Annotated in this window: 364 protein-coding genes, 4 tRNA genes, 3 pseudogenes and 2 riboswitches (2 of these 373 only partly in view); of the genes and pseudogenes, 206 read left to right on the top strand and 165 right to left on the bottom strand. The window is 59.4% G+C overall.

Annotation, left to right across the window (positions count from 1 at the left end; translation table 11 throughout):
- The 11 genes from LOY43_RS15090 to LOY43_RS15140 all read left to right on the top strand — a co-directional run.
- A protein-coding gene (locus LOY43_RS15090) for a phospholipase (RefSeq protein ID WP_095050858.1) crosses the window boundary here: on the top strand, nt 1–196 show its end. Its footprint begins 689 nt before the window's first position; the window shows 196 of its 885 coding nt (coding positions 690–885); the start codon falls outside the window, past its left edge; the stop codon is at nt 194–196.
- 68 nt (nt 197–264) lie between these two features.
- On the top strand, nt 265–1,170 hold the full coding sequence (locus LOY43_RS15095; protein WP_095050859.1) for an AraC family transcriptional regulator: 906 nt from the start codon (nt 265–267) through the stop codon (nt 1,168–1,170).
- 344 nt (nt 1,171–1,514) lie between these two features.
- Nucleotides 1,515–2,825: a sugar ABC transporter substrate-binding protein gene (locus LOY43_RS15100; RefSeq protein WP_095126073.1), complete on the top strand. Its 1,311-nt coding sequence runs from the start codon at nt 1,515–1,517 to the stop codon at nt 2,823–2,825.
- A 154-nt stretch (nt 2,826–2,979) separates the two neighbouring features.
- The gene (locus LOY43_RS15105; RefSeq protein ID WP_258708287.1) at nt 2,980–3,906 is read left to right on the top strand and encodes a carbohydrate ABC transporter permease; all 927 of its coding nucleotides are present in this window, start codon (nt 2,980–2,982) and stop codon (nt 3,904–3,906) included.
- An 8-nt stretch (nt 3,907–3,914) separates the two neighbouring features.
- A complete protein-coding gene (locus LOY43_RS15110; RefSeq protein WP_034154211.1) occupies nt 3,915–4,745 on the top strand; it encodes a carbohydrate ABC transporter permease in 831 nt (276 codons plus the stop codon).
- A gap of 126 nt (nt 4,746–4,871) precedes the next feature.
- A complete protein-coding gene (locus LOY43_RS15115) occupies nt 4,872–5,975 on the top strand; it encodes an ABC transporter ATP-binding protein (protein WP_258708288.1) in 1,104 nt (367 codons plus the stop codon).
- 15 nt (nt 5,976–5,990) lie between these two features.
- The gene (locus tag LOY43_RS15120) at nt 5,991–7,466 is read left to right on the top strand and encodes a mannitol dehydrogenase family protein (protein WP_258708289.1); all 1,476 of its coding nucleotides are present in this window, start codon (nt 5,991–5,993) and stop codon (nt 7,464–7,466) included.
- Between the two features lie 124 nt (nt 7,467–7,590).
- Complete coding sequence (gene xylB / locus LOY43_RS15125) at nt 7,591–9,087, top strand: xylulokinase (RefSeq protein WP_258708290.1); 1,497 nt, start codon at nt 7,591–7,593, stop codon at nt 9,085–9,087.
- Nucleotides 9,088–9,100: 13 nt separating this feature from the next.
- Nucleotides 9,101–10,039 (top strand): carbohydrate kinase, encoded by a 939-nt coding sequence (locus LOY43_RS15130; RefSeq protein WP_258708291.1) that lies wholly within the window; start codon nt 9,101–9,103, stop codon nt 10,037–10,039.
- 45 nt (nt 10,040–10,084) lie between these two features.
- Nucleotides 10,085–10,705 carry a hypothetical protein gene (locus LOY43_RS15135; RefSeq protein WP_007912129.1) on the top strand — a complete coding sequence of 207 codons (621 nt, stop codon included), beginning with the start codon at nt 10,085–10,087 and terminating at the stop codon, nt 10,703–10,705.
- 188 nt (nt 10,706–10,893) lie between these two features.
- Nucleotides 10,894–12,159, top strand: coding sequence for a hypothetical protein (locus tag LOY43_RS15140; protein ID WP_258708292.1), 1,266 nt, complete (start codon nt 10,894–10,896; stop codon nt 12,157–12,159).
- 38 nt (nt 12,160–12,197) lie between these two features.
- Here LOY43_RS15140 and LOY43_RS15145 read toward each other — a convergent pair whose 3' ends face one another.
- Entirely contained in the window at nt 12,198–13,499 is a 1,302-nt protein-coding gene (locus LOY43_RS15145) for an OprD family porin (protein ID WP_258708293.1), read from the bottom strand.
- Between the two features lie 374 nt (nt 13,500–13,873).
- Between LOY43_RS15145 and tssI the strand changes: the two genes are divergently transcribed.
- The 8 genes and pseudogenes from tssI to LOY43_RS15185 all read left to right on the top strand — a co-directional run bounded on the left by tssI (nt 13,874) and on the right by LOY43_RS15185 (nt 23,192).
- A complete protein-coding gene (gene tssI, locus LOY43_RS15150; protein WP_258708294.1) occupies nt 13,874–16,165 on the top strand; it encodes a type VI secretion system tip protein VgrG in 2,292 nt (763 codons plus the stop codon).
- On the top strand, nt 16,162–17,721 hold the full coding sequence (locus LOY43_RS15155) for a hypothetical protein (protein ID WP_258708295.1): 1,560 nt from the start codon (nt 16,162–16,164) through the stop codon (nt 17,719–17,721). The genes tssI and LOY43_RS15155 overlap by 4 nt, the downstream gene beginning before the upstream one ends.
- A gap of 3 nt (nt 17,722–17,724) precedes the next feature.
- Entirely contained in the window at nt 17,725–18,666 is a 942-nt protein-coding gene (locus LOY43_RS15160; protein ID WP_258708296.1) for a PoNi-like cognate immunity protein, read from the top strand.
- Nucleotides 18,667–18,829: 163 nt separating this feature from the next.
- Entirely contained in the window at nt 18,830–19,771 is a 942-nt protein-coding gene (locus tag LOY43_RS15165) for a PoNi-like cognate immunity protein (protein ID WP_258708297.1), read from the top strand.
- A gap of 5 nt (nt 19,772–19,776) precedes the next feature.
- Nucleotides 19,777–20,718 (top strand): PoNi-like cognate immunity protein, encoded by a 942-nt coding sequence (locus LOY43_RS15170; protein ID WP_258708298.1) that lies wholly within the window; start codon nt 19,777–19,779, stop codon nt 20,716–20,718.
- A gap of 31 nt (nt 20,719–20,749) precedes the next feature.
- A pseudogene (locus LOY43_RS15175) lies at nt 20,750–21,505 on the top strand (PoNe immunity protein domain-containing protein); the annotation flags it as partial.
- 52 nt (nt 21,506–21,557) lie between these two features.
- On the top strand, nt 21,558–22,346 hold the full coding sequence (locus tag LOY43_RS15180; RefSeq protein ID WP_258708300.1) for a PoNi-like cognate immunity protein: 789 nt from the start codon (nt 21,558–21,560) through the stop codon (nt 22,344–22,346).
- Nucleotides 22,347–22,391: 45 nt separating this feature from the next.
- A complete protein-coding gene (locus LOY43_RS15185; RefSeq protein WP_258708301.1) occupies nt 22,392–23,192 on the top strand; it encodes a PoNi-like cognate immunity protein in 801 nt (266 codons plus the stop codon).
- 70 nt (nt 23,193–23,262) lie between these two features.
- Here the strand turns inward: LOY43_RS15185 and LOY43_RS15190 are convergent, their stop codons facing one another.
- Entirely contained in the window at nt 23,263–23,559 is a 297-nt protein-coding gene (locus tag LOY43_RS15190) for a hypothetical protein (protein ID WP_038368500.1), read from the bottom strand.
- Nucleotides 23,560–24,050: 491 nt separating this feature from the next.
- Between LOY43_RS15190 and LOY43_RS15195 the strand changes: the two genes are divergently transcribed.
- Together LOY43_RS15195 and LOY43_RS15200 are read left to right on the top strand one after the other, a co-directional pair.
- The gene (locus LOY43_RS15195; protein ID WP_099759259.1) at nt 24,051–24,320 is read left to right on the top strand and encodes a DUF2790 domain-containing protein; all 270 of its coding nucleotides are present in this window, start codon (nt 24,051–24,053) and stop codon (nt 24,318–24,320) included.
- 89 nt (nt 24,321–24,409) lie between these two features.
- The gene (locus LOY43_RS15200; protein WP_258708302.1) at nt 24,410–24,808 is read left to right on the top strand and encodes a hypothetical protein; all 399 of its coding nucleotides are present in this window, start codon (nt 24,410–24,412) and stop codon (nt 24,806–24,808) included.
- Here the strand turns inward: LOY43_RS15200 and LOY43_RS15205 are convergent.
- Nucleotides 24,805–25,074: a DUF1652 domain-containing protein gene (locus LOY43_RS15205; RefSeq protein ID WP_007912157.1), complete on the bottom strand. Its 270-nt coding sequence runs from the start codon at nt 25,072–25,074 to the stop codon at nt 24,805–24,807. The genes LOY43_RS15200 and LOY43_RS15205 overlap by 4 nt on opposite strands.
- A gap of 367 nt (nt 25,075–25,441) precedes the next feature.
- Between LOY43_RS15205 and eco the strand changes: the two genes are divergently transcribed.
- Both eco and LOY43_RS15215 read left to right on the top strand, forming a co-directional pair.
- Nucleotides 25,442–25,927, top strand: a complete 486-nt coding sequence (gene eco / locus LOY43_RS15210; RefSeq protein WP_258708303.1) for a serine protease inhibitor ecotin — start codon at nt 25,442–25,444, stop codon at nt 25,925–25,927.
- A 21-nt stretch (nt 25,928–25,948) separates the two neighbouring features.
- On the top strand, nt 25,949–26,254 hold the full coding sequence (locus LOY43_RS15215) for an NIPSNAP family protein (RefSeq protein WP_064362707.1): 306 nt from the start codon (nt 25,949–25,951) through the stop codon (nt 26,252–26,254).
- 30 nt (nt 26,255–26,284) lie between these two features.
- Here LOY43_RS15215 and ilvA read toward each other — a convergent pair.
- A pseudogene (gene ilvA / locus LOY43_RS15220) lies at nt 26,285–27,280 on the bottom strand (threonine ammonia-lyase, biosynthetic); the annotation flags it as partial.
- A gap of 389 nt (nt 27,281–27,669) precedes the next feature.
- On the opposite strand from ilvA, the gene LOY43_RS15225 reads away from it, so the two are divergent.
- Nucleotides 27,670–28,008 carry a DUF2834 domain-containing protein gene (locus tag LOY43_RS15225; protein ID WP_095050878.1) on the top strand — a complete coding sequence of 113 codons (339 nt, stop codon included), beginning with the start codon at nt 27,670–27,672 and terminating at the stop codon, nt 28,006–28,008.
- A gap of 120 nt (nt 28,009–28,128) precedes the next feature.
- On the opposite strand, the gene LOY43_RS15230 is transcribed toward LOY43_RS15225, so the two are convergent.
- Nucleotides 28,129–28,902, bottom strand: coding sequence for a class I SAM-dependent methyltransferase (locus LOY43_RS15230; protein WP_258708304.1), 774 nt, complete (start codon nt 28,900–28,902; stop codon nt 28,129–28,131).
- Nucleotides 28,903–29,061: 159 nt separating this feature from the next.
- Here LOY43_RS15230 and LOY43_RS15235 point away from each other — a divergent pair, with 159 nt between their 5' ends.
- From LOY43_RS15235 to pncA, 4 genes are all read left to right on the top strand, one after another.
- Nucleotides 29,062–29,595, top strand: coding sequence for a tetratricopeptide repeat protein (locus LOY43_RS15235; RefSeq protein WP_258708305.1), 534 nt, complete (start codon nt 29,062–29,064; stop codon nt 29,593–29,595).
- Between the two features lie 93 nt (nt 29,596–29,688).
- Nucleotides 29,689–30,144: an RNA polymerase sigma factor gene (locus LOY43_RS15240; RefSeq protein WP_245398057.1), complete on the top strand. Its 456-nt coding sequence runs from the start codon at nt 29,689–29,691 to the stop codon at nt 30,142–30,144.
- Nucleotides 30,141–30,902 (top strand): transcriptional regulator, encoded by a 762-nt coding sequence (locus LOY43_RS15245; protein ID WP_095126331.1) that lies wholly within the window; start codon nt 30,141–30,143, stop codon nt 30,900–30,902. The genes LOY43_RS15240 and LOY43_RS15245 overlap by 4 nt, the downstream gene beginning before the upstream one ends.
- Nucleotides 30,903–30,949: 47 nt before the next feature.
- Nucleotides 30,950–31,576: a bifunctional nicotinamidase/pyrazinamidase gene (pncA, locus tag LOY43_RS15250; protein ID WP_258708306.1), complete on the top strand. Its 627-nt coding sequence runs from the start codon at nt 30,950–30,952 to the stop codon at nt 31,574–31,576.
- A 127-nt stretch (nt 31,577–31,703) separates the two neighbouring features.
- Here pncA and LOY43_RS15255 read toward each other — a convergent pair whose 3' ends face one another.
- Entirely contained in the window at nt 31,704–33,005 is a 1,302-nt protein-coding gene (locus LOY43_RS15255; RefSeq protein ID WP_095126333.1) for an ATP-binding protein, read from the bottom strand.
- Nucleotides 33,006–33,009: 4 nt separating this feature from the next.
- Nucleotides 33,010–33,711 carry a response regulator transcription factor gene (locus LOY43_RS15260; RefSeq protein WP_007912171.1) on the bottom strand — a complete coding sequence of 234 codons (702 nt, stop codon included), beginning with the start codon at nt 33,709–33,711 and terminating at the stop codon, nt 33,010–33,012.
- 266 nt (nt 33,712–33,977) lie between these two features.
- On the opposite strand from LOY43_RS15260, the gene LOY43_RS15265 reads away from it, so the two are divergent.
- The 4 genes from LOY43_RS15265 (at nt 33,978) to LOY43_RS15280 (ending at nt 39,838) form a co-directional block, all read left to right on the top strand.
- Nucleotides 33,978–35,135 carry an efflux RND transporter periplasmic adaptor subunit gene (locus tag LOY43_RS15265; protein WP_258708307.1) on the top strand — a complete coding sequence of 386 codons (1,158 nt, stop codon included), beginning with the start codon at nt 33,978–33,980 and terminating at the stop codon, nt 35,133–35,135.
- A gap of 15 nt (nt 35,136–35,150) precedes the next feature.
- Complete coding sequence (locus tag LOY43_RS15270) at nt 35,151–38,249, top strand: efflux RND transporter permease subunit (RefSeq protein ID WP_258708308.1); 3,099 nt, start codon at nt 35,151–35,153, stop codon at nt 38,247–38,249.
- A gap of 181 nt (nt 38,250–38,430) precedes the next feature.
- A complete protein-coding gene (locus LOY43_RS15275; protein ID WP_220556288.1) occupies nt 38,431–39,072 on the top strand; it encodes a DUF1345 domain-containing protein in 642 nt (213 codons plus the stop codon).
- A gap of 298 nt (nt 39,073–39,370) precedes the next feature.
- Nucleotides 39,371–39,838, top strand: a complete 468-nt coding sequence (locus LOY43_RS15280) for a hypothetical protein (protein ID WP_095126335.1) — start codon at nt 39,371–39,373, stop codon at nt 39,836–39,838.
- Nucleotides 39,839–39,901: 63 nt separating this feature from the next.
- On the opposite strand, the gene LOY43_RS15285 is transcribed toward LOY43_RS15280, so the two are convergent.
- The 3 genes from LOY43_RS15285 to LOY43_RS15295 form a co-directional block, all read right to left on the bottom strand.
- The gene (locus tag LOY43_RS15285; RefSeq protein ID WP_258708309.1) at nt 39,902–42,361 is read right to left on the bottom strand and encodes an autotransporter outer membrane beta-barrel domain-containing protein; all 2,460 of its coding nucleotides are present in this window, start codon (nt 42,359–42,361) and stop codon (nt 39,902–39,904) included.
- Between the two features lie 173 nt (nt 42,362–42,534).
- The gene (locus LOY43_RS15290) at nt 42,535–44,682 is read right to left on the bottom strand and encodes a hypothetical protein (protein WP_258708310.1); all 2,148 of its coding nucleotides are present in this window, start codon (nt 44,680–44,682) and stop codon (nt 42,535–42,537) included.
- 79 nt (nt 44,683–44,761) lie between these two features.
- The gene (locus LOY43_RS15295) at nt 44,762–45,691 is read right to left on the bottom strand and encodes a hypothetical protein (RefSeq protein ID WP_258708311.1); all 930 of its coding nucleotides are present in this window, start codon (nt 45,689–45,691) and stop codon (nt 44,762–44,764) included.
- A 108-nt stretch (nt 45,692–45,799) separates the two neighbouring features.
- Here LOY43_RS15295 and LOY43_RS15300 point away from each other — a divergent pair, with 108 nt between their 5' ends.
- From LOY43_RS15300 to LOY43_RS15320, 5 genes are all read left to right on the top strand, one after another.
- Nucleotides 45,800–46,828 carry a LacI family DNA-binding transcriptional regulator gene (locus tag LOY43_RS15300; RefSeq protein WP_258708312.1) on the top strand — a complete coding sequence of 343 codons (1,029 nt, stop codon included), beginning with the start codon at nt 45,800–45,802 and terminating at the stop codon, nt 46,826–46,828.
- Between the two features lie 175 nt (nt 46,829–47,003).
- A complete protein-coding gene (locus LOY43_RS15305) occupies nt 47,004–47,786 on the top strand; it encodes a sugar phosphate isomerase/epimerase (protein WP_258708313.1) in 783 nt (260 codons plus the stop codon).
- Entirely contained in the window at nt 47,779–48,807 is a 1,029-nt protein-coding gene (locus tag LOY43_RS15310; RefSeq protein ID WP_258708314.1) for a sugar kinase, read from the top strand. Before LOY43_RS15305 ends, LOY43_RS15310 begins: the two co-directional genes overlap by 8 nt.
- A gap of 48 nt (nt 48,808–48,855) precedes the next feature.
- Nucleotides 48,856–50,154 (top strand): MFS transporter, encoded by a 1,299-nt coding sequence (locus LOY43_RS15315; protein ID WP_095050893.1) that lies wholly within the window; start codon nt 48,856–48,858, stop codon nt 50,152–50,154.
- 13 nt (nt 50,155–50,167) lie between these two features.
- Nucleotides 50,168–51,145 (top strand): D-glycerate dehydrogenase, encoded by a 978-nt coding sequence (locus tag LOY43_RS15320; protein WP_095126339.1) that lies wholly within the window; start codon nt 50,168–50,170, stop codon nt 51,143–51,145.
- Between the two features lie 142 nt (nt 51,146–51,287).
- On the opposite strand, the gene LOY43_RS15325 is transcribed toward LOY43_RS15320, so the two are convergent.
- The 4 genes from LOY43_RS15325 to LOY43_RS15340 all read right to left on the bottom strand — a co-directional run bounded on the left by LOY43_RS15325 (nt 51,288) and on the right by LOY43_RS15340 (nt 56,969).
- On the bottom strand, nt 51,288–52,475 hold the full coding sequence (locus LOY43_RS15325; RefSeq protein WP_258708315.1) for a pyridoxal phosphate-dependent aminotransferase: 1,188 nt from the start codon (nt 52,473–52,475) through the stop codon (nt 51,288–51,290).
- 41 nt (nt 52,476–52,516) lie between these two features.
- Nucleotides 52,517–54,142: a methyl-accepting chemotaxis protein gene (locus tag LOY43_RS15330; RefSeq protein ID WP_095050896.1), complete on the bottom strand. Its 1,626-nt coding sequence runs from the start codon at nt 54,140–54,142 to the stop codon at nt 52,517–52,519.
- Between the two features lie 319 nt (nt 54,143–54,461).
- A complete protein-coding gene (locus tag LOY43_RS15335) occupies nt 54,462–55,601 on the bottom strand; it encodes a glycerate kinase (protein ID WP_095050897.1) in 1,140 nt (379 codons plus the stop codon).
- A gap of 246 nt (nt 55,602–55,847) precedes the next feature.
- Nucleotides 55,848–56,969 carry a sugar diacid recognition domain-containing protein gene (locus tag LOY43_RS15340; RefSeq protein ID WP_095050898.1) on the bottom strand — a complete coding sequence of 374 codons (1,122 nt, stop codon included), beginning with the start codon at nt 56,967–56,969 and terminating at the stop codon, nt 55,848–55,850.
- Between the two features lie 171 nt (nt 56,970–57,140).
- On the opposite strand from LOY43_RS15340, the gene LOY43_RS15345 reads away from it, so the two are divergent.
- The 4 genes from LOY43_RS15345 to rarD all read left to right on the top strand — a co-directional run bounded on the left by LOY43_RS15345 (nt 57,141) and on the right by rarD (nt 63,112).
- Nucleotides 57,141–58,451, top strand: a complete 1,311-nt coding sequence (locus LOY43_RS15345; RefSeq protein ID WP_220556298.1) for an MFS transporter — start codon at nt 57,141–57,143, stop codon at nt 58,449–58,451.
- A 335-nt stretch (nt 58,452–58,786) separates the two neighbouring features.
- A complete protein-coding gene (locus LOY43_RS15350; RefSeq protein WP_095047776.1) occupies nt 58,787–59,800 on the top strand; it encodes an aldo/keto reductase in 1,014 nt (337 codons plus the stop codon).
- 113 nt (nt 59,801–59,913) lie between these two features.
- On the top strand, nt 59,914–62,028 hold the full coding sequence (locus LOY43_RS15355) for an acyltransferase family protein (protein WP_095126342.1): 2,115 nt from the start codon (nt 59,914–59,916) through the stop codon (nt 62,026–62,028).
- 202 nt (nt 62,029–62,230) lie between these two features.
- On the top strand, nt 62,231–63,112 hold the full coding sequence (rarD, locus tag LOY43_RS15360; RefSeq protein WP_258708316.1) for an EamA family transporter RarD: 882 nt from the start codon (nt 62,231–62,233) through the stop codon (nt 63,110–63,112).
- Between the two features lie 86 nt (nt 63,113–63,198).
- Here the strand turns inward: rarD and hppD are convergent, their stop codons facing one another.
- The gene (gene hppD / locus LOY43_RS15365) at nt 63,199–64,275 is read right to left on the bottom strand and encodes a 4-hydroxyphenylpyruvate dioxygenase (protein WP_093431113.1); all 1,077 of its coding nucleotides are present in this window, start codon (nt 64,273–64,275) and stop codon (nt 63,199–63,201) included.
- A 364-nt stretch (nt 64,276–64,639) separates the two neighbouring features.
- Here hppD and LOY43_RS15370 point away from each other — a divergent pair, with 364 nt between their 5' ends.
- Together LOY43_RS15370 and LOY43_RS15375 are read left to right on the top strand one after the other, a co-directional pair.
- Complete coding sequence (locus LOY43_RS15370) at nt 64,640–66,175, top strand: EAL domain-containing protein (RefSeq protein WP_095047778.1); 1,536 nt, start codon at nt 64,640–64,642, stop codon at nt 66,173–66,175.
- 235 nt (nt 66,176–66,410) lie between these two features.
- Nucleotides 66,411–66,776, top strand: coding sequence for a histone-like nucleoid-structuring protein, MvaT/MvaU family (locus LOY43_RS15375; RefSeq protein ID WP_093431101.1), 366 nt, complete (start codon nt 66,411–66,413; stop codon nt 66,774–66,776).
- A 219-nt stretch (nt 66,777–66,995) separates the two neighbouring features.
- Here LOY43_RS15375 and LOY43_RS15380 read toward each other — a convergent pair whose 3' ends face one another.
- Nucleotides 66,996–67,514 (bottom strand): DUF4946 domain-containing protein, encoded by a 519-nt coding sequence (locus LOY43_RS15380; RefSeq protein WP_095047779.1) that lies wholly within the window; start codon nt 67,512–67,514, stop codon nt 66,996–66,998.
- Between the two features lie 139 nt (nt 67,515–67,653).
- On the opposite strand from LOY43_RS15380, the gene gloA reads away from it, so the two are divergent.
- Nucleotides 67,654–68,175: a lactoylglutathione lyase gene (gene gloA / locus LOY43_RS15385; RefSeq protein ID WP_103307162.1), complete on the top strand. Its 522-nt coding sequence runs from the start codon at nt 67,654–67,656 to the stop codon at nt 68,173–68,175.
- Nucleotides 68,176–68,428: 253 nt separating this feature from the next.
- Here gloA and ahpF read toward each other — a convergent pair whose 3' ends face one another.
- The 3 genes from ahpF to LOY43_RS15400 form a co-directional block, all read right to left on the bottom strand.
- Entirely contained in the window at nt 68,429–69,991 is a 1,563-nt protein-coding gene (gene ahpF / locus LOY43_RS15390) for an alkyl hydroperoxide reductase subunit F (RefSeq protein ID WP_095047780.1), read from the bottom strand.
- 124 nt (nt 69,992–70,115) lie between these two features.
- Nucleotides 70,116–70,679, bottom strand: a complete 564-nt coding sequence (gene ahpC, locus LOY43_RS15395) for an alkyl hydroperoxide reductase subunit C (protein WP_047602282.1) — start codon at nt 70,677–70,679, stop codon at nt 70,116–70,118.
- A 136-nt stretch (nt 70,680–70,815) separates the two neighbouring features.
- Nucleotides 70,816–71,754: a site-specific integrase gene (locus tag LOY43_RS15400; RefSeq protein WP_258708317.1), complete on the bottom strand. Its 939-nt coding sequence runs from the start codon at nt 71,752–71,754 to the stop codon at nt 70,816–70,818.
- A gap of 177 nt (nt 71,755–71,931) precedes the next feature.
- Here LOY43_RS15400 and LOY43_RS15405 point away from each other — a divergent pair, with 177 nt between their 5' ends.
- Entirely contained in the window at nt 71,932–72,948 is a 1,017-nt protein-coding gene (locus LOY43_RS15405) for a DNA-binding protein (protein ID WP_095047782.1), read from the top strand.
- Here the strand turns inward: LOY43_RS15405 and gorA are convergent.
- Entirely contained in the window at nt 72,945–74,303 is a 1,359-nt protein-coding gene (gorA, locus tag LOY43_RS15410) for a glutathione-disulfide reductase (protein ID WP_095047783.1), read from the bottom strand. The genes LOY43_RS15405 and gorA overlap by 4 nt on opposite strands.
- Before the next feature lie 128 nt (nt 74,304–74,431).
- A complete protein-coding gene (gene galU, locus LOY43_RS15415; RefSeq protein ID WP_093431079.1) occupies nt 74,432–75,271 on the bottom strand; it encodes a UTP--glucose-1-phosphate uridylyltransferase GalU in 840 nt (279 codons plus the stop codon).
- A 258-nt stretch (nt 75,272–75,529) separates the two neighbouring features.
- Here galU and LOY43_RS15420 point away from each other — a divergent pair, with 258 nt between their 5' ends.
- Together LOY43_RS15420 and LOY43_RS15425 are read left to right on the top strand one after the other, a co-directional pair.
- On the top strand, nt 75,530–75,715 hold the full coding sequence (locus tag LOY43_RS15420; RefSeq protein WP_090283267.1) for a hypothetical protein: 186 nt from the start codon (nt 75,530–75,532) through the stop codon (nt 75,713–75,715).
- Nucleotides 75,716–75,853: 138 nt separating this feature from the next.
- A complete protein-coding gene (locus LOY43_RS15425) occupies nt 75,854–76,141 on the top strand; it encodes a hypothetical protein (protein WP_093431076.1) in 288 nt (95 codons plus the stop codon).
- A 3-nt stretch (nt 76,142–76,144) separates the two neighbouring features.
- Here the strand turns inward: LOY43_RS15425 and LOY43_RS15430 are convergent, their stop codons facing one another.
- Entirely contained in the window at nt 76,145–76,375 is a 231-nt protein-coding gene (locus LOY43_RS15430; RefSeq protein ID WP_008082673.1) for a hypothetical protein, read from the bottom strand.
- A 71-nt stretch (nt 76,376–76,446) separates the two neighbouring features.
- Nucleotides 76,447–76,803 carry a hypothetical protein gene (locus tag LOY43_RS15435; protein WP_095047784.1) on the bottom strand — a complete coding sequence of 119 codons (357 nt, stop codon included), beginning with the start codon at nt 76,801–76,803 and terminating at the stop codon, nt 76,447–76,449.
- A 210-nt stretch (nt 76,804–77,013) separates the two neighbouring features.
- Between LOY43_RS15435 and LOY43_RS15440 the strand changes: the two genes are divergently transcribed.
- The 5 genes from LOY43_RS15440 (at nt 77,014) to ada (ending at nt 80,148) form a co-directional block, all read left to right on the top strand.
- Nucleotides 77,014–77,316: a DUF1883 domain-containing protein gene (locus tag LOY43_RS15440; protein ID WP_007912251.1), complete on the top strand. Its 303-nt coding sequence runs from the start codon at nt 77,014–77,016 to the stop codon at nt 77,314–77,316.
- Between the two features lie 34 nt (nt 77,317–77,350).
- Nucleotides 77,351–77,518, top strand: a complete 168-nt coding sequence (locus tag LOY43_RS15445; protein WP_176471335.1) for a hypothetical protein — start codon at nt 77,351–77,353, stop codon at nt 77,516–77,518.
- Nucleotides 77,519–77,611: 93 nt separating this feature from the next.
- Nucleotides 77,612–78,322: a 2OG-Fe(II) oxygenase gene (locus tag LOY43_RS15450; protein ID WP_095126347.1), complete on the top strand. Its 711-nt coding sequence runs from the start codon at nt 77,612–77,614 to the stop codon at nt 78,320–78,322.
- Nucleotides 78,323–78,327: 5 nt separating this feature from the next.
- Nucleotides 78,328–78,993: a DNA oxidative demethylase AlkB gene (gene alkB, locus LOY43_RS15455; RefSeq protein WP_258708318.1), complete on the top strand. Its 666-nt coding sequence runs from the start codon at nt 78,328–78,330 to the stop codon at nt 78,991–78,993.
- A gap of 87 nt (nt 78,994–79,080) precedes the next feature.
- Nucleotides 79,081–80,148, top strand: coding sequence for a bifunctional DNA-binding transcriptional regulator/O6-methylguanine-DNA methyltransferase Ada (gene ada / locus LOY43_RS15460; protein ID WP_258708319.1), 1,068 nt, complete (start codon nt 79,081–79,083; stop codon nt 80,146–80,148).
- Nucleotides 80,149–80,180: 32 nt separating this feature from the next.
- Here ada and LOY43_RS15465 read toward each other — a convergent pair whose 3' ends face one another.
- Entirely contained in the window at nt 80,181–81,164 is a 984-nt protein-coding gene (locus LOY43_RS15465; RefSeq protein ID WP_220556305.1) for an MDR family oxidoreductase, read from the bottom strand.
- 354 nt (nt 81,165–81,518) lie between these two features.
- Between LOY43_RS15465 and LOY43_RS15470 the strand changes: the two genes are divergently transcribed.
- From LOY43_RS15470 to LOY43_RS15520, 11 genes are all read left to right on the top strand, one after another.
- Entirely contained in the window at nt 81,519–82,583 is a 1,065-nt protein-coding gene (locus LOY43_RS15470) for a nitronate monooxygenase family protein (protein WP_095126350.1), read from the top strand.
- A gap of 170 nt (nt 82,584–82,753) precedes the next feature.
- Nucleotides 82,754–83,521 carry a molybdate ABC transporter substrate-binding protein gene (gene modA, locus LOY43_RS15475; RefSeq protein ID WP_095047790.1) on the top strand — a complete coding sequence of 256 codons (768 nt, stop codon included), beginning with the start codon at nt 82,754–82,756 and terminating at the stop codon, nt 83,519–83,521.
- A 1-nt stretch (nt 83,522) separates the two neighbouring features.
- On the top strand, nt 83,523–84,203 hold the full coding sequence (modB, locus tag LOY43_RS15480) for a molybdate ABC transporter permease subunit (protein WP_258708320.1): 681 nt from the start codon (nt 83,523–83,525) through the stop codon (nt 84,201–84,203).
- Nucleotides 84,204–84,206: 3 nt separating this feature from the next.
- Nucleotides 84,207–85,286: a molybdenum ABC transporter ATP-binding protein gene (modC, locus tag LOY43_RS15485; protein WP_258708321.1), complete on the top strand. Its 1,080-nt coding sequence runs from the start codon at nt 84,207–84,209 to the stop codon at nt 85,284–85,286.
- 72 nt (nt 85,287–85,358) lie between these two features.
- Nucleotides 85,359–86,396 carry a DNA topoisomerase IB gene (locus LOY43_RS15490; protein WP_258708322.1) on the top strand — a complete coding sequence of 346 codons (1,038 nt, stop codon included), beginning with the start codon at nt 85,359–85,361 and terminating at the stop codon, nt 86,394–86,396.
- Nucleotides 86,397–86,540: 144 nt separating this feature from the next.
- Complete coding sequence (locus LOY43_RS15495) at nt 86,541–88,190, top strand: ATP-binding cassette domain-containing protein (RefSeq protein WP_258708323.1); 1,650 nt, start codon at nt 86,541–86,543, stop codon at nt 88,188–88,190.
- 71 nt (nt 88,191–88,261) lie between these two features.
- The gene (locus tag LOY43_RS15500; protein ID WP_095047795.1) at nt 88,262–88,492 is read left to right on the top strand and encodes a hypothetical protein; all 231 of its coding nucleotides are present in this window, start codon (nt 88,262–88,264) and stop codon (nt 88,490–88,492) included.
- Nucleotides 88,493–88,610: 118 nt separating this feature from the next.
- Complete coding sequence (locus tag LOY43_RS15505) at nt 88,611–88,841, top strand: hypothetical protein (RefSeq protein WP_008082703.1); 231 nt, start codon at nt 88,611–88,613, stop codon at nt 88,839–88,841.
- A gap of 257 nt (nt 88,842–89,098) precedes the next feature.
- The gene (locus tag LOY43_RS15510; protein WP_093431037.1) at nt 89,099–89,383 is read left to right on the top strand and encodes a hypothetical protein; all 285 of its coding nucleotides are present in this window, start codon (nt 89,099–89,101) and stop codon (nt 89,381–89,383) included.
- A gap of 235 nt (nt 89,384–89,618) precedes the next feature.
- Nucleotides 89,619–90,179 carry a fasciclin domain-containing protein gene (locus LOY43_RS15515; RefSeq protein ID WP_258708324.1) on the top strand — a complete coding sequence of 187 codons (561 nt, stop codon included), beginning with the start codon at nt 89,619–89,621 and terminating at the stop codon, nt 90,177–90,179.
- 325 nt (nt 90,180–90,504) lie between these two features.
- On the top strand, nt 90,505–90,666 hold the full coding sequence (locus LOY43_RS15520) for a hypothetical protein (RefSeq protein ID WP_176471336.1): 162 nt from the start codon (nt 90,505–90,507) through the stop codon (nt 90,664–90,666).
- A 206-nt stretch (nt 90,667–90,872) separates the two neighbouring features.
- On the opposite strand, the gene LOY43_RS15525 is transcribed toward LOY43_RS15520, so the two are convergent.
- The 9 genes from LOY43_RS15525 to LOY43_RS15565 form a co-directional block, all read right to left on the bottom strand.
- Nucleotides 90,873–91,058 carry a hypothetical protein gene (locus LOY43_RS15525; protein ID WP_156685506.1) on the bottom strand — a complete coding sequence of 62 codons (186 nt, stop codon included), beginning with the start codon at nt 91,056–91,058 and terminating at the stop codon, nt 90,873–90,875.
- Nucleotides 91,059–91,089: 31 nt separating this feature from the next.
- Nucleotides 91,090–91,176: transfer RNA gene (locus tag LOY43_RS15530), tRNA-Leu, on the bottom strand.
- Between the two features lie 196 nt (nt 91,177–91,372).
- Nucleotides 91,373–91,446, bottom strand: a tRNA-Cys gene (locus tag LOY43_RS15535).
- Between the two features lie 47 nt (nt 91,447–91,493).
- Nucleotides 91,494–91,569 (bottom strand) — tRNA-Gly (locus LOY43_RS15540).
- 60 nt (nt 91,570–91,629) lie between these two features.
- Complete coding sequence (pgsA, locus tag LOY43_RS15545; RefSeq protein ID WP_007950102.1) at nt 91,630–92,190, bottom strand: CDP-diacylglycerol--glycerol-3-phosphate 3-phosphatidyltransferase; 561 nt, start codon at nt 92,188–92,190, stop codon at nt 91,630–91,632.
- A 32-nt stretch (nt 92,191–92,222) separates the two neighbouring features.
- The gene (gene uvrC, locus LOY43_RS15550) at nt 92,223–94,046 is read right to left on the bottom strand and encodes an excinuclease ABC subunit UvrC (RefSeq protein ID WP_093430986.1); all 1,824 of its coding nucleotides are present in this window, start codon (nt 94,044–94,046) and stop codon (nt 92,223–92,225) included.
- A 2-nt stretch (nt 94,047–94,048) separates the two neighbouring features.
- Nucleotides 94,049–94,690: a UvrY/SirA/GacA family response regulator transcription factor gene (gene uvrY, locus LOY43_RS15555; RefSeq protein ID WP_016984198.1), complete on the bottom strand. Its 642-nt coding sequence runs from the start codon at nt 94,688–94,690 to the stop codon at nt 94,049–94,051.
- Between the two features lie 127 nt (nt 94,691–94,817).
- Complete coding sequence (locus tag LOY43_RS15560; RefSeq protein WP_258708325.1) at nt 94,818–95,261, bottom strand: N-acetyltransferase; 444 nt, start codon at nt 95,259–95,261, stop codon at nt 94,818–94,820.
- On the bottom strand, nt 95,261–95,428 hold the full coding sequence (locus tag LOY43_RS15565) for a hypothetical protein (RefSeq protein WP_245397985.1): 168 nt from the start codon (nt 95,426–95,428) through the stop codon (nt 95,261–95,263). Before LOY43_RS15565 ends, LOY43_RS15560 begins: the two co-directional genes overlap by 1 nt.
- 614 nt (nt 95,429–96,042) lie before the next feature.
- Here LOY43_RS15565 and LOY43_RS15570 point away from each other — a divergent pair.
- On the top strand, nt 96,043–97,119 hold the full coding sequence (locus LOY43_RS15570) for a 3-deoxy-7-phosphoheptulonate synthase (protein WP_095047799.1): 1,077 nt from the start codon (nt 96,043–96,045) through the stop codon (nt 97,117–97,119).
- A gap of 54 nt (nt 97,120–97,173) precedes the next feature.
- Here the strand turns inward: LOY43_RS15570 and LOY43_RS15575 are convergent, their stop codons facing one another.
- Entirely contained in the window at nt 97,174–98,253 is a 1,080-nt protein-coding gene (locus LOY43_RS15575; RefSeq protein WP_258708326.1) for a hypothetical protein, read from the bottom strand.
- A 335-nt stretch (nt 98,254–98,588) separates the two neighbouring features.
- Between LOY43_RS15575 and LOY43_RS15580 the strand changes: the two genes are divergently transcribed.
- From LOY43_RS15580 to LOY43_RS15625, 10 genes are all read left to right on the top strand, one after another.
- Complete coding sequence (locus LOY43_RS15580) at nt 98,589–99,458, top strand: triacylglycerol lipase (RefSeq protein ID WP_095048096.1); 870 nt, start codon at nt 98,589–98,591, stop codon at nt 99,456–99,458.
- A 98-nt stretch (nt 99,459–99,556) separates the two neighbouring features.
- Complete coding sequence (locus tag LOY43_RS15585; RefSeq protein ID WP_007912303.1) at nt 99,557–99,838, top strand: peptidylprolyl isomerase; 282 nt, start codon at nt 99,557–99,559, stop codon at nt 99,836–99,838.
- A gap of 133 nt (nt 99,839–99,971) precedes the next feature.
- Entirely contained in the window at nt 99,972–101,840 is a 1,869-nt protein-coding gene (locus LOY43_RS15590; protein WP_258708327.1) for an extracellular solute-binding protein, read from the top strand.
- Nucleotides 101,840–102,901: a microcin C ABC transporter permease YejB gene (locus LOY43_RS15595; RefSeq protein WP_034154280.1), complete on the top strand. Its 1,062-nt coding sequence runs from the start codon at nt 101,840–101,842 to the stop codon at nt 102,899–102,901. Before LOY43_RS15590 ends, LOY43_RS15595 begins: the two co-directional genes overlap by 1 nt.
- Nucleotides 102,901–103,923 carry an ABC transporter permease gene (locus LOY43_RS15600; RefSeq protein WP_095047801.1) on the top strand — a complete coding sequence of 341 codons (1,023 nt, stop codon included), beginning with the start codon at nt 102,901–102,903 and terminating at the stop codon, nt 103,921–103,923. The genes LOY43_RS15595 and LOY43_RS15600 overlap by 1 nt, the downstream gene beginning before the upstream one ends.
- A 9-nt stretch (nt 103,924–103,932) precedes the next feature.
- Nucleotides 103,933–105,507: an ABC transporter ATP-binding protein gene (locus LOY43_RS15605; protein WP_095126358.1), complete on the top strand. Its 1,575-nt coding sequence runs from the start codon at nt 103,933–103,935 to the stop codon at nt 105,505–105,507.
- 166 nt (nt 105,508–105,673) lie between these two features.
- Nucleotides 105,674–107,080, top strand: coding sequence for a sigma-54-dependent Fis family transcriptional regulator (locus LOY43_RS15610; protein WP_258708328.1), 1,407 nt, complete (start codon nt 105,674–105,676; stop codon nt 107,078–107,080).
- Nucleotides 107,081–107,376: 296 nt separating this feature from the next.
- Nucleotides 107,377–108,768: a GntP family permease gene (locus tag LOY43_RS15615; protein ID WP_007912313.1), complete on the top strand. Its 1,392-nt coding sequence runs from the start codon at nt 107,377–107,379 to the stop codon at nt 108,766–108,768.
- Between the two features lie 7 nt (nt 108,769–108,775).
- Nucleotides 108,776–109,549, top strand: coding sequence for a 3-hydroxybutyrate dehydrogenase (gene hbdH / locus LOY43_RS15620; RefSeq protein WP_220556342.1), 774 nt, complete (start codon nt 108,776–108,778; stop codon nt 109,547–109,549).
- Between the two features lie 151 nt (nt 109,550–109,700).
- Nucleotides 109,701–111,656, top strand: coding sequence for an acetoacetate--CoA ligase (locus LOY43_RS15625; protein WP_095047805.1), 1,956 nt, complete (start codon nt 109,701–109,703; stop codon nt 111,654–111,656).
- A gap of 48 nt (nt 111,657–111,704) precedes the next feature.
- Here the strand turns inward: LOY43_RS15625 and LOY43_RS15630 are convergent, their stop codons facing one another.
- The gene (locus tag LOY43_RS15630; protein ID WP_258708329.1) at nt 111,705–115,472 is read right to left on the bottom strand and encodes a hypothetical protein; all 3,768 of its coding nucleotides are present in this window, start codon (nt 115,470–115,472) and stop codon (nt 111,705–111,707) included.
- Nucleotides 115,473–115,600: 128 nt separating this feature from the next.
- Nucleotides 115,601–116,710, bottom strand: a complete 1,110-nt coding sequence (locus LOY43_RS15635) for a PilT/PilU family type 4a pilus ATPase (RefSeq protein ID WP_095047807.1) — start codon at nt 116,708–116,710, stop codon at nt 115,601–115,603.
- Between the two features lie 113 nt (nt 116,711–116,823).
- Here LOY43_RS15635 and LOY43_RS15640 point away from each other — a divergent pair, with 113 nt between their 5' ends.
- Nucleotides 116,824–119,361, top strand: coding sequence for a PAS domain S-box protein (locus LOY43_RS15640; RefSeq protein WP_220556345.1), 2,538 nt, complete (start codon nt 116,824–116,826; stop codon nt 119,359–119,361).
- A 51-nt stretch (nt 119,362–119,412) separates the two neighbouring features.
- Nucleotides 119,413–119,688 (top strand): peptidylprolyl isomerase, encoded by a 276-nt coding sequence (locus tag LOY43_RS15645; RefSeq protein ID WP_007912322.1) that lies wholly within the window; start codon nt 119,413–119,415, stop codon nt 119,686–119,688.
- A gap of 130 nt (nt 119,689–119,818) precedes the next feature.
- On the opposite strand, the gene LOY43_RS15650 is transcribed toward LOY43_RS15645, so the two are convergent.
- The 8 genes from LOY43_RS15650 to LOY43_RS15685 all read right to left on the bottom strand — a co-directional run bounded on the left by LOY43_RS15650 (nt 119,819) and on the right by LOY43_RS15685 (nt 126,502).
- The gene (locus LOY43_RS15650) at nt 119,819–120,754 is read right to left on the bottom strand and encodes a sugar kinase (RefSeq protein WP_258708330.1); all 936 of its coding nucleotides are present in this window, start codon (nt 120,752–120,754) and stop codon (nt 119,819–119,821) included.
- Between the two features lie 157 nt (nt 120,755–120,911).
- Nucleotides 120,912–122,126: an amino acid deaminase gene (locus LOY43_RS15655; protein ID WP_258708331.1), complete on the bottom strand. Its 1,215-nt coding sequence runs from the start codon at nt 122,124–122,126 to the stop codon at nt 120,912–120,914.
- A gap of 39 nt (nt 122,127–122,165) precedes the next feature.
- On the bottom strand, nt 122,166–122,930 hold the full coding sequence (locus LOY43_RS15660; RefSeq protein WP_095047811.1) for an IclR family transcriptional regulator: 765 nt from the start codon (nt 122,928–122,930) through the stop codon (nt 122,166–122,168).
- A 129-nt stretch (nt 122,931–123,059) separates the two neighbouring features.
- On the bottom strand, nt 123,060–123,449 hold the full coding sequence (locus LOY43_RS15665) for a RidA family protein (protein ID WP_007912330.1): 390 nt from the start codon (nt 123,447–123,449) through the stop codon (nt 123,060–123,062).
- A gap of 30 nt (nt 123,450–123,479) precedes the next feature.
- Entirely contained in the window at nt 123,480–124,271 is a 792-nt protein-coding gene (locus LOY43_RS15670) for an amino acid ABC transporter ATP-binding protein (protein WP_258708332.1), read from the bottom strand.
- Entirely contained in the window at nt 124,268–124,930 is a 663-nt protein-coding gene (locus tag LOY43_RS15675; RefSeq protein WP_095047813.1) for an amino acid ABC transporter permease, read from the bottom strand. Before LOY43_RS15675 ends, LOY43_RS15670 begins: the two co-directional genes overlap by 4 nt.
- 9 nt (nt 124,931–124,939) lie before the next feature.
- Nucleotides 124,940–125,602, bottom strand: coding sequence for an amino acid ABC transporter permease (locus LOY43_RS15680; protein ID WP_003225455.1), 663 nt, complete (start codon nt 125,600–125,602; stop codon nt 124,940–124,942).
- Nucleotides 125,603–125,653: 51 nt separating this feature from the next.
- Nucleotides 125,654–126,502: a transporter substrate-binding domain-containing protein gene (locus tag LOY43_RS15685; RefSeq protein WP_258708333.1), complete on the bottom strand. Its 849-nt coding sequence runs from the start codon at nt 126,500–126,502 to the stop codon at nt 125,654–125,656.
- Between the two features lie 424 nt (nt 126,503–126,926).
- On the opposite strand from LOY43_RS15685, the gene LOY43_RS15690 reads away from it, so the two are divergent.
- Together LOY43_RS15690 and LOY43_RS15695 are read left to right on the top strand one after the other, a co-directional pair.
- On the top strand, nt 126,927–127,334 hold the full coding sequence (locus LOY43_RS15690) for a hypothetical protein (protein ID WP_258708334.1): 408 nt from the start codon (nt 126,927–126,929) through the stop codon (nt 127,332–127,334).
- A gap of 92 nt (nt 127,335–127,426) precedes the next feature.
- Complete coding sequence (locus LOY43_RS15695) at nt 127,427–127,858, top strand: co-chaperone YbbN (RefSeq protein ID WP_258708335.1); 432 nt, start codon at nt 127,427–127,429, stop codon at nt 127,856–127,858.
- Nucleotides 127,859–127,886: 28 nt separating this feature from the next.
- On the opposite strand, the gene LOY43_RS15700 is transcribed toward LOY43_RS15695, so the two are convergent.
- The 8 genes from LOY43_RS15700 to cobW all read right to left on the bottom strand — a co-directional run bounded on the left by LOY43_RS15700 (nt 127,887) and on the right by cobW (nt 139,403).
- A complete protein-coding gene (locus LOY43_RS15700; RefSeq protein WP_150692275.1) occupies nt 127,887–128,168 on the bottom strand; it encodes a type II toxin-antitoxin system RelE/ParE family toxin in 282 nt (93 codons plus the stop codon).
- Nucleotides 128,158–128,406, bottom strand: coding sequence for a type II toxin-antitoxin system Phd/YefM family antitoxin (locus LOY43_RS15705; protein WP_038368375.1), 249 nt, complete (start codon nt 128,404–128,406; stop codon nt 128,158–128,160). The genes LOY43_RS15700 and LOY43_RS15705 overlap by 11 nt, the downstream gene beginning before the upstream one ends.
- Before the next feature lie 294 nt (nt 128,407–128,700).
- Nucleotides 128,701–130,260, bottom strand: coding sequence for a TerC family protein (locus tag LOY43_RS15710; protein WP_258708336.1), 1,560 nt, complete (start codon nt 130,258–130,260; stop codon nt 128,701–128,703).
- Between the two features lie 391 nt (nt 130,261–130,651).
- Nucleotides 130,652–132,298 (bottom strand): phospholipase D-like domain-containing protein, encoded by a 1,647-nt coding sequence (locus LOY43_RS15715; protein WP_258708337.1) that lies wholly within the window; start codon nt 132,296–132,298, stop codon nt 130,652–130,654.
- Between the two features lie 175 nt (nt 132,299–132,473).
- Nucleotides 132,474–133,085: a vWA domain-containing protein gene (locus tag LOY43_RS15720; protein WP_408980844.1), complete on the bottom strand. Its 612-nt coding sequence runs from the start codon at nt 133,083–133,085 to the stop codon at nt 132,474–132,476.
- 53 nt (nt 133,086–133,138) lie between these two features.
- Nucleotides 133,139–134,140, bottom strand: coding sequence for an ATP-binding protein (locus LOY43_RS15725; protein WP_258708338.1), 1,002 nt, complete (start codon nt 134,138–134,140; stop codon nt 133,139–133,141).
- Between the two features lie 337 nt (nt 134,141–134,477).
- Nucleotides 134,478–138,326 (bottom strand): cobaltochelatase subunit CobN, encoded by a 3,849-nt coding sequence (gene cobN / locus LOY43_RS15730; RefSeq protein ID WP_258708339.1) that lies wholly within the window; start codon nt 138,324–138,326, stop codon nt 134,478–134,480.
- Nucleotides 138,327–138,329: 3 nt separating this feature from the next.
- Nucleotides 138,330–139,403: a cobalamin biosynthesis protein CobW gene (cobW, locus tag LOY43_RS15735; protein WP_095126368.1), complete on the bottom strand. Its 1,074-nt coding sequence runs from the start codon at nt 139,401–139,403 to the stop codon at nt 138,330–138,332.
- 98 nt (nt 139,404–139,501) lie between these two features.
- Nucleotides 139,502–139,714: riboswitch (cobalamin riboswitch) on the bottom strand.
- Between the two features lie 350 nt (nt 139,715–140,064).
- Here cobW and LOY43_RS15740 point away from each other — a divergent pair.
- The 11 genes from LOY43_RS15740 (at nt 140,065) to cobM (ending at nt 148,953) form a co-directional block, all read left to right on the top strand.
- The gene (locus LOY43_RS15740; protein ID WP_176471339.1) at nt 140,065–140,817 is read left to right on the top strand and encodes a 2OG-Fe dioxygenase family protein; all 753 of its coding nucleotides are present in this window, start codon (nt 140,065–140,067) and stop codon (nt 140,815–140,817) included.
- Nucleotides 140,817–142,094 (top strand): hypothetical protein, encoded by a 1,278-nt coding sequence (locus tag LOY43_RS15745; protein ID WP_095047823.1) that lies wholly within the window; start codon nt 140,817–140,819, stop codon nt 142,092–142,094. Before LOY43_RS15740 ends, LOY43_RS15745 begins: the two co-directional genes overlap by 1 nt.
- Nucleotides 142,094–144,361: an ATP-grasp domain-containing protein gene (locus LOY43_RS15750; RefSeq protein WP_258708340.1), complete on the top strand. Its 2,268-nt coding sequence runs from the start codon at nt 142,094–142,096 to the stop codon at nt 144,359–144,361. The genes LOY43_RS15745 and LOY43_RS15750 overlap by 1 nt, the downstream gene beginning before the upstream one ends.
- Nucleotides 144,358–144,513 carry a hypothetical protein gene (locus LOY43_RS15755; RefSeq protein ID WP_258708341.1) on the top strand — a complete coding sequence of 52 codons (156 nt, stop codon included), beginning with the start codon at nt 144,358–144,360 and terminating at the stop codon, nt 144,511–144,513. The genes LOY43_RS15750 and LOY43_RS15755 overlap by 4 nt, the downstream gene beginning before the upstream one ends.
- On the top strand, nt 144,510–145,427 hold the full coding sequence (locus tag LOY43_RS15760) for a sugar phosphate isomerase/epimerase family protein (protein WP_095047825.1): 918 nt from the start codon (nt 144,510–144,512) through the stop codon (nt 145,425–145,427). The genes LOY43_RS15755 and LOY43_RS15760 overlap by 4 nt, the downstream gene beginning before the upstream one ends.
- Nucleotides 145,417–146,109: an AzlC family ABC transporter permease gene (locus LOY43_RS15765; protein ID WP_093430896.1), complete on the top strand. Its 693-nt coding sequence runs from the start codon at nt 145,417–145,419 to the stop codon at nt 146,107–146,109. The genes LOY43_RS15760 and LOY43_RS15765 overlap by 11 nt, the downstream gene beginning before the upstream one ends.
- Nucleotides 146,102–146,428, top strand: coding sequence for a hypothetical protein (locus LOY43_RS15770; protein ID WP_093430893.1), 327 nt, complete (start codon nt 146,102–146,104; stop codon nt 146,426–146,428). Before LOY43_RS15765 ends, LOY43_RS15770 begins: the two co-directional genes overlap by 8 nt.
- Before the next feature lie 34 nt (nt 146,429–146,462).
- Nucleotides 146,463–146,685, top strand: a riboswitch (cobalamin riboswitch).
- Nucleotides 146,686–146,807: 122 nt separating this feature from the next.
- On the top strand, nt 146,808–147,005 hold the full coding sequence (locus tag LOY43_RS15775) for a CbtB domain-containing protein (protein ID WP_093430890.1): 198 nt from the start codon (nt 146,808–146,810) through the stop codon (nt 147,003–147,005).
- 11 nt (nt 147,006–147,016) lie between these two features.
- The gene (locus tag LOY43_RS15780; protein WP_095047826.1) at nt 147,017–147,715 is read left to right on the top strand and encodes a CbtA family protein; all 699 of its coding nucleotides are present in this window, start codon (nt 147,017–147,019) and stop codon (nt 147,713–147,715) included.
- A complete protein-coding gene (locus LOY43_RS15785) occupies nt 147,712–148,125 on the top strand; it encodes a cobalamin biosynthesis protein (RefSeq protein ID WP_003225490.1) in 414 nt (137 codons plus the stop codon). The genes LOY43_RS15780 and LOY43_RS15785 overlap by 4 nt, the downstream gene beginning before the upstream one ends.
- Nucleotides 148,126–148,206: 81 nt before the next feature.
- A complete protein-coding gene (cobM, locus tag LOY43_RS15790; RefSeq protein WP_095047827.1) occupies nt 148,207–148,953 on the top strand; it encodes a precorrin-4 C(11)-methyltransferase in 747 nt (248 codons plus the stop codon).
- Between the two features lie 200 nt (nt 148,954–149,153).
- On the opposite strand, the gene nfuA is transcribed toward cobM, so the two are convergent.
- The 3 genes from nfuA to LOY43_RS15805 all read right to left on the bottom strand — a co-directional run bounded on the left by nfuA (nt 149,154) and on the right by LOY43_RS15805 (nt 153,270).
- Nucleotides 149,154–149,738 carry a Fe-S biogenesis protein NfuA gene (gene nfuA / locus LOY43_RS15795; protein ID WP_007912592.1) on the bottom strand — a complete coding sequence of 195 codons (585 nt, stop codon included), beginning with the start codon at nt 149,736–149,738 and terminating at the stop codon, nt 149,154–149,156.
- Nucleotides 149,739–149,795: 57 nt separating this feature from the next.
- Complete coding sequence (locus tag LOY43_RS15800; RefSeq protein ID WP_095047828.1) at nt 149,796–150,818, bottom strand: acyltransferase; 1,023 nt, start codon at nt 150,816–150,818, stop codon at nt 149,796–149,798.
- A 169-nt stretch (nt 150,819–150,987) separates the two neighbouring features.
- Nucleotides 150,988–153,270 carry a fatty acid cis/trans isomerase gene (locus LOY43_RS15805; RefSeq protein WP_258708342.1) on the bottom strand — a complete coding sequence of 761 codons (2,283 nt, stop codon included), beginning with the start codon at nt 153,268–153,270 and terminating at the stop codon, nt 150,988–150,990.
- Between the two features lie 155 nt (nt 153,271–153,425).
- Between LOY43_RS15805 and metH the strand changes: the two genes are divergently transcribed.
- Nucleotides 153,426–157,136 (top strand): methionine synthase, encoded by a 3,711-nt coding sequence (metH, locus tag LOY43_RS15810; RefSeq protein ID WP_095047830.1) that lies wholly within the window; start codon nt 153,426–153,428, stop codon nt 157,134–157,136.
- 45 nt (nt 157,137–157,181) lie between these two features.
- Here the strand turns inward: metH and LOY43_RS15815 are convergent, their stop codons facing one another.
- Entirely contained in the window at nt 157,182–164,528 is a 7,347-nt protein-coding gene (locus tag LOY43_RS15815) for an NEL-type E3 ubiquitin ligase domain-containing protein (RefSeq protein ID WP_258708343.1), read from the bottom strand.
- A gap of 138 nt (nt 164,529–164,666) precedes the next feature.
- Entirely contained in the window at nt 164,667–171,869 is a 7,203-nt protein-coding gene (locus LOY43_RS15820; RefSeq protein WP_258708344.1) for an NEL-type E3 ubiquitin ligase domain-containing protein, read from the bottom strand.
- A 148-nt stretch (nt 171,870–172,017) separates the two neighbouring features.
- Here LOY43_RS15820 and LOY43_RS15825 point away from each other — a divergent pair, with 148 nt between their 5' ends.
- Nucleotides 172,018–172,236 (top strand): DUF2970 domain-containing protein, encoded by a 219-nt coding sequence (locus LOY43_RS15825; RefSeq protein WP_016983294.1) that lies wholly within the window; start codon nt 172,018–172,020, stop codon nt 172,234–172,236.
- A gap of 5 nt (nt 172,237–172,241) precedes the next feature.
- Here LOY43_RS15825 and LOY43_RS15830 read toward each other — a convergent pair whose 3' ends face one another.
- Nucleotides 172,242–173,315 (bottom strand): ABC transporter substrate-binding protein, encoded by a 1,074-nt coding sequence (locus LOY43_RS15830; RefSeq protein ID WP_220556355.1) that lies wholly within the window; start codon nt 173,313–173,315, stop codon nt 172,242–172,244.
- Nucleotides 173,316–173,840: 525 nt separating this feature from the next.
- Between LOY43_RS15830 and LOY43_RS15835 the strand changes: the two genes are divergently transcribed.
- Together LOY43_RS15835 and LOY43_RS15840 are read left to right on the top strand one after the other, a co-directional pair.
- Complete coding sequence (locus LOY43_RS15835; protein ID WP_095126375.1) at nt 173,841–175,499, top strand: nitrite/sulfite reductase; 1,659 nt, start codon at nt 173,841–173,843, stop codon at nt 175,497–175,499.
- The gene (locus LOY43_RS15840; RefSeq protein WP_194933087.1) at nt 175,483–175,977 is read left to right on the top strand and encodes a DUF934 domain-containing protein; all 495 of its coding nucleotides are present in this window, start codon (nt 175,483–175,485) and stop codon (nt 175,975–175,977) included. The genes LOY43_RS15835 and LOY43_RS15840 overlap by 17 nt, the downstream gene beginning before the upstream one ends.
- Nucleotides 175,978–176,039: 62 nt before the next feature.
- Here LOY43_RS15840 and sohB read toward each other — a convergent pair whose 3' ends face one another.
- Entirely contained in the window at nt 176,040–177,071 is a 1,032-nt protein-coding gene (gene sohB, locus LOY43_RS15845; RefSeq protein ID WP_095047835.1) for a protease SohB, read from the bottom strand.
- A gap of 204 nt (nt 177,072–177,275) precedes the next feature.
- Here sohB and LOY43_RS15850 point away from each other — a divergent pair, with 204 nt between their 5' ends.
- Both LOY43_RS15850 and LOY43_RS15855 read left to right on the top strand, forming a co-directional pair.
- A complete protein-coding gene (locus LOY43_RS15850) occupies nt 177,276–177,986 on the top strand; it encodes a histidine phosphatase family protein (RefSeq protein ID WP_095047836.1) in 711 nt (236 codons plus the stop codon).
- 49 nt (nt 177,987–178,035) lie between these two features.
- Nucleotides 178,036–178,353, top strand: a complete 318-nt coding sequence (locus tag LOY43_RS15855) for an SCP2 sterol-binding domain-containing protein (RefSeq protein WP_095126376.1) — start codon at nt 178,036–178,038, stop codon at nt 178,351–178,353.
- 157 nt (nt 178,354–178,510) lie between these two features.
- On the opposite strand, the gene LOY43_RS15860 is transcribed toward LOY43_RS15855, so the two are convergent.
- The 5 genes from LOY43_RS15860 to LOY43_RS15880 form a co-directional block, all read right to left on the bottom strand.
- Nucleotides 178,511–180,085: an ABC transporter ATP-binding protein gene (locus tag LOY43_RS15860; RefSeq protein ID WP_258708345.1), complete on the bottom strand. Its 1,575-nt coding sequence runs from the start codon at nt 180,083–180,085 to the stop codon at nt 178,511–178,513.
- A gap of 1 nt (nt 180,086) precedes the next feature.
- The gene (locus LOY43_RS15865; RefSeq protein WP_095047838.1) at nt 180,087–181,109 is read right to left on the bottom strand and encodes an ABC transporter permease; all 1,023 of its coding nucleotides are present in this window, start codon (nt 181,107–181,109) and stop codon (nt 180,087–180,089) included.
- A complete protein-coding gene (locus LOY43_RS15870) occupies nt 181,109–182,173 on the bottom strand; it encodes a microcin C ABC transporter permease YejB (RefSeq protein WP_258708346.1) in 1,065 nt (354 codons plus the stop codon). Before LOY43_RS15870 ends, LOY43_RS15865 begins: the two co-directional genes overlap by 1 nt.
- On the bottom strand, nt 182,160–184,001 hold the full coding sequence (locus tag LOY43_RS15875; protein ID WP_099756459.1) for an extracellular solute-binding protein: 1,842 nt from the start codon (nt 183,999–184,001) through the stop codon (nt 182,160–182,162). The genes LOY43_RS15870 and LOY43_RS15875 overlap by 14 nt, the downstream gene beginning before the upstream one ends.
- Nucleotides 184,002–184,315: 314 nt before the next feature.
- Nucleotides 184,316–186,970 (bottom strand): TonB-dependent receptor, encoded by a 2,655-nt coding sequence (locus tag LOY43_RS15880; RefSeq protein ID WP_095047841.1) that lies wholly within the window; start codon nt 186,968–186,970, stop codon nt 184,316–184,318.
- Between the two features lie 201 nt (nt 186,971–187,171).
- Between LOY43_RS15880 and LOY43_RS15885 the strand changes: the two genes are divergently transcribed.
- Nucleotides 187,172–188,377 carry an ISL3 family transposase gene (locus LOY43_RS15885; protein ID WP_095125809.1) on the top strand — a complete coding sequence of 402 codons (1,206 nt, stop codon included), beginning with the start codon at nt 187,172–187,174 and terminating at the stop codon, nt 188,375–188,377.
- Nucleotides 188,378–188,405: 28 nt separating this feature from the next.
- Here LOY43_RS15885 and LOY43_RS15890 read toward each other — a convergent pair whose 3' ends face one another.
- The 5 genes from LOY43_RS15890 to LOY43_RS15910 all read right to left on the bottom strand — a co-directional run bounded on the left by LOY43_RS15890 (nt 188,406) and on the right by LOY43_RS15910 (nt 194,105).
- Nucleotides 188,406–188,909 (bottom strand): RES family NAD+ phosphorylase, encoded by a 504-nt coding sequence (locus tag LOY43_RS15890; RefSeq protein WP_095047842.1) that lies wholly within the window; start codon nt 188,907–188,909, stop codon nt 188,406–188,408.
- Complete coding sequence (locus tag LOY43_RS15895; protein WP_175555704.1) at nt 188,906–189,382, bottom strand: antitoxin Xre/MbcA/ParS toxin-binding domain-containing protein; 477 nt, start codon at nt 189,380–189,382, stop codon at nt 188,906–188,908. Before LOY43_RS15895 ends, LOY43_RS15890 begins: the two co-directional genes overlap by 4 nt.
- A gap of 271 nt (nt 189,383–189,653) precedes the next feature.
- Nucleotides 189,654–192,563 (bottom strand): TonB-dependent receptor, encoded by a 2,910-nt coding sequence (locus tag LOY43_RS15900; protein WP_258708347.1) that lies wholly within the window; start codon nt 192,561–192,563, stop codon nt 189,654–189,656.
- 91 nt (nt 192,564–192,654) lie between these two features.
- On the bottom strand, nt 192,655–193,602 hold the full coding sequence (locus LOY43_RS15905) for a FecR domain-containing protein (protein WP_258708348.1): 948 nt from the start codon (nt 193,600–193,602) through the stop codon (nt 192,655–192,657).
- On the bottom strand, nt 193,599–194,105 hold the full coding sequence (locus tag LOY43_RS15910) for a sigma-70 family RNA polymerase sigma factor (RefSeq protein WP_064120628.1): 507 nt from the start codon (nt 194,103–194,105) through the stop codon (nt 193,599–193,601). Before LOY43_RS15910 ends, LOY43_RS15905 begins: the two co-directional genes overlap by 4 nt.
- Nucleotides 194,106–194,402: 297 nt before the next feature.
- Here LOY43_RS15910 and LOY43_RS15915 point away from each other — a divergent pair, with 297 nt between their 5' ends.
- The 4 genes from LOY43_RS15915 to LOY43_RS15930 all read left to right on the top strand — a co-directional run bounded on the left by LOY43_RS15915 (nt 194,403) and on the right by LOY43_RS15930 (nt 199,698).
- Entirely contained in the window at nt 194,403–196,121 is a 1,719-nt protein-coding gene (locus tag LOY43_RS15915) for a hydrogenase maturation protein (protein ID WP_258708349.1), read from the top strand.
- Nucleotides 196,122–196,505: 384 nt separating this feature from the next.
- Nucleotides 196,506–197,369, top strand: a complete 864-nt coding sequence (locus tag LOY43_RS15920; protein WP_007912548.1) for a LysR family transcriptional regulator — start codon at nt 196,506–196,508, stop codon at nt 197,367–197,369.
- 110 nt (nt 197,370–197,479) lie between these two features.
- Nucleotides 197,480–198,625: an SRPBCC family protein gene (locus tag LOY43_RS15925; RefSeq protein ID WP_095047847.1), complete on the top strand. Its 1,146-nt coding sequence runs from the start codon at nt 197,480–197,482 to the stop codon at nt 198,623–198,625.
- Nucleotides 198,622–199,698 (top strand): SMP-30/gluconolactonase/LRE family protein, encoded by a 1,077-nt coding sequence (locus tag LOY43_RS15930; protein ID WP_095047848.1) that lies wholly within the window; start codon nt 198,622–198,624, stop codon nt 199,696–199,698. The genes LOY43_RS15925 and LOY43_RS15930 overlap by 4 nt, the downstream gene beginning before the upstream one ends.
- Before the next feature lie 161 nt (nt 199,699–199,859).
- Here LOY43_RS15930 and LOY43_RS15935 read toward each other — a convergent pair whose 3' ends face one another.
- Nucleotides 199,860–200,024 (bottom strand): hypothetical protein, encoded by a 165-nt coding sequence (locus LOY43_RS15935; protein WP_007912545.1) that lies wholly within the window; start codon nt 200,022–200,024, stop codon nt 199,860–199,862.
- A gap of 107 nt (nt 200,025–200,131) precedes the next feature.
- Nucleotides 200,132–200,374: a YdcH family protein gene (locus LOY43_RS15940; protein WP_095047849.1), complete on the bottom strand. Its 243-nt coding sequence runs from the start codon at nt 200,372–200,374 to the stop codon at nt 200,132–200,134.
- Between LOY43_RS15940 and LOY43_RS15945 the strand changes: the two genes are divergently transcribed.
- Together LOY43_RS15945 and LOY43_RS15950 are read left to right on the top strand one after the other, a co-directional pair.
- Nucleotides 200,373–200,549, top strand: a complete 177-nt coding sequence (locus LOY43_RS15945; RefSeq protein ID WP_258708350.1) for a hypothetical protein — start codon at nt 200,373–200,375, stop codon at nt 200,547–200,549. The two genes, LOY43_RS15940 and LOY43_RS15945, sit on opposite strands and share 2 nt — an antisense overlap.
- 30 nt (nt 200,550–200,579) lie before the next feature.
- Complete coding sequence (locus LOY43_RS15950) at nt 200,580–201,101, top strand: DUF4142 domain-containing protein (protein WP_095047850.1); 522 nt, start codon at nt 200,580–200,582, stop codon at nt 201,099–201,101.
- Between the two features lie 383 nt (nt 201,102–201,484).
- On the opposite strand, the gene LOY43_RS15955 is transcribed toward LOY43_RS15950, so the two are convergent.
- From LOY43_RS15955 to LOY43_RS16010, 12 genes are all read right to left on the bottom strand, one after another.
- A complete protein-coding gene (locus LOY43_RS15955; protein ID WP_099756466.1) occupies nt 201,485–201,748 on the bottom strand; it encodes a hypothetical protein in 264 nt (87 codons plus the stop codon).
- Between the two features lie 124 nt (nt 201,749–201,872).
- Nucleotides 201,873–204,506 (bottom strand): excinuclease ABC subunit UvrA, encoded by a 2,634-nt coding sequence (locus LOY43_RS15960; protein ID WP_258708351.1) that lies wholly within the window; start codon nt 204,504–204,506, stop codon nt 201,873–201,875.
- A gap of 31 nt (nt 204,507–204,537) precedes the next feature.
- Nucleotides 204,538–206,649, bottom strand: a complete 2,112-nt coding sequence (locus LOY43_RS15965; protein WP_258708352.1) for a hybrid sensor histidine kinase/response regulator — start codon at nt 206,647–206,649, stop codon at nt 204,538–204,540.
- A gap of 134 nt (nt 206,650–206,783) precedes the next feature.
- On the bottom strand, nt 206,784–207,473 hold the full coding sequence (locus LOY43_RS15970; protein ID WP_095047854.1) for a GntR family transcriptional regulator: 690 nt from the start codon (nt 207,471–207,473) through the stop codon (nt 206,784–206,786).
- Between the two features lie 229 nt (nt 207,474–207,702).
- Nucleotides 207,703–208,362 carry a DUF799 domain-containing protein gene (locus LOY43_RS15975; RefSeq protein WP_095047855.1) on the bottom strand — a complete coding sequence of 220 codons (660 nt, stop codon included), beginning with the start codon at nt 208,360–208,362 and terminating at the stop codon, nt 207,703–207,705.
- A complete protein-coding gene (locus LOY43_RS15980) occupies nt 208,359–208,730 on the bottom strand; it encodes a DUF4810 domain-containing protein (RefSeq protein WP_093430820.1) in 372 nt (123 codons plus the stop codon). The genes LOY43_RS15975 and LOY43_RS15980 overlap by 4 nt, the downstream gene beginning before the upstream one ends.
- Nucleotides 208,731–208,758: 28 nt before the next feature.
- Nucleotides 208,759–209,445 (bottom strand): CsgG/HfaB family protein, encoded by a 687-nt coding sequence (locus tag LOY43_RS15985; RefSeq protein ID WP_162483052.1) that lies wholly within the window; start codon nt 209,443–209,445, stop codon nt 208,759–208,761.
- A 259-nt stretch (nt 209,446–209,704) separates the two neighbouring features.
- Nucleotides 209,705–212,803: an error-prone DNA polymerase gene (locus LOY43_RS15990; RefSeq protein ID WP_218233228.1), complete on the bottom strand. Its 3,099-nt coding sequence runs from the start codon at nt 212,801–212,803 to the stop codon at nt 209,705–209,707.
- Entirely contained in the window at nt 212,779–214,194 is a 1,416-nt protein-coding gene (locus tag LOY43_RS15995; protein ID WP_220556363.1) for a DNA polymerase Y family protein, read from the bottom strand. The genes LOY43_RS15990 and LOY43_RS15995 overlap by 25 nt, the downstream gene beginning before the upstream one ends.
- A gap of 7 nt (nt 214,195–214,201) precedes the next feature.
- Nucleotides 214,202–214,819 carry a translesion DNA synthesis-associated protein ImuA gene (imuA, locus tag LOY43_RS16000; RefSeq protein WP_093430813.1) on the bottom strand — a complete coding sequence of 206 codons (618 nt, stop codon included), beginning with the start codon at nt 214,817–214,819 and terminating at the stop codon, nt 214,202–214,204.
- Nucleotides 214,819–215,436, bottom strand: a complete 618-nt coding sequence (gene lexA, locus LOY43_RS16005; RefSeq protein ID WP_093430810.1) for a transcriptional repressor LexA — start codon at nt 215,434–215,436, stop codon at nt 214,819–214,821. The genes imuA and lexA overlap by 1 nt, the downstream gene beginning before the upstream one ends.
- Nucleotides 215,437–215,544: 108 nt before the next feature.
- The gene (locus LOY43_RS16010; RefSeq protein WP_093430807.1) at nt 215,545–216,315 is read right to left on the bottom strand and encodes an AraC family transcriptional regulator; all 771 of its coding nucleotides are present in this window, start codon (nt 216,313–216,315) and stop codon (nt 215,545–215,547) included.
- A 231-nt stretch (nt 216,316–216,546) separates the two neighbouring features.
- Here LOY43_RS16010 and LOY43_RS16015 point away from each other — a divergent pair, with 231 nt between their 5' ends.
- From LOY43_RS16015 to LOY43_RS16035, 5 genes are all read left to right on the top strand, one after another.
- Nucleotides 216,547–218,172 (top strand): APC family permease, encoded by a 1,626-nt coding sequence (locus tag LOY43_RS16015; protein ID WP_258708353.1) that lies wholly within the window; start codon nt 216,547–216,549, stop codon nt 218,170–218,172.
- Nucleotides 218,173–218,194: 22 nt separating this feature from the next.
- The gene (locus tag LOY43_RS16020; protein WP_258708354.1) at nt 218,195–219,121 is read left to right on the top strand and encodes a 4-hydroxyproline epimerase; all 927 of its coding nucleotides are present in this window, start codon (nt 218,195–218,197) and stop codon (nt 219,119–219,121) included.
- Nucleotides 219,122–219,176: 55 nt separating this feature from the next.
- The gene (locus LOY43_RS16025) at nt 219,177–220,124 is read left to right on the top strand and encodes a dihydrodipicolinate synthase family protein (protein ID WP_258708355.1); all 948 of its coding nucleotides are present in this window, start codon (nt 219,177–219,179) and stop codon (nt 220,122–220,124) included.
- A gap of 72 nt (nt 220,125–220,196) precedes the next feature.
- Nucleotides 220,197–221,789, top strand: a complete 1,593-nt coding sequence (locus tag LOY43_RS16030; RefSeq protein ID WP_258708356.1) for an aldehyde dehydrogenase (NADP(+)) — start codon at nt 220,197–220,199, stop codon at nt 221,787–221,789.
- On the top strand, nt 221,779–223,044 hold the full coding sequence (locus LOY43_RS16035) for an FAD-binding oxidoreductase (RefSeq protein WP_258708357.1): 1,266 nt from the start codon (nt 221,779–221,781) through the stop codon (nt 223,042–223,044). Before LOY43_RS16030 ends, LOY43_RS16035 begins: the two co-directional genes overlap by 11 nt.
- A gap of 72 nt (nt 223,045–223,116) precedes the next feature.
- On the opposite strand, the gene LOY43_RS16040 is transcribed toward LOY43_RS16035, so the two are convergent.
- Nucleotides 223,117–225,402, bottom strand: a complete 2,286-nt coding sequence (locus LOY43_RS16040) for a hypothetical protein (protein ID WP_258708358.1) — start codon at nt 225,400–225,402, stop codon at nt 223,117–223,119.
- Nucleotides 225,403–225,427: 25 nt separating this feature from the next.
- Nucleotides 225,428–225,502, bottom strand: a tRNA-Lys gene (locus tag LOY43_RS16045).
- A 295-nt stretch (nt 225,503–225,797) separates the two neighbouring features.
- Between LOY43_RS16045 and LOY43_RS16050 the strand changes: the two genes are divergently transcribed.
- Entirely contained in the window at nt 225,798–226,631 is an 834-nt protein-coding gene (locus tag LOY43_RS16050) for an oxidoreductase (protein WP_095126639.1), read from the top strand.
- An 11-nt stretch (nt 226,632–226,642) separates the two neighbouring features.
- Nucleotides 226,643–227,581: an AraC family transcriptional regulator gene (locus LOY43_RS16055; protein WP_258708359.1), complete on the top strand. Its 939-nt coding sequence runs from the start codon at nt 226,643–226,645 to the stop codon at nt 227,579–227,581.
- 79 nt (nt 227,582–227,660) lie between these two features.
- On the opposite strand, the gene LOY43_RS16060 is transcribed toward LOY43_RS16055, so the two are convergent.
- Nucleotides 227,661–228,587 (bottom strand): Gfo/Idh/MocA family protein, encoded by a 927-nt coding sequence (locus LOY43_RS16060; RefSeq protein ID WP_258708360.1) that lies wholly within the window; start codon nt 228,585–228,587, stop codon nt 227,661–227,663.
- A 188-nt stretch (nt 228,588–228,775) separates the two neighbouring features.
- Here LOY43_RS16060 and LOY43_RS16065 point away from each other — a divergent pair, with 188 nt between their 5' ends.
- Nucleotides 228,776–229,825: an NAD(P)-dependent alcohol dehydrogenase gene (locus LOY43_RS16065; protein WP_093431666.1), complete on the top strand. Its 1,050-nt coding sequence runs from the start codon at nt 228,776–228,778 to the stop codon at nt 229,823–229,825.
- Nucleotides 229,826–229,948: 123 nt separating this feature from the next.
- The gene (locus LOY43_RS16070; protein WP_281062960.1) at nt 229,949–230,644 is read left to right on the top strand and encodes a class I SAM-dependent methyltransferase; all 696 of its coding nucleotides are present in this window, start codon (nt 229,949–229,951) and stop codon (nt 230,642–230,644) included.
- Between the two features lie 351 nt (nt 230,645–230,995).
- Here LOY43_RS16070 and LOY43_RS16075 read toward each other — a convergent pair whose 3' ends face one another.
- The 5 genes from LOY43_RS16075 to LOY43_RS16095 all read right to left on the bottom strand — a co-directional run bounded on the left by LOY43_RS16075 (nt 230,996) and on the right by LOY43_RS16095 (nt 239,930).
- Nucleotides 230,996–231,259 (bottom strand): PAAR domain-containing protein, encoded by a 264-nt coding sequence (locus tag LOY43_RS16075; protein ID WP_011333757.1) that lies wholly within the window; start codon nt 231,257–231,259, stop codon nt 230,996–230,998.
- A gap of 92 nt (nt 231,260–231,351) precedes the next feature.
- The gene (locus LOY43_RS16080; RefSeq protein WP_095047867.1) at nt 231,352–231,693 is read right to left on the bottom strand and encodes a hypothetical protein; all 342 of its coding nucleotides are present in this window, start codon (nt 231,691–231,693) and stop codon (nt 231,352–231,354) included.
- Nucleotides 231,694–231,696: 3 nt separating this feature from the next.
- Nucleotides 231,697–236,385: an RHS repeat-associated core domain-containing protein gene (locus LOY43_RS16085; RefSeq protein ID WP_258708361.1), complete on the bottom strand. Its 4,689-nt coding sequence runs from the start codon at nt 236,383–236,385 to the stop codon at nt 231,697–231,699.
- A complete protein-coding gene (locus LOY43_RS16090; protein WP_258708362.1) occupies nt 236,382–239,288 on the bottom strand; it encodes a type VI secretion system tip protein VgrG in 2,907 nt (968 codons plus the stop codon). Before LOY43_RS16090 ends, LOY43_RS16085 begins: the two co-directional genes overlap by 4 nt.
- A 126-nt stretch (nt 239,289–239,414) precedes the next feature.
- The gene (locus LOY43_RS16095; RefSeq protein ID WP_008084998.1) at nt 239,415–239,930 is read right to left on the bottom strand and encodes an Hcp family type VI secretion system effector; all 516 of its coding nucleotides are present in this window, start codon (nt 239,928–239,930) and stop codon (nt 239,415–239,417) included.
- Nucleotides 239,931–240,364: 434 nt separating this feature from the next.
- Here LOY43_RS16095 and LOY43_RS16100 point away from each other — a divergent pair, with 434 nt between their 5' ends.
- From LOY43_RS16100 to LOY43_RS16125, 6 genes are all read left to right on the top strand, one after another.
- The gene (locus LOY43_RS16100) at nt 240,365–240,580 is read left to right on the top strand and encodes a 4-oxalocrotonate tautomerase family protein (RefSeq protein ID WP_007916028.1); all 216 of its coding nucleotides are present in this window, start codon (nt 240,365–240,367) and stop codon (nt 240,578–240,580) included.
- Nucleotides 240,577–241,233 (top strand): DsbA family oxidoreductase, encoded by a 657-nt coding sequence (locus LOY43_RS16105; RefSeq protein WP_258708363.1) that lies wholly within the window; start codon nt 240,577–240,579, stop codon nt 241,231–241,233. Before LOY43_RS16100 ends, LOY43_RS16105 begins: the two co-directional genes overlap by 4 nt.
- Nucleotides 241,234–241,282: 49 nt before the next feature.
- A complete protein-coding gene (locus tag LOY43_RS16110) occupies nt 241,283–241,993 on the top strand; it encodes an SDR family NAD(P)-dependent oxidoreductase (RefSeq protein WP_095047870.1) in 711 nt (236 codons plus the stop codon).
- A 93-nt stretch (nt 241,994–242,086) separates the two neighbouring features.
- On the top strand, nt 242,087–243,010 hold the full coding sequence (locus tag LOY43_RS16115) for a LysR family transcriptional regulator (protein WP_258708364.1): 924 nt from the start codon (nt 242,087–242,089) through the stop codon (nt 243,008–243,010).
- A gap of 141 nt (nt 243,011–243,151) precedes the next feature.
- The gene (locus LOY43_RS16120) at nt 243,152–243,415 is read left to right on the top strand and encodes a hypothetical protein (RefSeq protein ID WP_095126629.1); all 264 of its coding nucleotides are present in this window, start codon (nt 243,152–243,154) and stop codon (nt 243,413–243,415) included.
- Nucleotides 243,412–244,149, top strand: a complete 738-nt coding sequence (locus tag LOY43_RS16125; protein ID WP_258708365.1) for a Fic family protein — start codon at nt 243,412–243,414, stop codon at nt 244,147–244,149. The genes LOY43_RS16120 and LOY43_RS16125 overlap by 4 nt, the downstream gene beginning before the upstream one ends.
- A gap of 99 nt (nt 244,150–244,248) precedes the next feature.
- On the opposite strand, the gene ycaC (LOY43_RS16130) is transcribed toward LOY43_RS16125, so the two are convergent.
- From ycaC (LOY43_RS16130) to LOY43_RS16140, 3 genes are all read right to left on the bottom strand, one after another.
- Nucleotides 244,249–244,881 (bottom strand): isochorismate family cysteine hydrolase YcaC, encoded by a 633-nt coding sequence (gene ycaC / locus LOY43_RS16130; protein WP_258708366.1) that lies wholly within the window; start codon nt 244,879–244,881, stop codon nt 244,249–244,251.
- A 633-nt stretch (nt 244,882–245,514) separates the two neighbouring features.
- On the bottom strand, nt 245,515–247,641 hold the full coding sequence (locus LOY43_RS16135; protein ID WP_258708367.1) for a TonB-dependent siderophore receptor: 2,127 nt from the start codon (nt 247,639–247,641) through the stop codon (nt 245,515–245,517).
- A 164-nt stretch (nt 247,642–247,805) separates the two neighbouring features.
- Nucleotides 247,806–248,390 (bottom strand): TetR/AcrR family transcriptional regulator, encoded by a 585-nt coding sequence (locus LOY43_RS16140; protein ID WP_095126626.1) that lies wholly within the window; start codon nt 248,388–248,390, stop codon nt 247,806–247,808.
- Between the two features lie 212 nt (nt 248,391–248,602).
- Between LOY43_RS16140 and LOY43_RS16145 the strand changes: the two genes are divergently transcribed.
- From LOY43_RS16145 to LOY43_RS16160, 4 genes are all read left to right on the top strand, one after another.
- Nucleotides 248,603–249,280 (top strand): type 1 glutamine amidotransferase domain-containing protein, encoded by a 678-nt coding sequence (locus tag LOY43_RS16145; protein WP_258708368.1) that lies wholly within the window; start codon nt 248,603–248,605, stop codon nt 249,278–249,280.
- 103 nt (nt 249,281–249,383) lie between these two features.
- Nucleotides 249,384–250,508, top strand: coding sequence for an alkene reductase (locus LOY43_RS16150; RefSeq protein ID WP_258708369.1), 1,125 nt, complete (start codon nt 249,384–249,386; stop codon nt 250,506–250,508).
- A gap of 325 nt (nt 250,509–250,833) precedes the next feature.
- Entirely contained in the window at nt 250,834–252,372 is a 1,539-nt protein-coding gene (locus LOY43_RS16155; protein ID WP_258708370.1) for a cryptochrome/photolyase family protein, read from the top strand.
- A gap of 136 nt (nt 252,373–252,508) precedes the next feature.
- Nucleotides 252,509–254,971: a hybrid sensor histidine kinase/response regulator gene (locus LOY43_RS16160; RefSeq protein ID WP_258708371.1), complete on the top strand. Its 2,463-nt coding sequence runs from the start codon at nt 252,509–252,511 to the stop codon at nt 254,969–254,971.
- Here LOY43_RS16160 and LOY43_RS16165 read toward each other — a convergent pair.
- Complete coding sequence (locus LOY43_RS16165) at nt 254,933–256,480, bottom strand: sensor domain-containing diguanylate cyclase (protein ID WP_258708372.1); 1,548 nt, start codon at nt 256,478–256,480, stop codon at nt 254,933–254,935. The genes LOY43_RS16160 and LOY43_RS16165 overlap by 39 nt on opposite strands.
- Nucleotides 256,481–256,745: 265 nt before the next feature.
- Here LOY43_RS16165 and LOY43_RS16170 point away from each other — a divergent pair, with 265 nt between their 5' ends.
- The gene (locus LOY43_RS16170) at nt 256,746–258,002 is read left to right on the top strand and encodes an MFS transporter (protein ID WP_258708373.1); all 1,257 of its coding nucleotides are present in this window, start codon (nt 256,746–256,748) and stop codon (nt 258,000–258,002) included.
- Between the two features lie 181 nt (nt 258,003–258,183).
- Nucleotides 258,184–259,206 carry an alpha/beta hydrolase gene (locus tag LOY43_RS16175; RefSeq protein WP_095126621.1) on the top strand — a complete coding sequence of 341 codons (1,023 nt, stop codon included), beginning with the start codon at nt 258,184–258,186 and terminating at the stop codon, nt 259,204–259,206.
- An 87-nt stretch (nt 259,207–259,293) separates the two neighbouring features.
- Here LOY43_RS16175 and ycaC (LOY43_RS16180) read toward each other — a convergent pair whose 3' ends face one another.
- Nucleotides 259,294–259,926, bottom strand: coding sequence for an isochorismate family cysteine hydrolase YcaC (gene ycaC, locus LOY43_RS16180; protein WP_007915995.1), 633 nt, complete (start codon nt 259,924–259,926; stop codon nt 259,294–259,296).
- Between the two features lie 320 nt (nt 259,927–260,246).
- Between ycaC (LOY43_RS16180) and LOY43_RS16185 the strand changes: the two genes are divergently transcribed.
- Complete coding sequence (locus LOY43_RS16185; RefSeq protein ID WP_258708374.1) at nt 260,247–260,993, top strand: response regulator transcription factor; 747 nt, start codon at nt 260,247–260,249, stop codon at nt 260,991–260,993.
- A 202-nt stretch (nt 260,994–261,195) separates the two neighbouring features.
- On the opposite strand, the gene LOY43_RS16190 is transcribed toward LOY43_RS16185, so the two are convergent.
- The 7 genes from LOY43_RS16190 to LOY43_RS16220 all read right to left on the bottom strand — a co-directional run bounded on the left by LOY43_RS16190 (nt 261,196) and on the right by LOY43_RS16220 (nt 304,206).
- A complete protein-coding gene (locus tag LOY43_RS16190) occupies nt 261,196–261,567 on the bottom strand; it encodes a DUF6124 family protein (RefSeq protein WP_258709938.1) in 372 nt (123 codons plus the stop codon).
- Between the two features lie 479 nt (nt 261,568–262,046).
- Nucleotides 262,047–263,188 (bottom strand): IS3 family transposase gene (locus tag LOY43_RS16195; RefSeq protein WP_408980807.1). Its coding sequence is split into 2 segments (ribosomal slippage): nt 262,047–262,927 and nt 262,927–263,188, totalling 1,143 coding nucleotides; the frame shifts between segments, so codons are not numbered across the junction.
- 317 nt (nt 263,189–263,505) lie between these two features.
- Nucleotides 263,506–265,464 carry a MacB family efflux pump subunit gene (locus LOY43_RS16200; RefSeq protein WP_258708376.1) on the bottom strand — a complete coding sequence of 653 codons (1,959 nt, stop codon included), beginning with the start codon at nt 265,462–265,464 and terminating at the stop codon, nt 263,506–263,508.
- A 2-nt stretch (nt 265,465–265,466) separates the two neighbouring features.
- Complete coding sequence (gene macA / locus LOY43_RS16205) at nt 265,467–266,615, bottom strand: macrolide transporter subunit MacA (RefSeq protein WP_258708377.1); 1,149 nt, start codon at nt 266,613–266,615, stop codon at nt 265,467–265,469.
- Between the two features lie 66 nt (nt 266,616–266,681).
- Nucleotides 266,682–284,525 carry a non-ribosomal peptide synthase/polyketide synthase gene (locus tag LOY43_RS16210; protein WP_258708378.1) on the bottom strand — a complete coding sequence of 5,948 codons (17,844 nt, stop codon included), beginning with the start codon at nt 284,523–284,525 and terminating at the stop codon, nt 266,682–266,684.
- Nucleotides 284,522–297,538, bottom strand: coding sequence for a non-ribosomal peptide synthetase (locus LOY43_RS16215; protein WP_258708379.1), 13,017 nt, complete (start codon nt 297,536–297,538; stop codon nt 284,522–284,524). Before LOY43_RS16215 ends, LOY43_RS16210 begins: the two co-directional genes overlap by 4 nt.
- 257 nt (nt 297,539–297,795) lie before the next feature.
- Nucleotides 297,796–304,206, bottom strand: a complete 6,411-nt coding sequence (locus tag LOY43_RS16220; RefSeq protein WP_258708380.1) for a non-ribosomal peptide synthetase — start codon at nt 304,204–304,206, stop codon at nt 297,796–297,798.
- A 486-nt stretch (nt 304,207–304,692) separates the two neighbouring features.
- Here LOY43_RS16220 and LOY43_RS16225 point away from each other — a divergent pair, with 486 nt between their 5' ends.
- The 4 genes from LOY43_RS16225 to LOY43_RS16240 all read left to right on the top strand — a co-directional run bounded on the left by LOY43_RS16225 (nt 304,693) and on the right by LOY43_RS16240 (nt 308,156).
- Complete coding sequence (locus tag LOY43_RS16225) at nt 304,693–305,487, top strand: helix-turn-helix transcriptional regulator (protein ID WP_258708381.1); 795 nt, start codon at nt 304,693–304,695, stop codon at nt 305,485–305,487.
- A gap of 33 nt (nt 305,488–305,520) precedes the next feature.
- A complete protein-coding gene (locus LOY43_RS16230) occupies nt 305,521–306,915 on the top strand; it encodes an efflux transporter outer membrane subunit (RefSeq protein WP_220556379.1) in 1,395 nt (464 codons plus the stop codon).
- 156 nt (nt 306,916–307,071) lie between these two features.
- Nucleotides 307,072–307,677: an SCO family protein gene (locus LOY43_RS16235; RefSeq protein WP_007915980.1), complete on the top strand. Its 606-nt coding sequence runs from the start codon at nt 307,072–307,074 to the stop codon at nt 307,675–307,677.
- On the top strand, nt 307,677–308,156 hold the full coding sequence (locus tag LOY43_RS16240) for a copper chaperone PCu(A)C (protein ID WP_258708382.1): 480 nt from the start codon (nt 307,677–307,679) through the stop codon (nt 308,154–308,156). Before LOY43_RS16235 ends, LOY43_RS16240 begins: the two co-directional genes overlap by 1 nt.
- Nucleotides 308,157–308,234: 78 nt before the next feature.
- On the opposite strand, the gene LOY43_RS16245 is transcribed toward LOY43_RS16240, so the two are convergent.
- A complete protein-coding gene (locus LOY43_RS16245; protein WP_258708383.1) occupies nt 308,235–308,696 on the bottom strand; it encodes a hypothetical protein in 462 nt (153 codons plus the stop codon).
- 267 nt (nt 308,697–308,963) lie between these two features.
- Between LOY43_RS16245 and LOY43_RS16250 the strand changes: the two genes are divergently transcribed.
- From LOY43_RS16250 to LOY43_RS16260, 3 genes are all read left to right on the top strand, one after another.
- Nucleotides 308,964–309,338, top strand: coding sequence for a hypothetical protein (locus LOY43_RS16250; RefSeq protein WP_095047892.1), 375 nt, complete (start codon nt 308,964–308,966; stop codon nt 309,336–309,338).
- Entirely contained in the window at nt 309,335–309,532 is a 198-nt protein-coding gene (locus tag LOY43_RS16255) for a helix-turn-helix transcriptional regulator (RefSeq protein WP_093430734.1), read from the top strand. The genes LOY43_RS16250 and LOY43_RS16255 overlap by 4 nt, the downstream gene beginning before the upstream one ends.
- A gap of 61 nt (nt 309,533–309,593) precedes the next feature.
- A complete protein-coding gene (locus LOY43_RS16260) occupies nt 309,594–311,177 on the top strand; it encodes an alkaline phosphatase D family protein (protein WP_258708384.1) in 1,584 nt (527 codons plus the stop codon).
- 33 nt (nt 311,178–311,210) lie between these two features.
- Here LOY43_RS16260 and LOY43_RS16265 read toward each other — a convergent pair whose 3' ends face one another.
- Nucleotides 311,211–312,227, bottom strand: coding sequence for an ABC transporter substrate-binding protein (locus LOY43_RS16265; RefSeq protein ID WP_258708385.1), 1,017 nt, complete (start codon nt 312,225–312,227; stop codon nt 311,211–311,213).
- A gap of 419 nt (nt 312,228–312,646) precedes the next feature.
- On the opposite strand from LOY43_RS16265, the gene LOY43_RS16270 reads away from it, so the two are divergent.
- Nucleotides 312,647–314,857: an LTA synthase family protein gene (locus tag LOY43_RS16270; RefSeq protein ID WP_095047895.1), complete on the top strand. Its 2,211-nt coding sequence runs from the start codon at nt 312,647–312,649 to the stop codon at nt 314,855–314,857.
- A 108-nt stretch (nt 314,858–314,965) separates the two neighbouring features.
- On the opposite strand, the gene LOY43_RS16275 is transcribed toward LOY43_RS16270, so the two are convergent.
- A complete protein-coding gene (locus LOY43_RS16275) occupies nt 314,966–317,002 on the bottom strand; it encodes a TonB-dependent receptor (RefSeq protein ID WP_258708386.1) in 2,037 nt (678 codons plus the stop codon).
- Nucleotides 317,003–317,336: 334 nt separating this feature from the next.
- Here LOY43_RS16275 and katG point away from each other — a divergent pair, with 334 nt between their 5' ends.
- Nucleotides 317,337–319,607, top strand: a complete 2,271-nt coding sequence (gene katG, locus LOY43_RS16280) for a catalase/peroxidase HPI (RefSeq protein WP_258708387.1) — start codon at nt 317,337–317,339, stop codon at nt 319,605–319,607.
- A gap of 394 nt (nt 319,608–320,001) precedes the next feature.
- Here the strand turns inward: katG and pepN are convergent, their stop codons facing one another.
- Genes pepN through LOY43_RS16310 form a run of 6 tightly spaced genes read right to left on the bottom strand, consistent with a single transcriptional unit; the run spans nt 320,002 to nt 326,517 of the window.
- Nucleotides 320,002–322,659: an aminopeptidase N gene (pepN, locus tag LOY43_RS16285; RefSeq protein ID WP_258708388.1), complete on the bottom strand. Its 2,658-nt coding sequence runs from the start codon at nt 322,657–322,659 to the stop codon at nt 320,002–320,004.
- 10 nt (nt 322,660–322,669) lie between these two features.
- On the bottom strand, nt 322,670–323,500 hold the full coding sequence (locus LOY43_RS16290; protein WP_093430729.1) for a DUF2797 domain-containing protein: 831 nt from the start codon (nt 323,498–323,500) through the stop codon (nt 322,670–322,672).
- The gene (locus LOY43_RS16295) at nt 323,497–323,757 is read right to left on the bottom strand and encodes a YeaC family protein (RefSeq protein ID WP_007919229.1); all 261 of its coding nucleotides are present in this window, start codon (nt 323,755–323,757) and stop codon (nt 323,497–323,499) included. Before LOY43_RS16295 ends, LOY43_RS16290 begins: the two co-directional genes overlap by 4 nt.
- Nucleotides 323,758–323,789: 32 nt before the next feature.
- Complete coding sequence (locus LOY43_RS16300; RefSeq protein ID WP_095047900.1) at nt 323,790–324,659, bottom strand: rhomboid family intramembrane serine protease; 870 nt, start codon at nt 324,657–324,659, stop codon at nt 323,790–323,792.
- Entirely contained in the window at nt 324,656–325,627 is a 972-nt protein-coding gene (locus LOY43_RS16305) for a metallophosphoesterase (protein ID WP_093430727.1), read from the bottom strand. Before LOY43_RS16305 ends, LOY43_RS16300 begins: the two co-directional genes overlap by 4 nt.
- A complete protein-coding gene (locus LOY43_RS16310) occupies nt 325,627–326,517 on the bottom strand; it encodes an NAD(+) kinase (RefSeq protein WP_003224174.1) in 891 nt (296 codons plus the stop codon). The genes LOY43_RS16305 and LOY43_RS16310 overlap by 1 nt, the downstream gene beginning before the upstream one ends.
- Before the next feature lie 115 nt (nt 326,518–326,632).
- Between LOY43_RS16310 and LOY43_RS16315 the strand changes: the two genes are divergently transcribed.
- Nucleotides 326,633–327,583: a DUF1853 family protein gene (locus LOY43_RS16315; RefSeq protein ID WP_258708389.1), complete on the top strand. Its 951-nt coding sequence runs from the start codon at nt 326,633–326,635 to the stop codon at nt 327,581–327,583.
- A 185-nt stretch (nt 327,584–327,768) separates the two neighbouring features.
- Here LOY43_RS16315 and LOY43_RS16320 read toward each other — a convergent pair whose 3' ends face one another.
- Both LOY43_RS16320 and LOY43_RS16325 read right to left on the bottom strand, forming a co-directional pair.
- On the bottom strand, nt 327,769–329,052 hold the full coding sequence (locus LOY43_RS16320; protein ID WP_258708390.1) for an arsenic transporter: 1,284 nt from the start codon (nt 329,050–329,052) through the stop codon (nt 327,769–327,771).
- Nucleotides 329,053–329,205: 153 nt separating this feature from the next.
- A complete protein-coding gene (locus LOY43_RS16325; RefSeq protein ID WP_038366013.1) occupies nt 329,206–329,763 on the bottom strand; it encodes an NADPH-dependent FMN reductase in 558 nt (185 codons plus the stop codon).
- A gap of 185 nt (nt 329,764–329,948) precedes the next feature.
- Here LOY43_RS16325 and LOY43_RS16330 point away from each other — a divergent pair, with 185 nt between their 5' ends.
- Both LOY43_RS16330 and LOY43_RS16335 read left to right on the top strand, forming a co-directional pair.
- On the top strand, nt 329,949–330,179 hold the full coding sequence (locus LOY43_RS16330) for a hypothetical protein (protein WP_093430724.1): 231 nt from the start codon (nt 329,949–329,951) through the stop codon (nt 330,177–330,179).
- A gap of 85 nt (nt 330,180–330,264) precedes the next feature.
- Nucleotides 330,265–331,158, top strand: a complete 894-nt coding sequence (locus tag LOY43_RS16335) for a LysR family transcriptional regulator (protein ID WP_258708391.1) — start codon at nt 330,265–330,267, stop codon at nt 331,156–331,158.
- Here LOY43_RS16335 and LOY43_RS16340 read toward each other — a convergent pair.
- The 5 genes from LOY43_RS16340 to LOY43_RS16360 form a co-directional block, all read right to left on the bottom strand.
- Nucleotides 331,124–331,738 carry a GNAT family N-acetyltransferase gene (locus tag LOY43_RS16340; RefSeq protein ID WP_099756507.1) on the bottom strand — a complete coding sequence of 205 codons (615 nt, stop codon included), beginning with the start codon at nt 331,736–331,738 and terminating at the stop codon, nt 331,124–331,126. The two genes, LOY43_RS16335 and LOY43_RS16340, sit on opposite strands and share 35 nt — an antisense overlap.
- Nucleotides 331,739–331,752: 14 nt before the next feature.
- Nucleotides 331,753–334,008, bottom strand: coding sequence for an Orn/Lys/Arg decarboxylase N-terminal domain-containing protein (locus LOY43_RS16345; RefSeq protein WP_116254897.1), 2,256 nt, complete (start codon nt 334,006–334,008; stop codon nt 331,753–331,755).
- A gap of 132 nt (nt 334,009–334,140) precedes the next feature.
- A complete protein-coding gene (dnaQ, locus tag LOY43_RS16350) occupies nt 334,141–334,899 on the bottom strand; it encodes a DNA polymerase III subunit epsilon (RefSeq protein ID WP_093430720.1) in 759 nt (252 codons plus the stop codon).
- Between the two features lie 189 nt (nt 334,900–335,088).
- The gene (gene rnhA, locus LOY43_RS16355) at nt 335,089–335,559 is read right to left on the bottom strand and encodes a ribonuclease HI (RefSeq protein ID WP_093430719.1); all 471 of its coding nucleotides are present in this window, start codon (nt 335,557–335,559) and stop codon (nt 335,089–335,091) included.
- Between the two features lie 90 nt (nt 335,560–335,649).
- Nucleotides 335,650–336,408: a class I SAM-dependent methyltransferase gene (locus LOY43_RS16360; protein ID WP_093430718.1), complete on the bottom strand. Its 759-nt coding sequence runs from the start codon at nt 336,406–336,408 to the stop codon at nt 335,650–335,652.
- Nucleotides 336,409–336,474: 66 nt separating this feature from the next.
- Here LOY43_RS16360 and gloB point away from each other — a divergent pair, with 66 nt between their 5' ends.
- The 8 genes from gloB to fabI all read left to right on the top strand — a co-directional run bounded on the left by gloB (nt 336,475) and on the right by fabI (nt 347,415).
- Nucleotides 336,475–337,242, top strand: coding sequence for a hydroxyacylglutathione hydrolase (gene gloB, locus LOY43_RS16365; RefSeq protein WP_258708392.1), 768 nt, complete (start codon nt 336,475–336,477; stop codon nt 337,240–337,242).
- A 99-nt stretch (nt 337,243–337,341) separates the two neighbouring features.
- Nucleotides 337,342–338,805, top strand: coding sequence for a transglycosylase SLT domain-containing protein (locus tag LOY43_RS16370; RefSeq protein ID WP_093430717.1), 1,464 nt, complete (start codon nt 337,342–337,344; stop codon nt 338,803–338,805).
- A 414-nt stretch (nt 338,806–339,219) separates the two neighbouring features.
- On the top strand, nt 339,220–341,052 hold the full coding sequence (locus LOY43_RS16375) for an extracellular solute-binding protein (protein WP_095047907.1): 1,833 nt from the start codon (nt 339,220–339,222) through the stop codon (nt 341,050–341,052).
- Nucleotides 341,049–342,890: an extracellular solute-binding protein gene (locus LOY43_RS16380; protein ID WP_095047908.1), complete on the top strand. Its 1,842-nt coding sequence runs from the start codon at nt 341,049–341,051 to the stop codon at nt 342,888–342,890. Before LOY43_RS16375 ends, LOY43_RS16380 begins: the two co-directional genes overlap by 4 nt.
- A gap of 4 nt (nt 342,891–342,894) precedes the next feature.
- Nucleotides 342,895–343,968 carry a microcin C ABC transporter permease YejB gene (locus LOY43_RS16385; RefSeq protein WP_007910584.1) on the top strand — a complete coding sequence of 358 codons (1,074 nt, stop codon included), beginning with the start codon at nt 342,895–342,897 and terminating at the stop codon, nt 343,966–343,968.
- A 1-nt stretch (nt 343,969) separates the two neighbouring features.
- Nucleotides 343,970–344,989: an ABC transporter permease gene (locus LOY43_RS16390; RefSeq protein ID WP_095047909.1), complete on the top strand. Its 1,020-nt coding sequence runs from the start codon at nt 343,970–343,972 to the stop codon at nt 344,987–344,989.
- Nucleotide 344,990: 1 nt separating this feature from the next.
- On the top strand, nt 344,991–346,601 hold the full coding sequence (locus tag LOY43_RS16395) for an ABC transporter ATP-binding protein (RefSeq protein WP_095047910.1): 1,611 nt from the start codon (nt 344,991–344,993) through the stop codon (nt 346,599–346,601).
- 19 nt (nt 346,602–346,620) lie between these two features.
- Nucleotides 346,621–347,415 carry an enoyl-ACP reductase FabI gene (gene fabI / locus LOY43_RS16400; RefSeq protein WP_007910591.1) on the top strand — a complete coding sequence of 265 codons (795 nt, stop codon included), beginning with the start codon at nt 346,621–346,623 and terminating at the stop codon, nt 347,413–347,415.
- A gap of 158 nt (nt 347,416–347,573) precedes the next feature.
- On the opposite strand, the gene LOY43_RS16405 is transcribed toward fabI, so the two are convergent.
- Genes LOY43_RS16405 through LOY43_RS16420 form a run of 4 tightly spaced genes read right to left on the bottom strand, consistent with a single transcriptional unit; the run spans nt 347,574 to nt 351,815 of the window.
- Nucleotides 347,574–348,539: a diguanylate cyclase gene (locus tag LOY43_RS16405; protein ID WP_095124607.1), complete on the bottom strand. Its 966-nt coding sequence runs from the start codon at nt 348,537–348,539 to the stop codon at nt 347,574–347,576.
- 55 nt (nt 348,540–348,594) lie between these two features.
- The gene (locus tag LOY43_RS16410) at nt 348,595–349,173 is read right to left on the bottom strand and encodes a hypothetical protein (RefSeq protein WP_095047912.1); all 579 of its coding nucleotides are present in this window, start codon (nt 349,171–349,173) and stop codon (nt 348,595–348,597) included.
- A 1-nt stretch (nt 349,174) separates the two neighbouring features.
- Nucleotides 349,175–351,337, bottom strand: a complete 2,163-nt coding sequence (locus LOY43_RS16415) for a xanthine dehydrogenase family protein molybdopterin-binding subunit (protein WP_095047913.1) — start codon at nt 351,335–351,337, stop codon at nt 349,175–349,177.
- A gap of 22 nt (nt 351,338–351,359) precedes the next feature.
- On the bottom strand, nt 351,360–351,815 hold the full coding sequence (locus LOY43_RS16420) for a (2Fe-2S)-binding protein (RefSeq protein WP_003224136.1): 456 nt from the start codon (nt 351,813–351,815) through the stop codon (nt 351,360–351,362).
- Between the two features lie 266 nt (nt 351,816–352,081).
- Between LOY43_RS16420 and LOY43_RS16425 the strand changes: the two genes are divergently transcribed.
- Nucleotides 352,082–352,912, top strand: a complete 831-nt coding sequence (locus LOY43_RS16425) for an alpha/beta fold hydrolase (protein ID WP_095118413.1) — start codon at nt 352,082–352,084, stop codon at nt 352,910–352,912.
- A 143-nt stretch (nt 352,913–353,055) separates the two neighbouring features.
- Here LOY43_RS16425 and LOY43_RS16430 read toward each other — a convergent pair whose 3' ends face one another.
- Nucleotides 353,056–353,448, bottom strand: coding sequence for a GFA family protein (locus tag LOY43_RS16430; RefSeq protein ID WP_095124604.1), 393 nt, complete (start codon nt 353,446–353,448; stop codon nt 353,056–353,058).
- Nucleotides 353,449–354,289: 841 nt separating this feature from the next.
- Here LOY43_RS16430 and LOY43_RS16435 point away from each other — a divergent pair.
- The 3 genes from LOY43_RS16435 (at nt 354,290) to LOY43_RS16445 (ending at nt 356,509) form a co-directional block, all read left to right on the top strand.
- On the top strand, nt 354,290–354,655 hold the full coding sequence (locus LOY43_RS16435; protein ID WP_095047916.1) for a DUF6124 family protein: 366 nt from the start codon (nt 354,290–354,292) through the stop codon (nt 354,653–354,655).
- A gap of 282 nt (nt 354,656–354,937) precedes the next feature.
- The gene (locus tag LOY43_RS16440) at nt 354,938–355,711 is read left to right on the top strand and encodes a carboxymuconolactone decarboxylase family protein (protein WP_408980845.1); all 774 of its coding nucleotides are present in this window, start codon (nt 354,938–354,940) and stop codon (nt 355,709–355,711) included.
- Nucleotides 355,712–355,840: 129 nt separating this feature from the next.
- Nucleotides 355,841–356,509 carry a bifunctional 2-polyprenyl-6-hydroxyphenol methylase/3-demethylubiquinol 3-O-methyltransferase UbiG gene (locus LOY43_RS16445; protein WP_095124603.1) on the top strand — a complete coding sequence of 223 codons (669 nt, stop codon included), beginning with the start codon at nt 355,841–355,843 and terminating at the stop codon, nt 356,507–356,509.
- A gap of 212 nt (nt 356,510–356,721) precedes the next feature.
- On the opposite strand, the gene LOY43_RS16450 is transcribed toward LOY43_RS16445, so the two are convergent.
- On the bottom strand, nt 356,722–356,991 hold the full coding sequence (locus LOY43_RS16450; RefSeq protein WP_220556395.1) for a transmembrane sensor/regulator PpyR: 270 nt from the start codon (nt 356,989–356,991) through the stop codon (nt 356,722–356,724).
- Between the two features lie 312 nt (nt 356,992–357,303).
- Between LOY43_RS16450 and LOY43_RS16455 the strand changes: the two genes are divergently transcribed.
- The 5 genes and pseudogenes from LOY43_RS16455 to LOY43_RS16475 all read left to right on the top strand — a co-directional run bounded on the left by LOY43_RS16455 (nt 357,304) and on the right by LOY43_RS16475 (nt 360,571).
- Nucleotides 357,304–357,807 (top strand): VOC family protein, encoded by a 504-nt coding sequence (locus LOY43_RS16455; protein ID WP_095124601.1) that lies wholly within the window; start codon nt 357,304–357,306, stop codon nt 357,805–357,807.
- 35 nt (nt 357,808–357,842) lie between these two features.
- Nucleotides 357,843–358,675: pseudogene (locus LOY43_RS16460) on the top strand (helix-turn-helix domain-containing protein).
- A gap of 218 nt (nt 358,676–358,893) precedes the next feature.
- Nucleotides 358,894–359,196, top strand: a complete 303-nt coding sequence (locus LOY43_RS16465) for a helix-turn-helix transcriptional regulator (protein WP_077572353.1) — start codon at nt 358,894–358,896, stop codon at nt 359,194–359,196.
- A 61-nt stretch (nt 359,197–359,257) separates the two neighbouring features.
- Entirely contained in the window at nt 359,258–360,241 is a 984-nt protein-coding gene (locus LOY43_RS16470; protein WP_258708394.1) for a zinc-dependent alcohol dehydrogenase family protein, read from the top strand.
- Between the two features lie 21 nt (nt 360,242–360,262).
- Nucleotides 360,263–360,571, top strand: a complete 309-nt coding sequence (locus tag LOY43_RS16475; protein ID WP_258708395.1) for an antibiotic biosynthesis monooxygenase — start codon at nt 360,263–360,265, stop codon at nt 360,569–360,571.
- Between the two features lie 121 nt (nt 360,572–360,692).
- Here the strand turns inward: LOY43_RS16475 and LOY43_RS16480 are convergent, their stop codons facing one another.
- The 3 genes from LOY43_RS16480 to LOY43_RS16490 form a co-directional block, all read right to left on the bottom strand.
- On the bottom strand, nt 360,693–361,280 hold the full coding sequence (locus tag LOY43_RS16480) for a LysE family translocator (protein ID WP_095047924.1): 588 nt from the start codon (nt 361,278–361,280) through the stop codon (nt 360,693–360,695).
- 331 nt (nt 361,281–361,611) lie between these two features.
- The gene (locus LOY43_RS16485; protein ID WP_258708396.1) at nt 361,612–363,849 is read right to left on the bottom strand and encodes an ATP-binding protein; all 2,238 of its coding nucleotides are present in this window, start codon (nt 363,847–363,849) and stop codon (nt 361,612–361,614) included.
- A complete protein-coding gene (locus LOY43_RS16490) occupies nt 363,846–364,460 on the bottom strand; it encodes a biliverdin-producing heme oxygenase (RefSeq protein ID WP_095124597.1) in 615 nt (204 codons plus the stop codon). Before LOY43_RS16490 ends, LOY43_RS16485 begins: the two co-directional genes overlap by 4 nt.
- Nucleotides 364,461–364,735: 275 nt before the next feature.
- On the opposite strand from LOY43_RS16490, the gene LOY43_RS16495 reads away from it, so the two are divergent.
- On the top strand, nt 364,736–365,356 hold the full coding sequence (locus LOY43_RS16495) for a LysE family translocator (protein WP_095124596.1): 621 nt from the start codon (nt 364,736–364,738) through the stop codon (nt 365,354–365,356).
- Here the strand turns inward: LOY43_RS16495 and LOY43_RS16500 are convergent.
- On the bottom strand, nt 365,353–365,766 hold the full coding sequence (locus LOY43_RS16500; RefSeq protein WP_095047928.1) for a VOC family protein: 414 nt from the start codon (nt 365,764–365,766) through the stop codon (nt 365,353–365,355). The two genes, LOY43_RS16495 and LOY43_RS16500, sit on opposite strands and share 4 nt — an antisense overlap.
- Before the next feature lie 210 nt (nt 365,767–365,976).
- Here LOY43_RS16500 and LOY43_RS16505 point away from each other — a divergent pair, with 210 nt between their 5' ends.
- The 4 genes from LOY43_RS16505 (at nt 365,977) to LOY43_RS16520 (ending at nt 369,484) form a co-directional block, all read left to right on the top strand.
- Nucleotides 365,977–367,059, top strand: coding sequence for a bifunctional transcriptional activator/DNA repair enzyme AdaA (locus LOY43_RS16505; protein ID WP_258708397.1), 1,083 nt, complete (start codon nt 365,977–365,979; stop codon nt 367,057–367,059).
- 32 nt (nt 367,060–367,091) lie between these two features.
- Nucleotides 367,092–367,889, top strand: coding sequence for an isocitrate lyase/phosphoenolpyruvate mutase family protein (locus LOY43_RS16510; RefSeq protein ID WP_220556401.1), 798 nt, complete (start codon nt 367,092–367,094; stop codon nt 367,887–367,889).
- On the top strand, nt 367,890–368,519 hold the full coding sequence (locus LOY43_RS16515; protein WP_258708398.1) for a DNA-3-methyladenine glycosylase: 630 nt from the start codon (nt 367,890–367,892) through the stop codon (nt 368,517–368,519).
- Nucleotides 368,520–368,968: 449 nt separating this feature from the next.
- A complete protein-coding gene (locus LOY43_RS16520; protein WP_257355407.1) occupies nt 368,969–369,484 on the top strand; it encodes a DoxX family protein in 516 nt (171 codons plus the stop codon).
- A 3-nt stretch (nt 369,485–369,487) separates the two neighbouring features.
- On the opposite strand, the gene LOY43_RS16525 is transcribed toward LOY43_RS16520, so the two are convergent.
- A complete protein-coding gene (locus tag LOY43_RS16525) occupies nt 369,488–371,104 on the bottom strand; it encodes a murein L,D-transpeptidase (protein ID WP_258708399.1) in 1,617 nt (538 codons plus the stop codon).
- Nucleotides 371,105–371,255: 151 nt separating this feature from the next.
- On the opposite strand from LOY43_RS16525, the gene LOY43_RS16530 reads away from it, so the two are divergent.
- The 4 genes from LOY43_RS16530 to LOY43_RS16545 all read left to right on the top strand — a co-directional run bounded on the left by LOY43_RS16530 (nt 371,256) and on the right by LOY43_RS16545 (nt 374,571).
- The gene (locus tag LOY43_RS16530) at nt 371,256–371,966 is read left to right on the top strand and encodes a murein L,D-transpeptidase catalytic domain family protein (RefSeq protein ID WP_095047934.1); all 711 of its coding nucleotides are present in this window, start codon (nt 371,256–371,258) and stop codon (nt 371,964–371,966) included.
- 254 nt (nt 371,967–372,220) lie between these two features.
- Nucleotides 372,221–372,478, top strand: coding sequence for a DUF2790 domain-containing protein (locus LOY43_RS16535; protein ID WP_064389346.1), 258 nt, complete (start codon nt 372,221–372,223; stop codon nt 372,476–372,478).
- A gap of 9 nt (nt 372,479–372,487) precedes the next feature.
- Nucleotides 372,488–373,159 (top strand): heavy metal response regulator transcription factor, encoded by a 672-nt coding sequence (locus tag LOY43_RS16540; RefSeq protein WP_007918415.1) that lies wholly within the window; start codon nt 372,488–372,490, stop codon nt 373,157–373,159.
- Nucleotides 373,156–374,571, top strand: coding sequence for a heavy metal sensor histidine kinase (locus tag LOY43_RS16545; protein WP_095047935.1), 1,416 nt, complete (start codon nt 373,156–373,158; stop codon nt 374,569–374,571). The genes LOY43_RS16540 and LOY43_RS16545 overlap by 4 nt, the downstream gene beginning before the upstream one ends.
- Nucleotides 374,572–374,599: 28 nt before the next feature.
- On the opposite strand, the gene LOY43_RS16550 is transcribed toward LOY43_RS16545, so the two are convergent.
- Nucleotides 374,600–376,012: an MFS transporter gene (locus tag LOY43_RS16550; protein ID WP_258708400.1), complete on the bottom strand. Its 1,413-nt coding sequence runs from the start codon at nt 376,010–376,012 to the stop codon at nt 374,600–374,602.
- 103 nt (nt 376,013–376,115) lie between these two features.
- On the opposite strand from LOY43_RS16550, the gene LOY43_RS16555 reads away from it, so the two are divergent.
- Nucleotides 376,116–377,003 carry a LysR family transcriptional regulator gene (locus LOY43_RS16555; protein WP_095124588.1) on the top strand — a complete coding sequence of 296 codons (888 nt, stop codon included), beginning with the start codon at nt 376,116–376,118 and terminating at the stop codon, nt 377,001–377,003.
- On the opposite strand, the gene LOY43_RS16560 is transcribed toward LOY43_RS16555, so the two are convergent.
- Nucleotides 377,000–377,620 carry a cell wall hydrolase gene (locus tag LOY43_RS16560; RefSeq protein ID WP_034155563.1) on the bottom strand — a complete coding sequence of 207 codons (621 nt, stop codon included), beginning with the start codon at nt 377,618–377,620 and terminating at the stop codon, nt 377,000–377,002. The two genes, LOY43_RS16555 and LOY43_RS16560, sit on opposite strands and share 4 nt — an antisense overlap.
- 198 nt (nt 377,621–377,818) lie before the next feature.
- Between LOY43_RS16560 and LOY43_RS16565 the strand changes: the two genes are divergently transcribed.
- The 3 genes from LOY43_RS16565 (at nt 377,819) to LOY43_RS16575 (ending at nt 380,925) form a co-directional block, all read left to right on the top strand.
- Entirely contained in the window at nt 377,819–378,670 is an 852-nt protein-coding gene (locus LOY43_RS16565; protein WP_258708401.1) for a CAP domain-containing protein, read from the top strand.
- 323 nt (nt 378,671–378,993) lie between these two features.
- Nucleotides 378,994–379,992 (top strand): GTP 3',8-cyclase MoaA, encoded by a 999-nt coding sequence (moaA, locus tag LOY43_RS16570; protein WP_258708402.1) that lies wholly within the window; start codon nt 378,994–378,996, stop codon nt 379,990–379,992.
- A gap of 36 nt (nt 379,993–380,028) precedes the next feature.
- Nucleotides 380,029–380,925, top strand: coding sequence for a bestrophin family protein (locus LOY43_RS16575; RefSeq protein WP_258708403.1), 897 nt, complete (start codon nt 380,029–380,031; stop codon nt 380,923–380,925).
- 935 nt (nt 380,926–381,860) lie between these two features.
- Here LOY43_RS16575 and glp read toward each other — a convergent pair.
- Both glp and moaB read right to left on the bottom strand, forming a co-directional pair.
- A complete protein-coding gene (gene glp / locus LOY43_RS16580; RefSeq protein WP_095047942.1) occupies nt 381,861–383,066 on the bottom strand; it encodes a gephyrin-like molybdotransferase Glp in 1,206 nt (401 codons plus the stop codon).
- On the bottom strand, nt 383,063–383,602 hold the full coding sequence (moaB, locus tag LOY43_RS16585; RefSeq protein ID WP_095047943.1) for a molybdenum cofactor biosynthesis protein B: 540 nt from the start codon (nt 383,600–383,602) through the stop codon (nt 383,063–383,065). Before moaB ends, glp begins: the two co-directional genes overlap by 4 nt.
- 289 nt (nt 383,603–383,891) lie before the next feature.
- Between moaB and LOY43_RS16590 the strand changes: the two genes are divergently transcribed.
- The 4 genes from LOY43_RS16590 to LOY43_RS16605 all read left to right on the top strand — a co-directional run bounded on the left by LOY43_RS16590 (nt 383,892) and on the right by LOY43_RS16605 (nt 389,667).
- Nucleotides 383,892–384,827 carry a LysR family transcriptional regulator gene (locus LOY43_RS16590; RefSeq protein WP_095047944.1) on the top strand — a complete coding sequence of 312 codons (936 nt, stop codon included), beginning with the start codon at nt 383,892–383,894 and terminating at the stop codon, nt 384,825–384,827.
- 292 nt (nt 384,828–385,119) lie between these two features.
- Nucleotides 385,120–386,463, top strand: a complete 1,344-nt coding sequence (gene chrA / locus LOY43_RS16595; RefSeq protein ID WP_258708404.1) for a chromate efflux transporter — start codon at nt 385,120–385,122, stop codon at nt 386,461–386,463.
- A 408-nt stretch (nt 386,464–386,871) separates the two neighbouring features.
- Nucleotides 386,872–388,236, top strand: coding sequence for a glutamine synthetase family protein (locus LOY43_RS16600; RefSeq protein WP_095047946.1), 1,365 nt, complete (start codon nt 386,872–386,874; stop codon nt 388,234–388,236).
- A gap of 147 nt (nt 388,237–388,383) precedes the next feature.
- Nucleotides 388,384–389,667 (top strand): FAD-binding oxidoreductase, encoded by a 1,284-nt coding sequence (locus LOY43_RS16605; protein WP_258708405.1) that lies wholly within the window; start codon nt 388,384–388,386, stop codon nt 389,665–389,667.
- 140 nt (nt 389,668–389,807) lie between these two features.
- Here the strand turns inward: LOY43_RS16605 and LOY43_RS16610 are convergent, their stop codons facing one another.
- Nucleotides 389,808–390,593, bottom strand: coding sequence for a DeoR/GlpR family DNA-binding transcription regulator (locus LOY43_RS16610; RefSeq protein WP_258708406.1), 786 nt, complete (start codon nt 390,591–390,593; stop codon nt 389,808–389,810).
- A gap of 255 nt (nt 390,594–390,848) precedes the next feature.
- Nucleotides 390,849–391,742: a LysR family transcriptional regulator gene (locus tag LOY43_RS16615; RefSeq protein WP_258708407.1), complete on the bottom strand. Its 894-nt coding sequence runs from the start codon at nt 391,740–391,742 to the stop codon at nt 390,849–390,851.
- Nucleotides 391,743–391,827: 85 nt separating this feature from the next.
- On the opposite strand from LOY43_RS16615, the gene LOY43_RS16620 reads away from it, so the two are divergent.
- Entirely contained in the window at nt 391,828–392,604 is a 777-nt protein-coding gene (locus tag LOY43_RS16620; RefSeq protein WP_258708408.1) for an NAD(P)H-dependent oxidoreductase, read from the top strand.
- A gap of 199 nt (nt 392,605–392,803) precedes the next feature.
- On the opposite strand, the gene LOY43_RS16625 is transcribed toward LOY43_RS16620, so the two are convergent.
- The 4 genes from LOY43_RS16625 to LOY43_RS16640 all read right to left on the bottom strand — a co-directional run bounded on the left by LOY43_RS16625 (nt 392,804) and on the right by LOY43_RS16640 (nt 396,047).
- Nucleotides 392,804–393,826, bottom strand: coding sequence for an AbrB family transcriptional regulator (locus LOY43_RS16625; protein ID WP_095047951.1), 1,023 nt, complete (start codon nt 393,824–393,826; stop codon nt 392,804–392,806).
- Between the two features lie 91 nt (nt 393,827–393,917).
- Nucleotides 393,918–395,186 carry a hypothetical protein gene (locus LOY43_RS16630; RefSeq protein WP_258708409.1) on the bottom strand — a complete coding sequence of 423 codons (1,269 nt, stop codon included), beginning with the start codon at nt 395,184–395,186 and terminating at the stop codon, nt 393,918–393,920.
- Between the two features lie 36 nt (nt 395,187–395,222).
- Nucleotides 395,223–395,642, bottom strand: a complete 420-nt coding sequence (locus tag LOY43_RS16635; protein WP_258708410.1) for an HD domain-containing protein — start codon at nt 395,640–395,642, stop codon at nt 395,223–395,225.
- A 15-nt stretch (nt 395,643–395,657) separates the two neighbouring features.
- On the bottom strand, nt 395,658–396,047 hold the full coding sequence (locus tag LOY43_RS16640) for a hypothetical protein (protein WP_095047953.1): 390 nt from the start codon (nt 396,045–396,047) through the stop codon (nt 395,658–395,660).
- 164 nt (nt 396,048–396,211) lie between these two features.
- On the opposite strand from LOY43_RS16640, the gene LOY43_RS16645 reads away from it, so the two are divergent.
- Nucleotides 396,212–396,643 (top strand): hypothetical protein, encoded by a 432-nt coding sequence (locus LOY43_RS16645; RefSeq protein ID WP_258708411.1) that lies wholly within the window; start codon nt 396,212–396,214, stop codon nt 396,641–396,643.
- A gap of 77 nt (nt 396,644–396,720) precedes the next feature.
- Here the strand turns inward: LOY43_RS16645 and LOY43_RS16650 are convergent, their stop codons facing one another.
- Nucleotides 396,721–397,005, bottom strand: coding sequence for a hypothetical protein (locus tag LOY43_RS16650; protein WP_095047955.1), 285 nt, complete (start codon nt 397,003–397,005; stop codon nt 396,721–396,723).
- A 565-nt stretch (nt 397,006–397,570) separates the two neighbouring features.
- On the opposite strand from LOY43_RS16650, the gene LOY43_RS16655 reads away from it, so the two are divergent.
- The 3 genes from LOY43_RS16655 to LOY43_RS16665 all read left to right on the top strand — a co-directional run bounded on the left by LOY43_RS16655 (nt 397,571) and on the right by LOY43_RS16665 (nt 400,378).
- Complete coding sequence (locus LOY43_RS16655) at nt 397,571–397,861, top strand: fructose-bisphosphate aldolase (protein WP_095113591.1); 291 nt, start codon at nt 397,571–397,573, stop codon at nt 397,859–397,861.
- A 244-nt stretch (nt 397,862–398,105) separates the two neighbouring features.
- On the top strand, nt 398,106–399,359 hold the full coding sequence (locus tag LOY43_RS16660; protein WP_095113592.1) for a hypothetical protein: 1,254 nt from the start codon (nt 398,106–398,108) through the stop codon (nt 399,357–399,359).
- Nucleotides 399,356–400,378, top strand: coding sequence for a hypothetical protein (locus tag LOY43_RS16665; RefSeq protein WP_258708412.1), 1,023 nt, complete (start codon nt 399,356–399,358; stop codon nt 400,376–400,378). Before LOY43_RS16660 ends, LOY43_RS16665 begins: the two co-directional genes overlap by 4 nt.
- Before the next feature lie 131 nt (nt 400,379–400,509).
- On the opposite strand, the gene LOY43_RS16670 is transcribed toward LOY43_RS16665, so the two are convergent.
- The 4 genes from LOY43_RS16670 to LOY43_RS16685 form a co-directional block, all read right to left on the bottom strand.
- Complete coding sequence (locus tag LOY43_RS16670; RefSeq protein ID WP_007950154.1) at nt 400,510–401,058, bottom strand: cupin domain-containing protein; 549 nt, start codon at nt 401,056–401,058, stop codon at nt 400,510–400,512.
- 502 nt (nt 401,059–401,560) lie between these two features.
- The gene (locus LOY43_RS16675) at nt 401,561–402,844 is read right to left on the bottom strand and encodes an FAD-binding oxidoreductase (protein ID WP_016987688.1); all 1,284 of its coding nucleotides are present in this window, start codon (nt 402,842–402,844) and stop codon (nt 401,561–401,563) included.
- A gap of 49 nt (nt 402,845–402,893) precedes the next feature.
- A complete protein-coding gene (locus LOY43_RS16680) occupies nt 402,894–404,384 on the bottom strand; it encodes an aldehyde dehydrogenase (protein WP_258708413.1) in 1,491 nt (496 codons plus the stop codon).
- A gap of 284 nt (nt 404,385–404,668) precedes the next feature.
- Nucleotides 404,669–406,045 carry a glutamine synthetase family protein gene (locus LOY43_RS16685; RefSeq protein ID WP_007918694.1) on the bottom strand — a complete coding sequence of 459 codons (1,377 nt, stop codon included), beginning with the start codon at nt 406,043–406,045 and terminating at the stop codon, nt 404,669–404,671.
- A 282-nt stretch (nt 406,046–406,327) separates the two neighbouring features.
- Between LOY43_RS16685 and LOY43_RS16690 the strand changes: the two genes are divergently transcribed.
- The 5 genes from LOY43_RS16690 (at nt 406,328) to LOY43_RS16710 (ending at nt 411,674) form a co-directional block, all read left to right on the top strand.
- Nucleotides 406,328–407,089, top strand: a complete 762-nt coding sequence (locus LOY43_RS16690) for a gamma-glutamyl-gamma-aminobutyrate hydrolase family protein (protein ID WP_095047961.1) — start codon at nt 406,328–406,330, stop codon at nt 407,087–407,089.
- A 371-nt stretch (nt 407,090–407,460) separates the two neighbouring features.
- Nucleotides 407,461–408,603, top strand: a complete 1,143-nt coding sequence (locus LOY43_RS16695; RefSeq protein ID WP_007919249.1) for an ABC transporter ATP-binding protein — start codon at nt 407,461–407,463, stop codon at nt 408,601–408,603.
- 29 nt (nt 408,604–408,632) lie between these two features.
- Complete coding sequence (locus LOY43_RS16700) at nt 408,633–409,514, top strand: ABC transporter permease subunit (RefSeq protein ID WP_177409232.1); 882 nt, start codon at nt 408,633–408,635, stop codon at nt 409,512–409,514.
- Nucleotides 409,511–410,386 (top strand): ABC transporter permease subunit, encoded by an 876-nt coding sequence (locus LOY43_RS16705; protein WP_258708414.1) that lies wholly within the window; start codon nt 409,511–409,513, stop codon nt 410,384–410,386. The genes LOY43_RS16700 and LOY43_RS16705 overlap by 4 nt, the downstream gene beginning before the upstream one ends.
- Before the next feature lie 190 nt (nt 410,387–410,576).
- Nucleotides 410,577–411,674, top strand: coding sequence for a polyamine ABC transporter substrate-binding protein (locus LOY43_RS16710; protein WP_095124560.1), 1,098 nt, complete (start codon nt 410,577–410,579; stop codon nt 411,672–411,674).
- 235 nt (nt 411,675–411,909) lie between these two features.
- On the opposite strand, the gene thpR is transcribed toward LOY43_RS16710, so the two are convergent.
- Nucleotides 411,910–412,431, bottom strand: coding sequence for an RNA 2',3'-cyclic phosphodiesterase (thpR, locus tag LOY43_RS16715; RefSeq protein WP_095047964.1), 522 nt, complete (start codon nt 412,429–412,431; stop codon nt 411,910–411,912).
- Between the two features lie 107 nt (nt 412,432–412,538).
- On the opposite strand from thpR, the gene LOY43_RS16720 reads away from it, so the two are divergent.
- Nucleotides 412,539–412,730 (top strand): hypothetical protein, encoded by a 192-nt coding sequence (locus LOY43_RS16720; RefSeq protein ID WP_095047965.1) that lies wholly within the window; start codon nt 412,539–412,541, stop codon nt 412,728–412,730.
- 116 nt (nt 412,731–412,846) lie between these two features.
- Here the strand turns inward: LOY43_RS16720 and LOY43_RS16725 are convergent, their stop codons facing one another.
- Nucleotides 412,847–413,200 (bottom strand): DUF1428 domain-containing protein, encoded by a 354-nt coding sequence (locus LOY43_RS16725; RefSeq protein ID WP_093440829.1) that lies wholly within the window; start codon nt 413,198–413,200, stop codon nt 412,847–412,849.
- A gap of 2 nt (nt 413,201–413,202) precedes the next feature.
- Nucleotides 413,203–414,285, bottom strand: a complete 1,083-nt coding sequence (locus LOY43_RS16730) for a hypothetical protein (RefSeq protein WP_095047966.1) — start codon at nt 414,283–414,285, stop codon at nt 413,203–413,205.
- 306 nt (nt 414,286–414,591) lie between these two features.
- On the opposite strand from LOY43_RS16730, the gene LOY43_RS16735 reads away from it, so the two are divergent.
- A complete protein-coding gene (locus LOY43_RS16735; protein ID WP_095047967.1) occupies nt 414,592–414,867 on the top strand; it encodes a hypothetical protein in 276 nt (91 codons plus the stop codon).
- Nucleotides 414,868–414,938: 71 nt separating this feature from the next.
- Here the strand turns inward: LOY43_RS16735 and LOY43_RS16740 are convergent, their stop codons facing one another.
- Entirely contained in the window at nt 414,939–416,003 is a 1,065-nt protein-coding gene (locus LOY43_RS16740; RefSeq protein WP_095047968.1) for a hypothetical protein, read from the bottom strand.
- Between the two features lie 115 nt (nt 416,004–416,118).
- On the bottom strand, nt 416,119–416,322 hold the full coding sequence (locus tag LOY43_RS16745) for a hypothetical protein (protein WP_095124556.1): 204 nt from the start codon (nt 416,320–416,322) through the stop codon (nt 416,119–416,121).
- Nucleotides 416,323–416,565: 243 nt separating this feature from the next.
- On the opposite strand from LOY43_RS16745, the gene LOY43_RS16750 reads away from it, so the two are divergent.
- The 4 genes from LOY43_RS16750 to paoC all read left to right on the top strand — a co-directional run bounded on the left by LOY43_RS16750 (nt 416,566) and on the right by paoC (nt 422,382).
- Nucleotides 416,566–418,320 carry an L-lactate permease gene (locus LOY43_RS16750; protein WP_095047969.1) on the top strand — a complete coding sequence of 585 codons (1,755 nt, stop codon included), beginning with the start codon at nt 416,566–416,568 and terminating at the stop codon, nt 418,318–418,320.
- Nucleotides 418,321–418,610: 290 nt separating this feature from the next.
- Nucleotides 418,611–419,234, top strand: a complete 624-nt coding sequence (paoA, locus tag LOY43_RS16755; RefSeq protein ID WP_093440843.1) for an aldehyde dehydrogenase iron-sulfur subunit PaoA — start codon at nt 418,611–418,613, stop codon at nt 419,232–419,234.
- Complete coding sequence (locus LOY43_RS16760; RefSeq protein WP_258708415.1) at nt 419,231–420,187, top strand: xanthine dehydrogenase family protein subunit M; 957 nt, start codon at nt 419,231–419,233, stop codon at nt 420,185–420,187. Before paoA ends, LOY43_RS16760 begins: the two co-directional genes overlap by 4 nt.
- A complete protein-coding gene (gene paoC, locus LOY43_RS16765; protein WP_258708416.1) occupies nt 420,184–422,382 on the top strand; it encodes an aldehyde oxidoreductase molybdenum-binding subunit PaoC in 2,199 nt (732 codons plus the stop codon). Before LOY43_RS16760 ends, paoC begins: the two co-directional genes overlap by 4 nt.
- A 445-nt stretch (nt 422,383–422,827) precedes the next feature.
- Here paoC and LOY43_RS16770 read toward each other — a convergent pair whose 3' ends face one another.
- Nucleotides 422,828–423,304, bottom strand: a complete 477-nt coding sequence (locus tag LOY43_RS16770; protein WP_258708417.1) for a cupin domain-containing protein — start codon at nt 423,302–423,304, stop codon at nt 422,828–422,830.
- 97 nt (nt 423,305–423,401) lie between these two features.
- Between LOY43_RS16770 and LOY43_RS16775 the strand changes: the two genes are divergently transcribed.
- Nucleotides 423,402–424,295 (top strand): LysR family transcriptional regulator, encoded by an 894-nt coding sequence (locus LOY43_RS16775; protein WP_258708418.1) that lies wholly within the window; start codon nt 423,402–423,404, stop codon nt 424,293–424,295.
- A 19-nt stretch (nt 424,296–424,314) separates the two neighbouring features.
- On the opposite strand, the gene LOY43_RS16780 is transcribed toward LOY43_RS16775, so the two are convergent.
- Entirely contained in the window at nt 424,315–425,262 is a 948-nt protein-coding gene (locus LOY43_RS16780) for an aldo/keto reductase (protein ID WP_258708419.1), read from the bottom strand.
- A 112-nt stretch (nt 425,263–425,374) separates the two neighbouring features.
- On the opposite strand from LOY43_RS16780, the gene LOY43_RS16785 reads away from it, so the two are divergent.
- Together LOY43_RS16785 and LOY43_RS16790 are read left to right on the top strand one after the other, a co-directional pair.
- The gene (locus tag LOY43_RS16785; protein ID WP_220556429.1) at nt 425,375–426,145 is read left to right on the top strand and encodes an alpha/beta hydrolase; all 771 of its coding nucleotides are present in this window, start codon (nt 425,375–425,377) and stop codon (nt 426,143–426,145) included.
- Between the two features lie 302 nt (nt 426,146–426,447).
- Entirely contained in the window at nt 426,448–427,314 is an 867-nt protein-coding gene (locus LOY43_RS16790) for a CAP domain-containing protein (RefSeq protein ID WP_258708420.1), read from the top strand.
- Here LOY43_RS16790 and LOY43_RS16795 read toward each other — a convergent pair.
- The 3 genes from LOY43_RS16795 to LOY43_RS16805 all read right to left on the bottom strand — a co-directional run bounded on the left by LOY43_RS16795 (nt 427,284) and on the right by LOY43_RS16805 (nt 431,279).
- A complete protein-coding gene (locus LOY43_RS16795) occupies nt 427,284–428,225 on the bottom strand; it encodes a bifunctional oligoribonuclease/PAP phosphatase NrnA (RefSeq protein WP_095124551.1) in 942 nt (313 codons plus the stop codon). The genes LOY43_RS16790 and LOY43_RS16795 overlap by 31 nt on opposite strands.
- 127 nt (nt 428,226–428,352) lie before the next feature.
- Entirely contained in the window at nt 428,353–429,636 is a 1,284-nt protein-coding gene (locus tag LOY43_RS16800) for a Zn-dependent hydrolase (RefSeq protein WP_258708421.1), read from the bottom strand.
- Nucleotides 429,637–429,794: 158 nt separating this feature from the next.
- Nucleotides 429,795–431,279, bottom strand: a complete 1,485-nt coding sequence (locus tag LOY43_RS16805; protein ID WP_095047979.1) for an NCS1 family nucleobase:cation symporter-1 — start codon at nt 431,277–431,279, stop codon at nt 429,795–429,797.
- Between the two features lie 625 nt (nt 431,280–431,904).
- On the opposite strand from LOY43_RS16805, the gene hydA reads away from it, so the two are divergent.
- From hydA to preA, 3 genes are all read left to right on the top strand, one after another.
- Nucleotides 431,905–433,344, top strand: a complete 1,440-nt coding sequence (gene hydA, locus LOY43_RS16810; protein WP_095047980.1) for a dihydropyrimidinase — start codon at nt 431,905–431,907, stop codon at nt 433,342–433,344.
- 165 nt (nt 433,345–433,509) lie between these two features.
- Nucleotides 433,510–434,877 (top strand): NAD(P)-dependent oxidoreductase, encoded by a 1,368-nt coding sequence (locus tag LOY43_RS16815; protein WP_095124548.1) that lies wholly within the window; start codon nt 433,510–433,512, stop codon nt 434,875–434,877.
- Complete coding sequence (gene preA, locus LOY43_RS16820) at nt 434,878–436,152, top strand: NAD-dependent dihydropyrimidine dehydrogenase subunit PreA (RefSeq protein WP_093440896.1); 1,275 nt, start codon at nt 434,878–434,880, stop codon at nt 436,150–436,152.
- A 375-nt stretch (nt 436,153–436,527) separates the two neighbouring features.
- On the opposite strand, the gene LOY43_RS16825 is transcribed toward preA, so the two are convergent.
- Nucleotides 436,528–437,148, bottom strand: a complete 621-nt coding sequence (locus tag LOY43_RS16825; protein ID WP_007919317.1) for a TetR/AcrR family transcriptional regulator — start codon at nt 437,146–437,148, stop codon at nt 436,528–436,530.
- 139 nt (nt 437,149–437,287) lie between these two features.
- Here LOY43_RS16825 and copC point away from each other — a divergent pair, with 139 nt between their 5' ends.
- On the top strand, nt 437,288–437,650 hold the full coding sequence (gene copC / locus LOY43_RS16830) for a copper homeostasis periplasmic binding protein CopC (RefSeq protein WP_258708422.1): 363 nt from the start codon (nt 437,288–437,290) through the stop codon (nt 437,648–437,650).
- Between the two features lie 3 nt (nt 437,651–437,653).
- Entirely contained in the window at nt 437,654–438,511 is an 858-nt protein-coding gene (gene copD / locus LOY43_RS16835; RefSeq protein ID WP_258708423.1) for a copper homeostasis membrane protein CopD, read from the top strand.
- A 116-nt stretch (nt 438,512–438,627) separates the two neighbouring features.
- On the opposite strand, the gene LOY43_RS16840 is transcribed toward copD, so the two are convergent.
- Together LOY43_RS16840 and LOY43_RS16845 are read right to left on the bottom strand one after the other, a co-directional pair.
- Nucleotides 438,628–439,770 carry an HlyD family secretion protein gene (locus tag LOY43_RS16840; protein WP_095124546.1) on the bottom strand — a complete coding sequence of 381 codons (1,143 nt, stop codon included), beginning with the start codon at nt 439,768–439,770 and terminating at the stop codon, nt 438,628–438,630.
- The gene (locus LOY43_RS16845; RefSeq protein ID WP_095047985.1) at nt 439,767–441,422 is read right to left on the bottom strand and encodes an MFS transporter; all 1,656 of its coding nucleotides are present in this window, start codon (nt 441,420–441,422) and stop codon (nt 439,767–439,769) included. Before LOY43_RS16845 ends, LOY43_RS16840 begins: the two co-directional genes overlap by 4 nt.
- Nucleotides 441,423–441,736: 314 nt before the next feature.
- On the opposite strand from LOY43_RS16845, the gene LOY43_RS16850 reads away from it, so the two are divergent.
- The 6 genes from LOY43_RS16850 (at nt 441,737) to LOY43_RS16875 (ending at nt 448,110) form a co-directional block, all read left to right on the top strand.
- Nucleotides 441,737–443,032, top strand: coding sequence for an OprD family porin (locus LOY43_RS16850; protein ID WP_258708424.1), 1,296 nt, complete (start codon nt 441,737–441,739; stop codon nt 443,030–443,032).
- Between the two features lie 413 nt (nt 443,033–443,445).
- The gene (locus LOY43_RS16855) at nt 443,446–444,270 is read left to right on the top strand and encodes an NAD(P)-dependent oxidoreductase (RefSeq protein ID WP_258708425.1); all 825 of its coding nucleotides are present in this window, start codon (nt 443,446–443,448) and stop codon (nt 444,268–444,270) included.
- A 30-nt stretch (nt 444,271–444,300) separates the two neighbouring features.
- Nucleotides 444,301–445,194, top strand: a complete 894-nt coding sequence (locus LOY43_RS16860; protein WP_258708426.1) for an SMP-30/gluconolactonase/LRE family protein — start codon at nt 444,301–444,303, stop codon at nt 445,192–445,194.
- Between the two features lie 60 nt (nt 445,195–445,254).
- Nucleotides 445,255–446,226: a TRAP transporter substrate-binding protein gene (locus LOY43_RS16865; protein WP_258708427.1), complete on the top strand. Its 972-nt coding sequence runs from the start codon at nt 445,255–445,257 to the stop codon at nt 446,224–446,226.
- A 76-nt stretch (nt 446,227–446,302) separates the two neighbouring features.
- Nucleotides 446,303–446,830 carry a TRAP transporter small permease gene (locus LOY43_RS16870; protein ID WP_038365548.1) on the top strand — a complete coding sequence of 176 codons (528 nt, stop codon included), beginning with the start codon at nt 446,303–446,305 and terminating at the stop codon, nt 446,828–446,830.
- A complete protein-coding gene (locus LOY43_RS16875) occupies nt 446,830–448,110 on the top strand; it encodes a TRAP transporter large permease (protein WP_099756578.1) in 1,281 nt (426 codons plus the stop codon). Before LOY43_RS16870 ends, LOY43_RS16875 begins: the two co-directional genes overlap by 1 nt.
- 42 nt (nt 448,111–448,152) lie before the next feature.
- On the opposite strand, the gene LOY43_RS16880 is transcribed toward LOY43_RS16875, so the two are convergent.
- The 3 genes from LOY43_RS16880 to LOY43_RS16890 form a co-directional block, all read right to left on the bottom strand.
- Nucleotides 448,153–448,953 (bottom strand): sulfite exporter TauE/SafE family protein, encoded by an 801-nt coding sequence (locus LOY43_RS16880; protein ID WP_095047991.1) that lies wholly within the window; start codon nt 448,951–448,953, stop codon nt 448,153–448,155.
- A 9-nt stretch (nt 448,954–448,962) separates the two neighbouring features.
- Nucleotides 448,963–450,207 (bottom strand): FAD/NAD(P)-binding oxidoreductase, encoded by a 1,245-nt coding sequence (locus LOY43_RS16885; protein ID WP_095047992.1) that lies wholly within the window; start codon nt 450,205–450,207, stop codon nt 448,963–448,965.
- Nucleotides 450,208–450,371: 164 nt separating this feature from the next.
- Nucleotides 450,372–450,713, bottom strand: a complete 342-nt coding sequence (locus LOY43_RS16890) for a helix-turn-helix transcriptional regulator (RefSeq protein ID WP_007915092.1) — start codon at nt 450,711–450,713, stop codon at nt 450,372–450,374.
- A gap of 91 nt (nt 450,714–450,804) precedes the next feature.
- Here LOY43_RS16890 and LOY43_RS16895 point away from each other — a divergent pair, with 91 nt between their 5' ends.
- Nucleotides 450,805–451,668: an MBL fold metallo-hydrolase gene (locus LOY43_RS16895; RefSeq protein WP_258708428.1), complete on the top strand. Its 864-nt coding sequence runs from the start codon at nt 450,805–450,807 to the stop codon at nt 451,666–451,668.
- An 87-nt stretch (nt 451,669–451,755) separates the two neighbouring features.
- Here LOY43_RS16895 and bkdR read toward each other — a convergent pair whose 3' ends face one another.
- On the bottom strand, nt 451,756–452,244 hold the full coding sequence (gene bkdR, locus LOY43_RS16900) for a Bkd operon transcriptional regulator BkdR (RefSeq protein WP_008059350.1): 489 nt from the start codon (nt 452,242–452,244) through the stop codon (nt 451,756–451,758).
- Nucleotides 452,245–452,429: 185 nt separating this feature from the next.
- On the opposite strand from bkdR, the gene LOY43_RS16905 reads away from it, so the two are divergent.
- The 5 genes from LOY43_RS16905 to LOY43_RS16925 all read left to right on the top strand — a co-directional run bounded on the left by LOY43_RS16905 (nt 452,430) and on the right by LOY43_RS16925 (nt 458,640).
- Nucleotides 452,430–453,665 (top strand): 3-methyl-2-oxobutanoate dehydrogenase (2-methylpropanoyl-transferring) subunit alpha, encoded by a 1,236-nt coding sequence (locus tag LOY43_RS16905; protein ID WP_016985244.1) that lies wholly within the window; start codon nt 452,430–452,432, stop codon nt 453,663–453,665.
- A gap of 1 nt (nt 453,666) precedes the next feature.
- Nucleotides 453,667–454,725 carry an alpha-ketoacid dehydrogenase subunit beta gene (locus LOY43_RS16910; RefSeq protein ID WP_003224000.1) on the top strand — a complete coding sequence of 353 codons (1,059 nt, stop codon included), beginning with the start codon at nt 453,667–453,669 and terminating at the stop codon, nt 454,723–454,725.
- Nucleotides 454,726–455,994, top strand: coding sequence for a dihydrolipoamide acetyltransferase family protein (locus LOY43_RS16915; RefSeq protein ID WP_258708429.1), 1,269 nt, complete (start codon nt 454,726–454,728; stop codon nt 455,992–455,994). It abuts the gene before it with no gap.
- 7 nt (nt 455,995–456,001) lie between these two features.
- Complete coding sequence (lpdA, locus tag LOY43_RS16920; RefSeq protein WP_258708430.1) at nt 456,002–457,375, top strand: dihydrolipoyl dehydrogenase; 1,374 nt, start codon at nt 456,002–456,004, stop codon at nt 457,373–457,375.
- A gap of 245 nt (nt 457,376–457,620) precedes the next feature.
- Nucleotides 457,621–458,640 (top strand): branched-chain amino acid aminotransferase, encoded by a 1,020-nt coding sequence (locus tag LOY43_RS16925; protein WP_007915073.1) that lies wholly within the window; start codon nt 457,621–457,623, stop codon nt 458,638–458,640.
- Between the two features lie 284 nt (nt 458,641–458,924).
- On the opposite strand, the gene LOY43_RS16930 is transcribed toward LOY43_RS16925, so the two are convergent.
- The 3 genes from LOY43_RS16930 to LOY43_RS16940 form a co-directional block, all read right to left on the bottom strand.
- Nucleotides 458,925–459,749 (bottom strand): TIGR03915 family putative DNA repair protein, encoded by an 825-nt coding sequence (locus LOY43_RS16930; RefSeq protein WP_258708431.1) that lies wholly within the window; start codon nt 459,747–459,749, stop codon nt 458,925–458,927.
- Nucleotides 459,746–460,966 carry a putative DNA modification/repair radical SAM protein gene (locus LOY43_RS16935; RefSeq protein ID WP_093440974.1) on the bottom strand — a complete coding sequence of 407 codons (1,221 nt, stop codon included), beginning with the start codon at nt 460,964–460,966 and terminating at the stop codon, nt 459,746–459,748. Before LOY43_RS16935 ends, LOY43_RS16930 begins: the two co-directional genes overlap by 4 nt.
- Nucleotides 460,967–461,087: 121 nt before the next feature.
- Nucleotides 461,088–461,373, bottom strand: partial view of a helix-turn-helix transcriptional regulator gene (locus LOY43_RS16940; protein WP_258708432.1) — the end only. 488 nt of this gene lie beyond the right edge of the window; only the last 286 of its 774 coding nucleotides appear in the window; its start codon lies beyond the right edge, outside the window — the gene reads right to left on this strand; its stop codon occupies nt 461,088–461,090.

Here is a 461,373-nt window from a genome sequence, read left to right on the forward strand (position 1 = left end):
CGCCAGCGGCCCTTTGCGTATTCTCAATAATCTGGACAACTGGTTTGATCCCGTAAAATCAGACTGGGCAAAAAAGTGCAATATCATTAACTTCGACTTCATTAAAAATTCGAAAGTGGTGTTTTTTTGCCAACAGGCCAATGTGGAGAAAGCCATCGAGAAGTCCAGAATGCCCCTCCACCAACAGCCGGCTTGAACGAGGCTGGCGCACCACACGGCAAACGAGGCATGATCACCTGGCGATCATGAAAAAGTACTCAGGCCATGACCCGAACCGCCCGCGTGACCGACCCCTCGTACGAGTTGATGGATGACCATAACGGGTTGTCCATCATCTACCGCCAGCACGGTTTTCCGTGCCCACTGGTGCGCTGGCATTTCCACAAGGAATACGAACTGCACTTGATCGTGGCCAGCTCAGGCAAGGTGTTCATCGGCGACTACATCGGCAACTTTTACCCCGAAACCCTGTTTCTCACCGGCCCCAACCTGCCGCATAACTGGATCAGTCAGGTGGCCGAAGACGAGGTCGTGGAGAAGCGTGACATGCTGGTGAACTTCACTGACGAGTTGTTCGAGAGTGGCCACCAAGTGTTCGCCGAACTGAAAACCCTGGCGCCCTTGCTGGAGCGCGCGCAGTACGGCATCGAATTTCGCTGCAAGCGCACGATCCGCCAGGCCATGACGCTGATGCAGCGCATTGCCGACAGTAAGGGCATCACCCGCCTCGGGCACTTTTTTATCCTGATGGAGCTGCTGGCCGCCAGTGATGATTTCCAGCTGTTGTCCGGCGCCACCACCCCGCAACTGGCCGACGAACACAATATCGATCGCACCAACCGGGCCGTCGATTACATCTTCAGTCATTACGCCCGCGACATTTCGCTGGAAGAAGTCGCCGAGCACCTGGGCATGACGCCGACCTATTTCAGTCGCGTATTCAAACAGGCCACCGGGCGCAATTTCATCGAGTTCGTCAATCGGCTGCGTATCAGCAAGTCTTGCGAATTGCTGGCTGATGGCGACAAACCGGTGACCGACGTGTGTTTCGAGTCCGGATTCAACAATATTTCCAACTTCAATCGGCGCTTTCAGCAGCTCAAGGGTATGACGCCCTCGCATTACCGACGGCTCGCCGTGCAGCGCCTGACTGAACAAAACCATCACTGACAAAACAACTTTCCCCTGTAGGAGTGAGCCTGCTCGCGATAGCGGTGTATCAGCTAACAAAATTGCAAGCTGACACGACGCCATCGCGAGCAGGCTCACTCCTACAGATGCTATGTGGCGTCCTGAAACCTGTACGCATTCGATAGCGCCCCCTCGCTGAAAAGCCCTGCCCTGCGTTCGCCCCACAAATGCCCAGTGCAAAAAAGTATCGATAAAAGTGCTAGGGATGATTTGTCAGTCCTGCGATTGAAGGCTGTAATCAGCGCACATTCTTCCTGCACAGGAAGACACAAAAACAATAACTGTCCTTCTGTAACCCTCCGGGTGCAGAAAAGGAGTGCACGATGCAACCGACTGCAAAAGCTCTGCTTGCCCTCACCTGCATGACCCTCAGCAGCGTCAGCCTTGGCGCCCAGACCCTGACCATCGCCACCGTCAACAACAGCGACATGATCCGCATGCAAAAGCTCTCGAAAACCTTCGAGACCGAGCATCCGGACATCAAGCTCAACTGGGTGGTGCTCGAAGAAAACGTCCTGCGCCAACGCCTGACCACCGACATCGCCACTCAGGGCGGTCAGTTCGACGTGTTGACCATCGGCATGTACGAAGCGGCACTGTGGGGCGCCAAAGGCTGGCTCGAACCGATGAAGGATCTGCCGGCCAGTTACGCCCTCGACGATGTGTTCCCGTCGGTGCGTGAAGGCCTGTCGGTCAAGGGTTCGCTGTACGCCCTGCCGTTCTACGCGGAAAGTTCGATCACCTATTACCGCACCGACCTGTTCAAGGATGCCGGCCTGACCATGCCCGAGCGTCCGACCTGGGAAGAGATTGCCGGTTTCGCCGAAAAGCTCACGAAAAAGGACAAGGAACAGTACGGCATCTGCCTGCGCGGCAAGGCCGGCTGGGGCGAGAACATGGCGCTGATCACCACCGTCGCCAACGCCTATGGCGCGCGCTGGTTCGATGAGCAGTGGAAACCGGAATTCAGCGGCCCTGAGTGGAAAAACGCGCTGAACTTCTATGTCGACACCATGAAGAAATCCGGCCCGCCGGGCGCTTCCAGCAACGGTTTCAACGAAAACCTCGCACTGTTCAACAGCGGCAAATGCGCGATGTGGGTCGATGCCAGCGTCGCCGGCTCGTTCGTCACCGACAAGACCCAGAGCAAGGTTGCCGATCACGTCGGCTTCACCTTCGCCCCGCATCAAGTGACTGACAAAGGCTCGGCCTGGCTGTACTCGTGGGCGCTGGCGATTCCGACCAGTTCCAAAGCCAAAGACGCCGCGAAGCAATTCAGCGCCTGGGCAACCTCCAAAGAATATGGCGAACTGGTGGCCAAAACTGACGGCATCGCCAACGTACCGCCAGGCACCCGCGCCTCGACCTACAGCGATGCCTACATGAGCGCCGCGCCGTTTGCCAAGGTCACGCTCGAATCGCTGAAAGCGGCTGACCCGAGCAAGCCAACGCTAAAACCGGTGCCGTACATCGGCATTCAACTGGTGACCATTCCTGAGTTCCAGGCAGTGGGGACGCAGGTCGGCAAGCTGTTCTCGGCGGCGCTGATCGGCCAGACCACGGTGGATCAAGCCTTGGCTGCTGCACAGCAAACCACTGAACGCGAGATGAAGCGCGCCGGTTATCCCAAGTAACCCGCAAAGCTCGCTCCTGCCTTTTGTAGGAGTGAGCCTGCTCGCGATGGCGGTTTTCAATCTGAAACAGACGGTGACTGACACACCGCCATCGCGAGCAGGCTCACTCCTACATTAGATCTCCATAGGTCTGTATGACTCGGTTGTGATCGCCATGAATACTTCAACTGCCAAAGCCCACATCGACCTGTCGCAGCCTGCGCGCAAAGTCCGCGTACGCAATCCCGGCTGGTTTCTGGTCAGCCCTTCGGTGGCCCTGTTGCTGCTGTGGATGATCGTGCCGCTGGGCATGACCATTTACTTCTCGATGATCCGCTACAACCTGCTCTACCCCGGTGAAAACCAGTTCGTGGGGTTGGAGAACTTCACATACTTCCTGACAGATTCGGGTTTCATGCCCGGTGCGACCAACACCTTGCTGCTGGTCGGCAGCGTGTTGTTGATCAGCGTGGTGCTCGGCGTACTCATCAGTGCGTTGCTTGAAGCGAGCGAATTCCTCGGTCGCGGCATCGTCCGGGTCATGCTGATTTCGCCGTTCTTCATCATGCCCACGGTCGGTGCGTTGATCTGGAAGAACCTGATTTTCCATCCGGTCTCGGGGATCCTCGCTTACGTCTGGAAGCTGTTCGGCGCGCAACCGGTGGATTGGCTCGCTCACTACCCGCTGCTGTCGATCATCATCATTGTTTCGTGGCAATGGCTGCCCTTCGCGATCCTGATTCTGATGACGGCCATGCAGTCCCTCGACCAGGAACAGAAGGAAGCCGCACGCCTTGACGGCGCCGGGCCGGTCGCAATCTTCTGGCACCTGACCCTGCCGCATCTGGCGCGACCAATTGCCGTGGTGGTGATGATCGAAACGATCTTCCTGCTGTCGGTGTTCGCCGAGATTTTCACCACCACCAACGGCGGCCCCGGCTACGCCTCGACCAACCTCGCCTACCTGATCTACAACCAGGCGCTGGTGCAGTTCGACGTCGGCATGGCCTCGGCGGGCGGCTTGATTGCCGTGGTCATCGCCAACATCGCCGCGATCATTCTGGTGCGGATGATCGGCAAAAACCTGACTGACAAAGCCTGAGGCCTGCCATGACTCTTCAACAATCCCGCCGGCTGCAAAGCCTGCTGCTCGGCACCCTGGCCTGGGCCATCGCGATCGTGATTTTCTTCCCGATCTTCTGGATGGTGATGACCAGTTTCAAAACCGAAATCGACGCGTTCGCCACGCCGCCGCAATTCATCTTCACGCCGACGCTGGAGAACTACCTGCACATCAATGAGCGCAGCGATTACTTCAGTTTCGCCTGGAACTCGGTGGTGATTTCTTTCAGTGCTACGGCCCTTTGTCTGCTGATCGCGGTGCCGGCGGCGTACTCGATGGCGTTCTACGAAACCCAGCGCACCAAAGGCACGCTGCTGTGGATGCTCTCGACCAAGATGCTGCCGCCGGTGGGCGTGCTGATGCCAATCTACTTGCTGGCGAAAAGCTTCGGCCTGCTCGACACGCGCATCGCACTGATCGTGATCTACACGCTGATCAACCTGCCGATCGTGGTGTGGATGGTTTACACCTACTTCAAGGACATCCCCAAAGACATCCTCGAAGCCGCCCGCCTCGACGGCGCCACGCTGTGGCAGGAAATGGTTCGCGTGCTGCTGCCGATCGCCAAGGGTGGCCTCGCCTCGACCGTGCTGCTGTCGCTGATTCTGTGCTGGAACGAGGCCTTCTGGTCACTGAACCTGACCTCGTCGAAGGCCGCGCCGTTGACTGCGCTGATCGCCTCGTATTCAAGCCCGGAAGGTTTGTTCTGGGCCAAGTTGTCGGCGGTCTCGACCCTGGCATGTGCGCCGATCCTGATCTTCGGCTGGATCAGCCAGAAGCAACTGGTGCGCGGCCTCTCGTTCGGCGCCGTGAAATGAACATTGAAAAGCAAAAGATCGCAGCCTTCGGCAGCTCCTACATAAAGCATGCCGTCCTCCTGTAGGAGCTGCCGCAGGCTGCGATCTTTTGATCTTAAAAAAACAACAATGCGGAGGCCCATCATCATGGCCAACCTGAAAATCAAGAATCTGCAAAAAGGCTTCGAAGGTTTCTCCATCATCAAAGGCATCGACCTTGAAGTGAACGACAAGGAATTCGTGGTCTTCGTCGGCCCGTCGGGTTGCGGCAAATCCACCCTGCTGCGCCTGATCGCCGGTCTGGAAGAAGTCAGCGACGGCACCATCGAACTGGATGGCCGTGACATCACCGAAGTCAGCCCGGCCAAGCGCGATCTGGCGATGGTGTTCCAGACCTACGCGCTGTACCCGCACATGACCGTGAAAAAGAACATGTCGTTCGCCCTCGATCTGGCCGGCGTGCCGAAAGCCGAAGTCGAGAAGAAAGTCGGCGAAGCGGCGCGGATTCTCGAACTCGGGCCGATGCTTGAACGCAAGCCAAAACAGCTCTCCGGTGGCCAGCGCCAGCGCGTTGCGATCGGTCGCGCCATCGTGCGTAATCCAAAAATCTTCCTCTTCGACGAACCGCTGTCCAACCTCGACGCCGCGCTGCGCGTGCAGATGCGCCTGGAACTGCTGCGCCTGCACAAAGACCTGCAAGCGACGATGATCTACGTGACCCACGATCAGGTCGAAGCGATGACCATGGCCGACAAAGTCGTGGTACTCAATGGCGGCAAGATCGAACAGGTCGGCTCGCCACTGGACCTGTATCACAACCCGGCGAACCTGTTCGTCGCGGGGTTCCTCGGCACGCCGAAAATGGGTTTCCTCAAAGGTAAAATCGCCCGCGTCGATGGCCAGAGCTGCGAAGTCTCGCTGGACGCCGGTACGCGCATCACCCTGCCGTTCAATGCCGCCAACCTCAGTGTCGGCAGTGCCGTGACCCTCGGTATTCGCCCGGAACATCTGGAACTGGCGCAACCGGGCGACTGCTCCCTGCAAGTCACCGCCGACGTCAGTGAACGACTGGGCAGCGACACCTTCTGCCACGTCACCACAAACGCCGGCGAAGCCCTGACCATGCGCGTGCGCGGTGATCTGGCCAGCCGTTACGGTGAACAACTGAGCCTGCACCTCGACGCGGCTCAGTGCCATTTATTCGATGCCCAAGGTGTCGCATTGACCCGTCCGCTGCGCGCTGCGGCCTGACTTCGAGAATTCCCGATGAAACTCAACCAACAGAATCTCCATCGTCTGGCCGCCGAAGTACAACTACCGGCCTACAGCCTCAGCGAGACCCGCCAGGGCATCGCCCACATCGGCGTCGGCGGCTTCCATCGCGCACATCAGGCGTATTACACCGATGCCCTGATGAACACCGGCGAAGCGCTCGACTGGGCGATTTGCGGCGTCGGCCTGCGCGCCGAAGACCGCCGCGCCCGCGACGATCTCAAGGAGCAGGATTACCTGTTCACGCTGTTCGAACTCGGCGACAGCGACGACACCGAAGTCCGCGTGATCGGCGCGATTCGCGACATGCTGCTGGCCGAGGACGGCGCTCAGGCATTGATCGACAAACTCGCCGATCCGCAAATCCGCATCGTCTCGCTGACCATCACCGAGGGCGGTTATTGCATCGACGACAGCAACGGCGAGTTCATGGCGCACTTGCCGCAAATTCAGCATGACCTTACCCATCCGAACGCACCGAAAACCGTATTCGGTTTCCTGTGTGCGGCCCTGGAAAAGCGCCGGGCGGCGGGCATTCCGGCATTTACCGTGATGTCCTGCGATAACCTGCCGCACAACGGCGCCGTGACCCGCAAGGCGCTGCTGGCCTTTGCCACGCTGCGTAACAGCAATCTGTGCAGCTGGATCGACGCCAACGTCAGTTTCCCCAACGCCATGGTCGACCGCATCACGCCGATGACCAGCACCGCGCATCGCCTGCAACTGGCCGATAAACACGGCGTCGACGATGCTTGGCCGGTGGTCTGCGAGCCGTTTGTGCAATGGGTGCTGGAGGATAAATTCGTCAATGGCCGCCCGGCGTGGGAAAAGGTCGGTGTGCAGTTCACCGACGATGTTTCGCCCTACGAAGAGATGAAAATCAAACTGCTCAACGGCAGCCACCTGGCGCTGACCTATCTGGGCTTTTTGAAGGGTTACCGGTTTGTTCACGAGACCATGAACGACCCGCTGTTCGTGCGCTACATGCGCGTTTATATGGATCTGGACGTGACCCCGCAACTGGCGCCGGTGCCCGGCATTGATCTGACGGATTACAAAAACACGCTGGTGGCGCGGTTTTCCAATCAGGCGATTGCCGATCAGTTGGAGCGAGTGTGTTCGGACGGCTCGTCGAAGTTTCCCAAGTTCACTATTCCTACCATCAACCGCTTGATTGCTGATGGGCAGGAGACTAAACGTGCGGCGTTGGTGGTGGCGGCGTGGGCGTTGTATTTGAAGGGGGTGGATGAGAATGGTGACACCTATTCGATTCCTGATCCGCGCGCGGCGTTTTGTCAGGCGTTGGTGGCGGACGATGCTTTAATCACTCAGCGGTTGTTGGCGGTCGAAGAGATTTTCGGCACGGCGATACCGCGTTCGGCGGAGTTTGTCGCGGCGTTTGAGTGGTGCTGCAACAGTTTGCGCGAAGAAGGTGTGACGCGGACGCTGGAAAAGATTCTCGCAGCCTGATCGTTCCCACGCTCTGCGTGGGAATGCAGCCCGGGACGCTCCGCGTCCCATCCAACAGCAGACGCAGAGCGTCCAATGAGGCATTCCCACGCAGAGCGTGGGAACGAGCGGTCCTGGAGTGCTAATGACAAAACAACAACTCTTCCTAGGCATCGACTGCGGCACCCAAGGCACCAAAGCCATCATCCTCGACGCCGTCAGCGGTCAAGTCCTCGGCCAGGGCGCCGCCGCCCACACGATGATCAGCGGCGCCAACGGTCGCCGCGAACAAGACACCCAGCAATGGCTGGACGCCTTCGCCATCGCTACCCGCCAGGCATTGCTGGCGGCGAATGTCGACGGTCAGGCGATCCTCGGCATCGGCGTCTCCGGCCAGCAGCACGGTCTGGTCCTGCTCGATGATCAAGGTGAAGTGCTGCGCCCGGCCAAGCTCTGGTGCGACACCGAAACCAGCGCCGAAAACGACCGTCTGCTCACTCATCTGGGCGGTGAAAAAGGTTCACTGGAACGCCTCGGCGTGGTTATCGCGCCGGGCTACACGGTGTCGAAACTGCTCTGGACCAAAGAACAGCACCCCGTGGTGTTCTCACGCATCGCACGCATTTTGCTGCCGCACGACTACCTGAACTTCTGGCTCACCGGCCGCGCCTGCAGCGAATACGGCGACGCCTCCGGCACCGGCTATTTCAACGTGCGCACCCGCCAGTGGGACTTGCAGCTGCTGCGCGACATCGACGCCAGCGGACGCCTGCAAGCCGCACTGCCTGAGTTGATCGATGCGCATCAATCTGTCGGCACCATCCTCCCGGCCATCGCCGAACACCTCGGCCTCAACCCCAATGCGCTGGTCTCCAGCGGCGGCGGCGACAACATGATGGGCGCCATCGGCACCGGCAACATTCAGCCCGGCGCGATCACCATGAGCCTCGGCTCTTCCGGCACGGTCTACGCCTATTCCGAGGTACCAAAAGTCAGCCCGGACGCCTCGGTCGCGACGTTCTGCTCGTCCAGCGGCGGATGGTTGCCGCTGATCTGCACGATGAACCTGACCAACGCCACCGGCGCGATCCGCGAGCTGTTCGACCTCGACCTGCAACAGTTCAACGACCTCGTCGCCCAGGCTCCCATCGGCGCTGACGGCGTGAGCATGCTGCCATTCCTCAACGGTGAACGGGTGCCCGCCTTGCCCCACGCCACCGGCAGCCTGCACGGCTTGACGCTGGACAACCTGACCCAGGCCAATCTGTGCCGCGCCGCCGTCGAAGGCACCACCTTCGGTTTGCGCTACGGGCTGGATTTGCTCCGCCAGAATGGTTTACAAAGCCGCAGCATTTGCCTGATCGGCGGCGGTTCGAAAAGTGCGGTGTGGCGGCAGATCGTCGCCGACATCATGAACACCCCGGTGATCTGTACCGAACAAAGTGAAGCCGCAGCCTTGGGCGCAGCGATTCAAGCGGCGTGGTGCAAATCCTGGTCGAACGGCCACGAAGATACCCTCGCCGATCTGTGCCAGCGCTGCGTGAAACTCGACTCAAGCAGTGAAACCCTGCCGATTGCCGCCAACGTCGCGGCGTTCCAGCAGGCCTATGAACGCTATCAACAGCATGTCGCAACCCTATAAAGAGCAAACAATTATGTATTTGGTGTGTGGCGAAGCCCTGTTTGATTTTTTCAGTGAAGACGACACCAGCGGTCTGGCCTCGAAGGTAAATTTCAAGGCGATTGCTGGCGGCTCGCCGTTCAACGTCGCCGTCGGTTTGCGCCGCTTGGGCGTGGACTCGGCCTTGTTCGGCGGGCTGTCCACCGACTACCTCGGCCGCCGCTTGCAGCGAGTGCTGCAGGATGAAGGTGTGCGCCCGGACTATCTGGTGGATTTCGCCGCGCCGACCACACTGGCCATGGTCGCCGTCGGTGCCAATGGCTCGCCGCACTACAGCTTTCGCGGTGAAGGCTGCGCCGACCGGCAGCTGAGTCTGGCGCATCTGCCAGCGCTGGGTCCTGAGGTGCGCGGCTTGCACATTGGCTCGTTCTCGCTAGTGGTGCAGCCGATCGGCAACACCTTGCTGACCTTGGTACAGCGTGAAAGCGGCAAACGCCTGATCACCCTCGACCCGAACGTACGCCTCAATCCCGAGCCGAATATCGACCTGTGGCGTGAGCGCATCGCGACGCTGGTACCACTGGCCGATCTGATCAAGGTCAGCGACGAAGACCTGAGCCTGCTCTACCCCGAACAAGACCCGCAACGGGTGATCGAAGGCTGGCTCGAACACCGCTGCCAGGTCGTCTTCCTCACCCGTGGCGGCGACGGCGCTACTGTGTTCAGCCGCCAACACGGCACATGGTCAGTCCCGGCAGCCTCGATAAAGATTGCCGACACCGTTGGCGCGGGCGACACCTTTCAGGCTGCGTTGATCACCTGGCTGACCGAGCACGGTCTGGATTCGGTCGAAGGCGTGCGGCAACTCGCGCGCGAGCAGATCGACGCCATGCTCAAGTTCGCCGTGCAAGCCGCCGCGCTGACCTGCAGCAAGACTGGCCCGGATCTGCCCTATCGTCATCAATTGAGCTGAGCGCGTAGACTGTCGGCCTTTTTGCGCACGACGGGATAACGGCTTTTGAATTACAGGCAGACGCTTGGACTACTGACACTGGCAACGCTACTGAGCGGGTGCGGCACCTCGCCGCCCCGTTCGCCGGAAGACATCTGCGAAATCTTCCGGGAAAAAAGCGACTGGTACGACGCTGCGCAAGTCACGCAAAAACGCTGGGGCGTGCCGATTCAGGTGCCCTTCGCGATCATGTATCAGGAATCCGGTTACCGCTATGACGCCAAGACTCCGCGCAAATACTTGCTCTGGGTAATCCCGTGGGGCCGCGTCTCAACCGCCTCGGGTTACGCGCAAGCCAAAGATGAAGTGTGGGCCGACTACCAGAAAAGCACCGGCCGCAGCGGCGCCGACCGCGAAGACTTCGACGACGCCATCGACTTTGTCGGCTGGTACATGGACAAGACCTATTCGATCAACGGCGTGTACAAGTACGACGCCTACAACCAATACCTCAACTACCACGAAGGCTGGGGCGGGTTCCGCAACAAGACTTACGCGAGCAAAGCCTGGCTGATGCCGACGGCGCGCAAAGTGCAGAATCGTTCGGATGTGTATGCGCGGCAATATGCCGGGTGCAAAGAGGATTTGAATCGGGGGTTCTGGAGCCGGTTCTGGCATTGGTTGTAAATCCTGAACGGTAACCGAGATTCCCTCTAGGAGCTGCCGAAGGCTGCGATCTTCTGATTCTGATCTTGAAGCAAGATAAAAGGATCGCAGCCTTCGGTACCTCCTGCATCGACGACATCGGTGGCTCTCTATACGGAAAAAACTCCCCTGCCTAGCTGTCAACTCTGACAGCTAGGCAGGGGAGTTTTTTGTTTGTCTACTGGATGCAGGAGAGCGCTGGCGATCCGTTATCACTCATGGAAGAAAAGCTTATGAAAGCGTTCGTGAAACCACTCATCATTGTCGCCTCATTGTTCCCCATGTTCGCACTGGTAAACAGCGTGCAAGCCAGCCAACCGGTACCTGTTGGTCCTGATACAGGAGAATGCCGGGCATCTGGCGTGGTGGAAACAACCCGAGCTTTGGGCTATTGCGTCGAGAACGGAGTGAAAAAGGCCTGGTTCAGAAATGCAAATCCGACCAAGCTGATTTACCTCAAACCTTTGCAGGCCAATCGGTCCTGCGACAGTAGCTTTCTGACACTGAACATCATGACAGGTACCTGTGATCAGCTTCTGGGACCTGTCTTGGGCAGGGTGCCAGTGTTCTGGCGCGTTGCCGTCCCCAACGAGGAGCCCAAACGCCTGCAACCCTTGGCGCTTGATACCGGAGCAGAACTACGCGCCGCGACGCTCTTTGGCAATGTGGCGGGCCAAAGTATTACCCTTTTGGGTAACACCGCCGTGGTGTGGCCTTTTGAAAAAAGAGGTGAACCGGTCCAGGTCTCGGTCCGAAATGACAATTGTCGGGTCGCCGCTATTGTTGATTCCAATGCCGATAGCTCGACCCTCGTGGCACTCAATTGTCCGCACCTGTTGGGAAACCCGAAAGCCACAATCGCCACGTTCAATGGCACAAAGTACGTCATGAAAGCGCTGAAACTCCCCCCAGCGGCGACGTATTGCGAGGTGGTCGGCATCAATAGCCAGAGTCAAGCGGCTGGCACTTGCCATTACGCCAACAACTTTACCGCTGCGACCTACTGGTCAGGACCTGATGCCGAGGCGAAAACATTGGTGTCAACCGAAAACTATTCGGTCGAAGTCGCATTTTTGAATAACAATGGGTCCGCCATCGTTAAAGTCCTGGTGGCACAAAATCATGAAATTCCGGCTTTCTGGCGCACTTCAACAGACGATGCAGACCCGCTGCCAACGCCGCAAAACTTCAATAACTGCCGTGTTGACGCCTTGGCCGTGAGTATTGATACAGCCCTCATGACTTGCGCCTCCGAGGACCTCTCCATACCCAATACTGTCTTTACCTGGAGCCCGAATGGTGGCTTGAACAGTATTCAACCTGCTGCGGGAACTGACGAATACGTAGGAGAAGCGATATCAAGCTCGGCATTGGAAGCGGTCGGCTCGTTTCAGGCAGGCTCGAAAATCAGAGCCTTCATAAGCACACTGCCCTGACCTGTTATTGGGCCAGGGGAGCATCGCCTCTGGCCCTTTTACAACACCGAAAAGCTATAACTCACAATCAACCGGGTCTCATCCACATCCCGGGCAAACTTCTCATAATTAGTGCGATACGTAGCATTCCTCAAACGCAAACTCACATCCTTGAACGTGCCCGTCTGAATCACATACTTCAACTCGCTGTCGCGTTCCCACTCCTTGCCTTCCTGATCACTGCCCAACACCTTGATGTGATCACCGTTCACATAGCGGGTCAGGAAGCTCAAACCATTAATGCCGATGGCTTTAAAGTCATAGTCATAACGCAACTGCCACGAGCGTTCCTGCGCGGCGGCGAAGTCGTTGACCTGCACGTAGTTGACCAGATACGGATTGCTACCATCGAGGTACGGCATCGAGTTGTCGCCGTTCATGCGCTGCCAACCAGCGCTGAACGTGTGGCCGCTATGCGCATACGACAGCATGCCGCTCAACGCGCGGTTATCGATGGAACCGGCCTTGGCATCACCGCTGTCGGCACTTTTCAGCACGCGCAGATCTGCTTTAAGTACACCGCCAGCTAACGGTTGATTACCCAACAGCCCGACAAAGTGCTGACGATAAATGTCTTCCAGTTCAGCGTAGTGATACTGCGCGGTCAGGCGATCGTTGATCTTGTAGTCGAAGCCGTACATGTCGAAATGGTCGGCGGTGGTGTTGCACGCGTAGCGCTTGTTCTTGCAGTGCACGCGGATGTCTTGCGAATCGGTGGAGTCCCGCGCGGTGTACTTGTCCAGACGCGCGGCCATGAAGGTCAGGTCTTTCACCTCTTTAGAGGTGAGCATGGCGCCGTTGAACATCGTTGGTAGCAAACGACCGTCGTTGTATTTCAGCAACGGCAGATCCGGCAGCAGCGCGCCGTACTTCAGCACCGTGTCCGAGACCTTGACCTTAGCGGTCAGGCCCATTTTCGCGTACTGGCCTTTCGAGCCGCGCGGGTCGTTGCCGCTGGAGGGCAGCAAGCCGCTGTTGCTGCGGTCCGGACTGGAATCGAGTTGAAAGCCGAGCATGCCCAGCGCATCGATACCAAAACCCACCGTGCCCTCGGTGTAGCCCGATTGCAGGTTGAGAATAAAGCCCTGTGCCGACTCTTCACGCTTGGAGGCGCCCTGATCGTTCGTGGTGTGCCCATCACGGAAATCGCGGTTGAAGTACACCGTGCGCGATTCGATCTTCGCCCTGGTGTCTTCAAAAAATCCGCTGGCCTGAACCTGTGCGGTAAAACCTGCGCACAGCACAAAGGCTCCGAAGCCAAACGACTGGCGCGGGGTGATGAGGGGAAATGGGGGACGCATGAAAAACTCCAACAATGCAGCGTTTGCGCAAGCGCGCAACAAGCCAGAAAAATAGCTCCCGTCCCGGGTCAGATTGAACCAGGAGAAAGTGAACACGCAGGGGTGAGCGGCAATGATGGCAGATGGCTTTGACGGGCTACAGGCGACTTTAGTCTGAATCTGACTGAGGATTCTTCAACGCCGGGTCGTGGGAAAAGTTGCCGGCAATGAACGCCAATTCGCAGCAAACACCCGGTTTCATTGGGCCAAACACCTCATCTAAGGGTTTTCCCTATACCGCAAACCTGCCAGACCTACGGCTTTTGTGCCTTGAACGAGGCGGCTGAATCCTCCATCATCCGTCACCTGCTTATTCAATGGACGGAATTCAAGGCATGCTGGACGCCAACGCAACCCACATTACCCTCACGCTTGAAGGCGCCAACGCCGACCTGCAAGTCCTCAGCTTCACCGGTCGCGAAGCCCTCAACGAACCGTTCCGTTTCGACCTCGAACTCGTCAGCGCCCGCCCCGACCTCAAACTCGAAGAGCTGTTGCACAAGCCCGGCGTCCTGACCTTCGGCCCGACCGGCGAAGGCAAGATCCACGGTCTGGTCTATCGCATCGAGCAAGGCGACTCCGGCAAGACCCTGACCCGTTACAGCCTCAGCCTGGTGCCACAACTGGCCTACCTGCGGCACAACCACGATCAGCAGATTTTCCAGCAATTGACCGTGCCGAAGATCATCGCTCAGGTCCTGGAAGATCGCGGCATTCTTGCCGACGCCTACAGCTTCCAGCTCAACGCCGAATACCCGGAACGCGAGTACTGCGTGCAGTACGACGAATCCGACCTGCATTTCATCCAGCGCCTGTGCGAGGAAGAAGGCATTCACTTCCACTTCCAGCACAGCAGCAGCGGCCACAAACTGGTGTTCGGCGACGACCAGACCGTGTTCCGTAAGCTGAAACCGGTGAGCTACCAGCAAGACTCCGGCATGGCCGCCGACAAACCGGTGATCAAGCGCTTCAACCTGCGTCTGGAAACCCGCACCACCCGCGTCAGCCGCCGCGACTACGACTTCGAAAAACCGCAGATCCTCCCCGAAGGCACCGCGAAAAGCACCTTTGCCCCGGACCTCGAAGACTACGACTACCCCGGCCGTTTCACCACCCGCGAGCGCGGCAAGTTCCTTTCCACCCGCGCGCTGGAACGCCATCGCAGCGACTACAAACTCGCCGAAGGCAAAGGTGACGAACCAACCCTCACCAGCGGCCATTTCCTCACGCTCGCCGAACACCCGCGCGCCGAATGGAACGACCTGTGGCTGCTGCTGGAAGTCTTCCACGAAGGCAAACAACCGCAAGTCCTCGGCGAAAACGTCACCAGCGACGTCACCGACAACAAAAGCGATTTCCACCAGGGCTACCGCAACAGCTTCCTCGCCACCCCGTGGGACGCTCACTACCGCCCTGCCCTTGAACACCCGAAACCAAAAGTCCTCGGCAGCCAGACCGCCGTCGTCACCGGCCCCGCAGGCGAAGAAATCCACTGCGACCAATACGGCCGCATCAAAGTGCAATTCCACTGGGACCGCGACGGCCAGTCCAACGACAAAACCACCTGCTGGATGCGCGTCGCCAGCGGCTGGGCCGGCGCAGCCTACGGCGGCATCGCCATCCCACGCATCGGCATGGAAGTCCTCGTTACCTTCCTTGAAGGCGATCCCGACCAGCCGCTGGTCACGGGTTGCCTGTACCACAAGGAAAACGTCGTCCCCTACGACCTGCCGGCCAACAAGACCCGCAGCACCTTCAAAACCCTGAGTTCACCGGGCGGCAAGGGCTACAACGAATTCCGTATCGAAGACAAAAAAGGCGTCGAGCAGATCTACATCCACGCCCAACGCGATTGGGACGAAAACATCGAGCACGACCAGAAAATCCGCGTCGGCAACGAACGGCACGACACCGTCGAAGCCAACACGCTGAGCGAATTCAAGGTTGAAGAACACCGCATCACCCATCTGGACCGCATCAGCGAGATGCGCGCCGACGAGCACCTGACCGTCGGCGTGACCCAGCACGTAAAAATCGGCACCGCTCAATTCGTCGAAGCCGGCAGCGAAATCCACTACCAGGCCGGCGACAAGGTCGTGGTAGACGCCGGCATGGAACTCACCGCCAAGGCTGGCGGCAGTTTCGTCAAGGTCGACGCCGGCGGCGTGACCATCAGCGGCGCTGAAGTGAAGGTCAATACCGGCGGCGCGCCTGGCGTGGGCACAGGGATCGGGATTTTGGTGCCGTTGATTCCGGGGTTGGCAGCGGCAGACGTTGCCGGAAGGCTGATGGAAAAAGCCAAGGCCAACCCGACTTGGCTTGAGTTGAATTTGCACTACGACAATCTGGAACCGGTGCCCGGCGCGTCTTATCGCGTTGATTTTGCCGACGGTTCGACCCGTGAAGGCGTGCTGGACGATGACGGCTTCGCCCGGTTGGAAGACGTGCCGAAAGGACCGGCCAAAGTCTATTACGGCGAAGATCCACGGCCGTTCAGCCGCGAAAGTGTCGCGGTGGTGCAGAACTCGGACGAAAAAGTTAACGAAGATTTACGCAAGCTCGGCCTGGACCCGAACCAGGTTGATTTACAAGCATTAGTGGAGAAAGCCGCAGGGAGGCTGACATGAGCGAGGCAGTAGCTGAGAGCGCAAACGACGGCGGCGAAGACCGTAGCGCCGCCTATCAAGAAGCCGCCGTTGAGCTGGCAAAAGGCATCGCGCTAGGCGCAGTGCCGTTCCTGGGGCAAGCCATCGATGCCTACGACACCATTGAATCCGCGATCGTCCTCTACAACGCAGAGTCGACCGATGGCAAGGAAGACGCACAGTTTGACCTGCTGATGGCCGTCATCGGCTGGATTCCAGGTCCCGGCGACGGCCTGAAAAAAAGCCTGCGCATCGTCAATAAAGACCCGCAGCGCTATGCCCCGGTACTGTTCGACCTGCTGCGCTTCGTCCTGCAAGAGTGCGGAATCAAAACCAGCCCCGAAGAACTGCTCAAGCAGATATTCAACGCTGGCAAGCTACGCGGCGAACTCGATGAAATCATCACCGGCGTCAAAGGCTCCTCGACGTTCCAGAGCCTGCCCAACTGGGCAAAAACCTCCGTCGTCACCGTCCTCGCCTCCTCCCGCGACAACATGCCGGCCATGGTCGGGATCGTTGAAAAGCGACTGGTGAAATGGAAAGGCATGCAGCGCAATAGCTCGGCAGCCGGCTCCGGCTCCAGCCACCCGAAAAGAGCAGAAAAACCCGCCAACAAAGACTCCTCGGTTGCAGCGAAAGGCACCGATGGCGCCAGTGGCACCCACTCCAACCAGGTCGAAGCCTCGAAAATGGGCCTTCAGGCCCCTTCGAGCATTTTGAACGAGGGTTTGGGAGTGAGCGGCGAACACATTGCGGACTACATCTGTGCAGTGGAGTTTGGCTGGGGCAAGGATTGGGATGGGCATGACAAGGGTGCTGATGGGAAGTGGCTTGAGGGCCTGCCGAGTGCCAGCAAGATGGGCAAGCTTTCGGCGGGCGGGAGTCCTAAGGCGAAGCATGTCCTTTATAAGTTGACGGACGGAGCGAATGGTACGGGCATAGATGCAATCTGGCGCGCAAACCCTTCAAACAATGAAGGTAAGAATTTTGCCATCATTGAGGCCAAAGCAAGCCGAGATGAGGATGCGCCTAAATTTATGCGTAAACCAAATAACACTAGAAAACCAGGGGTTGGTTCAAAGCTAGGTGTTTCAGGCCTTACTGACCCTAGCGACTTGCTCGAACCGGTAGAAAATGCCTCTGATAGCGCCCAAAGCAAGACACCTTTAAGGTCAGGAAAAAACAAACCGACCACCGCTAAAAACAAGCAAAGTTCAACATCAAAGACAAGGGAAATACTTGTTCAGATGAGCGAAGAGTGGATCGATAGAAATGTAAAAAAATCCTTTCGGGCTGCATTAGCTGTGCAAATAAAAAGCTCATATAGTCGCCATCTTTTTTATTCACCACTATACCACCCAAGCATGAGCCCCAAAGATCACGCTGGCGCACGCCTTAACAACTCTAGCGACGAAACTCACCAAAGCCACAAGGCCTTTCATTATAAGGACGCCGAAATCAAAGCTTTCGTGAATAAGCGAAAAAAATCTTTGATTAGAAAATATGGCAAATTAGAGACGCTCACGCTCGAGGTTTAGAACATGAAAAAAAGACAGAAATTCTACACTGAAAATCAATATAGAATCTTCCTACAAGAGTACGAAGAAGTTCTTGAATTCTGTAAAACAAATACCTTCCAATCTAGCTCTCCAGAGCAAGAAGCCTCACTTCGAGCCAGACACCTCCAAGATCTCTTACTTGATAAGATTTTAGCCACCTACACAGCTGGAGAAGAGATAAACACACTTATTCCATTGCTTGAGGAGCTAATAGAAAAATATGAAATTAGGCAAAAGAAATTAGCCATCTACGAACAGGCACCCAAAATCTCTCCTTTGGCAATAGATGATTGGTTGGACCAGTATGAAGAATGCGTCCAGGTCATCAGCTTGTGCATACTTTTGCAGCGACCTGATTTACTAAAGCGCTTTGTAATTCTTATGGACGAAGCTGGATATGCTGGCGACGACACCTTGTACGAAGACTTACTAAGAAAAACATTGCCAAATAGGCATGACGTCGACCAATGGTACCACGACGTATACACACTTTTGATTCAAGCTATATATGCAGACTCTAAAGAAAAATCATCAACTCTTTTGAATGAATACTGCAAACAGTGGTACCCCGCTTTTAAACAAGCTCCGTGGCATGATACTCACCTACAAGGCGAGGACGGAAGTTATGTAGGCTATTGGGCTTTCGAAGCTGGCGCGATTGCCTTCTTGTATGGCATAGACGACAGTAAAATAGACCACATGGTTTACCCAAAGGATTTGGTCGAATACGCCCGAAACTATCAGCCAACTAATGCATCTCAAGTTGCTCGCGTTGATTCTGGTCAACCATGCAGCATGACTGGCTATTGGTTTACACCGGCACAAGAAAATTCAAGACGTCATTTCCTTAAAGGTGAAACGATGCCGAGCTTCAGTGATTCCAAATGGGGTGAAACTATTTGGTATTGGTCAGGCGAAGAATAGAATTGCCTCCTACTCGCTCAGAACTTGGCCTACAGTTCTGAGCGAAATGCTCGTAGCATACTATTGCAACCCTATGAAATCTCAATAGCAAAACATCTCCGCATAAGTCATCGTGCACTATAAACACTTTGCATCAGACTCGCTCAAGATGAGACTAGCCAACATGAAAATAAGACAAGCTTATCTTAGCGAAAACCATTATGAAAATTTCTTAAAAGAACACGACAAAGTAATCAAGTTCTTCAAAAGCAATAAATTCAAATCCGACACTGCCGAGGAAGAAGCATCACTTCGCTCAGCTTTTTTTCAGACCTTAGCTCTTGACAAGCTTCTTGCCAGCTATACCGCAGGAGAAAACATAGAGAACCTCGTCCCTCTGTTGGAGGATCTAATTGAAAAATACGAGATCCGTCAAAAAACTCTAGCTGAATATGAAAAATCGCCCAAAATATCGCCATTGGCACTAGATGACTGGCCGGATCAATACGAGGAAGCCGTTCAAGTTATCAGTCTCTGTATCTTGTTGCATCAAACTGACCTATTACCTCGCTTCGTAAAACTCATTGACCAAGCAGGGTATTCTGGTGATGACACTCTTTACGAAGACTTATTGAAGAAAGTTCTGCCAAACCGCCACGACGTCGATCGCTGGTATCACGACGTATATACACCACTTGTACAAGCCCTATACATTAACAATAAAGAAGAATCTTCAAAGCTTCTAAAAAAATATTGCCAACAATGGTACCCAGCCTTTAAACAGGCTCCTTGGCACGATACTCATTTACAAGGAGAGGATGGTAATTATGTCGGGTACTGGGCCATCGAAGCAGCAGCTATTGCATTTTTATATGGCATAGACGACAGCAAAATAGACCATATGGTCTATCCCAAAGACTTGGTCGAGTACGCTAGAAATTATCGACCGACAAATGCGTCACAGGTTGCTCGTGTTGACGCTGGTCAGCCATGTAGCAAAACTGGCTATTGGTTTACCCCTACCAAAGCTGAGTCTCGTTCTCACTTCACTCAAGGTGAGGTTATGCCTGACATCAAAGACTCTCATAAGGGGGACACTATTTGGTATTGGTCAGGCGAAGAATAAAAGATATGCGAAAAAGACAAAAACTCTTCAGTGACGCCCATTACGAAAATTTCTTGAGAGAGCACGGCGAAGCTGTTGAAATTTTAGAAACCACCAAATTCAAGTCCGACACCCCCGAACGTGAAGCGACACTGCGCTCAAGATTTGCTCAGCGCTTAGCACTTCGAAAGCTAATGGCGATGTATACAGCAGGCGAAGAAATATCCTTGCTGATTCCTGAACTAGAATATCTTGTTGAAAAATATGAAATCCGGCAGACAGCACTAGCCGCATCTGAACAATCTCCAGAAATTTCACCACTCGCAATAGACGATTGGCCACACGAGTATGAGGAATGCGTGCAAGTTATAGGCCTTTGCATTCTATTACATCGCACAGACCTGCTTAAGCGCTTTGTTAAGTTGATAGATAATGCTGGATATGCGGGCGACGACACACTGTACGAAGATCTACTCTGCAAAATATTACCCGACAGAGTTGATGTAGACCAATGGTATCACGATGTTTATTCTCCGCTAGTGCAAGCCATATATGCAAAAACCAAAGAAGAGGCCACAAAATTTCTAAAAGAATATTGCACCCAATGGTACCCGGCCTTTAAACAGGCTCCTTGGTATGATACTCATCTGCAGGGTGAAGAAGGAAACTATGTCGGATACTGGGCAATCGAGGCCGGGGCTATCGCCTTTTTGTATGGCATCGATGATAGCAAATTCGATCATATGGTTTATCCAAAAGATTTAGTCGAATACGCCAGAAACCATCAACCGCTTGATGAATATCAAATTGCTTGTATAGATGCAGGTCAACCATGCAGTATGACTGGTTATTGGTATACACCCGCACAAGCGAACTCGAGACGTTACTTCCTTCTCGGTGAAACAATGCCTAGTTTTAGTGATTACAAATGGTGCGAAACCATTTGGTATTGGGCGACTGAAGAATAAAGGCACCGGGGCTTTGAGGAAGAGAATCGATATGAGTATACGGCAGAAGTTCCTGAGCGAAACACGCTATTCTAATTTTTTCAGAAACAAGGAAAAGACAAATTTTTTCTTCGAAAAAAATACTTTTCAGTCAGACTCAGAGAACCAAAAAAAGTCTCTGAGAGCTCGTCACTTCCAAAAATTGATACTCAAAGAAATACTTATCCGCTACACAGCCGGAAGTGAAATAAAAACTCTAATCCCATTGGTGGAAAGTCTTGTCGACGGCTACGAAATACTTCAAGAAAAACTGGCTATCCATGAAGGCATTCCGAACATAACACCGTTAACCATTGATGATTGGTTAGATCAGTACGAGGAGTGCGTTCAAGTATTCAGTTTATGCATACTTCTCCATCGCACCGATTTACTGAAACGCTTTGTTGCACTTATTGATCCTGCAGGGTACGCCGGCGACGACACGCTGTATGAGGACCTTCTCTGCAAGCTTTTACCGGATCGATATGATGTTGACCGTTGGTACCACGACGTCTACACCCCTCTCGTCCTAGCCATCTACGAAGAAGATAGAGACGAAGCTTCAAATCTATTAAAAAGATACTGCGAAAGTTGGTATCCGGCATTCAAGCAAGCTCCATGGCATGATTCGCACAAACAAGGTGACGAAGGCAGTTACTGTGGTTATTGGGCTCTGGAAGCTGGGGCTGTAGCGTTTCTGTATGACATGGACGACAGCAAAATCGATCACATGGTCTACCCCAAAGATCTGGTCGAGTACGCGAGATCGCAAGCCAAAAAGCCTTAAATTTAAACTACGATATTCGTCACGGACATGACACTTGAAAATACGGCAGAAATATCTTACTGAATTACGTTACGAAAACTTCCTGACAAACTACGACGAAGAATTTGAATTCTGGAAGGACAAACTATTCACCGCAGACTCTCCTGAACAAGAGAAGTCTCTACGAGCCAGGAACTTTAAAAACCTCCATTTGGAGCATGTCTTTATGCTTTACACTGCTGGAGAGGATATACAAAGGCTAGTTCAGCCTCTGGAAGCGCTGATTTCCAGCCATGAAGAACTCCAGAAATATCAGGCCACTTATGAGCAGATACCTAACATCACTCCTCTGATTATTGATGACTGGCCAGATGAATATGAAGAGTGCCTGCAAGTCATAAGCCTCTGCATCTTGTTTCATCGCACTGACTTGCTAAAACGCTTTGTCTTTTTAATCGATAGTGCGGGATATGCCCATACGGACACTCTTTACGAAGACTTGCTGATCAAGGTTTTACCTGAGCGAGCGGATATCGATCAGTGGTATCACGATGTCTCCACGCCGCTGATACAGGCCATTTACGCTGAAGATAGGAATGAGGCATCCAGATTTCTAAGCAATTACTGCGAGAACTGGTATTCCGCCTTTGAGCAGGCGCCATGGCATGACACGCACCACGACGGCGAGGAAGGCAGTTACGTCGGATATTGGGCTTTCGAAGCGGGTGCCATTGCTTACCTGTACGGCATAGATGACAGTGAGCTCGATCACATGGTCTACCCGAAGGATCTGGTCGAATATGCAAGAAGCCAACGACCCACCAACAACGTTCAACCTTCGTAGCGGATCTCATAAAGACTTTTCAGTTCTCGATCTTGAGCAGGTGTTATGGAAAAGGAAGATCCCCTAGTGCGTAAACGCCAAGCGTTTCTCACTGACTCGTACTATCGAAAATCCATCCGACTCTATGATGAAACCGAGTCCCGCTGGGTGGGCGAGACCATGCAGGCGGATAGCGCTGCTGAAGAGCAGGCGTTACGCACTACTTATTTCAAAGATGCCGCGTTCAACGCTTTGTTGGTCAGTTACACGGCAGGCGAACCGATAGCCTCTTTGGTTCCGCGACTGGAGAAGCTCGTAGATCACTATGAAATCAATCAGCAAGCGCTTGCTCTGAACGATGAACCCAACGTTTCGCCTTTGGCAATCGATGATTGGCCGGAGCAGTACGAAGAATGCGTCCAGGTCATGAGTTTGTGCATCCTGCTGCATCGCATCGACTTACTGGCCAGGTTCTCCGCCCTGATTGACCGAGCCGGCTACGCAGGCGAGGACACGTTATATGAGGATCTGCTGCGCAAGTGCTTGCCCGGGCGAGCTGACCTTGATGAGTGGTATCACGATTTGTACACGCCGCTGGTTCGGGCGATTTACGCGGAGAGCGCTGAAGAGTCCAGCGAGCTACTTGAGCAATACTGTGACGGTTGGTACCAAGGCTTCGAAGATTTACAAACTAACTGGCATGACAGTCATCTCGACATTGAAGACGATGACGGCAACTACGTTGGTTATTGGGCTTTCGAGGCTGCTGCCATCGCGTTTTTATACGGTATAGACGACAGCAAAATCGATCACATGGTCTACCCCAAAGATCTGGTCGAATACGCTCGCAGCCAGCAACCACAATGAGCTTTTCGAATCCAGCCACCCACCACTCAGCCTGCCCTCTTTCGACGGCAGGCTTTTTTGAGCGGTGAACTCAAGCAGGCGCTTTCCAGTTCAACATCTGCTGCTGCGCCACCTGCAGCAAGTCATTGCCATCCTGCGTCAGCAGGTAAAGCGCATGGGTAATGTGTGGAATGTCTTGCACGTCGGCGTGCTTGAAGCACAGGCAATGCAGGGTTTCGAGCAGGTCGGCGGCGGCCCGGATGCGCTGGACGGCAGCTTCGAGGATGTCTTTCGGGTTGGCTTGGGTGTCGATGAGCAGTGTCGGGGTTTCGGTGACGTTGCTGCTGAGGGGGAGATAGCGGTTTTGTAGCAGTTTGATTATTGGCATATTGATTACTCGATTGTTTCAAAAGTAACCGCCGACACCGTGACCAAACGGTGGGAGGCGGACCGTGTACAGGCTTGGTCAACCGAGAACAATCAACTCAGCTCGCCCGAAGGCGTCCCGCACACGGCCGCCACAGCTATGCACTTCACGGTCAAAGAACTCCGCGGTGCAAATGATGGCACATATGCAATCGATTATTCCCGGGTGACCAAACCCGAACCACTGATTTTGCAGCGGCAACCGACAATAACTGCCCCGCTCCAGCCGCCGAAAGCAGACAAGGCACCAGCCTTTGTAGGAATTCGCCAAACCTTCCTGAGAAAATCGCCGCGCTCCCTGACAGCCGGCGTTCAGCTCGGTTAACCATCCCTTAACGCCGTGGTCAAAAACTCTACTGAACCGCACGCCCTCAGCCATTCTGGCTGTTGCCCAGTGCGGCAGGTTCGGGTGAATCACGCCGAACGCTAGAACCGTCACTCGGGAGTCCTTTCATGAACATTCGTCCTTTATTGCTCACTGCCGCCCTCGCCTGCACCGCGTTTACCGGGCTGGCCCAGGCCAACGACACTTCCGCCACGTCCAAAGCCGTGCCGTATGAGTACGGCATGCCGCTGCAGGTGGCCAAAGTAGTGTCGTTGACCGAGCCACCAACGCAACTGTGCAAAGTGGTTACGGCCGATATGAAGTACATCGACAACGCCGGTAAGCCTGAGGAAATCAGCTATCGGAAATTGTCTGACGCGTGCAACTTCCAGAACTGACAGAAACGTCTGATTTGCGGGTTTGCGGTAGGCGTGGGGAGTTTCGGCGGTTATGCTCGGAGCCCTCCTCACTGCCGCAAGGATTCGCCATGCAGTTGTCGTTTCGCACGTTGTCGGGCTTCACGTGTTCGTTGTGTTTTTTGCTGGCGCTGGCCTGGGGCGTTTTCCCGCAGAGCCTGCTGGCGATCTGGAGCATCGAGTATTCCGACGCTGCAGGGTTTGTCGCGCGGCGCAGTGCGGTGCTGTTTGCGGCGTTGGGGGTGATGTTTTATCTGGTGCGCAACGCACCGCCGTCGCTGGGGCGCAATGCGCTGAGCAACGGGTTTATCGTCGGTTGTTTTGGTTTGGCGGCGCTGGGTTTTGCGGAATGGCTGAACGGCCATGCCGGCCCCGGGATTTTGCTCGCGGTGCTGGTCGAGTTCGCGCTGGGCCTTGGTTTTGTGCAGGCCCGGCGCGTGACGGTCGAACTGGGTGAAACGGTGCGTTAAACGACTCTGGAGCGTGGGCTGTAGTGATGTTGCACAGTTTGCTGGTTCAGATCCGAGCGCAGCCCGGCGATCAGTTCGTTGATTTCACGACAGCCATTGAGGTGGCTGGCGTCGATGCCACTGACCAACAGATCGACTTGATCGGTCTGGTGATCGCCGAAAACCTTGACGGTCATCGACAAGTCCGGCGACAGCGTGCACTGGCAGCGTTTCGGCAGAAAACTGCTTTCAATGATATTGCGTAGTTCCAAGGCAGACAGAAACATGGCGAAACCCTCTCCTTACTGTGAGATGCCAATCAAGTATTCACGCTGACCGTTGCTGCCCCTGCACGGGTGTGTCCCCGCTGTTTCCCTGGTGCGACAAGCGGTGGTACTGCGAAATGCCCATTGGAGTGTAGGCGCCCAAGGCCGGTGCGCCGCACTGAAAAGACGCATAAAGCGTGCCTTTCATCGGTTCATTTTCACCCTCATGAAATCAAGCACTTGGCGGCGGTGCCAGTATTTGGCTACTTGCAATTTGCAAGAATGGCCTCGGCGGGTACTGCAATTTGCAACTCGACGCTGGTTTGCAATCACGGCCCATGACGGTAAGAATGCCCGTTATCCACCCTACACCCGCACGGAGGCTTCCATGGGTTCTTTACGCGTTTACGCGACCACCGGGCTGTTCATCGCCAGCCTGTCCACCCTCGCCCACGCCGCCAAGCTTGAAGACGTCGCGCCGTACCCGAAGGCTGATGCCGGGTTCACCCGCCAGGTTATTCATTTGCCCAAGCAAGAGCAGGAAGAAAACTTCCAGGTGGAAATCCTCGCCGGCAAAACCCTTGAAGTGGACTGCAATCGCCAGCGTTTGGGCGGTGTTCTCGATGAGAAGAATCTTGAAGGCTGGGGTTATCCGTTCTATCGACTGGAAAAGGTCATCGGCCCGATGAGCACGATGATGGCCTGCCCGCCCGGCAGCCAGAAGAAACGCGCCTTCGTGCCGGTCGTTGGTGACGGTTTCATGCTGCGGTACAACAGCAAGTTGCCGGTCGTGCTGTATGCGCCATCGGACGTCGAAGTGCGTTATCGCATCTGGTCGGCCTCGGAAAAAGTCGGTACAGCCCTGCAGGAATAATCAGAACAAGGAGTGCGTTGCTTGATTACCTGCCACGTCCGATACGTCATTGATCCGTACCAACTGCCTGAGTTCGAGGCCTACGCCAAGGCCTGGCTCGGCATCGTCGAGCGCTTGGGCGGCACGCATCACGGCTACTTTCTGCCGTCCGAAGGCGCGAGCAACATCGCTTATTGCCTGTTCAGTTTTCCGTCACTGGCGGATTACGAAAGCTATCGGCACATCGCGATGACTGACCCGGAAAGCACCGCACTGGTCGCCAGTCTGGTCGAGAAAAAGTTCATCGTCAGCTACGAGCGCAGCTTCCTGCGCCCGTTGCTGCCGTAAGCCGCTTCACGCCGAGACGCTGCAGACTGCGGCGCGCTCGGCGACATGGCGCAGGCTGTCGAAGTTGATATTCGCGCCCGAGTCGATCGCCACGAATGTCTGCTCGCGCACCCCGGTCCGCGCGACGTATTGCTTGATCCCCGCCACGGCCAGCGCGCCGGAAGGTTCGGTGATCGAGCGGGTATCGTCGTAGATATTCTTGATCGCTGCGCAGAGGTCGTCGTTGCTGACGGTGATCAGCTCGTCGACGCAAAAGCGGCAGACCTCAAACCCGAACGCGCCGATCTGCGCTACCGCCACGCCATCGGCGAACGTCCCCACAGTGGGCAGCACGACGCGTTGATCAGCTTCGAGCGCAGCCTTCAGGCACGCTGAATGTTCCGATTCAACGCCGATGATCCGCACTTCCGGGCGCAGGTATTTGACGTAGGCCGCGATGCCGGCGATCAGACCGCCACCACCTACCGGGATAAAAATCGCATCCAGCGAACCTTGATGCTGGCGGAGGATTTCCATCGCCACGGTGCCCTGCCCGGCGATCACCTCCGGGTCATCGAACGGTGACACGAAGGTGCGTCCGCTCTGTTCTGCCAGTTGCAGCGCATGCGCCAGGGCGAACGGGAAACTCTCGCCATGCAGCAGCGCTTCAGCGCCACGACTGCGCACACCCAGCACTTTCAGTTCCGGCGTTGTCGCTGGCATGACGATGGTCGCCGCAATCCCCAGCTCGCGCGCGGCCAATGCTACGCCTTGCGCGTGATTGCCGGCCGAGGCGGTGATTACCCCGCGCGCCTTTTGCTCGTCACTAAGTTGCACCAGTTTGTTGTAGGCGCCACGGATCTTGAAAGAGAACGTCGGTTGCAGGTCTTCGCGCTTGAGCAGAATCCGGTTGCCCAGCGCCTCCGACAGCGCCGGTGCCGCTTGCAAAGGCGTGCGCACCGCGAGGTCGTACACTGGCGCGGCGAGGATCTTTTTCACGTAGTGCTCAAGCAGGGTTTGCTGATCGTATGTGTAACTCATGAACATCTCCTTGGCAGAATTTCACACGGTCCCTGTAGGAGCTGCCGAAGGCTCGGGCCGCGATCGGACGATCTTTTGACTTTGGTTTTTCTAAATCAAAAACAAGATCAAAAGATCGTCCGATCGCGGCCCGAGCCTTCGGCAGCTCCTACATGAGCCACACTTCAAAAACCCCGGAGACAGAAAGTAAAAACCCGCCTCTAGGGCGGGTTGGGTGCTGCAGTCGTGAGCTAGCCCGCCAAATGAGGAATGGCGGTAATAATCATTGGCTGGCAGCGCGATACAGTCGAAGTCATGGGCTGGAAATTAGCCTGTGCGCTATTGCCGAGTCAATGGCCATTTTTGCGCGGCAGCGTTAGTCTGGCGACTCTCTCATCACACCACGGAAGGAATGCATGATGTCGATCGCCCTGCCCCTCGCGGCTTTGCTCGCGTTTAGCGGTTACACCGTTTCGGTGATGCTCCAGGCTGAACAGTCGTTGATCGACTTTGGCATCAGCCTGATGTCGCGGCCAGATACCGCGCAGGTGGTGATTGATCTGTATCTGCTGGCCACGCTGGCGGGCGTGTGGATGGTCAAGGATGCCCGGTCGCGTGGGCAGTCGATTTGGTCGGTGCTGCCTTATTTGTTGTTGACGGCGGTTTTCGTATCGATCGGGCCGTTGTTGTATCTGGTGGTGCGTGGGGTTCGCGAACGGCGCAAGGCGGTGGCAAAGTGCAGCCAGATACTATGAACACCTGAAAACCCTGTAGGAGTGAGCCTGCTCGCGATAGCGGAGTGTCAGCCAAAAATGAGGTAACTGACACTCCGCTATCGCGAGCAGGCTCACTCCTACACTGGAATGTCGTGGCATTCAGCCCTTTTTTACGGCGACGAACGCCGCCGTTTCATACGGCACCGTCACCACATCCCTGCCACGCAGTTCCGGCTCTGTGGCGATTAACGCACGAATCTGCTGATCGACCTTCGCCCGCTGCGCCTCCGGCAGCGCGGCGATGAAACTGGTCGAGCGCACTCGATTGAAGATCACGTCTTCCGGCGAGCCCGTATGACCATGGTGAAACCGCTCGACCTGCAGAGGCGCGAACGCCGGGTGCGGAAACGCTGTGCGCCAGACGCCGGTGTAATAGCGTGGCGTGTCACCCTCCAGCGCGTTGACGATGGCGTCCAGTTTCGGCACCCAACTGACCTGGGTGTCGCGCAAATTCCAGATCAACCCCAACTTGCCACCGGGCTTGAGCACCCGGGCGATATCCGTCAGCGCCTCGGCACTGGCGAACCAGTGAAACGCTTGCGCGCAAATCACCACATCCACGGAAGCGTCGGGCAACGGCAAGTCAGTCGCCGTGCCGCTCACGGCTAGCACGTCAGGCCAGGCGTCCGAGAGCTTTTCCAGCATTTGCGCCACCGGTTCAACGGCGATCACTTGCGCGCCCGTCGCCACCAGACGTCCGGTGAACTTGCCGGTGCCGGCGCCCAGATCGATCACGGTTTTATGCCCATCCAGACCCAGTGTCGTGGTCAACCATTGACTGACTTGCGGCGGATAGTCCGGCCGTCCTTTGACGTAGGTGTCGGCGGCGGTTTTGTAGCCGGCAGCGGCTGAATGATGGACGTGATCGGTCATGGCAACTCTCCTTACGGCAAAACATTGGATCGACGGCAGACGCTCCCGAGCATAGCGCTTGAATTTACGCTTACCTTGAACAGTCACTGATAAAGCAATGAATAAAAATTCACCCTGTGGTGTTCAAAGTGAAACATAACCCCCTGTGGAGCCTTGCCCATGACTATCCGTTCCGTTATGTTCGCCGCCCCGTTGCTGCTGGTCGCCGCGATGTCCAGCCAGTTGGCCTTGGCCAATGGTGATGAAGAAGCGCCGGTGCAGAAACCGGAATGCCCGAAAGGCCAGGTCTGGGACAGCAAAACGCAGAAGTGTGTGATGCAAGTCAGCAAAGCACTTTCGGATGCCGACCGTACTGATTACGCCTATCGCCTTGCCAAGGCCGGTCGCTACGAAGAGGCCCTGGCGTTGCTCGACACGCTGAAGCAACCGAACACAGCCAAGGCCCTCAACTATCGCGGATACGCCACGCGCAAGCTGGGGCGCACTGACGAGGGCATCGGTTATTACCTGCAATCGGTGAAACTCGATCCGCAGTACGCGCAAGTGCGCGAATACCTCGGCGAGGCCTATGTGATCAAAGGCCGCGTTGACCTGGCGCAAGAGCAGTTGCAGCAGATCCAATCGATTTGCGGCACGTCGTGCGAGGAATACCAGGACCTGGCCGAAGCCATCAACGACTCATCGAAAACCTGAGCACTTATAAGGGCCGCCATCATCTTCAACGATCAGGCATTCAGAGCAGAACTCGGGCAGCACCTGGCGCGACTGTGGCGCTACGGTCTACTACTGTCGCGCAATCGACACGTGGCCGAGGATCTGGTGCAAGCCACCTGCGTGCGAGCGCTGGAGCGCGCCAATCAGTACATCGCCGGTACGCGCATGGATCGCTGGTTGCTGAGCATTCTGCATTCGATCTGGCTCAATGAAGTACGCGCTCGTCGCGTGCGTCAGGGGACGGGGCAGGTCGATGCCGATGGTCAACTGGCGTTCGATGGTGAGTACGCCGCGCAGACGCATGTGATGGCCGCGCAAGTGATCCGCCGCGTCGACGCGCTGCCGGAAACCCAGCGCGAAACGGTGTATTTGGCCTATGTCGAAGGCTTGTCCTACCGCGAAGTCGCTGAAATCCTGCAAGTGCCGATCGGCACGGTCATGAGCCGTCTGGCCACCGCCCGCCTCAAACTCGCTGAATACCCACCGCTGCAGACCGTGCCGAAATCCACCGAAGGAGACCGATCATGAACCCACCTTCGGATGAGCAACTGGTCGCCTACCTCGACGGCGAACTCGACGGCGACTATCGCCATCAACTCGACAACGCCATTGCCGAAGACTCACTGCTGAGTCTGCGCGTGCAATGGCTCAGCCGCAGCAATCTGCCCTACAAGAAAGCCTATGACGAGCTGGCGCAACAGGCCCCGCTGGAGCGTCTGCAAGCGCGGCTGGACGCCATTCCAGCGCCGCAGCCTCCGGGCTTCAATCGCCGCTGGTTTATCGGTGGCGCCGCCGCTGCGCTGTTGGCCGGCGGCGTGTTGGCCGACCGGTTATTCCTCGGCTGGCACGCCGCGCAATCGAACAACTGGCGGGCATTGGTGGGCGATTACATGGCGCTGTATGTGCCGCAAACGCTCGATCACCTGCCCACCGACGAAGCCTCCCAACGCGTGCAACTGCGCACCGTCGATGCGCGCCTGGGCCTGAACCTTGCGCCAGCCACTTTGAAGCTGCCTGATGCCGAATTCAAACGGGCGCAGATGCTGGAGTACGACGGCGTACCGATTGCGCAGATCGTTTATCTGGATGCGAAACATGGGCCATTGGCGCTGTGTGTGACCCGCTCGAACAGCGGCAGTCAGCCGTTGGCCCATGAGCGTCGGCGTGAGATGAACGTGGTGTATTGGACTGAACGTGAACACGCCTGGATGCTGATCGGACACGACGCCCCGATAGCGCTGGAAGACAAGGCAAAACTGTTAAAAAGCCGCTTAATCACCAGCTAGTTCCTGCACTATGCTCAGCGCGTATTTTTTCCGAGGATGCCTCCACGATGCCAGATTCATCTCGTTCTGCCTTACTGGTGATCGACGTTCAAAACGACTTCACCCCCGGCGGTCGATTAGCGGTCCCCGAAGGAGACCTGATTGTGCCGCTGATCAACCGGCTCGCCCGCCAGTTCACCCAGGTGGTCATGGCACAGGATTGGCACCCGGCGGGGCACGCGTCATTCGCGTCCAGTCATCCCGGGCACCAGCCCTACGATGTCATCCAGTTGCCTTATGGCGAGCAGACGCTCTGGCCCGACCATTGTGTGCAATCGACACCGGGGGCCGAGTTTCACCGGGAACTTGACCTGCCTCACGCCCAACTGATCATTCGCAAGGGCTGCAATCCGGATATCGACAGCTATTCGGCCTTTCTGGAGGCCGATCGTCATACCACCACGGGGCTGTCCGGCTACCTGAAAGAGCGCGGGATCGATACGGTCTACATGGTGGGGCTGGCACTGGATTTCTGCGTGATGTTTTCGGCGCTGGATGCGCGGGCGGCGGGGTTCAATACTTATGTGGTGATGGATGCGTGCCGGGCGATCGATCTGAATGGATCACTGGCGGCAGCGATTGAGCGGATGCAAAGTGCCGGGGTCGGGTTGATTCAATCCACAGAGCTGGTCTGAACAACGCAATTCCCTGTAGGAGCGAGCCTGCTCGCGAAGGCGGTATGTCAGCCAAGTATGCGTTGACTGACCCGACGCCTTCGCGAGCAGGCTCGCTTCCACAGGTACATTTTCAGCGTCACGCAGCTCAGGCGTTATTGGGCAACCACAGCCGGAAACGTGCCCCGCCCAACGGTGAAGACTCAACGGTCAGTGTGCCGCCCTGTGCTTCCAGCGCGCGACGGCTGATCGCCAGACCAAGACCAAACCCACCCGTAGCCCGATCCCGACTGCGATCAAGTCGATAGAACGGCTCGAAAATCCGCTCTCGCTCATCATCGGGAATACCGATGCCGTCATCATCGACCCAGATCTCACAGCCCTCGGCATTGACCTGCACGCCAATCTGAATGCGTTTTTCGCAATAGCGCATGGCATTGCGCAGCAGGTTCTGGATCGCCCGCGCGGTCAGGCGTGGATCGAGCGAGAAGCGTTCGAGCTGACCGTGCAGCAACACATCGATGACGATCTCCGGCGACTCCAGCTCTTCATCGACACTGCCCAGAATGCTGTCGATGAACTCATCCAGCGACACCTCGACCTGCTCCGGCAGTTGCGCCGGGTTCTGCAAACGGCTGTAAGAGAGCAATTCCAGTACCAACTCATCCAGCTCACGAATGTGCGCGACCAGGCCCAACAAGCGCTCGCGGCTGGCGCTCGGCAAGTCATCGGACAGGGCGAGAGCCAGGCCGAAATCCAGACGAGTCAGTGGCGTACGCAGTTCATGGGATACGGCGTTGAGCAGGTCACGCTGCTGATTGAGCAGGTTTTCGATATCGCCCGCCATGGTGTCGAAAACATTGGCGAGGCTGCCGATGTTGGAGCTCGGAGCGATTTTTGTGCGCTCGCTCAAGTGACCTTTACCGAAGCGTTCGGCAGTGCCTTTGAGGCGTTCCAGATCACGCCAATGCGGGCGCAGCCACATCAACAGGCAGGCGAGCAGACTCGCGCCGATCAGGACGTTGATGCTCCAGTACAACAGATTGACGTCCAGCGGATCCGGCGGCACGACCATTTGCACGGCGGTGGTGTCGTCCAGCGGCGTCACCGCCAACGTGCGCCAGCCCCAGTCGCCAATGCGTACGACGTTTTCACCACGGCGCAGGCGTTGCTGCTCGAGAGCGGTGAACCCGGCATCGTCGATCCGCGCGAGGGCGATGTGCAGCGGCTGGAAATCCTTGTCCATCGACGCCGCCAGCGCCGGCCACTGCTCGTGCGGCACGGCGTGAAACTGACGGGTAATCAGCGATTGCAGACCGCGCGAATAATCGAGGTTGTAAGTGACGAAGCGATCCCGGAACGCCATGACCACCAGATCCGGCACCAGATAGATCGCCGCGCTGTAGGAGACGATCGTCACCAGATACAGGCGAAACAGGATGCGAAACATCAGCTCAGCATTCCCACTCTGAGCGGCTGAACAGATAGCCCTTGCCCCACACGGTCTTGATCTTGCGCGCCTCGCCCGCATGGTCGTCGAACTTGCGGCGCAGCTTGGAAATCGCCACGTCCACCGAGCGGTCGGTGCCGTTGAATTCGATACCGCGCAGGCGTTGCAGGATCTGATCGCGGCTCAACACTTCGCCGGCATGGCGAGCCAGCACCACGAGCAAGTTGTATTCGCCGCTGGACAGCTCGACCGGCTGATCGCGCCACGTCACGGTGCGCTCGGACAGGTCGATGCACAGATTGCCCATGAGAATGCGGTCATTGGCGGTCAGCGGTTCGCCGAGGCTGCTGCGGCGCAACAAGGTGCGCACCCGTGCCAGCAACACGCGCGGTTCGCAAGGTTTTGTGACGTAATCGTCGGCGCCCATTTCCAGGCCCAGCACTTGATCGTGACTGTCATCGCGAGCCGTCAGCATCAGGATCGGCAGCGTCGCCGAATCGGCGCGCAATAAACGGCAGACTTGCAGGCCATCAAGGCCGGGCAGCATCAGGTCGAGGATCACTAGATCCGGCGGATTGACTCGCGCCCGCTCGCGCACATGGTCACCACGGCCGATCACGCTGACGGAATATCCGTTGCGCTCCAGGTAGCTGGAAATCAGTTCGGCGAGGGCGGTGTCGTCTTCGACCAGGAGGATGTTGGGCATGGGGTGATCCAGAAAGTGCTGTGGCGACTGATAAGGCCCATTCGCGAGCAGGCTCGCTCCCACACTTGGAATGCGATCCCCTGTGGGAGCGAGCCTGCTCGCGAAAGCTATCTATCTGTCGCAATAAATTTCAAGACCTGAAGGATATACGCCCTCGCCCATCCCTGAGCAAAACCCTTACACAATTTCACACAGCGCCTACAAAGCTTCACCGCTAATCTCGGCGTCTGCCCGTAGGATGCGGACATCAATATTGGGGGTTGTACATGTCGAAGAAACTGCTGGCCGGACTCGGCCTGATCGCGATGGCGCTGACACTGAGCGCCTGTGATTCATCCTCGAAAGCCGAGGATCAGGCATCACCGGCCACGGTGCGCATCGAGACGCTCGAAGCGCATCCCCTGACGATCAGCAGCGAACTCAGCGGCCGCATCGCCGCGCCACGCATCGCCGAAGTGCGCGCACGGGTGGCCGGTGTGGTCTTGCAACGCACCTTCCGCGAAGGCAGCGACGTGAAAAAAGGCGATGTGCTGTTCCGCATTGACCCGGCGCCGTTCAAGGCTGACCTCGACAGCGCCGAAGCTGCGCTGCGCAAGGCAGAAGCCAATGCCTTTCAAGCGAAACTGCAAGAGCAACGCTACGCCCAGTTGATCGATGACAAAGCCATCAGCGCTCAGGACTACGACAACGCCCGCGCCAATGCCCGGCAAACCGCCGCTGACGTTGCGGCCAACAAGGCTGCCGTCGAACGGGCGAAACTGAATCTGGGTTATGCCACCGTCACCGCGCCGATTTCCGGTCGCGTCGGCCGTGCGCTGGTCACCGAAGGCGCACTGGTCGGGCAGAACGAAACCACACCGTTGGCACTGATTCAGCAGCTCAACCCGATTCACGCCGACCTCACCCAGTCGACCCGTGAACTCAACGAGTTGCGCCGCGCGTTCCGTTCCGGGCTACTGCAGGAAGTCGGCCAGGATCAGGTCAAAGCCACGCTGATTCAGGATGACGGCAGCCTTTATCCGCTGCCAGGCAAATTGCTCTTCAGCGACATCACCGTCGACCCGGGCACGGGTCAGATCATCCTGCGCAGCGAATTCCCAAATCCGGATCTCGACTTGCTGCCGGGCAGTTTCATCCGCGTGCGTCTGGAACAGGCAACCATCCAGAACGGCATTACCGTGCCGCAGCGTGCCGTGCAGCGTGACAGCGCCGGCATTGCTCAGGTGCTGACCGTCGATGAGCAGATGCGCGTCGCTGAGCAACCGGTGCAACTGGGCGCGGTGCAGAACAATCGCTGGATCGTCACCGGCGGCCTCAAGCCCGGCGACCGCATCGTCATCGAAGGCCTGCAACACGCCCGCCCCGGCGAAACCGTGCAGATCGACAACACCCCTCTTCCACTTGCCCAGACCTCTGGTCAGTAAGCAGGACGCTTTTCTATGCCGCAGTTCTTTATCGACCGCCCGGTGTTTGCCTGGGTCGTCGCGCTGTTCATCCTGTTGGCCGGTGCGCTGGCCATCCCACAGTTGCCGGTGGCGCAATACCCCGACGTCGCCCCGCCGCAGATCGAAATCTACGCCGTGTATCCCGGCGCCTCGGCGCAGACCGTCGATGAAAGCGTGGTCAGCCTTATCGAGGAAGAGCTCAACGGCGCCGATCACTTGCTGTATTTCGAATCGCAAAGCAGCCTCGGCAGCGCGACGATCAAAGCCACGTTCCAGCCGGGCACCAACCCGGAGCTGGCGCAAGTCGACGTGCAAAACCGCCTCAAGGTAGTCGAGTCGCGCCTGCCGCAAGCGGTGACTCAGCAGGGTTTGCAGGTTGAAAAAGTCTCGTCCGGTTTTCTCTTGCTGATCACCCTGACCTCCAGCGATGGCAAGCTCGATGACGTGGCGCTCAGCGATTATCTGGCGCGTAACGTGATGAACGAGATCAAGCGTCTGGAGGGCGTCGGCAAGGCGCAGTTGTATGGCGCCGAACGGGCCATGCGCATCTGGATCGATCCGCAGAAGCTGATCGCGTTCAACCTGACGCCTGCCGATGTCAACGCCGCCATCGTCGCGCAGAACGCCCAGGTGTCCGCTGGCAGCATCGGCGATCTGCCGAATCCGTCCAGCCAGGAAATCACTGCGACCATTCTGGTGAAAGGTCAGTTGTCGACACCGCAAGAGTTCGCCGACATCGTGCTCAAGGCCAATCGCGACGGCTCGACCGTGCGCATCGGTGATGTGGCGCGGGTCGAGATCGGCAGTCAGGAATATCAGTTCGGCACCCGCCTCAACGGTAAGCCGTCCACTGCTGTCGGCGTGCAGCTGTCGCCGGGCGCCAACGCGCTGAACACCGCGACCCTGGTGCGGGCGAAGATGGATGAGCTGTCGCGCTACTTCCCGGCGGGCGTGGAATACAAGATTCCGTACGACACTTCGCCGTTCGTCAAAGTCTCGATCACCAAAGTGATTTACACCTTGGGCGAAGCGATGCTGCTGGTGTTTGCGGTGATGTTCCTGTTCCTGCAGAACGTGCGCTACACGTTGATCCCGACGCTAGTGGTGCCGGTGGCGCTGATGGGCACGTTCGCGACCATGCTCGCGCTGGGCTTCTCGATCAACGTGCTGACCATGTTCGGCATGGTCTTGGCCATCGGTATTCTGGTGGACGACGCCATCGTCGTGGTGGAGAACGTCGAGCGGATCATGGCCACCGAGGGCCTGTCGCCCAAGGAAGCCACACGCAAGGCGATGACACAGATTACCGGCGCGATCATCGGTATCACGCTGGTGCTGGTCGCGGTGTTCATTCCGATGGCGTTCATGCAAGGCTCGGTCGGGGTGATTTACCAGCAGTTCTCGCTGTCGATGGCGACATCGATTCTGTTCTCGGCGTTCCTCGCCCTGACCCTCACGCCGGCACTGTGCGCGACGCTGCTCAAGCCGATTGCCAAGGGCGAACACCACGAAAAATCCGGCTTCTTCGGCTGGTTCAACCGCCGCTTCGAGCACCTGACTGATCGCTATCAGGGCTGGGTCGGCTATGCGCTGAAACGCAGCGGCCGTTACCTGCTGATCTACGCTGTGCTGCTGGTTGGACTGGGCCTGTGCTTCGCGCGTCTGCCCTCCTCGTTCCTGCCGGTGGAAGATCAGGGCTACACCATCACGGATATTCAACTGCCGCCCGGCGCTACCAAGAACCGCACGGTGGCCGTGGCTGAACAGCTTGAGGCACATAACGCCAGCGAGCCGGGGATCAGTGACACCGTGGTGATTCTCGGTTTCAGTTTCTCCGGGAGCGGCCAGAACGCAGCCTTGGCGTTCTCGACGCTGAAGGACTGGTCGCAGCGCAGCAGTGATGATGCCGCCAGCTCGATTGCCGATCGCGCCAATATCGCACTGACTGAAATCAAGGACGCCATGGCGTTCTCGGTGCTGCCACCGCCCGTGGATGGCCTCGGCACATCGAGCGGTTTCGAGTTCCGCTTGCAGGATCGCGGCGGCCTCGGCCATGCGACCTTGATGCAAGCGCGCACCGAACTGCTCGCAGCCGCCGAGAAAAGCCCGGTACTGATGAACGTGCGTGAAAGCGCGCTGGCCGAAGCGCCGCAGGTGCAGTTGGTGGTCGACCGCAAGCAGGCCAATGCCCTGGGCGTATCGTTCGCCGATATCGGCAATGTGCTGTCCACTGCCGTCGGCTCCAGCTACATCAACGATTTCCCCAATCAGGGGCGCATGCAGCGTGTTGTCGTGCAAGCCGAAGGCGATCAACGCAGCCAGGTGGCCGATCTGCTGAAAATGCATGTACGTAACAACACCGGGCACATGGTGCCGCTGTCTGCGTTCGTGCAGGCCAACTGGATTCAAGGCCCGGCGCAGTTGACCCGTTACAACGGCTATCCGGCGATTGCGATTTCCGGCGAACCGTCGCCGGGGCACAGCACGGGTGAGGCCATGGCGGAGATTGAACGTCTGGTGGCGCAGGGGCCGAAAGGTCTGGGCCAGGAATGGACAGGGCTGTCGTTGCAGGAACGCTTGTCCGGCAACCAGGCGCCGATCCTGCTTGGGCTGTCGTTGCTGGTGGTGTTCCTGTGTCTGGCGGCGCTGTACGAGAGCTGGTCGATTCCGACCTCGGTGTTGCTGGTAGTGCCGCTGGGCGTGCTCGGCGCGGTGCTGGCGGTGACATTGCGCGGCATGCCCAATGATTTGTTCTTCAAGGTTGGCCTGATCACCATCATCGGTCTGTCGGCGAAGAACGCGATCCTGATCATCGAGTTTGCCAAGAGCCTGTATGACGAAGGTCACGACCTGATCGATGCGACGTTGCAGGCCGCGCGTTTGCGTCTGCGACCGATCGTGATGACTTCGCTGGCATTCATTCTTGGCGTGGTGCCACTGGCCATTGCCACCGGCGCCAGCTCGGCGAGTCAGCAGGCGATCGGCACCGGCGTGATTGGCGGGATGATCACCGCGACGCTGGCGGTCATCTTCGTCCCGGTGTTCTTCGTCGTGGTCATGAAGCTCGTACAACGATTCACCAAACCCCACTGATACCAATTGTGGGAGCGAGCCTGCTCGCGAAAGCGTCCGGTCTGCCAACATCTATGTTGAATCTACCGACGCCTTCGCGAGCAGGCTCGCTCCCACAGGGTTCTTCGTAAACTCGAGTCAGTGGTCATATCCTGCATCGCTGGGCTAAGGTGTCTGAACTACCCTGGCCCATCGAGTCCCCATGCGCTTGCTCGCCCGCACCCACCCTCGCCTGTCTGCCGCCGCCCTCTTCGGCCTCGCCACTGGTCTGTTGGCCCCCGCCGATTCCATCGTCAGCAAAATCCTCATCGGCTGGAACGCCGGTGTCTGGACTTACCTGATCCTGATGTTCTGGCTGACCGTGCGCGCCAAGGCGCCGGACGTCAAACGTATCGCTGAAGTCGAAGACGAAAATGCCGGGCTGGTGCTGTTTGTGGTGTGCATCGCTGCCCTCGCTAGTCTGGCGACCATCACCTTCGAACTCGCGGGCAGCAAAGATCTGGAAACCACGCGCAAGCTCCTGCACTACGGCTTTACCGCCCTCACGGTGATCGGTTCGTGGCTGCTGATCGGAGTGATTTTCTGCGTGCACTACGCGAGGTTGTATTACACCTGCGATAGCAAGGAGCCGGCCCTGCGTTTTGCCGAAGGTCTGACCACGCCCAACTATTGGGACTTCTTGTACTTCTCGTTCACCATCGGTGTGGCAGTGCAGACAGCGGATGTAGGCGTGGCGACACGGGATATACGGAAAATCGTGCTGGCGCAGTCGTTGATCGGATTTGTTTTCAACACAGCAATCCTGGGGTTTTCGATCAATATTGCAGCGGGGTTGTTCGGCTGACGGCGGTGCGAAGCCTTTCAGGATTACCGCCTGCAATTTGATTACCATACGAGCCAGCGAACGATGGTTTGATACGCTTTCCAACATGGGAAATCAGGGCATCACGCTTTAAAGTATAAAAACCGTACTGCATATAAAGAAACACCCTTGCAATCTGCAGAAGCATAAAACTACTCGCCTGTACACCTGTCAACTCTGACAGTATACAAAGTTGCGCACACACGTTTATATGTGACATCCATGCATTAAGCTGGATCTGGCTTATGGATAGGTACCCAACTAAATTCGGAGAACGTTCATGAATGCGCCGCTCAATGTAACCATCCAAACCATAAATTCATTCACTGCCCAAATCTTGCGCAATAACGACGTAGTAAACTTTAACGCCAATTACTTCAATCTGAAACTGGAAGACTACCCGGAATTAGGTGGCAAACAATGGGTATTCACAGCCGAGCACATTGTTAGAGTAGATGAAACCCGAATCGACACGAAAACGATTACCCTGCTTTTCCCTGAAGGCACTGAAGGCGGAACTTTCTTCATTCCCGCTACAACCAAGGGACTCAAAATTGACTACATCGACACAGCTGATGCCGAGCCTCATATTTATTCTGCCATCCAAGGCACAGTATTTCTGAACCTAATACGCAAAGGTGATGAAGTCAGCAAAATCGATGGGAATTTTGATATAACCGTTAGCGACACCGAAGGCAGCTCATTCAAAATCTCCGGCCAATTAAGTTACGACACCGCAATCATTTGAAAAATAGCGAACAATAAAAAGGAAGCCTGGCTTCCTTTTTATTTTATGATTCTTATACAAACATTAGAAGTTATAACTCACTCCGACGCTAGCGCTCCAATCCTGGCTGACGGTTTTACTCGTACTGGTATTGACCTCACTGTAAACCTGCCAGGCTTTTTTCGTCGGCGTCCAGTTTATTCCTGCGCCCAACTCCACAGCAGTAGCCGACAGATCATCATTAAATTGAGTGTCATTCACAGTGACCTTGTTATTTTTTATAAATTCTTGTGAAAGTGCGACTTTTAATCGGGGTTGCAATTTTCCACCATTGGCCAAGGCTATTTCGCTGCCGACCGTGGTACCGACCTTGCCGACCAGTGAGCGGGTGTGATCATTACTGACGCGCAAGCCATTATCAAGCGTGTAGTCCTTGCCCTGAGCGATGGCAGCCGCGACTTGGGTAAAGGGTTCCAGGAACACGCCATTTTCAAAAGCGATATGTTTGCCAACCTCGACCGAACCACTGAGTGCCAGATTCTTATAATCACCTTTGGTTCGTGTTCCATCGCTCATAGTGACTTTGGCACTGTTATCGAACTGGTTGATTTTGGTGACCGTATCAACGTAAAAGCCCGTCGCTGCGTCGTACCAGGTTAGATAGCCGCCAAGATATCCGCTGTTGACAGTCGCGTTGCTCCCTCGTTTCAGATCCATCTCGGTTTTGCTATAACCGACAAAGCCTCCCGCCAGCCATTGGCCATCTCCTATCGGTAAAGGTGCGTCTGCCCCCACCGATACACCTTTCTGGCTTTGTGAATAACCGTCACCATAGGCATTGTCAACATTGTATTGATTGCTATAGTTTCGGATCCAGACCCCGGCTTGAGATTGTCCTGTCGATCGGGCGCTGACACTCGGCTCAGCGCCATTCAAACGTCGATCACCGAGCCGATTATTCAACGTAGTCATTTCTGCATAGAGAATAGTCGGTGCAGTTGCAGCAATTGCCAGGGCCGTATTGGTACCTGTGCTGACCGTCTCTTTGTCCGGAGCAAGGTACAACCCCTCCCCTTCCTTTAACAGTTTATAAGTGAATGCTCCCGCATCCACAGAACCATTCAGTAAAGAGAAAGCGGCATCGCCAGTCGCAATGTTACCGATTTTCAAAGGATTACCCGAAGCTGGATCGTTGGCACTGGCAGCTATCAATAACTGGTGGCTCCCTGTAGCCGTACCGGAAACATTCAAAAAATCACTTTCATCAGCGGCAAGATCTGCTCTCATCGCAAAAATACCAGTGCCCGACAGATTGACGATATCAACACGATTAAACGCATCACCGCCAGTCAAATCAACAGTGCCGCCATTAAGATGCAGTTTACTGACCAGGTTGTTTCCGGTCATTTTCCACTGAGCGCCATTATTCACATCGACGCTCGTGGAGTTATAAATATTCCCCTGGACGACAGACGCAGAGTCAATTACTACAGAAGCACCGCCAGGCACATCGTTAACAATATCCCCTTTGAGAAAGCTTCGGTTATTCACATTAACTGCTGCCGCATTGTGAAGATTACCGGACAACGAGCTATCATTTTGCAATGTGATATTGGCAGACGCGCCATTTGCAATTTCGACGTTTCCAGTGAGTGCGCTGTTATCAACAGTCAGGTTAACTAATCCACCGTTGCCAACCTCTAACAAATTGCCATTTCCGCTAACCAGATCGGCACCATTGCGTACGTGTACGTTAGTAACAATCGAACGCCCGGCGCTATCGACCGCTATAGCGGCACCGCTGCCTCCCGACACGCGCGTGCCATCCAGCACCAGGGTATTGGCGCGATCGATAAAATTATCCCCGCTCAGCAAGATGCCATTCATTCCTCCGACGATACTGCCGCCTTGTGCGAAAACATCGCCGCTGGCCAAGCGTAAACCGTAACCATTGGCGCTATTGGAAATCAGATCAGAACGGGTCAGGTTGAGTGTAGTTTGCGCGCTGACGACCGCTGCTTCTATACCGCCGGTAACCGTAGTTCCAATCAGGGACACCACTGTCTCACGAGGCGCGCTAGGTATACGCCCAACCTGCAACCCTGTGGTATCACTGGTAATCGTGCTGTTTGTGATGACAGCGGTTGAGTTGGTAATGGTGACAGCCGGCTGATTTGCACGCGCCGTGACCGTGGCACGATCGAGCGTCACTGTCGAACCGTTAGTTGCTCGAATATCTTGCAAGGTTCCGGCATTAACAACCAGCTTTGAAGCATTCGAAGAAATATTTAATGTCTCAGCATTATTCACGGTCAACGTAGCACCCCGCCCAATAATAAAGTCCTCCACTGGCGCACTATTATTGATCGTTTCATCGGTGATGATGGCGCGAGCATGAGCCATCGATGTGGACAATACGGAAAAAGCGAGAAACCAGAATTTTCCTGCACGACCCGCCATCAGTTTTTTGTCAAAACAATGCAAAGGCATAAGAATTACCACCCAAAAATAAATCAACAAGGATAACTTGGAGGGGCTTCCCATTAAAGTTTCCTCCCCCAGAATGGCCAGAAGGCTACAGACCAAGTTCTCGCTTTTCTGTAGGACTAATCCTTAACTACTGAAAGAAAAATCTGCGCCGTTGAAAAAACCAAACGGGAAGGCATTTCTCATGCCTCCCGTTTAATCGGACCCGGTTTTATTGACTCTCCCTCTAATCACCTCACTTCATGACAGAACTCACGGTTCCCATTGACCAGAGAAATAATCTTCACTGTGGCATTCGATGTTGCTCGAGTACCATCGGTCCACACCACCGTGTACTTGAGTGATGCATAAGTAATCGCCGGCGCAGGTACAGGGAAAGGATCCGGGCGCGTCTGGATCGGTACAATCTTGGTCAGATATTCCGCGATCTGACCCGTGATGCCCGTCGTGGCTTCGGTTCCGGTTACAGTAATAGGCACATCTTGATCGGTATCAGTGATTGGCGATTGTCCGGCAGCATCAGTAGTCCCAACCCAATGGGCGGTAATGCTTTGCAAGCCAGCCAGAACAGGATTCGCCGCGACCCTGAAAGTCAAAAACGGCAGAGGTGGTTTGACGCCTCGGATGAATCCAACGGTTGGGCAGTTGATAATCGTGCCGTTGTCGAACAACCTGTCAATGACCGGGTCAGGCACTTCCTTCGCGACAGTTGTCACCGTGACCGTTTCATCCAGAGACCGTTGCGGGTTGATACCGCCGATATACGAGAAGCTCCAGTAGGTCAATTTGTCCCCGGCTTGACCATCAACCACTCTCTGGGCGGGCAAAGTACCTTTGTATTCTGTCAAACCTTCCGGTGAAAACTCATTGACGACAAGTCCGTTGTAGAACCACTTACAAACAACGTCGTTACCCAATGGCTCGGTGGTCGGCAATGGAATAATGACCTCCGGATCTGTCAGCAGATCCGGAGGATTCAGTGTATTCAGAATCTTGTCGACCCCACGAAGTTGCACTTTCGCCAGCAATTTATTGATTTCATCAGGCTCATCCGGGTTTTCCTCACCTGGGTAGGAGAAATCCAGATCGGGAGTTGCCGCCGGGGAGTCTTTCGGAGTGAGACCACGCATCCAGGTCCACACGACACGCGTGCCAACTTCACGAACGTCAGGGTCTCCTCCAGCAAGAGAGGCGTAAATCGTTTTCAAGTCAATCCATTTAATCCTGAAGGTCAACTCGGTATTGGTTCCAAACTCTTGCACCGGAGGATCAAGGTCAATTGTTTCAAAATTCTCGAAAAACACAGTAGCCTTGTCGGTGTCTTGCGTATTTAGAGGGCGTAAAACTCTAATCGGTACCCCTGAAGTTCCGTAGAACCTCACATCGGCGAGGTCAATGACGTTATCGCCGGCGGTGTTGGCAGCGTCAATGATCGGAGGAGCGGGGACAGGAAGTGGGACAAATTCGACGATTCGACTGTAGGCGAGCATATCTGCGCTGCGGTTACCCGCCGCATCTTCATAGGCCATGATCAGCCACACGGTACCGTTTGCCAGTTTACTGATGTCCAGCATCGGGATAGACACCTCCCCATTCGCTGGTACAGGATCAACAGTCAAAGTCGGGGTGAGCTGACGTGTAGGCCTTAGCGTTGGGCTCAAGTAAATAAAGCATTTATCTGTAGCTTTAATTTCCCACTTGCCATCGGTGACCGGCAACGTGAACTCCATCCCGGTAGTTCGAATGGTTTCAAGATAGGCCGTATCAATTTTAGCGTTCGCAGGCAGTGGAAAGTCCACTCGGGTGGGTGCCAGAACACGGACATCGCCCTTGTTGTGGAAAGGCGCGAAAGTATCCACGAAACAAGTGGTGATTTCAGAGTATTGAGGGTTGCCGTCCAGTTGTCCCGAACTTTGGATTTTCCACTGGGTAGGTGAGGCAGAACCCGTCGTGAGAATATCCGTGAGCCTGCCCGCAGGCAACGTGACATTCCATTGAGTAGGCCGACCGGAAACAGCGGGGGCCGGTTGACGCAGCCACTCCACCCATGCCCAGCTATCAGGAGCATCCGGGTCGTCGATACCCTCCTGAAAGGCATAGCCCTCGATAACTACTTCGTCTCTGTCACTCGGAAACTCCCATGCGAAAACAGTAACCGTAATGGGAAGATCGGGCTGGCGTGCAACTGTTGTAGTCGCCGCCTGTGCCGCGGCGCTTTTCAATATCGTAACGGGCACTACTCCACCATCTGCCACACCCACAATCACAGGTTTTGGCGAATCTGCCGAAACGCCTATATTTAATCGATTTTTTCTGAGTTCTTTTCGAGAGTTCTCCGCGGCCTGTTGTACAGCGCTTAGCTTCATATCGATTGTCATGTTAACAGCTCCCTTCCGTTTATTAACGACGCCAGCAAAAAAACAACGCAATCCAGCAAGTTTCAAAAAACAACAACAATCAAGGTTCACAGCTGCGATTTGTTCCAGGAATTATCCTGTCTACCTTAATAAGCCCAGGAGATGACTTCGCAAAAGGCACACCGTTTCGGTATATCGAATAGACCGCCAACGCCGAGGAATTTTTTTCCAACGGTTTTACATATTGCTCATAATCGGTTATCAAAAAATCATATCCCTCTACCACTTCCTGAGCGGTCAATACCTTCTTCAGTTCGTGGGTAAACAGCACTGGACCGGAAGCATTCAAACTTGCATACCCGGTCCACTCCAAACGCAACTCGTCGTTCTCGAACCAATCCACCAGCGTTGGCACTGGAATGCGCACGATCACCTTCTCCCATAACCTGGGAGTCGAACCGCAATTCAAATATCCGTGCAGACTTCTACTCGGAAATTCAGGTTCAACCAATAAAACAGGTGGCGTGCGTCTAACGACAAGAATTGTGTCGCCCGAGTAAGCGGGATTTCCTTCCGTGATGGTCTCGTAATGCAAACGGTACGTTCCATCGGCGGCGAAGAACCTAGGCGCAATGACTGGCCGATAATCTGGCTCGGTTAGTGGACTCGGATAGTTTTGATTAAAAACCTCGTCCCCCTCCAAATAAATATAAAGAAAATTCGATGACCCAACCGGCGCCGGAAAAGGCCATCTCGGTACTATTACAGTCAAGCCATTTTGATGGGCAATAGGAAGAATGACTCCATTCGCATCGACCTCAATAACTACCGGGGGGTCGTAATCAAATACACCGATTGGATCAGTGCCAGGCCGCCCCGCTAGGTTTGTTGTTTTTGGATCGTTCATTTGACGTACCTGCTTGAATCGGCTTGCAACGCTATGACTTTTATTAGGCGCTTCAAAATGAGTTCCGCCTACTGTCAGATCTGACAGGGTACGTGACCGCTTGTCGGGATTTTCAGGTTGCATACGTCTTCAGGTAGTAGGCGTGTCTTGACGAAGGCGGAGTATTTGGTGTTATCTGAAACCGGTTTCAACGATTAACAAAACTCATCCAACAAAAATAAAGTTGCCACCATGAACGTCTTCTCCACCGCCCGACGCAGCCGTGTAACCATGCTCGACGTCGCCGAGCGCGCCGGCGTGTCCAAGGCCAGTGTCTCGCGCTTCATCGGCGATGACCGCGCCCTGCTCTCCGATGCCATCGCTCTGCGCATCGAGCACGCCATCGCCGAGCTCGGGTACCGACCTAACCAGATGGCTCGCGGGCTGAAGCGCGGGCGCACACGCCTGATCGGTATGCTCGTCGCCGATATCCGTAACCCTTATTCGATTGCCGTAATGCACGGGGTGGAAACCGCTTGCCGTGCGCATGGCTACAGCCTGGTGGTGTGCAACACCGACCGCGATGACGAGCAGGAACGCCAGCACCTGGCGCTGTTGCGTTCGTACAACATCGAAGGGCTGATCGTGAACACCCTTGGCCATCACCGTGACGAACTGCATGAACTGCGCCGCGAGATGCCGCTGGTGCTGGTGGATCGCAAGGTCGACGGGCTCGACAGCGACATGGTCGGGCTGAACAACCCGCAAGCCGTTGAGATGGCGATCACGCATCTGGAGCAGCATGGATATCGGGATCTGGTGCTGGTGACTGAACCGTATGACGGCACCAGCTCGCGGATCGAGCGGGTCAGCAGTTTTCAGGCGCAGATCGCGCTGCACTCGAACCTGGCCGGGGCGGTGCTAGAAACCGGCGATGACCTGAGCACGCAACTTCAAACCTTTTTAAACACTCCCGGCGACGGCCCGAAAGCATTGTTTTGCGCCAATGGTGTGGCGGCGCTTGCTGCCACAACGGCATTGCGGGAGATGGGTGTGCGGTTGTTCGAGGATGTCGGGCTGATTGCCCTGGACGATCTGGATTGGTATCCGTTGGTGGGCAGCGGGATTACCGCGCTGGCTCAGCCGACGCAGGAGATTGGCGCGCGGGCGTTTGAGTGTTTGCTCAAGCGGTTGCGTGGGGATGATGAGGTGGCGCGGGTGGTGGATTTTGCGCCGGTGCTGATGGAGCGTGGATCGACCCGTGAGGTTGGCGGTGTTTGAGCTGACGCTATCGCTGGCAAGCCAGCTCCCACAGGTTCAGAGGTGTACCAAGTCTTTGTGTACGACCCGAACACTGTGGGAGCTGGCTTGCCAGCGATGAGGCCCAAAAGGACAACACAGAAACACCTGAAATTTTTTTGAACAAAAATGAAACCGGTTTCAGAGGTCAATAACAATGAATAAACCCGCCGTTTCCATCAGCCTGTCCAGCTACGGCGCCGAGCTTGTACGCCAGCGCGGGCAGGATGCTTTCATCGAGATGCTGGCTGCCGCCGGGGCCAATCGCATTGAGTGGCGCGAGGAACTGCTGACGCGTGAAGACCCTGCGCAGCTGGCGCAGGCCACGCAGGCGCAGGGCTTGCTAAGCATCTATTCCTCACCGACCGAACTGTGGCTGGCCGGTCAGGCGCAGCCCAATCCCGAGTTGATCACCGCACTGCAACAAGCCGAAGCGTTCGGCTCGAAATGGCTGAAAGTCTCCCTCGGCTACTTCACCGACACCGACGATCTGCAAGCCTTGGCCGAACGCCTGAAGCGCACTTCAGTGCAACTGCTGGTGGAAAACGACCAGACTCTGCACGGCGGACGCATCGAACCGTTTCAGCGCTTCTTCGCCGCCGTCGAGCAGCACAATCTGCCGATCAAAATGACTTTCGACATTGGCAACTGGCAGTGGCAGGACCAGTCCGCCACCAGCGCCGCCCGCCTGCTCGGCCGCCATGTCGGCTATGTGCACTGCAAAGCCGTGGCCCGTCGCGCCGACGGCAAACTGGTGGCGGTGCCGCCGGCCGTCAGTGACCTGCATCTGTGGGAACAACTGTTGCGGCACATGGCCCAAGGCGTTATGCGCGCCGCCGAATATCCGTTGCAGGGCGATGATCTGGTGCAACTGACCACCGAGCACGTCGCCGCCCTCGCCCGCCTCGGCCAATCGCGTCTGGAGCCTGCTCATGTCTGAGATCGATATTCTCTCGTTCGGCGAAACCATGGCGATGCTGGTCGCCGAGCAGACCGGTGATCTGGCGGCAGTCGAAGACTTTCACAAGCGCATCGCCGGGGCCGACAGCAATGTCGCGATCGGGCTGTCGCGCCTGGGTTTCAACGTCGCGTGGCTGAGCCGGGTCGGCGACGATTCGCTCGGGCGCTTTGTGGTCGAAGCCTTGATCAAGGAAGGTCTGGATTGCAGCCACGTCGACGTCGACAAACAGCACCCGACCGGTTTCCAGTTCAAATCGCGCAATGACGATGGCAGCGACCCGCAGGTCGAGTATTTCCGACGCGGTTCGGCGGCCAGTCATTTGTCGCCGCAGTCGATTACGACCAATCTGCTGAGCGCTCGCCATCTTCATGCGACTGGCATTCCTCCAGCGCTCTCGGCCTCGGCGCGGGAGATGTCCTTTGAATTGATGACACGCATGCGCAACGCCGGACGCAGCGTGTCGTTCGATCCCAATCTGCGCCCGAGCCTGTGGGCCAGCGAGCGCGAGATGATCGGCGAGATCAACCGCCTCGCCGCTCTCGCCCATTGGGTGCTGCCGGGGTTGAGCGAAGGCCGTTTGCTCACCGGTTTCGAAGACCCGGCGGACATTGCTGCGTTTTATCTTGATCAAGGTGCCGAAGCGGTGGCGATCAAGCTTGGCCCGGAAGGCGCTTATTACCGAACGCATCTGGCATCGGGATTTGTCGCCGGTGTGCCGGTAGCGCATGTCGTCGACACGGTCGGTGCCGGTGATGGTTTTGCGGTGGGTATGATCAGTGCCCTGCTTGAGCACCAGAGTTTTGCCGAGGCGGTGCAGCGTGCGAACTGGATTGGCAGTCGGGCGGTGCAGAGTCGCGGGGATATGGAGGGCCTTCCAACTCGGGCTGAACTCCTCACTGAATTCGAAGGCGCCGATCGCGAGCAGGCTCACTCCTACAAGGGAACGCATTTCAAATGTAGGAGTGAGCCTGCTCGCGATGGGGCCGTCACAGACAACTGATCAATTGAACCTGCTGCGACAAAAACAACAAGCTCAGGAGCAAGACCCATGAAAACCGCAACCCTCGCCACCCGCCGCTGGTGGTACATCATGCCTATCGTGTTCATCACCTACAGCCTGGCGTATCTGGATCGCGCCAACTACGGCTTCGCCGCCGCATCGGGCATGGCCGAAGACCTGATGATCACCCCGGGCCTGTCATCGCTGCTCGGTGCGCTGTTCTTCCTCGGTTACTTTTTCTTCCAGGTGCCGGGTGCGATCTACGCGCAAAAACACAGCGTGAAGAAACTGATTTTCGTCAGCCTGATTCTCTGGGGCGGTCTCGCCACGTTGACCGGCGTGGTCTCCAACGCCTATTGGCTGATCGTCATCCGCTTCATGCTCGGCGTGGTCGAAGCCGCTGTAATGCCGGCGATGCTGGTGTATCTGTGCCATTGGTTTACCCGTGCCGAACGCTCACGGGCCAATACCTTTCTGATCCTTGGCAACCCGGTGACGATGCTGTGGATGTCGGTGGTTTCGGGTTATCTGGTGCAGCATTTCAGCTGGCGCTGGATGTTCATCATTGAGGGCCTGCCGGCGGTACTCTGGGCGTTTATCTGGTGGCGTCTGGCCGATGATCGTCCAGCGCAGGCCAAGTGGCTCAACGAGCAGGAAAAGCAGGATCTGGAAAGCGCACTGGCTGCTGAACAGGTCGGTATCAAAGCAGTGAAGAACTACGCCGAGGCGTTCCGTTCGCCGAAGGTGATCATTCTCGCGCTGCAGTTTTTCTGCTGGAGCATCGGCGTTTACGGCTTTGTGCTGTGGCTGCCGTCGATCCTCAAGGCCGGCGCGCAAATGGACATGATCGAAGCCGGCTGGCTGTCGGCGCTGCCGTATCTGGCGGCGGTGATCGGCATGCTTGTGGTGTCGTGGGGTTCGGACAAGTTGCAAAAGCGCAAACGCTTCGTCTGGCCGCCACTGCTGATCGCATCGATCGCGTTTTACGGCTCCTACGCGCTGGGCGCAGAACACTTCTGGTGGTCGTACACGCTACTGGTAATTGCCGGCGCGTGCATGTACGCGCCTTACGGGCCGTTCTTTGCCATCGTCCCGGAGATTCTCCCGGCCAACGTTGCCGGTGGCGCCATGGCGCTGATTAACAGCATGGGCGCGCTCGGTTCGTTCGGCGGCTCGTATCTGGTCGGTTACCTGAACAGCTCCACCGGTTCGCCCGGCGCTTCGTACCTATTGATGAGCGGCGCGTTGCTGCTGTCGGTGGTGTTAACGATTTTTCTCAAGCCCGGCGCCAGTGATCGCGTCGTCGCCAAAGCCGTCGCCACGCGTGCCGTGCCGGCGCACTCCTGAAGAGATTTTTGCCATGAAAAAACAGGTCGTGTTGTACAAGAAACTTTCACCCGCGCTGATGGCTCGTCTGCAAGAGCAGTGTGAGGTGACGCTGATCAACAGCCTCGACGCCGACGGCCTCATGCAACTGCGTGATGCCCTGCCCCGCGCCCAAGGTTTACTCGGCGCCAGCCTGAAACTCGACGCAGCCTTGCTCGATCTCGCGCCGCAACTCGAAGCCATCGCCAGCGTCTCGGTCGGCGTCGATAACTACGACATCGATTACCTGACCCGGCGCAAGATTCTCCTGAGCAACACCCCGGACGTGCTCACCGAAACCACCGCCGACACCGGTTTCGCCCTGATCCTCGCCGCTGCCCGGCGTGTGGTGGAACTGGCGAACATGGTGCGCAGCGGCCAATGGAGCCGCAATATCGGCCCGGCGCATTTCGGCACCGATGTACATGGCAAGACGCTGGGGATTATCGGCATGGGCCGTATCGGCGAAGCGCTGGCGCAGCGTGGGCATTTCGGATTCGGTATGCCGGTGATCTATCACAGCCAGTCGCGCAAACCGGCGGTCGAGGCGCGATTCGATGCGCAATACCGCAGCCTCGAAGATCTGCTCAAGCAGGCCGACTTCATTTGCCTGACCTTGCCGCTGACGGCGCAGACCGAAGGTTTGATCGGCGCCGAGCAGTTCGCGCTGATGCGCCCGGAAAGCATCTTCATCAATATCTCGCGGGGCAAGGTGGTCGATGAGGCGGCGATGATCGAGTCGCTGCGTCATCAACGGATTCGGGCGGCGGGGCTGGATGTGTTCGAGCGTGAGCCGCTGAATCACGATTCGCCGTTGTTGCAACTCAATAATGTGGTGGCGACGCCGCACATGGGCTCGGCGACGTATGAGACGCGGGAGGCGATGGCGCGGTGTGCGGTGGAGAATTTGTTGGCTGCGTTGAAGGGAGAGAGGCCGGCGAATCTGGTGAATCCATCGGCCTGGCAGGGTTGAGATCTTCAGTGCCTGTTCTTGCCTAATCGCTGGCAAGCCAGCTCCCACAGGGTTTTCGGGCGGACACAACTATCATGTCCACCTCAAATCACTGTGGGAGCTGGCTTGCCAGCGATGGGCCAGTGCAGGCAACCCAACACCATCAAGCACTACGCGCCTGTAAAAGCTGCGCCGCACACAACGCAATCCGCGCACAGGCATCCGCGAGTTTCACCCGATCGACCACCAAACCAATGCGGATATGCCCCGCCGCGCTCGGCCCGAATGCCTCCCCGGCCAGCACCGACACGCCATAGCCCTGCAGCAACCGTTCGGCAAACGCCTGTGCGCCGAGACCGGTCTGGCGCACATCAACCATCACAAACATGCCGCCATCCGGGCGAATCGGGTACAACCCCGGACATCCGTGCAAACGCTCGCACACCAGGTCCCGGCGCAGGCGATATTCCTCGCGCATTTGCGTCACTTCCGGCAGGTCTGACTGCAACGCAATCTCTGCGGCTTTCTGCACAAAATCCGGCAGGCCAAACAACATGCTCAGCGACAAATTGACCAAATGCTCGGCCAACGACTTCGGCCCGATCATCCAGCCGATGCGCCAGCCGGTCATGGCGTGGGATTTCGACAGGCTGTTGATCGTCGCCGTGCGCTCGGCCATGCCCGGCAGGCTCGCCGGGCTGACGTGCTGACCTTCGTAAAGCAAATCGCTGTAGACCTCGTCGCTGATCAGCCACAAGTCATGGCGGATGCACAGCGCCGCCAGTTCTTGCCAGATCAGCAGTGACAGGCTTGCGCCGCTGGGGTTGTTCGGACTGTTGAGCAGCATGGCGCGGGTTTTCGGGGTGATACGCGCGGCAACATCCACCGGGTCGACGCGAAAGCCGTTTTCCGGACGCACCGGCACCGGCACCACCGTTGCGCCACACGCGCCAAACACGCCTTCGTAGGTGACGTACATGGGTTCGGCGACGATCACTTCATCGCCGGGATCGAGCAGACATTGCGCCACCGAATACACCGCGCATTGCGCGCCGGGCATGATGATTACGTGGTCGGCATCCACCGCTTGCCCGCTACGCCGACGATGGCGGTCGGCAATCAGCTTGCGCAGCGCCAGACGACCACGCACTTCGGAGTAATGGGTATCGCCCGCCAGCAAACTGTCGATCGCGCCGTGGACAATCGGCAGCGGTGTATCGAAATCCGGGTCGCCCACGCTCAGCAGCAAGATATCGACACCCTCGGCGCGCAGCTCCAGCGCTCGGTCGTGAATCTGCCAGGCAGCGGCTCCCTCCCCGGCGATTCGTTGGGTCAAGGCTGAATAGCGCATGTACGTCTCCTGATTGCGCGGTCTCCAGCCTTCACCGTATCTCAAATCACGAAACGCGCCACCATGGCGTTCAAATCCACCGCCAGTCGCGACAGTTCGTGGGTCGCGGCGCTGGTCTGGTTGGCCCCGGCGGCCGATTGCGTAGCCAGATCGCGGATGTTGACCAGGTTGCGGTCGACCTCGCGCGAGACTTGCGCCTGCTCTTCCGAGGCGCTGGCGATCACCAGATTGCGTTCGTTGATCTGATGGATCGACTGGGTGATCTGCTCCAGCGCAACCCCAGCGGCGCGGGCCATTTCCAGGGTGGTCTGGGTGCGCTGGTTGCTTTGCTGCATCGACGACACCGCTTCGCCGGTGCCGTTCTGGATGCCGGCGACCATTTTTTCGATTTCCTGGGTCGACTGCGCGGTGCGATGAGCCAATGCCCGAACCTCGTCCGCGACCACGGCAAAACCGCGCCCGGCCTCACCGGCGCGTGCGGCTTCGATCGCTGCGTTGAGGGCCAGCAGGTTGGTCTGTTCGGCGATGGCGCGGATCACATCGAGCACTTTGCCGATATCACGGCCCTGCGCGGCCAGGCCTTCAATCATCTGCGCGGTGTTCTGCACGTCGTGGGTCATGGTCTGGATCGCGTCGACGGTTTTCACCACTTGATCGCGACCTTCGCGGGCGGCGTGGGTCGACTGGTTCGAGGCTTCGGAGGTCGACACGGCGTTGCGCGCCACTTCTTCGACAGCGGCGGTCATCTCGTTTACGGCGGTGGCGGCTTGTTCGATTTCGTTGTTCTGCTGCTGCAGGCCACGGGAGGCTTCTTCGGTCACCGCGCTGAGCTCTTCGGCAGCGGCGCCCAGTTGTGTGGCGGAACCGGCGATCTGTTCGATGGTTTTGCGCAGGTTGCTCTGCATGGTGGCGAGCGCCTGCAGCAACTGCGTCGCTTCGTCCTTGCCGTCGACTTCGATGGTTTTGCTCAGGTTGCCGTCGGCAATGGTTTGTGCGGCCAGTACGGCACGGTTCAGCGGGGTGACGATGCTGCGGGTCAGCAGCCAGGCCAGTAGCACGGTGGCCAGCGCTGCGATCACGGCAACGATGATGATCCCGGTCACGGCGCTGTCGTAGTGTTCACCAGCCTTGGTGGCCGCCGTTTTCGCATCGGTCGTGTTGATTGCAATCAGCTTGTTGAGCTGCTCGCCCATCTGGTCAGTACCCTCCTTGATCCGCGTGTTGATCAGGGTGCGCATCTCGTCGAGTTTGTCCTGACGCGACAGCTCAATCATCTGACTCTGCGCTTGCAGGTAGTTGTCCAGGGTGGTTGAGAAGGTCTGGTAGATTTCACGTTCTTCAGGGCCTGCCGGCAGCGCGGCATAGCTGGCCTGAGCCTTGCGCGCCTTGTCGACCAGCACGGCAATGCGCGTTTGCGCCTCTTGCAGGCTGGCCGGCTCGCGATTGACCAGTACACGGAACGACAGGATGCGCATGCGCAGGACGTTTTCCGTTACCGCACTGAGGTGGGTGACACTGGGCAATTGCGTCGAGTCCATATCGATCGAAGCCTGACGGATGATCGACATGCGATTGACGGCGAACACACCGAGTACGATCACCAGCAAGGCGATAAAGGCAAAACCGAGAAAGGCACGGGGCGCGATATTCAGATTACGCAGGGACATAGTTGAGCTCTCGAAAGATAGAAACTACGAGCGTCCATGCGTCATCACTGGCCCGAGGGGGCGGGTTCAGTCCGGCGTCACTGTTTTAGGAAGTTATGTGCGCGCCTGTTAGCTGTATCGGCCAGGCTTTAGGAAGATTGCGGGTCAATAGCAACTATTTTTCCGGGTGTTACAACAATGAAACACTGTTGATCGCTTGGTGTAGGAGCTGCCGAAGGCTCGGGCCGCGATCGGACGATCTTTTGATTTGAGCTTTTAAAAGCAAAATCAAAAGATCGCAGCCTGCGGCAGCTCCTTCAGGGGTAGATCCCGATCTGGCTCAGCGTTTGGCGGCAAGCTGCCAGACGCGGGCGATGTCGGTGGCGCGTTCACGCAACAGACGCGGTGCTTCGGCACAGGCGTGTTCCAGTGTCATCGGGCCGCTGGTCACGGCAAATGCCGCATCGATACCGTGTTCGTAAAGTTCTTGATAACCCTCGCCCAACGTCCCGGCGATGACAATGACCGGGACGTCGTGCTGCCTGGCAATCCGCGCAACACCGAACGGGGTCTTGCCGCGCAAGGTCTGCGCATCGAATCGCCCTTCTCCGGTGATCACCAGATCAGCGCCTTTGACCGCTTCGGCAAGGCCAACCAGTTCGGCGACCACTTCCACCCCGGCTTGAAACTGCGCGCCGAGAAAAGCCTTCGCCGCAAACCCCAAACCGCCCGCCGCACCGCTCCCCGGTTCATCGCGGACGTCTTTGCCCAACGCTTGTGCACACAGTTCGGCGAAGTGCGCCAACGCCTGATCGAGTTGCTGCACTTGCGCCGGCGATGCACCTTTCTGCGGACCGAAAATCGCCGAGGCACCGTGTGGGCCACACAGCGGATTGTTCACATCAGCGGCGATATCGAAACGCACCTGCGCCAGCCGCGGGTCGAGTTCGCTCAAGTCCAAGCGTGCCAGTTGCGCCAGGGCCAAGCCACCGGCCACCAACGCTTGATTCTGTGCATCGAGCAACTTCACGCCCAGCGCCTGCATCGCCCCGGCGCCACCATCGTTGGTGGCACTGCCGCCAATCGCCAGAATCACCCGTTGCGCGCCGGCATCCAGCGCTGCGCGAATCAGTTCGCCGGTACCGAAGGTGCTGCTGATGCAGGCATCGCGTTGCCCCAGCGGTACCAATTGCAAGCCACTGGCCTCGGCCATTTCGATAATTGCCGTGTGGTTGTGCGGCAACCAGCCCCACGCGGCGTCGACGGCTGTGCCCAGCGGGCCACGCACGCGGGTACGGCGCAGTTCGCCTTCGCAGGCAGCCAGAATCGATTCGACCGTGCCTTCGCCGCCATCAGCCATCGGGCATTTGATCATCGTTGCCTGCGGCCAGATCTGGGCCAGGCCGAGGGCAATGGCTTCGGCGACGCCTTGGGCACTGAGGCTGTCCTTGAACGAGTCGGGGGCGATGACGATCTTCATGGGAATTCTCCGGTTGCAATGCCCCTCATGCTGCCAGTCGGCCTGCGCCTTGACGCCTGTCCGCTGCACAAGTGGCGGGGGCGTTTATTGTTCATTTTCACAAAGACAGGGAAAGTGGCGGTGAATGTTCGGCCGCCATCGCTGGCAAGCCAGCTCCCACAGGGATTGTCGGTGAACACAAATGTAGTGAACACCATCAACCCTTGTGGGAGCTGGCTTGCCAGCGATGGCGGCCTCAAAATCACCTCACGCCGACAGATCTGTCTGGGGTAACAGCTGCACCCCAAGATACAGCGCCAGCATCCCATCGAGCCGCAGCGGATCAACCCCACTCAACTCGGCAATCCGCTCCATCCGATAACGCAAACTGTTGCGATGAATGCCCAAGGCATCGGCGCAGGCCTGACTCTGGCCATCGTGCTCACACCAACTGCGCAACGTCGCCAGCAACTGGCCGTTGCCGTCCTTAGCGATCACCTTGCGCAACGGTTTGAGCAATTCGTCCAGTGCATCATCGTTACGATGCCGCCACAACATCACTGGCAATCGATAGCGGTTCAGCGTCAGCAATCGCGAATGCGGCAACACTTCGCGACCATAGGCGAGCAAGTCGCCCACGCGGCGATAACAACGGCGCAGCCCGGCGAGTCCATCGGCCTGCCCGCCCACGGCAATGCGCAGAATCTTCCAGCCGAGGCCGTCGAGTTTTTCCAGCAAGCGATCATGCTCGACGTTTTGACTCGCCGGCCGACACCACAGCAGTGACGACTTCGCCGAACTCACGCACCAGCTATCGGGATAACGCGATGTCAGCCAGGCACTCAACGCCTCAACGGTTTGCCCCGGCCCATGCTCAAGACCCAGCTCGAACAGATACGGCACCCGCGTCAATTGCGGTTTGAGGCCAAGTTGCTGCGCCTCATCGACCAGACGCGGCGAATCCCCCGCCTCGCTCAGCAGCAGCGCCAGCAAATCATCACAACGCTGGCGCCGCCATTGCTGCTCGGCCTGCTGATTGCGCTGGCCAACGAGCATTTCGGCGGTCATGCGCACCAGTTCGGCGTAAGTGCGCAACTGCTCCGGTTCGCCAGTGATGCCAAGTACTCCGATCAAGCGCTGATCGAGCAACAGCGGCAGGTTGATCCCCGGTTGCACGCCCTTCAAATGCACGGCGGTCTGCGCGTCGATCTCGACCACGCGACCGTTGGCCAACACCAGTTGCGCGCCTTCGTGACGGGTGTTGATGCGCTCCGGTTCACCGCTGCCGAGGATCAGCCCCTGGCTGTCCATGACGTTGACGTTGTAGGGCAAAATGGCCATGGCCCGGTCGACGATATCCTGGGCGAGGTCGTGATCGAGTTCAAACATAGCGGCGGCAATCCTTGATTTATGGCACTGGCGGTTGTTCACCCGCACAGGGTCTGACGGCAAACCCTGTGCGCAGGCACAAAGACAATCCAGCCAAAGGTGGCCGAGACTCTCGGGGCGATCAACGTTAACCTTTGCATCGCAAAAAATCATAATAAAGAGAGAGCCGCTATGTCGCAGAGCGCCGCAGCTACCCAGACCATCGATGACGGTAAAAACGCCGTTTATAAACGCATCACCCTGCGTTTGATCCCCTTCATTTTCATCTGCTACTTGTTCAACTACCTCGACCGGGTCAACGTTGGATTTGCCAAATTGCAGATGCTTGATGCCCTGAAATTCAGCGAAACCGTGTACGGCCTCGGTGCCGGTATCTTCTTCATCGGCTACGTGCTGTGCGGCGTACCGAGCAATCTGGCGTTGACCAAATTCGGCCCACGGCGCTGGATCGCGGTGATGATGATCACTTGGGGCACGCTGTCGACCTGCCTGTTGTTCGTCACCACCCCGACCGAGTTCTACACCCTGCGGCTGTTCACCGGTGCGGCTGAAGCCGGGTTCTTCCCGGGCGTTGTTTTGTACCTCTCGCAGTGGTTCCCGACCTTCCGCCGTGGGCGGATCATGGCGCTGTTCATGTCGGCGATCCCGGTGTCCGGTTTGCTCGGTAGCCCTTTCTCGGGCTGGATCCTCAATCACTTTGCTGCGGGCCAGGGCGGTCTGGCCGGCTGGCAGTGGATGTTTCTGCTGCAAGGCATTCCTACCGTCATCCTCGGCGCCCTCGCCTATTTCCTGCTGAGCGACAGCTTCGCCAACGCCAAGTGGCTGAGCCCGCATGAGCGTGCAGTGCTGGAAGCGGATCAGGCCGAAGATTTGGCGAACAAACCGAAAACCACCTCCGACTCGCTGCTGGCGGTGTTCAAGAACCCGGCGATCTGGGCGTTTGGCCTGATCTACTTCTGCATCCAGAGCGGCGTGTACGCGATCAACTTCTGGCTGCCGTCGATCATCAAGAACCTTGGCTTCAGCGATAACCTGGTGATTGGCTGGCTGAGTGCGATTCCGTATCTGCTGGCGGCGGTGTTCATGCTGGTGGTCGGGCGCTCGGCGGACCTGCGCAAAGAACGCCGCTGGCATTTGGTGGTGCCGATGCTGATGGGCGCGATCGGTCTGGTGATTGCGGTGAATTTCGCGGCCAACCCGGCCATTGCGATTCTGGGTTTGACCATCGCCACCATGGGCGCGCTGACCGGCCTGCCGATGTTCTGGCCAGTGCCGACAGCCATGTTGAGCGCCGGGGCTGCGGCCGGTGGTCTGGCGTTGATCAACTCGATGGGGCAGATGGCCGGGTTCCTCAGTCCGTACCTGGTGGGTTGGGTAAAGGACAGCACCGGTTCGACCGACGCGGCGTTGTATCTGTTGGCGGGTGTGATTGTGGGCGGGAGTCTGCTGGCGTTGCGCATGACGCGGACGTTGCGGGCTTGAGTTTTTGATGCACGGAAGAACGGCCCTTTTCAGGGTCGTTTTTTATTGGGGGTTCGGCTTGGAGTTTGTGGTGTTCTGTAGATCCTTTTCCCCCTCACCCCAGCCCTCTCCCCCAGGGGGGCGAGGGGGAAAGGGAGCCGATTGCCGGGCTATTCAGGATCTGAATTCGACTCGGTATTGCACGTCGGCGTACCTCTTTGAAACACCTCGGTCGGTCCCCTCTCCCTCCGGGAGAGGGTTAAGGTGAGGGTTGTATTGAGCTAATAATTCACTTTGCCGCGTCACGCGCTTCTGGTATTTGATTAGGGCTTTCCCACCGACAAAAGGATTTCGGCATGAGCTTTCGCACTCTCGGGCACTCAGGGTTACAGGTGTCCACCCTCACCCTCGGCACGATGATGTTTGGCGAGCAGACCAGCGCAGAGGATTCGCTGCGCATCATCGACAAAGCCTGGGATCAGGGGATCAATTTCATCGACACCGCCGATGTCTACACCAACGGCCGCTCCGAAGAGATCGTCGGTGAAGCAATTGCCCGGCATCGGCATGAATGGGTGCTGGCGACCAAGGTCGGTTTCGGCCCGGTGGACGGCGTGCCAAACCGCAGCGGCTTGAGCCGCAAACATATCTTCAATGGCATCGATGCCAGCCTGACCCGGCTCGGCACCGACTATCTCGACATTTATTACCTGCACCGTGAAGACCACAACACACCGCTTGAAGTCAGCGTGTCGGCGATTGGCGATCTGATCCGTCAGGGCAAGATTCGCTACTGGGGGTTGTCCAACTATCGCGGCTGGCGGATCGCCGAGGTGATTCGTATCGCCGATAAACTCGGTGTTGACCGCCCGGTGATCAGCCAGCCGCTGTACAACATCGTTAACCGTCAGGCCGAGACCGAGCAGATCACAGCAGCGCAAAGCTATGGCCTTGGTGTGGTGCCTTACAGCCCGCTGGCCCGGGGCGTGCTGAGCGGCAAATACGCACCGGACGCCAAACCGGACGCCAACAGCCGCGCCGGACGTCAGGACAAGCGCATTCTGGAAACCGAATGGCGCGTCGAGTCGCTGCGTATTGCCCAACAGATTCAGCAGTACACCGAGCAGCGCGGCGTCGCAATTGTGGAGTTTGCAATCGCTTGGGTGTTGAACAACAGTGCCGTGACGTCGGCGATCGTCGGCCCGCGGACGGAGCAGCAATGGGATGCGTACACCAAGGCGCAGACCGTGAAGATCAGCGCTGAAGATGAGGCATTTATCGATTCGCTGGTCACGCCAGGGCACTCATCGACACCTGGATTCAACGATGTGAGTCATTTTGTGTCGGGGCGTAAACCGCACCAGGCTTGAGTTTGCCCGCCTCCCTTCGACAGCCGACACCCTCGGCTGTTTTTTCAGCGGATCAAAGCGCGATCAAACGGAATGAGTTGATTGATCGTTCAGAAATAACCAAGGACTGATAAATGCCCAATCGCCCCGTTGCGGTTTCCAGCAAGCTTTTGCGCAGTCTGCTGTTCAAACTGCCAGGCGATAAGCTGCGCGATCCCTCTTCCTCGCAAGCAAACGCGACTACCGGCAAGCGCAAACCATCGATTGAATACCGTGCGGATATTGACGGACTGCGCGCAATCGCGGTGTTGTTGGTATTGATTTTTCACGGCGGTCTGGCGCTTTTTCCGTCCGGTTTTATTGGCGTCGATATCTTCTTCGTGATCTCGGGTTATCTGACGACCGCGATCATCATGAAATCGCTGAACAACGGCACGTTCACTTTCTCGGGGTTCTACACGCGTCGAATCTGGCGCTTGCAACCGGCCGTGATTGCGTTGCTGGTCGTTACGCTGATAGTCAGCACGCTGCTGTATTTGCCCGATGACTATGTCGATTTTCTCAAAAGCGAAAAGTACACGTCGTTAATCATCTCCAACCAATACTTTTCCAAAGTGACAACGGGTTACGCCACGCCGGATACGGCGAGCCTGCCACTGCTGCACACCTGGTCACTGGCCATCGAATGGCAGTGGTATCTGGCCCTGCCACTGGGCCTCTGGTTGCTTAACCGCTATCTGGCAAAAAGCGTTTTCAAAGCGGCGGTGCTCGGTTTGACCCTGGCGGCAATGGCGCTCGCGCTGTACCTGTCTTACACCAATCCAGAAAAAAATTACTACTTCTTCACCGCGCGAATTTTCGAATTGATGATTGGCTCCTGCGCAGTCATCTTCGGCACAGGCAAGTTCAGGCTCAATCGCCTGAGCGCCTCTCTGGTCTGTGCACTTGCGCTTGTCACGATTATCTATTGCGCCACCCTCGACGATATCCTGCCGGGCTTCCCGCAGTACCACGCCATTGCCGTGTGCCTGGCCACTGCAGCGTTGCTGTTCCAGGGTATTGGTGATGCAAGCATCACCTCGAAACTGCTGGCCTTCAAACCGCTGGTGTTTATCGGCACGCTCTCGTACTCCTTGTATTTGTGGCACTGGCCGATCCTGGCAGTGATGAGTTACATGGGCATCGCCCTCACCCCGCCGATGATCATCTTTTACTTTGTTTCGACGTTCGTCCTGGCCTGGCTCTGCTATGTGCTGGTCGAAAACCGGTTTCGAAAGGCCAGGCTCGGCTTTGCCAAAACGCTGGTCGTGCTGATGATCGTACCGGCTATCGGTCTGTCGCTGCTCCACGCTGCCAGCGTCAGGCATGAAGGCTGGCCCGACCGTTTCAACCAAGGCTATAACGAGGTGTTCAATGGCTTGAAAGCCTCTGTTCCAGCCAATCGGGAAGGATGCCTGGGCGTCAGCGATGGCGCCGATCCTGGCTGCATATCAGGCGCCGTGCAGGCCGCGCCGCAAATATTGCTGATGGGCGATTCGTTTTCGAATCATTACTGGGGTTTCGTTGAAACACTGGCCAGGGATGCCAACCTTGCCGTCCTCACACAGGGTTACCCGGCGTGCCTGGCCTTGCCCGGGATCTACCTCTATGACGAGAGTAAATACACGAACGGGCTGTATCAAAAATGCCATAACGCCACTCAACGCTATTACGAGATGATTGCGAAGCAGCATTTCAAGTATGTGATCGTGGGTCAGTTCTGGGAGGCCTATCTCGACGACGACATCGTCACCAGACGGGACGACCCGCGCAGCCCGGAACTGTCGCAACAACGCCTCGGCACCGCGATCCGCAAGGCGCTGGACAAGATTGTCGAGTCAGGCGCTACGCCGGTCCTTCTGGAAAACACGCTGCCCATGCCTGCCGGGATCAACACCTGCCTGCTGCAACAGGTCAAGTTGCGCGGCTTGATGGGCAGTGCCGAGCAAAGCAGTCTCTGCGCCACAGCGCCATGGTCAGGTGCCAAAGAGCCGGTGCTGGAAAAACTCTTCAATGACCTGAAGGCTGAATATCCCGGCTTGATCGTCATTGACCCGAAAATCGTGCAATGCAAAGACGACGCGTGTATGACCACCGTCGATGGCTTGCCGGTCTATCGTGATATTGGTCACGTCACCGATTACGCCTCTTACAAGTTCGGCGAGATGTACCTCAAGCGCTTCGGTAATCCGTTGAAGGTTGCTCAGTGATGTTTTCCTGGCACTGACTACGCTTGTGGAGGAATGGCCGCAGGCTGCGATCTTCGACTTTTAAAGGCAAGACCAAAAGATCGCAGCCTGCGGCAACGCCTAGACGGTATATGTGTGAAGAATATTGAGCATCTGCCCAATATTCAGCACAAAAACCACGTATCCTTCGCGCCCCGTTTGACCATCAACCCGCGAGGACAGTTTGTCTAAAGGTATCGCTCTATCGGTTTCGGCCTCGGTGCTGTTTGCCGTCATGTATTACTACACCTCGTTGCTCACACCGTTGAACGGCGTGGAGATCTTTGGCTGGCGGATGCTCCTGACGGTGCCGTGCATGACCGTGTTCATGCTGGTGTCCGGGGAATGGCGGCGGGTGCTGGAGCTGGTGCGGTTGATAGCGGCAAAGCCGAAATTGATCGCCGGCCTGCTCGTCTCCTCTGCCCTGCTCGGCGTGCAACTGTGGCTGTTCATGTGGGCGCCGCTCAATGGCTACAGCCTCGACGTGTCGCTGGGCTACTTTCTGTTGCCACTGGCGATGGTGCTGACCGGACGGATTGCCTACGGCGAGAGCCTGTCTTATTTGCAGAAAATTGCAGTGTTCTTCGCCAGTTTGGGCGTGCTCAATGAGCTGTATCAGGTCGGTGGGTTTTCTTGGGCGACGCTGGTGGTCGTGGTCGGCTATCCGCTGTACTTCGTGCTGCGCAAATATCTGAAGACCGATAACCTCGGCGGCTTGTGGGTCGACATGACCCTGATGCTGCCGGTGGCGTACTGGTTTGTGCAGGGTGGCGAGCAAGGCTTCGGCGTGTTCGATCAGTACCCGGGGCTGATGTGGCTGATTCCGTTGCTGGGATTGATCAGTGCGTCGGCACTGGTGGTGTACATCATTGCCAGCCGTTTGCTGCCGTTCAGTCTGTTTGGCTTGTTGAGTTATGTTGAACCGGTGCTGTTGCTCGGTGTGGCGTTGTTACTCGGTGAGAGCATCAAGTCCGGGGAGTGGCTGACGTATATTCCGATCTGGCTGGCGGTAGTGGTGCTGGTCTTCGAAGGCTTCAAACACCTGATGCGCCAACGCCGTCCTTAAAAGCGAAGGCTGCGATCTTTTGATCTACAAAAAAAATCCCGACTCTGCATTTCAGCAGGCCGGGATTTTTTCATTTCAATGGCGGATTACTCAGTGGCAAGCACACCACGACGCACCTGATCGCGCTCGATCGACTCGAACAGGGCCTTGAAGTTGCCTTCGCCGAAACCATCATCGCCTTTGCGCTGGATGAATTCGAAGAACACCGGGCCCATCAGGGTTTCCGAAAAGATCTGCAGGAGCAGACGCTTATCGCCCTGCTCCGAGGCGCCGTCGAGCAGGATGCCGCGCGATTGCAGCTGATCAACCGGCTCGCCGTGGTTCGGCAGGCGACCTTCGAGCATTTCGTAGTAAGTATCTGGCGGCGCGGTCATGAAACGCATGCCGATCTTCTTTAACTGATCCCAGGTCTTGATCAGGTCATCGGTGAGGAACGCAACGTGCTGGATGCCCTCACCGTTGAACTGCATCAGGAACTCTTCGATCTGGCCAGCGCCTTTGGACGACTCTTCGTTCAACGGGATGCGGATCATGCCGTCCGGTGCGGTCATCGCTTTCGAGGTCAGGCCGGTGTACTCGCCCTTGATGTCGAAGTAACGGATCTCGCGGAAGTTGAACAGCTTCTCGTAGAAGTTCGCCCAGTAGGCCATGCGACCGCGATAGACGTTGTGGGTCAGGTGGTCGATGATCTTCAGGCCGGCACCGACCGGGTTGCGATCAACGCCTTCGAGGAACACGAAGTCGATGTCATAGATCGAGCTGCCTTCGCCGAAACGGTCGATCAGGTACAGCGGCGCGCCGCCAATGCCTTTGATCGCCGGCAGGTTCAGCTCCATCGGGCCGGTTTCGATGTGGATCGGCTGAGCGCCGAGTTCCAGTGCACGGTTGTAGGCTTTTTGCGAATCCTTGACGCGGAATGCCATGCCACAAACCGACGGGCCGTGCTCGGCCGCGAAGTACGACGCCACGCTGTTCGGTTCGTTGTTGAGGATCAGGTTGATTGCGCCTTGACGGTACAGGTGCACGTTCTTGGAGCGGTGGGTCGCGACTTTGGTGAAGCCCATGATCTCGAAGATCGGCTCCAGGGTGCCCGGCACCGGCGATGCGAGCTCAATGAATTCAAAGCCCATCAGGCCCATTGGGTTTTCGTATAAATCTGCCATGGTGGCGCCTCATCATTTCTTATCAATTAACCAGGGTTATTTGTCAGTCATGCGAGGTCGGTGGGTGGCGCACAGGAGATGCCACGCACACTGCGGGCGAGGAAGTCACCGTAGATCAGTTGAAACCCGAATATCTTCATTGTCGACCCAAGGCTCTTGCGGGCGAGGCTTCTGCTGCCAGAAGACGATTATTATTGTATGCGTAACCAGATTCTACACAGCGTAAATAGGCTTGTCTGCCCTCCCTATAAAATCCGCTTTTTGGCGCCCGGCGCAAGGGCTTTGTTGCACTATGCTTTTCAGCGGCGCGCCGTTATCCGGCCTGCGTTCGAGAGTCCCACTCCCCCCGCAACAGGATGCGCCCATGCCGTTGACCGTCAGACCCCGCCGCAAACGCAGCACCCGCATCGCCGTCACGCTGTTCAGCGGTTTGCTTCCGGTGCTGCTGGGCAGCGCCATTCTTTACATGCAGGCCGGACGCACGCTGGAGCAAGGCTCACAACAGACCGCCGAAGAGGCGCTGCACCAGTTCGAGTTGATGCTCGACAACACCGCGCAAGCGGCGCGCGAATTGCTGCCATTGGCCGGTCAGAATTGCGAAAACGTCAAACTCGCCTTGCGCGAGCAAGTAACCCGCCGCCCGTTCGTGCGCTCGACCAATCTGGTGTGGGACGACAACCTTTATTGCAGCTCTTTGTTTGGCGACTTCAAGGAAGCCGTCAACGCGGGCGACTACAACCAGGGCAAGTTGTGGCTGATGAACGGCAATCCGGTCACCCCCAACACCGCGCTGTTGGTTTATCGGCTCAGCGAAGGTCGCGGCGGCGCATTGACGACACTGGACGGTTACCATCTAAGCAACATGTTGCGTTTGATCGGCCGGCACATGTTGCTGGTGCTGCAAGTGGGCGATAACTGGCTGTCGGGCGACGGCAAAGTCCACACCGGTACCCTCCCCACGCTGCCGATAGCGCAAAACACCCTGGCCTCCTCCCGTTATGCGTTCAGTGTTTCTGCCGGGTTTCCCGAGGGCGAAACCTGGCGCTACATGGTCGATGAATATCCGCCGCTGTTCAGTCTGCTGATTTTTTTTGGCGTGGTGTCGGGGGCCATCGGCCATGTCCTGCAGAAGCGCTCCACTTCACCGAGCCACGAAATGCTCCGCGCGCTCGAGGCTGGCGAGTTCATTCCCTACTTCCAGCCCGTGGTGCATGGCGACAGCAAGGCATGGTCGGGAGCTGAAGTGTTGATGCGCTGGACTCACCCGAAAGAAGGCCTGGTACGTCCGGATCTGTTTATTCCATTCGCCGAGCATTCGGGGTTGATCGTGCCGATGACCCGCGCCCTGATGCAACAAACTGCCGCGCTGCTGGGGCCGCTATCAGCAACGTTCACCGCGCCATTTCATATCGGCATCAATATCACCGCGAGCCATTGCAAAGACCTGGAACTGGTGGAGGATTGTCGAACGTTTCTCGCCGCGTTCGCCGCCGACAGCATCAATCTGGTGCTGGAGTTGACCGAGCGCGAATTGATCGAGCCGACCGACATCACTCGCCAGCTGTTCGAGCAACTGCACGCGCTGGGCGTGAAGATCGCGATTGACGACTTCGGCACCGGCCACTCAAGCCTGGGCTACTTGCGCAAATTCAATGTGGATTTCCTCAAGATCGATCAGAGTTTCGTCGCCATGATCGGTGTCGATGCGTTGTCCCGACACATTCTCGATACCATTATCGACCTGTCGGCCAAGCTTGATCTGGGTATTGTTGCCGAAGGTGTCGAAACTCAGGCGCAAGCCGATTATCTGACCGCACATCACGTCAACTTCCTGCAAGGGTATCTGTTCGGCAAACCGATGCCGGCTACGGAATTCATCAGCGCATTAACTCACCATTAACTAAGCCGGATTAAGACGAGCGTACCGGCCAGGCGCACCAAATTGATACAAAAGACCGCTGTTGTTACATGAGGACAACATCAGGATTTACTCTTGGCGCATTAACTACTACAATTTTTTCAACCTGAGCAAGATTGGCAGGGGAGCCATTTATCACCGAGTCGCTTCAAGGCTCTTGGCTTATTAGCTTTGTTTGCGGTTGGTATCAGCCAAACACACTATTGGAGTAAAGATATTGTCCAGACTCGCTGAATTTCGTGCAGCTGAAAAGGCCCTTCAGGAACAGCTCAAACAGCTGGAATCGCTGAAGAACGATGCCGGGCTCAAGAAAGAAATCGAATTCGAAGAAAAGCTCCAGGGGCTGATGAAAACCTACGGCAAAGGCCTGAAGGACATCGTCGCCATCCTCGATCCGAACCCGGCAAAATCCGCTTTGCAGACCTCTGCAGCCCCTAAAACCCGCCGCGCTCGCGTGGTCAAGGTTTATCAGAATCCGCATACCGGTGAACTGATCGAAACCAAGGGCGGCAATCACCGTGGCCTGAAAGCCTGGAAGGAACAATACGGTGCAGCCACCGTTGATTCCTGGTTGCGCGGTTAATCCAACGCCAACAAAAAAGCCCTGCATGACGCAGGGCTTTTTTGTTGACAATATCTAACAAATGAAATGAATTTCATCGAACAAGTTGCGGGTTTTCTGTAACGTTGCTGAGTCATAAAGCTAAACATTTTGCGGCGCGATGTTGCGATCAAGGCCGCCATTAAACTTTGTGCTTAATCCGTTCGGGTATCTAACCTTCTCCGTGAAGAGTACAGCACCTTAAAGTTTCAAGCTGTTTCTCAGCGCCACTATCTCGTCTGCGCTGGCCTTATAAATCTCAGCTTGCCCGGCGTAGGAAAGAACATAAGCCTTGTCCGCCTCGACTGCCGCCACTAGGGTTTGCGACAACACATGCCGACCGTTTTCGGTGATGGTGCAAGTGGTTTCCAGTGCCGGCAAAGTACCCAGCGTCGCCGGATGCACTTTGTTGCAGACACTTTGGTAACCGCTCTGGAAAAAGTCCTTCTGTATCGACTTGCGCATCTCCAGCAGCACGCCCTGCAAATTGACCTGATGCCCTGCTTCGACATGAGTCATGGTCAATTCCATGACCATCACCTGATTGCCATCGGCGTCATTCTTGACCGCGCGCTGACGGGAAACCTGTGCAGCTGCCTCGGGCAGCGCCTCGACTTGCCAACCGGCTGGCCAGGTAATGCTTGGTTCGTCCGCTGACGCGCAGACCGCCACAAGCGACAACACAAAAAAAACAAACACGGATTTGAACAGTCGGATCATTGCCGGACGCACTCGCAGATTGAGCCGTAAAGTCTGAGGCTCGCCCGCACGCAGGGCAAGCCTGCCCTTTCATTTGGCGATGCCGACAGGCATGCGTATCATTGCGTCCATTCACTCGCCCATAGTTATTGGAGGGCCCATGAGCCTGCACGAACTCAATACGTTCCCCGGCGTCACCGCCACCCCAGACAGCGCAACCCGCAACTTCGTTTTCAACCACACCATGTTGCGCGTCAAAGACATCACCAAATCCCTGGACTTCTACACCCGCGTCCTGGGCTTCTCGCTGGTGGAGAAACGCGATTTCCCGGAAGCCGAGTTCAGCCTGTACTTCCTCGCACTGGTCGACAAAGCGCAGATCCCGGCCGACGCGGCTGCCCGCACTGAGTGGATGAAATCGATCCCGGGCATTCTCGAATTGACCCATAACCACGGCACCGAAAACGATGCGGATTTTGCCTATCACAACGGCAATACCGACCCGCGTGGTTTTGGTCATATCTGCATTTCGGTGCCGGATATCGTCGCGGCCTGTGCGCGCTTTGAAGAGTTGGGCTGCGACTTCCAGAAGCGCCTGACCGATGGCCGCATGAAGAGCCTGGCTTTCATCAAGGATCCGGATGGTTACTGGGTCGAGATCATTCAGCCTACGCCGCTGTAAAGACTGAAAAGCCCCTCACCCTAACCCTCTCCCATAGGGAGAGGGAACTGATTGGGGGATATTGGAGAATTACGCCGACTTGAACGATTGGCGTTGAATCCATAATCGACTGGATCTTTCAGGTCGACGGACAGCGCCAGACACCTCGGTCGGCTCCCTCTCCTTCGGGAGAGGGCTGGGGTGAGGGGCAGCTTTTCAGATGCAATAAAAAACCCGTGATCGCTCACGGGTTTTTTCATTTCTGGCTGGACGCTTACGCCGGAGCCGAAGTGCGGATCAGGTGATCGAAAGCACTCAACGAAGCCTTGGCGCCCTCGCCCACCGCGATCACGATCTGCTTGTACGGCACGGTGGTCACGTCGCCGGCAGCGAAGATACCCGGAATCGACGTTTCACCCCGGTTGTCGACGATGATCTCGCCACGCGGCGACAACTCGATGGTGCCCTTCAGCCAGTCAGTATTCGGCAGCAAACCGATCTGCACGAAGATCCCTTCCAGCTCGACGGTACGCAACTCATCGGTGTTGCGATCCTTGTAGCGCAGGCCGTTGACCTTCTCGCCATTGCCGGTGACTTCAGTGGTTTGCGCACTGGTGATCACCGTGACGTTCGGCAGGCTGTGCAGTTTGCGCTGCAATACGGCGTCGGCGCGCAGCTGTACGTCGAACTCCAGCAGCGTGACGTGCGAGACAATGCCGGCCAGATCGATGGCCGCTTCAACGCCGGAGTTACCGCCGCCGATCACCGCCACGCGCTTGCCTTTGAACAGCGGACCGTCACAGTGCGGGCAGTATGCCACGCCTTTGTTGCGGTATTCCTGCTCGCCCGGCACGTTCATTTCACGCCAGCGCGCACCGGTCGCGAGAATCACGCTCTTGGCTTTGAGGGTCGCGCCGCTGGCGAAACGGACTTCGTGCAGCTCGCCGTTTTTGCCCGGGATCAACTTGTCGGCGCGTTGCAGGTTCATGATGTCGACGTCGTACTGTTTGACGTGTTCTTCCAGCGCCGTGGCCAGTTTCGGCCCTTCGGTTTCCTGTACGGAAATGAAGTTCTCGATGGCCATGGTGTCGAGCACCTGCCCGCCGAAACGCTCAGCGGCGACGCCAGTGCGGATACCTTTACGTGCAGCGTAAATCGCTGCCGACGCACCGGCCGGGCCACCACCGACGACCAACACATCAAAGGCCTCTTTGGCGCTGATTTTCTCAGCCTGGCGCTCGATGGCACCGGTGTCGAGTTTGGCGAGGATTTCTTCTAGACCCATGCGGCCTTGACCAAAGTTCTCACCGTTGAGGTAGATGCTCGGCACGGCCATGATCTTGCGATCGTTGACTTCGTCCTGGAACAACGCGCCGTCGATGGCGACGTGGCGGATGTTCGGGTTGAGCACGGCCATCAGGTTCAGCGCCTGGACCACGTCCGGGCAGTTCTGGCAGGACAGCGAGAAGTACGTCTCGAAGCTGAACTGGCCTTTGAGCGAGCGGATCTGCTCGATCACTTCAACGCTGGCTTTCGATGGGTGGCCGCCGACTTGCAGCAGGGCCAGCACCAGCGAGGTGAACTCGTGGCCCATCGGGATGCCGGCGAAACGCAGACTGATGTCGGCGCCCGGGCGGTTGATCGAGAACGATGGCTTGCGTGTATCGTCACCGCTGTCGATCAAGGTAATTTGGCTCGAAAGACTGGCAACGTCTTTCAGCAGTTCCAGCATTTCACGGGATTTCGCACCGTCGTCGAGGGAGGCAACGATCTCGATCGGCTGGGTGACCCGTTCCAGGTACGATTTCAACTGGGCTTTAAGATTGGCGTCCAACATACGGGCGATTTCCTTTATTTGAGGCGAAAAAAAGCCCGAGCGAATCTCGCCCGGGCATTTTTATTGGGCGGTGCAGCGTACTTAAGAAGGTGCGGCGTACCGCCCTGAGTTGCGTGTCACAGACTTAGATCTTGCCGACCAGGTCCAGGGACGGCGCCAGAGTGGCCTCGCCTTCTTTCCACTTGGCTGGGCAAACTTCGCCTGGGTGAGCAGCAACGTACTGAGCAGCCTTGATCTTGCGCAGCAGCTCGGAAGCGTCACGGCCAACGCCGCCATCGTTCAGTTCAACGATTTTGATCTGGCCTTCAGGGTTGATCACGAAGGTGCCACGGTCAGCCAGACCAGCATCTTCGATCAGCACGTCGAAGTTGCGGGAGATGACGTGGGTCGGGTCGCCGATCATGGTGTATTCGATTTTGCCAATGGCTGGCGAAGTGTTGTGCCAGGCAGCGTGGGCAAAGTGGGTGTCGGTGGAAACGCTGTAGATCTCTACGCCCAGTTTCTGGAAAGCAGCGTAGTTGTCAGCCAGGTCTTCCAGCTCGGTTGGGCAAACGAAGGTGAAGTCGGCTGGGTAGAAGAATACAACCGACCACTTGCCTTTCAGGTCAGCGTCCGAGACTTGAACGAAGTCGCCGTTTTTGAACGCGGTAGCTTTGAACGGTTTTACTTGGCTGTTGATGATAGGCATTGATGACTCTCCGTCAGGGTTGTGAATTCGATGGGTGAATCCTACCCACTCACTCGACGGATGGCTCATTGGCAAACCTGATGCTGCTGATTTGTTTTCGCTATTAGCTGACTGTATTAATAGAAGAAAACGATCTCTACGACGTAGCCGGTTTATCCGTAATCCGAGCCATCCCCTGGAATGGGCTGGCTTCAACATAGCGCATCGCGGACTTCATATCCTTCCAGCCGACGTAACTCATCAACGATTTCAGATCCCAGCCACTTTGGTGTGCCCACGTGGCAAAGCCGCGACGCAGGGAGTGGCTGGTGTAGTTTTCGGCGGCAATGCCGGCACGCTGCAACGCCTGGCGCAGCAAAGGAATGATGCTGTTGGCGTGCAGGCCCTCCTCATTCAGATTGCCCCAGCGGTCGATGCTGCGGAAAACCGGGCCGCGTACCAGCGCCGCGTCGGTGATCCAGTCGATATAGGCCTGCACCGGGCACAGCTTGAGCAGCGCCGGCGCTTGATAGGTCTGCCCGAGATTTTCCCGATCACCCTTGCTGCGTGGTAAATACAAGGTGATGCCTTTGCCGGCATGCGCTTGCACGTGTTCGATTTGCAAGCGACACAACTCATCGCTGCGGAAGCCGCGCCAGAACCCCAGCAGGATCAAGGCGCGATCACGATAAGCCTTAAGCAGTGACGGACGATCCTGCTGCTCTTTTGCGGTTTGCGCCTCATGCTCCAGCCAGTCGATGACGCGCTGCAAATCCTGCAACTGCAACGGCTCAGCCTGTTTCTCCTGCGCTGGATGCAAAGCCCGAATCCCTTTGAAAACCTTGCGCACCACCGGCGCCTTGGTCGGGTCTGCAAACCCTTGGCTGTTGTGCCACTGCGCCAGCGCCGACAGACGCAGTTTCAACGTATTGATCGACAACTCCTCGGCGTGCGCCACCAGATACCGCGCGACGCTGTCGGCCGTCGCCGGCAAGAACCCGCCCCACTTCACTTCAAAATGCTCGATGGCCGCGCGATAGCTACGGCGCGTGTTGTCACGGGTGGCGGCTTGCAGATAGCGATCCAGATCGCTCATGGGCTGTTTTCTCGCTGGCGTACTGAGACAGGGATGCAGAAACGCATTTTGCCGTCTGACACTGGGTAATACCAGTATATCCCGTGCCTTGGTTATCAAAGGTTTATCTTTATTTTTGAGATGGTACACTGCGTACTTTAGTGGCATGTACCACAGTACGTAACCGTAGGAGTTCACATGGCCCGTGGCGGCATTACCAAAGCACTGGTGCAGATCGCGCGCACAGCGATCCTCGCCCGTGGCGAACACCCGAGCATCGATGCAGTACGCATTGAAATGGGCAACACCGGCTCGAAAACCACGATCCATCGCTATTTGAAAGAACTGGATGACGGCGCTCAGCCCGTTGAAGCCTCGGCTGAGCCTATCGATGACGAATTGACCGCCCTCGTCTCCAGGCTCGCCCAACGCCTCAAAGAACAAGCGCAAGAGCCCATCGAGCAAGCCCGCGAGCAGTTCGAGGAGCAGCGCGAAGCACTGGAGTCGGAGCTGCAACAGACGCGTCAGGCACTGGAAAAGCTCGAACACGAGCACGACATTCAAGGCGCTGCACTGGCACGTGAATCCGAAGCGCTGAACAACACACGCTCGATGCTGCAAACCGAGCAGACCCGCAATGCCGGGCTGAATCAGGCATTGGCCGACTTTGAGTTGCGCTTGCAGGACAAGGACGAGCAGATCCGCTCGCTGGAAGAAAAACACCTGCATGCCCGTGACGCGCTGGAGCACTACCGCAACGCCAGCAAAGAGCAGCGCGAGCAGGAACAGAGCCGCCACGAAGCGCAGGTGCAACAGATTCAGGCCGAACTGCGTCAGGCGCAGCAAAGCGCACTGGTTCGTCAGGACGAGATCACGCAACTGCACCGCGACAACGAACGCCTGCTCACGGAAAACCGTGGCACGCAGCGCGAACTGAGTCTGCTGCAGGATCAGCTCAAGCAGAGTAATCAGCGTCAGGACCAATTGCTGGAGCAAGCGACTCGCGTCGACAGCGAACGCACCCTCCTCCAGGAACGCCTGCGCGTGGCCACGCTGGAAAGCCAGACACTCAAACAGAGCATCGAGGAGCAGACGCTGCTCAACCAGTCACTGGAAAAGGAATTGAATAAGGCTCAGGCAAGCCTGGAAGAAAGCCAGCGTCTGGCGGCTGCCGTTGCGGCAGCGCCAGACTCAGCCAAGCCGAAAGACGCTTAAGCGCCGACCGGCGTACGCATGGTGACGAACTCCTCGGCGGCCGTCGGGTGCACCCCGATCGTGTCGTCGAAGTCGCGCTTGGTTGCGCCAGCTTTCAAGGCAATCGCCAGGCCCTGGACGATCTCACCAGCGTCCGGGCCGACCATGTGGCAGCCGAGGACTTTGTCGGTCTTGCCGTCGACCACCAGTTTCATCAGGGTTTTTTCCTGGCATTCGGTCAGGGTAAGCTTCATAGGCCGGAACCGGCTTTCGAAAATCACCACGTCGTGGCCAGCCTCGCGCGCTTCTTCTTCGGTCAAACCGACCGTGCCGATGTTCGGCAGGCTGAACACCGCCGTCGGGATCATCTTGTAATCCACCGGACGGTATTGCTCTGGCTTGAACAGACGTCGTGCCACAGCCATACCTTCAGCCAGCGCCACCGGCGTCAGTTGCACACGACCAATGACATCGCCCAGCGCCAGAATCGATGGCTCGCTGGTCTGATACTGCTCGTCGACTTTGATGAAGCCTTTGTCGTTGAGCTGCACATCGGTGTTTTCCAGCCCCAGATTGTCGAGCATCGGACGCCGACCCGTGGCGTAGAACACGCAATCCGCCTCCAGCACACGACCATCTTTAAGGGTGGCTTTCAAACTGCCATCGACCTGCTTGTCGATACGCGCGATGTCGGCATTGAACTGCAGGTCCAGACCACGCTTGGTGAGCTCTTCCTGCAAATGCTTGCGCACCGAACCATCGAAGCCGCGCAGGAACAGATCGCCGCGATACAGCAGCGTGGTGTTCGCGCCAAGGCCGTGGAAGATCCCGGCAAATTCGACGGCGATGTAACCGCCGCCAACCACCAGTACACGCTTTGGCAGCTCCTTGAGGAAGAACGCCTCATTGGAACCGATCGCGTGCTCGCGCCCCGGAATCTCCGGAATCTGCGGCCAGCCACCGGTAGCGATCAGAATGTTTTTCGCTGTAAAACGCTCACCATTCACTTCAACTTCATGCGGGCCAACGATCTTCGCGTGCGCTTCATGCAAGGTCACGCCGCTGTTGACCAGCAGATTGCGATAGATGCCGTTGAGGCGATTGATCTCACGATCCTTGTTGGCGATCAGCGTCGCCCAGTCGAAATTCGCTTCGCCCAGGCTCCAGCCAAAACCGGACGCCTGCTCAAAGTCTTCGGCGAAATGCGCGCCGTACACCAGCAGCTTTTTCGGCACACAGCCGACATTGACGCAGGTCCCGCCCAGATAACGGCTCTCCGCCACCGCCACTTTCGCACCGAAACCGGCCGCAAAACGCGCAGCGCGCACACCGCCGGAACCGGCACCAATCACATAAAGGTCAAAATCGTAGGCCATTTCTATCTCCTCGGCAGGGGATCAGCATACCTGCAGCCACCCATTGGGCAAGCGCTGCCAGTCATATGGGGGCGCAAAATGAAAAAACCCGCCGAAGCGGGTTTTTCTTACAGACCAATCAAGCGCTCTTAGTAAGCCTTGCCAGTCTTATAGAAGTTCTCGAAGCAGAAGTTGGTCGCTTCGATGTAGCCTTCAGCGCCACCGCAGTCGAAACGCTTGCCTTTGAACTTGTAGGCCATCACGCAGCCGTTCTGAGCTTGTTTCATCAGGGCGTCGGTGATCTGGATTTCGCCGCCCTTGCCTGGCTCGGTTTGTTCGATCAGGTCGAAGATGTCCGGAGTCAGGATGTAACGACCGATGATAGCCAGGTTCGACGGCGCGTCTTCCGGCTTTGGCTTCTCGACCATGCTGTGAACGCGGTAGATGTCGTCGCGGATCATCTCGCCGGCGATAACGCCGTACTTGCTGGTTTCCTGCGGATCGACTTCCTGGATGGCGATGATCGAGCAACGGAACTGCTTGTACAGCTTGACCATCTGGGTCAGTACGCCGTCGCCTTCGAGGTTGACGCACAGGTCGTCCGCCAGGACCACGGCGAACGGTTCGTCACCGATCAGCGGGCGACCAGTGAGGATCGCGTGGCCCAGACCTTTCATTTCGGTTTGACGGGTGTAGGAGAACGAGCACGAGTCGAGCAGTTTGCGGATACCGACCAGGTATTTCTCTTTGTCGGTGCCTTTGATCTGGTTTTCCAGCTCGTAGCTGATGTCGAAGTGGTCTTCCAGAGCACGCTTGCCACGACCGGTCACGATGGAGATTTCCGTCAGGCCAGCGTCCAGAGCTTCTTCAACGCCGTACTGGATCAGTGGCTTGTTTACCACCGGCAGCATTTCTTTAGGCATGGCTTTAGTCGCTGGCAGGAAGCGAGTACCGTAACCGGCTGCTGGGAACAAGCATTTCTTGATCATATAAGTCCTTGAAAGGGCTGTGTGTACGAGTTTCGGCGCAGTCTAATCAGGCGGCGTGCACCTTACAATGCCCCGCACTGGCTAACCGATGCCAACATAGAGAAATATTCTCGCCGATAGTTCCATCGACATCCTGGCGCAGCCAGATCAGCGTAGCTCAAAGCAGTCGACAAACTGAATCACCATACGCTCATCGCCCCCCAATGCGAGCATTTGCCGGTATCATGGCGCCTTTGAACCAGCGAACGAGACAGATAGATGGCCGCGGTAAAAATCGTCAACGGGTATGTGATCGACAAGAAAGACGGCAAGTGGACGCTGACCACGACCAATGGCGAGCACATCGCCGGGCCTTTCGACAGCGAGCAAATGGCGACCGATGTAGCGGCAGTGTTCACCGACACTCCGGCATCGGCCAAGCGCCGTGGCAAAGATCAGGACTGATCGACTGCGACACCCCAAGCCCTGCCCTTGCGCAGGGCTTTTTTGTGCCCACCTACAAACAAGTGGCCAAACGCTATAACCTTTTCACACCGGCGCTGTCAGAGCGTCTAGTCCCCCCCCTCGCTGAAGACCACAAACATGAATCTGAAAAAATGGCTGCCCCTGATCGCGGTATTGGCACTGGCCGGTTGCGCCACCTCCCAACCCACATACCTGAACAATGGTGAACAGGGGCTGTCGATCGATTGCTCCGGTGAAGCGAATTCCTGGGCGACCTGCTATGAAAAAGCCGATGCCTCCTGCGCGGGCACTGGCTACCGAATCGTTGGCACCGACGGCACACCCCAGCCCAAGGAAAGTGACAAAACCCTGGGCGTTGATGTCGGCAACTACAAGAACCGCAGCGTTGTCGTGGTCTGCAAATAGACCTTACATATGAATTTCGGCGAACTTGATCCCGAGTCCACGAACGACTTCGATCAGATCGTCGAGACGGTTGAAGGATTCGACTTCGTCGTTATCGTCGACCAGAAAGTAGCTGCGCCCGGCGCTCTTCTTGAAAAACACGATCCACTCACCCGGATTCGCCGGGTTCTGGATGACATGGGTGGCAGAGATCAGGCCCTCTACGTGGCGCTCCCGTACTTGCTCTCGCTTCATCGCGACTCCAGAAATGAAAATGCCGTCACAGCATGACTGCGACGGCATCGGTGCTGATGACGGTCAGTCTATCAGCCGGAAATACACGCATTGGCGGCCTTTTGCACGTCACGCGGGCGAACCGGCACGTTCGACATGCGCTCATGCAACTTGATGCTGCTGCCACCGGAGCGATCTTCGATATCAAACACCGCGGCTGCGCCGGTAGAAAGTTTCCCCGGTACGATGACCTGAACCCCGTCCTTGTGCGGCTGTACTTGCAGCGCGCCGCGGCTGTCTGCCAGTTTATCGGCCAGACACTGGGCATATTCATGGGGTTTCTTGCCGGAGATCACGCTCATGGTCGGCAGCGTTTCATTGATTTCGGAAACACTCGCACAACCACCCACAGCCAGAATCAACGGCAGACACACCACACCCCACTTCATACAAAACCTCCGTTAAAGACCGTCCGACAGCACAAATGCCGTTTTTCTCCGGGGCCTTCTGCATTTAACCCGCATCCGATTGCGAATATCTGTTCAAAATTGTCAAACCAACGCCCGACGGCCAGATAATAACCCGTGCGGGCTGATAAACTGCGCGCAATTACAAGCTATCGTTTTGATTTTGTAGAAAAAGCCCTTCTGGAGGCGCCCATGAAATTCATTCACCAGCGCGAACACCTCAACGAAGACGACATCGTCGTCATTCAATGCTCGCAAATGTGCAACATCCGTCTGATGAACGACGCTAACTTCCGCAGCTTCAAAAATGGCGGCCGTCACACCTATCACGGCGGCGCCTTCGACACCTTCCCGGCCCGTATCACCGCGCCGAGCACCGGTTTCTGGAACATCACCATAGACACGGTCAACCGCCGTGCGATCAGCGTAACCCGCAAGCCGACGCTGACCCACTCGATCAAGATCATCCGTCGCTCCAGCACCAAACTCAGCTGAGACACGCCGTCCGACCAGAAAGGAAAGCATGACCGTGGCCCAAACAACCAAATATGTCATCAAGTACAAACTCAACGGTGAACGCCGCTTCGAGTTCGCGCAGCTGGAAAACGGCACTGAAGAAGAAGCCAAGGCTGCGCTTGACGCGATCCACGGCAAAGATGATGTGATCAGCGAGATCGCCGTCAGCAAAGCGCTGTAAGCATCGACAGGAATTCGACCGCAAGCGGCGGAGTGTTCTGCCGCTACGTCCTGCCTAGACTGACTTTCTTCGACCAAGCGTCAAGGAGTCAGCATGTCGATGTCACCCTCGCGTCTGGATTCGCTCGACTGGGCAAGCCTTGCGCAGCAACTGGATCAGGACGGCTACGCGATCATCCGTTCGCTGCTGCTGGCCGAAACCTGCGATCACCTGAGTGCGCTGTATCCACAGACCGAACCGTTTCGATCGCAGGTCATCATGGCCCGCCACGGTTTCGGTCGCGGCGAGTACAAATACTTTCGATATCCGCTGCCGACACCGGTAGAACGCCTTCGCTGCGCGTTGTATCCGCGCTTGGTCCCCTTGGCCAATCGCTGGTACGAACGCATGCACCTGCCCGAACGTTTTCCGGCGAACCACGCCGAGTTTCTTCAGCGCTGCCATGCCGCCGGTCAACGACGCCCTACCCCTCTTCTGTTGCAGTACGGCCCGCAGGACTACAACTGCCTGCATCAGGACCTGTACGGCGAATCGGTTTTTCCGCTGCAAGTGGCGATTCTTCTGTCAGAACCCGGGCAAGACTTCAACGGCGGAGAGTTCGTTCTCACCGAGCAGCGCCCACGCATGCAATCTCGCCCGCACGTACTCGATCTGACGAAAGGTGATGCGCTGATCTTTGCCGTGAATCAGCGCCCCGTCAAAGGCGTGCGCGGTGATTATCGGGTGACCATGCGCCACGGTGTCAGTCGCCTGCACAGTGGAAAAAGGCATACCCTAGGCATCATCTTTCACGACGCAACCTGATGGCCATGTCCTCAACAACTCTCGACCTGTTCGCTGACCACGAACCAGTACAACAAGCCCGAGCCGAACAGATTGGCGAACAATCCTGGCTATTGCGCGGCTTCGCCCTGCCGATTGTCGATCAATTGCTGCCGGCACTGGACGCCGTTCTCGCAGTGGCCCCCTTGCGCCACATGGTCACACCGGGCGGTTTCAGCATGTCTGTCGGCACCAGCAGTTGCGGTGAGCGGGGCTGGATCACTGATCGCAGCGGCTATCGTTATTCGGGTGTCGACCCGCTCAACGGGCTGCCTTGGCCGCAGATGCCGAAATCCTTCGCTGCTCTGGCGCATTCGGCAGCCGAGCGAGCTGGTTTCTCTGGCTTCAATGCAGATTCCTGCCTGATCAATCGCTATGTCCCCGGCGCAAAAATGTCATTGCATCAGGATAAAGACGAAAAGGACTACGCCGCGCCGATCGTTTCCCTGTCACTCGGATTACCAGCCATATTTCTGTTCGGCGGTTTTGCGCGCAGCGACAAGACCCGGCGAATTTCGCTGCTGCACGGTGACATGGTGGTCTGGGGCGGCGTCGACCGATTGCGCTACCACGGCGTATTGCCAATCAAGCAAGGTCAGCATCCGCGCTTGGGTCAACAGCGGATCAATCTGACATTTCGGCTGGCTCGCTAAACCCGAAAAATTTGACCGCAAGGCCCGGAGTGTTGTGCCTGGCGAGGCTGGTTAACCTGAATCAAACAGGTCAACGGATTACTCATCATGAAAACGCTTTCGACCCCGTTTGATACCGAACATGATCCACGCTGGGCCGCCGTGCTCGCACGGGATCCGCAGGCGGACGGACAGTTTGTCTATGCGGTAAAAACCACGGGCATCTACTGCCGCCCGAGCAGCCTGGCACGCTTGCCGAAACCGCAAAATGTCGAGTTTTTCGACACCGCCCAACAGGCCGAAGCCGCGGGGTATCGGCCGAGCAAACGTGCGAGCAAGGATCAAAGTGATGTCGCCGCGCAGCATGCCGCGACCGTTGCCGCGGCATGCCGGCAAATCGAGATGGCCGAAAATCCGCCCGCCCTGAACGAGCTCGCAGAGGCGGCCGGTTTGAGCCCGTTTCACTTTCATCGCGTGTTCAAAGCCGCCACTGGCCTCACGCCAAGAGCCTACGCCGCCGCCCATCGTTCGCGCAGAGTGCGTGAACGTCTCGCGGACGGCAATTCGGTGACGGACGCTCTATACGACGCAGGCTTCAACTCCAACAGCCGCTTCTACGAATCAGCCAACCAACTGCTGGGTATGAAACCTGGCGACTACCGCGCTGCCGGTCAAAACAACGACATCCATTTTGCCGTAGGCCAATGCTCGCTGGGCGCGATTCTGGTGGCGCAAAGCGAGCGTGGGGTGTGCGCGATTTTGCTGGGTGACGACCCGCACCAACTGGTGTGCGACCTGCAGGATCAGTTTCGCAACGCCAACCTGATTGGCGCAGACAGCGGGTTTGAACAGTTGATCGCCAAAGTCGTGGGTTTTATCGAAGCACCGGCCATTGGCCTGGATCTGCCACTGGACGTGCGGGGGACGGCGTTTCAGGAACGTGTCTGGCAAGCCTTGCGGGAGATTCCGCTCGGCAGCACCGCCAGCTATGCCGAGATTGCCCAGCGCATCGGCGCGCCGACGTCCATGCGCGCAGTGGCTCAGGCATGCGGGGCCAACCGCCTGGCGGTGGCGATCCCTTGCCACCGCGTGGTGCGCAGCGATGGCAACCTTTCCGGTTATCGCTGGGGGGTCGAGCGCAAGCGTCAGTTGCTTGAGCGCGAGACGTCGGCGTGAACGGTCAATGGAAGCTACGCAACCTGAAAACCTCAGCGATTGACGTCCACCACAACCCGTCCGCGAAGTTGCCCGGCGAGCAGTTTTGGCGCCGCCTCGATGGCTTCACTCAGGCCGATTTCATGGCTGATCAATGCCAGCAGCGAGAAATCCAGATCCTTGGCCAGACGCTCCCACGCTTGCAGCCGGCGGGCCTTGGGCTGGGTCACGCTGTTGATGCCGGCGAGGGTCACACCGCGCAAAATGAACGGCGCCACTGACGCCGGGAAATCCATACCTTGGGCCAGACCACAGGCGGCGACGGTGCCTTCGGAGCGGGTGCTCGCGCAGGCATTGGCCAGGGTGTGACTGCCAACCGAATCGATCACCGCCGCCCAACGCTCTTTGGCCAGTGGCTTGCCGGGCGCTGACAACGTCGCACGGTCAATGATTTCGCCGGCGCCCAACTGCTGCAGATATTCATGCTCGGAGACCCGGCCGGTGGACGCGACGACGCGGTAGCCGAGTTTGCTCAGCAGGGCGATGGCAAAACTGCCGACACCGCCGTTGGCCCCCGTGACCAACACCTCACCCTGCTCCGGCGTCACGCCATTGCGCTCGAGCGCCAGAATGCACAGCATCGCCGTATAACCGGCCGTACCGACAGCCATCGCTTGCGCCGCCGTAAAGGCCTTGGGCAATGGAATTAGCCAATCGCCATCGAGTCGCGCCTTCTGCGCCAGACCGCCCCAGTGATTCTCGCCAACACCCCAGCCGTTGAGCAGCACCTGATCACCCACCTTATAGTCGGGGTGTGAACTGGCTTCCACGGTGCCCGCAAGATCGATCCCCGGCACCATCGGAAACTTGCGCACCACCGGACTGCTGCCGGTTATCGCCAAGCCATCCTTGAAGTTCAGCGTGCTGTACGCAACAGCCACGGTGACATCGCCTTCAGGCAATTGCTCCTCGTTGACCTGTTGCAGGTTGGCGCGGTAACCGCTGTCGTCTTTGTCGATCACAATGGCGTTAAACATGACTGCCTCGCTGGACTGTTTTCAGAATGTCGTGCCTTGAAATAGCACATCGCAACACCCTGCCACATTCGACTTTGCGCCAATCGGCAAATCGGCCGGGTATTTCGATGGCCCGCGTCTATGCTTTTTCGACGGTCGTGGTTTCGCCGAGTTTTTTAAAGAGTTCGCCACTGCCGCGACCACCGGCGTACCAGCAATTTTCATCACGCTTCTGGAGGCCGAAGAGCGGCGGATGTCATCGACGCTGAAAAACTGCACGGGTTGTTCTGAATTTCGAACTGGCCCCGAATCCGGTTTTGCTGCTAAAAACCGGTTTTGCCCCCTGCCCGCTGCACCGTTCGGAGAACCGCCCTCATGAGCCAATGGCCAGACACCCGTCTTCTTGATCTGCTCGGCATTGAATTGCCGATCATCCAGGGCCCGATGGCCGGTGCGACGAATTCGTCCATGGTCATCGCCGTGTGCAACGCCGGTGGCCTGGGTTCGATGCCGGCGGCGATGTTGAGCATCGAGCAATTGCGCGAAGAGCTGAAAACCATCCGCCAGCACACCGACAAGCCCTTCAACGTGAACTTCTTCTGCCATCAGCCACCGGCAGCCGATGAGCAACGTGCACGTGACTGGAAGCATTTGCTGGAGCCTTACTATCGTGAACTGGGCGCCGATTTCGCTGCACCGACTCCGGTATCCAACCGCGCGCCATTCGATGCCGCAGCCTGTGAAGTGCTGGAAGAATTTCGACCTGAAGTTGTGAGTTTCCATTTCGGTCTGCCAGAGAAATCCTTGCTCGAGCGGGTCAAGGCAACCGGGGCGAAAATTCTCTCATCGGCCACGACGGTCGACGAAGCGATCTGGCTGGAACAGAACGGCTGCGACGCGATTATCGCCATGGGTTACGAGGCCGGCGGCCATCGCGGCATGTTTCTCAGTGATGATCTGAGCAGTCAGGTCGGCACGTTTGCCCTGGTGCCTCAGGTGGTCGATGCGGTGAGCGTACCGGTGATTGCCGCCGGGGCAATTGCCGATGCGCGCGGCATGGCGGCGGCGTTTATGTTGGGGGCCTCAGCGGTACAGGTCGGCACCGCCTATCTGTTCACGCCGGAAGCAAAAGTCAGCGCCGCTCACCACAAGGCGCTGCGCACCGCCAAGGAAAGCGAAACAGCGATCACCAATATTTTTACCGGGCGCCCGGCACGGGGCATTCTCAACCGCGTCATGCGTGAGCTGGGCCCGATTTCGCCCCAGGCACCAGCATTTCCCTTGGCCGGGGGTGCGCTCATGCCGCTGCGAGCGATCAACGAAGCAGAGTTTGCCAACCTCTGGGCCGGTCAGGCATTCACCTTGGGCAAAGACCTCGGTAGCGCTGAACTGACTCGACAATTGGCCGAAGGCGCACTGGCAAAACTCGCAAGCCGCTGAAGCTGCACAGCGCGAAGATTCAAACATCCTCGCGCTGATTTTAACCAACACTTCCTGTTTGGCGGCATTTCGCTATATATTTCGCTATATAGCGAATTCACCTCTCGCATCGGCGCAGCCCACTTCAAACAATAGCTGCCCGCTGCACTCGCCAATAACGGAGCTGTTACATGACCATTCGTGCCTCACGTCTTGCCCCTGGTTGCTTGGCCTCTTTGCTCGCCGTCTTCGCCGTCGGCGCAGTTCAGGCTGATGAAGTGCAGGTGGCTGTGGCAGCCAACTTCACCGCGCCAATCCAGGCCATCGCCGCCGATTTCGAAAAAGACACCGGGCACAAACTGGTCGCAGCCTATGGCGCCACTGGCCAGTTCTACACTCAGATCAAGAACGGCGCGCCGTTCGAAGTGTTCCTCTCCGCTGACGACACCACCCCGGAAAAACTCGAAAAAGAAGGCGAGACCGTCAAAGGTTCGCGCTTCACCTACGCCATCGGCACGCTGGCGTTGTGGTCGGCTAAAGAAGGTTATGTCGATGCGAAAGGCGAAGTGCTGAAAAAGAACGAATACCAGCACCTGTCCATCGCCAACCCGAAAGCCGCGCCCTATGGTCTGGCAGCCACGCAAGTGCTGGAAAAACTCAAACTGACCGACGCCACCAAAGCCAAGATCGTTGAAGGCCAGAACATCACTCAGGCCTACCAATTCGTCTCGACCGGCAACGCTGAGTTGGGCTTTGTTGCCCTGTCGCAAATCTACAAGGACGGCAAAGTCAGCAGCGGTTCGGCATGGATCGTCCCAGCGAGCATGCACGACCCGATCAAACAGGACGCGGTCATTCTGAACAAAGGCAAAGACAACGCCGCCGCCAAAGCCTTGGTCGAATACCTCAAAGGCCCGAAAGCCGCTGCGGTGATCAAGTCCTACGGTTACCAGCTCTAAAATGTCACTGACGAGCGCCGATTTCGCGGCGATCTGGCTGACCCTGAAACTGGCGTCCCTGACCACCACGATCTTGCTGGTGGTCGGCACGCCGATCGCCCTGTGGCTGTCGCGCACCGATTCATGGCTACGCGGCCCGATCGGAGCGATCGTCGCCCTGCCCCTCGTACTACCTCCGACCGTAATCGGTTTCTATCTGTTGCTGATGATGGGGCCGCACGGTTTTCTCGGCCAATTCACCCAATGGCTGGGCCTGGGCACTTTGACGTTCAGCTTCACCGGGCTGGTGATCGGTTCGGTGATCTATTCCATGCCGTTCGTGGTGCAACCGTTGCAGAACGCGTTCTCGGCGATCGGCACCCGCCCCCTGGAAGTGGCCGCGACCTTGCGCGCCAATCCGTGGGACACGTTTTTCAGCGTGATTGTGCCGTTGGCGCGCCCCGGTTTTATCACCGCAGCGATACTCGGTTTCGCGCATACCGTCGGTGAGTTCGGCGTGGTGCTGATGATCGGCGGCAACATTCCCGACAAGACCCGCGTGGTTTCCGTACAAATTTATGACCACGTCGAAGCGATGGAATACGCGCAGGCTCACTGGCTGGCCGGGGCGATGCTGGTGTTTTCGTTTCTGGTGTTGCTGGCGCTGTATTCCAGCCGCAAGACCCGTGCAGGCTGGAGCTGATCGATGATCGATGTGCGTTTGAAACGGGTCTATACGGACTTCAGCCTCGATGTCGACCTGCACTTGCCAGGCCGTGGCGTGACTGCGCTTTATGGCCACTCCGGCTCGGGTAAAACCACCTGTCTGCGTTGCATTGCCGGGCTTGAGCGCGCTGAACATGGCTTCATCCAGATCAACGATGAAGTCTGGCAGGACAGCGATAACGGCATTTTCGTCCCGCCACACAAACGCGCGCTCGGCTATGTATTTCAGGAAGCCAGCCTGTTTCCGCATCTGTCGGTGCTGGCCAATCTGCAGTTCGGCCTCAAGCGCATCGCCAAGTCCCAGCGTCGGGTCGACATGGCGCAGGCCACCGAACTCTTGGGCATCGAGCATTTGCTCGAACGTCATCCGCAGCATTTGTCGGGAGGCGAACGCCAGCGTGTCGGCATCGCCCGTGCCCTGCTGACCAGCCCGAAACTTCTGCTGATGGACGAGCCACTGGCCGCTCTCGATAGCCAGCGCAAAAGTGAAATCCTGCCGTACCTGCAACGTCTGCACGACGAACTGGACATTCCGCTGTTGTACGTCAGTCATGCCCAGGATGAAGTGGCGCGACTGGCTGACCATCTGGTGCTACTCAGCGAAGGCAAAGCGCTGGCCAGCGGCCCGATTGGCGAAACCCTCGCACGTCTTGACCTGCCGATGGCGATGGGCGATGACGCCGGGGTGATCATTGAAGGGCAGGTCAGCGCCTACGATGCGCAATATCAACTGCTGAGCCTGCAATTGCCGGCCACCGAGATGAGCATCCGTGTGACGCACGCGCCGATGGAACCGGGTCAGACCCTGCGCTGCAAAGTACACGCGCGGGATATCAGCCTGAGCCTGCAGAACAGCGAATTCAGCAGCATCCTCAATCGACTGCCGGTGACGGTGGTCAGCGAACAATCGGCGGACAACGCCGCCCACGTTTTGATTCGCCTGGATGTTGGCGGCACCCCGCTGCTCGCGCGTATTACACGCTACTCCCGGGACCAGTTGGGCGTGCATCCGGGCCAGCATTTATGGGCGCAGATCAAAGCGGTAGCAGTCCTCGCTTAAATCATTCGGCACCACGGCAACGGCGTGCGGTCAATCGTTTTACAGACCGCCGCGCCATCAAAGGAAACTGCCATGCCCGACACCGTGCTGACTGCCGACCTGCCATCCGACCTGCATTACGTCGACGACACCCAGCCCGGTATCACCCGCAAAAAGCTGCGTGGCAAGTTCAGCTATTTCGAGCCGTCAGGCCAGCGCATCAGTGATCCGGATGAAATCAAACGCATCAATGCCCTTGCCGTACCACCCGCCTATACCGATGTGTGGATCTGCCCGGATCCGCGCGGTCATCTGCAAGCCACCGGCCGTGATGCCCGTGGCCGCAAGCAATATCGCTATCACGCGCGCTGGCGCGAAGTGCGCGATGCCGACAAGTATTCGCGCCTGCGTGAGTTCGGTCTCGCGTTGCCGAAACTGCGCAAACAACTGGAGGCGCTATTGGCCGCGCCCGGCTTCAGTCGTGACAAGGTCATGGCCACGGTGATCACCCTGCTCGACGCCACATTGATCCGGGTCGGCAATACCCAATACGCCCGCGACAACCGTTCCTACGGCCTGACCACCCTGCGCAGCCGACATGTCGAAGTCAACGGCAGCGCGATCCTGTTCCAGTTTCGCGGCAAAAGCGGCATCGAACACCAGATCACCGTCAAGGATCGGCGTCTGGCACGCATCATCAAGCGGTGCCTGGAAATTCCCGGGCAGAATCTGTTTCAGTATCTCGATGAAAACGGTGAGCGACACACCGTCAGTTCTTCCGACGTCAACGCCTACCTGCAAACCCTGACCGGTGCCGATTTCACCGCCAAGGATTACCGCACCTGGGCCGGCAGTGCCTTGGCGCTGGCGGTATTGCGCGATTTGCAATGGGAGTCCGAGACCGAGGCCAAGCGGCATGTGGTGGAGATGGTCAAAGGCGTCGCCAAGCAGTTGGGCAACACCCCGGCAGTGTGCCGAAAATGCTACATCCACCCCGCCGTGGTGGAGAAATTCATGCTCGGCGCCCTCGCTGAACTGCCTCGCCCGCGCGTGCGCAAAGGCCTGCGTGCGGAGGAAGTGGCGCTGGCGATGTTTCTCGAGCGAATGAGCGAGATGACCGACGCACCTTGATCCGCCGCACATCGTCAACTAGGCTAGCCACCTTCCCCTCCTTCGGACGACCGCAGCAGTGAACAATCCAGCCTTCTAAAAATGTAATCGCGACACGCCGTTCTCGGCGCTTGTCAGTTTTCACGACATTTTTTGGAGGTGCCGATGACTCACGTCTCGCGTACACCCGCACTCGTTTCCCTGAATCAACTGGGCTTTCAGTTCGCCAATGGCGCAACACTGTTTGAAGACCTGAACCTGACTTTCGATCATCAACCGACTGCGATCGTCGGGCGCAATGGTGTTGGCAAAAGCGTGCTTGCACGTTTGATTGCCGGGCAATTACAACCCGGCACCGGCACCGGCACCGGCAGCGTGGCACGCTCGGTTTGCGTGCATTACGTCGCACAAACGTTCATCGCCACACCCGGGCAAACCGTCGCCGATGCAACGGGGACGGCCCCGGCGCTCAGCGCACTGGAGCGACTAAGATGCGGTGCTGCCACTGCGCACGACTTCGACCTCATCGATGAACGCTGGGATCTGGCCGAGCGCTTGCGCCAGATGCTCGATGGGGCCGGGCTGACCGACCTCACCGGGTCGGATCTGACGGAGCACCTCAGCGGTGGCCAACAAGCCAGAATCGCTTTGATCGGCGCACTGCTGAGTCAGGCGCCATTGCTGGTGCTCGACGAGCCCACCAATCACCTCGACAGCGGCGGTCGGCAATGGCTGATGAGCCTGCTTGAGCGCTGGCGTGGCGGCCTGATTATCGTCAGTCACGACCGCCAGCTTCTGGAGCAGATGCAGCGATTTGTCGAACTCACGACGTTGGGAGTAACAGTTTTCAGCGGAAGGTTTTCGGATTTCACCGAGCAACGCAGGATCCATCAACAGGCGGCGCAGGCACAGCTCGATCAGGCCCGTATCGAACGTCAGCGCGAACGTACGCGGCTGCAACGCGAGCACGACACGATCCAGCGCCATGCCGCCGGCAGCCGTCGCCACGCACAAAGTGCCAACGTTTCGGGCTTCGAGCGGGCAGCGTTGAAAGCCGCTGCGCGGGACATCATGGGGCAGGTAAAAGTCGGCCACCAGGCACGCAAGGCCGATCTGGATCAGCGTGTTCGCGAGGCGTACGAAAACGTCCTGCCCGCCGACGGCGTGCTGATCAATCTGCCGGGCAGCGTGGTGCCGAGCAATCGGCGGGTGTGCACGCTGATCGACGCGTGCTTGCCAGGGTTACCGGCAGATGCGCCCACCACCCGCCTTGACCTCGCCATTCAAGGGCCGATGCGCATCGCTGTCAGCGGTCACAACGGTTGTGGCAAATCGACGCTGTTGAAATTGCTGGCGGGTGAATGGGCGCCGGTAAGTGGGGAGTGCATCACGCACGTGCCTTTTGCTTTTTTCGACCAACAACTGAAGCTGCTGGATGAGCACACATCGATTGTCGATCAGTTGCAGGCACAGCAAACACTTTTGAGCGAAGGTGAGTTGCGCAGCTTTCTCGCTCATCTGCAACTCGACGCACAACGCGTTAACCGCCCGTGCGCCTCACTCAGTGGCGGCGAACGCTTGAAAGCAGCCCTTGCGCTGGCGTTGTGGCGCCAGACGCCCGCGCAATTACTGCTGTTGGATGAGCCCACCAATCATCTGGACCTGGCGTCGGTGCACGCTTTCGAACACGCCTTGCAGGCATTTCCCGGAGCGATTGTCGCGGTTTCCCACGATCAAGCGTTTCTACAGGCGTTAAACCCAAGCCATTGTTTGACCTGGCACCCCGAAGGCTGGCGCTGGCAACCGACGAGCTGACCTGCCTATTTTTTGCACGATTGCCGAGGGCTTCTATAGTTGATCTGACACGAATCAGCTGCGGTGACGCCATGGAAGACATTTTCGTCGTGAAGCGTTGCAACAAGATCATTATTTACGGTCGACGTGCCGAAGACAGCCAGCATGATCCCGCGAAAGCCACTAGCTGGTTTCGCATCTGCGACACACGTACTGGCGGTTTCATCGGCGATGGCTATGACGCGGAAGAGGACGCACGACGTGAATGCAGACGCCTCAACGCAGCGAGTTCCCCATCAGCGGCCCGCCAGTCTTCAGGCTGATGCCGATCAGAAGCGGGTCTATACTGAAACCAGCTGAAGGAGCAGCGCCCCACGGCAGAAGGCTCGCAACACGCGGGCTTTTTGCTGCAGCCCAGGTTTCATAGAACGGAGGTGTTCCATGTCCGAAAAAGAGTCCATCACCACCCTCCTCACCCTGCTCGACGCTCGACAAGCGCGCCTCGCCGCCGCTTGCAAAGAGATCGCCGACTGGGTCGATCACCAAGGTGGACACCCCACCGCCCTGCGCATCCGAGACCGGCTGAACGACATCGAGAAGGATGCTCCGCTGATTCGCAATACGCTGTCGGCGCTAAAGCCTGTTGATCGGCCACTGCCTCGGTTCAGATGAACTCGACCCGGCCAGGGTTTCAGGAGTTTGCTCATTAGCGGTGACACATGAGTCACCGCGCTTGTGTCTGGCCGTTATGTTTATTTTTCCAGTTTTTCACGTGACGACTACATCTGCGCGTCTACAGTGAAGCCACTCCTTTGCAAACTAACGCCCTCACCCGCCCGCATGCGGGTGTTTTTTTGCCTGCGTCCAAACGGCGAACGGTTGCCGTGCATGAGTTGTCATAACTTATACATGTCGAAAAGGAGACAGTTATGGTTATCCATTTCAACGTCGACGGGCATCTGGCCTGCGGCCATAAAGGCAAACAACTGTCGGCAAGCCGCGAACTCAATCGCGTGAAGTGCCGCAGTTGCCGCAATACCGATGCCTACAAACAGGCGCGAAAGGATCAGCGCAACGCCACCCGCCGCATGGCCCGTCAGGCCAAGACCTCCCACGGCGCGACCAACTGGCGCGCAGAATGGATCGAGCGCCTCACTGCAATGGCCGGTCTTCAGCGCTTGCCTCGCGGCTTTAGCGGGCAAGCATTCGTCTAGCAGCGCGTATAAGCAAGGCACAAAAAAGGCCTGCATGAGGAAACTCATGCAGGCCTTTGCTATTCAGGGTGGCCGAAGCGGTACGCCTTTATGAGCGGCCACTAGCACTAGTGGCAAAAGCCTGACACGGGCAGCACTCACAAAAACATTTCAACAACCGATGCATCCATTTTGATCGCTGGCTCGTAGATTCAATACCCTCACTCGGAGGGCACAAGAGCCAAGGAGATACATCATGCATGCCTTTTACAAAAAAATTGCTGCAGCAGCCTGCTTCGCCATTCTCTGCGTAACTGCAACGTTCAGCTTTGCCGCCAACTCGGTGATGGTCGGAGGCGCAGCGATGTACCCCACTAAAACCATCGTTGAGAACGCAGTCAACTCGAAGGACCACACGACACTTGTAGCGGCGGTCAAGGCTGCCGGGCTGGTTGATACGCTCAACAGCAAAGGTCCATTCACCGTCTTCGCCCCGACAAACGAAGCGTTTGCGAAGCTTCCGGCAGGCACCGTCGACACACTGGTAAAGCCTGAACACAAAGCCGATCTGACCAAAATCCTGACCTACCATGTTGTGCCCGGCACTCACACATCTGCACAAATAATGGCCGAGGCCAAAAAGAACGGCGGCACCGTTATGCTGGAAACCGTTCAAGGTGAGTCGCTGAGTATCAAGCTGTACGAAGGCAAGTTATGGGTGGTGGACGCCAAAGGCGGTAAGGCAAGTATCAGCATCGCAGACGTGATGCAGTCAAACGGTGTGATCCACGTTGTCGACTCTGTCTTGATGCCTTAAACGCGCCTGGTTCCCGGCTGACGCACAGTTTGCCGGGTGCTATTACCCGAATAGGCACTTCACGAGCGGGTTTAGCATTGAGCAAATGGTTTTGTCTGGCGGTTGCGCGGCGATACAGCGAATGTTTTACAAACCAAATTTCAAATAACCCAGCCAACTCGGGAGGGTCTTTTTGGTTGCTCGCTGATTTCCAGATACCGCCTGACTCGTGAGCCTCGCTGTAGCACAACCGAAGCGCTGAAGGATGAATATACGTTCATCGAAAACATGGTTTGATGCGTCTAGGCTGCGGGTTCCGACATAGTGACTACAGGAGTAACCCACCATGTTCTCGCACGAAAGCATCCCGCTTGTGGCCATCTTCATCATCATGCTCATCGGCGTGCTTGTGGCCTTCCTGCATCCGGTGCACGCGTTCTTTAGCTGGCTTCGGAGACGAAGTAAAAAAACTTCGTCTCGTTCTCCGAAAGAAGCGGATTCGCGCTGAACTCTTCCCTAAAAGCCCGGCTACGTCCGGGCATCTTTTCGTAACGCCATGCAGCTTGCAGATATTAGCCGCTGGGCAATCGAGGGATTTGGATGAAACTGCGAGCTATGACAAACGCCTCGTATCAAACCGCTGGCACACCACCTGAATGCACTCCCCTCCGCGCCCAACGGCAACCAGCGGAACGGATGGCTTAAGGCTGAGTTTCAGAGGCGAGATTTGCGCGCCAAGGCGAGTACAGACAAGGCAGAGTCCAGCGTGAGATTTTGCAGGCGGGGAATCAACTTGAGTGTACGACCGTGATAATGACCGAGCAATACATCAGGAATCGCAAGGGCAAACAGCAATGCCAACCAAATGATTGCTGACCAGAAACAAACAAGGGCTTGCATCAGCTTTCGCCCGCAAACCCTTGATTTAAGATGGTGCCCGAAGCCGGAATCGAACCGGCACGCCCTTACGAGCGGGGGATTTTAAGTCCCATGCGTCTACCAGTTTCGCCATTCGGGCGGTAGCGCGGTGCTGCTTATCTTCTGCTGCACAGTCGCGATCCTGACAGGATCAACCTTGAACAACAGTGCGGGAAATATATACATCACTTCCCGGTGAAGCAAGTTTGCAATGACCGTTTTTCAAGACCAAATCTTGCGGTACTTTGCAAATAAAAAAGCTCCGTAAATCATGGATCTACGGAGCTTATTTATAGTGGAGGCCGAGGTCGGAATCGAACCGGCGTAGGTGGATTTGCAATCCACTGCATAACCATTTTGCTACTCGGCCTCAAAGTATCTGCTGTCAGTAGCACAACAACAAACACTGTACAAACTTGGAGCGGGAAACGAGACTCGAACTCGCGACCCCGACCTTGGCAAGGTCGTGCTCTACCAACTGAGCTATTCCCGCTTGGTGATGCGCATTCTATAGAATTAAGAAGCTCCGTCAACCCCTTGATTCAAAAAAGTTTTATTTCTTTTCAACATCAGTCTTCAGGTGCGGCCAGGCGGCGCGCAGGTACTGCACCATCGACCACAAGGTCAGGCCGGCAGAGACCATCAGCAAGGCATAACCCAAGATAACCCAGAAACTGAAGTCCTTCGGGTTGGCCAACAGAATGACCAGCGCAAGCATCTGCGCCGCGGTTTTCCACTTGCCCAGATTTGAAACGGCTACGTGGGCACGGGCGCCGAGTTCGGCCATCCATTCACGCAATGCCGACACCACAATCTCGCGACCGATGATGACAGCAGCCGGCAGAGTGAGCCAAAGATTGCCGTGTTCTTGAACGAGCAGCACCAGTGCCACCGCAACCATGAGCTTGTCGGCTACCGGATCGAGAAACGCCCCGAACGGAGTGCTTTGCTCCAGACGGCGAGCCAGATAACCGTCCAGCCAATCCGTCGCTGCCGCAAAGGCAAACACCGAGGCGGAGGCCATGTAACTCCACTGATAAGGCAGATAGAACAGCAAAATGAAGATCGGAATGAGCAGGACGCGTAGAACGGTAATCAGATTAGGGATATTCATCGGCACAACTGGCTACGAGGTGAAGGGGCATTCTACTCGCTATGCAGGTTCGCATAAATCGACTCTGCGAGCTTTTTACTGATCCCCGGGGCTTTGGCGATCTCTTCGATGCTTGCACGAGTCAGCTCCTGCAATCCACCAAAATGTTTCAACAAGTCGCGACGTCGGGTCGGCCCAACGCCGGCAACGCCTTCCAGCGTTGACGTACGGCGGGTTTTGCCACGGCGTGCGCGGTGTCCGGTAATCGCGAAGCGGTGCGCCTCATCGCGAATCTGTTGAATCAAGTGCAGCGCCGGCGAGTCGCCACGCAAGGTGAACTCATGCGCTGCATCATTTAGATACAACGTTTCGAAGCCCGCCTTGCGAGTAGCGCCTTTGGCGACACCGAGCAGAATCAGATCTGGTACGGCCAACTCGTTGAGAACATCGCGAGCCATCGACAGCTGGCCCTTGCCACCGTCCACCAGCAAGATGTCTGGCAACTTGCCCTCGCCTTCCTTGAGTTTGCTGAAGCGTCGCGTCAAGGCCTGATGCATGGCGGCATAGTCGTCACCCGCCGTGACCCCTTCGATGTTATAGCGCCGGTAGTCCGACTTGATCGCGCCTTCCGGGCCAAAGACCACACAGGAAGCAACCGTCGCCTCACCGCTGGAATGGCTGATGTCGTAGCATTCCAGGCGCTGCGGCGGTTCATCCAGATTCAACACTTCGGCCAAGGCTTCAAAGCGCGCGGCGGTGTGTTGGCGGTTGGCCAGGCGTGCACCCAGTGCCTGCTCGGCGTTGGTGACGGCCAGTTGCTGCCAGCGTGCCCGCGTACCGCGCACCCGATGACTGATGGCAAGCTCGCGACCACGCAATTCATGGATCGCTTCGATCAACGTTGGAAAATCTTCATGCACCACGTTGACGATCAGCTCACTCGGCAAATCGCGCTCAGGGCTGCTGATGAAATACTGGCCAAGAAACGCGGCCATGACTTCCGACACGTCCTCTTCGATGCCGACTTGCGGAAAGAAATTCTTGCTGCCCAACACGCGTCCGCCACGCACACTGATCAAGTGCACGCAGGCGCCACCCGGGTTGACGAATGCCGCGATGACATCGATGTCCCCTGTGCCGCCTTCCATGCTTTGTTGATCCTGAACCCTGCGCAGCAGCGCGATCTGGTCACGCAACTCGGCGGCTCGTTCGAACTCCAGGTTGATCGCCGCCTCCTCCATCGCCGTGGACAGCTCGTTGGTCAGCGCGTGACTGCGCCCCTCAAGAAACATGACCGAGTGGCGCACGTCTTCGGCATACACGTCAGGCTCGACCAGCCCCACGCAAGGCGCCTTGCAGCGCTTGATCTGATACTGCAGACATGGGCGGGTACGGTTCTTGTAGTAGCTGTCTTCACACTGCCGAACGAAGAAGGTCTTTTGCAGCAGACTCAGGCTTTCACGTATGGCGCCGGCACTCGGATAGGGGCCGAAGTACTTGCCCTTGGCCTTTTTGGCCCCGCGATGAATGCTCAGGCGCGGAAACTGGCCGTCGGACAGAAAAACATAGGGATAGGATTTGTCGTCGCGCAGCAGGATATTGTACGGTGGCCGCCACTCCTTGATCAGCGTCTGCTCAAGCAGCAGCGCTTCGGTTTCGTTGGCGGTGATGGTCGTTTCGACCTGCGCAATGCGCCCCACCAACGCGGCAGTCTTCGGCGCCAGGCCGGTTTTGCGAAAGTAGCTGGCCAGGCGTTTTTTCAGGTTCTTGGCCTTGCCCACGTACAACAGGCGTGCATCGCTGTCGAACATGCGATAGACGCCTGGGCGTCCACTGACTGTCGACAGAAACGCGCCGGAATCGAATGTTTCAGTCATGGTCAGAGGCTGGCATCAACCATGCCGTGACGAACCGCCAACAGGGTCAACTCGACATCGCTGCTGATCGAAAGCTTCTCGAAAATACGATAGCGATAGGTGTTCACGGTTTTCGGCGACAGGCACAATTTGTCGGAAATGATCTGTACCTTCTGACAGCCGACAATCATCAAGGCGATCTGAATTTCGCGCTCGGACAAGGCATCGAAGGGAGAGTCGTTGGAGGGCTGGAAGGATTTGATCGCCAATTGCTGGGCAATCTGCGGACTGATATAGCGTTGGCCGGCAAATACCAGGCGAATCGCCTGAACCATTTCCGGCAAACCCGCGCCCTTGGTCAGATAACCCGCAGCACCGGCCTGCAACAAGCGTGTCGGAAAAGGATCCTCCTCACACACCGTGACCGCGACCACCTTGATATCCGGATGACTGCGCAACAGTTTGCGCGTGGCTTCCAGGCCGCCGATGCCAGGCATCTTGACGTCCATCAGCACCACATCGGGCTTCAACTCTCGGGCCTTGATCAGGGACTCTTCCCCGGATTCGGCCTGGCCAACCACCTGCAAGCCATCGATATCGGCCAGCATACGTGTAATGCCTGTACGAACGAGATCATGGTCATCGACCACTAGCACCCTAATCAAGCAGACACCTCGCGATATGGTCATATTGGGATGCCGGACACCTTAGCAAAAAGTGCCACGCAGACCTAGCGGAAAGCGTCATTTAAAAAGTTTCAATTCATCATTGAAGGCTTGCCGGCCGTGGGTTTCAGAGCACATGTGTACCGATATCAAGCTGCATTCGCAGAAAACACTCGTCCGCGCCCTGAACCTGTAGTCCTTTTCTCTCATACAAGTTTATCGCCGGATTATTTTCAAATACGGTCAGGCGTAGAGCCGGGCGTCTTTCTTTGCGGACCATGTCGATAACCTGATCGATCGCCCAAGAACCAGCACCCTGCCCCTGATACGTTTCAGCAATCTGCAGTTCACGAATGTACAGCGCGCGTATATCCCGACTGAGACTGAGAAAGCCCACTGGCACATCACCCTTCACTATCAGCCAGTTTTGCCGCCCCAACCACGCCACGTCGAACGCTTCGTCCTGCCATAGCAGGTCATGGCGAATGTAGTAGCGCAGCATGTTCTGACAGGTAAGATCACGGGCAAACGCCAGATCTTCTGGAACCGCCAATCGTAAGTGGAATGTCATCAGGCTTGCACAACAGGAACAATTCGCCCCAGCCATGCACCCACGACGCGCTCGGCCATGACCAACAGATCACCTGCCCCGGCCGCTGCGGCCTCGATAAAGCGACAGTGTAAAAACTCACCGGCAATGAGCAGAGAATGGGCAGCAGCAATGTTTTGTGTCGACACGGTTCATCCTTGGTCATCAAGCGAAGTGCAGAATGTCACAACTCCAGCGCGACGCTAGCAATAGATGTTTCGTTGATTACGCGATAGCAATTTCTGATTGCTGAGGCGTATCGGCCTCTAGTAAGCTCGGCCCATTCATTGGAGACAGACCATGTTCAACGCCCTCTCACAGCTTCGTACTGCCAGCGCCTTGCGCTCGGTTGCGGCTGCCCGGGTGAATGACGTTTGCGCTCCGGTCAGCTTTTATTTTGGGTATTGGTTTAGCCACTGGCGCGCCTGATACCCAAACGGCGCCCATAACAACGGGTCGCCTACCAGAGAATTCTCAACCCCCGGTCGGCCTCCCGACCGGGGGTTTTGTTTTTTCAGCCCCAAACTTTTCAGCAACACACCAGACACTTTGAGGATTCACGAAATGAACTACGCCACTTATTACCGTTACGACAGCTTTAACGCCTGGCGATTTACCAGCTTCCGCTCGGGACAGCCTGCCGCCTCCGATCGGTCACCTACAGGTGGCAAGCACACCCACGTAGCCAATACGGCCAATTGTCGAACACCCCAGTAGGGCCGAGCGAGCGGGAGAACCCGCCGCCAGCCCAGGAAGACCGAATATGAACTCGTCCGTTTCTGCTCTGCCGCTGTCCACCCTGAATCCTGCCAACGAAGCATTGACTCTGCGTCTGCCCAGCTCGTTGCAACTCAAACAGCAATTGCCCCTGAGCAATGCCTTGAGTCAGCAAGTCACCGCCCACCGTCAGGCGGTTCGCGCCATTCTCAACGGCCAGGATCAGCGCCTGCTGGTCATCGTCGGGCCCTGCTCTATCCATGATCCGCAATCCGCACTCGAATACGCTGGCAAGCTCGCTCGACTGGCTGAGGAAGTCAGCGGCGAAATGCTGTTGGTGATGCGAGCTTATGTCGAAAAACCGCGCACCACGGTCGGCTGGAAAGGTCTGGCCTACGACCCACATCTGGATGGCAGTGATGACATGGCTGGCGGCCTTACGCTTTCGCGTGAGCTGATGCTGGAAATGATCCGCCTCGGCCTGCCGGTGGCCACTGAGTTGCTGCAACCCATGGCTGCCGGTTACTTCGATGACTTGTTGAGCTGGGTGGCCATTGGCGCGCGTACCACTGAATCGCAGATCCATCGGGAGATGGCCAGTGGATTGGGCATGCCCGTCGGCTTCAAGAACGGCACCGACGGCGGTGCCGCCATTGCGGTTGACGCCATGCGTTCGGCAGCCCATCCGCACCGGCATTTCGGCGTCGATAGTCAGGGCCATCCGGCCATCATTCAAACGCCAGGCAACCCCGACACCCATCTGGTTCTGCGCGGCGGCCATAAAGGGCCGAACCATGATCGCGAGAGCGTGACCAAAATCCATGCCGACCTGGATCGCCTGAAGATTCCGAGCCGGATCATGGTCGATTGCAGCCACGCCAATAGTGGCAAGGACCCGCTACGCCAGCCTGGCGTCTTCAACGAAGTGCTTGAGCAACGCCTGCAAGGTGACCGTTCTCTGATCGGCATGATGATCGAGTCTCACCTGTTCGAGGGCTGCCAACCGCTGAGCGAATCCCTGCGTTACGGGGTTTCGATTACCGATGGCTGCCTCGGTTTCAGCGCAACGGAGCGTTTGCTGCTGGACGCATCTCAACGTCTCAGTGCCCAGGCAAAAGGCTGATTATCCGGCCAGCCCCGCGGATTTATTGCAAACCGCAGGGCTGGTCACGCCGCGTTACCCCTCCACTCGCACCTGTGTGGCCGCAGACGTCTGACTGACATCGTCCAGACGTTCAACCGTGTAGGCCACCCGCACGGTCGTGCCATGGTGCTCACGCCAGAATCGGTGCGGCACAATGAAGATCAGCGGCTTCCCCGCCGTCTCCCGAGTGATTTCACGGTCATCCCGATGATTGAACAGTTCCCCGTCGCACTTGAGATAGACCAACTCGCCTTCCTGCGTCCGGGCATTACCGATCACGACGGTGACGCCATCGACGGAGTCCTCTTTCAACAGCACGCCGTCTTCAGCTTCAAGTACATCGGGAGCCTCAAGCTCTCCCCGCAGGAACGGGGTAACGAGAATTCTTGCCGCCTCGGACTCGCGAATGACTCCGCCCGCCTGCTCGACCTGATAGCGCACCACTACCTCGCCGCCGAGATGAGCAGCGATGTGCGCCCCTTCAACCCAGAATGACAGTACGTCTGCGACAGCAAAGGCTTCGACCTTCAAGCTGTCGCTGAACGTTGCGGACAATGCGTCAGCGCCCCACAGCAACGTGACTCGATCCCCCGCCGCCATTCGGGCATAAGGCTGGAGCACAATAAGCGTGCCGTCCGGCACCCGCGCCGGATCCAGCGCCCCTCCGATCGCGCCCTCGACAATCGGCGCAAGCAATTGTGGCCGCACATCGCCCACGGACAAATGCACACGGGCAGACACCGCCGGTTCAGCCGAGCGCGCACTGAACAGTTTCCAGTAGACCGCCAGCGAACCGCCATCCAGTGCAGCGATATGCAGGCCTTTGATCACGAAAACGATGTCTTTGCCGACCTGGGCTTCGCTGACATAGCGAACCATTTCATGCTGATAAGCAAAGCCCTCTATGTCCAGACCGTCCCAACTCAAGAGCAACTGATCGCCGCAGCTCATGTTTGCATAAGGAGCAATACGGACAACGACCTTGCCCAGTGATGGATCAAGCACCGTCCCCTTCAGACTATCAACGGTTGCCGCTGGCAGCAGTTCGTTCGAAACACAGGGGCTGGCGGGGTGGCGCATCCGGTAGCAAAACTCGACTTCGTGCGTGTGCATTAGTGGCTCCATTCCTTGGAAAGAACGCCGCTTTCATGGGCGGCGTCGACAGCCAACATTGAACGCTATTGCGCACACTTTCGATGTCAGCCTCATCCGCCGCGAACATCCGGCAAAGGCCTCCCACCGGGTAGGCAAACTACGCAAAAACGCCATCAACCGAGCGAAAGATGTCCTCAACTTCCGATTCGGATTTCATAAGTATCTGAAAATTCGTACAGCCACTAGTCCAGATTCAACGGCCAAGAGAAGCCCCTTCTTACTTCTTCGGCTGGATGAGTGTTTTAGAGTGGCCTCCGGATTCCCCGATGAACTTCTGCGAAAAAGGTAAGAACATGCAACGGAATGCTTCAACTCGCTATCCCGTCCTGTTGGTACATGGCCTGTTCGGATTCGAGCGCATCGGTCACTTCGAGCTGTTCCATGACGTAAAGGACGCTCTGAAAACGGCCGGCAGCCGAGTGTTTGTTCCGCACCTGTCTGCCACCCATAAAAACGAAACCAGGGGTGAACAATTACTTGCACAGATTGATCGTGTCTTGCGAGGCACAGGTGCAGACAAAGTCAACCTCATAGGACACAGTCAGGGAGCACTGGCTGCTCGATACGCTGCGGCGCTCGCGCCACACGCCGTCGCTTCCGTAACCTCCGTCAGCGGCCCGAATCACGGTTCGGAACTGGCCGACTTTCTGCGTAAGGCCCTGATACCCGGGCGGCTACCGGAGGTCGTCGCCCAAAATGTAGCGACGCTATTTGCCGATTTTCTATCGTTGCTCAGTGGCAGTGTCACCTTGCCGCAGAACGCACTGGCGGCGCTCAATGCACTGACGACCGAAGGCGTAGGCGAGTTCAACGACAAGTTTCCGCAGGGATTGCCCAGCACTTGGGGCGGACAAGGCCCGGAACAGGTCAACGGCGTACGCTATTACTCATGGAGCGGCGTCCTGCCGGCCAACAGCCCGTCGACACTCGATCCAACCCAAAGCATTTGCCACGCGTTATCGCAGTACTTCATGACCGAAACGCAGCAGAATGACGGCTTCGTTGGCCGCTTCAGTTCTCACTTGGGGCAAGTGATCCGCTCCGACTACCCGCTGGATCATCTGGGCAGCCTGCGCCGCACGGCCAGCACGGCAACCGCACTGCCCGACCCGATTGAGCTGTACGTCGAACATGCTGAACGTCTGCGAGCCGCGAATCTCTGATCAAAGCCACGGACAACCGAACGGAACTTTGCCGAGAATTCGCCCACTGAATCCGGTAGGCTCCACACTTTTACTGAAATAGATTGGAGAGTTTCCCCATGGCTAAAGCCACTGCCCGCCACATCCTGGTTTCCAGCGAAGACAAGTGCAACGAACTCAAGGCCCAGATCGAAGGCGGCGCTGATTTCGCCGAAGTCGCCAAGGCCAACTCCACCTGCCCATCGAGCCGTCAGGGCGGTGATCTGGGTTCGTTCGGTCCTGGCCAGATGGTCAAGGAATTCGACACCGTGGTCTTCAGCGCGCCAATCAACGTCGTGCAAGGTCCGGTAAAAACCCAGTTCGGTTATCACCTGCTGGAAGTCACCAGCCGTCAGGACTGATCCGTCGCCTGATTGCTCGCCAACGGCCCGCCTTCTGGTGGGCCGTTGTGTTTCAGTTACATATACGGCTGGCGACTGACGCGCCTCTCGCGTACAACTTGCGCTTATCGATTTCCCGGTTCCAAGGCTGACAATGCGACTGGTTTTCCCCACATTGATGCTCACCGCCCTCGCCCTGTTGACGGGCGCCACCGGCGCAAACGCTGCACCGCAACACGCGTTGACCGTTTATGGCGAGCCTGCCAAGTATCCTGCCGGCTTCAGTCATTTCGACTACACCAACCTGCAAGCGCCAAAGGGCGGGACAATGCGCCGCTCGGCCATCGAGATCGGCCACTTCGACCATGTCCTTCCTTATATAGACAAAGGCATCGGCGTCACTCAGATCGATGGCTTGCTCTATTCGCCGCTGGCCCAGCGTTCGCTCGACGAGCCTTACACGGTCTACGGTCTGGTCGCGCAAAAGATGGAACGCTCGGATGATGGTCTGTCGCTGCGCTTCTATATCAATCCCAAGGCACGCTTCGCCGACGGCAAAGCGATCACCGCCGAAGACGTGCGTTACACCTACGATTTATTGATGACCCAGGGCAGCCTGCGTTATCGCACCCAGTTTGCCGACGTCAAAGGCGTCGAAGTCGAAGCGCCGCTGACCGTGCGCTTCGATTTCAAGAGTAATGAAAACCGCACCCTGCCACTGGACATCGCGACCCTGCCGGTATTCCCCGAGCATTGGTGGAAGAGTCGCGATTTCGCCGGCGGCGGCGGTTATGAAGCCCCCTTGGGCAGCGGCCCGTATCGAGTCGGCAAGGTTGATTCGGGGCGCAGTATCACGTTTGAACGCAACACCGACTGGTGGGGCAAGGATCTGCCGGTCAGTCGTGGCTTGTACAATTTCGATCATTTCAGCATCGAGTACTTCGGTGATACCGACGTCGCCCGCCAAGTGCTGCGCGGTGGCGCCTATGACTACAACCGCGAGTTTTCGGCCACTGGCTACTCGATCGGCTATGACAGCCCGGCACTGAGCGACGGACGCCTGCAAAAGGCGCATCTGGCCACCGAGGCGCCACAGTCAGCCCAGGGTTTTGTGTTCAACCTGCAGAAACCCATGTTCGCCGATCGCCGCGTACGCCAGGCCTTGGCCATGCTTTGGGATTTCGAGTGGAGCAACCGGCAGATGATGCGCGGTATGTATATCCGCCAGCAGAGCTACTTTTCCAACACACAACTGGCGGCAAGCGAACTGCCCGATGCGCAGGAACTGAAAATCCTCGAACCGCTGCGCGGCCAGGTTCCCGAAGAGGTTTTCACTAAAGTCTTCGAAGCGCCGAAAACCGATGGCAGCGGTGTCATCCGTGACAAACAGTTGCAGGCCCTCGAACTGCTCGAACAGGCGGGCTGGAAACCGGATGGCGATCAGTTGGTGAACGCCCAGGGCGAACCACTGAGCTTTACCTTCCTGGTCAGCCAGAACGGCATGGATCGCTTGTTGCTGCCGTACAAGCGCACGCTGAAACAGATCGGCATCGATCTGAACATTCGCCGTATCGACTCCTCGCAATACGTCAATCGCCTGATGAGCCGCGACTACGACATGATCGTCACCGGCTACCCGGTCAGTACCTCGCCGGGGGGCGAATTGCTCAATTACTTCGCCTCCGCGTCGGCCAACGACCCGGGCGCGAACAACTATATGGTGTTGAAAAATCCTGCCGTGGATACGTTGATCAACGGCCTGATTCGCGCCTCCACCCAGTCCGACATGCTGCATTACGCGCACGCCTTGGACCGGGTCCTGCAATGGAATTACTACTGGATTCCCAACTACTATCCACCGGGCACCTCGACTGTGTGGTGGAACCGTTTCGGCATTCCGTCGGTGCAAGCCAGCAATGACGAAGCCATCGAGAGCTGGTGGGAAATCAGCAGCACACCGCTGACCAATCAGCAGATGACCGCGGAAAAAATTGCCCGTGGCAGACCCGGAGGGCCGCACTGATGTGGGGTTACATACTGCGGCGCCTGCTGCTGATCATCCCGACGCTGGTGATCATCCTGCTGGTCAATTTCGTGATTATCCAGGCCGCGCCCGGCGGTCCGGTGGAACAGGCCATCGCCCACCTGCAAGGGATCGGCGGCGCCAGTGTCGGCGGCGGTGCCAGCGAAACCATGAGCGGTACTTCCCGCGCCAGTCGCGGCCTCGATCCGCAACTGATCAAGGACATCGAAAAACAGTACGGCTTCGACAAACCGGCCCATGAGCGCCTGTGGCTGATGCTGAAGAACTACGCACAACTGGATTTCGGCAAAAGCTTTTTCCGTGGCGCGACGGTCACCGATCTGATCCTGGAAAAAATGCCGGTGACCATTTCCCTCGGGTTGTGGGCGACGCTGATCACCTATCTGGTGTCGATCCCGCTGGGGATCCGCAAGGCCGTGCACCATGGCAGTCATTTCGATATCTGGAGCAGCACGGCGATCATCATCGGCTACGCGATGCCGGCGTTTCTGTTTGCGATGTTCCTGATCGTGGTGTTTGCCGGCGGCACGTCATTGAACTGGTTTCCGGTGCGTGGCCTGGTGTCGGATAACTTCGAATCGCTGTCGACCCTCGGCAAGATTGCCGACTATTTCTGGCACTTGGTGCTACCGGTGACGGCACTGGTGATCGGCGGTTTCGCCACGCTGACGATCCTGACCAAGAACTCGTTTCTCAATGAAATCACCCGCCAGTATGTGGTGACCGCTCGCGCCAAAGGCCTGAGCGAGCGTCGCGTGCTGTACGGCCATGTGTTCCGCAACGCGATGCTGCTGGTGGTGTCCGGCATCCCGCAGGCGTTCATCAGTGTGTTCTTCGCCGGTTCCTTGCTGATCGAAGTGATCTTCTCCCTCGATGGTCTTGGGCGCATGAGTTACGAAGCAGCAGTTTCGCGGGATTATCCGGTGGTGTTCGGTTCGCTGTTCATCTTTACCCTCTTCGGCCTGCTGATAAAACTGGTGGGTGACCTGTGCTACACGCTGGTCGACCCGCGTATCGACTTCGCCGCGAGGAACGCCTGATGTTCAAGCTCTCCCCTCTAGGGCGTCGGCGCTTCGAGCGCTTCAAGAAAAACCGCCGTGGCTGGTGGTCGTTATGGCTGTTTATCGGCCTGTTTGTGCTGACACTGGGTGGTGAGTTGATCGCCAACGACAAGCCTCTGGTCGTCAGCTATCAGGACCAGTGGTACTTCCCAGTATTCAAGCGCCACACCGAGCAGGAGTTCGGCGGACAACTGCCATTCCAGGCGGATTACCGCAGCGACTATGTGCAGAACCTGATTCGCAAGGACGGCGGCTGGCTACTGTTCCCGCCGATTCCGTTCAGTGACGACACACCGAACTACGACCTCACCAAACCGGCGCCGAGCCCGCCGACGTCAGTCAACTGGTTAGGCACAGACGATCAATCGCGGGATGTACTGGCGCGAGTGATATTCGGCGCGCGGGTGTCGATTCTGTTTGCCTTGATGCTGACCTTTGTCAGCGCTCTGATCGGCATCGCCGCCGGGGCATTGCAGGGCTACTACGGTGGCTGGGTCGATTTGCTCGGGCAGCGCGTGCTGGAAGTCTGGTCGGGGCTGCCAGTGTTGTACCTGCTGATCATCCTCTCTGGTTTCGTCGAGCCGAATTTCTGGTGGCTGCTGGGGATCATGGCGCTGTTCTCATGGCTGGCGCTGGTGGATGTGGTGCGCGCCGAGTTTCTGCGCGGACGTAATCTGGAGTACGTCAAAGCCGCCCGCGCGCTGGGCCTGAGCGATCGCAAGGTGATCTTCCGGCACATTCTGCCCAACGCCATGAATGCAACATTGAGCTACTTGCCGTTCATTCTGACCGGGGCGATTTCCACCCTCACCGCGCTGGATTTTCTCGGTTTCGGCATGCCCGCCGGCAGCGCCTCGCTGGGTGAGTTGATCGGCCAGGGCAAACAGAATCTGCAAGCACCGTGGCTCGGGTTGACGGCGTTTTTCACCCTGGCGCTGATTCTTTCTTTATTGGTGTTCATCGGCGAAGCGTTACGTGACGCCTTCGACCCTCGATCCTGAAGCGTGGCCATGACTGACAACCTGATTGAAATCCGTAACCTCAACGTTGCCTTCCATGACCAGACCGTGGTGCGCGACCTGTGCCTGGACATTCGCCCCGGTGAGTGTCTGGCCCTGGTTGGCGAGTCGGGCTCGGGCAAATCGGTGACCGCCCATTCGATTCTGCAATTGCTGCCCGAAAGCGAAGCGCAAACCACTGGCAGCATTCGCTATCGCGGACAGGAACTGATCGGCGCCGATCCCAAAGTCTTGCGCGAACTGCGTGGCAACCGCATCGCCATGATTTTTCAGGAGCCGATGACCTCGCTGAATCCGCTGCACACCATCGAAAAACAGATCGGCGAAACCCTGCTGCTGCACCGTGGCCTCGGCGGCAAAGCGGCGCAGGCGCGGATCCTCGAACTGCTCGGACTGGTGGGCATCCAGAAACCCAAGGAACGCCTCAAGGCTTACCCGCATCAACTCTCCGGTGGACAACGGCAACGGGTGATGATCGCCATGGCCCTGGCCTGCGAACCGGAGCTGTTGATCGCCGACGAACCGACCACCGCGCTCGACGTGACCGTGCAGCGCAAGATCCTGCTGCTGCTCAAATCCCTGCAACAGCGCCTGGGCATGTCGCTGCTGCTGATCAGCCATGACCTCAATCTGGTGCGCAGCATCGCGCAACGGGTGTGCGTGATGAAGGCCGGGGAAATCGTCGAGCAGGCGCCCTGCGAAACCCTGTTTACCGAACCGAAGCATCCTTATAGCTGCGTGCTGCTCAACGCCGAGCCCGAAGGCGAAGCACTGCCTCGGGATGAGCGCGAAAACGTACTGGAGGTCGACGATCTCAAGGTTGAGTTTGTCGTCGGTGGCGGTCTGTTCCAGCGCAAGCAGTACCTGCGTGCGGTGGATGGCATCAGCCTAAGCATCCAGCGTGGCAAGACGCTGGGCATCGTCGGCGAGTCTGGTTCCGGCAAATCGACGCTGGGTCAGGCGATCCTGCGTCTGCTCGACTCCGAAGGCAGTATCCGCTTTCAGGGCGAGGCACTCGACGGTCTCAATCAGAAGCAAATGCGCCCATGGCGCCGACAGATGCAGGTGGTGTTTCAGGATCCGTTCGGCAGCCTCAGCCCGCGCATGTCAGTCGCGCAGATCATCAGCGAAGGCCTGGAAGTGCATTGCGAGTCAAGCGCTGACGAGTGCGATGAACAAGTCATCCGCGTACTCAAAGAGGTCGGTCTCGACCCGCAAAGTCGCCATCGCTATCCCCACGAATTCTCCGGTGGCCAGCGCCAACGCATCGCTATCGCGCGGGCTCTGGTGCTGAAACCGGCGCTGATCCTGCTCGACGAGCCGACGTCGGCGCTGGATCGCACGGTACAGAAACAAGTGGTCGCGCTGCTCCGCCAGCTTCAGGAAAAACACGGTCTGACTTATCTGTTCATCAGCCATGACCTGGCGGTGGTGCGCGCGCTGGCCCACGACATGATCGTGATCAAGGACGGCAAAGTGGTCGAGCGTGGCGCCAGCCATGAGGTGTTTGCTGCACCGCAGCATCCGTACACCAAAGAGCTGTTGGCGGCGGCGCATCCGGGGTAGGCGTCATATGTGTTCGGCGTGAAACCGGGTCGAGGCTTTCGCGAGCAGGCTCGCTCCCACAAGGTTCACGCCGGACACAAAATTTGGGAAAGACCCAATCTACTGTGGGAGCGAGCCTGCTCGCGAAGGGGCCGGCACAGGCCATACACAATCAGGATCAGCCTCCATGAACACCACCGAAAGCCTCAAGGACTACCAACGGGTGCGCACCCTGGCGATCCGTTCGCTGTTCGAGATCATCGAGCAATCCAGCGAGGGCACGGTGATTGTCGACCGCGATGCCAGTATCGTCTGGATGAACGAGCGTTATGCTCGGCGTTTCGGTCTTGAATCGGCTGCAGGCGCGATCGGCAAACCCTGTGAAAGCGTAATTCCCGGCAGCCTGTTGCGCGAAGTCGTGCGCACCGGTCGCCCTATTCTTCTGGACATGCAGGACACGCCGAAAGAGCCTTTGGTGGTGATGCGCCTACCAATCCACGACGACGCCGGCACGGTCATCGGCGCGATCGGTTTTGCCCTGTTCGACGAGTTGCGCACGTTGTCACCGATGCTCAAACGTTACTTGAGCATGCAGGAAGAACTGGCCTCGACCCGTTCTCTGCTGCGCGCCCGACAAACCAAATACAACTTCGCCCATTTCATCGGCACCAGCGCTGCCAGCCTTGAAGTCAAGCGCCGCGCCCGGCGCAGTGCCAGCGCCGAGTCGCCAGTGTTGCTGCTCGGCGAAACCGGCACTGGTAAAGAGTTGCTGGCTCAAGCCATTCACAGCGCCTCGCCACGGGCGCACAAAGCATTCGTCAGCATCAACAGCGCGGCAATTCCCGAGGCACTGCTGGAGGCGGAATTTTTCGGCACGGCACCGGGCGCGTTCACCGGCGCCGACCGCAAGGGTCGCACCGGCAAGTTGCAGATCGCTCAGGGCGGCACGTTATTCCTCGACGAGATCGGCGACATGCCGCTGCCCTTGCAGAGCAAACTGCTGCGCGTGTTGCAGGAAAAGGAGTTCGAACCGGTCGGCTCCAACGAGGTGATTCAGAGCGACGTGCGCGTGATTGCTGCCACCTCGACCGATCTGCAAGCGGCGATCAAGCGCGGCGAGTTCCGCGCCGATTTGTACTATCGCCTGAATGTGTTGCCGATTCAGGTGCCGCCATTGCGTGAACGCCTTGATGATTTACCGGCACTCAGTGAAGCGATTCTGGAAGAACTGCGCAGCCAACACGAACTGCACCGGGATGCGCTGGCGTTGCTCGGCCAGCATGCCTGGCCGGGGAACATTCGCGAACTGCGTAATGTGCTCGAACGGGCGGCGTTGCTCAGTGATGACTTGATGCTGACTGAGCAGGATATTCGTGCGGCGATTGGCACCTTGACGCCAGTTGAGCGTGCCTCGGTGCCGACGATGGAGACGCTGGCTGAAGAGACTTTTGCTCAGGCGCGGGAGCGGTTTGATCGGCAGTTGATTCAGGCAGCTCTTGCGAAATGTGCGGGGAACGTGCCGGAAGCGGCGGTACGATTGGGGCTTGGGCGGTCGACGTTGTACAAGAAGATGGTGGCGTTGGGGATTGCCTGAGTCTCCAAATAGAGACAATGATCTCTTTCTGTAGATCGATTGTTTGAAGATCAAAAGATCGCAGCCTTCGGCAGCTCCTACAGGGGAAATTCGCGTCCGCACTGTAGGAGCTGCCGAAGGCTGCGATCTTTTCGGCTTAACCCAGTCTCCAAAATGAGACAAAATACCTGAAAACCCCTCAAGCAAATCAATAAAATTCTTATATTTCAATTAGTTAGACATCTGGCACAGATCTCGCTATAGCCTCTCCCACACCCGTTCTACCCACAAAAATAACAATTCTGGAGAGACACACCATGAGCGTGATCATTGCTTTGGCAGCCCTGGCGCTGCTGATGCTGGCCGCCTACCGTGGCTACAGCGTTATCCTCTTCGCCCCGATTGCCGCCCTCGGCGCAGTTCTGCTCACCGACCCTTCCGCCGTCGCCCCTGCGTTCACCGGGGTGTTCATGGAGAAAATGGTCGGCTTCATCAAACTGTATTTCCCTGTATTCCTGCTTGGTGCCGTGTTCGGCAAGTTGATCGAACTGTCGGGCTTCTCCCGTTCGATTGTCGCGGCGGCCATTCGCTTGCTCGGCACCAAGCAAGCGATGCTGGTGATCGTGCTGGTCTGCGCTCTGCTTACTTACGGCGGCGTGTCGCTGTTCGTGGTGGTCTTCGCGGTCTATCCGTTTGCTGCCGAGATGTTCCGCCAGAGCAATATCCCCAAGCGGCTGATCCCGGCCACCATCGCTCTCGGCGCTTTCTCGTTCACCATGGACGCCCTGCCCGGCACGCCGCAGATCCAGAACATCATCCCCAGCACCTTTTTCAACACCACCGCATGGGCGGCGCCGTGGCTGGGCGTGATCGGCACGATTTTCGTGTTCTGCGCCGGCATGCTGTTTCTGCAGCGGCAACGCAACAAGGCGCAACGTGCTGGCGAAGGCTACGGCACTGAATTGCGCAACGAGCCGGAAACCGCTGAAGATCTGAAACTGCCAAACCCATGGCTTGCCCTGTCGCCATTGCTGGCGGTGGGCATCATGAACCTGCTCTTCACCCAATGGATTCCGCAGTGGTACGGCAAGACCCACAGCCTCGCGCTGCCGGGCATGGCGGCACCGGTGACCACCGAGATCGCCAAATTGACGGCGATCTGGGCCGTGCAGGCGGCTTTGCTGGTCGGCATTCTGATGGTGCTGGCGTTTGGCTTTCAGGCGATTCGCAGCAAGCTCGCCGAAGGCAGCAAAAGTGCCGTGAGCGGCGCATTACTGGCGGCGATGAACACCGCCTCGGAGTATGGCTTCGGCGCGGTGATCGCGTCGCTGCCAGGCTTTTTGGTGCTGGCGGACTGGCTCAAACAGATTCCCAATCCGCTGGTCAACGAAGCCATCACCGTGACCCTTCTGGCCGGTATCACCGGCTCCGCGTCGGGCGGCATGAGCATTGCGCTGGCGGCGATGTCCGAGCAGTTCATCAGTGCGGCCCACGCCGCGAACATTCCGCTGGAAGTGCTGCACCGCGTCGCCGCGATGGCCAGTGGCGGCATGGACACCCTGCCGCACAACGGCGCGGTCATCACCTTGCTCGCGGTGACGGGCCTGACCCACCGCGAAGCCTACAAAGACATTTTCTGTATTACGCTGATCAAGACCCTGGCGGTTTTCGTAGTGATCGGCACTTTCTACGCCACTGGCATTGTGTGAGGTATTCATGACGACTCTTTCCGGCAAGACCGCGCTGGTGACTGGTTCCACCAGCGGCATTGGTCTGGGCATCGCACTGAGCCTGGCCAAGGCTGGCGCGAATCTGATTCTCAATGGTTTTGGCGATGCGTCGAAAGTCATCGCCGAAGTCGCCCGGTTCGGCGGCAAGGTCGGCCATCATCCGGCCGATGTCAGTGACCCGACGCAGATCGCCGACATGATCAATTACGCCGAGCGCGAATTCGGCGGTGTCGACATTCTGGTCAACAACGCCGGCATCCAGCACGTCGCCGCCGTGGAGGATTTTCCCGTCGAGCGCTGGGACTCAATCATTGCCATCAACCTGTCTTCGGTGTTTCACAGCACGCGTCTGAGCTTGCCGGGAATGCGCGCCAAAGGCTGGGGGCGAATCATCAATATCGCCTCCGTGCATGGCCAGGTCGGCTCGACCGGCAAAGCGGCGTATGTCGCCGCCAAGCACGGCGTGATCGGCTTGACCAAAGTGGTCGGCCTGGAAACCGCGACCAGCAATGTCACCTGCAACGCGATCTGCCCGGGCTGGGTGCTCACGCCACTGGTGCAGAAGCAGATCGACGACCGTGCGGCCAAGGGGGTCGATCCGCAGCAGGCGCAGCATGATTTGCTGGCCGAGAAGCAACCATCGCTGGAATTCGTGACGCCGCAGCATCTGGGCGAACTGGTGTTGTTTTTGTGCAGCGAGGCTGGCAGCCAGGTGCGCGGCGCGGCGTGGAATATTGATGGTGGGTGGTTGGCGCAGTAATGCTGCGTCCCGGTAGGAGTGAGCCTGCTCGCGATAGCTTTGTGTCAGTTAAATTTTACCGTTCTGGCACACCGCCATCGCGAGCAGGCTCGCTCCCACAGGTGCTATGTGTGCGCTCGACCTTGTGCATGAATAAAACAAGAGGCAAACAATGTCCGACATCCTCTGGCAACCCGACGCCAACCGTATCGCCCAGTCGCGCATGGACACCTTCCGTCGTGCGGTCAATCAACGCCATTCACTGAAACTCGACGATTACCCTGCCCTGCACCAATGGAGCGTCGAGCAGCGCGCGGAATTCTGGCAGGCGATTGTCGATTTCTTCGATATCCGCTTCCACACGCAACCCGATGCCGTGCTGCGCGAAGGCTCGAAGATGCCCGACGCCGAGTGGTTTCCCGGCGCCACGCTGAACTTCGCCGAACACTTGCTGCGGCGGCGTGACGATGCCGTGGCGGTGATCAGCGTGGCGGAGAACGGTCAACGCGAGCAGTTGACCTGGGCCGAACTCGCCGAGCATGTCGCCGGATTTCAAGCCGGTTTGCGCGCCGCCGGTGTTGGTCTTGGCGATCGCGTCGCCGCCTGCATGCCCAATACCTGGGAGACCCTGGTGGCGATGCTCGCCACCACCAGCCTCGGTGCAATCTGGTCGTGCTCCTCGCCGGATTTCGGCACCCATGGGGTGATCGATCGCTTCGGCCAGATCGAACCCAAGGTGCTGCTCACCTGCGCCGGTTATCGCTATGCCGGCAAAGTCATCGAGCAGACCGACAAGATCAACGGAATACTTGAGCAACTGCCAACGCTGAAGCAGTTGATCATCGTGCCTTACGCTCAGCCGCAGGCCCGTGTCGAGGCATACAAGACTCACGCCGAAGTGACTTTGTGGGATGACTTTTATCAGGTCGGCGGCGAACCGGATTTTGTCCCGATGCCGTTCCATCATCCGCTGTACGTGCTGTATTCCAGCGGCACCACCGGCGTGCCGAAATGCATCGTCCACAGCACCGGCGGCGTGTTGCTGCAACATGTCAAGGAACACGGCCTGCATTGCGATCTCGGCCCCGGCGATCGACTTTTCTACTACACCACCTGCGGCTGGATGATGTGGAACTGGCTGGTCTCGGCGCTCGCGGTCGGCAGCGCGGTGGTGCTGTACGACGGCTCGCCGTTTCACCCGGACAACCAGCGTTTGCTCGACTTGATCGACGACGAGCGCATCAGTGTGTTCGGCACCAGCCCCAAGTTTCTCGCCACCCTGGAAAGCAGCGGCGCCAAGCCCCGGGAAAGTCATGATCTGGGCAGCCTGAAGACGCTGCTGTGCACGGGCTCAGCGTTATCGCCGCAAAGCTATGACTTCGTCTATCGCGACTTGAAAGCGGATGTATGCCTGGCGTCGATGTCGGGCGGCACTGATATCGTTTCGTGCTTCGTCAACGCCAATCCGCTGTCCTCGGTGCGGCGCGGCGAGATCATGGGCAAGAGCCTGGGCATGGCGGTCGAAGTCTGGAATGACGCCGGCCAACCGGTGCTCGGTGAAAAAGGTGAACTGGTCTGCACCCGGCATTTCCCGGCCATGCCGATTGGCCTGTGGAATGACCCGGACGGCGCAAAATTGCGGCAATCGTATTTCAGCCTGTTTCCCGGGGTCTGGGCACAGGGCGATTACGCCGAGCAACGGCCTCACGGCGGGATGCTGATCCATGGCCGCTCTGATGCAGTGCTCAACCCGGGTGGCGTGCGCATTGGCACAGCGGAGATCTATCGGCAGGTCGAGAAAGTCAGCGAAGTACTGGACAGCGTCGCTATCGGTCAGCAGTGGCAGGATGACGTGCGGGTTGTGCTGTTTGTGAAGTTGCGCGAAGGGCTGGCACTGGATGACGCATTGGAGCAACGCATCCGTCAGGAGATCCGCGCCAATACCACCCCAAGGCATGTACCGGCGAAGATCGTTGCGGTGACGGACATTCCGCGCACCATCAGCGGCAAGATTGTCGAACTTGCAGTGCGCGAGGTGGTGCACGGCAGGCCGGTGAAAAACACCGATGCGTTGGCCAATCCCGAAGCGCTGGAGCAGTTTCGGGATCGGCTGGAACTGAGCGTTTGAACCCGGCGCTGATACGCTTACGGCAAGCGTTGACGACGGTGCATGGCGTCAGAGGGGTTTGTTCAGCGTAATCACAACCGGCTGACCAATCGCTCTACCGCCACTGGCATCGAGTGCCCTGCGAATGATCGTCATGTTGCGGTCGAATGTCGTTTTGTCCGTAGCCATTTGACTCAGTAACGAAGTGGCAATTGCCAGCGAGTCGGCATTCTCAAAGGCCTTGGATACCGCATGATTGCCAGCGATCGAGTCCGCGACAGGGAGGTTGCCGGACGCAAGATTCAGCAGCTGCGCTACATCCAGTCGCTGCCCGCTGTGGCTTGCATGCTCTGTGTCCGTGGCGTAGCCGACATCCACGGTCTGCGCACTGCCATGAAACAGTTCGTGGATCAGGTCATCGGCCACCACGTCATGGTTGAAGCCCAGATTGACGAAGTGTTTGTTCAGGTTTTGAGTATAAATCTCGATAAACGCAATACCCGATGCGTCGTTGGAGCTGGCACTTTTCCAACGCTTGTAGTTGTTCACATCAAAAGAAGCGAGTGTCTCGTTATGCTTCACTGCATCGAGAAGCGTGTTGCTCACTGAGAAGCCAGCGAAATCAAAGCGAATCAAGCGCAGATAATTCACCAGTCGATCAGTCGCTACCTGCGACGTGTTACCGAACAGTGCCTTCATCAGCAGATCGCCGTCTCGCTTGAACTCATGTCGGCTGATCACAGCAATAGCGTTGTCAATCTTCGCCCGAGCGCGAGGTAGACTTGTTTCGATGAAGTTGCACGTGTAGCTCGCGGGAAGTGTCTTGGTTGAATACGGCAACTGCAAGGGTGTTTGATAGGCGAAGCCGCTCAGCGGTTGACCCCACAACTTGCCACGCCGGTTCAAGGCGTACCATTGGTTGCCGCTGCGGGCCGCCAGAACAGCAACAACGTTGCCAGGCGTGCCGCGAGGTTGCCAGTGACCCAACCCCAAATGGGTACTTTGCGACGCACCGAGCAAATCATAGGACTGCCGACGGCCACTGAGTTTGTGCAATTGGCTGTTGGCCCTGGCAACCAGTTCATGGCTGTTTTTGCTAAAACGCAACAAGCCCTTATTCACCAATTTTCCGCCCGCCTGAATGCCAGAGGGCACCCCATCCAGCGGGTTGAGAAGGGAAACGGCCGAGGTGAATGCCAATCGGGTAAAACGCGCCGCCCTGGATGTGGTTGAAATAGCCTTCGCCGAAATGCTCAAGACTTTGGAGGTGGCTCCTGCCACCGTGCCCACCAGGCCGATGCCATCCATCAGACATCCGTAAACTCCGTCGACGACCTTGTCATGTTCACCCGAGGCAATATCCTCGATGCATTTTTTGAAAGGCACCACCAGGTCGATGAAATAAGTTAGCAATCGCTCGCCCTCCTCCCTGGAAAGTTCAAGCGGAGTCGGTACGCGCACCAGTTCTCTCAGTTCGCTCTTGTTCAGATAAGGTCGATTTTTAACCAGAAACGTGGCGATACGTTCGATATTCGGGTCGTTGAATTTTTGATAGAACCCTGACTTTGGCGTCGACGATGCTTGCGGCGCGTTGAGCATGCCAAAATTATCGATGATGGCCATGCTGCTGGTGATCGAAGAGTCCTCGGCAGCCGCATGGGTATAGCGTTTTACATCGAGCGGCAGGAGTTGCGTCGCGGTGATGCTCAGTGGAAACGTTAGATCCGCGCTGGCACTCATTCTTGAACGTTGTCGCAGTTTTCGCTCTCGCTTGATGAAAGCCGCCAAAGCGTCATTTTTTCGAGTCTCTGCGCGCGATGTGAACAGTTCGTAGCAGATGTCCGCATTCTCGTGAGACGCATACATCACAATGCCAAAACGTCCCGTGGCGGCATCTCTGCTTTGCATTGTTTCCTGGTCAAGATCAATTTTCAGGGGCCCGCCCAGGCCGCGCGATTTAAAATAAATGGCGGACTCGCGTACGGTCAGGAAGTGAATATCGGCATTCATGAAGACTTGCAAATCCGCCTCTGGCATCTGCGCCAAAGCCAGTTTCACGCTAGACAACATGGCGCTGTTCAAATCATTGAAATGCACAGCCAACTGACGATCCATCTCCTCGTCACAGGATCCTAGCTTCAACAAGTTCGGGTAACGCGCGTAAAGGCTGACACCGGACGGGTTGTAGTTGATGGCCGGCCTGAGGACACCGTTAGTGACCAGGCGCACGGTACGTCTATCCCACTGGCCAGTGACCAGATCACCTGATTGATGCAAGTCGACCATCGACATGACTTGCTGTCCGCCTTTCTCGGACAGTGCTTTTTCGTCCAGGCTGTCGCAACCAGGCGCGGCGACTTGCAAAGCGGATCGGGCAATCTTCGCTCTGTCGGGTAACGGCGTCGAAAATGCCTTGGCGATTTGAGCGAACGTTTCCGAGTGGCGCTCGAATGCATCAATTGCACGTCGGGTAGTGGTTTGCTCGGCCTGCTCAAGTTCAGCGGCGGTCACAATCTGGTTGATCAATGCCCAATCAACAATTGGGTCAATCATGGCCAGGTCACGCTTGTGTTTCTGCGACTCACTGACCGGTTCAAGTTCGCCATACGCCATGACCTGCGCATAGGTCATGCCACGCGTCGCACCGGTTTTCAGTGTCTCGACCAGCATGACGGCGCGACAGAAATTGATCCATCCAATCGAACCCAAGGTAACTGACGAAGGAATCTCCCTGACCAGAAACTCGGGTGCGTTGCGTGCCAACAGCAAGTGGGCAACCAACGGCTCCAGACCAGCCTCAAGCCATTGTCGGGTTCGCAGCACAGCCGTCAGCGCCTCAAGTATGACCGAGGGGTGACGATCAACATTTTTCGGCGCATACAGATCAAGTCCGACCACACGATTACGTTGTATGCCGTGACCAATCGATGGATCAAGGTCGAGCAATATCGCCGTCATCAGCAATTGCCGAAGAATGTCATCGGAAGCCTGCTGTCCCTCGTTCACACCGAACCAGCCCAGTTCTTTCAGGTAGTCACCGGCGAGATTAAGAGCAATCGGATGATTGACGAGTTCAATGACCCGTTGAGCCGCACTCTCATGTGTGACGGCGGCGCGACCGGTAACATTGTAGAGGGCCGTGAGAAGTTTTCTGTTGGGCATCAACTTGGCAGTCGCATTACGAATAGCTGAAAACTGCTCCTCACTTAATACGACCAATGCCGGATCTTCGGTTTGAAAACACTCCCAGTAGTTGCCCGGCTCTGGCACTGGCGGATCAAACTTGAACAAATCGATCAAATTCCTGACCTTCGCCTTGTTGTCGGGCAAGCTTATGTCATGAAAGCGAAACCATTGATCGAGAGTTATATCGTTATCAGGCCATATATAACCACCGGCCACTGTAGCTATATCCGAAATCAACGTCAGTGCAGATTGTGTCGGAACACTGTATTCAAAGTGCCGCGCCGCGACCAGATCCACCCACCCCCTGACCGCACGGACTTCCATCTTGCCGTCGGGCGTAACGCGCAGAAGTCCGTCATGATCGCTTGCGCCTTCCCTGGCAATCGCACCGAATACCGGGCCGGTAGCAAGTAACTCATTAAGCAAAAGGCTGCCGGGATTGTAGATCTCGAACAACGACGATCCGGTTTGCAACTCTACTTCATGTCCATACCAATTGATCTTTTGATCATCCGTGTATTGGCTTAACGCCGCCTCTAGTTGAGTCAAAACCAATTGACGCTCAACGGCATCGGCTTCATCCCTGCTCTTCCATTCGGAAAGAGCAACAGCCGAAGACCAGAACGTTTTATTCCGGGCCTTATCATTCACACTAGAACCTCACCAAGTAATTAGCTGACAACTTCAGCGCGATGACGTTCTACTTTCTTTGATACGACCAATCCATCTAAAAAACATGAATAACTGTTTCCACCCCCCCACAAACAATCAAGAAAACATTAATCGATCAACCCCCATTCTTCGGACGTTGTATCGTTACCAGCATTTGCCTCTTCAGAAAGTTTCATCCGCAACTTCAAATTATTCACCGAATCAGCATTCTTTAAAGCTTCCTGCGCACTGATTGCACCTTCAGCGACTAATGCGTACAGCGCCGCATCAAATGTCTGCATACCCAGTTCGGTGGATTTTTCCATTATCGGTTTCAGCTCCTCGAACTGTCCGCGCCGAACCAGATCTGCGATGGTTGGCGTGCCCAACAGCACCTCGACAGCTGCCCTGCGTTGCCCATCGACGGTGCGCACTAAGCGTTGCGAGATAAATGCTTTCAGGTTGTTTCCCAGCGTATGCAACAACTGCGGTCGCCGTTCTTCCGGGAACATATTGATAATTCGGTCCAGTGCCTGATTGGCGTTGTGCGCGTGCAACGTCGAGAGCACCAGATGCCCGGTATCGGCGAACGCCAGGGCATGTTCCATGGTTTCGCGGTCACGGATTTCGCCGATCAGCACCACGTCCGGTGCCTGGCGCAGGGTGTTTTTCAGGGCCGCGTGGAAGCTGCGTGTATCGACCCCGACTTCCCGTTGATTGATGATCGAGCGCTGGTGGCGATGGATGTACTCGATCGGGTCCTCGATGGTGATGATGTGCCCGCTGCTATGGCGGTTGCGGTGGTCGATCAGCGCGGCCAGCGAGGTCGACTTCCCCGAATCGGTGGCCCCGACAAAGAGGATCAAGCCCTGCTTGAGCATGACGGTGTCAAGCAGTACTGCCGGCAATTTCAGATCGGCAAAACGCGGGATGTCGAGTTTGACATTGCGAATGACGATCGATACATCATTGCGCTGCTTAAAGATATTGACGCGAAAACGCCCGATGCCCGCTCGCGAAATCGCCAGGTTCATTTCCAGATCCCGGTCGAACTCCCGTCGTTGCTCGGCGTCCATCAGGGAGGCGCCGATGGCCGCGGTTTCACCGTTTTTGAACGGGCGTTCGCTCAACACTGTGAGCACGCCGTCAATGCGCGCACTGGGCGGTGCTCCCGTGGAGAGGAACAGGTCCGAACCGTTTTTATTGGACAAAATTGACAACAGCGCATCGATTTCCATGGCAAAAAGCACCCGCGAAGCATTCAATGAACAGACAACGGCCTGCGCCTGGCGCAGATCAACTGCAACAATGATAGACGTCGCCTCAACGAACCACGCTCAGGATTGATGTAATGAATGCTGTACCGAACACCGACGACGCACAGGCACTGATCGCCCGTACCGACTGGAGCCGCAGCCCCCTGGGCGCTGCCGGCAACTGGCCGCAGAGCCTGCGCACCGCGGTGGACATCGTGATTCACTCGCCGATGCCGATGCTGTTGTTGTGGGGGCCGCAGCTCACGCAGATCTACAACAACGGTTTCGCCCTGCTTGCCGGCCACAAGCATCCGCACGCTTTCGGACAGCCTGCGCACCAGATCTGGCCGGAACTTCGCGACTTTACCGACCCTATTTACAGCGCCGTCCTACAGGGCCAGGTTCGCACCTACAGCGAAAGACGCTTCACCCTGCAACGAGACGGCAGAGAATCCGACTTCTGGCTGGATCTGACCTATAGCCCGATTCGTGATGAGACCGCGCAAGTCGCCGGAATCCTCGTCACCGCGATCGAAACCAACGAACGCCGCCGCATCGCTCTGGAACTGCAGCGACGCTCGGAAGAAAGCCTCAAAGCCCAACGGGAAACCGAGGAGCGCCTGCAACTGGCCCTGGCTGCGACCGATGCTGTCGGCACCTGGGATTGGGACATCGGCGAAGACCGCTTTATCGCCGATGCGCATTTCGCCCAATTGCATGGCGTCGACCCCAGCCTCGCCGGTCGGTTGCCGATCAGCGATTACTTGCAAGGCGTGCACCCGGAAGACCGCGCCATGATTGCGCGCAGCATCAAGCACTGCATCACCCACGGCACCGAATACGCTGAGGAATATCGCTTGCAGCAAGGCGATGGCGAGGTGCGCTGGGTATTCGCCCGCGGGCGCTGCTACAAGGATCATCATGGCCGGCCCATGCGTTTTCTCGGCGCGGCGCTGGACCTGACCGAGCGCAAACACACCGAACAGGCGTTGCGCCAGAGCCAGACCGAACTGCAACTGATCATCAACGCCATGCCGATCCTGATCAGTTATGTCGACTGTGAAGAGCGCTTTCGCCTCAACAACGCGGCCTATCTGGATTGGTACGGCCTCACGCCACAGGAACTCTACGGGCGCACGATTCGCGAAGTCATCGGTGAAGAAGCGTATTTCCTGCGCCTGCCCTACATTGCCGAGGCGCTGGCCGGCAGACCGTGCTCATTCAGCCTGTATACCCCGCACCGCGATGGCAGCAATCGCCACGCGCTGATGAATTACCTGCCGCGTTACGCCGCCGACGGCGCGATCAGTGGTTTCTATATCTTTGTGATCGATGAGACCGAGCGCAAGAAAACCGAAGAAGCCTTGCGCAATCTCAACGAAACCCTGGAAGAACGGGTCAGCGCCCGCACCGAACAGTTGGCCCAGGCCAACCAGCGTTTGCAGAACGAGATGTTCGAACGCGAGCGCGCCGAAGATGCCTTGCGCCACGCGCAGAAGATGGAGGCTGTCGGCCAGCTCACCGGCGGTATCGCCCACGACTTCAACAACATGCTCACCGGCATTATCGGCAGCCTCGATTTGATGCAGCGCTACATCGCCAACGGCCGGGCTGACGAAATTGGCCGTTTTACCGAAGCCGCCGTGTCATCGGCCAACCGTGCGGCAGCGCTGACCCATCGATTGCTGGCGTTCTCGCGGCGCCAGTCGCTGGATCGCAAAACCCTCGACGCCAATGAACTGGTGCATTCGCTGGAAGACCTGATCCGCCGTACCAAGGGCGATCCGATCGAACTGACCCTGCGTCTGGCCGAGAACGTGTGGCCGGTCAGCACCGACGTCAGCCAACTGGAAAACGCCCTGCTCAACCTGGTCATCAATGCCCGTGATGCGATGCCCGATGGCGGTGAACTGGTGATCGAAACGGCCAACGTCTACCTCGACGGCAGCGACATCACCACGCTCGAACCGGTCAAGGCCGGCGATTACCTGATGCTGGCGGTCAGCGACAACGGCACCGGCATGACGCCCTCGGTGCGCTCCAAGGCCTTCGATCCATTCTTCACCACCAAGCCCATCGGCCAGGGCACCGGGCTGGGGCTGTCGATGATTTATGGGTTTGCCCAGCAGTCGGGTGGTCATGTCAGCCTCGACAGCCTGCCGGGCCAGGGCACTTGCGTGCGCTTGTACCTGCCGCGCTTGTATGGCGTCGAACCGGAACGGCCGGCCATCGTCGCCGTTGAACAACCGTCGGCGACGGCGACCGGTGAAACCGTGATGGTGGTTGAGGATGACCCAGCGGTGCGCATGCTGGTGCTCGATCTGCTCCGGGAGTTGGGTTATCAGGCCCACGAAGCCGAAGATGCCAAGACCGCCCTGCCCCTGCTGGAGTCCGATCTACGCGTGGATCTGCTGGTCACCGACGTCGGCCTGCCAGGCATGAACGGCCGGCAACTGGCGGAGATCGCCCGCCAGCATCGGCCGGACCTCAAGGTGTTGTTCATGACCGGTTATGCGCAGAAAGCCGCCGAGCGTCAGGGATTTCTTGAGGACGGCATGGACATGGTTGCCAAACCGTTTGCCATTGAGCTGCTGGCCAGCAAGATCCACACGATGATCAGCCAAACCCCGTGACTTGAGGCATAATCCGCGACCCGCCTTCACCCCGTTATCAGGTATCGCACGATGAAAGCCCAAGCCCGCCACATTCTGGTGAAAACCGCCGAAGAGGCCGAACAGCTCAAACAACGCATCGCCAAGGGTGAAGCGTTCGATGTGCTGGCGAAGAAATTCTCGACCTGCCCGTCCGGCAAGCGTGGCGGCGATCTGGGTGAAGTGCGGCCGGGGCAGATGGTCGGGGCGATTGATGCGGTGATTTTCAAAAAGCCGCTGCGCACCGTGCATGGGCCGATCAAGAGCAAGTTTGGTTATCACCTAGTGCAGGTGTTTTACCGCGATTAAACACTGCAGCCCTGTAGGAGCTGTCGAGTGAAACGAGGCTGCGATCTTTTGATCTTGTTTTTTAACATCAAGATCAAAAGATCGTCCGATCGCGGCCCGAGCCTTCGGCAGCTCCTACAGGTGTTGCATTTCAGGTTCTGGGAATCAGTGCCCCCGGCACCTGAATCACCTTGCTGGCCAGCAGATGCCCGGCCTCGGCAGCCTCCACCGGACTGCCGCCCAGCAATCGACTGGCCAGATACGCCGCACTGAACGAATCCCCCGCCGCCGTGGTGTCCACCACCTTCTCGACCTTCTGCGCCGGCACTTCGAACGCTTCACCATCACACTGAATCAAACAAGCTTCGGCGCCACGCTTGAGCACCACTTCCGGCGTGCCGAACTGCGCATAAGCGGCAAACACTGCCGCGCAATCGGCAAAACCGAACAGTGCCTGTTCGTCATCCACCGTCAACAACGCCAGATCAACGTACGGCAATACGTTGCGATAAGCCGCCCGCGCGTCTTCTACCGAGGCCCAAAGGCGTGGCCGGTAGTTGTTATCGAAGACGATGCGCGCATCCCGCTGCCGCGCTTCGATCAAAGTCTGGATAAGTTTTTCCCGGCCCAACGCACCGAGCACAGCCAGGGTAATGCCGCTGAAATACAGCACATCGTAATCCGGCAACGCCGCCAGAATCGGCGCGGCGGCCGGGGTGGTGAAACAGTCGCGAACTGCCGCTTCGTTGCGCCAGTAGAGAAAACGCCGCTCGCCGCTGGCATCGGTCTGGATGCAATACAGGCCCGGCAGGCGACCCGGCAGACGTTGCACCAGATCCAGGCCGATGCCTTCGCTGGTCCAGATCTGGCACATGGCGTCGCTGAAACTGTCATCGCCCAGTGCGGTGACGTAATCGACCTGCGCCTTCTCGCCCATGGCGCGGGACAGATACACCGCCGTGTTCAGGGTGTCGCCGCCGAAGCTTTGTTGCAGGCTACCGTCGGCGCGTTGCTGCAGTTCGATCATGCATTCGCCGATCAGGGCGATGCGTGGAATGTTCGGGCCCAGGGGGCTGAGGGTGTTCATCTTGTGGTGTCTCTGTTGATTCGCGGGTGTCTGGGCGGGCCTCATCGCTGGCAAGCCAGCTCCCACAAGGATTCATGTCGCTCACAGATTTTGTAATCAACACTGAACCCTGTGGGAGCTGGCTTGCCAGCGATTGACCGCAACTCGGTCTGAAGCCTTAGAAACAAGTCTCCATGCTCTCGATCACCGACAACTGCTCATCCACCAACAACCCCACACGCCACTTGTCGAACGTCAGGCACGGGTGCGACGTACCAAAGGAAATGATGTCGCCCACGCGCAACTCAACGCCCGGCGCCACCGTCATGAACGCGTGCTGATCCATCACCGCCGTGACCTTGCACGCACCGACATCCTCGCCCAGCGCCGGCACTACGCCCGCCTTGTAGCGCAGCAACGGCACCGGCAAACCGGCATCGAACGCGACATCACGCTTGCCCAGTGCGATCACCGCAAAACCCGGCTCGGGCAGCGACTGCACGTGCGCCCAGACTTCCAGCGCCGGACGCAAACCTTCGTGCAGATCGCTGCGACGGTCGAGTACGCAGCACTGCGCCTCTTTGTAGATGCCATGGTCGTGGGCCACGTAGCTGCCCGGGCGCAACACGCTGAGGAAACGCCCAGCGGCGTTTTGCGCTTCAAACGACTCGGCAATCAGGTCATACCAGGCCGAACCCGAGGCGGTGATGATCGGCTTGCCGATGGCGAATTCGCCGCTGTCCTGCAACTGCACCGCCAGGCGCACCAGCGACGCGGCAAATTCACGAATGCCGCTGACGGCGTGATCGCCGTGGATCACCCCTTCGTAACCTTCGATGCCGGTCAGGGCCAGCGCCGGTTGCGCGCTGATTGCCTTGGCCAGCTCAATGACTTCCTGCTCGCTGCGGCAACCGCAACGCCCGCCGACCACGCCGTACTCGATCATCACGTTGAGCTTCACCCCGCGCGAGGCGAAGTACGCGCCGAGATCAGCGACGTTGTCCGGGTGATCGACCATGCAATAGAAATCGAATGACGGATCGGCGAGCAGGTCGGCAATCAACGCCATGTTCGGCGTGCCGACCAATTGGTTGGCCATCAGCACCCGACGCACGCCATGGGCATAAGCCGCCCGGGTCTGGGTCGCGCTGGCGAGGGTGATGCCCCACGCGCCGGCGTCGAGCTGACGCTTGAACAGTGCCGGGGTCATGCTGGTTTTGCCGTGGGGCGCCAGTTCCGCGCCGCTGTCGCTGACAAATTTCTGCATCCAGTGGATGTTGTGCTCCAGCGCTGCACGATGCAGCACCAGCGCCGGCAGGCTGACGTCACGTACCAGGTGCGCGCCGATGGCAGCGTCGCCCTTTTCTCCAGCAGTATTGATGGCAGTGGTCATGGTCGAACTCCTCACATTCGCGGCTGCAGCCAGCCGCCGTTATTCGTTGATGCGCCGGGCGAGGCTGTTGGCGCTCTCGATCAGCACCCGGCGATAGTCGTTGTAATTGTTTTTCGCATCGGCCCGTGGCGCGACGATGCACAAGGTGCAAATGGCCACGCCTTGCGGGTCTTTGACCGGCGCGGCGAAGCAATGGGTAAAGGTGTCGGCAACACTGTCGAAGGAGAAGAAACCATCGATGCCGGCCTGACGGATTTCCGCCAGAAAACGCTCCAGCGGCAGGCGCTCGCCGTCGGGCAGGATGAAGTCGTTTTCGTCGATCAGGTCGATGATTTGTTGATCGCTTAAATGCGCAAGCAGCAGGCGCCCGGAAGCGGTCCACGGGATGGGGGCGTTTTCACCGATGTCGGAGGAAATGCGGAAATGCCGCTCGCCCTCCTTCATCAGTGCCACGGTGTATTTACGCCCGTTGAGCAGACACATCTGCGCGGTTTCACGGGTCTGGCTGACGATCTCCTGCAAGGCATGATCGGCCTCGCGGCTGAGGTCGAAATGACGCAAATGTGCCTGACCGAGGAAGTATAACTGCCGGCCCAGGTAGACATGACCGTCCTTGCCCACCGGCTCCAGAATCCGTCGTTCGAGTAATGAAGCGACCAGTTCGTAAACCGTGGATTTCGGGCTGCCGATGCCGTTGGCGATGTCGTTGGGGCGCAGCGGCTGGCCGATTTCCTTGAGGAAATCGAGAATATCGAACGCCCGGTCCAGACCGCGGGCCCGGCGTTTGATGGTGTCTTCGGTCATGTCATTACTCACCCAATATTCCCTGTAGGAGCTGCCGCAGGCTGCGATCTTTTGATCTTGCCTTTCTGGCGCATCCAAAAATGCCAAAAGATCGCAGCCTTCGGCAGCTCCTACAAGAGCCGCGGTGTATCAGGCCTTTTTCTTGTACGCGATGCAATCGATCTCGACCTTGCAATCAACCATCATGCTCGCCTGCACACAGGCGCGCGCCGGTGCGTGCTCAGGCTTGAAGTACTCGCCAAAGACCTTGTTGAAACTGCTGAAATCCCGCGGATCATCCAGCCACACGCCAGCGCGCACCACGTCTTCCAGGCCATACCCGGCCTCTTCGAGAATCGCGATCAGGTTTTTCATGGTCTGATGGGTCTGCTCGACGATACCGCCCACAATAATCTCGCCATCCACCGCCGGTACCTGGCCGGACACATGCAGCCAGCCATCCGCTTCAACGGCGCGAGCGAAGGGACGTGGCTGGCCGCCAGCGGCGGTGCTGCCGGTGCCGTAACGCGTAATGCTCATGGGTGTTTCTCCTGATGTGAAAACGTAAGATTAAAACCGCGTATTTTTCAGAAACTCAGCCAGACGCGGCGATTGCGGGCGTTCGAACAGTTCCTTGGGAGGCCCCTGCTCTTCGATCCGCCCCTGATTCATGAAAACGATCTTGTCCGAGACCTCGAAGGCGAAACGCATCTCGTGCGTCACCAGCAGCATGGTCATGCCGTCTTCGGCCAGGCCCTTGATCACGTTGAGCACTTCGCCAACCAGCTCCGGGTCGAGAGCCGAAGTGACCTCATCGAAGAGCATCAGGCTCGGGTTCATCGCAATCGCCCGGGCAATCGCCACGCGCTGTTGCTGACCGCCGGACAACTGACCGGGAAAGTGATTGCGCCGCTCCAGCAAGCCGACGCGCTCCAGCCATTTCTCGGCGAGCGCCACAGCTTCATCCTTATGCATTTTCTTCACCTTGAGCAGGCCCAGGGTGACGTTCTGCAATGCGGTCAAATGCGGGAACAGGTTGAATTGCTGGAACGCCATGCCGGTCATCGCACGATGGCGGGCGATGAGTTTTTCCGCATGCCGCACACGCTTGCCGTTGACCTCGTCATAGCCGATGGATTCGCCATCGAGCAGGATCTGCCCGCCCTGGAATTCTTCGAGCATGTTCACGCAACGCAGCAGCGTGGTTTTACCCGAGCCGCTGGAGCCGATCAGCGTCACCACGTTGCCGCGCTGCAGGCTCAGATCGACACCTTTGAGCACTTCGACTGCGCCGTACTGTTTGTGCAGGCCGCGGATGTCCAGCAACGCCTGAGTCTGAGGGGAAACTTGAGCTTGAGTCATGGCAAGGCCACCCGCTTTTCAATGTGCCGGCCGAGTAATTCGATGCCGTAGTTGATGACGAAGAACAGAAAACCGGCGAACAGGTAGAACTCCAGGGTCATGAAGTTCCGGGCGATGATCTGTTGGGTGCTGAGGAGCAATTCGGCGACGCCGATCACCGAGAGCAAGGTCGACGCCTTGACGATTTCCGTGGACGAGTTGACCCAGGTCGGCAGGATCTGCCGCAGCGCCTGAGGCAATAGCACGTAGCCGAGCGATTGGTAGAACGTCAGGCCGATGGCCTTGCTCGCTTCCATCTGCCCGCGCGGCAAAGCTTGCAATGCACCGCGAACAATCTCGGCGACGTGGGAACCGCAAAACAGCGTCAGGCCCAAGGCCCCGGCCTGAAATGCGCTGATCTGCCAACCGAGTGCCGGCGCCATGTAGAAACAGGCCAGCACCAACACAAACACCGGCGTGCCACGAATCAGGTCGACGTAAAAACGAAACGGCGCGCGCATCCAGAATTTGCCGTAGGTCAGCACCAGACCGGTGACCACGCCGAGCATCGTGCCGAGCAGAATCGCCAGTGCCGACACTTGCACGCTGGTCAGAAAGCCCTGCCACAACGGCTCACGCGCGACCCACAATTCATGTAACCAACTGGGAGATTCGTACATCGCAGCCTCCTATCGGCGGATCGCCAGACGCTGCTCCAGGTATCGCAGCAGCATGGCAATGAGGTAACAGGCCGCGACATACAACGCCGTGGTCACCAGCCAGGTTTCGATTACCCGGTAGCTTTCGACGTTGATCTTGCGCGCGTAATAGGTCAGCTCCGGCACCGCAATCGCGGCGGCCAGCGAGGTGTCCTTGAACAGCGAAATGAAATTGTTCGACAGCGCCGGCAGCACATTGCGCAGCATTACCGGCACGGTGACGTAGGCCTTGACCTGCCATTCACCGAGTCCGATGGCCAGCCCGGCCTCGCGCTGGCCTTTGGGGATACTCAGCAAGCCACCACGGAACACTTCGGTCAGGTACGCCCCGGCATACAACGACAGCGTGATGATGAACGACGGAATCTTGTCCAGACGAATCCCGAGACTCGGCAACGCAAAGTAGATCAACAGAATCAACACCAGAATCGGCGTGTTACGCACCACCGTGACGTACACCGAAGCCAGCACCCGCAAGGCGCGATGCTTGGAGAGCAAGGCAAACGCCATCAGCAGGCCGATCACGCAGCCGATGGCGATCGACACCAAGGCCAGTTCAAGGCCCAGACCGAGCCCCGCCAGCAAGGTGTCGAAATCGCGCCACACGGCGGCAAAGTTCAACTGATAGTTCATGGTCAGCAGTACCTTGAGCGGGGCGACTTTAATCGCCCCACTCTCACGGGATCATTTGAATTCGACAGGGAAACCGATGGCGGGCGACGGCAGATCAATACCGAACCATTGTTTGAACGAGGCGGCGTAGGTCGGGAATTCAACGCCGGTCATCGCTTCATGCAGTGCGGTGTTAACGAAGTTCAGCCAATCCTGATCGCCTCGTTTGACTGCGCACGCGTAAGTCTGTGGGCTCCACGCATAGGTCGGGCTGCGGTAGCGGCCAGGATTCTGCACCATCAGGTATTTGACCGAGGACTGGTCAGTGGCGGCGGCATCGGCGCGGCCGGAGTTCACGGCCTGGTACATCAGGTCGACGCTGTCGTACTGATCGACCTTGGCTTTTGGCAATGCTTGATGCACCAGCTCTTCGGCGTAGACGTTTTGCAGCACCGCCACGGTGACGCTGTCGCCGGCGGCTTGCAGGTCTTCGATTTCCTTGTACTTGCTGTTGTTCGGCAGCAGCAGGCCGACGCCTTCGCGGTAGTACGGCAGCGTGAACGCCACTTGCTGCGCACGGCTGGCGGTGACGGTGATGAACTGGCAGCTCATGTCGACTTTGTCGGTGAGCAGATTGGGAATTCGCGCATCGGACGACTGCACGACGAATTCGACCTTGCTCGGGTCGTTGAACAGACCTTTGGCCACCATCCTGGCGATGTCGATATCAAACCCCTGCAACTTGCCGTCCGCGCCCTGAAAGTGCCACGGCGCATTGGTGCTGCCAGTGCCGACAATCAACTTGCCACGGGCCAGAACACTGTCGAGCTTGCTGTCGGCTGCCTGGGCCATACCCATGACAGCGGACGAAGCCGCAAGAACAAGAACACACGCTTTGAACAACGAAGGACGGCGATGCATGGCAAGCACTCCAGAATTGTGTTTATTCCGTTATAACGGAACACGGTTTGTTACTACGGAATAGACAGCAGAAAGTGTGCCATAGCTTTGGCAATAAAACCCAGGTCTTCGGAAACATTAATCGGTTCAACAAGTTAGCCCGAGGATCTGCGCGCGACTATTGCCAGTAGAGGTTTGACCATTGCTACTGAGGGCAACAAATTGGGAAGTAACGTCACATTCAAGGGCATGTGCGCGACCAATTGATGCACACATAGAGCAATGAATCGGACTTGAAAAATGGACTGAGCACAGGTAACCGTTCATCGGATTTGCGGCTCGACCTGTCAGAGTTGACAGTTGTTGACCGGTGAATTGATAGGCCTACTGGTTTGGACCGAACGGGTCAGGAATCGAATTCAAAATCTCAATAAGGACTTTTGAAATGGCCAATCTGATTGAAAATGGTGATTTTGCGAATCAAGGCGATCACTGGACCGCAACCAATCCAACAAACGTCAGTTATGTGAATGGTCACTGCATTATCGCCACACCTGACTCCATCAGTCAGGACGTTAAGCTGGGTAACGAAGGTGGCGGGCTATTTATGGTGTTTGCAAGAATGAAAACACTACGTGGTTATGCTGGCCGCATCACTGTTCAGCCCATTCCGACAGGAGATCCGGTTTACCTTGAGGTCGGCGGGCAACAGCAGGAATGGACACTCAAATGGCAAATCTTCACTGCGCCGCTTGCGACTCTCGCGTTCAAAGTCACAGCTGAATCCAATGATGGCACATTTGATCAACTCGGCTCTTACTTCGGCGATATCACGCTATCCAAGTTGCTCTGAGCCAACGCTATTAAAAGCGAGCGTTCTTTCACATCGTGACAGCTCGCTTTTTACCGTGAACGCACCAGCGCTGTATTCCGAGAGGAGTTTCAATGAACTCGACAATCCCTTTCGCAACCTTGCCGGCCACCTATCAAAAAACACTGAAAACCTGGCGTCCGGTCATCCTGTATTTCGCCAACGAACATTGCCCCGCCTGCGAATGGGCCGGGCCGATTTTTCGCCAGACGGCCGAGCCATACCGGCATCGCGCCAATATCTACATGCTCAATACCCGCGAGTCCCCGCGCCATCCGCTGGTCACCGGCACGCCCACCGTGCTGTTTTACAAGAACGGTAGACTGGTGAAAAAACTCAAAGGCATCGGCACCGAAGAAACCCTCGCACGGGATTTCGCCGAACATATCGGCAAGACCAAAGCGCCCGCAGCTCCGCATAAACGCTTGCATGATCTGTCTTGGCTGCGTCAGACACTTCGCACTTTGCGCACCGTTGCACGTGCGCGCTTGCGGAGTCAGTGCTGAACAGGCTGTAGGTTCCGAAGCACGTATTTCAACGCTTGGCAGCCTCTGTATATATTTGGCTTCGCTCTCGCTTGCCTACGGCTATCACCGTGACAACCAACACTTCATCCTTGACGCGATACACCAAGCGATATCCGGCGCTTCGCAGCTTTATTTTGTATGCGTTACCCAGGCCTTTTAGCCGATCCGCCGGTACATGTGGATTAAGCAGCCGCTCCGCTAGTTTTTTCTTGAACTGATCTCGTAGACCTGCGCCCAGCTTCTCCCATTCTTTCCAGGCCTTTTCAGAAAACTCCAGCTCATAGGTCATCTATTGAGACCTTGATGGTGGGGTCGTTTTCTCGCTCCTTGCAAAGCGCGATCAACTCCAGATCATCAAGACGCGTCATCATTGCCTCGTACTCTTTGGCAGGTACGCAATAAAACGCTGGTTCATTTCGGTTGAGAATCGCTACAGAGCGTCCACCTCCTGCAGCTACGGTGCCCATCGGATTTTTTTTCAATTCGGAAATACTCGCTACTACGTGAGAAAGAACGATGTGTGCCATTAAGGTGCTCCCTGAAGTACTTTTAACAGCACCTAAAATAGCACCCCTGAAGTTCTTAACTTCGATCCATTTGACGATACCACGTGATTTCCAACGACGTTTCTGCGTTGTCCGTCAGATATTTCTCGCACTTGGGTGGGAACAGGAAGGATCGCTACACTTTTCATCAGTGATACTGCGGTGCCTGAACCCAAGCATTCGCGAGCAGGCTCGCTCCCACATTTGAAACGCGTTCCAGTGTGGGAGCGAGCCTGCTCGCGAAGTGGCCAGTACAGTCGCCGGAGAACTCGAGTGTTACGCGGCAGCACGCACCAACAACACCCGCGTCACCCGCCGTTCTTCCACCGCTTTGACCGTCATCTGCCAGCCCTCCAGCTCCAGACGGTCACCGATCACCGGCAATCGATCCAGCAGGCTCATCACCAATCCGGCCATGGTCTGATAATCCTCGGTCGGCTGCGCACCAAACCCGGTACGTTGTCGCACTCGCGCCAGGTTCAACGCACCACTGACGATAAACCCGCCCTGCTCCTCGACCACGTCCGGGCCTTCGATTTCGCTGGCGTCCGGCAGCTCACCGGCAATCGACTCAAGGATGTCGGTCATGGTCAACACGCCGACAAAATCACCGAATTCGTTGACCACAAAAGCAATGTGCGTCGACGCAGCGCGCATCTGCTCCAGCGCGTTGAGGATCGAATAACTGTCGAGCAGATTGATGGTCTTGCGCGCCAAATGCTCCAGATTCGGTTCGGTGCCGGCCAGATATTCCTTGAGCAGTTCCTTCTTGTGCACGAAGCCCAACGGCTCATCCACCGCACCGTTGCGAATCAATGGCAGACGCGAATAGGACGAGTGCATCAAGCGGGTACGAATCGCCTCGCGGTCATCGGCCAGATCAAGGGTGTCGACATCGGCACGCACGGTCATCAGCCCACGAATCGGACGTTCCGCCAGTTGCAGTACGCCGCTGATCATCACCCGCTCGCGACGATCGAACAGTTCCGCGCTTGGCGCGTCACCGTCGTCAAGCAGGTCAGAGATCTCCTCGCCAACCTCTTCCGCCGCCAGTTTGCGTCCGCCCAGCAGGCGCATGACCGCGTGAGCCGTACGCTCGCGTATCGGCCGCAAACCCTGCATCGAACGCTTGCGGCGAGCCCGGGCGATCTGGTTGAACACCTCGATCAGAATCGAGAAACCGATGGCGGCGTACAGATAACCTTTCGGAATGTGGAAGCCCAGACCTTCGGCCGTCAGGGCAAAACCGATCATCATCAGGAAGCCCAGACACAGCATGATCACCGTCGGGTGCGCGTTGACGAAGCGCGTCAGCGGCTTGCTGGCGACAATCATCAAGCCGATCGAGATGATCACCGCGATCATCATCACCGCCAACTCATCGACCATGCCGACGGCGGTGATCACCGCATCGAGGGAGAACACTGCATCGAGCACCACAATCTGCGCAACGATCGGCCAGAACAAGGCATAAGCGGCGTTGGTCGTGCGCTCACCGATGTGGCCTTCAAGGCGCTCGTGCAATTCCATGGTGGCCTTGAACAGCAGGAACACACCACCGAACAACATGATCAGGTCGCGACCAGAGAAACTCTTGTCGAACACCTCGAACAATGGCTGCGTGAGGGTGACCAGCCAGGAAATACTCGCCAACAGGCCAAGGCGCATGATCAGCGCCAGCGACAGGCCAATAATCCGCGCGCGGTCACGCTGATGCGGTGGCAGCTTGTCTGCCAGAATTGCAATGAACACCAGGTTGTCGATACCCAGCACCAGTTCCAGCACGATCAAAGTCAACAAGCCTAACCAGGCCGTGGGATCCGCTAACCATTCCATAAAACGTCTCTATCTCTCTCGATGAATTCAGGCTGCCGGACACGGCAAAGCGCAACGCGAAGGCTTTAGGGCCGCGTTAGCAACGATAGTCGGATGTCGGAAAACCGGATGCTGCGAGTGCGTCAAGACCGCGCCATGGCGCGAGGGGAAGGTGCGACTGGGAGGCTCCGAGAGGGTGTTCATGCAAATCCTGAATGAAAAATGGCCTTGGAGCGTACAGGCTTTGGGAACATTTCCTACAGCGGCAAATCATTTCAAAATCTGTAATCCACACCGAAACCCACTGTAGGAGCTGCCGAAGGTTCGGGCCGCGATCGGACGATCCTTTGATCATGTTTTCTAATTCGAAAGTCAAAAGATCGCAGCCTTCGGCAGCTCCTACAGTACGGTGTCAGCGTCCGGCAAAACGCAGCCGGGACAACTGCCGCAAATCCCCTTCGATGTAATAGTCATTCGTCCAACGGTCATCCACCGCCAACGGACTCACTTGCTTCAACGCCAGTTTTTTCGCGAAATAGCGAAAGCGGTAATGCTCATAAAACCGCAGCAGCTCCAGCCCGTAACGATCCGCCAGATCGGTGTCGCCACGAATGATCAGGTAGTTTTCGTCGTTGCCATTGCTCGCTGAAGCGCTGAGGTTGTGGCTGCCGCTGATGATCGTTGGTGTGTCCGTGGTGAAGTCGGTGACCACGGCTTTGGTGTGCACCAGCAGATTGCCTTTCTGGCCTTTCATGTTCTCGCGCAGCCAGCCTTCCAGCCCGGTGTTGAGCAATGCGGTGGCGGCGAATTCGGCGCTGCGGTCGGCGTGAAAACCGGTGATTCGGCTGGCAGTGTTCTGCAGGCCATAACGCAAAATGTCGTCGTGGGGCTGGCCGAGTAACGCGTTAAGAATCGCGTCCGGCAGCGAGAACGCGGTGACGAACAGCACGTCTTTTTTCGCCGCGCTGATGATCTGCACGAACGCCTGCAGATCGGCCCCGCCGGTGCGCGGCGAGAACCCGGCGAACAAAGGTTGCTGCGGATTCATCGGGTTGTGTTCGGTAATCCAGTCACGGGTAACGCCGATATCATCCGGCTGCGCCCAGATCTGCTCGAACGTCTGCAGATAACTGGCGGCAATCGATGCATCGTCCAGCACATGCACCACGTTGGCCTGACGATAAACTCCGTTGGCGGTGAAATTGGTGCTGCCACATAAAACCGCTTCAGGCTGATGAGTGCCGCTGGCATCAACGCGGCTGAGGACCATGAATTTGTTGTGAAAGATATTGTGGGTCACTCGCCCGCGTTTGCTCGCGGGAGGCAGTGCCGCCAGGCTCGCTTCGTTGATCGTGGTGTCTTCATCATCGGGCCGGGCGTGATACAGCACCCGCACCTTTACGCCACGCATGAACGCCGCGTTCACCGCATCGACGATTGCCTGCAACTGATACTCGTAAATCGCGATATCCAGCGCCCACTGACCATCGACCGCACGCTCGATAAACCCGAGCAATCGTGTGAGCAAGCCGTTTTCCAACCATTGCCGCGGCGCATCGGGCCAGGCTTCGATGGGCATGTTTTTGTTGGCGCTGATCTGCGCGTCGAGATCGGGAAACTTGCGCTGGAATGCCTGACTGGCGGCGACCGCACGGTTGAATATCACGCTTTGATTGCTCGGGTGACCGTCATCGGAGGTCAAAGTCAGTTCCAACGACTCTCCCAACTGCACGGCATCCGCGGTGCCGTAGGCCAGATGCACGCGATAGTGAAGGGTCATGCCCGGATTGACCGCGTAATCGGCCCAGCGAAATTTCTGCAGCGGGGCTTTATCGCTTGGGGTGGCGTGGAACTGGGGGAAGGTATGCGCCTTGCCAGGGAAGGTCAGGCTGTTGAACAGGAACAACCAGGGTTTGGCGCCCTGCTGCTTTTCGATGGCGAAACCCAACAGGCCTTTGCGCCGGGATTCGGCCAGATCCATGGCCAGCAGCACGCCGTTGGTGCCGGCGTAGGCCTTTACACGGAAATCGTTCTGAGGGTTTTTGACCACAACGCGCATCGCTCACTCCTTGTGATTGGGGCTGGGTGCAGCATAGAGCAGTGATGCGGGTTTTGAGTGTTCGGCTCTAGACCGGGTCGATGCAATCGCGAGCAGGCTCACTCCTACATTTGGAATGCGTTCCCCTGTAGGAGTGAGCCTGCTCGCGATGAGGCCCGACCAGACACAGAAAGTATCAGAGGGAAATCAGTTCATCGATATGTCGATACTGCGCATCCAGCGCCGTCGCCAAATCCTTGGCCCGGCCCAACCGGATCGGCCCACGCTCGATATCGATCAGCAACCCCGGACACCCCAGCGCCGGTAATCCCGCCCACTGTTTCAGACGCCCATCGGTCACCACCAGCAAGCGTTGCTGCTCGGCAGGAAAGCGCTTGCGCCGCACTGTCAGCCACTGCCCGGCCTGCTCCAGCGCCGCCAGCAACGGCGTGCCACCGCCTGCACCCAAAGCTTCCAGCCACACCCGCAAGCCGCTGGACGCCTTCAATCCCTGCACCTGCCATTTCGGCACCGAGCCACTGGCCGTCAACAATGCGAGTCGCGCCCGTTGCCGGTAAGCATCATCGAACAACTGCGCGAGCAAACCTTTGGCATCGCTCAAGGCCTGATGGCGGCGGGTCGAGGCGGAGGCATCGACGATCACCAGCCACAATTCATGCGGTGAGCGCGTGCGCAGTTGGAACAGCAGATCTTCGCGCGTTCGAGGCCGCCCGTTGAGTAACGAACCCGGCCAATTCACCGTACCGCTGCGCGCCTTATGGCGCTTGCCTTGGCGTCCGTTGTCCAGCCGACCGGTGCGGGGTCTGGCATTCGCCCCCGCGTCGGATCGGGGGCGAATGCCTAAAGCTTTTTTGGCCAGCTCGGCACTTCACGGCGGGTGCCGGTGGCGAGCGCAGGCGCCGGCATGTCGCCCCACTGGCCCTGCCCTTCACTCGGTGATGCCTGAGTCGTGGCCGGCGACTGGGCCGGTTGCGGCGGATTCGATGGCGCTTGCTCACGGCGCCGATGGCGCAGGGCAAACTCGGCGACAGCGTCGATATCCTCTGCGTCAATCACCTCAGCTCCGCGCCACGCTGCGTGGGCACGTGCGGCGCGCAACCAGACCAGGTCGGCACGCAGACCATCAACCCCGGCGGCGAAACAACGCTCGGTGATCTGCGCCAGTGCGGCATCATCCAGCGGAATATCGGCCAGGGCACGACGAGCGTTTTCGCAACGCGCACGCAAGGCTTGCTGCTCGGCTTGCCACTGTGCGCAGAACGCTTGCGGGTCGCTGTCGAAATCCAGTCGCCGACGGATGATCTGTCCGCGTTCGGTCGGTGCCGTGTGGCCACTGAGGGCGACGTTCAGGCCAAAGCGGTCGAGCAGTTGCGGACGCAACTCGCCCTCTTCCGGGTTCATCGTGCCGATCAGCACGAACTTCGCCGAATGCCGATGGGAAATGCCGTCGCGCTCGATCAGATTGGTGCCGCTGGCGGCAACGTCGAGCAGCAGATCGACGAGGTGATCGGGCAGCAGATTGACTTCATCGACGTAGAGTACGCCGCCGTCAGCCTTGGCCAGCACACCTGGTGAGAATTGTGCGCGGCCCTCGCTGAGGGCAGCGTCAAGGTCGAGGGTACCGACCAGACGTTCTTCGGTGGCGCCCAGCGGCAAGGTGACGAATTGACCGCTGGCGAGCAGATCGGCCAGGCCCCGGGCCAGGGTGGATTTGGCCATGCCGCGCGGGCCTTCGATCAGCACGCCGCCGATTTTCGGGTCGATGGCGGTGAGGCACAGGGCGAGCTTGAGGTCATCGGCGCCGACCACGGCGGAGAGCGGGAAATGCGGGGTGTCGGTCATTTGGGTTTTCTCTGTCGTGGTCTTGGGTGTGCTTGAGTGTTGTGGTGTGTCAGTCGGGGTGGCCCTCACCCTAGCCCTCACCCAGGGGGAGAGGGAACTGATTGCGGTGTTCTTGCAAGTTGCGCCGACCTGAATTATCGAGTTGAACTCAGGCTCCAAAGCCAACACAAATCGGCTCCCTTACCCCCTTACTCCCTTGGGGAGAGGGAACTGACCTAGGTGTTCTTTCGAATTCCGTCGACCTGATACGTCGGGCCGAACTCAGACTTCGACAGCAACGCAAATCGGCTCCCTCTCCCTCCGGGAGAGGGCTGGGGTGAGGGTAGCTTTTGGCCGGTTACATATCTTCCTCAATATCCAGCAGCAGATTCTCCAGCGCTCCCTTATAAGCCCCAGGCTCCTGCCACATCCCCCGCTGCTGTGCCTCAAGCATCCGCTCGGTCATGTCCCGCAGCGCATGCGGATTGTGCTCGCGAACAAATTCCCGCGTTGCCGGATCCAGCAGATAAGCATCGGCCAGCAAAGCGTACTGGTGATCATCGATCAACTGCGTCGTCGCATCGAACGCGAACAGGTTATCAACCGTCGCGGCCATTTCGAACGCGCCTTTATAGCCGTGGCGCTTGACCCCGTCGATCCATTTCGGATTGACCGCTCGTGAGCGAATCACCCGGTTCAGCTCTTCTTTCAAGGTGCGAATCTTCGGCAGATCCGGTTGACTGTGATCGCCGTGATAACTCGCCGCCGCTTCGCCACGCAAGCTTTCCACGGCAGCGAGCATGCCGCCCTGGAACTGGTAGTAATCATTGGAATCGAGCAGGTCGTGCTCGCGGTTGTCCTGATTCTGCAGCACCGCTTGTACCTGACTCAGGCGTTGAACGAACTGCTCTCGCGCAGCGGTGCCCTCATCAGCACCACCATAGGCGTACGCGCCCCAGTTCAGATAAACCTCAGCAAGATCTTCACGGCTCTGCCACAAGCGACCGTCGATGGCGCCCTGCACGCCTGCGCCGTACGCGCCGGGTTTGGCGCCGAAGATCCGCCATCCGGCCTGACGCCGCGCGGTGTCCTCATCGAGGCCCGATTGCCGCAGCGCCTCGCGCTCGGCACGCACTTTCGCGGCCAGCGGGTTGAGGTCGTCCGGCTCGTCCAGCGCTGCCACTGCTTGCACGGCGGCGTCGAACAGGCGAATCAGATTGGCGAAGGCATCCCGAAAAAACCCGGAAACTCGCAGCGTGACATCGACGCGCGGACGATCAAGCAGGCTCAGCGGCAGAATCTCGAAATCATCAACGCGCTGACTGCCAGTGGCCCACACCGGACGCACGCCCATCAGTGCCATGGCCTGGGCGATGTCGTCGCCACCAGTGCGCATGGTCGCGGTGCCCCACACGGATAATCCGAGCTGGCGCAGGTGATCGCCGTGGTCTTGCAGGTGCCGTTCCAGAATCAACGTCGCCGACTGGAAACCGATGCGCCACGCGGTGGTGGTCGGCAGGTTGCGCACGTCGACCGAGTAGAAGTTACGGCCGGTGGGCAGCACGTCAAGGCGACCACGGCTGGGTGCACCGCTGGGGCCGGCGGGGACGAAGCGACCGCTGAGGGCGTCGAGCAGGCCGCGCATTTCGGCGGGGCCGCAAGCATCGAGGCGTGGGGCGACGACTTCGCGCAGATGGTCAAGGATTGCACTGACCTCCACCCAACGCGGTCCTTGTAGGAGTGAGCCTGCTCGCGATAGCGGTGTGTCAGTGGACTCAATGTTGGCTGACACACCGCCATCGCGAGCAGGCTTGCTCCCACAAGGGATTTGCAGGGACTCGGAGATCAACGCAGTGGCAAACAGTTCGAGGCGTTCGCGGGTGTCGCCGGCGGTGCGCCAGACTTCGTCGCCGATCGATTGCAATTGATCGGGGTGCGGGCCAGTCCAAGGGTCGGCCAGCGCGCAATCGAGCGGGTCGAAACCCAGTTCGAACGCTTTGGCCAATGCCCGCAATAAACTCGACTGCGCGCCTTTGCCATCGCCACGCGGTATACGCAGCAAAGCCAACAACGTATCAATGCGCAAACGCCCGCTCGGCGATTCACCAAAAATGTGCAAGCCATCGCGAATCTGCGATTCCTTCAGATCACACAAATAGGTATCGAGACGTGGCAGCCAGATCGCCGCATCCGCATCGCTGTCCAGCGCGGCATCGAGTTGCAGTTCGCGGTCGATCTGCGTCTCGCGGACCAATAGCAGAATGTCGCGCTGCAGTTCACGGGCGCGGCGCGGATCAAGCAGCTGCGCTTCGTAATACTCGTCGGCCAGCAGCTCCAGATTGCGCAACGGGCCGTAGGTTTCGGCGCGGGTCAGCGGCGGCATCAGGTGATCGATAATCACCGCTTGCGTGCGCCGTTTGGCCTGCGCGCCCTCTCCCGGATCGTTAACGATAAACGGATAGATATTTGGCAGCGGCCCGAGCAACGCATCCGGCCAGCAGTTCTCCGAAAGACCGACGCCTTTGCCCGGCAGCCATTCGAGGTTGCCGTGTTTGCCAACGTGGATCACGCCGTGGGCGCCGTAGGTGTTGCGCAACCAGAAATAGAACGCCAGATAAGCGTGCGGCGGCACCAGATCGGGGTCGTGATAGACCGCGCTCGGATCGACCTGATAACCGCGCGCCGGCTGAATACCGACGAAGGTCAGGCCGAAGCGCAGACCGGCGATCATCATCCTCCCGTCGCGGCACATCGGGTCGTTTTGCGGCGTGCCCCAGCGTTCGATCACAGCGCTGCGATTAGCCTCGGGCAGCGCGTTGAACATCGTCAGATAAGCGTCCATGGCCAGGCTTTGCTGGCACGGACGCAGATCAATGGTGTCGAGATCGTTGCTGACGCCACCGAGCAATTGCTCGATCAACTCGGTGCCGCTATTCGGCAGTTCAGCGGTGAGCGGATATCCCTCAGCCTGCAATGCACGCAGGATGTTCAGCGCCGCCGCCGGCGTGTCGAGACCGACACCGTTGCCGATGCGCCCATCACGGGTCGGATAGTTGGCGAGGATCAATGCGATGCGTTTTTCGCCATTCGGCACCCGCGCCAGATCAATCCAGCGCCGCGCCAGTTCAGCGACAAAATCCATGCGCTCGGGCTGCGCGCGATAGCAGACGACATCGGACTGACTGCGCTCACTGCGCCAGGCCAGATCCTTGAAGCTGATCGGTCGGCTGATGATGCGTCCGTCGAGTTCCGGCAAGGCAATATGCATCGCCAGATCGCGCGGGCCGAGGCCCTGCTCGCTGTCACGCCAGCCGGGCTCGTTGTCCTGCGCGCAGATCGCCTGGATCACCGGAATGTTGCGGCGAAACGGCCGCAAGTGCGGGGCCTCAGGGCTGGATTGGGCGAACCCGGTGGTGTTGAGAATCACCCCGGCCTCAACCTCGTCCAGCCAGTCCTCGACCACCGTCAGGCAGCCGGGTTCTTTCAGACTGGCCACCGCGATCGGCAGCGGATTCAGCCCCGCCGCTTGCAAGCGCTGGCAGAACACATCGATGAACGCGGTGTTCGCCGCTTGTAAATGCGAGCGGTAAAACAACACCGCCGCGACCGGGCGTGCAGGCAGCCAATCGGCTTGCCAGTCACTCAGTGCGGCGCTGGTTTTATTCGGGTGGTAAATCGCCGTGCGCGGCAGCGCCTGCGGTTCTTCCCAGACGTAATCGCGAGCCAGCCAACGGTTGGCGAGGCAGCGGAAAAAGTCCAGCGCATTGCCCAGGCCGCCCTGGCGCAGGAATTGCCAGAGGCGATCACGATCCACAGCGTTGACGGTGCTCAGGTCGCTGAGTTCCGGATCAGGACGGTCATCGCCCGGCACCAGAATCACCTGCACACCGCGCTCGGACAGTTCGATCAGACGCTCGACGCCGTAGCGCCAATAGGCGATGCCGCCGTGCAGCGAGATCAGGATCACCTTGGCGTGGCGCAGCACTTCGTCGACGTACAGATCGACCGAAGCATGGTTCTGCACCTGCATCGGGTTGGCCAGACGCAGGCTCGGGTAATCTTCCGGCAACTGCTGCGCGGCTTCGGCGAGCAGCGCGAGACTGGAGTCGCCGCTGCACAGGATCACCAGCTCGGCGGGGGTTTGGCCAAGGTCGGCAATGTTGTCATCCGAGACGAAACCGCCGGGCTGAGTCCTGAGCAGGTGCATGGCTTAAACGCTGAGCGCAGCGCGCAGTTGCGCTTCGAGTTGCGCGGCGTCGAGCGCCTGACCAATCAACACCAGTCGCGTGACGCGCGCTTCATCAGCGCCCCACTGACGGTCGAAATGCTTGTCAAAACGCGTACCCACGCCTTGGATCAGCAGACGCATTGGCTTGTTCGGAATGGCGGCGAAACCTTTGACGCGCAGGATGCCGTGCTTGACCACCAGTTGCGTCAGGGCGTCGAGCAGCAGGCTTTCGTCGGCTTGTGGCAGTTCGATGGAGATCGAATCGAAGGCGTCGTGATCGTGGTCATCGTGGTCGTCATCGCCTTCACCGTGGTGGTGATCATGATGGCTGTGGCGGCTGTCGATGTGCTCCTCGGAACCGGCGCCGAGGCCGATCAGCACGTCCAGCGGCAGACGGCCGTTGCTGGCTTCGATGATTTTCACCGCTGGCGGCAGTTCTTCGGCGACTTCAGCGCGGACACGAGCGAGATCTTCCGGGCTGGTCTGGTCGGCCTTGTTGAGGATCACCAGGTCGGCGCTGGCCAGTTGATCGGCGAACAGTTCGTGCAGTGGCGATTCGTGGTCGAGGTTCGGGTCGAGTTTGCGCTGGGCATCAACCTGATCCGGGAACGCGGCGAAAGTGCCGGCGGCGACGGCCGGGCTGTCGACCACGGTGATCACCGCATCAACGGTGCAGGCGCTGCGGATTTCCGGCCACTGGAAGGCTTGTACCAGCGGTTTTGGCAGGGCCAGGCCCGAGGTTTCGATAAGGATATGGTCGAGATCGCCGCGACGGGCAACCAGTTCGCGCATCACCGGGAAGAACTCTTCCTGAACGGTGCAGCACAGGCAGCCGTTGGCCAGCTCGTAAACGCGGCCGGTGGCTTCTTCTTCGGTGCAACCGATGGTGCATTGCTTGAGGATTTCACCGTCAATGCCCAACTCGCCAAACTCGTTGACGATCACCGCGATACGACGGCCCTGAGCGTTGTCGAGCATGTGGCGCAGCAGCGTGGTCTTGCCCGAGCCGAGGAAGCCGGTGACGATGGTGACGGGGAGTTTGGCCAGTGTTTTCATCGGTATGCCCTTTGGCAAGCGGCGGGCATACGGGACGAGAACCGGCAACGCGCGTGCGTGCCTGGAGAGTTCGCCACCGGATCACCCCGCCCGGTTGTAGTGAGAATCTGTGACGAGGCAGGTCTCCTGGCTGACGGCGTTCAGGCGCTCGGCCTGGCGTTGGCTGCGCCTTCCCGCGGGCTCATAAGTTGAGCTGGCAGTGGCATGGCAGCGAACATCACCGTTCACAGTTGCGGGGGCAGCCGCGGCATTGACCGCGTTCCCTTCTTAGCTCCGACATACGCCGGAGAACCTCGAATGCGCAAGGCTACGCATGCACGGCAGGCGGGTCAACGCCTGGATCATTGTGGTTATAAGGGCAGCAACTTTTTCATCTAATGATCGCGAACACTTCTCACTTAAAAAGTAGTTGTAAGTTATGTCTTACATGCCCTATCCGTTACATAAAAAAACTACCACCGCGTTAAACCCTGAAATAGAGCGGCTGCGCGCATTCGATTACATATCTTTACAAAAACCAAATTGATAAATCAATACAAGATATGAACGATGAGTTCGCACAAGGACTATGAGTCTCTCAAGAAAGGATTTCTTGCATGGCTGATTATTATCAGTATTTGATCCTGCCTGTTTCTTTCCTGCACCCATGGGTATCCACAACATGAGTGCCGGTAACGCGTTACGGCTTTCAAGTGATGCCGGACTAAAGGAACTTTCCGAACTACTGCGCAATTGCCACTATGCGCACAGTGTTCACTATCCAGCATTGGATGTTGCGCTGCTGGGACGCGAAGCATGCCGGGCATTCAATGCGACCTGGGATCATTTGCATACCGATGCGTATCTCAGCGCAGAGAACGGTCTTCGCGAACGACGCATCTGCAAGTTCCAGTATCGCCAACAGGAACGCCAATGGACGGCGCTGCAAGACTGCCACTTTTTTCAAGCCGAGACCGACAACCCGCTGTTGGGCGGAGTGCAGCGCACCTACACCCGCTGCGAGGCGACGTTCATTGACTCCCCGATTCTGCAGACACTGCTGGCCGCCGACCTGGCACTGCTGGACATGGCGCTGGGCCCGCGCGACTGGCTCGTGACCTGCCATCAGTTCCGTATCCTCTGCGATCAAGGCAATGCTGGCCAGGCCACCCCTGAGGGCCGACATCGCGACGGGCACGATTTTGTCTTTCAACACCTGATTCAACGTCAGCATGTCATCGGTGGCGAAAGCCGGATATTTGATGAAGAAGGTGGCCAAGTATTCAGTGCAACTTTGACTGACTATCTGGAAACCGTCGTCTTGAATGACCGAATACTTCTGCATGAAGTTTCCCCACTGCAAACATCGAGCATTAATTCGGATCGCGGCAGTCGCGATATGTTGATTATCGACTTCGACCTGGCGGACTACTAATGAATCATTCGACTCATGCACTTTCAGTCAGTACCCCCCTCGCGCATAACTTCATCATTGAACAGTTTCAACAGGCGTGCGCACGAAGAACTTCCACACTATCGCTGACCGCTAATGAAAACATATTGTCCGAGACTGCACGCACGCTAGGACAGAATCGCCATTACGAGCGTTACTTGTTCAATGCACAGGCCATTGACGGTCAATGCTATGCCGCCGAATTCAATGGTATGCAGGTCGAACACTTCCCCGAAGTCGAAACATTAAAGGCTTTGGCGACCCAAGCCGTGCAGGCAATGTTTAACGCGCCGTTCGTCGAATACCGCGTGCTCTCCGGCGTGCACTGCACGCTGAGCGTGCTGGCCGCCCTGACCGAGCCGGGCGACTGCGTATTATCACTGGCGCCCGAAAGCGGCGGGCATTTCGCAACCGGGCCTCTGGTGCAGAAGATGGGCCGGCACAGCGTCTTTTTGAAACTGACGGCTGACGGACAAATTGATCTCGGGGATGTTGATCGGCAACTCCAGGCGTGCGGTGTACAACCGGCAGCCGTACTGCTCGACCATGGTCTGACCACACGGGCAATCGCCCTTAAACCACTGCGCGCGCTGCTGAACCGCCGGGGCTTTGAGCGGACACTGATCATCTACGATGCGTCGCACACTCTGGGCCTCATCGCCGGGAAGGCCTTTCCCAACCCGCTTGACGAGGGGGCGGATATTCTTCAAGGCAACACCCACAAATCCCTGGCAGGTCCGCACCGGGCACTGATCGTCTGCCGGCGTGCCGATCTGGCCCAGCGGATCGAGCAAACGCTCAGCGGTGCGCTGGTGTCCTCGCCCAATCTGCCCGGTCTGCTGCAACTGTTCGTCAGCCTGCTGGAAACCCAGCGCTACGGCCAGGCCTACGCTCAACGCATGTGCGCCAATACTCGCCAGTTGCACGACGCACTCGCCGACCTGCCGGGCTGGACGCTGCACCCCTCCGACACGCACCTGCTGTTGCTCGAAGGCGAACTGGCCCGGCAAGCGGCGCAGCAGCTCAATGAACTGGGGATCCGGATCAACAATAAACAGATCAATGGCCGCGACTGCCTGCGCTTCGGTCTGCAGGAAATTACTCGTCTGGGCATCAGCAGCGAAGACCTGGATGCCTTGGCGCACATCATTCGCAATGTCTTGAGCGGTGGCGCCAACGGCGTGGACCGGATTCGTCTGGCTCACATTTGCCAGCGCCTGAACCGGGTCCACTACAGCTTCGATCAGGAGGTTGACTAATGAGTGCAGCGGCCTGCCTGATCATCGGCAATATTCGTGACGGAGAATACGAGGGCCTGATTGCCGAGGGCATCACCCCTTTGCTGATTGCCGATAGTCGCAAAACCAGCAAGATCGCCGATGCGAAACAGATCTCGCCGGTGGCGCTGTACGACTTTTCCAGAGGGCTGACCCCGGATCTGATCCAGCTGACGCAACAGTTGCTGGACGAGCACGACTTCACCAGTGTCCTGAATTTCCGTGAAGGCTATGTCGCGATCACGGGGCGGCTGTGTGCGGCGCTGCCGGCGCTGGCCCACCTGCACCGTAACGTGGAAAACACGCTGGACAAGGTGCTGCAACGCCAATGCTTCGAACAGTCGCGTAACCTGGATCTGCACGTGGTCTCTCGCCAGGTTCGTATCGACGACCTGCTGGCGCGCCCGGGCGAGCTGCCCTACCCGTTCATCCTGAAACCAGCGAACCTTTACAGCAGCCTGTTCGTACGCTGCATCGACGATCAGCAGGATCTGCTCGACTACGCCCGTCATGAATGGCCGGCGCTGCAGCGCTATGTGGCGGGCAAAAGCCGCGAAACCGATCAACTGCTGCTGGAGGAATTTCTCCAGGGTTCCAACCATTCCATCGATTGCACGATTGCCGCCGACGGCACGATCAGCAGTTTTCCGATCGTCGATGTGATTGCCGGCGTCGATATCGATCGCGGCGACTTTCACCATTTCGCCCGCTACACGCCGTCGCTGCTGGAGCCCGACGCAGCGCTGAAGGAGCGTTGCCATCGTCTGGCCCATGACGCCGTGAAAGCGTTAGCGCTCAAAGGCACGTTTGCCCATGTCGAGTTCATTCTCACCCCCCGCGGGCCAAGAGTTCTCGAAGTCGGCGCACGCCCCGGCGGCAGCCGGATTCATGTGATTCGTCAAGCCTGGGGGCTGGCGCTGGATGTCTGCTACCACCGCGCGCTGTCCGCCGAGCCTCTGCCCAGCGCCAGCGAAGCGCCGGATGCGTTCGGCATCGCCACCCCCTTCGCCCGCACAGACCGGCTCTATGACGGACTGCACGGCGCCGACCGGATCTGCCGCTTGCCAGGTTTCCAGCGTTGGTACGCCTACGTCACTCCGGGCGAAGCCATCGGGCCGGTCAGCAACGGTTTTCAGAACTACCTGTACATCGAGTTCAGGCAACCCGACACCGCCCGCCTGCGACAATCCTTGCTCGCCGTCAGCGACATTGATGTCTATGGCGAGCAGCCCACGGCGGCGAACACCAAACACATTCTGCTCATCGGCGGGCGTGATTCGGGACTGGATTGGGATACTGCGCGGCAGTTTCGATTTACTCTCGTCCAGCAACCCGGCGAGTTATCTGACTATCAGCGCGAGCGCGCAACGCTAGTGCTGACGCCTGACATCGCCGATCTGCCGGCCTACAGCACGATGGTAGAACGGCTGCACCGGCAATCACCATTCGATGCCGTGGTTTCGTTTTCGGAACTGGGCCTGCTGCCCGCGTCACGCTTGGGCGAACGTCTGGGCATCGTCCACAACAACCTGCGCAGTGTGGAAGTCAGTCGCGACAAACTGCTGTTTCGCCAATTGCTCAAAGGCAGTCGCTACGAGTTGCCCACTGCCGCTATCAACCATGGTGCCGAGGCTCGCGCTTTCGTGCTGCGCCATGGCCCGGCCATCGTCAAACCCGTCAACGGTTCGGGCAGTCAGGGCGTCTATGCCATAGACAGGCCCGAGGATGTCGAACACCTCTCGCTGGAGGGAAACAATCTGATCGAGGCCTTCGCCAGCGGCGACGAATACAGCGTTGAATCCCTCAGCCTGGATGGCCAGCACCGGATTCTCGGCATCACGCGCAAATACACCAGCGGTGCCCCGGTTATGTCGAAACCGGGCATGACTTTCCTGCCGGGCTCGACGAGAAAACCGCCGCGCAGATCGAAGAAGCGGTGCTGTGGCTGCTCGGGCGAATGGGCAACCGCTGGGGCCCGGCCCACACGGAAATCAAGCTGGACGGTTCACGCCTGCAATTCATCGAAACCCAGACCCGCTTCGGCGGTGACCAGATCTGGGAAATGGTCTGGAAAACCACGGGGGTGCATTTGGCAGCCAGCACCATCGCCGCGATGGCCGGCACGTCACTGCCAACGCCCGAGAAAACCTACGCCAAAATGGCGATCCGCTACATCGAGGCGGCCCCGACCGCCGATCCGCAACAGCTCCAGGCACGCCTGCTGCAACACCCGTTTGCATTACGCGTGAACCTCAACCCCGACAAGTTCGGCCAGAGCATCAGCCGTTCCGCAGACCGCCACGGCTACACGCTGCTGGGCTGCAGCGACGCCGACGACCCGGCGGACTTCAACGCCGCGATCACCCACCCAGAGTTCACTACGCAAGGACCAGCGCAATGACCCGTAAAGACCCGCTATATCACATCGAAGGCCCGATCAGCGCTCACTTCCCGATGATCTCCTTTTCCACCAATGTCTACGACAACCCTGCAGACATCCTGGGTTCGATCACCGATCTGGCCAGACATTTCCAAGCGGTCGAGTTCGAGATCGGCGAAGACGCCGAAAAAACCTTCTGGTCGTTGACCGCCGAAGACCGGTCTGAGCTTGCCGGGAAAATCCGCAGCTTCGCCGAACACAATGGCATCACGCTGACCGTCCACGCCGGATGGTGGGGTCGCCAGTACAACCTGTGTTCCCCGGATTTGACTGAACGTGCCCAAGCGGTGGACTGCCTGAGTGCCGCCGTGGAGTTTTCCCACGAGGCCGGCGCCACCAGCGTCACTTTTCATCCCGGCTACAAAGATCAACTGGAAAACGGCGAACTGCTGGACAACCTGATAGTAGCGATCAACGAGGTGACCAAGCGCTGCAACACCGATGGCATCGCCCTGTGCCTGGAGAACATGGGCGGTCAGCGGCCGAAATTCCCGGTCTTCACCGTCGAGGAACACCTGCGCTTTCACAAGGAGACCGGGTGCTTCGTGACCATCGACGTGACGCATCTGTGCTCACTGCTGCCGTATGGTGAAAGCCTGTTCAAAGCCATTGCCGATCTGGCGCCGGTTACCCGGCATCTGCACATTGCCGACCTCAACAACACCCACCATCAACATCTGCCGATTGGCGAAGGCAACTTGCGCCTGAGCGATGTGCTCAATCGCTTCGCGGTCAACGGCTATCGGGGTGTGGCCGTGGTGGAAGAGTTCATTCCGCGCTTCTCCACCGAGTACTACCTGGAAAAAGCCCTGGCCTATAAGAACGGCGTAGAGCAATTGCTGGCCGGCTCGCGGCACAGCACTCATGCTGGTTGAGTCGAACCTGGCAAAACCGGCGTCGCGCAGCGAGATCGCGACCGGTATCCGCGATGCGCTACCGTTCGTCTTCTCTCTGCTGCTGACCTTCACCCTGATCGGCATGCTCGGGCGCCGCCATGGTCTGGATCTTCCGGCCATGGTGGTTTTCAGCGGTACGGTAATGGCCTCGCCGTTGCAACTGACGCTGCTGGAAACCCCCGCGCACCTGCTTAACGCCTTTGGCGTGCTGGTCTCGGCGCTGAGTATCAACTTGCGTTTTCTGGTCTTCACACTGAGCCTGAAATCCAGCCTCCAGGGCCCGGTCAAAGCGTTCGTCCCCGCCCTGGCGGTGATGGCAAATGCGGCTTTCACGTTGATGTCGATCCGCAAGGATCAGCAACCGATCAGCCGCCCGTATGCCAACACCGTGTGCTTTCTGCTGTACGCCGCCGCCCTGCTTGGCACCGTGGTCGGGTATTGCTTCGCCAGCGTGGCCGACAACGCAGTGATGGATCACGTCAGTGTGGTGATCGCGATTTTCATCAGCGCTTCGCTTGGCAAGATGGCCCGCGACCGTCACAGCTTCCATGCGCAATGGATTGCCGGCCTGGCCACCGCCGCGAGCTTGCTGTGGCTGGGCGAGGTCAGCTTGCTGCTGGTGCTAGCCATCACCGTTCTGACGAGCTATGTCTATGATTGAACCTGGTACTTTCTGGCTGTACGTACTGATTTGCGCGCTGGTTTCGATCGTCTGCCGCTTGCTGCCGCTGGCCGTCGATGTCGAACGGCTTTCGGCAACTGCCCGCGCTTTCATCGATCGTCTGGGAAAATACACATCGGTGGCGATGCTCGTCAGCCTGCTGGCGGTCTCACTCTATCCTTTGGCCAGCCAGCACCTGGCGGCCATGCCATGGATCCTGCCGGTGGCGTTGGCGTGGCTGCTGAGCCTGACGCGAATCAAATCCTATTATGCGTTCCTGATGGCGCTGGGGGTGTACGTCCTGCTGATCATGCGCTAGGCGCCGATTGACTCAAATCCCCCGCCCATGCTCTCCTACACAACTTGTTACGGGTGCCCTTCACAGGGTGAAACGGGAAACCGGTGAATCATGTGCTTTACTCAAGCCCATGTCAGTCCGGTGCTGCCCCCGCAACGGTAAGCGAGCGAAGCGTCAAAACCACTGTGCCGATACGGTATGGGAAGGTGACGCTTGCAGGTCGGCCTGACGCCAACCCCTCGTGAGCCCGGAGACCGGCCCGCAACACACAGCCCGCATTTGTGCGGCGCTGCACATAACAAACCCGCGGTGGGCGGGCGCTGTTCGAACCTCTGCGAGCCCGACCCGCAGGGGTTTTCATGCGCTCTATTCACCCGCTGACACTCCAGAGGGAAGCGCCATGTCGATCATCAGCAGCACCGGCAGCAACACGGACAAAATCGCCAGCACCACCACCCTGAGCCAACGCCTGACCGCCGCGATCTTTGCGTCGATCCTCGGCGCCAGTCTGGTTTACTTTGCCGGCTTCTCGCACATCGAAGCGGTGCACAACGCCGCCCACGATACCCGCCACAGCGCCGCGTTCCCGTGCCATTGAGACCTGCCGACATGATCAAGCGTATCGCGCAAACTGCAGGTTTCTCTGGTCTGCTGGCCGCCCTGCTCCTCACTCTGCTGCAAAGCTTCTGGGTTTCGCCGCTGATTCTGCAGGCGGAAACCTTCGAGAAGTCCGAGCCGGTGGCGGTTCACGAACACGCCGCTGGCGTGGCTGCGCACACCCATGATGCCGAGGCCTGGGAGCCGGAAGACGGCTGGCAGCGCGTAGTCTCGACCACTGGCGGTAATCTGGTCGTAGCCGTCGGTTTCGCCCTGATGCTCGCCGGCCTCTACACCCTGCGCGCACCGACCAAAACTTCGCAGGGCCTGCTCTGGGGGCTGGCCGGTTACGCGACGTTCGTGCTTGCTCCGACCTTGGGCCTGCCACCAGAACTGCCGGGCACCGCTGCGGCCGATCTGGCTTCGCGGCAGACGTGGTGGATCGGCACGGCCGCTTCGACGGCTGTAGGTCTGTCGCTGATCGCGTTCAGCCGTCACTGGCTGATGAAGGTCCTCGGTGTGGCCATCCTCGCTGTGCCCCACGTGATCGGCGCACCGCAACCGGAAGTGCATTCGATGCTCGCCCCCGAAGCACTCGAAGCTCAGTTCAAAATCGCTTCGCAGTTGACCAACGTGGCGTTCTGGCTGGCCCTGGGCCTGATCAGCGCCTGGTTGTTCCGCCGCAACAGCGCTGGTCAATACCACGCATGACCGATGACCGCGCAGCGCCGACCTTCGTGGTCGGCCTGGGCTGCCAGCGCGGCTGCCCGGCCAGCACGCTGCGCGCGTTACTCGATCAAGCGTTACAGGCGCATCGCATTGAGCTTGAGGCGGTGAAAGCGTTGGCCAGTATCGACTTGAAGCGCGACGAGCCCGGCCTGCAAGAACTTGCTGCACAACTGGCTCTGCCCCTGCTGTACTTCAGCAGTGACGAACTGGCCAGCTATCAACAGCGGCTCAGTCACCATTCACAGATTGCTTACGAACGCACCGGTTGCTACGGCGTCGCCGAAAGTGCCGCGCTTGCGCTCGCTGAACAGCTGATTCAAGCGCCGGCAAAACTGCTGATCTCCCGGCAAAAATATGCTCAGGCAACGCTGGCATTGGCCGGCGCGGCGTAAAATCCCGATAATCCCCGCCATTGATCATGAGCGTTGTTCATCTGCAACGCAGTCGTGCCCTCTTTTACTCAGGATTCAACGATGACCGTCTACTTCATCGGCGCCGGCCCCGGCGACCCGGAATTGATCACTGTCAAAGGCCAGCGGCTGATTCGCAGTTGCCCGGTGATTATCTACGCAGGTTCGCTAGTGCCGGCGGCGGTACTCGACGGCCATCAAGCCGAAACGGTGGTGAACAGCGCCGAATTGCATCTGGAACAGATCATCGAATTGATCAAGACCGCGCATGCCAAGGGTCAGGATGTGGCGCGGGTGCATTCCGGCGATCCGAGTCTGTATGGCGCGATTGGCGAGCAGATCCGTTATCTGCGTGAGCTGGATATTCCGTTCGAGATCATTCCCGGCGTGACGGCCACCGCAGCCTGTGCGGCGCTGCTTGGCGCGGAATTGACGCTGCCGGACGTGTCGCAAAGCGTGATTCTGACTCGCTATGCCGACAAAACCGCGATGCCGGCAGGCGAAGAGCTTGGCAGTCTGGCGCAGCATGGCGCGACAATGGCGATTCATCTGGGCGTTAACCATTTGCCGAAGATTCTGGTGGAACTGCTGCCGCATTACGGCGCGGATTGCCCGATTGCGGTGATTCACCGGGCGACGTGGCCTGATCAGGATTGGGTGCTGGGGACGCTAGCGGATATTGCCGAAAAGGTTGAGGCCAAAGGGTTTCGGCGTACGGCGTTGATTCTGGTGGGCCGGGTGCTGGGCAGTGAGGTGTTCAGCGAGTCATCGTTGTATCGCGCTGGGCATGCTCACCTCTACAGACCATGAATTGGAACGCGGAGCGTCCCGGGCTGCATTCCCACGCAGAGCATGGGAACGATCAAAGGCCCTTTCGCGAGCAGGCTCGCTCCCACATTTGATCGCATTTCAAATGTGGGAGCGAGCCTGCTCGCGAATGCATTCCTGAATGTCACCCATAAAAAAACGGCGCTCACGGGGCGCCGTTTTTCATGTCCGCAGCGAACACCTTAGTAGTAGGCGTTTTCTTTCTGCGTGTGGTCGGTCACGTCGCGAACGCCTTTCAGCTCCGGGATACGCTCGAGCAAGGTGCGCTCGATGCCTTCCTTCAAGGTTACGTCCGCCTGGCCGCAGCCCTGGCAACCGCCACCGAACTGCAAAACGGCGATGCCGTCTTCAACCACATCGATCAGGCTGACCTGACCGCCGTGGCTGGCCAGCCCCGGGTTGATTTCGGTTTGCAGGTAATAGTTGATGCGCTCGTTGACCGGGCTGTCGGCGTTGACCATCGGTACTTTGGCGTTCGGCGCCTTGATGGTCAGCTGGCCGCCCATGCGGTCGGTGGCGTAGTCGACAACGGCGTCATCGAGAAACGCTTCGCTGAAGTGATCGATATAAGCAGTGAAGCTTTTCAGCCCCAGCGCGGTGTCTTCAGGTTTTTCTTCGCCCGGCTTGCAGTAGGCAATGCAGGTTTCAGCGTACTGGGTGCCAGGCTGGGTGATGAAGACGCGGATGCCGATGCCCGGGGTGTTCTGCTTGGAGAGCAGATCAGCCAGGTAATCGTGGGCGGCGTCGGTAATGGTAATAGCGGTCATGGAAACTCCTCGCAGGCTTGGGCGCAGTTTACGCCAATCATTGCGCCGGACAAAGTCCTAGTATTTTTGTCGGGAAAGATTCTCGTCCGGCTCCATGTCAACCCGCGCCTTGAGCCAATGGTAGCTGCGCTTTTCCACCCATTCGTAGCTCAACCACGAGCCAACGCCAATCGCCAGCGCGCACAGGGCAAACATCAAATACGGGTTGATCGCGTAGCGTTGCGCGATAAATCCCCCCGCCGACAGCACCAGCACGTGCATGAGATATACCGAATATGAGCAATCACCGAGCAGTTTGAGCACGCGACTGCGCTCGACATAACGCTCAAGTGAGATACACGCCATGACCAGCAATGAGCTCGGCACGCCCCAGTTGAGCATCCTCGGCGCCGGTGCCAAGTGATAGATCGTCAGCAACGCCGCGACGATGGCCACCAGCGGCAGCCACAGTCCCGCACCGATCCAGCCCCGCCGATAGAGCATGCCAATGCCGATCCCCAGCAGAAACTCATAAACGATGTCCGAGCGATAGAACGCGCTGACCCAGCCAAACCCGGTCCAGGCCTGACACACTGCAAACAACAGCGCCGCGACCACCAGCAGGCGCACCTGCAAACGAAACAGCAGCGCCCAGGCAAACAGCACGTAGAAAAGCATTTCGTAATTCAGTGTCCAGCCGACATTCAACGTCGGATAGATACCGTAGCCGCCAGGATTCTCGGTAGGAATGAACAGCAACGACAGAAGCAGATGGCCCCAGTCCACTGTCTGATCCGGCAGCAAAGGTTGGGCGAACACCACCAGCAGCGCCATCAGCAGCGTGTACAGCCAGTACGCCGGGACGATGCGAAACAGCCGGTACAGCAGGAAACGCGCGGGCGGCAGCGGTTTGTTTTCGGTCGAGAGGAAAATCACCAACCCGCTGATGACAAAGAAAATGTCGACGCCCACCGCGCCTTTGTCGATAAAGAACTGGCCGACCGGCCCGCGTGCCTTGAAGTCAAAAAAAATCTGCATGAAGTGGTGGCACACCACTGTCCACGCGGCAAGCGCACGCAGGGCTTGCACTGAAATCAACATCACCTGCTCCCGATCACAAGTCCAAAAACACCATTTCACCCTGTGGGAGCGAAAGCGACGGCACATTCAATGTATTCGGTGCCTGACACTCCGCCTTCGCGAGCAGGCTCGCTCCTACAGGGGATTTGTGTGTTACCTGAAGCTGTGACAGTCGGCCTGTTTCAAACGATCAAAGATTCTCGTAGCGGTTCATGTCCAGCACGCCCTCTTCCACCGGATCGGTTTCGTGCAGGTATTGGCTCAGATCGTGGAAATAGAACCAGAATTGCGGGTGACTGCGCCGAATTCCCCAGCGTTCGACGATTTTCTCGAAACGGTTGGCGTCCTTGGCATTTTCCATTGCATCAACAAACTCGGGCACTTGATCGGCCGGAATGTTGAACATGAAGTTCGGATAACTGCTGAGCACGCCCGGAAAAATGGTGATCGTGTCCAGCCCGGGCTGATAGCGCAGCGACTCTCCGAGCAGGAACGCCACGTTGCTGTGCGCACGGTTGCGCAACAGGCTGTAGACCTCGCGCTTGCCGCTGGCGGTTTCAATGCGCAGCATCGTCGCCTCCGGCAACAGGTCGATCACCTTCAAACCGGCCGCCGGGCGCGAGGTCAGGCGGTTCAATGCCTGTTCGGCATTTTGCAACGCCGGATCGATATTCGGCCGCGAGCAATAGGCACCGTCGCAACGGTTGATCGGATCGGGCCGCGCATTCAGGTCGCCGTAACGCGCCAGTAATTGCATGGCGAAGTCGTATTTCGGGTCTTTCTCATCAAGTTTCAGTGCCGTCGGTTTGTCGTCGTCGATCGCTTCGTAATCGAGCCACATCTTGAACTGGCCGCTGTTCTGATACCAATCGTTGAGGTAATCCTCTCGGGAGTCGGCCGGCATCAGGCGCAGGAAGTTTTGCTCGGCGCCATTGCGGATCAAATCGAAATACAGACGGGTTTGCGCCTGATGGGAGACGTTGCCGAACACATCGAAGTTGACTGCCAACTGGTAATAGGTGCGCTCCAGCAGCGGATAGTCGAACAGCCACATCGTCTGCGGCACCTCGCCGATCAGGCCTTTGGTCACCGAGGCGCTGTCGAAGTGGCGGAAAATGCTCAACAGCGCGTTGTCGTTGCCGGCCCACAGGGTCGACCAACTGGGCGCCGGCAAATCAGCGTAGCTGTCACGGCGCAAGGCTTCGTATTCGTTTCGTTTGTCACGGTAGTTGCGCCACAGGCTCAGTACGCTGCCGACGTCATCGTTCTGCCCGGGCATGGCCAGCAACGGCGTGGCCTGGCCGCGATAGTTCGGGTCAGTGATATAGAGGTCATGTTCCGGCGCTTGGAACAGCGCCCAGAAGTTGTCACGGATCACGTCGGTGGCGATCTGACCACGGCACACCGGGCCGCGAATAAACGTGCGGACGAAGTATTCGGCGTTATCGAGCATGAACTGATAACGCGCCTGCGCCGGGATCGCTTCAAATGTGGCGAACGGGTTGGCGCGGCTCTGCGGGCCGTAGCCCGGCAAGGCATTAACCTGCCAGTTACCGCTATAGAACAGACTTTTGACCCGCGCCATTTTCGCCGCGCTCAACGGATAGGTGATGTGGGTCTTGTGCACGATCACCCCTTGCACCGGCCACAAGCGGTAATACACCTGAGTGCCCGGATCATCGTTGGGGCGACGGGTGGCGATCAGGTCGATTGGCTGCCCAGTCGGCGTGCGCGAACGTACCCACTGGAAATAATGGCCCGGCTCGCCGTCCTTGAAATAGATATGCGCAAGGTACCAATGCTCGTACAACCAGCGACCGACCAGGCTTTGCCGCGCGCCGGGAGTGTTGAGCAGGTTTTCCCACTGGACGATCTGCAGCGCCTCTTTGGTGCTTGGCGCCAGGCTTTGTTCGTCAATCGGCGCACCCGAGGCCAGCCAGCGCTGCAGCGTCTGATATTGCTGATCGGTCAGCCCGGTCACCGCCAGCGGCATGCCTTCTTTCGGATGCGCGCCGGCGTAGCCTTCGAACTCGGCGGGCGCCGCGCACAGGTTCTCGCGGTTCAGACCCAGGACGATGTCTTCCGGGAGCTTGGCGTTCGGCGTCAGTGGCGTCTTGTGCCCAAGTTCGAGCATGCGCGCCATCAGCGCAGCCTGGCTGCCTTGGGCATCGAGCACCGAATAGAAGTCTTTTTGCTGCCAGGCACGTTTACCGAAGGCATCGTAAAACAGTCGAGTGGTGGGTGCCGCTTGTGTGCGCTCGCCATCGTAGACCGGCATTTTGCTCGCACCACGGGCCGCGCCCTCACCGCTGCCCAGATTCAACTGGCAGGCCGAGTCGTAGCAGGCGTGGCAGGCCACGCACTTCTCGGTGAAGATCGGTTGGATATCACGGCTATATGAGATCGTGGGTTCCTGCGCAACGGCGCCCCAGCTTAAAAGCAGCAATAAAATGCTGATGACGCGGTACGACATGCCCTTGATCCCGATCCTGAAAAAAACGCCGCGATTCTACAGTATGACGCTCGTACCAACATGAGCGATATTCATGCAAAAGCCTCACATGCTCTAAAAGCGCACAGGTTTGCTATGATCCCGCTCCTTCGTAATGGTCTTTCCGAGTAGTCCAAATGTCCGATCGCAGCGTCCGCCTTCAAGCTCTCAAGCAAGCTCTCAAAGAGCGCATCCTGATACTCGACGGCGGCATGGGCACGATGATCCAGAGCTACAAGCTCGAAGAACAGGACTATCGCGGCAAACGCTTCGCGGACTGGCCGAGTGACGTCAAGGGCAACAACGACCTGCTGGTGATCACCCGTCCGGACGTGATCGGCGGCATCGAGAAAGCCTATCTGGATGCCGGCGCCGACATCCTCGAAACCAACACCTTCAACGCCACGCGCATTTCCATGGCCGACTACGGCATGGAAGAACTGGCGTACGAGCTAAACGTAGAAGGCGCACGTCTGGCGCGCAAGGTCGCTGACGCCAAGACCGCCGAGAACCCGGCCAAGCCGCGCTTCGTCGCCGGCGTGCTCGGCCCGACCAGCCGCACCTGCTCGCTGTCGCCCGACGTCAACAACCCCGGCTACCGCAACGTCACCTTTGATGAACTGGTGGAAAACTACACCGAAGCCACCAAAGGCCTGATCGAGGGCGGCGCTGATCTGATCCTGATCGAAACCATTTTCGACACCCTCAACGCCAAAGCGGCGATCTTCGCCGTGCAAGGCGTGTTCGAAGAGCTGCACATCGAACTGCCGATCATGATTTCCGGCACGATCACTGACGCCTCCGGCCGGACCCTCTCGGGGCAAACCACAGAAGCGTTCTGGAACTCCGTGGCGCACGCCAAGCCAATCTCCGTTGGTCTCAACTGTGCGCTCGGTGCCAGTGAGCTGCGTCCGTACCTGGAAGAGCTGTCGAACAAGGCCAGCACCCACGTATCCGCGCACCCGAACGCCGGCCTGCCGAACGAGTTTGGCGAGTACGACGAACTGCCATCGGAAACCGCCAAAGTCATCGAAGAATTCGCCCAAAGCGGCTTCCTCAACATCGTCGGCGGTTGCTGCGGCACCACCCCGGGGCACATCGAAGCCATCGCCAAAGCCGTCGCCGGTTACGCGCCGCGTCAGATTCCGGACATTCCGAAGGCTTGCCGCCTCTCGGGTCTGGAACCGTTCACTATCGATCGCAACTCGCTGTTCGTTAACGTTGGCGAGCGTACCAACATCACCGGCTCGGCCAAGTTCGCCCGCCTGATCCGTGAAGACAACTACACCGAAGCCCTCGAAGTCGCCCTGCAACAGGTCGAGGCCGGCGCGCAGGTGATCGACATCAACATGGACGAAGGGATGCTCGATTCGAAGAAGGCCATGGTGACCTTCCTCAATCTGATCGCCGGTGAACCGGACATCTCCCGCGTGCCGATCATGATCGACTCGTCGAAATGGGAAGTGATCGAAGCGGGCCTGAAGTGCATTCAGGGCAAGGGCATCGTCAACTCGATCAGCATGAAAGAAGGCGTCGAGCAGTTCATCCACCACGCCAAACTGTGCAAGCGCTATGGCGCCGCCGTTGTGGTGATGGCGTTCGACGAAGCCGGCCAGGCCGACACCGAAGCGCGCAAGAAAGAAATCTGCAAACGCTCCTACGACATTCTGGTCAACGAAGTCGGCTTCCCGCCAGAAGACATCATCTTCGACCCGAACATCTTCGCCGTCGCCACCGGTATTGAAGAACACAACAACTACGCGGTGGACTTCATCAACGCCTGCGCCTACATCCGCGACGAACTGCCGTATGCGCTGACCTCGGGCGGCGTGTCCAACGTGTCGTTCTCGTTCCGTGGCAACAACCCGGTGCGTGAGGCGATCCACTCGGTGTTCTTGCTGTACGCGATCCGCGCGGGCCTGACCATGGGCATCGTCAATGCCGGGCAGTTGGAGATCTACGATCAGATCCCGCAGGAACTGCGCGACGCCGTTGAAGACGTGATTCTCAACCGCACGCCGGAAGGCACCGACGCCCTCCTCGCCATCGCCGACAAGTACAAGGGCGACGGCAGCGTCAAGGAAGCCGAGACCGAAGAGTGGCGCAGCTGGGAGGTCAACAAGCGTCTGGAACATGCGCTGGTCAAAGGCATCACCACGCACATCGTAGAAGACACCGAAGAATCGCGTCAGTCGTTCGCGCGCCCGATCGAAGTGATCGAAGGCCCGCTGATGTCTGGCATGAACATCGTCGGCGACCTGTTCGGCGCCGGCAAAATGTTCCTCCCGCAAGTGGTGAAATCCGCGCGAGTGATGAAGCAGGCGGTGGCGCACTTGATCCCGTTCATCGAACTGGAAAAAGGCGACAAGCCGGAAGCCAAAGGCAAGATCCTCATGGCAACCGTGAAAGGCGACGTGCATGACATCGGCAAGAACATTGTCGGTGTGGTACTCGGTTGCAACGGCTATGACATCGTCGACCTCGGCGTAATGGTGCCGGCGGAGAAGATTCTGCAGGTCGCCAAAGAACAGAAGTGCGACATCATCGGCCTCTCCGGCCTGATCACGCCGTCGCTGGACGAAATGGTTCACGTTGCCCGTGAAATGCAGCGCCAGGACTTCCACCTGCCGCTGATGATCGGTGGCGCGACCACTTCCAAAGCGCACACGGCGGTGAAGATCGAGCCGAAGTACAGCAACGATGCCGTGGTCTACGTGACCGACGCCTCCCGTGCAGTTGGCGTGGCGACGCAGTTGCTGTCGAAAGAATTGAAGGCTGGTTTCGTCGAAAAGACGCGTCTGGAATACATCGATGTGCGCGAACGTACCTCGAACCGCAGCGCCCGCACCGAGCGCCTGAGCTACGCCGCCGCCATCGCCAAGAAGCCACAGTTCGACTGGGCCAATTATCAGCCGGTCAAACCGACCTTCACCGGCAGCAAGGTACTGGACAACATCGACCTCAAGGTCTTGGCCGAATACATCGACTGGACGCCGTTCTTCATTTCGTGGGACCTGGCTGGCAAGTTCCCGCGCATCCTTGAAGACGAAGTGGTCGGTGAGGCCGCCACCGCGTTGTACAAGGACGCGCAGGAGATGCTCGCCAAGCTGATCGACGAGAAGCTGATCAGCGCCCGTGCGGTGTTCGGCTTCTGGCCGGCCAATCAAGTACATGACGACGATATCGAACTGTACGGCGATGACGGCAAGCCATTGGCCAAGCTGCATCACCTGCGCCAGCAGATCATCAAGACCGACGGCAAACCAAACTTCTCCCTGGCCGACTTCGTAGCGCCGAAGGACAGTGAAGTGACCGACTACGTCGGTGGTTTCATCACCACCGCCGGCATCGGCGCCGAAGAAGTGGCCAAGGCTTATCAAGACGCTGGCGATGACTACAACTCGATCATGGTCAAAGCCCTGGCCGACCGTTTGGCCGAGGCCTGCGCCGAGTGGCTGCACCAGCAAGTGCGTAAAGAGCACTGGGGTTATGCCAAGGACGAAGTGCTCGACAACGACGCGCTGATCAAAGAGCAATACAGCGGCATCCGCCCTGCTCCGGGTTACCCGGCGTGCCCGGATCACACCGAGAAAGCGGCGCTGTTCGCCTTGCTCGATCCGCAAGCCGAAGAAATGCGCGCCGGTCGCAGTGGTGTGTTCCTCACCGAACACTACGCGATGTTCCCGGCGGCTGCGGTCAGCGGCTGGTACTTCGCCCACCCGCAAGCGCAGTACTTCGCCGTGGGCAAGGTCGACAAGGATCAGGTGCAAAGCTACACCTCGCGCAAAGGCCAGGAGCTGAGCGTGACCGAGCGCTGGCTGGCGCCGAATCTGGGTTACGACAGTTAAGTTGCGCAATGGACCTGAGAGCGCCCTGCTCTCAGGTCCACTCAATTACCTGTCACGGCGCCAGGAAGGGCCGGGTTGTGGTGAGGATGGGCCGGGGTGCGGCTCCGCCTCGCGAACTGTCGTCAGCGCAGCCAGCTCCGTACGCGTCATTGCCTTCAGTGCATCGATGCGAGCTTCTGCCAGTTCGATCTGAAGTGAATCCACTGCTTCCAGATAAGCGCTGCTGTGTATGTCGGCAAATGTATCCTCCACCTCCTCCTGCCGCCTCCTGGCGTTGAGTTCGAGCGTTTCGAACACCTCGCTGTGGCGATCGCGCAGGTAGCGGATCCAGTAATCGCGTGAAATCAGATTTTCCAGAAACATTTCGGATGCTTCATCCCTGAGCACCGACGTGCGCGCGTCGATCAACTGCTGCCCGCGAATCGGTGCGGCGTACAGCATGTGTTCCGGTTGCGCCGGCAAATCCAGCCCGTCCGGCCAGCCTCGGGTCATGCCGATCCGGTATTGCAGACGGATTTCCGCCCGATCCTTGTTCTTCGCCGCGGCTTCTGCCAGCCGGTCGACCCTTTCCAGGCGGAACAGACGCCGCGTCAGCTCAAGCAAGGCCCTGCCGCGTTGCTCCGGGCGGTGTCGTGGAATATCGCGCAGGGCGTTGTATTCATAGACGCGGGTTTCCAGTTCGCTGAATGACAGGATCCGGCCATCGCCGCAGGTGCCGTGGGTCTCGGCGTTGAGAAATAACAGCTCTCGCAGCTCGGCGTTTTCCGTGGCGGCCTCGATGACTTGCCAGACCCGATGGGTCAAATCAGCGCCGGACAACCGGAATTCAAGGGTATCGGGCAAGGTCGAGAGCAAATGAAAGAACGACTCATGATTGTCCTGATCAGCCAATTGCAGCCATAGCGCCTGCCGCGCGGCACGCGCATCTGCATGTGTGTACGTCATCCAGATTGCCATCGCTGGCACTGCCGCATCCTGCACCGGATCGGCAATCACTTCCGCTGCCTCCACAATGGCATGCGTATCAACCCGCCGGGAACCGCCACCCCAACTGGGGCCATCGCTGTCGGAACCCGAATCCGAATCCGATCCCTGACCGGAGCCAGCATCCGAATCGCTGTCGGTCTCCAATTCGCGCTCGGCAATTTCACGCTGCAGAAAAGCCTGGGAATAACCCATGACATCACGGTCTGCGTTGGCCGCACTGTATTCCCGCAGTTGCTGCAGGCAATTGAGCGACAGGGAGTTTTCGGACAGGTCGGTGCCGTCCACCAGCGCTTGATGGTTGCCGTCCAACAGTCGGTCAGGAAAGACCATGATGTTGTTGCCCGACAGGTCCAGTCGTTGCAAATGCGCCAGATCGAGCACGCCGTCAGGCCAGAATTCCAGACCGTTCTGGCTGAGATTGAGCGTCTCCAGACGGACGAAGGCGATGGCGCTGAACTCCTCCAACTGATTGTGGCTGAGGTCGAGCCAGCGCAGTTGCGTCCCGCCCACGTGCTGATACACGGTTTGTGCCACGGCCAGCCGATTACCGCTCAACTCCAGACGTTCCAGACGGTTCAAACGACCGACAGCTTCCGGCAGCCGTTCCAGGGCATTGCCGTTGAGTCTCAGGGTGGTCAACTCAGGGAACGCCGGGCAAAAGAGGTTGAAGCTATCAACTGAAAACTTGATCCCTGTCAGATCCAGTGTCCGGACATGGGCAAACACGTTTGACAGCGCGGGCAGATCGCTCATGGCCCCCGCTGAAAGGCTCAGCGTCTGTCCGGCGGACTCGGAAAGCGCAGTGAGCCCGTCCCGCCAGCAAGTGCGGATCCTCGTCGCGTCGAAGAACCTTGTGGACGATGACACGCTTTCACCAGGCCCTTGCGTCGCACCGAAAATCCAGCCGTTCAACTCACGCGTCAGCGTCTCGTCACTTGCTCGCCACTGGGTCAGCCTGTCCGCCATTTGCTCCGGGGACAGGCCTTCATCGCGCAATCGGGCAACGCTGGCTTGCGCTTGTTCAAGCGTCAGCGAGGGAAATATCTCCAGTACACGGGCATTCATGTCGAAACCGTCGCCGGGTGCAGAGACAGGCGGGAGTGCTAACAACTGACCGGCGCGCTCCAGTGCACTTTCCGGCGGGGTCCCGCTTGAATTGGCCGGCAATGACGCCGATTGCGCGTCGAATCGTTGCAAGGCGCCTTCCGGCAATCCAATGGACATTTCAATCCGGCGCTGCGCCGCCCGCATGTCCGCCTCGCCTGTAGTACTGAAGCGGTTGTTCTGCAGGCGGGTCTTCAGCAGCACAGCGTCGTTGACAAGCACCTGTTCGGGGAGCGACCCGATGGTGTTATGACGTAAATCCAGCGTTCGCAAATGCGGCAGGCTTTCCGCCCCAGTCGGCCATTGATTGAATCCATTGACGCTGAGGTTCAGCGTCTTGAGCCCGCTCAGGCGAGAAACGTCCAGTGTGTCCAGGCGATTGAGCCGGGCATTGAGATGTTCCAGTTTGTTCAGGGCATTGAACTGGCTCTGAACCTCAGGGGTAACGGCTATAAGGTTGAGAGACAAATCCAGTTGCGTCAGGTGGGTTGCATCGGCTGGCCGGATCGGCAGTTCCGTCAATCCGCAGGCGGTGACTTGCAGACTCGTGGTGCCACTGAATGCCCGGAGAAAATCGCGAATCTGGTCGATCGGCACATTCAACCGATCCAGCCGCACACTCTGTACGTGAGCAAACGCACCGGTTGGCAATTGCGGCAGTTCACTGACCGACTCTTCGCCCTGTACCCATGCGGTGTCCACCAGTTCAAACACGCCGGCATCGTCGAGTTCGGTGCTTGATGCCCAGTTCGTCCCATTGAAAGGACGAACGTCGTCATTCAAGCGATAGCGCCTGCGTATGGCTGCACGCCAGTTCTTTTCCAGAGCACGTACCACCCGTGCATTGGGCTGCGCTTGCCAGCGGGCGGCGGGAATTGCATTACGCAATCCATCAGATGCGGTGGGCTCGTAGAACTGGCGGAAAATTGCGGTGTGCTCCACACGCAGAATCTCCACTGCCTTGAGTCGGGTTTCCGGGGTATTCCAGAGTGTCATGATGCGCTCGGGCAACGGATTGAGGCGGCCGGCCTCGCCCGTCAGGAACTGCAGTTCTCCGGCACAGTAGCGGCGAACCATCAAGTCCAGATCAACCAGATGTCGCCACTGCCCCATGTAGTTTTTCACATAGTCGTAAGCGGGTTTGAACGCTTCATGAGAGAACCTGGACCAGTCCAGCGACAAGCCAGCCCAGAGTTTTTCGTGTCCGACATAGAGCGATTGTGGAATGGATGTGATGGCGGTCTGCGTCAGGTCCAGTCGTTCCAGTTCAGGCAGTTGCTGCACATAGGCCGGCCATTGCGTCAGGCCCGACGCTTCGATCCTGAGTTTTTTCAGGCGTTTGAGGGGCGTCAGATCCAGGCCAGCGGCATGGCTCCGACCGTCGAAAAAATCAAGATGAAGTTCCTCAAGGGCGGTCAACGTCCTCAATTTTGTCGATAGATCGGAAGCCATCACCCTGACTGACGTCCTGAACTTGAGCTTCTTCAGTGCAGACATCCGGGTCACAGTCAAAGGCAAGGTCGTCAGTGCCTGCTCTTGCGCCATGTAGGCGCCAAACAGACTGCCACGCTCCCCCAGCGACAGCTTTTGCACGTTGGCAAATCGCGCCAGAAAGGCGTCCGCATTGGCGTCGGTGATGCCATTGCCGCCAATTGAAAGTTTACGCACATGGGCAAAGTCTGCATTCAGCTCTGGCAGGGGGTCATACGTGAATATCGAGAGTTCATCGGCACCTGAAACTCCAGTGGACAAGGCGTTGCGCCAGCAGGTTTTCAGCGCTTGCGCGGCGCGAAACTTGTGATCCGTTGCGGAACGCTCCCAAGGCGCCGCCGTGGATGTGCCTGCCCATTCATCCAGCGTCGTATTCAACTGCTGCCATTCATGGCGGCGTGATTGCAACAGCTGGAAAATCGCGTTGTCGTCTTTACCCGTCCGGTACTGCTCGAGAATGAAACCATTAGCCTGTTCGTAGGTAAGCTGCGGATAGACATCGCACACATGAGCGGTCAGGTTCATTTGCAACCCGGCGCCGCGTCCGCTCGCGGGGTAACCGATCAACGTAGCGTTCACACGCACGGGCGGCTTGATCCATTTGACCTGTGGCGCAAGCAGCGCAGGCGTATCTGCCTGATGCCGATCGGCACGATCGATGATCTTTTTCTGTAACCGGGCGGACTGCCCCACCTCGGGCACACCGAGGCTGCGGCGCGCGTCATCAGGCAAGGCATACATGATCGATGAGTAAAAGTTGTCGCCGTTGCGAGGCAGGCTGTTGAGTGCAAGACCACGTTCGTCGAACGCCTGAAACTGAGCGCCTTTCTTGATCAGGTATTTCTTCTCGCTGGCTGTTTCACTGCCGATGCTGTCAAGCAGCATGCCGGCGTCATTGCCCTCGCGAACTTCAATGCGAACGCTGTCGGCCCAACCCGGCAACTGCTCCAGCGTGTGCAACGCCAAGCGCCGGCTGTCCGCCGAAGCGACATTTTCACTGCGCAGACCGACATAGGCCGCGACTTGTCGGCTTTGACGCGCGTACCAGCGTGCCTCCTCCAGCAGGCGTAGCGGCACTCGATGGCCTGAGTCAAGTCGCTCCAGATCATCGGAGCGTCCATGGGCCAGCACCGTTTGTGCCGCGGGTTCGCTGAGTCCAGGGCAGGCCTTCTGCAAACGCGCAACCCGGGAATCGATGGGGTCGGTTCCCTTGTAGAGGCTGTCGTAGATCGCCGGCTGACGAGTGTCGGCGTAGTCGGCGATCTGCTTGCCGAACTCTGCCGGCCGGGCATCGCGCACGCGTGCACCTTGCTCGCCCAGGAGCCGGGTGAGTTCTGACTCGTCCAGCGCCGCGAGGATGTGTGCTGGCAGGCCACCGCTGAGGATATCGGCCCGCGATATCTGAATCGGTGCCTTGACGCCGACGTCGCGAAACCGCCGCACGGAACCATACCTGACCGACTTGCCGGACAGTTGCTCGCCGTCGAATACTTCCAGCACCCGGTTCGCCGGCCAGCGCGGCATTTCGGTGATCAGCGGCAACGCAAAGAGATACAGTTCGTCGATCGGTTTTGTCCCGCGCAACTGTTCAACCACCAGTGCCGCGTTGCTATCCGCCTGCATCACGCGCATGGCCTGCGTCAGTTCCGGTGGCGGTAGCGCAGAATCGACGTGCATCTTGCGCAGAGTGGCGTCAGTGACACCGCTGATATCGGCAGCCTTGATCAACTGCGCGTCGGTGAAGGCTTCGGTTGCGTGGCCGATGCGCCGCAGCAGGGTCAGACGATCCCAATCCCGCGGCCGCTCCAGCGTGTGCCGCCAGGCACCGCGTCCGTTGCTCTCCAGCACCGGCTGCCAGGCGCTGGCATCGGTAGGGTGCTTGATGCGCCATTTGCTGATCGACTCATCGTAAAACTGCTCGTAGACCTTGCCGTCCTGGCGTATGAAGGTTTGACCTTCCAGCACATGCTGGCCGGCAGAGTTCGGGCCGGGGCTGTCTGGCAGCGTGACAGCGGACTCGTAAGCTCTAAGGTCGGCTCTCCACAGGCGAGTTTCGCCGTTGGGCAATTTCACCGACTGCAGCCGCTCGATGATCGGCACGGCTCTGGCGCCGGAGATTTTCTGCACCCCGGCCCCCACTCCCGCCATCAACGCAATCTGCGCCAGATTCTCCGCGACATCGATCAGGTGATCCTTCGCCGCCCGACGATCACCCTCACTCCATTCAATCGCGCCTTCCAGGGTTTCAGTCAGCAACTGCCCGGCCATCACCACCATCATGACCTCGCCCAGCACCGGCACGAACATCGAGACAAGGTTCAGGCCAAGCATGCCGATCTGCAGCAGATGAGCGAGCTTGGCGTCACGGGCCTTCGCATCGACATCTGCCGCTGGCACGGCATGGCTTCGTGCGTCGGCCAATACCTTGGCACGGCTCTGGGTGTAAAGGTATTGCCAGAGATCCTCATTGGGCGCCCAAATCCCCCGTCCGCTGCGACCGAACGTCGATGGCGCAATGTAAGGATCAGGCACAGGATCCCACCTGATCTCACGCTCGGGTGGCAGTTCACGGATCCGGGTAAACACCGAACCGCCCGCCAACACCTGCGCCACAGCCAGCCATGGCGAGCGCCATATTGCCCATGCATCGCCCGGTGAATCGGCCGCTTTTTGTCTGAACTGGCTGAAATAATACGCACGCTGGTCATACGGCAGAAACTGGCTCAAAAAACGCTGGTACGCGGTCGGTTCCGCGCCTGGCGCTTGTGCGGGATCGCGGGCGGTGAGCAAGCGCTTGAACTCATCGCGCACCTGTTGGACGGTATAGCGCTTGAGCGGGTGCTCCGGATCGTGAGGGATGTAAAGGATCAGCTCGTCGCTGTAGCGGTACTTCTGGCAAATGACAAACACCACGCAGCCGGTCAGCCTTTTTTTCATGACGCCCAGGTCACTGAACCAGACCTGTTTCTCGCCCATCCACGGGTGCATGTTGCCGTGGATCACCGACACAATCATTGCGTGATCCGCCGGCTCAATGTCTTTTTGCAACAGCGTCTGATCGGCTGCGGCGCGCATCGTCGCCTTCTGGCTGGCAATGAAGCGCTCGCTGAGCACCGCCTCTGCCACAGCATCGGCCGGGTGGAAGAATGTCGTCAAATAGGTCTGATACTGCTTGCCGACATCCAGTTCTCGGCAAAGCGTCAGGAACTGCATCACCGTCAGGCCGATGCTCACGTACTCGAATGTACCAGGGGTGGAGGTTGCTACAACGAAACCTGACGTCGAGTGATAAGCGCCCTGCTTGCATTCGTCAGCTTCGAAGTTGTGCAGCGCTGCGTCCAGCATCGAAAGTTTGAGGACCTCGAAGGACGCCAGCTCGATCTTTTCAACGCCCAGTTCGACGGGACGCCGCAGACACAGGAGCGTCTTGTCGACATCGATTTGTAATTGATGCTGGTCCTTGAGCGCTTTGAGCAGCAATGGCCTGGCAAATGTCTCGACGTCCTGAAGGGTCGCCATGGTTCTATCAAGATCGTTTTGGGCGACAACGCTGGCCTTCATGCTGTCGGCCAGCGTCTTGCGTTGTGCCGGCGTCGCGTCGAGGTACCACGCTGGCAGCGCAGTCGGAACGGTTTTGAGCGCTTCGCGCCGTTGCGGCGAAGCGCTGGACAGCCACGGCGGGATCGACTTTTCGAGAAAATCGCGGTGCAGGCTTTGCGTTGTATTGAGCGTTGTCGGCTGGTTGTCAGCGGCAGCTCGAGCGAGCGGCGCAGCTTGCGTCGTCTCTGGGTTGGAAGGGATAGCGATCATGATCACTCCTAGTTGATGGAGCGATCAGCAGACCATATCCCGTCAGCGGATTTGCGGTATCCGGTTATTGCCGGTCCGGCCGTGAGTAACCTGATATGTATCACTCACGGCGCAATCTTCAACGCCAGTCTGCCCCCGTCAAGGGCGGCTCGATGGTCCCGGTTTCGGCGTGACTCGATCACCTTCTTCGGCCTCATCGGCAAAACTCTGCAGATCGATGATCTCCCGACGTGTCAGCTCGAGCCGTTTCTGGGTGAGCAGCCGTTCCATCGCCTTGCCCAAATCTTCCAGTTCCCGATCGTACTGTCGCGCATCGATTTCACCCCGAGAAAGTCGATCATCCAACACACTCCAGCGCTCTTGGCGTTGCTGATCAACCGCGGAGTCTATCGCCTGCATCTCCAGCGGAAGGCGTTCCTCCAGATAGGTGATCCAGTAATCGCGGGCGATCATGCTCAGTGGCAGTGCGTCAGTTCGTTCCGCCTCGAGGATCGAGGCCCGGGTCTGATTCAGCAGTTCACCGCTGAGGGGTACGTCATAGAGCATGTATGTCGGCTGCCCGGGCAGATCCACCCCATCGCCCCAACCACCGGTCAGACCGATGCGATATTTCAGGCGCACCTCGGCACGATCCCTGCCCCGCCCTGCGGCGTCAGCCAGCGTCTCGATCCTGTCCAGACGAAACAATTGCCGGGACAGACGCAATAACGCCCGGCCCCTTAGCGCCATCCGATGCACCGGGATGTCGTGCAGTGCCCGATACACCGACACCCGCACTTCCAGATCGCTGAATGTCAGAATCCGCCCGTCCGGGCACGTGCCATGGCTTTCAGCGCCGAGAAACAGCAACTGGCGCAATTCGCTGTTCTCCGTGGCTGCTTGCATGACATCCCACATTCTGCGCGTCAGGTCGGCCGGTACCAGCCGGAAGTCGTCCGTGTCGCGCAACAAACGCAGCAGCTGAAAAAAACGCTGGTGATCGGGTTCTCGCGCCAGTTGCCCCCAAATGTCCGCTCTGCGAGCCGCGAGCGTCACATCGCTGTGCTGGAGCCACGGATCTCTTGATCTCGGTGCCACATCGTTGACCGGATCCAGGACCTCTTCGACAGGCAGCACAGCGGCGTCAGGATCGTCCAAGTCCACATTGCCGGCGGCGTCTTCGGGAATGCCGACCGGTTCTGCGCCACCGAACAGATCGCCGAAAAGGTGTGTGTCGATCATCGTCTCAATGTTTCGGCGTGACATTCCCAGCACGTGCAACGCCGACTGCTCACGCGCATAGCGGCGCATGTCCTGCAAAGCAGAAAGGGACAAGCGTCGATTCTCGGAGAGATTGGTCCCCTGGATCAGACGCTCGTGTTCGCCGTTGAACAATTCCCCGGGAATGTGGGTGAGTTCGTTGCCGCTCAGGTCCAAGCTGTGCAACTGCGGCGCCTCGAATACACGGCCAGGCCATGCGGTCAGGTGGTTATAGCGCAAGTCCAGAGTCTGGACGGCGCCAAAGTCGGGCGGGTTGAATACCCGAAGTTCGTTGTAGCCGACATCCAGCCTGCGAAGGCGCGCACGGGCCATCAACGGGTAAAGGTCCGTCGCGTCCGCGAGATCGCAATACTGCATCTCCAGGCGTTCAAGATGCTGCATCCGCAGGACCGGCCCAGGCACCGACACCAGGGGATTGCCACTGATATACAAGATTTCGACGTGGGGAAAAGCCCTGAGAAACCCGTCCGAACCCCGTGTGGTCATGCCCACACCGCTCAGATCCAGCGTTCTGACTGCAGGGATCGGAACTGCCAGCTCCGGCAAATCACCGGTTTGCAGGCCTTGGAAATCCAGGTCCAGCCGGGCTCTGTCGACATGCTCTGTGAGTCCGTCCAGCCAGGCTTCGAAGAGGCGCCTCGCCGCGACCGATCGGTCTCGCGCATTGATCCTGTACGTGTCCGTGCGCACTTCGCGGGTATACAGCCAGTCATTCGCTCGACGGACCAATGCCTCGCAAAGGTGCTGCCATTCGGTGATCCGTGCTTCGATCTGCGCATCGCTCGCCCCCGACGCCCGCAGATTCTGCAAGTGAAGTCGCGCTTGCTCGACCGGCATGATGCGAGTCAAACGTTGCAACTGCGCCGAGGGCCCCGTTTGCCCTTGAAGCACCGTCGCGGCTTCTGGAAGCGATAACATCAGGTCGATAAACGACCAGCCTGTTTCCGCAGGAGGGAAAAGCTCCGGCACCGGTTCTGCAGCGAATCGTGCCAGCGTGCCCGGCCCCAGGCCCCTTTGCTGCTCGATTCGCTGCAGCGCCCCGTGCAGGCTTGCTTCACCCTCAGGACTGAATACGTTACCGGCCAGGTTGGCTCTCATCAGCGCGTCGGGATGGGTCAACACCGACGGTGGCAGTGACGAGATCCAGTTGTCTCGCAGGTCGAGCCACGCCAACCGAGGCAGGTTTTCGGCACCGGCGGGCCAGGCACGCAACTGCGTCGATCTCAGGCCCAGGGCACGCAATCGGCTCAACAGGCTGACATCGATGTTGCCCAGCGGGTTGTTACTCAGATTCAACCTACTGAGACGCTGCAACCCGTTGATCTGCCGCTGCACAACAGGCGTTACCTCAATCCTGTTGCCCGATGCATCCAGATGCGTCAGCGCTGACAGCTCATCCGCCGCAAAGGGCAGCTCGGTGAAGGTATTACCGCTGAATTCAAGTGATTCGACATGACTGAATGCGCGGAGAAAGTGCCGAGCCTGTTCAATGGGGACGTCCAGCCTCCCCAGGCGCAGTGTACGCACGTGGGAGAAACTGCCTGCCGGCAGTGGCGGCAACTCGGTGATCAAGTCTGCAGCCGTCAATACGGCTTGGCCTGATCGGGTAACCGGCAGTTCAAATGTCGCCACGTTGGCGGTCAGGCCGTACCGTTGGCGAACCGTGCCATACCAGTTGGTCTTGAGCGCGTTCACAACGTCGGCGTTGGGCCCCATGGACCATTGCCGCCGAAGGGCAGCATAGCGTGCTCCATGCCGCAAGGCAGGTGTGTAGAACGCAGCGAAAATGGCTTCATGCTCCGCCCGAAGCTGTTCGATGGCGGTAACTCTTGCCTGCGGTGTCACCCAGGTCGCGTTGAACGCTTCGGATAACGGGTCAGTGAAACTCGGCATTGGCGCCATCGTATCGAGCTCGGCGCGGCAGAACTCGCCGACCATCTGATGCAGATCAAGCAGGTGGCCCAGTGGGCCGGAATATTGGCTGACGTATTCGTAAGCGCGCCGGAAGGTCGCCGGGGTCACCCTCGACCAGTCGAGCGCCAGCCCGGCCCAAAGTTGCTCGTGATCGTGATACAGCGATTCGGACAGCGTCTCTATCAACGTATGCGTCAAATCCAGACGCTCAAGATGCTCAAGGCGCTCGACGTACGCGGGCCATCGCCACAAGGCACGGGGCGCGTCAATGCGCAGGCGGGTCAAGGGCGTCAGGTCAAGTTCATGCAGGGTGGCTGAGTCGACTCCTGAATAATCGATGCGCAGCGCTTCCAGCCTGACAAGCGAGCTGAGCCGTTGAGAAAAGCCTGGCGCCAGTAACGCCGCATCGGTGGAAAAACGCAGCCGGGTCAGTCCGGGCATCCGGCCGACCGCCTCCGGCAGGGTCGTCAGCGCGCCGGCCACAGACGTGGGGCGATCAGTCTGTTGCCCCAGCTCGCCGATCGACAAATCCGTGACATTCGGGAAGGCCACCAGAAAACCGTCCGCATGGGTATCCGTTATGCCCAGCCCCGCCACGGACAGTTCATTGATATGGGCAAAACGTGTGGAGAGCGCAGGCAACGGCGTATCGCATACCAGCGAGAGACGCCCGGCTTCCACCACTTGCCCGGCCAACGGGCCATTGCGCCAGGCATTTCTGAGTGCCTGAGCAACTTGCGCCCTGTGCAGCGCAGCCCGACTCCCGGTCGGGCCGGCCTGCCATTGCTCAAGGGTGGTATCGAGTCTTTCCCAATCCAACCGACGGAATTCCAGTTCGCGGAAGATCTGCGCATTACTTCTGCCGCGTTGCTGGGTGAGGAACGCCTCGGCCTGCCGCGCCTCCGGATAGAGATGCGCCACCCGTGACTCCAGCGATGGCGCAAGGCTTGGGCCACGGCCACTGGCATAATAGCCCTTGAGCCTTGCGCTCACCCGCACCGGTGGTTTGAACGCTTTGGCTTGCGGCGCGAGAACGTGCGCAGCTTGACGCCGATGAGCATGGGCCGAGCCGATAATTTTATGTTGCAGTTCGCTGCCAGGGCTTCCTTCCGGCAAGTCAATGGCCAGGCGTATGTCATCGGGCAGCGCCTGCAGGAGCGAATGATAGAAACTGTCCTCTGCACCCGACATCCTGCTGAGCGCTTCTGCGCGATCACCAAAGGCCTGATAAGCAGGCCCATTCTTGACCAGATAGCGTTTGACCGGTGCTGCTGGCTCACCGACGCTGTCGAGCACTGCGCCGGTTGTGCTGCCCTCACGAATTTCCAGGCGCAATGTCTGCGGCCATCCTGGCAACTGTTCCAGAGCAAACAGTGCCAGCCTTCGGCTGTCTGCTGAAGCCAGGGTCTCGCTGTGCAAACCGGCGAACGCACGAACCTGGCGGCCTTGGCGAGCATGCCAGCGGGCCTCTTCGAGCATTTTCAAGGGGGATCGCCCGGTAGCGTCCATTCGGGCCAGTTCCGCCGCCGTTGCATGATCGAGCACATCCTGTGCGGCCGCATCGCTGAGTCCGGGACATTCACGCTGCAGCATGCGCCCACGTATGCCGAGCGGTTCGCTGCCTCTGTAAAGACTGTCGAAAATGGCCGACTGACGTGTATGGGCATAATCGGCGAGCCTGCGACTGAATGCGTCTGGCCTCGCTGGACGAAACTGCGCGTCGGCCGGGCCCAGTAGCTGGCCTACTTCGTTTTCCTGCAGCGCTGCCAGAATTCGCGCAGGCATTTCTCCGTTCAATACCTGCGCACGGCTGATACGGATGACCGGTTTGGGATCAAACCCGGGCAGGGTTGTCTGCGCACCGTACCGAGTCGACGATCCTTCGCCCTCGGCACCGACGAAAAACTCCAGTATCCGATCGGCCGGCCAGTGTGGCATTTCGGTGACCAACGGCAGTGCGTACAGATACCCCTCATCAATGGGCCTCGCTCCGCGCAGTTGCTCGATCATTTGCCTGGCTCCCCTATCGGCGCGAAACAGACGCATCGCGTCGTGCAATTCGGGAGGTGGCGGCAGATGATCCATGTGCATTTTGCGCAAGGCGTTGTCACTGACGGCGCTGATATCGGCCAGCATCAGCAGGGATTCATCGCTGAAGTCATCGGTGATGTGCCCCATGCGCCGCAGCAGTGTCAGTCGCTCCCAGTTCATCGGCTGTTCCAGCGCCAGCCGCCAGGCGCCCTGACCGTTATGACTCAGGACGGGCTGGTAAGCGTCGGCATCTGTGGGATGTTTGAGCCGCCATTGAGCGGTTGACTCGTCGAGTATCTGCTCGTAGAACCTTCCGCCGTGGCGAAAACAGATTTTGCCGTCGATCCGGTACTGCCCCTGTGCATTCGGCCGCACTGATCCACTCAACGTAAGGTGCTGTTCATAGCCAGTGAAGTCGGGCTTCCACAATCGGGTTTCGCCGCTGGGCAAAGTCACGGGGTGCAGTTGCTCCATCAGCGGCTCCGCTTTTACCGCCGTCAGCCATCTGAAACCCGCGCCGGCAGCCGCCATTACACCGATCTGCGCGAGGTTTTCCGCCACATCCACCAAGTGCGCCTTGGCGGCGTGCCTGTCACCCTCGCTCCATTCGACCACGCCCTCGATGGTTTCGAACAACAACTGGCCAGCCATCACCACGAGCATGATCTCGCCCAACACCGGCACAAACATCGACGCCACATTCAGCGCCAGGAGTCCGAATTGCAGCAGGCCTGACAGTTTGGCGTTTCGTGCACTGGCGTCCGCGTCGGCGGTTGGAACCGCGTGGCAGCGGGCATCCGCGAAGACCTTCTCGCGGTGCTTTTCGTAGAGATAGGTCCAAAGGTCGGAATTGGCAGCCCAGGGAAAAGCCTGCACGTGAGGCCTCAACGTGGCGGCAATATAAGGATCGGGCTCCGGCACCCTCTTCTCGTATTTGGGTGAGGTTTTCCAGATCTCGACAGCGGTCAGTGTGACTTCCAGTATTTTGCGCCAGGGCGACGTCAGCCAATCGGCCGCAGAGTCGGCAACCTTCACGAACTGGCTGAAATAGTAAGGACGTTTTTCGTAGGGCAAGAACTGGCTCAAAAACCGCTGGTAAGGCGTCGGACCGATGTCTGGCGACTGCCCTTGAACGCGAGCGGTAAGCAGCCGCTTGAAGGTGCTCTGCATTTGTGTGCCGGTATAGCGCTTCAGCGGATGTACGGGATCATTCGGCACGTAAAGAATCACTGCCTCGGTGGGGCGATTCCTTTCGGCGATCTTGAACGCAACACACCCCACCAACCTGTGCCTCATCAGGCTCAGGTCCTGAAACCAGACCTGATTGCGACCGATTCTGGGATGTCGCTCACCTCTGATGACAGAAATGATCATCGCGTGGTCTTCCGGCAGAATGTCCTTGGTCAACAAAGCTCGATCAGCCGCCGCGCGCATGGCTGATTTTTGGCTGGCAATGAACCGCCGGCGCAACCTCGCCTCGGCCTTGGGGTTTTTGGGATGGAAAAACGAATCGAGATAGGCCTGATACTTCGCACCGATATCCAGTTCACGGCACAGGCCAAGAAAGTTTCTGACCGACACGTTTACCGGCACAGCCGTGTGGACCTCCGTGGCAGGGTTCTGGATTGCAAACCCGGAGCTGTGGTGAAACGCCCCGTACCGACATTCGTCACTTTCAAAGTTGTGCAGCGCAGCCTGCAGCAAAGGGAGCGTCAAGGATTCGTAAGTTCCCATTTCCTCGCCGAGGATACCGGCGCGTATGGGTCGCCGGAGGCATAACAGGGTTTTGTCGACATCAACCTCGACCTGAAAACGGCTTTTCAGCGCCTGCATCAGCATGGGTCGGGCGAACGTATCAATGTCCTTGAACGCCGCCATGGTCTGGTCCAATCGCGTTTGCGTGCTGAAACTGTGTCTGTAGGTTTCATGCAAAATACGACGTTGTGCCGGTGCCATCGCGCTATACCAGTGCGGCAGGACGGTCCTCGCCTGTTTGAACTCGGCCTTTCTGAGGGCAGAAGCACCGATCAGCCATGGCGGCACCGCAGCCTCCAGAAAAGGCCCGTGCAGGCTCTCGGTAGCAGGCGGTGGTGCAGGCTTGTCCGTGGCTTGAGGAATAAGGAAATCGGGGGACATAAATTGCTCCTATAAATGGAGCGACAGCACATCACTTGTATCGGTGGGTTGAGCGGTACAGGGTTATAGCAGTTGTAACGACGTGTCTGCGAACAGCCGAGCGCTATTTGACTATGCTTGAGAGGCACAACTTTCAGCGGAGGGATTTATGGACGATCCAGTCGACAACAAACCGCCGACCTTCTGGCAGATGCTGCACAGCGTGATGGCGGCGGCGTTCGGGGTGCAGAGCGGCAAGAACCGGGCAAGGGACTTCACCCATGGCAAACCCAGCCATTTCGTGATGCTGGGCATTCTGTTCACGGCGGTGTTTGCGCTGACGCTGTTTGCCATCGTCAAACTGGTGCTGCATTTCGCCGGGGTCTGACGCGGTCAGCGCATCAGGGTCTGCAAGGTGAACGGGTAGCGATACGACGCCGGTTGCCCCTTGGCCGAGAGCTTGCGGAAATTCACGCCGTAGTCAGGCGACGTGCCCATGGCCAGCATTTGCCGGGCGTGCGCTTTGTCGATCAATTGCAATAAGGGAATCTGCCGGTCACGGCCGCCGTAGTGATTCAAATCGACGCCTTGCTCAACATCATGCAACTCGACCAACGCCCAGCCGCCCAGGGTGAAATGCCCGCCGACCAGCGCGCTCAAACGCCCGTCAACCAACGCCTGCAAGGCCGCCGGTGAGGTATTGATTGCACTGAACAAGGCATCTTTGCCGGGGACTTTGCCGGTCTCGGCGTAAGCGCGCATCGCGCCGAAGGCCATCTCATCATTGGCCGACCACACCAGCGACACCTTCGGGTAACGGGCAAACAGCTGTTTGGCCTGCTCATAGGCGCGCTCTTGGGTCCAGCCGCTGTAGACCAATTGCCGCAGACGCATCTGTGGGTGTTCGGCCAACGCCCGCTGCATGCCGCGCTCGCGCAATTGTGCCGAGGGGGTGACCTTCAACCCGGAGAACGCCAACACTTCAATCGGCTCAGCAGCGGGCGTCGGCGGGTGCAGGCGGATCAGTTCCTTCATCATCAGGTAACCACCCTCCTCGTCGTTCGGCACCAGGCTGCCGATGCGGTCGTTCCGCTCACCGACCAGCGCTTGCTGGTCAGGTGTCAGCGCCGCGTTGACCATAAACAGCTTCACGCCGCTGTTCTCGGCCAGGCGCAGAATTTGCGGGGCGACGTATTGTTCGTTGACGAACACCAGGTACTCGGGACGATTCGGCCCCTGCAACGCAATGCGCGCCTGAGCCAGGGTCAGTTCGGGTTGGCGTTGCGAATAGAGAATTTGCAGATCGATGCCCAGATCATGAGCGGCCGCCTGCATGAATTGCGAATAGCTGACCCAGAACGCTTCCTGCGTCGAGCCCGGATTCAAAAACAGCACAGACTCTGCCCGCGCGCCGGTCTGAAACAGCGCGCCGAACAACAGAAGACTGATGTGGACAAACTTGAACATGAAGCATCCAGGCCCAAGGAAAAATGGCCGCGCATTATAGCCCTCGTTCCACCGGCTATTGATGCCTGATCCCGTTTTTTGTCCGACAATCTGTCGGAAGCGGGCCCGGATGGGTCGTTTACTGATGACTGACCCAGAATACCGCTGTCCCTACTACGAGAATGATCAGGAACAAAATGGCCCACGCATCGACACTGCTGTCGCTTTTTCTTGCCTTGGTCGGATTGCTCATTGCATCGCCTCTTGTCGGTTTTGTCGGTGATTGCAGAAAGACTCGACCACAGTTAAGACGATGATTGTCCGCACGACAAATGTGGGTTAGTTGACAGCCATTCTCGTTAGGCGATTTGGTTCTTTACATATACTCAAACATCACTTTTGCGCATAACTGCAAACGGGTATATTGCCCCGGCTCCGTTAGGGAGTGCGCGGCCGTGCGCGCAGAATTGCAGAGGCACAATCGGACTCCAGCAAGCGAAAACGCAGTGCTACTCCGAATGGCCCAAGCCTGAGAACAGGACTTATATGTACGTATACGACGAGTACGATCAGCGGATCATCGAGGACCGCGTCAAGCAGTTCCGTGATCAGACCCGACGCTATCTGGCAGGTGAGCTGAGCGAAGAAGAATTCCGCCCCCTGCGCCTGCAAAATGGCCTGTACATCCAGCGCTTCGCGCCGATGTTGCGTGTGGCGGTGCCTTACGGCCAGCTGACTTCGCGTCAGACGCGCATGATGGCCAAGATTGCCCGCGACTACGACAAGGGCTACGCCCACATCAGTACGCGGCAGAACGTGCAGTTCAACTGGCCGGCGGTGGAAGACATCCCGGACATTCTGGCTGAACTGGCCACCGTGCAGATGCACGCGATCCAGACCAGCGGCAACTGCCTGCGCAACGTCACCACCGACCAGTTCGCCGGTGTCGCTGCCGACGAAGTGATCGACCCGCGCCCATGGTGCGAGATCGTTCGTCAGTGGACCACGTTCCACCCGGAATTCGCCTACCTGCCGCGTAAGTTCAAGATCGCCGTCAACGGTTCGACCGCTGACCGTGCGGCCATTGAAGTTCACGACATCGGCCTTGAGCCGGTGCACAACGCCGCTGGTGAGCTGGGTTTCCGTGTGCTGGTCGGTGGCGGCCTCGGTCGTACTCCGGTGGTCGGCGCGTTCATCAACGAATTCCTGCCGTGGCAGGACCTGTTGAGCTACCTCGACGCGATCCTGCGCGTGTACAACCGCTACGGCCGTCGCGACAACAAATACAAGGCGCGGATCAAGATTCTCGTCAAAGCGCTCACGCCGGAAGTGTTCGCACAGAAAGTCGATGCGGAAATGGAACACCTGCGCGGTGGCCAGACCACTTTGACCGAGGCTGAACTGCATCGCGTCGCCAAGCACTTCGTCGACCCGGACTACAAGGCGCTGGACAACCAGACCGCGCAACTGGCCGAGCTGGACAAAGAACATCCAGGCTTCGCTCGCTGGCGCACCCGCAACACCCTGGCGCACAAAAAGCCGGGTTACGTGGCCGTGACCCTGTCGCTGAAACCAACCGGCGTTGCCCCGGGCGATATCACTGACAAACAGCTCGACGCCGTCGCCGATCTGGCCGACCGCTACAGCTTTGGTCAACTGCGCACCTCGCACGAGCAGAACATCATTCTTGCCGACGTCGAGCAAAGCCAGTTGTTTGCCCTGTGGGGTGAGCTGCGTGAAGGCGGTTTCGCCACGCCTAACATCGGTTTGCTGACCGACATCATCTGCTGCCCTGGCGGTGATTTCTGCTCGCTGGCCAACGCCAAGTCGATCCCGATTGCCGAGTCGATCCAGCGTCGCTTCGACGACCTCGACTACCTGTTCGACATCGGTGAACTGGACCTGAACATCTCTGGTTGCATGAACGCTTGTGGTCACCACCACGTCGGCCACATCGGCATCCTCGGGGTGGACAAGAAAGGCGAAGAGTTCTATCAGGTCTCCCTCGGCGGCAGTGCCAGCCGTGATGCGAGCCTGGGCAAGATCCTCGGCCCGTCCTTCGCCCAGGAAGCCATGCCGGACGTGATCTCGAAGCTGATCGACGTGTACGTTGAACAACGTACCGAAGACGAGCGCTTCATCGACACCTACCAGCGTATTGGCATCGACCTCTTCAAGGAACGCGTCTATGCAGCGAATCATTAAGAATAACGCGGTCGTCGACGAAACCTGGCACTTGCTGCCCAAGGATTTCAACATCGACGAGATCAGCAACTGCGACGACCTGATCGTGCCACTGCAACTGTGGCGTGAACACAGTCGCATGCTCAAGGCTCGCGACGGTGGTCTGGGTGTGTGGCTGGACGCCGACGAAGAAGCCGAGGAAATCGGTGACGACGTCGCCGAGTTCCAGGTGATTGCCCTGAACTTCCCGGCTTTCACTGACGGCCGCAACTACTCCAACGCCCGCCTGCTGCGCGACCGTTACGGTTTCAAAGGTGAACTGCGGGCGATTGGTGACGTGCTGCGCGATCAGCTGTTCTACATGCACCGCTGTGGTTTCGACGCCTTTGCCGTGCGTGCGGACAAAGACCCGTACGAAGCTTTGGAAGGTCTCAAGGACTTTTCGGTGACCTATCAGGCCGCCACCGACGAACCGCTGCCGCTGTTCCGTCGCCGCTGAAGGTTTGCTGCGGACAAAAAAACGCCGGTCATGTGACCGGCGTTTTTTTATGCCTGCTCGAATTACCAGAAGCGCTGCTGGGTCAGCCGACTCCACCAGCTCAGCAGTACGCGGTCGACCGAGCCGCTGGCGGCCATGCCAATACGTTCCTGCAAGCTTTTGCGCTCGGCGTAGTGCAGGTGGTAGACCTCAGCCTTTTTCGCCCGGTCGGCCAGGTACTCATCACTGGTCTTTAGTTCATCGACCAGTTGTTTATCCAGCGCCGCGACGCCGAGCCAGACTTCACCGGTGGCCACATCATCGATGGCCAGTTGCGGGCGATAACGCGCAACAAAGTTCTTGAACAGTTGATGGGTGATGTCCAGATCTTCCTGGAACTTCTCCCGGCCCTTCTCGGTGTTTTCGCCAAACACGGTCAGGGTGCGTTTGTACTCGCCGGCGGTCAGTACTTCAAAGTCGATGTCGTGCTTCTTCAGCAAGCGGTTGACGTTGGGCAACTGTGCAACCACGCCGATCGAACCAAGAATCGCAAACGGCGCGCTGATGATCTTCTCGCCGATGCACGCCATCATGTAGCCGCCGCTGGCCGCGACCTTGTCGATGCACACCGTCAACGGCACGCCGGCTTCACGGATCCGCGCCAGTTGCGAGGATGCCAGACCGTAGCTGTGAACCATACCGCCACCGCTTTCCAGCCTCAGGACCACTTCGTCTTTTGGCGTGGCGAGCGTCAGCAGTGCGGTGATTTCATGGCGCAGGCTTTCGGTGGCCGAGGCCTTGATGTCGCCGTCGAAATCCAGCACGAACACACGCGATTTGGTGTCGGGTTGTTTCTTCTGCTTCTTCGCATTTTTCTCGGATTTGGCCTCGCCCTTGCGCAAAGCCTTGAGCTGATCCTTGTCGAGCAACGTCTGCTCCAGGCGCTCACGCAGGCCCTTGTAGAAATCATTGAGTTTGCTGACCTGCAACTGACCGGCCGATTTGCGCCGGCCCTTGCTGCGCAATGCGGCAAAACTGGCAAGCACCACCAGAATGGCGACTACCAGGGTGACGGTCTTGGCCAGGAAGCTGGCGTATTCGGTGAAAAACTCCACAAAGACTCCTTAAACGATGCGCGGATGTGAGACACACGCGGGATGGCTCCAGCATACCCATGCGTCGGCTTGTCGGCCAGCCGTGAAACCTCTGGCAACACCCCTGTAACGGGCATTTCAAACAAGCGTATGTTTTTTCATTGACAGCTACCCGTCATCCTCATAACCTCGCCACAACCTTCAACGTACCGGGATGACGCGGACGTGGGCAGCATCTACTTGATACGACATGGCCAGGCCTCCTTTGGTGCAGACGACTATGACGTCCTGTCGCCGACCGGTGTGCGTCAGGCAGAAATCCTCGGTCAGCACCTCGCTGAACTGGGCATCAGCTTCGATCGCTGCCTCGCCGGTGACCTGCGTCGCCAACAGCACACGGCCACCAGCGCGCTGGCGCAATACGCCGCCAAAGGCCTGCCGGTGCCGACCCTGGAAACCGATTCTGCGTTCAACGAATTCGATGCCGACGCGGTCATTCGCGCGCTGCTCCCGGACATGCTGGCGGACGAGCCGGAAGCCCTCGACATCCTGCGCAACGCCGCACAGAACCGTGGCGAATTCCAACGGATTTTCGCCTTGATCATCGAGCGCTGGCTGGCCGGCACTTTTGACACCCCGGGGCTGGAAAGCTGGCTGGGTTTCGTCGAACGGGTTCAGGCCGGGTTACACCGAATCCTTGAACAGGCCGGCGACAAACAGAAAATCGCCGTGTTCACCTCCGGCGGCACCATCACCGCCCTGCTCCACCTCATTACGCAAATGCCTGCCAGACAGGCCTTTGAATTGAACTGGCAAATCGTCAACACCTCGCTCAACCAGCTGAAGTTCCGCGGTCGCGAGGTGGCTTTGGCCTCCTTCAACAGTCATGCACACCTGCAGCTGTTGAAGGCACCGGAACTCATCACTTTCCGCTGAGTCCGGTTAACTGTGAACCTTGCTGTAATCAACCCATAAGGATCGAACCATGACCTCCGTAGCCGATGCCGTAAAAGAAATGCAAGCCAAGTTCAACCCAGCCGCTGCTGCCGGTCTGGATCTGGTTTTCGGTTTCAACATCACTGACGAAGACAAGCAGTACTCGCTGATCGTCAAAGACGGCACCTGCGATATCCAGGAAGGCGAGAACCCGGACGCCAACTGCACGCTGGTACTGGATAGCGAAACCCTGAAAGGTATCGTCAGCGGCGAAACCGACGGCATGCAGGCTTTCATGGGCGGCAAACTGCGCGTTGAAGGCGACATGATGCTGTCGATGAAACTGTCCGAGCTGTTCCCGTCGTAATAGCGCGTTCAGTGACACAAGAATCCCGCCCCCAGTGGCGGGATTTTTGCGTTTCGGCCCTGTAGGAACTGCGGCACGCTGCGATCTTTTGATCTGGCTTTTTAGAACGCAAAGTCAAAAGATCGCAGCCTCGTTTCACTCGACAGCTCCTACAGGGTTACCCGGTGAACGAAGCGGCCAGCAACTCTCGGGTATACGGATGCTGCGCGGCATGAAACAGCGCATTCGTCTCGCCACGCTCCACCACCTCACCGTCCTTCATCACAATCAAGTCATGGGCCAACGCGCGCACCACCGCCAGGTCGTGGCTGATGAACAGATAGGTCAAGCCGTGTTCCGCCTGCAAACGCCGCAATAACGCGACAATCTGTTTTTGCACCGTGCGATCCAGTGCCGAGGTCGGCTCATCCAGCAGGATCAAGTCAGGCTTGAGCACCAGCGCCCGGGCAATGGCGATGCGTTGCCGCTGACCACCGGAAAACTCGTGGGGATAGCGATGGCGGGTGGCCGGATCAAGACCGACTTCACGCAGCACATCGACCACCGCCCTCTCACGCTCATCGGCGTTCAAATCACTGTGCACCTGTAAACCTTCGGCGATGATCTGCTCCACGCACAAACGTGGACTGAGGCTGCCGAACGGATCCTGAAACACCACTTGCAGACGTTTGCGCAGCGGCCTGAGTTGCTTGCCGCTCAAGTGCTCCAGCGCCTCGCCCTGAAAGCGGATGCTGCCCTGGGCATCCAGCAAACGCAGAATCGCTTGGCCCAGCGTCGACTTGCCGGAACCGGACTCGCCAACAATGCCCAGGGTTTTGCCGCGCTGAAGATTCAAATCAATGCCGTTGACCGCGTGCAACCAAGACTTCGCGCGCAGCCAGCCACCGCCCAAACGGAAGCGCACATTGAGATCGCGCACCTCCAGCAAATCCTCAGCGGGTTCCCGACACAACGCCTCGCCACCCGGCTCGGCGTTGAGCAACTCAATGCTGTAAGGATGCTGCGGCGTGCTGAACAACTGTTCACAAGGCGCCTGCTCGACGATCAATCCTCCACGCATGACTGCCACCCGCTGAGCGATATTGCGCACCAGATTCAGATCATGACTGATGATCAACAGCGCCATTCCCAGGCGCTCCTGCAGTTCTTTGAGCAGCAACAAAATCTTGCGTTGCACGGTCACGTCCAGCGCAGTGGTCGGCTCGTCGGCAATCAACAACTGTGGCTCGCAGGCCAGCGCCATGGCGATCATCACCCGTTGTCGCTGACCGCCCGACAATTGATGCGGATAAGCCTTTAGCCGTTCGCGCGGACGTTGAATGCCCACCAGTTCGAGCAATTGCACAATTCGCTGACGCGCCGCCGCCCCGGCCAGCCCCTTGTGCAGCGCGAGGCTTTCGCCCAGTTGCCGCTCAATCGTGTGCAAAGGGTTCAGTGAGCTCATCGGCTCCTGAAAAATCATCGCGATGCGGTTGCCACGCAATTGGCGCAAGTAGCGCTCATGTACGCCAAGCAACTCCTCGCCAACATAGCGGATGCTGCCATCAATCTGCGTGATGGCCGGGTCAAGCAATTGCAGAATGCTGTGCGCCGTCACCGATTTACCGGAGCCGGATTCCCCGACCAGCGCAAGACATTCGCCGGGGCGGATATCAAGGTCGATGCCGTGCACCACAGACTGGCCATTGAAGGCGACGCGCAGGTCGCGTATTTCGATCAGATGTTCGGGCATATCAAGTCCTCGGATCAAACGCATCGCGGCAGGCTTCGCCGATGAATACCAGCAGTGAAAGGATCAGCGCCAAGGCAAAGAACGCGGTCAGGCCAAGCCACGGTGCTTGCAGATTGCTTTTGCCCTGACCGATCAACTCGCCCAGCGAAGCGCTGCCGGCCGGCATGCCGAAACCGAGAAAATCCAACGCCGATAACGTCGCGATCGCCCCGGTAAGAATGAACGGCAGGTAGGTCAGCGTCGCGCTCATGGCATTGGGCAGGATGTGCCGAACGATCACCTGCGCATCGCCCACCCCCAGCGCGCGTGCCGCTTTCACATATTCCAGGCCACGGCTGCGCAGAAACTCGGCCCGCACCACATCGACCAGGCTCAACCAGGAAAACAGCGCCATGATCCCCAGCAACCACCAGAAATTCGGCTCGACGAACCCGGACAGAATGATCAGCAGGTACAACACCGGCAGCCCCGACCAGACCTCCAGCAAGCGCTGACCGATCAGGTCGACCCACCCACCGTAGTAGCCCTGCAATGCCCCGGCGGCGATGCCGATCAGCGCACTCGCCGCGGTCAGCGCCAAGGCAAACAGCAGCGATACACGTGTGCCGAAAATCACCCGCGCCAGCACGTCGCGCGCCTGATCATCAGTGCCCAGCCAGTTGTCGCCACTGGGCGGACTCGGTGCCGGCTCCGTGAGGTCGTAATTGACCGTGTCGAACGCGAACGGGATCGGCGCAAACCACAACCGCCCGCCCTGCCCCTCGATCAATTGCCGCACCTGCGCGCTACGATAGTCCGGTTGAAACGGCAACTCGCCGCCGAAATCCTGCTCGGTGTAACGCTTGAACGCCGGGAAATACCATTCGCCCTGATACGTCACCAGCAGCGGTTTGTCATTGGCCACCAACTCACCGCCGAGGCTCAGGCCGAACAGCGCGAGAAACAGCCACAACGACCACCAACCACGGCGATGCGCCTTGAAGCGCGCCCAGCGGCGCTGGCCGATGGGAGATAATGTCAGCATCAGGCAGCCCTCGCGGTGAAGTCGATGCGCGGGTCGACCAGCGTGTAGCAAAGGTCGCCGAGCAGTTTTATCAGCAGGCCAAACAGGGTGAAGATAAACAGCGAGCCGAACACCACCGGATAATCGCGCGCGACTGCCGCTTCGTAACTGAGGCGGCCGAGACCATCGAGGGAAAAGATCACTTCGATCAGCAACGAGCCGCCGAAGAACACCGTCACCAACGCTTGCGGCAAACCGGCGACGACCAGAAGCATCGCGTTGCGAAACACATGGCCGTACAACACCTGCCTTTGGCTCAGCCCTTTGGCGCGCGCGGTCACCACGTACAGTCGCGAGATCTCGTTGAGAAAGCTGTTCTTGGTCAGGATCGTCAACGTGGCGACCCCCCCAATGACCAAGGCAATCACCGGCAGCACCAAATGCCAGAAATAGTCGGCCACTTTGGCCCACGGCGACAGCTCGGCGAAGTTGTCCGAGACCAGCCCGCGCACCGGAAACCAGTCCAGCGCCGTGCCACCGGCAAACACCACGATCAGCAGCAGCGCGAAAAGGAATCCCGGCAACGCATAGCCGATGATGATCGCCACGCTGCTCCAGACATCGAACGCCGAGCCGTTATGCACAGCCTTGCGAATGCCCAGCGGAATTGACACCAGATAGGTGATCAACGTCGCCCACAGGCCCAGCGACAAAGTCACCGGCAGCTTCTGCCAGATCAGTTCCGTGACGCTGGCACCGCGAAAGAAACTCTGCCCGAAATCCAGTCGCGCATAGCTTTTGAGCATCAGCCACAAGCGCTCGCTGGCGGGTTTGTCGAAGCCGTACTGACGCTCGATATCGGCCACCAGTTTCGGGTCCAGCCCCCGGGTGGCACGAGACTCGCCACCAACAGTTTCGACATGGCTGGAACCCACCGCCGCGCCGACGCCAATGCCCTGCAAGCGCGCGATGGCCTGCTCGACCGGGCCACCGGGCGCGGCTTGCACGATAACGAAATTGACCAACAGGATCGCGAGCAAGGTCGGCACGATCAGCAGCAGACGCCGCAGGCTATAGCCCCACATGGCTGTACTCCTTGGGCATCTGCGCTGATGTCAGTGCAGTCGGGCTGATTTCCCACCAGGTGTCGAGACCGGCGTCGTAGAGCGGGGCAATCGCCGGTCGGCCGAAGCGGTTCCACCACACTGTGGAAATTCCCGGCGGGTAATAGTTGGGTACCCAGTAATAGCCCCACTGCAACACCCGATCCAGTGCATGAGCGTGGCGCAGCAGACTCTGGCGATTGTCGGCCTGCACCAGCCCTTCGAGCAGTGCATCGACTGCAGGATCGCACAGCACCATGTAATTGTTCGAGCCGGGGTCAGCGGCGCCATCGGAGCCGAAGTAATTGAACATCTCGCGCCCTGGCGCCTGACTCACCGGGTAACCGGCGACGATCATGTCGTAGTCGCGATTGCGCACGCGGTTGGTGTATTGCGCGGTGTCGACCTGGCGGATATCAAAGCCGATGCCGATCTGCGCCAGGTTGCGTTTGAACGGCAATAACAGCCGTTCGAAACCTTTCTGGCCATTGAGAAAGGTAAAGTGCAGAGGTTCGCCATTGACGTTCACCAACTGATCGCCCTGAGGTTTCCAGCCAGCGGCTTCGAGTAGCTTCAGTGCCTGCAACTGTTCGCTGCGGACGTTGCCGCTGCCGTCGGTTTTCGGTACTTCAAACACCGTGGTGAACACTTCATCGGGAATCTGTCCGCGCAACGGTTCCAGAATCTTCAGCTCTTCGGCATCCGGCAATGCAGTGGCCGCCAGCGCGCTGTGGGAGAAGTAGCTGCGCTGACGCAGGTACATGCTGCGCATCATCTGCCGGTTGCTCCATTCGAAATCCCAGAGCATGGCGATTGCCTGGCGCACGCGACGATCCTGAAACGGCGGTTTCTGCAGGTTGAACACAAAGCCCTGCGCGCCTTGCGCAGCACCGGGTGCGAGGTGTTCACGAAGCAATTTGCCTTGCTCGAGTGCAGCGCCCGCGTAGCCGATGGTGAAACTGGTGGCGGAAAACTCGCGGTTGTAATCGAAGCCGCCGGCCTTGAGCACCTGCCGTGACACGTCGGTGTCGGCGAAGAACTCCACACTCAGTTGATCGAAGTTGTAGAGGCCGCGAGTGATCGGCAGATCCTTGGCCCACCAGTCCTGTACCCGTTGAAATTTCACGCTGCGCCCGGCATCTACCGCGCTGATGCGATACGGGCCACTGCCCGGCGGAATCTCGAAACCGCCGCCCTCGGCGAAATCACGTGTCCGCCACCAATGTTCGGGCAGCACCGGCAGTGTCGCCAGGTCCAGCGGCAAGGTGCGGCTGTCGTTGTTCTTGAAGAGGAAGCGCACTTGCGTCGGCGACTCGACGATGACCTCGGCGACATCGCGAAACTGCTGGCGGTATTTGAGGCTGCCCTGGGTGATGAACAGGTTGAAGGTGTAGCGCACGTCTTCGGCGGTGATCGGTGTACCGTCGTCGAAACGTGCCTTTGGGTTCAGGTAAAAACGCAGCCAGCGGCGATCCGGATCGAGCTCCATCTGCTGCGCCACCAGACCATAGACGCTGTAGGGTTCGTCCTTGCTGCGATAGGCCAGTGGCGCGTAGAGCCAGCCATCGATGTCGGCCACACCAGTGCCTTTGTCGGTGTAAGGAATCAGGTGATCGAACGGGCCGCTTTCCAGGGAAGACCGGCGCAGGCTGCCGCCCTTCGGTGCGTCGGGGTTGGCGTAGGCCAGGTGCTGGAAGTCGGGGGCGTATTTGGCGGCTTCGCCGTAGACGGTCAACGCCACTTGCGGGGCGGCCAAACTGAACGGCGTTAAAAGCGCACATGCGCTGAACAAAATAAGCCTTGAGAACATGGGCAGATCCTTTTACACGGTGCTGCTACTGGCCTCTTCGCGAGCAGGCTCACTCCTACAGGGTCTGCGGTGAACACAAATCCAATGTAGGAGTGAGCCTGCTCGCGATAGCACCAGAACAGTCAACACACATCCTGCCTACCTGTGATGTGCAACAGGCCGGCGATTTTTATAGAGCAGGCTTTAGATCAATAACTGACTAAAATCCGCACCAACTGCGAAAACCTGGTCTGTAGGAGCTCCCGAAGGCTGCGATTTTTTGCCGTTGGAAGATCATCAGATCGCAGCCTTCGGCAGCTCCTACAGGGCTCGATTCAGAACTTGTAACTGACCCGCGTGTACAGCGTCCGCCCAAACGGATCGCCATATTTGGGGTCGTAGCCGCTCTGGAACGTGTAGGTCTGATTGCTGAACGGTGGTTCGCGGTCAAACAGGTTTTTCGCGCCGAGGGTCACGCTTAAGGTCTTGCGCCAGGTGTAGGTGCCAGCCAGATCCCAGACGTTGTACGAGCCGACGTAATCGTGAGTGTCGCGATCGGAGTCGTGGTAACCGCTGGTGTAGCGGTTGGTCAGGGCCGCGCCGAATGGGCCGTAATTCCAGCTGCCGGTGAGGCTGTGCCGCCAGCGCGCCACGGCGCCCGCCGAAGCAAAGTCGCCGCCACGGAAATCACCCAGCTTGTCGATGTAATCGCCCTTGAGTTGTTGCTGGTAGTCATAGCGGGTGACGTAAGTGCCTTGCAGGCCAATGCCGAAATTACCGTACGGCGTGCTCGGCAAGCGATAGTCGAAGCTGACATCGACGCCATTGGTCTTGATCTTGCCGAGGTTGGCCAGGCCGGTGACGATATGATCGATGGAGCCATCCGGCTTGCGCACCAGGCGATCGGGGTACAGCTCAGGATTCTCGAACACCGCCGATTCCGGGAACTCGGCAATCTGGTTGGCGATGTCGATCCACCAGAAATCCAGCCCGGCAGTCAGGCGTTCGAACGGCTGGTAAACAAACCCAAGGGTGACGTTGCGCGCGGTTTCCGGGCTCAGGTCGGTATTGCCGCCGCTGGTGCGATTGAACTGCTGTGCGCAGTCGCGGTTGGCAATGCCGCCATTGCTCGGATTACCGCCCGCGCACAAACGCGGATCGTTGTAGTTGGCGTTGGTAAAACTGGTAAAGGTCGGGTTGTACAACTCATACAACGACGGTGCGCGGAACCCTTCGCTGTAGGCACCGCGCACTACCAATTCCTTGAATGGCTGGAAGCGGAACGAGTATTTCGGGTTGGTGGTGCTGCCGAAGTCGCTGTACTTGTCATGGCGTACGGCCGCAGACAATTCGAGGCTGTCGAGCACCGGCACGTTGACCTCGGCGTACTCGGCCGAGACGCTGCGATCCCCGGCGACGCTGCCATTCGGATCAACGCCGAGGCTTTGCACATCGCCGGCAAATGCTGCGAAATCCTGATGGAAGTCTTCCTTGCGATACTCGCCGCCCAGCGCCAACGCCGAAGGGCCGGCACCGAACCAGTCGCCGATTTCACGACTGATGCGCCCGTCGATGGCCTTCACCCGCCCTACCGCCGTGGCGTAATCGCCGTCCACCGCGTTGGCCGCCAACAGCGCCGAACCGGCAGCCGTCTGCGGGCCGAACGGGTTGATTACGCCATTGGCAATACCGGTGCTGACGGCACGGTCATTGACGTAGCCGTCCTGAATGCTGTTGATCACTTTGTTCTGATTGTATGAGGCGCCGAGGTTGTAATCCCAGCCGACCAGCGTGCCGTCAAAATTCAGCAGCAAGCGCTGACTGGTGTTGTCGTCTTCGTGCTGACGCGCGCCGACGGCGGTTTCGCGCCAGTTCACGTCGACCGGTTGCGTCGGATCGAGGGCGAAACCGTTCGGCCCGGGGGTGATGCCGTTACCTGGATAGAACGCCGTGCCGGGGTTGACCTGATTGCCCATCAACGTGCCGGGGCCGATTTGCGTGCGGTTTTCGTTACGCGCCCAAAAGTATTCGAGACTGACATTGTGATCGTCGGACAGCTTGCCGGTGGCTTTGGCGAAGGCCGAAGTCTTCTCCGTTTCCGGCACCAGATCGAGGTAATTCCACAGGCTCTGCCGGCAGATGCCGTTGCGCGTCAGCAATCCCGGTGCGTTGCAGCCGGAGCCTGCCAAAGGATTGGTAGCGTTACTGCCCTGACTCCAGTTGGCCGGCGAGGCGGTGCCGGAGGTGTAATCGAGTCCGCGGTTCGGCTGATAGTTGTAGGTGTAACCCCGGTCTTCAGCGGCCAGGCGTTGCTGTTTGTCATAACTGACCACGCCGAACACGTTGAAACGATCATCCTGCAAATCACCGAAGCCCCAACTGCCGCTGAAGTTACGACTTTCACCGCCACCCGAATGGGTTGGCGTGTCGTAGTTGGTGCTGATCTGCCCTTCGGTCAGGCTGGTCTTGGTGATGAAGTTGATCACCCCGCCAATCGCATCGGTGCCGTACAGCGCCGAGGCGCCATCACGCAGCACTTCCACGCGGTCAATGGCGGCGAACGGAATGGTGTTGAGGTCGACACCGGAGCCGTTGATCGCATTGGTGGCGTTGTTGCTCAGACGCCGGCCGTTGAGCAGCACCAAGGTCTTGTTCGCGCCGATGCCACGCAGATCGGCATAGGACGCCCCGCCACTGCTCGACCCCACCGAACGCCCCGAGCCAACCGAAGACTGGTTGGCAGAAATGCGACTGACCAGCTCCTCGGTGGTGGTGACGCCCTGCTCGCGCAGCTCTTCGACGCGCAGGATGGTCACCGGCACCGCCGTTTCTGCATCGACCCGGCGGATTGCCGTACCCGTGACTTCGACACGCTGCAGTTGAGTGGTCGGTTCGGTTGCCGTGCTATCGGCGGCGATGGCCGGCAGCGTATTGATTGCCAGCAGCAAGGCCAGGCTCAAAGGTGATTTGACGGGTGAAAACTGAATCATGAACAGCCATCCCTGCGTTTTGGTTTATGCAGGGATGTGCGATGACGAATAAGGATTTATAGAGGGCGATTTAGACTGTTGGGTGCTGAGGTTATGCAAAAAAAAGGTTCTTCACGGAATCCCGGGAAACACAGAAACAAGAACGCCGATTTGATTGATGATGTTCGTGCGAGCAAACACATCTAACAAACCGGCGTTCTTATGCGCGATATTAATACTTTCCTTCCTTTTTGGGAGGGCTTTTCTGTCGTCACGATCAAGCCTGATGGTGACGCGCTTCAGATCGACCTGATTCCCCACGCCACCCGATTCCCTTCCTGTAGCGGCTGCCAAAAGACCTGTTCAACCACGCATGAGTATTGCGAGCGAACCGTCCGCGATTTACCGATTCTCGGCCGTGCGGTGCGCCTCAGCGTGTTGCTCAGGCGTGTTGGCTGTCGTGATTGCGGTAAACGTATGGAGGCCGTCAGTTGGCTGGACCGCTATGCCCGCATGACGCGGCGTCTGGCCGAGGCGGTTATTCAAGCCTGCGAGCGCCTTCCCACACTGCACGTGGCTCAACTGTTTGGCCTGCACTGGGACACCGTTCGGTTGCTGGAGCGTCGAGCCTTGCAAGCGGCGTTAAGCGTTTTGCCAAAGGCGCAACCGCGACGTCTGGTGATGGACGAGTTCGCCCTGTTCAAAGGTCATCGTTACGCCAGCGTTGTCCTAGATGCGGATACACGGCGAGTGCTGTGGATCGGTGAAGGTCGCAGCCGAGCAGCGGTCAGGCCTTTCTTCAAAGAACTGGGGCCAGAGGGTTGTGCTCGAATCGAAGCGGTGGCGATGGACATGAACACCGCTTTTGACCTGGAGGTTCGTCAGCACTGTCCCAACGCGCGAGTGGTCTACGACCTCTTCCATGTGGTGGCCAAATATGGCCGAGAGGTGATTGATCGGGTCCGCGTCGACGAGGCTAACCGGTTGCGTCACGACAAGCCTGCCCGCAAGGTTATCAAGCAGGCGCGATGGCTGTTGCTGCGCAATCCGCAGAACTTGAAAACGCCGGAACAACAGGTCCGCCTGGAGGATCTGCTGGCGGCCAACCAAGCGTTGATGACGGTCTACTTGATGAAGGCTGAACTCAAAACACTCTGGACCCCCAGTACTGCCTGGGGTTGGCGATCGGCCTGGAAGCAATGGCTGCGCCATGCGCATGAAAGCGAAATACCAGCTCTGATCCAGTTCGCCAAACGGCTAAAGGGTTACTGGCGGGGCATCGTGAGCCGGGTTCGCTGGCCGATGCACACCGGTCAGTTGGAAGGAATAAACAATCGAATAAAGGTCATCAAGCGGATGGCGTACGGTTACCGAGATAGCGAATTCTTTTTCATGAAGATCAAGAGCGTCTTTCCCGGTAATCCGTGAAGAACCAAAAAAAAGCCATGCCTCGATATCAAGCCGATGCCATGTCCCTCAGCAACCGTGTATCCAGACCAAAACGTTCTTGAGAGACCATTTTGAACTGCCCCTCTGCGAGGTCGCAGCTCACCAGCAGATTCCACGAGTGGCGAGTTGCAGCCGAGGGAATCAGGACAAACGGATGTTCATCCAGTAATGCGTCGGCAAACCGCTGTTGATTGGGCGACGGCCACGCGGGACTCAACCAGTACGGATTCGGCACCTCTTCGGGCTGAACGACTTTGACCCGTGCATCGCCGATGACCTCAAAGCACGTCAGCACATAAGGCTCTCTGTCCAGTGCATCAAAACTGTTATTGGCTGCCACCTCCAGAATGGCCGAGGACGGGTCGACAGATGCATAGACGACTCGCCGGCCAGGCGCATTCCATCGACCGCCCTTCAGTTTTGGACCCATCCCGCTGTCCCACGTGTCTCCGTAGGCCTCCTGATCCAGGCGCCAGCCATACCAATGTCCTTCCCAGGGCAAGGGATTCATGGGTAACCCCCGTACAGGACCCGACACAAGTATTGCTCGACCATCTGGAAGCCCAGTGGATGACGGGTCAATTCCAACGGCACGTAGCCGTTAAGGTAAGGGGTCGACTTCTGCATCCATATTTCCGCCTGTGGCAGCCCCCCGAACGCCCGAGTGGCCATCTCCAGCACCAGCGCATATTGGTAGGCGACGACACTCTGTTGCGAGTCAAGCCGTACCGGTTTGCCTTCCTTCAACAGCCGCTGCACGGTTCTGACAGATTTGCCGGTGATGCGTTTGACCATGTCTTCGCGCAGGTACATTTCGGAAGTTGAAAGCATGTTGACGACGTCGCTCAGCTCAAAGCCCTCGTCGGTAAGGCGGACAATCAGCATGGCATCATCACCGAGGTCCTGGCCGTGCACGAGCAAATCGACAGGTTTTCCCTCGGCCTTCTTCAGCACCGTCAGCCGGGGTGCTTTTGATGTGGGCATCGCGACATCCTCCATGGGGCATCTGGCGCGATCGTCGATCCAGAAGTTGCGCAGGGAATAAACAGGGGTTTCATGTTCGATGTGTGGGGTACGCATAATAGATCCTTGATCTGGGAGCCTGAGCGTTCAAGCCGCTCAGCGACTTCAATGTCAGGTCCGATGCTATAGATCGCGCTTCCGACGACCAACCTGAAAAGGTCGTCGGAAATATCCCCTGTTTGCCGCAAAACCCGCCGTTTTCCGTAGGACGTAAAACGCGAAATGCCTGCCATCATCCGCCGAAGTGATAACTCACATCCAGCCACCACTGCCGTCCGTACGGGTCATAGTTGCCGGTCGGGTAATACGGCCAACCCGCCGAGTCATCGTGTTTGATCTGATTGAGCACGTTGTTCACGGTCAGCCCGACACTCGCCCGGTCATTGAGTTTGTAACGCGCACTGGCGTTGAACACCGTCCACGGCGACAGACGTCCGTCACCCGCGCCGTTAGTGACCGAGCCGTAACGAATGCCCATCAGTGTCGCCGTGGCTTTCTGGTAATCCCAGGTCAGGCTGGCGTTGACCTTGCTGCGCCAGTCGTAGTTGGTGCGTGAAGTGCGCCAGTCTTGCGTTGGCGCCTCTTCCGATTCCTTGTAGTAGTGCGACAGCACCAGGGTATAGCCCAGCGCCGAACTGAACGCGCCGTACTGCCCGGCACCCCAGCGGATATTGCTCTTGAAGTCCAGACCACTGACCCGCTCGCTGGCGGCGTTGATCGCATTGACCCGAACGCGCTGCAACTGGTTGGGATCGACCGCGGCATTGCCAGCGTTGCGATCGATGCGCGCCAGGGTCGATTGGCAATTGGCCGAGTTGATGTCCTGCGTGCCATTGCGGCATTCGTTCTCTTGTTGCAGCAAGCGGTTTTCATCGACGGTGGTCAGCAGATCATCGATCTCGACGCGCCAGAAATCGGTGGAGAAATCGAAATTGCGCGACGGTGACCAGACGAACCCGTAGGTCCACGATTTGCCACGTTCGGACTCCAGATTAGCGGTGCCGCTCTGGGTGTAATCGACCCGTCCACGATCACACGCGCCCTCCACGCCCTGGCTGCAACCGTAGTAATCGATCTGCGCCGGATAGTAGCCGTTGCTGTCGGATTGATAGATGTAGTTCAGGTCCGGCGCACGGAAACTGGTGCCATAACTGCCGCGCAGCAACAGGCTGGTCACCGGGCGCCATTCCAGCCCGAGGTTGTAGGTCTTCTGTTGTTCGGTGCGGCCGCTGAATTTGTATTGGTCCCAGCGCCCGGCGGCGGTAGCCAGAATCGTGTCGGTGACCGGAATGCTGAACTCGCCGCCCGCCGCATAGCGTTTGCGCGAGCCGCCGGAACTTTGCTGTGGGCTCACGCCGTAAAAAGTGCCGTCGTTAAGACCATCGTCCGGGTCAACGCGATACTCCTGCTTGCCCGCCTCCAGCACCCCGGCGAATCCCATGGGCCCGGCCGGCAGATCGAACAGATCACCGTTGACCGAGGCGTTGTAACTGGTCGACACCGATTTGCTGCTCTGGGTCAGGTTGCCGCGAAACTGTTGCCATTCCTGCGGTGTCAGCGGCCGGTCGAGACGCGAGGCATCCGGAGCAAACACCGGGTAACCGCCGCTGACACCGAGTTGAGGGCCAAGGTAGAAATTCTGAATCGACGACAGTGGCGTATAACGCGTGGTCCTGACGCTGCGATATTCCGAACGATTGGCCGCCAGATCGTAGCTCCAACCGGTTTCGGCGATCTTGTCCGAGACGCCGAGGGTGCCGGTCCACGAGGTATCGCGCCACTTGCTGTTGTTGCTGGTGCGCCCGCCAATTTCTTCCTCACCGAAACGGCGATACCAGCGCTCCAGATTGCCGCTGTTCTGGTTGATGAAGTCCGGTGAGGTGAAGGTCGGCCCGCGCGTGTTGTTCTGGATGTGGTCGAGGCCGTACATCAAGTCGGCGAAGACCTGGCCGCTGTCGCTGAAATGCCAGGTGCCACGGGTGTAGCCGTCGTAGTTTTCCTTCTGGGTCTGCACGGTCCAGTAATCGTTGTACATCTGGTCGGTGCGGCAGCGCCCGCCGCTGTTGACCAGTTTGTTGTCGAAGGTGCCCTGATAAGCACCGCAACCCGGTCCCAGATAACGACTGTTGCTCAGGTCGCGGCGGTAACCGACGTCCGCCAGCGGGCCGTTTTGCATAAAGCCACGGTCATCGGCCCAGATCGGATCGCGGTTAGTCAGCTCCAGACCGAACAAGCCGTCAAAATCCCCCCAACTGCCGCCGCCGCTGATCTGCAAGCGCTGGTTGTCACCGCCGCCGCGCTCACTGGTGCCGCCCTTGAGGTTGACGTCGACGCCGTTGATCTTGTCCTTGAGGATGATGTTGACCACCCCGGCAATCGCGTCCGAACCGTAAATCGCCGAGGCGCCGCTGCTGAGAATTTCGATACGTTCGATGACTGCCGACGGAATATTCGCCAGGTTGGTGAAGTTGACCTTGCCGTCGTACGGCGTCGGGTAGTCGGCGACCCGGCGGCCGTTGATCAGCACCAGCGTATGGTTCGGGCCGAGGCCGCGCAGGTTGAGTGCGCTGGCCGCCGGTTGCCAGGTGTTGCCGTAATCTTCGCCTTGGGTCATGCCGGTGTTTTGCGTTTGTGTCGCCAAGGCGTCGTAGACGTTTTTGTAGCCGCGCGCTTCCATTTCTTCGTGGGTGATGACGTTGACCGGTGTGGCGCCATCGCTCTGCGCTCGGGCGATGCGTGAGCCAGTGACGGTGACTTTTTCCATGCGGTAATCGGCGCTGGTGACCGGCGCCACGGCAGTGACTTTCGCCGGCACATCGGCCGCGCGAACCGTTAAACCCTGGGCGCTTTGTTCGACTTGCAGACCGCTGCCGAGCAAGGCCTTTTCCACTGCCTGACGACCGCCCAAAGCCCCGCGCACCGCCGCACTGCGTTTGCCTTGCACCAGTTGCTGACTGAAGGAAATCGGTACGCCGCTCTGCCGCGAGATGTCCAGCAGCACTTCGTCCAGTGGCCCAGTGGCGATGTCGAAAGTAAACACCGCTGCGGCAGGTTCCTGAGCAACCGCCGCCCATGGACTGATGCCCATCGCCAAGGCAGCGGCGAGGGTCAATCGAGGTAATTGTTGTTTGATTGAGAACATCGAAGGGTTTCCCTGTTGAAGGCATCTGCAGGGAATGAGCAGCGGGCCAGCGCTTTTTATAGGGCGGCGATTAGGCCAAGAAGTTATGGGTTTATAACCGCGCGTCAATGCTGACCCAGTACGGGTTGTGCCAGGTCACGCGGATCGGCAGCGAGCGTTCCAGCAGTTGCAGGGTGCGGTCACTGTCGTCGAGCGGATAGAGACCGCTAAGGCGCAGATCGGCGACTTCAGGGCTAAGGTGCAAAATGCCGCGACGGTAGCGACGCAGGCTGTCGATAACCTCGTGCAATGGCCGGTCGCGAACTTCCAGGCGACCCTGCACCCAGGCACTTTCCTGACCGTTGCTGCGTTCCAGCGACAACAGTCCGGCGCCGTTGAACAACAGACTTTCGCCTGCCTGCACCACTTGCCGCGCGCCACCGGTAGTGACCACCTCGACCTGTGAATGAAGCATCACCAATCGCGTCGCCTCCTCGCTGTACTGAACGAGAAACTTCGTCCCCAGCGCCCGCATGCGACCGTGCTCGGTCTCGACCACAAAGGGTCGCGTCGGCTCTTTCGCTACATCGACCAGCAACTCACCGCTGCGCAATGCGAGCAACCGTTGTTGACTGTCAAACAAAGGCACCACACGACTGCGCGCATTGAGCGTCAGCGCACTGCCGTCCGCGAGGGTGAAGTCACGTCGCTCGCCGGTCCCGGTCGACAACTCCCCCGCCTCCGGCAGCCAGCCGTAACGCCGCCCTAGCAACCCGGCCAACAGCGCAATACCCAGCACACTCAAACTGCCGCTGATAAAGCGTCGACGACTCGACGGTGCATTGAGGCTGTGCAACAAACTGCCGCGCGGCACGCTGCGCAGGCTCGGGTTGCGCAGCAAATTCAGGCCACCGCCCATCTGCTCGATGACCTGCTGATGCCGGGGATCGGCAACCCGCCAGGCCTCAAACGCTGCACGCTCAGCCATGCCCGCCTCGCCCGATTGCAACAACGCCAGCCATTGCGCCGCTTCGTCGATCACCGCCTCGTCGGGCCTCATGCCTGCATCGCCTGATAGCAGCGCTTGAATGCTTCGACCATGTATTGCTGCACGCGACTGGTGGACACCCCGAGGCGCTCGCCGATCTCGCTGTAGGTCAAGCCGTCGAGTTGATGGTAGAGAAACGCCGCTTTGGCTTTGGCTGACAGCCCATTGAGCAAGCGATCGACCGCCAGCAGCGCTTCGATCACCAGCGCCCGTTCTTCCGGAGACGGGTGCACCGGCTCGGGCGCCAGCGCCAGGCTTTCCAGATAGGCGCGCTCAAGGTCCTGGCGCCGCCAGCCTTCGTAAACCAGCCGCCGGGCGATGGTGGTCAATAGCGCGCGTGGCTCGCGAATGGCTGTGGGATCCGGCAGCGCCAACACCCGCAGAAAGGTTTCCGATGCAATGTCTTGCGCACTGTGCGGACAACCGAGCGTGCGGCCAACGGCAGCGCACAGCCAGCGATAGTCCTTTTGGAACATCTGCCCGATGATCTGGTAATGCGGGTTGTGCCCACCCATGCCTTGCTCCCTGAAACGGGTCCCACCCGCTGCGAAAAACCATCGTTCTGCCGGGATCGTCCGGCTCTGATCAGGCGCGACTGTGCAATAGCCTCGAAGACATTTGAAGTAATAAAAAATCAGCACAAGCAAACCATTGAGCATAAGGCGCTTGGTCGCCGCAGAAACATTGGCTGACAGAACGTTGACCTCGATCACTGGCGCGTGGGTGGTCACTGATTAATCTCGCGGCTCAATCGAAGGCCAGGGACGGCTCAGCGAGAGCCCACGGCCGAATCCACTCAAGGAAGAGCAAGCATGCGACCACTCAACATCATTCTGCTGTCGTCGGCCTTCAACGGCCTGACCCAACGCGCCTGGCTGGAACTGCGCGAGGCCGGGCACTCGCCCAGCGTCGTGCTGTTTACCGATGAACAGGCCGTGTGCGAACAGATCGAACACAGCGGCGCGGATCTGGTGATCTGCCCGTTCCTCAAGGACCGCGTGCCGCAGGCGCTGTGGAGCAACACCGAACGGCCGGTGGTGATCATCCATCCGGGTATCGTCGGCGATCGAGGCGCCAGTGCCCTCGACTGGGCGATTACCAACGAGCTGCCGAACTGGGGCGTCACTGCGCTACAAGCGGTCGAAGAAATGGACGCCGGCCCGGTGTGGGCCACCTGCGAATTCAACCTGCCGGCGGGCCTGCGCAAATCCGAGCTGTACAACGGCCAGGTCAGTGATGCGGCGATTCGTTGTATTCGCGAAGTGGTGGAGAAATTCATCGAAGGGTTTGAACCGGTTGTCCTCGACTATGCCGATACGAAAGTACGCGGACGCTTGCAGCCGAACATGAAGCAGGTCGACCGCAGCTTCAGCTGGCACGATTGCGCACGCTTCATCAAACGCTGCATCGATGCTGCCGACGGCCAGCCCGGCGTGTTGGCGAGCCTCGCTGGCGGTCAGTATTACGTCTACGACGCGCACCTGGATTCGCGCAGCGGCGTGCCCGGCGAGATTCTCGCGGTGCATGACGATGCGGTGCTGGTCGCCGCCGGTGATCAAAGCCTGTGGATCGGCGCGCTACGGCGCAAACCGCAACCTGGCGAGGAGACCTTCAAGCAACCGGCGCGGCACGTGCTGGCCGGGCAACTGGCCGAGGTGCCTGTGCTGGACTGGTCGATCGCCACGCAGCCGTTCAGTAACGAAGCCTATCAACCGATCCGCTACCGGGAATCCGGCATCGTCGGTGAGCTGACCTTCGAGTTCTACAACGGCGCCATGAGTACCGAGCAGTGCCAGCGCATGGTCGCCGCGCTGCGCTGGGCCAAATCCCGTGATACCCAGGTGTTGTTGATCAAGGGTGGGCGCGGCAGTTTTTCCAACGGCGTGCATTTGAACGTGATTCAGGCCGCGCAGGATCCTGGCGCCGAAGCCTGGGCGAATATTCAGGCAATCGACGATGTCTGCGCAGAACTGCTGACGGCCCGGCAACTGGTGGTCAGTGGCGTTACTGGCAACGCCGGCGCCGGTGGCGTGATGCTCGCACTGGCGGCCGACATCGTCTTTGCCCGCGCCGATGTCGTGCTCAATCCGCATTACAAGAGCATGGGCTTGTACGGCTCCGAATACTGGACCTACAGCCTGCCCCGCGCCGTCGGCCCGGCAATGGCCGAGCAATTGACCCAGGCTTGCCTGCCGGTAAGCGCGGTGCAGGCGTGGCAACTGGGCATGGTTCAGGAAATCGGCCCGCGCTGCCCGGACGAGTTTGCCCTGTGGTTGCTGCAACGGGCCAACAGCGTGGTGAGCGATCCGACTTACGCGGCGGTACGCGAGCGCAAGGTGCGGGTTGATCAGGTGTTGATCCAGCAGTGCCGTGAAACCGAGTTGCAGGAGATGCAGGAAGACATGCTGTACAACCGTAATCAGTTTGCCGAGAAGTGCCGAAATTTTGTCTTCAAACGCAAGGTGTGTGGCACGCCGGCGCGGTTGATTGAAGATTGGGCGCGGGTGCGGTTGACCGAGTTGGCCAGTTGATTTTGGCGGTGACTGCTTTCCCCTCACCCTAGCCCTCTCCCAAGGGAGAGGGAACTGATTGGGGGATGCTGTAGAGGTTCGCCGACATGAACGATCTCTACTGAATCCATAATCGACGCGATCTTTCAGGTCGATATATGACACCAGACACCTCGGTCAGTCCCCTCTCCCAAGGGAGAGGGAACCGAGCCGGGGATATTGGCGATCTTCACCGACCTGAGGGTCTTGCTCTGAATCCATAATCGCCTCGATCTTTCAGGTCGATGCATGACGCAAGACACCTCGGTCAGTCCCCTCTCCCTCCGGGAGAGGGTTAGGCGGGCGGCGATCCGATGAGGGGCTTTTGCCTTTACAATGCCCGTCACCTCAAACACCGGCCCGCCCATGGACATCGATCTCGCTCGCACCTTTCTGGAAATCGTCCGTCACGGCAGCCTCGCCGCGGCGGCGCAGAAGCTGTTCGTCACGCAAACGGCGATCACCGCCCGGGTGCAAAAACTCGAAAGCCAGCTGGGCAGCACGCTGTTCGTGCGCAACCGCGCCGGGGCGAAACTGACGCCCAATGGCGAGGCCTTTGTGGTCTACGCCAATCAACTGGTGCAGACCTGGGAAGCGGCGCGCCGCGACCTGCCGCTGCCCGAGGGCTATCACAACGTGCTGCACATCGGCGGCGAAGTCAGCCTGTGCAACCCATTGATGCTCAGTTGGGCGGCGGAACTGCGCGAGAAGATTCCCGGGCATGCCCTGCGCATGGAAATTCGCGACGGCGAAAACCTGCTGCGCCAGCTCGAACTCGGTGTGCTCGACGCCGCGCTGGTCTATCAGCCGGAATACTGGCCGGGTTTGCAGGTCGAGCAAGTGCTGGAAGAAAAACTGATTCTGGTGCGCGCCCCCGATCGTCCCGATCCCTACGTCTACATCGATTGGGGCCCGGACTTCCGCCGCCAGCATGACGCCGCCCTGCCGGAAAAAGCCAAAGCGGCGCTGAGTTTCAACCTCGGCCCGTTGGCCCTGCAATACATTCTCGAACATGGCGGCAGCGGCTACTTCCGCACCCGCGTGGTCCGCACCTATCTGGAAAGCGGCGCCCTGGAAGCGGTGACCAAAGCCCCGGAGTTCGGCTATCCGACTTACCTCGTCTACTCACGTGATCGCGATTCGGCGACGCTGCAGCAAGCCTTCCATCTGCTGCGCGAAGTGATCCGCACCGATGATGACTGGTCGCAACGCTGGAACCCGCTGAGCTGAAGCGGCGGCTTCACAGCCGATCATGGCGCATGTGCCATTGAGGTCCGGCCTGCACATACGGCCGGATCGGCTAATCTGCCGGGTACAACAACAATCCCGCAGGTGATGCAGTGAGGCAGACCACCGAGGCATTTCGCAGCCGCTATCGTGCGGCCATTCATCCGCTGTACAACCCGTGGCTGCACGGCGCCTTCGTGCTGCTGTTCGGTGTGTTGGCCGTTGGTGGTTTCTGGAGCAGCGTGCAGCAGGTCAGCCTGCTGGAATGGCTGACGGTGCCGTTAACCCTGCTGTTTTTCAATTTCGCCGTGTACATGGTCCATCGTCATCTCGGCCACCACAAAAAGACCTTCGCGAAAATGTTCTACGCCCGGCATGCCGGCGATCATCACAGTTTCTTCACCCCCGGCCACATGACCTACGACAGCGCCCGCGACTGGCGAGTGATTCTGTTCCCCGCGTGGCTGATCGTGCTGCACACACTGCTGATCACCCTGCCGTTGTGGTGGCTGATCGCACAGGTAAACGCCAACGTGGCCGGGTTGTTTGGCGGCTGCATGGTCCTCGGTTATCTGACTTACGAGATATTCCACGCCTGCGAACACCTGCCGCCACACAACCCGCTGACCCGCCTGCCGTGGATCCGCCAGATGCGCCACTTGCACGAGCTGCATCACCGCCGCGAGCGCATGCAGGAGCGCAATTTCAACATCGTTTTGCCGTTGATGGACTACCTGTTCGGCACCCTTTACCGGGAGCCGGAAATCACCCCTTTGAGCGATTCGAAAATGCCCATGACCCACCTGCAACACCCGATCGATATCGCTGGTGAACCCATCGCCGTGCTGGCCTATGCCGCCAGTGTCAGTCGCTGGCCGGAGTGGCACCCCTCGTCGCTGAAAATCGACGGTGCGCAAGGCCCGTTGCATGCCGGCGCGCGCTTCGAAGAGGACATTCATGCCGGCGGGCGCGCGGGCCATTTGCGCTGGGAAGTCACCGAATACCTGCCCGGCCGGCGCTGGTGCGCGCGGGCGCAGGGCGATCATGGTTTGTCGCTGCTGCTGACCTATGAATGCAGCCCCGAGGGCAGCGGCACGCGTTTTGTGCGCACGCTGGATTATCGCTTCGACGGACTGGGCATGCGCATCGCCAATCGCTTGCTGCTCAAACGGCGCATCGAGCGCGAATCCGCCGCATCGATGCTGGCGCTGCGCGACATGGCCGCCCGCTACCTGGCCTCGGCGAGGGCCAGCGCGTGAAGCTGAGACATCTGCTGTTGTTGCTGGTCCTCATCGTCATCGGCTTTTTATTGTTGATGCCCACCAAGGTCGAACCCGTGGCCTGGACGCCGCCGCCAGCGCCATCGCTGACAGAAGGTCTCTACGCCGAGAACCAGAAACTCAAAGGCGCAGCGCAGGTCGGGCCGAGCGACATCGAAGGGCCGGAAGCATTGCTGCTGGAAAGTGACTTCCTGATCACCGGGCTGCACGACGGCCGACTGATCCGCACCAGCCTCGACGGCCAGCAACGCAAAGTACTCGCCGACACCGGTGGCCGCCCGCTGGGCCTGGCCCGGCATCCGAACGGCATGCTGGTGATTGCCGACGCGGTCAAGGGTTTGCTGTCTCTTGATGCGCAGGGTCAGTTGGTGCCTTTGACCACGGCGGCCAATGGTCTGGCGTTCGGGTTCACCGATGACGTCGCCATCGACAAGTCCGGGCACTACGCCTATTTCAGCGATGCCTCCAGCCGCTGGGGCTACGGCCATGACGGCGAAGCAATCATCGAGCACGGCGGCGATGGACGCCTGCTGCGCTATGACTTCCAGAGCGGCAAAACCAGTGTCCTGCTAGACAAGCTGGAGTTCGCCAACGGCGTGACCCTCGGCCCGGATGACGCCTATGTGCTGGTCAACGAAACCGGCGCCTATCGCATCAGCCGCTATTGGCTGACCGGGCCGAAAGCCGGCACTCACGACCTGTTTATCGATAACTTGCCGGGGCTGCCGGACAACCTGGCGTTCAATGGCAGTAATCGGTTCTGGGTGGCGTTGTATGCGCCGCGCAATGCTCTGCTCGACGATACCGCCGGGCATCCGCTCGTGCGCAAGATGATCGTGCGGGCGTTGGCGGTTTTGCCTAAGCCGGTGGAGAAGCGCGGGTTTGTCCTGGGGCTGGATCTGGAGGGCAAGGTGATTGCCAATTTGCAGGATGCCAGCAGTGGCAATTACTCGCCGATTACCACGGTGCGTGAGTATGGGCCGTGGTTATATTTTGGCTCGTTGAAGGCGACGCATATGGCGCGGATGCCGTTGGATGTGGCCCTGAAGTGAATCTGGCAACTTTGTGGTGATTGCGCTGACGCCTTCGTCGGAACGCCGCCCGGAGCAGGCTCGCTCCCACAGGGTTATTTGCTGACCACAGCATTTGGGCTCAACACAATCCACTGTGGGAGCGAGCCTGCTCCGGGCGGCGTTCCGACGAAGGCGGTCTGTCAGTTGCTGGACTTGTCGAACTTGTCCGGATCTTCGTCTTCGGGCAGATCCTCATCCGGCTCTTCGGGATTGGCCGTGGTATGTGCCGGGCTGTTCGGTTCGGGATGCGTGGGAACCGGGTCGAATGCGCCCTGCTCTTCACTGGGGAATTTGGGATCGTTCATAAGGCACCTCGCAATGAGTCGGATGGAAGACTCTGTACATTCGAGGTGCCGGTCGTGGCAGTCGTTCCCGTCAATCCGCAACCGCAGGTCGGCGGATCAATGGCGAATCAGGACGGCGCCTGCAAATGGCTGACGATTTCGTCTTTGACCTTCAGGCGCCTCTCTTTGAGCTTTTTCAATGCGTCGTCGGTGGGAGCATCTGAGGTGGCCGTTTCGGCTTTGACCACATCGGCGTCGGCTTGGGAATACTTGTTGATCAGTGAATCCAATCGTGGATCCTGGGTGCGTTTTTGCTGGATCTCTTCCTTCGTGTAACTCAAGTCCTGAAACAGGTCATGGGGAACCGGCATGGAACACCTCCGTCAGTTGATCGGCTGGCCAACGCGACCGATTGCGCTGGCCAGTTATCAGAATGGCCTCGGTTGCACGGTTCTGTCGACCACCTGTCAGACCAGCGGTGCCCGTTCGTCGCCCTGTCGCAAATGCGATCAAACCTTTGCTCGCCGTGCTCCCTCCATTGGTTAACACCAACAAAAACTGCGTGGAGATACACCAATGGACGGATTCAACCTGCGTCATCTGGTCCTGGCTGTCGCGTTGAGCAGCGGCATGGGCAGCGCTTTCGCTGCGACTGACAATGACTTCGTCGATAACGCCGCTGCCGGTGGTATTGCCGAAATCGAAACCAGCCGCCTCGCCCTGGAAAAAAGCCAATCGGCTGACATCAAGGCCTTCGCCAATATGATGATCACCGACCATGGCAAGGCCAACGATGAGCTGGCGACCATTGCCAAAGCTAACGACATCGAAGTCCCGGACACCACGACATTGGTCAAACAGGCCAAGGAAAAAATCCTCGAAGTGCGTGATGAGTCTTTCGACGCGGCGTACGCCAACAATCAGGTGAAGGCGCACGAAGAGACCATCGAGCTGTTCAAGAAACAAGCCAATACCGTGACCGATGACAAGGTCAAAGGTGCGACGGAACTGAAGGCGTTTGCGCAGAAAATGTTGCCGGCGCTGGAGAAACACCTCGCCGCCGCCAAAGAATTGCAGGCCAAGCATCCGAGCAAGTAAAAAGCTTTACCCTCACCCCAGCCCTCTCCCGGAGGGAGAGGGAGCCGGCCGAGGTGAATGTTCGAGTTACGCCGACCTGAAACTTCGGCTTCGAACTCAGGTACTGGAGTGCAACTCCGATTTTGAACTGCCCCCGATCGGCTCCCTTTCCCCTCGCCTTTCCGGAGAGCGAGACGGAGCCGATCGTGTTGAATGTTCGAGTCACACCGATCTGAAATCTAGAGTTGAACCTGGCTTTTGAAAGGCACCGAGATCGGCTCCCTTCCCCCTCTCCCCCTGGGGGAGAGGGCTGGGGTGAGGGGGATCGATGTCAGCAACACCACCACATCCAAGCGAAAAAAAGGCCGCATCCTAAGATGCGGCCTTGTCATATCCACCGAACATCAACCGCCATCCGTATCAATATCAGCATCCGTCTCCTCCCCCGGCTTCGCCCGATCCGGCTGCGGTTTGAAACCCGGGCTGAACTCGTTGTCGTTGTCCGTGTGCTTGTTCTTCTGATCCACTGCCGGGTCTGCGCTCTGCGCCTGACCATCCTCGCCCTGCTGCTGTGTCGGCGACGGTTGCCCCGGCACCTGCGGGTCAATCGCTGGATCATTGCGGTTAATCGGTTCGCCAGATTGACTCTGCTTCGTTTGCTCGTTCATGGCCACCTCGTTGGTCAAAACACCCCCGACACACATCCGCCGGGTGTTAAAGATTCGAAGCCTGACCCGCGCCAACGTTCAAAACTTCGCCGCACGCTTGATGGTGCCAATCGGAACGCCGCAATTACCGGCTCAAGGCCCGAGCCAGAAACGGCGCGGTTTTGCTCTTCTTGCTCGCCGCAACCTTCTGCGGTGTACCCGCTACCACGATTCGACCGCCCTGATCCCCCGCACCCGGCCCGATGTCGATCACCCAGTCACTCTGCGCGACCACGCGCATTTCGTGCTCAACGACAATCACCGTGTGCCCAGCCGTCACCAGCGTATCCAACTGCTCCAGCAACCGATCGACATCACGCGGATGCAGCCCGGTGGTCGGTTCGTCCAGCACGTACAAGGTCGCGCCGCGCTGGTTGCGTTGCAATTCGGTGGCCAGTTTGATCCGCTGCGCTTCGCCACCGGACAACTCCGTGGCCGGTTGCCCCAGGCGCAGATAACCCAGGCCAATATCGCGCAGCACTTCGAGTGACCGGCGAATCCCCGCTTGCTCGGCAAACACCGTCACCGCTTCCTCGACGGTCAATTGCAGCACCTGCGCAATGCTCAAACCCTCCCAGAGAATCGCCAGGGTCTGCGGGTTGTAGCGCGCGCCATGGCAGGTCGGGCACGGCGCATAAACACTGGGCATGAATAACAACTCGACACTGACAAAGCCTTCACCCTCGCAGGTGGCGCAACGGCCCTTGGCGACGTTGAAGGAAAACTGTCCGGCGTCGTAGCCGGCAGCCCGTGCCGCGTCGGTCGCGGCGTAGAGCTTGCGCACGTTGTCGAACAGCCCTGTGTAAGTGGCCAGATTGGAGCGTGGCGTGCGGCCGATGGGTTTCTGGTCGACCTGCACCAGTCGCTTGATCGACTCCAGCCCCGACGTCACCTGGCCGCTGCTGACCTGCGGCGCGGCGTCCTCGAGGCTGAGTTCTTCCGGCTCACTGTCTACCGTCGGCCGCCCTAACTGCGCGCCGACCAGTTCCAGCAAGGCCTGACTGACCAGACTCGATTTGCCCGAGCCAGACACGCCGGTCACCGAGGTAAAGCAGCCCAGCGGAAATTCAGCACTGAGATTATTCAGGTTATTGCGGGTGATCCCGTCGAGCTTCAGCCACGCCGTCGGTTTGCGCGCGGTGCGTGCCTGGCGCTGCGCTTCGGCAAACAGGTAGGCGCGAGTCTGCGATTGCTCGATCTCGGCCAGACCTGCCGGCGGGCCGCTGTACAGCACCTGCCCACCCTGCTCGCCCGCCGCCGGGCCGACGTCGATCAGCCAGTCGGCGCGGCGCATGGTTTCCACGTCGTGCTCGACCACAAACAGCGTGTTGCCGTCCGCCTTCAAGCGCTGCAACGCCTCGAACAACGCCTCGCCATCGGCCGGGTGCAAACCGGCGGAGGGTTCGTCGAGCACGTAGATCACCCCGAACAATTGCGAACCCAGTTGCGTCGCCAAGCGCAAGCGCTGCAACTCACCGGACGACAGCGTCGGGGTGCTGCGCTCCAGCGCCAGATAACCGAGGCCCAGATCGGTCAGGGTGCTGACCCGCTCCAGCAGATCCTCGGCAATGCGCTGCGCCGCCAGGCGCTTCTCCAGCGACAGGTTTGGCGTGTGGCGCACGTCTGGCGCGCTGCCGTGGCCGCTGGCACCGTGGGCCACGCGCTGCTGGCGCGCCTCGCGGGTTTGCGCGTGACTTAAGGTCTCGCCGGTTTCTTCAGCGTGTTCGAGGTAGCTGGCCGCCGCCACCGGCCGCAGCACCTCGGCCACTTGCAGCAACGGCATCTGCGACAGCTCGCCGATGTCATACCCGGCAAACGTCACCGACAACGCTTCACGTTTCAGGCGTTTGCCATCGCATAACGGGCAAGGGCTGCCGAGCATGAACTGCGAAACGCGCTTCTTCATCAGCGCACTTTGCGAGTGAGTAAACGTGTGCAGAATGTAGCGCCGGGCGCCGGTGAAGGAGCCCTGGTAACTCGGCTCCATCTTGCGTTTGAGGGCCACGCGGGTTTCTTCCGGGGTCAGCCCGGCGTACACCGGCACGGTCGGGGTTTCTTCGGTGAAGAGAATCCAGTCGCGCTGTTTTTTCGGCAGCTTCTTCCATGGAATGTCGACATCGATGCCCATGGTCACAAGGATGTCGCGCAGGTTCTGTCCCTGCCACGCCAGCGGCCAGGACGCCACCGCGCGCTGGCGGATGGTCAGGTTCGGGTCCGGCACCATCAGCGCTTCGGTGACCTCGTACACCCGGCCGAGGCCATGGCATTCGGGGCACGCGCCTTGCGGGGTGTTCGGCGAGAAGTCCTCGGCATACAACATCGGTTGCCCCGGCGGATAACTGCCGGCGCGCGAATAGAGCATGCGGATCAGGCTCGACAGCGTGGTCACGCTGCCCACTGACGAGCGCGTACTCGGCGTGCCGCGTTGCTGTTGCAGGGCCACGGCCGGCGGCAGGCCTTCAATGGAGTCGACATCCGGCACGCCGACCTGATCGATCAGCCGTCGCGCGTACGGCGCCACCGACTCAAAGTATCGGCGCTGGGCCTCGGCATACAAGGTCGAGAACGCCAGTGACGACTTGCCAGACCCGGACACCCCGGTGAACACCACCAGCGCATCGCGGGGAATGTCGACATCAACGTTCTTCAGGTTGTGTTCACGGGCGCCACGTACCCGGACCATGCCGGTGGGCGCTTTGGAGGTGCGTTTGGAAGTCATCGACCTGCCTTGGTGAAGGAATGTTCTACGTTCAGCTACCGAGCACCACCCGAATCATCTGCAACATGGCTTCCGGGCTGTACGGTTTGCCAAGCAAGTGCGTGTCAGGGCTTAACTGGTGATTGCGTGAAATGATGTCGCGGGTGTGCCCAGAGGTGAACAGCACGGCCACCGGCGGTGTCTGCACCTTGGCCCAAGCGAACAGGTCGGAGCTTTTGATCAGCCCCGGCATGACCACGTCAGTGAAGATCAGGTCCACCTCGACACCTTCGAGGAGCATTTGCATGGCCGCATCGCCATGACCGGCGGTCAGCACGCGATAACCCTCCTCGCGCAACAATTCGACCGCCGAAGCGCGCACGGCGTCATTGTCCTCGACCACCAGAATCGTTTCGTGGCCGCCGCTCTGCTGCCTTTGCAGGCTGGGCGCCTCATCAAGGATCGGCCGCAGACTGCGCGGGAAGTACAACTGCACCCGCGTGCCCTCGCCGAGGGTGCTGGTGATCTCGACATGCCCGCCGCTCTGTTTGACGAAGCCAAACACCATGCTCAAGCCCAGCCCGGTGCCCTGACCGTCAGCCTTGGTGGTGAAGAACGGCTCAAACACTTGCTCGAGAATCTCTGGCGGGATGCCGGCGCCGGAGTCACTGACCGCGACGCGGACAAACTCACCGGGAACGATGCCTTTACCGGCACAGAACTCGCGTTCGAGCCGCACGTTAGCAGCGCTGAGCGCAATGGTGCCCTCGCCCTTCATCGCATCGCGAGCATTGATCGCCAGGTTGAGAATGGCGTTTTCCAACTGGTTGCGGTCGACGTTGATGTGCCACGGCTTTTGCGGCAGTTGCACGTCGATCTGAATGGTTTCACCCAGCGCTCGCTGCAGCAATTCGCCGACACCTTCGAAAATCTGCTGCGGGTTGCACACCGCCGGCGACAAAGGCTGGCGCCGGGCGAACGCAAGCAATTGCGAGGACAGCTTGGCGCCGCGTTCGACCGCTGCCAGCGAGGCGCTGACGCGGCGCTGCACGTTGGCATTGTTCGGTTCATGGCGCGCGAGCAGATGCAGATTGCCGGCGATCACTTGCAACAGATTATTGAAATCGTGGGCGACGCCGCCGGTCAGACCACCAATCGCTTCGAGCTTCTGTGACTGGCGCAACTGCTCTTCAGCCGCCAGCCGCGCCTCGACTTCTTCGCCTACGCGCTGTTCGAGGTTGCGGGTAAATTTGAGCAGGGATTCTTCGGCAATCTTGCGTTCATGAATGTCGATCAGGACGCCGGGGAAGCGCAACGGCGCACCGTGTTCGTCGAACTCACAGGCGCCACTGGCCAACACCCAGGAATAACTGCCGTCACTGCGCCGCACGCGATATTCGGCGTTATACGGTTCACCGGTCTGCACGGAATGGACGACCCGCTCCTGCACCCAGGCGGCGTCATCGGGATGAATGCGCGACTCGGCGATGTCCTGCGGGAGGTCGCTAAGATCCTGATCCGGCGGATAGGAGAACGTGCGGGCGAATCGCTCGTCTGCCGACAACGTGTTGTTTTTCACGTCCCAGACAAACGAGCCGAGCAAGGCCCCGGCATTCAACGCCAGACGCACCCGCTCGTTGTCGGCGCGGTAAGCACTTTCGGCTTCCTGCCGCCGGCGTTCGGAGTGCATGAACTCGGTGGTTTCCACCACCATCGCCATCACTCCGGCCGGCTTGCCGTCATCATTGGCCACCGGGCTGTAATACAGGTCCATCCAGACGTCTTCGGGGACGCCATCGCGCAACAGCACCAACTCTTTATTGCGAAACGACAAGGTGCCGCCGGCCAGGCAGGTATCGACCACATGCCGGTTGAAATCGGCGACTTCCGGCCAGCCCAGCTCCACCGGCGCACCGAGTAGATACGGGTGCCGACCACCGGCAAATTTCGAATAGGCATCGTTGTAGATCATGTACCCGGCATAGCCCCAGAGCATGACCATCGGCAGCGGCGACGCCAGCATCAGTTGCACCGCGCTGCACAGGCTGGCCGGCCAGCTGTTCAGCGGACCGAGTTCAGTATGGCTCCAGTCGAACGCACTGATGCGCCCGGCCATTTCGCCTTTCCAGCCGTCACAACCATGGCTATCGGATAAAAACTGCATCGACTGACTCAGTGTCCTGTGGTGATTGCCCGATAAATCGCGACGCCATAACGACGCGACGCCCGTCTGTTTCGAGCGCCTCCAGTCGCATTGGTTTCATATGATATATAGCCGATTTCATCCCCTCCCGGAACCTAAACCCCGATCAGGTGCTTGAGCGGATGGTAGCCGGTTTTCATTTTGGCGGCGGCGTCGAGAATGGCCTTCTCGATGCCGTTCAGATGCGTGCAGGTCAGCTCGATGGCGGCGCTCTGATTGCCGGCCTCGATGTATTCGATCAGGCGCAGGTGTTCGTTGTCGCGGCAGACTTCATGGCTGTCGTCGTCCAGCGCTGCAGCGTACAGCGAAGCGCGGGAGATCAGTTTCTGGAACCAGTCGAGCAGCACCGGGTTATTCAGGCTGCACGCCAGTTTGATGTGGAACTCACCGAGCAGATGGATCAGCCGTTCGTGATCTCCCGCCGCGTGGGCTTCATCTTCCAGCAGCAGGTGTTCGCGCAAATCCTGCATCGCCGCGCTGTCCTTGCGCCGGCACAGTTCGGTAACGATGCCGATCTCGATCAGCCGGCGGGTTTCAAACAGCGAGCGGAGCTCTTCATTGCTCGGCAGCGACACCGATGCCCCTTTATTCGGCTCGGTGGTGACCAGTCCATCGGCCTCCAATTGCTTCAATGCCGCGCGCACCGACGTGCGGCTGACATTGAATAATTCGGCTAGCGAGGCCTCACCCAGTTTCATCCCCGGGCGCAACGAACGCTTGCTGATCGCCTCGTAAACCCCTTGGTAGACGCGGTCGACCGTGGTTTCCGGTTTCTTTTCGGTCATTTGGGCACTCCTTTAACGTCGAGCAACTGAGTGCCACGCAGGATATAGCCTTCGGCTTCGAGATGCAGGGTCTTGATTGCACGTTGAGTGCGGATCACCCATCGAGGCGGCGTCGCGCTACCTGCCTGCTCGTTGCAAGCAGGACACATGTGCCGGGAGGGGGCGGTGAGCAGGCTCACGCGTACATTTGATCTTTCCCACGCAGTGCGTGGGAAAGATCTTACCGGGTTCAGTCAGTGCCGTACTTCGGCGAGCGCGGGCCGTATAGCAGGCCTGCCCGGTGTCCGGCCGAGAGCAGACGATTGCTCGCCACACCGGCAATCGGGTAGCCGGCATCGGTGGAGCTGTTGATGATCTGCTTCACTGCCGCCGAGATCAGCATGCCGACGATACCGCCGGCATTGCTATTGCCGCCCTCTTCGCTCGACGCCCGGGCCGAACCGGTCCACAGCGTCGTGCCACTTTTCAGGTCGACCAGTTTCGCCGTCGCGGTCACTGCCGTTTCGCTGCTGATCACCATGTAGCGCGTACCGTATTCGGTCACGGTGATGTACAGCGCAGCGTCCGCACCGAAGATTTCCTTCAGTTTGCCTGGCGGTGCCTGATGGATGTCGTCCGGGGTGCTCAGACCATTCTGGCGGAACGTCTCATCAACCAGCGCAATCGGCAGCACGTAGTAACCGGCTTCGGCCAGTGGGAAGGTCACCTGCGACAACAGGCTGTAGGACGCCTTCACATCCGGCGAAGTGTTCAGCGGAGGCAGCACCAGAATGGTTTTCGGCCGCGCCTGTTTGTAGGCCGAGTAATCCACGGTCTTGGGCGCAACGCAGCCACCCAGCACGGTCAGGGCCAGACCGGCGGCCAGCAGTTTCAAGGTGCGCGCGATCATTTCGCGTCTCCGGTCTTGGCGTTTTTGAGCAGGAAATCCATGTACGTCCCAGACTCGGGGAACAGGGTTTTCTCGGTTTTGAACTGCTGCACCATCTGGTCGTCCTTGCCCATGCTCAGATAGAGCAGGCCAAGGTGCGCGTGGTAACCCGGCGGTACAGCCTTGCCGGTGGAGCGGATTTTCTGCAGGTCACGTTCCAGCGCTTCGGCCTGGGCTTCTTTCGGCTCTTCGCCTTTGAAGTATTCGTAGACCTGGGGCTCGTAACCTTCCCACTGGTACAGGGTTTGCGGGCCGGAGGCACAACCGGCCAACAAGGCGCTGGCGGCCAGCGTCAGCGCCATCAGCGCGCGCGACAAAGTCAGATTCATGGGTGTTGCTCCTTGCAATGGGCGTCGATCAGTTGCCCGGTTTCCAGGCACCGGCGTTCATGCCATCGACCAGACGATTGATCGCCTCGCGCATGGCCAGATCCAGTACTTTGCCGTTGAGGGTGGAGTCGTAGGCAGCGGTGCCGCCGAAACCGATGATTTCGCGGTTGGACAAGGCGTATTCGCCGGCGCCCTGGGTCGAATAGACCACTTCGGAGGTACTGATATTGACGATATTCAGGTTGACCTTGGCGTAGGCCACCTGAGTCTTGCCACGGCCGAGGATGCCGAACAGTTGGTGATCGCCGGTCTCTTTGCGGCCGAACTCGGTGACGTCGCCGGTCACCACGTAATCAGCACCTTTCAGACGCTGAGCCTGGCCCTTGATCGCCGCTTCCTGCTGGATTTCGCCCATGTTGTCGCGATCCAGCACGCTGAAGCGGTTGGTCTGCTGCAAATGGGTGATCAGGATGGTCTTGGCCTGACCGCCGAGACGGTCGACGCCGTCGGAGAAAATCCCGCGCATATAGCTGGAACGGTTGTCGAACTTGCCCACGGCCATTGGCACGCGAACGCCGGTCCAGACCTGGGAGGCGCTTTCAACCTTGGCCACCGGCAAGGCGCGCGAGCTTTCGGTCGCGCAACCTGAGAGTGTGCCAGCCATCGTGCCAAGCACAGCAATCGCGACGCCTGAGACCAGCATCCGGGAGATCATTCTCACTGAGTATTCCTTTGAAAAACGGGGATGTCCCGGCACGACAATGCGCAGCGGGAGCTGAAAAGGGGCGGCATTATGACAAAGTGCCATCATTCGTGACAGGTTTTTTTGACGCCAGTGAATTGGCTGTTCCGGACTTGATCGTTCCCACGCTCTGCGTGGGAATGCAGCCACGGACGCTCCGCGTCCGCTGTGACGCGGAGCGTCACGGGAGGCGTTACCACGCAGAGCGTGGGAACGATCAGTTCAGGGCGCGCTAATGGAAATCGCGGCTCTGCACGCGGATGCCATTGAGCAGCGAGCTGAGGTCGCTCAGGCGGCCGGCGATCAGGTGGCGCACTTCGCCTTCGCGCTCCCAGCGGCCATCGACCTTGAGCAATTGCGAACCGACCAGTACTTGCCGCTGACGCTCGGCCAGATCACGCCAGACCACCACGTTGACGTTGCCGAATTCGTCTTCCAGGGTGACGAAGGTCACACCACTGGCGGTGCCCGGTCGTTGCCGTCCCGTCACCAGCCCGGCGATGCTCACCGGTCGGCCATGTTCGACTTCAAGCAACTCCTGCGAACTGCGGCAGCGCCGGGCTTTGAGTTCGCCGCGCAACAGTGCCAGCGGATGCGGCCCCAACGTGGTGCCGACGGTGCTGTAATCGGCGTGCAGATCCTCGCCAACGCTGGGTTTAGGTAGTACCACCTCCGGCTCCTCCTGACTCGGCAACCCGGCAAACAGACCCAACTGTTTCTGCACCCCGGCGACTTCCCAGCGCGCCCGATGCCGATGTCCGGCCAGGCCACGCAACGCCCCGGAATCGGCGAGCAACGCCTGCGCCCGACTGTCGAGCGCCGCCCGCTCGCCCAGGTCGGCGACATCGGCAAATGCCCCGCGCGCCCGCGCCGCTTCGATGCGCCGGGCATCGTCCTCGCGAAAGCCCTTGATCATCCGCAGGCCCATGCGAATCGCCGGTTGCACCGTCGTGGTGGTTTCCAGGCTGCAATCCCAGTCACTGGCGCGCACGTCGACCGGGCGGATCTGCAACTGATGCCGGCGCGCATCCTGGAGGATCTGGTCCGGGCTGTAGAAGCCCATTGGCCAGCTATTGATCAACGCGCAGGCGAACGCCGCCGGTTCGTGGCACTTGAGCCAGCAACTGGCGTAAGTCAGCAAGGCAAAACTGGCGGCGTGGGACTCGGGAAAACCGTAGCTGCCGAAGCCTTTGATCTGTTCGAAAATCTGCGCGGCGAACTCCGGCGTGTAGCCGTTCTTCTTCATGCCGGCGGCGAGGCGTTCCTTGTGCGGTTCCAGTCCGCCGTGGCGTTTCCACGCAGCCATCGAGCGACGCAACTGATCAGCCTCGCCGGGGCTGTAATCGGCGGCGACGATGGCGATCTGCATCACCTGTTCCTGAAACAGCGGCACGCCGAGGGTTCTTTCCAGAACAACCTTGAGCTCTGGTGACGGGTAGGTTTCCTCTTCTTCCTTGTTCCGGCGACGCAGATACGGATGCACCATCCCGCCCTGAATCGGTCCCGGGCGGACGATGGCCACCTCAATCACCAGATCGTAGAACTTCGCCGGTCTCAGGCGCGGCAGCATCGACATCTGCGCCCGCGACTCGATCTGGAACACGCCGATGGTGTCGGCGCGGCTGATCATGTCGTAGGTCGGTTTGTCTTCGGCTGGAATCGTCGCCAGGCTCAGATCCAGATTGCGATGGTGGCGCAGCAGGTCGAAGCAGCGGCGAATCGCGCTGAGCATGCCGAGGGCGAGAATATCCACCTTGAGCAGGCCGACTGCATCGAGGTCATCCTTGTCCCACTGAATGATCGTGCGCTCGGCCATGGCGGCGTTTTCCACCGGCACCAGCGTGTCCAGCGGCTGCTCGGAAATCACAAAGCCGCCGGGATGCTGCGACAGGTGCCGGGGGAAGCCGATCAACTGCCCGGTCAGACTCAGCACCCGGCGCAGCACCGGGCTGTCCGGGTCGAAACCGCCTTCGAGCAAACGCGCGACCGGCGGTGTTTCATCGCTCCAGTGGCCGCAGCAATCAGCCAGTGCGTTGATCTGATCCGGCGGCAGGCCCAAGGCCTTGGCCACGTCGCGCACCGCGCCGGCAGCGTGGTAGGTGCTGACCACCGCCGTCAGCGCCGCACGACCACGGCCGTAACGGCGAAACACGTATTGCAGGACTTCTTCGCGGCGCTCGTGCTCGAAATCGACGTCGATGTCCGGCGGCTCGTTGCGCTCCTTGGACATGAAGCGTTCGAACAGCAGCGTGGTGCGATCCGGGTCGATTTCGGTGATGCCCAAGGCAAAACACACCGCCGAGTTGGCTGCCGAACCACGGCCCTGACACAGAATCTTCTGCTCGCGGGCGAAGTGCACCACATCGTGCACGGTGAGAAAGTAGCTTTCGTAACCGAGTTCGGCGATCAGCTTCAGTTCATCGTCGATCTGCTTGAGCACTTTGCCTTGCGGCCCCTGTGGCCAGCGCCAAGCGATGCCCTCTTCGGTCAGATGCCGTAGCCAGGAACTGGCGCTGTGCCCCTCCGGCACCAGTTCTTTCGGATACTGATAACGCAACTCGCCCAGGTCGAAGGTGCAGCGCCGGGCCAGGCTCATCGACTCATCCAGCAGAGCCTGCGGATACAACTCGCGCAACACTTCGACACTGCGTAAATGCCGTTCGCCATTGGGATGCAGGCGTAACCCCGCCTCGGCCACCGGCACGTGATGACGGATCGCAGTCATGGTGTCCTGCAAGGCACGCCGGCCACGGGCATGCATGTGCACATCGCCGCTGGCCACGGCAGGAATCTGCAACTCGGCGGCCAGCCCCAACATCGCCGCCAACCGCTGCTGATCGTCCTGGCCACGATGCAATTGCACCGCCAGCCACAACCGTTCGCCAAAGGTCTGCTGCAGCCATCGACCCTCCTCCACGTCATCAAGCGAGTCCGGCACCCACAACACCAGCAACCCCGGCAACGGCTCGGCGAAGTCTTCGCGCAGCACCTGATACTGGCCTTTCTGCGTGCGCCGTCGGGCGCGGGTGATCAGGCCGCAAAGCGCTTGATAGCCCGCCAGATTCTCCACCAGCAGCACCAGTTTCGGGCCGTTTTCGATACGCACTTCGCTGCCGATGACCAGCGGTAGCTCCACCGATTTCGCCGCTTGCCAAGCCCGAACGATTCCGGCCAGCGTGCACTCATCGGTGATCGCCAGTGCCTGATAGCCGTGCTTTTTTGCGCGCTGGAACAGTTCCAGCGCACTGGACGCACCGCGCTGAAAACTGAAGTTCGACAGGCAGTGCAGTTCGGCATAACCGTCGTTCATGCAAACCAGCCTTGCAGCCACAGCGGACCGCCCTCACCCACCGCCCGATAAGCCCAGCCCTGCTGTCCGGCGCGATTCTGGATCAGGTAATAATCACGGCGCACGTCGTCACCGTCCCACCAGCCGGATTCGATGCGCTCCGGGCCCATGAGAATCCGCGCCGAACCTTCCGCCACGCTTTGTGGCTCGCCGAGCAACCAGCCCGGACGATGCACGTTCGGCAAGCCTGCGCAGCGTTGTTTATCAACGCCGTGCTGCCACGCGCACTCGGGACGATGATCGGCCTGAAAACGCAACCCCTGCACCGCGTCATCGCCCAAGCGCGCACGCAGGCGTTCGCGCAACTGCTCCCACGGCAAGGTCTGCTGCGGACGGTCGTCGAACAGTTGCTGAAACTGCGGCACGAAACTCGGCAGGTCCTCGGCGCGCAGACGAAAGCCGCGCACGGGCGCCTCGACTTGCACTTGTTCCAGCCGGCCACGGGCCAGTTCGAAGAGCATCGCCGGATCACGTTCGGCGCTGAGCAGGCCGACCTTGATGATGCTGTCCGGCAGCCCGGCGTGTTCCAGGTGCAGATCGAAACGCTGCACGCCGCTGTCACGCCCGCAGAGGAACGCCGACAGATCGCCGGTCAAACGGCGTAACGGGAACAACAGTGCCTGATGGGACTGCACGTCGAAATTCAGTTCGATGCGTACGTCGAAACGATCCGGCGGCAGGTAAAACGCCAGCGCCAATGGCCGCGCGCCGAACAGCGTGTCGAGATGCTTGAGCATCTGCGCTTCGAAGCGCCGGGCCAGCGCCTGACGCGGCAGGCTCTGCACCTGACTGAGATTGCGCAGGCCCATACGTGATAACGCCGTGGCCACTGCGGGTTCCAGACCGACGCGGTCGACGGGCAACTGACCGAGATGATGCTGCAAGGCCTCGCCGTCCGGCACCACCAAGCCGTCATAGGCGTTGGCCAGCACCCGCGCCGCCACGGGATTCGGTGCCGCGACGATGCGATGGCGGAAACCCAGATCAGTCAGTTCCCGGCGCAGTCGTGCTTCGAACTGCGCCCACGAACCGAACAGACCCAGGCTCGATTCGATCTCGAACACCACGGTGCGCGGGTAATGCACGCTGACCTGCGAGCTGAAACGGTAGGCCCACGCGGCGAGAAACTGCTGCCAATGTTCGACCTCGGCGGCCTCGTAATCAGCCGTGGCAAAGCCTTTGCTCATGGCCTGGGCGGCGGTCATCGACTGGCCTGCGCGCAAACCAAGCTTGCGCGCCGCCGGATTGACCGCTTGCAACACCCGGCGCTGGGCCGGGCCGTTAAGCAGCACCAACGGTTCATCGGGATCGGGCCGCTGACGCAGCACGGCGTCCAGAGCCAATTGCGGAAACAGGATACACACCCAGCGCATGGTGACCTCAGTGCCCCACAGCAAAGGCAATCGGTGCCGTACGCGCCAGCCCGCCACGGCACTTGAGTACGCGCAACTGTGCAGGTCTGGCGTCGATGGCAATGCGTAACGCCGCCGGTGACGGGTTGATCGCTTCGCTCAACGGCCGCCAGGCAAACGCCAGGGTCTGACCGGTTTCCGCCGCCACCTGCAAACGGCGCAACGCGCGATCATCAGCCTTGTGCGGCCAGCACAGCACCGCGCCGCAACTGCCCGAACGTAAACATTGTTCCGCCGCCCACAAGGCATCGCGCTCGGTGGCCTGGATCACCGACAACTGGCGCAGATCGACCCCGGCGCTTGCCCACGCCTGCGGGTACGGCACGAACGGCGGCGCCACCAGCACGATGCGCTCGCCCGCCGCCGACAACCGCGCCAGCGTCGGCCAGACTAGCTGCAGTTCGCCGACACCGGGACCGGCCAGGAGGATTTCGCTCAACGCCGCTTCCGGCCAGCCACCGCTGGGCAGTGCCGCGTCCAGCGCGGCGTGGCCGGTCGGCTGCGGGCTGGCGGCCGGTGGCGCAGGGCGGCCTTTCCAGACCTGGCCGCCATTGAACAGCGTATCCAACGCAACGACGGCGCCCATCAGCCTTGCCTCACCAGACCGCAAAACACCCCTTCGATGGCCAGATCTTGATCGTCACGCACGACAATCGGCTGATACGCCGGGTTGCGCGGCAACAGGCGCACGGCATCGCCCAGCCGTTCGAAGCGTTTGATGGTGACTTCACCGTCGAGGCGCGCTACGACGATCTGGCCGTTGAGCGCCTCGGGATTGCGCTTCACGCCGACCAGATCGCCGTCGAGAATGCCGTCCTCGATCATCGAATCGCCCTGCACCCGCAGCATGTAATCGGGCGTGCGGGAGAACAGCGCCGGGTCGAGCAGCAAGCGGCTATGGATGTCGGCATCGGCGCCAATCGGCGCACCGGCAGCGACGCGGCCGAGCACGGGGATGTCGAGCAATTCCGGGCGTGCCGGCTGCCCGAGCAGGCGAATGCCCCGGGCCTGATGCGGATTGACCTCGATAAACCCGGCTTCGGTGAGCGCAAGCACATGCTTGCGCGCCACGCTGCGCGAGGCAAAACCAAAAGCCTCGCTGATTTCAGCGAGGCTTGGGGGCTGACCGTGTTCGGCGATTCGATCGCGGATAAAAGTCAGAATGGCAGTACGGCGGGGAGTCAGGTTCGTCATGGAGTACATTTGTACTCCTGTAGGACTTTCCTGACAAGCGCCGCAGGTCGGCCCAGGCCGACGCAGGAGTTGCCGAAGGTTCGGCAGCGCCTGCATTGATCTTCAATGGCCACTTGATCAGGGTGAAGTGGCCTGCCGATACTCGCGTGGCGTAAACCCGGTCGACGCCTTGAACTGGCGCGTGAACGCGCTGTGATCGGTGTAGCCGCATTGCAGCGCCACGTCCGTTATCGGCAGGTCGGTGTGCAGCAATCGATGCGCGTGCTCCAGGCGTACTTTCTGGATCATCTGCCGTGGCGTCAGGTGGAATACCCGTTTGCAGTAACGCTCCAGTTGCGCCACGGAAATGCCAGCGATGCGGGTCAGTTCACCGAGGGTCACGCGGCGATTGAAATTCGCGCGAATATGCTCATCGACAGCCGCCAGCCGCTCGAATGCCGGGTGGGTTTCACTGGCCGATTGCAGGTCCACCGAAATCCCCGCCAGACCGATAATCACCCCGTCACGGTTATACAGTGGCTGCTTGTGCGTCAGGCACCACCCCGGTTCGCGGCTGCCGTACAGATGCAGTTCGAGCTGATCCTCCAGCACAAAACCCTCCTCCAGCACCTTGCGATCCTGCTCTGTGTAGCCCGGCCCGAGTTGCGCCGGAAACACCTGTGCGCTGGTCTTGCCCAGTAACGGACGCAAATCCTTCAAGCCACAGCGCTGCACCAGCGTGCGGTTGGCAAGCACGTAACGGGCCTGCACATCCTTGATGAAAATCGCCGCATTGGGGATCACATCAAGCATCGGCAACAACAGCGCCGCGCCGGCCAAGAGTTCCTCCAGTGTCTGCGGACGCTGGCCATTCATGCCTTGAGCCAGGATCGAAAACGCCTGCTGCATCAAAGATTCCCCTCGTAACGTGGACAGACCAAATGCCCGCCATGCGCCGTTCGCCCGCAGATTGCAGCATCGTTCGCGGCGTGTCGAGGGCCATGTTTTATCGGCGTCATTGTGCTGATTTCGTCATCGAAGCCAGCAAAAAACATCAATCGCCGCGAGGTCGATGAGTTCAAAGTCTGGCCGTCCCAGTGACACAACTGCCTATCCAATAACTCACAAGAAGGCGATGCCATGTCAGGCCAAGGCAAGTTCAAAAAACAGCTTTCACTGATCGACCTCACATTTATCGGGCTGGGGGCGATCTTCGGTTCCGGCTGGTTGTTCGCGGCCAGTCATGTGTCCGCCATTGCCGGCCCGGCGGGGATTTTTTCCTGGCTGCTGGGCGGCTTCGCCGTGTTGATGCTGGGCATCGTTTACTGCGAACTGGGCGCCGCATTACCGCGCGCCGGCGGCGTGGTGCGTTATCCGGTTTACTCCCATGGGCCGCTGCTCGGCTACTTGATGGGTTTCATCACCCTGATTGCGTTTTCCAGTCTGGTCGCCATCGAAGTGGTCGCTTCGCGCCAATACGCAGCGGCGTGGTTTCCCGGCCTGTCCAAAGCTGGCACCGGCGATCCGACGATTCTCGGCTGGCTGGTGCAGTTCGGGCTGTTGTGCGTGTTCTTCCTGCTCAACTACCGCAGCGTGAAAACCTTCGCCAAGGCCAATAATCTGGTCAGCGTGTTCAAGTTCATCGTGCCGCTGCTGGTGATCGGGGTGCTGTTCACCTTCTTCAAACCGGCCAACTTCGAGGTGCAAGGCTTTGCCCCGTTTGGCCTGTCCGGCGTCGAGATGGCCGTGTCGGCGGGTGGCATCATTTTCGCGTATCTGGGCCTGACGCCGATCATCTCGGTGGCCAGTGAAGTGAAGAATCCGCAGCGCACCATTCCCATTGCGTTGATCCTCTCGGTGCTGCTGTCGACACTGATTTACGTGCTGCTGCAAATGGCCTTTCTCGGCAGCATCCCGACGGAAATGCTCGCCAACGGCTGGGCCGGAATCAGCAAGGAATTTGCCCTGCCGTATCGCGACATCGCGCTGGCGCTGGGCGTGGGCTGGCTGGCGTATCTGGTGGTCGCCGATGCGGTGATCTCGCCGAGCGGCTGCGGCAACATCTACATGAACGCGACCCCGCGAGTGATCTATGGCTGGGCGCAGACCGGGACCTTCTTCAAGGTCTTCACCCACATCGATGAAAAGTCCGGCATCCCGCGCCCGGCGCTGTGGCTGACCTTCGCCCTGTCGGTGTTCTGGACGTTGCCGTTCCCGTCGTGGGAGGCGCTGATCAACGTGGTCTCCGCTGCGCTGGTGTTGAGCTACGCCGTGGCGCCGGTGTCGGTGGCTGCGCTGCGCCGCAATGCGCCGGACATGCCACGGCCGTTCCGGGTCAAGTGCATGGGCGTGCTCGGGCCGGTGTCGTTCATCATCGCCGCGCTGATCGTCTACTGGTCGGGCTGGAGCACCGTGTCGTGGCTGCTCGGTCTGCAGATCCTGATGTTCGTGGTCTACCTGCTCTGCGGTCGATTTGTGCCAACCGCTCACCTGAATCTGGCCAGCCAAGTGCGCTCCTCGGCGTGGCTGATCGCCTTCTACGCGGTGACCATCGTGCTGTCGAAACTCGGCACCTTCGGTGGCCTCGGCATCCTTGCCCATCCATTCGACACCCTTGTCGTCGCGGCGTGTGCCACCGGCATTTACTACTGGGGCGCGGCGACCGGTGTACCGGCGCATCTGCTGCGCCTGGAAGAGGACGACGAGGACAGCGAAATCGCTTCCCCCGCCTCGACCGTCTCTGCGCGCCCTGCCGGCGCCTATTGAAATCATCCAACGGGACATGTTCATGAAACGAGTACACGTGATTGATTCCCACACCGGCGGTGAACCGACGCGCCTGGTAATGAAAGGCTTCCCCGAGCTGCCCGGCAACAGCATGGTCGAGAAGCGCGATGCGCTGCGCACTCAACATGATCAATGGCGCCGCGCCTGTCTGCTGGAACCGCGCGGCAACGATGTGCTGGTCGGCGCGTTGTATTGCGAACCGGTCTCGGCGGACGCCACTTGCGGGGTGATCTTCTTCAACAACGCCGGCTACCTCGGCATGTGCGGCCACGGCACCATCGGCCTGATCAACTCGCTGCAGTACCTGGGGCAAATCGAACCGGGCGAGCACAAAATCGACACCCCGGTCGGCCCGGTCAGCGCCACGTTGCATGACGACGGAACCGTCACCCTGGGCAACGTCCCCGCTTATCGCCATCGCAAACAAGTGTCGGTGGATGTGCCGGGGTTCGGCCGCGTATTGGGCGACATCGCCTATGGCGGCAACTGGTTCTTCCTCGTTTCCGAGCACGGCCAGACGCTGACCATGGACAACGTCGAACACCTCACGGCGTACACCTGGGCGATGCTCAAGGCCCTCGAAGACCAAGGCATTTACGGCGAGGACGGCGCGGTGATCGATCACATCGAACTGTTCGCCGATGACGATCAGGCCGACAGCCGCAACTTCGTCATGTGCCCCGGCAAAGCCTACGACCGCTCCCCGTGCGGCACCGGCACCAGCGCCAAACTCGCCTGTCTGGCCGCCGACGGCAAGCTGCAACCCGGCGCAACCTGGGTGCAGGCAAGCATCACCGGCAGCCAGTTCGAAGGTCGCTTCGAATGGCAAGGCGAACGCATCCGCCCGTACATCACCGGCCGCGCCTACATGACCGCCGACAGCACCTTGCTGATCGACGAAGCAGACCCGTTCGCGTGGGGCATCTGAACCGCCACGCTGACTTTTCACCTCAATTTGAATGATGTGCCAAGGAGTTAAAACAATGAGCGACAACATCTTCACCGGTTGCATGCCGGCCCTGATGACACCGTGCACCGCCCAGCGCAAACCGGACTTCGACGCGCTGGTGGCCAAAGGTCGCGAGCTGATCGACATCGGCATGAGCGCCGTAGTTTATTGCGGTTCGATGGGCGACTGGCCGCTGCTGACCGAGGCCGAGCGTCAGGAAGGCGTGGCGCGTCTGGTCGCGGCGGGTATTCCGACGATCGTGGGCACTGGCGCGGTGAACTCACGCGAAGCGGTTTCCCACGCGGCCCATGCGGCGAAAGTCGGCGCGCAGGGTTTGATGGTGATTCCCCGCGTGCTGTCTCGCGGCGCTTCGGTCACCGCGCAAAAGGCCCATTTCGCCGCGATTCTGCAAGCCGCGCCAAATTTGCCGGCGGTGATCTACAACAGCCCTTACTACGGCTTTGCCACCCGCGCGGATCTGTTCTTCGAACTGCGCCGCGAGTACCCGAACCTGATCGGCTTCAAGGAATTCGGCGGTGGCGCCGACCTGCGTTACGCCGCCGAAAACATCACCTCCAAGGACGATGACGTGACCCTGATGGTCGGTGTCGACACGCAAGTGGTGCACGGTTTCGTCAACTGCAACGCCACCGGCGCCATCACCGGCATCGGCAACGCCCTGCCCCGCGAGGTGCTGCAACTGGTCGCCCTGAGCAAGCAAGCGGCCAAAGGTGACGCCAAGGCCCGGCGTCAGGCGCGGGAACTGGAATCGGCGCTGGCGGTGCTGTCGTCGTTCGATGAAGGCTGCGACCTGGTGCTGTATTACAAACACCTGATGGTGCTCAACGGCGACAAGGAATACACCCTGCACTTCAACGAAACCGATGCGTTGAGCGACTCGCAGCGGCGGTATGCCGAGAAGCAGTATTCGCTGTTCCGTCACTGGTACGAGAACTGGTCGGCGGAACAGGACTTCGCCTGATCACGTCCCCCTCACCTGCCGCGAAGCCTTGTGATTCGCGGCAGGCCTCCCTCTTTTTATCAGGAAGACACCATGACTTTGACGGGCCACATGCTGATCGGGCAACACATGATTGCCGGCAATCGCAGCGCCATTCGCGGGATCAATCCGGCTACGAATGAAACGCTGGAACCGGCGTACGCCGGTGGAGCGGCCGAGCATGTCGAACAGGCCTGCGCGCTGGCCTGGGCAGCGTTCGATGTTTATCGCGAGACAACCCTGAATGTCCGCGCTGAATTCCTGCAATGCATTGCCGAAGAAATCGAAGGCCTCGGAGATGAACTGATCGACCGTGCCCACGCCGAAACCGGCCTGCCGCACGCGCGTCTGCTAGGTGAACGCGGGCGTACTTGCCAACAACTGAGAATGTTCGCTCGCACGGTCCGCGCCGGTGAATGGCTGGATGTGCGTGTCGATAGCGCGCAGCCGCAACGCCAGCCGTTGCCGCGCGCCGATCTGCGTCAACGGCAGATCGCGCTGGGGCCGGTCGCGGTGTTTGGCGCGAGCAATTTCCCCCTGGCGTTCTCCGTGGCCGGCGGTGACACCGCATCGGCACTGGCCGCCGGTTGCCCGGTGATCGTCAAGGCGCACAGTGCGCATCCCGGCACCAGCGAACTGGCCGGCCGCGCCGTCGCTCGGGCGGTAAAAAACTGTGGTTTGCCGGAAGGCGTGTTCTCGTTGCTGTACGGTTCCGGCCGCGAAGTGGGCATTGCGCTGGTCACGGATCCACGGATTAAAGCAGTGGGTTTCACCGGCTCGCGTAGCGGTGGTCTGGCGCTGATGCAAGCGGCGCAAGCGCGGCCCGAGCCGATTCCGGTGTACGCGGAAATGAGTTCGATCAATCCGGTGCTGCTGTTTCCGGCGGCGCTGGGCAATCGCACGCAGGCGTTGGCTGAAGGGTTTGTGGCTTCGCTGACATTGGGCGCGGGCCAGTTTTGCACCAATCCGGGCTTGGTGATTGCCTTGAAAGGACCCGCGTTGGACAAGTTCATCGCCGCCACCGCCGAGCTGATTCAACGCAGCCCCGCGCAGACGATGCTGACACCCGGCATCTTCAGTGCTTACGAGTCTGCCGTGAATGCGCTGGCCGAAAATGCCAGTGCGAACATCACAGGTGTTGGTTTGAGCGCCAACGGCCCGAATCAATGCCAGGCCCATGTATTCGTGACCGAAGCCGCAGACTTTCTCGCCGATCAGCGCCTGCAAGCCGAAGCGTTCGGTGCGGCGGCGCTGATCGTGCAATGCGGCAGTGAAGCGGAAATTCGCCAGGTGACCGAACATCTGGAGGGCCAATTGACCGCGACACTGCATCTGGATGACCAAGACCTGCAACAGGCGCGTGCATTACTGCCGACGTTGGAGCGCAAGGCCGGCCGGTTGCTGGTCAACGGCTGGCCAACCGGCGTCGAGGTGTGTGACGCGATGGTGCATGGCGGGCCTTTCCCGGCCACCTCCAACGCCCGCACGACTTCGGTCGGTACCGCGGCGATCCTGCGTTTCCTGCGCCCGGTCTGCTATCAGGACTTCCCGGACAGCTTGCTGCCTACTGCACTGAAACAGGCCAATCCGCTGCAATTGCGCCGTCTGCTCAATGGCCAAAGGGAAGCGCAGCACCATGGCGAATAACGGCTCCCACGACATCGCCGTGGTCGGCGCCGGCATCATCGGCGTCGCCTGCGCACTGCGTCTGGCTCGCCAAGGGTTGCGCGTGGTCGTGATCGATCAGCAGCAACCCGGCCACGGCGCCTCGTTCGGCAACGCCGGGCATCTGGCGACCGAGCAGGTGTTTCCGATTGCCGACGTGTCCATCCTCAAGCGCCTGCCGGCCATGCTGATGGACCCGATGGGGCCGTTGCGTCTGGACTGGAAATACCTGCCGCGCGCCCTGCCATGGTTCACCCGCCTGCTGCTGAATCTGCGCCCGACGCCTTTTCAGAACACCGTGGCGGGTTTGCGCGCGCTCAATGAAAACAGCCTGGACGCCTGGCAGCGCTTGCTCGCCGACATCCAGAGGCCGGACTTGCTGAAGATCGATGGTTCGCTGCTGGTGTTCGAACGCCCCGAATCGCGTCAGGCCATCCAGGCATTACAGGATCGCCTGCATCAGCAGCAGGTACCGGTCGATTACTGGCAGGCCGGCGCCATCCGCGAAACCGCGCCGCAACTCAGTGAACAGATCCAGGGCGGTTTGTTCTTTCCACGCACCGGGCACTTTATCGATCCCTTCCGCGTGGTGTGCGAACTGGTCGAAGCGGCCAAGGCCAGCGGCGTGAGTTTTGTCCAGCAACAGGTTCAGGGCGGCTACGTGCAGGAGCACGGGGTTACGCTGACCACTGGCAATGGCGGCCTGACTGCAAGCCGCGTCCTGATCGCCTGCGGCGCACATTCAGCAAAACTCACCGCCGCCCTCACCGGCAAAAAAGTCCCACTGGACACCGAGCGCGGCTATCACCTGATGCTGCCGCAGGAACACGACCGACTGCCCTTCCCCGTGACCTCGCTGGAGCGCAAATTCATCATGACGCCAATGTCCGAAGGGTTGCGCCTGGCCGGCACGGTTGAATTCGCCGGACTGGAGAAACCACCCAGCATGGAGCGTGCGTGGCAATTGCACCGGTTGAGTCAGGGTTTGTTTCGCCAGGATCTGAATGCTGAAGCAGCGACGCCGTGGATGGGTTTTCGACCGTCATTGCCCGATTCATTACCGGTGATTGATCAGGTGTGTGGGGGCAAGGTGTTGCTTGCTTTTGGGCATCAGCATCTGGGGCTGACACAGGCGGCGGTGACGGCGGAGATGGTGGTGCGGATGGTTTTGCCTGCGACTGCAAAAGAGGCCTGCCGGCTACCACTCAACGAACATTACAGGCTCGATCGTTTCTGAAAGGAAGTCTCTGACCCACCACCCTGCTTTCCGGCGCAGGCTGGTGGCCGCGCACTGGCAGATCGGCAGGCGTTACAAAGGCATTAACCAGTGTCGCTCAATGGTCCATCCCAGAAAAACCCTCGCGCCCTCTTCTTTCTGGCGATTCAAGGTCAGCCGATGCCCGGCAGCGGCAACACGCAAGCCAATCATGGCAGGCAGAAACCTTTCGCGGAATTCGCTGGATTGCGCTGCAAAATGTGACTCGACGCTGTTGAGTGCAGCACGCAAGAGCTCGCCATCCAGCATCGACAAGTAAAACATCATCTGACGCCAGGCATACGCCGTGTTTTTCAACATCACCAGACGCGCATGGTAATGCGTGATGTGCATTTGTTGCCGCTTGCAAATCCACTCGAAGCACGCCAGCGCCAGCGCGCTCAAACGATGATGCAGCAGTGTTTTCAGGTTCAATTCGCCGAACAGGAGCGCGAGGTTTTGCGTCGTCAGAATCTGCTGCTGTTCGAGTATCGTGCCGTTGACCGCTGGCCGCCACGTGCCAAAGGTGGCGTTTGCACGCTGCGCGCACAGCGTCGCCAATGCATCACGGCTGTTACTTCTGCGCCGTGATCGGCGCTGATCGGGAAGGCCTGCCAGGCCATCCGTATCAATGTCGTAATAACGAGCGTAAAGCGTCCCGGCCATAAATCTGGCCGATTGCCTGGCCGCTCTCGCGAACTTGTTGGAGAACGCGCCCATGAAAATGTCAGCCGCCACCTCATCGACGAAAGGAAGATCCAGCTTCGCCGTTTCAGCCAGTGAAACAAACTCCTGCAGTAGCTTGTTCGGAAGAATGGCCTGCGGAAACGCCGACAGGGTCATTGCAGAGGCCTCGACCAACGCCTGCCTGGCACCCGTAGCGGAAATAGCACTCGCCTCACGCTCACCCTCTAAAGCCGCGACCCACGGCAGCTCGGCAATTTTGACCTGACTTTGCAGGTTAAGCAGCAGCAACGAGCGCCGACGACGGAAGGCGCGATACGTTGCCCCCGCCAACGACTGCAGCATCCCGTCCCGGTATACGCTGCTACAGATTTGCGCTGTCATTGCAGGCAGAACCTGCGCCACGGTATCGGCGGATGAGATCAAGCCATGATCAATCAACTCGGCAATGGTCCCCTTGCGGCAACGCTCGAGGCGACGGCGAACCGCAGGCGGAATCATCACACCAAGGGTCAGCCGGTGACGCTTCGCCTCCTCATCGGTGATCGGTTCAAGCAGCGGCGAAAAGTCACTGACGCCGTCCGAACCCGGGTAACTTGCCAGACGTGCCGAGACAGCGCGGGCGATCAAATGATGCCCGGGGGCCGCCACATGTTGGCGCTGCTCTGCTCGTTTAAGGGAATGTGCGGCGGAATCGGGATGCCCGTGTTTGGCCACAAAGTCATCAACAATGCGCCGGATGCGACCGACCTGGCGGCCCGTTAATGATGCTTGATCGCGCAAACACTGACCGAGCAAAGCAAACAGTTCCGCCGCCCGGTTTTTGAAGGGACCGTTGACGCGGCGCTCAACGCTACAGTTCCGAGCGATCTGCGCCTCGAGTGCCGTTGCGCGTTCGAACCAGCCTTCAGGAAAATGTCTGCAAGGCCAGCCATCCTGACAGGTCAAAAGAAACAGTGAGACTGCAGCGTCGTAGAGAGGCAGACGATTTTCAACCACATGCTTTTGGACGGCCAGACGCGGTTGAGCCAATTGCCGGTTCAGCCGCTGCCTGACACTGGCGCTATCAAAAACATGCACCTCAACCGTGGAAATCGGCCGCTCGTCAACGGCAGTCGGGAAGAAACGCAGGCGATCGAAAAAAGGCGCGATCTGCTCGATCAGCGTTCGCGCCTCGTCAGTACGCTGATGCCGCAAAAGCCATGACACTGTCAGCAGTGCGGCTTCCTCCGGAACATCAATTTGATAGGTTCCGTTCGCCAAACGCTCTTGCAGCGTTGCGACGCCCACATCCGATAGATGCCAGATGTTGAGATCGAACCGTTCATGACTGGGACGGATGCCGGGGATCGACGCGGCCAAGTGGCGCTCATATGAAGTCAAAGCGCCACCAGCCAGAAGTTGCCCGGTGGCAAATCCACCCGTCGCCACGTCCAGCGTGACCCACTGCGGAAAATCGGCGAACGGCACACGTGAACCGTACTGTGCGCTGCCCTGCATCAGGTGTTCGACCACCCGCTGCCAGCGCTCGACCCGGTCGCGTGCCTGCGGGTCAGCGTCGCGCTGTGTAGCGGTCAATGCTCGTGAGAGCTGGAACACCGCATAACCTGCATTCACGCCATCGTGCTCGCCGAACTCACCGTCGTCCCTGGACATACTTCCTTGTGACCCTGCAATGTAATGGGTCCGGGGGCTGGATTCGAACCAGCGCCCACCCGGTTAAGAGCCGAGTGTTCCACCGCTGAACTACCCCGGAACAGAGCGCGCATTGTCGACCAGCCACGAAGGAATGTGAAGCCGGTGTCTGTTGCGAGACAATTCGCGCGCACGAGCTGAAACGAGCACGCCGTTACTATCTTCGGGGAGCGGTCCTGTCACTCTTGACCTCGTATCGAGGCGCGTCCGTCACGGCAGTCTTTTTCTGTTTAATGGCGTCCGTCGTCGAAGTTCAGCCCGATAGGAATAGGCAATGCTCGAAGATAAACCGGCATAGGTACCCCCGTTTGCTGATCGCTACCATGGACTCAGACCTGACCCAATGGGAGCTCGACATGACTCACGCTAAAACCCTGTTCATCACCGGCGTCAGCAGCGGTTTCGGCCATGCGCTGGCCAAAGAAGCTATTGCCAACGGCCACCGTGTCATCGGCACTGTGCGCAATGAAACCGACCTGAAAAACTTCCAGGCACTGTCCCCGGACAACGCTTACGGGGTGGTGCTGGACGTCACTGATTTCGAGCGTATCGACAGCGTCGTTGCGCAAGTCGAAGCCACTCACGGTCCCGTCGACGTTTTGGTCAACAACGCCGGATATGGCCACGAAGGCATTTGCGAAGAATCACCGCTGCAAGACATGCATCGTCAATTCGACGTCAACGTGTTCGGCGCGGTGGCGGTGATCAAAGCGTTTCTGCCCTTCTTTCGCCAGCGTCGTGCGGGGCACATCCTCAATATCACCTCCATGGGTGGCACCATTACCATGCCGGGCATCGCTTACTACTGCGGTAGCAAATTTGCGCTCGAAGGGATCTCCGATACCCTGAGCAAGGAGCTGCAGCCGTTCAACATCTTCGTCACTGCCGTCGCACCGGGTTCGTTCCGCACGGATTGGGCGGGCCGTTCGATGCAACGCACCGCGCGCAGCATTGCCGACTATGACGCCAGTTTCGATCCGATCCGCAAAGCCCGCGAAGAGAAAAGCGGCAAGCAACTCGGCGACCCGCAAAAGGCTGCCCAAGCGATGCTGCAGATCATCGCCAGCCCGACACCACCGGCCCACTTGCTATTGGGCAGTGACGCCTTGCGTCTGGTCCGTGACAAACTGAAAAATGCAGCCAGCGAGATTGACCAATGGGAAGCGCTGAGCCGGTCCACCGATCACTGAGAGAGGATGTGATGACGCAGGTCGATGCAGGCACCGCGCGCATGGTGCAGCTCATGAAAGCCCTCGCACCGATCGAAGGCTACAATCTCAGCGCCCTCGAAGGCGTGCGCTTCCTGCGTTCGAATCGCCCCCTGACGCGCACCCCGGTGCTGTATGACCCCGGCATCGTGATTCTCTGCCAGGGCCGCAAACGCGGCTATCTGGGAGAGGACACCTACGTCTATGACGCCCAGCACTATCTGGTGGTCTCGGTGCCGATCCCCTTCACCATGGAGGCCGATGCCACTGAGGCCGAGCCGATGCTCGCGATCTACATGCACCTCGATTTCCAGTTGGCCAGCGAGTTGATGCTGCAAGTGGATGACGTGCATGGCCCAAGCGATGCCCCGCCCAAAGGTATGTATGCCTCGCCGATGGACGCTTCACTGCGGGCAACCACCCTGCGTTTTCTGGAAGCGATGAGCGTTGCCGGCGAAGCGCAAATCCTCGGGCCGGCACTGTTGCGGGAAATCTATTACCGCATCCTGACCGGTGAGCAAGGTGGCTCCATGCGCGCCGCGCTCAACCGACAGGGACATTTCGGCAAAGTGACCCGTGCGATCCGCAAGATCCATAGTTGTTATCAGCAGCGACTCGACGTCGAGCAACTGGCCCATGAAGCGAGCATGAGCGTGCCGAACTTCCACCTGCACTTTCGCAGCGTGACCGACACCTCACCCATGCAGTATTTGAAGTCGACGCGTTTGCATCAGGCGCGCCTGTTGATGTTGCGCCAGGCCATGAGTGCCTCGGCAGCCGCCTTCAACGTTGGCTATGAAAGTGCTTCGCAATTCAGTCGTGAGTTCAAACGCTTCTTCGGCAGGACGCCACAGGCAGAGATTGAATGGATGAAGGCAACGTATGCACTGCCATTGCCGACCACAGCGTCGGAGTATGTTTCGTCGCATTGACGGTCACGCCACAAACGAAAAGCCTGCTTTTCAGGGCAGGCTTTTTTCGTTGTGTGTAGCGGTGAGCGCTGAACGTGCACTAGTCGTAAAACGCCTCAACCAACACCCGACTGCCGACAAAAAAACTGTCCGCCACCAAGCGCAACGGCTGCACATCCAGGTCACTGGCCTTGTCGCCAATCAACTGCTGAAAATGCCGATACACCGCTGCGTACTCACCTTCCTCCGACACCGCTTGGCGCACACCGTCAATGCTCAACAGCGCGCCGCCGTTATCCAGGCGCAACACGCCCTCAGCGCAACGCACCTCGATGCTCCACAGCTCATCGTGCCCATGGTCAAAATCAAATTCCGCGCGCACATCGAGGCGGCGCGGGTCGGACATTTTGATCGACGCGGCAATTGGCGACTGGCAGTTGCTCGGTACGCGCAGTTCAGCCGATTCGACAAACAACGGCAGCGCCAGCAAATGAGTGACGATCGACAAGGCATTGATGCCCGGATCGAATACGCCGAGGCCGCCGGGTTGCCAGATCCAGGCCTGACCAGGGTGCCATTTGCGCACGTCTTCTTTCCAGTCGATCTGCACGCTTTGCAGGGTACACGAGGCGAGCCAGTCGCGGGCGGCTTCGATGCCGGGCGCGTAGCGTGAGTGCCAGGCAAACAAGGCGCTGACGCCCTGCCCGGCAGCCTGATCGACCAGCGCCAGCGCCTCGCCCAAGGTGGCGCACGGCGGTTTTTCCACCAGCACGTGTTTGCCGGCGGCCAGTGCTTGCTGCACCAGCGCAAAACGACCTTGCGGCGGCGTGCAGAAGGCAATCGCATCCACCGGCGGACCGTTTTCCAGCAACTCGCTCAAGGACTGGAAGTTCTCCACGCCCGCGCAGGGTTTGCCTTGAGTGGCGACGGAGACCAAGTGGAAAGCGGGATTGGCGTTGATCGCCGGGACGTGTTGATCCTGGGCGATCTTGCCGTAGCCCACCAGACCGAGACGGATTGGTTGCATCAATGACTCCTGTTTTGATTTTGTTGTCGTCAGTGAACCGGGAGATTACCTGCAAACGCCACAAGCGTCTGTCCGCGCAATGTCACAACGACGCACAGGATCAGGCAAGGATTGCACAGGAATGCACTACTGCCCGCAGCGCTGAACAAGCAACAATGCCTTACGACAAACCGATTGAGGATGTTCCCATGCTTGTTCAAGCCTATGGTGCCCACGCTGGCGACAAACCCCTTGAGCCGATGCAGATCAACCGCCGCGCGCCGGCCGCCCATGATGTGCAGATCGACATCGCGTTCTGTGGCATCTGCCATTCCGACCTGCACCAGGTACGGGCGGAATGGGCCGGTACGCAGTTCCCGTGCGTACCGGGGCACGAAATTGTCGGTCGTGTTTCGGCTGTCGGCGCGCACGTCGCGGATTTCAAGGTCGGTGATCTGGTCGGCGTCGGTTGCATCGTCGACAGCTGCAAACATTGCGATGACTGCGAAAGCGGGCTGGAAAACTACTGCGACGGCATGATCGGCACCTACAACTTCCCGACCCCGGATGCACCGGGCTGGACGCTGGGCGGCTACTCGCAAAACATCGTCGTGCATGAACGCTACGTGCTGCGCATCCGTCATCCCGAAGCGCAACTGGCCGCCGTCGCACCGCTGCTGTGTGCCGGCATCACCACCTACTCGCCGTTGCGCCACTGGAACGCTGGCCCGGGCAAAAAAGTCGGTGTGGTCGGCATCGGCGGCCTTGGCCACATGGGCATCAAACTGGCCCACGCCCTGGGCGCCCACGTTGTGGCGTTCACCACCTCCGAATCCAAACGCGAAGCGGCCAAAGCGCTGGGTGCCGATGAAGTGGTGGTGTCGCGCAATGCCGAAGAAATGGCCGCCCACGCCAAGAGTTTCGACTTGATCCTCAACACAGTCGCCGCGCCGCACGATCTCGATGCATTCCTCGTGCTGCTCAAGCGAGATGGTGCGTTGACGCTGGTGGGTGCGCCGGCCACCTCGCACCCTTCGCCGAACGTGTTCAATCTGATCATGAAGCGCCGCACGATTGCCGGTTCGATGATCGGCGGCATCCCGGAAACCCAGGAGATGCTGGATTTCTGCGCCGAGCACGGCATCGTTTCCGACATCGAACTGATCCGCGCCGACCAGATCAACGACGCCTACGAGCGCATGCTCAAGGGTGACGTGAAGTATCGTTTCGTGATCGATAACGCAACGTTGGCCGGCTAAACCTCAGCGCCCATTGGCCATTAAGCGCGGCCAATGGGCCATTGAATTCCGTCGCCGGGATTTGACAGGCCCGGCGTTGCTCGCCAGAGTCGCACCCCTTTGCCTGCCATCAAGGGGTTGCCGTTGAACGAACAGACATTGTCCATGCGCCTCGAGCGGGTGGCTGCCCACGTACCTGCCGGTGCGCGACTGGCGGATATCGGCTCGGATCACGGCTATCTGCCGGTGGCGCTGATGCGTCGTGGTTTGATCACTGCGGCGGTGGCTGGCGAGGTTGCGGCGACGCCGTTCCACGCGGCTGAACGCACCGTGCGCGAGAATGATCTGCAGCAGCGCATCAGCGTGCGCCGGGCGGATGGTCTGGCGGCGATCAAACCCGACGACGGCATCACCGCCGTCAGCATCTGCGGCATGGGCGGTGAAACCATCCGTGACATCCTCGACAACGGCAAGGCCCACCTCAGCGGCGAGGAACGTCTGATCCTGCAACCCAACGGCGGCGAGCAACCGTTGCGCCAATGGCTGATGGAAAACGGCTACCGCATCCTCAGCGAAGAGCTGCTGCGGGAGAACCGCTTCGACTACGAAATCATCGTGGCCGAACGCGCTGAACCAGTGACCTACACCGGTCAAGAACTGTACTTCGGCCCGCTACAGATGCAGGCACGCAGTCCGGAGTTTCTGGCCAAGTGGCAACGCATACTGAACGAAAAGCAAAAGACCCTCGGTCAGTTCGCCCGGGCGCAGCAGGCTTTGCCCGAGGCGAAGGTACGAGAGATCACGCGACAGGCTGAATGGATCGCGCAGTTGCTGGCTTGAGAAGCCGTGGCCGGCAGGTGCGCATGCGCCAATTCCGCGGGCAGGCTCGCTTCCAGATTCTGGTATTGACCTCACGTCAACACTTCGCCCTTTCGTCCCTGGGCTTTGCTTTTGTCACCGTCACACTTGAACGGGAGTCCAAGTGTGACGGTGACGTGATGCTGCCCTCCCTTGAATTGCAGTTGAGGGATAACGTTGTAAATCTCTGGCGGAGAGAGTTCTGAGTTCGCTTGAAAACCCTGACGTCATTGCCTTCCTCCGCAGCCGCTACCGCCCACTGCATTCAAATTACATTTCTTCACTAAGGTCAAACGCCACGCCGCTGGCTCTCCGTCAGCGGCATTACAGCACTCAGCTGACGACCGCACCCTTCGGGCCACTGGCAATCAGCGCAGCGCCACAGGCGGTTTTCATGCCATCGAGCGCGATGGGCGTGCCATCGACGGTGTAGGTGCTGCTGCCCTCGGCAATCGGGAATATCCCTTTGCACAACGGGCAACTGACCTTGTGACCGACACCGGCAATCGGCTTGCCATTGAGGTCAGTCCGGGAGAAGGCTTCGAGGACCTTGCCACCGTGAGTGGTGGAGTCGCCCAAGCGAATGGCGTCTTTCATGTTGTCACTCCTTTGACCAAGCCGCTGATATTCCAATTGATCCACGGGATCAATCAAACGCGAAACCGGTGGTGAACCGGCTTCAATACTCCTTACTCAGCCATCCAGACATCTTCATAGTCGGCTGTATCGATGATGAATTTTGCGCCAGTGGGCAGACAAAGATAATTCACAACCTGAGGCAACATTTCACTCAGGTGGTGAACATGGACAGGCTTGTAGAAGTCATCCGCGTCAGAGAACTCACCACAGTGAATAAACCAGCTGATATTGCCGTCTTCCGGCAATTGAACTCTTGTGCCATAAATCGGCGACTTGCCAAGCGAGTCAATAGCGATCGCGACCATCTCTTCGGGCGGTTGCACAGGCATTCCATACTTGCTACAGATTTCTGTTTGCGCCTGGTCCGGATAAACAGCGTCAGCCTTTTGCATAAATCAGATCCCCAGCTTGGTTTTCATACATTTTGAATACGATGATGCATGCCCACCCTGTTTTTTTGAGCAGACGGGGCAGTGTGACTGCACAGCCAACAACGAGGACTGATGCGTCACATCGTTAGTGCCCGTTCGATAATACTCCACCACCAAGGCATCTTTGTGATCAGCAACCATTTTAGGCGCCACGGTTCCACACACCACACAAGGTAGGCCCTGTACCGAGGCGGTTTGCGCCGTAGTAGGCCCACACGCCGAACTTCGAGCGTAAGGCTTTGTAATGCCAGGTTTTGGAGCAAATTGACTCTTGTCGGGAATACCCAGATTGTTCATCGGAACGGTTTTCCCCGTACCGTCTGGGGTATTCGTCAAGCCTAGAGGGTCAATCCAGCCTGTGGGGTTAGGCGCGTAAGCGTAGGTGTTCAAACCACCTGCATAACCTACCGGGTCCTTGCTTATGAATCGACCGACACCAGGGTCATAGTAGCGATGGCGGTTGTAATGCAGGCCGGTCTCGACATCGTGGTACTGCCCCTGGAAACGTATCGGGTTGGCCAACCCCAACTGCTGTGCTCGAGCGGAACGTTGCTCACGAACCTCTCCCCATGCCTTGTAGTGAGCACTCCAGGCAATCTCACCGTTCTCATCAGTGAGTTCTAATGGTGTCCCCATACGATCGCACTGGTACCAGGCAATCGCATCGAAACTTTGTACAGTCGGTTGGTGATTCCACAAGGGATCGTCGTCGAGCGTGTAGTCGCCAACATAATCGGGCAGTCCTGACAGTTGTATCGAGCCGTTGGAAACAGCCTGGGCTACCGGAATGTAAGTGCCTGGCTCAAAAACGTAATGAACCGTTCTCCCCGTTCCGTCATCTGCTTGAGCAGGACTGCTTTCCCACGCCAGGTTATCTCCGTCCCAGCCAAATAACGTGAAACCGCAGCCTAACTCTCTTTGTTTACGAGCATGTTCGTTGTGATTCCACTGAGACCCTGCCTCTGGACGCTCCTTGTAGTGAGCATTGGAGTTTTTGTACAGGCGCCGGCCCAACGCGTCATAAGCGAAATCGACACTCAAACGTGCATCGTCGAAATTCACCATTCGATCAAACAGATCCCAGCGCATACGGCTGTAACTTCCGTTGTGCCATCGCTGGATAAGATTGCCACGCTCGTCGTACTCATAGTGAGTACCGGCGTATTCACGCAGGAGGTTATCGAGCAACTTGCTGCGCGGCGTGTCCTGATCAAGCGGTCTTCGAACCTGCGTAACCGCGTCATCCAACAGATTACTGGCCGGATCGAATGCAAATGTTTCGGTGCCCAGTCGGCTGACGGCACTGATGAGACGGCCAACCGGGTCGTAGCGGTACGCCAATGGGCCCCGTCGAGTGTCGTTAATCTCGGTCAACTGGCCCACTGCATCGTACTTATACTCGCGCTTGAGTAGAGTCGATTTGTCGTCAGAGTGCCCCAGCAGTTGCTCCTGAAGCCGCCCAGCCGGGTCCCACTTCTGGGTTTGTAGTAGCCGATTACCTTGATGGCGTGCCACTTCACGGTGCAGATCGTCGCGCTCGTATGCAATCAGATCATGATCGTCCAGTCGTAACCCCAGAAGGTGGCCACTTCCGTAGGTCAACCAGCTCACCTTGTGCCCGTCTGGGCGAACCGTCGCTATGCGTAGATTGAGAACGTCGTATTCATGTTTCCAGACAGCGACAAGAGGCTTGTCGAGATCCAGATAGTGCTGGTGTTCACGAATAAGATTGCCGGCAGGATCATGAAACCAGTTCAGGCGACTGTTGCCGTTGCTGGCCATGACCAGACGACCATTTCCGTCATAGGCATACGCTTCACTTTGAGACTCACCGCCCAGATTTGCATGACGATCAGTCAGGCGCCCCATGGAGTCGAAGTTGAACTTGATGACACGCTGGCCATTGAACTTGCTATCCAGGCGCCCGGTTTCAGGATTGTATTGATAGCGAGTCGTGCGTCCGTCGAACCCCCTCTCCTCCAACAAGCGGCCAAGCGGATCGTAGTGAAAGTGGGCACGTTGTTCGTTCTCGTTCTCCAAGGCAACCAGACGACCCAAACGGTCCCAGCTGTAACGCAGGCTCTGCTCGGCGGCATCTACACGCTCACTGACGAACCCGGCCGCGGTATAACTCCAAGTCGTGCATTGCCCCAATGCATCAACGTGCGCCAGCAGTCGCCCCTCTGCGTCCCGCTCAAAACGCTCTTCCGTTTTGTCAGGATGTTTGATCAGCACCAGCTGACCATTTCTGTATTCGTATTCAGTGCTTTGTCCGGCGGCGTCAGTGAAGCAGATCATCTGGCCACGCGCATCGTACGCCCATGCGCTGGCCTTGCCAGAACAGTCAACGTACTTGGTCAGTTGGCCGGCCTCGTTGTATTCGATCGCTTTTTCATTGCCGTTGGCATCTTTGATGGCAATTGGCAGTCCGGCCTTGTTATAGGCGTACTCCGTCTTGTTGCCTAAAGGATCTATCGCCTCAACAAGGTTGCCGCGGTCGTCATACCCTCTTTGCCACTGACCACCTTCTGCGTCACTGATTTTGATCAGTTGATCATGGTCGTCAAACGCGTAGTACTCGACGCTGTCATCCGGGCGGATGTGTTCAACCATGTTCCCGCGGGCGTCGTAGCTGAAGCGATCGGTACTTCCATCTGTATGAACATGACGAACCAGATTTTTGGCGTCGTCACGAAAGAACCATTCAGAGCGCTCATCCGGATGACGGATGCGATAGGTATAGCCAAGGATGTCGTAGTAATGCCAGGTCTCGTTGCCATACGCGTCCGTCACATAGGTCAAACGAATATTGTCATCCCACTCAAGACGCGTATCGAAGCTGCCATCGTCCGCCCATTCCCGAATAGCCTTTGCGTCGGCGCCACGCCCCTGCCATTCGATGTTCATGCCCCGGGCGGTTCGATCGGTATAGCGAGTGATCAAGTGATGCTCGTACTGATACGACCAAGCGGCTCCATTTTCATCCTGGGCCAGAATCAGATTGCCGAAGGTGTCGTATTGATAACTGCACAGTTGACGCTGAGGCACGCCATCCTTGATCTCCCACAAACCGGTGAGACGTCCGTGATCATCAATTAACGTGCCCAGATGCGAAAGCACTTGAGTGACTTCGTCCTGATAAGTCATCAAGTCCGACAGTATCGATTCGTCACCGTGACGATGCTCGTAATGAAGCATGATCCCGGCACCGTTACGAAGTACAACGCCAGCCAACAGATAGCGCCGACCATGACGGACGTAGGTTTCCTTGCGCTCAAAGCCGTGGCATAACAGCAACTGATCTTCTCTGCTGCGGATCAGCGTGACGTTCTCTATAGGGTCATAGTGAAACAGTCCGACCTTGGGGAGTGGGTAGTCGTGGCTTCTGCCATCGGAGCCAAAAAAGACCAGACCCTCTTCTCGGCAATCGAAGCGTGTGCTCAGTTCGGTTACCCAGCGTGCACCCAATGAGCCTTGGTCATAGGCATCCAGTCGAGAGTTATAGGTTCTCGACCACTCGATTGGAAAGGCACCGGGCAGACTGAAGTCGATATGACGAAGTAGCTCTGAGCCCAGCGAAAAACTAATACTGTGGCAGGTCCCCGTACAAGCGACGTTCTTGTTTGGATTGGCTGCACCTTTGGCCGGTGCTTGATGACTGGAGGCCTCTAATCGACCTTCCCCGGCCTTGCGTTGTGCCTTGCTGGTCGCATTGGGTTTGACGCTCGCGCTCTGACCATGCCCACGGCGCTTGCGCCACGTCAAAACAGCACCGCTGAGCATTTGCAATAACCAGCCGATCGAATGACGTGTACCTGGATCGCCCAACTTGCTCAGTTGGGTTTTTATCTCAGGCCCCATGGCTCGCAAGGTTCCGGTATGCGTCAACACCAGCTTCTTGGCTTGATCCGGAAGCAGATTCCTGGCTGCACTGTTGGCGACACCCTTACCTACTGCTTTGTAAGCACTGAAGGCGGCACCAAAAATGTTCCCGATGGCCGCTTTAGGATCACTGAGCAGTTGATTGCCCGCCGTGGTGATTTTCTGACTGGCCGCGCGTGCATCGCCTTTCGCGTCAAGCTTGCCGTTGACGACGGCCTCAAGCCCTTTGGCAATTTCGCTGACCGCGCTTTCGCCCAGTTTTCCAGCGTCAGCGAGTATCCCGGAAAGCTTTCCTTCGGCTTGTTTGACGAAGTCATCAATCGTGCCGACGATGGTTGCATTCAAATGACCGACCAATACTTCAATCATTGAATCGCCCAACAGCATTTTGACGCTGTTGCGCAGTTCCTGACGAACAAGAAACAGGGTCGGACGCAAGCTCATGCGCGCTGCAGCCATCGTGGGAGGCGCGGGCAAGACACCAATCAGGTTGATGCCCAGGCTCACCCAGTCGAGCAGTTCGCGCTGCTTGCTTTTGGTGAGGGTCACGATATCGCCAAGCGCATCAACCAGCGCCATGATGTTGCCGACAACAGGCAGGGCTCCAGCTACACCCTTGATACGATCCAGCGTAACCACATCGCCACTGATAGATCGCAGCCAGGCATCAAATCGAGCCGCACCGCGCCCGACATCCTGCACATCCAGAGTGTTCAACGGTACAACGGCGACCTGTGGTTCACGTTTTTGCGCACCGGCTGCTTCAGTCATGACAGTACTTCTCCGGTCAGGAGGCTTGGAGTTTTAACAACAGATTTCGAAATCGTCGGCGCTGGCAGACTCGGCAATTTGCCCGCCTTGCTCGCCGCTCCAAGAAGACCCGAAGCACTCGGCAACGCCGCACTCGCCAGCTTCGGCAACCCGGCCACCCCGCCCTGCACCACGTCTTTCACCTGCTGCGCCGTTTGCATCGCGCCTTGCGCCGTCTGCATCGCACTCATCCCTGTTTGCGCCATGTCCTTGCCCTTCTCCAACATGTCCCAACTCTTGCTCGGCAACACCTGCGCGACCATCGCCTGCACTTGGCTCGGCACGTCTTCGGCACCCGGCGGATTCAACGGCCATTCCGGCTTACCGATGTAACTACCATCGCTCCAGGTGTCCGCCGGATCCTTGCCGAACAGCACGCGCGCCGGCCCCGGTGCGGCACCGGCGACGCTGGCAAAACCTTTGCCATCGAGCTTGCCCTTGATGCTTTTGCCCAGTGCGTCGATGACTTCGTAATCGCCTTCCTTGATGCCCTGACGCCCGGCGTACTGGTTGAACAATTCCAGATTGCCTTTGCCCGGTTTCGGCGGTTCCGGGAACACCCCGGCGAGACTTTTCGCCCCGGTGTAGGCGAAGTTCGCCGCGTGCGCGGTGTACGGGCCGCTGGTGGCGTGGGTGATGCCGCCGGCGTTGTAGGTGGTGGCGCTGCCGCCGCCCTGGATCACCAGTTCGGTTTTCGCGGTGATGGTGATGCGGTCGGCATTGGCGGTGATGTTGAGTTTGGCCAGCAGGTTGATGCTGTCCTTCAGCGCTCGCACATCGATGTCGCCGGACGCTGCGACCAGCCGCCAGCCCATGCTCTGCACGAACAGGCGCATGCCGCGACTGGCGCTGGCCAGCAGGCGTTTGCCGATCGACAGGCTGGTGTGGCCGGTGCTGCTCAGGGCCAGGTGTTCGCCGGTGGCAATGTGGCTGGAGCGTGGCGTGGTCAGGGCGATGCCGGCCGGGCTGGCGAGGACCAGATGCGGCTCGGTGAACTCGGGGAATTCGTTGGCGGTGAGGTTCGCTGGACCGCTGCCGAGTACGCCTTGATGCTGGGCGTGCAGCGCTTTGGCGACGTCGTCCTGATCGCCGGCCTCTTGGGCCTGAAGCTCTTTGGCCTGCACGGCAAAACCGTCCTGCTGATCGCTGGCCGTGGCGAGGCGTTCAGCGGTTTCCGGCAAGTCTTTGTGGTGCTTGGATTCGTTCGGACGCGGCTCAGTGGTGATCAAAAGACCCGCACCCGCACGCACCGCACCGTGGCGGTCGGTTCTTAATTCGAACCCTTCGCCGCGCGGCTGGCCACCGCTCGGGCGCGGATGGGTCAGATAACCGAGGTTGATCGCACTCGCGCCGTGGTCGCTGCGCAACGCGATGCTGATCTCGCTGGTGGTATCGTCGATGCGTAATTCGTTGGCGCGGCTGCCCTTGTATTCCTTGCTCTTGACCGTGGCCAGAGTCTTGAAGTCCGGCAGTTTGTAGGGCGGCAGATTCGCGCCGTGGTACAGGCAACCGGTGATCAGCGGCTGGTCGGGATCGCCTTCGAGGAAGGTGATCAACACCTCCATGCCGACCCGTGGAATGTTGATCGAACCGAAGGTTTCCGCGGCCCAACTCGACGCGACGCGCATCCAGCAACTGGTCATGTCGTCGTGTTTGCCTTCGCGGTCCCAGAAGAACTGCACTTTCACCCGGCCGTACTGGTCGCAGTAGATCTCTTCGCCTTCAGGGCCGCAGACCACCGCACTTTGCGTGCCGAGGACTTTCGGTTTCGGGTGATCGAGCGGCGGACGGTACGGCACGTCCCACGGGATCGCGCTGAAGCGGTTGCGGTAGCCTTGGTGGAAATCGTCCTTGAGATCGGTGGTGTCGCTGGTCACCGACTCTTCGAGCACTTGCGGCTGCTTGCCTTCGTGGAAGATTTCGGTGAGCAGCCACAAGTCATTCCAGGTCGGATTGGCGTGGTCGGTCAGGGCAAGGAAATGCCCGCTGACCAGGATCGGCTGATCGCTGTTGCCCTCGGCCAGACGATAGTCGCTGCGATGGCGTTCCAGCGCGCGATTGGCCAGGTGTTTACCGCGCTCGCGATCGACGAAACGGCCCGGGTAGTCGTAGTCTTCGAGGTCCGGCTGGGCGCTGCTTTTGGCGTCGCTTTCCAGCTCGATCTTCGGTTTGACGAAGTCGTAATCGCGCCGCGTGGTGCGACTGGTGCGGGTGGCCAGACGCAAGCCGAAACGCTTGACCACCGGTTTGTCGGCGACCAGTCCGGAGTCCTGCTGATAGGCCACTGGCGCGAGTTTCGGGAACACCGTCTGGTCATCGCCGAAGGTCAGTTTGTGGCCGCTGGACGTGTGCTGGAAGTGGTAGTGAATGCCCTCCTCTTCACACAGGCGCTGGATGAAATCCAGGTCCGACTCGTCGTACTGCACGCAGTAAATACGCTCGGGGTAAATCGCGCTGAGCTGGAAGTGGTAATCGCTGGCGAGGATGCCGTGTTCTTCCAGCACCTGGCTGATGATCTGCTGCACGGTCATCTGCTGGAAGATGCGCTGATTGACCCGGTGCGCGAGGTAGGCCAGTTGCGGGCGCAGGGAAATCTTGTAGCGGGTCAGGCGCTTGCCCGCCTCGCCCTGGGCAATGCTGTAGACCAGCCCGTGAATGCCAGTGCCAGTTGGCGACAGCTGAAGAAACGCCAGTTTGTGCAGCACGCTTTCGAGGTTGATCGAGGCCTTTTCGCTGACCAGTTCCAGCTCGAATTCGAATGGCGTGTTGAGTGCCTCACGACCGGTAAACGACAGCACTTGGAAATCGCTGTCGACGCCATCGACGGTCAGATTGAAATGAGGCTGGTTGGCCGGTGAGAACATTCCCTTGTCCCTCGCGCAGTGCTGCGACGCGCCTCAGATTGCAAGAATCTGACGCGATAAATTCTTTAAAAGTGAGTGCGCCCCGACCAGCGATGCCAGCCGGGGCGGTACAACCATCAGCCGTGATTAAACGACTGGAGCACGCCAGTCATCGGAACCCGAAGTACCGGAAACTTCGTGGGTCCAGGTGATTTTGCGGTAGGTGAACTGCACTTCTTCCAGGTGGGTGAAATGCGCGTTGCCTGGATCCTGGCAGTTGTGCATTTTGTTGTTGATGGCGACGATGATCGCGTCTTCCAGTTTGGTGGTGTAGTAGTGCTCTTGGGTGCCTTGCGCCGAAGTGCGGTACCACTGGATAACGATTTCGCTCATGCGCTCGCCGGAAGTCAGCGCAGCTTGCAGCAGAGGCGAAGCCTTGTCGTAGACCTTGGTGATGACCACTGGCTTGTGCACGCGCTGACCGGTTGGCTGACCGGACTGTGGGTCACGCGGGATGATCACGTCGTGGGTGAAAGCCTGCACCATGACCTGGTCTTCATGACCTTCCTGAAAGGTGTTGCCAACGGAATCGGCGGTGAACGCGCCGGCAGTGATCAGACCTTGTTTTTCGCCGGTAACCGACATGTACGCTGGTGTTGCCATGGGATGCTCTCCTTGCTTAAAACACACAACCGGACAGGCACCATTGCCTGTCCGGGCAGGCTTGAGCTGTCAAACTCCATGCCAGCTATCACAAAACCATTATTCTTCAGCGCCTTAAACAAACGACCCGTACGCCGACCTTTGAATAAACGAGATTAAACAAATAAAAGTGCGCAACTTTTTGCGCAGTGGTGTGCAAGAAGTTGCGCACTTGGCTGAAAGCCCCGGTTCATAAGGCCTGCACAGACTTTCCCGGATGAAAACAGGCCAGGTACTGCGCAACTTCTTGCGCACTTCACCGCACGCAGCCATTTGATACACCACATCACAAATGATGTACCTCAAGCCCCATTTATCAATTCCCGCCTGCCTCTTAAAGTCCTCTCCAACAGCCGCCCATCACTCCGACGGGCCAGCGACTGGAGATACCCCAAATGCCTTTCATCAGCGTACGTATCACCCGTGACGGCGTGACCCGGGAGCAGAAAGCCCAGGTCATCAAGGAAATCACCGAAACGATGGAGCGGGTGCTGCACAAGGATCCGAAACTCACCCACATCGTGATCGAGGAAGTCGACACCGATAACTGGGGTTATGCCGGCATCACCACCACCGAATATCGCCAACAGTTGGCGGACTCGCAGTCATGAGCCGGGCCGTGAAAATCGATTTCGTCTCGGATGTCGTTTGCCCCTGGTGCGCGTTGGGCGCCACCGCTCTGGAGCAAGCGATCCGCAACCTGGCAGGCGAAGTCGACGTGGAGCTGACCTACAAACCGTTCGAACTGAACCCCGACATGCCCGCCGAAGGTGAGCACGCCATCGAGCACATGATGCGCAAATACGGGCGCAGCGCCGAGCAAGTGGCGGACCGTAACGCGATGATCATCGAACGCGGCGAGCAGATCGGTTTTCACTTCGACCTGGAAAAACGCAGCCATTTCCACAACACCTTCGACGCCCATCGACTGCTGTTCTGGGCCGCCACACAAGGACGTCAGCGTGAGTTGAAGCAGGCGCTGCTCAAGGCCTACTTCACTGACGGCAAGAACCCGAATGACCACGCCACGCTGGTGACACTGGCAGGCGCAGTCGGACTCGATGGCCAGCGTGCGCAAGAGGTTCTGGTCAACGCTGAGTTCAGCCAAGCAGTGCGCGAACTCGAACGGTTTTATAAGCAACGCGGCATCGATTCGGTTCCGGCCATGGTTCTTGATGACAAACAGGTCATCCCCGGTTCCCAGTCCGTCGCTTATTACGAGCAGGCGCTACGTCAGGCCGCACAGGTTGCGGCTCACGCCTGACCTTCGAAATCCGTTTATTCAAACCATCCAGATTGCATGAGGAAACATCATGAGCACGTCCAAGAAAGTTGTAGTGATTACCGGCGCCTCGCAAGGCATTGGCGCAGGCCTGGTCAAGGGATTCCGTGAGCGCGGCTATCAGGTTGTCGCGACATCCCGCTCGATCAAACCGTCCACTGACCCGGACATTCTCGCCGTCGCCGGTGACATCGCCGACCCGCAGACCGCCGAGCGCGTGATCCGTGAAGCCGTCGCACATTTCGGCCGTATCGATACGCTGGTCAACAACGCCGGGATCTTCGTCGCCAAACCCTTCACCGAATACAGCAAAGAAGACTACGCACAGGTCGTGGCGACCAACATGAGCGGCTTCTTCCATATCTCGCAACTGGCAATTGCCGAAATGGAGAAAAACGCCAGCGGCCATATCGTCAGCGTCACCACCAGCCTAGTCGACCACGCGATTGACGGCGTACCGTCGGTGCTCGCTTCGCTGACCAAGGGTGGCATCAACGCGGCGACCAAGTCTCTGGCCATCGAGTACGCCAAGCGTGGTATTCGGGTCAACGCGGTATCACCGGGCATCATCAAAACGCCGATGCACGGCGAAGAAACCCACGCCGCCCTCGGCAGCCTGCACCCGGTTGGGCATATGGGCGAGATCGATGACATCGTGCAGGCGATCCTGTACCTGGACGGCGCGAACTTCGTCACTGGCGAAATCCTCCATGTCGATGGTGGTCAAAGCGCTGGCCATTGATACCTCCCCGCAGCGCCGTCGGTGTGTACCGGCGGTGCCGCTTCATGAGATAAGCCTGAGAATGAACCGTCAGTTGATCCTCGGTGTACTCACATGAAGCGCCATTTTGATGACTTGCAATTGGGCAGTATCGAACTGTTTTGCCTCGCCGCTGAAGCCGGCAGTTTCACCGCCGCCGCGCAGCTCGCCGGTGTAACTCCGGCCGCCGTGAGCCGGTCGATTCTTCGCCTCGAAAAAAGATTGGGTTCACGCTTGTTTGCCCGCACCACGCGCAGCATTCGCTTGACCGAGGCCGGTAGAAACTTTTTCCTGCAGTGCAGCCAGGCGCTGACGCAATTGGTCGAGGCGCAACAAGAAGTCATGGGCGCACAGACCTCACCGTCCGGTCAGTTGCGCATCAGCCTTCCCACCACTTACGGCCATCACCGCATCCTGCCGCTGCTACCAAAATTCCGCGCGCTCTACCCTGACGTCACCGTCGACATCCACTTGGGCAACCGCAATATCGACTTTGTCGGCGAAGGCTACGATCTGGCGATCCGCGTCCGCGCCCAACCGGACTCGACCATGGTCGCGCGCCTGTTGGAGGATGCAAAACTGGTGGTGGTCGCGTCTCCCGACTATCTGAAAAAGGCTGGCACACCGCAGACGCTGGAAGACCTGGTGCAACACGAATGCATTCAGTTCGAACTGCCGAGCAGCGGACGGCGGATCTCCTGGCTGTTCGAGGAAAACGGCCACGACCGTGAAGTGTATTCCGACGGCGGCTACTCCTGTTCTGATGATGTGCTCGGTGGCGTGACCCTGGCCAAGCATGGCGCCGGGGTCTTTCAGACCTACAAATTCATTGTCGAAAAAGAACTGGCCGACGGCAGACTCGTCGAGGTGCTCGAGCCGTACGCCGGCCGCTCACGACCTTACACCTTGCTCTACCCGCACGGCCGCTATGTGCCGCAACGGGTCAGGGCGTTTGTCGATTTTCTGCTGCAGTTTCGTGATGAGTGGGCGCAGGCGTAACGCGGTACAAGGGTTAAATCGGTTGAAAGGCGTTCGCCATCAACCGGAAAAGGACTTGTTCGCGCTGACAGCCGGGCGCTGCTGGAAAATTTACAGGGCCGGCGCCATGCTATGCTTCGGAAGAGAAAACGAGGGGTTCATATGACGGGTTCAGCCACTGGCGGCGTTGCGAGCGAAGTCCGCAAACTCGCCCAAAAGCATAAGGTTACCGCTGAGCGTGACAGCATGAGCTGCATGGCCGCGACCATTACTCGTCTGGCAGGCGATGCTGTCGAGCTGGATGGGATTGAGCAATTGCTCGTCAATCTCAAACGTAAAGGTGTTCTCAACAAAGCAGAAATCATGGCCCTTCAAGGACGCTACCTCCAAGAGAAAAGGCGTTGCAAGAGGCAGCTTAGCGCATGACTTTTGACCCCTTCGGCGATTTCGAGACTGAAGGTTATCTTCAAAACTCGCTCAAACTGAAAGACCCTCTTGAAGTCAAAGAGTCCGAGCATCTCTCCTTCGAAGCCAGTATCGAAGATGCCCTTGCCTATCTCGCCAAGCAAAAACCCATCGACTACAAAGCGGTCCTCAAGACCCACGAAATCCTGTTCTCCGGTTTTTATCCGTGGGCAGGAAAAGACAGAAATGAACTGGTCCCCCACCTCGCAGTATTCAAAGGGTCGAAAGATGATCCGCATCACACGATATTCGAACGTCCTGACCTGATCAAAAGATCCGTGGAATACGCCTTTGAACTCGCAGCAAACAAAAAACGTTTTCGTCAGCGCCCCGGCGAAGTAATGGGCCAGTTGGCGTCCGCCCACCCGTTTTTGGATGGCAATGGCCGCACAATCCTGCTCATCTACATGGAGTTGTGCTATCGGACCCGGTTCGCTATCGACTGGTCGAGAACCAATAAAGACGACTACTTGCGAGCACTCGCCGACGAGATTCGAGACCCTTTCAAAGGCCATTTGGATGGTTATCTGACCCCCTTCGTCGTCGATATCTCCAGCCGCGATGAATGGCCAGCAATGATTGGCGGGATAAAGGGTCTGGACGGACTCGACAAGGAAGGGATTACGTATAAAAGCCTGGATGATCCGGAGGTCCAGCGACTTTATAAAACGTATCGAGCAACTTCTCTTGAATAATCCGCGCTCTCCGTGGTGTCGCGGTTGAATTCCGGGGTTTGACTTAACAATGACAAAAGCCTGCTTTTCAGGGCAGGCTTTCGTTTGGATCGCGCAGGCTTACTTCTGCTGAGCGGTGAGCGCCGAGTAGCTGTTCATCAGGTTGCGGTAGTTGGGAATCCGCTGCGACAGCAGATTACCCAAGCCTTCAATATCGTTGCGCCAGTCGCGGTGCAGCTCACAGGCCACCGAGAACCAGTTCATCATCTGCGCACCGGCCTGGGTCATGCGACTCCACGCGGCTTGTTGCACAGTGGTGTTGAAGGTGCCGGAAGCATCAGTTACCACAAACACGTCGAACCCTTCCGCCAGCGCCGACAAGGTCGGGAACGCTACACACACATCCGTTACCACACCGGCAATGATGATCTGCTTGCGGCCAGTGGCTTTGATCGCCTTGACGAAGTCTTCGTTGTCCCAGGCGTTGATCTGACCTGGACGAGCGATGTACGGCGCGTCCGGGAACATCTCTTTCAACTCCGGTACCAGCGGGCCGTTCGGGCCTTGTTCGAAACTGGTGGTGAGGATGGTTGGCAGTTCGAAGAACTTGGCCAGATCCGCCAGGGCCAGCACGTTGTTCTTGAACTCGTTTGGCGAGAAGTCCTGCACCAGGGAAATCAGGCCGGTCTGGTGGTCAACCAGCAGCACGATGACGTCGTCTTTGTTGAGGCGGTTGTAGGTTGGAGTGGTCATGATTTGCTTCCCTTTTGAGTTTTTGAAGTTGTTGTTGCGTTCAAGTTGGGTACAGATTACTGACGCACAGGAACGGGATAAATCGGCTGAAAAGCGTTTATCCGTCAACTCAAAAAGGACAATCTCTAGCGACCACAATCGCGCCACCTCGCCCACCGAGCGCGTGCTGTTGAGCAGGAAATTGCGCGCCGCGTGCATCCTGCGTTCGAGCACCCGCTCACTAACGGGCATGTGCCGAAGCAGCCGCCCTCACCCTAGCCCTCTCCCTCAGGAGAGGGGACCGATTGGGGGATATTGCCGATGAACGCCGACGTGCAATAGCGCCGGTGAATCCAATACCGTCAAGCATTGTCGATGCCCGCGTAATCGACACGACCTGTCAGTTCGATGCGTAACGCAAGACGCCTCGGTCGGTTCCCTCTCCCCGAGGACAGGGGACCGATTGGGGGATATTGGCGATGAACGCCGATGTGCAATAGCGCCGGTGAATCCAATACCGCCAAGCATTGCCGATGCCCGCGTAATCAACGCGACCTGTCAGTTCGATGCATAACGCAAGACGCCTCGGTCGGCTCCCTCTCCCTCCGGGAGAGGGCTGGGGTGAGGGGCTGCCGTTGCAGCGTCGAGCTCGGCTTACAAGGTGTAGGAAATCCCCACCTGCACGGTTCTTGGTGAACCTGGATAGGCGTAGACGTTACCGAACGCGCCCTCTTCATAATCGCGGTCAAACAGGTTTTTCAGGTCAAGGTTGAGCCGCACTTTCTCGTTGACCTTGTAGAAGCCGAGCAGGTCGACAACGGTGTAACTGTCCATCGAGAACGCGGTATTGGCGGTTTGCCCGGCACGCTGGTCGACATACTTGAGTCCGGTGCCCAGGCCCAGGCCTTTTAGCGCACCGTCCTGAAACTCGTAGACGTTGAGCAGGCTGAAGCTGTTTTGCGGAATGTTCATCAGGCGCGTGCCAGAGCGGATCACATTGTCCTTGGTCACCTCGGCATCGACGTAGGCGTAGCCGCCGATCACTCGCCACTCGGGTGTCAGGTTGCCGGCGACGTTCAGGTCGAAACCATGGCTGCGCACTTCTCCGGCGGCGACGTTGAAGGTCGAGTCAACCGGGTCAGTGGTCAGCACATTGCGTTTTTCGATCTGGTAGATCGCCGCATCCACGCTCAACTGATGGTCCAGCGCTTCCCACTTGATGCCCATTTCGTAGGACTTGCCCTTCTCCGGTGCGAAGCCTCCGCCCGTACGACTCGCGCCGGTATTGGGTTTGAACGAGCGCGCCGTGTCGGCATAGATCGCCAGGGTCTCGGTCAGGTCGTAGGTCACGCCGATGCGCGGGGTCACCGCGTTGTCACTGGCCTGCCAGTTTTTGCCGCCCGGCACATAGGTTTCATAGTCGTGCTCGAAACGCTCAAAACGTGCGCCGGCCAAGACCTTCAGACGCTCGGTCAACGCGACCTGATCCTGCACAAACGCGGCGTAAGTCTTGAGGTTTTCCTTGTCGTGGGTTGGCGTGCGCGTCAGTGCCGGACGCGGCTGGCCGTAGACCGGATCGAAGATGTCGATCGGGTAGGCGCCGACCGCGCCGCTGGAGCGCTGAATGATCGACTTGTAGTCATAATCTTCATACTCAATGCCGGTCAACAAGGTGTGCTGCAAACCACCAGTGCTGAAATGCCCGGTCAGATTGAGCTGCGTGTCCTTGTCGGTCCATTCCAGTTTGCGGTAGTTGAAGTTGCGCCCCAGGGTTCGACCGTCATCGGCAATGCCGTTGGCCTCGATCGCATTGCCCTCAAGCGAACCGTCGAGCCACTGGAAACCACCGCCCAGCGTCCAGTCATCATTGAGCAGATGTTCGAAACGCAGTTGCGCCATGTTGTTGTCGTTGTGCAATTTGCCGGCGTCTTTTTCGCCGAAAAACGTGTCACGCGAGGCGGTGCCGATCTGCTTGGCGTAACGCGTCACGCCGCGATCCAGCGGATGATTGTTGCGCATGAAATCACCCTCGAAGATCACCCGGGTGGCATCGCTGGCCTGCCAGGTCAGCACTGGCGTGATGCCGTAGCGCTCAGTCTCGACGTGATCGCGGAAGGTATCGCCGCCCTCACCCACCACGTTGAGTCGATAGGCCAGGCGCCCCTCTTCATCCAGCGGGCCGGAGGCGTCCAGGGTGCCGCGCTTCATGCCTTGATCATTCAACTGACTGCCCAACGTGACCGTGCGCTCGGCCAACGGCTGCTTGGACACAACGTTGAAGGTGCCGCCGGGATCGCCACGGCCGTAGAGCATCGTCGCCGGCCCGCGCAGAACTTCCAGACGCTCGATGGTGTTGGCATCGGGCATGTTCGGGTAGCCGCGATTGATCGGGAAGCCGTTGCGGTAGAACTCGCCGGTGGTGAAACCGCGCACGGTGAACGTCGTCAGGCCCTGCCCGCCAAAATTGTTCGCCCGGCCGACGCCGCCGGCATAGTCCAGCGCATCTTGCAGACGCGTGGCGCCGAGGTCTTCGACAGCATCCTTGGTGACCACGCTGATCGATTGCGGGGTTTCATGGATCGAGGTGTCGGTACGGGTGGCACTGGCAGAACGTGTGGCGCGGTAACCCTGCACCGGGCCGTCAGCCCGTTCGTAATCCGCTGTACCGACCACGTCGGTCGCCTCCAGCTCTAGCGCTGCGGGTGTTGAATCGGCCTGTTCGGCCCATGAGGAAGGGGACAACGCCTGCAGCACGCAAATTGAAAGCAGAGTACGACGCATGAAATGAAAACCTTACGAATAGGCCAGAACGAAGGGTAAAACCGCCAGCAAAACGCGGCGATGGTATACCAAGCGTTCCGTTATTGAAACTTATTCCCATTCGTATATCTAACCGATCGAGTGCCGACAGGTAGGTCATCCATTGCGTCGCACAAAAACCTTGGTCAAACGTGCAATAGTTGTTTCGTCATCGCCATCGAGGTCTGCAGCGACTGCCCGGTACGCTGCAATTTGTTCAGCAAACTGGCGCCCAACCACAGCTGATAAAGGGTTTCCGCCAGATGCCGGGCGTCGCCTGCGGGCAGGCTGTTTTCGGCCTGGCCCTGCTCGATGCACAGAGTGATGCGCGCCACCACTTGCTCGGCGCCATCGCGCAAGGTCAGGCGCATCGACTCCGACAGGTCGGCGACTTCGGCACTGAGTTTCACCACCAGACACTCATCTCCGTGGCCTTCGAGGGTGCAGCGGTTCTGCCAGCCCTGCCAGTAATCCATCAGCCGCTCATAGGCGCTCAGCCCCGGCAGCGTCAGGCGCCGTTCCATGTCGGCGAGATAGCCGACGAAGTAATCCGCCAGCAACGCCTGACCGTACAACTCTTTGGATTTGAAGTAGTGATAGAACGAGCCCTTGGGCACACCGGCGGTTTGCAGGATTTCGTTGAGGCCGACACTGGTGAAGCCCTTCTCAGCCATCATCCGGTGGCCGGTGTCGAGCAAGTGTTGGCGGGTGTCGTCGTAGGTCGCTTTCATCGGGCGCACATTACCAGGCAATAGACCAGTCGTATATTTGGAGGAACGGAAGTTTGCCATACCTGTCGATGAAAAACCGCAGGATAAAAAATTACTAGACGACTGGTCTAATTGGAATCTATGCTGCGCCCCGACAAACGTTTTCTGACCGGTGTTGCCGATGTGCGAATCCTTCGCCCAATCGAAGACACCTGATCGACTCAAGGTGCTCTATGAAAATCCTGATGGTTTTGACTTCCCACGATCAACTCGGCGACACCGGCAAGAAAACCGGCTTCTGGCTGGAAGAATTCGCCGCGCCCTACTACGCCTTCAAGGACGCCGGCGCCGACGTCACCCTGGTTTCGCCAGCCGGTGGCCAGCCGCCGCTCGACCCGAAAAGCGATGAGCCTGATGCTCAAACCGCCGAGACCGATCGCTTCCGCCAGGACCCGGCCGCACAACAGGCACTGGCCAACACCGGCCGCTTGGCCGACGTCAGCGCTGATGACTTTGATGCCGTGTTTTACCCGGGTGGCCATGGCCCGCTGTGGGATCTGGCCGAAGACAAGCAGTCGATCGCGTTGATCGAAGCGTTTGACCGCGCCAACAAACCCCATGGTTTTGTCTGCCATGCACCGGGTGTATTGCGTCATGTCCTTACCGCTGACGGCAAACCGCTGGTGCAGCATCGCCAGGTCACCGGTTTCACCAACGCCGAAGAAGAGGCAGTCGGCCTGACGGACGTGGTGCCGTTCCTGATCGAAGACGAGTTCCAGCGTCTCGGCGGTTATTACTCGAAAGTCGCTGACTGGCAGGTTCATGTGGTCGCCGACGGGCAACTGGTCACTGGCCAGAATCCGGCCAGTTCCGCCGCCGTCGCCGAGAAACTGCTGAAGATGCTCGGCTAAAACCTCGAACAACCCTTCCAAACGCCGGGTGCGTGTTGCCCGGCGTTATTTTTTCGCCCAGCCAATAGACGACTGGTCTAATAAACCACGAGCAAGGTCATTCATGAACCACAGCAGTTTCTTCACCCCCGCCAAACTGGGTCATCACACCCTGAAAAACCGTATCGTCCTGCCGCCTCTCACCCGTCAGCGCAGCACGCAACCGGGCAATATCGCCAACGAGCTGATGGCCGAGTATTACCAACAGCGCGCCGGCGCCGGTCTGCTGGTCACCGAAGGCACACAAATCGAACCTCGTGGCCAGGGTTATGCATGGACGCCGGGCATTCATACGCCTGAGCAAATCGCCGGTTGGCGCAAAGTCACCGACGCCGTGCATGCCGTGGACGGGGTGATTTTCGCCCAGTTGTGGCACGTTGGCCGTGTCTCGCACACCGCGTTGCAGCCCAACGGCGCAGCTCCGGTTTCAGCCTCCGCCGTGGCCACCGACCGCGTCAGCGTGTTTATCGAAACCACGCCCGGTGCCGGTGAACTGGTTCCACCGTCAGCACCTCGCGCACTGAGCACTGATGAAGTTCAAGAACTGGTGCAGCTGTATATCCAGGCTGCGCGCAACGCCATGGACGCGGGTTTCGATGGCATCGAATTGCACTGCGCCAACGGTTATCTGGTCAACCAGTTCATCTCGGCCCACAGCAATCTGCGCACCGATCAGTACGGCGGCTCGCTGGACAATCGCCTGCGTTTTCTGCGCGAAGTGGTGGCCGGTGTTGCCGAATGCATCGGCAAGGAAAAAGTCGGCGTGCGCTTCGCCCCGCTGTTCACCACCACTGATGAAGCGCGGACCTATTTGGGCATGGTCGAGGAAGACCCGCACACGACTTACATCGAAGCGATCAAAGTGCTGCAGGACGTGGGCATCGCCTATCTGTCGATCGCAGAAGCCGATTGGGACAACGCCCCGGCGATGCCGTTGACGTTTCGTCAGGCCGTGCGCGCAACCTTCAGCGGCGCGATCATTTACGCCGGGCGCTATACCGCCGAATCCGGGGTGCAACTGCTCGACTCCGGGCTGGCAGACTTCGTCGCTTTCGGCCGCCCGTTCATGGCCAACCCCGACCTGCCGGCGCGTATTGCCAATGACTGGCCGTTGAACGCGCTGAACCCGGCGACGGTGTATGGCGGCAACGCCGAGGGCTATGTGGATTACCCCGTTTATCCCGGCTAACCCTTTCCACGCGGCGTCAAGCGCTCCCGCAACAGCGGGAGCGTTCATCCGAGTCGTAGTGAAAGCCCTTGTGGGAGCGAGCCTGCTCGCGAAAGCGGCGTGTCAGTCAGCCAAAATGTTGAATGTGACGACGCCTTCGCGAGCAGGCTCGCTCCCGCAGGGGAGATCTGAGTATTCAGGCTGGTGAGATACGATTCGCCAATACCCGGAATCACGCAATTCACCGCACAAAAACCTATACACAGACTACAATCTGTACAACTATCTGGACTTAGCACTTAAACGTCCACGCGGCAGCCTGCTGCCCTTACGCTGAATTCGTGAAATGAACAAAACCCGTCGGCTGTGCCTGGTATTGGGTGACCAGTTATCGTTTGATCTGGCGTCATTGGCCGGTCTGGATAGCGAACACGACCGTGTGCTGATGGTCGAGGTTATGGAAGAAGCCACCCATGTCGCCCATCACCCGCAGAAGATCGCGCTGATTTTCAGTGCCATGCGTCACTTTGCTCAGGCGCTGGAGAAACAGGGCATCCAGGTGCATTACGTGGCCCTCGACGACCCGCAGAACAGCGGTTCGGTGCCCGGCGAGCTGAAGCGCTGGCAGACTTTGTTGCAGGCCAGCGAGTTGCACGTGACGGAGTGCGGAGACTGGCGCCTGGAGCAATCGCTCAAAGCATGTGGTGTGCCGATCCACTGGCACGCGGATGGCCGCTTCCTGTGCAGCCGCGATGAGTTTAGCGCTTGGGCCGCAGGCAAAAAACAGTTGCGCATGGAGTTCTTCTACCGCGAGATGCGCCGCAAAAGTCGCCTGTTGCTCAACGGTGACGGCACGCCGGTCGGCGGCGCGTGGAACTTTGACGCCGAGAATCGCAAAGCTTTGCCGAAAACCGTCAAGGCACCCTACCCGGCCGGTTTTGCCAACGATGCAATCACCGTCGAAGTCCTCGCCTTGGTAAAACACCGTTTCGCCAGTCATTACGGCAGTCTGGAGGACTTCAACTATCCGGTGACGCACGCCGATGCCCAGGCGCTCTGGGCGTACTTTCTCGACTACGCCCTGGCCGGCTTCGGCGACTATCAGGACGCCATGGCCAGCGACGAGCCGTTTCTGTTCCATGCGCGCATCAGCGCGGCGCTGAACATTGGCCTGCTCGACCTGCGCCAGCTCTGCGCTGATGTGGAGTCGGCCTATTGGTCCGGCAGCATCGCGCTGAATGCTGCCGAAGGTTTCATCCGCCAACTGATCGGCTGGCGCGAATATGTCCGAGGCGTTTACTGGCTGCACATGCCCGAGTACGCCGAAGGCAATGCATTTGCCAACCAGCGGCCATTGCCGAAGTTCTACTGGACCGCTGCAACCAAAATGAATTGCATGCGCCAGGCCATCGGCCAAAGCCTCAAACACGCCTACGCCCATCACATCCAGCGCCTGATGGTCACTGGCAATTTCGCCCTGCTCGCCGGCATCGCGCCGAAGCAGATCTGTGAATGGTATCTGGCGATTTACATGGACGCGTTCGATTGGGTCGAACTGCCTAACACCCTCGGCATGGTCATGCACGCCGATGGCGGTTACCTCGGTTCCAAGCCTTATTGCGCCAGCGGCCAGTACATCAACCGGATGTCCGACTACTGTCGCGACTGTGCTTACTCGGTGCGCGAAACCACGGCCGACAACGCCTGCCCGTTCAACGCCCTGTACTGGCATTTCCTGATGCGCCACGCCGACCTTCTACGGGGCAATCAGCGCATGGCGATGATGTACAAAAACCTCGACCGCATGCCGCCAGCCAAACAACAGGCACTGTGGCAACGCGGCCAACAGTTGCTCGACACGCTGGATAACGGCGACTCGTTATGAAAACGCACGCGCCCGTGCCCCGCGTGCAACTTAAACAGGGCGCCCCGGGTCAATGGCTCACAAAGCTTACGAAGCAACCTGGGTGTTCGCTTGAAACACGCCGATTGAACGCAGACCAATAATCAAGGCATGAGGGGTGGATATCCTGAAACAGCTTACTCGCGAGGAGCTTGAGTCCGAGGTCACGCGCCTGCGCCTGGCCGTCAAAGCGACCTGCGACGCCGTCTGGGACTGGGATCTGACAACCCATCAGATTGTCTGGAACGACGCGTTGGAACAGGCGTACGGCTATGCTCCCAGCGCCATCGAACCGACGTGTGACTGGCGCTTTGCGCAGATCCACCAGCAGGATCGCGCGCGGGTAGAGACTTCGATTCGGGCGGCGATGGCGGGCACAGGCACCACCTGGAGTGCCGAGTACCGCTTCCGCTGTCAGGACGGATCCTACGCCGAGGTGCTCGACCGCGGGCATCTGATCCGCAATGCCGACGGCAAAGCCGAACGCATGGTCGGGGCCATGCTCGACCTGACCCGTTCGCGCAGTGCCGAAACCGCACTGCGCAAAAGTGAAGAGCGCTTCAGCACCATTCTGGAAACCATCGAAGCCGCCTTCGCCATCGTCAAAGTCAAATTCGACGCCGACGACTACCCCATCGATTACTGCTTCGTTGAAGCCAACCCGGCGTTCGAGCGTCAGGCCGGGGTCAACCTGCGGGGCAAGTGGGTCACCGAGTTTGCGCCCAACCTGGAGAAATTCTGGTTCGAGACCTACGGCCACGTCGCCAAGACCGGCGAGCCGGCCAACTTCGAGAACTACGCCAACACCTTCGAACGCTGGTTCGACGTACGCGCCGTCCGTGTCGGTGACCCGGCCGATCGGCAGATTGCGATCTTCTTCAGCGACGTCACCGAGCGCCGCGACGCGCAGGAACGCTTGCGCGTCAGCGAGGCGATTGCTCGGGAAAACGTCGAACGGGTCCAACTCGCCTTGGCCGCCGGCGCCATTATCGGCACTTGGCACTGGCACTTGCCCACCGATCGTTTCTACGTCGACGAAGCTTTCGCCCGGGTCTTCAACCTTGACCCGGCACTGGGCCGTGACGGTCTGAGCCTGGAGCAAGTGGTAGTCACCGTGCACCCCGATGACCGCGAGGGGCTGACAGTGGCAATCAATGACGCCCTTGCCCGCGGTGGCGCCTATTCGCACCAGTACCGAGTGCGCGGCGGGGATGGCAAATACACTTGGATCGAAGCCAACGGACGCGTCGAATGCACCGAGGACGGCACGCCTTTACGCTTTCCCGGCGTGCTGATCGATGTCGAAGACCGGCGCAATGTCGAAGACGAACGCGACCGGGTCACCGCCGCTTTAAAAGCGCTCAACGACACACTGGAACAACGGGTCTCGGCGCGCACCACAGAACTGATGCAGGCCGAAGAGAAGTTGCGCCAATCGCAGAAAATGGAAGCCGTCGGGCAACTCACCGGCGGTCTGGCCCATGACTTCAACAACCTGCTGGCGGGGATCTGTGCCTCTCTGGAGCTGATGGAAAAACGCATCGCCCAAGGTCGTCTGAAGGACATCGACAAATACATGCTGATCGCCCAGGACGCCGCCAAACGCGCGACCGCCCTGACCCATCGCCTGCTGGCGTTCTCCCGCCGGCAGACCCTCGATCCACGGCCGACTGAAGTCAACGCGCTGATTGCCGGCATGACCGAACTGATCCAGCGCACCGTCGGCCCGAGCATTCGCCTGAAAACGGTCGTTGCCGCCGATCTGTGGCCGGCGCTGGTCGATGCCAGCCAACTGGAAAACGCTTTGCTCAACCTGTGCATCAACGCCCGTGATGCGATGCCCGATGGCGGCAGCATCACCGTCGAAACCGCCAATCGAACCTTGGATGCTGAATCAGCGCGCATACGGGAGATGCCCGAAGGGCAATACCTGTGCCTGTCGGTTGCAGACACCGGTACCGGTATGAGTGCGGAGGTCATGGCCAAGGCCTTCGACCCGTTTTTCACCACCAAACCACTGGGCCAGGGCACCGGGCTGGGGCTGTCGATGATCTACGGTTTCACCAAGCAATCCGGCGGGCAGGTGCGGGTGCAGTCGACCGTGGGGCAAGGCACCATCATCTGCATTTACCTGCCGCGCTACCCCGGCGAAACGCAGCGCAATCACGATGACACGCAAAACTCGGCAACCCTGCCGGCAAAGGCCGGTGAGACCATCCTGATTGTCGACGACGAACCCACCGTTCGAACGCTGCTCAAAGACGTGCTGAACGACCTCGGCTACAACCTGCTCGAAGCGGCCGACAGCGTTGAGGGACTGGAAGTATTGCGTTCCAGCGCGCACATCGATTTGCTCATCACCGATGTCGGCTTGCCGGGCGGCATGAACGGCCGGCAGATGGCCGATGCGGGCCGGGAAATCAGGCCGAGGCTGAAGACTTTGTTCATCACTGGGTACGCGGAAAATTCAGTGATCGGCAACGGTCAGCTCGGCCCGGGCATGCAGGTACTGACCAAACCGTTTGCCGTCGACACGCTGGTGTCACGAGTCGGTGGCCTGCTGTCCATCGACGTTGAGTGAGGGTTGCGCAGCGGATGTCATGAACCTGTTGCGCCCTGCCGTTTTCGCTTGATACAGCGCTTGGTCGGCGCACTCGATCAGAGCGCTCACCGGCTCCAGGTACGGACCGTGCGCAACGGCGATGCCGATGCTCAGGCTCACACGAGCCACCGGACTGGTGGGGTGGGCAATGTTGGCTTGCTGCAGGCGCTCGATAATCAACTGCGCCACCACCGCAGCGCCGCCCATATCGGTGTCGGGCATGATCACGGCGAACTCTTCGCCGCCGTAGCGCGCCACCAGGTCCGACGGTCGCCGCACACACTCATCCAGCACGCTACCGACGGTTTGCAGACAAGCGTCGCCGGCAACATGCCCGAAGGCATCATTGAAGCGCTTGAAATAGTCGATATCGATCATCAGCAAGGCCAGTGACGAACCGTCGCGCTTTGCCCGACGCGCCTCTGTGGCCAGGGTCTGGTCGAAGCAGCGCCGATTCGCCAGCCCGGTCAGCGCATCCTTCATGGCCAACAACTCGAGTTGCCGATTGGAGCCGAGCAACTGCTGCTGAGCGATGCGCAGTTCGCCTTCAACCTGGGTCCGGCGCCGAATATCGAGGATCAAGAACCAACCGATCAGACCGGTGAGCCCCAACAGCCCTGCCACCACCACCGCCGACAGCAGTGCCTCGGTTCGCCACGCCTTGAGCGCTTCACGCTTGCCGATGGCGACCGTGGTGATCAGTGGCAACTTCTCACTTTTGCGGAAGGCGTAGAGGCGTTCGACGCCATCCAGGCTGGAGGTATAAGACGCGGTGCCGACCGATTGATCGACCAGGTACTTGGCGTAGATCGGCGACTTGGAAAAGTTGCGGCCCATGTCCTGCTCGCGGAAGGGATAGCGCACCAGCAACGTGCCGTCGGTATAGGACAAACCGATGGCACCGTCCTGGCCGATGTCGAGTTTGCCGAACAGGCGCAGAAAGTTTTCCACGCCCAGCGTCACGGCCACAACCCCGGCGAACTCGCCGCGATCATCATTGAAACGGCGGCTGACGGTGATCACCCACTCCTGATTGGAACGGCTGCGGATCGGTGGCCCGATAAAGGGTTCGCGGCTCGGATCGGCGCGATGATGAATGAAATAGGCTCGATCAATACTGCTAGCACCGACCGGAATCGGCCGGTTCGACGACATCAGCCAATGACCATCTCGGTCATAGATGGTGATACCGCTCATTTGTGGCATCAACGGTTGCTGGCGGTTGATCAGCGCACTCAGGCGCTGGATCTGCGTGGGGCCACTGCCTTCGGTTTCCAGGCGTTCGACCAGCCCGAGCAACAGCAGCGAACTTTGCCGGACAATGCCTTCGGAATAGGTCTCGAGTGCCTGGGTCAGGTTCAACCCGTGCACGTTGACTTCCTCCAGCGCGCGATCGCGCGAAGACAGCACTTTCCAGATGGTCAGCGACGCCAGGGAGCAGCCGATGACCAGCAGCAAGAGGATGACGAGGTGGGTATCACGCTTCACGAAAGTACCTAATGGAAAGTCCGGTTTCCGGTTCCGGCCGTTACTGATTCAAGGCAATAACAGCGGTCGTATGTCCTCGACCGGCGCAAGGATACAAGTAGCGCGTCGAACGTGCAGCAACCGTATGACGGAACGTCGTTTTCAGCCCCTTGGCGTTGTTTCGCAACGACACAGCCGTGGCCTGCAACTTATATTCACGGGCGCAGGTCATTAGGCTTGCTGAGGTTGAATCCATCCGCAAACCTCGAACATTGAAGACACCGCCGTGGCCGCTGACCTCGATCGCCGCAACAACCTGTCACTGGACAGCCTGAACTTTTTCCTCGCCGACGTGCGCGACGGCCTCGGCCCCTATCTGGCCATCTATCTGTTGGCGGTGCATCACTGGGAGCCGGCCAGCATTGGTCTGGTGATGACCATCGCCGGGGTCGCAGCGCTGATCACCCAGACACCCGCCGGTGCCTGGGTCGACAACAGCCGGCGCAAACGTGCGTTGATTGCGATCGCCGCGCTGGTGGTGACCGGAAGCTGCCTGGTGCTGCCGTTCGTGACGTCGTTCACTTGGGTGGCGCTGACGCAAACCTTGAGCGCAATGGCCGCCTCGATATTCGCCCCGGCCATTTGTGCGATTACCCTGGGCATGACCGGGCCACGGGCGTTCACTCGGCGAACCGGGCGCAACGAAACCTTCAATCATGCCGGCAATGCCTGCGCCGCACTGCTGGCCGGTATATTTGCCTACCTGTTCGGCCCGGTCGCAGTGTTCTATCTGATGGCGGCCATGGCTTTGGCCAGTGTCATTGCCATCACCTGCGTTTCGCCAGCAGCCATCGACCATGATCTGGCGCGCGGACTGGATCCAGCCGACGCCTGCCACCGCCAGCCTTCCGGTTTGTCGGTGCTGCTGAGCAACCGGCCGCTGTTGCTGTTCGCCATTTGCTGTGCGCTGTTCCACCTCGCCAATGCGGCGATGTTGCCGTTGTTGAGTCAAAAACTCGCGCAAGCCAATTTGCAGATGGCCACCCCGCTGACCTCGGCCTGCATCGTCGCGGCGCAACTGGTGATGGTGCCGGCGGCATTACTGGTCGGGGCGAAAGCCGATCTATGGGGACGCAAGCCGCTGCTGCTGGCCGGATTCCTGATCCTGCCCTTGCGCGGCGTGCTTTATACGCTGTCGGACGACGCCTATTGGCTGGTCGCGGTGCAACTGCTCGACGGCGTCGGCGCCGGTCTGTTCGGCGCCTTGTTTCCGATCATGGTCAAAGACCTCACCCAGGGCACCGGCCACTTCAACGTCAGCCTCGGCGCACTGACCACGGTGTTCGGGCTGGGCGCGGCGCTGAGCAACGGCCTCGCCGGACTCGTCGTGCAAGAGGCCGGTTACAGCGCGGCGTTTCTGACCCTGGCCGCTATTGCGGCGGTGGCGGTTGTGTTGCTCGCGATCGGTGTTCCGGAAACTCAGCGCAGTGGCGGGCGGGCTGAGACCGGGGTGGTCGAGGCCAGCGCTGAATCCTCAGCGTAATCCATATCGCGTCCCTGCCCTCTCATCGCCGCCAAATCGTGTTTGCGCGGCATTAAAAATCCAGGACTCAGTGGATCAGGCAAGCAATCCAGAGGAATGCACTTCGGCGCCGAGGCGCTGATCGAGAGAATGTTCGTGCACAGGCTCAGACGAATAAACCCTCAATCGCAAGGACATTCCAGTGAAAGGTTTTTGCTTGGCCTTCGGGCTGCTCTTCAGTACTTTTTCAGCCATGGGAGCCGATATGTCGAACGGCGCAGACAACTTCTACACCAGCGATAAAGTGACCGTGGAAAAGGTCACCTTCAAGAACCAGTACGGAATGAAGGTCGCAGGCAATCTGTTCAGCCTGAAGAACCTTGACCCACAGTCAAAAAATGCCGCGATCATCGTCGGCCACCCGATGGGCGCAGTTAAGGAGCAAAGTGCCAATCTCTACGCCACCAAAATGGCCGAACAAGGCTTTGTCACGCTGTCGTTCGACCTGTCCTTCTGGGGCGAAAGCGAGGGCCTGCCACGCCAATCGGTTGCGCCGGACATTTATGCCGAAGACTTCAGCGCGGCGGTGGACTTTCTCGGCACTCGCCCACTGGTCGATCGCGAACGTATCGGCGTTATCGGTATTTGCGGCAGCGGCAGCTTCGCCATCAGTGCCGCCAAGATCGACCCACGTTTGAAGGCGATTGCCACCGTCAGCATGTACGACATGGGTGCTGCCAACCGCAACGGCCTCAAACATTCGCTCACGCCAGCGCAACGCCAATCGATCATTGAACAGGCGGCGCAGCAGCGTGACGCGCAGTCCTGGGGCGGCCCGGTCCGCTACACCGGCGGCACACCGCTCAAGCTCACTGGCAATGCCGTGGGTGACGAGTTCTACGATTTCTACCGTACCCCGCGTGGCCAGGTCACTCCGGCCGGTGCTTCGCCGCAGACCACCACCATGCCGACGCTGATCAGCAATGTGAAGTTCATGAACTTCTACCCGTTCAATGACATCGAGAGCATCTCCCCGCGCCCGCTGCTGTTCATCGCAGGTGCTCAGGCGCACTCCCGCGAGTTCAGTGAAGACGCGTACCAGCGCGCGGCCGAACCCAAAGAGCTGCTGATCATTCCAGGGGCCGGCCATGTCGACTTGTACGACCGGGTCAACCTGATTCCCTTCGCCAAATTGACCACGTTTTTCAGCCAAAACCTGAAGTAACGCCATCGTAGCGCTGCCAGCGCTTTAAAGCGCAGACACGACAAAGCCTGCTTTTCAGGGCAGGCTTTTCGTTTGCAGCACGTCAGCTTACTTCTGCTGAGCCGTCAACGCCGAATAGCTGTTCATCAGGTTGCGGTAGTTGGGGATGCGCTGCGACAGCAGATTGCCCAACCCTTCAATGTCGTTGCGCCAGTCGCGGTGCAGCTCACACGCCACCGAAAACCAGTTCATCATCTGTGCGCCGGCCTGAGTCATGCGACTCCATGCAGCCTGTTGCACTGTGGTGTTGAAAGTGCCGGAAGCGTCGGTCACCACAAACACCTCAAACCCTTCTGCCAGCGCCGACAAGGTCGGGAACGCTACGCACACATCCGTCACCACACCGGCAATGATGATCTGCTTGCGGCCAGTGGCTTTGATCGCCTTGACGAAGTCTTCGTTGTCCCAGGCGTTGATCTGGCCTGGACGAGCGATGTACGGCGCGTCCGGGAACATCTCTTTCAGCTCTGGCACCAGCGGGCCGTTCGGGCCTTGTTCAAAACTGGTGGTGAGGATGGTCGGCAGCTCAAAGAACTTGGCCAGATCCGCCAGGGCCAGCACATTGTTCTTGAACTCGTTCGGCGAGAAGTCCTGCACCAGCGAAATCAGACCGGTCTGGTGGTCGACCAGCAGCACGATAGCGTCGTCTTTGTTCAGGCGGTTGTAGGTTGGAGTGGTCATGGTGTGCGTCCCTTTTCAATGTTGGAAAGTTGTTGTTGCGTTCAAGTTGTGTACAGGTTACTGACGCATCGGAAAGGGATAAATCGGTTGAAATGGGTTTCACCGTCAACCTGAACAGGACAATTCAACGACGGTGTTCTCTTCGTTCCCACGTTGAAGCCAGCAAATTCAGGGTTATTAGCTAATAACACCTTCATTAAACCGTCGCTCAAACGTTGTACTAGGATAGGATCCAAGTCTGCGGTTTTTCGTCGACCAAGGAGATCGTCGACAGGGCTGCAGACGTTTTTGAATTAACGCCTCTCAGGGATGACACGCATATGAATTCACACTTGTTCCCCCACATCGGCAAGGTCATCGCCAGCACCGGCAGCCGGCACTTTCCGCGCATGCTGCATGACCTGATCCTGACGCAACTGGCGGTCGACGCCACGCACATCCGGCAGATGCGTGTCGAACCGGTGAGCCGCACGTCGAGCCGCAGTGAGCCGGAGCCACTGAAAGAGCCGGCCCTGCTCGCCGAAACGGTGTTTTCCGAACACAGTGCGGCGGCTCACCATTTACAGAATCCGCCGGCCGCGACCAGCGCGGACGCTTCGCAACTGCACCTGACCCGACGCAAGGACGGCTACCGCTACGTGATTTCGGTGTACCGCAACGGCGAGTCGCAACGCTTTTCCGCGCAGGAGCGCAGCCTGTTGCAGGACATCTCCCCGGTGCTGCTGCCGATGGTGGAAAAGCACATCAACGCCTTGCAACCGACCACTCCTGATCCGCAGACCACGTCCGAAGCAGCCGAAGGTAGCGGCCTGGAAACCTTGCGGTTGCGCTTTGATGAGCGCCTGGAGCAACTGGGGCTGAGCCTGTCCAACCGCGAAACTGAAGTCTGCGTCGGCCTGCTCGCCGGCCGCACGGCGCCGGAACTGGCGGAGCAATTGGCGTTGAAGGTCAACACCGTAGAGAGTTATCTGAAACGCGCGGCGATCAAGTTGGGCATCAGCGGGCGGCATTCGTTGATGCGCTGGATGTATTCGCCGTTGGAGACGTTGGCGTCGAGTGCGGCTTGATACACCGGGATTAGCGAAGGCTTGGCTTTTTTGGTGGTGTCAGTGAGATTCCCCCCTCACCCCAGCCCTCTCCCCCCAAGGGGGGCGAGGGGGAAAGGGAGCCGATTTTTGTGGTTTTCAAAACCTGAGTTCGACTCGGTAGTTCACGTCGGTGCATCTTCAGCAAACACCGCGGTCAGTCCCCTCTCCCTCTGGGAGAGGGTTAGGGTGAGGGCACTCCCGCGACGTGCTCCAATGCCTGATTCACCGCCAACTCCCCCAACATCACCACTTGCGCAATACCCAACAAGGTCTGGCGATGCGGCCCCTCCAGCATCCCGGCAAAATCACACAACATGACCGAGGCCGAGGCCAGCGATTCATAGGCTTCAACGAGCAGGGTTTCGTCGTCGACGGTGGGGTCGATCAGGTAGATCTTGCCGGTTTTGCGGGTGGGTTTTGAGGTTTTGAGCGCGGAAGGATTGAGGTAGAAATTGATCGCCCGTTCTGTGGCCTCTTTGATGTTTTGAGGTTCCAGTGCGGCGTCGTAGGGGATCGGGTCGGTGTCCGGAGGGTTCGGCGTAACTTTGAACATATTCATCTAATTCCTGAAATAGGGCCGCGACCGTTCTCTACTAAAAGAAGGGTGGCGGCTGTGCACAGGTTAGTAGACCGGTGGAATTAGCAAGACCGGCGCGCCCGAGGGCGCCCTGCGCACAACCACCATTGAGTGCAGGCAGAGACGCACCTGACTAAATGGAACTCATGCACTTACTAATACCAATCGGGCTACTAAACCCGACCACTGATAGGCAGTGGCAGGGAAACGATAGAGCCCATGGGATAAGCGCACAAGCCGGCGGATTCTGGCGTACGCGTAGGTAACGACGCAAGGTGTTGTAGGCGGTATGACGTAACGGTTCGTGTAATTTAAACGGGCAATCGGCGTTGTGTTTATTGATGGAAATTCTGGATGGCGGTGGTTCGAGGTTTTGCGGTGTGTCAGTGGGATTTACCCCCTCACCTGATCTGGTCAAACGATACTGGACACGGTTATAGGGTTTAGGTCATTTCTCATGCTGCCAAGGCTTCCATTGCTACCGGAGTCCGATATCCGTTGTAACTGTGCAGCCTGATCCGATTGTAATAGTGGGTCAGGTAGCGCAACACATCGGTGCTGGCTTCGTCTTCGTTTCGGTAACCAGCCTTGGGTATCCATTCAGATTTCAAACTGCCAAAGAAACGTTCCATCGGAGCGTTATCCCAGCAGTTTCCCCGTCGACTCATGCTTTGTTTTATGCGCATGTCCGCCAGCGTTTCACGAAACACTTTACTGCTGTAATGACAGCCCTGATCCGAATGGAACATTAGGTTTTCAGGGCGTCCTCGCGACTCGAAAGCCATCTTTAACGCTCGACAGGTCAGAGCTGAATCCGGACTTCTGGACATCGCCCAGCCGACGATGCGGCGGGCATGCAGATCAAGTACAGCAGCCAGATAAACCCAGTAAGTACCGGCCCAAATGTAAGTCACGTCGCCACACCACACTCGATTGGGGGCCTCGACATTGAATTTACGCTCCAAATGATTGGGGGCGTATTGCGCCTCCGCACCGCTGGGTTTGTACCGATGCCTGCGCCGTTGCTGGCTCTTCAAACCGAGCTCGCGCATCAGGCTACGAGCCATGTAACGACCTACCGACTCTTTTTCGTTACACAGCGCTTTTGACAGGCTGCGCGCGCCCATTGAGCCGCGACTTTGCTCATGTAATTCGGCAGCCTTGATCTTTAGGCGATCGCGCCCGACATGCACTTTCGCCCGCTGTTTCAGACGCTCGTAATAACTGCTGCGGTTGATGCCAAACACGCCACACAACTCGGATCTTGGATATTGCTCGCTTAACTCCTCGACCAGCCTTACCGATCGAGGGAATCCGACATCAAGAGAGCTGTAGCCTTTTTTAAAATTTCCTTCTCGCGCTCAATCCGTCGAATTGTTGCTTCCAGTTCTTGGATGCGTTGTTGGTCAACGGTCATGGCCTTGGACTTCTCAGGCGTCTTGCCGCTGCGCTCCGCACGCAGTTGTTCAACCCAGCGACGCAGAGCTGTAGGGCCCACGCCCATTGCTTCGCAGGCTTCACTCACCGAATAGTCTTTATCCAAAACCAGGCAAGCCGCATCCCGTTTGAAATCTGTCGAAAAATATCGTCTGGTCAAATCACACCTCGTCGTTGGGCGTAGATTAACGCCCTTTAGGGGTGTCCAGAATCATTAAGCCAGATCAACCCCAGCCCTCTCCCCCAGGGGGGGGCGAGGGGGAAAGGGAGCCGATCTTTGTGCTGTTCAAAACCTGAGTTTGGCTCGGTATCCCACGTCGGTGTACCTCGAAAGAACACCGAGATCAGTCCCCTCTCCCTCTGGGAGAGGGTTAGGGTGAGGGCAATCCCGCGACGTGCTCCAATGCCTGATTCACCGGTAATTCCCCCAACATCACGACCTGTGCAATGCCCAGCAGATTTGATGAGGGTCAGCCCTTAATCCCGCGCCAACGCCTCAATCGGATCAAGCCGCGAAGCATTCCGCGCCGGCACAAAGCCAAACACAATCCCGATCAACGTCGAACACACCACCGCCGTCAACACCGACCCCAGCGAGAACACCATCTCCCACTCCTTGATAAAAACCGAAAACAAATGCCCGATGGCATACGACAAGGAAATGCCAATCGCCCCGCCCAACAAACAGACCATCACCGCCTCCACCAGAAACTGCTGACGAATGTCCGACTGCCGCGCCCCCACCGCCATCCGAATACCGATCTCGCGGGTCCGTTCGGTCACCGACACCAGCATGATGTTCATCACCCCGATACCGCCGACCACCAGGGAAATCACCGCAATCAGCGACAGCAGCAACGCCAGTGAGCGGCTGGTTTTCTGCACGGTCTGCAAGACGCTGTCGAGGTTGTTGGTGAAGAAATCCTTGGTGCCGTGGCGTTGCAGCAGCAGTTGGGTGACGTGTTCTTCCACCACTTTGCTCGGCTGGCCGTCCTTCATGCGCACGCTGATGCTGTCCAGATAACGCTGGCCCAACACCCGCCCGGCGGCGGTTTCGTAGGGCACCCAGACGTTGAGGGTCTTGCCCGAGGCAAACAGGCTTTTATCCTGCGCGGCCACGCCGATCACTGTGCACGGCAGGTTGCCGATCAAAATCACCTGGCCTAACGGGTCAACATCCTGCCCGAACAGACGCTGCCGGGTGTTGTGATCGATAACCACCACCTGCGCCTGCCGCCGCGCATCGCTTTCGCTGAACGGGATGCCGGCGGCCATTTTGATCCCGCGCACTTTGAAGTACTGATCGCTGACGCCGTTGACCTGCGCATCCAGATCGATATTGCGATAACGCAACAACAGACTGCGGCCAATCATCGGCGTGGCGCTGTCGACGTAGTACAACTGATTCAGCGCGGTGACGTCGGCCGGCGTCAGGGTTTCAATGGCGGCGGCACGTTTGTCGCCATAACTGCTGCCGGGATAGACATCGATGGTATTGCTGCCAATCGCCGCAATGTCCTTGAGCACGTAGTTCTTCGCGCCCTCCCCGACCGCCGAAATCGACACTACGGAAGTGATGCCAATGACGATGCCGAGCATGGTCAGTAAGGTGCGCATGCGATGGGAAATCAAAGCCACCCAGGCCATGGCGAACGCTTCTTTGAATAGCCCGAGACTGGCGACCAGGCGACGCGAAGCGTTGGCTTTCGGTGCCACCGGTTCTTCGCTGAGCAGGTGCGTGGTATCGCGTTCGTTGCTGCGGTCGCTGAGGATTTCGCCGTCGCTGACTTCGATGATGCGCTCGGCATTGGCCGCCACTTTCGGGTCGTGAGTGACCAGAATCACCGTGTGCCCCGCCGCGTGCAGCTCCAGCAGGATGCGCATGACCTCCTTGCCGCTGGCCGTGTCGAGGGCGCCGGTCGGTTCGTCGGCGAGGATCACTTCGCCGCCGTTCATCAAGGCGCGGGCGATACTCACTCGCTGTTGCTGACCGCCGGAGAGCTGGCTCGGCCGATGCGTCAAATGGCCTTCCAGACCCAGTCGCGCCAACAACTCACGGGCACGGGCATGGCGTTGAAGCTGTGGCGTACCGGCGTATATCGCCGGCATCTCGACGTTGTGCATCGCGCTCAAATGCGGCAGCAAGTGGTAACGCTGGAAGATGAAACCAAAGTAATCGCGGCGCAGCTCGGCCAGGGCCTGATTGTCCAGATCGCGGGTTTCCTGGCCGTTGATCCTGTAGCTGCCGGCGGTGGCGTAATCGAGGCAACCGAGGATGTTCATCAGCGTCGATTTGCCGGAACCGGAGGCACCAATGATCGCCACCATTTCCCCGGCATTGATCGTCAGATTGATGTTGTTCAGCGCGAGAAACTCGCGGTCGCCAGCGGTGAAACTGCGGGTGATGCCGGTCAGCTGTAGCAGTGGCTCAGTCATGCTCAGGCCCCCGCCACATTGTTCACCGGATCACCGATCACCACGCGGTCGCCTTCTGCCAGACCGGTGTTGATCTGCACTTTGACGTTGTTGTTGATCCCGGTCTGCACATTGCGCGACTGCGCGTGGCCCTTGGCGTCGAGCACCCGTACCGGAAAACTGCCATCGGCATTGCGCGGGCCGAGCGCCGCCACCGGCACGGTCAGCACCGACTTGGCGGTGTCGAGGATAATGCGCACCTGCGCGGTCATCGAGATGCGCAGGCGATGATCGGGATTGGGCACCTCGAACAACGCGTTGTAGAACACCGCGCTGCTTTGCTTAGGCGTGCCAGCGGGCGGTGTTTCAAGAAAGTTCTGCGGCGCCGGGTCCGTGCCGCGCAGTTTCGCGTAGTAGCGTTTGTCCTCGCCGAGAATGGTGAAATACACCTCTTGCCCCGGGGCGATGTGAATCACGTCGGCTTCGGACACCTGTGCCTTGACCGTCATGGTGTCCAGATCCGCCAGTTTCAGCAGGACCGGTGCCAATTGGCTGGCGATCACGGTCTGGCCTTCCTGAGTGACCACGCCGACCACATCGCCATCAATCGGCGCAACAATCCGTGTGTAGGCCAGATTGACCTTGGCCGTGTCGATCTGGATGTGCGCGCTTTTGATCTGCGCATCCAGCGACATCAGATTGGCCTGTTGCACCTGATAATCCGACTCGGCGTTTTCAAAGTCCTGGCGCGAGATCGACGCGTCGTCCTGCAAGTTCTTGTAGCGCTCGTAAATCGCTTTGGTCTGCCTGAGCTGAGCCTGGGTCGCACGTTTTTGCGCTTGCAGGTTTTCCTCATCAACCTGGGCCTGGCGCAAAGTGTTCTGCAACACCAGCGGATCGATTTCCGCCAGCCACTGCCCTTTCTTCACCTTGTCGCCAACCTTGACCTTGAGCGACTTCAATTGCCCCGACACTTGCGCGCCGACGTCCACTTGCTTGATGCCTTCGAGCAACCCGGTGGCGAGCACCGCGTTTTCAATGTCACTGCGTTCCACCGGCGCGGTCAGGTATTGCGGCGCCTCGGCCGGTGCCTGCACCGTGTAGAACGCCAATCCCGCTACTGCCACTAACGCCAAACCCATACCGACTTTGCGCAACTTCGACTTTTCCATAAATGACCACAAGTCCGTTCAGGGGTGAACCCGGCCAGCGGCCGGGCTCTGGTAGATAAACAACAATCAGGAAACCACTTGGCCGGCCGGCACTTTCAGGCCGTCATGCCACCACGCCGCGAGACTGAAAACGTTGGGCGCCTTGAGAATCGTGAAGTGGTTGCCCGGCCCGTACCACACCGCCAGATCCGTCACCTGGCGTTGCCAGCCTTCAACCATCGCCGCTTGCTCGCGCTGATTGCCCCACGCATCCAGCGTCGGGTCATCGACCAGCGCCAGCCGCACCGGCCCGGTGTAGGCCAACTGCGGTTGATAGACCGTGCGCAAGGCTGTGGCGAAGGTGCGGACCGGGCCGTGCATGGCCTGCGCTGACGAACGCGCAGACAACACACCGGCGCGCACCATGCCCTCGTGCAACAGGCGCATTTGCGTGGTGTCGTCAGCCTCGGCGAACGCCAGCGGGTCGATGCCCAACGACTTGCCGCTGGACAGTTGCAGCGTCTCGATCAAGCGTTCCAGTGCGGCAGTCGTGGTGTACGGTTTGCCCGCCGTACCGTTGCCGCCGGGCGATTCGCTGTCGATCAGGGTCAATGACGCCACCTCACGCCCCGCCGCCTGCAACTGCGCGGCCATGGCATGCGCGACCCACCCGCCGAAGGAATGGCCGATCAGGTGCACCGCACCTTGCGGATACAACTGCTCGACAGCTTGCAGATAGCACTTCGCTGCCGCTTCAACCTGGCTGTGCGGCACGCCGCTGCCATCGAGCCCACGCGGTTGCAGGCCGATGATCGGCCACTCCGGGCCCAAGGCCTCGGTCAGGTGAATGAACCCGGTGACACTGTCGCCCGCCCCCGGCACGCAGAAGATCGGCGCATGCCCGGCGTGCCCGCTCTGAATGGTCAACAGCGGCTGATAGGCCTCTGGCTCCGGAGCCTGCGCAGCGGCCATAGCCTGACTCAAGGCCTGGCCGAGCGCCTGAATATCAGGAGCTTTCATCATGCTGCGGTGATCACCCGGGACATCGATGCAGCGCAGCAAACTTGTACTGATCTTGTTTTCCCAACCGCGGGTCGGACTCGGCTGCGCCTGCCCCGGCATCAGTGCCTGAGCGCGGAACAAGTGCACCGGCTGACTGGCCGGGCTGACCCGGTAATGCGCCAGCGCCAGGCCATGAGCGGCCTCACGATCGAAGTAACTCCAGGCATCCGCTGCACTCAGTGCGGCCAGTTCCGGGTCAGGCAATTGCTGTTCGCAGCAGCGCTGGAACAGCTCATCGAACGCAATGCGTTCGACTTCAGCCTCCAGCCGCTCGACCTCAGCCAACGCTGGCAGCCCTTCTGCACCGCGCATCTGCGAGCGCGCGCGGCAGTGCTCCAGCAACTGATGCTTGTCGCGATGCGCGCCGCTCCAGCGGGTTTTATCCTGACTGGCCGGATGCGGCGCGTAGGTATCGAGCAGACCGACAAACGCCACCGCCTCATCGAGGCCGAGCAACTGCTGAGCGATTTCATACGCCAGCAAGCCACCAAACGACCACCCGGCCAGACGATACGGTCCATGCGGTTGTACCGCCCGGATAATCCCGACCATCCGCGTGGCCATGCACTCAAGCGTGCGCAGCTGCGGCTGCCCCAACGGCACACCGGGCAAACCGTAAATCGGAAACTGCCCCTCGATGTGCATCGCCAATGCCGGGAAATACACCTCCCTGCCGCTGAACTCATGGATCAGGAACAGCGCATCGCCGCCCTCGCCCGGCCGTACCACGACCAGGCCATCCGGCTGTTCGGGCACCGTGTTGCGCTGACAGAGCAGCGCGGCCAGCGACTCGACACTCGGACGCTGGAACAGCTCCGCCAGCGTCACCTGTTGTCCCGCACGCTGCAGCAGGTTGACCAGACGAATCGCCAGCAGCGAATGCCCGCCTAATTCGAAGAAGTTGTCGTGGCGTCCGACCTGCTCGACATTCAGCACCTCAGCCCAGACCCGCGCCAACACGGTTTCGACCTCGCCTTCAGGTGCTTCGTAATGTCGGCTGAGTACCGCGTCGAGGCCCGGCGCCGGCAGCGCCTGACGGTCGATCTTGCCGTTGGGACTCAGCGGCAAAACGTCGAGCGCAACAAACGCACCCGGCACCATGTACTCGGGTAACTGCTCAAGAATGAACGCGCGCAGCGTGTCGATAGCCGGTGCAGCACTGCCCTCGCGCAAAGTGAAATACGCGACCAGTCGTTCGTCGCGCATCAGCACGACCACCTCGCGCACACCCGGGTGCTGGATCAACCGCGCTTCGATTTCACCGAGTTCCAGGCGCAAACCATACAGCTTGACCTGGAAATCATTGCGCCCGAGGAATTCGAGGTTACCGTCCGCGCGGTAACGCACCAGATCGCCGGTGCGGTACAAGCGGTCACCGGGCACAAACGGACTGTCGATAAAGCGCTCGGCCTGCATCTGTGGCAGTCCCATATACCCTCGCGCCACGCCGATACCGCCGATGTGCAACTGGCCAATAACACCGAGCGGTACCGCTTGGTCATGCGCATCGAGCACGTACAAACGGGTGTTACAGATGGCCTTGCCAATCGGCAATTCGGTGGATGGCACGGGCATGTGCGGTTCCAGTGTCCACGCTGTGCTGTCGACCGTGGCTTCGGTCGGGCCATACACGTTATGCAGGCGCACCCACGGCAGTTGCTGGCGCACTTCGCGGGCCAGGGCCGCCGTGAGTTCGCCGCCACCGCAGAACACATCGGTGAGGCTGGTGCATTCACTGATGTCTTGCAGCTCGAGAAATTGCTGCAACAGCGCCGGCACGAACTTGACCACCGTGACCCGCTGTTGACGAATCACTTGCGCCAGATACGCCGGTTCCCGATGGCCGCCCGGCCGTGCCAGCACCAGACGCACACCGGCCGTCAGTGGCCAGAAGAATTCCCACACCGAACCATCGAAACTGAATGGGGCTTTCTGCAACAACGCGCCCTCTGGAGCTGGCGGGCAAATCTGCGAGCCCCAATGCACCAGATTGCACAAGCCACGATGTTCGAGCATCACGCCTTTTGGTGTGCCGGTCGAACCTGAGGTGTAGATCATGTACGCCAGGTTCGAAGGACTCAGGCATGGCACTTGCGGATTGCTTTCCGACTGGTCGTGCCAGGTGCATTGGTCAAGGTCGATCAGCATTGCCCCAGCCTCGGCAAACAGCGATCGCGTGGCCGTCTGCACCAGCACCGCCACCGGCGCGCAGTCCCTGAGCATAAAGTCCAGGCGCTCCGCCGGATAAGCCGGATCCAGCGGCACGTACGCGCCACCGGCCTTGAGAATGCCGAGCAACCCCACCACCAGATCGAGCCCCCGCTCGACGCACAGCGCCACCCGCGCATCCGGCCCAACGCCTTGCTCACGCAGGTGATGCGCGAGGCGGTTGGCACGCGCATTCAGCGCGCGATAGGTCAGGCTGTGTTCGCCCGACTGCACGGCGATGGCGTCCGGCTGACGCCGCACCTGTGCTTCGAACAGGCTCTGCACCGGTTGCTCGACCGGGCAATCAAGCGCCGTCGCGTTGAAGTCGCCGAGCAGGCGTCGCTGCTCATCCTCGGCAAGCAACTCGACTTGCGCCAAAACCGCCTGATCATCACTGACCAGCGCCGCCAGCAAGCGCTGGAGGTAACCGACAAAACGCTGCACGGTCGACTCATCGAACAGCGCGATGGCGTAGCGCAGCGAGCCACGCACCCCGTGCTGGCTTTCGCCCAGACTCAGCGACAGGTCGAACTTCACAAAGTGATTTTCCCCGGCCAGACCTTCCAGCGTCAGCTCGCCGAGTGCCAAGGCTGGCGCCACGCTGCTGTCCCAGCTCAGCAAAGTCTGGAACAACGGTGTGTGGGAAAGGCTGCGCAGCGGCCGGGTGATTTCCACCACGTGTTCAAACGGCAGATCCTGATGCGCCTGCGCGGCCAGCGTCTGCGCTTTGACCCGCGCCAACAACGCTGCCCCCGTCAGATCGCCCGAGGTATCGATGCGCAGCGCCAGGGTGTTGACGAACATGCCGATCAACCCTTCGATTTCGGCGCGGGTACGGTTGGCGACAGGCGAGCCGATAACCACATCGGACTGCCCGGACAGACGCGTAAGCAGCATCGCCCAGGCGCTCATGATCACCATGTACGGCGTCACGCTGTGGCGCTGACACAACGCCTTGAGACCGGCGCTGGTCTGCGCGTCCAGTACGATCTCGACACTGCCGCCGCGGTGATCCTGTTGCGCCGGCCGTGGTCGGTCAGTCGGCAGGCTCAGCAACGCCGGAGCGCCGGCCAGGGTCTGCTGCCAGTAATCACTCTGGCGCTGCAACACCTCGCCGCTCAGCCAGCGCCGTTGCCATACCGCGTAGTCGGTGTATTGCAAGGCCAGCGGTGGCAGCGGATCGGCCTCGCCGTGGCTGAACGCCTGATACAGCGCCATCAACTCATGGGTCAGCACGCCCATCGACCAACCGTCGGAGATGATGTGGTGCATCGTCAGCAACAGCACATGGTGCTCATCGGCCAACTGCACCAGCCGTCCACGGATCAATGGATCGTCCTGCAAATTGAATGGTCCGCGCGCTTCCGTATCGAGCAATGTGCGCAAGGCCTCCTCGGTCTGCGGCTGTTGTCGCCAGTCTTCCACAATCAGCGGCAGACCACTGTCGACCGGGGCAATCAGCACCTGTGCTTCGTCGTTCAGTTGGGTGAACCGACTGCGCAGGGTTTCGTGACGAGCGACGATTCGCGCCAATGCCCGTTGCAGTGCCACGGCGTCGAGTCGGCCACGCAGGTGCAAGCCCAGAGGAATGTTGTAGGCGGTGTTGCCGCCATCCATTTGCGCGAGGAACCACAAGCGTTGCTGGGCGAACGACAACGGCAGTGCCTGATCGCGCGGTGCCGGCAGAATCGGCGGCAAGCTGCTGCGTTCGGCCTGACTCAACACTTCGGCGACCGCCGCCAGTTCCGGGTTGGCAAACAGATCGGCCAGCGCCAGCTCCACGCCCAATTGCTGGCGCACCTGGGAGAGCATGCGCATGGCCAGCAATGAATGGCCGCCGAGCTCGAAGAAGTTGTCATAGCGACCGACCTGCCCGACCTGCAACACCTCGGCCCAGACCTGCGCCAGGCTTGCTTCCAGTGGATTGGCCGGTGCCTCGTAGGCCCGACTGAGCAGTGCCTCCTGCGTCGGTGCCGGCACCGCCTTGCGATCGACCTTGCCGTTGTTGTTCAACGGCAATACATCGAGTTGCACCCACGCGGTGGGCACCATGTATTCCGGCAGTCGCGCGTGCATTTGCGCGTGCAGTTCAGCGCTGTCCAAGTGCTCATCGTGCGCCGTGTAGTACGCCACCAGACGCGGGGAGTCCTGTCCGTCGCGGCGCGCCAGCACCACCGCTTCCTTGATCCCCGGGCAATTCAGCAGGCGGTTTTCGATTTCTCCCAGTTCGATGCGGAAACCGCGAATCTTCACCTGATCGTCGTTGCGCCCGATGCAATCGAGTTGCCCCGGCGCCAGCCAGCGCGCGAGGTCGCCGGTGCGATAGAGCAACGCGCCCGGCATTTCGCTGAACGGATCGCAGAGGAATTTCTCGGCAGTCAGATCCGCCCGGTTCAGATACCCCAGCGCCACGCCCTGCCCGCCGATGTACAGCTCGCCGGTGACGCCCATCGGCACCGGCTGCTGATACGCATCGAGCACGTAAACCTGCGTGTTAGCAATCGGCCCGCCAATCGGCACGCTCTCGGCGTTTTCTGCCACTTCGCGCACTTCAAAGGTTGTGGCGTAGGTGGTGGTTTCAGTCGGGCCGTAGCAATGCACGATGCGCAGTGTTGGCGCCTCGGCCAACAGGCGACGAAACGCCGCCGGATCGCCCCGCTCACCGCCGCACAGCAGAATCCGCAGGCCCTTGAGCGCCTGCGGAATCAGTTGCACGTATTGATTGAACAGCGCGGTGGTGACGAACAGGATCGTTGCGCCACTGCTGCTCAGTTCACGGCCGAAGGCATGCGGATCGAGCAAGGTTTGATGGTCGATGATCACCACGCGACCGCCATTGAGCAGCGGCCCCCAGATGTCCATGGTGCTCGCATCGAACGCCGGGTTCGAGGCGAAGACCACACGATCCTGCGCATTGAAATCGGCGTAACCGTTGTTGAGCACCAAGCGGCCGATGCCCCGGTGCGGCACCATCACTCCTTTCGGCGTGCCGGTGGAGCCGGAGGTATACATGATGTACGCCAACGACTCGGATGACTGCAGCAGGTTCGGGTTATGCGTCGGCTGGCCGTTGAGGGTCAGCTTGTCGAGGTCGATACGCAGCGCGGCGTAGTCGATGACTTCGTCGCTCAAGGTCAACAACGCCACCGCGCGGCAATCCTCGACCATGAACGCCTGGCGCTCGCTCGGTGCATTGATGTCCAGCGGCACATAAGCGGCCGCGCATTTGGCAATGGCCAGTTGCGCGACCAGCAACTCCAGCGAACGCGGCAGCAGGATCGCCACGTGATCGCCCGGCTGCACGCCGTGCGCGATCAGGTGATGGGCCAGGCGGTTGGCTTGCGCGTTGAGTTCAAAGTAGCTCAGCGAATGCGCACCATGCACGGCCGCCACAGCTTTGGGATGCGCGGCTGCCTGCTGTTGGAAAACCCCGTGTACGGTCAGTGTTTGCGGGTAGCCTCGCGCCGTGGCGTTGAAGTCGTACAGCAAGCGCTGGCGCTCATCATTTGCCAGCAATGGCACACGTTCCAGCACCGTTTGATCATCGGCAATCATCGCTTCGAGCAGACGTTCGAAGTAGCCGATGTACCGCTTGATCGTCAGCGCATCGAACAGCGCCGTGGCGTAGTTCAGCGTGCCGCGAAGCACTCCGTTGACCTCGCCCAGTGTCAGCGTCAGGTCAAACTTGGCGACATTGCCGGTCCCGGCAACACCCTCCAGCGTCAGCTCGCCCAAGGCGAGTTGCGGGCCAACGCTGCCGTCCCAGCTTAACGTGGTCTGGAACAACGGGCTGTGCGCCAGGCTGCGCACCGGGCGGGCGATTTCCACCACTTGCTCGAACGGCAGATCCTGATGCGCCTGCGCTTCCAGTGTCCGCGCCTTGACCTGTGCCAGCAGCGCTTCGACGCTGGGCGCGCCCGAGGTGTCGATGCGCACGGCGAGCGTATTGACGAACATACCGATCAGGCCTTCGGTTTCAGCGCGGCTGCGGTTGGCCACCGGCGCGCCGATCACCACATCGGATTGCCCGGACAGCCGACTCATCAGCAACGCCCAGGCACTCATCAGGGTCATGAACAGGGTCGCGCCATGACGCTGGCTCAACGCTTTGAGGCCAGTACTCAGGCGCTCGTCCAGCAACACTTCGACGTTGCCGCCGGTGTAATCCTGCTGCGCCGGTCGCGGGCGATCGGTGGGCAGCGTCAACAAGGCCGGCGCACCGTCGAGGATCTGCTGCCAATATTGGCTTTGCTGCTGCAGCACTTCACCGCTGAGCCAGCGCCGTTGCCATAGGGCGTAGTCGCCGTATTGCAGCGTCAGTGCTGGCAGCGGATCCGGTTGGCCTTGGCTGAACGCCTGATACAACGCCATCAACTCGCCGGTCAGCACGCCCATCGACCAGCCGTCGGCAACGATGTGATGCACGGTCAACAGCAGCACATGATGATCGTCAGCCAGACGCACCAACCGTCCACGAATCAACGAATCGTTCTGCAAATCAAACGTTGTCGAGGCTTCCTGCGCCAGCAATATTTGCAAGGTGTGCTCGGCCTGCGGCTGTTGGCGCAGATCTTCTACGCGCAGCAGCAAACCGTTATCGACCGGGGCAATCGACACCTGCGCGGTGTCGTCGAGGCGGATGAAACGGCTGCGCAGGGTTTCGTGGCGGGCGACAATCCGCGCCAGCGCCGATTGCAGGGCATCGACGTCGAGGTAACCGCGCAGGCGCAAGCCGAGAGGAATGTTGTACGCCGAGTTGCCACCCGCCATTTGCGCAAGAAACCACAGGCGTTGTTGGGCGAAGGACATCGGTAGCGCCTGATCACGCGGTGCCGGCAAGATCTCCGGTAACGCGCTGCGCCCGGCGCAGTTCAATACTGCAGCGATTGCGCTCAATTGCGCATCGGCAAACAGATCACTCAGCGCCAGTTCGACGCCGAGGCGCTGACGGATCAGCGAGACCATGCGCATCGCCAACAGCGAATGACCGCCCAGTTCGAAGAAGTGATCGTGACGGCCGACCTGCCCGACTTGCAGCACTTCGGACCAGATCTGCGCCAGCGCGGTTTCCAGTTCACCTTGCGGTGCCACGTATTCGCGGGTCGGCAGCGCGGCCAGATCCGGTTTCGGCAATGCCTTGCGGTCGACCTTGCCATTGGCGGTCAGCGGCAAAACCTCGAGCCGGACAAACGCTGCCGGCACCATGTAGTCCGGCAACTGCGTCAGCAGATGCTCGCGCAACTCGCCCACTGCCAGTGGCTCGGCCCCCGCCTGTTCGGTGAAATAGGCCACCAGTCGCGGCTGGCCGGGTTGGTCCTCGCGGGCCAGCAACACCGCTTCGTTGATACCAGGGAGCTGATTGAAGCGAGTCTCGATTTCGCCCAATTCAATGCGCATGCCACGGATTTTCACCTGGTCGTCGTTACGCCCCAAGTAGTCGAGCGAGCCGTCTTCGCGCCAACGGGCAAGGTCACCGGTGCGGTACATGCGCGCATTCGGCAAGGGGCTGAACGGGTCGCGCAAGAAGCGCTCGGCAGTCAGGTCGGCGCGATTCAGATAACCCCGGGCCACACCCGCGCCACCGACGTACAACTCGCCCATGACGCCCATTGGCACTGGCCGTTGCTGCTCGTCGAGCAAATAAACCGCCGCGTTCGCCACCGGTTTACCGATGTGCAACGCCGCGCCAACGTCGATACGCCTGGAAGTCGCGACCACGGTGGCCTCGGTCGGGCCGTAGTTGTTAATCACGGCGAAGCGCTGCTGACGGCTGAACTGGCGCAAGCGATCGCCACCGATCAGCAAGGTTCGCAAGGTCGGATGATCGAGGTTCTGACTGAACGCATATTCGGCGACCGGTGTTGGCAAAAAGCTCACGTCCAGCGGCTGCGCACGCCACCAGTCGAGCAACCCATCGATGTCTTCAGCGCCGTCATGGGATGGGGCCAGGTGCAGGGTCGCGCCCGCGCACAGGGCCGGCCAGACTTCCCACGCCATCGCATCGAAACCGAATCCGGCAAGGCTTGAGGTGTGGCTGCCGGCGCGTAAATCGAACGCTTCACAGTGCCAGTCGACCAGATTGGACAACGTTTGATGTTCGACCATGACCCCTTTGGGCAGACCGGTCGAACCCGAGGTGTAGATCACGTACGCCAGATGCGTAGCGCTCAGGCCCGGCACTGCAGGGTTGTGCTGCGCCTGCGCCGGCCATGCGCACAGATCGACATCAATCACTGGCACGCTCAACAGCGGCAGTCTCTGGTGCAGATCGCTTTGCGTGAGCACCGCGACCGGTGCGCTGTCGCTCAGCAAATAACTGATCCGCTCGGCAGGATGCGCCGGATCGATCGGCACATAGCCGGCGCCGGCCTTGAGGATGGCGACCAGCCCGACCAATGTATCCAGGCCCCGGCGGGCGACGATGGCCACGCGGTCATCGGCTTTCACCCCGATGGCGATCAAGTGATGCGCCAAGGCATTGGCCTGGCGATTGAGCTGCAAGTAAGTCAGTGGCTGTCCGGCAAACACCGCTGCAATAGCCTGCGGACGCTCGGTGACCTGCGATTCGAAGCGCTGGGCAATCGTCAGCTCACGCGGGTAGTCAGCCTCGGTCGCATTGAAATCCACCAGCAACTGTTCGCGCTCAGCTGCCGGCAGGATCGACAACCGGTCAAAGCCCACGTGCGGCGTGTGCTCCAGTGCCTCCAGCAACGTCATCAACGCTCCCTGCATGTACCCGCAGATACGCTGCGCATCAATGCCGGCCCCGGCCAATACCTTCAGGCGGAAGTCTTCACCGAGATCATCAACGCTGAGAGTCAGGCGATAGTTGGTGTGTTCCTCGGCAGCGAGCAATTGCATGCCGTGCCACGCCGCTTGCACCTCAGCGGATATCGGCCCGACCGGGGCGCTGTGACGATAGTTGAGCAGCGTGCTGAACAGCGGCGTGCCCGCCGGCATGGCGCTGCATTGCTGCACCTGCGCCAGTTGCGCATGTTCATGGGCCAGCAACTGACTCAGGCGTTCGTGGGTCGCCAGTGCGGCGCCTTTGACGCTATGGGCGTTCAGCTCGATGCACAGCGGCAAGGTATTGATGAACACACCGAGTGCCCGCTCCGATCCTTCACCGCCCTGCAATCGCCCGAGCAACACCGTGCCAAACACCACGGCGTCGCGTCCGGACAATTGCCCCAGCACCTGTGCCCAGGCGAGGTGCATCAGGCTGGCGGCGCTGACCCCCAAACGCCGGGCCTGCTGACGGATGCTGTGGCTCAGCGCGTTTTCCAGGTCCAGTTGCGCCTCTTGTGCAGGGCCGTCGCTGGCCAGATTCTGCCCGTAAGGCAAGGTCGGCTCATCAACAGCGCCGAGCATCTCGCCGAAGAAACTGGCGTGCGCTTGCGCGGTCAGGCCGGAACGGGTGTGCGCCACGTAATTGCGGTACGGCACCGGTTCGCTCAGCAGCCCGTCGTTGCCCAGCAGAAACGCCTGCATCTCGTGCTGCAACACCTCCAGCGCCACGTGATCCATCACCAGGTGATGGAACAGCAGCAACGCCACCACGCGTTGATTGGCCTCATCGCGGCCGTGCACCACGCGCATCAGCGGCGCCTCGGTGACGGGCATGCGGTAGTTATCGATGGTGAAGCGTCTGCGCAACTGGCTCAGCGCATCGCCCGCTTCGGCGTCTAGCGGCAAGGCCTCGCAGCCCAGCGAAGCCTGACGCCAGACTACTTGCACCGGCTCTTCCAGCCCCTCCCAAAACAGCGACGTGCGCAGAATGTCATGGCGTTCGATTACCCGTTGCAGGGCATCAGTGAACACTTGCAAACGCTGTTCATCAGCGAAGGCAAACTGCGCCTGCAGCACATATGGATCGCCGTGCGCGGCCGACAGATGATGGAACAGGATGCCGGTTTGCAAAGGTGCCAGCGGGTAGATGTCCTGAACATTGCGCACACCGCCGGGGACGCTTGCAACGATACGGTCGATCGTCGCTTGGTCCAGCGCTACCAGCGGCAACAATTCGGGTGTGATGCGCGGGCAATCGGCCGCAATGAGGTTTGCCGGCACCGCCGCATCAGGTTCTCCGCCCACAGCCGCAGCGAGCGCGGCCAATGTCGGCTGGCCAAAGAGCACACGAATATCCGCCGACAGGCCGGCCCGACGCATGCGCGCAACCAGATTGACCGCCAGCAACGAGTGACCGCCCAGTTCGAAGAAATGATCGAAGCGCCCTACCCGCTCGACCTTCAGCAACTCGGCCCAAATCCCGGCAATCACGGTTTCGACTTCACCGATCGGGGCTTCGTATTCCCGGCTCAGCAGCGCAGTCTGGTCGGGAGCCGGCAAGGCCTGGCGATCCAGTTTGCCGTTGGGGCTCAGTGGCAAGGCCGGCAAATACACAAACACGGCAGGCACCATGTAGGCCGGCAGATGCTTGAGCAATTGGCTGCGTAGCTGATCTGTTTCGACGAGTTCGCCGCTGTAGTACGCGACCAGACGCTGATCGCCCGGCACGTCTTCACGGGCCAGCACCGCCGCTTCGCGGACACCGTCGACCTGCGCCAGATGCGCCTGAATCTCGCCCAGTTCGATGCGTAAACCACGGATTTTGACCTGATCGTCATTACGCCCCAGGTACTCGATATTGCCATCGGCCAGATACCGTGCGACGTCACCCGTGCAGTACAAACGTGCGCCGGGCTGATCACTGAACGGATCGTCGAGGAAACGTTCGGCGGTCAGCTCAGGCCGATTCAGATAACCCCGCGCCACCTGCACGCCGCCCAGATACATCTCGCCGACCACACCCCATGGCGTCGGTTGTTGGTGAGTATCAAGGATGTACACGCGGGTATTGCACAGCGGTTTGCCAATCGGTGGCGCGCCTTGCGGTACCGGCGAATTCGCCTCCAGCGTCCATACGGTGCTGTCGACGGTGGCTTCGGTCGGGCCATAAACGTTGTGCAGGCGTACCTGCGGCAGACGTTCACGCACGCTGCGTACCAACGCGGCCGTCAGCGCACCGCCACCACAGAACACATCGGTAAGGCTGCTGCACTCGCCCACCTCTGCCACTTCAAGGAATTGCTGCAACAGCGCCGGCACAAACTGAACGACGTTGACCTGTTGCTCACGAATCAGTTGCACCAGCGCGGCTGGATCGCGGTGGTCGTCCGGGCCCGCGAGGATCAGACGCATACCGCAGCTCAACGGCCAGAACAGCTCCCACACCGAGGCGTCGAAACTCAGCGGGGTTTTCTGCAACAGCGCGGCGCCGGTAGAAAGCGGACACAGGCTGGCGCTCCAGTGCAGCAGATTGCCCAGGTTGCGGTGCTCGACCATCACGCCCTTCGGCGTGCCGGTGGAGCCGGAGGTGTAAATCACGTAGGCCAGGTTCGCGGCGCTCAGGCCTGGCACCTGCGGATTACTTTGCGCAAGGTCTTGCCAGGTGCAATGGTCGAAATCGACCAACACACCGACCCACTCGCCGATCAGCGCACGCGTCGGCGCATGCACCAGCACCGCCACTGGTGCGCTGTCCTCAAGCATGTAGGCCAGACGCTCAGCAGGATACCCCGGGTCCAGCGGCACATAAGCGCCGCCGGCCTTGAGAATCGCCAACAGACCAACCAGCAACTCCGGCCCGCGCTCGACGCAGATCGCCACCCGCGAATCGCGGCCCACGCCGCACTGGCGCAGGTGATGGGCGAGCTGGTTGGCGCGACGGTTCAACTCGGCGTAACTCAAACGCAATTCACCGGCCACCACGGCATCCGCGTCTGGCGTGCGCAACACCTGCGTCTCGAAGCGAGCATGAACAGTCTGCTCAAGATCGTGGGTGACAGTGGTTGCGTTCAGATCGACCAGCAGATGCTGACGCTCATCGTCCGCCAACAACGTTACCTGCTCCAACACCGCTTGATCGTTGCTGACCATCGCCTGCAACAGGCGCTGGAAGTAGCCGACGTAACGTTGAATAGTCGACTCATCGAACAAGGCAACGGCGTACTCCAGCACACCGCGAATGCCGTCCGGCGCATCTGCCAGCGTCAGTGACAGATCAAATTTGGCAAAGTGGCTCGGTTCGGCAACGCTTTCCAGCGTCAGCTCGCCGAGACTCAGGCTGGCACCGTGGCCACTGTCCCAACTGAACATCGCTTGAAACAACGGGCTGTGCGCCATGCTGCGCGCAGGCTTGGTGATTTCCACCACTTGTTCGAACGGCAGGTCCTGATGCGCCTGCGCCTCCAGCGTTCGCGCCTTGACCCGCGCCAACAGCGCCTCGGTGCTCAACTCGCCCGAAGTATCGATACGCAGCGCCAGGGTGTTGACGAACATGCCGATCAGGCCTTCGATCTCGGCGCGGGTTCGGTTGGCCACCGGCGAACCGATGACCACTTCGGCTTGCCCGGACAAACGACTCAACAGGCTCGCCCATGCGCCGAGCATGAGCATGTACATCGTCACGCCGTGACGCTGGGCCAAAGCCTTGAGTCCGGCACTCAGGCGTTCGTCGAGCACCACCTCGACGGTGTTGCCGGCGTAATCCTGCTGCGCCGGGCGCACACGATCAGTCGGCAGCGTCAACAGTGCCGGAGCGCCCGCCAGGGTCTGTTGCCAGTATTCACTCTGGCGCTGCAACACCTCACCACTGAGCCAGCGCCGCTGCCACACTGCGTAGTCGGTGTATTGCAGCGCCAGCGGCGGCAGTGGATCTGGTTGACCGTGGCTGAACGCCTGATAAAGCGCCATCAGTTCACGGGTCAGAACCCCCATCGACCAGCCATCGGAGATGATGTGGTGCAGGGTCAGCAGCAGCACATGATGATCGTCGGCCAGCCGCACCAGGCGTCCGCGAATCAGCGCATCGTCTTGTAAGTCAAACGGCCCCGAGGCCTCGCCCTGAATCAGCGCCGCCAAGGTCTGGTCGGCTTGCGGATGCTGGCGCAGGTCTTCAACGCGCAGCAGCAGACCGCTGTCGACCGGGGCGATCAGCACTTGCGCATGGTCATTGAACTGGGCGAAACGGCTGCGCAGGGTTTCGTGACGCGCAACGATACGCGCCAAGGCTTGTTGCAGCGCATGCTCATTCAGTTGCCCACGCAGGCGCAGGCCGATGGGAATGTTGTACGCGGTGTTGGCGCCTTCCATTTGTGCGAGAAACCACAAGCGTTGCTGGGCGAACGACAGCGGCAACGCGCCGTCACGAGCCACCGCGACAATCTCCGGTTGCGTGCTGCGCCCGGCTTGCGCCACCGCCTCGGCAACCGCTGCCAGTTCGGCGTTGGCAAACAGATCGCCCAGCGCCAGCTCGACACCAAGACGCTGGCGAACCTGGGACACCATGCGCATGGCCAACAGCGAGTGACCACCGAGCTCAAAAAAATGATCCTGACGCCCGACTCGCTCGACTTGCAGCACCTGCGCCCAGATCTGCGCCAAGGCGCTTTCCAGTTCGTTGTGCGGCGCCTCGTATTCGTGGGTGAACAGCGCCGCTCGCTCGGGTTTCGGCAGGGCCTTGCGGTCGACCTTGCCATTGGCGGTCAACGGCAGCGCGTCGAGTCTGACGAAGGCCACCGGCACCATGTACTCCGGTAACTGGGTCAACAGGTGCGCGCGCAACTCGGCCACGGCCAACGGTTCGACCTGGCTCTGCTCGGTGAAATACGCCACCAGTCGCGGTTGGCCCGGCTCATCTTCACGCGCCAGCAGTACGGCTTCCTGAATACCGGGCAACTGATTGAGGCGGGTTTCGATCTCCCCGAGTTCGATACGCACGCCACGGATTTTCACCTGATCGTCGTTACGCCCCAGGTACTCGATCGTGCCGTCCGCGCGCCAGCGTGCGAGATCGCCGGTGCGATACATGCGCGCATTCGACAAGGGGTGGAACGGGTCGTGGAGGAAGCGCTCGGCGCTCAGGTCGGCACGGTTCAAATAGCCGCGAGCGACCCCGGCACCGCCAACATACAACTCGCCCATGACGCCAATCGGCACCGGACGCTGCTGTTCATCGAGCAGATACACCGTGGCATTAGTCACCGGTTTGCCGATGTGCAAGGCATCGCCTGCCTCGATGCGTCCAGAGGTCGCAACCACGGTGGCTTCGGTCGGGCCGTAGTTGTTGATCACGTCGAACTGCTGATTGCGGCTGAACTGGCGCAAGCGGTCGCCACCGATCAGCAATGTACGCAACGTCGGGTGTTCAAGGTTCTGGCTGAAGGCGTATTCGGCGACGGGTGTCGGCAGAAAACTCACGTCCAGTGGCTGCGCGCGCCACCACTCGAGCAACGCATCGATGTCCTCGGTGCCCTCGTGAGTCGGTGCCAGATGCAGGGTCGCGCCGGCACACAGCGCCGGCCAGACTTCCCAGGCCATGGCGTCGAAACCGAACCCGGCAAGGCTTGAAGTGTGGCGACCGGCGCACAGATCAAACGCTGTGCAATGCCAGTCGACCAGATTCGACAAGGTGCGGTGTTCGACCATCACGCCTTTGGGCAGGCCGGTGGAGCCGGAGGTGTAGATCACGTAGGCCAGTTGCGCGGCGGTCAGGCCCGGCACCTGCGGATCAAGGGTCTCGCTCAGCGGCCAGGTGCGCGGGTCAAGATCGATCACCGGCACCGCCAGCGTCGGCAAGCGCTCCCGCAGATTATTTTGGGTCAGCACTGCAACGGGGGCGCTGTCGCTGAGCAAGTAGTGCAGACGCTCGGCCGGGTGCGCCGGGTCGATCGGTACATAACCGGCACCGGCCTTGAGAATGGCGACCAGCCCGACCAGCGTATCGAGGCCACGGCGGGCGACGATGGCGACGCGATCATCGGGTTTCACACCCAGTGCGATCAGATGATGAGCCAAGGCGTTGGCATGCCGGTTGAGTTCGGCATAGCTCAGTTGCTCACCCAAGAACTGTGCTGCCACAGCTTCTGGCCGCTGCGCCACTTGGGCCTCGAAACGCTGGGCAATGGTCAACGTCGCGGGGAAATCGGCGTGACTGGCATTGAACGCCAGCAAAACCTGTTCGCGCTCGGCCGCCGGCAGAATCGGCAACTGGTTGAGCGCGGTGTCCGGCGCCTGCTCCAGCGCCAGCACCAGACTTTCCAGGGCGCAGTGCAAGTAATCGCAGATGCGCTGTGGATCGACCTCGGTGGTGGCCAGCAAGGTCAGGCTGAAGGTATCGCCGAAATCGTCGACGCTCAGGGTCAGCGGATAGTTGGTGCGTTCTTCGGAGCTGATCGTGCTGATGCCTTCCCAGGCCGCCAGGGTCTCGGCACTCGCCGTCGCCGCGTTGTGGCTGTGGCGGTAATTGAGCAAGGCACTGAACAACGGCGTCGGCGCGACCACGCCGCTGCAACGCTGGGCGAGTGCCAGTGGTGCGTGTTCGTGGCGCATCAGCGTGGTCAGGCGTTTGTGCGTCGCCTCCACCGCCGCACGCACGCCTTGTGCATCGACATCGACCCGCAACGGCAAGGTGTTGATGAAAATCCCCAGCGCCCGCTCGGTGGCTTCGGCGCCTTGCATACGGCCCATCAGCACCGTACCGAACACTACGTTTTGTTTGCCGGTGAGCACCGCCAGTACCTGCGCCCAGCCCAGATGAAACAGGCTCGCGACACTCACGCCGAGCTGCCGCGCCTGTGCGCGCAGACGCTGGCCGAGCAACGGATTGACCGGCAGGCTCAGCTCAGCGATACCGAGGCCGTCGCCCTGCACATCCTGCAAACCGTAGGGCAGCGTCGGCTCGGCTATGTCAGCGAGCATGTCGCGGAAAAAAACCTCGTGCTCAGCTTCGCTGATGCCCAGCCGCGCCTGCGCCACGTAATTGCGAAACGGCACCGGCCGGCCGAGCGATTGAGCCTGGCCAGTGAGGCAGGCGAGCAGTTCGTGACGCACCACGTCGAGCGCCGAGTGGTCCAGCGCCATGTGATGGAACAACAACGTCGCGACCACGCGCTGACCGTCCTCATCCCACGCGTAGGCCAGACGCATCATCGGCGCGCACCGGACGTCCAGACGGAAATGCCGCGCATCGAAACACTCGTGCAGTTGCTGCAGCGCATCACTTGCGCCGTCTGCCAGCACGATCTCTTCCATCGGCAACGGTGCCTGACGCCAGACCACTTGCAGCGGCACGTCCAGCCCTTCCCAATGCACCGCCGTGCGCAAGATGTCGTGGCGATCGATGACCTTTTGCAAGGCTTGAGCGAAGTCATGCAGACGCTCGCGGCTGCTGAACGCAAAGTACGACTGCATGACGTACGGATCGCCCTGCTCGTTGCTCGCGTGGTGATAGAGAATGCCTTCCTGCAACGGTGCCAGTGGGTAGATGTCCTGCACATTGGCGGCGCCGCCTGGTACCTCGGCGAGCAAGCGGTCGAGGGTCGCCTGATCCACGTCAGCCAGGGTCAGCATCGCTGGGGTGATGCGCGTGGTGCCGGGGAGAATGCCGTTGGCCGGAACGTCAATCTGGCCGACGCGGGTGGCCGAGTATTGGCCGGCCTTGATCAGTTCGATCAGCGCCGGTTTGTGCTCGCGCAGCGCGGCCAGCAGCGCCGGATCGCTCAACGCCTGTTTGTTGCCGTTGACGCGCAATTGCTCATCGGTCACCGCCAACTGAATGTCTTTTGTCTTCAGGGTTGCCAACAGTTCGAGCACATTCACAGGACGATCTCCATTCTTTCCGTAATTGCGGCGTAGCCGGCCAGGGTCGGTTGTTCGAACAACCCCCTGACATCGGCTTCCATGCCTTCCTGACGTAACCGGCCGATCAGACTGACCGCCAGTAATGAGTGACCACCCAGTTCAAAGAAATGGTCGTGACGCCCTACCCGCTCGACGTTAAGCAGCTCGGCCCAAAGCCGTGCCAGGGTGATTTCGACGTCGCCAACCGGGGCTTCGTATTCGCGGGTTTTCAGCGATTGCTGATCCGGCGCCGGCAGCGCCTTGCGGTCGAGCTTGCCGTTGGGGCTCAGCGGCAAACTATCGAGATGCACAAACACCGTAGGCACCATGTAATCCGGCAAATGCTCGAGCAGTTGACTGCGCAGCAGGTCGATTTCCAGCCGTTCGCCGGTGTAATACGCGACCAGACGTTTGTCGCCGGGCACCTCTTCGCGAGCCACCACCACGGCTTCCTGCACACCTTTGATCTGGGCCAGGCGCGCCTGGATTTCGCCCAGCTCAATACGCAGACCGCGGATCTTCACCTGATCATCGTTACGCCCCAGGTATTGGATGTTGCCGTCCGCCAGATAGCGGGCGACGTCACCGGTGCGATACATCCGCCCGTTGGCCTGGAACGGATCGTTGAGGAAGCGCTCGGCACTCAGCTCAGGTCGGTTCAGATAACCGCGCGCCACCTGCACGCCAGCGATGTACAGCTCGCCGATCACGCCTTGCGGCACGGGTTGCTGTTGCGCATCAAGGATGTACATGCGGGTGTTGGCGATCGGTTTGCCAATTGGCGTGTTGTCCGGGGTCTGCTCGATCGTTCCCGCGCAGTCCCACGCGGTGACATCGACGGCGGCTTCGGTCGGGCCGTACAGGTTATGCAACGCGCTGCCCGACAATTGCAGTTTGAAACGCCGCACCACACGGCCCGGCAACGCCTCGCCGCTGCACATTACCTGCCGCACGCTGTCGCAGCGTGTGGTGTCGCTATTGGCGAGGAACACATCGAGCATCGACGGCACAAAGTGCAGCGTGGTGATGTTTTCGGTTTCGATCACTTCAGTGAGGTATTGCGGATCCTTGTGTCCGTCGGGCCGCGCCATGACCAGGCGCGCGCCGGTCATCAGCGGCCAGAAGAACTCCCACACCGAGACGTCAAAACTGAATGGGGTTTTCTGCAATACCGAATCGGCAGCGGTCAGGCGATAGGCGTCCTGCATCCACAACAAGCGGTTGACCACCCCGGCATGTTCGTTGACCACGCCTTTCGGTTGGCCGGTGGAGCCGGAGGTGTAGATCACGTACGCGCTGTGTTGGGGTGTCAGCGCCGGGATTTGCGGATTGTCGGCAGACAGGGATTGCCAGGTGTTCTGGTCGAGGTCGATTACCGGTGCCGAGAACTCTCCCAATAGCGTGCGGGTCGCCCCGTGCACCAGCACCACGGCCGGCGCGCTGTCCTCGAGCATGTAGGCCAGACGCTCCGCCGGATAGGCTGGGTCCAGCGGCACATAAGCGGCGCCGGCCTTATTGATCGCCAGCAGGCCGATGACCATTTCCAGGCTGCGCTCGACGCAGATTGCCACCCGTGAATCAACCTGTACGCCAAGGCTGAGCAGGTGCCGGGCCAAGCGGTTGGCGCGTTCGTTCAACTGCGTGTAGCTCAATGCCTGGTCGCCGGCGACAACGGCCACAGCCTGTGGCGTACGCTGCACCTGCGCTTCAAACAAGCCGTGCAGCGTCTGCTGCAAGTCGTAATCGACGTCGGTGGCATTGAGGCCGAACAGCAACGCCTGCCGCTCCTCGTCCGGCAACACCGTCCGGCAGTTCAACGGTTGTTGCGGTGTGTGCTCCAACGCTTCAACCAGCGCGATCAGCGCGTTGTGCATGTACTGGCCGAGGCGTGCTGCACCGATGCGCGAAGGGGTCATCACCGTCAGTGCGAAACCACTGCCGAGATCATCGACGTTGAGGGTCAACGGGTAATTGGTGCGCTCCTCGCCGGCCAGGGATTCGATGCCCTGCCAGGCCTCGCGCTTGGTAGTTTGCTGAGCTTCGCTGTCGCTATGGCGGTAATTGAGCATCGCGCTAAACAGTGGTGACGGTGCCGCGACACCGCTGCAACGCTGGGCCAATGCCAGCGAAGCATGTTCGTGAGCCAACAGCGCACTGAGCCGCGCATGGGTCGCCTTGACCCCGGCGCGCACATCGGTTTCGTCGACATCCACGCGCAATGGCAAGGTGTTGATGAACATGCCCAGCCCGCGATCTGCGCCCGCGCCGCCCTGCATGCGGCCCAGCAGCACCGTCCCAAAGACCACCCGTTCCTGAGCGGACGTTGCCGCCAGTACCCGCGCCCAGGCGAGATGGAACAGACTGGCGACACTGACGCCGAGCAAGCGCGCCTGGCTGCGCAAACGCTGCGCCACCGTAGCAGGCAGCGCTTGGCAGACTTCCTCGATGTCATTCCCGTCGCCGTGCACGTCCTGCAAACCGAATGGCAGCGTCGGTTCGTCGATGTCACCGAGCATCTCGCGGAAGAACACTTCGTGCTCTTGTTCGCTAACGCCGAGGCGGGTCTGCGCCACATAGTTGCGGTATGGCACGGCGGGCACAGGTAGTCGCTCATCACCGTGCAAAATCGCCTGCATTTCTGCGCTGACCACCGCCAACGCGGTGTGGTCCATGGCGATGTGGTGGAACAACAGCATGGCAACCACGCGTTGATTGTCCGCGTCGAGGGCGTACACCAGACGCAACAGCGGTGCTTGGTCGAGGTCCAGACGCCAGTGCCGCGCATCGAAGCGCGCACGTAGTTGATCGATGGCTTCGCCCTGCGCGGGCTCCAGCGCCACAGCTTGAACCGGCAACTCCGCACGGCGCCAGACCACTTGCACCGGCGCCGCCAAGCCTTGCCAGACAATCGATGTGCGCAGGATATCGTGGCGCGTCATGACCTGACGCAACGCCGCCGCGAACCGTTGAAACCGTTCAATACTGTCGAACGCCAGACACGATTGCAGCAGGTACGGATCGCCCTGCGCGGCGCTGAGGTGGTGATACAGAATCCCTTCCTGCAACGGTGCCAGCGGATAAATATCCTGCACATTGGCCGCGCCGCCCGGCACCGTGGCGACGATGCGCTCGATACTGGCCTGATCCAGTTGCACCAGCGTCAGCATGTCCGCAGTGATGTGCGTGCAATCGGCAGGAATCAGATTGTCCGGCACGGCGACCTCGCGGCCACTGCCCACCGCCGCCGCCAGCGCGGCCAGGGTCGGTTGGCTGAACAGCACACGCACGTCGGTGCTCAGATCGACCTGACGCATGCGCTCGATCAGCGTCACCGCCAGTAATGAATGCCCGCCCAGTTCGAAGAAGTTGTCGTGACGGCCGATCTGTTCGACCTTGAGGACGTCCGACCAGATCTGCGCCAAGGCGATTTCCACCGAACCTTGTGGCGCGGCATATTCGCGGCTCAGCCACGCCATTTGATCCGGTTCTGGCAACGCCTTGCGATCGAGTTTGCCGTTGGCGGTCAGCGGCAGTGCTTGCAGGCGCACGTAAGCGGCAGGCACCAGGGCTTGCGGCAACTGTGCTTGCAAATGACTGCGCAAATCCTCGATCTCAACGTTCAGGCGTTCGGTAAACCACGCCAGCAACTGGCCGTCGCGTACCAGCACCACGCAATCCTGCACGGCTTCGTGAGCGCTCAACGCCGCTTCGATTTCGCCCAATTCGATGCGCACGCCGCGCAGTTTGACCTGATCATCGTTGCGCCCCAGGTATTCGACGTTGCCGTCAGCCAGCCAGCGCGCGAGGTCGCCGGTGCGGTACATGCGCGCCTGCGGTTCATCGCTGAACGGGTCGTCGAGAAAGCGTTCGGCAGTCAGCTCGGGGCGATGCAGATAACCGCGCGCCACGCCGGCACCGCCGACATACAACTCGCCAGCAACGCCAACCGGTACGGGGCGCTGCTGGTCATCGAGCAGGTAAATCTTCGCGTTGGCCATCGGCCGACCGATATGCAGCACCTGCCCGGCCTCGACCGCGCCGCAGGTGGCAACCACCGTGGCTTCGGTCGGGCCGTAGTTGTTGATCACCGCGAACGTCTGCTGACGCGGGAACTGGCGCAATTTGTCGCCACCGATCAGCAACGTGCGCAAGGTCGGGTGGCCGAGGTCACGACTGAAGGCGTATTCGGCGACAGGCGTGGGCAGGAAACTCACCTGCAACGGCTGCGCGCGCCACCACGCCAGCAATTCGTCGAGGTGCTCGTTGCTCACAGATTGCGGTGGCAGATGCACGGTCGCGCCGATGCACAGCGCTGGCCAGACCTCCCACGCCATGGCATCGAAACCAAACCCGGCGACACTCGACGTGTGGCTGCCCGCGTGCAGGTCAAAGGCGCCGTTGTGCCAGTGCACGAGGTTTTCCAGCGTTGCGTGTTCGACCATCACGCCTTTCGGCTGGCCGGTGGAGCCCGAGGTGTAGATCACGTAGGCCAGATGCGCCGGGGTCAGCATCGGCACCTGCGGATTGCTGTCCGGCAGATGCGCCCAGTCAAGGCGATCGAGATCGATCACGCGCGCAGCACCGAGCAAATCACGCGTCGAGGCCTCGGCCAGAACCGCCAATGGAGCGCTGTCCTCCAGCAGGTAGGCAATGCGTTCCGCCGGGTAGGTGGGGTCGACCGGCACATAACCGGCGCCGGACTTGAGGATCGCCAGCAGCGCCACCAGCATCTGCGGGCTGCGCCGCACGCACACGGCGATGCGGTCGTCAGGCTGCACGCCAAGGCTGAGCAGATGGTGGGCCAGGCGGTTGGCGCGTTGATTGAGCTGGCCATAGGTCAACGCTTGCCCGCCCTGCACCACCGCCAGCGCATCCGCCCGTTGTGCCGCCTGAGCCTCGACCAGCGCATGAAGGGTTGCGCCACGGCGAAACGCGACGGCACTCCGATTGAAATCGACCAGCAGTCGCGCCTGCTCCGGCAGCGACAGAATCGGTAGCTGATCGAGTGGCGTCTGGGGCTGCTGCTCCAGCGCTTGCACCAGTTGCTCCAGTGCGGTGTGCATGTAACTGCAGATCCGCTGCGCACCGATCTCGGCGAGCGCCAGCACGTCCAAGGCAAAACCGTCGCCCAGATCATCCACCGACAGGGTCAGCGGATAGTTGCTGCGCTCCTCGCCACCGAGCATGCGCACGCCTTGCCAGATCCCCTGGCCGTCGCGCGGCTGTTGTGCGGCGGCGCTGTGCCGGTAATTGAGCAAGGCGCTGAACAGCGGCGCAGAACCCGGCGTGCCGCTGCAGCGTTGAGCCAGCGCCAGTGACGCGTGTTCATGAGCGAGCAGCGCCGTCAGCCGCGCGTGGGTGGTTTTCACCCCGGCGCGCACGCTCTCAGCGAGACCCACCCGCAGCGGCAGAGTGTTGATAAACACCCCCAACGTGCGGTCGGCGCCCTCACCGCCCTGCATGCGCCCCATCAACACGGTGCCGAAGACCACGTCGCGACGGCCGGAAACGACGCCCAACACTTGCGCCCAGGCCATGTGCATCAGGCTCGCCGGGCTGACGCCCAACTGCCGCGCCTGTTCGCGCAGACGCTGATTGAGCGCGGCATCGACCGCTTGCAGCGCTTCTTCGATGCCACGCCCGTCGCCCTGAACATCCTGCAGACCGAAGGGCAAAGTCGGCTCGTCGATGTCGCCGAGCATCTCGCGGAAGAACGCTTCATGTTCCTGCTCATCGGCGCCGAGGCGTGCCTGCGCTACGTAATTGCGGTACGGCATCGGCGGCGTCAGTGTGTCGAGCTGATCGAACATCAACGCGTGCATTTCCCGGCCGATCACGTCCATGGCGGTGTGGTCGAGAATCGAGTGATGGAACAGCACGATGGCGACCACTTGCTGTTGCGCCGGATCCTCGGCGTAGACCATGCGGATCAGCGGCGCAACGCTCAGGTCGAGGCGGAAATGCCGGGCATCGAAACGCGCGTGCAGCTGTTCGAGAATGTCGCCTTCCTGCGCATCCAGCAGCACCTGCTGGACGACCATCTGCGCCTGCCGCCAGACTACTTGCTGCGGGCTCGGCAAGCCTTGCCAGACCACGCTGGTGCGCAGAATGTCGTGACGGGCGATGACCTGCTGCAAGTGCTCGGCGAAGCTGTGCAAACGTTCAAGACTGTCGAAGGCCAGACGCGATTGCAGCAGGTACGGATCGCCCTGTTCGGCACTGAGGTGGTGATAAAGAATGCCTTCCTGCAACGGTGCCAGCGGATAGATATCCTGCACATTCGCAGCACCGCCCGGCACCGTCGCGACGATACGATCGATGCTGGCCTGATCGAGTGTGGTCAGGGTCAGCATGTCGGGCGTGATGTGTGTGCAATCGGCCGCAATCAGATTTGCCGGCACATCGATTTCCCGGCCACTGCCCAAGGCCCGCGCCAGCGCGGCCAGGCTCGGTTGGTTGAACAGCACGCGCACATCGGCGCTTAAACCGGCCTGACGCATGCGTTCGATCAGGCTCACCGCCAACAGCGAATGGCCGCCGAGTTCGAAGAAATTGTCGTGACGGCCGATCTGTTCGATGTTGAGTACGTCGGCCCATATCTGCGCCAGCGCCATTTCGACCGGGCCTTGTGGCGCTTCATATTCACGGCTGAGCCAGGCGTCCTGATCCGGTTCGGGCAAGGCCTTGCGGTCGAGTTTGCCGTGAGCCGTGAGCGGCAGGCTGTCCAGTCGCACGTAAGCGGCCGGGACCAAAGTGTCCGGCAGCCGCGCGTGCAGATACTGGTGCAAATCGCCGATCTCGACAGACTCGATTGCGGTAAACCAGGCGACCAGACGGCCGTCGCGCACCAGCACCACGCATTCGCGCACCGCGGCGTGAGCGCTCAGCGCCGCTTCGATTTCCCCGAGTTCTATACGCACGCCGCGCAGTTTTACCTGATCATCATTGCGCCCCAGGTATTCGATATTGCCGTCCGCCAGCCAGCGAGCGAGGTCGCCGGTGCGGTACATCCGCGCATGCGGTTCATCGCTGAACGGGTCGTCAAGGAATTGTGCTGAGGTCAGTTCCGGACGATTCAGATAGCCGCGCGCAACCCCGGCGCCGCCTACATACAACTCGCCTTGTACACCGGTCGGCACTGGTTGTTGCTGACGGTCCAGCAAATAGACTTTGGCATTGGCAATCGGCCGGCCAATGTGCAAAACCCGCCCGGGCTCGATGCGCCCGGACGTCGCCACCACCGTGGCTTCGGTCGGGCCATAGTTGTTGATCACATCGAACGTCTGATCTCGCGGGAACTGGCGCAATTTATCGCCACCGATCAGCAATGTGCGCAGGGTCGGATGGCCCAATTCACGACTGAAGGCATATTCGGCCACCGGGGTTGGCAGAAAGCTCACCTGCAACGGCTGCGCGCGCCACCATTCGAGCAGTTCATCAAGATGTTCGTTTTTGATCGAAGACAGTGGCAGATGCACGGTCGCGCCAACGCACAACGCCGGCCAGACTTCCCAGGCCATGGCATCGAAACCGCAACCGGCGACGCTGGCGGTGTGGCTGCCGGCATGCAGATCGAAGGCTTCGGCGTGCCAGTGCACGAGGTTTTCCAGGGTGCGGTGCTCGACCATCACGCCTTTCGGCTGCCCGGTGGAACCGGAGGTGTAAATCACGTAGGCCAGATTCGCCGGGGTCAACCTCGACAGCACTGGGTTGGTGTCAGGTAAGTGCTGCCAGTCGCCGGCATCCAGATCGATGACGGGAACAACGCCAAGCAGCTCGCGCGTCGACGCCTGCGCCAGCACCGCGATCGGGTCGCTGTCCTGCAACAGGTAGGCGATGCGCTCTGCCGGGTAATCCGCATCGATCGGCACGTAACCGGCGCCCGCCTTGAGAATCGCCAGCAGCGCGACGAGCATGTCCGGCCCGCGACGCAGGCACAGCGCAACACGGTCATCGACTTGCACGCCGAGACCGATCAAGTGATGGGCGAGACGATTGGCGCGCTGATTCAGTTCACGGTAGCTGAGCCGTTGCTCGCCCTGCACCACCGCCAGCGCTTCGGGATGTGCCGCCACTTGCGCTTCAAACAGGCGCGGCACGGTCTGCGCCGGCGGGAATTCACGACCGCTGATGTTGAAGCCGACCAGCACTCGCTGCCGCTCACTCGGCGACACGATCGACAGTTGCTGCAACGGCGCCGTTGGCGTGTACTCAAGTGCCGTGACCAGGCTGTGCAACGCGGTTTGCAAGAAATCGCAGACCCGCGCGCCATCCACTTGCGGCACGGCTTGCACGTTCAGGCGGAACCCGTCGCCGAGGTCGTCGACACTGACCACCAACGGATAGTTACTGCGCTCGCGGGAGCTGAGAATATGCACGCCGTCCCACGTTACAGCGGCCGACTCCGGCGCACTGTGGCGGTAGTTGAGCAAGGTGCTGAACAGCGCCTGCGATCCGGCGAGACCACTGCAACGCTGGGCCAGCGCCAACGAAGCCTGCTCATGGCCGAGCAACTGCGCCAGACGTGCATGGGTACCCCGCACGCCGCTCTCTACCGAATCAGCCCCGACGCTGACGCGCAGCGGCAAGGTGTTGATGAACATGCCCAACGCCCGATCTGCGCCTTCGCCGCCCTGCATGCGCCCGAGCAATACCGTGCCGAACACCACGTCCTGCTGGCCGGACACCTGCGCCAACACCTGAGCCCAGGCCTGATGCACCAGACTGGCCACACTGACACCGAGCCGCCGCGCCTGCTCACGCAGACGTTTACCGAGGTCGGCATCGAGCTCGGAATGACTGTCGAGAATGTCGCTGCCGTCGCCGTGCACGTCCTGCAGACCGAAGGCCACGGTCGGCTCGTCGATATCGCCAAGCATCTCGCGGAAGAACGCCTCATGGGCCTGATCATCAACGCCGAGCCGCGCCTGGGCGACAAAGTGGCGGTATTGCACCGGCGGCGGCAGATGCTCGCTGCGACCAAGCATGACGTCATTCATTTCCGCGACCAGCACGTCGAGGGCGGTGTGGTCGAGGACGATATGGTGCATCAGGAGAATGCCGATCCAGCGCTTGTGCGGCTGATCTTCGGTGTAGACAAAACGCATCAGCGGCGCGCGATTGAGGTCCAGACGATAGTGGCGTGGATCGAAACGCGCCTGCATCTGCTCGAGCACGTCGCCGTCGAGTTCGTCAGCATCGACGCGTTCCAGCGCCAGTGGCGCCTCGCGCCAGACCACTTGCACCGCCTCTTCAAGCCCTTCCCAGACGATGCCGGTGCGCAGAATGTCATGGCGCGCGATCACGCCGTTCAAGGCGCGAACGAAGGTTTTGATCTGCGCCAGACCGTCGAAGGCAAATTGCGCCTGCAACACATACGGATCACCGGCAGCGGTGGCCAGATGGTGATAGAGAATTCCCGCCTGCAAAGGCGCCAGGCCATAGATATCCTGCACATTGGCGATGTCGCCCGGCACGGTTGCAACGACACGGTCGATCGCGGCTTGATCGAGATTGGTCAGCGGCAACATGGCCGGGGTGATGCGCGTACAACCTGGCTTGATCAGGTTGTCGGGAACGACGATGCCGCGTTCGCTGCTCAAGGTCGCCGCCAGCGCGGCCACACTCGGCTGACCGTACAGCACGCGCACGTCACAGTGCAGATCCTGTTGGCGCATGCGTTCGATCAGCTTCACTGCCAGCAGCGAATGACCGCCGAGCTCGAAGAAATTGTCATGGCGGCCGACCTGCTCGACACCAAGCAATGTCTGCCAGAGACCAGCAATCAGATTCTCTACCGCTCCGACCGGCGCTTCGAAACCGCGCCGCGCGAATGCATCGCTGTCCGGTGCCGGCAAGGCTTTGCGGTCGAGCTTGCCGTTGGTGGTCAGCGGGAAGGCTTCCAGGCGCACGAAAGCGCTTGGCACCATGTAGTCAGCCAACCCCGCCAACAGATGATCACGCAATTGCGCCACATCCGGCGCAGCGCCTGCGTCGGCCAGCCAGTAGGCGACCAGACGCTGATCGCCGGGGCTGTCCTCACGAGCGATCACCACGGCTTCGCGCACGCCTTCGCAAGTAGACAGCCGCGCCTCGATCTCGCCCAACTCAATGCGGAAGCCGCGAATTTTCACTTGATCGTCATTGCGACCGAGGTATTCGAGGCTGCCGTCGGCGGCCCAGCGCGCGAGGTCGCCGGTTTTATACAGCCGCGCATCGACATTTTCAGTGAACGGATCATTGATAAAACGCTCGGCAGTCAATGCTTCACGATTCAGATAACCGCGCGCCACCCCGGCCCCGCCGACGTACAACTCGCCAATCACGCCGACCGGTACCGGTTCGCGCTGAGCATCGAGGATATACAGTTGCAGATCGGGAATACGCACGCCAATCGGGCTGACGCCGAGCAACTGCGCGTCGGCGGCTTGCAGCGGTCGATAGGTCACGTGCACGGTGGTTTCGGTGATGCCGTACATGTTCACCAGCCGCGTGCCGGCATTGCCGACCCGCGCATACCACGGCTTGAGCAAGCCCGGCTCCAGCGCTTCGCCGCCGAAAACCACTTCCCGCAACGAGTGTTGCAGCTGACTGCGGCCCTGCGCGGCGATCAGTTGGCGGAAGGCGCTCGGCGTCTGGTTGAGTACGGTCACGCCGGTCTGGCAGAGCAATGCATAGCAGTCGTCCGGCGAACGGCTGACGGCTTGCGGGACCAGCAGCAATTGCCCGCCGAACGCCAGCGCGGCCCAGATTTCCCAGACCGAGAAGTCGAACGCGAAGGAATGGAACAACACCCCGATGTCTTGCGGGTTGAACTGGAACCAATCGTGGGTGGCGGAAAACAACCGCGCCACGTTGCGGTGCTCGACCATCACGCCTTTGGGTAAACCGGTGGAACCGGAGGTGTAGATCACGTAAGCCAGATGCGCCGGGGTCAGCTCAGGGATCTGCGGATTGCTGTCGAGTTCGGCCTTGAGGTGAGCGCTGTCGAGGTCGATCTGCGGCACTTCGAGAGCGGCCACGCGCTCGCGCGTCGCCGTCTGCATCAGCACTGCTGCCGGGGCGCTGTCCTGCAAGGTGAAGCTGATTCTGTCGAGCGGATAGGCCGGATCGATCGGCACGTAACCGGCGCCGGCCTTGAGCACCCCAAGCAGGCCGATGATCATTGGCGCGCCACGCTCAACGCAGATCGCCACGCGGTCGTCGGGACGAATGTTCAGGGCCAGCAGATGATGCGCCACCTGGTTGGCGCGCCGGTTGAGTTCGCCGTAACTGAGGGTTTGTCCGTCGAACATCAGCGCCGTGGCCTCAGGCTGGGCCTGGGCATGGGTTTCGAATTGCTGGTGAATCAACAGGGTTTCCGGGAACTGTGCCAGCGGCGAATTGACGCCGTACAGCAAGTGTTCGCGTTCGCTCGCCGGGAGGATGCGCAGCGTTTGCAGCGGCACATCGGCGCTGGTTTGCAAGGCTGCGAGCAGACTCTCCAGCGCCGTGTTCAGGTACGCGGCCATGCGCTCGGCCCCCAGCGCTGCATCCGCCAGCGCGGTGATGCGCAAGTCGGCGCCGAGGTCATCGATGTTGATGGTCAGCGGATAGTTGGTGCGCTCGCGGGCACCCAACACCTGCACACCGGGGGCGATGTCGATCACCTCCGCCACTTCCTCAACGCTGCTGTGTCGGTAGTTGAGGATCGCGCTGAACAGCGGCGTCGGCACCGCAACGGCGCTGCAGCGTTGCGCCAGGGCTAGCGAAGCCTGCTCGTGCGCCAGCAGCGCGGTCAGGCGCCGATGGGTCGCCAGCACGCCGGCGCGCACGCTTTGCTCGCCAACATCAACGCGCAGCGGCAAAGTGTTGATGAACATGCCCAACGCTTGCTCGCCGCCCTCGCCCGCGTCCATCCGCCCCAGCAGCACGGTGCCGAACACCACCGCCGTGCGCCCGGACAATTGCCCGAGCACCCGCGCCAGGGCCAGATGCGTCAGGCTCGCGACGCTGACGCCGAGCTGCCGTGACTGCTCGCGCAACTGCCGGCTCAAGCGGCTGTCGAGCATCAGCGAGGCTTCCTCGATGGCGTGGCCATCGCCCTGCACATCCTGCAAACCACAGGGCAGCGTCGGCTCGTCGATATCCGCGAGCATGTCGCGGAAAAATGCTTCCTGCGCCTGCTCGTTACCGGCTTTGCGTGCCCTGGCCAAGTGATCGCGATACGGCACAGCGGCAGGCACTTGCGCGGTCTGCCCGAGCAGACAGGCCTGAATTTCCCGGCGCAGCACATCCAGCGCCACGTGATCCATGATCATGTGATGAAACAGCAACAGCGCGACCACGCGGCCCTGCGCGGCATCCTGCGCATACACCAGGCGCAGTAAAGGCGCTTGCTGCATGTCGAGACGGAAGTGTTGCGGGTCGTGGCGTGCGAGCAGTTGCGTGAGCACGTCGGCGGCACTGTCGACGGGGACTTCCTCACACACCAGCGGCGCCTCGCGCCAGACCACTTGCAGCGCTTCGTCGAGATATTCCCAGACGAACGAGGTGCGCAGGATGTCGTGACGTTTTACCACCCAGCGCAGCGCGTCGGCGAAGGCGTCCAGCCGTTCCTGGCTGTCGAATACGAAGCGCGCCTGCGAGATGTAAGGGTCACCGGCAGGGGCCGAGAGGTGGTGATAGAGCATGCCTTCCTGCAACGCGGACAACGGATAGATGTCCTGCACGTTGGCGGCGCCACCCGGCACCGTGGCGACGATGCGGTCGAGGGTTTCCTGATTCAGTTGCACCAGCGGCAGCATATCCGGGGTGATGCGAAAGGCCGGGCTCAGCCAGTCGCCGCCGTGTTGGGCGACCAGCTCCAGCAGTTGCGCCTTGTGCGCCGCGAGGCTGTCCCACAACGCGTCATCCAGCGCGTCGTCGCTGCCCAGAATGACCAGGTCTTCATCTTCCTGTTGAAGGCGGATCGCATGGGTGGAAATGGCAGCCATCAGTTCGCTGAAATGCATGAGGTAACCTGCTGTAAATTCGAAAAAAAATGAGCGCGCAGCAGCGAGTCCATGCAGGCGGCGCGCAGCCTGGAAAAACTAAAACATCGGGGCGTGGGTGTCTGACATGGGAAGCGGGGACAAGCTGCCAGCGTGAGCATCGCAAGTCCCCGTGGGAGCGAGCCTGCTCGCGAATGCGTTGGTTCAGTCAATGTTGATGGCGACTGACACAGCGCTTTCGCGAGCAGGCTCGCTCCCACAGGTTTCGTGTCCGACGATCAGAGCCGGCGTTTGCGGTTGAGGCTCGGGATGGTGGTCTGGGCGATTTCGACCTGCTTCGCCTGCCGCGAGGTCTGTGCCGCCAGCGCGGCCAGCGTCGGCTGGCTGAACAGCGTGCGCGCGTCGACATGCAGGCCAGCCAGACGCATGCGCGCGACCAGACTGACCGCCAGCAACGAATGCCCGCCCAGCTCGAAGAAGTTGTCGTGCCGGCCCACCTGCTCGACCTTGAGCACCTGCGCCCAGATCTGCGCCAACGCGGTTTCCACGTCGCCTGCGGGGGCCTCGTAAGGACGACTGAGCAGCGCCTCCGCCCCCGGTTCCGGCAACGCCTTGCGGTCGATTTTGTCGTTTGGCGTCAAGGGCAACGCCGCCAACCTCACGTAGGCGCCAGGCACCATGAACTCCGGCAACTGCGCCAACACATGCGCTCGCAATGCTTCCAGCGTCGGTGCAGCCAGTTCGGCGCGCAGGGTGTAATAAGCCACCAGCCGCTCATCGCGTACCAGCACCACCGCCTCGCGAATGGCCGGGTGTTCCAGCAGGCGCGCTTCAATCTCGCCCAGCTCAAGACGCACCCCGCGCAGCTTGACCTGAAAGTCGTTACGACCGAGGAATTCGAGGTTGCCATCGGCGCCATAACGCACCAGATCACCGGTGCGATACAAGCGATCACCAGGCACGAACGGACTGTCGATAAAGCGTTCGGCCTGCAATTGCGGCAGTCCCAGATAGCCCCGCGCCACGCCCACCCCGCCAATGTGCAAATGCCCACTGACGCCTGACGGCACTGGCTGATCAAAGGCATCAAGGACGTACAGCCGCGTGTTGCTCAGGGCCTTGCCGATCGGCACCAGTGTCTGAGGCACCGGCTCGCCGGGTTGCAGCGTCCAGCCACTGCTGTCGACCGTGGTTTCGGTCGGCCCGTAGACGTTGTGCAGGCGCACCCACGGCAGGCACTCGCGCACTTGCCGGGCCAGCGCGACGGTCAACTCGCCGCCACCGTTGAGCACATCGGTCAGGCTGGTGCACTGGCTGACATCGTCCTGTTCGAGGAACTGCTGCAACAAGGCCGGCACGAACTTGACCACGGTTATGTTTTGCTCACGAATCACTTGCGTGACATACGCCGAATCGCGATTGCCATCGGCTCGCGCCAGGACCAGGCGCATGCCCGAGCACAGTGGCCAGAAGATCTCCCACACCGAACTGTCGAAACTGTACGGGGCCTTTTGCAGCAACGCCCCGTGTTCAGTCGGCGGCGACAACTGCGAACCCCAATGCACCATGTTGCAGGCGCTGCGGTGCTCGATCATCACGCCTTTCGGCGTGCCGGTGGAGCCGGAGGTGTAGATCATGTAGGCCAGATTCGCCGCGACGAGACCGGGCACCTGCGGATTCTCGTGCGGTTGGTCCCGCCATACACCGAGATCGAGATCGATCAGTGGCACGCCGGGTTCGCCGAGCAAATCACGCGTTGCGGCATGCACCAGCAGCGCGACCGGAGCGCTGTCCTGCAACATGTAGTTGAGCCGTTGCTGCGGATAATCCGGATCGAGCGGCACATAAGCACCGCCGGCCTTGAGAATGCCCAACAGACCGATCACCAGTTCAGGCCCGCGCTCGACGCAGATCGCGACCCGCGAATCCGGTTGCACGCCGAGCCCGCGCAGATAATGGGCCAGGCGGTTGGCCTGCTCGTTCAACTCGCGATAGCTCAGGCGTTGCTCGGCGAACTGCACGGCGATGGCATCCGGCTTGCGCTGCACCTGTTGTTCGAACAGTGCCTGAAGTGGCTGATCCAGCGGGCAGTCGACTGCCGTATCGTTGAACTCGATCAGCAGCCGTTGCAGTTCTTCCTGCGGTAACAACGGCAGGCTATTCAGCGGCCGCTGCGGCGTGTTCTCCAGCGCTTCGACCAACACGCTCAGCGCTGACTGCACATAACTGCAAATCCGCTGTGCGCCGATGCTCGACAGGGTGCGGGTGGTCAAGCGCAAGCCTGTGCCGAGGTCATCGACACTCAGGGTAAACGGGTAATTGGTCCGCTCCTCGTTAGCCAGGGTCTCGATGCCCTGCCAGGTTTGCCGCGAGGTTTTTTGCTCGACATCATCGCTGTGCCGATAGTTGAGCAAGGCGCTGAACAGCGGTGCCGGCGCAGCAACGCCGCTGCAACGCTGGGCCAGCGCCAACGAAGCGTGTTCATGGGCAAGCAACGCGCTCAGGCGCGCATGGGTGGACTTCAGCGCTGCGCCCGCACCCTCGCCGACATCGACCCGCAGCGGCAAGGTGTTGATGAACACCCCGAGCGCCCGATCGGCACCCGCGCCACCCTGCATGCGGCCCATCAACACCGTGCCAAATACGACACTTTGCTGCGCGGAGGTCGCCGCCAATACTTGCGCCCAGGCGAGGTGGATCAGGCTGGCGATGCTCACGCCCGCCAGGCGCGCCTGCTGCTGCAGGCGCTGATAGAGAGCGCTGGCCAGCGCCTGCTCGGCTTCTTCGATGTTGCTGCCGTCGCCCTGCACGTTCAGCAAAGCGAACGGCAAGGTCGGCTCGTCGATGTCGCCGAGCATCTGCCGAAAGAACGCTTCATGCTCCTGCTCGCTGACACCCAGGCGCGTCTGCGCCACATAGTTGCGGTACGGCACCGGTGCTGCCAGCGGTTCGCCGTGCCCGGACAGGCTGGCGTGGATTTCTTCGCGCATCGCCTCCAGCGCAATGTGATCCATCGCCAGGTGATGGAACAACAAGATGCCGACCACCCGATTGTGCGCGGGATCACGGGCATACATCAGGCGCAGCAGCGGCGCCTGACTGACATCGAGGCGATAACGCCGCGCGTCGAAACGCTCGTGCAATTGATCGATGATCGCGCCACGGGCAGGATCAAATTCAACCTCCTGCACCGGCAAAATCGCCTCGCGCCAAACGACCTGAACCGGCGACGTCAGCCCTTCCCAAACCACCGCCGTACGCAGAATGTCGTGCCGCGCCATGACCTGACGCAGCGCAGCGGCAAAGGCCTCGACCCGCTCGAGGCTGTCGAACGCCAGCAGCGATTGCAGCAAATACGGATCGCCCTGCGCAGCGGTGATGTGGTGATAGAGAATGCCTTCCTGCAACGGTGCCAACGGGTAGATATCCTGCACATTGGCGGCACCGCCCGGCACGGTCGCGACGATACGCTCGATCATCGCCTGATCCAGTTCAACCAATGGCAACAGGTCCGGCGTGATGTACGTGCAATCGGGCGCAATGCGGTTAGCCGGCACCTCGACTTCGCGGCCGCTGCCCTCTGCCGCCGCTAACGCCGCCAGTGTCGGTTGGTTGAACAGCACGCGAACATCGCTGCTCATGCCAATCTGGCGCATGCGTTCGATCAGGCCCACGGCCAACAAGGAGTGGCCGCCCAGCTCGAAGAAATGGTCGTGACGCCCTACCCGGTCGACCTGCAGGACCTCGGCCCAGATCTGGGCGAGAGCGATTTCGACGTCACCTTGTGGCGCCTCGTATTGACGGCGGATCAGCGCGTCCGGCCCCGGTGCCGGCAACGCCTGGCGATCGAGTTTGCCGTTGGCGGTCAGCGGCAAACTCGCCAGGCGCATGTAAGCGGCCGGCAGCATCGTGGCCGGCAAGCGCGATGTCAGGTGCGCGTGCAGTTGCAGGATGTCCAGCGCTTCACGCTCGGTGAACCATGCCAACAGTTGACCGTCGCGCACCAGCACCACGGCTTCCTGCACCGCGTCATGGCTGGCCAGTGCGGCTTCGATCTCGCCGAGCTCGACACGCACCCCACGAACTTTCACCTGGTCATCGTTGCGACCGATGTACTCAAGATTGCCGTCGGCGCGCCACCGCGCGAGGTCGCCGGTGCGGTACATGCGCGCATCAGGCTGCGCACTGAACGGGTCGTCGAGAAAGCGTTCGGCCGTCAGGTCCGGACGGTTCAGATAACCCCGGGCAACCCCGGCGCCGCCAACATACAGCTCGCCAATGATGCCGATCGGCACCGGACGCTGCTGATCATCGAGCAGATAAGCCGTGGCATTGCTCACGGGTTTGCCGATGTGCAACGCCTGCCCCGGGCTGATCAGCCCCGAGGTGGCGACCACCGTGGCTTCGGTCGGGCCGTAGTTGTTGACCACCGCAAAACCTTGCGCTCGGCTGAACTGGCGCAGACGATCGCCGCCAATCAGCAAGGTGCGCAAGGTCGGATGATCGAGTTTTTGGCTGAAGGCGTATTCAGCAATCGGCGTCGGCAGAAAGCTGACATCCAGCGGCTGCGCACGCCACCAGGCAAGCAGCGCATCGATGTCTTCGCTGCTTTCGCTCGCGGGTGCAAAATTCAGCGTTGCCCCGGCACACAGCGCCGGCCACACCTCCCAGGCCATTGCGTCAAAACCGAAGCCAGCCAGGCTTGAGGTGTGCTGCCCGGGGCCAAGTCCAAACGCCGCACAGTGCCAGTCGACCAGATTGCCCAGCGTGCGGTGCTCGACCATCACGCCTTTGGGCAACCCGGTGGAGCCAGAGGTGTAAATCACATAGGCGAGGTGGTGGGTGTTCAACCCCGTCACGTCGGGATCGGTCAAGTTGTCGAGCGGCCACTCGCGCCGATCCAGGTCGATCACCGGCAGCGTTGTGGCGGGCAGACGATCACGCAGATCGCTTTGCGTCAGCAGCGCCACCGGAGCACTGTCGCTGAGCAAGTAACTCAGACGCTCGGGCGGATGCGCCGGATCAATCGGCACATAAGCAGCACCAGCCTTGAGAATCGCCAACAGCCCGACCAGCGTGTCCAGGCCACGGCGTGCAACGATTGCCACACGATCGTCAGGAAGCACGCCGAGGCCGATCAGATGGTGGGCCAACGCATTGGCTTGCCGATTCAGCTCGGCATAAGTAAGGGTTCGTCCCTGATACGTCGCGACCACAGCGTCCGGCTCTTCGGCCACTCGCGATTCGAAGCGCTGATGAATCAGTCGGCCTTGCGGATAACTGACCCGGGTGTCGTTCCACTCATTGAGCCGGGCCAGTTCTGCCGGGCTATTGAGGTTGAAATCGGCGATCGCCAGCGCCGGGCATTCCAGGCCTTGCTGCAGAATTAGCAGCAAGCGTTCAGTCAACGCCGCGATCTCGTCAGCCGTGAAATAGGCCGGTGAATACACCAGATGCAACCAAGCCTTGTCGGTGTAACGGTTGCTGCGCAGGTGAATGGCCAGCGGAGTCGCCTCGTGCTGGTTGGAGACCTTGACCGAGTGTCCCGAAGCCTCACCGTAACGGTAGTCATGGTCGTCCTGTTCGTAGGACAGCGACAGCTCGAACAGTTGCGTACGGTCTTCGCGCAACAGGCCCAGCGCGCGGTTCATCTCGCTCAGCGGGTAGCGTTGATGGCGGAAATCCTGCTTCAGGTCAGCGCCGATCGCCTTGATCAATTCAGCGAATGACAGCGCTCGCCCAAAGCCCATGCGCATTGCACTGACCTGGGTGAACAAGCCCAAGGTGCTTTTGAAGCGGGCACCGGAGCGATTGAGAATCGGCAAACCGATCACCCATTCATCACGTTGGGCGGTACGACTGAAATACACATGCAGCGCCGCCAGCAAGACATGAAACGCCGAGCCGCCCAGTGGCCGCGCGGTGTCTTTCATGCGTTCGTGCAACAGCGCTGGAAATGCCTTGACGTGGATCCGAGCGGGCGCCGCTTCAGCGTCGAGGGGGTCGCGATGACGAGGGGTCAACAAGGGTTCGGGAATACTGCGGTACTTGTCCAGCCAGTAGCGTTGGTCGCGCTCATAGCGAGGTGATTGATGGTAGCGCGCGTCATCTTCGATAAAGTCGACATAGGACGGTGTCGCCATGCGCGGGCGCTCGCCACGGCAAAACGTGCTGTAGATCTCGCCCACCGACTTGAACAGCAGCGCGAACGCCCAGCCATCGATGATCAAGTGATGGGCCTGGGCTGCCAGCCAGTGACGATGGCGATCGAGGCGAATCAGACTGAAGCGGAACAACGCGTGCCCGCTCAACACAAAGGCCTGCGCCATCTGTGCTTCAACCAGCGCCCGGGCCGCCGCCTGTGGATCGGCTTGCCCGCTGAGATCAAACAGCGGCATGGCCACCGGCAGCGCCTGCGCAAACCCTTGCAACGGCAGCCCGTCGTGACCCACGTCCGATCGCAGAACAATGCGCAAGGCATCATTCGCTTCCACCAGACACTCAAGCGCCGATTGCAGCAATGCCGGATCCAGTGGCCCGGTCAGCTCCACGTAACCGCCAATGTTGTACAGCGGCGAATCTCCGCGGCTCAATTGGTCCAGCCAGATATCCCGTTGGGCGGCAGTCAGCGCGAATGTCTCGACAGGCACGGACAGATCGTCCGCCACGTTGGCAGAAGTAGGCTGCATAAGATCCTTCTCATGAAATTTTGCCGGTATTCAAGCATCGGCCCCGGCGCCGACATGACACCTGAAACCCGGACAACCACCAGGCTCGTACGCGCCTGTCTGACCTTGCGGGCGTGTTTACCGTAGGCACTGTCGAAAAGTTCGGAGAGGAAACACTGAAAAGTTTGTAGGAAAAAAACCACATAGCAGCGCCGCCATTTACCCGAACGCTGCCGATCAGAATTCCCCTTCGCCAGGTTTTCCGGGGCTTGAGCGTGACTGAACAGTCACACTCGCCGTTACGCCGGCGTTTAACAGCGTCAGAACCCCGGCGCCAATATTCAGAAATAGTGGCACTTTGTGTCCCTGTTTTCCCCTACAGACGTAGGACAAATCCATAGGCTTAAATCCCGCTCCAGATCATGTTCAAGGAGAAATGACTGCGTGGGCGGCTTTTACAGAGACGGCAGACGATTCAGTGATGGCTCTGAACCAAGGATGAAGGATATGAATCTGACCGGCAGCATTCGTAATATGGAAAACCCACACTTCTACTGGCAACTGGGTGAGTTGATAGCAAGCACCGGCGATGATCACTTCGCCACGAACATGTTCCAGTTGGTCGACACCTTGGTGCCGGTCAACCGCGTGGATCTCAGTGAGTGGACGCTGGATGAGCGTCAGGCCAGCGTGGTCGACATCAAGCCGTTGGGCAGCGCCGGTTTGACGCAGACCTGTGCCGCGCCCGATCCGCTGGAAAGCCCCGACGATCATCCGCTGCTGCAGAAAATGATCGAGATGAACGACTCGCTGCTGATTCAACTGAAAGCCTCGTTCCAGCCTCGCCATCCGCAACACAGTGCCCATCAATGCAATCTGGTTTCGCGTACGTCCAACCGCCGTTGCGTGATTTCGTTTTACCGACCGCATACCCAACGGGTGTTTTCCCTGCCGGAGCTGTCGTTTCTCAAGAGCCTGTCCGACACCCTGCTGCCGCTGATCGAACGTCACGCGCAGATCAGTCGGCAAATCCTCGCCCGGCAACCGCGCCAACCGTTGGCCGAGCTGGATCAGGCGCCGCTGGCGCAGGTGTTCGATGAGCGCCTGGCATTAAGCGACATCGCCCTGTCGGTGCGCGAGAAAGAAGTCTGTCTCGGCCTGTTGACCGGCGGCACCGTGCCGCAAATGGCGGAAAAGCTGCGGGTCAAAAACAGCTCGATCGAGACGTACCTGAAACGCGCCACCGCCAAACTCGGCGTCAGTGGCCGCCATGGCCTGGCGAAATGGATGGCCGGGGCCTGAGCACAACGCTCTTTTAATGCATGAGGCAGTTCGATGTTGACGTTGCGACTTTCCCTGCTGTCCATCGCGGTGCTGATGGGCGGTTGTTCATTGATTCCCGAGTATCAGCGCCCCGCTTCCCCCACTGCCGCGCAGTATCCGACAGCAACGCAGCCAGCCACGAGGGCTGAGGACTGGCGCACGCTGTTCACGGATCCGGTGCTGCAACAACTGATCGAAAGCGCGCTGGTCAACAACCGCGACCTGCGCGTGGCGGCACTCAACGTCGAAGCCTTTCAGGCGCAATACCGCATTCAGCGCGCCGACCTGCTGCCGGCGGTGTCGGCCAATGCCAATGAATTGCGCCAGCGCATGCCGCCGAGCGTGACCCAAGGCAAAGCGCTGATCAATTCGACGTACTCGGTCAACCTCGGGATAAGCGCTTATGAGCTGGACTTCTTCGGCCGCGTGCGCAGCCTCAGCGAGCAAGCGCTGCAAACCTGGCTTGCGACTGAAGAAGCGCGGCGCAGCGCACAGTTGAGTCTGGTGGCCAACGTTGCCAACGCCTACCTGACCTGGCGCGCCGATCAGGAGTTGCTGGAACTGACCCGCGACACCCTTGCTGCCGATGAACAGAGCCTGCACCTGACCACCCGCAACCGTGAGGCCGGCAAATCGTCAGCGCTGGAGCAGGCGCAGGCCAGAACCAGCGTCGACAGTTCACGGGCCAATCTGGCGCGCTATCAGCGTCAGGTCGCCCAGGACTTGAACAGCCTGACCTTGCTGGTCGGCGCGCCGGTGCCGAATTCTCTGCCCGCGCGTCCACTGGCCAGCGAGCTGGTGCGGCAACTGCCCGCCGGCCTACCCTCGGATCTGCTGCAACGGCGTCCGGACATCCTTCAGGCGGAGTACAAACTGAAAGCAGCCAACGCCAATATCGGTGCGGCACGGGCGGCGTTTTTCCCCAGTGTCAGCCTGACGGCGAATGCCGGGACGTCGAGCCGCGATCTGTCCGGGCTGTTCGGCGGTGGCTCTGGCGCCTGGACCTTTCAGCCGCAGATCAGCCTGCCGATTTTTAACGCCGGCAGCCTGCGCGCCAGCCTGGATTATTCGAAGCTACAGAAAGATGTGGCGGTGGCCGAATACGAAAAATCGATTCAAACCGCATTTCAGGAAGTCGCCGACGGCCTCGCTGCGCGCAGCACTTATCAGCAGCAATTGCAGGCGCAGCGCGATCTGGTCGCGGCCACACAGACTTACTACAACCTGGCGCAAAACCGTTATCAAAACGGCGTCGACAGCAGCCTGACATTCCTCGATGCGCAGCGCTCGCTGTTCAGTTCGCAGCAAGGCCTGATCACCGATCGCCTCGCGCAACTGGTCGCCGAGGTCAATCTGTACACCGCGCTGGGCGGGGGCTGGAGCGCCGATGAGTCACGCGCGCAGTAAGCCGCAGTCACTTTTCCTTACACCTTTTGTCGCGCGATCCTGCGCCGTGCGGCGATCCGTGGCCGGCGTCTGCCTGCAGTTTGGTATCATGCGCCGCTTTTACGGTTAACCCCCCGCCAGTCCTGCTGACTGACGGGCTGCAAAAGGCGGTATTAGATGACGGCTTTGTTGACTCGCCGCAAGGTGCTTGCGGGAATGGGCGTACTCGGGCTCGGCCTGCTCGCCGGCTGCGACACCCGCGGCCAACTGTCGTACAAGTACGGCAAGGATCTGAGTAACAAGATCATGGGGCGCACCTTCAAACTGAAGAACACCGATGGCGAAACCATGACGCTGTCGAGCTTTCGCGGCATGATGCCGATGGTGTTCTTCGGCTTCACCCAGTGCCCGGCAGTCTGCCCGACCACCCTCGCCCGCGCGGCGAAAATCAAGAAACTGATGGGCGCCGATGGCGATCGTTTGCAGGTGATCTTCATCACCCTCGATCCCGAGCGCGATACCCCGGAAATCCTCGACGCCTACATGAAGGCCTTCGACCCGACGTTCGTTGCGCTGTACGGCACACTCGAGGAAACCGCGGCCACCGCCAAGGAATTCGACGTGTTCTACGAGAAAGTCCCGGCCGGCGACACCTATACCATCTCGCACACTGCCACCAGTTACGTTTACGACTCCAACGGCGGCTTGCGCCTGGGTCTGTCCACCTCGCTTTCGGCAGAACAATGCACGGAAGATTTGCTTACTGTTATGGAGGTTTGCTGATGCAACCTGTTCTGAACCACATCAAACTCGCTGTCATCGGTCTGTCTCTGCTGGGCCTGGCGTTCCAGGTGTCCGCGCAGACCAAAGTCGACGACGCCTGGGTCCGTGCCACCGTGCCGACCCAGTCCGCCAGCGGCGCGTTCATGACCCTCACCGCCGACAGCGACAGCAAGTTGTTGAGCGTCGCGACATCCGCGGCCAAAATCGTGCAGATCCACGAAATGACCATGAACGGCGATGTAATGAAAATGGGCGAAGTGAAGTCGGTCGCCCTGCCCGCCGGCAAAGCCGTCAAGCTTGATCCAAACGGCTACCACGTGATGCTGATGGGCCTGACCGGTCAGCTAAAGGAAGGCGAAACTGTGCCGCTGACCCTGATCGTGGAAAACTCCAAGGGCGAAAAAGAAACAATCAAAGTGAAGGCACCGGTTCGTGCGCTGACCAACATGGAAGGTCACGATCACAGCAAAATGCATTGATCTGACTGAGCGGCAATAAAAAGGGGCGGCCTGATCGATGATCAGGCCGCCCCTTTTTTGTATTTGATCTGCGCAGTATTAACGCTTGCGGGCCAACGCCTTGCGCACGCTTTCCCGTGACATCCCCGAGCCGGAACGGGGCACGGCCTTATCTACGGGCGCCTTGGCCAACTGTTCCTTGCGCTTTTCCACCTCACGCCACTGATAACCGAGATATCCGCCTGCCGCCACAATCCCCAGCCAACCGAACACCGAACTGACGAAGAACCACAGCCCGAGGGTGATCCACACGGTTTTCGAGGTGAATAACTTCAAGCTGTCATCGGCAGGCACCGGTTCAGCCGGTTCAACCACTGCCTGCGTCACCGGTACTCTGTGCACCCCATCCAGATCAATGCGCCAAGCGAAGTCCGCCCCGGCCACCGGAATGTTTAGCTGATTACCTTCAGCACGATGCACCCGAATGTCGCCATCGACGAGCGACATGGAGCTGAAACTGATCTGGGTTTCATAGTGAATCTCGCCGTTGACCTGGGTCACGACCGTTCGTTTTTGGTCAGTGGGGTGTCGCGCATGCCGATTCCTTGAGCGTTCCACGTCGGACGACGTGCGATGGGATAATCCGTTGGAGTCGAATGCTACTGAGTGGCTATTACGCTGTCCAGAAAACGTGCCCCTAAGCTGCAGACCTACGCGAAATCCTCCGGCATGAGTCTGTTCGAGGTTAACGGCTGGATGGAAAGCGTGCTTTACATCGAATAAATCTTCGGCGACCATGTAAAGGGTCTTTTACATAGGAAGTGAAGAATGAACCGGTACTACCTCGAATTGGGCGCAGCATTAATCATCTACATTCTGGTGCTGACAGCATCATTGATTGCCTCGCAATACCTGATGGACGCCCCCATCGTGATGCGCTCGGCCGTCGCAGTGACGCCAGTCATTCCGGCGGGACTGATGTGCTGGGCCATCGTGCGCAATATGCGGCGCATGGACGAAATGCATCTGCGCATCCAGTTTGAAGCGTTGGGGTTTGCCTTCGCCGCCTCGGCACTGTTGACCTTCAGCTACGGTTTCCTGGAAAACGTCGGCGCCCCGCATATTCCGTGGACGTGTGTATGGCCGGTGATGGGGCTGATGTGGATTGTCGGCCTGCAAATTGCGCGACGCCGCTACCAATGAAAAACCGTCTCAAGGAATTGCGCGCCGAGCGCAAATGGTCGCAGGTCGATCTGGCTGAACGCCTGAGCGTGTCGCGTCAGACGATTAACGCTATAGAAAACGAACGCTACGACCCGAGTCTGCCACTGGCCTTTCAGATTGCTCGGGCGTTCGAGTTATCAATCGAAAGCATTTTTGATGATGGCATGAACTGAAACGCTCCCCTCGCGTCCTCGCTACTTGCAAAAACGGACTACGCTCGGAGACACCACGGCATTGCGTGGCATCCGTTTTTCTATTGTCAGCGAGGACGACAACATGAGTCCCTTTGGCCCGGTTTTGAGCTTTCGCGGTATTCAGAATCAGAAATACTGTGTATCTGCCCTGCTGGTGCAAGACCTCAACGCACCGGCACCCACTACGCAGGTCGCGCAGGCACACAATCCGACGATCAAACGGATTGCCCGGATTCCTTTGATCAAACCGCGCATGGCCGTCTGGCGACTGGACATGCAGATCCAGCAAAGTAAAACGCAGTTGAAGATCGACTATGACTTGGGAGACGTATCGGGCTCATTTCACGTCCCGCCTCTGGATCAGGCTCCCCGCATCGCTTACACCTCGTGCAACGGTGTGTCGGACGTCAAATACCTGAATTCGCTGGCAGATCGCTATGCCGAACGCTGGAGTCATCTCGCGCAGACCCACAAGCAAGCCGAGTACCATCTGTTGGTCATGGGAGGCGATCAGATTTACAGCGATGAACTGTTACAGACTCAAGGCCCCTTGAATGAATGGTACAAACAGTTCTCCTGGAATCGTGATGACACTCTGTGGACTGAAGAAATGGAAGTTCAGGCAGACGAGTTTTTCGCCAGTGTTTACCCGCGATACTGGGCCAGACCACAGATACTGAAAATGCTCAGTTGCGTTCCGACCCTGATGATGTGGGACGATCACGACATCATTGACGGTTGGGGATCCTATCCCCAGGCCCTGCATGAAAGTCCCGTACACCAGGGGCTGTTCCGCATTGCCAGTTATTATTTTCGTCTCTACCAATTACAGGTTGACGAAACCGAGAGCCGCCCGGGAGCGATTACTCGTCAAGGGCATACCTTCGCTTTTGAAGGCCTCGGTGGCCTCGCCATTGTCGTTCCCGACCTCAGGTCTGAACGTGCGCCCGACATCAAAGGCAGAAACGGCCAGCTCAAACAGCCCACGCAAATCATGTCGCAAAAAAGCATCTCGCAGATGTTTGCCTGGATCAAAAGCCTGACGGTCAGCAAACCTTCACACCTGCTGTTCATCTCCAGCGTTCCGGTATCGTTCGTCAACCTTGCGCTGCTTGAGGCCCTGATCGGATGGATTCCGGGAGAGATCGGACCGGAGGATGATTTCCGCGACCACTGGCGCCATCAGCCGCACAAAAACGAGCGCAAGCAACTGATCAATGGATTGCTCGATTTCGCCAAGTTGGCGAAATGCAAAGTCACCATTGTCTCCGGGGATGTGCATGTAGCGGCCGCCAGCGTCATTCGTTCGGCCAATCCCCGGCATATCGACAATGGTGCAGAAGTCATCCATCAGCTGATTTCAACCGGCATCGTCCATCCTCCTCTGCCTGTGCTGACGATCAGAAGCCTGGAAACGATCACCGCTACCCGGGAAAAGATCGACACCGACCTTACTGCCGAGATGCAAGCCATTGGGTACGACGGAAATTGCCTGATTGCCAGTCGTAACTGGCTGTCCATCGAGCCAGACAAAAGTTCCGACGGGCGCAATCGGTTGTGGGTGAAATGGCACGTCGAGGGGCACGATCACCCCATTACGCGACTGATCGAGCCTGCCGGTTGAGTTCCGGAAATCCCCTGCACCGGGCCGGGTTCTTCAGCTACCGGCCCCACCATGCGCCTCTTCAAAGAAGTAATCCTTCCAGCTGTCGGCCTTGTTCTTCAGCACACCCAGTTCCTGCAACTTCTCGGCATAGATAAAGGTGCGCTGCGGCACCACCGTGAAGTCGATTTCCGGGTCTTTGACGATTTGCTCAACCAGGGCCAGCGGCAACTTCGACTGTTCGACACGAATGTACGCCTGAGCCACCGCCGGCTTGTCAGCCTTGATGATTTTCTCGGCTTCGGCCAAAGCGTCGTAGAACGCCTTGTAGGTTTTCGGGTTTTCGTCGTGGAATTTTTCTGTGGTGTAGAGCACGTTGAACGTTGCCTGACCGCCGAGCACGTCATAGGAGCTCAGCACTTTGTGCACGTTGGGATTCTGCAAAGCCTGGTACTGGAACGGCGGGCTGGAGAAATGCGAGTTGATCTCGGAGCCGCCGGCGATCAGCGCGGCGGTCGCATCGGGGTGCGGCAGGCTGACTGAAATATCGTCGAATTTCTTGTACTGCCCGTCACCGAATTCCTTGGCGGTTTCGATCTGCAAGGTGCGTGACTGGAAGCCCACGCCGGCAGCCGGCACGGCAATCCGGTCCTTGTCGGTGAAGTCCTTGAGCGTTTTGATGTTCGGGTTGTTGGTCAGCAAATAGTTGGGCATCGAACCCAGCGCGGCGATGGCTTTGACGTTCTGTTTGCCTTTGGTGCGATCCCACACGGTGAGCATCGGCGGCACACCGGCGGACACCACGTCGAGGGATCCGGTAAGTAATGCTTCGTTCATCGCGGTGGCCCCGGAGATGCTGTTCCAGTCGACCTTGATGTCGAGGCCCTGCTCCTTGCCGTGTTTTTCGATGAGATTCTGGTCGCGCACTACATCGAGAATCAGGTAACCGATGCCGAATTGCTGGGCGATGCTGATCTTGCCTTCGGCCTGGGCGCCGGTGCTGAACAACGCACTCGCGGCCAGGGAGGCGGCCAACAGAGTCAGTGCAGAACGTTTGAACGGTGTGGCCATGACAACCTCGCAGCATGGGGGTGGTGTGCTGAAAGGCCTGACTTTATCGCTATAAAAAATAGAAATTAAATATCTTTATCGCATATCGATAGCACGGGTTGTCGAGCGAACGGAGGCTGCAATCTTGTGATGCCGGGTTTCGATAACAAGATCAAAAGATCGCAGCGTGCCGCAGCGCCTACATTGGAATCCGGTGGCGGCTCGACGGGTTAAACAGTCTGAAACAATAAATCCACCAGCCTCAATATCGTCGATTGCTGTGCCACGCGAAGGCCGGTCAGGCCTGCAGACACTTCATCACCTTCAGGGGCCACCGCACCAGCACATCAGTTGAGGGTTTAAAAGGGCGATCAGACAGTCCACCCTTGGTATCATCGCGCACACTTTTATGACGATTTAATGGCTGGAAGGTCTTTTTTGTGAGCGCTCTTTTTAACCGGTTGCGGCAGCCGCATGCCCGCCTCTTTTCCCTGATTGTCCTGGTGCTCGTGGTGCCGCTGTGCCTGCGTGCGGCGCTGGGTTGGTCGGCACCGCTGGGCTATTTGTCGGATCTGGCCATCGGCAGCCTGTTGGTGGTGTTGCTGCATCGCCGGGCGTGGTGGCTGGCCTTGCCGGTGTTGCTGTTCTGGGGATTGCTGGCTGTAGCGACTGCTGAACTGGTCAGCGCGGTTGGTCGGCTGCCGACGCCTTCGGACATTCATTACCTGATCGATCCGCAGTTCGTGGAAAACTCCAGTGGTGGCGGCCTGGCCCATCCTGCACTGGGCATCACTTTGCTATTGGCCCTGCTGTTCTGGCTGCTGACCCGGTTTGCCAACCGCGACCTGCCACGTCCGCCCCTGCCCCGCGCTGCCTGGAGCGCACCGTTGGTGTTGTTCGCCGCCCACTGGGGCGCGCAGAACCTGTGGCCAAACGAAGCGGATCCGTGGCGTCAGTACAACCTGCCGCACCAATTGCTGGCCAGCGAGGTCGCCGATCTGCAGATCCAGGCCGAGGAATGGCTGGACGGTGATGTCGAAGAACCCGCGCCGGCGATGGCCGGTCTCACCGACGTCGACCTCAACGGGCAGAAACTGCTGGCCGCGCCGGGACAAGCACGCAACGTGCTGATCATCGCGCTGGAAGGCATTCCCGGGGCTTACATCCGCGCCAACCGCGAGGCGATCGGCAGCCATTATCAGGAAGACCTGATGCCCAACCTCAGCCGCTGGGCCGAGCGCGGCATGAACACCCCGGACTACGTGCTGCATACGCACCAGACCATTCGCGGTCTGTACGCGATGCTCTGCGGCGATTACGACAAACTCAACAACGGCACGCCCAAAGGCGTGGAAATGCTCACCCTCAACGAGCGCAATCAGGCCTGCCTGCCGGCGCAGCTGCGCGAACACGGCTTCAGCACGCACTATCTACAGGGCGCGGGGCTGCGCTTCATGGCCAAAGACAAGATCATGCCGCACATTGGTTTCGATGCGACGCACGGTCTGGAATGGTTCAGCAACAGCAATTATCTGGAATTCCCGTGGGGCAAGGATGACAAGGCGTTTTTTGAAGGCGCGCTGGATTATGTCGGCCAACTGAAAAAGCAGAAACAGCCGTGGATGCTGACGCTGCTGACCGTCGGCACCCATCAGCCCTACTCCGCGCCCGAGGAATACCTGGAGCGCTACGAAACGCCGAAACAGGCCGCCGTCGGTTATCTCGACGATGCGCTGGAGCAATTCCTCAGCGGCCTCGAGCGCCAGGGCGTCCTGAAAGATACGCTGGTGGTGATCACCTCGGACGAATCCCATGGCATTGACGGCGTGCGCCTGGCCTCTTCATGGGGCTTCAACCTGACTCTGGCGCCGGAGCATGAACAACTGCCAAGGCTCAACAAAGGCGTGTATGGCCACGTCGATCTGAGCACTTCCATACTCGACTACTTCGACTTGCCGGTGCCTTCCGCGCTGAGTGGCCGCTCGCTGTTTCGCGACTACGACAGCGGCCGCGAAATCATGTCGTTCACCAACGGCAAGCTGCGCTATCACAACGGTCAGGGGATTTTTTCCGAGTGCGACATGCCGCGCCGCTGCCGCTACTACGAAAGCGCCGGTTTCATCGCCGAGAGCGCCACGTACAAAGGCAACTACAGCGGTCATCCGGCCCGGCAGATCGCCGCTCGCGCCAATGCTCTCGACCTGTCGCTGCTGCGCACGCCGCTCAATCATCGCTATCAGTTCGGCAGCACCAACGTCATCCCGCTGCAAGCGCAAATCAAGGATGACTGGGCCGACAACCTGATCGGCGCGCAGTACCTGGAAATGCCCAAAGGCTCGCACACCCGCGTGCGCCTGACCGTGCGCTCAGTCGATCCGCAACAAGCGGCGTACATTCAGCTCAAGGCCAAAGAGTTTGAACAGGACGTGCAGATCGGTCTGCCGCAGGAGATGGTGGCAACCGCCGAGCAGCCACTGGAAATGAACTTCAGCTTCGACAACCCGCAAGAGCGCAAAGCGTTTTCTTTCCATTTGCTGGGGTATGGCTTGGGCGCGGTTGAGGTGACGGATTTCAGTGTGATTACCGAGTTGCCGGGGCAAGAGGACATCCTTGACGACGTGCCGGAGGACGACACGGCTCAATCCACCTGATCACGCCCGTGTAGGAGCTGCCGCAGGCTCGGGCCGCGATCGGACGATCTTTTAAATAGAGATCAAAAGATCGCAGCCTGCGGCAGCTCCAGTGGGAATCAGTGATTATCAGAACGTTGTGCGCAACCCGACCTGAATGCTGCGCCCTTCTGCCGGCGCAATGTCGCGCAGAATCGAACTGGCGTAACGCACGGTTTGATTGGTCAGGTTCTCGGCATTGACGAAGGCCAGCCATTGGCTCTGACCGACATCGAAGTGATACCCGACATTGGCGCCCAGCGTGGTGTAGCCGTCAGTGCTGCTTTCATTGTCCGGCACGCGATGCTGTGAACTGGCGTGTTCAACATCAATGCGCGCCTGCCACTTGTCCAGTTCCCACAGCAGCCCGGTGCTCAACCGCAGCGGCGCGATGCGTGGCAAGTCTTCGCCGGTATCGAGGTTCTTCGCGCGGGTGTAATCGCCGGACAACTCCAGCGCAAACTTGCCGTATGCGCTCTCGCCGAGCTTCCAGTGATCCTGCGCTTCAAAGCCGCTGAAGCGCGCGCGCACACCGGAATAGGTGTATTCGGGAATACCGTCGGCGTCCTCTTCGCCCTCGTCATTCAGCGTTCGGCCCGTGCCGAGCAAGCCGATGTAGTTGGAGAAGTGGCTGTAAAACACACCGACACTGCCCTTGTGCGTACCATTGTCGAAGCGCAGCGCAAGGTCACTGGACACGGCTTTTTCTTTCGACAGCCCGGCATCGCCGACTTCATAAGTGCCGGTCGCGACGTGGGCACCGTTGGCGTAAAGCTCATAGAACGTCGGGGCGCGCTCGGTGTAGCCCAGCGTCGCGGCCACCGACCAGATCGGCGTCAGCGTGTACACCGCACCGGACGACAGACTGCCAGCGGTGAAACTGCTGGATCGATCGGCGTTGGCAAAGCGCTCGTTACCCTTGGCGTCCGGGTCGACCGTGGTGTGCTCAAGGCGTCCGCCGAGGGTGAACAGCAGCCGGTCGGTGGCTTGCAACTCTTCAAGAATGAACAGCGCAGCGGCATCGGTATCGGTCTGCGGTACAAACGCTTCTTCGCCGAGTGCCGAGAACTCGTTGCGGCTGACCTGCGCACCGATTACGCCGTTGAACGGCCCCAACGGCTGGTGCCGCGCCTCGACACGCGCCTCGTAACCTTTGTTCTTGAACGTCGTGCCGACCTCGCCACCTTCGATTTCGCGATGCTCGTAATCGGTGTAACCCGCATCCAGCTTGATCGAACTGAACGGCCCATCGAGATTGCGGATCTCCGAGGCGAACGCGTAGTGCTCCTGTTGCATGCGGATGCGCACGTCTTGTTCAGCGGGCGAACCGTAGTTGGAGTCGTAGTTGCTGTAGGACAGGCCGGCGTATCCGTCATCCCAAGTGTAAGAGCCGCCGACCGCGCCGCCGTCCTGCCGACCATCGCTGTTGGCCAGGCGATGCTTTTTCGAGTCGCCGTCGTCGTTTGCGCGTTCGCGAGCGGTTTTCGCGTAACCGGGGATTTTCAGATCATTAAACTCGCGGGCACTGGCGTCCAGATGCAGGGCGAATTGACCGTTACCGGCCTCGAGTTTGCCGGCGCTGCTACGCGTGGTGTCGGCACCGCCGTAGCGCAACTCACCGGCGCCATGGATTCCGTCGATAGCCTCGGTCGGAATGCGGTTATCAAAAGTGTTGACCACCCCGCCAATGGCACTGCCGCCGTACAGCAGCGCTGCCGGACCACGGACGATTTCAACGCGTTCGACGTTGACCGGGTCCAGCGGCACCGCGTGATCGTAAGACAGCGACGAGGCATCCAGCGCGCCGACACCGTTGCGCAGAATACGGATGCGGTCACCGTCCTGGCCGCGAATGATCGGCCGGCTCGCGCCCGGGCCGAAGTACGACGAAGACACCCCGGGCTGCTTGCTCAGGGTTTCACCGAGGCTACCCTTCTGTTGAAACGTGAGGTCGTCGCCGCTGAGCACGGTCGATGGCGAAGCGAGTGTCTGGCTGCCGAGCGGATTGCCGGTGATGACTTGCGGTTGCAGTTCGAGGGTGTCAGCGGCGAACACCGGGGATGCAAAAAACAGCGCGGCGGCCAACGGATTGAGGCGTCGTTGCAGGGGTTTAGAACGGGCAGGCATTGCAGAATTTCCATGCGCTGAAAAGTGAGGATCGCTGCCAGCGTTTTTCTTTAACGCTGGTAGAAACAGAATGAAACGAATTTTATGTTATACAATAACATTTCTTCCTGTCATCCCGATTTTCACTTTTTGTTTTTTGCAGAGGCTCAACAACGCATGTTTCCAGCAGGTAGCCGCTATCGGCTGATCCGTGAAGCGCTCCGAAAAACGCTGAAAGACTTTGCCTATCAGCACCCAATAGTCGGCCTATTAGCTGACTTCCCCAGTCGGGTCTAGCCTTACTAGTCCGAAGTCGGCACGAGCCGGCCGTAGCAGACCTGATAAGGACCCGAACATGGCAAACGAATCGAAATGCCCGTTCAACCACGCCGCCGGTGGTGGCACGACGAACCGTGACTGGTGGCCGAATCAACTCAACCTGAAAATCCTCAGTCAGCATTCGCCAAAGTCCGATCCGTTGGGCAAGGACTTCGACTACGCCAAAGCTTTCAAAAGCCTCGACTTTCAAGCCCTGAAACAAGATCTCAATGCGCTGATGACCGACTCTCAGGACTGGTGGCCAGCCGACTTTGGCCACTACGGCCCCCTCTTCATCCGCATGGCCTGGCACAGCGCTGGCACTTATCGCACCGCCGATGGCCGTGGTGGCGCCGGCTCCGGGCAACAACGCTTTGCACCACTGAACAGCTGGCCGGACAACGTCAGCCTCGACAAGGCCCGCCGCCTTCTGTGGCCGATCAAGCAGAAATATGGCCGCAATATTTCCTGGGCTGACCTGATCGTTCTCACTGGGAACGTCGCGCTGGAATCCATGGGTTTCAAAACCTTCGGTTTCTCCGGTGGCCGCCCCGATGTGTGGGAGCCGGACGAAGACGTCTACTGGGGTTCGGAACACGAATGGCTGGGCGGCGACAGCCGTTACGGCAAGGACAAGTCCGCCATGCAGGAACCCGGTGACGGTACGTTGGTCGCCGAGCCGGATTTGCATGGCAAAGAAGAGAGCCGCACCGATCAGGGCGAACGCAATCTGGAAAACCCGCTCGCCGCCGTGCAAATGGGCCTGATCTACGTGAACCCCGAAGGTCCGGAAGGCAATCCAGACCCCGTCGCTTCAGCCCACGACATTCGCGAAACCTTCGGCCGCATGGCCATGAACGATGAAGAAACCGTCGCGTTGATCGCTGGCGGTCACGCCTTTGGTAAAACCCACGGCGCCGGCCCAGCCGATAACGTCGGGCCTGAGCCGGAAGCGGCCGGCCTCGAAGAACAAGGCCTCGGTTGGCGCAACGCGTTCGGTACCGGCAAGGGTGGCGACACCATTACCAGCGGTCTGGAAGTGACCTGGACCACCACACCGACGAAGTGGAGCAACAACTACCTGGAAAACCTGTTCGGCTTCGAGTGGGAGCTGAGCAAAAGCCCGGCCGGTGCGCATCAGTGGATTCCGAAGAACGGCGCCGGTGCCGGTACCGTTCCCCACGCCCATGATCCGAGCAAAAAGCTTTCGCCGACCATGCTCACCTCCGACCTGGCGCTGCGTTTCGACCCGGCTTACGAGCAGATCTCGCGGCGCTTCCTCGCCAACCCGGATCAGTTGGCCGATGCCTTCGCCCGCGCTTGGTACAAACTGATCCACCGCGACATGGGCCCGCTGTCTCGCTACCTCGGCCCGGAACTGCCGAATGAAGAACTGTTGTGGCAGGATCCGATCCCCGCTGTCACTCATCCGCTGATCGACGACAGCGACGCGGCTGCGCTGAAAGGCAAAATCCTCGCGTCAGGCCTTTCGGTGTCGCAACTGGTCTCGACCGCATGGGCCGCTGCCTCGACGTTCCGTGGCTCCGACAAGCGCGGCGGCGCCAACGGTGGTCGCCTGCGTCTGGCACCGCAAAAATTCTGGCAGGCCAATCAGCCTGAGCAACTGGCCAAAGTGCTGCAAACCCTTGAGGGCATTCAGAACGACTTCAACAGCGGCGCTGCTGGCAAGAAAGTCTCGCTGGCAGACCTGATCGTATTGGCCGGGAATGCCGGGGTCGAGCAAGCAGCGAAAAACGCTGGCCACTCGGTCACGGTGCCGTTCACACCGGGACGTACGGACGCCTCGCAAGAGCAAACCGACGTTGATTCCTTCGGTTTCCTTGAACCGATTGCCGATGGCTTCCGCAACTACAGCAAAGGCAAATACACCGTTTCGGCCGAGGCGTTGCTGATCGACAAGGCGCAATTGCTGACACTGACCGCACCGGAGATGACTGTGCTGCTGGGTGGTCTGCGGGTGTTGAACACCAACGTCGGGCAAACCCGGCATGGTGTGTTCACTTCGCAGACGGAAGCACTGACCAATGACTTCTTCTCCAACCTGCTGGACATGGGGGTGGAGTGGAAGCCGACTTCGAGGGATGCGGATGAGTTCGAGGGGCGTGACCGTAAAACCGGCAGCGTGAAGTGGACGGCGACGCGGGTTGATCTGGTATTCGGCTCGAATGCGCAACTGCGGGCATTGGCTGAGGTGTATGCCAGTTCGGATGCCAAGGAGCAGTTCGTCAAAGACTTCGTTGCGGCCTGGACGAAGGTGACGAATCTGGATCGGTTTGATTTGAAGTAATTTTCGGAAAATAAAAACGCCGCATTGTTTCAATGCGGCGTTTTTTTGTGTGTACGGCTTGGGTTTTGTGGTGATGCGTGAATCCTGCCCCCTCACCCCAGCCCTCTCCCCCCAGGGGGGCGAGGGGGAAAGGGAGCAGATCTTCGTGCTTTTCAAGTCCTGAGTTCGGCTCCGGACTTTCAGATGTGAAACTCGTACATCCACCTCGGTCAGTCCCCTCTCCCACTATGAAAGAGGGAAAGGGAGCAGATCGGGGCCGTTCAAAGTCTGAGTTCGACTCCGGACCTTCAGGTCGGTGTCAGTCGACCATCCAACCCGGTCAGTCCCCTCTCCCTCTGGGAGAGGGTTAGGGTGAGGGCCGGTCCAACGCTGGAACACCGACGCCAACACACCATCAAGCCAGGCTCTTGCTCACCACCTCATACACATCACTCGACAACTGACCCGACGCCCGAATCCGCTCCAGCTCGCCCTTCATCAAGGCCTGACGCGCATCGTCATATTTGCGCCAGCGCGTCAGCGGCGCCAGTTGGCGCGAAGCGATCTGCGGGTTGAAGCCGTTCAACTCGATCACCAGATCCGCGAGAAAGCGAAAACCTGAGCCATCGGCCGCGTGGAAGTTGATCAGGTTCTGCCCGGCAAACGCGCCGACCAGTGCACGCACCTTGTTCGGGTTCTTGATGTTGAACGCCGGGTGTTGCATCAACGCTTTCACCCGTTCCAGACCGCCCGGCAAGGTGCTGCCGGCCTGCACGCTGAACCACTGATCCATCACCAGCGGGTTGTCCTTGAAGTGCTCGGCGAAACTCGCCAGCGCCAAGGCTTTCTGCTCTTCAAATGGCGAGTTGACCAACACGGCCAGCGCAGTCAGGCGTTCGGTCATGTTGTCGGCCGCTTCGAATTGCTCCAGCGCCGCCGCCAATACTTCCGGCTTACCGCTGAGCATCAAGTACGACAATGCAATGTTCTGCAGCGCGCGACGAGCAAAGTGCTCGGCCTCGGCCACATACGGGGTCTTTTTCGACAGATCACGATTGGCTTGATAACGCAGCCACAGAGCTTCGAACAAACCTTCCGCCAGTTGCTGACGCGCGAACTCACGGGCGATATGAATGGCATCGACATCCGCCACTTCGCTGATTTCAGTGAGGTACGCCTCACCCGGCAACGAGAGCATTTCGGCGACCATGGCCTGATCGAGCGACTCATCCGACAGCACCGTACGCAGCGCCGACACCAGACGCGGATCGAGTTTCAGGCTTTCGCCTTTCTGTTGCTGGCCAATCAATTCCTGCAGGACTTGCACCGACAGTTGCTGACCGGCATCCCAGCGGTTGAAGCCGTCGCTGTCGTGCTGCATCAGGAACATCAGTTGATCGCGGTTGTACGGGAAGCTCAGTTTCACCGGCGCGGAGAAGCCGCGCAGCAGCGATGGCAGCGGCTGTTCAGCGATATCAACGAAGGTGAAAGTCTGCTCGGCTTCGGTGACCGAGATCACGCGGGTGGTGCCTTGCGCCGATGCCTCGCCGCTCAGACGCAAAGCAATCTCGTTACCTTGGCTGTCGAGCAGGCCGAGTTCGACCGGAATCACGAACGGCAGTTTTTCAACTTTGTCCGGGGTTTCCGGGCAGCTCTGGCGGAAGGTCAGGCTGTAGCTTTTCGCGGCGGCGTCGTACGACTCGCTCACTGCCAGACGCGGCGTGCCGGCCTGGCTGTACCAGCGTTTGAACTGGCTCAGGTCGACACCGTTGGCGTCTTCCATCGCTTTGATGAAGTCGTCGCAGGTTACCGCTTGGCCGTCATGGCGTTCGAAGTACAGATCGCTGCCCTTACGGAAGCCTTCGGCGCCGAGCAAGGTGTGGATCATGCCAACCACTTCCGAACCCTTCTCGTATACGGTCAGGGTGTAGAAGTTGGAGATTTCGATAAAGCTGTCCGGGCGCACAGCGTGAGCCATCGGGCCGGCATCTTCGGCGAACTGGTGGGTGCGCAGATAAGCCACGTCCTGAATGCGCTTGACCGTGGCCGAGTTCATGTCGGCAGAGAAGCCGGAATCACGGAATACGGTGAAGCCTTCTTTCAGCGACAGCTGGAACCAGTCGCGGCAGGTCACGCGGTTGCCCGACCAGTTGTGGAAATACTCGTGGGCGACGATTGCTTCAACGCGCTGGTGTGCGGCGTCGGTCGCGGTTTCGGCGCGGGCCAGTACGGCGCTGGAGTTGAAGATGTTGAGGCCTTTGTTCTCCATTGCGCCCATGTTGAAGTCGTTGACGGCGACGATCATGAAGATGTCCAGATCGTACTCGCGACCGTAAACCTCTTCGTCCCAGCGCATCGACTTCTTCAGGCTGTTCATCGCGTGCTGGCACTTGTCGATGTTTTCCGGCTCGACGTAAATGCGCAGTGCAACATCGCGGTTGGTCATGGTGGTGAAGCTGTCTTCAACGCACCACAAATCACCGGCCACCAGCGCAAACAGGTACGCCGGTTTCATGAACGGGTCTTCCCAGGTTGCCCAGTGCCGGCCGTCTTCGCCCGGGCCCGAGGCAATCGGGTTGCCGTTGGAGAGCAGCACCGGATAGCTGTGCTGTTCCGCGACCACGGTGGTGGTGAACTTGCTCATCACGTCCGGGCGGTCGAGGTAATAAGTGATCTTGCGGAAACCTTCGGCCTCGCACTGAGTGCAGAACATCGTGCCGGACTTGTACAGGCCTTCCAGCGCGGTGTTGGTTTCCGGATGGATCTTCACGCTGGTGTCGACCGTGAAAGTTTCGCTGGCCGGTTGCAGGGTCAGGTGGTTTTCCGTGAGCTGGTATTGGCCGTCAGACAGTTCCTGATCCGCCAGCGTTACCGAGAGCAGCTCCAACTGCTGGCCATCGAGCACCAGCGGCGGCAGGCCCGGGCCACGCGCCGGGTTGCGGCGCATGACCAACTGCGCGTGCACCAGGCTGTGATCCTCGAACAACTCGAAGGTCAGGTGTGTTTCGTCGATCAGGTACTCGGGCGCCTGATAGTCCTTCAGGTAAATCATCTTCGGTTGTTCGGTGCGCATGCTGGCGTCCTTATTGATGCACGGCGAGCTGATAAGCCGTGTACTTGCGAATGTTGATCACGCCGGTGTCGAAGATCAGGTACTGGCCCTTGATCCCCAGCAGCGTGCCTTCGGCAATCGGGTTCTTGTCCAGGTTGAAGCTGACGATTTTGGCCGGGTATTGCTCGACCGGATAGCGGATTTCCAGCGGTTCTACATCGGCAATCGTCTGAATAGCCTGTAGGCCGAATCGCTCCTGCAAACCTTGCAGGCCTTCGGCGCAGCTTTCGAATAACTGGTCACGTACCTGCGCCAGATCGACCGCCGCCGCATCGCCCTTGAGCAGCGCGCGCCAGTTGGTTTTATCCGCGACCTGACTGCGGAACAGGTCTTCAACGAAGCCCGATTGCTGCCGTGTCGAGACGCGCATGATCGGCAATGCCTGACATGCGCCCTGATCGATCCAGCGAGTCGGCAGTTGCGTAGCACGAGTGATGCCAACCTTGATCCCCGACGAATTGGACAGGTAAACCACGTGGTCGGTCATGCAGAATTTCTCGCCCCACTCCGGCTCGCGGCAGGTGCCGGCGTCATAGTGGCAGCGCTCCGGGCTCATGATGCACAGGTCGCACTGCGCCAGTTTGGTCATGCACGGGTAGCAGTAACCCTGACTGAAACTGGTTTTGGTCTTGCGCCCGCAATGGGTGCAGTGGATCGCCCCCAGGTATTCCAGACGCACCGTACTGCCAATCAACGGATTGACCGGGACCTCGACGTCATCCAGACGAAACGCGTATTGCACGTTCGGCCCGTCCAGGCGCGCCGACATTTTGCTGATTGCACCGCGGCCAATCTCGATCAATGGATGGCATCCGATTTGAACAGAATGTTCGGCACTTCGATCGACTTCGATGCACATTCCTGCGGGCCCATGTAACCGGTGCGCTGGTCTTCAGGCAGGTTCTGGATTTCCCAGGCGATCATCGCCTGCAGCGACAGCTCGCGCTGTTCGGCGGTGAGTTTGCCACCGTCGGACCACTTGCCGATTTCCACGGCCAGTTTCAGGCTCTCGTAGATGTCCGGGGTGATGTTGTTGATCATGTCGTTAAAAGAGGACATCAGGGTCTCCGTGCTCTTTATCTACTGAAATTTTAGGCGGCCAGTTTACGGCGGTTATACAAACCGCCCAACAAACCGGTGAAGCATCCGATGAGTAACCCGCCGACGTGGGCGGCGTTGGCGATTTCGCCGAAACCGATCATCGAGATCAGCCCGGACATGCACACCAGCAACCACACCAGCATCATCACCAGCACGCCACGCGGCAGGCGATAGGCTGGGTTCGGCGCCAGCAGTTGGAAGATCCAGCAATGCCCAAGCAAGCCGTAAAGCACGCCGGACAGACCGCCGAACAACGTCGCGCCGCTCCAGACAAACTGCGCGTAGTTGGAAACCAGGCTGAACAGCAGCGTCAGGCCGATCAGGTTGATACTGCCCTGGCGCGACTCGATACGCCGCCCCAGCTCCCAGTACCACATGCCGTTCATGGCCAGATGGAGGATGCCGAAGTGGATCAGCATCGGCGTGACCAGACGCCACCACTGCCCTGCCGCCAGGCTGTCGGCCAATGGCGTGAAATGGATGTACTCGCCCACAACTTGAAAATCGAGAAAGGTCAACCAGCGCAGCGTTTGCAGGTTTTCGCCGAGGTACGTCAGCCCGCCAACGATCAGGCACAACAACAGGATGAACCCGGTGGCCTTGGCGTATTTCAGTTGCTCGGCGAAGCTCGGCCGCTTGAAGGTTGGCGCGACGGGAATGTCCATTTGCTGGTCGGGATCACCCGCCGGAAAGCGCTCGTACAAGGAGCGCACGTCTTCGCTGATTTCCGCCGGTGCCCACAGCACTTGTTCGCCGGCCTCTTCGCTGACCCGATGCGGGACCTGCATGCGTTGCAGCAGTTTGACGAAACCACTCAAGTCCACCGCCAACGGCAGACGCAATACCGCTACCGCACTCATTGCAGCACCTCCGGCCGCTCGACATCGACCCAGACAAATTTATGCGGATCCAGACGTGTTTCCTGATCCAGACGATAGGCGACCAGTTTGCCGTAAAGCACCGCGCTGTAATCCAGGCACGCGAGGTTCGGGCGGATCGGTGCTGGTTTGCCACTGCGCCAGTAATGGCCGACGAACAGCAGTGGCTCGTCGACGCCGTAGCGCAGCAGGTTGTTTTTTTCGCTGGACGTCAGCGGCTTCTGCGCCACCGGATCTGGCAGTGCATCAGGCTGGAAAACGATATCGCCGTAAGTCTTCGGATCGTCTTCCCAGAACTTGGTGCGGAAGAACGACCGCACCAGACCATCGCCGCTGGTCATGGTCAGACCATCCGGCAGGCGCATGTCGGTGCCGCGCAACAGACGGTCGAACACGGTGCAGGCGAAGCTGTCCGGCACGGCCGAGGCCTGGAGGAAGTGTTCATCGATGCAGCCATTGGGGAACAGCGCGCGCAACGGCTCGATCAGGCCGGCATCCCAACAGGCATGCACGACGCGGAAGCGGCCGGCGTCGACAAACAGCGGCAACTCATAGAACCAGCGTTGGAAATCGTGCCAGTCACCGGGATGGTCTTCGAACTGGGTCAGGGTTTCGTGCAGCAGACGCGCGTGGCGCGGCGTGTGTTCGCGAACGAACTGCTTGCCGCTGCCTGGCGGCGCCGGCGTGCTCCAGCCCAATGCGTTGAATTCGTGGTTGCCCATGATGCACAAGGCCTGACCGGCCTCTACCATGTCGTGGACGATGTGCAGCGCCTCGCGGATGCGCGGGCCACGGTCGATGATGTCGCCGACGAACACGGCCATGCGCGATGGATGCCGCCAGACCCCGCCCTGCTTGTGATAACCGAGACGGTCCAGCAAGTGTTCAAGGGTCAGGGCGCATCCGTGCACGTCACCAATCAGGTCATAACTGCGCGCGGGATCGAGCATCAGTCGCCTCCACCACCCAACTTGCTGCCCCAGCCGAGCTTGGTGCGGCAGACTTCGTAGTAGTTGTGGTCGAGCGGATGAATCAGCCGCAGCTTCTGTGCTTTCTTGCTGACGGTGATGGTGTCGCCCGGCGCGCAAGTGAAGTGGTTCTGCCCATCGCAGGAGACTTGCGGGTAAATCTGCATGTTTTTCGACACGACGATTTTCAGCTCACTGTTGCCATCGACCACAATTGGCCTGCTCGACAGCATATGGGGGTACATCGGCACAATCACAATGGCATCGAGCTTGGGATGCATGATCGGCCCGCCGGCAGACAGCGCATACGCGGTGGAACCGGTCGGCGTCGCGACGATCAGGCCGTCGGCCTTCTGGCTGCAGACGAACTGACCGTCGATGTACAGCTCGAACTCGATCATCCGGGTCGATTTGCCGGGGTGCAGCACCACGTCGTTGAGCGCATCGCCCTGACCAATGGCCTCGGCGTGGCGGCGCACTTCGGCTTGCAGCAGGAAGCGGTTTTCCACCAGATAGTGGCCGTCGAGCACCTTGGCGACTTCGACTTCCAGCTCGTCCGGGCGAATGTCGGTGAGGAAACCGAGGCTGCCACGGTTGATCCCCAGCACCGGAATATTGTGTTTGGCCAGCGCTCGTGCGGCGCCGAGCAGGCTGCCGTCACCGCCGACGACGATGACCATGTCGCAGACTTCGCCGAGCATTTTGCGCGACGAGGTTTGCAAACCGTGGCCCGGCAGGACTTCGGCGATGGTGTCTTCGAGGATCACATGCAGGTGACGATCGAGCAGAAACCGTTTCAGTCGGCGGACGGTATCCAGCACCTGGGAACTGCCCAGGCGACCGATGATGCCGATATTACGAAATTGCTCCATGGGACCTCTGCGGACAATCGAAAACGCGAAAAGCACGATTATGGGCGAAAGCGTCGGTTAGACAAAATCCTTTCAGCCTCAAGGGTGCGCTCATGTTTCAGGCTATGCTCGCAAGATGATCCTGTTTCCCGATTTGCTTCAGTTGCCCCACCAATTACGCCACCCGGAAGTGCGGGATCTGGCGTGGGTGATCCTCGCCCCGCCGATGCTCGCCACCACGCCATGGCCGCAGCGTCATCCGCTGGCGGGCAGCGATTGGGTGCATGACCCGCAGCGACTGGAGCACTGGTTGCGCCAGCTCGACCGCGACAGTTATGGCTTGTTGCATTGGCTGTCGCAGGCGCGCACGCGGCGTCTGGGCTTGTATTACGAGCGCTTGTGGCAATTTGCAGTTCAGCATGCGCCGGGGATCGAACTGATTGCCGCCAACCTGCCGATCCGCCGTGAGGGCCACACCCTCGGCGAACTGGATATGCTGCTGCGTGACCGCGATGGCGTGCATCACCTGGAACTGGCGATCAAGCTTTATCTGGGCCCGCAAAATGGCGACGGTCGTGATCCCGCGCAGTGGCTAGGCCCAGGTTGTCATGATCGGCTGGATCGCAAACTGGCGCATCTGGCCGAGCATCAATTGCCGATCTCGGCGCGCCCGGAAAGTCGCGAAGTGCTGGCGGCGCTGGACATCGAGGTGTTCAGTGCTCAGTTGTGGCTCGGTGGTTATCTGTTGTACCCGTGGCCGGGGCAGGCCGAATCACCGAATGGTGCACATCCGCAGCATTTGCGCGGCAGTTGGCTGCATCAAAAGGATTGGCCGGCGTTCTTCGCACAACGCCCGGCCGGGCGCTGGCAACCGCTGCCCCGCCATGCCTGGCTGGCGCCGGCGCATTATCCGGCGGATCAGACATGGGCTTTGGAACACCTACGGATGTGGCTGGAGGATCTGGAACCGCTGGCGCCGGCGCAGTTGCTGGTGCGCCTGATCGAGAATGCGCGGGGGGAATGGGAAGAGGCGGAGCGGTTGTTTCTGGTCTCCGACCTTTGGCCGAATGTCCCCGGCCAGGCCTGATTTTTTTGTGTCGCCCGTACCGGCCCCATCGCTGGCAAGCCAGCTCCCACAGGTTTTGTGGTGTGGTCCAGGTAGTGAGCACACCACAAAGTTAATAGGAGCTGGCTTTGTGGTGTGACTCAGGTAGTGAGCACACAGAAGATCCCTGTGGGAGCTGGCTTGCCAGCGATTGCGGCCGACTCGGTCTAAATGGACAGCCGCACAGCCAAAGCCGCCAACGTCACCAACAACACCGGCACCGTCAACACAATCCCGACCCGGAAGTAATAGCCCCAGCCAATATGAATCCCCTTGCGCTCCAGCACATGCAGCCACAACAACGTGGCCAGGCTGCCAATCGGCGTGATCTTCGGCCCCAGGTCACTGCCAATCACGTTGGCATAGATCATCGCTTCCTTGACCACTCCGCTGGCCTGACTGGCATCAATCGACAACAAACCAATCAACACCGTCGGCAAATTGTTCATGATCGATGACAGCAACGCGGTCAGCACACCCGTGCCCATTGCCGCGCCCCAAACGCCATGACCGGCAAAGACATCCAGCCAACCGGCCAGATACCCGGTCAGCCCGGCATTGCGCAGGCCATACACGACCAGATACATGCCCAACGAGAAAATCACGATCTGCCACGGTGCCTCTTTCATCACCTTGCGCGTGGAAATCTTGTGGCCGCGGGCGGCGATGCCCAGCAACAGCGCGGCGCACACGGCAGATATCGCACTGATCGGAATGCCCAGCGGCTCCAGCGCAAAGCAGCCGATCAGCAGAATCACCAACACCGCCCAACCGGCGTAGAACGTGGCTTTATCGTGGATCGCGGTTTCGGGATGTTCGAGTTGCTCAGGGTCGTACGCCGAGGGAATATCGCGGCGGAAAAACCACAGCAGCATGCCCAGCGTCGCCGCCACGCTGACGAAGTTGACCGGCACCATCACCGCTGCGTAGCGGTTGAAGCCGATGTGGAAGAAGTCTGCCGAAACAATGTTGACCAGGTTCGATACCACCAGCGGCAGGCTCGCCGTGTCGGCAATAAAACCCGCGCCCATGACGAACGCCAACGTCGCCGCCGGGGAAAACCGTAGCGCCAGCAACATCGAAATCACGATCGGCGTGAGGATCAGCGCTGCACCGTCATTGGCAAACAACGCCGACACCAATGCGCCAAGCAGCACCATAAAGGCAAACAGCTTGCGCCCACTGCCTCGCCCCCAACGCGCCACGTGCAACGCGGCCCAGTTGAAGAACCCGGCTTCGTCGAGCAGCAGGCTGATGATGATCAGCGCGACAAAGGTGCCGGTGGCGTTCCAGATGATCTGCCACACCAGCGGAATGTCGCTGAGGTGAACGACGCCGAAGATCAGCGCCAGCACCGCGCCAAGGGTTGCACTCCAGCCGACGCCGAGGCCTTTGGGTTGCCAGATGACAAGGGTAATGGTCAGCAGGAAAATCAGTGACGCAGCGAGCATCCGCAACAGCCTTAAATTGAAATGGGGTTATGAAGCCAACACAAAACCTGTAGGAGTGAGCCTGCTCGCGATAGCGGACTGTCAGTTACCAATTGGTCGACTGACACACCGCTATCGCGAGCAGGCTCACTCCTACATTGTTCCGTGTACAGGTTACTTCTTGTGTTGCTCTACGAATTGTCCGTAGGCATTGATAAAGCTTTGCAGAAAAGGTTTCACCGACTCGCTCAACTTGCCCGCCTCGTCAAACGCCGAACCCGCGCCGCCCAGATACGCTTCCGGTTGCTGCATGCACGGCACATTGAGGAATACGAACGACTGGCGCAGATGCTGATTCGCGCCGAAACCACCGATCGCACCCGGCGATACACTGATCACCGCCCCCGGTTTGCCACTCCAGACAGCCTTGCCATAAGGCCGCGAGCCAACATCGATCGCATTCTTCAGTGGCGCCGGCACCGAACGGTTGTACTCGGGCGTGACAAACAGCACCGCGTCGGAAGAACCCACTTTTTGCCTGAAAGTGCTGTAGGCTGCCGGCGGAGAATCGCCGTCGATGTCTTCGTTATACAGTGGCAGATCGCCAATTTCGACAATCTCAAGCTTGAGGTTCGCCGGGGCCAGCTCCGCCAGTGCCAGGGCGACTTTGCGATTAATCGAAGCTTTGCGCAGGCTACCGACCACTACAGCGACGTTGTAGACATTGCTCATGGAAGAACTCTCGATGGTCCGTGGGAGGAGCCACTAGTTATAGATGATCCGGTGACGATTCCACCAGCACACAATGGGAAATTCCCGCGCGCTGATTATTTTTTTCCTGTAGGAAAACTTACAGGCCTTGATGGCGGTCTACCAAGCCGCAAATCAAGCGTTTTATCTCCAGAGGTTCTAAGCAGATGGCAGCAGTACTGGTCGGTCAGTTCCATGCAAGAGATGCGGAAGGCCGCGTTTATTCCGTGCATGAGTTCCAGGAATCCAACCCGTCGGCAGACGGTTCCACTGGCTCGGAGCCGATTTACAAACTGGCCATTGGCGATCGCGTCAACAAGGTCAACGACAACGAGTTTCTCCTGGTTCAGTCAGGCATCACCCTGACCCGTGAGCCTGAGACCACCGTCGCTTCATAACTGGCCGTTATGAGCAGAAGTCATATGCGCAGAGTTGGGGTAGGATTCAGCCACTGACCCCACCTGCTGAACATGGACTTCACGCATGCGTTTACGTCATATCGAAGTGATTCAGGCGCTCTTGCAGACCGGTCACCTGGGCACTGCCGCCGAATGGCTGGAGTTGCCGGTGGCCGAGGTCGAAGAGCGTTTGCGCGAAGCCGAGAGTCAGTTGGGGTTCATGCTGTTCGCCAGCGTACGCGGGCGCCTGCAATCGACGCCCGAGGCGCGGGCATTGCAGGTCGAAATCGCCCACGTTTATGAAGCGCTGGAGCCGGTGCAGCGCCTGGCCAGCAGCCTCAAGCAATACCTCGCCCCACCCTTGCGCATCATCGGCACCCCGCCGCTGGCGCAACAATTACTGCCACAAAGCCTTGCCGCCCTGCGCCGACGCCTGCCCGATGCACCGTGCAGCCTGCTCAGCGCGCCAACCCGCGATATCGTCCGCAGCCTGTTGTTACGTGAAAGCGATCTCGGCATGAGCCTGCACGATCCCGAACACCCCGACATTGATTGCCGGCCATTGGCCCAGGGCAAGCTGCAACTGCTCGCCCCCCATGGCTGGCTGCAACCGAAACAGAAATACATTTCCCTGCAGGATCTCGCTGGCCAGGCCATGGTCGGCCTCGAAGGCCAGGACCCGCTGAGCCCGGCGCTGGAAAACAAACTCCAGGCGTTGCGCCCGGCACCGAGCATCCAGACCCGCGTACAAACCCATCAAATGATGCGCAGCATGGTCGAGGCCGGCGAAGGCCTGGCCATCGTCGATCCGTTCACCGCACTGGGCGCGCGTCCGGCAGGGTTGGATGTCTGCCCACTGTCGCCGGCGGTGCCGATCAGCCTCTATGCCCTGACGTTCAAGCACACCGCGCCGGCATCGGCGATTCAGACGTTACTGGCGATCATCACGGAACAAGCCGAGGCGATGCTGGCGAGCTGAGCGGGTTTTCCAGCGGGTTATCGAACAATCGATACCAGAACAGCGCCACTTCGGCGGTGTTCGGATCAATGCCGCGATAGCGCAACTGGTCCACGCCGCCAATCACGTAGCCGCAACGCTCATACAACCGACAAGCGCCGAGGTTGTTGTTCTGGGTTTCGAGCATGATCCCCGGCAGTTTTTTCTTGCGACTCCAGAACTGCGCGACATCGAGCAACGCCTTGGCCACGCCATGGCGCCGCGCCGGCGCATGCACCGCCAGCTCATCGATATGGGCGAAGCCGTTCCAGTTGGTACTGATCACCAGATGGCCGACCGGCTGATCATCCAGATACGCCATGAAAATCGCGCTGTCCGGCGCGTTATGAAAGGCGCTGAACTCTTCCGGATCGATGCCGTAGCACTTGCGGTACGGCACGATCGGCGTCACCCGCCATTGCTCGACAGGCTGGCCGATCACGGCAGCGCCATAGGCGGTGACCTCGAAACTGAAGTCGCTGCCCCAGATATACGGCGCAAAGCCTTCATCGGCGACGCGCACCGACAGCCCTGGGTATTTCGGATTCATGACCGGTTGCATACTGGGAAAAGTCCTCATTCCTTGACGCAATCGACGGTGTATTGCCGCCCATTGCCTTCATCTTCGTGCTGCAATCCATGCACATCCGCGACAAAACCGGGGAAGCTGCTATCGAACGTGCGAGCAAATTTCAGGTAATCAATGATCGAGCGTGTCGACTCGGTAAAGCGTTCGCCGGGCATGATCAGCGGAATCCCCGGCGGATACGGCACCAGCATCACCGCGGCGATGCGCCCTTCCAGCTCATCGATCGGCACCGCCTCGACTTCGCCACGCACCAGATGATCGTAGGCGTGCGCCGGTTTCATGGCAATTTCCGGGAGCACGGTGTACATGCGCTTGAGGTGTTTGGCCGTGGCATTGCTGCGATAACAGGCGTGCAGTTGATCACACAAATCCCGCAGGCCCATGCCGCGATAACGCACGATGTCTTGCTGAGCAACACACGGCAGGCAGGTGTCGAGGCGCACATTGGCGTCATAGCTGCGTTTGAATTCCAGCAACTCGGTGAGCAGCGTGCTCCATTTGCCTTTGGTAATGCCCATGGAGAACAGCACCAGAAATGAATACAGACCCGTCTTCTCCACCACCAGCCCCCGCTCCCAGAGGAATTTACTGACTACCGCCGCCGGGATGCCCTTCTCGCTCAGCGCGCCGCCGGCGTTCAACCCCGGCATGACCAGCGTGACTTTGATCGGATCGAGCAACACGTAATCGTCGCTGACCTCCCCAAAACCATGCCACTCGGCATCCGGCTGCAATAACCAGTCTTCAGTCTGCACGCGGTCGATGCCCTCGACACCCGGCGGCTGCCAGATCGAAAACCACCAGTCATCAGCGGCGATGTGCTGCCGCAGATTGGCCAGCGCGCGACGGAAGCTCAGCGCTTCGTCAAAGGTTTCCTGCAACAGCGAACGCCCGGCCGGGCCTTCCATCATTGCCGAGGCAACGTCGAGCGAGGCGATGATGCTGTACTGCGGTGAAGTCGAGATGTGCATCATGAACGCTTCATTGAAACGGTCACGGTCCAGTTGCCGCGCACCGCCGTCCTGCACATGAATCATCGAGGCCTGACTGAAGGCAGCGAGCAGCTTGTGCGTGGAATGCGTGGTGAATACCAGCGGGCTGTCTTCGCTGCGCGAGGTGGCCATGCCGTAGCGGCCGGCGAAGAATTCGTGAAACGCCGCATAGGCGTACCAGGCCTCGTCGAAATGCAGCACCTCGACGCTGTTGCCGAGACTTTGCTTGATCAGCTCGGCGTTGTAACAGAGGCCGTCGTAAGTCGAATTGGTGACCACGGCGAGTTTGACTTTCGGCGCACGGCCCTTGGTCAGCGGGCTGGCGTCAATCTTGGCCTGAATCGACTCGCGGCTGAATTCGCTCAGCGGGATCGGGCCGATGATCCCCAGCTCGTTACGCTCTGGGCACAGGTACAGCGGGATCGCCCCGGTCATGATGATCGCGTGCAAAACAGACTTGTGGCAGTTGCGATCGACCAGCACCAGATCGTCGCGCGCGACCATCGAATGCCAGACAATCTTGTTGGCGGTCGAGGTGCCATTGATCACGAAAAAGGTGTGATCGGCGCCGAAATTGCGCGCGGCGCGCGCTTCGGCTTCGGCGAGCGGTCCGGTGTGATCGAGCAGCGAACCGAGCTCCGGCACCGACACCGACAAATCCGAACGCAGCGTGTTTTCACCGAAAAACTGGTGAAACGCCTGCCCGACCGGACTCTTGTGATACGCCACACCTCCGCCATGGCCGGGGGTATGCCAGGAATAATTGGAGTCGGCGGTGTGCTGCACCAGCGCCTTGAAAAACGGCGGCAACAAGCCATCGAGGTACTTGCGCGCCGCGCGGGCCACTTGCCGGGCGAGGAACGGTACGGTGTCTTCGAACAGATAGAGAATGCCGCGCAGTTGATTGAGCTCGGCCATGGCATCGGCCGGCGCATTTTCCAGGGTGACTTGCTCGCCCAGGGCAAAGATCGGCAGATCCGGTGCGCGTACCCGCGCCAGACCGATCAGCTCGGCCATGTTCTGCAACAGATGCGAGTGGGTGCTGGCGTCCTCGGCGGCAATCAGCATGCACGCCAGACCATGATGGGTCGACGCGACCAACCGCCCTTCGGCGTAGTCGGTGGCCGACACGATACTGAAACCTTCCTGCTCCAACTCTTGGGCGATGCCACGGATACGGTCACCGGCGACCGTGTCGGCCTTGATGTCGCGATGAACGATCAACACCGGAAACTTCAAATCTTTGTACATGAGGCTCAGTGTCCTGAGGCGGCCGAATTGAATCGGCCAATGCACTCAGGGTAGAGGGTTGCAGCGAAAGTGGCGAGGGTGGCCAGTTGGCTTCATGCCGCCAAAAGCAAAGATCGTCCGATCCGTTGATCTTCAAGCCTGGGCGTCAGCTTCCGCGATCTGCGTCCACATCGCCGGGCCACCCGCAGACTTGGCAATAATTTCCAGCCGCACCAGATGCGCCGCCAGTTCTTCTTCCGTCGCACGAATGATCCGCGCAGGCTGACGATCAGCCGGCAAGCGGCGAATCTCGGTCGCCGAGTTGTCCGCGCCCTCGCCCGTGCCATTGCCGTCGGAAGCGTTGCCGGCGAGCGACAGGCTGGTCTGGCCACCGGTCATGGTCAGGTAGACGTCGGCGAGAATCTCCGAGTCGAGCAAGGCGCCGTGCAGTTCACGGCCGGAGTTGTCGACGCCATAACGTTTGCACAACGCATCGAGGCTGTTGCGCTGCCCCGGGTGACGTTCCCGAGCCATCATCAGGGTGTCGAGGATTGAGCAGTGCTGGGTGATGTCAGCGCGATCGTGCTGGCCCATCAGGGCGAATTCGTTGTTGATGAAGCCAACGTCGAACGCCGCGTTGTGGATGATCAGCTGCGCGCCTTTGATGAACTCGAAGAACTCATCGGCCACTTCGGCAAAGCGCGGCTTGCCGACGAGGAATTCGTTGGTGATGCCGTGGACGCCGATGGCGCCTTCATCACTCTCGCGATCCGGCTGCAGGTAAACGTGAAAATGCCGGCCCGTCAGGCGCCGACCGATCAGTTCGACACAACCGATTTCAATGATCCGGTGACCATCGGTCACCGGCATGCCGGTGGTTTCGGTATCGAGTACAACGGATCTGGTGGCCATCAGTGTTCAGCTCTCAACGGGTCGATCTTGCAAAAACGCGGATATTAACACGCTCGGCGGGGTGTTTCAGTCAGACCGTGGCGCGCCCTTCGCGAGCAGGCTCGCTCCCACATTGAATGTGTTGTGAGCACGATCCAGTGTGGGAGCGAGCCTGCTCGCGAAGGGCCACACCACGGTTCAGAAGCGAAATCAGCTCTGCTTGTAACCGCGAACCTCATCCACCCCACGGTTAGCCAGCTGGTCAGCCCGCTCGTTACCGTGATGGCCAATGTGCCCACGCACCCACTTCCAGGTAACCTTGTGGCGGTTGACCTGCTCGTCCAGCTCTTTCCACAGATCAGCGTTTTTCACCGGCTCCTTCGCTGCGGTTTTCCAGCCGCGCTTCTTCCAGTTGGCCATCCACTCGTTGATGCCCTTCATCACGTACTGCGAGTCGGTCACCAGCAATACTTCACACGGCCGCTTCAAGGCTTCGAGGCCACGGATCGCGCCGAGCAGTTCCATGCGGTTATTGGTGGTGTTGGTTTCGCCACCCCACAGTTCCTTTTCGACGCCCTTGCACACCAGCAAGGCGCCCCAGCCGCCGGGGCCGGGGTTGCCTTTGCAGGCGCCGTCAGTGAACAGCTCTACGGTGTCGACGCTTTCAACGCTTTCGCTCATGCCAATCTATCCAGAAAAATGCCTGTCCTGCCGATCACGGATCGACAATGACCGAGGCCGGGACACACCCGGCCACAAATAAAAGAAGGTTTACGGTTCGATACGACGGCGGTTGACCTTGGCCATCGGCAGCGGAATCAGCTTGCCCATCGGCTCGCGCCGCTCCTGACGCAACGGTCGCAGTCCGACCACAATCTTGCGCGCGACCAGTAAATAGAAGCCGCCACCCGACAATTGCCAGTCACCGGCCTTGCGTTCCCAGCCGGCCAGACGGGCCTGCCACTTGGGTGACGCGAGCGGCGGACGATAGCACCCGAAGCGGCGTTTCTCCAGCGCGAAGCCCAGCAGATTGAGCCAGTCGGCGACCCGCGACGGCGAGATGCAGCGCGCCTGGCGCAAGGCGTCGTGGGCGAACACATGGCGCAGCCCCCAGGTGCTCCAGGGGTTGATGCCGATGATCAGCAAATGCCCACCGGGACGCACGCTGCTCGCTGCTTCACGCAGCAAACCGTGGGGCGACAGGCAGAAATCCAGACCGTGCTGCATCACCACCACATCGGCGGCATGCTCGCTCAGCGGCCAGGCCTGCTCCTCGCAGACGATCTCGACCCCGGGCAACGGTGCACCGAGACGCACATTGCGCTGCACTTGCGGTGCCGACGGCGGGGTTTCGGCCGATGGCCCGTAGTGCACCAGATAACCGCCAAAGAAACGGCCCAACTCGTCTTCGAGCATGCGCCGCTCTTCATCGAGCAGAAATTGCCCGAGCGGGCCGGACAGCCATTCACGGGCTGCACCGATCAGGGCCAGCCAGTCAGGATCAGCCTGTGCGAACGCTTTATCACTCATCGCATTCTCCAAAGCGCCAGGAACTACTAAGATGCGCCAATGTTTTCCGCTTGGCGAATTCCGACGATGATACAGATCAGTGCACTGCCCGCGTTCACCGACAACTACATCTGGTTGTTACAGGATCACCGCACCCAGCGCTGCGCCGTGGTCGACCCGGGCGATGCCGCGCCGGTTCAGGCGTGGCTTGCAGCGCATCCGGGCTGGGTGTTGAGCGATATCCTGATCACCCACCACCATCATGATCACGTCGGCGGCGTCGAACGCCTGAAAGCGCTGAGCGGCGCAAAAGTCTACGGCCCGGCCAGCGAAAGCATCCCGGGGCGCGACGTGGCGCTTGAGGACAACGACACGGTCAGCGTTCTCGGCTGGGACTTCGACGCCTATGCGGTGCCCGGTCACACCTTGGGGCACATTGCCTATTACCACCACGGCCTGCTGTTTTGCGGCGACACCCTGTTCGCCGCCGGTTGCGGTCGCCTGTTCGAGGGCACGCCGGAGCAAATGCACCACTCGCTCAGCCGCCTCGCTGCTCTACCGGAAGATACCCTGGTCTACTGCACCCATGAATACACCCTGAGCAATCTGAAGTTTGCCGCCGCCGTCGAGCCGGGCAATCCGGACATCGCCGCCCGTCTGGAAAAAGTCACTCAGCAGCGGCAAAACGGCGTCATGACCCTGCCTTCGACCCTGGCACTGGAAAAGCTCACAAATCCGTTCTTGCGTACCTCTGAAACATTAGTTACACAAAAAGTGGACGAACGGGCAGGCGCTCAAAACCGGGCGCCGAGTGAGGTATTTGCGGCTCTGCGGGCTTGGAAAGATAAGTTCTAAGCCCCCCACCACTTGGTACAAAAATTCTGAATGGTTGACCGCAGGGGGTGCGCTTTCTAGAATCGCCCGACATTTTTGCCCGGAACTTACTTCCAGCCAATGTCGTCATCCATACGTAAGTCCGTCAATTCAGACGCATTGACCCGCCTGGCGCAAGCCATCGCGGTGGCTGTGTCCGCCACGCTGGCGGGCTGTTCCAGCCATGCTCCGCAGACTGAAGCGACCCATACGCCGAACATTGCTGCGCGAGCCAAGCAGAAGCCGATCTGGCTGTCCGAAAAGCCCAGCCCACAGGTTCCCCAGGACATCTGGGAACGCATGCGCCAGGGCTTTCAGCTGCAGGAAGGTCTCGGCGTCAACCCGCGCATCGAGCAACAGCGCCTGTGGTTCGCCAGCAATCCCTCTTTCCTCGAGAACGCCGGCGAACGCGGCAGTCTCTATATTCACTACATCGTCGAACGCCTCGAAGAACGCAACATGCCGCTGGAACTGGCCCTGCTGCCAGTGATTGAAAGCGCCTACAACCCGATGGCCTATTCCCGGGCCGATGCAGTCGGGTTGTGGCAATTCATTCCGTCCACAGGGCGTTATTTCAATCTGCGTCAGACGCGCTTCTACGATGGCCGTCGCGACATCACCGCCTCGACCACGGCAGCGATGGATTACCTGACCCGCCTGCACGACATGTTCAACGGCGACTGGTTGCTGGCCTTGGCGGCGTACAACGCCGGTGAAGGCACGGTCAGCCGCGCCATCGAACGTAACGAAAAGCTCGGCCTGCCCACCGACTACTGGAACCTGCCGTTGCCGGCGGAAACCCAGGCCTACGTGCCGAAGCTGCTGGCGCTGTCGCAAGTGGTGCTGGCGCCGGAAGCCTACGGCGTGAACCTCAACCCGATCGCCAACGAACCGTACTTCCAGGTCGTCGAAATCAACCAGCGCATGGACCTGTCCAAGGTCGCTGCGGTGGCCAACATCGACGAAGACGAACTGTTCCAGCTCAACCCGGCCTTCAAGCAACGCACCACCATCGACGGCCCTCAGCATTTGCTGGTGCCGACGTCGAAGGCGCAATTGCTGACGGCCAGTTTGCAGACCATGCGTCCGGAAGAGCTGATCAGCCCGCGTTCGCTGAAACCAGTCTTCGAAGGCGCCGATCCGTCGGAAGTGGCGCAGCTCAAGCGTGCCTATCGGGTGAAGCGTGGCGACAACCTCGGTTCCATCGCCAAGGCCAACAAGGTCGAAGTCAAAGACCTGCAGCGCTGGAACAAGCTGACCGGCAAGAACCTCAAGGTTGGTCAGACCCTGGTGATGCAAGACACCACCAAGCGCGCGCCGGCACGCAAATCCGGCCGGGTCAACACGGTGATTGCGGCCAACAGCAAGAGCAAAGGCAAGGACGACAGCGCGCAGCAAACCCAGTACAAGGTCAAACGCGGCGACACGCTGTACGTCGTGGCCAAGCGCTTCAACGTTGAGATGCAGCATCTCAAGCGCTGGAATCCGGGTGCGGGTAAAGCACTGAAGCCGGGGCAGATGCTCACGGTTTATCAGCCGCACTGACAGAAGAGCCCCTGAGTTTTCAGGGGCTTTTTTTGATCACGTTTTTGAGGTGTGCATTAGATCCATCCCCCTCACCCCAGCCCTCTCCCCCAAGGGGGCGAGGGGGAAAGGGAGCCGATCTCCGTGCTGTTCAACATCCGAGTTCGGCGCGGTATCGCACGTCGGCGCAGCTCTCGCAAACACCACAGTCAGCCCCCTCTCCCCCCGGGAGAGGGTTAGGGTGAGGGGCTTTTGAAAACTTGAGTTCGACTCGGTGCAGCACGTCGGTGTAATTCTTCCAAACACCACGATCAGTCCCCTCTCCCTCCGGGAGAGGGTTAGGGTGAGGGGCTCTTTAACCCACATCTTTTTCCTGTCCAGACAAGCTGTTACTGTACGGCCCACTAAGCCCAAGCCGCCTGGATCGGATCTGACTTGAAGCGTCCCCTCCTCCTGCTCCTGATCAGCCTGGCCTTGAGCTCAACCGCAAGCGCGACGATTACCGAAAGTCACGGTTATGCGCAGTTCGGCACGCTCAAGTACCCGGCCAGATTTACCCACTTCGACTGGGTCAACCCGCAAGCGCCTAAGGGCGGTACGTTGCGGGTAATGGCGTTCGGCACCTTCGATACGGTCAATCCGTACACGTTCAAAGGCACCAGCCCGGTCACCACCGCGAATTTCCTCCAGTACGGCATCAATGAACTGAACGAGCCGCTGATGGTTGGCACCGGCCAGTATTCGCCGTCCGGTGACGAGCCGGCGTCGAGCTATGGTTTGATCGCGCAATCGGTGGAGTACAGCGAAGATCGCAGCTGGGTAGTCTTCAACCTGCGCCCGGAAGCGCGTTTCCACGACGGCACGCCGATCACCGCTTATGACGTCGCCTTCTCCTATCGAACGCTGCTCAAGGACGGCCATCCGCTGTACCGTACCGCGTTGCAGGAAGTGCTGCGGGTCGACATTCTCAACAAGCAGCGCATTCGCTTCGTGCTCAAGCGCTCGGGCAATCCGCTACTGATCCTGCGCCTTGGCGAATTGCCGGTGCTGCCGCAGCACTACTGGAAAGACCGCGACTTCAAGGCCACTACCTTCGAACCGCCACTGGGCAGCGGCCCCTATCGCATCACTTCGGTGACGCCGGGCCGGCAGTTGATCTTCGAGCGGGTCAAGGATTACTGGGGCAAGGACTTGCCGGTCAATCGCGGCAAGTACAACTTCGATCGCATGGAAGTCGAGTTCTACCGCGACAGCGATGTCGCCTTCGAAGCATTCAAGGCTGGCGAATTCGACATTTACATCGAGCATCAGGCGAAGAACTGGGCCAACGGCTACAACTTCCCGGCCATACGCCGTGGCGATGTGATCAAGGCACAGATCCCGCATCAGATCCCGACCCAGAGTCAGGGCCTGTTCATGAACACCCGCCGTGCGACGTTCTCGGACGTTAAGACCCGTGAAGCGCTGGGCCTGATGTTCGACTTCGAGTGGACCAACCGCGCACTGTTCAGCGATGCCTACAAACGCACCACCAGTTATTACCCCAACAGCGAGTTCACCACCTCCGGCCTGCCGGTCGGGCATGAATGGCTGATGCTCAAGCCGTACAAGGAACAACTGCCGGCCAAGCTGTTCACCGAGCCGTTCACCCTGCCAAAAACCGATGGACGCGGCATTCCCCGGGAAACCATGCGCAAGGCATTGGCATTGCTCGCCGAAGCCGGCTGGAAGCTCAACGGTCAGCGCCTGCAAAACGCTGACGGCCAACCGCTGCGGTTCGAGCTGCTGCTGGTCAATCCGAACCTGGAGCGCCTCTACCAGCCCTATATCGAGAACCTCAACAGCATCGGCATCGACGCGCGCCTGCGCACCGTGGATCGGGCGCAGTACAAACAGCGCCTCGATCAATTTGATTTTGACATGATCTCGATGACGCTCAACCAGACCCTCAGCCCGGGCCTGGAGCAGTGGCAGTACTTCCACTCCAGTCAGGTCGGGGTCAAGGGCAGCAAGAATTACGCAGGCATTGCCAACCCGGTAGTGGATCACCTGCTCGAACAATTGCTCGCCGCGCGCACCCGCGACGAGCAGGTTGCCGCCGGCAAGGCGCTCGACCGCGTGCTGCTCTGGCAGCACTACAGCATTCCCAATTGGTACCTCAATTATCACCGTCTGGCCTACCGCAACCGGTTGGCCCACGTCACCACGCCGCCCTACACTCTGGGCCTGAGCGCGTGGTGGCTGAAGTCTTCGGAGAAAGATCAATGAAACCGATCCGCGCCCTGCTCGTCCAGGCCAGCGGTTTGCTGTTCGCCGGGCTGGCCTTTGCCGCTCCGCAACACGCCGTGACCCTGTACAACGAGCCGCCGAAATACCCAGCCGATTTCAAGCATTTCGATTATGTGAACCCCGACGCGCCCAAGGGCGGCATCTTCCGTCAGGCCGGTTTCGGCGGCTTCGACAGCCTCAACCCGTTTATCAGCAAAGGCGTGCCGGCCGACGATGTCGGGCAGATCTACGACACCTTGACCAAACACAGCCTCGACGAACCGTTCACCGAATACGGCCTGATCGCCCGGCAGATCGAAAGAGCCCCGGACAACAGCTGGGTGCGTTTCTACCTGCGCCCCGAAGCGCGCTTCCACGACGGCCACCCGGTACGCGCCGAGGACGTGGTGTTCAGCTTCAACACGCTGACCAAGGAAGGCTCACCGCTGTTTCGCGGCTACTACAGCGACGTTTCCGAAGTGATCGCCGAAGATCCGCTGAAAGTGCTCTTCAAGTTCAAGCACACCAATAACCGTGAACTACCGCTGATCCTCGGCCAGTTACCGGTGCTGCCCAAGCACTGGTGGGCCGATCGCGACTTCACCAAGGGCAACCTGGAAATTCCGCTGGGCAGCGGCCCTTACAAGGTTGCCGAAGTGAAGGCCGGACGTTCAGTGCGTTACGAGCGGGTCAAGGATTACTGGGGCAAGGACCTGCCGGTCAACCGTGGCTTCTACAACTTCGACACGATGACCACCGATTACTACCGCGACAACACCGTCGCGCTCGAAGCGCTGAAGGCCGGACAATTCGATTACTGGCTGGAAATGACCGCAAAGAACTGGGCCAACGCCTACAACATCCCGGCGGTTACCGAAGGCCGCTTGATCAAGGAACAGATCGCCAACAGCAACCCGACCGGCATGCAGGGCTTCGTCTTCAACCTGCGTCGCCCGGTGTTTCAGGATGTGCGGGTGCGTCAGGCACTCGGTCTGCTGTTCGATTTCGAGTGGACCAACAAACAACTGTTCAACAGCGCCTACTTCCGCACCCGCAGCTATTTCGAAAACTCGGAAATGGCCGCCACCGGCCTGCCCGACGCCGATCAAGTGGCGATCCTCGAGCCGTTCCGCAGCAAACTGCCGGCGCAGGTGTTCAGCGAAGCGTTCGAGAATCCGAAGACCGATGCCAGCGGCATGATCCGCGCGCAGCAGCGCGAGGCCTATCAACTGCTGCAAGAGGCCGGCTGGAAGATCGTCGACGACAAAATGGTCGACGCCACGGGCAAACCGGTGGTGATTGAGTTCCTGCTCGCGCAGACCGAATTCGAACGCGTACTGCTGCCGTTCAAGCGCAACCTCAGCGACCTTGGCATCGATCTGGTAATCCGCCGCGTCGACGTTTCGCAGTACATCAACCGCGTGCGTTCGCGGGACTTCGACATGATGGTCGGCAGCTTCCCGCAGTCCAACTCACCGGGTAACGAACAGCGCGAATTCTGGATGAGCGCCGCTGCCGACAAACCGAGCAGCCGCAACACCATTGGCCTGAAGGATCCGATTGTCGATCAACTGGTCGAAAACCTGATCAACGCCGACTCACGCAAAAGCCTGGTGGCCCACGCCCGCGCACTGGATCGCGTGCTGCAATGGGGTTACTACGTGGTGCCCAACTGGCACATCAAGACCTGGCGCGTGGCGTACTGGAACCACATCGGTCACCCGAAAGTCTCGCCCAAGTACGACATCGGGATTAATACCTGGTGGGTCAAGCCCGACGCAAAACCGGCAGTAGAAGTCGAAACCAAACTGCAAGCCGACCCTGTGGGCACGGAGTAATCAGATGCTGGCGTATATTTTTCGGCGACTGCTGCTGATCATCCCGACCCTGTTCGGCATTCTGCTGATCAACTTCGTGATCATCCAGGCCGCGCCCGGTGGCCCGGTGGAACAGATGATCGCCAAGCTCGAAGGCTTCGAAGGCGCCACCAGCCGCATTGCCGGCGGCGGTGCCGAGGTGTCGGTGGCCGGCTCCTCCTATCGCGGCGCGCAGGGTCTGGACCCGGCGCTGATCAAGGAAATCGAGCACATGTACGGGTTCGACAAATCGGCCCCGGAACGTCTGTGGATCATGGTCAAGAACTACGCGCAGCTGGATTTCGGCGACAGTTTCTTCCGCGACGCCAAGGTGATCGACCTGATCAAGGAAAAGATGCCGGTGTCGATCTCGCTGGGGCTGTGGAGCACGCTGATCATGTACCTGGTGTCGATCCCGCTGGGGATCGCCAAGGCCACGCGGCACGGCAGCCATTTCGACGTCTGGACCAGTTCGGCGATCATCGTCGGCTATGCGATCCCGGCGTTTCTCTTTGCGATCCTGCTGATCGTGGTGTTTGCCGGCGGCAGTTATCTCGACTGGTTCCCGCTAAGGGGCCTGACCTCAAACAACTTCGATGAACTGAGCTTCGGCGGCAAGATCCTCGATTACTTCTGGCACCTGGCGCTGCCGGTGACCGCACTGGTGATCGGTAACTTCGCAACCATGACCCTGCTGACCAAAAACAGCTTTCTCGACGAAATCAACAAGCAATACGTGGTCACCGCCAAGGCCAAAGGCCTGACCCGCCATCGCGTGTTGTACGGCCATGTGTTCCGCAACGCCATGCTGCTGGTGATTGCCGGATTCCCGTCGGCGTTCATCGGCATCTTCTTCACAGGATCCTTGCTGGTGGAAGTGATTTTCTCCCTCGACGGTCTCGGCCTGATGAGCTTTGAAGCGGCGATCAACCGCGATTACCCGGTGGTGTTCGGTACCCTGTTCATCTTCACCCTGCTGGGGCTGGTGGTGAAACTGATCGGCGACCTCACCTACACCTTGGTCGATCCGCGCATCGACTTCGAAAGCCGGGAGCATTGAGATGAACCTGTCCCCTCTCAACCGCCGCCGCTTCGAACTGTTCAAGGCCAACAAGCGCGGCTGGTGGTCGCTGTGGCTGTTTCTGGTGCTGTTCGGCCTGAGCCTGGGCGCCGAGCTGATCGCCAACGACAAGCCGTTGGTGGTGCATTACGACAACAATTGGTACTTCCCGGCGATCAAGCGCTACCCGGAAACTGCGTTCGGCGGCGAATTCCCGCTGGAAGCCAACTACAAGAGCCCGTACATCCGCGAACTGCTCAAGGCCAAGGATGCGTGGGTGCTGTGGGCGCCGATTCCCTACAGCTACCAGAGCATCAACTACGACCTGAAAGTCCCGGCCCCGGCGCCGCCGTCGGCGGACAACCTGCTCGGCACTGACGATCAGGGCCGCGATGTGCTGGCGCGGGTGATCTACGGTTTCCGCATTTCGGTGCTGTTCGCGCTGACGTTGACCGTGCTGAGTTCGATCATCGGCGTGATTGCCGGTGCTTTGCAGGGCTTCTATGGCGGCTGGGTCGATCTGGCCGGGCAGCGTTTTCTGGAGATCTGGTCGGGGCTGCCGGTGCTGTATCTGCTGATCATCCTCGCCAGTTTCGTCCAGCCGAATTTCTGGTGGCTGCTGGGGATCATGCTGCTGTTCTCGTGGATGAGCCTGGTCGACGTGGTGCGCGCTGAGTTCCTCCGTGGCCGCAACCTTGAATACGTGCGCGCAGCAAGAGCGCTGGGCATGCAGAACGGTGCGATCATGTTCCGCCACATCCTGCCCAACGCAATGGTCTCGACCATGACGTTTATGCCGTTCATCCTCACCGGCGCCATCGGCACCCTCACCGCTTTGGACTTCCTCGGTTTCGGCTTGCCGGCCGGCAGTCCGTCGCTGGGTGAACTGGTCGCCCAGGGCAAATCCAACCTGCAAGCGCCGTGGCTGGGCATGAGTGCCTTCGCCGTGCTGGCGTTGATGCTGAGTTTGCTGGTGTTTATCGGCGAGTCCGCTCGCGACGCCTTCGACCCGAGGAAGTGAAATGAATCAGGACAATCTGATCGAAGTGCGTGACCTCGCCGTCGAATTCGGTTTCGGCGAGCGCGTGCACCGGGTCGTCGAAGGCGTGAGTTTCGACATCAAACGCGGCGAAACCCTGGCGCTGGTCGGCGAATCCGGCTCGGGCAAATCGGTCACCGCGCACTCGATCCTGCGCCTGCTGCCCTACCCGATGGCCCGCCATCCGGCCGGCAGCATCAACTATGCCGGGCAAAACCTGCTGGGGCTCAGTGAGAAAACCATCCGCCACATCCGTGGCAACCGCATCGCGATGATCTTTCAGGAGCCGATGACTTCGCTGAATCCGCTGCACTCGATCGAGAAGCAGATCAACGAAGTCCTCGGCATCCACAAGGGTCTGACCGGCAAAGTCGCGACCAAGCGTACGCTGGAGCTGCTGGACATGGTCGGCATCCCCGAGCCGCACAAGCGTCTCAAGGCCTTGCCCCACGAGTTGTCCGGTGGCCAGCGCCAGCGTGTAATGATCGCCATGGCCCTGGCCAACGAGCCGGAATTGCTGATTGCCGACGAACCGACCACGGCGCTGGACGTGACCGTTCAGCTGAAAATCCTCGATTTGCTCAAGGAATTGCAGGCTCGATTGGGCATGTCGTTGTTACTGATCAGTCACGATTTGAACCTGGTGCGAAGAATTGCGCATCGTGTATGTGTCATGCAGCGCGGTTGCATCGTCGAACAGGCATCGTGCGCAGAGCTGTTCCGTTCGCCGCAGCATCCGTACACTCGGGAATTGCTCGGCGCGGAGCCCAGCGGAGGCCCGGCGAGCAATAAAATCGGCGCGCCGCTGCTTGAAGTCGAGGACTTGAAAGTCTGGTTCCCGATCAAGAAAGGCCTGCTCAAGCGCACGGTGGATCACGTCAAGGCAGTGGACGGCATCAATTTCAGCCTACCGCAGGGTCAGACCCTGGGGATCGTGGGAGAAAGCGGCTCCGGTAAATCCACCCTGGGTCTGGCGATTTTGCGGCTGATCGGCAGCAAAGGCGCGATCCGCTTTGAAGGCAAGCAGCTAGACTGCCTGACGCAGAACGAGGTTCGCCCGTTGCGGCGGGAGATGCAGGTGGTGTTTCAGGACCCGTTTGGCAGCCTGAGCCCGCGCATGTGTGTCAGCGACATCGTTGGCGAAGGCCTGCGGATTCACAAGATGGGCACCGCTGAGGAACAAGAGGCGGCGATTATTGCGGCATTGAAGGAGGTAGGTCTGGATCCGGAAACCCGGCACCGCTACCCCCACGAATTTTCCGGTGGGCAACGGCAACGAATCGCCATTGCCCGGGCTTTGGTGCTGAAACCGGCGCTGATCCTGCTGGACGAGCCGACGTCGGCGCTCGACCGCACGGTGCAGCGGCAAGTGGTGGAGCTGTTGCGTTCACTGCAAGCCAAGTACAACCTGACGTATTTGTTTATCAGCCATGATCTGGCTGTCGTCAAAGCGCTGAGCCACCAGTTGATGGTGGTCAAGCATGGCCAAGTGGTCGAACAGGGAGACGCGCAAAGTATTTTTGCCGCCCCCCAACATCCGTATACACAGCAGTTGCTGGAAGCCGCTTTTTTGGCACCAGCCACTGCGCAATAACCTGAAAGAGGAGCAACACATGGGTTTTCTCGCCGGTAAGCGCGTACTGATCGTCGGTGTCGCCAGCAAGCTGTCCATCGCATCCGGCATCGCTGCCGCCATGCATCGCGAGGGCGCTGAGCTTGCCTTCACTTATCAGAACGACAAACTGAAAGGTCGTGTTGAAGAATTCGCCCAAGGCTGGGGTTCGAGCCCTGAGCTGTGCTTCCCGTGCGACGTGGCCAGCGATGAAGAAATCGCCAAGGTCTTCGAAGCACTGAGCAAGAAGTGGGACGGCCTGGACTGCATCGTCCACTCCGTTGGCTTCGCCCCGGGCGACCAACTGGACGGCGACTTCACCGAAGCCACCACCCGTGACGGTTTCCGCATCGCTCACGACATCAGCGCCTACAGCTTCGTGGCCCTGGCCAAAGCCGGCCGCGAAATGATGAAAGGCCGCAACGGCAGCCTGCTGACCCTGTCGTACCTGGGCGCTGAGCGCACCATGCCGAACTACAACGTGATGGGCATGGCCAAGGCTTCGCTGGAAGCTGGCGTACGTTACCTGGCCGGCTCTCTGGGCCCGGATGGCACCCGCGTCAACTGCGTATCGGCTGGCCCGATCCGTACCCTGGCAGCCTCGGGCATCAAGAACTTCCGCAAGATGCTGGCCGCCAACGAAGCGCAAACCCCGCTGCGTCGCAACGTCACCATCGACGAAGTCGGCAACGCCGGCGCCTTCCTGTGCTCCGACCTGGCGTCGGGCATCAGCGGCGAAATCATGTACGTCGACGGCGGCTTCAACACCACCGCCATGGGCAACATCGAAGAGTGATCTTCGGTTAGCCAATAAAAAAACCCGCCGATCTGGCGGGTTTTTTTATGCCTGCAACACTGTCCCCTGTGGGAGCGCTGTGTCAGGCAATGAAGAGGTTGATGGCCGGACGCTATCGCGAGCAGGCTCATTCCTACAAGCGATCTGCGGTGCATTCGCTAACAACGCTTCAAGGCCTGCTTGTGCACATACATCGCGCTATCGGCATCCGCCAGCAGCCGATCCACGGTCTCATGGCGTTTGGCGTCGTATTCGATCTGGCCGACGCTGAAGCGAATCGCATACCCGCGGTGCAACGTGGCATTGCGCTCTTCAAGGATTTCCTTGAGCCGCGCCATGATCGCCGTCGTTTCAATATGGCTGGAGCCGGTCAGCAACGCGACGAACTCATCCCCGCCCAGGCGCCCGACCACATCACTCTCGCGAAAGGCGATGCGCAGCACGTCGGCAAAGGTTTTCAGCGCACTGTCACCCTCGGCATGCCCATACAGATCGTTGATCTGCTTGAAGTCATTGAGGTCGAAAAACAGCAAGGTTGCCGGCCGTTCCAGCCGTGCGCAGGCGTCCAGTGCATGCTGCGCCAGTTGTTTGAAACCACGGCGATTGGACAGCAACGTCAACTCATCCATGCTCGCGATCTGCACAGCGGCCAACTCTTGCTCGGCCATTTCCGCCAGATCACGCAACAACGCGCGCTCTTCCTCGTCGAGGTCGCGGGGCTTGGTGTCGATCAGGCACAGCGTGCCCATTTTATTGCCATTGGGCACGGTCAGCGGGTAACCGGCGTAGAAGCGAATGTTCGGCGCGCCTGTCACCAACGGGTTGTCATGGAAGCGCACATCCTCGCGGGCGTCCGGCACCAACAGCAGGCCGTCGTTAAGAATCGCATGGCCGCAGAACGAGACATCCCTCGGTGTCTCGCTGACATCCAGGCCCACGCACGACTTGAACCACTGCCGATTGGTGTCGACCAACGTCACCAGTGCAATCGGCACATTGAACAGGCGTTTCGCCAACCGTGTCAGTCGGTCGAAACGTTCTTCAGGGGCGGAATCGAGCAGCTCAAGACCGTGCAACGCTTGAACGCGCGCCGTTTCATTCGCAGGTTTTCCTGGAACCAGCATCAGCACACTCCATTGGCAACAATGCTTCCAAGCGTAGCGCTAATTTGGCAATGGCTCACATTTGCGCCACCGGGCATGGCCCGCCCGCATCGGCCCAGAGCTTGAATTGCGTGACAAAAATATCGTGCGGCACTGGCACCGGCGCGCGCCCTGCCCCGGGATTCCAGCCCCACAGCACCAATTTGTCTTCGCTGACATGCTTGATCAGTGCAGCAAAGTCGCGATCGCCATTGCTCGAACGGTCCTTGATCATCGCGCAGAGCTTGTCCGGTGGCAGGCCGATCCAGGCCATTTTGTGCGCCGCCGGCGGCAGGCTCCAGTGCGGCGCGCCCGGTGGCGCATGCGGGCCGTAACTGGCCGGCGGATTGTTTTCCGCGTGGCAGGTCGCGCAAGGCAAACCGGCGGCGCCCTTGCCGTCCATGCCGCGCACCACGTTCATCGCATGGGGAATGCCGGCGTCGAACTGCAACGGCGAATCACCGGGAATGTGACAGTTCTGGCAGCGCGGACTCTGGAAGACTTTCTGTACCGTGGTGAAGGCTTTCAAGGCTTCCTGATCATCGGCAAACAGGTCCGAGGCATAACCGCCCAGCCCCAGTAGAACCACCGTGCCCAACACTAGATGTCGTTTCATCTCACACCCCCGACAGTTGCAGCGGCAACTCGCGCAGGCGTTGCCCGGTCAGGGCGAACACCGCGTTGGCCACGGCTGGCGCGGTCGGCGGCACACCGGCCTCGCCGATGCCACCGGGTTTGTCGCTGCTGGGCACGATGTGCACTTCCACCACCGGCATCTCGTTGAGCCGCAGCACCTGATAATCGTGATAGTTGGATTGCACGACCGCGCCGTCCTTGAGCGTCAGTTTGCTGTGCAGCGCCATGCCCAGACCGAAGGTGATGCACGATTCCATCTGCGCCGCGATACTCTGCGGATTCACCGCAATCCCGCAGTCCACCGCACAGACCACGCGATGCACGCGAATCGCCAAATTGTCCTGCGACACCTCCGCCACCTGCGCCACGTAGCTACCGAACGACTCGTGCACTGCCACGCCCAACGCATGGCCATCCGGCAATGGTGCTTTCCAGTTAGCCTTTTCCACCGCCAGATTGAGCACGCCCAAATGCCGAGGATGATCCTTGAGCAAGGTTCGTCGGTACTCGACCGGATCCTTGCCCGCCGCCGTGGCCATTTCATCGATCAGCGATTCCATGACAAAACCGGTATGGCTATGGCCAACCGAGCGCAGCCACAACACATTGATGCCCGTTTGCGGCGAATGCAGATCGACCTGATGATTGGCCAGGCCTTTAACGTAAGGACTGTCGGAAACGCCTTCGACCGAGGTCGGGTCGATGCCGTTTTTGACCATCGTCGCCTCCATCAGCGTGCCGGTCATGATCGACTGCCCGACCAGCACGTGCTGCCAGCTCGACGGCAAACCATCAGCGCCCAAGCCGATCTTCGCCTGATGCAAGAACATCGAGCGGTAGTAACCGCCACGAATATCGTCTTCCCGCGACCACACGGTTTTCACCGGCATCGCGGCGGCTTTCGCCACGTGCACGGCTTCGGCGACAAAGTCAGACGTTGGATTGGCCCGACGCCCGAAACCGCCACCCAAAAACTCAGTGTGGATCTCGACCTGATCAGGCTTCAGCCCGGTGATCTTGCCGGCGACCATTTGATCCAGCGTCTGAAACTGCGTACCGGTCCAGATTTCGCATTTCTCGGCGCTGATTTTCACCGTGCAATTGAGCGGCTCCATCGGCGCATGAGCCAGATAAGGCACGCTGTATTCGACATCGATCTTCTTCGCCGCTTTGCCAAAACTGCCCTTGGCATCACCGGCCTGACTCGCCGACGTGCCTTGTGTCGCGGCCAGTTTGCGGAAACTTGCCAGCAGTTTTTCGCTGCTCAGATCCGCATGCGGGCCCAGATCCCAATCGACCTTCAGCGCATCACGGCCCAATTTAGCCGCCCAGTAATGCTCGGCAATCACCGCCACGCCCGTCGGTACCTGCACCACTTTGTGTACGCCCGGCACCGCCAGCGCTTCAGCGCCTTCGAAAGATTTAACAGTGGCACCGAATACCGGTGGGCGCGCGACCATTGCGGTCATCAAGCCTTCAAACTGCACGTCCATGCCGAACTTGGCGCGGCCGGTGATTTTCTCCGGTGTGTCGAGGCGTTTGGTCGGTTTGCCAATGACCTTCCAGTCCTTGGCTTCCTTGAAGGTAATCGACTTCGGATCCGGCACCGGCAATTGCCCGGCGGCATCTGCCAGCTCGCCATAAGTTGCACGCTTGTCACCGGCAATCACCACGCCCGATTCAGTGCGAATGGCCGACGGTGCCACCTCGAAGCGTTTCGCCGCCGCCTCCACCAGCATCTGCCGCGCGGTCGCGCCTGCCAGCCGATAACGATCAAACTCCATCCACGTCGACGTCGAGCCGCCGGTAATCTGCATGCCGCCAAAACCGGGCATGCCGTAATCCGCCGCCGACGCGGGCGAGTGCTCGACGCGGATCTTCGACCAGTCCGCGTCCAGCTCCTCGGCAATCAACATGGTCAGGCCGGTCCAGATGCCTTGGCCCATCTCCGAATGCCCGAGCAACACGGTGACGCTGTTGTCCGCCGCGATGCGCAAAAACGCATTGGGCGCGAACACCTTGCCTTCATTCTCGGCCGCATAGGCAAACTTGTGGCCGCCAGGGACGACAAACGCCACCACCAGACCGCCGCCCAACAGGGCGCTGCCTTTGAGAAAACTCCGACGCGATACAGGACTGTTCATCGTCTATCTCCCACAGATTGAATCAGCCGATTTCCGATGCACGCTTAACCGCTGCGCGAATGCGGGGATAGGTGCCGCAACGGCAGATATTGCCGGAGAGCGCCTGATCGATATCGCTGTCGGTGGGTTTGGGGATTTTCGCCAGCAGCGCGGCAGCAGACATGATCTGCCCCGACTGGCAGTAACCGCACTGCACCACGTCAAGTTCGGCCCAGGCTTGCTGCACCGGGTGCGAACCGTCGGTGGACAGCCCTTCGATGGTGAGAATTTTCTGGCCATGGGCCACGGCGGTCGCGGGCGTAATGCAGGCGCGCAACGGCGCCCCGTCAACGTGCACGGTGCAGGCCCCGCACTGGGCCATGCCGCAACCAAATTTGGTACCGGTCAAGTGCGCGACATCGCGCAGGACCCAGAGCAACGGCATGTCCGCGGGGACATCGAGCTCCTGATCCTTGCCATTGATATTCAAGGTCAGCATCGGGGAATTTCCTCAGACTCACGGTGTTCTGAAGGGGCGCCGCTGTGGCCATCAAAGCCTACGCGCGCCTCGGCTTATCCCTTTCAGCAAAGCCTAATTTGCGCACGAAGCCAGACGTTGCGACCACCGGTCATGCAGATGTCGACTTTAATCCTACAGTTGATAACGGCTCGCACTGAGCCATCGCAGTGGAAAACTCGTCATGAGCGAAACCGGTCCGCGCTGACCGCGCGGGTTACCCATCAGATTGGTCTGGAGTTGCGAACATGGGATTTGTCACCAGCAAAGACGGCGTCGAGATTTTCTACAAAGACTGGGGCCCGAAAGACGCGCCGGTGATCCACTTCCACCACGGCTGGCCGCTCAGCTCGGACGATTGGGACGCACAGATGCTGTTCTTCCTCGGCAAAGGCTTCCGGGTGGTTGCCCATGATCGCCGTGGGCATGGACGTTCGAGTCAGGTCTGGGACGGGCACGACATGGATCATTACGCCGACGATACGCTGGCTGTGGTTAATCATCTGGGCCTGAAGAACGTCGTGCATGTCGGCCATTCGACCGGTGGCGGTGAGGTGATTCATTACATTGCCCGGCATGGTCAGGACAACGTTGCCAAAGGTGTGCTGATCAGCGCGGTGCCACCGTTGATGGTGCAGACCGAGAGCAATCCGGGTGGGCTGCCGAAATCGGTATTCGATGACTTTCAGGCGCAACTGGCGGCGAATCGCGCGCAGTTTTATCGCGACATTCCGACCGGGCCGTTTTATGGCTACAACCGGCCAGGAGCCACGCCATCGGAAGGGATTATTGCCAACTGGTGGCGTCAGGGCATGATCGGCGGAGCGAAGGCGCACTACGACGGGATCGTGGCGTTTTCGCAGACCGATTTCACCGAGGACTTGAAGAAGGTCACGGTGCCGGTGCTGGTGATGCATGGCGAGGATGATCAGATTGTGCCGTATGCGGATTCAGGGCCGTTGTCGGCGAAGTTGCTGCCCAATGGCACGCTGAAGTCGTATCCGGGGTTCCCCCACGGGATGCCGACGACGGAGGCAGAGACGATCAACGCGGATCTGCTGGCGTTTATTCGCGGCTGAGATCATCGGCAGCCATACACTTTCCCCTGTGGGAGCGAGCCTGCTCGCGAATGCGATCTTTCAGTTGAACTTGAGCTGTATGACCCACCGCATTCGCGAGCAGGCTCGCTCCCACAAGGGGGATGTGATTGGGCTCACGTCCATTATTCCTCTGTGCGCCCCGTGCTTTCACGATCACGCTCGTAGTGGTGAGCCAGTGGCAGCGCCGGCAACCATGATTCACGCCGAATGGTCCAGAGTTCGTAAGTAGGTTTGAACTGATTAGGCTCATCGAGCGATCCGATGTTGACCTCTACTTCATCTGCCGAACGTGTGAACACAGGTGAGCCGCAACGCGGGCAGAAAAAGCGCCCGTTGTAGTCGCGGGTTTCGCCGGTGACCTTCAACGCATCCTCGGGAAATATGGCCGAGGTGTGAAAGAGCGTGCCGTGGCGTTTGCGGCAGTCGAGGCAGTGGCAGATGCCGACTCGGTAGGGCTGACCTGTCACTTCGAAACGGACATCGCCGCACAGGCAACTGCCGGTCAATAGATTCATGTCGCACCTCCTCTTCAGAATTTGAAATTAGCGACAGCCCTCACCCTAACCCTCTCCCAGAGGTAGAGGGAACTGACCGCGCTGAATGTGCAAGTTGCACCGACTTGAAATACCGAGTCGAACTCAGGTTTGAAGAGCACAAAGATCAGCTCCCTTTCCCCCTGGGGGAGAGGGAACTGACCGCGCTGAATGTGCAAGTTGCACCGACTTGAAATACCGAGTCGGACTCAGGTTTGAAGAGCACAAAGATCAGCTCCCTTTCCCCCTCGACCCCCTGGGGGAAAGGGAACTGACCGCGCTGAATGTGCAAGTTGCACCGACTTGAGATACCGAGTCGGACTCAGGCCTGGAAGTACATGGAGATCTGCTCCCTTTCCCCCTCGCCCCCTTTGGGGGAGAGGGCTGGGGTGAGGGGGGGGGAATCGCACTGACACACCGCAAAACCCAAAGCCCCCGCCATCCAGTATTTTCATCAATAAACACGAAGGCCGTGATCACGTTTAAAGCACACAAACCGTTACGCCATCCTCCCTACAACACCTTGCGTCGTTACCTACGCGTACGCCAGAATCCGCCGGCTTACACGGCTATGGGCCGGGCTATATCGTTTGCCTGTCACTGCAAAACAGTGATCGGGTTTGGTAGCCCGTCTGTAATAGCCGTGTGACAACACCCTGTGCTGTCTCTTTGTGGAGGCTCAGTTCAATGGTAGTCATGCGTGGGGCTCACTCGTGAGCGCCGGGTTCCTATTGCAGCCGGTCTACCAACCCGCGTATGGCCACCACTCACTCGTTTGGTAGCGAGAGTGATGGCTCCTTAAACTGCGATAGGAGTTTCATCCATGTTCAAAATCACGCCAAATCCGCCACCCACCGATCCAATCCCTCACGACCCAGCGCTCAACCCGCAAAAGGTCAAAGAAGCCACCGACCGCGCCCTCGACTACTACCTGCGACCCGAAGCACTGGGGGCGCCGCCAAGCTCACCCAAGTTTCGCCCGGTCTATTTGGTCGACCCCACGCTGGATGACGAAACCCTACGGGTCGAAGCCTGTGAGTCGCTTTCCTACGCCCACTCCATGGCCGGTAACATCGCCAACTCGATAGGCGGCCCGGAGCGCAAACCGCTGCTGGCGCTGCAACAGGTGATCATGCTGAACGAGCTGCTGGTCAATCGCCTGCTGGACAAGCTGCGCGTGCCACAGTAGTCACCCAAAGGATGAGTGCAGAGTTACCCCTTCACTCATTCCGTAGATTGATGAGCAGAATTCATCAAGCCATCCCGATTTAGCCGTCTAGTGCCCCCCCGTCACCTCGCTTACTGTGCTCCCCACGCCCAACGGGAGATCGACATGCACAAGCGCACACGCGGCAACCGTTCACTCGAAGTATCCGCCCTCGGCGTTGGCTGCATGGACCTGAGCTATGGCTATGGCTCGACCACAGCTACTCAGGACATCGCAGAACCGCAAAGGATGGAGCCTTTCACGATGGCCACTGACACACGCAGCAGCGCTGCCCTTCCCGCACTTATGGCGTTCTGCCTGATCGTTGGGTCGATGTTCAGCGCTACCACTCAAGCAGCCGAGACACCGCAATCCATGACTACTCCGCAAACCACAGCACGAGCCCTGTCGGGTAAACAACAGACGATTCCACTGATTGCCGCGTTCATGGCGACCAGCGACATGCGCAACCTCAACTCGGCGCTCAACCAGGCACTCGACGCCGGCCTGACCATCAGCGAAACCCGGGAAATTCTCGTGCAGCTCTACGCTTACGTCGGGTTCCCGCGCAGCCTCAATGCCTTGAACGAGCTGATGACGGTGGTGCAGGTACGCAAACAACGCGGCATCGAAGATGCGCCGGGGCGTGAGCCGGGCCGGGCGATTCCAGTTGGGGATGAACTGCTGGCCAGCGGCACCGCGAATCAAACGAAAATTTCGGGCGCCCCGGTCAAAGGCCCGGTGTTCGAGTTCGCCCCGGTTATCAACCAGTTCCTGCAAACCCACCTGTTCGGCGACATCTTCGAGCGCGACAACCTTGACTGGCAAAGCCGTGAACTGGCGACCGTCGGGGCGCTGGCTGCAACGCCGGGCGTAGAATCGCAACTGCGCGCGCATATGGCGGCGAGCCTGCGCGTCGGGCTCAGCGCGGCACAGTTGGCCGAGGTCACTGAGCTGCTGAAAAAGCACGGTGATGCGCAAACCGCCGAACGTGCAAATGCAGCGCTCAAAGAGGCTTTGGCGGCTTCGAAAAAATGACCGAAAAATGGACCTGATATCGATTTCTCAAAAATATCGGCGTTCGGAGTTGTGTGGGTGCGCTGATCTACAAACCCTGGTTTGCGATCAGCGTCCATACTGTGGTTTTTCAGAAGTCGGGACTCCGCCATGCCCTCCCCCGAATCCAGCCTTTTGCAGAGCTGGCACGACAACGCTGATGTCTGGATCGAGGTGATCCGCAGCGGCGCCATCGAAAGCCGTCAGCAGGTTACCGATCAAGCGATTTTGTTGGCGATCATGGGCCGGCAGCCGCAGCGTGTGCTCGACCTCGGCTGCGGTGAAGGCTGGCTGTTGCGGGCGCTGGCGGATCGGGGGATTGATGCCGTCGGGGTGGATGGCGATGCGCGGCTGGTCGAAGCGGCGCGTCTGGCGGGGGCGGCGCGGGTGCATGTTGCGAGTTACGAAGCGCTGGTCGATGGCAAGGTCGATATCGGTCGTGACTACAACCTGGTGTGCGCGAATTTCTCGCTACTGCATCAAGACATAATTCCGCTGCTTGCCGCGATGAATGCCTTGCTTGTTCCCACAGGTGTTGTGGTCATTCAGACACTGCATCCATGGTCTGTCGCGGCAGGCGATTATCAGGATGGCTGGCGCGAAGAATCGTTCGCGGGATTCAAAGGTCAGTGGCAGCCGATGCCGTGGTATTTCCGCACGTTGTCGAGTTGGCTGAATGCGCTGGACATGGCCGGGTTCCAATTGGCCGGTTTGCAGGAGCCACAGCATCCGCAAAGTCCAGTGCCGCAGTCCTTGCTGATGGTTGCCGAGCGCCGCTGAGATTTCAGAAACACCATCAATCATTGTGGGAGCTGGCTTGCCAGCGATGGCGTCGGGTCAGTCAACATTGATGTTGAAGGTGCTGGCCTCATCGCTGGCAAGCCAGCTCCCACAGTGGTTTGGGTGTGCCAGGAATTTGTGACCACCATACAAACCTGTGGGAGTGAGCCTGCTCGCGATGACGGTATTTCAGGCGACATCAATGTTGAATATCAGACCGCAATCGCTTGCAGGCAAGCTCCCACAGTGGTTTCGGGACCACGGATGCGGTACTGCGCCAGCAGGCGCATGACGTAGCCAATCTTGATCAGGGTCGGGCCGAGGATGGTCAGCGAATGCATCGCCACCAGCAGCGCAATCGGCATGTGGCCGTTGTAGAGATACGCACCGTATATGCCAGCGAGCAGCATGAGCAGACCAGCGACGAGGATTTTGCTCGACAGGTGCAGAACGTTCAGCGGGCTTTCGAAGAAAGTGAGCATGGTGGCGTACTCCTGAGCGGTTCGTTTAGGTAAGTTGAGTACATCAAGTCTCGTGCCCGATTTTCAATTCAATAAAATCAGTTTGTTGCACGATAACGAGTCAATTTGACACAAACCGGAGATAGTCAATTCGACCTGAAGCCTTGTCATTACGACTACATAAAGACACGGTAAGAAAATCCGGTCTGCGGTTCGGTGTCTCCGTCGTCAGGATTTCCAATGCTCGGCAATTGTCGATCTACGGCACCGGCAATCGACCAAGGACTGACTACGCTGTAAATCCAGCTGTCTAACCTGCCGAGGATGACTGCCATGCAACGCTTTCAAAAACTCACCCCTTGCCTTTGGTTCGACGATCAGGCCGAAGCCGCTGCGAAGTTTTACTGCTCAATCTTCGATCACGCGAAAATCACCGGCCTGACCCACTACAGCAAGGTCGGTCAGGAATTTCATGGCAAACCGGAAGGTGCGGTGATGACCGTCAGTTTCGAACTCGACGGCCAGACCTTCACCGGCCTTAACGGTGGGCCGATGTTCAAGTTCAGCGAGGCGATCTCGTTTCAGGTCAATTGCCAGAATCAGGAAGAAGTCGACCATTTCTGGGGCAATCTGTCCGAGGGTGGCCCCGTCGAAGCCCAGCAATGCGGCTGGCTGAAAGACAAGTTCGGCGTGTCCTGGCAGATCGTGCCGGTGGCGTTCATGCACATGATGCTGGATGCCGACACCAGCAAATCGCAGCGAGCGATGCAGGCCATGTTCACGATGAAAAAACTCGACATTGCCGAACTCGAACGCGCCTTTGCCGGCCAGAGCTAATACACTGGCGCCCTGGCCTGCCGGGAATAACAACGATGAAACACGCTGCCGCCAAACACCCTGAAAAAGCCCCGCGCTTCTGGCGCGACGCGGCGCTGCCGTTCATTGAAGCGCGGGCCATCGCCGATGGCCGCGAAGTCTGCTACGCCCGGCATTCCCATGCGCACTTTTCCATTGGCGCGATCACCGCCGGTCGCAGCACCTATGTGCATGAGCAGGCGCAGTTCGAGGTCGCGGCGGGCACTGTGGTGCTGATGAACCCCGGCGATGTGCATGCGTGCAATCCGATCGATGATCAGCCGTGGTCGTATGTGATGCTGTACGTGGAAACGCCCTGGCTGACGGATTTGCAGCATCAGTTGGGCTTTGCCGGTGATCTGCAGTTTCGGCGTTTTTCCACCACTCACCTTGATGACACTGCGCTGTTCAACGAACTGAACGGGCTGTATCAAACGTTAGTCGACCCGCAACAGGATGTGCTGCGCAAGCAAAGCGCGGCGGTGGAGTTTTTCAGCGACCTGCAACTGCGTTTGAACCCGCCGGCCCCTCTCTGCGCGAGCCAAATTTCAAACTGGAACGCGCTGCCGATTTCATCCGCGAGCACTGCACCGAAGTGCTCAACCTCGACGACATCTGCGCCGCTGCACAGCTTTCACCGTCGTACCTGATCCGCGCCTTCAAACAGCATTACGGCATGACGCCCCACGCATTTTTGGTCAACCAGCGCATCCAGTTCGCCCGCGAGCGTTTGCGCAGCGGGGAGTTGATTGCGGATGTGGCGCTTGAGGCCGGGTTTGCCGACCAGGCGCATTTTCAACGAGCGTTCAAGCAGCATCTGGCGGCAACGCCCGGCCAATATCGCGGCTGACACCTCATCTGAAAATCAACACTTCCCCCCGTGGGAGCGAGCTTGTTTGATCGTTCCCACGCTCTGCGTGGGAACGCAGCCCGGGACGCTCCGCGTCCCTTCCAGAGCCGAACGCAGAGCGTCCGTTGAGGCATTCCCACGCGGAGCATGGGAACGATCAATCGCTGGCCAACACATTCAGATATTGACATATCGGTAAATTCCGATATCGTCGCGGCATGGAACTACTCGAAATCTTCAAAGCCCTCTCGAACCGCACACGCCTGGAAATCCTCAAAGGCTTGAAGGATCCCGAGAAACACTTTCCTCCCCAGGACGAAGGTGACGTGCATACGGTGGGTGTTTGCGTCAGCAGTATTCAGGAAGGCGTCGGGCTGTCGCAGTCGACGGTGTCCGATTACCTGGCGACGCTGCAACGCGCCGGCCTGGTCGAAGTCAGGCGTATTGGGCAGTGGACCTATTACAAACGCAACGAAGCAGCGATCAGCGCGCTGGCCGAGATCATCGGCAGCGAGCTGTAATTTTTTGCCCCACGATATCGAGAATTCCCGATATCCCTTTTTACCGAAACGAGGAAATGCAATGAAAGCGATGATCCTTACTTCATTTGGCGGCGCGCAATCGTTCGAACTTTGTGAGGTACCCAAGCCAGTGCCACAAGCGGGCGAAGTCCTGGTACGGGTGCACGCTACCTCCATCAACCCGCTGGATTATCAGGTTCGCCGTGGCGACTATGCCGATCTGGTGCCCCTCCCCGCCATTACCGGGCACGACGTCTCCGGCGTTGTCGAAGCCGTCGGGCCGGGGGTGACGGCGTTCGGGCCGGGTGACGAAGTCTGGTACACCCCGCAGATTTTCGACGGCCCAGGCAGTTATGCCGAATACCACGTGGCGGCCGAAAGCATTATCGGCAAGAAGCCGCCCGCACTGAGCCACCTTGAAGCGGCAAGCCTGAGTCTGGTTGGCGGCACGGCGTGGGAAGCGCTCGTCGTGCGGGCGGCGCTCAGAGTCGGCGAGAGCATTCTGATCCATGGCGGCGCGGGTGGCGTCGGTCATGTCGCAATCCAGCTGGCCAAAGCCATCGGCGCGAAAGTCTTCACTACCGTGCGTGAAGGCAATTTCGAGTTCGCCAGGCAGATGGGCGCCGATGTGCTGATCGATTACGAAAAGGAAGATTACGTCGAGGCGATCCTGCGCGAAACCGCTGGCCGCGGCGTCGATGTGGTGTTCGACACCATTGGCGGCAACACCCTGGCACGCAGTCCCGACGCCCTCGCACAGCTTGGCCGCGTGGTGTCGATCGTCGACCTTGCCCAGCCGCAAAACCTGATTCAGGCCTGGGGCAAGAACGCCAGCTACCACTTCGTTTTCACCCGACAGAATCGCGGCAAACTCGATGAGTTGAGCGCATTGATCGCCAACGGTCAGTTGCGCCCGCACGTTGGCGCGGTCTATGCGCTGGCCGACATCGGCCTGGCCCATGCCCGGCTGGAGACGCCCAACAACGGCCTCCAAGGGAAGATCGCGATTGCTGTCGTGCCGTCGTCCGAACTCGCCAATCGCTGAACTCAGTGCAAGGAGAACACCATGATTTATGAGATCGCTTTACTGCCCGTTCACACAGAACAAACTGCGGCGTTTCGGCATGCGTTTACCGAGGTCGAGCCTTTGCTCAAACGGGCAAAGGGTTACGGCGGCCACCTGCTCGCGCCAGGAATCGAAACGCCTGAGGTGTTCAATTTGATTGTGCGCTGGCAATCCCTTGAGGATCACACGCCGGGGTTTGAAGCGAGTGAAGACCATCGGCTGTTCATGCTGGGCCTGGAGGAGTATTTTTCGGACGAGCCGAAGGTCTGGCACATCGAAGGTGGCGCGTTTCAGCAGCCATTCAACTAATCAATCTCTCGGCTACCCGTGATCCATTGTAGGAGTGAGCCTGCTCGCGATAGCGGTCTATCAATCGACATTTATATTGACTGATACACCGCTATCGCGAGCAGGCTCACTCCTACAGGGTTTACGGTAGCAGCAGGTATATCGCGCTGACGGCCAACAACCCCGCCATCACCCGATTGAACCAACGCATTCCCGCCGCATTGCTCAAATACCCACGCAAAAACGTCCCGGCATACGCCCAGCAGCCGACCGACAGATAACAAATCACCAGATACACCGCCGCAAACTGCCACACCAGCCGCGCCTCGCCATCAGCGACAAACGCGCCCATACCCGCGACGCATGCCAGCCAGGCTTTCGGGTTGAGCCATTGCATCACCGCGCCATACAGCATCGATGGCGCCCGCCCTGACTCACCGGCATTCAACTGTCCGTCATCCATGGCCAGTTTCCACGCCATGAACAGCAGAAACGCCACGCCGGCCAGTTGCACCACACGGGTCATGAACGGCCAGAGCTTCAACACCTCATGCAGGCCCAATCCCATCAACACCAGCAACAGCACAAACCCCAGCGTCGCTCCGGCAACATGCCGCTGACTGGCGCGAAAACCGAACTGCGCCCCGGAACTCAACGCCACGATATTCACCGGCCCCGGCGTGATCGACGCAGCCAACGCAAACGCCGCCATGGAAACAATCAGACTCATCGCACACCTGCTTCAAATCGAGGAACAAGGTGCTCACGGTAGCGAGCACCCGGTCCTCGGTATTGAAGAAAATGCCCCTGTGATCCTGATCGTTCCCACGCTCTGCGTGGGAATGTAGCCCGGGACGCTCCGCGTCCCTCCCAGAGCCGAACGCAGAGCGTCCGTTGAGGCATTCCCACGCAGAGCGTGGGAACGATCAAACGACACAAATCCCCTGTGGGAGCGAGCCTGCTCCGGGCGGCGTTCCGACGAATGCGGTGGGTCATTCAGCACTGCATTGCCAGGACGACCCCATTCGCGAGCAGGCTCGCTCCCACACATAAAAAGACGATCAGTCCAAACGCGGCACGGTGAAGCGGAACTCGCTGCCCTGCCCCGGTTCACTCTCGGCGAAGATCCGCCCGCCATGGGCTTCGACGATACCTTGGGTGATGTATAACCCCAGACCGGTGCCGGTCGGATTGCCCTCTTTCACCGTCCAGTAACGGTCAAAGACGTGCGGCAGATGTTCCTTGGGAATGCCCTCGCCGCTGTCGCGCACAGTGAAAACGATATCATCGCCGACCGACGTGGCATGCACGCCCACCGTGCCCAGGCGCGGGGTGAACTTGATCGCGTTGCCGACCAGATTAGACAGCACCTGAAACAGCCGCTCGGGGTCGGCATGGATACGCAGATCGGGGTCGGCGGCGAAGGAAATGCTGATGTCCTTGTCCAACGCCAGCGGCGCGAGCAACGCCTGCGCCTCCTCGAACATCTGCCCGACATCGAGTTTCTGCGGGGTGATGGAGTAGCGCCCGGCGTCGATTTTCGAGGTGTCGAGCAGGTCCTCCAACAGCGTATTCATGCGCCCGGCGGCCTGCTGCATGGTGTCGATGGCCGTGGAGATCCTGCGCGAAGTGTGCGGGCCGTCGGAGCTGAAAGCCTTCTGCATCATGCCGCAGAGCATCGAGATCACGGTCATCGGGTTACGCAGATCGTGCGACACCACCGCCACCAATTCATCGCGGGCGCGCACCGCTTCCTGCTCACGGCGGACCTGCCGGGCCAGATCGTTTTCCAGTGCCGAACGGCGCAGATCATTGGCGGCGAACAAATCACCGTGGCTCCACTTGGTGGAGATCCCGGCCATCTCTACTTTCCAGATTTCGAACGAGGTACGCGGGCGCAAACGCAGGCCGGCGCCGGAGTTTTCCAGGTCCAGCGGCTTGCGCGGATCGCCGCTCCAATTGATGTTCTCCTTGACCTCGGGACGGAACCAGAACACGCCGTTGTCCACCGGTTTCGGCAGGCTCATGGCAAGCACGCCGCTGGCCACCTGCTGATATTGCGCGGCCGGCGGGTAGACGCTGGCCAGGTGATGACTGGCAAACACTGGCTCGCCGCTGTCCTGCAGCCACTTGTGCAAGGCGCGAATGTCTTCCGGTTCCGGGCAGTTGCCGTAACGGTGCAGTTGTTTGTCTTCGATGATCGCGATGCCGCCGGCATTGGTCAGCGCCATCAACGTCTGCGGTTGATTGGCCAGACCGTCGAAGACATTCTGCGGCGAGTCGATCATCGCCTGATTGAGCAGCGCCAAGGCTTCGACTTTTTCTTCACGCTGACGGCTGATCTCCAGCGCTTCCATGGCGCTAATCTGCAACGACAGTACCTGGCCGATGGTCTGGCACGCCGCACGCAACTCATGCGGCACGTGCAGTGGCTGACGATTGCCGCAACTGATCAGGCCCCAAAGCTTGTCACCCTTGAGCAGGGAAATGCTCATCGACGACAACACGCCCATGTTTTTCATGTACTGGCAGTGGATCGGCGACACACTGCGCAGGGTGGCGAAACTCAGGTCCAGCGGCGTGTTCGTGTCCGGGCGCAGCTTAGGCACCAGCGGCACCGGTTGGTAGTCGGCATTGGGGATAATCCGCAGCCAATTGGTGCGATACAGCTCGCGCGCCTGTTCGGGAATGTCCGACGCTGGGAAAAACAGGCCATTGAATACTTCCATCGACGGGTCGGAGGCTTCGGCGATCACCTGACCGTGGCCCTCCTCCTCGAAACGATAGATCAACACCCGGTCGTAACCGGTCATGGCCTGAATTTCCTTGACGCTGATGTCATACAGCGCCTGCAACGTGGTGGCCCCTTGCAGACGCTGGAGCATGCGCCCCAGATGCGTTTGATTGCCGGCGACATTGCGCGGCTGGAAATTTTCCACGTGGATTTCCAGCTCCAGAATCAGCACACCTTGATGGCGGTGCAGCAAACCCTCGAATGCCGTGCCGTTGAGCCTGAAGCGCAGCGGCTGCACATCGGACAGCGACGGTTGCAGTAAAGCTTCGCGCACTTGCGCCGCTTCGGCGTCGCCGATCAGGCTTTCCAGTGGCTGGCCGATCAGGCTTTGCGGCACCCGGGCCAGCAGGCTTTCGACGTTGGCGCTGACCTGAATGATCGCCAATGCAGGTTCGCTCAGGGTCAACAGCAAGCCGTGGGGCTGGATCGCACCGGGGAAACGAATCGGCTCGTCGGCACAGTTGGCCAGCAGTTCTTCAAAGGCTTCTTTGTCTTGCGGGTTCATGCCAGTACCTCCCGGCTTTCGAGCCAGCGCTCGAAACAGCTGAATGTGGTTTGTGCGGCGGTGACGACAGCGCCGCGCTCGGCGGCGCTCATTGGCCGACTGCCGAGGTATTCGATAAAGTCACGCCAGCGCCGGCCCGTGGCGGCGCCGTAGATATCGAGAAAAGCCGCGCCGTTATCGGCTTCCAGGCCTAACCGCGTCGAGATTTCCCGGCGCAGAATCTGCCCGCCCAGCGTCGCCCCCTCGAGGACGTAGAGCACGCCAAGGCAGGCAGCGCTTGAGTCGATGACCGGCAACTGCTCGCACTGCGGCAGGTTTTGCAGCGCTTCGGCAGATACGCCCAGCGCGTGCAGATCAGTGCGCAAGGTTGGCGCTTTGAGTCGAGGCGTCAGATCAAAATCGGCAGGAATTGCATCACTGCGGAGCAAGGCGTTTTCCAGCGGCAGATAGAAGCCGTAATAAGCCTGCATCAACCGCACAAAAGCCTGGGTATCGAGGGTATCGGAGAAAAAAGGAAGGCGTTTTTCCAGTGCGATGTGCAGTTCGGCAGTGCCGGCTCGCAGATCTTGCAGCACCGGTGGCACATAAACTTCACGGGCCTTTGCTTGCATGTAGATCGCTCTTGGTGGGGCCGCCAGGGGCCAAACGGGGTGAATGCAACGTCGGTGAAATTTTACACGGCTATCGCGGTTTCTGACCGGCCGGATAGATATTTCTGCCGAAACCATCACCCTCTGAGTCATTCAGAGTGAAGGCATCTGCAAAAAGTTCGACCGCGTTGCCCAACGGCACCGGGCGCTGTACCGCGACAGCGCCGCGTGACTGTATGGGTCTGAGCGCCCGGAGGCTGTGCTAAAAATATCGCTCTCGTTTCTGGAGTGCCGTCATGGATCTCGCCACGCTCATCCTGTTTCTTCCGGCCTGCTTCGCCCTGAATATGGCCCCCGGGCCAAACAATCTGCTGTCGGTCAGCAACGCCACGCGTTATGGCTTTCGCCGCGCCTGCACGGCGGGCATCGGACGGATTCTGGCGTTCGCCGGGATGATCGCACTGGCCGGTGCCGGTCTCTCAGTGGTGTTGCAGACTTCGGAATGGTTGTTCCATGCGATCAAGATCGTCGGCGCGGCGTATCTGTTGTACCTGGCCTGGCAGTTGTGGCGGGCCAATCCCGAGGCCGAGCAGCAAGTAACAGGCGGGACCGTTGGCTTCTTTGCTTTAGCACGACAGGAGTTTCTGGTGGCGGCGGGCAATCCGAAGGCGATTTTGCTGTTCACCGCGTTTCTGCCGCAATTCGTCGACCCGGCGCGCCCGGTGGCGGCGCAATTCGCCGTACTCGGCGTGCTGTTCCTTTTATTGGAGTGGATCGCCATCAGCGCCTACGCCTGGATGGGCCTGCACATGCGCCGCTGGTTCGCCGAGCCGCGCGGCAAACGAATCTTCAATCGTTGCTGCGCAGGCCTGCTGTCGGCGGCGGCTTCGGTGCTGTTGATGGCCAAACGCGCTTAAGCCTCGGACGGGCCTTTGAGTTCGACCTGATTGCCGTCCGGGTCGAAGCAGTACAGCGACAGCCCTTTGCCCTCGGCGCCGAAGCGTGACTCGGCTTTGGCCACGCTCAAGCCGAAGGATTGCAAGTGCGCGCGCAGTGCTTCTTCGTCGAACGGCTCGATGCGCAGGCAGAAGTGATCGACGTTACGCCGTTCGCTGCCGGCCGCCCCGCCGCCCTTGCGGCCGAGTTCGCCTTGCAGGTCGACGAGGTCGATCATCGACGTGCCGGCGCGCAGGTGTATCAGGCCCAACGGTTCGTTGCGCTTGACCACTTCGGCACCGAACACCTGGCTGTAGAAGTCGATGCTGCGCGGCAGGTCCGCGACGCGCAGGACGATGTGATCGATATGCTGGATGGAAAACGGATGCATCGGACACACCTCAACAAACGGTAGGAGCTGCCGATAGCGGCGATCTGGGATTTTGGGACGCGGAGCGTCCCGGGCTGCATTCCCACGCAGAGCGTGGGAACGATCAAGATCGCAGCCTGTGGCAGCTCCTACACGGTAGTTCAGAGGGGTTGAAAATTCACTGTCGATTTTTCGGTGGAGCCATCGACAAACTGGTTTTACTCTCAGCCCATGAACATACAAACCGCTGTCCTGCCGCCCCACGCCGAGATGGTTCGCGCCATGCTCGAACGCGACACTGCCTACGAGGGCGTGTTCTTCACGGCCGTGAAAACCACCGGGATCTTCTGCCGCCCCAGTTGCACGGCGCGCAAACCGAAACCGGAGAACGTCGAGTTCTTCGCCCACGCCGACGACTGCCTGTCGGCGGGCTATCGCGCCTGCCTGCGCTGCAAACCACTGGATGCCGCAGCCATCGCCCCGGACTGGGTGCAACGGCTGCTCAACGCCGTGGGCGCCGATCCGGAGGTGCGCTGGAGCGACGCACAATTGCTCGCTGAAGGCATCGAGCCGCTGAAGCTGCGGCGCTGGTTCAAGCAGCATTTCGGCATGACCTTCCATGCGTGGCTGCGCACGCGCCGCTTGGGCATGGCGCTGGGCGGGATCAAGCAAGGCATCTCGATTGATCACGCCGCGTTTGATTCGGGTTATGAATCGCTCAGCGGTTTTCGCGATGCCTTTCAGAAGTCCTTCCACATCACCCCGGGCCGCGCCGGACACAGCGAGCCGCTGCTGTTCACCCGGTTGACCACGCCGCTGGGGCCGATGATTGCCATGGCCGAACGCCGTGGCCTGGTGTTGCTGGAGTTTCTTGATCGCCCGGCACTGACCCGCGAAGTCGAGGAATTGCAGAACCGCTACGGTTACGCGGTGGCGCCGGGGCACAACGCGCATTTGCAGCAGATCGAGGCGCAACTGGCGCAGTATTTCGCCGGCCAGCTGAATACCTTTACCGTGCCATTGCACCTGCCCGGCAGCGAGTTCGCCCGGCAGGTCTGGTCGGCGCTGCTGCAAATCCCTTACGGCCACACCAGCACCTACGGCGCCATCGCCGCCGGTTTGGGCAAACCCGGCGCCAGTCGCGCGGTCGGCCTGGCCAACGGGCACAATCGGCTGTCGATTGTGGTGCCTTGTCATCGCGTGATCGGCGCGGATGGCTCGCTGACCGGCTATGGTGGTGGGCAGCCGCGCAAAGCGTTTCTGCTGCGACTGGAAAACGCCGCCGTGCAGCTCACGCAACCCCTGGCATTCTGACGAATCGAATCAACTGACAAGAAGGATTTTTGATGAACGCGCTCGCTACGCAGTTTCACCAGTTGCACCAGCAAGGCCTGTTGATGCTGACCAACGTCGGCGACGCCACCGGCGCGCGACTGGTCGAGCACCTGGGCGGTAAAGCCGTGGCCACCAGCAGCGCCGCAGTGGCCTGGGCCCACGGCTACCCGGACGGCAACGCTCTGCCCCTCGAACGGCTGGTGTCGACGGTAGAAGCCATCGCCCGGGTGATCAGCGTGCCGTTGACCGTGGACGTCGAGGCCGGTTATTCCGACGACCTCGGGCGCGTGGCGGAAGTGTTGGATGCGGTGATTGCGGCGGGTGCTGTTGGCATCAATATCGAGGACGGTTCTGCGGATCCGGAGTTGCTCGCGCGCAAGATCGAAGTGGCACGTCAGGTGGCCAACAAGCGCGAGGTGCAGCTGTTCATCAATGCGCGCACCGACGTCTATCTGAAAAGCCTGGTTCCGGCCGAAGATCGCGTCGCCGAAACCCTGCGTCGCGCTGCGTTATATCAAGCGGCCGGTGCCGATGGCCTGTTCGCGGCGGGCGTCACGAGTGCCTATGAAATCGAGGCAATCTGCAAGGGCACGGCGCTGCCGGTCAACGTGCTTGGCTTCGCGTGTTTGCCGTCGCCTGAAGAGCTGCTGGCGCTGGGCGTACGCCGCTTGAGCGCCGGCTCCGGCATTGCCGAATTCCTCTATGGCGCGATGGGCGGGCTGGTGAAAAGCTTTCTGGCCAGCGGCAAACTCGACAGCCATGAACTCAAGGCGTTCACCTACGGCGAAGTCAACGGCTTGCTGAAATAAATGGCTGACGACTATCAAGCGGCCAGCGCGTTTCTGGCCGCGCTTGATCCGCACTGGCGGCGCCATATCGAAGCGATCGGCCCGTGCCTGCATCAACCGCATCCGGCGCGCGATCCTTATGAGTCATTGGTGCGGGCGATTGCTTATCAGCAGCTGCATGCCAAGGCCGGCGATGCGATTGTCGGGCGCTTGGTGGGACTGTTTCCGGGGCAGTCATTTCCGCGTCCCGAGCAGATTCTTGCGACTGATTTCGAACGCATGCGCGGTTGCGGGTTTTCGGCGAGCAAGATTGCGACGATTCAGGGGATTGCTCAGGCGACGCTGGCGGGTGTGGTGCCGGATTACGCTACGGCGCTGGCGATGGATGACGAGGCGTTGATCGAGCGTTTGGTCAGTTTGCGCGGGGTCGGTCGCTGGACGGTGGAGATGTTGCTGATCTACAGCCTGGAGCGCATGGATATTTTGCCGGCGGATGACTTTGGTGTGCGTGAGGGGTATCGGCGATTGAAGGGGCTCGAGGTGCAGCCGACGCGCAGACAGATGGTCGAGATTGGTTTGGCGTGGCGGCCGTATCGGACGGTGGCGGCGTGGTATTTGTGGCGGGTGCCGAAACTGCAGCCCTCACCCTAGCCCTCTCCCAGAGGTAGAGGGGACTGATTGGGGGATATTGGAGATTTACACCGACCTGAAATAGCATCTGTGAATCCACGATCGACAAGACTTCTCAAACCTATAATCGACTGCCCTCACTAGCTCTCTCCCAGAGGCAAAGAGGACTGATTGGGGGAGATGGGAGATTTTACGCCGACCTGAAATAGCGTCTGTGAATCCATGATCGCCAAAACTTAGATCCATAATCGACCGGATTTCTCAGGTCGATGGATGACGCAAGACAACTCGGTCAGCCCCCTCTCCCCCCGGGAGAGGGCTGGGGTGAGGGGCCTTTGACTGTATCGCACTGTATATCCCGAAGCCGCAGACACACCAAAAGCACAATCCCCACACCGTCGACACACACCCGATACACCCCAACGCTGAAATGCCCCGGTCGATTTCACTCAACTCACCGGAGCTGCATCATGACCGCCACCCTTTCAACCGCCATCAAAGCCCTGCACCTGAACCTCGACCGCGCCGGCACCTGGCTCGCCCCTCTGACGCTGCGCCTGTTCATCGCCTGGGAATTCTTCGAATCCGGGCTGGAGAAACTCAACGGGCAGAACTGGTTCGAAGACATCCAGGACAGATTCCCCTTCCCATTCGATCAACTGCCGGCAACGCTGAACTGGGAACTGTCGATGTGGGCCGAACTGATCTGCGCACTGGCGATTCTGCTTGGCTTCGGCACGCGCATTTCGGCGGTTTCGCTGATCGTGGTCACCGTCGTGGCGACCGCCGCCGTGCACTGGCCCGCAGACTGGTCGTCACTGAGCGAACTGGCGCAGGGGTATGCGATCACCAACAAAGGCTTCGGCAACTTCAAGCTGCCGGCGATTTACCTGGCCGCGCTACTGCCGCTGGTGTTCGCCGGGGCGGGCAAGTTGAGTGTCGATGCGTGGCTGGCGCGGGTGTTCTGGAACCGAAGCACCCGCTGAGGCTCAGTGCGCTCGATCAAGCCCCACCAGCAACGCGCTATCGCGACTGTAGATGTCCGGTGAGTAGCGCACGCGGCCGCTGCTGTCGACCTGGGCCGTCCAGTAGGTCATCAGGATCGGCACCGGTGCCGACAAGCGAAATTCGTGAGTGGTGCCGGTGGCCAGCAAGGTTTCGGTGCGGGCCTTTTCCGCCGGGGTGAGCAGCAGATCACGCAGTTGCATTGGGTGTTCGACCCGCACGCAACCGGAGCTGAAAGCGCGTGGTCCTTTTTCGAACAGCGCCTTGCTTGGCGTGTCGTGCAGGTACACCGAGAACGGGTTGGGGAAGCGGATGACCATTTGCCCCAACGGATTACGCGGCCCGGCGTCCTGACGCAGCATGATGTTGCCGGGGTTGTCCCAATCGATGTCCGCCGCCGCCAGCGGCTGCCCGTTGGCGTCGAGCACTTGCAGGTTCTGCCGGCTGAGGAAGGTCTGGTCCTTGCGGATTTCCGGCAGCTTGTCTTCTTTCCAGATGGTCGGCGGCACGGTCCAGGTCGGGTTCAGGGTCAGGCGTGTCACCCGCGATTTCAGCAGCGGCGTCTGGCGTTCGGCGCGGCCCACCTGAGTGCGCGTCTGCCACACCGGTACGCCGCCCTGATACAGCGTCAGTTCCGCGGCGGCGACGTTGACCAGCAAGCCATCGGGCTCCATGTCCTGAGCCATCCAGCGGAAACGTTCGAGGTTGACCCGCAACTGCTCGCGACGGGTCAGCGGACTGATGTTGAGTTCGGCAATCGTGCCCGGCCCGACTACACCGTCAGCCTGCAGCGAATGGTTGGCCTGAAAACTCTTCACGGCGTCGACCAGCACGCCGTCATAAGCATTGCCGGGCGTACCAACGACCTGAGTCAGATAACCTTCGTTGTAAAGACGCTGGGCCAGTTCCGGCACGCGTTTGTCTTCCATGGCCGGGCGCAACAGCGGCCCGCTGCCCACCGACTGCCATTGCGGCAAGGCTTTGAGCCGTTGCGCAGCGTAGAGCTGACGCAGGTCCTGATATTGCGCCAGGCGCGGTCGGGCCAGTTCGAACGCGGCGGGAATGTCGTGCATGCCCGGTACCGCGATGGCCAACAATTCCGCCTGACGGTCGCGTGGGGTGGCGTCGGCATGCCACAGCGGTTCGAAGTGTGATTGCAGCAAGCTTCCGTAATGCAGATCCTGCAGGGCCTGGAGGTAGTTGCGGCTGATGTCGATGTCGGCACACAACTCGCCATCCTGCGGCGCTGTGGTCGCGATCGGATAGCGTTTTGGATTGAGGCCATCATCGGCCAAAAACTGTAATTGCGCCTGCAACATCGGCAATCGCGCAGATTCACTCGCCCACACCGGCATCCAGTCCTGCTGCTGATAGAAGGCCTGCAATTGCGTCAGCGCCGGGCCATTGAGATGTGCGGCAATCGCCGGGCATGACTGCGCCAGACTGATCAAAACTGCCTGCAAGGGACTTTGCGGCTCGACCGGCATTTCTGCCGGTGGCGTCGGCAGTGTTTCCAGCGGCGGCAGCGGCTCATCGGCACAAGCGACAAACGGCGCAGCGAGCAAACAAATGCTCAAGTAGCATGCGTACTTTTTGAACAACTGCTTTACTCCAATCCATGGCCGTCCAGATGATGGCCAACCTTACATCAGGTGCGCTTGAGAGTCAGGCTCGATCGACGGGCTTGCGGGTATTGACTGGGAGTCAGGAGCCAAAGTGCCAAATAAGTAGCAAGTGAGGACACTTTATAAAATGTTGACGTTTTTGCGCCGACTTCTGTTGACTGCCACCGCTCTCGTCGTGACCAGTCCAGTTTTTGCCGCCGGCAAACCATCGCCGGTTCTCTACACCAGCCTCGCGCACGCCGCGCCAGAACTCAATCCCCAAGCGCTGAAAGGTGCGTTGAACGCCATGCAGTGCGCGGTCAACAACGGTGCGAAACCGTCCCGCCATCTGGCGATCATCGACTATTCGCAGCCATCCACCGAACGCCGTCTGTGGATCTTCGACCTCAACAAAAAGAAACTGGTGCTGCGCGATCTGGTTGCCCACGGCTCCAACTCCGGGGAAAACTTCGCTACGCAGTTTTCCAATGTCGAAGGCAGTTACCAGTCGAGCCTTGGCCTGTTCCGCACGCAGGAAAGCTACAGCGGCACCCACGGTTATTCGCTGCGCATGGACGGTCTGGAGCCGGGTTTCAATGACATGGCCCGCGATCGCGCGATCGTCATTCACGCCGCCAGTTATGTGAATCCGTTGTGGAGCAAGAAACAGGGGCGCATCGGCCGCAGCCAGGGCTGCCCAGCGGTTCGGCCACAGATCGCCAAGCAGGTGATCGACCGGTTGAAGAATGGCCAGTTCATGTTTTCGTGGTACCCGGATCAGCGCTGGCTGAAGTCGTCGCCGTACCTGAACTGCCAGCCGCAGCAGGTGGCGAGCATCCTCAACACCCACGCGAGCTGACGGCACAACCTGTAACCCTGTGGGAGCTGGCTTGCCAGCGATAGCGGTGGATCAGTCAATGAAATTTTGACTGTGCAGGCCTCATCGCTGGCAAGCCAGCTCCCACAAGGATTTGAGTTGAGTCTGGAAAATCTTCGTACACCGTTTCATTACAACTTTGTCATTCAGCTGTCGGTTTGCCGTGCGGATCGCTCGGTAGCCTGAAGTTGTCCCGGCGCCAATGCCGATCAACTCCGACCACTGAGTGACTGACCATGAAAACCCTTCTGCTCGCCTTCACCGCCCTCCTCGCCACCGGCAGCGCGTTCGCCGCGAACATGCCCGACACCGCCGTGATTCATGACAAATCCGGTTTCTACGTCAATCTGGATGTCGACAAAGTCCTGTCCAGCACCGATATTTCACAAGCGTGTGGCGTGGTCCCGGCGCAATTGAATTACCTCGACCATCAGGGCCGCGAACATGTGCTGGACTATCAGGTACAAGGCAGCGGTTGCATCAATGACCATTGAGACTGATCGATGAATATTCTGGTTGTCGAAGACGAACCCAAGGCCGGCAATTACCTGCTCAACGGTTTGCAGGAACTGGGTTACAGCGTCAGCCTCGCCCGTGACGGCGCCGACGGCCTGCACCTGGCGCTGGAACACAGTTTCGATGTGATCGTGCTCGATGTGATGATGCCGAAAATGGATGGCTGGGAAGTCCTGCGCCGGCTGCGCAAGGAAGCTGATACGCCGGTGCTGTTCCTCACCGCCCGCGACGATATCGCTGACCGCGTCAAAGGCCTCGAACTAGGTGCTGATGATTACCTGATCAAGCCGTTTTCCTTCGCCGAACTGGTGGCGCGCCTGCGCACCCTGACGCGGCGCGGGCCGATCCATGAAGACGAACAATTGCAAGTCGCCGACCTGCAGATCGACGTGCTCAAACGCCGCGTAAGCCGCGCCGGGGTGCGCATCACCCTGACCAACAAAGAGTTCGCGTTGCTGCAGTTGTTCGCCACTCATACCGGCCAGGTTCTCGCCCGTTCGCTGATTGCTTCACGGGTGTGGGACATGAATTTCGACAGCGACACCAACGTCGTCGATGTCGCCGTGCGCCGCTTGCGGGCGAAGATCGATGACCCGTTCCAGCTCAAGCTGATCCATAGCGTGCGTGGCATCGGCTATCGCTTCGATACGCAACCATGAGCGCCCATCGCCCGTATTCCCTGACACTGCGCCTGGCGCTGGTGTTTGCCCTGCTCGCGTTCGCCTCGCTGGCCGGCCTCGGCGCCGCGCTGTACGGCGAACTCGAAGCGCAACTGATTCGCCGCGACGACATCTCACTGGTCAGCCGCGTCGATCAGTTGCGCACCTTTCTCAATGACAGCAACACCCTCGAATTGATCAAGAACAAACCGGCGTTGTTCCAGAACATGCTTGGTAATCGCGAAGCGTTGCTGACCATTGGCTCGCCGGGGCAACCGCCGCTGCTGGTGGTCAATCCGGGCAATCTGAGCACGCCTACGTTGCCGCCGGTGCCCAGCGACCAGCCGATGACGCTCAAGGACGTGCAGCACTTGCCGAGCGTCGACGGCGTGCCGTTTTCGGCGGTGGCGGCGAGTATCGATTCCGGTGAACTGGGCAACTTGCAAGTCACCACCGGGCGTTTGATGAGCGAGCGCACGGCGATGCTCGCCAACTACCGATTGAGTGTTTATGGCCTTGCCTCACTGGCGGCACTGTTGCTGGCGGTGGTGGGCTGTTTGCTGGTGTATCGCGGTTTGCTGCCGTTGCGACGACTGGCGAAACACGCGCATGGCATTGGTGTCGGCAACCTTGGCGAACGCCTTGCCAGCAGCGGTGCACCACGAGAATTGCAGCCGATGATCGAAGCCTTCAATGCCATGCTCGACCGCCTCGCCAAGGGCTTTACGCAGTTGAGTCAGGTGTCCACCGACATGGCCCATGAGTTGCGCACGCCGATCAACAACCTACTCGGCGAAACCCAGGTTGCGCTGCAGCAGAACCGCAGCATGGAGGCCTATCAACAGTTGCTCGCCTCCAACGTCGAAGAGCTGGAGCGCCTGACGCGGATGCTCGACAACATGCTGTTCCTCGCCCGCACCGATCCGGCCAGTGCGCTGAGCCAGCGCCAGGAGCTGGACGCGGCGGATGAGATGCAGCGCATTGCCGATTATTTTGAAGGATTGGCGGCTGATGTCGGGGTGTACATTGAGGCTCGTGGTAGCGGTGTGATCTGGGCCGAACCGATGCTGCTACGCCGTGCGCTGGCCAACCTGTGCGCCAATGCGATCAAGTACGGTGCGGCGGATTCGACGGTGCAGGTGGAAGCGATTGCCGAGTTGGATGGCAGTTATCTGCGGGTACGCAATCAGGGCACAACCATTGCCCCTGAACATTTGGCGCGGCTGTTCGAGCGTTTTTACCGCGTCGATCAGTCACGCGAGCGCTCAGCGCAATCCAATGGTTTGGGCTTGTCAATCGTCGCGACCATCATGCAGTTGCATCAGGGCCGCTATAGCGTCAGCAGTGCCGATGGCATCACCTGCTTCGAACTGTTCTTCCCCGCCCGGCAAGACAGCACAAATCCCCTGTAGGAGTGAGCCTGCTCGCGATAGCGGTGGTTCAGCCAACATCCTCATTAACTGACACACCGCTATCGCGAGCAGGCTCACTCCTACAGTTGAACTGCGCTCGGCTTATGATCAAAGCCATAGCCATCAATGCCACCGCGACGCCAAAAGTGATGTGCAAGCCGCTGGCAATGGCGGTTGCAGGGGCCTGAGTCGGATCGCCCGCCGCCAGCGCAAACACTGCACCCATCACAGCCGCCCCGGTGATCAACCCCAGATTACGTGCCAATCCAAGCATCGCCGAAACCACACCGCGTTGCTCCTGACGAACTCCGGCCATCAACCCGGTGTTGTTCGCCGCCTGAAACAGCGCATAGCCGACGGCGACCACTGCAATCGACAGCAAATAGGCGGGCAACCCCAGACTCATCGGCAACAGCGCCAACAAGCCACAACCGCAGGCCATGGCGAGTAACGCGCCCGGCACGATGCGCCGCGCGCCGAAGCGGTCCACCAGACGCCCGGCCGGCACACCGCCAAACGCAGACAACAACGGCCCGAGCGATAACGCTAAGCCGACCACTGCACTGCTGAGGCCCAATCCGCGACTCAGGTAAAACGGTCCCACCACCAGCGTGGTCATCATCACGGTCGTCACCAGCAAGGTCAGCGCCAGGCTGCTGCTCAATCGCCGGTCAGCGAACAGTGACAAGCGTATCAGCGGCGCCTTGGCCTTCTTCTCGATCATGAAGAACAAGCCCGCGCCGCCCAAGCTGGCCAGCAGCAACGGCAACATGAAACCTTCCTGCGTCATTGCCAGCGCATAGGCCGCCAGCGTGAAGACCAGCACCGCGCTGCCAGAATAATCGAACGTCACTCGCGGCCCTGCTGCGCGATCCACCGGCAGAAAGCGATACACCAGCCAGACATTGAGCAAGCCCAGCGGCACGTTGAGCAGGAAAATCGCCTGCCAGCCGACATGCGTCATCAACAACCCACCCAGCGACGGCCCAAGACTGGTGCCCGTCGCCGACATCGTCGCCAGCAAGCCCATCGCACTGCCTGCCCGCGTCTGCGGCACCGCATCGGCCACCAACGCCACTGTCAAAGCGAACATGATCGCCGCGCCGACGCCTTGCACCGCCCGTGCGCCGATCAGCCAACCCAGTCCGGGAGCCAGCGCACAGGCCAACGAAGCGCTGGTGAAAATGCCGATCCCGATCAACAGCAGTCGACGTCGACCAAAACCATCGCCCAGACGCCCGACGCTGACGATCAACGTGGTGATCGCCAACAGGTAAGCGAGCACGATCCATTGCACCTGTTGAAACGTCGCCTCGAACGCCGTCGCGAGGATCGGCAAGCCGGCGTTGGCGATGCTGGTGTCCAGGGAAGGCATCAACATCGACAAGGCCAGACTGGTCAGCGCCCAGCGGGCGGGAGGGCTCAGAGGTTCTTGGGGCATAGCAGGCTCACAGTGCAAAGGTGATGCGTCAAAGCCTGAGCCTCGACAACACACGGCGCAAGACGCATGCTTTGCACTCAATACCTGCATGGAACGCCATGTTATGACCACCCCGGATCTGAACCTGCTGATCACCCTCGACGTGTTACTGCGCGAAGGCAGCGTCGCCCGCGCCGCCAAATGCCTGCGGTTGAGCCCGTCGGCCATGAGTCGCGCCCTCGCCCGTTTGCGCGAAACCACCGGGGATCCCTTGCTGGTGCGAGCAGGTCGTGGCCTGGTGCCAACGCCGCGCGCACTCGAATTGCGCGAGCGGGTCAGTCATCTGGTGCAGGAAGCCGAGGCGGTTTTACGCCCTGCCGAGGTGCTCGACCCGCGCCGCTTGCAACGCACCTTCACCCTGCGCAACACCGACGGCTTTGTTGAAACCTTCGCCGCTGCCCTGCTCGCGCGTATCGCTGCAGAAGCGCCCGATGTACGCCTGCGCTTTGTGCAAAAAGCCGACAAGGACAGCACGCCGCTGCGCGAAGGCCGCGTCGATCTGGAAACCGGCGTGGTCGATGACAGCACCGACCCGACACTGCACAGCCGCATCCTGTTTCAGGATCAATGGATCGGTGTGGTTCGAGAGGGGCATGCCTTGCGTTCGGGAAAAATCACCAGCAGGCGCTTTGCCGGCGGCGAGCACATTCTCATTTCACGACGCGGGCGCAGCAGCGGACCAGTAGACGAAGCGTTACTCGCGCTCGGTCTGACGCGGGACATCGTCACCTCGTTCGGTGGATTCTCGGCGGCGCTGACGCTGGTGCGTGAGTCAGACCTGATCGCCACGGTCCCGCAGCGTCATACCAGCAAACTGCGCACGGGCCTGCACAGTTTCGCCCTGCCCTTCGCGATGCCGGACATCAGCGTGTCGATGCTCTGGCACCCGCGCATGGACGCTGACCCGGCGCATCGCTGGTTGCGTGATTGTGTGCGGCAGGTCTGCGCTTAGCGCGCGTCGCCACCGGCAGGTTTGTAGAAGAGAAATTTTTTCGTTTCAGCGGTCTTGCGATATTCCTTGGCCCAGCTCGGATGCACATTGCGGTCGTGGAAATACAGCGCGCCGTTGGTGCGATCCTTGAGCTGGCGGTTCAGCGCTTTGCGGGCGATATCCTTGGCCAGCGTGTATTCGGCATCTTCCTTGACCTGATCCGGACGCCCGTCGCACCACCAGGAAAACTGGCAGCTCTTGGTTTCCGAACCTTGTTTGACGACAGCGCACACCGTGTCGGGGAAACCTTCGTGGCCGAGGCGATTCATCACCACACTGGCCACCGCTTCCATTTCCGGCGTGTCTTTGCCTTTGGCTTCCCAATAGATACTGCGCGCCAGGCAAGTGATCGGATCGTCCAGCGGCGCCGCGCCGGCCGGGTCGACCGCTTGCACTTCGGTCGGGGTGATGGCTTCGGCTTTCGGTGCCGGTGCGGCGCTAACCTTGTCCGCCGCTTTCTCTTCCAGCACTTGGGCTTTTTCTTCAGCCTTCGCTTTGATCGGGGCCTGATCGGTGGCCCATGCAGAGCCTGCCAACAGGGTGAATACGAGACAACCCGCCCAGCCTTTCAATCCCATGTCTGTTCTTCCGGCAGCGCCCGAGTCGGGCAGGTGTTACGTCGGGGAGACACCCGTATCCCGGGGTCTTCGGTGAGTGTAGACGGCAAACCCAGAGACAAAGTTGCGCAGAAAAACCGCTGAATGAAGAAAAAAGACATTGCACTCACCGGGGGCCTTTCGCGCATCATGGGCGCATTCAGCTCAAGGGAGATTTCCATGCGCTTCATGCCATTCGTTCTGCGTCTTGCCGCTTTGTCCGTCGGCGTTATGTTTGCCATTCCGGCGCTGGCTGGCGATGAGTCGCAATTGATCGAGTCGATCAACAGCTACCGCAGCCAGCCACAGCGTTGCGGGTCGCAGGCATCGAATGAACTGCCACCGCTGTCGGCTGATCCCCGGCTGAGATTACGCGCCAGCGGTGCTGTCGATCTGCAACAAGCCATGGCCAGCGCCAGTTACCCGATGGTCAATGTGCAGGCGATCACGCTCAACGGCCCGCGCGATGCGGCGTCGGCGATGAAGGCGATTCAGGAAAGTTTCTGTCAGGTGGTGCTTGATCCGCAGTTCGTCGATGTCGGTGTCAGCCGCGATGATCGTGACTGGCGCATCGTGTTAGCGCGGCCGCTGCTGTCGGCCAAGCTGGGGGATGCGCAAAGTGAGGGGCAGAAGTTGCTCAGTGAGCTCAATGCCGCGCGCAGCCAGGCGCGTCAGTGTGGTGGTCAGGCTTTCGCTGCCGCTGCACCGTTGGCCTGGAACGCGACGCTGGGCACGATCTCTCAGGATCACAGCCGCGACATGGCCAACAACAATTACCTCGACCACAAGGACCGCGACGGCCGTACCCCGGGCGATCGCGCGGAACTCGCCGGCTACAGTGGCCAACTGGTCGGCGAAAACATCGCCGCCGGACAAGACACCGTGCGCAAAGTCGTCGAAGGCTGGCTCGCCAGTCCCGGCCACTGCGCCAACCTGATGAACCCGCAATACCAGGAACTCGGCGCCGCCTACGCGACCGACCCGAAAAGCAGCGCCGGCATCTACTGGACCGCGATGTTTGGCGCTCAATAAGCCGCTCTCAAGTTCACCACCTTCCCCTGTGGGAGCGAGCTTGCTCGCGAAGAGGCCAGTACATTCAACATCAACATTGTCTGACCTGACGCCTTCGCGAGCAAGCTCGCTCCCACAGTGATCGGTGCAATCCCCGTCATTCTCGGCCAACACAGCTCCCTCAGTGCTAAGCGGTGTATCCATGATCTGTGATACTCAAAACTCGGGTCATCGATGGCGTCAATCGATCAGTCACTAACAGTGATTGGACGCCATGGAACGCTGCCCATAACCTACGTTGCCCCCACTCTTTCCACAGCGGTTTTCATTCCTGCGAGGCTTCCTTGTCAGAGCGTGTCTTGATCGATGGTTACAACCGCCGCGTCGACTATCTGCGCATGTCGGTGACCGACCGCTGCGATTTCCGCTGCGTCTATTGCATGGCCGAAGACATGCAGTTTCTGCCACGCCAGCAAGTGCTGACGCTGGAAGAGATCTATCAACTGGCGCAGAGCTTCGTTGTCCTCGGCACACGCAAGATTCGTCTCACTGGTGGTGAGCCGCTGATCCGTCCGGGCGTGGTCAAGCTGTGCGAGCAGATCGCCGCCCTGCCCGGCCTGCGCGAACTGTGCATGACCACCAACGGCTCGCAACTGGGCAAACTCGCGGCGCCGCTGTTCGACGCCGGGGTCAAACGCCTGAACATCAGCCTCGACAGTCTTGATCCGCAGCGCTTCAAACAGATGACCCGCACCGGCGATCTGGCGCAGGTGATCAACGGCATCGATGCTGCGCGCAAGGCCGGTTTCACCCGCACTAAACTCAATGTCGTGGTGATGCAGGGCCGTAACGATCAGGAGATCAACGATCTGGTCAGCTTCGCCATTGACCGTCAGCTCGACGTCTCTTTCATCGAAGAGATGCCGCTGGGGATCATCAGTGAACACAGTCGCGCCGAGTCGTTTTTCTCCAGCGCCCAGGTGCGGGAAAAGATTGCCGAACGCTACACCCTGATCGACTCGGCCGAGTCGACGCAAGGCCCGTCGCGCTACTGGCGGCTGGCCGAGGCGCCGGACATTCGTCTGGGTTTTATCTCACCGCACAGCCACAACTTTTGCGGCACCTGCAACCGCGTACGCCTCACCGTCGAAGGGCGCCTGCTACTGTGTCTGGGTAACGAGCATTCGGTGGATCTGAAAGCGGTGCTGCGCGCCCACCCGGGGCAACCGCAGCGGCTGGAGAAAGCCATCATCGAGGCGATGAAGCTCAAGCCGTATCGGCACAATTTCGAAGTGAACGACGACGTTCAGGTCGTGCGCTTCATGAACATGACCGGCGGCTGATCCCGCCAGTTTCATCGGTTATCGGAACCGCACAGCATGATCATCAGACCCAAGGTCAATCAGTTCGCCATTCTCTTCACCCTCAAGGGTTCGATCGCCAAGCGCATTGCTATGCGCACGTTGATGGTCACCCTGCTCGCTTCGGCTATCGTGCTGGTGGAAATCCTCCATCCGAGCAACTTCACCAAGGTCAACGCCACACCGTTTACCTTGCTCGGTTTGTCGCTGTCGATCTTCATGAATTTTCGCAACAACGCCTGTTATGACCGTTGGTATGAGGCGCGTAAAGCCTGGGGCGAAGTGATCGTGCACATTCGTTCGGTGATTCGCGAAACCCATGTGATTCGTGAGTCCGCCGAGCGTAAACCGTTGCTGCTCAATCTTTGTGGTTTTGCTCATGCGTTGAACGCGCGGTTGCGTAAAGAAAGCGAAGCGGACGCCAGTAGCCAATGGATCATTCCCAAACCTGATCCGCAGACGCCGGATTACAGCGGGCGCATTTTGCAAACGGTCGGCCAGCAGTGTTCCGATCTGCATCAGAACGGTGAACTGACTGAGTGGCGCTACATGCTGCTGGCCAATCACCTGACCAGCCTGACCCAGGCGCAAGCGGTGTGCGAAAGGATCAAGACCACGCCGCTGCCGTTTCCTTACACGCTGTTGCTACACCGGACGATTTACTTGTTCTGCATCCTGCTGCCGTTCGCCATGGCCGAACCGCTGGGCTGGCTGACACCGTTGTTCACGGCGATTGTCAGCTACACGTTCTTTGGCCTGGATGCGATTGCCGATGAACTGGAAGACCCCTTCGGCCGCGATGAAAACGACCTGCCGACCGATGCGCTGGTGCGCACCATCGAACGCGATATCCTCGCTGAGCTTGGCGCAGAAGTCCCCCCGGCGCTGAAGCCTGTGGACTATGTGCTGAGCTGATCCTTAGCTCTCCAGACACCTTAAAACCCTGTGGGAGCGAGCCTGCTCGCGAAGGGGCCGTATCAGCCAACGTCAATGTGACTGACATGCCACCATCGCTGGCAAGCCAGCTCCCACAGGTTCTGTGTACATCCTCAACATCAAGCATCACCTCAAATCATTGTGGGAGCTGGCTTGCCAGCGATGAGGCCGTATCAGCCAACATCAACGCCAACTGACCTGCCGCCATCGCTGGCAAGCCAGCTCCCACAGGTTCTGTGTACATCCTCAACATCAAGCATCACCTCAAATCATTGTGGGAGCTGGCTTGCCAGCGAAGAGGCCGTATCAGCCAACGTCAATGCCAACTGACCTGCCGCCATCGCTGGCAAGCCAGCTCCCACAGGTTCTGTGTACATCCTCAACATCAAGCATCACCACAAATCATTGTGGGAGCTGGCTTGCCAGCGATGAGGCCGTATCAGCCAACATCAACGCCAACTGACCTGCCGCCATCGCTGGCAAGCCAGCTCCCACAGGTTCTGTGTACATCCTCAACATCAAGCATCACCTCAAATCATTGTGGGAGCTGGCTTGCCAGCGAAGAGGCCGTATCAGCCAACGTCAATGCCAACTGACCTGCCGCCATCGCTGGCAAGCCAGCTCCCACAGGTTCTGTGTACATCCTCAACATCAAGCATCACCTCAAATCATTGTGGGAGCTGGCTTGCCAGCGATGAGGCCTTATCAGCCAACATCAACGCCAACTGACCTGCCGCCATCGCTGGCAAGCCAGCTCCCACAGGCTCTGTGTACATCCTCAACATCAAGCATCACCTCAAATCATTGTGGGAGCTGGCTTGCCAGCGATGAGGCCGTATCAGCCAACATCAATGCCAACTGACCTGCCGCCATCGCTGGCAAGCCAGCTCCCACAGTTTTGATTGGTGTTGAGGTCAGAAGAGTTCGTTGAAGGGGATGAAGCGCAGCGGGTCGCCGAGGTTGTGCGTGCTGTTCTCGGGGATTTCCACCAGGCCATCGGCCCAGGTCGCGCCGAGCAGGACGCCGGAGCTTTGATTCGGATAGAGCACCGCTCGCCCCGCTTCCAGCTTCACCCGCAGGTATTCACGACGGCCGCCAGCCTTGTGCCAATCGAAACCCGCGTTGACTGTGAAGCTCAGCGGCATGAGATCTTCCACGCCTTGTATGCGCAGCAGATACGGCCGTGCCAACAACCCGAACGTCACCAGCGCCGAGGTCGGGTTGCCCGGCAAACCTATCACCGGCACCGTGCCGAAATGCCCGACCGTCAGCGGTTTGCCAGGCTTGATCGCCAGTTTCCACAACAGCGGTTTGCCGTTGTCGCGTAGTACCTGTCCGAGGCAATCGGCATCACCGGCAGACACGCCACCCGTAGTCAGAATCAGATCAGCGCTCACTTGCAGTTGCTCAAGTTTGAGCCGCGTCTGCGCCGGTCGATCCGGGAGGATGCCGGCGTCGATCACTTCGCAGCCCAGCTCCCGCAACCAGTGGCCGAGCAATACGCGGTTGCTGTTGTAGATACTGCCGGGGCGCAACGGCTGACCCGGCTCGACCAGTTCATCACCGGTCGACAACAACGCCACACGCGGGCGACGCACCACGTGCAGTTGCGCCAGCCCTTGCCCGGCGGCGACCGCCAGTTCGAACGGTCCAAGGCGTTTGCCGGCGCGCAGCAGGATGTCGCCGACGCGATTTTCCTGACCTTGCGCGCGGATGTTCTGCCCCGCTTTCAGTGGCTGCAAGAAGCACACGCGGCTGTCCTCCAGCACTTCGACGTTCTCCTGCATCTCGACGCAGGTAGCGCCGGGCGGCAGCGGTGCGCCGGTAAAAATCCGTGCGCAGGTGCCGGGCAGCAACGTGTCCGGCGCCTGCCCGGCGTAAACCTTTTGCGAGACCTTCAGCGGCTGTCGGTGCAGATCGGTGAGATTGAGCGCGTAACCGTCCATGGCGCTGTTCGGCCAAGGCGGCAAGTCGAGTGTCGCCACCAGATCACTGGCCAGCACCCGCCCACGCGCATCGTCGAGCGCCAGCAGTTCGCTGTCGGCCAGACGTTGCTCATTGGCCATGCCGAGCAATTGGTCGAGAGCGTCCTCGACCGGCATCAGCGGTGCCTTGCTCATCCGCGTGGCCCACAGGCTTGCACGGCTTTCAGGTGCGGGACGAAGTTGCACGGGCGATGACGGTTATCCAGTTGTTCGGCAAGAATGCCTTCCCACGCGGTGCGACAGGCGCCGGTCGAACCGGGCAGGCAGCACACCAACGTGCCGTTCGACAGCCCGGCCAGCGCGCGGCTTTGCACGGTGGACGTACCGATATCCAGAATCGAAATCGCCCGGAACAGTTCGCCGAAGCCGTCAATGTGTTTATCGAACAGACAGGCCACCGCTTCCGGCGTGCTGTCGCGACCGGTAAATCCGGTGCCACCAGTGATCAGCACGACCTGAATACCTTCGTCGGCGATCCACTGGGCGACCTGCGCGCGGATCTTGTACAGATCATCCTTGAGCAAGTTGCGCTCGCTCAAGGTGTGCCCGGCTTCCAGCAAACGACTGACGAGCAACTGGCCGGAGGTATCGCTGGCGTAATCGCGAGTATCGCTGACCGTCAGTACGGCAATATTCAGGGGGACAAACAGGGCATCGGCTTTTGCGCTCATGGCAGTTCTCCGGCAGCATTTAATCAACATTGCCGAGCAGCCTAAGTGCCACTTATGAGCAGTGTCTAATCACTCCGGCCAACCACATTATCGACCGCCTCTATCGGTGCCTTTCACGTTGTTGCATGCCAGTAAAACCGGGCCTTATAGAGCTGATCGATAGTCCTTCAAGCACTTCTGATTGGACGAACAACTGTTCAGATGAGATCGTCGCAACCTGCGCTTTTCGTGCGCCCCGCGCATCTGCGTCACTACTCAATCAAAAAATCCCCATCAAGCAGGTGCCATCGTGGACATCAAACAACTCAAGTTCCTGATCGCGCTGGACGAAACCCGACACTTCGGCCAGGCCGCCGCCCGCTGCCACATCACCCAACCGACGTTGTCGATGCGCCTGCGCAATCTGGAAGACGAGCTGGATCTGGTGCTGGTCAACCGTGGCCAGCGTTTTGAAGGTTTCACCCAGGCCGGCGAGCGCGTATTGGCGTGGGCACGCACCTTGCTCGCGGCCCATGACGGTTTGTTCGCCGAAGCGGCGGCGTGTCGCGGGCAACTGGTGGGTAGCTTGCGTCTGGGCCTGGTGCCGCTGAGCAGCTTCAACCCGGTCAATTACATTCAGGGTTTGTCGGGGACGTATCCGGAGTTGAAGTTCAGTCTATCGTCGCTCAGTTCTGACGAGATCATCGCACGGCTGGGCAACAATCAGCTCGATCTGGGCGTGTGCTATCTGGATCACGTCAACCCGAACTATTTCGAGTTTTTCGAGATCGGCGAAACCCGTGTCGGTCTGCTCTACGACAACCGCCACTTCCAGTTCGAAGGCTCGCAAATGAGCTGGGAAGACGCCGCCGAACTGCCGCTGGGGATGATCACCGCCGGCATGCATTACCGTAAATCCATCGACTTGAGCTTCCGCAGCCGTGGACTCAGTCCGCAGCCGATCATGGAAAGCGACTCAACCTATCAGCTATTGCAGGCGATTCACCAAGGCTTCTGCTGCGCGATCATGCCGCTGGACAGTGGCCTGGAAGAGCCGATCGAGCACCTGTCGTTCATGCAGTTGCCGGATGCCAGCGTGCTCGCGCCGCTGGGCCTGGTGATGCGCAAGACCGAACCGCGCTCGGCGATTGCCGAGAAGTGTTTTGCCGAGGCGCGGAAGTTGTTTGGGTGTGGCGTTGCACTGGAGTATGGCGCATGCCTGAAAAGCAAAAGCCCCTCACCCTAGCCCTCTCCCCGAGGGAGAGGGGACTGATTGGGGGATATTGCAGAAGTACGCCGACCTGAAGGAATTGTGGTGAATCCATAATCGATGGGATCTGTCAGATCGATGGACGATGCCAGACGCCTGCGCCAGCCCCTGCGGCTGGTAACCAAATCCATAATCGACTCGATTTTCCAGGTCGATGGATAACACCAGACACCTCGGTCGGCTCCCTCTCCCTTCGGGAGAGGGCTGGGGTGAGGGTTGAAAGTCTGATTAGATAGCCGCTCCGCCAGGATTCAACCCGGAGTCTCGCTTGAGCACAGCGCCGAACAACCTGCCCCGCCCCGATCCCGTCACCCTGCGCCAGGCCTGGCGCTTCTGGCTGAAACTCGGCTGCATCGGTTTCGGCGGCCCGGCCGGGCAGATCGCGATCATGCATCAGGAGTTGGTCGAGCGCCGACGCTGGATCTCTGAAAAGCGTTTTCTGCACGCGCTCAACTACTGCATGTTGCTGCCTGGCCCCGAGGCTCAGCAATTGGCGACGTACATCGGCTGGCTGCTGCATCGCACCTGGGGCGGTGTCATCGCCGGTGCGTTGTTTGTGCTGCCGTCGTTGTTCATTCTGATTGGCTTGTCGTGGCTGTACGTCGCGTTCGGTGACGTGCCGGCGGTGGCCGGAGTGTTTTACGGGATCAAACCGGCAATCACCGCGATTGTGTTGCACGCTGCGCATCGCATCGGCTCGCGCGCCCTGAAGAATGCCTGGCTATGGGCGATTGCCGGGGCGTCGTTTGTGGCGATTTTCGCCTTCAATGTGCCCTTCCCTTTGATCGTCCTCGGGGCCGCGCTGATCGGCTATCTGGGCGGACGATTCGCGCCGCAACGATTCAGCAACGGCGGCGCGCGCAACAGCGAGAAATCCTTCGGCCCGGCGTTGATCGACGACGATACACCGGCCCCCGAACATGTCCGTTTCAGCCTTGCGAGGTTGCTGCGGCTGCTGTCGGTCGGCGCCGCGCTGTGGTGTTTGCCCATGGCGATACTGACTGCACTATTTGGCTGGGACGGCACGTTCACACAAATGGCCTGGTTCTTCACCAAAGCCGCCCTGCTCACGTTTGGCGGCGCCTACGCGGTGCTGCCTTACGTCTATCAGGGCGCCGTCGGGCATTACGGCTGGTTGACGGCAACGCAGATGATCGACGGCCTCGCCCTCGGCGAAACCACCCCGGGCCCGCTGATCATGGTGGTGGCGTTTGTCGGTTTCGTCGGTGCCTACGTGCAACCGGCGTTCGGCCCCGAACATGCCTTTGCCGCCGGGGCGCTGGCGGCAACGTTGGTGACCTGGTTCACCTTCCTGCCCTCGTTTCTGTTCATCCTCGCCGGCGGGCCGTTGGTGGAATCGACGCACAACGAACTGAAGTTCACCGCACCGTTGACGGCGATCACCGCTGCCGTGGTCGGGGTGATTCTGAACCTGGCGTGTTTTTTCGCCTACCACGTGTTCTGGCCGAATGGTTTTGCTGGGGCGCTGGATGTGTTTTCGCTGATGCTGGCGGTGGCGGCAGCATTGGCTTTGTTCGTTTTCAAACGCGGCGTGATCAGTGTGTTGATCGTTTGCGCCCTCGCCGGGCTGGGCTTTCACCTGATGCGCTGAACTTTGGCCCGCGAATCTCCCGTTTACACGCCCGCGAATTCCCCCTTACTATCCGGGCACACCGGTCGGCGGCTCAGCCCGCCACCGACGTTTTCCGCCAACGGAAACACGCGTTATGAGTACGTCACTACAACAACCAGAATCGTTGAACGTCTCTACCCTGCGCGCCCTCTCTCACAGGGGCGGCGTATGAATCGTATCGTCAATCTCCCCATGGCCCTGCGCCGTTCCAAGCTGCGTCACTCCGCACGCCCGCCGGATATCGCCCGGTCTGTCTGATCGCGTCCGTTAAAGAACCGCGACAGTCCCCTACTTCTTGATATCCCTGCCAGGACACCTACGCCTTTTTGTCGCGTCGTGCCCGGCCCGAATCTGCGCGCCTGTGCGGCGCCATCGTGAGTGATCGTTATGAAATTCGCAGCTATTGAAGACGCACGCCTGTTCCTTGAACAGAACCCCGATATCGACATGATCGAGCTGTTTATCCTCGACGCCAACGGCGTGCCGCGCGGCAAGCTGTTGCACCGCGAAGAACTGCTTGCCGTGTACCAAAGCGGTCGGCCGCTACCCAGCACCATCCTCGGCCTGACCGTACAGGGTGAAGACGTCGAAAACTCCGGTCTGGTCTGGGATGTCGGCGACATCGACTGCCGTGCCTATCCGCTGGAAGGCAGTCTGGTACGCCTGCCATGGCGCAAGATTCCGACCGCCGCCGTGCAGGTCAGCATGCATCCGACCGAGGGCATGCCCGCGAGCATCGCCGACCCGCGACACTTGCTGATCAAGGTTATCGACGGGCTCAAGGCCGAGGGTTATCACCCGGTGATGGCCTGCGAACTGGAGTTCTACTTGCTCGATGCCAAACGCGATCACAACGGCCGCCCGCAACCGGCACTGGACGCGGACGGCGGTCGACCGCGACACACCCAAGTCTACGGTTTGCGTGAACTGGAGCAGATCGAACCGTTCCTCGCCGACCTCTACAGCGCCTGCAAACTGCACGGCATTCCGGCGCGCACGGCGATCTCCGAATACGCGCCGGGTCAGGTGGAAATCACCCTTGAACATGGCGATGCGCTGGAGGCGATGGACCAAGCCGTGCGCTACAAACGTCTGGTCAAAGCCATCGCCCATAAGCACGGCATGCAGGCAACGTTCATGGCCAAGCCGTTCGATGATCTGGCCGGCACCGGCATGCACATGCATGTGAGTCTGGCCGATGGCGAGGGACGTAACCTCTTTGCCTCGGAAGACCCGGCCGGCACCCCGCTCCTGCGTACGGCGATTGGCGGCATGCTCGCCTCGCTACTCGATTCGTTGCTGCTGTTCTGCCCGAACGCCAACTCGTACCGGCGCTTCCAGGCCAATAGCTATGCACCGTTGGCGCCAACCTGGGGCGTCGACAACCGCACCGTCAGCCTGCGTGTTCCCGGCGGCCCGGCCAATACCCGGCACATCGAACACCGCATCTGCGGCGCCGATGCCAACCCGTATCTGGCGGCAGCGGCGATCCTTGCCGGGATTCATCGCGGCATTCGTGAAGACCTTGATCCGGGTGCACCGGTTGAAGGCAATGGCTATGCGCAGGCGAAGGAATTGCTGCCGACGGATTGGCTGACATCGCTGCAGGCGCTGGAGAATTCGGTGTGGGCACGGGATGCCTTGGGGCAGGAATTTCTCGGGGTGTATCTGGCGGTGAAACGTGCCGAATACCGGCAGTTCATGGCCGAGGTGGGTGAGCAGGATTGGCGCTGGTATCTCACCGAGGCCTGAAGACTCACCCCTACCCCCTGTAGGAGTGAGCCTGCTCGCGATAGCGGTGTGTCATTCAGCAATAATGTGTCTGACATGGCCTCATCGCGAGCAGGCTCACTCCTACAGGGGAGCGCGTACAACCTAAGAATTCGTGTGGACACTGACATGACCGAACGCTGCAATTCCTACTACACCGCCACCCTTAACCAAGACACCAACTACCCGACCCTGCAAGGCCGGCACAAGGTCGACGTGGTGATCATCGGCGGCGGCTTCACCGGCGTCGCCACCGCTGTCGAACTCGCCGAAAAAGGCCTGAAAGTCGCCATCGTCGAAAGCCACAAGATCGGCTGGGGCGCCACCGGGCGCAACGGCGGACAAGTCACCGGCAGCCTTTCCGGCGATGGTGCGATGCGCAAACAGATGCGCGCGAAACTCGGCGACGAGGTCGATGATTTCATCTGGCACCTGCGCTGGCGCGGACATGAAATCATCCAGCAACGCGTCGACAAGTACGGCATTCAATGCGATCTCAAACAGGGCCACTTACACGCTGCGTACAAACCCAGCCACATGACTGATTTGCGTAAGGATTATGAAGAAGCCGTGCGTCGCGGATTGGGCGATGAGGTCAGCCTGCTCGACCGCAGTCAGGTACGTGATCTGCTGCAAAGCGACCTGTACCACGGCGCAATCAAGAACACCCGCAACATGCATCTGCACCCGCTCAACCTGTGCATCGGTGAAGCGCGGGCGGCGGAAAGTCTCGGGGCACTGATCTTCGAAAACAGCGAAGTGCTGGAGATCATTCACGGCGCTTCGCCTGGCGTAAGAACCGCCCACGGCCAGATCGACGCCAAGCAGGTGATGCTCGCCGGCGACGTCTATCACAAGCTCGAACCGGGACAGCTCAAGGGCAAGATTTTCCCGGCCATGGGCGGCATCGTCACCACCGCGCCACTGGGCGATCTGGCAAAACAGATCAACCCCGAAGACCTCGCAGTGTACGACTGCCGTTTCGTGCTCGACTACTACCGCCTCACCGCCGACGGCCGCTTGCTGTTCGGTGGCGGTGCCAACTACAGCGGCAAGGATTCACGGGACATCGCCGCCGAACTGCGCCCGTGCATCGAGCAAACCTTCCCGGCGCTCAAAGGCGTGCAGATCGATTATCAGTGGAGCTGCGCGATGGGCATCGTGATCAACCGCATTCCGCAACTGGGCAAGCTCTCGGACAACGTCTGGTACTGCCAGGGCTACTCGGGGCACGGCATCGCGACGACGCACATCATGGGCGAAATCATGAGCCGGGCGATCACTGGGCAGATGGAGCAGTTCGACACGTTTGCCCAGTGCCAGCACATTCGCGTGCCGATGGGGGATTTGTTGGGTAACCCGTTGCTGGCGGCGGGGATGTGGTATTACCAGATGCTTGAGCGACTTCGCTAAGCCTGTGTTGATCCTGCTGACCCCATCGCTGGCAAGCCAGCTCCCACAGTGTCCGTGGCGTACCCAAATTTCATGTACACCGCAAAAACCTGTGGGAGCTGGCTTGCCAGCGATGAGGCCATCAGCCCCACTACAAAACTTCAATCCGCCAACTGCTCGACCACAATCCCCAACCGCCGGTAATCCTCGACACTCCCCGACGCCACATGCCGCTCGGTAATCAGCGTATGCAGGCGCGTACACGGCGCCACCACAAACGGCTCCACCGCCCCGAGCTTGTCCGCCGTGGTCACCGCAATCACCCGCGCGGCGCCATCGAGCATCGCCTGCTTCACCGGCACTTCATCAAAATGCAGCGAGGTAATCCCCACCTCCGGATGAATCGCGCACACCCCGGTAATCGCCAGATCCGCCTTGATCCCCGCCAGCAGCCGCAGCGCCTCATGCCCACCCGCCGCCATCGTTCGCGGGTTCAACTGACCGCCGGCGAGAATCACCTTCACCCCCTTGAATTCCGAGAGCGCAATCGCCGTCATCGGTGAAGCCGTCACTGCCGTGATACTGATATCTGCACGCAACGAGCGCGCCACCTGCAACGTGGTCGAGCCGGAATCGAACAGCACAATCTGCCCGTCTTCAATCTCCTGCGCCGCCCGTTGCGCCAGGCGGATTTTCACCTCATCCGTCTCGTCCAGCCGGGTGAAATAGTCCTTGCCGGAGTCTTTCGGACGCGGCAGCGCCCCGCCGTGCACGCGTTGCACCAGCCCGGCGTTATCCAGTTCGGCGAGGTCGCGGCGGATGGTGTCTTCGGAGACTGCGAAGTGCTGGCTCAACTCGGAGGCCATGACTTTGCCGTCGCGCTCGAGGAGTAAAAGGATTTTCTGCCGGCGCAGGGAGGGCAGCTCAGCCGCGGAATGATCGTGCATGGTTATGCCTGTTTGTGCTTGTAGTTGCAGGTTTCTGCGAGACTATCGAAACCTTTAAACAAACACAAACTGGCGGGCTATCAATTGTTTCGATCATTGGAATCAACAAGGCGAATTTTTTCTTTGCTTTCAACCTGTTCAGAATGGCCCCACTCTAAAAGGCTCAGGATGAACACCTCATGAATCTCAATTTTGCGTTTGCGTGCATGATCGTCGTGTCGTTTGCGATTGCCCTCGGCCACGCCTGACAGTGCCTCAGACCGACGCCAACAAATGCTCACGCAGCCATTTATGCGCCGGATCGCGGTGCGAACGTTCACCCCAGAACATCGCCATTTCGTAACCGGGCACTTCCAAAGGCGCGTCGACCACTTGCAACGCCGGGTTGCCGCGCACCAGACGTGACGGCAGCATCGCCACCAGGTCGGTGTTGGCCAACACCGACATCGCCATCAGAAAGTGCGGCACCGACAACACCACTTTTCTCATCAGCCCGACATCGGCCAACGCCCGGTCGGTCACCCCGAAAAAGCCCCCGCCCTCGCGCGACACCATCACGTGCTCCAGCGCGCAGAACTGTTCGCGGCTCGGCGCCTGCATCAAACCTGGATGTCCGACTCTACCGGCCAACACATAACGCTCAGTGAACAGTGGTCGCCGATACAACTCCGGCGGAGCGTCTTCGCTGATGTGCAGCGCCAGATCAAATACACCCTGCTCGGCCTGTTTGACCAAATGCGCCGGGGTCAGATCGACCACCGCCAGCCGCGTGCCCGGCGCCTGTACGCGCAAGCCGTTCAGCGCCGGCAGCACCACCGTCGTCTCGCCGTAATCGGTCGCGGCGATTTTCCAGGTGTGCGTCGCCTGCGCCGGGTCGAACGCACTGGCCGGCGCCACCGCCCTCGCCAACGCCTCCAACGCTTCGCGCAACGGTTCACGCAGTTCATCGGCGCGCGCCGTCGGGCGCATACCACGCGGCCCGGGCAACAGCAGCGGATCACCAAAGATGTCGCGCAACTTGGCCAGATGCACGCTCACAGACGGCTGCGACAGGTTCAGCCGTTGTGCCGCGCGGGTGACGTTGTGCTCCGACAGCAACACATCGAGGGTCAGCAGTAGATTGATATCCAGTCGTCTCAAATTATTCATGGCTATACCAGACATATCAGACATTCATTTCCAATATACCTGTTGAACGCCGATCCTGCTGTTACTCAGCTAACGGAGCTTCAACATGAATGTCTTACTCGTTTACGCGCACCCAGAACCGACGTCCCTCAACGGCTCGCTGCGCGACTTCAGCGTCCAGCGCCTGCAAGCCGCCGGCCACACCGTGCAGGTCTCCGACCTCTACGCGATGAACTGGAAAGCCACCCTCGACGCCGACGACGCCCCGCAGCGCGACGCGACGAAACCGTTCCACGCCTCCCTCGACTCGAAAGTCGCCTACGCCGAAGGCACTCAGGCTACCGACATCGCCCGTGAGCAGGAGAAACTGCTATGGGCTGACGCGCTGATCCTGCAGTTTCCATTGTGGTGGTTCACCATGCCGGCGATTCTCAAAGGCTGGGTCGATCGGGTGTACGCCTACGGTTTTGCCTACGGTGTTGGCGAACACTCCGACATTCGTTGGGGCGAGCGTTATGGCGAAGGGAAAATGCAAGGCAAACGGGCGATGTTGATGGTCACCACTGGCGGCTGGGAGTCGCATTACGCGCCGCGCGGGATTAACGGGCCGATTGATGATTTGTTGTTTCCGATTCAACACGGGATTTTGTACTACCCCGGTTTTGAAGTAGTGCCACCGTTTGTGGTGTATCGGACGAGTCGGATGGATGCGGCGCGGTATGCCGAGACTTGTGATGAGCTGGGGCGGCGGCTGGATGAGTTGTGGAGTGCGCGGCCGATTGGGTTTCGGCAGCAGAATGGCGGCGAATACGAAATTCCTGCTTTGACGTTGAAGAGCGATATCGCACCGGATAGCGAAGGCTTCCAATCACACATCCGCTAGCGCCGCCCTCTCCCAGAGGGAGAGGGGACTGACCGAGTTGTTTTTTCGAGCTACGCCGACCTGGTATATCGAGCCGAACTCAAGTTTTGAACAGCCCACAATCGGCTCCCTTCCCCCTCGCCCCCTTGGGGGAGAGGGCTGGGGTGAGGGGGACGGATCTAACTGACACACCGCAACATGCAGGCATCAGTGGCTCCGGTCAGGCTTCTTCGCGCGCCCGACGCACCTGCACCAACAACGCCGGCGCGAAATGCAGCAACACCATCCGGCTCAGATGGTGAGTCAGAATAAACACCACATTCAGCCCGCCACCAAACGCGACAATCGCAATCGTCTCAATCGCCCCCGGCATATACGCCAGCCATAGCGACAGCGGATCGCTGCCCAACCAGCGTGCCGCGACTTCAGCAAACACCGCCGCGACCACGATCATCAAACCAACCGAGACCAACGCCGTGCGGCCGTGACGCGTCAGCTCCGCGAAGCCGAGACCTTGAAACCGTGAGCCGATCCGCACGCCGAGAATCAGCGCCGCAAGATTCAAACTCCAGTCCGGCATGTGAAACCCGTGCAACCATCCCGATTTCACAAACACCGCCGTAATGATGATCGCCGTGAGCATGAACGGCGCCGGTACACCGATCACCAGCAGTAAGCGCCCGAGCAGCACGCTCAACGCGATCACCGAAAACGCGGTCAGTGCCATGCCTGTCGTTAAAGGATCACCATCGGCAACCGCCACGGCAGCGGCTTGACCGGGAATCAAGAAACTCACCAACACCGTGATGAGCAGCAAGCGCATCAGATGCACGATGATGACCTTGCTCGACGCCTTTTCCGACTCGAGTAGATCGAACACTGCGGCCAGCGCACCGGGATAAACCGCCAACAGCGCATCAGTGCGGTTCCAGCCTGCACCGCGCGTCAGCCACCATCCGGCCAATGCGATCTGCACTGCCAGGCAAATCAGCAACACGCCGAGGCTCGGCAACATCGTCGAGGCCGTCTCGCTGTCCCACGCTTCGAACATCAGCCCGGTGGCGATGCCCAGCGTGACCTGGATGTAGCCCAGTCCATAAGGAGTTGCCGGCGCGATACCAGTTTTGCTGGCAAACAATGCGGTAACGACAATCGAACCCAACAGCAGGCCATGGGGTACGCCTTCGAACTGCAACAGCGCGCCGAAACCGGCAGCCATCAACAAACAGAGAATGGATTTCATAGTCGCCTTCCTGGCTATCAAAGGGTAGTCGTCCAATATTGGTCAAGCAGTAACTTTCTGGAATACTGTACAACGGCTGACTCAAACCAAATCAGCCAGTCACCTGCGAAGCAGACTGCCCCACTGTTTCGATCGACAATTTAAAAGCATCCAGCTTATTCAACAACTTAATCAAACTTGGATGAAGCCCATGCACGTCAAGTCGGGAAAATTTATTGTACATCCCATCTCCATGATTTTGAGCCATTCCAACCTTCACCATCACCTGAATTTCAGTCGCTGTATAACCAAAATAAAACTCTCGCAGGACAACTTCACTTCCATAGTAGCTCTGCATTTCTCTGTAAAAATCGCAAAAATCAAAATCGACAGGTTTTACTTGAACGCTGGAACTTGGGTATAGAGCCGGGGAAAAATGAATAGCTGCACCCTCACTTACCACGTGCATTCTAGCAGGTGCACTACCCGTAAACCGCATTCCGTCCTTTATTTTTCGCTTAAAAGAAAAACTCCAATCTTCATCAAATTTCTCTCTACGCTCCAGCATAAAGCGGAAAGTACTTGGAACAGTCACCGAACCTTTTGCTTTCGCTCTTACTGGTATATCAATGGAGTAATAAGCATAGCGCTTCTCCCATTTATCCCATGTACATTTTTTGCAAGGGTCTGTAATCGCAGAAAGATTTATTCCTTCGACAGTTAGAATCTTATTGGAGCATCCCTCACAGGACTTAAAGCCTCTGCCCTCGACAGTATATTTATTTATTAACTCATAAAAACCTACTATTCTATCAGGCGTAATAGTCAACTCTCGCGCCCAAACATCCTTTTTAATATCAACAGTAACATTGGTTGCTCTGTCAGGCTTGTGCCAACGTATAATATCAACAGGGATGAGATAAGAATTATAATAAGTCCCAAGTTCTCGATGAAACCGATGCATTATCAAAAAATGAGCTTGTTGATACTGCACATTACTTAGCTTCACACGAGATCCAACTGTGCTTTTCACCTCAATATAATTGCCGTTATAGCTGACATCATGCCCCGGATTATTTACAGGTACCTCTTCACCTGGTAACAACAACTCTGTCAATGCCTCTCCGACAGAGCCCATTACAGTCTTTGGATCGAATCGCTGAGCTAACAAATCTGGCTGCTTACCGGCAGCATAAATACTTTTCGCAACTTCTTTCCTCGCAGCCACTTTCGGCATATCCGCCAAATCCGGATGACCTTTTATGATATCGTCAAAATTCCCGGTAAGCTTTATCTGCTCTGCGACATGACTGTCCCATGGTTTCTCCCATTTATTCGACCGAAGCAATTCAAAGGGTAATTTTTCAATTGTTTTTTTCACAAATGCACCAAAAAAATCAGCGTTAACTTTTCTTTATCAGCGTAACCGTCCAATTGCCTGCCGATACTTTTCGATCCGCTCTAGATCCTCCCAACTCGGCGAGGCAATCCGCGACAGGTCGCTGTTCTCTTCCAGATCCGCCAGTTTCACCACCCGGCCGATCGGGTTCTGCGCGGCGCGGTCAACGAAGTCTTCATAGGATTCGCCCGACACTTTGGTCACTGACTCGATAGCGCTCAAAACCTCTTCGCTGAAGCCTTCCTTGCGCAAATCATCGAGACTGATACCGCAATCCTCAACCACATCGTGCAGCACGGCGACGATTCGTTCTTCCTGCGTGCTCATGCGCAACATGACTTTCAACGGATGCAGAATGTACGGTGCACCGCCCTTGTCGACCTGCCCGGCATGAGCCGTAGCGGCAATGGCGATAGCGCGTTCGAGGGTCTGGATCATGGGAGTCTCCGAGGGTTAGACGCCGTAGCGGCCGCCGACATGGATGTTGCGTTTGAGCCAGTTGCCGATTGCTTTCAATCGTCCGACTGGCTCCGCAGGCCCGGAATGACGCTGAAGAATCAACGACACCAAGGTAGCCTGATCGGCTTTCGGATGAGCATCGATCAATTCGGCAACCCAGGCACAATCAGCCTTGTTCAGATGCTCACGCCAATCGCCGGGCCAGGCGTCCAGCTCATCCAGCGCCAACCATCGCGCACCGCCCTGCTCGGCATGCCCGCCACCTATTGACTGCTCGAAACACAAAGGCGTGGCCGGCCGGGACAGGTCGATGCTGAAAATGTAGACGTCGTGGGTTTTGTGTTGCGTCGTGGGAGCGTTGTTGCGGCTACCGATGACCATCATGGTGATGCTCCATTCCTTGGGCGCTAATGTTTCTGATTGTTTCGCAGTGTACGCGACGGGAGCAAATCAAAAACCCGATGGAACCTCCCTCCTCCACAGAATCTCGAATCTGTATTAGCGCCAAATCACCGATCAGACACGGCGCCATTGAAGAGGAAACCCCGATGAACATTCGCTTCCTGCTTCTGATCGCCACCTTCGCCATCATCCCCACCTGCGTCATGGCCGAAGGCTGCGACGTCCAGACCCAATCCTCCAGCGCCTCGGTACCAGCGGTGGAAACCCACAGTTGTTATGAATACGAAGGCATGCCCGTCAACTCCATCGACTGGTCGTGCAGCAACGAAAGCAAAGACATGCTCAACAGCACAAAAACCAAGGTTGAACATTGCGCCGATCACTACCAGGCCAGGTGTATCGCCACGATCACCCAGGAATCCCTGGCCAACCCGCACTCAACCAGCAAAGACAAAAACGCCAAAGCCCTAAACATCCCCGACAACGCACAAGTGACCACGTATTACTACGACGTGGAACATTTGGCGCAGGCGCGGATTGATTGTGAGAATGGCGGCGGGCATTGGAAAACGAAGTAAACGACTGATATCCACGCTTGCGACAGACAAAGAAAAGCCCGGCTTAAAAAACCGGGCTTTTTAGTGCGCGATTTCCGTTAACCACCGCCATTACCACCACTGCTGCTACCGGACGGTTGACCCGCAGGGCTGGGTTTGGAGGCAGAAGGCACCGGCCCATTGTCGGTCTTGCCACCATCACCACCCTTGGGCAGCGAATCGGCATCCGGGTCGGCATTGGTGGCTGGAGACGCCGGTTCACGAGTCTGGCTGTTGCCGTCGTTGGCTGTCGGAGTCGGCGTTTCGCCAGCCGCGATCGCGTACAGCGAACTGCCGGACAGCAATGCCGCGAGGGTAAACACCGCGATTTTATGGTTCAGCATGGTGGCTCTTCCTTTGCTGGGTGAGTTACAGCATTGGAAGAAGGTTTACGGCGAACGTGCGGTGCGCCGGACGAATGGTTATCGCCCAAAAGGCTCGCGCCATTTCGATGTCTGAAAACTTCGTAGGAAAACACCCCATGTGGCGAGAGAGCTTGCTCCCGCTGGGCTGCGAAGCTGCGCCAAAACCGGATAGTCCGTTTCTCTCAGAGATACCGCACGCCCCGAATTACGACGGATGCGTCGCCGAGCGGGAGCAAGCTGTCTCGCCACGGGTACGGGCTTCACGTCCTACAGGTCGGTTGTGGCGGCTGAAATTGCTGCCTAGAGTGAGGTTGTCGCCGACCGCAGTCAGCGATGGGTTTCGCAGCCCTCAGAAGTGACACACACCGCCAAATGACAACTGTGGCAAAATCCGCCACCGCTTCATTTTATGGCGGCTGTGTGTGGGAGACCTTCGGGTCTGCCGGTTTGACTCTTCTCCGGTCTGCGAACCCGCATACAGCTGCCACCCATTTGTTTCGCAGCAGAAAGGTGGCACTTCCTGACCCATTGAAGAGTGCAACCTATGACGATCAAAACACCGCTCCACCACTACGCCCACATGTCCCACCCCGCCACCGACCACCCCGTTCTCCTCATCGACGCCAACGCACCACTACGCGACCTCCACGCCTGCGCCGCCGAACGCCTCAACGCCGTCCTCAAATACCTTGACCTCATCGCCTGTACCCGCCTCCCCGATCATGCCGAGCATGACATCAACACCGTGACCAACATCGCCAGAATCATGGTGCAGGACGTGAGTGATGTGTTCCGGGTGATTGAGCAGCGGGGGTTTGATGCGAAAGAGATGTAGCCGCAAAAAATGGTCGAGAATATGATGCTTCCAGCAGTTGATCTGAAATGCGTTTTCCAGACTCTAACTCGGCCTAAAATTAGCAGCACCAATAGCCCATTTCAGCGAAGAACCTCATTAAGTCTATATTGATAAGGAGATGGCAATCTGCAATCATCAAAAGTGCCCCCCTGGTTCATAAGGGATTCAACCTCACCAGATAAAGGTGAGGAAGCGCTGACAGACGACAGGATGCGGATAGGGAATGGAAAAAAATATTAAAGGTGCATGGATTATTCAGCATGGCCAAAAACTTCAAGCAACCACGAATCAAGATTTTGATGCAATAGGGTTTGCGGGAAAATGCGGTAAATTCTTATCTGCAATATCTGCAGAAAACCAGGAGAAGATAACGCATAAGCGTCTTGATGCACTTGCAAGGGCTAATTACATCAGTCCAAAGACGGAAGTCCCGGCAATCATCGCAGAGTTCGAAAGACAAAAATTAATTTTGGCAGGTACAGGCGCCATTGAAGTTCTGGGCCTTACAGGAAAAGAAGTCTTAAGTCACACAGCTACAATATTCGAAGAGAGCGACAGAGAAAGTTACGAAGACGCAGTCATCAGCCTTTCTGAAACTACGTCTGACTTACCAATCACTAGCACACTAGCGGTAGACTTCATCTCTGACACTTTTAAAATAGCTAAAGCAGATGCAGAGTCGACCCTGCAACTTGGCAGCAACATAGGCTTTTTTGATACGGAAGCTATTTCCGCTACGGAAAAACTAATTTTCAATGGGAACTTGTTTCGCAGAGAGGACGCACGAAAAATCAGTGCTGTATTAAGCACACTCAACGCAAGCGAAACACAGAACCTAAATGAAGTGAATGCAAGATTGAATGCATCAGGCTGCCTTCCATTAGCCTCAATCACAAAAATTCTAGGAGAAAAGCTTTTCTCCCAACTACATTCGATAGGTATGTTTGATGTAAACGTCGTTGGAAATGAAAGTGGGAAAAGTTCTTTTGTAACTCGACCAGCTGCGTTCTCAAAATTCACTAGTACAATTGCCGATGATGCACTTGATTTAGCTAAGGCCTTGGTTGCTTCACTTACATACGGAATGACTGTAAGCACTTACTATCGCGGAAAAATAACCGCAATATCATTATTGATGCAAAAATTAATTGACGGTGGAACAGTGGGCCCCGCAACTGCGATCGGCAATGATTACCAAGCCTTGGAATATAAAGGCGTTGTCAAGGTGATTCCAGCCACAGGTGGCATGTTTAACATGAAACTTTTGAAACCAGAAGTCGGGCGCCTAGCACTCTCAGTCATTCAAAGCGGAAATATTACTGGCGAAGCGGTTGATAATCTGCCAGGAGCAAAAGTAACTTCGTATACCGCGCCTGAGACAACACGCGACGTATGCAGAAAAAACTCGACAGATGCTGTCAAACTCAAGACGCGCAACTTACTAAACGAAATCAGGACAGGTGGACTTAATCGATGAGCCAGCAACTCCTGAAAGGCTCTGCCGCAGAAGAAACCGTACGAAATTACTTCTTGAGTATTGGTTACTTTGTCGTCAGAGGATGCAAATTCAAATACAATCAATTTGACATTACGGATATCGATCTATTTATTTACGGCAAAAGCTCTGCCTTTGGTCGCGAGCGGCTTAATGTTGATATAAAAAACAAAAAAACGCCTCAAGCTATAGAGCGTATATTCTGGGCAAAAGGTCTACAGCAAGTATTAGGTTTAGACGGATGCATGGTTGCAACTACTGACTTACGCCCTGATGTACGAGAATTCGGACTCGAACATAAAGTCAAAGTATTAGATGGAAGATTTCTCACCCGATTAAATAAAAGTGAAAGAAGCCACTTAGCACGAATTAACGAAGAAGATCTTGTATCTGAAATTGAAAAACACTCTCTAGGAAAGCTTGGAGGCGACTGGCGCGGCAGATACGAATCAAGCAAATCAAGAATACTTGACTCATTAAACTTCGATGGTGCCAATGCTTGGCTAAACGACATCGATTACTACATGAGCGAAATCAACAACCACTCTGACTCTGCGCCCACTTGGCGAATGATATACATATCAGTTTCTCATTTACTGATATGTATAGATTTTATTTTGCGCGAACATGTTGCCGCTGAGCACGACCAAAGAAAACAATTACTAGACAATGGCTTTAGATATGGATCCGCAGGAAAATCATTCACACTAAAAGTTGGAAAAATGGCATCCGCTTTGGTAGGAAGTGTTGTCACCCAACCGGGCTTATCACAAACTCTTGAGCGAGAACTTGCCGATCAAGCATCCGATGTCAAAGCCGATGTTCTTGCAGAGTTCTTCTCTAAGTCACAGGTTTTTGCATCTTTATTCGATTCCGCCAAACTATTCGAAGGATACGGCTACCAAGCAGATGTGCCCCTACCCTCGTCACTGCCAGCCCATGCTCAATCATACTTAGGAGTTGTTGCTGATTTTTTGATCGCGATAGGAAAAAAATTCTAATGTAAAAGCTTCTGAGATAAGTGACTCCTATGTACAAAATTACCGAAGAGTCACTTATCTTATCAATCCTCCTAAAGTGAAGTATTCGAACGAATCAAGATAATTCAAAGGGTTGGCCTAGCCACTTATGATTAAAAATTCGCCGGCGTATTCGCACTAATAATCTCCGCCTCATCCGCCCCGATATTCCGGAACTTATGCGGCAGCGTGGTCGGGAAGTAATACCCATCCCCCGCATTCAACACACTCACCGACCCATCCACGGTCAACTCAACCGTGCCCCGCGTCACCAACCCACACTCCTCGCCCTCAGCATGCACAATCGGCTCTTCCCCCGAACTCGCGCCTGGTGCGTATTGCTCGCGCAGCAAGCGCATCTGCCGGCTGGGTACGGAGGCGCCGATCAGCAGCAGTCGCAAGCCATGGCGGCCGAGGTCGGGTTGTTCGTTGGCGCGGAAGACGTATTGGTGTTCGCGCGGGGGTTGGTCGAAGGTGAAGAAGTCGGCCAGGGACATCGGTATGCCTTCGAGCAGCTTTTTCAGTGAGCTGACGGAGGGGCTGACGCGATTCTGTTCGATCAGGGAGATGGTGGCATTGGTCACGCCGCTACGCCGGGCCAGCTCGCGCTGGGAGAGTTTGTAGCTTTCGCGTACTAGTTTGAGTCGAGAACCCGTATCCATGACAGCCTTATGTGAGAACGACTTAAGGGCGATGGGGGTGGGTGGCGGGTGCCGCGCGAGGGGCGCGGATCACGTTGCTCCCGTGTCCCGGAACCGTGAAAGGCGGCTATTAAATCACGTTTGCCGGTGTTGCTCAGCAGGTTCGATGGACGGTGGGTGAAATGAACCTGCCGGTGGTAATTCTGGGCTGAATACAAAACCTGTGGGAGCTGGCTTGCCAGCGATTGGGTGGCACATTCAACATCCCTTTTGCTGAAAGACCGCCATCGCTGGCAAGCCAGCTCCCACAGGTTTTGTGGTGTGTCAGCGGGAGTGATGGTGTCTTTTCTAACCTCATCGCGAGCAGGCTCACTCCTACAATTTGATCTTTAGTGTTTCAGTCGGATTGATGTTGTGTTTGCTGGCCTCATCGCTGGCAAGCCAGCTCCCACATTTGGATATCAGGGAGTGTTGCGATAAGAAAAACCGGCGGGGTCTTGGGGGCCGCCGCCGGGGAGGTAACTTAGATGCCGAAACGGTCGCGCAGTGAGTAGTAGACAGCACCGAGGGCGGTCAGTGGCGCGGAGAAGGTGCGGCCGCCGAGCATTGGCATGTGCGGCAAGGACGCGAAAGCGTCGAAACGTTCGGCGTCGCCACGGATCATTTCCGAGATCAGTTTGCCGGCCAGGTGCGAGCAGGTGACGCCGTGGCCGCTGTAGCCTTGCATGTAGTAGGCGTTCTTTTCGATGCGGCCGAATTGCGGCATGCGTGACATGGTCAGCAGGAAGTTGCCGGTCCAGCGGTAGTCGATCTTGACGTCTTTGAGCTGCGGGAAGGTCTTGAGGATCTTCGGGCGGATCAGTTGTTCGATGTCGTCCGGTTCCCGCGCGCCGTAAACCACACCGCCGCCGTAAAGCAGACGGTTGTCGGCGGTGAGGCGGTAGTAATCCAGCAGATAGTTACAGTCTTCGACGCAGTAGTTGTTGGTGATCAGGCTGCGCGCCTGCTTTTCGGTCAACGGCTCGGTGACGACGATCTGCGAACCGCACGGCATGCTTTTCGCGGTCACGCGGTTGTCGAGACCTTGCGGCAGATAAGCGTTGCCGGCGATCAGCAGGTACTTGGCGCGGACCTGGCCTTTGGCGGTGCGCACGACGTTAGGCTCGCCGTATTTGATTTCTACAGCCGCTGATTGCTCGTAAATCTTGCCGCCCAAACGCGTGATCGCAGCCGCTTCACCGAGCGCCAGATTCAGCGGATGCACGTGGCCGCCCTGCATATCGAGCAGACCACCGACGTAAGCATCGGAGCCGACTTCACGACGAATCTCAGCCGCGTCGAGCATCTTCAGATTGCGGTTGCCATAACGCTCCCAGCCGCGCTTCTGCTCGGCCAGACCGTTGAGTTGTTTCTTGTTCATCGCTGCGAAGATACCGCCCGGGCGGTAGTCGCATTGGATGTCGTATTCCTTGATGCGCGAACGGATGATGTCGGCGCCTTCGAAGATCATGCTGCCGAGGATTTCTGCAGTCTTGTCGCCGTAGCGCTCTTCGATCACGTCGACGTCGCGGCTGTAGGAGTTGACCAGTTGACCGCCGTTGCGACCGCTGGCGCCGTAGCCGACTTTCGCCGCTTCCAGCACCGTCACTTTGTAACCGGCTTCGGTGAGGAACAGCGCCGAAGACAGGCCGGTGTAGCCAGCGCCGATGATGCAGACGTCGCACTCGACCGACTCTTCCAGAACCGGAAAGTCGATGACTTCATTGCGAGTGGCGGCGTAGTAGCTGTTTACGTGTTGCTGTTTCATACGTTTCTCCGAGGGCCGCCAATCAAAGGCGACCACCGCTGTAATAGAGTCAGAGCTTGATCCAGGTCGCTTTCAGCTCGGTGTACTTGTCGAACGCGTGCAGCGATTTATCGCGGCCGTTGCCCGACTGTTTGAAGCCACCGAACGGTGCGGTCATGTCGCCGCCGTCGTACTGGTTGACCCAGACGCTGCCGGCACGCAGGCCACGGGCGAAGGTGTGCGCCTTGCTCAGGTTGCTGGTCCAGACGCCGGCGGCGAGGCCGAAGATGCTGTCGTTGGCGATCTGCAGCGCTTCTTCGGCGGTGTCGAAGGTGATCAGCGACAGCACTGGGCCAAAGATTTCTTCCTGGGCGATGGTCATCGCGTTGGTCACGCCGTCGAACAGCGCCGGTTGCACATAGAGGCCGCCGGTTTCTTCGAGGGTGCGTTGGCCGCCGGCGATCAGTTCGGCGCCCTGCTCGCGACCGATGCTGATGTAGCGCAGCACATTGTCGAGTTGACGCTGATCGACCACGGCACCGACGGTGGTCGCCGGATCGAGTGAATGACCCGGTTTCCACGCTTGCAACGCTTCCACCAACAGCGGAATGAACTGCTCGCGGATCGAACGCTCGACCAGCAAACGCGAACCAGCGGTGCAGACTTCGCCCTGGTTGAAGGCAATGGCGCCGGCCGCTGCTTGTGCTGCCGCGCGCAAGTCCGGGGCGTCGGCAAACACCACGTTCGGACTCTTGCCCCCGGCTTCGAGCCAGACGCGTTTCATGTTGCTTTGCCCGGCATAAATCATCAGTTGCTTGGCAATCGCCGTGGAGCCGGTGAAGGCCAGCACGTCGACGTCCATGTGCAACGCCAGCGCCTTGCCGACAGTGTGGCCGAAGCCTGGCAGCACGTTGAACACGCCTTTCGGAATGCCGGCATCCAGCGCAAGCTGAGCAATGCGGATCGCCGTCAGCGGCGATTTTTCCGAAGGCTTGAGGATGAACGAGTTGCCCGCCGCCAGGGCCGGCGCGAATTTCCAGCTGGCCATGATCAGCGGGAAGTTCCACGGCACGATCGCCGCAACGACGCCCGACGGCTCGCGAGTGACGAGGCCGAGTTGGTCGTGGGGTGTGGCGGCGACTTCGTCGTAGATCTTGTCGATGGCTTCGGCGCTCCAGCGGATCGCGTTGGCGGTCGCCGGGATGTCGATACTCATCGAATCGCTGATCGGTTTACCCATGTCGAGGGTTTCCAGCAGCGCCAGCTCTTCCTGGTTCTGCAGGATCAGATCGGCGAAGCGAATCAGGATGCGCTTGCGCTCGGCCGGGGCTTTTTTCGCCCACACGCCGGATTCAAAAGACTGACGCGCGACTTCAACGGCGAGGTTGGTGTCGGCTTCATCGGTGCTGGCCACGGAGGCGAGGTAACGCCCGTCGACGGGGCTCAGGCATTCAAACGTGTCGCCACTGATGGCCGGGCGGTATTCACCGTTGATGAACGCGCGGGCTTCGATGGTCAGGGACTGGAAGCGTTGTTCCCAGTCGTTGCGGGTCGTTGTCATTGTTGTGGCTCGACAAGGGGGGGATTGGGGGTGTCGGGGTGTTGTGTCTGGTTTGAGATGGCTGCCCTCACCCTAGCCCTCTCCCGTGGGTAGAGGGGACCGACCGAGTTGTCTTGGGAGATACACCGACCTGAACGACCGAGTCGAATATAGATTCGGCAAAAATCGTTCAGGTCGGCGGATTCCCCGAGCATCCCCGAATCAGTCCCCTCTCCCTCCGGGCGGTCCGACGTTTCGGGAGGGTTAGGGTGAGGGGCTCTTCAGCTTTTGAGGGCCTCAGCCAATCACACCGTATGCAGATACCAGTTGTACTCAAGGTCAGAAATCGAGTTCTCAAACTCGGCCAGCTCACTTTCCTTGCACGCAACAAACACGTCGATGTACATCGGGTCGATGTAGCGGGCCATGACTTCGCTGTCGTCCAGTTCGCGCAGTGCGTCGCGCAGGTTGTTCGGCAGGCTCTGTTCGTTCTGCTCGTAGCTGTTGCCTTCCACCGGGGCGCCCGGCTCGATCTGATTGGTCAGACCGTGGTGAATACCGGCCAGCACCGAAGCCATCAGCAAGTACGGGTTGGCGTCAGCACCGGCGACGCGATGCTCGATACGCACAGCATCGGCCGACCCGGTTGGCACACGAACCGCAACGGTGCGGTTATCGATACCCCAACTCGGCGAGTTCGGTACGTAGAACTGCGCGCCGAAGCGGCGGTACGAGTTGACGTTCGGGCAGAGGAACGCCATTTGCGCAGGCAGGGTCTCCAGCACACCGCCGATCGCGTGACGCAGTGCGGCGTTCTGCTCGGGATCCTCGCTGGCGAAGATGTTGTTGCCTTCTTTGTCCAGGATCGAAATGTGTACGTGCAGACCATTGCCCGCCTGGCCCGGATACGGCTTGGCCATGAAGGTGGTGTCCATCTCATGGTCGTAGGCGATGTTCTTCACCAGACGCTTGAGCAGGACGGCGTAGTCGCACGCCTTGATCGGGTCGGAGACGTGATGCAGGTTGACTTCGAACTGCGCCGGGGCGCTTTCCTTGACGATCGCGTCAGCCGGGATGCCCTGCTCTTTCGCGCCTTCGAGGATGTCTTGCAGGCAATCGACGTATTCGTCGAGGTCGTCGATCAGGTACACCTGAGTCGACACCGGACGCTTGCCGGACACCGGCGAACGTGGCGATTGCGGACGACCGTTCACGTTGTCCTGGTCGATCAGATAGAACTCGAGTTCGAATGCCGCGCAGATGGTCAGGCCGAGGTCGTCGAATTTGCGCACGACGTTGGCCAGCACTTCACGCGGGTCGGCGAAGAACGGCTGGCCTTCGATCTCGTGCATGGTCATTAGAAGTTGTGCGGTTGGGCGCTTCTGCCACGGCTCGATACTCAGGGTGCCGGGGATCGGGTAGCAGATGCGGTCAGCGTCGCCGATATCCAGACCCAGACCGGTGCTTTCCACCGTGGAGCCGTTGATGTCGAGCGCGAAAAGCGAGGCCGGCAGGTTGATGCCTTTCTCGTAAACCTTATGAAGACTGGTGCGTTCGATACGCTTGCCGCGCACCACACCGTTCATATCCGCAATCAGAAGGTCGACGTACAAAACCTCAGGATATTTCTTAAGGAATGCGTTTGCTTCGTTGAGTTGAACGGTACGCAGAGGGACCGACATGATGCACCTATTTAGCTGTTAATTATTATGTTCACTGCTGTTTCGCCGAGCCAGTCAACCCGAACGGCAAAGTGAAGTCAATAGCGAACAGATGGCCGTTCAGGGTTTATTTTTCGGGCTTTTTTTAACACTTGCGTGCCAATACAGGCGCCACAGCCCCGAGAATCATGAAGATTTGATGAACGGCGTTTAGAATTTTTTACATGGCAGTTGTTAATTAAAATCAACGAGGCTAAGCTCCGGAAAAGCTCGTTCAAGTGTCAAACTTCGAGGTGAATAAAAATGGCATTCAAGCCATTGATCGGCGTTACTGCCTGCGTCAAACAGATTGGCCTGCACCCCTATCACATCAGCGGCGACAAGTACGTACGTGCTGTCAGCGTTGGCGCTAACGGGCTGCCAGTGGTCATTCCTTCCCTTGGCAAGCTGACTGAAATCGAAGACCTGCTCGGTCAACTCGACGGTCTGCTGCTGACCGGCTCGCCCTCGAACGTGGAGCCCTTCCACTATCAAGGCCCGGCCAGCGAACCCGGCACGGATCATGATCCGGCGCGGGATGCCACCACCCTTCCTTTATTACGTGCAGCCATCGCGGCGGGCGTTCCGGTGCTCGGCATTTGCCGGGGCTTCCAGGAAATGAACGTGGCGTTCGGCGGCAGCCTGCATCAGAAGGTGCATGAGCTGCCAGGCATGCTTGATCACCGTGAAGCCGACAGCCCTGATGTGGCCGTGCAATACGCGCCGGCTCACGCGGTGACCGTGCTTGCTGGCGGCGTGTTCGAGGCGCTGGGATTGCCCGGCGAGTTCCAGGTCAACTCGATTCACAGCCAGGGCATTGATCGCCTCGCTCCCGGCTTGCGTGCCGAAGCGGTGGCGCCGGACGGCTTGATCGAGGCGATCTCGGTCGAGCACAGCCCGACCTTCGCCCTCGGCGTGCAATGGCACCCGGAATGGCAAGTGCTCGATAACCCGAACTACTTGAAGATTTTCCAGGCATTCGGCGCGGCTTGTCGGCAACGGGCGGCGCGGCGCAACCAGCGCTGATCCAACCCAAGAATTCGTAACGATTTACTGCCCCCACGGACGTCGGGTGTGCCTTTGCGCATCCGTCATTCGTGAACAACAACACCCGTAATAACAACAAGTACGACCCAGGCAGCCAGGACGGCGGCGCCGAACAAGCCGGATCGGTAAGTGCAATACCTGTCAGAACAATGCAAAACCCTGTGGGAGCTGGCTTGCCAGCGATGAGGCCGTCACCTTCAACATTAATGGTGACTGACCCACCGCCATCGCTGGCAAGCCAGCTCCCACAGGGTATTGCGGCGATTCGACCGGAGCAGCGCTTACAGGCTTGCAATCCACTTAAGCCCGGCCACATTGGCCCGGCGAACGAAACCTGTTGGGAGTTTCACATGGCAAACGCCTCCAGCACTTACAGGAAGGCACTTGAAGGTCATCAGCAACCGAAAAAGGTGCTGGTGAAAGTCGATCGTGTCACCAAGAAGTTCGACGAAACCGTGGCAGTGGACGATGTGTCCCTGGAGATCCATCAGGGCGAAATCTTCGCCTTGCTCGGCGGCTCCGGTTCGGGCAAATCGACCCTGCTGCGCATGCTCGCCGGTTTCGAGCGGCCGACCGAAGGGCGGATTCTGCTCGACGGCGTGGACATCACTGACATGCCGCCGTACGAGCGGCCGATCAACATGATGTTCCAGTCCTACGCGCTGTTCCCACACATGACCGTCGCGCAGAACATCGCCTTCGGCCTCAAGCAGGACCGTTTGCCGGCCAGTGAAATCGATGCCCGTGTCGATGAAATGCTGCGTCTGGTGCATATGACTCAATACGCCAAACGCCGTCCGCACCAGTTGTCCGGCGGTCAGCGTCAGCGCGTCGCCCTCGCCCGTTCGCTGGCCAAGCGTCCGAAGCTGTTGCTGCTCGACGAGCCGATGGGTGCGCTGGACAAAAAGCTGCGTTCGCAGATGCAACTGGAACTGGTGCAGATCATCGAACGCGTCGGCGTGACCTGCGTGATGGTCACCCACGACCAGGAAGAGGCCATGACCATGGCTGAGCGCATCGCGATCATGCACCTGGGCTGGATCGCGCAAATCGGCAGCCCCGTCGACATCTACGAAGCCCCGGTCAGCCGCATGGTCTGCGAATTCATCGGCAACGTGAACGCCTTCGATGGCACCGTGGTGGAAGACCTTGAAGGTCACGCGATCATCCACAGCCCGGACTTGCAGCAGAAGATCTACGTCGGTCACGGCGTCAGCACTTCAGTGCAGGACAAGTCGGTCACCTACGCGATCCGTCCGGAAAAAATGCTCGTCAGCACCACCCAACCCGAGTTCCGCTACAACTGGTCCGAAGGCAAGGTGCATGACATCGCCTACCTCGGCGGTCACTCGGTGTTCTACGTCGAATTGCCCGGCGGCAAAATCGTCCAGTCGTTCATGGCCAACGCCGAACGCCGTGGCGCGCGCCCGACCTGGGACGACAAGGTCTACGTCTGGTGGGAAGACGACAGCGGCGTGGTACTGCGCTCATGAAAACCTTCAATCAGCAATTCCTGCGCCTGGTGCCCAGCGGGCGAAAACTGGTGATCGGCATTCCGTTCATCTGGCTGTTCCTGTTCTTCATGCTGCCGTTCTTTCTGGTGATGAAGATCAGTTTCTCGGAAGCCGCGCTGTCGATCCCGCCGTACTCGGAGATCTACACCTACGCCGAACAGAAATTCCAGCTGCTGCTGAACATCGGCAACTACACCATGCTCGGCGAAGACGAGCTGTACCTGTCGGCCTATCTCGGCTCGCTGAAAGTCGCAGCGCTGAGCACGCTGATGTGTCTGCTGATCGGTTTCCCGATGGCCTACGCGATCACCAAGACCGGCAAGGAAACGCAAAACGTCCTGCTGCTGTTGATCATGATGCCGACCTGGACCGCGATCCTGATCCGCGTTTACGCATGGATGGGCATCCTCAGCAACAACGGTTTGCTCAACGGGTTTCTGATGTGGACGGGGCTCACCGACCACCCGATCGAGATCCTCAACACCAACACGGCCGTGTATATCGGCGTGGTCTACGCCTACCTGCCGTTCATGGTGTTGCCGCTGTACGCCAACCTGGTGAAGCACGACGGCAGCTTGCTGGAAGCCGCGCAGGACCTGGGTTCGAGCAACTTCAACAACTTCTGGAAAATCACCGTGCCGCTGGCCAAGAACGGGATTATTGCCGGCTGCATGCTGGTGTTCATTCCGGTGGTCGGTGAGTTCGTGATTCCCGAACTGTTGGGTGGCCCGGAGACCCTGATGATCGGTCGCGTGCTGTGGCAAGAGTTCTTCAATAACCGCGACTGGCCGGTGGCGTCTGCGCTGGCGGTGGTGATGCTGTTGATCCTGATTGTGCCGATTCTGCTGTTCAACCGCAGCCAGGCCAAAGAGATGGAGGCACGGGGATGAAACGCTTCGGTTTTTCCAAGTTCATGCTGATCTTCGGCCTGATGTTCATTTATCTGCCGATGCTGATTCTGGTGATCTACTCGTTCAACGCCTCGAAACTGGTGACGGTATGGGGCGGCTGGTCGGTGAAGTGGTACGTCGGCCTGCTCGACAACACGCAACTGATGGGCTCGGTGCTGCGCTCGCTGGAAATCGCCTGCTACACCGCGATTGCTGCCGTGGCGCTGGGCACCCTCGCCGCTTTCGTGCTGACCCGCGTCACGCGCTTCAAGGGTCGCACGCTGTTCGGTGGTCTGGTCACCGCGCCGTTGGTGATGCCTGAAGTGATCACCGGTCTGTCGCTGTTGCTGCTGTTCGTGGCCATGGCGCAGTTGATCGGCTGGCCGCAGGAGCGTGGCATCGTCACGATCTGGATCGCCCACACCACGTTTTGTGCCGCTTATGTCGCGGTGGTAGTCTCCGCGCGCTTGCGGGAACTGGATCTGTCGATCGAAGAAGCGGCGATGGATCTCGGCGCGAAACCGTTCAAGGTGTTTTTCCTGATCACCATTCCAATGATCGCGCCGTCGCTGGCGGCGGGCGGCATGATGTCGTTCGCCTTGTCGCTGGATGACCTGGTGTTGGCGAGCTTCGTTTCCGGCCCGGGTTCGACCACGTTGCCGATGGAAGTGTTCTCGGCGGTGCGTCTGGGCGTGAAGCCTGAGATCAACGCCGTGGCCAGCCTGATTCTGCTGGCGGTGTCGCTGGTGACCTTCCTGGTCTGGTACTTCGGCCGCAAGGCAGAAGCCAACCGCAAGCGGGCAATTCAGGAAGCGATGGATCAGACGGCGAATGAGTCGTGGCAGCAACCGCAACAAGCCGTCACCGCATAACCCTGTAGGAGCTGCGGCACGCTGCGATCTTCTGATCTTGATGTGAAAGATCAAAAGATCGCAGCCTCGTTTCACTCGACAGCTCCTACACAAATGTAGTCAGCCCCTCGGTCAGCCCCCTCTCCCCCTGGGAGAGGGTTAGGGTGAGGGGGCTTTGCGTAACGTGAATAAAAAGAATGGAGTTGTACCGATGAAAATGTTTGGCAGGACTCTGCTGACACTGTCCTTAATGGGCGCAATCGTCATGGGCGCCCAGGCCAACGACAAGGTGCTGCGTGTTTACAACTGGTCTGATTACATCGCGCCGGACACCGTCAAGAAGTTCGAGGACGAGACCGGCATCCGCGTGACCTACGACGTCTTCGACAGCAACGAAACCCTCGAGGCGCGTTTGCTGGCGGGCAAATCCGGCTACGACCTGGTCGTGCCGTCGAACAGTTTCCTGGCCAAGCAGATCAAGGCCGGCGTCTATCAGACGCTGGACAAATCGAAGCTGCCGAACTGGAAGAATCTCAACCCGGTGCTGCTGAAAAACGCCGCCGCCAGTGATCCGGACAACGCCCACGCGTTCCCTTATATGTGGGGCTCGATCGGCATCGGCTTCAACCCGGCCAAGGTCAAGGAAGTGCTCGGCGCCAACGCCCCGACCAATTCATGGGATTTGTTGTTCAAACCGGAAAACGCTGAAAAACTCAAAGCCTGCGGCATCAGTTTCCTCGATTCGCCGACCGAAATGATCCCGGCCGCCCTGCACTACCTGGGCTACCCGGTGAACGACAAGGATACCGCGCACATCAAGGAAGCCGAGGCGCTGTTCATGAAGATCCGCCCGAACGTGGCGTACTTCCACTCCTCGAAATACATCTCGGATCTGGCCAACGGCAACATCTGCGTCGCGGTCGGTTACTCCGGCGACGTGCTGCAGGCCAAGGCTCGCGCGGTGGAATCGGGCAACAACGTGGTGATCGACTACAGCATTCCCAAAGAAGGCGCCGGCAGCTTCTACGACATGGTCGCGATCCCGCGCGATGCGGCGAACGTCGAGAACGCCTACCTGTTCATGGACTTCCTGATGCGCCCGGAGATCATCGCCGAGATCACCAACAGCAACGGCTACAGCAACGCCAATGCGGCGGCGACGCCATTGGTGGATGAAGCGATCCGCAACGACCCGGGTTCGTACCCGTCGCAAGCGGTGATGGCGACGCTGTATGCGGTGCCGGATCAGCCGATTGCCACCCAGCGGATCATGACCCGTGGCTGGACCCGGGTGAAACTCGGTAAGTGAGCCGATGATCGTTCCCACGCTCCGCGTGGGAACGCAGTCCGGGACGCTCTGCGTCCCAAAGCGTGACGCGGAGCGTCACAAGAGGCATTCCCACGCAGAGCGTGAGAACGATCAGTGTAAAAATTTCCCGTTCACGCAGCGCCTTACCACCGCTGCACCCTGCAATGAACGGCCTCACCTGGCTTCCTCGGTCAAGGTGAATTTCAGGCGCCCTCGGGCGCCTTTTTTTGTGCGCTCAAATCAGCGGCCAATCCTGCAGGATGCGATAGCGACCCTTGTGCGATTCGAACAAGGCAAAGCGTTCGGCACGCAAGAAAAACTCCGGCGGCGTGGCGGATTCCGGCTCTGGCGCACGGTAGTCTCGGGCGAGGGTCAGATGCGGACGAAACTCGCGGGGCGTCTCTTCAAAACCAAAAGGCAACATCGCCTGCTCCAATGCGTAGACCAGCCGCAGCAGCGCCTGCGGGGCCTGCTCGGGGGCGAGCGACAACACCCCGGCGCGATGCCAGACCTGCAGTCGATCAAGCGGAATTCTCAAGGCCTCTCCCGGCGTACGCACTTGTCCGGCGGCCTCGCAGACTTCGTTGATCTGCGCCAAGGGCACGGCGCCGAGAAACAGCAGCGTAAGGTGGAAATTGTCCGCCGGCACCGGCTTACCGGTTCGCAAACCCAACTCCCCGCGCCAATGAGCAATTGCCTTGCGTTGCACCGCCGGGCAATCGAGGGCGAAAAACAGTCGCTTCGCTTCTTCGGTCATGGCCCTGCTCCCCTGTTCAAAGTGATCCGCCGGATTCTACACAGCCTGATCTGACGACTCGTGACAGGAAGCTATAGTTCAAGGATTGCCATCAACCGGAGGCCACCATGCGCGAGATCCTCAGCAAAGAACCGTGGTGGGCCCGGCCGCCCAATCCCGGGCAGGATGAAAGCGAACTGGAATGGGGCTGGCTGGTGCATTACAGCGAGGGCGAGCCGCGCTTCGAATTCGTCCGTGAACGCCCGACGGACGAGCAGATCCGCAACCGTAAAAGCTGCAGAATCACTCCCTCGGAGTGAACACAATACCTGTAGGAGTGAGCCTGCTCGCGATGGCGTTCGCACATTCAATGCTTCATTGACAGACCCACCGCGATCGCGAGCAGGCTCACTCGTACAAAAGATTTACGCTGGTTTCAGGGTTCGAGGATATTTTTAAAGCCACCAAAAATCATCCGCTGGCCATCAAACCCCATCGGGTTGACGTCCGGTTGCATGCGCGGATCTTCCATCATTTTGCCCATGCCGGCGTCCCGAGTGGCCTTGTCGGGCCAGATCAGCCAGCCGGATGAAACCGTCTCGCCTTCCTTGAGTTTGACCGCCATCGGAAATGACGTGACCTTGCCCTCCGGCACGTCATCGCCCCAGCACTGCATCACATCCTGTGCACCGTATTCCTTGAACAGTTTCGCCGCGATTTCACAGTGCTTTTTGTACTGCTCACGATTGGCAGTCGGCACCGGCGCTACGAAAATATCGATGTAAGCCATGATCACTCTCCTTGCACGTTGGGTTCGATCTGCTGATTGGTCGATTGCGGCGGCTGCCATTCGACACGATTCCCCCCCAAGCCGACCGACGGTTCATCAACCCTATCCAGATTGCGCTCGACCTGCCCGGCCAGGTGCAACGTGCCGGCCATAACGCCAGTCGTCGGGCTCTGCACCAGTTTCAGCCAGGCTTTGTCGAAGGTGCTGCCCAGACTGGTGCGAATCAGCGCTTCGCTGTCGGGTCGGTCATTGGCCTGGATGATCGCGCGGATCCCCGCCACACCCACCGAGATCAGCCCTCCAGCCAGTTTCCCCGCCGCGGCCGCTACAGCACTGGCGGCCCCGCGCGGGGCCATTTCCGCTTCCATCCGCTGACTGGCGCGCTTGGCCACCGGGGCCATGCCAGCATCGGTCGAGGCAATGCCCTTGGCGCCGCCGTCAGTGTGGATCTTGTCGATCAACGCGGCATAGGCCGGCAAGGTGTTCAACGGTTCCGTGCTGATCACTTGAAACAACGAAGCATCGCGCGCTGGCGGCGGGCCCAGTGCAATGGCGGGGATTTTCTGCAAACGCCCGTTGAGCTGAGCGACAGGCACACCATGACGCTGGGCGATGAGCGGCATCTGTTGCGCCATCAACTGCGCATAGAACGCCGTCGCCTGCCCCAGAATCGCATCCGGATCGATCTCCACCGCAACCGGCGCCAGCACTCTTTCCTGATATTGCTCAAGCAGATACGCCGCCAGCCGCTTGGCTGACGCATCTTGCTCACCGCCGGCATTGATCGTGTACCAACTGACTTTCATCGACAGCCATTCCTGGGTCCAGTAGCTGCTGAACCACGGAATGAAATTTTCTTCAGTTTGCTGATAGACGCGAGTGCGCCAATGTTCCATCGAACCGCGGGCAAAGACTTTAACTTGCTCGGTGGACTGCTGCGAAGCGCTGACAATTTCCCGGTCGATCTGCTGCCAGGTGGCCGGCGAGACAAACACGGCTTGCGGCGCTGACACCGGCGCCCGCGCCGAAGTGGCGCAGCCGGCCAGCAACAACAGTGCGGCGACGAGCAGCGCACGCGAGTTCACGGTGGCGGTGTCCTTGAGATGAGTGGGATGCAGATTTGAGTATAGGTGTGTCAATTGAGCCTGATGTTGGATGTACCGGCCTCATCGCTGGCAAGCCAGCTCCCACAAGGATTTCCAGCAGCCGCAGATTTTGTGATCGCCTCAGAACCTGTGGGAGCTGGCTTGCCAGCGATAAGGCCATCAGCAACACCCCAAAAACTCTAACCATCACTGCCATCGATATTCACCATCGCCACGATTGCCTTCCGCCCACCGCCCATCAAAGGCACGATTGACCCATCCGAAACACAACGAGGAGTTCACAACATGATTCACACCCACGTCACACTCTCCGTGAGTTTCCCGGTGTTCGGCAGCAACTATTACGACCAGCACGCCGTGTCGCATAAGGCTCAAGCGCTGGTGTTCAACGAAGATTTCGAAGATCTGCTGATGCCCGCCGCCACGAATCATTTCAACAATGAAGTGGTCGGCATCAACGATCAGTTCCGTTTTCTGAGCGACATTCTCGCCACCCATTTGCTGGACATCGAGGCCTCTGTGCCTGCGCGATCCAGCGTCCGGGCGAGCGCTCATTTTTAATTGCAACAGGCACAAAAAAGCCCACTGGCCGTATCGGCGCAGCGGGCTTTTTCACATCATGATTGCGCCGTTCAGCGCTTCCAGCACTCGGCGTAACGCGAGCAGACGTTGTACTGCGCATCCATTTTGGCCATACGGTCGAGATGGCGTATGACGGTTTCGCCCATGACCTCCTTGGACGACTGGAAGTAGTACGTGATCATGCCGGTTTCCATGTCGGCCTGCACCGCATTGCCACGCTTGCCGGAAGTACCATCGACGGCAGACCATTCTTTCAAGCGCTTGTCGTCGATACTGCGCAGACGTTTGCGATACTCGTCGCTGGAACGGGTGATCGCCTCGCTGGGAATCGCGGAACCCTCAATGTTGAAGGCGTCTAGATTCTGACGGTACAGCGCCCAGTAATCGTCTGGCAGTTCAAAGCCCATTTTCGCCTTGCGCTCGCTGACCAGCGAATCGAGTTTTTCCGGCGTAAACGTCGTCGCGGCGCGCGTCTTCGCGTCGGACTTCAACACCACGAAGAGGCTGCCATTGACGATGCGGTCGATCATGACCGTCCGCTCCGGCGTATCCGGCAGCAGCACTGGCGGCTTGGGAAAGATCGGGTTGCGCCCGGCACAGGCCGCCAGCCCCTCGCGTTTCATCGGGAGCGGCGTGCGTACGTCCTTGCCATCGATGCGCTGCACGCGCTGCATCAGCGTCGAACACTGGCGGCCCTTGAGGTCGAAGGTCAGCTCATATTCTGTATCGCGCTGAGGTTTGAAGCTGAAACCCGACCCGCACACGGCATAACCGGTCTGGGTGTTGACCTTCAGGTACATTTCCTTGTCGGGCGGCAGCTTGATTTCCAGGTAGCTCTTGGCCTTTTCCGGGGGCGCCACGCTCATGCCCACCCGGCGCGCACTGTCGACGATGAACAGGTTGTTGAGCAAGCCGGTGGTCTGGCCATCGCAATGCTCTGCATCGTAATAATCCACCGACGCGTTATCGGTGCTGGCGACAAAGCGCAGCTTAGCGGCATCAGGTGCGACCGAATCCTGATAGGTTCCCAACTGGGTGCACCCCGACAGCAGCAGGCCCGACAGAACTGCACTGATAACAACGGGTATACGGCGCGACAGCAAAGCCACAGACATGATCATCCTTGGGGGAGAAGGGGAAAAAAAACGGCGATGCTACTGAATTGCCATCATTGCGTCCACTCCCCCGCGTCTGCGCGACTGTTCTACTAATGGGGCGCGCAGAACTCAGTCAATCATCATCCCGATCACGATAGTAACGACGCCCGTCGCGACGATCATCGCGGTCGTCCCAGCGCCGGTCGTGGTCGTAATTGCGGCCATGATCGCGGTCGTAATGCCGGCCATGGCGGTGGTCATCATCAAAATCCGCGACACAGCCGCCGAGCAATACGGCGGCGGTCACGGTCAGCAGTATTGTTGTTGCACGCTTCATTCAACACTTCCCTAAAACCAAGGTCTTGACGACGGAATCGGCGACGCTGCCCGCGCCTTCAGGACGCGGTGCGCGCAGCCGCAGATACGACCGGGCAAAACGCCTTTGATTCAGTGGCCACTATCGACCGTTTGTCGCCCAGCCCGCGCTGACCGAGCGGCGGCGAAACGCCACCTATACTCCTTGCAACCAAGCACCACGCAATGGATCTGCGCCCTCAATAACAACAAGCAGAGGTGGACCATGGTCTGGCAGCAAATTTACGACCCGTTCGGCAACCCGGTGATCTCCACGCTCATGGCCGCCGTACCGGTGGTGGTGATGCTTGCGGCGCTGGCGTTCTTCCACGTCAAGGCGCATCTCGCGGCGCTGCTGGCGCTGGCGTCCGCCCTGCTGATTTCGATTTTTGCCTTCGGCATGCCGGCGAGCATGGCCGGTTCTGCGGCGTTGTTCGGTGCGGCGAATGGCTTGCTGCCAATCGGCTGGATCGTCCTCAACATCATCTTTCTGCACCGTCTGACCACCGAGAACGGCTCGTTCAAAGTGCTGCAGGATTCCCTTGCGCGGATCACCGATGACCGCCGTTTGCAGTTGTTGCTGATCGCGTTCTGCTTCGGTGCGTTTTTCGAAGGTGCGGCGGGGTTCGGCACGCCGGTAGCGGTGACCGGGGCGATTCTGATCGGGCTGGGGTTTTCGCCGTTGGCCGCGTCAGGTCTGGCGCTGATCGCCAACACCGCGCCGGTGGCATTCGGCGCACTCGGTACGCCGATCATCACGCTGGCCAAAGTTACCGGGCTGGATGAAATGGAACTGTCGATGATGGTTGGTCGGCAGTTGCCGTTTTTCTCGGTGCTAGTGCCGTTCTGGCTGATCTGGGCCTTCGCCGGGTGGCGCAAGATGCTGGAGATCTGGCCGGCGATTCTGGTGGCCGGCGTCAGCTTCGCGATCCCGCAATTTCTGGTGTCGAACTACCACGGCCCAATGTTGGTGGACGTGATCGCCGCGCTGATTTCCATGGCCTGTCTGACGCTGTTTTTGAAGGTGTGGAAACCGGCGACCATTCACACCTCGGCAGCGCTGTCAGGGCGCGTCGACAACTCCAAAGTCGAGGAAGAAAAAATCACTGCCAGCGCCGCGTTCAGCGATCAGGCGCGCCCGGCGGTGATGCGCGCGTGGATGCCGTGGATCATCCTCACCGTATTCGTTTTTGCCTGGGGCACTCAAGGCTTCAAGAATATGTTCGACACCCGGCCCGCGATTGATCCGGTCACCCAGTCGGCCAAGCTTGATCCCGCTGGCAAACCGCTGCGCGAGGCCAACCCGATTTTCGCCCCGGCGGTGACGTTCACCAGCCTGCACCTGCAAATCGAAAAAGTCCCGCCCGTGGTTGCCGCGCCGAAAGCGGAAGAAGCGGTGTACAAATTCACTTGGCTGACCGCCACCGGCAGCGGGATTCTGCTGGCAGCAATTGTCGGCGGTTTGCTGATGGGCTATTCCATCCCGCAACTGATCAAGCAGTACCTGCGCACGTTGTGGGTGGTGCGGTTTTCGTTGATCACCATTGCGGCGATGCTGGCGCTGGGGTTTCTCACGCGCTACTCGGGACTCGACGCGACCATGGGTCTGGCGTTTGCGGCGACGGGGATTTTCTATCCGATGTTTGGCACGTTGCTCGGTTGGCTGGGTGTAGCGTTGACCGGTTCGGATACCGCGTCAAACGTGTTGTTTGGCGGCTTGCAGCGGGTGACGTCGGAACAGCTCGGGATCAGTCCGATCCTGATGGCGGCGGCGAACAGCTCCGGCGGGGTGATGGGCAAAATGGTCGATGCGCAATCGATCGTGGTCGCCTCCACCGCGACCCGTTGGTACGGGCATGAAGGCGAGATTCTGCGCTATGTGTTCTTCCACTCGATTGTGTTGGCAATTCTTGTCGGCGGGCTGGTGACGTTGCAGGCGTATGTGGCGCCATTTACCTCGATGGTGGTGGGCGGGCATTAGTCCGGCCGAACACATTTCAAATGTGGGAGCGAGCCTGCTCGCGAAAGCGGCCGGTCAGGCAATGAAGATTTTGGCTGGGCCGACCTCTTCGCGAGCAGGCTCGCTCCCACAGGGATGTATGTAAGGCAGAAGATTGATGAGCTGTGCGCATAACTCTATAGCGCAAATCCGACAAAACCTTTTCCTCTTTCCGGCAGTCACTCCTTAACGAGACCGGCGATGACGCTGGCTGCCTGCTTGGGCCATTCACGACCCTGCTGCCCTGATGAAGAGAGAAAAGGAATCGAACCATGACGATTTCCCGACGCGGATTTCTGATCCTCGGCGCCGTGACCGCCACTGCCTTCGCGATGCCGCCGTTTATCAGCCTCAAGGCCTATGCGGCCAACCTGGAGCAACCGGCCATGAGCAAAGTGACGATCAACGTCAACGGCAAGCCGCGTGCGCTTGACGTCGACACCCGCACGACCCTGCTCGATGCCTTGCGCGAGCACCTGCACCTGAGCGGCACCAAAAAAGGCTGCGACCACGGCCAGTGCGGCGCCTGCACGGTGATCGCCGATGGTCGACGCATCAACTCTTGCCTGACCCTGGCGGTAATGCACGAAGGCAGCGAGATCACCACCATCGAAGGCCTCGGCATGCCGGACAATCTGCACCCGATGCAGGCCGCATTCATCAAGCACGACGGCTATCAGTGCGGCTATTGCACACCGGGGCAGATTTGCTCGGCGGTGTCAGTGATCAAGGAAATCCGCGACGGTATCCCCAGCCACGTCAGTGAGAGCCTCACCGAGGCGCCGCAGTTGATCGCCAGAGAGTTTCAGGAGCGCATGAGCGGCAATATCTGCCGCTGCGGTGCCTACTCGAACATCATAGAAGCCATTACCGAAGTCGCGGAGGTACCGGCATGAGACCGTTCAATTACAGCCGCGCCGACTCCCCCGCCGCTGCCGCTGCGCAAGCCGCACAGGTCGAAGGCGCACGCTTCATCGCTGGCGGCACCAACCTGCTGGACTTGATGAAACTCGACATCGAAACCCCGCTGCACCTGATCGACGTCAACCACCTCGGCCTGGATCAGATCGAAGCCACGCCCGAGGGCGGCTTGCGCATCGGCGCGCTGGTGCGCAACACCGATCTGGCGGCCGATATGCGCGTGCGGAAAGACTACGCCCTGCTCTCGCGCGCCTTGCTCGCCGGGGCTTCCGGACAGTTGCGCAACATGGCGAGCACCGCCGGCAACCTGCTGCAACGCACGCGCTGCCCGTATTTCTACGACACCCATCAAGCCTGCAACAAACGCAATCCCGGCAGCGGTTGCGCGGCGATTGGCGGGGTCAGTCGGCAACTCGCCATCATCGGCGTCAGCGACGCGTGCATCGCCACGCACCCGAGTGACATGGCAATTGCCATGCGTGCCCTCGATGCGCAGATTGACACGGTGAAACCCGACGGCAGCACCCGCAGCATCGCCATGGCCGACTTTCACCAGTTGCCCGGTACCACGCCGAACATCGAAACCAGCCTGACGCCCGGCGAGTTCATCACCTCGGTGACACTGCCCGCGCCCGTCGGCGGCACCCACATTTATCACAAGGTGCGTGATCGTTCGTCCTACGCATTCGCGCTGGTCTCGGTCGGCCTGATCCTGCAAAAAGACGGCAGCGGCCGCGTTGCGGTCGGCGGTATCGCGCCGAAACCGTGGCGGGTTGAAGCGGCCGAAGCGCTGCTGCCAAAAGGCGCCAAAGCCGTCAGCGAACGCCTGCTCGACGGCGCCACGCCGACCCACGACAACCAGTTCAAACTGACCCTGGTCGAGCGCACGCTCGGCTCGGTGTTGGCGCAAGCGAGGGATGAAGCATGAAATTCGACACGCCCGCCACCACCAACCCAATCGACCAGTTGAAGGTCATCGGCCAACCCACCGAGCGCATCGAAGGGCCGTTGAAAACCTGCGGCCAGGCCACGTATGCCTACGAGCAGCATGAAGCGGCCGCCAATCAGGCCTACGGTGTCATGGTCGATGCGGCCATCGCCAAAGGGCGGATCAAAGCCATTCATCTGGACGCGGCGAAAGCCGCGCCGGGCGTGCTGGCGATTGTCACCGCCGCGAATGCCGGCAAGCTCGACAAGGGTCAATACAACGCCGCCCACCTGCTCGCCGGTCCCGAAGTGCAGCATTATCAGCAAGCCGTCGCGCTGGTCGTCGCTGAGACCTTCGAACAGGCCCGCGCCGCCGCGCAACGGGTCAAGGTCGATTACGAAGCCGTCGAAGGCAAATTCGATCTGGCCAGCGTGAAAGACTTGGGCGTCGAGCCGAAAGACGAGTTGCCCGACGTCAATCATGGTGACTTCGACAAGGCCTTTGCCGCCGCGCCGGTGCAGTTTGATCAGACTTACACCACCCCGGACCAGTCCCACGCGATGATGGAACCCCACGCGACATTGGCAGCGTGGAAAGGCGATCAACTGACGTTGTGGACCTCCAACCAGATGGTCGCGTGGAGTGTCGGCGACATTGCGAAAACCCTCGGCCTACCGAAGGAAAAAGTTCGTTTGGTCTCGCCGTATATCGGTGGCGGTTTCGGCGGCAAGCTGTTCATCCGCGCCGACGCGATTCTTGCCGCCCTCGGTGCGCGCATGGCTGGCCGACCGGTGAAGGTGGCCCTCGCCCGCCCGCAGATGGCCAACAACACCACGCACCGTCCGGCGACAATTCAGCGCATCCGCATGGGCGCCACGGCGGACGGCAAGCTCACCGCCATCGCTCACGAAGGCTGGTCGGGCAACCTTGCCGACGGCAAGGTCGAACTCGCCGCACAACCGAGCCAGTTGCTGTACGCCGCCGAAAACCGTCGCGTGAGCATGCGCCTCGCGCCGCTCGATTTGCCCGAAGGCAACGCCATGCGTGCGCCGGGTGAAGCACCGGGGTTGATGGTGCTGGAAATCGCCATGGACGAGATGGCCGAGCAACTGAAGATGGACCCGGTGCAATTCCGCATTCTCAACGATACGCAGGTCGATCCGGTGAAGACCGAACGGCCGTTTTCCCAGCGGCAATTGATCAAGTGCCTGCAGACCGGGGCCGAGAAATTTGGCTGGGATCAGCGCAAGGCTCAACCGGGCAGCCGTCGTGAAGGTCGCTGGCTGATCGGCATGGGCGTGGCTGCGGCGTTTCGCAACAACCTGCTGGTCAAGTCCGGCGCCCGCGTTCATTTGGAGCGTGACGGCAAGATTGTTGTGGAAACCGACATGACCGATATCGGCACCGGCAGCTATACGATCATCGCGCAGACTGCCGCCGAGATGATGGGCGTTGGCCTCGACGCGGTGGTGGTGCGGCTGGGTGACTCGAACTTCCCCGTGTCGGCCGGCTCCGGCGGCCAGTTCGGCGGTAACTGCTCGACCTCCGGGGTCTATGCCGCGTGCGTAAAACTGCGCGAAGCAGTGGCGAGCAAACTGGGGCTGGCGGCGGACCAGGCCAAATTCATCGACGGTCAGGTGCGCGTCGGCAGCAAGAGCGTGCCATTGCGCAACGCGGCTGAAGGCGGCGCGCTGGTCGGCGAGGACAGCATCGAGTTCGGTGATCTGGCCGAGAAGTATCAGCAGTCGACCTTCGGCGCACATTTCGTCGAGGTCGCCGTCGACGCGGCCACCGGTGAAGTACGCGTGCGACGCATGCTCGCGGTGTGCGCGGCGGGACGGATTCTCAACCCCACTTCGGCGCGCAGTCAGGTGATCGGTGCGATGACCATGGGCGTCGGTGCAGCGTTGATGGAAGAGTTGGCGGTGGACAAGAAACTTGGGTTTTTCGTCAACCATGATCTGGCCGGGTACGAGGTGCCGGTGCATGCCGATATTCCGCATCAGGAGGTGATTTTCCTCGATGAGACAGATCCGCTGTCTTCGCCGATGAAGGCCAAGGGTGTCGGTGAGTTGGGGATTTGCGGGGTCAGTGCGGCGGTGGCGAATGCTATTTACAATGCTACGGGGGCTAGGGTGCGGGAGTATCCAATCACCCTCGATAAAATCCTCTCTTCACTGCCGGAGATGATCTAAACGCCTGAAAAGAGCCCCTCACCCTAGCCCTCTCCCAGAGGGAGAGGGGACCGATCCGGGGATATTTGAGGGCTGCACCGACGTGAACGTCTTGCTGTGAATCCATAATCGACACGGCACTTTCAGGTCGGAGTGCTGTGAATCCGTAATCGACACGGCACTTTCAGGTCGGAGTGCTGTGAATCCGTAATCGACACGGCACTTTCAGGTCGAAGTGCTGTGAACCCGTAATCGACACGGCACTTTCAGGTCGAAGTGCTGTGAACCCGTAATCGACACGGCACTTTCAGGTCGAAGTGCTGTGAACCCATAATCGACTCGGTCTCTCAGGTCGATGTATGGCGCAAGACACCTCGGTCGGCCCCCTCTCCCTCCGGGAGAGGGCTGGGGTGAGGGAAATCAGGTGGCGCACCAGCATGGGGTGCTAGTGCGCTACCAACAGCTTTCAGTCAGCTCGCGGATATTGCTCATCACTCACCTGCTCCATCCAATCCGCGACTTTGCCATCGAGCACTTCAGCAATCGCGATATGAGTCATCGCCGTGCCAGGCGCCGCACCGTGCCAATGCTTGGCCCCCGGCGCAATCCACACGGTATCCCCTGGACGAATCTCACGAACCGGCTGCCCCCACTCCTGCACAAACCCGGAACCGGCCGTGACGATCAAGGTCTGTCCCAACGGATGTGTATGCCACGCGGTGCGCGCGCCCGGCTCAAACGTCACCGTCGCACCACTGACCCGCGCTGCTTCGGTGCCTTTGAACGGCGCATCGACCCGCACAGTGCCGGTGAACCAGTCCGTTGGGCCCTTGGCCGAAGGTTGCGAACCATTCGGTGTGACGTTCACTCGTGGTGTTTCATTGGCCTGCACCTCACCCGCTAACAGGGAAAGGGTCAATGCAGAAGCGGCAATCGGGTTCATGGCGGTTCCTCCGGATAAACAATGTCAGCACTCTACCGGCGCCAACTCTTCAGATAATCGACTAGAATTCGAAAAAACTTATGCAGGACACTCATCAATGCTTCGAGAAAACGCCACCGACCTGCTCGCCTTCCTCGCCGTGGCCCGCGAGCGCAGTTTCACCAAGGCCGCGGCCAAGCTCGGTGTCTCGCAGTCCGCGTTGAGCCATACCATCCGCGCACTCGAAGCCCGTTTGGGCCTGCGTCTGCTGACCCGTACCACCCGCAGCGTCTCGCCCACCGAGGCTGGCGAGCACCTGTTGCAAACCATCGGCCCGCGCTTCGAAGAGATCGAAGTGGAACTGGCGGCACTGAGCAATCTACGTGACACCCCGGCGGGCAAGATCCGCCTCAACGCCACCGATCATTCGCTGGACTGGCTGCTGCGCCCGGTGCTCAAATCCTTTCTGCCGCAGTACCCGGACATCAGCGTCGAGGTGAGCTGCGACTATGGTTTCGTCGACATCGCCGGCCAGGGTTTCGACGCCGGCGTGCGCCTGGGCGAAGACGTCGCGCAAGGCATGATCGCCACCCGCATCGGCCCCGACATGCGCATGGCGGTGGTCGGTTCACCGGCCTATTTTGCCAAACGCGCCAAGCCGCAAACGCCCCGCGACCTGACCGACCACGCCTGCAACAACCTGCGTCTGCCGACCAATGGCGGGTTGTACAGCTGGGAGTTCGAGAAGGATGGCGAAAGCCTGAAAGTGCGGGTCTCCGGGCAAATCACCTTGAACGGTGTCTACCCGTTGCTCGACGCTGCGCTGGACGGTTTCGGCCTGAGTTACATCCCGGAAAACATCGTTGCGCCGTATCTGGCCGACGGTCGTTTGCGGCAAGTGCTGGAGGATTGGTGCCCGACATTTTCCGGTTATCACCTGTATTACCCGAGCCGGCGTCAGGCTGCGCCGGCGTTTGCGTTGTTGCTGGAGGCGTTGCGCTATCGCGGCTGAGCGCCGTCTACGAGATCGATTATCCCGCTGCTAACGCAATCAACTGATGCCGCTGCGCATCGGTGAGCATCGGCCCGAACCCGGCCTTGGCGTTATCGGCCATATAGCGCGGATTGCCCGTGCCCGGGATCACGCAAGTCACCGCCGAATGCGAGAGCAGAAACTTCAACGCCAATTGTGGCCAACTGTTGACCTGCACATCCGACACCCAGCCCGGCAGCGATTTGCCTTTGAGCCGGGCCAGCAGTCCCCCGCCACCGAACGGCCGATTACAGATCACCGCGACGCCGCGTTCGCGGCACAAAGGCAAAATACGTTTCTCCACGCCTCGGTCATCGAGGGCGTAGTTGATTTGCAGAAAATCCAGTGGCTCGGCCTTCAGCACCGCTTCGACTTCTTCATAGGCCGAGGGTGTGTAATGGGTGATGCCGATGTAACGGATGCGCCCCTGGGCTTTCCATTCACGTAGGGTCGGCAGGTGGGTTTGCCAGTCAAGCAGGTTGTGGATCTGCATCAGGTCGATGCGTTCGGTGCGCAGCAGGCTGAACGACTGCTCCATCTGCGCGATGCCTTCCTTGCGCCCGCGCGTCCACACCTTGGTCGCCAGAAATGCTGGCGAACGCGGTTCGTGGATCGATAGCAGTTCACCGGCAGTCTGTTCGGCGCGGCCATACATCGGTGAACTGTCGATCAGCGTGCCGCCCTTTTTGAACAGCTCATCGAGCACCGCCGGCAATTGCCGATAGGCCGGGTCACCGGGCGCGACGTCAAAGCCGCGATAGGTGCCCAGGCCCACGATTGGCAGCGACTCGGCACTGGACGGGATGGCACGGGTCTGCATGGTTTGGCCTCCGGTGGTCGCGGACGTGGTGGTTGTGGCCAGCGCCCGATCAAAGGTGAAGACCGCCGAAACCCCGGCAGCCAGCGTGAGCAATCGGCGACGGGAGTAACCCTCAGTGTGGCTCATGCTGGTTCCCCTGTTGCGCTGATCTGTTGCATGTTGTGTGTGCGAGCGGCCCGGTTGCAGGGCTGAACTACACTGCGACAGCGATCCTTCACACACCGTTAAAAGTAGCCGAATGTCCCGAACCTTGATGTCACTCGTCGCATTGATCGTTGCCGTGTACCTGGTGCTGTGCGCGGCGCTGTTTTTTTTTCAGCGCTCGCTGATCTATTTTCCGCAGCCCAATGCCGTCAGCGGCAGCGACTCACAACTGATTCTGTCGATGCCGGACGCGCGGGTTTCAGTGATCACCCGCGAGCGCGTCGGGCCACGGGCGCTGATCTATTTCGGCGGCAATGCCGAGGACGTGTCGCGCAATCTGCCGGAGTTTGCCGAGGCGTTTCCCGATTACGCGGTGTATCTGCTCAACTACCGCGGTTTCGGTGGCAGCGGCGGTTCACCGTCGGAAGCGGCGATTGCCGAGGATGCCTTGGCACTTTTTGATCAGGTGTACGCCAGCCACCCGCAGGTTTCGCTCATTGGCCGCAGCCTGGGATCGGGCGTCGCGGTGCGTCTGGCCAGTCAGCGGCCGCTGCAACATTTGATTCTGGTGACGCCTTACAACAGCCTTGAAGAAATCGCGGCGCGGCAATACCCGTGGGTGCCGGTGAAGTGGTTGCTCAAGGAGCGATTTGAGTCCGGCAAGTACGCCGCGCATATCCGCGTGCCGACGTTGCTGCTGGCAGCCAGTGACGACGAGGTGATCCCTCGCGCCAGCACCCAGCGTTTGCTGGAAAGTTTCCCGCAAGGCGTGGCGCTGCTCAGAGTGGTACCGGAGTCAGGGCATAACTCGATTTCCGACCGTGCGCAGTATTTGCAGTGGATGGGGGATCTGTTGAATCGCTAATGAGGATTCACCCGTGCTTTTTGTGTTGGCTGGGCGAACGCTATCGCTGGCAAGCCAGCTCCCACAGTTTTTGCGGTGAACACAATTTTTGTGTACGGCTCCGTCCCCTGTGGGAGCTGGCTTGCCAGCGATGAGGCCAGTCCAACCACGCTTAATCGTCCTGAAACATGCAGCAAGTCGTCGCCCCACAATAAACCCCCTCCCCGCCCCTTGAACCAAGTCCAAAAAGCCCAGTCCTACTCGCGCCGCTTTCTGCGGTTCACTCAACTTTTGCGCTGTCCTCTTTCAGAGCTGCCCGTCTCATGCGCCACGCCGTTCGTTCGTCTCGCTTCGTTTCGCTGTGCCTGCTGATCCTTTCACCGCTGTTCGCTGAAACCGCCCATGCCGGTGCGGAGCGACAACTGGTGGCTGCCATCAACGACTATCGTGCCCATCCGCAGCGCTGCGATCGGCGCCCGCCGCAGCGTCTGGCGCCGTTGGTGCTGAAGTCGAACCTGGCCTTGCCGATCGGTTATCGCTACGCCGGTGGCATGCGTGAAGCGCTGAAGTCGTCCGGGTATTCCGCCATCGCGGTGCGCAGTATTCGCGTGATTGGGGCCGAGGACGCCGAAGAGGCCTTCGACTTGCTGCAAGACGAACACTGCGCCGCGCTGCTGGATGCGAGCTACGCCGACATCGGTGTCAGTCGTTCGCGTAATGAATGGCAAGTGGTGTTGGCGCAACCGGTGCTCGACAGCCGTGTCGGCGATAACCGCAGCGTCGGCAAGGCCTTGCTCGCTGAGGTAAACGCCGCGCGCGCCCGGCCACGGATGTGCGGACGCCAGCGCTTCGCCGCCGCCCGGCCGTTGAGCTGGAACGCAGCACTGGGCGCAGCCGCGCAGGGGCACAGCAAAGCCATGGCTTACGGCAACTACTTCGCCCACCGCGATCCGGACGGCGACCTGCCTGCCGATCGCGCCCGGGCGGCCGGCTATCGCGGTCGGCAGATCGGCGAAAACATTGCTGCCGGACAGAGTTCACCGGGCAAGGCCATGGCTGGATGGCTGGCCAGCCCCGGGCACTGCGCCAACCTGATGAATCCGATGTTTACCCAGGTCGGCGCCGGGTTTGCCAGTGAGACGCGCAGTGACGAAGGGGTTTACTGGACGATGGTGTTTGGCGCGCAGTGACTGGCAGCGTCCAGTGCCAATTTCAATAGTTCCTTGCGCAGCATTGAGGGTGCCCGCACGGCCAATCCGCCCTGCCAGTCGAGTGGCAACAAGCGATTGAGCTTTTGCTGGCTGACCTCGGCTGGCGCCAGAAAGCAGCTTTCGCGGTCGCGGATACTGATCACATTCAGCAGCCAGTCATCGCCCTGCTCTGCCATCCAGCAATTGATCATCGGCCGGTGCTTTTGCAGCAAGGTGTCGGCATCCCAAACAGTCATTTGCGCGAAAAAGCATGGCAGGTTGCTCTCGGGTTTCATCCGTTTCGAGTCGGCTGCCAATGCAGCGGCAAGGTTCGACTCGATGTTGGCCTGGCACTCGAGAAAATATTGCCGAGGCCAGTCTGCCGGCAGTTTTGCCCGTGAAGCGAGGTCGGCGTAAGCCTCGATGTCCGCTGGCGTGGTCATCTGTCCGGTGAAATTCTGCGTGTTGTCGAGAATCGCGGTGGCCAGCAAAGCGGCACTTTGCACGCTGATCTGCAGCAGCACACCGGCCGCCTGCCAGCGCTGAAAAACCTGAGTTGCCGCCGCGCCGATCGGGCGAATATCGGCAGCAGACCCAAGCTTCTGCGCCCAGTAATGCTCGTACCCCGGATGATGATCGATGACTTCCACCACCCGTTCGAGCACCACCAACGGGTCGAAATGGTGATAGTCCGAGACATCGACCAGGACAAACTCATCGTCCAGCGTCGGCTGGCAATCGTCAAAAGCAGCAGCCCAGCCGAGCACGGTGTGCGAAACGCTGGCGTTGGGTTGTGCGCTGCTCATGGCGCGGGCGGGAATGCCTCGCAGATTGAGCAGTTCTGCATAAGCGATGCAGCAGGCGTAGGCGTCGATGTCCAGATAGGACGCGCCGGAGGTGATGATTTTCATGGGCCGGCAAAATCGCACATTTTCATGACTTTGTGGTGACAGCGAAAAGATCGCAGCCTCCGGCAGCTCCTACACAGGATTTATGGTTTCCCTGTAGGAGTTGCCGAAGACTGCGATCTTTTCATCTTCAAGCCGCCCGCTGCCCTCCCGCGACCATCGCCGAAGCCGCCAGCATCGCCCGCAACAACACCGCACACCCGGCCGCCAGATCATCCGGCGCGGCGTTCTCGATTTCGTTGTGGCTGATGCCGCCTTCGCACGGCACGAAGATCATCCCGGCCGGTCCGAGTTCGGCGAGAAAAATCGCGTCATGGCCGGCGCCGCTGACGATGTCCATATTCGACAAGCCAAGCCCTTTTGCTGCGCTGCGCACCGCTTCCACACAGCCTTTTTCGAAGTACAGCGGCGGGAAGTCCGCGGTCGGGGTCAGTTCATAAGTCAGGCCGTGTTCTTCGCAGGTGGCGTCGATGACTTGCTTTACTTCAGCGATCATCGAGTCCAGACGCGCCGGTTCCAGATGACGGAAGTCGAGGGTCATGCGCACTTCGCCAGGAATGACGTTGCGCGAACCGGGATAGGCTTGCAGGCAGCCGACGGTGCCGCAGGCATGCGGCTGGTGGCCGAGGGCGGCGCGGTTGACGGCGCCGACGATCACCGAAGCGCCGACCAGTGCATCTTTGCGCAGGTGCATCGGCGTCGGGCCGGCATGCGCTTCGACGCCGCGAAGTTTGAGGTCGAACCACTTCTGCCCCAGAGCACCGAGCACCACGCCGATGGTTTTCTGTTCGTCTTCGAGGATCGGGCCTTGCTCGATGTGCGCCTCGAAATAGGCGCCGACCTTATGCCCGCTGACCTTGCGCGGGCCAGCGTAGCCGATCGCGTTGAGCGCTTCGCCAACGGTGACGCCGTCGGCATCGACTTTGGCGAGGGTTTCTTCGAGGGTGAATTTCTCGGCGAACACACCGGAGCCCATCATGCATGGGGCGAAGCGTGAGCCTTCTTCGTTGGTCCAGACCACCACTTCCAGCGGCGCTTCGGTTTCCACACCGAGGTCGTTGAGCGTGCGCAGGACTTCGACGCCGGCAAGCACGCCGAAGCATCCGTCGAACTTGCCGCCGGTGGGCTGGGTGTCGATGTGGCTGCCGGTCATCACCGGTGGCAGATTCGGATTACGCCCGGGGCGACGGGCGAAGATGTTGCCGACGGCATCGACCGTGACGCTGCATCCGGCGTCCTTGCACCATTGCACGAAGAGGTCGCGGGCCTGGCGGTCGAGATCGGTCAGGGCCAGGCGACAGACACCGCCCTTGACCGTGGCGCCGAGCTTGGCCAGCTCCATGAGCGACGCCCATAAGCGGTCGCGGTTGATGTGCTGATGGGTTGATTGCAGAACGTCTACGGCTGCGTTCATGGGGATCTCCTCAGGCTGCTTTTCCTATGGATACTGCTGTGGTGTCTGTCAGGCCGACATCGCTGGCAAGCCAGCTCCCACAGGTTTTGGGTTGAACACACAATTTGTGTACGACTCAATCCTTGTGGGAGCTGGCTTGCCAGCGATGGGGCCCTCACTTACACCGCTGATTTAACGACCGAAGGCTGCGCACGCATCACGCACAACCCGTAATAAATAATCCCGCCCAGCGCCGAGCCGGTGAACCAGCCATAGCTGTAGAACCAGCTGAACGCATCGCTACCCAGCGACAGCAAGGTCAGCACCACCGGCACACCGAACGCGAGAAACCCGGCCCAGTTCCACGCCGGATAGACGTCGTCGCGGTATAAACCGGCCAGGTCCAGTTGCTGTTTCTTGATCAGGAAATAGTCCACCACCATGATCCCGGCGATCGGCCCGAGCAGGCTCGAATAACCCAGCAGCCAGTTGGAATACACGGTTTCCAGGCTGACATCGGAGACGATCAAACCGAGTTTTTTCAGCAATTCATGACCCATCAGCAACAGTCCGACAAACCCGGTCAGCAACACCGCTTTGGTGCGGTTGATGACCTTCGGTGCGATGTTCTGGAAGTCGTTGGTCGGTGAGACGATGTTCGCGGCAGTGTTGGTCGACAACGTGGCGATAATGATCAGCGCCATGGCCACCGCGACCCACACTGGGCTCTGGATATGACCGATCAGAGTGACCGGATCGGAGACGGTGACACCGACCAGTTTCACCGAAGCGGCGGTCATGATCACGCCCAGCGATGCAAACAAAAACATCGTCAGCGGCAGACCGAAAATCTGCCCGAGGATCTGATCCTTCTGGCTCTTGGCATAACGGCTGAAGTCAGGAATGTTCAGCGACAACGTGGCCCAGAAACCGACCATTGCGGTCAGCCCGGCGGCGAAGTAACTGACCACACTGGCGCCCTCCGGACGTTTAGCCGGAATCGCCAGCAGCTCGGTCATCGACACATTGGGCATCGCCCACACCAGCAGCCCGATGCCGACCGCCACCAACAGCGGCGCCGACAAGGTTTCCAGCCACTTGATCGACTCGGCACCGCGAATCACCACCCACAGATTCAACGCCCAGAACACCATGAAGCCAATCACCTCCCCCGTGCCGCCGAGGGATTTCCAGCCCTCGAACACCGAGCCGAGAAACAGGTGAATCGCCAGCCCGCCAAACATCGTCTGAATGCCGAACCAGCCACACGCCACCAGTGCGCGAATCAGGCACGGCACGTTGGAGCCGAGAATGCCGAACGACGAGCGCAGCAACACCGGAAACGGGATGCCGTACTTGGTGCCGGGGAAAGCGTTAAGTGTCAGCGGAATCAGCACGATGACGTTGGCGAACAGAATCGCCAGCAGCGCTTCACCGACGCTCAAGCCGAAGTACGCCGTGAGCACGCCACCGAGGGTATAAGTCGGCACACAGATCGACATGCCGACCCACAGCGCGGTGATGTGCCACTTGTTCCAGGTACGTTCGCGCACCTTGGTCGGTGCCATGTCGTGGTTGTAACGGGGACTGTCGAGGACGTCGCTGCCGGCTTCGAGTTCGAACAAGCCGTCGCGCTCGGTCACTTGCGATCTGATCTGTTGCATGGCCGCTCCACTGTTCTTCTGATTATTTTTTTGCTCATCAGGCGGCTGCACCCGAGGGTACGAACCGGACGATGGCCGGAGGAACTGACAACTTTCGTGCACCGGCCATGGTGTCAGCGGCGGCATCAATAAACGTGCCGGGTGCCCCGCTTACGCATCGGGCGGTGTTTCAAACGCTTTGCAACCTTCTGATATTCATCAGTTTTAATTATTCACCGGATGAGTTCGCGGAAACTTGTCTGGGTGCTCAGGCTAAACACTTGGCAAGTTGTCCGAACAGACAGGACTCAATCTGGTGCACTGCATTTATTTTCACCGTGAGCGAGCAACCGCAGCTCAACTTCAAGCGGCTGATTTCACATAGGAAATCTTGCTCATATTTCCATCCTGTCAAGTGCGTCAAAATGGTGAACGGCCTCACCATTTTGGTGATTTATAGCTTTTATTCTTATTTTTCATACACTTAAAACAGTCATAAGCTTATAAAAAATAATCTTGATCTATTGCAAATCTGCGACTAGCTTCTATTCCTGACAGCGCTGACAGGAATACGACCTGCAACGCTGTACATCAATAAAACATCTAGAACCGGCACAAGTCGGTCAATGCCTGCGAGGAACTCGGAATGTCTCTGTTGATCCGTGGCGCCACCGTTGTTACCCATGATGAAAGTTATCGCGCCGACGTCTATTGTGCCGACGGCGTGATCAAAGCCATCGGTGAAAACCTTGATGTTCCCGCCGGCGCCGAAGTCCTCGACGGCAGCGGGCAATACCTGATGCCTGGCGGCATCGATCCGCACACGCACATGCAACTACCGTTCATGGGCACCGTGGCCAGCGAAGATTTCTATAGCGGCACGGCGGCCGGTCTGGCCGGCGGCACCACATCGATCATCGATTTTGTGATTCCCAATCCGCAGCAGTCGCTGATGGAAGCCTTTCATCAGTGGCGCGGCTGGGCGGAAAAGTCGGCTTCCGACTATGGCTTCCACGTCGCAATCACCTGGTGGAGCGAGCAGGTGCGTGAGGAAATGGCCGAGCTGGTCAGCCATCACGGGATCAACAGCTTCAAGCATTTCATGGCTTACAAGAACGCAATCATGGCCGCCGACGACACGCTGGTGGCGAGTTTCGAGCGCTGCCTGGAACTCGGCGCGGTGCCGACCGTGCACGCGGAAAACGGCGAGCTGGTTTATCACTTGCAACGCAAGTTGATGGCCCAGGGCATCACCGGGCCGGAGGCGCATCCGCTGTCGCGGCCCTCGCAGGTTGAAGGTGAAGCGGCGAGCCGGGCGATTCGTATTGCTGAAACCATCGGCACGCCGTTGTATCTGGTGCACGTTTCGACCAAGGAAGCCCTCGACGAAATCACTTATGCGCGCAGCAAGGGCCAACCGGTTTATGGCGAAGTCCTCGCCGGGCATTTGCTGCTCGACGACAGCGTCTATCAACACCCGGACTGGCAGACCGCTGCCGGTTACGTGATGAGCCCGCCGTTCCGTCCGCGGGGTCATCAAGAGGCGCTGTGGCACGGACTGCAAAATGGCAATCTGCACACCACCGCGACTGACCATTGCTGCTTCTGCGCCGAGCAAAAAGCCGCCGGGCGCGATGACTTCAGCAAGATTCCCAACGGTACGGCGGGTATCGAAGATCGCATGGCAGTGCTTTGGGATGAGGGGGTTAACTCCGGGCGTTTGTCGATGCAGGATTTCGTCGCCCTCACCTCCACCAACACCGCGAAGATCTTCAACCTGTATCCACGCAAAGGCGCGATTCGTGTGGGTGCCGATGCCGATCTGGTGCTGTGGGATCCGCAAGGCACCCGGACCATTTCCGCCAAGACCCACCATCAGCAGGTGGACTTCAACATCTTCGAAGGCAAGACCGTGCGCGGTGTGCCGAGCCATACCGTCAGCCAGGGCCGGGTGGTCTGGGCCGATGGCGACCTGCGCGCCGAGCGCGGGGCCGGGCGGTACATCGAACGGCCGGCGTATCCGGCGGTGTTTGATTTGCTGAGCAAGCGGGCTGAGTTGCACAAGCCAGTTGCTGTGAAACGCTGAAAGCGGCCTTCGGCCTATCGCTGGCAAGCCAGCTCCCACAGGGATCTGTGGTGCTCAAAAAACCTTGTGGGAGCTGGCTTGCCAGCGATGAGGCCATCCCGAACGCCACAAAAACCACTGCCCGATAGAGGCAGAGAACCTCAAATAACCGTGAGGCAAAAAACCGTGATCGAGACCCTGAACCATCTCCCCCACCCGCACGAAAGCGCGGCCGCCCTCGCCGGGCATTTCACCGATCTGGCGCCGCCGCTCAATGCCCGGCAGGCGCATCTGGAAGCCTCGCGCTGCCTGTATTGCTACGACGCGCCGTGCGTCAACGCGTGCCCCAGCGAGATCGACATCCCCTCGTTCATCCGCAACATTCATCAGGACAACGTCCCCGGCGCGGCGCAGAAAATCCTCTCGGCGAACATCCTCGGCGGCAGTTGCGCCCGAGTCTGTCCGACAGAAATCCTTTGCCAGCAAGCCTGCGTGCGCAACAACGCTCAGGAATGCGCGCCGGTGCTGATCGGCCTGCTGCAACGCTACGCCGTGGACAACGCGCACTTCAGCGAGCACCCGTTCCAGCGCGCGGCTGCCAGCGGCAAACGCATCGCCGTGGTCGGTGCCGGGCCGGCCGGTTTGTCCTGTGCGCATCGCAGCGCCATGCACGGCCATGACGTGGTGATTTTCGAAGCTCGGGAAAAGGCTGGCGGCCTCAATGAATACGGAATCGCCAAGTACAAACTGGTCGACGACTACGCGCAGAAGGAACTGGATTTCCTTCTGCAGATCGGCGGCATCGAGATTCGTCACGGGCACAAGCTCGGCGAGAATCTGACGCTGAGTGAACTGCATCAGCAGTTCGACGCGGTGTTCCTCGGCCTCGGCCTCAACGCAAGCAAGCAACTCGGTTTGGCCCACGAAGATGCCCCCGGCCTGCTCGCTGCCACCGACTACATTCGCGAATTGCGCCAGGCCGATGACCTCACGCAACTGCCACTGGCCGAACGCTGCATCGTCCTTGGCGCCGGTAACACCGCGATCGACATGGCCGTGCAAATGGCCCGCCTCGGTGCCCGCGACGTCAATCTGGTGTATCGCCGTGGCGCCGCCGACATGGGCGCCACCGGTCATGAACAGGACATCGCCAAAGCCAACCAAGTACGTCTGCTGACCTGGGCGCAACCGGAAGAGGTGCTGCTCGACGCTCAGGGCCAGGTGCGCGGCATGCGTTTCGCCCGCACCGATCTTGTCGACGGTCGCCTGCAAACCACCGGCGAAACTTTCGAGCTGGCCGCTGATGCGATCTTCAAAGCCATCGGTCAGGCCTTCGACGGCAGCGCCCTCGCCGACCCGTTGGCCCGTGAACTCAAGCGTCAGGGCGAACGCATCTACGTCGATGAAAACCTGCGCACCAGCATCCCCGGCGTGTATGCCGGCGGCGACTGCACCAGCCTCGATCAGGACCTCACCGTGCAAGCCGTGCAGCACGGCAAACGCGCCGCCGAGGCGATTAATGCTCAACTGATGCTTAACGTGGAGGCTGCGTAAATGGCCGATCTGTCGATTGTCTTCGCTGGCATCAAAGCGCCGAATCCTTTCTGGCTGGCCTCTGCGCCACCGACCGACAAAGCTTACAACGTGGTCCGCGCCTTCGAAGCGGGCTGGGGTGGCGTGGTCTGGAAAACCCTCGGAGAGGATCCGGCGGCGGTCAACGTGTCGTCGCGTTACTCGGCGCACTACGGCAATAACCGTGAAGTGCTGGGCATCAACAACATCGAGCTGATCACCGACCGTTCGCTGGAAATCAACCTGCGCGAAATCACTCAGGTGAAGAAGGACTGGCCGGATCGCGCGCTGATCGTTTCGCTGATGGTGCCGTGCGTGGAGGAATCGTGGAAACACATTCTGCCGCTGGTGGAAGCCACCGGCGCTGACGGTATCGAGCTGAATTTCGGCTGCCCGCACGGCATGCCTGAACGCGGTATGGGTGCGGCGGTCGGTCAGGTGCCGGAGTACGTCGAACAGGTCACGCGCTGGTGCAAGACCTATTGCTCGCTGCCGGTGATCGTCAAACTGACGCCGAACATCACCGACATCCGCGTCGCCGCCCGCGCCGCCCATCGCGGCGGTGCCGATGCAGTGTCGCTGATCAATACGATCAACTCGATCACCAGCGTCGACCTGGAACACATGGTCGCCCTGCCCACCGTCGGCAGCAAAAGCACCCACGGCGGTTATTGCGGCTCGGCCGTGAAGCCGATTGCGCTGAACATGGTCGCCGAAATCGCCCGCGATCCGCAGACCCAGGGCTTGCCGATCTGCGGGATTGGCGGCATCGGCAGTTGGCGCGATGCGGCAGAATTCATGGCGCTGGGCAGCGGCGCAGTGCAGGTGTGCACGGCGGCGATGCTGCATGGTTTCCGCATTGTCGAAGAGATGAAGGATGGGTTGTCGCGGTGGATGGACAGTCAGGGTTACGCCAGCATCGCCGAGTTTTCCGGGCGCGCGGTGGGCAATACCACGGACTGGAAGTACCTCGATATCAACTATCAGGTGATCGCCAAGATTGATCAGGACGCGTGCATTGGTTGCGGGCGTTGCCACATTGCTTGTGAGGACACTTCACACCAGGCGATCAGCAGTCTGAAGCAGGCGGACGGCACGCATAAATATGAAGTGATTGATGAGGAGTGTGTGGGCTGCAATCTGTGCCAGATCACGTGTCCGGTGGCGGACTGTATCGAGATGGTGCCGATGGAGACTGGGAAGCCGTTTCTGGACTGGAATCATGATCCGCGGAATCCGTATCACGTTGCGGTCTAGATCGCCGACTGATCCAACAGCCCCCTCACCCTAACCCTCTCCCAAAGGGAGAGGGGACTGATTGGGGGATGCTTCAGAAATCCACCGACGTGAACGATTTGCTTTGAATCCGCAATCGACTCGGTTCTTCAGGTCGATGTACCTCGAGAGACACCTCCGTAGACCCCCTCTCCCTCCGGGAGAGGGGACTGATTGGGGGATGCTTCAGAAATCCACCGACGTGAACGATTTGCTTTGAATCCATAGTCGAAACAGCCACAGGCTCGGACGGCTTTGAATCCACAATCGACGCGGTTCTTCAGGTCGATGTACTTCGAGAGACACCTCGGTCGGCCCCCTCTCCCTCCGGGAGAGGGCTGGGGTGAGGGTCTGCTTCTAGGGCTCCAGCCCGATCCCACGCAATATCACACTGGTAACGGTCTGCACCGCCCGCTCAAACTGCATATCCGACAACGGCTGATGCTCATTCAGAATATTCACCTGATGATCAAAGTCGGCATAGTGCTGCGTCGACGCCCAGATCATGTACAGCAAACTCGACGGTTCCACCGGCAGAATCCGCTTGTCCTCGACCCACTGACGAATCTTCGCTTCCTTCATTTTCGCCCAGTCATACAGGCTGACATCCAGCGCCTCGCCCAACGTTGGCGCGCCGTGGATGATCTCGTTGGCCCAGACTTTCGAGCCGTACGGTCGGCTGCGCGAGTGGTTCATCTTGGCGCGGATGTAGCTGCTCAGCACCACGCGCGGATCGTCGAACATCTCAAAGCACAGCGCATCCTGTTTCCATACTTCCAGCAGATCGAACAGCACCGCGCTGTACAGCTCGCTCTTGGTGCTGAAGTAGTAATGCAGGTTGGAGCGCGGCAGTTGCACTTCAGCCGCGATGTCGGCCATGGCCGTGCCGCCGAAGCCTTTTTCGGCGAAGACTTTTTCCGCCGCGAGGAGAATTTTCTCGACGTTGTTGCGACGAATCTCGATCTTGTGATTGCCCATGAGGGCTCCCTGACAACAGCGTTGCCCAAGACTAGCATCCGCTCTGGTCCGCGGGCGACCGCTGCAAACAAAACTTCGTACTGGCGTTAGCGGATGGCTAAACTGACGCTTCTTCACTCCTGCCTCAGAGGTATTCGCGATGCTGTTCAAGAACGTCCTGACCACCACTGCCCTGCTCGCTTCGCTGTTCGCCGCATCTTCCGTATTTGCCCACGCCCACCTGAAAAGCCAGATCCCGGCCGCCGATAGCACAGTCGCAGCTCCCGCCGATTTGCGCCTGACCTTTTCCGAAGGTGTCGAGGCCAGTTTCACCAAAGTCACGTTGACTCGCGATGGCGCACCGGTCGCGGTCAAACCGCTGACCACCGAGGGCGACAAGAAAACCCTGATCGTTACCCCCGCAGCTCCTTTGAGCGCCGGCGAGTACAAAGTCGAATGGCACGCAGTGTCTGTCGACACGCACACAAGCGAAGGCGCCTACCAGTTCAAGGTGAGTCAGTAATTCATGAGTGAAGCGCTGGTGCTGTGCCGCTTTGTGCATTTCATCGTGGTGTTGATGCTGTTCGGGGCCTGGTTGTTCAGGCCGTTGCTGCTCAAGGATGAAGCGCCGCAAGTGGACCGGCACCTGGCGCGACTGGCGCGTTGGCTGGCGACTGTGGCACTGCTCAGCGGAATTGCCTGGGCGCTGTTGATCACCGCGAGCATGGCCGGTTCGGCAGCGGCGGCGTTTGACCCAGACACGGTTGCGCTGGTGCTGGGTCATACGTTTTTTGGTCAGGTATGGCGCTGGCATCTGCTGATCAATGCCGCGCTGTTGGCGCTGTTGTTCACGCCTTGGCGCTCAAGCATGCCGATGCGACTGGGCTTAAGCGCATTGTTGCTCGCGACCCTGGCACCGGTCGGGCATGGTGCGATGCTCGATGGTTTGAGCGGGCAATTGCTGATTCTCAACCAGATCGTTCATTTGACCTGCGTGGCGGCGTGGCTGGGTGGTTTGTTGTTGCTGGTGATGATTCTGCGTCAGCCGACGGAACCAATGCGTGAAGTGTTGCGGCGCTTCAGCGGCGTCGGTTATGCGCTGGTCGCCGGGCTGCTGATCACCGGTTTGATCAATGTCCGCGTGCTGACCGGCCAGTGGTGGCCGACCCCGCTGTTCAGCGGGTTTGCGTTGATTCTGTTGATCAAGGCGCTGATCGTGCTGGGGATGCTAGGGTTGGCGCTGTTCAATCGCTTGCGGGTTGAAGATTGTGAACAGCGGATGGGCGCGCTCCGGCGCACTGTGATGCTGGAGTGGTTACTCGGCATTGGTGCCGTAGCCGCCGTATCCCTGCTCGGCACTCTACCGCCAATGATCACAACCTGAAACACGATCCCCCTGTGGGAGCTGGCTTGCCAGCGATGGCGGTGTGTCAGGAACAAATATTTCGGATATGCCGACGTCATCGCTGGCAAGCCAGCTCCCACAGGGTTATCTGTTGATCAGTGAGGTTGGGTGTCGCCCGCTGCGGTGTCGATGCTGACCACCACCGACATCCCCGGCCGCAAACGCTCCTCTTCCTGCTGATCCGGATCGATGGTGATCCGCACCGGCACCCGCTGGGCAATTTTGACGAAATTGCCGGTGGCGTTGTCCGCCTGCAACAGGGCAAATTCCGAGCCCGTCCCCGGCGAAATATGCTGCACATGCCCGGTGAATCGGCGGTGATTCAGCGCATCGACGGTGAAGCGCACCGGTTGCCCGACGCGCACGTTATCCATCTGGGTTTCTTTCATGTTGGCGATCACCCATTTCTGGTTTGGCACCAACGCCATCAACTGCGCTCCGGAGTTGACGTAGGCACCGAGGCGCACGCCGATCTGCCCGAGCTGGCCGTCACGCGGGGCGACGATGCGCGTATTCGACAGATCAATCCGTGCCAGTTGCACCGCCGCTTCGGCGCTGGCCACGGCCGCCTCCAGCGAGCCACGATTGACGATCACCGTTTGCAGATCCTGACGGGCGATTTCCAGATTGGCCTTGGCTTGCGCGACCGCCGCAATGCTTTGCGCATTCGCCGCCAGCGCGACGTCCATCTCGCGCTTCGACACCGAACCGTCGCGTACCAATTCCTGATTCCGGCGCAGATCCGCTTCACTCTTGCGCAACTGCGCTTCGCTGTCGGCCTGCGCCGCCTGACGCAATTTGATCGTCGCCTCGGCGCTGTTGCGTTGCTGCACCACATTGGCCAACGCGGCTTTCTGCACCGCCAGTTGCGCCAGTGACTGGTCGAGTCGCTGCTGATAGATGCGGTCGTCCAGACGCACCAGCAAATCCCCGGCCTTCACGTACTGGAAATCCTGCACCGGCACCTCGTAAACATAACCGGCAAGTTGCGGGCCGATGATCGTCACCTGCCCGCGCACCAAGGCGTTTTCGGTAGTCTCAACCGCACTGCTGAACGGCGGCAATTGCCAGGCATACAAAACGATCAACACGCCGACGATGGCAATCGCGGCAAAGCCCAGCGAAGAAATGATCCGCACGCGCAGCGAGCGCGGCTCGGTGTTCGGCGATGACGGCGGTGCCACACCCTCGGGCGTGGCGGCAATGGCATTGGTGGTTGTGGTGGTCGGTTCGGTCATGAAGAAGTGGCACCGCTCGAAGGTGTGGAAGGCGCGGGGGCGACGGCTTTGGTGGTGCTCATCAGCCACAGCGCACGAATGGACAGCCAGATCATGGTCAGCACCGCAATTACGGCGATCAACATGAACACATCGTTGTAGGCCAGTACATTGGCCTCACGGGTGGCGGCATTGGACAGGCTGCGAATACCCGCCAGATTGCGCAAACTCGGGTCGGCCAACAGCGAGCCATACGCCGAACCGCCGCTCTGCACACGCGCAGCCACCAAAGGGTCAGACAGCGTCAGGTGCTCAACGATTTGACTGGAATGAAATTTTTCCCGGACGATCTGAAAAGTGCCCAGAAGCGCCGCACCGAGCAGGCCACCGAGGTTGTTGCAGATCCCGAACAGCACGGAAAAACTCACCAGATTGCGCGGATTGGTCAGCACGTTGCGCGTACCGAAAACCATGGTCGGGCCGAGGAAAAACGTGCTGCCGAAGGCCAGCAGAAACTGGCTGAAGTAGAGGTTTTCCGGGCGGGTCAGGTTGTTGGAAAAGCTGTCCATCACCGACCCGGTGGCCATCAGTGCCAGCGAGATAATCAGCGGCATCAGCAGGTGTTTGGGGTCGATGGTCAGCGCACTGGTCAACAATCCCGCGACACTGCCGATCAGCATCACCACGTACAGGCTGTGCAGTTGCTCGTAGCCCATGTTCAGGTTCTGCATGAAACCGACCGCACCGGTGGACTGCTCCGAGGTGACCATGCGAATCAGGGTCACCGCCAGCGCCAGGCGGATCATCGTCCCGCTGCCAAGCCAGCGGGTCATCAGCAGCGGGTTGCTGCGGTTATGTTCGATGGCCAGACCGGCGAGGATCAAAGCAATCGAGGCAGCCAGCGCGTAGCCGATCCAGTTGGCCTCCAGCCACCAGTCAATCCGCCCCAGCGACAACACCGCACACAGCAGCGCCACGCCAGTGGCGAGAATGGCGAAGGTGAGAAAGTCGAGTTTTTCGAAGGTTTTGAAGCGGTCGCCCGGTGGCAACTTGAGCATCAATACGCAGCCCAGCGACAGCAGTGCCATGCCTAGTTCGAACAGATACAAGCCGCGCCATTCGGCGATCTGCAGCAAGTCTTCGGAAAATAATCGCGCCAATGGCAAGGCCAGTTGCGAGGTGCCGAGGCCAAGCACCAGCGCCTTCAGCCGCCACTTCGCCGGGAACGCCTGGACCATGTAATACAGGCCCAGCGAACTCAGCGCCGCGCCCACCATGCCGTGGGCCGCGCGCACCGCCACCGCGGAATTCAGGTCGTTGACGAACAGATGGCCGAAAGTCACCAGCGCATACAGCACCAGAAACACTTCGGTGAATGCACGCAAACCGAACTGCTGACGAAACTTCACCAGCAACAGGTTCATCGACACGTTGGTCATTACGTACGCCGCCGGTAACCAGGCCATTTCCGCCGTGGTCGCGCCGAGTGCGCCTTGCAGATAAGGCAGGTTGGCCACCACCAGCGAGTTGCCCAAGCCACCGGTCACCGCCACCAGTAAACCGACCAGCGCATAGGCCAGGCGCTTGGGGTTGGAGTGCAACGGCGTCGAAGGGGAACCGGGCAGACTGGGTTTTTCGTGGGGCTGCCAGTTGCGCGGGGCGTATTGATCCATGGAAAGGCCTTGTGCGGAACGTGGGTGAAGTTTGCCGCAAATTCACCGGCAACACACATCCCATGGACAACACAAATCTTTGTAGGAGCTGTCGAGTGAAACGAGGCTGCGATCTTTTGATCCTGTTTTTTAAAAAGCCAGATCAAAAGATCGCAGCGTGCCGCAGCTCCTACAAAGTGATCTGCGTCGCGACGGCAAGTCATCGTATAACTTGCTGTTGACATTCCCGGAAAACCGAGGAAATATCCGCAACCATGTTGTACGACGACGTATGACAAATAATAAAAACAACAAACGCAACAGGGAGCGTCACAGTGAGTACACTCGTCTGCAGTTCCGTCCGCCCTTCCCGCTTTGCCACGCTTCGCCCGCGTTCCACCATCGGCCTGATCGGCTGCAGCAGCCTCGCCCTTGCCTTACCGATGAGCGCCGATGCCGAAGGCTTTCTCGAAGACAGCAAAGCCACGCTGAACCTGCGCAATGCCTACTTCAACCGCAACTTCGTCAACCCGGCCAACCCGCAGGGCAAGGCTGAAGAGTGGACGCAGAACTTCATTCTCGATGCCAAATCCGGCTTCACCCAAGGCACGGTCGGCTTCGGGCTCGACATCCTTGGCATGTACTCGCAGAAGCTCGATGGCGGCAAAGGTACGGGCGGTACGCAACTGTTGCCGATCCACGATGACGGGCGTCCGGCCGACAATTTCGGACGGCTCGGCGTGGCGTTGAAGGCCAAAGTCTCCAAGACTGAATTGAAGGTCGGCGAATGGATGCCGGTGCTGCCGATCCTGCGTTCCGACGATGGCCGCTCGCTGCCGCAGACCTTTCGCGGCGGCCAGATCACCTCCACCGAGATCAATGGCCTGACTGTCTACGGTGGCCAGTTCCGTGGCAACAGCCCGCGCAATGACGCGAGCATGGAAGACATGTCGATGAACGGCCGCGGCGCGTTCACTTCCGACCGCTTCAACTTCGGCGGCGGCGAATACACCTTCAACGACAAGCGTACCCTCGTCGGCGTGTGGTACGCCGAACTCAGCGACATCTACCAGCAGCAGTATTTCAACCTCAGCCACAGCCAGCCGTTGGGCGACTGGACCCTCGGCGCCAACCTCGGTTTCTTCACCGGCAAGGAAGACGGCAGCGCCCAAGCTGGCGACCTCGACAACAAAACCGCGTTCGCCCTGCTTTCGGCCCGCTACGGCGGCAACACCTTCTATGTCGGTCTGCAAAAGCTCAGTGGCGACGACGCGTGGATGCGGGTCAACGGCACCAGCGGCGGCACCCTCGCCAACGACAGTTACAACGCCAGTTATGACAACGCCAAGGAACGCTCCTGGCAGTTGCGCCACGACTACAACTTCGTCGCCCTCGGTGTTCCGGGCCTGACCCTGATGAACCGCTACATCAGCGGCGACAACGTGCACACCGCCACCACCAATGACGGCAAGGAATGGGGCCGCGAGTCGGAACTGGCCTACACCGTGCAAAGCGGCCCGCTGAAGAATCTCAACGTGAAATGGCGCAACGCGACGATACGGCGGGACTTCAGCACCAACGAGTTTGACGAGAACCGGATCTTTATCAGTTATCCGATTTCGTTGTTGTAAAGCCAGTCGTCACACCGAGTTTCCCTGTGGGAGCGAGCCTGCTCGCGAAGGCGGCGTGTCAGTCGATACAAGAGTTGCCTGGACCGGCCTCATCGCTGGCAAGCCAGCTCCCACAGGATTTTGTGGTGAATGCAGTAATTGAAAACAACGCTGATACCTGTGGGAGCTGGCTTGCCAGCGGTGGCGGCGGCAGATTCACCATCGATGTTAATTGACACACCGCTTTCGCGAGCAGGCTCGCTCCCACATGGGATTGCATTGCAAATACAGAACTGTGGTGATTGAAAAGAGGCCAGGCCTTCCGTCATCTACACCAAAAGTCGCGTTGACAAGTTCCGGAAACCCTACCGATACTTCAGCGCAGTCATACGACAACCTACAACAAACCTAATAACAACGTGTAAGGGCTTGCCATGACGTCTACCTCTACTCCCCACGCCCCGTTCAACCGTCTGCTGCTGACCGGCGCTGCCGGGGGCCTGGGCAAAGTCCTCCGCGAACGTATGCGCCCTTATGCCAATGTCCTGCGCCTGTCGGACATTGCCGCCATTGCCGCGGCCGTCGATGATCGCGAAGAAATCGTCCCTTGCGATCTGGCCGACAAACACGCCGTGCATCAACTGGTCGAAGGTGTCGATGCGATCCTGCATTTCGGCGGCGTCTCCGTCGAGCGGCCCTTCGAAGAAATCCTCGGCGCCAATATCTGCGGCGTGTTTCACATCTACGAAGCGGCGCGCCGGCATGGCGTGAAGCGAGTGATCTTCGCCAGTTCCAACCACGTCATCGGCTTCTACAAACAGGACGAACCGCTCGACGCCAGCTCCGCGCGCCGCCCGGATGGCTACTACGGCTTGTCCAAGTCCTACGGCGAAGACATGGCCAGTTTCTACTTCGATCGCTACGGCATCGAGACCGTCAGTATCCGCATCGGCTCCTCGTTTCCCGAGCCGCAAAACCGCCGAATGATGCACACCTGGCTGAGTTTCGACGACCTCACGCAATTGCTCGAACGCGCGCTGTACACGCCGAACGTCGGCCACACCGTGGTCTACGGCATGTCCGCCAACAAGGACGTCTGGTGGGACAACCGCTTCGCCAGCCACCTCGGCTTTGAGGCGAAGGACAGCTCCGAAGTGTTCCGCGAAAAAGTCGAGGCGCAACCGATGCCGGCCGCCGATGACCCGGCGCGGATCTATCAGGGCGGCGCGTTTGTCGCCGCAGGTCCGTTCGGCGACTGATCACCCTGACAACGACGCGAAGGAATGAGTATGCAAGCCGAATTGATCGTCGATGCCCGCAACGCCGTGGGCGAAAGCCCGGTCTGGGTGCCGCAGGAAAACGCGCTGTATTGGGTGGATATTGCCAACGGCGGGCTGCAACGCTGGAGCGCCGACACCGGCCACGTGCATGCCTGGAAAACCCCGGAAATGCTCGCCTGCATCGCCCACCATAGCGGTGGCGGCTGGGTCGCCGGCATGGAGAGCGGCTTTTTTCATCTGCACCCGCACAGCGACGGCAGCCTCGACAGCGAACGGCTGGCCAGCGTCGAGCACAGTCGCGCAGACATGCGCCTCAACGATGGTCGCTGCGACCGACAGGGCCGTTTCTGGGCCGGCAGCATGGTGTTGAACATGGGGCTGAGTGCGCCCGAAGGTCGGCTCTATCGCTACGGCGCCGGGCAGTCTGGCGTGATCGCAGCGCAGCTCGACGGTTTCATCGTGCCCAACGGCCTCGGCTTCAGCCCTGACGGCAAGACGATGTACCTGTCCGATTCGCACCCCGACGTGCAACTGATCTGGGCGTTCGATTACGACACCGATACCGGCACGCCGTCGAACCGTCGTGTGTTCGTCGACATGAACCACTTCCCCGGGCGGCCAGATGGCGCTGCCGTGGATGCTGAAGGTTTCTACTGGATCTGCGCCAACGACGCCGGCCTGATTCACCGCTTCGCGCCGGACGGTCGTCTTGATTTCTCACTGGAGGTGCCGGTGAAAAAACCGACCATGTGTGCCTTCGGCGGCAGCCGCATGGACACTTTGTTCGTCACCTCGATTCGTCCCGGCGACGACCACGATCCGCACTCTCTGGCCGGTGGCGTATTCGCCCTGAACCCCAATGTCAAAGGCCTTGCGGAACCCTTGTTCAACGATTTGCTTTAAACCCTCTGCTGCACCGCTGCGCCTTGAACACAACAATAACAAGACTGGAGACTCACCCCCATGTACTTCAAACGCACCTTGCTGGCCGCTGCACTCCCGCTGATGTTTACCTTCACTGGCGCCGCTCAGGCCCTGCAACTCAAATTCGCTGACATTCATCCCGCCGGTTATCCAACCGTGGTGGCCGAAGAAAACATGGGCAAGACCCTGACCAAGGAAACCAACGGCGAGCTGACCTTTCAGTACTTCCCCGGCGGTGTGCTGGGTTCCGAAAAGGAAGTCATCGAGCAGATGCAAGTCGGCGCCGTACAGCTGTCTCGCGTCAGCCTGGGTATCGTCGGCCCGGTGGTACCGGACGTGAACGTGTTCAACATGCCGTTCATCTTCCGCGACCATCAACACATGCGTAACGTCATCGACGGCCCGGTGGGCGACGAAATCCTCGACAAAATCACCAACTCCGAATTCGGCTTGGTGGCCCTGGCCTGGATGGACGGCGGCACGCGCAACGTCTACACCAAGAAACCGGTGCGCAAGCTCGAAGACCTCAAGGGCATGAAAATCCGCGTGCAAGGCAACCCGATGTTCATCGACATGATGAACGCCATGGGCGGCAACGGCATCGCCATGGACACCGGAGAGATCTTCAGCGCCCTGCAGACCGGCGTAATCGACGGCGCGGAAAACAACCCGCCAACCCTGCTCGAACACAACCACTTCCAGAATGCGAAGTACTACAGCCTCACCGGTCACCTGATCCTGCCAGAGCCGATCGTGATGTCGAAAATCACTTGGGAAAAACTGACCCCGGATCAGCAGACGCTGGTCAAGACCGCCGCCAAGGCTGCCCAAGCCGAAGAGCGCGTGCTGTGGGACAAGAAGTCCGCTGCCAGTGAAGAAAAACTCAAGGCCGCCGGCGTCGAGTTCATCGAGGTCGACAAGAAACCCTTCTACGACGCCACCGCTCCGGTGCGGGAAAAGTACGGCGCGAAGTACGCCGACCTGATCAAGAAAATCGAAGCCGTTCAGTAACGTCTCCCGCTCCGTCCTCATGAACAAGGCCCGGTGCGCCCGATGACTGCGGCGCGCCCGGTTACGGTGGAACCCGATGAAGAATCTACTGCTGCGTATCAACGACAAGATCTACATGACGTGCATCTGGGTCGCCGGTCTTTCCGTTCTGGCGATCTCCCTGATGATTCCCTGGGGCGTGTTCGCCCGCTACGTGCTGGGCACCGGCTCGAGCTGGCCCGAGCCCACGGCGATCCTGCTGATGATGGTGTTTACCTTCATCGGCGCCGCCGCCAGTTACCGCGCCGGTGCGCACATGGCCGTGGCCATGCTCACCGATCGCATGCCTCCACAACTGAGATCTGCAGCGGCGATATTTTCACAACTGCTCATGGCGGCGATCTGCATCTTCATGACGATCTGGGGCGCCAAACTGTGCATGTCCACTTGGAATCAGTTCATGGCTGCTCTGCCCGATCTGCGGGTTGGCGTGACCTACTTGCCCATTCCCGTGGGCGGTTTGCTGACGCTGATTTTCGTGTTGGAAAAACTCTTGCTCGGTGATCAGAGCAAACGACGCGTCGTGCAGTTCGACCTGGTTGAAGAAAGTGAAGGTGCCGCTTAATGGACGCTCTGATACTGCTGGGTAGCTTTATCGTATTGATCCTGATCGGCATGCCGGTCGCCTACGCGCTCGGCGCGGCCGCGCTGATCGGTGCATGGTGGATCGACATTCCGTTCCAGGCGGTGATGATTCAGGTCGCCTCGGGGGTGAACAAATTCTCGCTGCTGGCCATTCCGTTCTTCGTGCTGGCTGGTGCGATCATGGCCGAGGGCGGCATGTCTCGCCGGTTGGTGGCGTGTGCCGGGGTGCTGGTGGGGTTTGTCCGCGGCGGTCTGTCACTGGTCAACATTGTCGCCTCGACCTTTTTCGGCGCGATCTCCGGGTCGTCAGTGGCCGACACCGCGTCGGTGGGTTCGGTGCTGATTCCGGAAATGGAACGCAAGGGCTATCCACGGGATTTCTCCACCGCCGTGACCGTCAGCGGCTCGGTGCAAGCCCTGCTGACTCCGCCAAGCCATAACTCGGTGCTCTACTCCCTGGCCGCCGGTGGTACGGTTTCGATTGCCTCGCTATTCATGGCCGGCATAGTGCCGGGCCTGATGATGAGCGCCTGCCTGATGGTGCTGTGCCTGATCTTCGCGAAAAAGCGCAACTACCCCAAAGGTGAAGTCATCCCGATGCGCCAGGCGTTGAAAATCGTCGGCGAGGCCCTCTGGGGCATGATGGCGATGGTGATCATCCTCGGCGGCATCCTCTCGGGGATCTTCACCGCGACCGAATCGGCGGCGATTGCCGTGCTGTGGTCATTCTTCGTCACCATGTTCATTTACCGCGACTACAAATGGAGTGAACTGCCGAAACTGATGCACCGCACCGTGCGGACGATTTCGATCGTGATGATCCTGATCGGTTTCGCCGCGAGCTTCGGCTACATCATGACCCTGATGCAGATCCCGGCAAAGATCACCACGCTGTTCCTGACCCTGTCGGACAACCGCTACGTGATCCTGATGTGCATCAACGTCATGCTGCTGTTGCTCGGCACGGTGATGGACATGGCGCCGCTGATCCTGATCCTGACGCCGATCCTGATGCCGGTGATTCTCGGTATCGGTGTGGATCCGGTGCAGTTCGGCATGATCATGCTGGTCAACCTCGGGATCGGGCTGATAACACCGCCGGTAGGCGCGGTGCTGTTTGTCGGTTCGGCGGTGGGCAAGGTCAGCATCGAGAGCACTGTGAAAGCGCTGCTGCCGTTTTACGCGGTGCTGTTCCTGGTGTTGATGCTGGTGACCTACATTCCGGCGATTTCGCTGTGGTTGCCACATCTGGTGTTGTAAGCGGTTAATGGATCGCAGCCCTCACGGGCTGCGATTTTTGCTTTACGCCCGCAACAACATATACCCCGCCACCACCAGACAGACACTGGCAAATCCCACCTGCAACGCCCGCGCCGGCACCCGCGCACAGAGCTTACGGCCGATGATCATGCCGACAATGCTGGCGACGATAAACGCCGCGCCCTGCGCATCAATCCGCACACCGGCGTGAAACGAGCCGATCACCCCGATCGCCGAAATCAGACTGATCACCATCAACGACGTCGCGACAATCCCGCGCATCTGCACGTCAGTCAGTTGCTTGAACGCCGGCACGATCAAGAAGCCGCCACCGACCCCAAGCAAACCGGACACCACCCCGGTAATCGCGCCCAACGCCGCCAGCGTTGCGGTGCATTTGGCGGTCCAGTCGAAGCGCCCGGTTTCTTCATTGAGCATGCAATTCTTCTGACCCCAACTGGCATGGCCATGATCACTCGGCCCTTCCTGCTGACGCTCGCGGCGCAGCATGCGCCAGGCCACCATGACCATAAGCAGACTGAACAGGATCATCAGGATTTTCTCCGGCAACTGGTGCGCGAAGTAAATGCCCAACGGCGAAAACACCGCGCCGAGCGCGGCAATCAACAACGCCGCACGATAGCGCACCAGGCCATGACGCAGGCCATCGATCGCACCGACCGCCGCCGCACTGCCCACCGCAAACAACGCCACCGGCGCTGCCTGAGTCATCGTCCAGCCGAGGCCGAGGACCAGCGCCGGCACCGCGAGAATCCCACCGCCGGCCCCGGTCAAACCGAGCACCAACCCCATCACCACACCAAACAGGCTTGCCAGCAACATAGGATGTTCTCAGTCGACTTTGGACAGGCCGGTCAGCCACTCGCGCCCTTTGAGCATACCGTTCCAGTAGAACCACGGCAGCAGCGTCGCCTTGAGCAACCACGCCGAGCGCCGCGCCACGGTCGGGTCCAACGGGAAGGTCGGCAGCAACTTACCGGCATAACCGAACTCGGCGAGGATCACCTTGCCCTTCTCCACCGTCAGCGGGCAGGAACCGTAACCGTCGTACTTCAGCGGCAGCGATTGTTGCTTGCGCAGAGCCAGCAGGTTTTCCGCGACCACCACCACTTGTTTACGCACTGCTGCGGCGGTTTTCGCGTTGCTGGTGCCGCAGATATCACCCAGCGCGAACACGTCTGGATAACGCGGATGCTGCAGGCTGTGCGGATTGACTTCACACCAGCCGGCCGCGTCGGCCAAGGGACTTTGCGCGATGAAGTCCGGCGACACCTGCGGCGGCACCACGTGCAACAGATCGAAGGTTTTCGCTACGCGGCTGACGTTGCCGTCGGCGTCCTTGATCTCGAACCAGGCGGTTTTCGCCGGGCCGTCGACCTTGACCAGATTCGAATTGAACGCCAGTTGCGCGTTGTACTTTTCGATGTACTTCATCAACGGCGGCACAAACGTCGCCACGCCGAACAGTGCGGCGCCAGCGAGATTGAATTCGACATGGATGTTGTTCAACACGGCGGTTTTACGCCAGTGATCGCAGGACAGGTACAGCGCCTTTTGCGGCGCGCCGGCGCATTTGATCGGCATCGCCGGCTGGGTGAACAGCGCTTTGCCGCCGCGCAGTTTCTGCACCTGATCCCAGGTGTACTGCGCGTGCTGATAGCTGTAATTGGAGGTGACGCCGTGCTGGCCGAGGCTCTCTTGCAAGCCTTCGATCTTCTCCCAGGCCAGACGCAGGCCGGGGCAGACGATCAGGTTTTGATAGCTGACTGTGCGTTGATCGTTGAGGGTGAGCTGGCGCTTGTCCGGGTCGATCGCGGTGACTGCCGCTTGCAACCAGTTCGCTTGCTTGGGCATGACCTTGTTCATCGGCCGGGCGGTGTCTTTGACGTCGTAGGCACCACCGCCGACCAGCGTCCATGCCGGTTGATAGTAATGCTGGGCGCTCGGTTCAATCACGGTGATTTTCAGCGCCGGATCACGCTTGAGCAGGCTGGCGACAAAACCGATACCGGCCGTACCGCCGCCGATGACCACGATGTCTGCACTGATGGATGGGCCCCAGTGTTGATCGTTCATTGCTTGTTCCTTTTGCTGCACGCAAGGATTTCTCAGCCTTCACACAAATCCATTGTAGGAGTGAGCCTGCTCGCGATAGCGGTGGGTCAGCCATATCTTTATTGACTGATACACCGCTATCGCGAGCAGGCGAAGGCCTACAGGGGTTGTGTGTTGGCTGGCATTTATTGATGGCCGAGACTTTTCAGCACGGCGCCGCAATACAACCCGGAAAGCGTTTTCATGACCTGGATGACTTCCGGACTGGCAAGGCCGTAAAAAATGTATTTGCCTTCACGACGGGTCGCGACCAGTCCCTCATCACGCAGGATGCCCAGTTGCTGGGACAGCGTCGGCTGGCGCACACCGGTCATTTTTTCCAGTTCGCCGACGTTGCGCTCACCCTGAGTCAGTTGACAGAGGATCAACAGGCGATCCTCATTGGCCATGGCCTTGAGCAACGCACAGGCCTTGGAGGCCGAGGCGCGCAGTTGGGCGACTTCACATTCGGTCAGACTGGATTGCATTTGCACGATGCCTTCAAGGTCACTTAAGCTGCGAACATTATGTTTTTAGATAAAGTGTTGCAACCCATTTTCCTCGTTCAGGTTGGTGTCCATGCCCGCGCAGATTGAAGCTTTCCTCGACCCCGCCTCTTCGACCTACAGCTATGTGGTCTATGAAACCGATGGCGGGCAATGTGCAATCGTCGATCCGGTGCTCGATTACGACGGCGCCGCCGGGCGCACCTGCACCGCACAGGCCGATAAAATCATCGCCTTCGTCCGCGCGCACAATCTGCAAGTGCAGTGGCTGCTGGAAACCCATGCCCACGCCGATCACCTGTCCGCCGCGCCTTATCTGCGCCGGGAGCTGGGCGGGAAAATCGCCATTGGTGAATCGATCAGCAAAGTGCAGAACGTGTTCAAGGCGCTGTTCAATCTGGAGCCGGAGTTCTGCGTCGACGGCTCGCAGTTCGATCACCTGTTTGCGCCGAACGAATCATTCCGGATCGGCAATCTCAAGGCTACGGCCCTGCATGTGCCCGGGCATACCCCGGCGGACATGGCCTACTTGATCGACGGCGAACAGATTCTGGTGGGCGACACCCTGTTCATGCCTGATGTCGGCACCGCGCGTTGCGACTTTCCCGGTGGCAATGCCCATCAGTTGTTCAACTCGATTCATAAACTGCTGGCCTTTCCGGCCAGCGTGAAACTCTACGTTTGCCACGATTACCCGCCCGAGGGCCGCGCCGCGCAGTGCCAGACCACGGTCGGTGAGCAGCGCAAAAGCAATATTCATGTGCATGACGGGATCGATGAAGCGGCGTTCGTCGAGATGCGTACAAAACGTGATGCCGGGCTGGGCATGCCGACATTGTTGCTGCCGGCGATTCAGGTCAATGTGCGGGCCGGGAATCTGCCAGCGGCTGAGGACAATGGCGTCGTGTATCTGAAGATCCCGATCAACAAGCTTTAACATCAAAAGATCGCAGCCTGCGGCAGCTCCTACAGTTGGAACGCGTTTTCCCTGTAGGAGCTGCCGCAGGCTGCGATCTTTTGATCTTCACGTCCCCAACGTCAAACCGTTCGCCGGCAGCGGCAATGCAGTTTTGTATCTCACCTGCTTCAGCGCAAAACTCGACCGGATATTTGCCACACCCGGCACTTTGGTCAGGAAGTCCATCATGAAACGCTCAAGTGACTGAATGGTCGGCACCAGGACCCGGATGAGGTAATCCGGGTCTCCGGCCATCAGGTAGCACTCCATCACCTCCGGACGATCGGAAATCGCTTCCTCGAAATGCTGCAACGCCTCCTCCACCTGTTTCTCCAGGCTGACATGGATGAACACGTTCACATGCAGCCCCAGCAGGTCAGCATCCAGCAGCGTCACCTGCTCGCGAATCAGCCCTAATTCCTCCATCGCCTTGACCCGGTTGAAGCACGGTGTCGGCGACAGATTGACCGAGCGTGCGAGGTCGGCGTTGGTGATGCGCGCATTCTCCTGAAGGCTGTTGAGAATGCCGATGTCGGTACGGTCCAGTTTGCGCATGAGACAAAACCACCTGCTTTTTATGTTTATGCAGAATTTCTATCTGCAAATCATCTCCAGCGCAACGAAACAGAGATAAATATTCTTCTTGCCCGGGCCTATGATTGTTGTAGGACAAGATTTCTTCTACCGAAGAATGACTGCCAGCTCACTACAAGAAATTCACAAGATCGAGCGTAGAAGCCATGACCCAAGCGTATGAACCGCTGCGTCTGCACGTCCCTGAACCCTCGGGCCGTCCAGGCTGCAAAACCGACTTTTCCTACCTGCATCTGACCGATGCCGGTACGGTGCGCAAACCTTCCATTGATGTCGAACCTGCCGACACCGCCGACCTGGCGCGTGGGCTGATTCGCGTGCTCGACGATCAGGGCAACGCCCTCGGCCCCTGGGCCGAAAACGTCCCGGTCGAGATCCTTCGCAAGGGCATGCGCGCCATGCTCAAGACGCGGATCTACGACAACCGCATGGTGGTCGCCCAGCGTCAGAAAAAAATGTCGTTCTACATGCAGAGCCTCGGCGAAGAAGCCATCGGCAGTGCTCAGGCATTGGCCTTGAACATCGACGACATGTGCTTCCCGACTTATCGCCAGCAAAGCATTCTGATGGCACGCGAAGTGCCGCTGGTCGACCTGATCTGCCAACTGCTGTCCAACGAGCGCGATCCGCTCAAGGGCCGTCAGTTGCCGATCATGTACTCGGTCAAGGACGCCGGTTTCTTCACCATCTCCGGCAACCTCGCCACCCAGTTCATTCAGGCCGTCGGCTGGGGCATGGCTTCGGCGATCAAGGGCGACACGAAAATCGCTTCGGCGTGGATCGGTGACGGCGCTACCGCCGAATCGGACTTCCACACCGCCCTCACCTTCGCCCACGTTTATCGCGCGCCGGTGATCCTCAACGTGGTGAATAACCAGTGGGCGATCTCGACCTTCCAGGCCATCGCCGGTGGTGAAGCCACCACCTTCGCCGGACGCGGCGTCGGTTGCGGCATCGCCTCGCTGCGCGTGGATGGCAACGACTTCTACGCGGTGTACGCCGCTTCTGCCTGGGCTGCCGAACGCGCCCGCCGCAACCTCGGCCCGACCATGATCGAGTGGGTCACCTACCGCGCGGGCCCGCACTCGACTTCCGACGATCCATCCAAATACCGCCCTGCCGATGACTGGAGCCACTTCCCGCTCGGCGACCCGATCGCCCGTCTCAAACAGCACCTGATCAAGGTCGGCCACTGGTCAGACGAAGAGCACGCCGCCGTCAGCGCCGAGCTTGAAGCCGAAGTGATTGCCGCGCAGAAACAGGCCGAACAGTACGGCACCCTTGCCGGCGGCCAGATTCCAAGCGCCGCGACCATGTTCGAAGACGTTTACAAAGAGATGCCGGAGCACTTGAAGCGCCAGCGTCAGCAGTTGGGGATCTGACATGAACGATCACAACAACAATATTCAGTTGGAAACCGCCATGACCACGACCACCATGACCATGATCCAGGCCCTGCGCTCGGCCATGGATGTGATGCTTGAGCGTGACGACAATGTGGTGGTGTTCGGTCAAGACGTCGGCTACTTCGGCGGCGTGTTCCGTTGCACCGAAGGCCTGCAGACCAAGTACGGCACCTCGCGCGTATTCGACGCCCCGATCTCCGAAAGCGGCATCGTCGGCGTGGCCGTGGGCATGGGCGCTTACGGTCTGCGTCCGGTCGCCGAGATTCAGTTCGCCGACTACGTCTACCCCGCCTCCGACCAGATCATTTCCGAAGCGGCGCGCCTGCGTTATCGCTCGGCCGGCGAGTTCACCGCGCCGATGACCCTGCGCATGCCTTGCGGCGGCGGCATCTACGGCGGCCAGACCCACAGCCAGAGCATCGAGGCGATGTTCACTCAGGTTTGCGGTCTGCGCACGGTCATGCCATCCAACCCGTATGACGCCAAAGGCTTGCTGATCGCCTCCATCGAAAACGATGACCCGGTGATCTTCCTTGAGCCGAAACGTCTGTACAACGGCCCGTTCGACGGCCACCACGATCGCCCGGTAACGCCGTGGTCGAAACACCCGCAAGCCCAGGTGCCGGACGGCTACTACACCGTGCCGCTGGACGTCGCCGCGATCACCCGTCCGGGCAAGGACGTGACCGTGCTGACCTACGGCACCACCGTCTACGTCTCGCAAGTCGCGGCCGAAGAATCCGGCGTTGATGCCGAAGTCATCGACCTGCGCAGCCTGTGGCCGCTGGACCTGGAAACCATCGTCAAGTCGGTGAAGAAAACCGGCCGCTGCGTGGTGGTTCACGAAGCCACCCGCACCTGCGGTTTCGGCGCCGAACTGGTGTCGCTGGTGCAAGAGCATTGCTTCCATCACCTGGAAGCGCCGATCGAACGCGTCACCGGTTGGGACACCCCCTACCCGCACGCGCAAGAGTGGGCGTATTTCCCAGGGCCGTCCCGAGTGGGCGCAGCGCTGAAACGGGTTATGGAGGTCTGAATGGGCACGCACGTTATCAAGATGCCGGACATCGGCGAAGGCATCGCAGAAGTAGAACTGTCGCAGTGGCACGTCAAGGTTGGCGATCTGGTCGTTGAGGATCAGGTGCTGGCGGACGTGATGACCGACAAGGCGATGGTCGATATTCCATCGCCGGTACACGGCAAGGTAATTGCCCTCGGTGGTCAGCCGGGTGAAGTGATGGCGGTTGGCAGTGTGCTGATCAGCATTGAAGTTGAGGGTGCTGGCAACCTGAAAGAGTCCGCCGCTCCTGTTGTTACGAAAGAGCCTGTTGCGCCGAAAGTTGAAGCGGTTGTTGAGAGCAAACCTGCTCCAGCCGCCCCACGTCCGACTCCTGTTTGCCAAGGCCCGATGGTTGCCCGCGAAGCGGATGAGCGCCCACTGGCCTCCCCGGCCGTGCGCAAACATGCGCTGGATCTGGGCATTCAACTGCGTCTGGTGCACGGTTCCGGCCCGGCCGGTCGTGTGCTGCACGAAGACCTTGAAGCCTATCTGGCGCAAGATCAGTCCAACGCTTCGGCACCAGTGGCCGCCGCTTACGCCCAGCGTAACGACGAAGAACAGATTCAAGTCATCGGCATGCGCCGCAAGATCGCCCAGCGCATGCAGGACGCCACTCAGCGTGCCGCGCATTTCAGCTACGTCGAAGAAATCGACGTCACCGCGATTGAAGAACTGCGCGCACATCTCAATGAAAAACATGGCGCCAGCCGTGGCAAGTTGACCTTGCTGCCGTTCCTCGTTCGCGCTCTGGTCGTTGCCCTGCGCGACTTCCCGCAGATGAACGCACGTTACGATGACGAAGCCCAGGTCATCACCCGTCTCGGCGCGGTGCATGTCGGCGTCGCCACACAAAGCGATGTTGGCCTGATGGTGCCGGTGGTGCGTCACGCCGAGGCGCGCAGCCTGTGGGACAGTGCTACAGAAATCTCGCGTTTGGCCAACGCCGCGCGTAATGGCAAGGCCAGCCGTGATGAACTGTCCGGCTCGACCATCACCCTGACCAGCCTCGGTGCGCTGGGCGGCATCGTCAGCACGCCGGTGCTGAATCTGCCGGAAGTAGCGATCGTCGGCGTGAACAAAATCGTCGAACGGCCAATGGTCGTCAAAGGCCAGGTGGTGATCCGCAAGATGATGAACCTCTCCAGCTCGTTCGATCACCGCGTGGTCGACGGCATGGACGCGGCGCTCTTCATCCAGGCCATTCGTGGCTTGATCGAACAACCCGCCACTTTGTTTGTGGAGTAAGGCGCGCATGCAATCTCTGAACACTACGCTGCTGATCATTGGCGGCGGCCCCGGCGGCTATGTAACGGCGATCCGCGCCGGACAACTGGGCATCCCGACCATTTTGGTTGAAGGCCAATCGTTGGGCGGCACCTGCCTGAACATCGGCTGCATCCCGTCGAAAGCGCTGATTCATGTGGCTGAGCAGTTTCACCAGACCCGGCATCACAGCCAGCATTCGGCGCTGGGCATCAGCGTTTCGGCGCCGACGCTCGACATCAGCAAAAGCGTCGAGTGGAAGGACGGCATCGTTGATCGCCTGACCACCGGCGTCGCTGCACTGTTGAAGAAGAACAAGGTTCAGGTCATCAACGGCTGGGCCAAAGTCATCGACGGTAAAACCGTGGATGTCGGCGACACGCGCATCCAGTGCGAGCATCTAGTGCTGGCCACTGGTTCGACCAGCGTCAATCTGCCGATCCTGCCGATTGGCGGGCCGATCATCTCCTCCACCGAAGCGTTGGCGCCGAAATCCGTGCCGAAACGTCTGGTCGTGGTCGGCGGTGGTTACATTGGTCTGGAACTGGGCATCGCTTATCGCAAGCTCGGTGCCGAGGTCAGCGTGGTTGAAGCGCAGGATCGAATCCTGCCGGCATATGACGCTGAACTGACGCAACCGGTGCATGACGCGCTGAAGCAACTGGGCGTGAAGCTGTACCTCAAACACAGCGTGCTGGGTTTCGATGGCACCTTGCAGGTGCGCGATCCGGAAGGCGAAACCCTGAACCTGGAAACCGATCAGGTGCTGGTCGCCGTCGGCCGCAAACCGAATACCCAAGGCTGGAACCTCGAAGCGCTGAACCTGGATATGAACGGTTCGGCGATCAAGATCGACAGTCGCTGCCAGACCAGCATGCGCAACGTCTACGCCATCGGCGATCTGAGCGGCGAGCCGATGCTGGCCCACCGCGCCATGGCTCAGGGCGAGATGGTTGCCGAGTTGATCAGCGGCAAAACCCGTGAATTCAACCCGACTGCGATTGCTGCCGTGTGCTTCACCGACCCGGAACTGGTAGTGGTCGGCAAGACGCCGGACGAGGCCAAGGCTGCGGGGCTGGACTGCATTGTTTCGAGTTTCCCGTTCGCCGCCAATGGCCGGGCGATGACGCTGGAGTCAAAAAGCGGCTTCGTGCGCGTGGTCGCTCGTCGGGACAACCATGTGATTGTCGGTTGGCAAGCGGTGGGCGTTGGCGTGTCGGAGTTGTCGACAGCGTTTGCGCAAAGCCTGGAAATGGGCGCGCGGCTGGAAGACATCGGCGGCACGATCCATGCGCATCCAACCCTGGGTGAAGCGGTGCAGGAAGCGGCGTTGCGTGCCCTGGGGCATGCGTTGCACCTGTAGCTGCGTTGATCGTTCCCACGCTCTGCGTGGGAATGCAGCCGGGGACGCTCTGCGTCCCAAAAGCCGAACGCGGAGCGTCCGATGAGGCATTCCCACGCAGAGCGTAGGAACGATCAAGCGTGGGAACGATCAGTGGAGCGAATTCCGGCTGCGAAACCGCTCAAGAATGAAGTATTGTTGTGCCCATCCAAAAAACGTCAGAAGCCTTGAACCGTTTCGGCGGTTGTTCAGTGATAGAGGGTGTCATGGGTAACGAAAGCATCAATTGGGACAAGCTGGGTTTTGATTACATCAAGACCGACAAACGCTATCTGTCGTACTTTCGCGATGGCGAGTGGGACAAAGGCACCCTGACCGAAGATAACGTGCTGCACATCAGCGAAGGCTCGACGGCCCTTCACTATGGCCAGCAATGCTTCGAAGGCATGAAGGCCTATCGTTGCAAGGACGGCTCGATCAATCTGTTCCGCCCGGACCAGAACGCCCTGCGCATGCAACGCAGCTGCGCGCGTCTGCTGATGCCGACGGTCGACACCGAGCAGTTCATCGAAGCCTGCAAAGCCGTGGTTCGCGCCAACGAACGCTTCATTCCGCCATACGGCACCGGCGGCGCGCTGTACCTGCGTCCGTTCGTGATCGGCGTGGGTGACAACATCGGCGTGCGCACGGCACCCGAGTTCATCTTCTCGATCTTCTGCATCCCGGTCGGCGCCTACTTCAAGGGCGGCCTGACCCCACACAACTTCCAGATCTCCAGCTACGACCGCGCCGCCCCACAAGGCACCGGCGCAGCCAAGGTCGGCGGCAACTACGCGGCCAGCCTGATGCCGGGCTCGAAAGCCAAGAAAGCCAACTTCGCCGACGCGATCTATCTGGACCCGATGACCCACACCAAGATCGAAGAAGTCGGTTCGGCCAACTTCTTCGGGATCACCCACGACAACAAGTTCATCACCCCGAACTCGCCGTCGGTTCTGCCAGGCATCACCCGCCTGTCGTTGATCGAACTGGCCAAGACCCGTCTGGGCCTGGAAGTGGTTGAAGGTGATGTGCTGATCGACAAGCTGTCGGACTTCAAGGAAGCCGGCGCTTGCGGTACGGCTGCGGTGATCACCCCGATCGGTGGTATCAGCTACAACGACCATCTGCACGTGTTCCACAGTGAAACCGAAGTCGGCCCGGTGACCCAGAAGCTCTACAAAGAGCTGACTGGCGTGCAGACCGGCGACATCGAAGCGCCAGCGGGCTGGATCGTCAAGGTTTGATCTGACGGCAATTGATGTAGAAAAGCCCTCCACCGAGTGATTGGTGGGGGGCTTTTTTATGGCGTTTGGCGGGGATTGTTGTGTAGGGCTTGAGATCTTTTCCCCCTCACCCCAGCCCTCTCCCCCAGGGGGGCGAGGGGGAAAGGGAGCCGATCTATGTGGTATTCAAAATCTGAGTTCGACGCGGACTTTCAGGTCGATGGATCAAGTCCAAACACCTCGGTCGGCCCCCTCTCCCTACGGGCGGTCCGACGTTTCGGGAGGGCTGGGGCGAGGGTATGCTTTTAGCTCTTCAAGGCAATCCGTTTGCCTGCACGGTTGGCAATCCCACTCGCCTGCCCATTCTGCTGCTTCCCCATCCGCGCCTGCGTAATCAACCCGGGAATCAACTCCCCCTCCGGCAGATTCTTCCAGAACCGCGCCGGCAAATGCCCCTGCATGACCTTCTCGTTCAACCGCGCTGGATTAAAGATGTGGCTGTAATACGTCAGCCACAAATCCCCATGAGGATCGTCGACGTTCTGCGCCAACTGCTGCCATTCCAGCGGGCATTGACGCTGATGAATCAGTTGCTCGCCATCGTAGTAAACCCCGTCACGCGGCGTGGCGATCAACCAGCGATGGCGGCCCATTCGCCCGATGAAATGCTCACTGGCGTTGTGCAGAATGTCGTGGGCCGGCTCATGCCAAGCCACATATTGCGGACCCGCGCTGGATGAAGGCCGCTCGATGAAACGCACAAACGCATGCAGATGATGAGCTTCCCGATGCACTTGTTTGATCCGTCGCTGCAACTCGCTGCCGAGTTTGTCCCCGGCCATCATCGCGGTACGGTCGCCGTGGCTGACGCGCCACAGCACTTCATACAGCAAACTCCAGCGTTGATCACCGCGATAACGCGAGGCCTGTTCCAGGGTGTCGAGCAGCGCTCGCGGAATACGTGCCTGAAATGGCCCCTGCCCTTCAGGCACCGGCTCATCACTGGCAAACAGATCACCCACACCTTGCGAGGCCCAGCTCACCAGACTCGGATCGACTTCATGGCTCAGCAGCCAGCGCGCCTGCTGGCGCCAGGTGTCGAACAGGTCGTCGCAATCGAGATTGATCATCCCCACAACCCCATCTGCTGCGGCATCGGCCGGTCACGCAATTGCTGATAAAGCATATGGCTGGTGACCTCGGCCTGCTGCGGGTGATAGTCGCTGGTGATGATGAACGGCTTGGCCTTGGCCAGGACGCAGCGCATGCGCGCGACGTCTTCGTAACGGATGCGCCGCTGGCGGCGCAGCTCGACTAGACGTTCGGTGGTGCGCAAGCCAATACCGGGAATACGCGCAATCAGGGAAGCTTCGGCACGGTTCAGATCGAGCGGGAACACTTCGCGGTTCTGCAACGCCCAGGCCAGTTTCGGGTCGATGTCCAGCGCCAGATTACCCGGTCCCTTGAGCAATTCATCAGCACTGTAGCCGTAGCTGCGCAGGAGAAAATCGGCCTGATACAAACGGTGTTCGCGCATCAGCGGCGGCGCGGCCAGCGGCACGCTTTTCGGGCTGTCGGGAATCGGGCTGAAGGCCGAATAGTAGACCCGGCGCAGACGGAAATTGCCGTACAAGGCCTGTGCGCTGTGAAGGATGGTGCTGTCATCGGTGTCGTCGGCGCCGACAATCAACTGTGTGCTCTGCCCGGCCGGGGCGAACTTCGCCGAGCGCGGTTCGTTCAACACGGTCTGCACGCCAGTGTAGATGGTGTTCATCGCCTGTTTGATCGAAGTGATGTCCTTCTCCGGCGCCAGCACTTGCAGGCTGGCATCGGTGGGCAGTTCGATATTGACGCTCAGGCGATCGGCGTAGCGGCCAGCCTCTTCAATCAATGCCGGATCGGCTTCGGGAATGGTCTTGAGATGGATGTACCCGCGAAACTCATGCTCTTCACGCAGCAGCTTCGCCACCCGCACCAGTTGCTCCATGGTGTAGTCCGCCGAACGAATGATGCCGGAACTGAGAAACAGCCCGCTGACGCAGTTACGCCGGTAGAAATCCATGGTCAGCGCCACGACTTCCTCGGGGGTGAAACGAGCGCGCGGAACATCGCTGGAGCGGCGGTTGACGCAGTATTGGCAATCGTAAAGGCAGAAATTGGTCAGCAGAATCTTCAACAACGACACGCAGCGCCCGTCCGGCGTGTAGCTGTGGCAGATGCCCATGCCATCTGTCGAGCCCAGCCCGCTCTTGCCTTCGGAGCTGCGCTTGGGCGCGCCGCTGCTCGCGCAGGAGGCGTCGTACTTGGCGGCGTCGGCGAGGATGCTCAGCTTGTCGATGATTTGCATGGCGCGGGCTCTATACTGTTTGTATATACAGTATAGGGTCGACAGCGGTGATACAAGGTGGCAGATGCGCCCCTCGTCGGTCAGAAGCTGAAAATCAAAAGATCGCAGCCTTCGGCAGCTCCTACAGGGATTCGGTACGGTCGGAATTTATCGGGTGGGCACGCTTTACGGCTGGCTGCGATCTTTTGATCTGCCCGTCTACCGGTAACTCAACGCCAAACCGCGCACCGATCTCCTTGCGCCCCGCCGCCGTCAACGCCAGCGCCCGACTGTCCAGATCCTGGGTCACCCACTTGCGCTTCAACGCGGTCTGCAACAGCGCCGCCCCCAGCGAACCACCGAGATGCGGCCGGCGCATGCTCCAGTCCAGGCACCGACAGGCAAACTTGCGGCGCAGGCTGGTCAAA

Origin of the sequence: Pseudomonas sp. B21-041, assembly GCF_024748675.1 — a bacterium.
In the GTDB taxonomy this organism is placed as follows: domain Bacteria; phylum Pseudomonadota; class Gammaproteobacteria; order Pseudomonadales; family Pseudomonadaceae; genus Aquipseudomonas; species Aquipseudomonas neuropathica.

Bases quoted from the DNA above. Each gene is read 5' to 3' on its own strand.
- LOY43_RS15095 (WP_095050859.1), top strand. From the start codon at position 265: ATGACCCGAACCGCCCGCGTGACCGACCCCTCGTACGAGTTGATGGAT.
- LOY43_RS15100 (WP_095126073.1), top strand. From the start codon at position 1,515: ATGCAACCGACTGCAAAAGCTCTGCTTGCCCTCACCTGCATGACCCTC.
- LOY43_RS15105 (WP_258708287.1), top strand. From the start codon at position 2,980: ATGAATACTTCAACTGCCAAAGCCCACATCGACCTGTCGCAGCCTGCG.
- LOY43_RS15110 (WP_034154211.1), top strand. From the start codon at position 3,915: ATGACTCTTCAACAATCCCGCCGGCTGCAAAGCCTGCTGCTCGGCACC.
- LOY43_RS15115 (WP_258708288.1), top strand. From the start codon at position 4,872: ATGGCCAACCTGAAAATCAAGAATCTGCAAAAAGGCTTCGAAGGTTTC.
- LOY43_RS15120 (WP_258708289.1), top strand. From the start codon at position 5,991: ATGAAACTCAACCAACAGAATCTCCATCGTCTGGCCGCCGAAGTACAA.
- xylB (WP_258708290.1), top strand. From the start codon at position 7,591: ATGACAAAACAACAACTCTTCCTAGGCATCGACTGCGGCACCCAAGGC.
- LOY43_RS15130 (WP_258708291.1), top strand. From the start codon at position 9,101: ATGTATTTGGTGTGTGGCGAAGCCCTGTTTGATTTTTTCAGTGAAGAC.
- LOY43_RS15145 (WP_258708293.1), bottom strand. From the start codon at position 13,499: ATGCGTCCCCCATTTCCCCTCATCACCCCGCGCCAGTCGTTTGGCTTC.
- tssI (WP_258708294.1), top strand. From the start codon at position 13,874: ATGCTGGACGCCAACGCAACCCACATTACCCTCACGCTTGAAGGCGCC.
- LOY43_RS15155 (WP_258708295.1), top strand. From the start codon at position 16,162: ATGAGCGAGGCAGTAGCTGAGAGCGCAAACGACGGCGGCGAAGACCGT.
- LOY43_RS15160 (WP_258708296.1), top strand. From the start codon at position 17,725: ATGAAAAAAAGACAGAAATTCTACACTGAAAATCAATATAGAATCTTC.
- LOY43_RS15165 (WP_258708297.1), top strand. From the start codon at position 18,830: ATGAAAATAAGACAAGCTTATCTTAGCGAAAACCATTATGAAAATTTC.
- LOY43_RS15170 (WP_258708298.1), top strand. From the start codon at position 19,777: ATGCGAAAAAGACAAAAACTCTTCAGTGACGCCCATTACGAAAATTTC.
- LOY43_RS15185 (WP_258708301.1), top strand. From the start codon at position 22,392: ATGGAAAAGGAAGATCCCCTAGTGCGTAAACGCCAAGCGTTTCTCACT.
- LOY43_RS15190 (WP_038368500.1), bottom strand. From the start codon at position 23,559: ATGCCAATAATCAAACTGCTACAAAACCGCTATCTCCCCCTCAGCAGC.
- LOY43_RS15195 (WP_099759259.1), top strand. From the start codon at position 24,051: ATGAACATTCGTCCTTTATTGCTCACTGCCGCCCTCGCCTGCACCGCG.
- LOY43_RS15200 (WP_258708302.1), top strand. From the start codon at position 24,410: ATGCAGTTGTCGTTTCGCACGTTGTCGGGCTTCACGTGTTCGTTGTGT.
- LOY43_RS15205 (WP_007912157.1), bottom strand. From the start codon at position 25,074: ATGTTTCTGTCTGCCTTGGAACTACGCAATATCATTGAAAGCAGTTTT.
- eco (WP_258708303.1), top strand. From the start codon at position 25,442: ATGGGTTCTTTACGCGTTTACGCGACCACCGGGCTGTTCATCGCCAGC.
- LOY43_RS15225 (WP_095050878.1), top strand. From the start codon at position 27,670: ATGATGTCGATCGCCCTGCCCCTCGCGGCTTTGCTCGCGTTTAGCGGT.
- LOY43_RS15230 (WP_258708304.1), bottom strand. From the start codon at position 28,902: ATGACCGATCACGTCCATCATTCAGCCGCTGCCGGCTACAAAACCGCC.
- LOY43_RS15235 (WP_258708305.1), top strand. From the start codon at position 29,062: ATGACTATCCGTTCCGTTATGTTCGCCGCCCCGTTGCTGCTGGTCGCC.
- LOY43_RS15245 (WP_095126331.1), top strand. From the start codon at position 30,141: ATGAACCCACCTTCGGATGAGCAACTGGTCGCCTACCTCGACGGCGAA.
- pncA (WP_258708306.1), top strand. From the start codon at position 30,950: ATGCCAGATTCATCTCGTTCTGCCTTACTGGTGATCGACGTTCAAAAC.
- LOY43_RS15255 (WP_095126333.1), bottom strand. From the start codon at position 33,005: ATGTTTCGCATCCTGTTTCGCCTGTATCTGGTGACGATCGTCTCCTAC.
- LOY43_RS15260 (WP_007912171.1), bottom strand. From the start codon at position 33,711: ATGCCCAACATCCTCCTGGTCGAAGACGACACCGCCCTCGCCGAACTG.
- LOY43_RS15265 (WP_258708307.1), top strand. From the start codon at position 33,978: ATGTCGAAGAAACTGCTGGCCGGACTCGGCCTGATCGCGATGGCGCTG.
- LOY43_RS15270 (WP_258708308.1), top strand. From the start codon at position 35,151: ATGCCGCAGTTCTTTATCGACCGCCCGGTGTTTGCCTGGGTCGTCGCG.
- LOY43_RS15275 (WP_220556288.1), top strand. From the start codon at position 38,431: ATGCGCTTGCTCGCCCGCACCCACCCTCGCCTGTCTGCCGCCGCCCTC.
- LOY43_RS15280 (WP_095126335.1), top strand. From the start codon at position 39,371: ATGAATGCGCCGCTCAATGTAACCATCCAAACCATAAATTCATTCACT.
- LOY43_RS15285 (WP_258708309.1), bottom strand. From the start codon at position 42,361: ATGGGAAGCCCCTCCAAGTTATCCTTGTTGATTTATTTTTGGGTGGTA.
- LOY43_RS15290 (WP_258708310.1), bottom strand. From the start codon at position 44,682: ATGACAATCGATATGAAGCTAAGCGCTGTACAACAGGCCGCGGAGAAC.
- LOY43_RS15295 (WP_258708311.1), bottom strand. From the start codon at position 45,691: ATGCAACCTGAAAATCCCGACAAGCGGTCACGTACCCTGTCAGATCTG.
- LOY43_RS15300 (WP_258708312.1), top strand. From the start codon at position 45,800: ATGAACGTCTTCTCCACCGCCCGACGCAGCCGTGTAACCATGCTCGAC.
- LOY43_RS15305 (WP_258708313.1), top strand. From the start codon at position 47,004: ATGAATAAACCCGCCGTTTCCATCAGCCTGTCCAGCTACGGCGCCGAG.
- LOY43_RS15310 (WP_258708314.1), top strand. From the start codon at position 47,779: ATGTCTGAGATCGATATTCTCTCGTTCGGCGAAACCATGGCGATGCTG.
- LOY43_RS15315 (WP_095050893.1), top strand. From the start codon at position 48,856: ATGAAAACCGCAACCCTCGCCACCCGCCGCTGGTGGTACATCATGCCT.
- LOY43_RS15320 (WP_095126339.1), top strand. From the start codon at position 50,168: ATGAAAAAACAGGTCGTGTTGTACAAGAAACTTTCACCCGCGCTGATG.
- LOY43_RS15325 (WP_258708315.1), bottom strand. From the start codon at position 52,475: ATGCGCTATTCAGCCTTGACCCAACGAATCGCCGGGGAGGGAGCCGCT.
- LOY43_RS15330 (WP_095050896.1), bottom strand. From the start codon at position 54,142: ATGTCCCTGCGTAATCTGAATATCGCGCCCCGTGCCTTTCTCGGTTTT.
- LOY43_RS15335 (WP_095050897.1), bottom strand. From the start codon at position 55,601: ATGAAGATCGTCATCGCCCCCGACTCGTTCAAGGACAGCCTCAGTGCC.
- LOY43_RS15340 (WP_095050898.1), bottom strand. From the start codon at position 56,969: ATGTTTGAACTCGATCACGACCTCGCCCAGGATATCGTCGACCGGGCC.
- LOY43_RS15345 (WP_220556298.1), top strand. From the start codon at position 57,141: ATGTCGCAGAGCGCCGCAGCTACCCAGACCATCGATGACGGTAAAAAC.
- LOY43_RS15350 (WP_095047776.1), top strand. From the start codon at position 58,787: ATGAGCTTTCGCACTCTCGGGCACTCAGGGTTACAGGTGTCCACCCTC.
- LOY43_RS15355 (WP_095126342.1), top strand. From the start codon at position 59,914: ATGCCCAATCGCCCCGTTGCGGTTTCCAGCAAGCTTTTGCGCAGTCTG.
- hppD (WP_093431113.1), bottom strand. From the start codon at position 64,275: ATGGCAGATTTATACGAAAACCCAATGGGCCTGATGGGCTTTGAATTC.
- LOY43_RS15370 (WP_095047778.1), top strand. From the start codon at position 64,640: ATGCCGTTGACCGTCAGACCCCGCCGCAAACGCAGCACCCGCATCGCC.
- LOY43_RS15380 (WP_095047779.1), bottom strand. From the start codon at position 67,514: ATGATCCGACTGTTCAAATCCGTGTTTGTTTTTTTTGTGTTGTCGCTT.
- gloA (WP_103307162.1), top strand. From the start codon at position 67,654: ATGAGCCTGCACGAACTCAATACGTTCCCCGGCGTCACCGCCACCCCA.
- ahpF (WP_095047780.1), bottom strand. From the start codon at position 69,991: ATGTTGGACGCCAATCTTAAAGCCCAGTTGAAATCGTACCTGGAACGG.
- ahpC (WP_047602282.1), bottom strand. From the start codon at position 70,679: ATGCCTATCATCAACAGCCAAGTAAAACCGTTCAAAGCTACCGCGTTC.
- LOY43_RS15400 (WP_258708317.1), bottom strand. From the start codon at position 71,754: ATGAGCGATCTGGATCGCTATCTGCAAGCCGCCACCCGTGACAACACG.
- LOY43_RS15405 (WP_095047782.1), top strand. From the start codon at position 71,932: ATGGCCCGTGGCGGCATTACCAAAGCACTGGTGCAGATCGCGCGCACA.
- gorA (WP_095047783.1), bottom strand. From the start codon at position 74,303: ATGGCCTACGATTTTGACCTTTATGTGATTGGTGCCGGTTCCGGCGGT.
- galU (WP_093431079.1), bottom strand. From the start codon at position 75,271: ATGATCAAGAAATGCTTGTTCCCAGCAGCCGGTTACGGTACTCGCTTC.
- LOY43_RS15420 (WP_090283267.1), top strand. From the start codon at position 75,530: ATGGCCGCGGTAAAAATCGTCAACGGGTATGTGATCGACAAGAAAGAC.
- LOY43_RS15425 (WP_093431076.1), top strand. From the start codon at position 75,854: ATGAATCTGAAAAAATGGCTGCCCCTGATCGCGGTATTGGCACTGGCC.
- LOY43_RS15430 (WP_008082673.1), bottom strand. From the start codon at position 76,375: ATGAAGCGAGAGCAAGTACGGGAGCGCCACGTAGAGGGCCTGATCTCT.
- LOY43_RS15435 (WP_095047784.1), bottom strand. From the start codon at position 76,803: ATGAAGTGGGGTGTGGTGTGTCTGCCGTTGATTCTGGCTGTGGGTGGT.
- LOY43_RS15440 (WP_007912251.1), top strand. From the start codon at position 77,014: ATGAAATTCATTCACCAGCGCGAACACCTCAACGAAGACGACATCGTC.
- LOY43_RS15450 (WP_095126347.1), top strand. From the start codon at position 77,612: ATGTCGATGTCACCCTCGCGTCTGGATTCGCTCGACTGGGCAAGCCTT.
- alkB (WP_258708318.1), top strand. From the start codon at position 78,328: ATGTCCTCAACAACTCTCGACCTGTTCGCTGACCACGAACCAGTACAA.
- ada (WP_258708319.1), top strand. From the start codon at position 79,081: ATGAAAACGCTTTCGACCCCGTTTGATACCGAACATGATCCACGCTGG.
- LOY43_RS15465 (WP_220556305.1), bottom strand. From the start codon at position 81,164: ATGTTTAACGCCATTGTGATCGACAAAGACGACAGCGGTTACCGCGCC.
- LOY43_RS15470 (WP_095126350.1), top strand. From the start codon at position 81,519: ATGAGCCAATGGCCAGACACCCGTCTTCTTGATCTGCTCGGCATTGAA.
- modA (WP_095047790.1), top strand. From the start codon at position 82,754: ATGACCATTCGTGCCTCACGTCTTGCCCCTGGTTGCTTGGCCTCTTTG.
- modB (WP_258708320.1), top strand. From the start codon at position 83,523: ATGTCACTGACGAGCGCCGATTTCGCGGCGATCTGGCTGACCCTGAAA.
- modC (WP_258708321.1), top strand. From the start codon at position 84,207: ATGATCGATGTGCGTTTGAAACGGGTCTATACGGACTTCAGCCTCGAT.
- LOY43_RS15490 (WP_258708322.1), top strand. From the start codon at position 85,359: ATGCCCGACACCGTGCTGACTGCCGACCTGCCATCCGACCTGCATTAC.
- LOY43_RS15495 (WP_258708323.1), top strand. From the start codon at position 86,541: ATGACTCACGTCTCGCGTACACCCGCACTCGTTTCCCTGAATCAACTG.
- LOY43_RS15500 (WP_095047795.1), top strand. From the start codon at position 88,262: ATGGAAGACATTTTCGTCGTGAAGCGTTGCAACAAGATCATTATTTAC.
- LOY43_RS15505 (WP_008082703.1), top strand. From the start codon at position 88,611: ATGTCCGAAAAAGAGTCCATCACCACCCTCCTCACCCTGCTCGACGCT.
- LOY43_RS15510 (WP_093431037.1), top strand. From the start codon at position 89,099: ATGGTTATCCATTTCAACGTCGACGGGCATCTGGCCTGCGGCCATAAA.
- LOY43_RS15515 (WP_258708324.1), top strand. From the start codon at position 89,619: ATGCATGCCTTTTACAAAAAAATTGCTGCAGCAGCCTGCTTCGCCATT.
- LOY43_RS15520 (WP_176471336.1), top strand. From the start codon at position 90,505: ATGTTCTCGCACGAAAGCATCCCGCTTGTGGCCATCTTCATCATCATG.
- LOY43_RS15525 (WP_156685506.1), bottom strand. From the start codon at position 91,058: ATGCAAGCCCTTGTTTGTTTCTGGTCAGCAATCATTTGGTTGGCATTG.
- pgsA (WP_007950102.1), bottom strand. From the start codon at position 92,190: ATGAATATCCCTAATCTGATTACCGTTCTACGCGTCCTGCTCATTCCG.
- uvrC (WP_093430986.1), bottom strand. From the start codon at position 94,046: ATGACTGAAACATTCGATTCCGGCGCGTTTCTGTCGACAGTCAGTGGA.
- LOY43_RS15560 (WP_258708325.1), bottom strand. From the start codon at position 95,261: ATGACATTCCACTTACGATTGGCGGTTCCAGAAGATCTGGCGTTTGCC.
- LOY43_RS15570 (WP_095047799.1), top strand. From the start codon at position 96,043: ATGAACTCGTCCGTTTCTGCTCTGCCGCTGTCCACCCTGAATCCTGCC.
- LOY43_RS15575 (WP_258708326.1), bottom strand. From the start codon at position 98,253: ATGCACACGCACGAAGTCGAGTTTTGCTACCGGATGCGCCACCCCGCC.
- LOY43_RS15580 (WP_095048096.1), top strand. From the start codon at position 98,589: ATGCAACGGAATGCTTCAACTCGCTATCCCGTCCTGTTGGTACATGGC.
- LOY43_RS15585 (WP_007912303.1), top strand. From the start codon at position 99,557: ATGGCTAAAGCCACTGCCCGCCACATCCTGGTTTCCAGCGAAGACAAG.
- LOY43_RS15590 (WP_258708327.1), top strand. From the start codon at position 99,972: ATGCGACTGGTTTTCCCCACATTGATGCTCACCGCCCTCGCCCTGTTG.
- LOY43_RS15595 (WP_034154280.1), top strand. From the start codon at position 101,840: ATGTGGGGTTACATACTGCGGCGCCTGCTGCTGATCATCCCGACGCTG.
- LOY43_RS15600 (WP_095047801.1), top strand. From the start codon at position 102,901: ATGTTCAAGCTCTCCCCTCTAGGGCGTCGGCGCTTCGAGCGCTTCAAG.
- LOY43_RS15605 (WP_095126358.1), top strand. From the start codon at position 103,933: ATGACTGACAACCTGATTGAAATCCGTAACCTCAACGTTGCCTTCCAT.
- LOY43_RS15610 (WP_258708328.1), top strand. From the start codon at position 105,674: ATGAACACCACCGAAAGCCTCAAGGACTACCAACGGGTGCGCACCCTG.
- LOY43_RS15615 (WP_007912313.1), top strand. From the start codon at position 107,377: ATGAGCGTGATCATTGCTTTGGCAGCCCTGGCGCTGCTGATGCTGGCC.
- hbdH (WP_220556342.1), top strand. From the start codon at position 108,776: ATGACGACTCTTTCCGGCAAGACCGCGCTGGTGACTGGTTCCACCAGC.
- LOY43_RS15625 (WP_095047805.1), top strand. From the start codon at position 109,701: ATGTCCGACATCCTCTGGCAACCCGACGCCAACCGTATCGCCCAGTCG.
- LOY43_RS15635 (WP_095047807.1), bottom strand. From the start codon at position 116,710: ATGGAAATCGATGCGCTGTTGTCAATTTTGTCCAATAAAAACGGTTCG.
- LOY43_RS15640 (WP_220556345.1), top strand. From the start codon at position 116,824: ATGAATGCTGTACCGAACACCGACGACGCACAGGCACTGATCGCCCGT.
- LOY43_RS15645 (WP_007912322.1), top strand. From the start codon at position 119,413: ATGAAAGCCCAAGCCCGCCACATTCTGGTGAAAACCGCCGAAGAGGCC.
- LOY43_RS15650 (WP_258708330.1), bottom strand. From the start codon at position 120,754: ATGAACACCCTCAGCCCCCTGGGCCCGAACATTCCACGCATCGCCCTG.
- LOY43_RS15655 (WP_258708331.1), bottom strand. From the start codon at position 122,126: ATGACCACTGCCATCAATACTGCTGGAGAAAAGGGCGACGCTGCCATC.
- LOY43_RS15660 (WP_095047811.1), bottom strand. From the start codon at position 122,930: ATGACCGAAGACACCATCAAACGCCGGGCCCGCGGTCTGGACCGGGCG.
- LOY43_RS15665 (WP_007912330.1), bottom strand. From the start codon at position 123,449: ATGAGCATTACGCGTTACGGCACCGGCAGCACCGCCGCTGGCGGCCAG.
- LOY43_RS15670 (WP_258708332.1), bottom strand. From the start codon at position 124,271: ATGACTCAAGCTCAAGTTTCCCCTCAGACTCAGGCGTTGCTGGACATC.
- LOY43_RS15675 (WP_095047813.1), bottom strand. From the start codon at position 124,930: ATGTACGAATCTCCCAGTTGGTTACATGAATTGTGGGTCGCGCGTGAG.
- LOY43_RS15680 (WP_003225455.1), bottom strand. From the start codon at position 125,602: ATGAACTATCAGTTGAACTTTGCCGCCGTGTGGCGCGATTTCGACACC.
- LOY43_RS15685 (WP_258708333.1), bottom strand. From the start codon at position 126,502: ATGCATCGCCGTCCTTCGTTGTTCAAAGCGTGTGTTCTTGTTCTTGCG.
- LOY43_RS15690 (WP_258708334.1), top strand. From the start codon at position 126,927: ATGGCCAATCTGATTGAAAATGGTGATTTTGCGAATCAAGGCGATCAC.
- LOY43_RS15695 (WP_258708335.1), top strand. From the start codon at position 127,427: ATGAACTCGACAATCCCTTTCGCAACCTTGCCGGCCACCTATCAAAAA.
- LOY43_RS15700 (WP_150692275.1), bottom strand. From the start codon at position 128,168: ATGACCTATGAGCTGGAGTTTTCTGAAAAGGCCTGGAAAGAATGGGAG.
- LOY43_RS15705 (WP_038368375.1), bottom strand. From the start codon at position 128,406: ATGGCACACATCGTTCTTTCTCACGTAGTAGCGAGTATTTCCGAATTG.
- LOY43_RS15710 (WP_258708336.1), bottom strand. From the start codon at position 130,260: ATGGAATGGTTAGCGGATCCCACGGCCTGGTTAGGCTTGTTGACTTTG.
- LOY43_RS15715 (WP_258708337.1), bottom strand. From the start codon at position 132,298: ATGCGCGTTGTGGTCAAAAACCCTCAGAACGATTTCCGTGTAAAGGCC.
- LOY43_RS15725 (WP_258708338.1), bottom strand. From the start codon at position 134,140: ATGACCGACACCCCGCATTTCCCGCTCTCCGCCGTGGTCGGCGCCGAT.
- cobN (WP_258708339.1), bottom strand. From the start codon at position 138,326: ATGCACCTGCTCAGGACTCAGCCCGGCGGTTTCGTCTCGGATGACAAC.
- cobW (WP_095126368.1), bottom strand. From the start codon at position 139,403: ATGAAAACACTGGCCAAACTCCCCGTCACCATCGTCACCGGCTTCCTC.
- LOY43_RS15740 (WP_176471339.1), top strand. From the start codon at position 140,065: ATGAGTGCCGGTAACGCGTTACGGCTTTCAAGTGATGCCGGACTAAAG.
- LOY43_RS15745 (WP_095047823.1), top strand. From the start codon at position 140,817: ATGAATCATTCGACTCATGCACTTTCAGTCAGTACCCCCCTCGCGCAT.
- LOY43_RS15750 (WP_258708340.1), top strand. From the start codon at position 142,094: ATGAGTGCAGCGGCCTGCCTGATCATCGGCAATATTCGTGACGGAGAA.
- LOY43_RS15760 (WP_095047825.1), top strand. From the start codon at position 144,510: ATGACCCGTAAAGACCCGCTATATCACATCGAAGGCCCGATCAGCGCT.
- LOY43_RS15765 (WP_093430896.1), top strand. From the start codon at position 145,417: ATGCTGGTTGAGTCGAACCTGGCAAAACCGGCGTCGCGCAGCGAGATC.
- LOY43_RS15770 (WP_093430893.1), top strand. From the start codon at position 146,102: ATGATTGAACCTGGTACTTTCTGGCTGTACGTACTGATTTGCGCGCTG.
- LOY43_RS15775 (WP_093430890.1), top strand. From the start codon at position 146,808: ATGTCGATCATCAGCAGCACCGGCAGCAACACGGACAAAATCGCCAGC.
- LOY43_RS15780 (WP_095047826.1), top strand. From the start codon at position 147,017: ATGATCAAGCGTATCGCGCAAACTGCAGGTTTCTCTGGTCTGCTGGCC.
- LOY43_RS15785 (WP_003225490.1), top strand. From the start codon at position 147,712: ATGACCGATGACCGCGCAGCGCCGACCTTCGTGGTCGGCCTGGGCTGC.
- cobM (WP_095047827.1), top strand. From the start codon at position 148,207: ATGACCGTCTACTTCATCGGCGCCGGCCCCGGCGACCCGGAATTGATC.
- nfuA (WP_007912592.1), bottom strand. From the start codon at position 149,738: ATGACCGCTATTACCATTACCGACGCCGCCCACGATTACCTGGCTGAT.
- LOY43_RS15800 (WP_095047828.1), bottom strand. From the start codon at position 150,818: ATGTTGATTTCAGTGCAAGCCCTGCGTGCGCTTGCCGCGTGGACAGTG.
- LOY43_RS15805 (WP_258708342.1), bottom strand. From the start codon at position 153,270: ATGTCGTACCGCGTCATCAGCATTTTATTGCTGCTTTTAAGCTGGGGC.
- metH (WP_095047830.1), top strand. From the start codon at position 153,426: ATGTCCGATCGCAGCGTCCGCCTTCAAGCTCTCAAGCAAGCTCTCAAA.
- LOY43_RS15815 (WP_258708343.1), bottom strand. From the start codon at position 164,528: ATGATCGCTATCCCTTCCAACCCAGAGACGACGCAAGCTGCGCCGCTC.
- LOY43_RS15820 (WP_258708344.1), bottom strand. From the start codon at position 171,869: ATGTCCCCCGATTTCCTTATTCCTCAAGCCACGGACAAGCCTGCACCA.
- LOY43_RS15825 (WP_016983294.1), top strand. From the start codon at position 172,018: ATGGACGATCCAGTCGACAACAAACCGCCGACCTTCTGGCAGATGCTG.
- LOY43_RS15830 (WP_220556355.1), bottom strand. From the start codon at position 173,315: ATGTTCAAGTTTGTCCACATCAGTCTTCTGTTGTTCGGCGCGCTGTTT.
- LOY43_RS15835 (WP_095126375.1), top strand. From the start codon at position 173,841: ATGTACGTATACGACGAGTACGATCAGCGGATCATCGAGGACCGCGTC.
- LOY43_RS15840 (WP_194933087.1), top strand. From the start codon at position 175,483: ATGCAGCGAATCATTAAGAATAACGCGGTCGTCGACGAAACCTGGCAC.
- LOY43_RS15855 (WP_095126376.1), top strand. From the start codon at position 178,036: ATGACCTCCGTAGCCGATGCCGTAAAAGAAATGCAAGCCAAGTTCAAC.
- LOY43_RS15860 (WP_258708345.1), bottom strand. From the start codon at position 180,085: ATGCCCGAACATCTGATCGAAATACGCGACCTGCGCGTCGCCTTCAAT.
- LOY43_RS15865 (WP_095047838.1), bottom strand. From the start codon at position 181,109: ATGCTGACATTATCTCCCATCGGCCAGCGCCGCTGGGCGCGCTTCAAG.
- LOY43_RS15870 (WP_258708346.1), bottom strand. From the start codon at position 182,173: ATGTGGGGCTATAGCCTGCGGCGTCTGCTGCTGATCGTGCCGACCTTG.
- LOY43_RS15875 (WP_099756459.1), bottom strand. From the start codon at position 184,001: ATGTTCTCAAGGCTTATTTTGTTCAGCGCATGTGCGCTTTTAACGCCG.
- LOY43_RS15880 (WP_095047841.1), bottom strand. From the start codon at position 186,970: ATGATTCAGTTTTCACCCGTCAAATCACCTTTGAGCCTGGCCTTGCTG.
- LOY43_RS15885 (WP_095125809.1), top strand. From the start codon at position 187,172: ATGCGCGATATTAATACTTTCCTTCCTTTTTGGGAGGGCTTTTCTGTC.
- LOY43_RS15890 (WP_095047842.1), bottom strand. From the start codon at position 188,909: ATGAATCCCTTGCCCTGGGAAGGACATTGGTATGGCTGGCGCCTGGAT.
- LOY43_RS15895 (WP_175555704.1), bottom strand. From the start codon at position 189,382: ATGCCCACATCAAAAGCACCCCGGCTGACGGTGCTGAAGAAGGCCGAG.
- LOY43_RS15900 (WP_258708347.1), bottom strand. From the start codon at position 192,563: ATGTTCTCAATCAAACAACAATTACCTCGATTGACCCTCGCCGCTGCC.
- LOY43_RS15905 (WP_258708348.1), bottom strand. From the start codon at position 193,602: ATGAGGCCCGACGAGGCGGTGATCGACGAAGCGGCGCAATGGCTGGCG.
- LOY43_RS15910 (WP_064120628.1), bottom strand. From the start codon at position 194,105: ATGGGTGGGCACAACCCGCATTACCAGATCATCGGGCAGATGTTCCAA.
- LOY43_RS15915 (WP_258708349.1), top strand. From the start codon at position 194,403: ATGCGACCACTCAACATCATTCTGCTGTCGTCGGCCTTCAACGGCCTG.
- LOY43_RS15920 (WP_007912548.1), top strand. From the start codon at position 196,506: ATGGACATCGATCTCGCTCGCACCTTTCTGGAAATCGTCCGTCACGGC.
- LOY43_RS15935 (WP_007912545.1), bottom strand. From the start codon at position 200,024: ATGAACGATCCCAAATTCCCCAGTGAAGAGCAGGGCGCATTCGACCCG.
- LOY43_RS15945 (WP_258708350.1), top strand. From the start codon at position 200,373: ATGGAACACCTCCGTCAGTTGATCGGCTGGCCAACGCGACCGATTGCG.
- LOY43_RS15940 (WP_095047849.1), bottom strand. From the start codon at position 200,374: ATGCCGGTTCCCCATGACCTGTTTCAGGACTTGAGTTACACGAAGGAA.
- LOY43_RS15950 (WP_095047850.1), top strand. From the start codon at position 200,580: ATGGACGGATTCAACCTGCGTCATCTGGTCCTGGCTGTCGCGTTGAGC.
- LOY43_RS15955 (WP_099756466.1), bottom strand. From the start codon at position 201,748: ATGAACGAGCAAACGAAGCAGAGTCAATCTGGCGAACCGATTAACCGC.
- LOY43_RS15960 (WP_258708351.1), bottom strand. From the start codon at position 204,506: ATGACTTCCAAACGCACCTCCAAAGCGCCCACCGGCATGGTCCGGGTA.
- LOY43_RS15965 (WP_258708352.1), bottom strand. From the start codon at position 206,649: ATGCAGTTTTTATCCGATAGCCATGGTTGTGACGGCTGGAAAGGCGAA.
- LOY43_RS15970 (WP_095047854.1), bottom strand. From the start codon at position 207,473: ATGACCGAAAAGAAACCGGAAACCACGGTCGACCGCGTCTACCAAGGG.
- LOY43_RS15975 (WP_095047855.1), bottom strand. From the start codon at position 208,362: ATGATCGCGCGCACCTTGAAACTGCTGGCCGCCGGTCTGGCCCTGACC.
- LOY43_RS15980 (WP_093430820.1), bottom strand. From the start codon at position 208,730: ATGAATCTGACTTTGTCGCGCGCGCTGATGGCGCTGACGCTGGCCGCC.
- LOY43_RS15985 (WP_162483052.1), bottom strand. From the start codon at position 209,445: ATGATCTCCCGGATGCTGGTCTCAGGCGTCGCGATTGCTGTGCTTGGC.
- LOY43_RS15995 (WP_220556363.1), bottom strand. From the start codon at position 214,194: ATGCGCTGGGTGTGTATCCTGTTTCCGCAATTGGCTCTGGACGCCGTG.
- imuA (WP_093430813.1), bottom strand. From the start codon at position 214,819: ATGGGCGCCGTCGTTGCGTTGGATACGCTGTTCAATGGCGGCCAGGTC.
- lexA (WP_093430810.1), bottom strand. From the start codon at position 215,436: ATGTACTCCATGACGAACCTGACTCCCCGCCGTACTGCCATTCTGACT.
- LOY43_RS16010 (WP_093430807.1), bottom strand. From the start codon at position 216,315: ATGCAGCAGGCGTTTTCGATCCTGGCTCAAGGCATGAATGGCCAGCGT.
- LOY43_RS16015 (WP_258708353.1), top strand. From the start codon at position 216,547: ATGTCAGGCCAAGGCAAGTTCAAAAAACAGCTTTCACTGATCGACCTC.
- LOY43_RS16020 (WP_258708354.1), top strand. From the start codon at position 218,195: ATGAAACGAGTACACGTGATTGATTCCCACACCGGCGGTGAACCGACG.
- LOY43_RS16025 (WP_258708355.1), top strand. From the start codon at position 219,177: ATGAGCGACAACATCTTCACCGGTTGCATGCCGGCCCTGATGACACCG.
- LOY43_RS16030 (WP_258708356.1), top strand. From the start codon at position 220,197: ATGACTTTGACGGGCCACATGCTGATCGGGCAACACATGATTGCCGGC.
- LOY43_RS16035 (WP_258708357.1), top strand. From the start codon at position 221,779: ATGGCGAATAACGGCTCCCACGACATCGCCGTGGTCGGCGCCGGCATC.
- LOY43_RS16040 (WP_258708358.1), bottom strand. From the start codon at position 225,402: ATGTCCAGGGACGACGGTGAGTTCGGCGAGCACGATGGCGTGAATGCA.
- LOY43_RS16050 (WP_095126639.1), top strand. From the start codon at position 225,798: ATGACTCACGCTAAAACCCTGTTCATCACCGGCGTCAGCAGCGGTTTC.
- LOY43_RS16055 (WP_258708359.1), top strand. From the start codon at position 226,643: ATGACGCAGGTCGATGCAGGCACCGCGCGCATGGTGCAGCTCATGAAA.
- LOY43_RS16060 (WP_258708360.1), bottom strand. From the start codon at position 228,587: ATGCAACCAATCCGTCTCGGTCTGGTGGGCTACGGCAAGATCGCCCAG.
- LOY43_RS16065 (WP_093431666.1), top strand. From the start codon at position 228,776: ATGCTTGTTCAAGCCTATGGTGCCCACGCTGGCGACAAACCCCTTGAG.
- LOY43_RS16075 (WP_011333757.1), bottom strand. From the start codon at position 231,259: ATGAAAGACGCCATTCGCTTGGGCGACTCCACCACTCACGGTGGCAAG.
- LOY43_RS16080 (WP_095047867.1), bottom strand. From the start codon at position 231,693: ATGCAAAAGGCTGACGCTGTTTATCCGGACCAGGCGCAAACAGAAATC.
- LOY43_RS16085 (WP_258708361.1), bottom strand. From the start codon at position 236,385: ATGACTGAAGCAGCCGGTGCGCAAAAACGTGAACCACAGGTCGCCGTT.
- LOY43_RS16090 (WP_258708362.1), bottom strand. From the start codon at position 239,288: ATGTTCTCACCGGCCAACCAGCCTCATTTCAATCTGACCGTCGATGGC.
- LOY43_RS16095 (WP_008084998.1), bottom strand. From the start codon at position 239,930: ATGGCAACACCAGCGTACATGTCGGTTACCGGCGAAAAACAAGGTCTG.
- LOY43_RS16100 (WP_007916028.1), top strand. From the start codon at position 240,365: ATGCCTTTCATCAGCGTACGTATCACCCGTGACGGCGTGACCCGGGAG.
- LOY43_RS16105 (WP_258708363.1), top strand. From the start codon at position 240,577: ATGAGCCGGGCCGTGAAAATCGATTTCGTCTCGGATGTCGTTTGCCCC.
- LOY43_RS16110 (WP_095047870.1), top strand. From the start codon at position 241,283: ATGAGCACGTCCAAGAAAGTTGTAGTGATTACCGGCGCCTCGCAAGGC.
- LOY43_RS16115 (WP_258708364.1), top strand. From the start codon at position 242,087: ATGAAGCGCCATTTTGATGACTTGCAATTGGGCAGTATCGAACTGTTT.
- LOY43_RS16120 (WP_095126629.1), top strand. From the start codon at position 243,152: ATGACGGGTTCAGCCACTGGCGGCGTTGCGAGCGAAGTCCGCAAACTC.
- LOY43_RS16125 (WP_258708365.1), top strand. From the start codon at position 243,412: ATGACTTTTGACCCCTTCGGCGATTTCGAGACTGAAGGTTATCTTCAA.
- ycaC (WP_258708366.1), bottom strand. From the start codon at position 244,881: ATGACCACTCCAACCTACAACCGCCTCAACAAAGACGACGTCATCGTG.
- LOY43_RS16135 (WP_258708367.1), bottom strand. From the start codon at position 247,641: ATGCGTCGTACTCTGCTTTCAATTTGCGTGCTGCAGGCGTTGTCCCCT.
- LOY43_RS16140 (WP_095126626.1), bottom strand. From the start codon at position 248,390: ATGAAAGCGACCTACGACGACACCCGCCAACACTTGCTCGACACCGGC.
- LOY43_RS16145 (WP_258708368.1), top strand. From the start codon at position 248,603: ATGAAAATCCTGATGGTTTTGACTTCCCACGATCAACTCGGCGACACC.
- LOY43_RS16150 (WP_258708369.1), top strand. From the start codon at position 249,384: ATGAACCACAGCAGTTTCTTCACCCCCGCCAAACTGGGTCATCACACC.
- LOY43_RS16155 (WP_258708370.1), top strand. From the start codon at position 250,834: ATGAACAAAACCCGTCGGCTGTGCCTGGTATTGGGTGACCAGTTATCG.
- ycaC (WP_007915995.1), bottom strand. From the start codon at position 259,926: ATGACCACTCCAACCTACAACCGCCTGAACAAAGACGACGCTATCGTG.
- LOY43_RS16185 (WP_258708374.1), top strand. From the start codon at position 260,247: ATGAATTCACACTTGTTCCCCCACATCGGCAAGGTCATCGCCAGCACC.
- LOY43_RS16190 (WP_258709938.1), bottom strand. From the start codon at position 261,567: ATGTTCAAAGTTACGCCGAACCCTCCGGACACCGACCCGATCCCCTAC.
- LOY43_RS16200 (WP_258708376.1), bottom strand. From the start codon at position 265,464: ATGACTGAGCCACTGCTACAGCTGACCGGCATCACCCGCAGTTTCACC.
- macA (WP_258708377.1), bottom strand. From the start codon at position 266,615: ATGGAAAAGTCGAAGTTGCGCAAAGTCGGTATGGGTTTGGCGTTAGTG.
- LOY43_RS16215 (WP_258708379.1), bottom strand. From the start codon at position 297,538: ATGCATTTCAGCGAACTGATGGCTGCCATTTCCACCCATGCGATCCGC.
- LOY43_RS16220 (WP_258708380.1), bottom strand. From the start codon at position 304,206: ATGCAGCCTACTTCTGCCAACGTGGCGGACGATCTGTCCGTGCCTGTC.
- LOY43_RS16225 (WP_258708381.1), top strand. From the start codon at position 304,693: ATGAATCTGACCGGCAGCATTCGTAATATGGAAAACCCACACTTCTAC.
- LOY43_RS16230 (WP_220556379.1), top strand. From the start codon at position 305,521: ATGTTGACGTTGCGACTTTCCCTGCTGTCCATCGCGGTGCTGATGGGC.
- LOY43_RS16235 (WP_007915980.1), top strand. From the start codon at position 307,072: ATGACGGCTTTGTTGACTCGCCGCAAGGTGCTTGCGGGAATGGGCGTA.
- LOY43_RS16240 (WP_258708382.1), top strand. From the start codon at position 307,677: ATGCAACCTGTTCTGAACCACATCAAACTCGCTGTCATCGGTCTGTCT.
- LOY43_RS16250 (WP_095047892.1), top strand. From the start codon at position 308,964: ATGAACCGGTACTACCTCGAATTGGGCGCAGCATTAATCATCTACATT.
- LOY43_RS16255 (WP_093430734.1), top strand. From the start codon at position 309,335: ATGAAAAACCGTCTCAAGGAATTGCGCGCCGAGCGCAAATGGTCGCAG.
- LOY43_RS16265 (WP_258708385.1), bottom strand. From the start codon at position 312,227: ATGGCCACACCGTTCAAACGTTCTGCACTGACTCTGTTGGCCGCCTCC.
- LOY43_RS16275 (WP_258708386.1), bottom strand. From the start codon at position 317,002: ATGCCTGCCCGTTCTAAACCCCTGCAACGACGCCTCAATCCGTTGGCC.
- katG (WP_258708387.1), top strand. From the start codon at position 317,337: ATGGCAAACGAATCGAAATGCCCGTTCAACCACGCCGCCGGTGGTGGC.
- pepN (WP_258708388.1), bottom strand. From the start codon at position 322,659: ATGCGCACCGAACAACCGAAGATGATTTACCTGAAGGACTATCAGGCG.
- LOY43_RS16295 (WP_007919229.1), bottom strand. From the start codon at position 323,757: ATGTCCTCTTTTAACGACATGATCAACAACATCACCCCGGACATCTAC.
- LOY43_RS16300 (WP_095047900.1), bottom strand. From the start codon at position 324,659: ATGAGTGCGGTAGCGGTATTGCGTCTGCCGTTGGCGGTGGACTTGAGT.
- LOY43_RS16305 (WP_093430727.1), bottom strand. From the start codon at position 325,627: ATGCTCGATCCCGCGCGCAGTTATGACCTGATTGGTGACGTGCACGGA.
- LOY43_RS16310 (WP_003224174.1), bottom strand. From the start codon at position 326,517: ATGGAGCAATTTCGTAATATCGGCATCATCGGTCGCCTGGGCAGTTCC.
- LOY43_RS16315 (WP_258708389.1), top strand. From the start codon at position 326,633: ATGATCCTGTTTCCCGATTTGCTTCAGTTGCCCCACCAATTACGCCAC.
- LOY43_RS16320 (WP_258708390.1), bottom strand. From the start codon at position 329,052: ATGCTCGCTGCGTCACTGATTTTCCTGCTGACCATTACCCTTGTCATC.
- LOY43_RS16325 (WP_038366013.1), bottom strand. From the start codon at position 329,763: ATGAGCAATGTCTACAACGTCGCTGTAGTGGTCGGTAGCCTGCGCAAA.
- LOY43_RS16330 (WP_093430724.1), top strand. From the start codon at position 329,949: ATGGCAGCAGTACTGGTCGGTCAGTTCCATGCAAGAGATGCGGAAGGC.
- LOY43_RS16335 (WP_258708391.1), top strand. From the start codon at position 330,265: ATGCGTTTACGTCATATCGAAGTGATTCAGGCGCTCTTGCAGACCGGT.
- LOY43_RS16340 (WP_099756507.1), bottom strand. From the start codon at position 331,738: ATGCAACCGGTCATGAATCCGAAATACCCAGGGCTGTCGGTGCGCGTC.
- LOY43_RS16345 (WP_116254897.1), bottom strand. From the start codon at position 334,008: ATGTACAAAGATTTGAAGTTTCCGGTGTTGATCGTTCATCGCGACATC.
- dnaQ (WP_093430720.1), bottom strand. From the start codon at position 334,899: ATGGCCACCAGATCCGTTGTACTCGATACCGAAACCACCGGCATGCCG.
- rnhA (WP_093430719.1), bottom strand. From the start codon at position 335,559: ATGAGCGAAAGCGTTGAAAGCGTCGACACCGTAGAGCTGTTCACTGAC.
- LOY43_RS16360 (WP_093430718.1), bottom strand. From the start codon at position 336,408: ATGAGTGATAAAGCGTTCGCACAGGCTGATCCTGACTGGCTGGCCCTG.
- gloB (WP_258708392.1), top strand. From the start codon at position 336,475: ATGATACAGATCAGTGCACTGCCCGCGTTCACCGACAACTACATCTGG.
- LOY43_RS16370 (WP_093430717.1), top strand. From the start codon at position 337,342: ATGTCGTCATCCATACGTAAGTCCGTCAATTCAGACGCATTGACCCGC.
- LOY43_RS16380 (WP_095047908.1), top strand. From the start codon at position 341,049: ATGAAACCGATCCGCGCCCTGCTCGTCCAGGCCAGCGGTTTGCTGTTC.
- LOY43_RS16385 (WP_007910584.1), top strand. From the start codon at position 342,895: ATGCTGGCGTATATTTTTCGGCGACTGCTGCTGATCATCCCGACCCTG.
- LOY43_RS16390 (WP_095047909.1), top strand. From the start codon at position 343,970: ATGAACCTGTCCCCTCTCAACCGCCGCCGCTTCGAACTGTTCAAGGCC.
- LOY43_RS16395 (WP_095047910.1), top strand. From the start codon at position 344,991: ATGAATCAGGACAATCTGATCGAAGTGCGTGACCTCGCCGTCGAATTC.
- fabI (WP_007910591.1), top strand. From the start codon at position 346,621: ATGGGTTTTCTCGCCGGTAAGCGCGTACTGATCGTCGGTGTCGCCAGC.
- LOY43_RS16405 (WP_095124607.1), bottom strand. From the start codon at position 348,539: ATGCTGGTTCCAGGAAAACCTGCGAATGAAACGGCGCGCGTTCAAGCG.
- LOY43_RS16410 (WP_095047912.1), bottom strand. From the start codon at position 349,173: ATGAAACGACATCTAGTGTTGGGCACGGTGGTTCTACTGGGGCTGGGC.
- LOY43_RS16415 (WP_095047913.1), bottom strand. From the start codon at position 351,337: ATGAACAGTCCTGTATCGCGTCGGAGTTTTCTCAAAGGCAGCGCCCTG.
- LOY43_RS16420 (WP_003224136.1), bottom strand. From the start codon at position 351,815: ATGCTGACCTTGAATATCAATGGCAAGGATCAGGAGCTCGATGTCCCC.
- LOY43_RS16425 (WP_095118413.1), top strand. From the start codon at position 352,082: ATGGGATTTGTCACCAGCAAAGACGGCGTCGAGATTTTCTACAAAGAC.
- LOY43_RS16430 (WP_095124604.1), bottom strand. From the start codon at position 353,448: ATGAATCTATTGACCGGCAGTTGCCTGTGCGGCGATGTCCGTTTCGAA.
- LOY43_RS16435 (WP_095047916.1), top strand. From the start codon at position 354,290: ATGTTCAAAATCACGCCAAATCCGCCACCCACCGATCCAATCCCTCAC.
- LOY43_RS16440 (WP_408980845.1), top strand. From the start codon at position 354,938: ATGGCCACTGACACACGCAGCAGCGCTGCCCTTCCCGCACTTATGGCG.
- LOY43_RS16445 (WP_095124603.1), top strand. From the start codon at position 355,841: ATGCCCTCCCCCGAATCCAGCCTTTTGCAGAGCTGGCACGACAACGCT.
- LOY43_RS16450 (WP_220556395.1), bottom strand. From the start codon at position 356,991: ATGCTCACTTTCTTCGAAAGCCCGCTGAACGTTCTGCACCTGTCGAGC.
- LOY43_RS16455 (WP_095124601.1), top strand. From the start codon at position 357,304: ATGCAACGCTTTCAAAAACTCACCCCTTGCCTTTGGTTCGACGATCAG.
- LOY43_RS16465 (WP_077572353.1), top strand. From the start codon at position 358,894: ATGGAACTACTCGAAATCTTCAAAGCCCTCTCGAACCGCACACGCCTG.
- LOY43_RS16470 (WP_258708394.1), top strand. From the start codon at position 359,258: ATGAAAGCGATGATCCTTACTTCATTTGGCGGCGCGCAATCGTTCGAA.
- LOY43_RS16475 (WP_258708395.1), top strand. From the start codon at position 360,263: ATGATTTATGAGATCGCTTTACTGCCCGTTCACACAGAACAAACTGCG.
- LOY43_RS16480 (WP_095047924.1), bottom strand. From the start codon at position 361,280: ATGAGTCTGATTGTTTCCATGGCGGCGTTTGCGTTGGCTGCGTCGATC.
- LOY43_RS16485 (WP_258708396.1), bottom strand. From the start codon at position 363,849: ATGAACCCGCAAGACAAAGAAGCCTTTGAAGAACTGCTGGCCAACTGT.
- LOY43_RS16490 (WP_095124597.1), bottom strand. From the start codon at position 364,460: ATGCAAGCAAAGGCCCGTGAAGTTTATGTGCCACCGGTGCTGCAAGAT.
- LOY43_RS16495 (WP_095124596.1), top strand. From the start codon at position 364,736: ATGGATCTCGCCACGCTCATCCTGTTTCTTCCGGCCTGCTTCGCCCTG.
- LOY43_RS16500 (WP_095047928.1), bottom strand. From the start codon at position 365,766: ATGCATCCGTTTTCCATCCAGCATATCGATCACATCGTCCTGCGCGTC.
- LOY43_RS16505 (WP_258708397.1), top strand. From the start codon at position 365,977: ATGAACATACAAACCGCTGTCCTGCCGCCCCACGCCGAGATGGTTCGC.
- LOY43_RS16510 (WP_220556401.1), top strand. From the start codon at position 367,092: ATGAACGCGCTCGCTACGCAGTTTCACCAGTTGCACCAGCAAGGCCTG.
- LOY43_RS16515 (WP_258708398.1), top strand. From the start codon at position 367,890: ATGGCTGACGACTATCAAGCGGCCAGCGCGTTTCTGGCCGCGCTTGAT.
- LOY43_RS16520 (WP_257355407.1), top strand. From the start codon at position 368,969: ATGACCGCCACCCTTTCAACCGCCATCAAAGCCCTGCACCTGAACCTC.
- LOY43_RS16530 (WP_095047934.1), top strand. From the start codon at position 371,256: ATGTTGACGTTTTTGCGCCGACTTCTGTTGACTGCCACCGCTCTCGTC.
- LOY43_RS16535 (WP_064389346.1), top strand. From the start codon at position 372,221: ATGAAAACCCTTCTGCTCGCCTTCACCGCCCTCCTCGCCACCGGCAGC.
- LOY43_RS16540 (WP_007918415.1), top strand. From the start codon at position 372,488: ATGAATATTCTGGTTGTCGAAGACGAACCCAAGGCCGGCAATTACCTG.
- LOY43_RS16545 (WP_095047935.1), top strand. From the start codon at position 373,156: ATGAGCGCCCATCGCCCGTATTCCCTGACACTGCGCCTGGCGCTGGTG.
- LOY43_RS16550 (WP_258708400.1), bottom strand. From the start codon at position 376,012: ATGCCCCAAGAACCTCTGAGCCCTCCCGCCCGCTGGGCGCTGACCAGT.
- LOY43_RS16555 (WP_095124588.1), top strand. From the start codon at position 376,116: ATGACCACCCCGGATCTGAACCTGCTGATCACCCTCGACGTGTTACTG.
- LOY43_RS16560 (WP_034155563.1), bottom strand. From the start codon at position 377,620: ATGGGATTGAAAGGCTGGGCGGGTTGTCTCGTATTCACCCTGTTGGCA.
- LOY43_RS16565 (WP_258708401.1), top strand. From the start codon at position 377,819: ATGCGCTTCATGCCATTCGTTCTGCGTCTTGCCGCTTTGTCCGTCGGC.
- LOY43_RS16575 (WP_258708403.1), top strand. From the start codon at position 380,029: ATGATCATCAGACCCAAGGTCAATCAGTTCGCCATTCTCTTCACCCTC.
- glp (WP_095047942.1), bottom strand. From the start codon at position 383,066: ATGAGCAAGGCACCGCTGATGCCGGTCGAGGACGCTCTCGACCAATTG.
- moaB (WP_095047943.1), bottom strand. From the start codon at position 383,602: ATGAGCGCAAAAGCCGATGCCCTGTTTGTCCCCCTGAATATTGCCGTA.
- LOY43_RS16600 (WP_095047946.1), top strand. From the start codon at position 386,872: ATGAAATTCGCAGCTATTGAAGACGCACGCCTGTTCCTTGAACAGAAC.
- LOY43_RS16605 (WP_258708405.1), top strand. From the start codon at position 388,384: ATGACCGAACGCTGCAATTCCTACTACACCGCCACCCTTAACCAAGAC.
- LOY43_RS16610 (WP_258708406.1), bottom strand. From the start codon at position 390,593: ATGCACGATCATTCCGCGGCTGAGCTGCCCTCCCTGCGCCGGCAGAAA.
- LOY43_RS16615 (WP_258708407.1), bottom strand. From the start codon at position 391,742: ATGAATAATTTGAGACGACTGGATATCAATCTACTGCTGACCCTCGAT.
- LOY43_RS16620 (WP_258708408.1), top strand. From the start codon at position 391,828: ATGAATGTCTTACTCGTTTACGCGCACCCAGAACCGACGTCCCTCAAC.
- LOY43_RS16625 (WP_095047951.1), bottom strand. From the start codon at position 393,826: ATGAAATCCATTCTCTGTTTGTTGATGGCTGCCGGTTTCGGCGCGCTG.
- LOY43_RS16635 (WP_258708410.1), bottom strand. From the start codon at position 395,642: ATGATCCAGACCCTCGAACGCGCTATCGCCATTGCCGCTACGGCTCAT.
- LOY43_RS16640 (WP_095047953.1), bottom strand. From the start codon at position 396,047: ATGATGGTCATCGGTAGCCGCAACAACGCTCCCACGACGCAACACAAA.
- LOY43_RS16645 (WP_258708411.1), top strand. From the start codon at position 396,212: ATGAACATTCGCTTCCTGCTTCTGATCGCCACCTTCGCCATCATCCCC.
- LOY43_RS16650 (WP_095047955.1), bottom strand. From the start codon at position 397,005: ATGCTGAACCATAAAATCGCGGTGTTTACCCTCGCGGCATTGCTGTCC.
- LOY43_RS16655 (WP_095113591.1), top strand. From the start codon at position 397,571: ATGACGATCAAAACACCGCTCCACCACTACGCCCACATGTCCCACCCC.
- LOY43_RS16660 (WP_095113592.1), top strand. From the start codon at position 398,106: ATGGAAAAAAATATTAAAGGTGCATGGATTATTCAGCATGGCCAAAAA.
- LOY43_RS16665 (WP_258708412.1), top strand. From the start codon at position 399,356: ATGAGCCAGCAACTCCTGAAAGGCTCTGCCGCAGAAGAAACCGTACGA.
- LOY43_RS16670 (WP_007950154.1), bottom strand. From the start codon at position 401,058: ATGGATACGGGTTCTCGACTCAAACTAGTACGCGAAAGCTACAAACTC.
- LOY43_RS16675 (WP_016987688.1), bottom strand. From the start codon at position 402,844: ATGAAACAGCAACACGTAAACAGCTACTACGCCGCCACTCGCAATGAA.
- LOY43_RS16680 (WP_258708413.1), bottom strand. From the start codon at position 404,384: ATGACAACGACCCGCAACGACTGGGAACAACGCTTCCAGTCCCTGACC.
- LOY43_RS16685 (WP_007918694.1), bottom strand. From the start codon at position 406,045: ATGTCGGTCCCTCTGCGTACCGTTCAACTCAACGAAGCAAACGCATTC.
- LOY43_RS16690 (WP_095047961.1), top strand. From the start codon at position 406,328: ATGGCATTCAAGCCATTGATCGGCGTTACTGCCTGCGTCAAACAGATT.
- LOY43_RS16695 (WP_007919249.1), top strand. From the start codon at position 407,461: ATGGCAAACGCCTCCAGCACTTACAGGAAGGCACTTGAAGGTCATCAG.
- LOY43_RS16705 (WP_258708414.1), top strand. From the start codon at position 409,511: ATGAAACGCTTCGGTTTTTCCAAGTTCATGCTGATCTTCGGCCTGATG.
- LOY43_RS16710 (WP_095124560.1), top strand. From the start codon at position 410,577: ATGAAAATGTTTGGCAGGACTCTGCTGACACTGTCCTTAATGGGCGCA.
- thpR (WP_095047964.1), bottom strand. From the start codon at position 412,431: ATGACCGAAGAAGCGAAGCGACTGTTTTTCGCCCTCGATTGCCCGGCG.
- LOY43_RS16720 (WP_095047965.1), top strand. From the start codon at position 412,539: ATGCGCGAGATCCTCAGCAAAGAACCGTGGTGGGCCCGGCCGCCCAAT.
- LOY43_RS16725 (WP_093440829.1), bottom strand. From the start codon at position 413,200: ATGGCTTACATCGATATTTTCGTAGCGCCGGTGCCGACTGCCAATCGT.
- LOY43_RS16735 (WP_095047967.1), top strand. From the start codon at position 414,592: ATGATTCACACCCACGTCACACTCTCCGTGAGTTTCCCGGTGTTCGGC.
- LOY43_RS16740 (WP_095047968.1), bottom strand. From the start codon at position 416,003: ATGTCTGTGGCTTTGCTGTCGCGCCGTATACCCGTTGTTATCAGTGCA.
- LOY43_RS16745 (WP_095124556.1), bottom strand. From the start codon at position 416,322: ATGAAGCGTGCAACAACAATACTGCTGACCGTGACCGCCGCCGTATTG.
- LOY43_RS16750 (WP_095047969.1), top strand. From the start codon at position 416,566: ATGGTCTGGCAGCAAATTTACGACCCGTTCGGCAACCCGGTGATCTCC.
- paoA (WP_093440843.1), top strand. From the start codon at position 418,611: ATGACGATTTCCCGACGCGGATTTCTGATCCTCGGCGCCGTGACCGCC.
- LOY43_RS16760 (WP_258708415.1), top strand. From the start codon at position 419,231: ATGAGACCGTTCAATTACAGCCGCGCCGACTCCCCCGCCGCTGCCGCT.
- paoC (WP_258708416.1), top strand. From the start codon at position 420,184: ATGAAATTCGACACGCCCGCCACCACCAACCCAATCGACCAGTTGAAG.
- LOY43_RS16770 (WP_258708417.1), bottom strand. From the start codon at position 423,304: ATGAACCCGATTGCCGCTTCTGCATTGACCCTTTCCCTGTTAGCGGGT.
- LOY43_RS16775 (WP_258708418.1), top strand. From the start codon at position 423,402: ATGCTTCGAGAAAACGCCACCGACCTGCTCGCCTTCCTCGCCGTGGCC.
- LOY43_RS16780 (WP_258708419.1), bottom strand. From the start codon at position 425,262: ATGAGCCACACTGAGGGTTACTCCCGTCGCCGATTGCTCACGCTGGCT.
- LOY43_RS16785 (WP_220556429.1), top strand. From the start codon at position 425,375: ATGTCCCGAACCTTGATGTCACTCGTCGCATTGATCGTTGCCGTGTAC.
- LOY43_RS16790 (WP_258708420.1), top strand. From the start codon at position 426,448: ATGCGCCACGCCGTTCGTTCGTCTCGCTTCGTTTCGCTGTGCCTGCTG.
- LOY43_RS16795 (WP_095124551.1), bottom strand. From the start codon at position 428,225: ATGAAAATCATCACCTCCGGCGCGTCCTATCTGGACATCGACGCCTAC.
- LOY43_RS16800 (WP_258708421.1), bottom strand. From the start codon at position 429,636: ATGAACGCAGCCGTAGACGTTCTGCAATCAACCCATCAGCACATCAAC.
- LOY43_RS16805 (WP_095047979.1), bottom strand. From the start codon at position 431,279: ATGCAACAGATCAGATCGCAAGTGACCGAGCGCGACGGCTTGTTCGAA.
- hydA (WP_095047980.1), top strand. From the start codon at position 431,905: ATGTCTCTGTTGATCCGTGGCGCCACCGTTGTTACCCATGATGAAAGT.
- preA (WP_093440896.1), top strand. From the start codon at position 434,878: ATGGCCGATCTGTCGATTGTCTTCGCTGGCATCAAAGCGCCGAATCCT.
- LOY43_RS16825 (WP_007919317.1), bottom strand. From the start codon at position 437,148: ATGGGCAATCACAAGATCGAGATTCGTCGCAACAACGTCGAGAAAATT.
- copC (WP_258708422.1), top strand. From the start codon at position 437,288: ATGCTGTTCAAGAACGTCCTGACCACCACTGCCCTGCTCGCTTCGCTG.
- copD (WP_258708423.1), top strand. From the start codon at position 437,654: ATGAGTGAAGCGCTGGTGCTGTGCCGCTTTGTGCATTTCATCGTGGTG.
- LOY43_RS16840 (WP_095124546.1), bottom strand. From the start codon at position 439,770: ATGACCGAACCGACCACCACAACCACCAATGCCATTGCCGCCACGCCC.
- LOY43_RS16845 (WP_095047985.1), bottom strand. From the start codon at position 441,422: ATGGATCAATACGCCCCGCGCAACTGGCAGCCCCACGAAAAACCCAGT.
- LOY43_RS16855 (WP_258708425.1), top strand. From the start codon at position 443,446: ATGACGTCTACCTCTACTCCCCACGCCCCGTTCAACCGTCTGCTGCTG.
- LOY43_RS16860 (WP_258708426.1), top strand. From the start codon at position 444,301: ATGCAAGCCGAATTGATCGTCGATGCCCGCAACGCCGTGGGCGAAAGC.
- LOY43_RS16865 (WP_258708427.1), top strand. From the start codon at position 445,255: ATGTACTTCAAACGCACCTTGCTGGCCGCTGCACTCCCGCTGATGTTT.
- LOY43_RS16870 (WP_038365548.1), top strand. From the start codon at position 446,303: ATGAAGAATCTACTGCTGCGTATCAACGACAAGATCTACATGACGTGC.
- LOY43_RS16875 (WP_099756578.1), top strand. From the start codon at position 446,830: ATGGACGCTCTGATACTGCTGGGTAGCTTTATCGTATTGATCCTGATC.
- LOY43_RS16880 (WP_095047991.1), bottom strand. From the start codon at position 448,953: ATGTTGCTGGCAAGCCTGTTTGGTGTGGTGATGGGGTTGGTGCTCGGT.
- LOY43_RS16885 (WP_095047992.1), bottom strand. From the start codon at position 450,207: ATGAACGATCAACACTGGGGCCCATCCATCAGTGCAGACATCGTGGTC.
- LOY43_RS16890 (WP_007915092.1), bottom strand. From the start codon at position 450,713: ATGCAATCCAGTCTGACCGAATGTGAAGTCGCCCAACTGCGCGCCTCG.
- LOY43_RS16895 (WP_258708428.1), top strand. From the start codon at position 450,805: ATGCCCGCGCAGATTGAAGCTTTCCTCGACCCCGCCTCTTCGACCTAC.
- bkdR (WP_008059350.1), bottom strand. From the start codon at position 452,244: ATGCGCAAACTGGACCGTACCGACATCGGCATTCTCAACAGCCTTCAG.
- LOY43_RS16905 (WP_016985244.1), top strand. From the start codon at position 452,430: ATGACCCAAGCGTATGAACCGCTGCGTCTGCACGTCCCTGAACCCTCG.
- LOY43_RS16910 (WP_003224000.1), top strand. From the start codon at position 453,667: ATGAACGATCACAACAACAATATTCAGTTGGAAACCGCCATGACCACG.
- LOY43_RS16915 (WP_258708429.1), top strand. From the start codon at position 454,726: ATGGGCACGCACGTTATCAAGATGCCGGACATCGGCGAAGGCATCGCA.
- lpdA (WP_258708430.1), top strand. From the start codon at position 456,002: ATGCAATCTCTGAACACTACGCTGCTGATCATTGGCGGCGGCCCCGGC.
- LOY43_RS16925 (WP_007915073.1), top strand. From the start codon at position 457,621: ATGGGTAACGAAAGCATCAATTGGGACAAGCTGGGTTTTGATTACATC.
- LOY43_RS16930 (WP_258708431.1), bottom strand. From the start codon at position 459,749: ATGATCAATCTCGATTGCGACGACCTGTTCGACACCTGGCGCCAGCAG.
- LOY43_RS16935 (WP_093440974.1), bottom strand. From the start codon at position 460,966: ATGCAAATCATCGACAAGCTGAGCATCCTCGCCGACGCCGCCAAGTAC.